Origin of the sequence: Sorangium sp. So ce131 (assembly GCF_051519095.1) — a bacterium.
In the GTDB taxonomy this organism is placed as follows: Bacteria; Myxococcota_A; Polyangia; order Polyangiales; family Polyangiaceae; genus Sorangium.
Genome location: NZ_CP150455.1, coordinates 5,572,406 through 6,033,778 on the forward strand (window position 1 = coordinate 5,572,406; position 461,373 = coordinate 6,033,778).

Sequence of the window (461,373 nt, forward strand, 5' to 3'; positions counted from 1 at the left end):
CATGTATCCCCGCAATCCGTACGGCAAGGGCTACCTCGTCCTGACCGAGCCGCTCCCGGGCGCCGAGATGCCCAACCTCGAGGACCCGGCCGATCTGCTCACGCCCGAGCGCCTCGCCTCCGGTGATCCCGCGCGGTGGTACGAGCGCCCGCTCCCGGCCTGCTTCGACTGGGTGCCGGCGATGACCTTCCCGCGATACCACTTCTTCGGCCCCCGGGTCGACCCGTGGTTCCCGGCGCCCGACGACGCGCGTTTGCCCGAGGTGCGCCTCGGCATGCTCCCGGCGGGGCACCGGTCGGGGCGCCCGGCCGGCGTCGCGCCGCGCTTCTTCCAGGAGGCGCCGCCCGGGTTCGTGCTCGACGACCTGCGCGGGGACGAGCCCGTGCGGATCGAGGGGATGCACCCCGAGCGCGAGGCGATAACGTTCCGGCTCCCGGGCCCGCCGCCGGCCGTGGCGTTCTCGATCGAGGGGCGCCGCACCGCGGTGCCCGTGCGGACCCACAGCGTGGTCGTCGAGCCCGAGGCCGGGGAGCTCTGCGTGCTCTACGCGGCCACCGTCGAGCTCCCGCGCCCGTTTCTTGCTGGGGTGCACAAATACATTCCCATCGAAGTGTCGATCGGCAACGATCGCCCGATCGCCTACGAGCCGCCGCCGACCGTGCGCGACCAGCTCGCGGCGGCGGGCGCCCGGGCTCGACCCGCGGCGACGCAGCCCGCCGCGCCCCCTCCGGGCGGCGCACCGAGGAGGTGAGTGATGCAGCAGAGATCCGAGCCAAGCACCGCCGTGTTCGAGGAGCCGTCCCCCATCGACGATCTCGTCGACGCGCCGCCGCCGCTGGCCCAGGGCGCCGGCGCGCTCGGCGCGGCCGTGCCTGGCGCCGGGGAGGTGCTCGTGGGCGAGTGCGTCGACGCGCGGCACCCGAGCCTCGCCGGCCGCGTGCTCGTCCGCTGGGACGGCGCCTCTGGCCCGCAGGAGCGGTGGCTGCCCACCCTCCACGGCCTCGCCGTCCGCGCGCGGGATCACGTGCTGATCACCCGGCCCTCGAACTGGCCGGAGCCGATCGTGACCGGCGTCGTCGACGGCTTCGCGTTGCGCCCGGAGGTCCCGCCCGCCGAGGCGGCGCGGATCGCGCTCGAGCCCGATGAGGTCGTCCGCATCACCTCCGCGGCCGGGACACCGCTCGTCGAGGTCGCCTCGTCGGACGCGGGGCCGGTGGTCCGCCTGCTCACGGCCGACGTGAGCCTGGAGCTCCCGGGCGATCTCCGCCTCCGCGCGAGGAGCATCGATCTCACCGCGACGCAGGGAGAAGTGAAGATCAAGGCGAGCGACGATGTGGTCGTCCAGGGGGAGACGATCAACCTGAACTGACGGGCGCGCGGCGCGGCGACGCGCGCCGGCCGCGGCCGGCCGCGGCGCTCGAGGGAACCACCGAGGAGAGGATCAGCGCATGGCCAAGGATTACGCGTTTGCCTGGGAGGGGGCCAATCACCCGGACGGGCCCTGGCACCACCTCCGCGTGGTCGAGTTCCGCGGCAGGGAGGCGATGAGCGAGCTCTACGCGTTCGAGATCGAGCTCCTGCGCCTCCCCGACGCGCCGGACGTCGACGTCGCCGATCTCGTGGGCCGCGCCGCCGCGCTGCGGATCGAGACGAGCACGACCCCGGCCTCGCGCGTCGTGCACGGGATCATCGCGTCGGCCGAGGAGCTCGGGGAGCTCCACGAGGGCACGCGTTACCGCGTCGCGCTGGCGCCCCCGCTGCTCCGCGCCACGATGATGAAGAAGAGCATCATCTACCTGGAGAAGACGCTCCAGCAGATCGTCGAGCAGGTCCTCTCGCGCGCGTCGTGGGGCGCGGGCCTCGAGCCTTCGTCGGGGGACGGCGAGCAGGACGGCGGCGACCTCGGCCGCTTCCAGCCCGCGCGCCAGACGTTCGCGTGGCGCGTCGTGGACATGAGCCGCATCGCCGACCCGGAGGCGCGCCCGTACTGCGTGCAGTACGAGGAGAGCGACTTCGCGTTCGTCTCGCGCCTGCTCGAGGAAGAGGGCATCTCGTACCACTTCGAGCACACGGCGGGCGAGTGCACCCTCGTCCTGTCGGACTTCGACGGCGGGCGCGCGCTCATCGACCCGACGAGCCCGCTCGGGCCGGGCATCCTCGGGCGCGAGGTGCGCGACGTGCGCGTCGGCGCCCGCGTGCGGCCGAAGTCGGCCTCGCTCAACGATTACAGCTGGCGCCGGCCGCAGCTCGACCTCGTCGCCGTCTCCCCCGCGGGCGTCACCGACTTCCAGACGCACGAGCACCCCGGGCGCTACGAGCACTCGAAGGAGCTCGGGGAGCGGCTCGCGGAGAAGCGGCAGCAGCGCCTCGACACCGAGCGCGAGTGGGCGGCGGCGAGCGCGTCGTGCCGGCTGCTCGGCGCGGGCTCGGTCTTCCAGCTGGATCACTCGAATTCGAAGTGGAGCGGCCGTTACCTCGTCACCGCGATCGAGCACGTCGGCCACGAGCGGGAGAGCTTCGCGGCGAGGGGGGCCGAGGAGGAGCCGTACGCGGCCCACTTCGAGGCGATCCGCTGCGGCGCGAAGGGGCAGGACGGCGACTCGAACTTCCGGCCGGAGCGGCGGACGCCGCGGCCGCGGATCGTGGGCAGCCAGACGGCGGTCGTGACCGCGGATCCGTCGTCCGCCGGCGCGGAGATCCACCTCGGCGGGCCGGAGGACATCGGCTGCGTCCGGCTCAAGTTCCACTGGGACCTCGACAGCGGCCGGCTCGAGAAGGAGCCGAGCTCCTGCTGGGTGCGGGTGAGCCAGCTCTTCGCCGGCGCGGCGGGGCACGGCGCGCTCTGGCACCCGCGGGTCGGCAACGAGGTGATCGTCGACTTCCTCGACGGGGATCCGGATCGCCCCATCGTGACGGGCCGCGTGTACAACGGCGCGAACCTGCCCCCGGAGAACCCGACGCGGCGCCCGACGTACAGCGCGATCAAGAGCTACACGAGCCCGTTCGACGGCAACTTCAACATGCTCGCGTTCGAGGACGCGGCGGGCAAGGAGCAGATCGTCCTGCACGCGGCGCGGGACCTCGACGAGACGGTGAAGCGCAACGCGTCGCGCGCGGTGGGCGTCGACGACGCGACCCAGGTGGGCGGGAACCAGTCGGTGCAGGTCACGGGATCGCAGTCGACGAGCGCCGGCTCGGTGTCGGTGAGCTCCGGATCGACGGTGATGATCACCGCGGCCTCCGACCTCTCGGCCATCGCGCAGGGCGGCCTGCTCACCGCGTCGGCCGGCACGAACCTCATCGCGTCGGCCGGGACCAACGTCGTCGTGGGCGCGGGGTCGGAGGCGCAGGTGGTCGGCGGGAGCAGGGTCACGGTGGGCGCGCCGGTCGTGGACGTGAACGGCGCGGGCAATGTCAACGTGGACGCCCCGTGGATCGACATCAAGGGCGGCGCCAAGGTCCGCGCCGGCGCGGCGATCGTGGAGGTGAACGGCGTGACGGTGCTGATCAACGGCAGCGGGTCGATCGCGATCACGGGCGGCACCGTGACCGTCTCCGGCACCACGGTGAACGTGAAGGGCAGCGGCACCGTGAACGTGAACGGCGGCGTGGTGAACCTCAACTGCTGAACGAAGGCCGCGCGGGCGCGCCGTGAACCGAGAGGATGGGATGACCGGAGGGGCGAGCGAGCCGTTCGAGCAGGCGGAGACGCGCGGGGGGCTCACCCTCGAGCGTTACGCCGAGATCATGGCCCATGTGCGGCACTTCCCGCGGAGCCGGTCGACGGAGGTGCTGAGGCGGCTCGGCCTGACCGAGGCGCGCTGGGAGGATGCCGTCCTGGCGTGGACCGACGCCCTCGCCGCGGAGAGCGCGCTCGAGGAAGAGGCGCTGTCGCGGCGCTTCGGCGCCACGTTCGTCGCGGCGGCCGCGCGGCTGAAGAAGGAGCAGCCGGCGCTGCCCAGCCTCGGTCCGCTGCCCGAGGAGCTCGCGCCGGCGCCCCCGCCGGCCGCCGGGGCGGACGCCGCCGGAGGCGAACGCGGCGGCGAGGAAGAGCGCGAGGCGCCCGCGACGGCTGCTCCCGCGCCCGCCGCGCCGCGGATCGAGATGCCGAGTTACGCGATCGCGGCGGCGCAGTCGCCGATGGCCGCCGCAGCGCCGGCTGTCGCCGTGCCGCCAGCGATCGTGCCGCCGGCGGTCGTGCCGCCGGCGGTCGTGCCGCCAGCAGTCGTGCCGCCGGCGGTCGTGCCACCAGCGGTCGTGCCGCCAGCGGTCGTACGCCCGCCGGTCGACCCCTCCGTCGTGCCCGTGGGGATGCGGCAGTTCAGCAGCATCCAGCAGACGCATCCTGTAGCCGACGCGGGGAAAGGCGCGGCGCTCCCCTTCGAACCCCCGAGCCCCGGAGCGCCACCTCCTCCCGCCGAGCGCGCGCCGCCGCCACCCGCGGAGGCCGCGGCCGCGCCGAGGAGGGCCGCGCCGGCGGGGCGCGAGACCGAGGACATCTCCTCCGTGATGGCGAACCTGCGCCAGCAAGGGACCGTGCTTCCGTTCGCGCAGCCAGCAAAGCCGGCGCAGGCTCCCCGGGCGCCCGAGCCGGCGCGCCCTGCGCAGGGCCCGCCGGCGGTCGCGCCCTCAGGTGCCGCGGGGCCGAGCTCACCGACGCTCTCGCTCGAGCAGTATGCCTCGCTCTGTGTCGAGCTGAGCCTCCATCCCGGGAGGACGGATGAGACGCTCAAACGTTACCGGATCACCGAGGAGCAGCGAGCGAGGCTCGACGCCTACTGGCAGGCGCGGATCGCGGGCGATCCGGGCGTCGCGAGCGCGTGGAAGCGCGCTTATGTCTTCTACCGAGACTGGCTGCTCAAGCGATGATGGGCCGCTCCGCACGCCGGGGTTGACGGCTCAAGAGGCCTCCTCGACACGCTCTTCGCCCTGCTGTGTGGATGCGCCCGTGGGCCACAGTTCGATTCGTCGGGTTCCGCGGTACGGTGCCTGCCCGTCAGAACCGCCCGCCCACGCTGGCGCCGAGCGGCCCGATGGACACGTGCACCGAGGGCTCCGCCGCCGGCACGCGGTCCGAGGGCGCCGTGAAGAACAGGACCGCGCCGCCGGCGAGCGCGAGCCCCGCGCCGACGAAGGCGATCGTCGAGACGAGCGCCGCGTCGAGGCTCTGCTGGCGCAGGCGGAGCCCCTCCGGATCGCAGGCGTCCTGCGCGTCGCAGTGGCCGTCGTTCGACGCGTCGCGCTTCGCCATGGCGCGCACGCCGAAGCCCCCGCCCACGGCTGCGGCCGCGAGGCCCGCGCCGGCCACCACGACGCCCACGAGCCGCCGCGTCGACCCGGGCGCGGCGGCGGCCGGAGCGGATCCCGCGGGGCGCGGCGGCGCGAGGGGCGGCGCGGCGGAGTCGGGCGTGGGCGCCCCGGGTGCGTCCGCGAGCGGCGGCACGTCGACGGCGACGGTCTCGCCCGGCGCGCTCGCGTCGACCTCGCGGCGCCAGGGTTTCTTGCCCGGCGCCGTCACCACGACGGTATGCCGTCCCGGGTCCACCGGCACCGCGGCGCCCCATTGCGGCGCGCCGACCACCGAGCCGTCGCGCTCGACGTGCAGGTCCGGCACGGCGCGCAGCGCGTCCGGGACCCGGATGGTCAGGCGCACGAGCGACGGCGCGATGCGCTCGGCGCGATCGCGCGCGTACTTGGCGCGCGCGCTCTGCCCCGCCACCTCGGCCAGGTCCCCGACCTGCAGATAGAGCGTCCACGCGCTCGCCGTGCGGCCGATCGCCTCGAGGCACTCCGCCAGGTAGTATTGCGTCCCGATCGAGGGATCGAGCCGCTGGCTCTCCTCGAGCTTGGGGCACGCCTCGGCGTGGTTGCCCGCCGCGGTGAGCGCGCGCGCCTCGTCGAAGATCGCCTGCGCGGCCGCCTGATCCTGGGCCGATACCGGCTGCGCCGCGGCCGGCGCGGCCGCGAGCGCACCTGCCGCCACGAGGGCCGCGATCCCTGATGGCACGGGCCACCAGGTTGCCGTCCGTGGCGTCATTTTCTCCTCCCACCGAAGGGATTCTCGGGCGACTCGGCCGGCGCGCGCGGCGTCGCAGCGGTGCCGGGAACCGTCGTCCGGCGCTCGCCCGTCGCGGCGGGCGCGCGCGGCGTGGCAGCGGTCTGCCGCGGCGCAGTGCGGGCGCTGGGGGCGGCCGGCGCAGCTGCGCTCGGTGCGGCCAGCGCGGCCGACGCGGCCGGGCTCGTAGCGGCCGGCATGTCCGGGCTCGGCGCAGCCGGGTTCGGCGTGGCCGGCGTGCCCGGGCTCGGTGCCACGGACGCGCTCGGCTCCGCCGTGGGCGCGGGATCCGGCGCGGCCGGCGCTGGCTCGATGGCCGCCGGGGCGGCGCTCGGCGGGGCGGTCGTCTCGGGCGTGGACGGGGCGCCGCGAGCCCAGAGCGCGAGCCCTGCCGCCGCGGCGAGCGCCGTCGCGGCGAGCGCCGCCACGACGGGCCCGGGCCTGCGCGCCGAGTCCCCGGCGTCCGTGGTCGGGCTCGGGGTCGCGTCCGGGGGTGGCGTCCCGCTCGGCCGCGGAACCGGCGCGTTCAGCAGCGACAAGGTGCGGTTCGGCCCGTCGGTCGCGACCGCTGCCTGCGGCGTCGCCGCGGCCGGCGCGAGCCCCGGCGTCGCGTCCCGCGGCGGCCTCTCCCGCGCGGCCGGCAGCGCAACAGTCTGCGCGCCTGCGTCGCCGGCGAACGGCGCGAGCGCTGCCGCGAGCTGGGCCGCCGTGGCGAAGCGCTGCGCCGGCTCGCGCCGCAGGCAGCGGAGGATCACCTGCGCGAGGCCCGGCGGCAGATCCGGCCGCGCTTGCTCGGGCGGCGTGGGCTCCCCGAAGAGCACCTTCATGCCGAGCTCGGACGGCGTCGACGCGCGGAACGGCACGGTGCCGGTCACGAGCTTGTACAGGACCACGCCCATCGCCCAGATGTCCGCGCGCGCGTCCACGTTCCGCGCCGACATCATCTGCTCCGGCGCCATGTAGCTCGGCGTCCCGAGCGTGTTGCCGGTGCCCGTCAGCTCCTCACCGAGCAGCTTGGAGATGCCGAAATCGAGGATCTTCGTGCAGATCGAGCCGTCCGGGAGGTGGGCCACGAACAGGTTGCTCGGCTTCAGGTCCCGGTGGACGATGCCGAGCGCGTGCGCCTCGCCGAGCGACTCGCAGGCCTCGACGACGTGGCGGGCCGCGCGCGCGGCGTCCAGCGGCCCCTCGCGCTCCACGATCGACGCGAGATCGCTCCCCTCGAGCCACTCCATGACGAGGTACGGCGCGCCCGAGGGGAGGCGGTCCGCGTCGGTGACGCGCACGACGTACCGGCTCTTGATCTTGGCCGCCGCGCGCGCCTCGCGCAGGAACCGCTCGACGATGGCCGGCTCCCGGGCGAGCTCGTCCCGGAGCACCTTGATCGCGACCGGCTCGTCGAGGTGCAGGTGCCGCGCGCCGACGACGAGGCCCATCCCGCCCTGCCCGAGCAGGCGCTCGACGCGGTACTTGCCCGCGAGCACGCTGCCGGGCATGAGGTCGAGCCCTGCCATGGCGCTCCCCGTCGCTCCTCCGGACATGTCTGCCTCTTGAGGTTACCGGGTGGTGGAGGGGGATAACAGAGGTTTCTGTGGGCGCGAGGGCCGACCGCGCGTGATACACGTGCAGAATGCCTCGACCTCGAGGGTATCGAGCATCCTGGTTCGTCCTGCACGCATTCGCCCTCGGCGCGCTGGGCTGCGCGGAGATCCTCGGCGTGAATGAGGGCAAGCCGCGCCCCGCTGGGACCGGCGGGGAGGGCGGGGGAGGCGGCGACCCCGGAGGGAGCGGCGCCGGAGCCGCAGGAGGCGGGGCAGGAGCCGCAGGAGGCGGCGCTGGCTCGGAAGGAGGCGGCGGCGCGGCGCCCGACCGGCTCACCGCGCCGCTCGTGCTGTTCACCGATCTCGAGTCGGGGCCGCCGGGAGCTTACGTCACGCTCTATGGCGTGCGGCTCGTCGAGGGAGACAGCGACGCGATCGAGGTGACGTTCGGCGGCGCGCCCGCCTCGCTCTTCAGCAAGCGCGACGGCGCGTATGCCGCGGACGACGTCGCGCGCGCGCTCGACGTGATCGTGGTGCAAGTCGACGAGGACATGCCCTTTGGGTCCATGGACGTCGTGGTGCGCCGAAACGGGGTGGCGAGCGATACGGTCCGGTTCACGGTGCGGCCCGGGACGATCCGGTTCGTCGACGAGGCGGACGGGAATGACGAGAGCCAGGACTGCACGGAGGCGGCGCCCTGCGCCTCGCTCGCGAAGCTCGCCAGCGTGCTCGCGCCGGGCGACGTCGCCTACGTCCGCGATGGCGATTACTCGGGCGACACCACGTGTGATACCACCCATGACGATCTGCCCATCACGTGCGCCTTGCCGCTCGCGCAGCTCGCCAGGCCCGGCACCGCGGATCGCCCCATCGCCGTCGTCGGGTACCCTGGCGAGCGTCCGCACGTCGGCCTGCTGGGGGCGCCGAGGGATGCGGACATGCTGTATGTCGGGGTCCGTGCTGCCCGTGCGGGTTATGTCGTGTTGTCGAACCTCGTGTTCACTGACGTGGGCATGGGCGGATCCATCGCCAACATGGATGGCCTCCGCATCGTCGGCTGTCGTTTCGAGAGTTATGCGGCGGACGGCGTCTACCTGCATGAGCGCGTCGACGCGGTGACGATCCTCGGCTCGACGTTCGCCACTGGCGCGCGCACCGCGTTGCGCGGCGTGGGGGCGTGCAACGTGGAGGTCGTCAACGTGGAGGTCGGCTTCTCCGAGTTCGATCACGTCCCTGATCCGATCACGTTCGAGCCGAAGGAGGTGAGCGAAATTCGCTTTCACCATAACCTCGCCAATACGCTGCACTCAGGGCTAAATATGCAATATTGCAACGATACTACGGCTGGCCAGTCGAGCGGCCGCGTGGCGTATTTCGATAACGTAATCAAGGACGCGGAACAGGTGGTTCTCCTCCCGAAGGAGACCACTGCCGGAGCCGAGATCCTCGTCTTCAACAACACCTTCTACCACCTCAGCGCCTGCGGCTTCCGCCTCGATGGCCCGGAGACCATCCCTTTCCTCAGCGGCGAGGCCATCCACATCCGCAACAACGTCATTGCCCTGCTCGGGACGCCGTATTTCTGCTTCCTCGACCCAAACGCCGGCACGCCGCCGGAGGACGTGAGCCTCATGGGCGACCGCAACCTCTTCTGGGGCGGCGCGGGCGTGTTTCCCGGGGCGCTCGGCATCCGGGCCGATCCGCTGCTCGTCAATCCCCCCAGCGACGTCTCGCTCAGCGCCGACAGCCCGGCGGTCGACGCAGGCGCGGAGGTGCTCGTCGACGTCGCGATGCCGCTGCCGCGGTCCGCCCGCTTCGACTACGGCGGCCTTCCCCGCATGATCGGCGACGCGGTCGACATCGGCGCGCACGAGCGTTTGCCGGACTAGCTCGGCCTGTCTCGGCGTCAGGGAGCGCCTCCGCGCGCGGTCAACCTCGCCAGCCGGGCGGGGGTTTGGCGAAGCCGGTCTCGGCCGGGAAGGGGCTGGCGGTCTCGCGCTCGGAGAGCCCGTCCACGTCGATCCCGAGCGCCCGCAGGCCTTCGCGTTGCTCGTAGCGGATCACCAGCACGGCGACGGGCTTGGGCGTCGCCCGGTCGAACGTCGTGGAATGAATCCGCGACTCGCGCCGCTCACCGAACGTCGTGCCGAGCCCCTTCGGCGCCTGGGGGGCAGGGGCGGGCGCGTACGCCCCGGCCGGCGCCGGCGGGCCGAACCCCGGCGGCGCCATCGGCGCTCGCGCCACGGCGCCCGGCGGCGGCGCTGCCGGCGACGGGGGCGGCCCGGGCGGAGGCGCGGCCCCGCCCATCGGCGGTGCGCCGCCGAACATCGGCGGCGGCGACGAGGGCGCGGCGAGCGGGGGAGGCGGCGGCAGCGGCGCCCGCTCCTCGAACGCCGCCAGGCCGATGACGCCGACGTTGCGGGGTTTGCCGATCTGCGCGGCGTACGACTGCTCGATGCTGCCGAAGCGGAACGTCGCGACGTCGCTCTGGCTGATGCGGAACCCGGTGAAGTCCCACGAGCTGTGCGCGTTGATCACGTGGCCGCGGAGGTCGAACGAGGCGTCCTTGCCGCTCTGCACGTCAAGGCCGTCGACCGTGGGCACCACCTCCACGCGCCCGCCGGTCAGGTTCCGCACGCGCAGCGCGTAGCGCTGGCCTGATCGCCCCTCGACGTAGGTCGTGTCGCGGTGGAAGTACTCCCGCGCCGGCGTGAGCGCGCCGTTCTCCTCGACGAGCAACGTCACCTCGACGATCCCCTTCAAGTCCCGCATGGTCGATGCCCCTCTCCTTGTGCCGTCGCGCAGCACGGCCCGACGGTGAACGCTCGTCGATCCACGAGAACCCGCCCGGCGCGCCGCTGTCAAGCCGACAGCAAGCACCGCCCTCCGCCGTCGCCCGGTTCGCCTCGTTCTTCCCGCGCGATTCCCGCGATTCCCGCGCGGCCCTCCGCTGCGCGTGGCGGCGCAGCGGAGCACCACCGCTGCTGCTGAAGCAGCAGCGCCCCCGCGGCTGCTCCCGGGGTCGAGCGGGGTGTGCTCGTGCCGGAACGATCTCGTGCCCGCGCCGCGGGCCGCGCCGGTGGCACGGGCGTTGCGAAGCCGTCGGACGCGCGGTGCGGCGGCGTCCCGTCTGGGCTGCGATCCCCGTGGCCGCGCCGCTTCATCAACCCTCTTCTCTCCCTCTTCGGGCAGCGGTCACCGCTGGCGTGGACATGTCCTCAACCAACCTCGGCGGGCTCGGCGTGCTGCGCCACCGGAGCTTCACCTTCTACCTTGCCGCCAGGCTGCTCTCTGCGGTCGCGGTGCAGATGCAGAGCGTGGCGATCGGCTGGCAGGTCTACGCGTTGACCGGCGACGTCTTCGACCTGGGCCTCATCGGGCTCGCCCAGTTCGCGCCGTTCTTTGCCTTGATCCTCTTCGCCGGGCAGGCCGCGGACCGGTTCAACCGGCAGAACATCATCTCGCTCGGCCTCGCCGCGGAGCTCGCGTGCTCCTTGCTGTTGCTCGCGTTCACGGTGTCGGGTCTCAAGGTGGTCTGGCCGGTGTTCGGCGTGCTGGTCCTGTTCGGCAGCGCGCGCGCCTTCATGATGCCGGCGTCTCAGGCGATCCTGATGAACCTCGTGCCGGCGGACAGCTTCGGCAAGGCGGTCGCGCTCAGCTCCTCGAGCTTCCATGCTGCCGTGATCGTGGGCCCGACGCTGGGCGGGCTCCTCTACCTTGCTGGAACGACGGCCGTTTACACAATGGTCGCGGCGCTGCTCCTGCTCTCTCTCGTGCTCATGCGCTTCGCGCGTTCCACCCAGCAGCCCCGGCGCAGGGAGCCGACGTCATGGAATGCGGTCCTGGAGGGGCTGCGCTTCGTGTGGTCGCGTCCGGCGGTGCTGGGGGCGATCTCGCTCGACCTGTTCGCCGTGCTCTTCGGCGGCGCGGTGGCGCTGTTGCCCGCGTATGCGCGCGACGTCCTGCACGCCGGCCCGACCGGCCTCGGCGTGCTCCGCACCGCGCCCGCGGTGGGCGCCGCGCTCACCGCCGGCGCGCTCGCCGTCTGGCCGATCGGTACCCGTGTCGGCCGCTGGATGTTCGGCGGCGTCGCGGTGTTCGGCCTCGCCACGATCGCGCTTGGCCAGACGCGGAGCTTCCCGGTCGCGCTCGTCGCCTTGTTCCTCATCGGCGCTGGCGACATGGTGAGCGTCTACATCCGTCACATCCTCGTGCAGTTCGAGACCCCTGACGCCATCCGCGGCCGCGTGAGCGCGGTGAACGCGGTGTTCATCGGCGCCTCCAACGAGCTCGGCGAGTTCGAGTCCGGCCTCACGGCCCGCTGGTTGGGCCTCTTGCCCGCCATCCTCCTCGGCGGCACCGCCACCCTGATCGTGGCCGCGTTGTGGGCCTGGGGTTTCCCCGTGCTCAGCCGCATGGACCGTTTCCCGCACGCCAAGCAGGACCCCGACCCCCCCCAGCCGCCCCCCGCCTCCGCGGAGCCCGCCGCCACCCCAGCCGTCTGACGCGCCTCCCCCCTCACGCGCCGCCCCCCGTCTTCATCTCGTAGCGCGGAATGGTCGGCACACCGCGTACCCCAGCGCGCAGCCAACCCCGTACAGCGGAAAATCCATCGGATCGAACCCCCCGTTCCCTCCGAGCAGCAGCCGCCCCGGCGTCGTGCTGCGCGCCGCCCAAAGCCAGCTCGCGTCGCTCAGTTGCAGCACCTCGATCGCGCACGTCGCCGCGAGCACCGCGATCGCCAGCCGAAGTGTCCCCGCATAAATCCACACCATCTGCGCCCCCGCGATCCAGACGACCTCATAAAGCACCGCCCCCGCGCCGTTGCGCAGCCACCCCGGCCCCCCATAACTCCGCAACACCAGCCCCATCGGCACAGCCACCGCGATAATGATCGCCAGCGCCCCCCGCTTCCCGTGATTCCCCATCACCACCCCCCCTCCGCCATCAGCACACCCCCCCTTTTACCCCCAAAGCAGCGCTAGCGGGGGCTGTACCGTAGCGCTGGCGGGGGGCTGTACGCGGCGGACGCGGGGGGCGCGCCAGAGCACCGAGCGAGGTACCATAAGCTCTCTGTCAGCTCGACGCCCCAGGCGCGCCTTGTGTGGCGCGCACCATAACGTCCCAGCCAGCAAGGCCCGAAGCGAGACATGCCGGGCGGTGTCCCAAGCGCGAGCCCCCCCCGCCCCAGTCTTGGCGGATCCCAAGCGCCCCCCGCGTCCGCCGCGTACAGCCCCCCGCCAGCGCGTGCCGTGCAGATCACCCGGTAGCGCTAGCCGCCCCTCGCGCCAGCACCCCGATGGCCGCGATCCCGCGCTCCGAGTCCTCCTCGTTGAGGAACATCCGCAGCGTCTCATGGATGGCCGGCAGCGCCCGGTACAGGTCCTCGGGCGACATCGACCGCGGCTCGATCCCGGCCCGCCGGCACGCCCGCACGATCGTGCTCGGCCCGATCACGCTGGAGAGCCCGCTCGCGGCGACCACCTGATCGAACAGCGAGCCTTCCAGCGGCATCATGCTCTTCGTGATCGCCCCCGCGCGCGAGCTCGGCGGCGCCTCGTCCGGGTTGCTCCCCGCGCGCCTCGGGGGCGCCCCGCCGTCCACGCCCGGCGACGACCGCGGCCGGAACAGCGTGCGCAGCCGCTTCCGCAGCATGGCGAGCTCGGGCGTCTTCAGCACGAAGTCGTCCACGCCGATGCGCGCGCCCTCCTCCCGCGTCCCGGCGTCGTCGTGCCCTGTCAGGACAACCACGGGAATGTGGCACAGGGCGCTCGATTGTTTGATCCTCCGCGCCGCCTCGAGCCCGCCCATCCCCGGCATCAGGAGGTCCATGATCACGCAGTCGACCCGCTCGACGGCGAGCAGGCTCAGGGCCTCTTCCCCCGACTGCGCCGGGATCACGTCGCAGCCGTCCTGCCTCAGGAAATGCCCGAGCGAGGCGCGGTACGTCGGGCTGTCGTCCACGACGAGGATCTTCTTGCCGCTCACCGAGGAGGGGCCGCCCCCCGGGGCGCGCACCCCGGTGCGGTGCTGGCTCACGAGCTCCGTCGCGCGCAGGACGAGGTAGCTCCCGTCGTACGGCTTCCCGATGTACTCGTCGGCGCCCGTGCTCAGGCCCTGGATCCGGTGCCTCACCTCGACCTCGGTGGACAGCAGGATGACCGGGATGTGCATGAGATCGGGCGTCGAGCGGATCTCCCGGAGGACGTCGAGCCCGTCGCCGTCCGGCAAGAGGACGTCGAGGATCGCGAGGGAGAAGGTCTTCGTCCTCAGCACCTTCTGGGCAAGCGCCTTGGTCTCGCACGCCGTCACGACGAACCCGGCGCCGGTGGTGAGCAGGCTCCGGAGATCCATGCGTATCGTGAGGCTGTCATCGACGATCAGGACGTGCGGTTTCATGCTGGTTCCCTTCTGCTCCTCGACAGCGCGAGCAAGGTAGGGCCGATGGTTGCTGCAGATAAGACGTAGCGCGCCGCCCCCAGCGCGATGGCCTCCCTCGGCATCCCGAAGACGACCGACGACGGCTCGTCCTGCGCGATCGTCATGGCGCCGGCGCGCTTCATGGCGAGCATCCCCTCGGCGCCGTCGCGGCCCATCCCCGTGAGCAGGCAGCCGATGGCGCGCTCGCCGAGCTGCTCGGCCACCGACGTGAAGAGCACGTCGATGGAGGGGCGGCACGAGTGCCGCTCCGGATCGGCCGTCAGGCGGAGCCGGCCCTGCTGCACGACGAGGTGCCGGTCGGGCAGCGCCAGCGTCACGCCGGGCGCGCCGCCGCGCGCGAGCGGCTCGCCGTCGGCCGCGATCGAGACCGGGAGGGAGAGCCGCGACCCGAGCCACTCCGCGAACGCGGGCGCGAACGGCGCGCCGATGTGCAGCACCAGCAGGATGGGCACCGGGAACGACGCCGGCAGCGGGCTCAGCGCGTCGGCGACGGCGGACGGGCCCCCGGTCGAGGCGCCGATCGCGATCACGCGGTACTGCGCCGCGTCGTCGGCGGCGCGGGAGGCCTCCGGCGCGGGCGCCGGCCGCGACGGCCGGAGCTTCCGGCGGAGGTGGGTGATCACCTTGATGCGGGCGACGCGCTTCACCGCGGCGAGGAGCCGCAGGTCCCAGGCGCCGCCCGCCCCGTCGGCCCCGGGCTTGTCGAGCACGTCGACGGCGCCCGCCGCCAGCGCGTCGAACGTGCCCATCGCCTCGCCGCGCTCGAGCGAGGCCGAGACGATGAGGATCGGCGTCGGGAAATAGGCCATCACGTGCTCGGTCACCGCGAGCCCGCTCATCCGCGGCATCATCATGTCGAGCGTGATCACGTCCGGCCGCAGCTGCTCGCAGCGCGCGATCGCCGCCTCCCCGTCGGCGGCCTCGCCGACGACCTCGATCTCGTGGTCCGCCGCGAGCGCGGCGACGATGCGCCGGCGGACCGTCCGCGAGTCGTCGACGACCAGCACGCGGATCCGCTTGCCGGGGGGGCGGGGCTCGGCCCTCGGCGACAGGCTCATGAGGGGCCTCCCCGCGGCGCCTTCCGGAGGAGCTCGGCGACCGTGTCGAGCAGCCGCTGCTGATCGAACTCGCCCTTCACGATGTACGCGTCCGCCCCCGCGCCTTCGGCGCGGCGGCGATCGGCCGCCGACGAGAGCGACGTCACGATGACGAGCGGCGTGTCGCGCAGCGCGGGATCGGCGCGGACGTGCGCGGCGAACTGGAAGCCGTTCATGCCGGGCATCTCCACGTCCACGAGGAAGAGCCCATAGCGCCGAGCGGCCGCCTTCGACAGGCCCTCCTCGCCTGAGGACGCGAGATCGACCTCGTACCCGCCGGACTCCAGGATGCCCTGCTCGAGCATCCGGGTCGTGAGCGAGTCGTCCACGACGAGGATCGGCGGCGGCGCGCCCCGCGCGCGGCCCGCCGCGCGGCCCGGGCCGGCGGCGCGCACGGCCTCGATCACGCCGCGCGGATCGAGGACCAGCAGCGGGTTGCCGCGCGCGTCGAAGCTGGCCCCCGACACCGCGGGCGGCGACCCGGCCGCCGCGGGGAGCGGCCGCACGACGACGGGGACGGCGCCGAGCAGGCGCTCGGCGCCCACGACCGCGACCGACGCGCCCGCCGCCACGATCAGCGCGCAGCGCGGCTCGTCGCTCGGCTCCGGCGCGCCGAGCACGGCGGCGAGCCGCGCGAACGGCGCGACGCGCCCCTCGACCACGATCCCGTCGCGCTCGGCGCCGCGGACGATCTCGCCCGCCCCGAGCCGGAGCGCGCCCCGGACCGCGTCGAGCGGCAGGAGCGCCGCATGGCCGCCGTCCTCGAACCTGAGCGCCGTGATCGACGACATCGAGACCGGGACCACGATCTCGATCGTCGTGCCGCGCCCTGGCTGGCTCGACGCGCGCGCCGTCCCGCTGAGCTTCGCCGCGGTCTCGCGCACCACGTCGAGGCCGACGCCGCGGCCCGAGAGCGCCGTGATCGACTCGCACGTGCTCACCCCCGGGTCGAAGATGAAATCCAGCGCCTCCTCGGCGGCGAGCTCGCCCGCCGCGCCCTCGTCGCGGAGGCCCGCGCGGACGACCGCCCTCCGGACGGCGGCCAGATCGACGCCGCGGCCGTCGTCGCTGCAGATCAAGGCGACCCGGCTGCCCCGCTGCTCGACGTGGAACCTGATCCTCCCGGCGGCCGGCTTCCCCGCGGCGAGCCGCGCGGGCTCGGGCTCGATCCCGTGATCGACCGCGTTCCTCGCCATGTGCAGCGTCGCGTCCCGGAGCGCGGAGATCACCGAGCTGTCGAGCCGGATGTCGCCGCCGCTCGCCTCGAACTCCACCCTCTTTCCGAGCGACTCCGCCGCCTCGCGGACGGCGAGCTCGACCGCCTCGAGCACGCCGGCGCACGGCTGGAGCTGCAGCTCGCGCGTGCGCGCCTGCGCGCTCCGGAGCTCGCCGGAGAGCCGGTCGACGCTCGCGGTGAGCTCCGCGCGGGCGAGGCCCAGCGCCGCGCGCAGCTCGTTGAACAGCGTCGTGGCCCGCTTCGCGCCGAGCTCGCCGAGCCCGCGCGCCGTCTCCTCCTGCGTGCCGACGGTCCCGAGCGCGTCCGCGAGGCGCTCGGCGCGCGCGAGCGCCTCCGTGCCGCTCCGCAGCGCCTCGATCTGCACGATGGCCTCGCCGATCTCGTCGGCGAGGTCGTGGACGAGGGCGAGATCGACGCGCGCGAGCTCGTCGTGCGCGCGGCGCGACGGGGAGCGGCCGCCCGCGCCCTCGTCGGGATCGCGCTGCAGGGCGAGCAGCCCGACCTCGTCCCGGATGAGCCCGATGATCTGCATGAGCTCGCCGATGTGCGCGGCCGGGATCGGCTGCTGGTCGTTCCGGAACGGCATGAGCACGTCCTCGACCGCGTGCGCGAGCTCGGCGACCTTGAGCTGCTTGGCCGCGCCGGCGGCGCCCTTGAGCGTGTGCGCCAGCCGGAAGCACTGGTCGAGCGCCGCGCCCTTGCCGCCCTGCTTCTTGAGATCGAGCAACCCCCACGCGAGCCCGTCCGCGAGCTCCTGCGCCTCCATGCGGAAGTACTTGTAGAGGTCGCTCACCGGGCCCGCTCCTACGCCCGCTCCGGCCGCTGGATGAGGCGGACGAGGTCCTTCGAGAGCGCCGCCAGCTCGGACGACGTCTTCAGCGTCACGCTCGAGCTCGCCTCGGTCTCGCGCGCGGTGCGCGCCACGTCGAGCAGGGCCGCGTTGACCTGCTCGACCGCCGTCGCCTGCTGCTTGGTGCTGAGCTCGATCTCGCGCGAGGCCTCGGCGGTGCTGCTGACGAGCTCCGAGATCTGCAGGAAGCTCGCGGCGACCTCGCTGAACTGGCGCGCGCTCGCGTCCACGGCCTTCGAGCCCGTCTCGGTCGCGATCACGGTCGTGTTCGCGGCCGCGCTGATCTCCTCGATGAGCGTCCGGATCTCCTTGGTCGACCCGCCCACCCGGTCGGCGAGCTTCCTGATCTCGTCGGCGACCACCCCGAAGCGCCGGCCCGCGTCCCCCGCGCCGGCGGCCTCGATGGTCGCGTTGATCGCGAGGATGTTCGTCTGCTCGGCGAGCTCGTTGATGATCTGGAGGATCCCGCCGATCTGCTGCGACTTCTTGCCGAAGTCGATCATGTGCATGACGATCTTCTCGACCTGCCGCTCGACCGCGACGATGCCCTCGCGCGCCCGCCGCACGGTGTCGTCACCGGCGCGCGCGGCCGAGGCGGTCTCGGCGGCGATCTGCGTCACCCGCTGCGTGCTCTCGGCGATCTGGTGGGACGTCGAGAGCAGCTCCTTCATCGTCGTCGAGACCTCGCTGGAGGTGGTCGCCTGCTCCTTCGACCCCTGCGCCTGCTGCGTGGCCGCCGCCTGGAGCTCCGTCGCCGAGCTCTCGATCCGGCGGGTCGCGGTGTTGATGCGGCGGTTGATGCCGCGGATGATCACGAAGCCGATCCCGGCGACCACGAGGATGGTGAACACCGAGCCCGCGGTGAGCGTGGCGAGCAGGCGCCGCTCGCTCTCCGACGCCTGCGCCTCGCGCGCCGCGAGCAGGCGCGTCTCCTCGGCCCGGAGCTCGGCGGTGATGGCGCGGATCTCATCCATGATGCGCTGGCCCCGGCCGTCCGCGACCATCCTCGCCGCGGCCTCCGCGCCCTCGCGGCGGCGCTGCTCGATCGTGAGGCGCATCTCCTCGCGTTTGTCCCGCATGAGCGGCCGGATCCGGTCGAGCCGATCCTGCGCGTTCCGGTTGCTCCGCGTCAGCTTGCGCAGCTCCTCGTAGTCGCCGTCGAGCGCGTGCAGCGCGAGCTCGTAGGGCTCCAGGAAGGCCGCGTCCCCGGTGATCACGAACCCCCGCTGCCTCGTCTCCGCGTCGAGGAAGTGGCCGTGGAGCTCGTCGAGCTCCGAGAGCACCCGGTAGTCCTGCTTCAGCTCCTCGCTGATCTCGAGCAGGTTCGCCGCGTTGTGGACGGAGACGACGCCGAGCAGGATCAGCACGATGAGCGGCAAGCAGAGGCTGGCCGCGATCTGTTGCGGGATGGTCCACGTGGTCGACTTCATCGATCTCCCTTGGAACGTTCTGCGCCGCCCTGGGCCCTCGCGAGCACGGCGGCCACGACGGACGGGACGCGGAGGATGCCGAGCGGCGCGCCGTCGATCTCGACCGCCTCGCCGACGTGCCCCCCCGGGTCCCCGCCGCTGAGCGGGCGCACGTCGGCGCTCGAGAAGCCGACGTGGCGCTCGATCTCGTCGACGGCGAGCGCGAGGTCGGGGCTCCTCGCGCACACGAGGAGCCAGCGCGGCGCGGGCCTCGATCCTTCGCCGCCCCCGCCCGCGCCGCCCGCGACGTCCGCGCCGCCGCGCGGGCGGCCGCCGAGGAGCGCGGCGAGGTCGTACACGGCGACGAGCCGGCCGCGCAGGCCGGCGAGCCCGAGGAGCCCCGGCGGGCCGCCGGCGAGCGGCGCGGTGCGGCGGTAGGGCTCGACGGCGGCGAGCTCCTCGATGCGCACGACGAGCCTGCGCCCTCCCGCGCGGATCGCGAGGGCGCGCGCGGCCTCCTCGGGGCACGCCTCCGCGGACCGGGCGAACGAGGCGTCGAAGGCCTGCTGCAGCTCGGCCAGGCGGCGGGCGAGGCGGGCCCGCTCCATCAGCCGCGCCCTCCCTGGGCCCGGAGCTCGGCCTGGCAGAGGCCGATGAGCGCCGCCCTCGGGAAGCCGCCGCCGAACAGCACGAGCCGCTCGTGCTGCTCGGCGACGAGCAGCTCGGCCGCGCGCGCGAGCTCGTCGCGCGTCGTCTTCATGTCGCCGGCGCGCCGCGCGAGCATGCCGAGCCGGAGGTGGGGCATCGCGAAGCTCGGATCGCGCCGCGCCGCGGCCTTGTAGTGCTGCGCGGCGCCGGCGGTGTCGCCCGCCTGCTCCTGGCACAGGCCGAGCACGTAGTGCGCGGCGCCGTCGTCGCCCGCGTCGAGCGCGTTCTGGCAGGCGCGCTCGGCGCGGCTCAGATCCCCCTGCTGGCAGAGGATCACGGCGCGCAGCAGCTCGACGTGCGCGTCCGACGCGGCCTCGGCGGGCAGCGCTGCGAGCGCGGCCATCGCGTCGGCGAACCGCTCGCCGCCGATGAGCTGGAGCGCCCGGTCGACCGCCGCGAGCTCCGCCGGCCCGAGCGGCCTGCCCGCGCCGGCCTTCCGGGCCTCGCCGGCCGCGCGCGGCGCCCCCGGCCGCGCGGGCGGCGACACGCGCTGGGCCACCTCGGCGACGCGCGCCGAGGCCTCGTGGATGCTCGCGACCCACGCGCTCCCGCGCGCCGCGTCCACGGGCGCCCGGCGGGGCAGCGCGGCGCTCCGCCGGTAGTAGAAGATGCCGTGCGTGTGCGCCACGTCGAAGGCGGCGCTCGTGGCGCGGAGCGACTCGCTGGAGGCGAGGAACAAGAACCCGCGCGGCGCGAGCGCGCCGGCGAAGCGCTCGAGGAGCTCGACCGTCTTCTGGGGCGCGAGGTACATGAGAACGTTGCGGCAGAAGATCGCGTCGAACGCGCCGGGCCTCCAGAAGGTGGGGTCGTCCTCGAGGAGGTTCTTCACCCTGAAGTCGACGAGCGCGGCGATCTCCTTGCGCAGCTCGGCGTCCTCCCCGGCGCGGACGAAGCAGCGCTTGCGCACGTCGTCCGGGACCGCCCGCAGGGTCCACTCCGAGTACCTCCTTCGCAGCGCCCGCTGGATCGCGATCGGGTTGACGTCGACGCCGACGACCCGGATGCGGTTCGGGATGATCCCGGGGTAGGCGCCCTGGAGCGCGATCGCGAGCGAGTACGCCTCCTCGCCCGAGGCGCAGCCGGCGGAGAGCACGGTGATCGGGTCGCCGTCGGGGCGCGCGGCGAACCGCTCCGGCATGGCGATCTCGACGAACGCCTCGATCTGCGGCCACTCCCGGAAGAAGTACGTCTCCCCGACGGTGAGCTGCCCGGCGAGGACGTGGAGCTCCTCGCGAGCGAACTCGGGCCGGTCGAGCTCCCGCCGGTACACGTCGAGGTCGGCGCACCCGCGCGCGCGGACGCGCTCGCGCAGCACGGCCTCGAGGTCCGCGCCGAGGTGCAGGGACGCGCGCGAGAGGCCGAGGCGCTCCTCGAGGAACTCCTCCAGCGGGCCGAGTTCGAGCGGCGCGGCGGGGCTCACGCCGCGCCCCCGTCGAGGGACGGCCACGCGCCCTCGGGCAGGAGCCGCGCGGTCTCGATCAGCGCGAGCGCCTGCCCGTCGAGCGTCCCGAGGCTGTCCACGCATTCGGGCAGGGCCGCCGAGAGGAGCGGCGGCGTCCGCTCGAGGGTGGCCAGGTCCAGGCGCTCGATGCCGAGCACCTCGTCGACCTCGAGCGCCAGCGGCCGCGCCCCGGCTCGGACCGAGACCAGGCGCGCCCCGCGCCGCCCGTCGGCGGCGCCGAGCAGCGCCGCGACGTCGACCACGGGCACGTGCGCGCCCCGGATGACCGCGAGCCCGCGCACGAACCGCGGCGCGCCCGGGATGCTCCGGATGGGGAGGACGCGCATCGTCTCGGCCACGGCCGTGAGCGGGAGCGCGCACATCCACGAACGGACGCGGACGATGAGGGCCCTCAACCGTCTCTCCTTTTCCGGCGTCGGCGCGCGCCTCGCGTCGGCGCGATGTCGTGTCCTGGGTCTACCATGACGGGGGACGTCCCGCGCGCGGCGCGGTGGAACACGGTACCCAATTGCCGAATGGTTTTGAAGACCTATAAGGATTTATCCCACGTTGGACAGGCCTGCACAAGCCTGGCTCGCGGCTCGCCTCGCCTCCTCGCCGCCTCGCGGCCGCGTCTGGCTCAGGGCTCTTCTGCCCCTTGCTGCATGCCTGCTTGTCTCCCACATGTCTCCTTCTGGCCTCTTGCCTTTGCGCGCCGTCACCGCGCGTTGCTGTGTTGCCTGGGTGTTGCCTCGGTGTTGCCTCGGTGTGGTTCGTGTTTCACGACGGTTTCGTCCGTGTGGCAATGCTCTCGACCTGCCTGGAGAGCGGCGCCACGGTGTGGTCCACGATGCTGGCGTGAGCGTCGGAGGGTCGCGACGCGGCTTTTCGCCGGGCGACAGCTGGAGGCTCGAACGGCGCATTGGCGCGTACACGTCGCCGCGCGGCTCAGGGCATGGGGTGCTGGAGAGCGTGTGATCCTCGGGAGTCCGGTGTGAGTCGGCCTCATCGCCCCGAGGGCGGCGGCGCTGGCGCGGGCCCGGCCTTGAGCTCGGCGAGCGGCCTCGACGTGGGCTCGACCTTGAGCTCGGCCAGCTGCTTCACCGCGCCTTTCCGTTCGCGGGCCCAGGTCTCCGCGTAATCCTTCGACAGGAAGGCGGCGAGGTCGCCGTCCGGCGACTCGGCGTACCACGCCTGCTCGGCCAGCAGCTTCAGCCCGGTGTGCCGGTCGTGCACGAACATGGCGCGGATCGTCCGCCCCTCGGCCCCGAGCTTCCGGCGCGCCGCGAGCGCGGTGGCGGGGCTCCCGTACGGGCGGACCCAAGCCTCGCCTTCCACCCAGATCTGCGCCGCGCGCTTCGGATCCGCGATCGGCGCGCCGGTGAGCGCGTCGGCCCCCGTGATGGGCACCTTGGCGGTCCGCGCGAGCCGCTCCTCGTAGCTCACGCCCGCCGCCTCGAACGCCCGCCGGACATACCGATCGTCCACGAACTGATCGATGTCGAGGGGGTCTTCTGCCCGCCTGAGGAGCACCAGGGTGTCCGCCGCGACCCGCAGCCCGTGAAGGAACTCGGGCTTCAGGGCGACGTCGCGCGTCTGGATCCCGAGGGGACCGTGGAACATGTAGGCCACCTCGGCGTCGACGCCGGTCACCTGCTCGATCACCTCGCTGTACCGCTCGGGCTCCCGCTCGAGGATCCGATCGGCCTCGATGACCGCGCGGAGGAGCCCGACGACGACCTCGGGGTGCTCCTCCGCGTACGCGGCGCGCACCAGCATGCCGTGCGAGGTGGGCGTCTGCGTGAGCGCCCCGTCGTGGATCTTCCTGGCGACGCCGCGGAAGGGGAACAGCTCGGCGAAGGGGACGAACCCGGCGTGGGCGTCGATGGTGTTCCACCGCAGCGCCGCCTCGGCATCGGCGGGCTGCTGGGACACGATCGCGGCGTCCCGCGCCGGATCCATGCCGAGGTCGCCCAGCGCGCGCAGCAGCATCCCGTGCGCCGTCGAGCCGAACGCCACGGAGATGCGCTTGCCCCTGAGATCGGCCAGGGTGTGCGCCGGGGAGCCGATCGGGACGAGGATCCCGTTGCCGGCGCCGGCGGCGCTGCCGGACAGCGCCGCGATGTAGAGGTTGCGCTTCCCGGCCTGCTGCGACGCGACGCCGTTCATCACCGCGGGGAAGTCGGCCATCATGCCGAAATCGAGGTGTCCGGCGATCATCTCGGCCGTGATCGGCGGACCGGACGGGAAGTCCTTCCACACGATCTCGTACTCGATGTCCTTGTAGGCGCCTTCCCTGGGGAGGAATCTCTCGAGCAGGGAGAGCTCGCGGAGGAGCAGCCCGCCCGTGGCGCAGTTGATCGTCGCGTTCTGGGTGCCGATCGCGACGCGGATCGTCCTCTTCTCGGAGGGGGTGCACGCGGCGCCCAGCACGGCGACGAGGAGGCAAACCACCCACCGCCACGAACGAGACGTCATTGTCGAAGGGTACTTCAGCGTTGCCCAGCATTGAAGGCGCCAAGGACATCGCTCAGGGCTCCTCGACCCGCCGCGTCCATGGTGGAATCGGGCCACCACCCGATCGGGAGCTGCGGGCCGCCGGTCGTCTGCCTGTCCGCTCCGCGCCGTTTGCGGGCGGCGTCTGCCGTGGCGCCGCCCGCCGCTCGGTGGCGCCGCGCTCCGCGGCGCGGTGCTGCCGGCGCTGCCCGGGCCGGGCGCGGCTTCCCGGCCGGCGCGCTTCTCCATACCGCTCCAGCGCGGCACGCGCTATCACCGCACCCTCGGGAAGCGCAGGCGGCGCCTGGCCCCCGGGTCCCCACATGATCGCCGTGGTCGCAGAGAAGCCCGCCGTCGCCCGCGACATCGCCGCGGTGCTCGGCGCCGCGCGGCGCGCCGAGGGGTTCCTCGAGGGGGGCGGCTACGTCGTCACGTGGGCGATAGGGCACCTCGTGGCCATCGCCGAGCCGCACCAGATCGATCCCGCCTGGAAGCGCTGGCGCCTCGACCTCCTCCCGATGCTGCCCGGGCGGTTTCCGCTCGTCGTCCTCCCCAGGACGCGGGCGCAGTTCGAGGTGGTCCGGAAGATCCTCTGCCGGCGCGACGTCGAGCGCGTCGTCTGCGCGACGGACGCGGGCCGGGAAGGCGAGCTCATCTTTCGTTACATCTACGAGGCCTCGGGCTGCACCAAGCCGGTGGACCGGCTCTGGATCTCGTCGCTCACGCCCGACGCCATCCGCGGCGGGCTCCGGCGGCTGCGCGACGCGCGGGGCTACGACGGCCTCGCCGACGCCGCGCGCGGGCGCAGCCGGGCGGACTGGCTCGTCGGGATGAACCTCTCGCGCGCGTACAGCCTGGCCTTCGACCAGGACCTCTCGGTCGGCCGCGTGCAGACGCCCACGCTCTCCATGGTCGTCGAGCGCGAGCTCGCGATCCGCCGGTTCGTCCCGGAGCCGTACCTCGAGGTGGTCGCCACGTTTCGACCGTTCCGCGAGGAGGGCCGCGAGGGCGGCGCCGGCGCGGCGGAGGTGCCCTCCTACAAGGGCACGTATTTCCGCGACGGCGAGCTCCCCGGCGAGAAGCCCGGCGGCGCGGGCGGTGAAAAGAGCGAGACCTCGCCCGCGCGGCGGCGCCTGCCGCCGGACGGCGAGGAGGCGCGGCGCGTCGTCGAGCGGGCCCGGCGCGGCGAGGCGCGCATCGATGCGGTCGAGTCCGAGTCCCGCCGCCTCCCGCCGCCGCTGCTCTATGACCTGACCGAGCTCCAGCGGCACGCCAACCGTCTTTATGGCTTCTCCGCGCAGCGCACGCTCGAGATCGCGCAGGCGCTGTACGAGCGCCGGAAGCTCATCAGTTATCCGCGCACCGACAGCCGGCACCTCTCGACGGAGGTCGCGGCCACGCTGGGCGGGGTGGTGCAGGCGATCGGCGACGAGGCCCCGTACCGCGGCCTGCTCGCCCCCGGGACGGGGGTGCGGCCGCTCGGCAAGCGCTTCGTCGACGACGGCAAGGTCGGCGATCACCACGCCATCATCCCGACCGGCGCGCGGCCGCCGCGCGGGGAGCTCGCGCCCGACGAGCAGAAGATCTTCGATCTCGTCTGCCGCCGGCTGCTCTCGGCGTGGCACGAGGATCACGTCACCTCGATCACGACGGTGATCACCGCGATCACGACGCGCGTCCCGGGCGGCGCGCCCGTCGTGGATCGCTACCACAGCGCGGGCAGCGTGGTGGAGAAGGTCGGCTGGAAGGTGCTCGACATCGGCTTCGGCAGGCCGCCCGCGAAGCCGCGCAAGCAGGGGGAACGCGGGGGCGGGGAGGGGGAAGGCGGGGAGGGGGAGGCGGAGCGCGAGACCGCGGATCAGGCGCTCCCGCCGGGCCTCGCGCGGGGCGAGGTGCAGCTCGTGCTCGACGCGCAGGCGCAGGCGAAGAAGACCCGCCCGCCCCCGCGCTTCACCGAGGCGACGCTGCTCACCGCGATGGAGACGGCCGGCAGCAGCCTCGAGGAGAAGGAGCTCTCCGAGGCGATGAAGGACTCGGGCCTGGGCACGCCGGCGACGCGGGCCGCGATCATCGAGACGCTCCTCCGGCGCGAGTACATCGTGCGCAAGGGCAAGCTCCTCCACGCGACCGACAAGGGCGTCGGGCTGATCGAGGTCGTCCACGCCGACGTGAAGAGCCCCGGGATGACGGGCGCCTGGGAGGCGAAGCTCGCCCAGATGGCCCGGGGCCGGGGGGATCTCTCTTCCTTCATGGAGGGAATCGCGTCGTACGTCCGCCACGTGGTGGAGGAGGTGCGCTCGGGGCGGCGCGCCGCGGGCGGCGCCGCGTTCTCGCTGGAAGCGACGGCGTCGCTGTCGCAAGAGGGCGGTGAAACGAGGGGGACCGAGAGGGGGCGAGGAACCCCGGCGGCGGCTCCGGAGGCTCCCCGGGAGCGCGAGGCGCCGCGCGCGCCGCCCCGCCGTCCTTCGGGTAGCAGCGCCGGAAGTGCGCCGGTCGCCGCGTCCCACGGCGCGCTCCGGACCGCCGCAGCGGCGGCGGTGTCGGCCTCGCCGCGGCGAGCGACGGAGTGGAGCAAGGGGACTGGGAGGCGGGGAGAACCATCGCAGGCGATCTCACCGGCTTCCGGCTTTCCCGTGGAGGCGTCCGGGTCGACACGTCCCGTGCCGTCCACTGCGGGGCGAGCGGCGAGCGCGGTGTCGCCGGCGCGTGTGGCCAGCGCGGCTCCCTTGGCGCGCGCGGCCAGCGCGGCATCGCCGGCGCGTGCGGCGAGCGCAGCATCGCCGGCGCGTGTGGCCAGCGCGGTATCACCGGCGCCTGCGGCGGCCAGCGCGGCGCCCCCGGCGCGCGCGGCGGCCGTCGTGGCCTCTCCGGCGCGCCGGCCGGCCGATCTCGCCGAGATACTGCAGCAGTGCTTCGGCTTCCGCGCCTTCCGCCCTTACCAGGAGGCCGTCTGCCGCACGGCGGCCGCGGGGCAGGACGTGCTCCTCGTCATGCCGACCGGCGCCGGCAAATCCCTCTGTTACCAGCTCCCCGGGATCGCCCGCGGCGGCACGACGCTCGTCGTGAGCCCGCTCATCGCCCTCATGGAGGATCAGGCCGCGAAGCTCCGCGCGTGCGGCTTCGCCGCCGAGCGCATCCACTCCGGCCGGAGCCGGGCCGAGTCCCGCAAGGCCTGCATCGATTACCTCGACGGCGCGCTCGACTTCCTGTTCATCGCCCCCGAGCGGCTCCGCGTGCCCGGCTTCCCCGAGCTGCTCGCCCGCCGGAAGCCGGCGCTCGTGGCCGTGGACGAGGCGCATTGCATCTCCAAATGGGGCCACGACTTCCGACCTGACTACCGCATGCTCGGCCAGCGGCTGCCCGCGCTCCGCCCGGCGCCGGTCATTGCGCTCACCGCGACGGCCACGCCCGTCGTGCAGGACGATATCGTCGAGCAGCTCGGGCTCACCTCCGCGGCGCGTTTCATCCACGGCTTCCGCCGGAGCAACCTCGCGATCGAGATCCTCGAGGCGAGCCCAGGGGACCGCCTCGCCCGGGCGCGCGCGCTGCTCGGGAAGGCCGGTCGGACGCCCGCCATCGTCTATGCGCCGACCCGGAAGGAGGCCGAGGCGCTCGCCCGGGGCCTCGCGGAAGACCTCCCTGCCGAGGCGTACCACGCCGGCCTCGCCGCCCCGGTGCGCGACCGGATCCAGGCGGCGTTCCTGGACGGCGACATCGAGGTCATCGTCGCCACGATCGCCTTCGGCATGGGCATCGACAAGCCCGATGTGCGCACGGTCATCCACGCCGGGCTGCCCGGGAGCGTCGAGGGCTATTACCAGGAGATCGGCCGCGCCGGCCGCGACGGCCTCCCGTCGCGCGCCGTGCTGATGCACTCGTATGTCGACCGGCGTATGCACGAGTTCTTCCACGAGCGCGATTACCCGGATCCGGCGGTCCTGCAGCGGATCGAGGGGGTCCTCTCCGGAGAGCCTCGCCCGAAGGAGATGATCCTGGGCGATCTCGGGATGGATCCCGAGGTGGCGGAGAAGGCCCTGGAGAAGCTCTGGATCCACGGCGGCGCGCGCGTCGACGCCGACGGGGGTGTCGCGCTGGGCGAGCCGGGGTGGCGCGCTCCGTACGAGGCGCAGCGGCGCCACAAGCTCGCCGAGCTCGCGCAGATGGCGCGCTTCACCGAGGGCCACGGCTGCCGCATGCTCCACCTGGTCCGCCATTTCGGCGACCAGGAGGACACGGGCGAGCCGTGCGGCCTCTGCGACGTCTGCGCGCCGGACGCCTGCGCCGCGCGGGAGTTCCGGGCGCCGAGCCGCGACGAAGCGCAGGCGATCGCGAAGATCCTGGCCGCGCTCCGCGACGGCGAGCAGCCGACCGGCCGGCTCTACCGGGAGGCGTTCGCCGGCGGCTCGCTCGAGCGGCGCGACTTCGAGCACCTGCTCGGCGGCCTGGTGCGGGCGGGCCTCGTGCAGGTGCGCGACGACGAGTTCGAGAAGGCCGGCGAGCGCATCACGTTCCAGCGCGCGTCGCTCACGCCGCGGGGCCGCCTGGGCGAGCCGCCGCCCGACATTCCGCTCGCGAAGGCCCCGCCCAAGGTGAAGAAGCGGCAAAACGCGGCCTCCTCGGACGCGCGGAGGGCGTTCTTCGCCCGCAAGGCGCAGCGGAAGAAGGGCCGGTCGCGCTGAGCGGCGCGCCGGCGGCGGCGCTCAACGGAAGATGCCGAAGTGCCCCAGCACCCACCAGAGCAGGACGAAGATGAGGATGGTGCTGAAGCACCCGCCGCCGAGCTTCTTCGCGCCGTAACCTGCCGCAATCCCACGCAAAATCTTGCTCATCGACCGACCTCCGGCCCCGTGTCGGGGTGCTGTATGAGCGAAGCAACACGAATGCCACAGCGGGTGGGTCGAGATCCTCAAGCGCGCGGCTGCTGATTTCGCTCGCTCGACGCGTAACTCGTCGGCACGTGCGCCACACTGAGGCGATTCGCTACGCCTTGACCCGCGGCGAGGTCCTCCGGCTGCCGAGGCGCGAGGCGGCGAGCCGGATCGCGGCGAGTCCCGCTGCCGCGCGTCGACGTTGACCTCGATCCCGCGCTGTGCGGAGCAGGCTCCACAGGGAAGCCCGTATGACCTTGCGTTCGCGTGTGCTGTCGCCGGCGTCGCTACGTGCGCCTGGCGCTCCGGGGCCGCGTTGTGGTTTACCGGCCCAGCTTCGCGACGACGAGGCGGTAGAAGATGCCGTCTCCGATGCCGGGTAGGGGGCCCGTCCCAAAGTCGGCATCCACTGCTCTCGTCGCGCCCGCGACGAACGTCTCGCCTGCCGGTGAGGTGGCCACGGCGCTCAGGATGGCCTCTGCGCCCAAGAAGCGGTTCCATTCGAGCTCCGCGTCGGGAGTCAGCTTGGCAACGAAGGCCTGCTCGCCCATCGTCCTGATCAGGCCATCGCCGAAGTCAATCTGCCCGCTCACGTCACCAACGACGACGAGATTGCCAGAAGGGTCTCGAGCGAGTCCCAGCGCGCGCTGATCGTCGTCGCCGCCGAATGTACGCGCCCAGCCGACCTCGCCGTCGGAATCGAGCTGTACCACGAAGACGTCCATGCCATCTTTCGCCGTCAAATCGTGCGTGCCCGCCTGCATGTCTTCGGAAAAATACCCCGCCACCGCGGGCCGCCCCGTGGAGCTCACGGTGATGCTCCTCGCGTCGAGCAATCCCGTCCCGCTCATGCGCGTTGCCCAGCCAGTGTTCCCGGCCGGCGTCAGCTTCACGACAAAGCTGCCCTTCTCTACGTCGATCGGCAGCCCCGGCGTGCCGAAGCTGACCGTCCCGTCGGACCAGCCCGTGAGGAAGATGTTCTTTGACTGGTCGACCGCGACCGCCTTGGAGCCCTCAGCTCCCGTGCCGCCAAAGCTGCGCGCCCAGCAGCCCGGTTTGGTCGCGAGGCCCGTAGCCCCGTCGAGCTTCGCGACCACGATGTCCTGCTCGCCAGCGGACTCGAGCGAAACCCCGCCGAAGTCGATCTGCCCTTCGAACGTGCCTACCACGATGACGTCATCGTCTTGATCGATGGCTATCGCCTTGAGCGTGCCCGCGCCTCCCAGGCTCTTGCTCCAGATGTGCCTGCCCGATGGGTCGAACTGGGCGACGAAGGGGCCTGCCTGCCGTGGTCCACCGCCGAAGTCGGTACCGTAGGTGCTCTCTCCGGCCAGGACCGGGTGTCCCCTGGAGTCCACGGCGAGGCCCCAGGCGTTGTCAGCAGACAGATCCCCGAACTTCTTTGCCCATAAAGCCTCTCCTGCGGGGCTCAGCTTCAGGAGCAGCACGTCCGTTGCGTCAGCCGAAGCGAATGTCTCGTCGCCGACGGTGATCGTGCCGGAGAAGGCCACGCTGACGACCACGCTCCCGTCGGGATCGCTTGCGATGGCGAGGGGCTGGGCGGAGCTGGTTTGTTGGTATGCCGTCGCCCAGACGACGCACTCCAGCCCATCGCAGTCCTCATCCTCTGCCGCCTCGCAGCGCTCCACCGCGGGCAGGATCTCGCCGGCGCATACGCCCCACGTTCCGTCGGCTGCACAGGTGCGCTTTCCTTCCCGGCACGCGCCCTCGTTTCTGGTGACCGGCGGGCCGCCATAACACGACTCCGAGGCGTCCGGCGTGCATCCGGGCTCCTCACCTCCAGCGCCGCCCATGCCGCTGGTGCCCTCGGCGCCCGGCGGCTCATCTGTGAACTCGTCGAGGTCGAGCAGCAGCGCGCAACCGTTGGCGCCCGGGGCCAGGCAGACGAGGGAAACGAGGACGTGAAACAGTGTTTGTGCTCGCATGGTAGTCCTATGCGCTCTCGAACGGCCGCAGATACGGCCCGGCGGGCGCTGGCGGCGGGCCATCGCGCCGGCATCGCTGCAAAGCGCCGCGTCAGCGGATCCATGGCTCAGGCGCCCCGGTCGTTGACGCTAGCCGCGAGCGCGCCGCGGCGTGGATTCATACCCGATGATCGAGAGCCCGATCCGCCCCGAGAGCCGGCGCAGCGCCGCCCGCGGCAGCACGCGGGAGAGCTGGGCCGTGGCCTTGCTCACGAGGGTCGGAACGACGACGGCCGCGCCCCGGTCCGCCGCCGCGATGCCGTACGCCGCGCAGTCCTCGGCCGACATCTCGAACGACGGCTTCTTGCGCGGCACGCCGGGCGCCCCCGCGTCGAAGATCTCCGTGGTGACGGGGCCGGGGCAGAGCGCCGTGACGGTGACGCCCGTCCCGTCGAGCTCCACGGCCAAGCTCTCGGACAGCGAGAGCACGAACGCCTTGGTCGCGCCATACACCGCGTGCCCCGGCGTCGGCTGGAACGCGGCGAGCGACGCCACGTTGAGCACGCGCCCACCTCCCCGCGCGACCAGGTCGGGCACGACGGCCGCGCACAGGGCGACGACGCTCTCGCAGTTGAGCCGCACCAGCCGCGTCAGCGCGGCCGGGTCGCCGTCAAGGAAGGGCCCGAGGTGCGTCGTCCCCGCGTTGTTCACCAGCCAGGCGGCGCCGCCAAGGGCGCGCGCCCTGTCGCGTACATGGAGGGCGGCGCCCTCCGCGGTGACGTCGAGCTCGAGGGGGTGGACGGCCGCGTGACCGGCGGAGCGCGCCCGCGCGGAGAGCTCTTCGAGGCGGTGGCCTCGCCGGCCGATGGCGAGGACCGGCTGCCCGCGCGCCGAGAGCTGGCGCGCGAGCTCCGCGCCGATGCCGGACGAGGCGCCTGTGACGATGGCGAGGCCCGAGGTCGTGGTCATGCGCCATCCTTTACGCCGCTCCGTCCGGGATCGCGAGCGGGCTGTGGACCCTGAACAGGCGCGAACGTGCGTCAGCTAGAGAGGTCGCCCCCGGCCGCCGTTGCCGCGCAGCGTTAGCAGTGCAGTCACACGCACGTCATCCGACGCGGGCGCACTCGCCGGCAGCGGTGCCCGGACCCCGCGGGGATGGCGCTTTCGGTCCGTCGGGCGGCGACCGCTCGCGGCGCGCGCGCTCGGGCGGCGGAGCGCTGGCCGTCCCCGCCGGCATGGAAGCGCGAGAGGATAGAGGGCCGTCCCCTACATCTGGAAACCGGGCGAGCCGCCTTCTCCTCTTGCGGATCGCTCCGGCGACCGGCTAGCCTGTAGACCGTGCTTTGGGCGTGTTGATGCTAAGGATCCGCGGAGCCATGCGCAATCGACGAGCCGTTCTAGCCGCCGCGGCGGTCCTCACGCTGCTCCCTGCGCCGCTTCACGCCGCGCCGGTCAGGGTCCTGGATCCGGTCATGGATCCTCTCGAAATCGAGGGCACCGGCCTCTGCTCCGCGTCGGCCGTCTCGGAAGATCCGCTCAATCACTTTGGCTTGCTCACCGCGGGTACATACAACGCGGGTATCAACGCCTTCATGGAGGATCCGGACCGCCAGGACGAGCGATTCGAGAAGGTCGTCCGGACCATCTTCGATCTGAGCAACAACAACGACACGGGACTCCAGCTGAGCTACGGCGATTTCACCGGGTTGATGTCGCCCGACTGCGAGTTCGGCGGCTGCGCGTTCTACTCGGATCAGAACGTCGATCTCAACGATCCGAACACGTCGTTCGCCACGCGCTTCCGCGGATTCTTGAACGTCACGTCGGAGTTCGTCAACCGGCCGATGCACTTCGCGTTTTACGCGGATGACGCCGTGAGCCTCACCTTCTTCGACTTGAACCTCGGCCCCGTCTCGGTGCTCGTCCGCCCGACGAGGCTCGGCCAGCCGACCTGGCGCACCACGAACACCGTGACGTTCGAGAAGCCCGGCCTGTACCCGCTCGAGATCCTCTACGTCGCGGTCGCGGAGCACTCGGCGCTCGAAATGTCGTATCTGATCGGAGAATACGAGGATTACGAGCTCGGGGCGAGCGAGCCTGGGGCCCGGAGCCTCGAGGACGACGGTTTCACCCTCTTCGCGCCGACCCAGTTCTTCCAGACGCTGAGCGGCTCGCCGTCGTTCCCCGATCTCGATCAGTGCCAGCAATGCAATCGCGAGTTCATCGGCCAAGCCGGCAACAACGGCTGTCCTTCGAGCTACTACTGCAACGAGGCCGCCCTGTGCGCCCCCTGCGACACTGCGCAGTTCTGCGGCGAGTCGTGCTCGGAGTGCAAGGGCGACAAGCTGTTCTGCATCGACATGCAGGGCAATTACGAGTGCGCCGAGTGCCGCGACAACTACGATTGCCGCGAGGGCTTCAGCTGCGATGCGGTGACGCACACCTGCAACGAGTGCAACGTCGACCCGGACTGCCCGCGCGGCGAGATCTGCGTCGACCACTCCTGCGAGCCGTGCGACACCGCCGACCGGTGCGCCGGCAACTCGTGCAACTGCTGTCCCAACGGCATCAACGGCACGCAGATGGACTGCGCGCCGGTCGAGCCGGGCGGGACCCCGATGTGCGTCGAGTGCCTCGAGGACCCGGACTGCCCCAGCGGCAAGCGGTGCCACCTCCCGACGGGGCACTGCGTCGACGAGATCCCGCAGAACGCCCTGCCGAACTGCTGCGGTGAGGGCTGCGTCGACTGCATGAACCCGGAGGACCCGAACGACCCCCAGACGCCCCCGGTGGAGTTCTGCCTCCCCGGGCCCGTCGGCACGGCGTGCGCCGCGTGCCGCAACGACATGGACTGCGACGAGGGCGAGTACTGCCTGAGCGGCGAGTGCAAGGAGTGCGTCCAGGACCGGCGCTGCGGGCTGCGCTGCGACAGCTGCGGCGGCGACACGCCGTTCTGCCTCGGCCAGTTCGCCGAGACCGCCGCCTGCGTCCGCTGCACCTCCGACGAGGAGTGCGCCGGCAGCACGTGCAACCCCGAGACCCACGCGTGCGAGCCGGGGTGCATGGCGACCTGCGGGGAGGACACCCCGTACTGCAACGGCGAGAAGTGCGTCGAGTGTTACGCCGACACGCAGTGCCCCTGCGGCAACACGTGCGACCTCGAGTCGAACACCTGCGACATCTCCTGCAAGTCCAACGTGGACTGCCTCGGCAACGAGCACTGCCGCTGGACCGACGAGGCGGACGCCAAGGAGTGCGCGCTCGGCCCGATGCCGGACAACGTCGCGTGCGGCGGCACCCTCGCCGAGATCTGCAGCGTCTCCGCCGTCGGCCAGAAGGGCGCTAGCCCGCGGACCGCCGCGCTCCTCGCCCTCGCGGCGCTCGCCCTCGCCGAACGCCAGCGCCGGCGGCGCAACGGAGACCCCTCGTGAGAAAACGCACGCTCCTGCTCGCGCTGTCGGCCCTCCTCGCCGCAAGCCCCGAGGTCGCGCTCGCCGAAGAAGGCCGCTTCGACGCCCAGGTGTTCCGCCCGGCCGCCGCCCCGCGCGACCTCGTGATGGTGCAGAAATCCGAGGTCATCGGAAATCTCTCGCCCACGGTGGGCCTCTACAGCGACATCGCGGCCGATCCGCTGGTGCTCCTCGTCGCGGGGGAGGACACGAACCAGGCGGTGAACGCCATCTCCTCGCGGCTGGAGCTCGCGTTCCTCGCGGGCATCGGGTTCTTCGACGTGTTCGACGTCACGATGACCATGCCGCTCGTCCTCTTCCAGGACGGCGGCAACCTCCGCAGGTTCGGCACCGAGGGGTCGGTCAAGAGCAACACCGTGGGCGACCTCCGCTTCTCCACCAAGTTCTCGCTCCCGTACCTGAACCGGAAGGAGCAGGTGAAAGAGGGGTTCGGGATGGCGGTCGCGGGCAACCTCAACTTTCCCACGGGCGACCAGAACGCGTTCGCCAGCGACGGCGCGCTGAGCGGCGGCGCGACGCTCATCGCGGATTACCGGTTCAACTTCGGGCTGCTCCTCGCCGCCAACGCCGGCATCTGGCTGCGGCCGGAGAACCAGTTCGCGGGCGTGCGCGTCGGCGACATGGCGCAGTTCGGCATCGCGGCCGAGCAGTACGTCGTGCAGCGCTGGGGGCTCTCGGTCCTCGGCAACGTCTACGGCTATCCCTCGCTCTCGAGTTACCCCGACGACCCCGGGCAGATCCCGGCGGAGGCGCTGCTCGGGCTGCGCTGGCAGACCAAACACGGCGTCACGATCACCTTCGGCGGGAGCTTCGGCGCGGCGTGCGGCTTCGGCGCGCCCTCGATCCGCTTCTTCAACGTGATCACCTGGCAGCCGAAGACCTCGCAGGAGCAGGAGGAGATCAACCGCCTGCAGCAGCAGGACAACGACGACCCCGACCGCGACGGGCTGATCGGCGCTGCGGACCGCTGCCCCGACGTGCCCGGGAGCCCCGAGAACTTCGGCTGTCCGGACCTGGACACCGACGGCGACGGCTTCTTCGATCGCGACGACCAGTGCCCCGACAAGCCCGCTGGCCCGCACGGCAAGAACGGGTGCCCGATCGCCTTCATCCGGGGCGACGAGATCGTGATCACCGAGCAGGTCCATTTCGCGACCGACAGGGACATCATCCTGGAGGACTCGAACCCGACGCTCGAGGCGGTCGCGCAGGTGCTCATCGACAACCCCGAGATCCGCGAGGTGCGCATCGAGGGCCACACCGACGTGCGCGCGAGCGACGTCTACAACCTGGCCCTGTCCCAGCGCCGCGTGGCGAGCGTCATGGCGTACCTCGTCGCGAAGGGCGTCGACCCGTCGCGCCTGCAGGCGAAGGGGTACGGACACACGCAGCCGATTTACGACGACACCGGCTGCACCGGGCCGGACGCGCAGCTGAGCGCCGACTGCCAGTTCATGACGTCGAAGAACCGGCGCGTGGTCTTCCGCATCCTGCGCTACGGCGCCGCGGCGCCGAAGCCGCTCAGCGGCGTGCCCGAGGGGAGCGGGCCGGTCCTGCCGTCGGGCGGGGTGCTGCCGCAGAAGTCTACGACCACGCTGCCGAACCAGGGCACGCTGCCGAACCAGGGGGTCCTCAGGTCGAACGTGCTGCCGGGCAGCGAGCCCACGCTGCCGTCGGCCGGCACCGCGCCCGGCGGTGTGGCGCCGCTGCCGAACCGAGGCGACGCGGGGGGGCTCCCCAGCAACAAGAGCGTGCTGCCGAGGTCCGGGGCGCCCGCGCCCTCGACGTCGGCGCAGCCGCCCGCGCCCCCGCCGGGGCAGGCGCCGACGGCGCCGCAGCAGAAGGGCCCGGCGCCGGCGCCAGGCGGCGGTACGAGGCCGTAAAACAACCTCGCGGAGATCGGGGATTCCGCGCCGCCTGGGATCCGACCCGGCGGCGCGGGACGTGGCGCCCGCTCATCGCGGAGGTACGGCAGACATCAGCCCTCGGCGGCGCGGGATGTGGTGTCCCTCATCGCGGAGGTACGGCAGACATCAGCCTTCCGCGCGCGCGACGAGCAGGGCCCCCTCGGGCCTACCCTCATCGTGGATGTAACAACGAGCTTGAGCGGCGAGGGACTCGTCGCGATTCAGGCGCTTTTGACAGCGGCCGCCCGGGAGGTGGCCTACTTCTTCGGCAACGTCTTCGGCGCCGTCGGGGTCGAGGGCTGGGCCGTCGGGGGCGCCGCGGGCGACGAGGGCGGGGTGGGGGACGAGGGCTTCGACGACGAGGACGGCCACGCCTGACCGGGCTTGGCCGGCTGCCCAGGCTTCGTCGACTGCCCGGGCTTCGTCGGCTGCCCGGGCTTGGCCGGCGGGGCCGACGTGGCCGGCGCGGCCTCCTCGTACGGCTCGTCGGAGGGCGGCGTCTCGGCCGGCGCGGACGCGGGAGGCGCCTCCGGCTCGGCGGTCGACGCCGCCTCGGGGGGCTGCCCCACCGGATGAAGCGTCAGCGGCCTCGCCTCGCCGTCCGTGCGCCGCACCCAGATCACCGCGGTTCCGCTGGCGACGCTGGCGTAACGCCCGTCCTCGGTGCGGATCTCCTCGTTCACCGCCTCGATGACCGCGTCGCCGCCGACGGCACACGCGGCCTTGCGGAGCGACTCGAGGCGCTCCGCCTCGGTCCGGGCCTCCGGATTGCTCGAGATGGGCTGGAGGCGGTGGTACTCGCGATCGGGCGCCTGACCAGCCGGCACGACGTGCATGTCGCTGCAGAACTCGCCGGACGGCGTCCGTTTGTCCTTGAAAGCCGTGCTGCAACCGGAGATCAGCGCGGCACCCAAGGCCGCCGCGAGGAGGAGGCGCTGCATGCTGCCTTCTTACCAGCGATGCGACGGACGATGCAAACCCCGCGCATCACGAACAGATCGGGGCGCCGCGGCGCGCGTGGTTTGGCGGGTGGCGCACCCGCGCCGCTCGGCGCACCTCGGGTTCCGATCTCGTGGTCGCGTCGTTATGCTCGCGGGCGATGCGCCCGCTGGAACGACCCGCACCGCTCGCGCTCCTCCTCACCACGCTCGCCGCCGCGTGCGGCGCGCCCCCGCCGGAGCCCCGGACGCCGGCGGCCGCGCCGGGCGACGGCGCCGCGGGCGCGACGAGCGCCGCGGCCTGCCTCGCCGCCGCGGGCGCCAAGCGGCAGGCCCGCGCGGACGAGCCGGCGCGCATCGGCGTGAAGCAGATCCTCGTCCGCCACGCCGGCGCCGAGCGCGCCGGGGGCGCGACGCGCACGCGCGAGGAGGCGTGCCTGCGCGCGATGGAGGCGCGCGACAAGATCCGCGGCGGCGCCGATCTCGACGCGGTGGTGGCCGAGTACAGCGAGGAGGCGGGCGCCGCGTCGCGCGGGGGCTCGCTCGGCACGATCGAGCGGGGCGACGTGCTGCCGCCCTTCGCCGACGCGGCGTTCGAGCTCGATCTCCACCAGCTCAGCGACGTCGTGGAGACCCGTTACGGGTTCCACGTGATCTTCCGGACGGAGTAGCGCGCCGCACGAGCGGCAGGGCACGTCGCGGGGCCGCGGGCGCGGGGAGGGTTGCGTCCCCGGCGGCGTCGCAGCATGAAGCACCCATGCGCGCCACCAAGCTGCTCGCCGTCTTCGCCGTGATGACCGCCACTCCGGGGCTGCTCGCGCCCGCGGCGTGTAAATCCAGCGACGAGGCGGAGGAGATCGCGCCGCTCCCGGGCGACGCCGCCGCGCCGGCCGCGACGCCGACGCCGCCGCCCGCGGCGACGGGGACGACGCCCCCCGCGACGCCGACGCCGGCCGCGCCGCCCGCGACCGCGAAGGCGAACCCGGCGCAGCCCGCCCCGGCGGGCGCGTCCTTGCTCGACGCGGGCGTCGCCCTGCTGGACGCGGGCGCGCCAAAGGACGCGGGCGCGACGACCGACGGGGGAACGAAGGCCGACGCGGGCGCGCTCTCGACCAAGATCGAGGCGTGCGCCACCAAGTGCCAGTCGATCCTGCAGAGCTGCCTCACGCCGACGTTCCCCGCGGACGGCGGCCTGCCGCAGCTCAAGGACCCGAAGGCCTGCGAGGCGTCGTTCGAGTCCTGCCGCTCCGCCTGCGCGCCCTAGCGCCGCGCCCCGAGGCTCACACGCGCTCGACCTGCGCCATCCCGTGGCGCAGCTCCGCCGCCCTCCCGGCGCCGGCCTTCCCGATCGGCAACGTCACCCGGAAGAGCGCGCCGCCGGACGCGCCGGCCGTCACCGAGATGTCGCCGCTCATCGCCTCGACGAGGTGCTTCGCGATCGAGAGGCCCAGCCCCGTGCCGCCCGTCGCCCGCGATCGCCCCGCATCCACGCGGTAGAACCGCTCGAACACGCGCGCCTGATGCTCCGCCGGGATGCCCGGGCCGTCGTCCTCGACCTCCACCACCACACGCCCGCTGCTCGCCTTCGCGCGCAAGGTCACGCGGGATCCGTCCGGGGTGTGCTGGATCGCGTTGTCGATCAGGTTGGTCAGCACCTGATCCAGGGCGCGCGGATCCGCCGAGACGAGCGTGCCCGGCGCGACGTCGACGTGCAGCGTCGACCGCTTCTCGCGCGCGCGCCCGCGCAGGAGCGCCACCGACGCCTCGGCCTGCTCCGCGAAATCGAGCGTGCCCGGCGACAGCCGCCGCTCCCCGCCCTCGATGCGCGACAGGTCGAGCAGATCGTTCACGAGCCGGTGCAGCCGGGTCGCGTTGCGATCGATCACCTCCACGAAGTCGCGCGACGCCTCCGGATCGTCGAGCGCGCCGCCGAGCAGCGTCTCGCTGCTCGCGCGGATCGTCGCGACCGGCGTGCGGAGCTCGTGCGACGCGTTGGCGATGAAGTTGCGCTGCAGCCCCTCGATGCGCCGGAGCTCCGTCACGTCGAAGAACACGGCGACGACCCCCACCGCGCCGCGGCCCTGCGCCGGCAGCGCGAGCGGCGCCGCGTTGACGACGAGCAGCCGGCGGCCGGGCGGCCCCGCCGCGCCCGGCGCCGCGGGCGCGATCTCGATCTCCCGCGTCGCGGGCGCGCGCGCGATCGACACCTCCTCGATGAGCTCGTGGAGGCTCGCGGAGCGGAGCACCTCGATCGGCGGGCGGCCGACCGCGTCCCGGCGCACGCCGAGCAGCTGCGAGAGCGCCGGGTTCACCAGCGCGATGTCGCCGCGCTCGTCCGTGACGAGCACGCCCTCGCGCATCGCCTCGAGCACCGCGCCGAAGCGCTCCCCCTCGCCGCCAAGCTCGCGCCGCGATCGCACGAGGCTGTCGGCGAGCTCGTCGAGCGCGCCCCCGAGCGCGGCGACCTCGTCGTCGCCCTGCACGCGTGCGCGGCGGCTCAGGTCGCCCCGCATCGCGCGCGCGACCTCGGTCAGGTAGAGGAGCCGGTCGGAGAGCGCGCGCGAGCCGACGAGCGCCGCGCCGATCGCCAGCGACAGGGCGAGGAGCGTGCCCTCCACGACGCGCCGGTGGGCCGCGGACAGGGTGCGGTCGATCGCGACCGGCTCGAACGCGAGCCGCACGATCCAGGGCCCGTCCGGGCGGTCGAGCCGGCGCGCGGCGTAGAGCATCCGCATCCGCGTCGTCTTGCTCACCCGCTCGCCGCGCCCGACGCCGAGGTGCAGCGCGTCGGCGACCTCGCGGCGGCTCGCGTGATCCTCGAGCGTATCGAGCTGCTCCGGCGCGACCGACGAGTCGCCCCGCACCGCGCCGCGCGGATCGATCAGCGTGACGCGCGCGCCGGCGCGCTCCGCCAGCCCCGCCGCGAGCGCCGGGGCCTCCGCCTCGAGGTCGCCCGCCCGCGCGACGGCCTCGGCCACGAGCGCCGTCCGCGCCGCCAGATCAGCTTCGGTGTGCTCCCCGAGCTCCGCGCCGAGCGTCTGCACCACGTAGGCGTCGAACACCACCGCCGCGAGGACCGCGATCCCCACGGTGAACGCGATGAGCTTGCTTCGGATACCCATGTCACCCGCGCGCTGCGCCCCGGTCGCACGACCGGAGCAGGGATCACGATGTTACATGCTTCCGGCTGGATTGTGACGACTCGTTGACGTAATGCGGCGAGACAGCTAAACGCCCGGCCCCATGGGACTGACCCGCGATGCGGTCTTCTTCGACGCGCTGGCCAACCACGCGCAGCGGAGCGTCGCCGCGAGCACCCTCCTTCAGGAGATGCTCGACCGGCTCGAGGACGCGCCGGCGCTGGCGAAGCGGATCTCGGAGCTAGAGGACGAAGGCGACAAGATCACCCACGGCTGCCTGGCGGCGCTCCACCAGACGTGGATCACCCCGCTCGACCGCGAGGAGATCCACGCGCTCATCACCGGGCTCGACAACGTGCTCGACTGCATCGAGGCGGCGGCGATGCGCGTCGTCCTCTTCGAGATCGAGGGAGCGCTGCCGGACGCGCGCGGCCTCGCCCAGGCGGTGGTCGACGCGTGCACCGTCATGAGCTCCGCCGTCGAGTCGCTCAAGGACATGAAGCGGCAGCCGGATCTCCTCGCCCTCTGCGTCGAGATCAACAAGATCGAGAACGTGGCGGACGGGCTCTACCGCAACGGCCTGGCGGCGCTCTTCAAGAAGGGGAATGACCCGCTCGTCGTCATGAAGTGGCGGGACATCTACGACCTGATGGAGAACGCGACCGACCGCTGCGAGGACGTCGCGAACATCATCGAAGGCATCGTCCTCGAGCACGCATGACGACCTACATCCTCGTCATCGTCGCGATCGCGCTGGTGTTCGACTACATCAACGGCTTTCACGACGCCGCGAACTCGATCGCCACCATCGTCTCGACGCGCGTCCTGTCGCCTCGCACCGCGGTGATCTGGGCGGCGGCGTTCAACTTCATCGCCTTCGCGCTGTTCGAGCCGACGGTCGCGCGCAACATCGCGAAGGGCGTCGAGCCGGCGTTCATCACCCCGAACGTCATCCTGGGCGGGCTGCTCGGCGCGATCATCTGGAACCTCCTCACGTGGTGGTGGGGGCTCCCGTCGTCCTCGTCGCACGCGCTGATGGGCGGGTTCGCGGGGGCCGCCGTCAAGAGCGCGGGGCGCCTGTCGGTGCTCGACGCCACCGTCTTCGGCAAGACGGCGGCCTTCATCCTGGTCTCGCCGCTGCTCGGCGCCGTGATCGGCTTCTCGCTCATGCACGCGATCCGGCTGCTCGCGCGCCGCTGGACGCCCGGGAAGGTGAGCACCCGCTTCCGGCGCCTGCAGCTGCTCTCGGCCGCCGCCTACTCGCTCGGCCACGGCGGCAACGACGCCCAGAAGACGATGGGCATCATCACGGCGCTGCTCATCGCCGCGGGCGTCCAGCGGAACACCGCGCACCCGGAGCCGCTCCTCTGGGTCGTGCTCACCTGCCACGCGGCGATGGGCCTCGGCACGCTCTCGGGCGGCTGGCGCATCGTGAAGACGATGGGCATGAGGATCACGAAGCTCAAGCCCGTCGGCGGCTTCGCCGCCGAGACGGCCGGCGCGGCGACGCTGTTCAGCGCCACCGCGCTCGGCATCCCCGTGAGCACGACGCACACGATCACGGGCGCCATCGTCGGGGTCGGCGCCACGAGCGGCCGCGTCTCGACCGTTCGCTGGGGCGTCGCCGGCCGCATCGTCTGGGCCTGGATCTTCACGATCCCGGCCTCGGCCCTCCTCTCCGCGACCGTCTACACCGTCGCGAGCGCGATCTCCGGCATGCCCTGACGGCGCCGCCGGCGGACCGCGCCGCGAGCCCACGCCGCGCCGCCGGCGGACCGCGCCGCGAGCCCACGCCGCGCCGCCGGCGGACCGCGCCGCGAGCCCACGCCGCGCCGCCGGCGGACCGCGCCGCGAGACCGCGCCGCGCTGCCGGCGGACCACGCCGCGAGACCGCGCCGCGCTGCCGGCGGACCGCGCCGCTGTCGTGCCGCCGCGCCGCGCGGCTCAGCCGGCGGGCGCGCGCAGGCTGATGAAGTGGTCGAGGATCCAGGTCTTGAAGCGCTTGAGGTCGAGCCGGTCGAGCAGCGGGAGGAACGCGCGCTCGACGCCGTCCTCGCGGCGAATCGAGGAGAAGTCCAGCACGCCGACGTCGTTCGCGGCGAGCACGTACGGCATCACCTCGGTGCGCCCCTCGTCGAACGCCGCGAGCAGCAGCGACGCCTTGAGGAAGGCGGCCGAGACGTCGAGGAAGGCAGGGCGGATGCCGCGGATATACCGGCTGAACGGCTCGGCGATCACGCGCTTGTCCGGCGTGTCGCGGAGCCCCGCGCTCGCGAGTTGCTGCTTCAGGAACACGCTCGCCGACACGCCCGGGTGCTCCTTGCGGCGGCGCTCGGCCTCGTAGCCCTCGGCGACGATCACGAGCGCGTAGTCGGCGCGGCCGAGGCTCTCGGCGAGCTCGCTCAGCACGTCCTCCGGGAAGCGGAAGAAGGGGAGCACGATGAGGTGCGCCCGCGCCGCGACCGCGCAGTGCAGCGCGTGCCGCCCGCTGCGATTGCCCATCATCTCGAGGATGTAGATGCGCTTGTGCGTGTACGCGTCCTCGTACAGCCCGCGCGCGATCGTCGCGCCCGTCTCCACGCCCGAGAGGAAGCCGATCGCGCGGTCGCCCTCGAGGTCGTTGTCGATCGACACGTTCACGAAGCCGGCCTGCGGGCGGACCTCGAACTCGTCGAGCCAGGCCTTGATGCCCTCGAAGGTGCCGTTGCCGCCGACGCAGATGAGGTGGGTGAACCCCTGCGCCTTGAAGGTCTCGGTGGCCTGCTTGCGCTTCTCGCGATCGAGGAAGCCGCTGTAACGCTCGCTCCGGAAATCGCTGCCGGCGTCGAGCACGCGCCGCCCCATCGAGCGCGCCGGGATGCCCTGCGCGAGCAGGTCGTAACGCTGGCGGCGGCTCATGATGAGCCGCTCGAAATGGGGCTCGGCCCTCGCGTCCGCCGTGAGGGAGCGGAAGCCCTCGGTCGCGGCCCACACCTCGTAACCGCGGCGCGCCGCCTCCTCGGTCAGCGCGACCGCGACCGAGGAGTAGCCCGGGGCGTTGCCGCCGTCGAAGACGAGCAGAAGGCGCTTGTCCGATGCCGGAAGGGTCTCGGGACGTCCGAACTCGACGATGCTGGTCATGGCGCCGGCCTTCTACCACGCACCGCCGCGGTTGGCCGAGCGATTGTCATGATCTCGTTGTGATCGCGCCACGACGCCCGGCGTTGCGCGACCCCCGCGGCGCGGCGCGCAGCGCGCCGCGCCGCGCCAGGCCGCTCACCCCGTGTTCCGCATCCCGGCGGCAATGCCGTTCAACGTGAGCAGGAGTGGCCGATCGCGCCCGTTGTCGCCGCCGCGGCTCGCCCTGAGGAGCTCGATTTGCAGAAATGAAAGCGGGTCGACGTAAGGATTGCGCAGCGAGATGGACCGCTGGAGCGTCGGATTGCCGTCGAGCAGCCGCCGGTTGCCGGTGAGCCGCTTGAGCCACGTCCGCGTCCGCCGGTACTCCGCGATGATCCGCGGCGCGACCGCCTTCCGCGCGGCGGCCGGCGCGAGCTCGGCGTAGCCCGCGAAGATCGTCATGTCGGTCTTCGCGAGCACCATCTCCACGTTGTCGAGCACCGTCCGGAAGAACGGCCAGTTCGCGATCATCTCCTTGAGCAGCTCCGCGCCCTCGGGGCGCTGGCCCATCGCCTCCAGGCTGCTGCCGACGCCGTACCAGCCCGGCAGGATGGCGCGGTTCTGGGTCCACGCGAAGACCCACGGGATCGCGCGCAGCGACTCCAGGCCGCCCGCGCGGCGCTTGCTCGGGCGCGAGCCGAGCGGCAGGCGCGCGATCTCGTCGATCGGCGTCACCGCCGTGAAGAACTCGACGAACTTCGGCTCCTCCCACACGAGCCCGCGGTAGACGCGGCGCCCCGTCTCCGCGAGCTCGTCGAACGCCGCGGCGTAGCGGAGCTCGTCCGCGCTCGGGGGCCGCGGCTGCGCGCCGAGCGTGTGCAAGAGGACGCCGCTCAGCATGATCTCGAGCGTGCGCATCGCGAGCTCGGGGCGGGCGTACTTGTGGTCGAGCGCCTCGCCCTGCTCGGTCGCCTTGTACCGGCCGCCGACGCTGCCGGCCGGCAGGGCGAGCAGCGCCTGGTGCGCCGGGCCGCCGCCGCGCGCCACCGACTCGCCGCGGCCGTGGAACACCCGGAGCGGCAGCTCCGCCTCGGCGGCGATCTTCGGCAGCGTCTCCTGCACGCGCCGGAGCGCCGCGGCCGCCGCGAGCAGGCCGACCTCCTTGCCGGAGTCGCTGTAGCCGATCATCACCTCCTGCACGCCGCGGGCGAGCACGTGCGGCCGGTACTCGGGGTGCGCGAGCAGCGCGCGCAGGATCCGCGCGCTGTCGTTGAGGGCGCCGAGCGACTCGAACAGCGGGACCACGTCGATGCGCGCGCACGAGCGCGCCTCGTCCCACAGGCCCGCCGCCTTCGCGCTCGCGAGCGCGGCGAGGATGTCGTTCTCGCTCTGGGTCATCGACAGGATCAGCGTGCGGCAGGCCGACTCGCCGCCCTCGCGCTGCGCCTCGGCGATGCGCTGGAGCGCCTCGAACACGCGGCGCGCCTCCGCCCCCATCTGCGCCGGCTCGACGCGGCCCGCCGCGAGCTCGGCCGCCGCGGCGCGCGCGTCCTCCGCGGGCGCGCGCATCTCGAGCTCCGCGAGCGCGAACCCGATCGCGCGGACCTGCGAGAGCAGCGCCCGCGCGCGCCGCTCGCCCGAGCGCGCGCAGCCCGCGTCGCGGAGGCTGTCGGCGACGAGCGCGAGGTCGCGCTCGAGCTCCGACGGCTCGCGGTAGGGGATCGCGAACGTCGGCTCCTCGGCGCGCACGAACGCGCGCCCCTCGAACGCAGGCCCTTGCCCGGAGCGCTCGCGGGCGACGGCGCGGAGGTGCTCGGCGTGGTCGAGCGTGGCGAGCAGGCGCGCCTCGATGAAGCGCAGCTTGCGGCGCCACGGCTCGCCCTCGGTGCGCGGGCCGAAGAGCGCGGCCATCTCCGGCATCGCGGCGGCGTCCTCCTCGACCGAGGCGATGAACCACGGCGGCGGCGTCACGTGGCGCACCGACTGCGAGAGCGCGCCGCCGAGCTCGCGCGCCGCGCGGACGAGCCGGCGCAGGCCCCGGATGCGGTAGGCGAACAGCGCGTCCTCGAGCACGGCGGGCACGACGCGCGGGTTGCCGTCCATGTCGGCGCCGACCCAGGAGTGGATGCGGAGCGGCGTGAACTCGACGTCGAGCGGCTCGCCGTACGCGGCCTCGAACGCGCGCCCGAACGCGGCGGGGAGCGCGGGGATCAGGTCCCAGAGGATCTCCTCGATGTACCAGGCGACGTTCTTCACCTCGTCGCCCACGGTGGGGCGATCGCGGCGCACCTCGTCCGTCTGCCAGAGCGCGGTGATCTCCTCGCGGATCTCGGCGAGCCGGCTCGCCGACTCGACCGGCGTGAGGTGGCAGCGGTCGCGCTCCTCGAGGTGCCTGGAGATGCGGTAGAGCTTCTCGAGCACGGTGCGCCGCGCGGCCTCGGTCGGGTGCGCGGTGAGCGTGAGCGTCACGTCGAGCGAGCGCAGCGCCGAGCGCACGCGCTCCGCGGGCACGCCGGCTTCCTTGAGCGCGCGCATCGCGGCCTCGAGCGAGCCGCGCTGCGGGCGCGCCCCGGGGTCCGCGGCGTACGCGCGCGCGCGGCGGATGCGGTGGTGCTGCTCGGCGATGTTGACGAGCCGGAAGTAGACGGTGAACGCGCGGATGACGGGCTCGATGCGATCGTGCGGCAGGCTCGCGAGCAGCTTGCTGAGCTCCGCGGCGGCGTGCGCGCGCCCGTCGCTCGGGCCGCGACGGCGCCGGATGGCGAGCGTGCGGATGCGCTCCTCGAGCGCGAAGAGCTCTTCACCCTCCTGCTCGATCAACACCTCACCGAGCAGGCGACCTAGCAGACGAACTTCTTTGCGGAGAGGTCGATCGACCTCGCGGCTACGCGGCGGCATGGCGCCGAGCCTAGCGCGACGCGGCGCGAAACGGACAATCGAGTGTGGTCCGGGCGGACGGATACCGGCGAGGGCGGGTCCGGCCCGCCCCCCTGTCCGGGTCGGCCTGGGCGCGCTTCCGTGGTGGGTGCGGGTGGGCGGCCCCCGATCCACGGCGCCTTCTCCGCTTCCCGAGCGCCTTGTCCGGGCCATCCGGGCCCCGTGGGGCTCGCGGACACCAGGGGGGCCCTGGGGCTCCTGGGCCCCAGGGGCGGCTCCCGGCACCTTCCGGAGATCCATCGAGCTCGTGTACCCTCCGGCGGATGGCCGCGGATGTCTTCGGGATCGTCGGCACGACCCAGGGGGCGTTCAAGGTGGAGCGGGTCGTCGCCGAAGGCGGGTTCGGCGTGGTGTACCGGGCGTACCACGAGGCCTTCCGTGCGCCGGTCGCGCTGAAGTGCCTCAAGGTGCCGGCGGCGATGCCCGAGGAGCTGCGCGCGCAGTTCCTTGACAAGTTCCGCGAGGAGGCGGAGCTGCTCTTCCGCCTCTCGGCGGCCATCCCGGCGGTCGTCAGGCCGCTGCACCACGACGTGATCTCGACCGCGTCGGGCGTGTTCGTGCCGTTCATCGCGCTGGAGTGGCTCGACGGCGACACGCTCGCGAGCCACATCGCCGCGCGCGCGGCGGCGCGGCAGCCGCCGCTCGCGCCGGGCGAGGCGATCCGGCTGCTCGCCCCGGTGGCGCGGGCGCTCGAGGCGGCGCACCGCTTCCCCGGCCCGGGCGGCCCCACGTGCGTGGTGCACCGCGATCTCAAGCCGGCGAACATCTTCCTCGCGGAGATCCACGGCGCGGAGGTCGTCAAGATCCTCGACTTCGGCATCGCCCGCGCGCGCGACGCCGCGGCGATCACGGCCGGCCAGACCGCGACCACGTCGGGCGGCCTCTCGATGGCGTTCACGCCCGCGTACGGGGCGCCCGAGCAGTGGGCGCCGAAGCGCTTCGGCAAGACGGGCCCCTGGACCGACGTCTGGGGCCTCGCGGTCACCGTGGTCGAGGCGCTCGCCGGCCGCGAGATCATCGCCGGCGATCACGTCGCGATGATGGGCACGGTGCTCGACGAGAAGCGCCGCCCGACCCCGCGGAGCGAGGGCGTCCTCGTCCCCGACGTGGTGGAGGGCGTCTTCCGCCGCGCGCTCGCGGTCGATCCGCGCGAGCGTTACCGCGACGTCGGGGTGTTCTGGGACGAGCTGGAGCAGGCGCTCGGCCTGCCGCGGAGCGCGCCGCCGATCGCGCTGCCCGGCCGGAGCCACGCGCCCCCCGGGGCGCGCGCTCCCTCGATGGCGCCCCGGGCGACGCGGGCGCTGGACGTGTCGGCCCCCGCGCCGAGGGTGTCGCGCCCACCGCCCGCCGAGATGGCGACGCAGGAGATCGAGCTGCCGGAGCGCCGCGGCCCGCTCCCGCCGTACAGCCGGCCGACCGAGCCGGTGGTGCCGCTCGCGCTCGACTGGTCTCCTCCGGCCCCCGCGCTCGGCGCGAGGCCGCCCTACGCGCCCGTCCGGATGCCGCCCCCGATGGCCGACCGCGCGCCTGCGCCCCCGAGCCCGAGGGACCTCATGGCGATGTTCGCCCTGCCGGTGCGGCTCGCGGGCGCCGGCGTGCTCATCACGATCCTCGACCTGGGGGCCGCGTCGCTGCTCTTCGACGGCGAGCGCCTCGGGATCGGCCCGCTCCGCCTCCTCCATGTGGCGGTGGGCCTCGTCGTCCTGGGGATCGCGATCGCGGTCTTCCGCCTGTTCTCCTGGGACCGCTAGCCGGTCGACCCGTAGCCGCCCGCCCCCCGCGCGGTCGGCGCGAGCGAGGAGACCAGGACCACCTCGGCGATCGCGACCGGGCAGAGGACGAGCTGCGCGATGCGGTCGCCGCGGCGCACGGTGAACGGCGCCGCGCCGTGGTTGATCAGCAGGACCTTGAGCTCGCCGCGGTAGTCCGGATCGATCGTCCCCGGCGCGTTGAGCACCGTGACCCCGTGGTGGAGCGCGAGCCCCGACCGCGGCCGCACCTGCCCCTCGTACCCGTCGGGCAGCGCGACCGCGTACCCCGTGGGCACGAGCTTCCGCTCCCCCGGCCCGATCGTCACCTCGGCGTCGATCGCCGCGCGGAGGTCGAGCCCCACGGCCCCCTCGGACTGGTAAGCGGGCGGCGGGACCTCGACCGGACCTACACGAAGGAAAGAGACCTGGATCGGCACGCGCCGGAGACTACCCCGTCACGGCCGCGGCAGCACCGTCTCGAGCGGCCCGCCCCGGAGCGCCTCGAACGCCGAGTCCGACCAGGCCCGCGCCCGGTCCGTGAAGCCGGCCTCCACCGCGTCCCGGAGCAGTTCCAGCGCCCGCTCCAGGTTCCCGTCCCTGGCGGTCGCGCGCGCGGCGTCGTAGGCATCCTCGCCCTGGCCGATGCGGCGGAAGATCGCCTCGTAGAGCCGCGCCGACCAGTCGAACGCGCCGCGCTCGAACGCGATCTCCGCCATCCTGCGCGCGTCGTCCTCCGAGAGCTGGTCCACGATGTCGAGCGCGACCGCCGCCGCGCGCGCCACCTCGCCCTGATCGACGAGCACCCGGATCAGCGGGCCGGCGACCTCCTTCCGGTCGTCCCCGGCCTCCCGCGCCGCCTCGAGCGCCTTGCGCGCCTGCTTGAGCTCGCCGAGCGCGAGGTGCACCGCGCCGACCAGCGCCGGGTCCGGCTCGCCCTGCTTGCGCGCCTGCGCGACCGCGTCCACCGCCCCCTTCGTGTCGCCGAGGAGCAGCCGCGCCCAGCCGATGAGCTCGTGCGCCTCCCGCAGCGCGCGCTTCGGCGGCGCTGGCGACGACGCGAGCACCTCGCCGGCGATGGCCTGCGCCTCGTCCGCCCGCTCGTCCTCCACCGCCCGCCGCGCCCGCTGGAGCAGCAGCGCCGTCTCCGGCGGCAGCGGCTCCTCGTGCAGCGCGGCGCGCCGGCGGTTCATGGCGGGCGACGACGCCCCCGGCTCGCTGCGGAACCGCTGCAGGCTCTGGAAGGCCGACATCATGAGGATGAGCGTGAAGAAGATGAACCCCATCTGCAGGAAGACGATCGCGAGGATCACGGCCGCCACGCCCGAGATCGCCGCCGTGAGCCGCCCCCGCTTCGGGCCGAGCGCGTGCTCCAGGACGTGCCCGCCGTCGAACGGCAGCACGGGGATCAGGTTGAGCACGCCCCAGATCACGTTGACCCTGATGAGCGTATCCATCCCGTAGATCAGCATGGGCGGGAGCGCGTGGAGCGCCGGGACGTAGGAGAGCAGGAGGTAGAGGATCCCGGCGACGAAGAAGCCGGCGAACGGGCCGGCCAGGCTGATGATCACGTGCTGGAGCCGCCCGAGGGGCATGAGCGACCGCCAGGTCGTGGTCCCGCCCATGAAGTGCAGCGTGATCTCCGGCTCGATCCGGTGCCGCTTGATGGCCAGGGCGTGGCCGAACTCGTGCATCAGCACCGCCAGGAAGACCACGATGATCCACACGAGGAACCGCTGGTACTGCTCCGAGACCAGCCTCCCCAGCCCGAGCAGGGCAGCGGAGAGCCAGAACCCGAGCTGGACGTCGACCGGGACCCCGAACAGACGGAAGCTCATGCGCATGTAATAAGCCCTGAGGGCCCTCTGCTCAATGATTGCCGTGCGGACTCGGCCTGCCCTAGAGTGCGCCGCCGCGCCGCGCGGCATGTGGACGCGCGGACGCGTGGCCGCGTGGACGACGGCGCGCCCGCGGCGTGCGTGGACGGCGACACGCGTGGCGCGCGCGCCGGGCGCGGTCTTTGGAGCGGATCATGGGCAGGGACATTCGGGGTACGAGGTGGGCGCTCGCCGGGATCTCCGCGGCGGGCATCGCGTGCGGCGCCGCACCGCCGCCCGAGCCGGACGCGGCGCGCCTGCCCGCGGTCGAGCCGCCGGCCGCCGCCCGCCCGCTGGAGGCGACCGGGCCCGCCGCGCCGCCGGCCGCCGCGCCGCCCGCCGAGCCGCCGCCTGCCGAGCCGCCGCCGTTCAGCGTGCCGCCGAACACGGCGGTGCTCCACGTCGGCGACTCGTTCGCGCTCGCGGGCTTCGCGCAGGCGCTCCGCCCGCGGCTGGAGGCGCTGCGCGTGCGCTACGCGGTGAAGGCGGAGACCAGCTCGTACACGGTGACGTGGGCCTCCCGGATGGAGCTTTTGGTCGCGAACTACCAGCCGGACCTCGTGATCATCAGCCTCGGCGCGAACGAGGTCGAGAACGTGAACCCGCCGGCCCACGCCGGCGCGGTCCGGCGCATCGTCAAGGCGATCGGCGGCCGCCCGTGCGTGTGGGTCTCCCCGCCGCTCTGGCGGAAGGACACCGGCATCATCGACGTGATCCGGACGAACTCGGCCCCGTGCCGGTTCTTCGACTCCGACGCGCTGGTGCCCGGCCCGCTCCCCCGCAAGAAGGACAAGATCCACCCGAACGAGGTGGGCGGCGCGCGCTGGGCCGACGCCTTCTGGACCTGGCTCACCGCCGAGCACCTGCCGCCGGGCGCGGGGGAGGGCGCTGACACGTCCGCGCCGCCGCGCAGCCCCTGGTCGCTCCGCCCCGCGCCGCCCGAGGAGCACCGCTCCCGGGCGCCGGCGCCGCCGGCGGAGAGCGCGCTCCAGGGCGCGCTTTGATGGAGTGTCGTCAGGCAGGAGGTGCGGCCACCGTGGTGGCGGCGGAGCGGTGCACGAGGGACGGGTCGTGGCCGAGGGCCCCCGCGATCGCCGCGCGGACGTCCCGCATCAGGCGGTTGCGGCCGCCCTGGCCGTAGGGCGCCGGGTCGATCGGCGGCATGATCGTCACCACCACCCGGTGGTGCTGCTGCACCACGACGTCGCGGGCCCGCAGCACGTGGCGGGTCCCGTCGATCGCGACCGGGAGGATGGGCGTGTTGGTCTCGATCGCCATCCGGAAGCCGCCGCTCTTGAACGGGAGGAGCGCGCCCGTCTTGCTCCGGGTGCCCTCCGGGGCGATCCAGACCCGCGTGCCGTTCTGCAGCATGGCGGCGCCGACCTGGAGGCTCGCCGTGGCCTGGACGCGATCGCTCCGGTCGATCCGGATGAACCCGGCCGCCTTCATCGCCTGGCCGAAGACGGGCAGCCGGAACAGCTCCGTCTTCGCCACCATCCGGAGCCGCCCGGGGATAGCGCGGAACACCACGGGGATGTCGAACAGGCTCTGGTGGTTGGACATCACCACGAACGGCCGCGTGCCCGCCGCGTGCTCGCGCCCGCGCACGATCAGGTCGACGTCGGCGTCCTCCAGGACCTTGCGCGCCCACCAGTCGAGCCGCTCGTCGCAGCGCTCCAGGGTCACGCGCCCCCGGACCGCGTCCACGACCGTGGGGAAGCAGATCCGGAGGGTGTCGAAGATTCCCATGCACGTCGTGTGAAGGCTCATCGCTGTGATTCCGCTGAAGGTGAAGGGGGGCTCCAGGCCCCGGCGTACACGCGCAGGTGCTGCCGAGCGCGGCCGCTGAGATGCCCTCGACGGGCGTCGAGCTCATCTGGAACCTGAACGCGCCGAGTATACCACTCAACCCCCTGCTGTGGTGCCGGTTACGGTGACGACCACACGCCGCATGTGGGGAGAGCTACGATGTTCCCAGACATACACGGCTTGCCACGTCCCGAGCGCGAGGCGTCCGCCCGAGATGGGGATGACCTCGCTCGATCGGGTGACGGCGCTCCGGAGGTGGCCCGGCATGTCGTCGGGGCCCTCGTCGTCGTGCTCGTAGTCGCGGCCTTCCGGGGCGAGGCGCGCCATCCAGCGCTCCAGATCGCGGAGGACCGCCGGGTCGGCGTTCTCCTGGATGACGAGGCTCGCCGAGGTGTGCTGGAGGAAGAGGGCGCAGGTCCCGACGTCGACGCCGGCGCCGGCCACGAAGCGCGCGACCTCGCGCGTGATGTCGAAGAACCCGCGGCCGCTCGTGCGGACCTCGAGGGTGCGCTGGACGATGGTGATCACCGCGCCATCTTAGCGTCCCCGGCGCGGGATCCCGGCGCGATGTCGACGATCAGGCCCCAGCTCGTCCACTGCTGGAACCAGGTCCCGAGGCGGGCGGCCAGCGCCGCGGGGGCGGCCTCGTCCGCGCCCGCGGCCGCGCCGGCCGCCACCTCCTCGCACGCGTCGGCGAGCGGCGCGCCCCGGCCGAGCGCCTGGAGCAGCGCGAACGCCGGCGGCTCGAGCGCCTCGCAGCGGATCGTGAGATCGGCGGCGCGGAAGACGGCGAGGTGGACGGGGCGAGGCTCGGGCAGCGCGGGCTTCTTCCCCTGCCGGAGCTCGCTGCGCAGGAGGTGCACCGGGTAGCGGAGCTCCATCAGCGCGAGCAGCGGATGGAGGACGAGGCGGGCGGTGGTCCAGCCCTCGTCCGGCATGCCCGTCACCTTCGCGGGATCGAGCGGCGGGGGCGCGGCCCCGTCGAAGACGTCGACGAGCGCGAGCTCGTAGCGCGCCATGTCGCGCGCGAGGTCGCGGAGGGCAGGGGGGAAGCCGCTGTAAACACTGGCAAAATCGGCGATGTGCGCCCCGAGGTCGCGCAGCGAGAAGCGCGCGGGCGGGTGGGCGGCGAGGTAGGCCCGGGCGAAGGCGTCGAAGCCGTCCTCGCCGAGGACGTGCGCGAGCCCGGGGTGGTCCTCGAGCAGGGCGTCCGTGTGGCGCACCCAGAACTGCCGCCGGTAGATGTCGGCCTGCTCGGCGGGCGCGAGCCGCGCGCTGCCGGCCACGAGCGCGCCGCAGCGCGCGGCGAGCTCGGCGTCGTCCGGGAGGGGCGCGCCGCGCGTGAACATGCGGGTGAGCTCGCCCATCAGGGCGGCGAGCCCGGCCGGCGGCGCGACTTCGGCCAGGGCGGCGACCCCGGCCGGGCGCGGGACGTCGTCGTCATGCGGCGCGCGCACGCGCCACCTCCTCCCGGATCGCCCGCGCCTTCTCCGCCTCGGCGGCGAGGTCCTCGAACGGGGGCAGGTCGTCGTCCCACTCGATCAGCGTGGAGACGTCGCCGGTGTGGCCCAGCGCGCGCCGGTACAGCGCCCAGACCGCGGGGTCCACGCGATCGCTGTGGGTGTCGAGGATGTACTTGCCCTGGTGCGTGTGGCCGGCGAGGTGAAACTGCACGATCCGGCGGTGGGGCACGCCGTCGATGTAGGCGTCCGGATCGAAGCCGTGGTTGTACGAGGAGACGTAGACGTTGTTGACGTCGAGCAGGATGCCGCAGTCCGCCTCCTCGGCGACCGCCGAGAGGAACTCCCACTCGGTCATCCGGCTCGCGGTGAAGGTCAGGTAGCTCGACACGTTCTCCAGGGCGAGCCGGACGCCGAGGAAGTCCTGCACCACCCGCGCCCGCGCCGCGACGTGGCGCACGGCCTCTTCCGTGTAGGGCAGGGGGAGCAGGTCGTGGAGGTTGACCCCGTGGGCGCCGGTCCAGCACAGGTGATCGCTCACCCAGGGGGAGCCCACCCGGGCGAGCAGCGCCTTCAGCCGGCGGAGGTAGTCGAAGTCGAGCGGATCCGTGCTGCCGATCGAGAGGGAGACGCCGTGCTGGACGAGCCGGTAGCTCTGGAGGGCCCGCTCCAGGTTCGCGATCGGCATCCCGCCGTCGACCATGAAGTTCTCGCTGATGATCTCGAACCAGTCGACGCGAGGACGGCGCTCGAAGACGTGGCGGTAATGCGGGATGCGCAGCCCGACGCCGACGCCGAGGTCGGGCAGCCCGAGCCGCATCGAGTCGAGGGCGTCGAGGTTCGCCATGGGTCACCGCCGCTCCTGCGGCTGCCCGGGCCCGGCGCCGGCGCGCCCGGATCGGCGCGCCGCGCCCCGCCGCGGATCAGTGGTGGTCGTGTCCCCCGCCGCAGTCCGCCGGCTTGCAGCCGCCCTTGCCCTTGCACTCGTTCTGGCCGGCGCAGCCGTGGGTGTCCGTCTTACAGCCGCCCTTGCCCTTGCACTCGTTCTTGCCGGCGCAACACGCCTTCTCGCCGGCCTCCGGCGCCGCCGCCGCCGCCGGCTCGGCCGGGGGAGCCCCCGTCTCGGGCTCGGGCGGCGGCGACGAGGCGCAGCCCGCGAGGCCCGCCACCATGCCCGAAACCGCCGTCAACGCCAACGCCTTGCCCATGTCCATCGCCATCTGAACCTCCACCTTGTTCGTTGCCATCGCGCTCGAGCGCGCGCTGGCTGCACCGCTGCGCCGCCGATCTGCTGCGCTGCTCGGGGCTCGTCGTCCTGACCGGTCGCGGTGCTCCCCGCGCTCTACGCTCGCGCGGCCGCTCGGTTTCACCGGTCCGCGCGGGTGCGTTGATTCCTGGTGCAACTCCCCGTAAGTGAGCGCCGTTGACCTCCACGCCTACGCGAAGCTCCCTCGCGCGCGCGGCGCCCGGCGACGTGTCCCCCGGGGCTCGGACGCCCGTCCGCACCGCAGCATTTCACGTACGACGTAGCTCGTTTTGTGCGACGGGGGCAAGACAAAGCGGCCGCTGCGGCGCGCCGCGGCCGCCCTCGCGCGGCCTCGTTCGCCGGCGCGTTGCGGCGCTCCCGGCCGCGCTCCCGCTGGCCGCGGCGCTGTCGCTGGGGGCGGCGGGATGCGGGGCGGCGGCCGGCGCGGAGGGCGCCGGGGCCCCGGGGGGCGAGCGTCCGATCGAGGTGGTCGCCGCCGAGCTCGAGGCGATGAGCGGCGCGATCCTCGAAGGGCGCGAGGCGACGTTCCGCGACATCCTGGCCGACACGGTGGCGAAGGACGCCTACCTGTGCGTGCCGTCGGCGCGCCGGGTGTTCCACGGCGAGGTGCCCGAGGGGGAGCGGCGCATCGCCGGGGCGATGCCGCACTACGGCCTGTTCTTCGGCCCGATGCGTTACCTCGTGCGGCGGCGCGGCGGCGCCTGGGAGGTCGAGGTGCGCGTCGCGGTGGAGCCGCCGTCCGGCGCGGGCCGGCTCGAGCTGCCGGACTGCGGGCTCGCCGCGCAGCTCGGGGGGGCGCTCACGTGCCGCGGGACGCCGTACGCGCGCTCCGGATCGACGGACGCCTGCCCGGGCTCCGGGGAGTTCTCGGCGGCGGCAACGCCGGCGGCGATCCGGGCGTTGCTCGCCCGCTGGTCGGCCGAGGTCGAGGGGTACTGGAACCGCGACGCGCGCGCGTTCGCGCTGCCGGTGCGGTACGACTTCGACTTCGTGCTCGAGAGCGAGGCGCGCGCGCGGGCGCTGCGGGTCGACTTCGCGGTCCCGCTCTCGCCGACCTGCGGGAGGACGCCGTACTTCTATGCGATCCGGGCTGGCTGGTCGCTGCCCGTGCTCGCGCACGAGGTGGGGCACGTGCTCGGGCTGCTCGACGAGTACGAGGCGCTGTCCGGCATCGTCCGCTGCTACCCGAAGACGCCGTTCCCGGGCGCGGAGATCAGCCGGATGGGGCTGTCGATGCGGGAGGAGACGCGGCTCTTGCCGATCCACCACTACCTCGTGCTCCGCCGCTTCTTCTGCCGCGAGCCGTCGTCCACGGATCCCTATGCCGGCGCGATCCGCTGACCGCCGCGCATCGCCTCGGGACGACCGCCGGTGTGCGGCGCTCGCGGGCATGGCGCTCGCGGCCGCGGCGCTCGCGGGCTGCCGCTCGGAGCGGGAGGGCGGCGCGGTCGACGCGGGCGCCAGCGCGGCCGACACGGGCGCGGGGGCGAGCGACGCCGGCGCGGCGGAGGCGGCGCCGCCGATGATCGGGGCGCCGCGCGCGCCGCGGGCGCCATGGCCGCCGGCCGAGGCGATCGGGCCTGCGCCGCCCGTGGAGCCGCGTTGCCCGCCGGAGATGGTGCGGGTCGCCCGTCGCTTCTGCGTGGATCGTTATGAGGCGGTGCTGCTCGACAAGGACACCGGCCTCGAGATCTCGGCCTTCTATCCGCCGTCGCGGCGGGAGGCCTCCTCGGTCGAGCGCGCCTGGTCGAGGCTGCGGCTCCAGATGGGCGACGCCGAGGCGCGGCGCATGGAGCTGCCGCTCTTGCCCGGCTGGCAGAAGGAGCGCGACTTCGCGCCGCGCGCGGTGTCGCGGAGGGGCGTGCTCCCGCAGGGCTACACGAGCGGCGCGCAGGCGGAGCTCGCGTGCAGGAACGCCGGCAAGCGGCTCTGCGCGCTCGAGGAGTGGCGGACGGCGTGCCGCGGCGAGCGCGACGAGCAGTTCCCGTACGGCCCGACCTACGAGGACGGGCGGTGCAACGTGCACCGCGAGGCCCACCCGGCCGGCGTGCTCCACCGCGACGTGAGCCTCGGGCACAGCGATCCGCGGCTCAACCTGGTGCGCGTCGCCGGCGCGCCGCTCCTCCGGCGGACGGGCGAGACCGCGACGTGCGCGAGCGTGTGGGAGGATGACGCCGTGAGCGACATGGTGGGCAACCTCGACGAGTGGGTCGACGATCCGGAGGGGACCTTCGCCGGCGGGTTCTATGCGCGCGCGACGAAGCAGGGCTGCATGGCGAGCATCGCCTCGCACGACTTCACCTACTTCGACTACTCGACCGGCGTCCGTTGCTGCGCAGATCTGCGTACCCCGTGAGAGCGACGTGCCGTGAGAGCGACGCGCCGTGAGAGCGACGCGCCGTGGGAGCGACGCGCGCGGGGACGGGCGTTCGGATACCATCGACGGCTTGTTACGAGGGGGCCGCGACCACGCGGCCTTGCGAGGAGGAGGGACGACCATGATCCAGGCGCGGTATTCTGTCTATGACTCGGCGGTGCTCGACGCTCCCATCGAGGAAGTGTGGAGAGAGCTCCGCGATATCGTGAAGCTCCTGCCGGTCGTGTTCGGCGACAGCGTCAAGGACTACCGCTATGTGGACGGCGGTTCGGCGGAGAAGGTCCCGTCGCGGTTCGAGTTCACTCTCCTCCCCTCCGGGGAGAGGGGGCTCGAGGAGGTGGTCGCACGGTCCGAGACCGAGCACTCGCTCACGTACCAGATGCTCGGGCAGATCATCGGCGTCGAGGGGTACATCGCGACCTACCGGCTCCGGCGCATCACGACCGAGCCGGGCAAGACGTTCCTGGAATGGCCGCGGGAGTTCGGGGTCGCGGCGGGCGCCGATCCGGCAGAGGTCGTCCCGGCGATCGCGGCCCTCACGGCGAAGGAGGTCGTGACGATCAAGGAGCACTTCGAGAAGCGGCGCCGGTCGCTGTGAGGGGCGGCGCGGCCGGTCGAGCGCTGGGCTCCGGTGGAGCACGCGCAGCGCCGCAAGGCGCGATCGCGGCCCAGCCGAGCGACGGATCGCGTGGCCCTCGGCGCGCTCACTCCGCCGTGCGGCCGACGGCGAGGAAGCTCTCCGCGCCCTTCGGGCGCCGCCGGTCGATCCAGAGCAGCGCCGCCGGCAGAACCAGCACCGCGGCGAGCAGGCAGGCGAGCTCGCCGATCACGGCGGCGACGCCGAGGCTGCGCACGGCGTGGTTCTGCGAGCCGACCAGGGCGAGGTAGCCGAGCGTCGTCGTGAGGCTGCAGAGGATCACCGCGCCGCCCGTCTCGCGCACCGCGGTCAGCGCGCCGCCGGCGCCCTCGCGCGTGTACCGCTGGACGATGTTCACCGCGTAGTCGACGCCGATGCCGAACGTCAGCGGCAGGGCGATGAAGTTCAGGAAGTTGAGCTTCACGCCCATCGCGACGAGCAGGCCCGCCATCCAGGCGACGCCGACGAGCAGCGCGCCGAGCACGGCGAACGCCGGGCGGCCGCCGCGGAAGGCGGCGAGCACGACGAGGACCGTCGCGGCGAGCGAGAACAGCACCGCCGGCGGCACGTCGTCGATCACCGCGGCCCACATGTCCGCGTAGATGACCGCGCGCCCCGAGCCGCGGACGACGCTGCCGTCCGGGAGCCGCGTCTCGCGGTACGAGTCGGCCCAGCGGAAGAGGTACTGCGCGTCGTGCACGCTCTCGGGCGTGGTCGGGCTGATGTAGACGATGCGCCCGCGCGTCCCGTCCGTCTCGGTGAACGCGCGCGCCACCCCGGCCGGCAGATCGCCCATGCCGAACGGCGCGAGATCGTCGGGCGGGATCACGGCCTGGATCCGCGCCCAGTCGCCGTCGTCGATCAGGCCGCGCTTCTTCGCCCGCAGCACGCGATCCTTGATCTCGAGCAGCACCGGGACCTTCGCGGCCTGGTCCCTCGGGACGAGATCCTGGAGCGCGTGGACCTCCTTGAACGGCTTCGCGCCCTCGGGCGCCGCGTCGCGCCGCGCGTAGAGCGCCGCGCGGAGCGGCTCGACCTGCTCGGGGCGATCCACGAGGATCGCCATGCCGTCGGCGCCCACGTAGCCCGTGATCTCCTCGGCCAGCGAGCTCAGGTGGATCTGCGCGGCGCGCGCCTGCTCGTCGTTGCGGACGTTCCTGAGGTCGTACTCCATCGGATCGGCGCGCACGTAGGCGACCGTGGCGACGACCCCGACCGCCGCGAGGGCGAGGCCCGCGATCGTGATCCCAGCCGGGCTCTTCGGCGCGAGCCGCGCGAACGGCCCGCCGAACGCGAGGCCGCCCTGCGTGCGCCGCCGGAGCCTGCCGAGCAGGCCGGGCGAATCCTGCTCGAGCGGGATGAGCCGCTCCATCACCGCGAGCACGCTCGGCAGCGCGACGAACGTCGCGACCCAGCAGAGCACCATGCCGGCGCCGCCGATCAGGCCGAAGTCGCGGAACCCGCGGAACTCGGTGACGAGCAGCGAGGCGTACGCCGCCGAGGCGGCGCAGCCGGCCGTGAGCGTGGGCAGCCACGTCTCGCGGTGCGCGACGCGCACGCCCTCGAGCAGGCTCGCGCCGCCGCGCCGCGCCTCGAGGTAACGCGCCATGTAGATGATGCCGAAGTTGATCCCGTTGCCCGCGACGATCGAGAACAAGAACCCCGTCGCCATGTTGAGGTGGCCGATCGCGAGCTCCGTGAAGCCGAACGTCCAGGCGACGCCGACGCCGATCGCGATCAGCATGGCGACGAGCGTGCGCACGCGCAGGTAGTAGAGGAACACGACCGCGGCGATGAGGACCGCGCCCGTGACGCCGACGTCGGTCAGGTCGTCGTTGATCGCCGCGTACTCGGCGATGCCGGTCTGCAGGTCGCCGGCGAAGTCGTAGGTGATCCCGGGATCGAACGAGGCCGGGCGCGCGCGCTCGACGGCCTCGCGCACGCGCCGGATCGCCTCGGTGCCGGCGGAGAAATCGCTCGCCATGATCTTCGACCGCACGGCGACGACGACGGTCTTGCCGTCCTTCGACTGGTAGTAGCCGTCGGGGTAGCGCCCCGCGTCGATCCCGTTCAGCCCGAGGCCCTCCTGGATCGAGCGGGCGTTCACCTCGGGCGGGGGCTCGCCGTCGTCGAGCAGCGTGCCCGTCGCCTTGCTCACCTCGTACGCGTACCGCGCCTCGATGTCGTCGCGGAGCTTCGTGAGCCTGTCGAGGTCGGCGTAGAGCCCGGCGCGCGGCGCGAGGTAGCGGTAGGCCTCGTGCACGCCGCTCTCGACGCTGCCGACCCACGGCGGCCCGATCCGCTCGATCTCGGGCACGAGCGCGTCGGCGGCCTTCCGGAGCGCGAAGGCCTCGGTGCGCTCGCCGCCCTGGAGCACGACGAAGAGCGTGGACACGCCGGCCGTCCTGGCCGCGACGCGGTCGAGCTCCTGCACGCTCGGCCGCGACTCCGGCAGGAGCGACTCGAACCCCGTGAGCACGCTGAGCCGCGTCGCGAAGAAGAGGGCGACGGCCGTGAGGAGCCCGGCCACGAGCAGCGGCAGCGCGGGCCGGTTCACCTGGAGCTCGGCCAGGCGCGCGGCGAACCCGCGGCCCTTCGAGGACGGCGGCGCGGCGGGAGGGGAGGGCGCTCGGGAGATGGAGGTCGATGGGCGAGGCGTCGGGGGCGGTGGCATCTGCGAAGAGGTCATGAGCGACGTGGGGGTTCCGTGGCGGAGAGGGGAGAGGCCGCGAGGCAGGCCGGCTCTAGGGGAGCGATCCGCGAAAGGACAGCGCGGCGCCGGTGATAGTCTGGGCGCATGTCGCTGTCGCTCTCGAAGGCTGTCCTCTGGGATCTGGATGGGACGCTGGTCGACTCCAGCGAGCTGCACTTCGTCGCGTGGCGCGAGGCGCTCGCGGCCGAGGGGCGCTCCTATGGCCGCGCCGACCATGACGCGGTCTTCGGGATGCGCAACGACGATCTGTTGCGCCGCCTCCTCGATCCCGAGATCTCCGGGGCCGAGGTCGCCCGCATCGCGGGCGCAAAGGAGCGGCATTACCGGCAGCTCGTCGCGGCGGCCGGCATCGAGCCGCTGCCCGGCGTGCGCGCGTGGCTGAGCGCGCTCGCGGCGGCCGGCTTCCGGATGGCGATTGCGTCGTCTGCGCCGCGCGAGAACCTCGACGTGATCCTCGCGGCGACGCAGCTCGCGGGCGTGTTCGACGCGGTGATTAGCAGCGAGGAGGTCTCGCACGGCAAGCCGCACCCCGCGGTCTTCCTCCGGGCGGCCGAGCGTGTGGGCGTCCCGCCGGACCGGTGCGTCGTCGTCGAGGACGCGCCCGCGGGCGTGCTCGCGGGCAAGCGCGGCGGCATGAAGGTGATCGGCGTAGGCCCCCGCCACGGGGAGCTCGGGGCCGACGTCTCCGTCGAGCGGCTCGACCAGCTCCCGGGGGACACGTTCGAGCGCCTGCTGGCAGAGGCCTGACCCCTCTCGGCGGGGACCTTCGCGGTCGTCTCGGCGATGCCGCCCGCGCCGCGAGATTCCTCCGGCGAGGCTCGCCGTCCAACGAACGGTACGCACCAGCTTCGATGACTCACGTCGCTGGCGTGGTGCGCAGCGGCCGGGTTCGCGTCGGGGATCACATCAGCCGACGACGGCGATCCTCGAAATCGCCGTCTGTGCGGAGCGTGAGTGCAACGTGGTGAGCGCCGGCGGGTGGGGCCGCGCGGCGGGGGCGGGCGGGCGCGCCGAGCACCGACCAAGGTGCCATAAGGCCCCAGGGGGCTTGAGGCTGCAGGCGCGCCTTGTGTGGCGTGCAACGAAACGTCCCAGCTGGCGAGGCCCGAAGGGAGACATGCCGGGTGGTGTTCTCACCGCAAGCTCCCTCGTCCCAGTCTTGCCGATTGGCCAGCGCCCGCCCGCCCCCGCCGCGCGGCCCCACCCGCCGGCGCGGCGCCCCCTTGGATCTCCGCTCGCTCGGCTCAGCGCCCGCACAGCTCGCGATCGGGCGCCGGCGGAGCAGGATACGCGTCCGTCGCGGCCTTCGCGAACTGACACTGGAGGTCCTCCGGAAGGCACCCGCCCTGGGGGATACACGCGCCGCTCTCGTCGTCCCCCAGGCAGAGACACTCGCGATCCTCCGGATCGCAGATCTCCACGAGCTCCATCATCCCTTCGTCCTCGTGGTTCAGCTTGTGGCAATGCAGCACGAACTGCCCCGTGAACTTCCGGGGGTTCATGAGCACGTCGCGCGGCCCGTCCTCGACCTGGACCCACATCGTGTCCCGCCAGTGGGCGAAGTTGGGCTCCTTGTTCGACTTGTTGGGACACACCAGGAAGGGATTGATGTGGATGTGGAACGGATGGCCGTCGAACGCCCGGATCTCCCAGCGCTCCGCGCTGCCGACGGTCATGACGCGGTCGCTCCGGTAGCCCCAGGCCCGGCGGTCGTCGAACTTGCGGCAGCTGATGTTCGGATCCGGGCAGAGGCACGCCGGCGCGTCGGGATCGATCCCGTGCGGGTGGGCCGCTGGATCACACGACATGAGCGCGACATCGCTGCTGAGATCCGGCGGCTGCTGGCCCGGCGTCGGCACCAGCAACACCACCTTCTGATGCACGGTCTCGACCGAATCGCAGCTCACCTCGGTCGTCTTCCCGTCGACCATCCCCGTCCACGAGGTGGGCGGGGCGAGCGCGGCCACGGCCGCCTCCTCGGGCAGGTTGACCTCGGTCGGCTCGCCCGCGCCCCCGTCCACGTCGACGATCGCGATGACGCTCCCAAGGAGGTCGTTCGGACGGCGGCCGACCAGGCAGAGCGTCTGCTCCTCCTCCGGCATCTTCACCATCACGTCGGCGCGGTAGCCCGGCGACACCCACACCGTGTCGCTCCGGTAGAACTGCGGCAGCGTCAGGCCGTCGCGCGCGATCTGGATCGTCTCGATCGGGGTCTTGTCGAAATCGGAGCACGCGGGGTCCTTCGCGACGTGGAGCTTCATCCCCATCTCGTCGGGGCTGCCCGCGTACACCATGCGCCAGCGCTCCACCTGCCCGGGCGGCGTTGCGATCCTGGGCCTCAGCTTGCCGTTGATCAACGTGGCCCGGAGCGTCTCGACCGCGAGGAAATCGGTCACGGAGAGGTTGTCTTCGGTGCAGTCCTCTCCCTCCCTCAAGGGGACCGTGTTCTCGTGATCGATCGGCACCTGGGTCATGACCATGACCCGCTCCCGGGCACGGGCGATCCCGGGGAGCTCGTCGAGCGCCCCCTCGATGAGCAGCGCCCCCGCGGCGCCGTCCATCACCTGGATGGCCGTCGAGCCGTGGATGTGCGGATGGTACCAGTCGGTCCCCTCGTGGTGGATCCCGTCCTCGTCTAGATCCCACCGGTATCGGGCGCTCGCCCCCGGCGGCACCTGGTGCAGCACGTGGTCCCCGAAGTACCGCTGACCGGGGGCGCAGCCGTCGCCCTCGCACGGATCCGCGGGGTCGTCCGTCGCGAAATTGGGCTGCACGTGCAGGCCGTGCCCGTGCAGGTTCGTCAGGTTGAAGTCGTGACACGACCTCGACCCGTGGCCCATCATGCTCGCGATCTCGCGAAAGTCGCTCTTCGTGAAGTCGTTGTGCAGGGTGACGTGGACGCCGCGGCCCTCGCCCTTCGGCACGCGGATCGTGGGGCCGACCGCGGCCCCGTTGTACCCGCGGAGGCAGAAACGCCGCCCGTCGATCTCGACCGCGCTCGGGCCGAAATGGAGCTCGTACACGCCGCCGTCGCCCGGCTGCAGCTCGGGCGGGTCTTCGTACATCGGTGTCGTCTCTGGTGTCGTGTCGGCCTCGTCCTCACCGCCGCACGCGGTCGGCAGGGCCAGCGCCGCGATGAGCAGGGCGAACGCCGCGGGTGAGCCTGGCCGCTCGGGCGCGTGAGAGCTGTTTTGTACCATCAGGTCTTCTCCTCCTCGGATCACCCTATCGAGCCGCGCCGCGCGCCGATGGCCGAAGGTGGCCACCCCTGGATAGAATGCGGACACCGATGGATCTCGAACAGCTGCGCGCCTTCATCGCGGTCGTGGAGGCGGGGTCGTACCTCGGCGCCGCGCGCGCCCTCAACACCTCGCGCACGACGCTCCGGCGGCACGTCGCGTCCCTGGAGGCCCACGCCGGCGTCCTGCTGCTCGAGAACGTGCGGCAGGGCGTGCTGCCGACCGAGGCGGGGCAGGTGCTCGCCAAGAAAGGGCGCGGGATGATGCAGGAAGCCGCCGCGCTCCTGGCCTCCATCCGGGAGGTGGGCAACGCGCCCTCGGGCACCTTGCGGATCATCCTGCCGGTGGGGCTGCCGCCGCACGTGCTCACGCCGCTCTTCGCGGCCGTGCGCGGCGCGTACCCGAAGCTCCACTTCCACTGCCGCTTCAGCAACGACCCGCTCGGCGAGACCTTGACGGACTTCGACATCGCCGTGCACTTCGGCGAGGACGCGCCGGAGGGACACTGGATATCGCACGTCGTCCTGCGCGTCCGCGAGTGGCTGATCGCCGGCCGCACCTACCTGGAGCGCCGCGGCACGCCCCGGACCATCGAGGACCTGAAGCAGCACGAGCTGTTCGCGTGGCAGGCCCCCGGCGAGGACGGGTGCGTGTGGCGGACTCGCAAGGGCGCGCCGTTCACCGTCCAGCCGGCCCTCGTCGCGACGGACATCCACTTCATCCGCCATTGCTGCATCGCCGGGCTGGGCATCGGCCTGGTCCCCGACGCGCTCCTGACCGATCCCGGCCTGGGCCCGGACGCGCTCGTCCCGGTCCTCCCCGACATGGTCGGCCAGGAGAGGCCGGTGCGGATCAGCGTGCCGGCGGTGCTCTCGGAGATCCCCAAGGTGAAGTGGGTCCTCGAGCACCTGCGCGCCTCGATGGGGCACCTGCACCAGGGCGCCGAGGGCGGCAGGCGTCGCCCCGACGCTGCGGTCAGCCCGGGAGCCACGGCGCGAGCGGCGGGGCCGGGCGGGGGCGGATAGGACGGCTGCGGGAAGTCGCCTCGGATCAGCAGAACAACCGCCAACGCGCCAAGAATGAAGGCGCCGAGAGCTCTCTTTTTCTTGGCGTCCTTGGCGCCTTGGCGGCTATCTCTCGCCTAGAGCAACGGAATCGGTGTTCTAGCTGCCCTGCGGAGCGGAACCAGCGTCGGCCCCTCCGGTCCGGGGGGGCTTGGGCGCGCCGCCTGCGCCCGCGTCGCGCGCCGCGCCCCCGCCGCGGGGCGGCCCCGCGTCCGTCGGGGCGGCCGCTGCACCGGCAGCGCCGGCGTCCGCAGCGCCGGCGTCCGCCGCAGCGGCCGTGTCGGCGGCGCCCGCGTCGTCAGCACCCGCGTCGGCGGCGGCTGCCTGCTCGGCGCCGGCGGCGCCCAGCGGGGGCGGCTGGGCGGGCGGGACCTCGCTCTCCCAGCACTCCGGCTTCGGCGGCGCGGCGAACTGGAGGGTGCGGGACGCGGCGTCGTCCCGCCTCGTGACGAGCTTGTCGGTCTTGTACACGGGCGCATTGCCGCACGCGTACTCGGCCGTGTCCTTCGTGTCGCGGCCCAGCGACAGCGCCCGGGGGGCGCGCTGGTTCTCGCACTGCGCCCACTCGATCTCGTACTCGGCGTTGTCGTTGGGGATCAGGATGCGGGTGCCCGGATCGTCCTTCGACCGGCGCCCGTCGAGCGTCGCCCGGGAGATCGGCTTCTTGCCGTCGAGCACCGTCAGCGTGACCGGGAAGCGAAGGCTGCCGCGCATGACCGCGCGGGTCGCGCCGACCTCGAAGTCGGGGCAGATCGGCTCGCCTTCGACCGGCGACGGGGTGAGCGGGCCGCCGCACGCGGCGACGCATAGGACCAGGAGGGTGAGGGCTCGAGCCGGAGGGCGGAGGTTCACGGCGGGGATTAGTCGTTACCCAGGGCGCCCGCGTCAAGCGATCTTGGTCTTGCCCAGCTTCAGCACCCGATCGAAGTGCTCCTTCGAGACGGGCACGACGCTCAGGCGGGACCGCTTCAAGAGCGCGATCTCCGCGAGCGACTCGTCGCCGCGGATCGTGTCGAGCGTCACCTGCACCTTGAGCGGGGCGACCGGCTCGATGTCGACGACGCTCCAGTCCTCCTCCGCATCGGCCGTCGGATCCGGGTACGCCTCACGCTTGACGCGCGCGACGCCCGCGACCGCCATGCCCTCGACCGAGTGGTAGAAGAGCACGAGATCGCCCTGCTTCATGGCCCGCATGTTGTTGCGCGCCTCGAAGTTCCGGACGCCGTCCCACATCGTCTGGCCGTCGCGTACGAGCTGCGCGAACGAATATTTTTGAGGCTCGCTCTTGATCAGCCAGTAACGGCGAGACATGCACGATCTCCCGGGAAGGCATGGGGCGGCGCCGGCCCCGCCGGCGCGCCCCATCCTCGACGGACAGCCCGTCGACGTGACCGGCTACCCTAGCACCGCCCGTTCACTCGGTGATGACGATCTTGGCGCGGTCGGGCGTGAGCCGCGACGATCTCGTCGATCTCGTCGTCGTCGAGCGCGATGCAGCCGAGCGTCGAGTCCTCCTGCTCGTGCACGCCCGCGAACGCCGCCCCCACGACGCCGCGGACGCCGATGCCGTGCCCGACGCCCCGGCCCGGCGTGACCTCGCCGCGACGCCTGAGCTCGGCGAAGCACCGCCCGTCCTCCTCGTGCGCGACGCCGGCCGGCGGCCGGCACCGGGCGGGGCGGGCGGCGGGGAGCCGGAGGGCCATGCCCCGAAAGTCGACGCCGCACGGCGGAATGGGACGCCCGAGCGGGGTCTGCCGTATTCTCGATCGCGCCCGTCACACTCCGCGGCCGCGGCGCGATGCAGCCGTGATGAGCACGCCGATGACCACCGGACACTCCTCCCCCGCGACGAACCCCCTGGCGGAACCAGGGCTCCGCCGTTCCCTCGAGGAGTTCGTCCGGCGGCGGGTGCCCAGCGCCGAGGTCGACGACGTGGTGCAGACCGTCCTCTGCGACGCGCTCGCCTCGCCGGCGCGCCCGACCGAGCCGTCGGAGCTCCGGCGCTGGCTGCTCGGGATCGCGCGCCACAAGGTCGCCGACCACCACCGGCGGGCGTCGCGCGAGGCCGCGGCGGAGCTGCCGGATCTGCCGGTGGCGCCGCCGCCGGTCGAGGCGCGGGAGCTCGCGCGCTGGGCCGAGGAGCAGGCGTCCTCCAGCCAGGACGCCCAGCAGACGCTCGCGTGGATGGCGCGCGAGGGGGAAGGGGAGAAGCTCGAGAGCATCGCCGCCGAGGCGCAGGTGCCCGCCGCCCGGGTGCGCCAGCGCGTGTCGCGGATGCGGCGCTGGATGCGCGAGCGCTGGCGCGCGGAGCTCGCCGCGGTCGCGGCGCTCGCGCTGCTCGCCCTCGTGCTCGCGCGGCTCCTCCGGCCGGCCGACGATCCGCCCGCGGTCGCGCCCCTGCCCGAGCCGCCGCCGGTCACCCCGCCGGCCGAGGTGCCGCCGCCGCGCGAGCGGATCGACCGCGCCCGGGCGCTCCGGGCCGAGGCGCTGCGCGCCTGCGACGAGCGCGCGTTTCGCCCGTGCCTCGATCGGCTCGACGAGGCGGCGCGGCTCGATCCGCCGGGCGACGGCGCGCCGGACGTCGCGGCGGCGCGGGCGCGCGCGCTCGGAGCGCTCCGCGCGCTCGAGGAGACGCCCTCGATCGCGCCCGGGCCCGAGACCTCCGCCCCGGCGCCGAGCCCCGTCCGGAAAGGCAGGCCCGATGCGGAGCAGAGCGTGGAGGAGACCGACACGACCACGCGCGACGTGAGCCCCTCGCCCCAGCCCTCCACGAGGGTGGCCCCGCCGCCGGTGGCGCCGACCGGGAAGGCGCCCTCGATGAAGCCGGTCAGCCCGAAGAAGAGCGCGTTTGACCCGAAGAAGAGCGCCGCGCCGGACGGGATGGATTTCCCGTCCCTGCGAAAGTAGAAGCCGAGCCGCTCGAAGCGACCCCACGACGATGGGTCGGCAGCGCCGCTGTCGGCCTCCGCGCCCGGTCGTCGCGCCGCCGGGGGAGCGTCGGTGCGCCGCGCGGGGGGCGTCGGCGCGCCTCGAGGCGAGATTGCCTCTCGCAGTTTCCGGCGCGGTCGTCTACACACGCTGGCGCTCGGCGAGAGGTAGGACGCCAAGGAGAGGAGACCACGAGATGCGAACCACGAGATGGCTAGGAATGGCATTCGCCGCATCGCTGCTCGCCGCGAGCGCCGGCTGCGCGCGTGAGCCCCAGGTGCAGCCCGCGACGAAGGCGCCGGAGCCGCCCCCGCCGGCGCCGGCGCCGGCGCCCCCGCCGCCCCCGGACGCGGACGCGGACGGCGTGATCGACGACGGGACCGACAAGTGCGTCGCCGAGAAGGAGGACGGCCTCGCGCCGGACGCGAAGGACGGCTGCAAGTCGACCGACCCGGACGGCGACGGCTTCCTGGCCGAGGCCGACAAGTGCCCGGACCAGGCGGAGGTCAAGAACAACTACAAGGACGACGACGGCTGTCCCGATGTCCCGCGGGTCGTCGTCGAAAAGGGCGAGGTGAAGCTCAACGAGAAGGTCGCCTTCGTCGCCGGGAAGGCCGAACTCGATCCTGCCTCGCAGGAACTGCTCGCCAACATCGCCCAGGTCATCAAGGAGAACCCGCAGATCGAGTTCGTCGAGGTCGCGGCCTACTCCGAGAAGGTCGGGAGCGACGCCGCCACGGTGACGCTCACGAAGAAGCGCGCGGACGCGGTGGTGAAGGCGCTCGTCTCGCTCGGCGTCGAGAAGAACCGGTTGAGGGGCGCCGGCTACGGGGCGCACTGCGCGTTCGACGCGGGCGAGACCGAGGAAGCCAAGGAGAAGAACCGCCGGGTCGAGATCAAGATCATGCGGTTCGAGGGCAAGGACACCGGCGTCGAGCTCGCCTGCGCCGCGGCCGTCACCAAGGGCCTCAAGCCGGCCGGCGTGCCCGCCACCGCGCCGAAGGGCGCCCCGAAGGGCTCGGACCCGAAGCCGGTGGACGCGAAGCCCGCCGCGGCGACGCAGCCCGCGGGGGCGAAGCCGGCGGACGCGAAGCCCGCCGCGGCGAAGCCGGCCGAGGCGAAGCCCGCCGCCGCGGCCACGAAGCCGGCGGAGGCGAAGCCGGCGGACGCGACGAAGCCGGCCGAGGCGAAGCCCGCCGAGGTGATGAAGCCCGCGGCGCCGAAGGCGGCGGAGACGAAGCCCGCTAGCGTGAAGTAGGGGGCAGGCGCAGCGGGGCGCGGGCGGGCTGGCGAGCCTGCCCGCGCGCGGCGGCGAGCAGGCGCTCGAGCGCCTCCTTCGCGCGCTGCCGGCGCTGCGGCTCGGGGAGCGCGCCCGCGGCGAGCAGGCGCTCGGCCTCCGCGCACGGCTCGGCGCGATCGCCGGAGGGATCCGGGCCGCAGATCCGCTCGATCGCGCCGCGGTCGCGCGGGGGCGGCTCGCCGGCGAGCGCGGCCGCGGCGGTCTGGAGGACGAGCGCCGTCGCCGCCGCGCCGGCGTTCACCCCCGTCCAGCGCTCGACGAGCTCGGGCTGCTTCGCGAGCCGCGCGAGCACGTCCCAGCGCTGCTCGCGCGCCGCGAGCTCCGCCGCGAACAGCACGACCTTCAGGTTGCGGTCGAGGTCGGGGAGGGCGCGCGTCTCGTCGTCGAGCGCCATGAGGTCGTCGACGACGCTCGCGTCGAGCGCCGCGGCCGCGCAGCTCACCGCGACGCTGAGCAGGTCGGCGCGCAGCGCCGGGCCGAGCGAGGGCTCGCGGCCCAGGGCGCGCGCCGCGGCGAGCACGAGCGGGCCGCAGTGCCCGTCGCGCCGCTGCCGCGCGAGCAGCACGCCCGCGTCGTAGAGCCGGCCGCCCTGGCGCAGCGCCTCCACGGCGGCCGTGAACGCGTCGGGGTCGTACGTGCCGCGCTCCGCCGCCGTGAGGAAGCCGTCGAGGCTGCGCAGCATCGGGCACGCCGCCGCGCTGCCCGCGCGCCGGAGGTGCGGCAGCTTGCCGAGGACGTCGGCGATGCGCAGCGAGAGCGCGAGCGGGTAAGCGTCGCAGGCGGGCTCTTCGTACCCGCCGAGCTCGACCTTCGCCGCGGTGCACGGGAGCGGGGCGGCGACCGCGGCGAGCGAGCGCGCCGTCCTCGCGACCAGCGGCCGGAGGTCGGCGAGCGCGGCGAGCCCGGCCGGCAGCGGATCGAGCAGCCGCGCCGCCGCGGCGTCGTCGGTGTCCGGCGGCAGGAGGCCGCGGACGAGCGTCCAGAGATCGCCGGCGAGGAACGGGTGCCCGGCCTCGGCCGCGAGCTGGGCGTCGATCGCGAGCAGCGCGCGCGCGTCCCTGCCCCACGCGAGCGGGCGCTCGGTGGGCAGCGCCCGCCCGCCGAGCCGGAGGCCGAACGAGAGCGCGGCGATCGCCCGCCGCGCCGCGGCGGCCCCGCGCTCGGCGTCGCGCTCGAGGAAGTGGTAGGCCGCCGCGAGCGCGGCGGTGCTGACGTAGGCGCGCGCGGCGTCCTCGTCGGCTTGCGGGGAACCCTCGGGCGCGAGCGCGGCGGTGAGCGCGCCCTCCGGGGCGGCGCGGGTGCGGAGGCCGAGGCCGAGCTGGAAGCCGGTCGACCCCTCGAGGATCCCGGCGCCGTACGAGACGTCGACGCTGAGGGAGAAGACCCGGGTCGCGGTCTTCTCCTCGTAGCGGTACGTCATGCGCGGGACGTGGAGGCCGCGCGCGTCGGCGGCCTCGAGGAGGCGGTCGAGCGCGTCGCGGGCCTCGGCGCGCCGGCCGGCGGCGAAGTCGCGCGCCGCGCCCATCATCGCGAGCACGTCGCCCGCGGGGGCCGCCTGGCAGGCGTCGTCCGCGGCGCGGCGCATGGCGTCCGCGTAGGCCGACGGGTCCGGGGCGACGCCGCGCCGGGCCTTCGCGATCTCGGCCAGGTACGAGAGCGCCCACGCGACCCGGCTGCCGCTGTCGTTCGCGAGCGCGACGGCCTCCGGCGCCGGCGGGCGGCCGAGGACGGCCGAGCCGAGCAGCGAGGCGAGCAGCCCGAGGTCGGCCTGGTCGCGCAGGCCGAGGGCGGAGAACGCCCTGGCGTAGCCGACGAGCACGCCGCCGAGATCGCCCTCGGCCGGGGCGGGCGGCAGCGACGCGAGCGCGTCGAGGAGGGCCACGCCGGCCGAGCCCTGACCGGGGCCACGAGGCGCCGCGTCCCCGCGGAACAGGCCGGCGAGGCCGCGGAGCATCCGGCCGAGCGGGGCGCCGCTCTGCTCGGCGAAGCGGTCCGCGGTGGAGGCGCCGAGGACCGCGCGCGCGAGCCCGTAGCCGCCGGTGACGGCCTCCGCGAGCGCGCGATCGTCCCCGCCCGAGAGGGCCGCCGCGACGGCGGACTCGGCGTCCGCGGCGGGGATGGTGAAGCGCACGCGGGGCTCCGGCGCGCCCGCGCCCCCCACGCTCGGCGCGCGCGGGGCGCGCGGCGGCGCGGCGAGCAGGTCCATCGCGTCGGACAGGACCGTGACGAGGAGCCGCGCCCGGCGCGCCCACGCGCCGTCGCCTTGCTTGTACCGCGGCGCGAACAGGATCCGCCCGCGCACGTCGCCGAGGCGCGCGAGCGCGCGGCGGGCTTCGGGGCTCGGCCCGCGGCCGGCCGCGGGGCAGGTGTCCTTCGCGGGCTCCGGATCTCGAGCGCGCGCGCGCTCGCTGAAGAGCGCCGCGAGGACGCCGTCGGCGAGCGCGGCGATGTCGTCCACGAGGCCCGGCGGCGGGGCGTCCGCCGCGGCCGGGGCGCCGCCGGACGCGGCGAGCCCGGCGACGGCGCGGCGGAGCACGTCGCGCGCGTCGCGGCGCTCCGGGGGGAACCGGGCCGCGTCGGTCGCCCGCGGGTCGAGGGCGCCGGCGACGCCGAGCGCGGCGTAACGCGAGAGGGCCGCGGCGAGCGCCGCGAGGTCGGGGTAGGGCAGCTCCGGGGCGGGCGCGAGCGCGCGACCGATCTGCGCGGACGAGAACGCGAGATCGGGCGCCTGGTCGGAGAGCAGCCGGTAGAGGGCGTCGGCGGCGTAGAGGCCGGCGACGCCCCAGCCGGACTGCGCCGTGAGCTCGCCGCGCAGCTTCGCCGTGAGCGCGCCCTGGAGGGCCAGGAAGTGCGCGGGCTGCACCTCGGGCGGGTACGCCATGCCCGCGAAGACGCCGGTGAGCGCCGCGCCGAGGACGGCCTCGGCGTCGCGCGCCTCGGCCATCCGGCGCTGCACGGCGACCTGCGTGAGATCGACGACGGCGTCGCGGAGGCGCGGATCTGCGAGCACGCCGGGGCTGTAGGCGAGGGGGATCTGCGCGAGCGCGCGGTAGCGGCGCGGCTCGGCCTCGGCGAGCGCGCGCAGGGCGGCGAGGTGCGCGAGGCCGAGCTCGGTGACGCGGCGGTAGACGGCGCCGCCCGCCGGGCCGGCCGAGGGCGCGGCGTCGCGCTCGGGCGCGTCGCCGCGCTGCGCGCGCTCGTAGAGCAGGCTGGGCGCGTGGGCCCAGGTGGTGTTCGTCTGATCGACCGCGCGGACGAGCGCCTCGTAGCGGGGCAGCCACGCCTCGAGCGGCAGGCGCCCGTGCGGCGGCGCCGCCGCGGAGCCCGGCGGGGAGGCCGCCGCGGAGCCTGGCGGGGAGGCCGCCCGAGGAGCGGCCGCCGCGGCCGCGCCGGCGCCCGGGGCCAGCGCGCCCGCGAGCGACGCGGCGAACACGAGATCGCGCGCGCCCTCCATCGGCGGGGCGACGCCCTGGCCGCAGCCCGGGGGCTTTCCGAGCAGGTCGTCGAGCGCGGCGCGGCGATCCGCGGGCACGGCCCGCAGCACCGCCGCGCCGCGGGCGCGCCAGGCGGCGCGGCCGTCGCGCGCCGTGCGCACGCGGAGGAGGTCGCCGTAGGGCGTGTCGTGGGGCGCGGGCGGAGGTTCGGCCGGCGGCGCCGCGGGCGCCGCGGGCGCGGCGCCGTCCTCGTCCTCGTCGAGCGCGATCCCCGCGGTCCCGAGCAGCTGCAGCGCGTAGCGGCCGCGCAGCGCCGGCTCGTCCTCGGGGCCGCGCCCCTTCAGCGCGGCGGCGAGGGCGTCGGCCGCGCGCGCGGCCTCGACGTAGCGGAAGCGGCCGGCGTCGCCGAAGGCGCGGCGCACGAGCGCGGCGATCGCGATGTCGTCGGCGACACGCGCGAGCGACGCCTCGCCGGACGCGATCGGCGCGACGCCCGCCATGAAGGGCGAGAGCGGGTCGCGCGGGAAGATCTGCGCCGCGCGGCCGCGGCGCGCGGGGGCGTAGACGAGGTGCTCGTACCCGAGGGCCTCGCCGAGCGCGAGGAGCAGCGCCTCGGCGCCGAGCGCCCCGGGGGCCGGCAGGGGCGCTGCGCGGATCCAGGTCGCGCCCCTCGCGCCGTTGCCGGCGGCCTCCGCGCCCCTCGCGCCGTTGCCGGCGGCCTCCGCGCCCGCCTCCACGATGACCGCGACGGCCGGCCTCGGCCCGCCGCGCCGGTCGAGGTCGCGCAGCAAGAGCGCCCACGGGTCGCCGGCGTTCCGGGCGGCGCGCGCCTCGACATAGCCCAGGGCGAGCGCGCCCGCGGCGCGGCCCTCGGCGACGGCCGCGGCGAGGGCGCGCTCGCACGGATCGAGCCGCGCCGGTTCGCAGCGCGCCGCCGGCCGGGGGGCGAGGCCGGTCGGGCTCGCGCCGCTGCAGCTCGCTAGGAGGAGCAGCGAGAAGCCCGAAACCGCGCGCGCCGTCCAACCGGCCCGACCTTGCCGCATGACGAGCGCGTGACCTTACACCAAGACCGTGGCTCGCCGCGACGGGTCGCGGGTCCGGCGGCGTCGGTCTCGGAATCGAAATCACGAAGTTATGGCTGCGGCGTAACACCCCGACACCGCAGTAGAGGTCAATCTCTAGGTTAAACGCACCACTCGACCTTTCGAGGCACGTGGTCGCGCGCTTCTCCGGATCCCCCTCCGCCGAAGCAGGGCAGGTCGCTGACGCCGGCGCCCACCACCTTCCTGGCCGTTGGGCGACATGCTACGCCCACGTCATGCGGCGAGCATCCGAGCAACGAGGTGCCGGCGGCGGCGGGGGCAGGGCTTTCATCGGGCGCGGCGCCTCCGCGGCGCTCGGCCTCGCGTCCCTCGCGCTCGCGGGCTGCAGCGAGGGGGAAGGCGGGTATGCCGGGACGACCTCGCGCGCGATCGACGACCCGACGACGATCTACATCAACAACACGGGAGAGCCCGAGTACATCGATCCAGGCAAGCTCAGCGACTCGGTGAGCGGCGTGCTGGTCCAGCAGATGTTCGAGGGGCTGACCACGTACGGGGCCGGCGATCTCCGCCCGGTGCAGGGGGTCGCGACGCACTGGGAGCAGAGCGACGACAACCGGATCTTCCGGTTCCACCTGCGGCCCGAGGCGCGCTGGTCGGACGGCAAGCCGGTGACCGCGCACGACTTCGAGTACGCGTGGAAGCGCGTGCTGCGGCCGGCCACCGCCTCGCTCGCCGCGACCAACCTGTTCGCCCTGAAGAACGGCGAGCTGTTCAGCCTGGGCAAGCTCAAGGCGCTGCGCGAGGCCGCGCCGCTCCGGACCGCGCCGAGGCCGGACGCGCCGGCCGCGCTCGATCTGCCGAAGGGCGCGTTCGTGGTGGTGCTGGCGCGCTCGCCGATCCGGGTGGACACGTCGATCGCGCCGCTCGCCGCGCTGCCGGAGGGCGCCGCCAAGGTGACGTTCGCGAAGGGCGACGGGAAGGGCGGCTCGGTCGACCGGCTCACGGTCGAGGACGCCGGGAGCGGCGCCGCGCCGGTCGGCCCCGCGCCGGGTGGCGGGTGGCAGGGCGCGGCGGTCGACATCGTGCGCGCCGGGCCGCCCTGCCAGTGCAACGGCGCCTCCGACCGCTGGTTCGAGCTCGAGCGCGGCGGCGCGCGCGGCTTCCTCCCGGGCTGCATGCTCTCCCCGGCGGCGCCGCCGGCCGGCAAGGAGGGCGCGGACGCGGCGGCGCGCGAGACATACGCGCTCGTCGCGCCGCACGCGGCCCTGCCCCGGTACGACGCGGCGGCGCCCCCGCCGGCGGCGCAGGGCGAGCCCCCGGTGGGCTTCGTGCCCGACGCGCTGCTCGTGGAGGACGACAGCGCCGTCGGCGTCCGGGCCAAGGACGACCTCACGCTCGACGTGGAGCTCGCGCAGCCCACGCCCTACTTCACCGATCTGACGAGCTACGTGACGCTCTTCCCCGTGCGCAAGGACGTGATCGAGGCGTTCGAGCGGCGCGGCGAGCCCGAGCTCTGGTTCCGCCCCGAGAACATCGTCGTCAACGGCCCTTACACGCTCGACGAGTGGAAGTTCCGTTACGAGATCACGATGAAGCGGAATCCGATGTACTGGAACCGCGACAAGCTGAAGATCCACCGCGTGGTCTGGCTGCAGATCGAGCAGTACAACGCGACGATGAACATCTACAAGGCGGGGGACATCGACTACATGGGCGACAACTCCTCGCTCCCCGCCGAGCACCAGGGCTGGCTGTCGACCAAGAAGGACTTCCGGCGGTACCCCTACCTGGCCACGTACTGGTACGAGTTCAACACGAAGAAGCCGCCGGTCGACGACGTCCGCGTCCGGTGGGCGCTGAACCTCGGGATCGACAAGCAGCAGATCGTCGACAAGATCACGCGGGCGGGGCAGACGCCGGCGACGCACTACGTGCCGGAGTTCACCGGCTCGGGGTACGCGGAGGCGGTGGCCGAGGACAAGCGGGGCGGGGCGGATCCGTTCTCGTCGCCGGACGTCGGCTTCAACCCGGAGCGCGCGCGGGCGCTGCTCGCGGAGGCGGGCTACGAGGTCGTCCAGGAGGGCGACGGCTACCGGGCGAAGGACTTCCCGGCGCTCGAGATCCTCTACAACACGTCCGAGGGTCACAAGCAGATCGCCGTCGCCATCCAGGACATGTGGAAGCGTCACCTCGGCGTCGCGGCCACGCTGCGAAACGAGGAGTGGAAGGTGATGCTGAAGAACGTGCGCGACGGCCACTTCCAGGCGGTGCGGTTCGGCTGGATCGGCGAGTTCAACCACCCGGCGACGTGGCTCGGCACGTTCCTCTCGTACAGCCCGCAGAACCGGACCAAATGGGCCGACAGCGAGTTCGACGAGATGATGCGCGTCGCCGCCGCGACGACCGATCCTAAGGAGAGCATCCAGCTCTTCCGCAAGGCGGAGAAGCGGGCGGTCGACGGCATGGCCAAGATACCGCTCTACTTCTACACGAAGTCGACCTTGCTGAAGCCCTGGGTCAAGGGGTTCGTCGGCAACGCGCGCGGCACGCAGCTCGTGCAATGGCTCTGGATCGACCCGAACTGGCGCGACAACCCGTCGAACGAGACCGCGTTTCCGCAGCTCGAGTTCCCGGAGCCGGGGCGGCTCGGCCCCACGCTGAACGGGCCGGCCGTGCCCTGAGTGCTGCCGGGGCAGCGCCTCGCCGGCGCGCGCCGACACCCTGCTTCGCCGTACGACCTCTCCCGCACGACACCGGCTTACCCGGACGAACCTCGGGTGAGCCCCGAGCCGCCTTCGGCCGAGGCCCGAGGGGCGCGCCGCCGATCGGCGGTCGGCGCTCCGCGGCGGCGAACGTACCCGTTGACGGGCTGGCCTTGGCCATGGCCTAGTCGGCGCCGACGCCGTATGGACCACCTCGGGAGAAACGCATGAGCAAGACGATTCTGGTGACGGGAGGCGCGGGTTATATCGGCTCGCACACCTGCGTGGAGCTGCTCCGCGCGGGCTACCGGGTGGTCATCCTCGACAACCTCTGCAACAGCCGCAAGGAGGCCGTGCAGCGCGTGGAGCGGATCGCCGGCAAGCAGGTGACGTTCGTCGAGGGGGACATCCGCGATCAGGCGCTCCTCGCCCGGTTGCTCTCGGAGCACCCCGTCGACGCGACGATCCACTTCGCCGGGCTGAAGGCCGTGGGCGAGTCGGTGGCAAAGCCGCTCTCGTATTACGACAACAACGTGGGCGGGACGGTGAGCCTGCTCAAGGCGCTCGACCAGAAGGGCGCGCGCAAGCTCGTGTTCAGCTCTTCTGCCACGGTGTACGGCGATCCGGAGCGCGTGCCGCTGGATGAGGGGTGCCGGCTCGGTCCGACCAACCCCTACGGGCAATCCAAGCTCATGGTGGAGCACATCCTGCGCGACGTCGCGGCGACCGGGAATTGGTCGCTCGCGTCCTTGCGTTATTTCAATCCGGTGGGCGCCCACGAGAGCGGGCTCATCGGCGAGGACCCGAACGGGATCCCGAACAACCTGACGCCGTTCATCACGCAGGTGCTCGTGGGGAGGCGCGACAAGCTCCGGGTCTTCGGGGGCGACTGGCCGACGCCGGATGGCACCGGCGTACGCGACTACATCCACGTGGTCGATCTCGCGCTCGGGCACCTCGCCGCGCTGAACCGGATCTTCACGGTGGGCGACAGCTTCACCGTCAACCTCGGCACCGGTCGGGGGTACTCGGTGCTGGAGGTGGCGGCCGCGTTCGAGCGGGTCAGCGGGAAGCGGGTGCCTTACGAGATCGTCGCCCGGCGGCCCGGGGACGTCGCGTCCGTGTACGCGGACCCGGCGCGGGCGACAGAGCTCCTCGGCTGGCGCGCCGAGCGCGATCTTGAGACCATGTGCCGCGACAGCTGGCGGTGGCAGGAGCAGAACCCGACCGGTTTCGCGAGCTGAACGGGCGCGGCGGGCGCTGCGCCTCCGGCGGCGACGTGGGTCGGCGCCGGATCAGGTCCGCCGAGCGCGCTTGCGCGCCGTGGGGCGCCGTGGCGGGGGCGTGGGGGCGCCGGTGCTGGCGTCGCCGTCGCCGAGCACGTCCTCGGGCGTGGGGGCCGTGAGCACGCGCGCCGTCCAGGAGACGAGGGCCGCCTCGTCGGCGGCGAGGATCCGGGCGCTCACCTCGGCCGGCACGGCGCCGAACCGAGCCGTGAGCAGCTCCAGCAGCGTCTGCGCGCGGCCCTGCGCGCGGCCTCGTGCGAGCCCCTGTGCCCGCCCCTGTGCCCGCCCCTGCGCCCGCCCCCTGCGTTCGATCTCGTCCAGCACCGTCACGATCGCCTCCTGGGCCCGTGGGCCCGCCGCCTTCTCCAGGATCTTGCCGAGCTTCCGCTCCCCGTACCGCGCGTGGGTAGCCCAAAGATAGCGCAGCAGCGCCTCCAGCGCAGCGAGCCCGCTCGGCGCCCGCAGCACCTCGTCCAGCGCCGCCGCCATGCGCCCGATCTCCCGCTCCAGCCGCGCGTCGTCGCCGGCCACCGACAGGCACCACAACACCACCTTGCCCAGCGCCGTCAGCGCCTGCTCCACGAGGTCCCCCGCGCGCCCGCCGCTGACATCGACCAGGCGCAGCTCGAAGTGGGGGATGTGCGGCAAGAGCGCCGTCCGCTCCGGCCCCTCGCCCGCGACGATGTCCTGAAACGCCCTGGCCGCGATCCAGCCGGTGTCGCTGTGGTGGATCAGCACCGGCACGACCGGCGGCAGCTGCTTCATCCCCGGCTGGTCGCGGACGAGCTGCTCCCACAGGCGCATCATGTAAAGGCCCATGCGGAAGACCATCAGCGGCTCGACCTCGCGCTGCTGCTCGACGAGGGTGTAGAAGTAGACGCGCCCTTTGCCCATCCGTGCCGAGAGCACGAGGTCGCCGTGGCGGCTGCGCAACGCGCGGTCGACGAAGCTGCCTTTCTCGACGCGCAGCGTGCCCCAGCGCACGGCCGCGACGACCGGCGGCGGCAGCGCCGCCTTGAGCAGGCCGACGGCGTGCTCGCGCTGCGAGAACGTCCACTTGAACAGGGCATCATGAGGGGAGGTGAGCGCACCTCGGCGCGGCGACTTCGACATCACTTTCCCCTCGAGGACCGAGCCAGTCCTCACCAGGCATCCTGAAGCCTACTTTACCCATGCAATCTTCAGTTCGGCAACTCGTATCATGCTCTTCAATTGGCACTTTCCTGTGATCGATTCTGCGTCGCTTCCGTAATGCGCACCTCGGCATGTATCCCACGCTACTGCCCGGGTGCGGCGCATGGACGGCCCCGCTGCGCCCGCCTCCGAGGTGCGATCGCGAGCCGTGCACCACGCGGCTTGCCCTCGAGGTTCCGCTTGCGGGATATTCACGACGGATGGGACAGGCCTCCGACCGAGGGTGCAGCGCGCGACGGCCCGGTGCTGGGCGCCCTGACCTCGCCGCCTCCCGCCGCGCGGTCGCCCTCCGGCGAACGGCGGGCGCCGTGGGCGCCGCCGTCCTCTCGCTCTCGCTCGCGGCCTGCACCGGCGATGTCGAGGGCTACGTCGGGACGACGTCACGCTCCGGCAAGGACGTCGCGACCTTCTACGTCAACAACGCGGACGAGCCCGAGTACCTCGATCCCGGCAAGGCCGTCGATTCCGTGAGCAGCGCGCTGCTCGTGCAGATGTTCGAGGGGCTGACCACCTACGCCGCCGGCGATCTGCACCCGGTGCAGGGCGTCGCGACACACTGGGAGCAGAGCGACGACAACCGGATCTTTCGGTTCCACCTGCGGCCCGAGGCGCGCTGGTCGGACGGCAAGCCGGTGACCGCACACGACTTCGAGTACGCGTGGAAGCGCGCGCTGCGCCCGTCCACCGCCTCGCTCGCCGCGACGAACCTGCACGTGCTCAAGAACGGCGAGCTGTTCAACCTCGGCAAGCTCAAGGCGCTGCGCGACGCCGCGGCGCTGCGCGCGGCCCCGCGGCCCGACGCGCCGCCCGTGCTCGCCTTGCCGCGGGGCGCGTTCGTCGTGGTGCTCGGCCACTCGCCCGCCCGGGTCGTCACGGCGGTGGCGCCCCTCGCCGCGCCGCCGCCCGGGGTCGTCGCGGTGACCCACGCCGAGGCCGACGAGGAGACCGGCGCCGCCGAGCGGCTCTCCTTCGAGACCGCCGCCGGCGTCGGCGCAGCGCCCGGCGCCGCGCCACCCGGCGCCGCGCCGACACCCGCGCCCCTCGGCCCGGCCCCGGGCAACGGGTGGCGCGGGGCCGAGGTCGCCCTCCTCGCGGCGGGCCCGCCGGTCGCCTGCAACGGCGCGGCCGACCGCTGGTTCGAGGTCGAGGGGCCCCAGGGCCGCGGCTTCCTCCCGGGTTGCCTCCTCGCGCCCGCGGAGAACGCCGCGTACACGCTGGTCGCCCCCCACGCGAGCCTCCCCACGTACGATCCCGCGCGGCCCGCGGCGGCCCCGCCGTCCGGCGCGCCGGCGGGGTTCGTCGCCGCGGCGGAGCTCGTCGAGGACGACAGCGCCGTGGGCGTGCGCGCCAGCGACGAGCGGACCCTCGAGGTCGAGCTCGAGCAGCCCACGCCCTACTTCACCGACATCACGAGCTCCGTCAGCTTCTTTCCCGTGCGCCGCGACGTCATCGAGCCCTTCGAGGCGCGCGGCGCGCCGGAGCTCTGGTTTCGCCCCGAGAACATCGTGGTCAACGGGCCTTACCAGCTCGACGACTGGAAGTTCCGATACGAGATCACGATGAAGCGGAACCCCGCGTACTGGAGGCACGACGCGCTCAGGATCCACCGGATCGTCTGGATGGAGATCGCCCAGCACAACGCCGCCTTGCAGCTCTACCGCGCGGGAGACCTCGATTACCTGGGCGACAACACCGATCTGCCGTTCGACCACCTCGGCTGGCTGTCCGGGAAGAAGGATTTCCGTCGGTCCGAGTACCTCTCCACCGTGTATTACGAGCTCAACACGAGGAAGCCGCCGCTCGACGACGTGCGCGTCCGGCGGGCGCTGAACCTCGCCGTCGACAAGCGGGAGCTCGTCGAGAAGATCACGCGGGTGGGGGCGCCCGCGTCCCACTACGTGCCCGACATCACCGGCTCCGGGTACGCCGAGCAGGCGGCGGAGGACCGCCAGCGTGGCGCCGACCCGTTCTCGCCCGCCGAGGTCGGCCACGACCCCGCGCGCGCCCGCGCCCTGCTCGCCGAGGCCGGCTACGAGGTCGTTCGCGACGGGGACGAGCTCCGCGCGAACGGCTTTCCGCCGATCGAGGTCCTCTACAACAACGGGGAGGGGCACAAGCAGGTGGCCGTGGCCATCCAGGACATGTGGAAGCGACACCTCGGGATCTCCGCGGCGCTGCGGAGCGAGGAGTGGCGCGTCATGCTGAACGACCTTCGCGACGGCAACTTCCAGGTGATCCGCCTGGCCTGGTACGCCGACTACAACCATCCGCAGACGTGGCTCGCGACGTTCCTCTCGTACAGCGCCCAGAACCGGACCGGGTGGGCCGACCGGGAGTTCGACGACACGATCCGCAAGGCCGCGGCGCTGGCCGACCCGCACGAGAGCATGCGGCTCTTCCGCGCGGCCGAGCGGCGGGCGGTCGACGGGATGTGCAGGATACCCCTCTACTTCGAGGAGAAGTCGACCCTGGTGAAGCCGTGGGTGAGGGGGTTCATCCCCAACGCGCGGAACACGCAGCTCGTGAAGTGGCTCTGGATCGACCCCGACTGGCAGGGAAAGCCGGCCGCCGCGGCCCCGGCGGAGCTGGAGCTGCCGCCGCCGGGGCGGATCGGGGGCGGCTAGGCGTGCCGGGGACGGCCGGCGCTGGTCAGGTCCGCCGAGCGCGCTTGCGCGCCGCGGGACGCCGTGGCGGGGCCGTGGGGGCGCCGGTGCTGGCGTCGCCGTCGCCGAGCACGTCCTCGGGCGTGGGGGCCGTGAGGACCCGCGCCGTCCAGGAGACGAGGGCCGCCTCGTCGGCGGCCAGGATCCGGGCGCTCACCTCGGCCGGCACGTCGCCGAACCGGGCCGTGAGCAGCTCCAGCAGCGTCTGCGCGCGGCCCTCGGCGCGCCCTCGTGCGAGCCCCTGTGTGCGGCCTCTGCGCTCTCCCCTGCGTTCGATCTCGTCCAGCACCGTCACGATGGCCTCCTGGGCCCGCGGGCCCGCTGCCTTCTCCAGGATCTTGCCGAGCTTCCGCACGCCGTACCGCGCGTGGGTAGCCCAAAGATAGCGCAGCAGCGCCTCCAGCGCAGCGAGCCCGCTCGGCGCCCGCAGCACCTCGTCCAGCGCGGCCGCCATGCGCCCGATCTCCTGCTCCAGCCGCGCGTCGTCGCCGGCCACCGACAGGCACCACAACACCACCTTGCCCAGCGCCGTCAGCGCCTGCTCCACGAGATCCCCCGCGCGCCCGCCGCTGACGTCGACCAGGCGCAGCTCGAAGTGGGGGATGTGCGGCAAGAGCGCCGTCCGCTCCGGCGCATCACCCGCGACGATGTCCTGGAACGCCCTGGCGGCCGTCCACCCGGTATCGCTGTGGTGGATCAGCACCGGCACGACCGGCGGCAGCTGCTTCTGCTCCGGCTGGTCGCGGACGAGCTGCTCCCACAGGCGCATCATGTACAGGCCCATGCGGAAGACCATCAGCGGCTCGACCTCGCGCTGCTGCTCGACGAGGGTGTAGAAGTAGACGCGCCCTTTGCCCATCCGGGCCGAGAGCACGAGGTCGCCATGGCGGCTGCGCAACGCGCGGTCGACGAAGCTGCCTTGCTCGACGCGCAGCGTGCCCCAGCGCACGGCCGCGACGACCGACGGCGGCAGCGCCGCCTTGAGCAGGCCGACGGCGTGCTCGCGCTGCGAGAACGTCCACTTGAACAGCGCATCGTGCGGGGAGGTCAGCGCACGTCGGCGCGGCGACTTCGACATCACTTTACCCTCGAGGACCGAGCCAGTCCTCACCAGGCATCCTGAAGCCTACTTTACCCATCAATCTATTCGCTAGGCAACTCCTCCTATGCGCCTCGATAGGCGATTTTGCATGATCATTTTTGCATCGTTTACGCAAAGCATCTCTCGGCGACCGGCTCTCCCGGCGGCCAGCGCCGAGGTGGCGGCCTCGTCAGCCAGCGACGACTCCCCGCGCCGACCAGGCGAGCGTGGCGATCGTGGCGAGGACAGCCAGGCCCGACTAGAGTCGCGCCATGCACCTCACCGACGCCTCGATCGGCGCGACGCACGTGCTCCTCTCGGGCCCCCGCGCCGCCGTCGAGATCCGCTGTCCCGGCCCCGGCGCGCTGCGCGTGCGCCACGCCCCCTCGTCCGCCGTGGCGGGGTTCACCCACCCCGAGCTGCCCGAGAAGCGCTCGTTCGCCGTGGTGGCCGACGGCGCGCTGCCGCTCGACGCGCGCCGCGACGGGGACACGCTCCACGTGCGCGCCGAGGGCGCCTCTCTCGAGGTCTCGCTCGCCTCGGGCACATGGACCTTCCGCGACGGACAGGGCCGCACCCTCGCGCGCTGCGAGGCCGTCTCGGGGGAGGTCCGGCACGTGTTCCCCGTGAGCGAGTTCCACACCCGGCTCTCGCTCGCGGCGCCGCCGGACGAGGCCTACCTCGGCTTCGGCGAGAAGGTCGGGCCGCTCGACAAACGCGGCCTGCGCTTCACCTTCTGGAACACCGACGCCTTCCCGCCGCACGTCGAGACCGACCCGCTCTACGCCTCGATCCCTTTCTTCGTCGCCCTGCGGGGCGGCGTCGCCTGGGGCCTCTTCCTCGACGAGCCGTGGCGCTCCGAGGTCGACATCGCCCTCAGCGACCCGACCCGCCTCGAGTGGGCGTCGCGGGGGCCCGAGCTCGACGTCTACCTCCTCGCCGGCCCGCACCCGGCCGACGTCGTGCGGCGCTACGCCGCGCTGACGGGGCGCCCGGCGATGCCGCCCCTCTGGAGCCTCGGCGCGCACCAGTCACGCTGGGGCTACGAGAGCGAGGACGACGTGCGCAGCGTCGTCCGCGGCTACCGATCGCGCGGCCTGCCGCTCGACGTCATCCACCTCGATATCGATTACATGGATGCTTACAAGGCATGGACCTGGGACCGTTCGCGCTTCCCGGATCCGGCGCGGCTCGCGCGCGAGCTCGCGGCCGAGGGGGTGAAGCTCGTGACGATCGTCGACCCGGGGATCAAGGCCGACCCGGGGTATCCCGTCTACGAGGAGGCGCGCGCGCGCGACTTCCTCGTGCGCCTGGATCGCGGCGGCACGCTCGTGGGCGAGGTCTGGCCCGATCCGGCGGTCTTCCCGGACTTCACGCGCGAGGAGGTGCAGCGCTGGTGGGGCGATCTGCAGAAGCCGTTCGTCGACGCGGGCATCGCCGGGATCTGGAACGACATGAACGAGCCCGCGTGCTTCTCCATCCGCCCCGACCGCGGCGTGCCGGCGCCCGACGGCCAGCGCAGCACCGGGGTCGGCACGGTCGAGGGCAGCACGTTGCCCTACGACGCGCGCCACGGGACCCGGCGGCACCTGGAGGTCCACAATGTCTACGGGCTCGGCATGTCGCGCGCCGCGTTCGAGGGGCTCGCCCGCCACGCGCCGGCGCGGCGCCCCTTCGTGCTCACGCGCGCCGCGTTCGCCGGCGTCCAGCGCTACGCCGCGGTGTGGACCGGCGATTTCATGAGCCACTTCACGCACCTGGAGGCGTCGATCCCGATGCTGCTCGGCCTCGGCCTCTCGGGCGTGCCGTTCGTGGGCGCGGACATCCCCGGCTTCGTCGGCCGCGCGAACGGCGAGCTGCTCGTGCGCTGGATGCAGGCGGGGCTGTTCTACCCGCTCATGCGCAACCACGCGGCCCGGGGGCGGCCGGCCCACGAGCCCTGGCGCTTCGGCGAGCCGTTCCTCGGGCTCGCGCGCGCGGCGCTCGAGCGGCGCTACCGGCTCCTGCCGACGCTCTACACGCTGATGCACGAGGCGGCGGAGACGGGCCTGCCGGTCATGCGGCCGCTGTCCTTCGCGGCGCCGGCGGATCGCGAGGCTATCGGCGCCTTCGATCAGCTCCTCTTCGGCGAGGATCTGCTCGTCGCGCCCGTGGTGCGGCCGAGCCAGTCGAAGCGCCTGGTCTACCTGCCGGCCGGCGCGTGGATGGACTTCGCCAACCTGGAGCGCGCGGGGAAGGTCGAGGAGGGCGGGCGGCACGTGATCGCCGACGCGCCGCTCGGGGTCGTGCCGGTGTGGCTGCGCGCCGGAGGCGCGGTGGCGTTCACCGCGCCGCGGACGCACACGACGAGCGCGAGCTGGGAGGAGATCGTCTGGCACGTGCACGCGGCGCCCGCCGTGCGCGGCCGCCTCTACGAGGACGCGGGCGACGGGCACGGCGCGTCGCGCCTGTCGGTGCTCTCGGGCGGCCTCGAGGGCGCGACGTTCCACCTGGAGCGCCGCGCCAAGGGGGAGCTGCCGCTCGCGCGGGCGGCGGAGACGATCCGCATTTATGGGCTGCCGACGCCGCGATCGGTGACCGGGGCCAGGTCGCACCGCGTCGTGGAGGGGGTCGTCGATATCGAGGTCGCGGCGGACTGGGAGCGGATCGAGCTCAAGACGTCATGACCGCCCGGCCGGCGCCGCACGAACGGGCGGTCGGCCGTGCTGGATCACCCAGTCGAGCGCCAGGCGCACCCGCGCGGAGAGGAGCCGCCGCGAGGGGTACACCGCGAAGAGCTCGCGCGGCTCGACCGTGCGCCCCGCCACGGCGAGCCGCACGAGCGCCTCGCCCTGCTGCGCGATCACCTCGGCGGGAGCGCAGACCACGCCGAGCCCCTCCACCGCCGCGGCGATCGCCACGCGCGGATCGTTCACGCAGAACTGCGCGCGCGGCCGGACCTCCTCGACGGAGCCGTCCCGCCGGCGCAGGCGCCACGCGCCGCCCGGCTGGCTCAGGACGGCCGGCAGGGCGCCGAGCGAGCCGCGATCGATCCGCGCGCGGCCCTTGAGGGCCTGCCGGACGAAGCGCGGCGACGCGGCGAGCGCGTAGGGCACGGACCACAGGCGGCGCGCCACGAGCTCGGCGTCGTGAACGGGCCCGGCGCGGAAGGCGAGATCGACGCCCTCCTCGATCAAGGGGACCACCGCGTTCGTGAGCGTGAGCTCCACGGAGAGGCGCGGGTGCCGGGCGGCGAAGGCGAACAGGGCCGGCGCGATGCGCTGTGCGCCCGTCATCACGGGCGCCGTCACCCGCAGCCTGCCCGCGGGCTCCTCCTCGCGATCCGCGGCCCGGTCGAGCACCGATCCGAGCTCGTCGAGCAGCGGCCCTGCGCGCTCGAGCAGCCGCGCGCCCTCGCCGGTGAGGCCGACGCGGCGGGAGGTGCGCTGGAGCAGCCGCACCCCGAGCGCCTCCTCCAGCGCGGCCACCCGGCGGCTCACCGTGCTCGTGGGCACCCCCGTGCGCCGCGCCGCCTCCACGAAGCTCAGGTGATGCGCGACGGCCGCGAAGAGCCGCACGTCCTCCAGGGAGATCATCCCGCTCATGGGATGGAGCTTGCCACATCGTCCCATGGTGTCCACGGGGCGCTCGCGTTACCTCTCCGACATGAACCTTGACAACCAGCATGTCGTCGTCATCGGGGGCTCGTCCGGTATCGGTCTCGGCGTCGCGAAGGCCTGCCTCGCGCGCGGCGCCTCACTGACCCTGGTGAGCCGATCACCGCAGAAGCTCGCCGCCGCCGCGGCCGAGCTCGGGGCGCCGGGCCGCGCGTGCACGTTCGCGGCGGACGTCACCCAGGAGGCCGAGGTGCGGAGTCTGTTCCACGAGCGCCCGCCCGCGCACCACGTGGTGGTCACGGCGGTCGAGGGCCATTACCAGCCGGTCCGCGAGCTCGATCTCGCCCGGGCGCGCCGCACCATCGAGTCCAAGCTCGTGGCGGCGTTGCACGTCGCCAAACACGCGCGGTTCGAGCCGAGCGGCTCGCTCGTCTTGACCACGGGCATCGCGGCGGTGCGGCCGGGGGCGGGCGGATCGGTCATCGCCGCCGTGAACGGCGCGCTCGTCTCGCTCGTCCGCGCCCTCGCGCTCGAGCTCGCGCCGGTGCGCGTGAACGCGCTGTCGCCGGGCTGGATCGACACGCCGGTCTGGGATTCCATCGCGGGCAGCGCCAAGGAGCAGCGCTTCGAGCAGCACGCGCGCCGCCTTCCGGTCGGGCGCGTCGGAGCGCCCGCGGACGTCGCCCACGCCGCGCTCTTCCTGATGGAGAACGGGTTCACGACCGGCGAGGTGCTGCACGTCGACGGGGGGCACCGGCTCGTCTGAGCCGGAGGGACCAGCACAAGAGTGCTCGCCGCGCCCACATCTCTCTATGCAGGTTCCGAGGCGACTCGGCCGCTGCCCGATGTTGGACAACCTTCGCGTGCTCCTGTAACTTTTGCAGCGTGAATTTCCGGCGCAGCAGGTTCTTGGGAGCTTGGATGATCCTGACGCTCGCGGCCGCCGCCTGCGGCGACAGCGAGGAGGGCGCGGTCTCCGGCAGCGGGGGCACCGCCGGGCACGGGGGCAGCGGGGGCGACGGCGGCCAGGGCGGTGACGGCGGCCAAGGGGGTAACGGCGGCCACGGAGGCGACGGCGGCCAGGGCGCGTGCACGGTCCGGCTCGAGCCGGGCGACGACGACACGACGGCCGTGCAGACGGCGCTCATCGACGCCGCGCCCGGCGCGACGATCTGCTTCGAGGCGGGGACGTTCTCGTTCACGACGGAGGTGTCGCTCGACGTGGATGGCGTGACGGTGATCGGCGCGGGCAAGGACGAGACGATCCTGGATTTCTCGGATCAGGACGCGGGCGCCAACGGCCTTTTGATCCGGGGCGACGGCGTCACCGTGCAGGCGCTGCAGGTCCGCAACACGCCGGGCGACGGGATCCGCGCCGACAGCGTGGAGGGGATCACGTTCCGCGATGTCGCCGTGATGTGGGAGGCGGACGGGTCGATGGACAACGGCGCTTATGGCCTGTACCCGGTCGGCTCGACCGACGTCGTGATCGAGGGCTGCGTGGTCAAGGGGGCGCGCGACGCCGGGATCTACGTGGGCCAGTCGCAGAACATCCTCGTCGCCTCGAACGAGGCGTACGGCAACGTCGCCGGCATCGAGATCGAGAACTCGACGGACGCGATCGTCCGCGAGAACCACGCCCATGACAACGCGGGCGGCCTGCTCCTCTTCAACCTCCCGGACCTGCCGGTCCAGGACGGCAAGCGCGCCAAGGTGTACAACAACACGATCGAGAACAACAACGGCCCGAACTTCGCCGCGCCGGGCACGATCGTGGCGGCCCTCCCGCCCGGGCTCGGCGTCATGATCCTCGCGTCCGACGACAACGAGGTTCACAACAACGACATCATCGGCAACCAGTCCGTGGCCGTGGCGGTCGTGAGCTACAACGAGGCGCTCCTCGGCCCGGTGACCGACGCGGCGTTCGATCCCTTCTCGCAGGGCAACTTCATCCACGACAACCTCTACGAGGGGAACGGGGCGGACCCGCTCCCGTTCTTCTCCGAGTACACGGCGATACGCCCCATGCCCGACATCGTGTGGGACGGGTGCACGGACGCGAGCGCGGCCGACGACGGCCACCTCGTCAACTGCGTCGACGAGCCCGACGCCACGTACGTGAACGTCAACGCCTGCGGCGAGCTGCCGGAGGAGAGCCAGGATGTCTCGGCGGTCACGTGCACCTATGATCCGCTTCCCACGCAGCGTTAGCCTCGCCTGCGCCGCGGCGTGCCTCGCGCTCGCGGCGGTCGGCTGCGGCGGCGAGGACGGCACCTCGCCGGTGGACGTCCTGCCGCAGGATCGGCCGTCGGAGCCGCCCGAGCCGGACCCGCCGGAGCCGGATGTGCCGGAGCCGGATCCGCCGGAGAAGGTGATGCCGTACGAGACGCTGTCGGAGTACGGCTTCTTCGAGGGCGAGCTCTCGGCGCTGAAGCCGGCCGCCGGGGTGGTCCCGTACGAGGTCGCCGCGCCGCTCTGGGCCGATCACGCCGGCAAGGGGCGCTTCATCGTGCTCCCAGAGGGGGAGAAGATCGCCGTGGGCGAGGGGGAAGACTGGCAGTTCCCGCTCGGCACCATCGTCATCAAGAGCTTCTTCCTGTCGCTCGATCGGCGCGATCCGGCGGGCGCTGCCCGGATCCTCGAGACGCGGCTGCTCATCCTGGAGGACCGGGGGTGGAGACCGCACACGTACGTTTGGAACGAGGCGCAGACCGAGGCGACCCGCACCGTCGCCGGCGCCCGGATCGAGGTCGACACCATCGATGCCACGGGGAGCCCGGCGCACGCGCAGTACCTCGTCCCCAACACGAACCAGTGCAACAGCTGCCACGAGCGCGACGACAGCACCCGGATCCTCGGGCTGATCACCCCGCAGTTGAACCGCGAGATCGCGGCCGACGGAGCGCCCCGGAACCAGCTCGCCTGGCTCGAGGAGCAGGGGCTCTTCCGCGAGCCCCTCGCGCCCCCCGAGCAGCTGCCGAGCTTCCCCGATCCGTTCGGGGACGCGCCGCTCGACGCCCGCGCCCGGGCGTACCTGCACGGCAACTGCTCCCATTGCCACCGCCCCGGCGGCGGCGGCGGCGTGAGCGGGCTCGTGCTGCTCGCCTGGGAGACCGACCCGTCCAAGAACGGCGTGTGCAAGGTCGCCGCGGCGGCGGGCGCGGGCACGGGCGGGCACGCCTACGATATCGTCCCAGGAGCGCCGGAGGAGAGCATCATGACCTTCCGGATGCGCTCGACCGATCCGGAGATCAAGATGCCGGAGCTGTCGAATCGCCTCCCGGACGAGCAGGGGGTCGCGCTCATCGACGCGTGGATCGCCGCCATGGAGCCGAAAGGATGCGGCGACGCGACGCCGGCGCCCGAGGAGCCCACCTCCCCCTGAGCCGCGGTCAGGGCGAGAACACGACCCGCATGCAGCTCTCTTCCCGCGCGGGGTCGCCGCCGTTGCGCAGCGCCGCCGAGGGCCGCGCGTGGCGGCCGTCGCGGCAGCGCCGCCGCGAGCGGGGCGCCGCCGGACGCCCCTCGTCGCGGTCCGGCGTTCCCTGTAGGATCCCGCCGTGTCGGCCGAGGGAGCGCCCGCCAAGCCGGGGGACGTCATCGCGGATCGGTTCGTCCTCGAGGCAAAGGTCGCGTCCGGCGGCATGGGCGTCGTCTACCGCGCCCGCGACCGGCGCACAGGCCTCCCGGTCGCGCTGAAGCTGCTCGACCCGCAGGGCGACGCCACGGGCGACCGCTTCCAGCGCGAAGCCGCCGTGCTGGCCGACGTGATCCACCCCGCCATCGTGCGCTATGTCGCGCACGGGGTCGCCGAGGACGGCGCGCGGTACCTCGCCATGGAGTGGCTCGACGGGCACGACCTCCAGCACGAGCTGCACGAGCGGCGCCGCGCCGGCGTCGAGGCCGCGACCGTCGCCATCGAGGCGCGCGGCCTCATCGAGGCGCGCGTCCTCCGCAGGGCAGGGGACGCGCGCCCGCCCGCGGACCGGCCCGGCGTGCTCTCGGTCCAGGAGTGCCTCGAGCTCGGCCGGCGCGTCGCCTCGGCCCTCGCCGAGATCCACCGGCGCGGCATGGTCCACCGCGACGTCAAGCCGAGCAACCTGTTCCTGTGCGGCGGCGCCGCCGGCGCGGTGAAGCTCCTCGACTTCGGCGTCGCCCGCCTCACGGCGGCCAGCCACGACATCACGACCACGGGCACGCTCGTGGGCACGCCGAGCTACATGGCCCCCGAGCAGGCCCGCGGCCAGCGCCGCGTCGAGCCGCCGGCGGACGTGTGGGCGCTCGCGTGTGTGCTCTACGAGGCGCTCGTCGGCGTCCCGCCGTTCCGCGGGCACGACCTCCCGGAGATCCTGATCAGCATCCTCACGGACGAGCCGCCGCCGCTCGGCCGCCTCCGGCGCGACGTGCCGCCCGAGCTCGAGGCGCTCGTCCGCGCCATGTTGATCAAGGATCCACAAGCCCGCGTGCAGGACGGGGCCGCGGCGCTCGCCGCGCTGGAGGCGATCCCCGATCCGGGCGAGGCGGCCCCCGCGCTGTCCGTGCGCGCGCCGCAGGCGCTGGCGAGCAGGGAGCGACGGGTCAGCGCCTTCGTCCTGGCCCGCGCGCCCGAGGGCGACGGCGGCGCGGTCCAGCAGCGGGCGCTCGGCGAGGCGGCGCGGCGCGCAGGCGGGCAGATCGAGGCGCGCCCCGACGGCGCGCTCGCCGTCACGCTGCCGCGCAAGGGCGCGCCCACGGACCAGGCGATGCGCGCGGCGCGCGCGGCCCTCGCGCTGCGCGCCGCGCTCCCGGAGATCCGGATCGCGATCACCACCGGCAGCCGCGAGGGGGGCGCGGAGGCGGCGCCGGGGGGCGAGGTCGAGGAGCGCGCGGCCGTCGAGCTGGGGCGCGCCGCGCCGGGGGAGATCCGCCTCGACCACCTCACCGCGGCGCTGCTCGACGCGCGCTTCGAGACCTCGCGCGGCCGGCTCGTGGGGGAGCGGCCCGAGGAGGGCGCGCGCCTGCTGCTCGGCCGGCCGACGCCCTGGGTCGGGCGGCGCCGCGAGATGGGCATGCTCCAGGCGATCTTCGACGAGTGCGTGGAAGAGCCGGTCGCCCGGGCCGTGCTCGTGACCGCGCCCGCCGGCATGGGCAAGACGCGCCTCCGCCTCGAGTTCGCGCGGGCCCTGCGGCAGGCGGGGCGCCCGTTCGTGGAGCTCGCCGGCAAGGGCGACTCGCTGAGCGCCGGCTCGCCGTTCGTCATGATCGCGCCGGCCGTGCGGCGCTCGGCGGGCATCCTCGACGGCGAGCCGATCGAGCGCCGCCGCGACAAGCTGCGCGCGCGCCTCGCCGCCGTGATGCCGGGCGCGCCCGGCGCCGAGATCGAGCGCGTCGCCGTCTTCCTCGGCGAGATGATCGGCGTGCCGTTCCCGTCCGAGGGCAACGAGGCGCTCTCGGCCGCCCGCAAGGACCCGATGCTGCTCGGCGACGCCATGCGCGCGGCGTTCGAGGACTGGCTGCGCGCCGAGTGCGAGATCGGCCCGGTGCTGCTCTTCCTCGAGGACCTCCACTGGGGCGACCTGCCGTCGGTGCGCTTCATCGACGCGGCGCTGCGCGCGCTGCGGGAGCTGCCGCTCTGCGTCGTCGCGCTCGCGCGGCCGGAGGTGCACACCGTCTTCCCGCAGCTCTGGGCCGAGCGGGCGGCGCAGGAGATCCGCCTCGACGCGCTGTCCCGCAAGGCCTCCGCCGAGCTCGCGCGCGACGTCCTCGGTGAGGCGGCCGCGCCCGAGGAGGTCGACCGCATCGTCGAGCGCGCCGCCGGCAACGCGTTCTTCCTGGAAGAGCTCCTCCGCGCGGCCGCCGAGGGCGGCGCGTCGGCGCAGCCCGACACGGTGCTCGGCATGGTGCAGGCCCGCCTCGACGGGCTCGGCGACGAGGCGAAGCGCATCCTGCGCGCGGGCGCGGTGTTCGGCGAGGTCTTCTGGCTGGGCGGCGCGCTCGATCTGCTCGGGCCCGGCGCGCGCGCCGCCGACGTCCAGGGCTGGCTCGCCGGCCTCGAGCGGGCCGAGGTCGTCGTGCGCGCGCAGAGCGCGCGGATCCCCGGCGAGGTCGAGTACAAGTTCCGCCACGCGCTCGTGCGCGACGCGGCGTACGCGATGCTCACGGAGGGCGACCGCGCGCTCGCGCACCGCCTCGCGGGCGCGTGGCTGGAAGGGGCCCGGGAGCGCGACGCGCTCGTGCTCGCCGAGCACTACGCGCGGGGCGGCGACCGGGCGGCGGCCGCGCGCTGGTTCCACCGCGCGGCCGAGCAGGCGCTCGAGGGCAGCGACCTCGCGGCCGTGATCGCCCGGGCCGAGCGGGCGATCGAGGCGGGCGCCGAGGGCGAGGCGCTCGGATCGCTGCGGCGGCTCCAGTCGACCGCGGCGTACTGGCAGTCGAGCTACGAGGCCGCGCGGCGCTACGGCGAGCAGGCCGCGGCGCTCCTCGGGCGCGGCGGCGCCGGGTGGTTCCTCGCGGTCGGCAACGCGCTCGTGTCGAGCGCCCGGCTCGGGGACTACGCCGGCGTGGACCGCTGGCTCGACGAGGCGCTCGCCGCCGCCCCCGAGCCCGGCGCCGCGGCCGAGCAGATCATCTGCCTGTGCCGCGGCTGCTTCCAGCTCATCTTCGCGGGCCGCTCCGCGCGCGCGGACGCGCTGCTCGAGCGCGTCGCCGCGCTCGCGGGCGATCCGGCGCGGCTCGACCCGCTCACGCGCGCGCAGGTGCACCACGTGCGCGGCGTCCGGGCCGCCAACGCGGGCGACGTGAGCACGTTCCTCACGCACCTGGAGGCGGCGATCGAGGCCTTCGAGCAGGCCGGGGACCGGCGCAACGCCTCGCTGGAGGGCCCGACGCTCGCCTTCTGCTACGCGACGCTGGGCGACGCGGCGCGGGCCGAGGAGATGCTGCCGCGGGCGATCGCGGCGTGCGAGCGCACCGGGGCGCAGCAGGCGATCACGTACGCGAAGGCCACGCTGGGCTACGTGCTCGCGGAGCGCGGCAAGCTGGGCGAGGCGCGGGCCGCGCTCGGCGAGGTGATCGACGCGTGCCGCGCGGCGGGCAACGGGCGGCTCGAGGGCTGGGCGCGGGCGCACCTCGCGGAGGTGGAGCACCTCGCCGGCGACCACGAGGCCTCCGAGCGGGAGGGCCGCGCCGCGGCGGAGCTCCTGTCGGCGTCGCCGGGGCTGCTCGCGTGGGCGCTCGCCGGGCACGCGCGCGCGCTGCTCGCGCTCGGCCGGCCCGAGGAGGCGCTCGGGCGCGCGCGGGAGGCGATGGCGCTCCTGGAGCGGCTCGGCGGCATCCTCCACGGCGAGCCGCTCGTCTGGCTCGTGCTCGCCGAGGCGCTCCAGGCGAACCGCGACCCGGACGGCGCCCGCGGCGTCCTCCACGAGGCGCGGGCGCGCCTCGCCCGCCGCGCCGACGGCCTCGCGCGGCCAGGGTGGCGCGAGCGCTTCCTCGCGATGCGCGACCCCGCCCGGACGTTCGCCCTGGCGGCGGCGTGGGGCGCGGCGCCGCCGCCGTGATCGGCGCTGCCCGCTGCCAGCACGAACGGCGAGCGGCGTCCGTGAGCGCGATGGACATTGTGTCTTCAACGCCCGCCGCCGATCGACGATTCACACCTGCGCGGTTCGCCTGATGAGATGATCATGGACTCTCTCACTTGTCCGGCGAGACAGGGATACATCACCTTCGAAGCTGCAGCTTGTTGCGAAGGCACCGAGAGGTCTTGCCATGACGACACATCTCACCACGCTGTTTGTGCTTGCCGGAGCGACAGTCCCGCTCGGCCTGACCGCGCTCGACTGCAGCTCGGCCGAAGGGGACGGGGGCGCCGAGCACGTCGGCCCCGCCGGGGACGATCTGCTCGGCCACGCCCGGTTCAGCGGCTTCGACGCCCTCACCGATCGAGCTACGCGCAGGATGCTCGAGCGGGGCCGGGATATCTTCCGGTTCGACACCTTCGGCGATGAGCAGTTCTGGGGCGGCGAGCTCCGGCTCCACGAGGCGATCGCCGCGGTGACGCCGGCCGACGCGCTGAACCTCGGGCTGAAGGTCGACGCGGACGCGCTCCCGCCGCGGCTCCGGCGCCAGATCGCCCGCGGCCAGGTGGACCTCGACGACCCCGCCGTCACGCTGGGCCTGCTGCGGCTCAACGCGATCCTCGGGGTGACCGGCTTCTTCGACGGCCGCGGCGATCTGATCTCGATCGGCCTCCAGTGCGCCTTCTGTCACTCCACGGTCAACGACTCCGTGGCCCCGGGCGTCGGCAGGCGCCTCGACGGCTGGGCCAACCGCGACCTGAACGTCGGCGCCATCATCGCCTCGGCCCCGGACCTCGATCCCTTCGTCACCCTGCTGCGGGTGGTAGACCCGGACATCACCGAGGACGACGTGAGGGCGGTCCTCCGCAGCTGGGGGCCGGGCAAGTTCGACGCGCAGCTGATCCTCGACGGCAAGGCGTTCCAGCCGGACGGGACCTCCGCGGCGACCTTGCTCCCCAACGCCTTCGACATGGCGGGGTTCAACGAGCACACCTGGACGGGCAACTGGGGCTCGGTGCCCTACTGGAACGCGTATGTCGCCGTGAACTTGCTCCGCGGCATAGGGAATTTCTTCGATCCCAGGCTCGACGACGCCAGCAAATACCCGATCGCGGCGTTCTTCGAGCTCGGGCACGTCACCGTCGATCCGGAGCGAGATCGCGTCACGTCGAAGCTCCCGGCGCTGCACTTCTATCAGCTCGCGCTGCCCTCGCCGAGGCCGGAGCCGGGGGTCGACTTCGACGAGGACGCCGCCGAGCGCGGCCACGAGCTGTTCACCGGCCAGGCCCGCTGCACGCGCTGTCACAACGAGCCGCTCTGGACCGACGCCGGATGGAACCTGCACACGCCCGCGGAGATGCGGATCGACGCCTTCCAGGCGAGCCGCGCGCCTGGCAACTCGTACAAGACGATGAACCTGGCCGGCCTCTTCATCCGGGAGCGAGGGCTGTTCATGCGCCCGGAGAACAGGGGCCGCTACTACCATGACGGCCGCTTCCCGACGCTGCTGGACGTCGTGCAGAGCTACGACGCACGCTTCGATCTGGGGCTCACCCCAGAGCAGGAGAGCGACCTCGTGGAGTACCTGAAGTCCCTCTGATCGCGCCCCGCGCGCCGCCGCGCCGCGGAGGCCAGCGATCCTGGCTGGACCTCTGTCGCGCGGCGCTAGACCGTCTCGGGGCGGTTCAGCACGGCGTTGAAGACCGTCGCCGGCACGCGCAGGCCCTCGTCCCCCTCGTAGAGCGCGCGCAGCTCGGCGAACGAGGCGTCGGGCGCGCGTGTGATCGCGGCGAGCCGGTCGAAGAACGCGAGCCGGGCGTCGTCCAGCGGGTCGTCGGGGCCCACCATGGCGCCCCAGTCGTCCCAGGGCAACATCTCCACCTTGTTGAGCGACGCGACGTCGCGCACGAGGTTGCCCGCGATGAACCAGAGCCCGTGCATGTCGAAGATGCCGAAGGTCGCCGGATCGGCCTCGCCCGCGCGGCATTGCGCCCAGGCGTCGCCCGCGATGAGGAAGCGATCGCGCGGCACGTCCAGCGGGTCGAAATCGAGCTTCAGCGCCGCCTTCTGGACGTCGTCGAGCTGAGGGTCGACGAGGATCCAGCGCGACGCCTCGGCGTTCCAGTACTCGCAGACCCAGTGGTCCAGGCGTTGATCGGGCGTGAAATAGGCGCCGAAGCCGACGCGCGCGCGGGCGGGGACCCCCTTGTCGCGCAGCATGGCGGTGAGCAGCAGCGTGAAGTGACGGCAGATGCAGAGAAAACGCGCGTCCGCCGGCCGGGCGGCGGAGAGCGGCTCGCCGCCTCGCGCGAGGAGCTGTTCCAGGATCTGCCGTGTTGGGCGGACGTGGGACTCGCCGCGGCGCTCGTCCGGGATCGTCACGCCGTACGAGGGCGCCCAGTACTGGTGCAGCAGCAAGCCCTGCACGACGCGGGCGAGCGCGGCCACGTCGCGCGGCAGCTCCTCGAGCGCGGGCGCGTGCTCGCCGCCGGACGTCATCGCCGCGGGATGTCGATAGAAGTCGAGGATCTGCTGTGTCGTCATGCCGTGATCGTCCCTCTCGTGGTGTCGTCTCTCGTCGCTCATGCCAGGTGTCGCGTCGCTCAAGCCGAAGGAGGGACCGAGCCGGCGGCGGCCGCCCCGGGTGAGGTCGACGTCGAGGCCGTCGGGCGCGCGGGCAGCTCGCCGGCCCCGCGCGCCTCGTCGAGATCGAAGCGCCGGGTGAACACCGTGGCGAACGAGAACCCGGCCACCTGCCAGAACCACACGCTGGTGACCAGGAACCCGACCCCGAGCGCCAGGAGCCCCGTGAACGACAGCGCGAGCCCCGCGAGCGCGATGCCCCACGCCTTCCAGTAGCGGGCCCCGCCCTGGAACACGCGCCCGAGCGCCCGCCCGGGGTGGAAGATCTCGCGCGGATCGAACCGCCGGCAGTAGTGGCTCATGTAGCCGGGAATTGCCACCACGGCGGCGACGAAGAGCGCCGCCGCCAGCGCGGCGAGCGCGGCCCGCCCCGTCGCCCAGGCCGCCGCCCCTGCGACGATGGCGGGCAGCCCGTAGAACACCATGCCGAGCGCGGTGATCACGCCGTGTTTGAGCAGGCGCGGGTAGTTGCCCCAGGCGGGCCACGCGGGCAGCCCGCGCTGCATCCGGTGCACCATCTCGATCCGGTGCCCCATGTTGAGCAGCCAGCCGACGCCGGGCAAGAACAGGAGCAGCGCCCCCCAGAGCACCTCGCGCCGCGCGAGCTGCGACTGCAGAGGAAAACGGAACGAGCTGCGCAGCGTGAGCGGTGTGTGCAGGTCGATGGACCGCGGGGCCTCCTGGGGCATGGCGCTGCACCTCGTGGTACCACCGCCGGGGGGCAAACGGAAGGCCGCGGCGGACCACTCGGCCCCTCCCGGCCTCCGTCAGGCTTCTTCAACCTTCTTCATTCTCCTTCGGGCTTCTTCAGCCTTCCGGGCAGGTGGGCTCCGGATCGGGGCACGACTGGCCCACGATGAACGGGCGTGTCTGCTCGCAGCCGCTCACGTCCTCGAACGTGTTGCCCGAGACGAAATCGGGCCCCGGCGGGCCGGACCATCCCCGGGTGACGCCGTGGCCGGCGATGTGGCGGAACGTCGATCCCTGGATGAACGCGCTGGCCGGCGGCATGCTGAAGATCACGGCGGCGTTCCACGTCGCGAGATCGTTGCACGTGTGCAGGATGCAGCCGCAGTCATACCCCGCGTACTCGATGACGACGTTCTCCAGGACGTTCTCCTCGCGCGGGACGCCGCCGAACCAGAGCCCGCCCCAGTCGCCGGGCGCGGGCTCTCGGGCGGCCGAGGTGAAGACGATGGGCCTCTCCTTCGTGCCGACGGCGCGCAGGGCGCCGCTCGCCGCGAACTCGCCGGTGAACCGCTCCATCTGCATGAAGTTGCCGGGCTCGAAGCGGATCGTGACGCCGGGCTCGATGGTGAGCGTCGTGAGGGGCGCGCCGTCGCCGCCGGCGCCGATGTTGAAGCGGGCGTCGCGCCAGTCGCCGAAGTGGTAGGGCACGCCGCGGTCGCGCATCGTCGTGTCCTGCTGGAGGCCGGAGCTCTGGTTGGCGCCCTCGTCCTGGATCAGGATCTCGTCCTTCACATTGCCGGTGTAGGCGCCGGTCGGGATCGAGCCGATCGCCTGCTCGCCGAGCTCCAGCGGATACGGGTGCTCCTCGCCGCCGCTCCCGGTGATCACGAGGTCCGTCGAGCCCTCGGCGAACGCCGACGCCCGCAGCAGGAGGACCCCGGCGCCGAGCGACCCGCGCACCGTCACGTGGTCGAGCAGGAGCGTCGGCTTCGCCGGGGTCGTGGAGTCGCCGTACGTGGAGATCGTCGCGTGCGCGTGGAAGCGATCCCCGCCGCCGCCCTCCAGGGTCACGTGCCGGAGGGTCGCCTTGCCCGGCCAGGCGACGTGCACGTCGTTCCAGCGGGCGCCCTCGCTGCCGCGGAACGCGATGGGCTGCGCCTCGGTGCCCTCGGCCTTCAGCTCCGCGCCCTCGCCGATCACGGCGATCCCCGTGTCCTCTTCGAGCAGCACCTCGGCGCAAGGCTCGATCGTGAGCGTCACGCCGTCGAGCAGGCGGACGGGAAAACCGACGACGTGCGGGCTCCCCTCGGCGGTCCAGGTCTCGTTCTCGCTCAGGTCTCCTTCGTGGATCGTCGGGCCGCCGGACGGCGCGCCGCACCGCGGCTCGCCCGCGCCGCCCGCGCCGCCCTCTCCCCCGGAGCCGCCGCCTCCGCCCGAGCCGGCCGGGCTCGAGCCCGGCGACGGCTCGCCCGGGTCGCACGCGGCGAGGAACATCACACCGATCGCGGCGATCGGAACTACAACGTTGCGCAGAGCCATATCCTTGTGTCCTTTGTGAGCGCCTGTGCGCTACCGCGCGCACGCGCAAAGACGCAAAGACTAGCCGATTCGTGGGGATCTCGGCACGCCCGGCGCACTTCGAGGTTCGGATCGCGCCCTCCGCGGCGCGCGGAGCGTCGGTATCGGCCGAGCTCGCACGTCAGCCGAACCGATCCACGAGGAGCGCGATCTCGGCGATCTCCTGGAGCCCCGCGCGGCGGAGGATCGGGCGCGACATCGGGCCGGCCCTCGTCACGACCTTGGGCGTGCCCCGGCGGACGGCGTCGTCCCAGCGCGCCGCGACGAGCGCGCGGTACGCGCCGCGGCCGCGCGCCGCCGCCTTCGTCGCGCCGGAGTGCAGGACGGCGCCGACGTCCGTGAATGTCGCGGCGGCGGCCCCCACGGCGTCGCCGTCGATCCAGGCGACGTACCGGACGAAGCGTTTGTCGGCGAGGTCTCGCGCCCCTTCGCGGTCAATCCGAGCGAGCTCGTCGCCGAGCCGGTCCATCCTCCCGAACACCTCGTGCGTGATCGAGACGAAGGTGCGGAAGTCGGAGGCCGTCTCGACGCGCGACACGGCGACGCCGGCCGGAGCGCGCGGCGGCGGCTCGAGCAGCGCCATGACGGCGGCGATCGGGGGCTCGGCGGGCGTCATCCCGAGCGCGCGCAGGCGGCCGGCCAGATCGGGCGGCGTGGCCGGGCTCGCGACCTCCCAGGTCAGCGCCGTCCGGCCGTGCTTCGAGGCGAGGGCGCGCACCTCGTCCACCGCCTTGTCGACGGCGTCCGGGGCCAGCCGCAGGTGCTGCACGGTGTTGAAGGCCGGATCGTCGCCGCGCCCCAGGAAGAGCACGTACCGGTTGGTCACGATCAGCCGCTCGCCGTCCCCGATCGGGTCGTAGGCGCACGGCGCCTCGGCGAGCCGAAGGAGCACCTCATCGTCCAGCGATCGGCTCATCGAACATCGCTCCTCTCGTCATCGACCACGGCCCACGCGCACCCCGCGCTCCGCGCCGCGGCGCTGCCCCGTGGAGCTCCGCTCCTCTGTCGGGAGCACCTCATGAGCCCGGAATGGCACCATCCGAGGAGCACGACGACAAGGGGAAAGTGCTCGTTTGCCCGCACAGGATGGTGAGGGAGGCGATGGATCGATGGCGCGCCGCGCTCGCCCGGCCGCGCGCATCGTTCTTGACAGATCAAAGCCGTTTTGGGCTTAACCTGGTTCATCCTCCCTTGGCTGCTCAAGCAAGCCTGAGCGCGCCGCCGCGGCGTCACGCGGCGCTGGCGGCGACCTGAGGTGTTCTGCGGCTGCTGAGCCCGGCCTCTGGCTCTGGCGGGCGAGCGCCGGGCTCAGCGCGGGTGCGCGGGCTGGGTTATGCGGAAGGACGCGAACCTCGCGGGAGCGCCGCTCGGGCCGCTCGCGAACAGGGCCGCGCGCACGCCGCGGTCCCAGGGCGGCAGGTCGGGCCCGGACTCGGCGTCGACGATCCCGCCGACCGGCTCCCAGGCAGCGGCGTCGTCGGCGCGGATCGCGAAGCGGAACAGGTGCCCGTTGGCGACGGTCATCCGGAGCTGCGCGCCGCCCGGCGCGTCCACCTCGCCGAGCACCTCGCTCGTTCCGCTCGCGAGGCGGAAGACGGCGGCGCTCCCTCCGCCCACGGAGATCCCGACCGCGCCGTCGCCGTCGCCGTACGCCGCGAGCCCAGCCTGGACGTCGGGCGGGGCCGCGATCTGGGTCGTCACCTCGTAGTCGCCCCGCAGCGTCGGGCGCCCGACGACCGCGCCGAGGTGGATGCCCTGGGCGGGGGGCATGGCCGGCAGCACGAGCCACCCGCCGTCGTCCGGATCGAGGGTCGCGTCGGGCGGTGGCGCCGCCACCGGCCATTGCCAGTGTGGATCGAGCGCGGCGCCGTCGAACTCGTCGACGATCTCCGCGGGCCAGGGCGCCTGCGGCGCGATGGGCGCGTCGTCGCTCACGCTGGGGCCTTTGCCGTCGTTGATCGTCGGCCAGCCGTCGGGGCCGAAGACGACCTCGTCGAGCAGCCCCTGCCGGCCCACGTACACCGAGTCCTCGACGCTGTACGCGTGGTAGAGGAGGAAGAACCTCCCTCCGCCGTCGTCCACGATGCTGCCGTGTCCGGGGCATTTCCAGACGTCGTTGCCCGCGAGGATCGGGTTCGCGGGGTTCTTTTCCCAGGGCCCGAGCAGGCTGCTCGCGCGCGCCACGCCGAGCGAGTAGCTGCACGATTTGCCGCAGCACCCCGCGCCCGAGTAGAAGGCGTAGAAGGTGCCGTCGCGCCGCATGAGGTAGGGCCCTTCGACGAGGTTCGCCTCCCAGGAGGGCTCGTTCTGGAAGAGCGCGACCGGCGTGCCGAGCAGCTCGGTGCCGTCCTCCGAGAGCTCTTGGGCCCAGAGGGGGGTCGGCTCTCCGACGCTGTTCCCGTCTTCCTTCCAGACGAGGTGGCGCACGCCGTTCTCGTCGCGGATCGGGAAGCCGTCGATGGAGCCGACGTCCATGCAGGTGAGTGGTCCGTGATCCTCGTAGGGCCCTTCCGGCGCCGCTGCGCTGGCCGAGGCGACGCAGAGCGGGCCGCCGCGCTGTCGGGCGGTGTAAAAGACGTAGTAGCGACCGCTGTCCTCGCTGATCTCGGGGGCCCAGAGGCTGCCCGTCGCCCAGGAGGGGAGCTCGGAGAACACGCTGCCGACGTGTTCCCAGTTCACGAGGTCGGCAGAGCGGAGGAGGGGGAACGGCGCGCCCCATTCGGAGCTCGTGGCGGTCGCCCAGTAGTCGTTTCCGACGCGGATGACGGAGGGATCAGCGAAGTCCCCCGGGATGACGGGGTTTGTGTAGGTGACGGTGGCGGAGCCGCCGGTTCCGGCGCTGATGGAGGCCGAGTCGCCGCCGGCGGAGGTGGTCGAGGTGGTCGAGGTGGTCGAGGTGGAAGAAGCGGTTTGGCCGCCGGCGCCGCCCATGCCGCCGGCGCCACCGCCGGAGGTCGTCGAGCTCGCCGTGCTGGAGGCGCTGGTGGCGGCTGGATCGGCGTCCGATCCACACGCGAGCGGCGTCAGACAGAGGAGCGCGCCGGCGAGTAGGCGAAGGGGGGCGGGGCATCGGCCGGCGCCGCGGAGGGTGGTGGCTTGGGAATCAAGGCAGTGAAGATAATGCATGGGATCCTCCCCCAAAGTGAGGTGAGATGATTGAGTTGCCGCGGGTCACGTCCCCACAACGACACCGATCCACCCGAGGCAAAATTTTACCTCGAGAGCGCAAATCTCTCAGCCGTTAGCAATGAGAACACCGCTCGCACCAATCTCAGCGTTCCGTCTCTCGTCTCTCGTCTCTCGTCTTTCTTCTTTCGTCTTTCGTCTTTCGTCTTTCGTCTGGCATCCTCGTGCTCGTCTTCGTGATCGTGATCGTGATCGCTCCAGTCCGATCGTTCCGATCGGCTCTACCGGCCCATTTCAGTTCTTCCCGCACCGAGTGAGTGTAAGGTGGCATGAACGATCACGATCACGATCACGAAGACGAGCACGAAAGACGAAAGACGAAAGACGAAAGACGAAAGACGAAAGACGAAAGACGAAGGACGAAGGACGAATGAGGGGAGACGAAAGGGCGGGGGACGCGGGACGGGGGGGGGACGGTCCCCGGCTCCTCGCCCCGGGACTGCCTTCCATCACTCCCCCAACCGATAAACCCTCACATACTCAAACCTCGCAGGCCACGTCGTCCCCTCCGGAGCCCCCATCGCCACAACCCCGATCCGCCCCTCCCCCCCAATCTCATGCGTCCACGTCCCCCCTCTCACCCACGCCCGCCCATCCCGGCTAGAAAACGCCGTGTACCGCTCTTCTCCTCCCCCCGCCTGTCTGGCCACCCGCAGCCACACCGTCCTCCCCGCCGCCCCGAGCACCGTGCTCCCGTACCGCGGCTCCCCCTCTCCCGCGGCGCTCACCTCCTTCGCAAACTCGATCTGCCTCGTATCCCAGCTCGAGTAGCTCACGAGCTTCACGAAGCTGTCGTCATCCCCATAGATGACGATCCCCGCCTGGGCGAAGTTGAAGCAGCACCCCTCCGGCGGCACGTCGAGCGTGACCTTCGTCTCGACCATGTAGTCCCCGGCCGGCGCCTCCTCGATCAGCACCGAAGCGCTGTCGAGATCCTCGAAGAGATCCGCGCTCTGCGTGCTCCACCGCAGCGCGCCGCCGCTCAACCCGAACGTCCCCTCGGCCGGCTCGCGCACCCAGCTCCACCGGCCGTCCAGCGCCGCCCCGTCGAGCTCGTCCGAGTACGCCTCGAGCACCGCGCCCGGCACCTCGTCCGCCTGCAGCTCGACCGCGTGATGCCCCTCGTCCCCCTCGCGCGCCGCCGGCGCTGGCTGCGGCGCGTCCGACGCCCCCCGTCCGCCGCGCACCATCGGCCAGCCGTCCACCCAATCGAGCGGATCCATCAGCAGCTGCCGCTTCGTCACGAGGCCGCCGCCGGTCTGCGCGAGGTACGGATCGCCCCGATCGACGCCGTGGTACACCGCCCAGTCCTGGCCGGCGCGATCCGTGAACACCGCGATGTGCCCCGTCCCGACCCAGCGGTTCCCGCTCATGGCGAGCACCGGCGTGCCGCCGACGCTCGCCGCCAGCAGCGAGACCCCCTCGCGATCCACGAACGGCCCGAAGGGGCTCTTCGAGCGCCCGGCGAACACGGCGTACCCCGAGAGCGGCCCGTTGCAGCACGTCGCCGCCGAGCCGAAGAGGACGTAGTGCTCGCCGCGCCGGACGACGTACGCGGCCTCGTAGCGGTTCGGGATGCTGACCTCGCGCTGGCTCAGCGGATCGGCGGTCAGCCCGTCCTCCGAGAGCTCGCGAACCGAGAGTCCCCCGTAATAGCTGCCGTAATAGATGTAGCGCTTTCCGCGCTCGTCCACGACGACGCCAGGATCATTCACCCACCGCCGGGATCCCGCGCAGCACGGCGCCGGGTGCGGCTCCACCGCCGGCGACGCCTCCTGCACCCACGGTCCGGTGGGGCTGTCGCTCGTCGCCACGCCGATGGCGCTGCCGCCCCCGATCACCTCGGTCACCGTGTAATACAGGTGGTACTTGTCGCCGAAGCGCTGGATCTCCGGCGACCTGATGTCCGCGGTCGCCTCCGCATAGGGAGGCAACACGTCGAGCGCGTCGCCGACATAGGTCCACGCGACGAGATCCTCCGATTGCAGGATGGGGAGCAGATGTTTGTTGAGCCCGCCGCCGGCGTCCCTGTCCTCGTCGTTCAGCGGACCCGAGCTGCAGAACAGAACCCATCGTCCGTCCACGGAGCTCTCGCCGCCGAGGATCGACGGCTCCGGGCAGCTCGCGACGACCCCGGCGCCACGGATACGCGCCGAGAGGGGGTTCGTGTAGGTGGCGAACGCCTCATGACCGCCGCCGCCCCCACCATCCCCGCCGTTCCCACCACCCCCGCTGCCGCCGTTACCTCCGGCCGCGGAACCCGTGGTCCCCGACGCCGTCGCGCCCTCCGCAGGGGCGGCGTCGTCCCCGCAGCTGCCCAGGAGCATCCCCAGCGAGAGCGCGATGGGCACCGCAGCGCAGAGCAAACCCCGGCGCCGAGACGAAATCAGGGATCGCACCATCGCTCCTCCTCCCGCCCGCGCAGCCGCCCGGCAGATGGGTCGTTGATGACAGCGGGCGTCGCGCGGCCTCTGCCCATCGAAGTAGGCATTGGCGCCATGCGCGCTGTCAAGGTGCTTGTCGCGCGCGGCCCCAGGCGCAAAACAGGCAGCGTGACACAATGCCACAGCGACAAGCCGCGTACGGACACACCCAACACACCACCATTCCTCCACGCGACATGCCCTGAATGGAAGCGATCGCGCGTTACGGGCTCAGCCGTGTCGTCGCCTTGAGCGAGCGCAGGTCGAGAGTCGAGCGCCGGCGTCGACGGCACTCCGCATCAGCGCTGCGCGCCACGCCTCGCTGCACGCGGGCTCTGCCGGCCTCGGCAGAGCCCGCCTCGATACCGTGGATCGTGAAGCAAGTGAATGAAGAAGAGGCCGACGCGCCGCGGCGCGCGGGGCTCCGGGATCAGCCGGTCACGTTCTGCCAGTCGACCTGGGTCGGGCCGAGGAGGGAGCGGCCGCTCGTCGCGATCACCTCCTTGTACCAGGAGAACGAGTCCTTCGGGATGCGCCGCTGGGTCGCGTAATCGACGTAGACGAGCCCGAAGCGCTCCCTGTAGCCCTCGGCCCACTCGAAGTTGTCGAGGAGCGACCAGGCCCAGTACCCGAGCACCGGGACGCCCTCCTTGACCGCCCGCGCGAGGCCGAGAAGGTAACGGTGCATGAAGTCGATGCGCTGCGGATCGTGCACCTTGCCGTCGAGGAATACCTGGTCCCTCGTGCACGTGCCGTTCTCGGTGATGCCCATGGGCAGCTTGTAGCGCTCCCAGAAGAAACGGGTGCCCCAGTACAGGGTGCTCGGGACGACCTGCAGCCAGTCGAGCGTGCCGCGCGGGTAGCCGGGCGGGGAGGTGAGGCGCTCGGGCCTCCCGTCCTTGCCCTGACGCCACGTGCCCGCCGAGTACATGTTCAGGCCGAGGTAGTCGAGCGGGCGCTTGATCTCGTCGAAGTCCTTGGCGGGGAACTCGGGCATGTCCGCGCCGAAGAGCTTGAGGCCGCTCTCGGGATACCGCCCCTCGAGCACCGGGCTGATCCACCAGGCGTTGTTCCACGGGTGCCGCTCGTACACCGAGAAGATCGCCTCCCGCGCCGCCTCGATGTCCGCCGGGTCCTCCGTCGCCGGGCGCTGCACCTGCGTCGCGAGCACGTACGCCACCTTCGCGTCCTTCACCGCGGCGCGCAGCGCGTCCACCTGCTTGCCGTGGGCCCGCATCTGGTTGTGCGCGGCGGTCAGGTACTGCGGGTAAGGGAGCTTGAGCCCGGGGGCGAAGTTGCCGTCGAGCAGCGCGTTGCCGATGAACGCCTGCGGCTCGTTCTGCGTCACCCACCAGCGCACGCGGTCGCCGAGACGCTTCGCGACGACGGTCGTGTAGTCCGCGAACCACTCGGCGACGTCGCGCTCGAGGAACCCGCCTCGGTCCTGGAGCGCCTGCGGGAAGTCCCAGTGGAACAGCGTGCACATCGGCGAGATGCCGAGCCGGAGGAGCTCGTCGACGAGCCGGTCGTAGAAGTCGAGGCCCTTCGGGTTGACCTTGCCCGTGCCCTCCGGGATGACCCGCGGCCACGAGACGCTGAAGCGGTAGCTCTTGACCCCGAGCTCCGAGAGGAGCCCGAGATCCTCCTTGTAGCGGTGGTAGTGATCGCAGGCGACGTCGCCGGTGTGGCCCTCGAAGACCTTCCCGGGCTTCTTCGAGAAGACGTCCCACACCGAGGGGCCGCGGCCGTCCTCGCTGGCGGCGCCCTCGATCTGGTAGGCCGCGGTGGCCGCGCCCCACTGGAAGTCCGGAGGGAACGGCGCGGCGGCCGCGGCGCCGGGGGACGCGCTGGCCGACGCCGCCGGCGGTGGCGCGGCGGCGGAGGGGCCGCCGGAGAGGTCGTTTCGGGGGAGCGACGCGGAAGGATCGTGTTCGGACATGGGGCGCATCATCCACGGCGCCCGGGGGACTTCAACGGTCCTTTGGGCCCGCCGCGGCCCGCCGCGGCCCGCCGCGGCCCGCCGCGCCGACGCCGCGGCGCTTGACGGCCCGCCGCGCAGCGGCAACATGGGCGCATGCTCGCAATACGCCCGAAATCTGCCGGTGGACCCGAGGTGATGACGCTCGAAGAGCACCCCACGCCCGCGCCGGGGCCCGGCGAGGCCCTGGTCCGCGTCGAGGCCGCGGGGGTGAACTTCATCGACATCTACCAGCGGAGCGGCCAGTACAAGCTCGACCTGCCGATCCCGCTCGGGCTCGAGGGCGCGGGCCGCGTCGAGGCGGTCGGGCCGGGCGTCGCCGAGGTGAGGGAAGGGGACGTGGTCGCGTGGACCGGCATCCCCGGCTCGTACGCCACGCACGTGCGCACCCCGGTCGCGAAGCTCGTCCCCGTGCCCGAGGGCGTCAGCGCCAAGGTCGCCGCGGCCGCGATGCTCCAGGGCCTCACCGCGCAGTACCTCGTGCGCTCCACGTTCCCGCTCGGGCCCGGCCACACGTGCCTGATCCACGCGGCCGCGGGCGGCGTCGGCCTGCTCCTCTGCCAGATGGCGAAGCGGCTCGGCGCGCGCGTGCTCGGCACCGTGTCGACCGAGGAGAAGGCCCGCCTCGCCCGCGAGGCCGGCGCCGACGAGGTCATCCAGTACACGCAGGCCGACTTCGAGGCCGAGGCGCGGCGCCTCACGGGGGGCGCCGGCGTCCACGTCGTCTACGACGGCGTCGGCAAGGACACCTTCGAGAAGAGCCTCGGCGCGCTCCGCCTGCGCGGCACGCTGGTGCTCTTCGGCCAGGCCAGCGGCGCGGTGCCCGCGCTCGACCCGCAGATCCTGAGCCAGAAGGGCTCGCTCTACCTCACGCGGCCGAGCCTCATGCACTACACCGCGACCCGCGAGGAGCTGCTCGAGCGCTCCGCCGACGTGCTCGGCGCGATCGCCCGCGGCGAGCTCAACGTCTCCATCGGCGCCACCTACCCGCTCGCCGAGGCGGCCGAGGCGCACCGCGCGCTCAACGGCCGGCGGACGACGGGGAAGGTGCTGCTCCTCCCGTAGCGGCGCGCCGCGGCGGACTCGACCGCCGGCGGCGCGCGTCGCGCCGACTCCCACCCTGGCGGCGGCCCTCTCCAAGACTCGTCAAGAGCCGATTGCCGGCCCCGGCCGCCCGCTGCAAAATCACGTGCGTGATACGGACTCACCTGCACGCGTCGGGGCCGCTCCAGCGGGCTCAGCTGTTGACCCCGTCGGGGATCGCCGGTAAAGTCCCAAGTTCGAGGAAGGGGTATATCTTAGCCCGATATCCCACAGTGCGCAGGTTGTTGCTGACCTGGCTCAAGGTCGTCGCCTATTTCAGGGTGAACGCCTACGGCGGTGTCGCGCAGCTCCTGTGGTGGACGACGCTGCCGATGACCGCAGTGGAGCGCGGCCACTGGCGCGAGTGGATGCGCGCGTCCCTGATCCTCCACTGGAAGATGCTCCGCAGGCCCGAGCTCTGGCGCGTGCTCTTCGGGCTCGGGTGGGTGGAGCTGCTCGTCGCGCCGCTGATGCCGCTCGTGGCGCTCATCGACGTCGCGCGCGTGCTCTACAAGCGGCGCGCCGGGCTCCAGAGCCTCCGCGTGCGCCCCCGCGACACGTTCTCCTACCCCGAGTACTACCTGCACGACTTCCACCATCAGCCGAACGGCGGGCTCTCGCTGCGGTCGGCGCTCGCCTACGACTGGCAGGTCCGGTTCCTCTTCGCCGGCACCGAGCGGCTGATGCGCCAGGCGGTCATCGACGCGCTGCCCCGCGGCGACTCCCTGGAGGTCCTCGACCTCGGGTGCGGGACGGCCGCGTGGCTCACGCAGGCCCGGGCGCTCGGGCGCAACCACCGGTACACCGGCGTGGATCTATCCCCAGAGTACCTCCGCGTCGCGCGGGTCTGCCGGCGCGGGGGCACCTTCCTCCAGGCCAACGCGGAGGAGCTCCCCGCCGCGTGGGAGGGGCGCTTCGACGTCGTCGTGTCCATCTGGCTGTTACACGAGCTCCCGAGCGCCGCGATTCACCGCATCATCCGGGAGGCGGCGCGCGTGCTGCGGCCGGGGGGCAGGTTCATCTTCCTCGACGCGAAGCAGCGGGTCGATCACGCGGCGTACGATCCGCGCATCCCGGCCAACTTCATGGATTATTTCGCGGAGCCCTACTTCGCCGGGTGGGTGGAGCTCGACCTCGAGGCCGCGCTGCGCGACGCGGGGCTGTCGCTGGAGCGGCGCAAGGGCGTCCACCACTCCGTCTTGCTGACCGGCCGGAAGGCCTCGGCGGGGTAGGCGGGCCGCCCCGAAGGCGCAGCGGGGGACGCGCGATCGCCCGCCGCGGCGTCAGCGCAGCGGGCGCCGCGCGCCGCCGCGTCAACGGAGGTGCCAGTCGAGACGCGGCTCGGCGTCCGTGCGGAAGGACATCGACGCACCCGGGGAAACACGGGAGTCGCGCTGCGGAGACTCCTTACGTGTTCTTCGGGTGAGGTCCGCTAAGGCGGCCTGAGCCGCAGGCGGATTCGACAAAATCGCCCGGCGAACGTCAAAGGCACAATAACGTCTCCTCGTCTGCGCCATACACGGATGGCAGCGAGGCAAAGCTCGTCAGAGCCCTTCTCGTGGCCTCCGATCCTTCACTGCCCGAGGGCCCTCGCGCCTCGGGCGCAGATCATCATTCGTTATCCGGGGCGGCCTCCGCGCGACGGCCGCCGAGCGAAAGGGGAAAGACCGATGCATACACGTCGATTCGAGTCGATGCGTGGGGTGAGCCGGCCGCTGGCGCTCGCGGCGGCGGCGGCGACGCTCGTCGCCTGCGCGGCGGACGCGGAGAGCCCGGAGGAGCTCACGGACGCGGCGCAGCAGGGCCTCTCGGCCTGCTCGTACACGGTCACGACGAACTCCTACCAGGGCGCCCCGGCCTACTGGGGCACCATCACCTTCACGAACACCCGCGCGAGCGCCATGAAGAGCCCCCAGATCTCCTTCGAGGTGCCGAGCGGGGTGGCCTGCGACAGCGACAGGCCCGGCTGGGCGCGCTCCCAGAGCGGCACGAGGTGCACCTTCTCGAGCACGTCAGGCCTGACCATCGCCCCGAACACCTCGTATACGTTCGAGTACTCCACGAGCTCGATCAGCGCGTTCACGGCCGCGAACCTCCAGATCAGCGACCCGGTCTGCGGCGGGCAGACGGCTCTCCAGAAGAAGGCCACGGAGGCCCTGACCAGCGTCTGGGAGAACGACACCCCCGTCATCGACTACGCCTTCTCGGCGAACATCAACGACGGCCGCGGGTACACGAGCGGGCGCGCGGGCTTCTGCACCGGGACGGGCGACGCGATCCTGGTCGTGCAGTGTTACAATGGCCTCCGGAGCGCCGCGAACGGCAACCTGATGGCCAAGTACATGCCCGGGCTCACCACGATCAACAACCGCTTTCAGCAGACGGGCCAGCCCCAGGCGTCCACCGCCGAGCTCGACGCGATCGGCAGCTGGACGAGCGACTGGGCCGCGAGTTACAACAGCACGACCACCCGGGCCGACTTCAAGCTCTGCCAGGATCAGGTGAACGACAGCCTCTATTATGGGCCGGCGATGGACGAGGCCACGACGTGGGGGCTCATCCGCCCGCTCTCGCGGGCCGCGCTGTACGACACGTTCATCAACCAGGGGGAGAGCGGCGCCCGCAGCATCATCGCGAGCACCAACACGGCGCTCGGGAACACGGCGCAGACGGCGCCGGCGATCGGGGTGAACGGCATCACCGAGGACGCCTGGCTGCAGAAGTTCCTCGAGAAGCGCCGCGACGTCATCGCCGCCAACGCGGGCTTCCTCCAGGGCATCGATCGGGTGGCGGCCTACGAGAAGCAGCGCAGGAGGGGCAACTGGTATCTGGGCACCGCGTTCAGCAACGATGTCCGCGCCCAGGACTGCTGGGTCAAGAGCCCGCCTTATCCGAGCAGCGGATACACGGTGCGCACGATCAACCCGGACGGGACGTGGAGCACGCCGAGCTCGTTCACGTACTCGTGCAACTGACGGGGGGCGCGGGGCGCGCCGCGGCCCCGGGCGCGGTCCGGGGTCGAGGAGCGGCGCGGGCTACGCCTCGGCGGAGGGCTTGCCGGCCTCGCGTGCCTCCGCCGGCGACGCCGCCGGCAGGACCGGGGTAGCCCCGGCGCCCATCCACGCGAGCGCCCTCCGCGCCCGGTCCTTCGCGTCGCCCTCGATGACGTCCCCGTGGGCGACGACGACGCGCTCGAAGTCCCACGCGAGCACGTCGGCGACGCTGCGCGCGGCCGCGGCGCGGTCCCGCACGAGCACGCGCCACACGTGGTCCTGCGCGGTCTTCTTGTAAGCGCCGCCGAGCCACAGGAAGACCTTCAGGGCGAAGCCGCGCACCTCGTGCACGTTGAAGAGAAGATCCGTCACGATGAGCGTCCGCGAGCGCGCGTGCAGGAACACGTGCTCCGTGATGTAAGGGACGCCCTCGACGAGGCGCACGCCGAGATCGTCGCCGATCTCCGGCGCCACGCCGGACCGAGGCAGCGGCGTAAAGGGCAGGCCCGAGAGCTTCTTCTCGAGCCCGGGCGCCCCGAGCACGCTCGCGCGCGGCCAGCGTTCGGTCGCGGCCTTCAAGAAGAGGTGGTGGAGGCAGCTCGGGGCGACGAGGGCGCGCACCTCGCCGAGGGCGTCGATCTCCCGGGCGGCGGCGTCGTCGAACGCGAGCGGTGAGTGGATGACGAGCCCGCCGTCGGCCCGCCTCACGACGGTCGTTCGCGACGGCAGACGCCCGAAGGGCATCTTGATGTTCCCCCCGTACGCCCACACGTCCTCGGCGATCGCTCGGAGCATGCGCCCATACAACGCGCCCCCGGCCATCGCGTCAAGGCCTCGTCGAGCCGGTGGTCAAGCCCGGCGCTCGCCTGCGCCGCCTCGCGCTGGAGGGGCTCGCCTCACGCCAGCGTCGCGCGGTACAGGACGCGCCGCTGATCGCCGTAGTCGTGAATGGCGCGGTGCTGCACGAGGCGGTTGTCCCAGATCGCGAGCGAGCCCGGCCTCCAGCTGAACCGCGCGTGCAGCACCGGATCCGAGAGAACGCCGGAGAGCAGCCGCAGCAGGCTCTCGCTGGTCGTGCGGCTGACGCCTTTGATATAGGTCGTGTGCAGCTCGGTGACGAAGATGTACTTCTGGCCGGTCTCGGGGTGCGTCTTGATGACCGGCACGTCGATCGGCGGGTACTTGGCGCGCAGCTCGTCCAGGCGCTCGTCCCGCCCCGGCGAGCGGGCGTGCCCGCTCGCGTCGACGAAGTTCACCGCGGTGAGCGTCTCCAGGTAAGCGGCGAGCAACGGATCGAGCGACGCATACGCGCCCGTGGAGCTGGTCCACACCGTGTCGCCGCCGAGCGGCGGCAGCTCGACCGCGTAGAGCGCCGTGGCCTTCGGCGGGTCAGGTCGCCAGGTCACGTCGGCGTGCCACGCCTCGTTGGCCAGGACCCTCTTGCCGCCGCCGGACTCGATGATCTCGACGCCCGAGTGCTCCTCCACCGACGGGATGTACGGGTTGTGCCGCAGCGGCTCGCCGAACAGGCCTGCGACCTCGAGGAAACGCCGCGGGTTCAAGCGCTGATCACGGAAGAACAGGACACCACGCTCCCGCAGCGCCTGGCGCAGGCGCGCGGCGGTCGCCGTGTCGATATCGCGGCTCAGATCGAGGCCCGTTACGGTGGCGCCGAGGATGGGCGTGTGAGGGCGCACCTCGACGGACTGGACGGCCGGAGCGCGCTCCGACGTGAGGACGAGGGACATCGATGCCTCCGAATCGGCGACACGATCTCAGACCACGCGAGCCCGCGCCGCCGGCGCTGCTCACGCGCGACAGGCCAGCCGCGAGCCGGCCGCGCCGCCACTGGTTGAGTCGATGAGAGTTCGTCTGCAGAGAGCACGGGACGTGCCATGATGAAAATCGCCTACGGCAGGCGTTTTTGCCGCCACCGCGGGGCGGAGCTGCTGCCTGAGCAGCAGCGGCCCAGCAGCGCAGCTGGCCTGGGCGCAGCACGGATATCGAGAGACCGGCCGCCCGGGTGAGCGCCGGTCATCGGCTCACGGACCACGGGAGAGGAGGCGCTGTCGCCGCGCGCTGAGCCGCACGCCGAAAAGGACATCTCGCCGGACACGTGGTCTTGCCAGGTCGAAGAGAAGAGAGTAATCCTCCACGGCATGCGGCCGCGCAGCAGCTCCTCCTGGAGCGCTCCGTCGCCACGCCGCATGAGGGCACACCGCATGAGAACGAGACGCTCGGAGCGGCCGCGCTCGCGGCCTGGAGGTCCAGTGTGGCCGCGCGGATGCTGAAGCTGGGCGCGTTCATGCGCCCCGTCAGCATTCACACGGGCGCCTGGCGTTATCCGGGGGCTTACCCGGACGCGAACTTCAATTTCTCGCACCTGAAGCGCTTCGCGCAGCGCCTGGAGCAGGCTCGCTTCGACGCGTTCTTCATGGCCGATCACCTGGCCGTGCTGAACATGCCGCTCAGCGCGCTGGTGCGCAGCCACACGGTCACGTCCTTCGAGCCGTTCACGCTGCTCTCCGCGCTGGCCGGCGCCACCGAGCACATCGGCCTGGTGGCGACCGCGTCGACCACGTTCGATCAGCCGTTCCACGTGGCCCGGCGCTTCGCGTCGCTCGATCACCTGAGCGGCGGGCGCGCCGGCTGGAACATCGTCACCACCGCGAACCCGGACGCGGCGCTGAACTTCGGGCTCACCGAGCACGTGGAGCACGACGAGCGCTACCGGCGCGCGCGCGAGTTCTATGACGTGGTCACGGGGCTCTGGGACAGCTTCGCCGACGACGCGTTCGTGCGCGACGTCGAGGCCGGGATCTACTTCGACGCGGAGCGCCTCCACGTCCTGGACCACCGGGGCAAGTACTACTCGGTGCGCGGGCCCCTGAACATCGCGCGCCCGGTCCAGGGCTGGCCGGTGATCGTGCAGGCGGGCGCCTCGGAAGCAGGCCGGCAGCTCGCGGCCGAGACCGCCGAGGTGGTGTTCGCGGCGCAATCCACGCTGGAGGGCGGGCGCCGCTTCTACGCCGACGTCAAGGGCAGGCTGGAGCGCCTGGGGCGCGATCCCGAATCGCTCAAGATCTTGCCGGGCGCGCTGGTCGTGGTGGGAGACACCGTCGAGGAGGCGCAGGAGAAGCGCGCGCGGCTCGACAGCCTGGTGCACTTCGACAGCAGCATCGCGTCGCTCTCGATCGCGCTCGGCTGCGACGCCTCGCGCTTCGATCCGGACGCGCCGCTCCCGGAGATCCCGCCCACGAACGCCGGGCAGACCGGGCGCGAGCGCGCCATCGAGCTGGCGCGGCGGGAAGGGTTGACCGTGCGGCAGCTCGCCCAGCGCCTCGGCGGCTTCGCGGGGCTCGCGTTCGTCGGTACGCCCGCGAGCATCGCGGACCAGATGGAAGAGTGGCTGGTCCAGCGCGGCAGCGACGGCTTCAACATCATGTTCCCCTACCTGCCGGGCGGCCTCGACGACTTCGTCGATCGCGTCATCCCCGAGCTCCAGCGCCGAGGCCTGTTCCGGCGTGAGTACGAGGGGCGAACGCTGCGCGAGAACCTGGGGCTCGCGCGGCCCGCCAACCGATTCTTCCCACCCGCCGCGGCGCGCTGAGCGCTGCGGGCGCACATCCGTCCATCCCCCAACGTCGAGCACGAGGAACCGATGTCACGAGCAACAGTCACCTTGAAGACCCGAGACGGTCAAACCGAGGCCTCCGTCTTCCGCCCCGACTCCGGCGAGGGTCCCTGGCCCGCGGTGCTGGTGTACCAGGATGGCCGCGGCATCCGGCCCGCGCTCTTCGAGCTGGGGGAGCGCATCGCGCAGGGCGGCTATCTCGTCCTGCTGCCGGATCTGTTCTACCGCGCCGGCCCTTACGAGGCGCCGGACGCCGAGGCCTTCAGCCGGGATCCGGAGCTTCGCAAGCAGTGGCAGCAGAAGTACATCTCCACGGCCAACAAGGCCAACGTGCGCTCCGACACGGAAGCGTTCCTCGCCTTCCTGGCGGCTGAGCCGGACGTCCGGTCGTTGGCGATTGGCACCACGGGGTACTGCATGGGAGGCGGGTTATCGCTGTCCGCCGCCGGCCATTTCCCCGATCGTGTGATCGCGGCGGCGTCTTACCACGGCGGCAACCTGGCCACCGACGATCAGGACAGCCCGCACCGCCTGGCGCCGCGCATCCGGGCGCGGGTATACGTCGCGGGGGCCGTCGAGGACGCGTCGTTCCCTGACCAGCAGAAGCAGCGCCTCATCGAGGCCTTCCAGCAGGCCGGTGTGCAGCACACGGTCGAGACGTACGAGGGCGCGAAGCATGGCTGGGTCCCCTCGGATTCGGCGGTGTACAACCGGGATGCGTCCGAGCGCCACTACCGGACGTTGCTCGCGCTGTTCGACGCGACGCTCAAGTCGGCGCCCCCGAAGAACTGAAGAGGAGGAGGACCATGACGGATCTACCCACCCGCCTGCTCGGACGCACGGGCGTCCGCGTCACCACGCTGGGATTCGGCGCCATGGAGCTGCGGGGCGCCCCGCGCGGCCCGGAGCTCTCGGACGAGGAGGCGGAGCGCATCCTGAACGGCGTGCTGGACGCCGGGATCAACTTCATCGACACGTCGATCGATTACGGTCGCAGCGAGGAGCGGATCGGGCGTTTCATCGCACACCGCCGGGGCGAGTACTTCCTGGCTTCGAAGTGCGGCTGCGTCGTCGGCGGGGCCCAGGGCGAGCACGTGCACACGGCGCAGAACATCCGGCACGGCGTGGAGAACAGCCTGCGCCTGCTGAAGACGGACCACCTCGACCTGGTGCAGTTCCACCGGAGCCTCACCCGGCGAGAGTTCGAGCAGGACGGCGCGCTGGAGGAGGCGCTGAAGCTCAAGAGCGAGGGCAAGGTCCGGTTCCTCGGCGTCTCGGGCACCCTGCCCAACCTGGTGGAGCAGATCGAGATGGGCGTCTTCGACGCCTTCCAGATCCCGTATTCCGCGCTGCAGCGCGAGCACGAGGACGTGATCAGCAAGGCCGCCCAGGCGGGCGCGGGCACGATCATCCGCGGCGGCGTGGCGCGCGGCGCGCCCACGGACTGGCAGCGCACGAACTACATGCTCCCGGGCACCACCATGCAGGACCGCTGGGAGCGCGCCAGGCTCGACGAGCTGCTCGACGGCCTGAGCCGGATCGAGTTCACGCTGCGGTTCACGCTCTCGCACCCGGGCCTGAGCACGACGATCGTCGGGACCCGCAACCTCGATCACCTGCGCGACAACCTGCAGTTCGCGAGGAAGGGTCCGCTCCCGGCCGACGTGGTCGCCGAGGCGAAGCGGCGTTTGACCCAGGCGGGGTCGGTGCCGGAGCCCGTGCCCGCGGCGGGCGCTCGTCCGCTCGGCGCGGCGCAGGCTTCCGCGGGGAGCGCGCCCTGAGGATCCGCGCCGGGCAGCGACCTGCTCGGCGCGGCGTCTGCCGCAGGGCGGACGGGCGTGGCCGAGGCCGCTGGGATCGGGCTCGCTGCTGGCTGGCGGGTTGCCTGGTGGTGCTCGGCACCGGCTGCGCGGCGTCGGGCGCTGCGGTCGCCCCGGCGGGCCCAGGCTCGCGCGAAGGCGACGCGTGCGGCGAGGCGCCGTGCGGCGACGGCTTCACCTGCACCTACGAGCGCGCAGGCGATCGGGTCGTCGGGGTGTGCCGCGTCGAGACGGGACGTTGTCGCGACGACCGTGACTGCGGGTTCGTGAGGGCGTGCCAGCGCCTGGGCGAGGCGCTCGGCGTGTGTGTCGAGCGCGGTCTCTGAGGCGGCGCCTCGCTGGCCGAGGGGCCGGCCGGAGCATGGTCACGCGACGCGCGCCCGGCCATCTCGCCAAGGCATCTCCGCTCTCGGCTCGGGGCTGTTCCTCTTCACCCTTCCTTCCCGGCGACGCCCTGGGCGAGCAGCGCGAGACCCATCGTGGCGCGCCCGCGCGGGCTCTGCGGGTCGAGGTGGCCCGCGCGCATCGCCTCGTAACAGGACGCGAGCGACGGGGCGTCCGCCCACGTCGGCGCGGGGCGCACGCTCAGATCGTCGACGAGGCTCAGGATCGTCAGGCCGCAGACTAGCCCGGCGAGCCGGCGCAGCGCCCGGAAGCTCGCCCGCGAGCGCTCGTCGAGCGGCGCGCCGTCATGGCGCGCGACCAGATCGAGGGCTACGTCGTCGTCGAGGCGGAGGAAGAGCGCCAGCACCGCGAGGTCGTAGTAGGGGTGCCCGAGGCCCGTGACCTCCCAGTCCACGAGCCAGGCGCGCGCGCCGTCCCACAGGATGTTCACCGGGTTGAGATCGTTATGGCTCACGACCAGGCGGGGATCGCCCGCGAGCGTGGCGGCGATCGCCTCGAGCGTCGGCGCGAGCGACGCGGCCCAGGGAGGGAACCCCGGCCGGCTGCGGCCCGCCTCCCAGGCCGCGCGCGCGTACGGGAGCGGGTCGCGCTCGGCGACGTCCAACGGGTCGATCGCGTGCAGCGCGCGCAGGCGGTCCACGACGGACGCGAGCACCGGCCCGCGCAGCGCCGGATCCACGAGCGCCGCGCCCACGGGCGCGCCCAACACGCGCGCCGAGACCACGGCGCGCGCGGCCTCGTCCACGTGCACGACGGCGGGCGCGACGCCCGCGTCGGCGGCGCGGCGGAGGACGCGCAGCTGCTGCGCGAAGTAGCCCTCGTCGTTCTGGCGTCCCTGCACGCGCAGGACGTAGGCGCCGCGCGACGTCGTCACCGCGTAGACGCTCGCGCCGGAGAGCCCGAGCGTGATCGGCTCGAGGCGCTCGACGGCGCCGACGCGATCTTCGGGGAGGAGAGGGAGGAGCGCGGCAAGATCCGGGGCAGGCGCGGACATGCACCGTGTATATCAGCGCCCGCGCCGCGAGCGGAGACCCGAGCTCGGCTGGCCAGGCGCCGCCTCAGCGCGCCGCCAGCATCCACGCCGGCGCCCACCAGTAGCGGTGGAGCAGCCGGCGGTCGACGCGCGCGAAGCCCGCGTCCTGCAGCAGGGCCGCCCAGTCGTCGATGGGGTGCTCGAACGTGGTGCGGGCGGCGCTGCGGTCCACGTAGCCGAAGAGCACCGGCACCAAGAAGCCTTGCGCCACCGTGTCGAGATCGGCGCCGGCGTACTCGGCCAGCCCTTCGTGATAGCGCTCGAGCACGTGCCGCGCGGTGTCCGGCGACAGCGGCTCATCCATGCGGGGCGCGTCGAACTCGGCGACGAGCAGCCGATCGCAATGCGCGCGCGCCCATCGGAGCAGCGCCGGCCTCTCGGCCGGGGCGATCGCGTGCAGGCAGAAGGTCGCCTGCGCCACCGCCCAGCGCCGCGACGCCATGCCGGGCTCCGCGGCAAGCTCCTGGAGTCGCCCGCCGAAGGCCTCGAGCTCGACCCCTCGCGCCGAGAGCGCCGCGGCGCATCGCTCGAGCAGCGGCGCCGCCGGCTCGACCACGGTCACCCGCCGCACCGCCGGCGTCAGCGCGGGCAGCAGCGCCATCCCGTCGCCGGCGCCGATGTCGAGCAGATCGAACGGCGCCTCGGGGTACTGCGCGGCCAGCGCCGCGCTGGTCTCCCGGTAGAGCGGCACGTTGCCGCCCCCGCGGATGAAGGCGGCGAACCCCTCCGCGGACACGTACACGTTGCGCTTCCCCTCCCGGGCGACCCGCGCGAGGTGCGCCGCGGCCGCGCAGCACAGCAGATCTCCCGGCGAAGCATCCGCGGCGCGGGCGGCGAAGGCCGCGGCGTCCGCGTAGCGCTCGTCGGAGAACGCCAGCATCGCGAGGTAGCAAAGGTCCTCCGGCGACGGCGCGGCGATGGCGGCCGCCGCTTCGTCGAGCCCGGCGGCGCGGTAACGATCCCAGATCCTGTCCAGCATGGTCCTCCTTGTGCCTGCGTGCGGCGCGGCCCGTTCAGCGATCGAGCGGCGCAGAGGAGCGGCGCAGGCTGGTTCCAGATGCGGGGCCGCGCTAGGCTCGCCGCCATGGGTGATGCGGCCACGATGCAGAACATGAGCGCCGCGGACTACCTCGCGTGGGAGCGGAGCCAGCCCGAGAAGCACGAGTACCACCTCGGCGAGGTGTTCGCGATGGCCGGCGGCAGCCCTCGGCATAACTTCCTGTCGGGCGCCATGATCGCGGAGCTCCGTGCGGCCGTTCGCGGCAAGGGGTGCCACGTCCTGACGTCCGATCAGCGGATCTCGGCCGAGCAAGGGCAGCGCTACGTGTATGCGGACGCGGTCGTGGTGTGCGGCCCCCTGGAGATGGAACCTGGCGCGAGCGACGTCCTCACGAACCCGCGCGTCCTCGTTGAGGTGCTCTCGCAGAGCACCGAGCCCTACGACCGCGGCAAGAAGTGGGCGGAGTACCAGCGCATCGTCTCGTTGACCGACTACGTGCTCGTCGCGCAGGCGTCCGTGCGGATCGAGCACTATCGCCGCGAGGCGGACGGCTCCTGGCGCTACCGCGTGCTGGAGGCCGGCGACACGCTGACGCTGGCGAACGGCGCGGCCGTGTCGATCGATGCGGTGTACGAAGGAGCGTTCGAGCTCGCCGGCGACTGACGCGCACCGAGCTCCTGAGCTTCATTCGCCGGAGGCCATGTCCTCCCCAGCACGGTGGGACTGCGCAGCGAACGCTCAACGGATGTTGTCAAATGAACAAGAGAGCTGGATCACTCGAAGAGTCCTCAGGAGACGACGGCGAGGCGCGGCAGAAGCTCCGGACCAGCCGGCAGGTGTACGACCAGATCCGCTGGGACCCGCGGCTCGACCCGGCCGCGTTCGTCATCGGCTACGAGACCCGGGAGTCGGGGATCGAGGAGATCGGGCTCCCGAGCTTCGACCCGGAGGGCGACATCCCCTGGCATCGAATCCAGTACATCCGCCAGGGCACGACGACCGTCTGGGACCGCCGCCTGCGCGTGGACCTGCTCGAAGGCAAGCGCAACGCGCCCGCGCCGTCGGCGCCATGCGGGCTCGACGCCCGGCCCGTCCACCGCAGCGCCCTCGCGCTGATCCCGCCCCGGGAAGTGTGGGCGCCGATCGAGGCCATTCGCCAGGCGCACGACAGGCACGTGGAGCGATGGATGCCGCACATCAACCTGCTTTACGGGTTCTTGCCGGAGGCCGCCTTCGCCGAGGCCAGGGGCGCCATCGCCGCGGCGCTGCGCGACGTCGCGCCCTTCGAGGTGACCCTTGACGACGTGCGGCGCTTCCAGCACCGCGCCAGCGCCACGGTGTGGCTCCACCCGCGCTCCGAGCCGCCCGGCGCGCTTGAGGCCCTGCAGGCCAGGCTGGAAGCCCTCTTCCCGCAGTGCAAGGAGCAGAGCACGGTCTCCGCCGACGGCTTCACCCCGCACCTGTCCATCGCGCAGCTCCGCGGCGAGGACGGCGAGGCGCTCGTGGCCGAATGGCGGCGCATCCTGCCGATCACCTTCCAGGCCCGCGCGATCCACCTCCTCAGCCGCCGCGGCGACGAGGCGTTCGCGATCCGCCACGTCATCCCGCTCGGCGAGCCGCCCCTCGCCGCGCGCTAAACACTCCGGTTCCCCACGACCGCCCTGTTCAGGGGAATCGTCCAGGGCCGCGCCAGGATCGATGGTTCGTGTAGCCCCGGGCGACGCGCGCGGCGCGGGGACGACGAGCGAGCTCACGATGGCCGGCGGCGAGATCGTAGGGGACTCGGGGGCGCTCGCGGCGAGCGGCGAAGCGCGGTAGCGCCGCGCGCCCCCGTTCGTTGACCGGATCACCTCCCGCCGGTAGGCTGCCGCCGCAGAGGTGCACCGATCATGGCCGAACGTCCCGTCCTTCCCCCCGAGAAGGTGTCGGAAACCGTCAAATCGCAGGTCGCCCAGTTCCACCGCGCCGTCGTCGACGAGGTCGCGGCGGCGGTGAGCCGCGACCGCGTGGTCGTCGTGGGAATGGCCCAGAATCCCCACGTGAAGAAGGCGCGGGCGCTGCTCGACCAGGAGGGCGTGAAGTACACCTACCTCGAGTACGGGAGCTATTTCGCCAAGTGGAAAGAGCGGCTCGCCATCAAGCTCTGGGCCGGCTTCCCCACGTTCCCCATGGTATTCCTCGACGGGATCCTCGAGGGCGGCCACGCCGAGCTGGTCAGGCTGCGCGAGCAAGGCAAGCTCAAGGCCGCATCCTGAGCTGAAGGGCAGGGGAGGCGCGCGCGTTGATGTGAAGCGCGTGAAGCACGCGGAGCGCGTGAAGCACGCGGAGCGCGAGCGCCCAGCCCGCCTCGGCGGCAGCGCCGCGATGGCCCGCGCTGCGCCCTCGCAAATCGCTGAGGCCGGCCCGCGCTTCCGTGATATGCGGGAAAGCGCGGCGCGCTCCTCGCGGCCGTCGCGGCGCTGAGGCATGGCAGCACGGAGGCACCTCGTGGCATCGCTCAGGCCCGATGTCGGGCTCGATGAAGGACGGCGGGACGACGCGCGGAGCGAGGCGGCTCCCCCCTGGCCCGGCGCGGCGCTCGGCGGCGCGGGCGGGCGAGCGCGGGCGACGTGCTGGTCGAAAGGCGGCGCGCCGTGAGCACCTACGCCATCAAGCGGCTGTTCTCGATCATCCCGACGCTCTTCCTCGTCGCCACCCTGGTGTTCATCCTGGTGCGCATCGTCCCGGGCGGCCCATTCGACCAGGAGCGCGCCGTCCCCGCCGAGGTCCAGCGCCAGCTCGACGCGAAGTACCACCTGAACGATCCGGTGCTCAAGCAATACGGCGACTGGCTCTTTGCGCTCGTCACGAAGGGCGATCTCGGCCCGACGTTCAAGTACCCGAACCGCACGGTCAACGAGATCATCGCGCTCAGCCTCCCGGTCTCGATGCAGCTCGGCGTCTGCGCGATGCTCTTCGCCCTCGCGATGGGCATCCCGCTCGGCGTCATCGGCGCGATCCGCCAGAACACCTGGAAGGACACGGCGGCCATGGCGGTCGCGATGGTCGGCCTCAGCGTGCCGCGCTACGTGCTCGCGCCGCTGCTCATGCTCGTCTTCTCGCTCAAGCTCTACTGGTTCCCCGTGGCCCGGTGGGAGACGTGGCGGCACATGGTGCTGCCCGTCATCTGCGCCGGGCTACCCGTGGCGGCCTACATCGCCCGGCTGACGCGGGGCGGGATGCTCGAGGTGATCCGCTCCGACTTCATCCGCACCGCGCGGGCCAAGGGGCTCTCCGAGCGCAAGGTCATCCTGAAACACGCGCTCCGGGGCGGGCTGCTCCCGGTCGTGAGCTTCCTCGGCCCCGGCTTCAGCGGGCTGCTCGTCGGCTCCCTCGTCGTCGAGAAGATCTTCAACATCCCCGGCATGGGCCGCTACTTCGTCGAGGCGGCCACGAACCGCGACTACAACCTCGTGATGGGGGTCATGCTCGTCTACGGCTTCCTGCTCATGCTCTTCAACGCGATCGTCGACGTCGCGTACGCGTTCATCGACCCGCGCGTGGAGCTCCGCTGACATGCCGCCCGCCGCGTCGCCGCCGCCCGCGCCGCCCGCGCCGCACGCCACCGACCCCGCCGAGCCCGGCCCCATGCCGGCGGACGCCGGCGCCCTGCCCGCCGTCCCCGGCGGCGCGGCCCCGCGCCCCGCCCCGCTGCGCCTCGACGCGCTCGAGCAGGGGTCGAGCCTCGGGCGCGACGCCTGGCGCAGGCTCCGCAAGAACCGGGCGGCCGTCGTCTGCGGCGTGGTGCTGCTCGCCATGATCCTCGGCTGCATCCTCGTGCCCGAGCTCTCGAGCTACCGGTACGACAAGGCCGATCTCAAGCTCGGCGCCCAGCCGCCGTCGCTCGACCACTGGATGGGCACCGACTACTTCGGCCGCGACCTCATGGCCCGCGTCTTCTTCGGCGGGCGCATCTCGTTCGCCGTCGGCATCATCGCCACGCTCGTGAGCTTCGTCATCGGCGTGAGCTGGGGCGGTATCGCCGGCTATTTCGGCGGCAAGATCGACGCGATCATGATGCGGATCGTGGACGTGCTCTACACGTTCCCGTTCCTCATCCTGGTCATCTTGCTCATGGTCTTCTTCGCGAACGACCAGACCGTCCTCTACCGCGCCTGGAAGGCCGTGCTCGGCGTCTTCGTCGAGAACCCGGCCGACCCGAGTTATTTCCCCATCTTCCAGATCGTCGTCGTCTTCGCGGCGCTCGGCGGCATCTCCTGGCTCACGATGGCCCGCATCGTCCGCGGCCAGGTCATCGCGCTGCGCGGCCAGCCGTTCATCGAGTCGGCGCGCTCGATCGGCGTCGGCCACGCCGCGCTGATCTTCCGGCACCTCGTGCCGAACGCGGTCGGCCCGATCATCGTGTACACGACGCTCACCATCCCCGAGGTCATGATGACCGAGGCGTTCCTGAGCTTCCTCGGCCTCGGCACGCAGGAGCCGCTCTCGAGCTGGGGACTGCTCGCGTCGACGGGCGCCGACGCGATGGACCTCTTCCCCTGGCAGCTCATTTTTCCCGCGCTCATGCTCGCGCTCACGCTGATCTGCTTCAACTTCCTCGGCGACGGGCTCCGCGACGCCCTCGATCCTCGCATCCGAAAGGACTGAAGGGCGGCGCGCCGGGTCGACCGGCGCGCACGCCCCAACGAACCATGCTGATCGAGGTCAAGAACCTGAAGACGCACTTCTTCACCGAGGAAGGGGTGGTCCGCGCCGTCGACGGCATCTCCTTCGGCGTCGATCGCGGCGAGGTCCTCGGGATCGTCGGCGAGTCCGGCTCGGGCAAGAGCGTGACGAGCCTGTCGATCCTCCGGCTCATCCCCGATCCGCCCGGCCGGATCGTCGGCGGCCAGATCCTGCTCGAGTCAGAGCGGGGCATCCCCGAGGACCTCGTGGAGGCGAGCGAGGCGCGGATGGAGCGCATCCGCGGCGACCGGATCGCGATGATCTTCCAGGACCCGATGACGTCGCTGAACCCCTACCTTCGGGTGAGCGAGCAGCTCATCGAGGTGCTGGAGCTCCACCGCGGCATGGGCCGGGCGGAGGCCCGCCGGCGCAGCGTCGAGATCCTGCAGGCGGTGGGCATCCCCGCGGCGGCGTCACGGATCGACGACTACCCGCACCAGCTGTCGGGCGGGATGCGGCAGCGCGTGATGATCGCGATGGCGCTGCTCTGCGACCCGGATCTGCTCATCGCGGACGAGCCGACGACGGCGCTCGACGTGACGATCCAGGCGCAGATCCTGGACCTCATCCGCGAGCGCAAGGAGGCGCTCGGCGCGGCCGTGATCCTCATCACGCACGACCTCGGCGTGGTCGCCAAGATGGCCGACCGCGTCGCGGTCATGTACGCCGGCCGCATCGTCGAGGAGGGCCCCGTGCGCGAGATCTTCCACGCGCCGAAGCACCCGTACACGATCGGGCTGTCGCGCTCGATCCCGCGGCTCGACGACGCGCGCGGCGTGGACCTCGTCCCCATCCCCGGGATGCCGCCCTCGCTCGCGCGCCTGCCGCCGGGCTGCCCGTTCCACCCGCGCTGCGCGCACGCCGTCGCCGTGTGCCGGGAGGAGCTGCCCGCGCCCCGCGTCGTCTCGGGCGACGGCAACAAAAAGGCGCTGCACGTCGTGCGGTGCCATGTCGAGGACGTCGCCTGACGGGCCCCCTCATGACCAGCAACGCCGCCCCCTCCACGCCCGACGCCCCGCTGCTCGCGGTGCGCGACCTCAAGATCCACTTCCCCGTGCGGCGCGGCCTGCTCCAGCGGCAGGTCGGCACGGTGCGCGCGGTCGACGGCGTCTCCTTCGAGGTCGCCCGCGGCGCCACCCTGGGCCTCGTCGGCGAGTCCGGCTGCGGCAAGTCGACGACGGGGCGGGGAATCCTCCGCCTGGTCCCGCCCACGTCCGGGAGCGTGACGATCGACGGCCGGGAGATCCTGACCCTCGACGCGCGCGCGCTGCGCAAGGCCCGCGGCGAGATGCAGATGATCTTCCAGGACCCGTACGCGAGCCTCAACCCGCGCATGACGATCCTCGACCTCATCGCCGAGCCCCTCTGGACGCACGAGCGCGTGTCCTCGCGGGACGAGGCGCTCCGCGAGGTCGCGGGCCTGATGGAGATGGTCGGCCTCTCGCCCTCGTACATGCGCCGTTACCCGCACGAGTTCTCGGGCGGCCAGCGGCAGCGGATCGGCATCGCCCGCGCGATCGCCCTCCGGCCGAAGCTCGTCATCGCCGACGAGCCGGTGAGCGCGCTCGACGTGAGCATCCAGGCGCAGATCGTCAACCTGCTCGCCTCGCTCCAGCGCGAGCTCTCGCTCACCTACGTGTTCGTGGCGCACGACCTCGCGGTGGTGCGCCACCTGTCAAGCGAGATCGCAGTAATGTACCTCGGGCGGATCGTCGAGCGTGCCCGCCCTGATGTACTCTTCCGTTCGCCACAGCATCCCTACACGCAGGCGCTGCTCTCGGCGATCCCGATCCCGGATCCGGACGTGGAGCGAAAACGGCAACGTTTACCGCTGGTTGGCGAGGTGCCGAGTCCGCTGAACCCGCCGTCCGGGTGCCATTTCCACACGCGCTGTCCTTATGTGATGGAGCGGTGCAGCACCGAGGTGCCGCCGCTTGTGCAGCGCAGTCCTGGCCACTGGGCGGCCTGTCACCTCACCGAGCTTCCCACAGCCCCTGCACGTCCGTAGGTGTTCTCGGCACGCGCAACACCCCACATCGGTTGAGTCCGCCATTACAGCGCTGACGCGGAATGTCCGATGACAGGATTTTCCTGACCGCAGATCCGGGGAAGGCGGTTAGGATCCCGGACCGATGCCGCGAATCCCTGACGCCACGCTTCGCGCCCAGATCCCGACGGCCCTTCTCATCGGCGGCGACCAGGCGCTCCTGGAGCGCTGCCAGTCGGCGGCGATGGATGTGGGGATCGTCGTGAAGGCGTGCCCTGTCTCGATGGCCGCGGCGCTCGCGGAGGAGCGGCGGCCGGTCGTCATCGTGGTGACGCCGTCGACCTACGCGCTCGCGCCCGAGGGCTTCGAGGAGGTCGCGCGCGAGGTGGCGAGCACGCTGGTGCGGTTCGACGAGGCGATGACGGACGAGGACCTCGGGGCGATGCTGGCCGCGGGGGCGCGCGAGAGCCGCAAGCAGCGCGCGATGCAGCTGACGCCGGGGCGCTACTCGCTGGTGAACGGCGACGACGGGACCTCGGCGCCGCGCTCGGAGCGCTGGAGCATCGAGGCGCCGTGGGCCGACGGGGCGCGGCGGGATCCGGAGGCGACGCCGTTGCCGCGCTCCGGGCGGCGGAGCGCGGGCGCGTCGGAGGTCCCGTACCGCGAGCGCGCGGGATCGTCCGTGCCCGCGCCGCCGTCGGAGCGCTGGGCCGCGACCGCGGCGCCCGCGGAGGTGGTCCGCCCGCGCGAGGCGGCGGCGCCGTCGACGTCGCGCCGCGGGCAGCCGGTGCAGTCGACCCCGCTCGGCGTGATGCGCCGGGAGCCGTCGGTTCCGCCTTCGCCGAGGGGCGTGGTGTACGCGCGGCGCGACACGCCGGCGCCGCCGTCGCAGCGGGCGGGGGCCCACGCGCGGCGGGAGACGCAGCCTGCGGCCGCGCCTCCGCGGCGGGATACGCCGCCGCCGTCGACGCAGCGGGCGCCGGCGTACGCGCCGCGGGAGGCGCTGCGGGCCCCGGCGTACGCGCCGCGGGATTCGCAGCGGGCCCCGGCATACGCGGCGGCGCGGGAGGCGCAGCCGGCGGTGGGGTACACGCGGCGGGACACGCCCGCGCCGCTGTCGCAGCGGGCGGGGGCGTACCCGAGGGCAGAGGCGGCCGCGCCGCTGTCGCAGCGGGCGGGGGCCTACGCGAGGCCGGAGCGGACGGGCTCGCAGCCGCCGCCCGTGTCATCGTCGCGGCTGGAGGCGAGCGCGCCGCTGTCGCAGCGGGGGGTGTACCCGAGGGCAGAGGCGGCCGCGCCGCTGTCGCAGCGGGCGGGGGCCTACGCGAGGCCGGAGCGGACGGGCTCGCAGCCGCCGCCCGTGTCGTCGTCGCGGCTGGAGGCGAGCGCGCCGCTGTCGCAGCGGGGGGTGTACCCGAGGGCAGAGGCGGCCGCGCCGCTGTCGCAGCGGGCGGGGGCCTACGCGAGGCCGGAGCGGACGGGCTCGCAGCCGCCCGTGTCGTCGTCGCGGCTGGAGGCGAGCGCGCCGCTGTCGCAGCGGGCGGGGGCCTACGCGAGGCCGGAGCGGACGGGCTCGCAGCCGCCCGTGTCGTCGTCGCGGCTGGAGGCGAGCGCGCCGCTGTCGCAGCGGGCGGGGGCCTACGCGAGGCCGGAGCGGACGGGCTCGCAGCCGCCCGCGGCGTGCCCGCAGCGGGAGGTCCTGGAGGAGACCACGGCGGAGGGCGAGACGCCGGTGCTGTACCCGACGCCTCCGCCGCCCAGCTCGCACCATGCGCCGCCGTCGTCGCGGAGGGCGCAGTTCCACGTCGACATCGCGCTCCTCTTCGACGAGCGCGGCCTGCCGCGCCCCGATCCGCAGGCGAAGTGACGGAGCGCCTCGGCGCCTCGCTCGGGCGCGCGCCTTCGTGACCGGCGGCGCGGCGGGGGGTAAGCTGCGCGCGCCATGACGACGAAGCAGGAGTCGATCCAGAACAAGCTCCTCCGCGCGCTCGAGCCCGTGCACCTCGACGTGGAGAACGAGAGCCGCATGCACAGCGTGCCCGCGGGCTCGGAGACGCATTTCAAGGTGCTCGTGGTGAGCGAGGCGTTCCGGGGCCTGGGCCCGGTCGACCGCCACCGGCGGGTGAACGAGCTCCTGCGCGAGGAGTTCCTCTCGGGGCTGCACGCGCTGACGATCCGCGCGATGACGCCGGACGAGTGGGAGCGGCAGGGCGCCGCGGGCTTCCAGTCGCCCGCGTGCCTCGGGGGCTCCAAGGCGTCGCCGGGCCCCGGCGTGAAGTCGAGCTGAGGGCGAGGCGGGGATGGAGCTGGTCGTCGCGTTCGTCTCGGATCTGCACTTCGGCCCCCAGGCGTCGTTCGGGGGCAAGCTGCGCAAGCTGACCGGCGAGGCCCCCGCGCTGACGCGCGCCTTCGTGGAGCGGATGAACGAGGTCACGAGGCCCGATCTCATCGTGAACCTCGGCGACGACATCGAGGACGAGGGGCCCGAGGCCGACCGGGCGCGTTACGGCGAGTGCATCGCCGCGCTCCGCGGGGCGCGGGCCGAGCTGTTCCACGTCGCTGGCAACCACGACGTGGTCCACCTGAGCGAGTCCGAGCTCCTGTCCGCCTGGGGCCGGCCCGAGGTGACGCGGCTCCACTATTCGTTCGAGCGCGGCGGCATTCATTTCACGGTGCTGCACACGCGCGAGCGCAAGGACCACGACGTCTCGCTCGGGGCCGAGCAGCTCGCCTGGCTGGCCGAGGACCTCGCGTCGACGTCGCTGCCCAGGGTCGTCCTGATGCACCACAGCGCCGCGGATCAGGATCTCCGGGGCAACCGCTGGTTCGAGGGGAGCCCGCACATCTGCCTCGTGCGCGAGCGGCGCGCCATGCGGAAGCTGTTCGAGGAGCACGGCGTGCTCGCCGTCTTCAACGGCCACCTGCACTGGAACCACCTCGACGTGATCCACGGCGTCCCGTACGTGACGGTCCAGAGCCTGATCGAGAACCTCGACGACGACGCCCCGGGCCGCCCCGCCGCCGCGCACGCGGTCGCGCGGTTCGGGCCGAAGCGCGTCGTGGTCGAGGTCGAGGGGGCGGAGCGGGCGCGGTACCAGTTCGAGCGGCGGTAGCCGGCGGCGGGACGCGGGGGAGCGCGGGCGAGGACAGGGCAGGCCGCGCGGCTTGGCGCCATGACCCGCCGCCCGGCTGAGCGGGGTCCCTCAGGGCTGGCGTGGGGCCCGGCGCTGGGTCAGGTCCGCCGGACGCGCTTGCGCGCGGCGGGGCGCCGCGGGGCTGCGGCGCGCTCGCCGGGGTCGGCGTCGCCGAGCACGGCCTCGAGCGTGGGGGCCGTGAGCACGCGCGCCGTCCAGGAGACGAGGGCCGCCTCGTCGGCGGCGAGTATCTGGGAGCTCACCTCGGCCGGCACGGCGCCGAACCGGAGCGTGAGCAGCTCCAGCAGCGTCTGCGCGCGGCCTTTGCGCTCACCTTTGCGTTCGCCCCTGCGTTCGCCCCTGCGTTCGCCCCTGCGTTCGCCCCTGCGTTCGATCTCGTCCAGCACCGTCACGATCGCCTCCTGAGCCCGCGGGCCCGCCGCCTTCTCCAGGATCTTGCCGAGCTTCCGCACCCCGTACCGCGCGTGGGTAGCCCAAAGATAGCGCAGCAGCGCCTCCAGCGCAGCGAGCCCGCTCGGCGCCCGCAGCACCTCGTCCAGCGCCGCCGCCATGCGCCCGATCTCCCGCTCCGACCGGCGGCGGCAGCGCCGCCTTGAGCAGGCCGACGGCGTGCTCGCGCTGCGAGAACGTCCATTTGAACAAGGCATCATGAGGGGAGGTCAGCGCACCTCGGCGCGGCGACTTCGGCATGGGGCCAACCCTCAAGGACCGAGGCGCTGGAAGCAAACTTTCGGTAGCACGCGCGATGCGCGCGGGGACGACTGGCCAGCTCAGGGCAACGTTACGCGAGCTGTATGCGGTTTCGGCCCTGCCAGATCATCGCGGGCCGCGGGCGGTAAGGGCTGCTCCCCTCGACCAGCCGGCGGGCGAGCGCGCCGAGCTTCTCCCCCGCCCGCCCGCGTCCGCGCCTCAGGCGGGGCTCGGCGGGAGCGGCAGGACCCGCTCCACCAGATAACGCAGGATGTCCTGCGGCGTGATGATCCCGACGAGCCGCCCGTCGCGCAGCACCGGCAGGTGGTGAATCCGCTTCTCGCGCAGGAGGGTCATCACCTCGTCCGTCGGCATGAACTCGTCGACGGAGATGGGCGGCGTGCTCATCACGTCCGCGGCCGTCATGCCCTCGTACTCCTCGCGCAGGAGCGCGCCGAGGAGGTCCGTCTCGCTCACGAAGCCGACCATGCGATGCGCCTCGTCCACCACCGGCGCGCCGCTCAGGCTCTCGCTGGCGAACAGCTGCAGCATGTCGATGACGGGCGTGTCCTGATCCAGGGAAATCACGCGCTCGGTCATCAGGTTGCGCGCATGGCCTTTCATGGTCTGCGCCATGTAATGTTCAGGGCGCGGCGGCGTCAAGGGCGCGCTGTCGCGCCGCGGCGTACGCCGGCGCAACGCCCGGACCGGACGAGCTCTACCACGCCCTCCCGCCTCCTGCAGGGCCGCGCCCCTGGAGGGCCGCAGCGCCGCAGCGGGCGTCCCGGGCGCCCGCGTCCAGCGGCGACCGCGGCGAGCGCATCGACGGAGTCCGCGCGCTCACCGCGCCTCCCTCGACGCGCCCCTCGGGGCTCACCGCGCCTCCGTCCCCGGCGAGAGCATGGCTGTCGAGACTGCCGAGGACAGAGCATGGCTATCCCATCGACAGCGCCGACAGAGCGATCCCACGTCGACACAAAAAAAGAGAGCATTGCGTGCGCGTCGGTCTTTGCCAGTCGGGTTATCAGTGACATGGTTGCATTTGTCGCTGTAAAGAAGGCGTGCTCGCGGGTCGTCCGGGCCCTCGAGCTTCCTCGCGGCCCGTGCAGGTTGAACCGAGATGTACGCACCGGCGATCGACGCGCGCACCCGAACCCCGCGCCTCGGCGTCGGTTGTTTCGGGAGCTCATCAGCCTCTGGCCCATGAGCTCCCAGGGGGGCGTTTTCCATGCTGTATTCGCCGAACCGCGCTGCATTCGTCCTGGCCGTCGCCGCGCTCGCCGCGAGCGCGTGCGCGGCCCCGCTCGATCCGGACGAGGAAACGGAGGACTCCACATCGCAGGCCGTCCATGCGCACAACGCGCTCACGTCAAACGCGCTCACCTCCAACGCGCTCACGTCAAATGCGCTCACCTCCAGCGCGCTCACGTCAAATGCGCTCACCTCCAGCGCGCTCACGTCGAACGCGCTCACGGCCGAGGCGCTGCGCGATCCGGCGGCCCGCACCCTGCTCAGGTACGTCGCGGGCTGCGCGCTCCCTGCGGGTGAGCGATTCACCGTCGATGTCGACGGCACGAGCTTCGCTTTCCAAGGGGAGCTCGGCCTCGCGGAGGGCTGGGGGAAGGAGGGCGGCTCGTGCAACAAGGAGTGCCGGACCTGGGTCAGCGGCTGCGTGATCGCCCGCGTGAACTACCTGGGAGAGCGGGTGAGCATTTCCGTCCGTGGGGACCGCGCGGAGCTGCGGACCGACAAGGCCGAGCGCCGCGAGTACGCCACGCAGGAGGCGACGTACTACGGCGACATCTTCGCCGCAGAGCCCCACTACAACGCGTGCCTGCCGCGGAACGCCTCGTCCATCCCGCGCGTGTGCGGGCCTTCGACCGAGACGTGCGCGATCGAGATCGCCGGCCCGTGCGAGGAGGTCTGCGATTCGCCGAGGCGCGACGGCAGCTTCCCCAACTGCCGCGCCACGTTCCGGACCCGGTCGGGCAAGCGCCACGTCCGCAGGGCGCCGCACCACGGATCGATCACGGTCTTCCTGCGGTGACGTGGGCGGCGCGGAGGTCATAGCGGGGCGCTTCGCCGTCGAGGGCGAGGCCGCCTCCGGAGGCATGGGGACCGTCTACAGGGCGTACGACCGCGTCGTCGGCGCGCCGGTCGCCCTCAAGATCGTCCGCCTCCGGAGCGCCGTCCAGGCGGAGCGGTTCGAGCGGGAGGCCGCCCTGCTCGCGGCGCTCGTGCACCCGGGCATCGTCCGCTACATCGCGCACGGCAGCACGCCGGACGGCGACCGCTACCTCGCGATGGAGTGGCTCGAGGGCGAGGACCTCGCCGCGCGCCTCGCGCGCCGCGTGCTGCCCGCGGGCGAGGGGATCGCGCTCGCGCGCCGCGCGGCCGACGCCCTCGCGTTCGCGCACGCGCGCGGCGTCGTCCACCGCGACATCAAGCCGAGCAACCTGTTCCTGCCCGGCGGCGACTCCGAGCGCGTCACGCTCGTCGACTTCGGCATCGCGCGGGCCAGCGCGGACGCGGGGCGCGTGACCGTCACCGGCGGCGGCGTCGGCACGCCCGGGTACATGGCCCCCGAGCAGGTCGACGGCAGGGGCGCGCCCGATCCGCGCAGCGACGTGTTCTCCCTCGGGTGCGTCCTCTTCGAGTGCCTCACGGGGTACCCCGCCTTCGCGTCCGCGAGCCCCATGGCCGCGCTGGGCGAGCTCCTGCTGAAGGACGCGCCCCGCCTCCGCGACTTCCGCTCGGATCTGCCGGCGCCGCTCGACCAGCTCGTCGCGCGCATGTTGTCCAGGCTGCCCGACGAGCGCCCCCGCGACGGCGCCGAGGTCGCCGCCGAGCTCGATCGCATCGCGTCGGCGTGCGCGTGGACCGCCCGCTCCGACGCGCCGACCCTCGCGGGAGGCGCGCCGGCCAGCGGCCCCGTCACGCGCGAGCGCGCCGCCCTCACGCTGGGCGAGCAGCGCCTCGTCAGCCTGATCTTCCTCGGCGAGGCCGATCGCGGCTCCGCCCGGACGCCGCGGTCGGCCTCGTCGCCGCCGCCGCGGCCGACCTCCCCGGCGGCGGAGCTCCACGCAGGGGCGCCGCCCAGCATGGACGGGCCGGTCGCCCCCGCGTCGGCTCCGCCCTCGTCCGTCTCACCGGCGACCGAGATCCGCGCGCTCGTCGAGCTCCACGGCGGCAGGATCACGCAGCTCGCCCCCGGCGTGGAGATCGTCGTCATGACGGGCCCCGGCAGCGCCGTGGATCGCGCCGAGCGCGCCGCGCAGCTCGCGCTGGCGCTCCGCGCCGAGCTGCCGTTCGCGCCCCTCTGCGTCGTCACCGGGCGCGGCGTCGTCTCCGCGGGTCTCGTGGCGGGCGACGTCGTGGACCGCGGCGTCGCCGCGCTGCGCGGCGCGTCCTCGGCCGCCGTGCGCCTCGACGACGCGACCGCCGGCATGCTCGGGCCCCGCTTCGAGGTCGCGCGCGGCGCGCCCTCCACGCCGGGCGAGCCGCTCGTCCTCGCCGGCGAGCGCGCCGGCGACGAGATCGCCCCCGCGCTGCTCGGCAGGAGCACGCCGTGCGTCGGCCGCGCCCGCGAGCTCTCGATGCTCCACGGCGTGCTCTCCGGCTGCATCTCCGACTCGCTCGCGAGCGCGGTGCTCGTGCTCGGCCCGCCCGGCGCCGGCAAATCGCGGCTCCGGCTGGAGCTCTGCGCCGCGCTGCGGCAGCGGGACGAGCCGATCGAGATCCTCTGGGGCCGCGCCGATTCCGGCTCGCCCGGCTCGCCGTTCGGCATGATCGCCGACGTCCTCCGCCGCGCGGCCGGCCTCCGCGACCGCGACCCGCCGCGGGCGCGGCAGCGCAAGCTCAAGCATCGGCTCGGCCGCCGCCTCCGCGGCCCGGAGCTCGATCGCGCGGCCGCGTTCCTCGGCGAGATCGCCGGCGCCCCGTCGGCTGACCACGCGCGCCTCGTGCGCGCGGCGCGCCAGAGCGCGGCCGGCGTCAGCGACGCGGTGCGGGCCGCCTGGGAGGACTGGCTCTCCGCCGAGTGCGCGGCGCGCCCCGTGCTCATCGTGCTGGAGGACCTGCACTGGGGCGACGCCGCCACCGTGCGCCTGCTCGACGCGACCCTGCGCAACCTGCGCGAGCTGCCGCTCATGCTGCTCGCGCTCGCGCGCCCCGACGTCCACCGGCAGTTCCCGGCCCTCTGGGCCGAGCGCGAGGTGCAGACGATCAAGCTCGGGCCGCTCCCGCGGCGCGCGTGCGCGGAGCTCGTCCGCGCGGCGCTCGGCGAGTCGGCGTCCGAGGCCGCGGTGGCGCGCCTCGTCGAGCACGCCGGCGGCAACCCGTTCTACCTGGAGGAGCTCATCCGGGCGGTCGCGAGCGGCAAGGGGGAGGTCCTGCCCGACTCGGTGCTCGGCACGGTGGAGGCGCGGCTCGACGCCGAGGGCAACGAGGGCAAGCGCGTGCTCCGCGCGGCCAGCATCTTCGGCGATCGCTTCTCGAAGCACGGCGTCGCGGCGCTGCTCGGCGGCGACGGGCGCCTCGCCGACGTCGAGGCCTGGCTGCGGGCGCTCGCGGAGCGCGAGCTCGTCGCGCCCGCCGGCCCGGCGTCGAGCCTGATCGACGCCGCCGACTACGTCTTCCGCCACGCGCTCGTCCGCGAGGCCGCCTACGCGATGCTGACCGAGGGCGACCGCGCCCTCGGCCACCGGCTCGCGGGCGCGTGGATCGAGCGGAGCGCCTCGGCCGACGCGCGCGTCGTCGCCGAGCACTTCCGCCTGGGCGGCGAGCCCGCGCGCGCGGTGCGCTGGTACCTGCGCGCGGCCGAGCAGTCGCTCGAGGCGAGCGATCTCCGCGCCGCGCTGGATCGCGCCGCGTCCGGCGTCGCGTGCGGCGCCGAGGGCGAGGAGCTCGGCGCGCTCCGGCTGGTCGCGTCCGAGGCCAACGTCTGGGAGGGCGATCTCGCCGCCGCCGAGGAGCTCGGCGCCGCGGCGGCCGGGCTCTTGCGCGCCGGCTCCGCCGCGTGGTTCCGCGCCGTGACCCAGGTCGCCGCGGCGGCGGGGAAGCTCGGCGCGATCGACCGCGTGGCGCGGTGGGCCGCCGTCGCCGGGGGGCTCGCCTCGGAGCGGGCGGCGGTGGGCGAGGGCGACGGCGAGATCGCGCCGGCCTCCGTCGCGCCGGCCTCCGCCGCGTCGCCCTCCGGCGCCGCGCCGCACTCGGGCGCGGCCGCGCTGCGCCGAGCCCGGATCGCCTGCTTCTGCGAGTGCGGCGCCCAGCTCGTGTTCGGCGGCCGCTACGCCGAGGCCGACGCGCTGCTCGCCCGCATCGACGAGGACCTCCGCGCGGCGCCGCCGGACGCCGCGCTCGTCGCGATGGCGCAGCAGCTCCGCGCGATCCGCGCCTCCGCCGGCGGCGACCCCGAGGCGTGCCTCGAGGGCCTCGAGGCGGCGCTCGCGGCCTCCGAGCAGGCCGGCGACAGGCGCAGCGCGTGCGTGATCGGCGCGAACCTCGGCTTCATCTACGCCGAGCTCGGCGAGCTCGAGGCGGCCGAGGCCGCCCTCCGCGCGGCCCTGTCGACCGCCGAGCGGATGGGGCTGCGCGAGCTCGCGACGGTGGCGCTGCACAACCTCGGCCACGCGCTCGAGCGCGCCGGCAAGCTGGACGAGGCGCAGCTCGTCGAGCGGCGCGCGGCCGAGGCGTTCCAGCAGCGGGGCGATCTCCGCATGGAGGGCGTGGCGCGCACCTACCTCGCGACGATCGCGCTGCGCTCGGGCGACCCCGCGGCGGCCGAGCGCGAGGCGCGCGCGGCCGAGGCGGCGCTCCACGTCGCCCCGCGGCTGCGCGCGCCCGCCGTCGCCGTGCGCGCGCGCGCGCTGCTCGCGCAGGGCGACGTGGCGGCGGCGCTCGCGGCGGCGCAGGCGGCGTTCGGCGAGCTCACCGCGCTGGGGTCCCTGGAAGAAGGGGAGTCGCTCGTGCGCCTCGCATACGCCGAGGCGCTCGCCGCGTCCGGCGCCGGCGCCGAGGCGGCGGCGGCGCTCGCCGAGGCGAGGGCGAGCCTGCTCGCGCGGGCCCAGCGGATCGCCGATCCCCGGCGGCGGGAGCGGTTCCTGACCGCGGTGCCGGAGAACGCGCGCCTCCTCGCGGGAGCGACGGCCTCGGACCCCCGCCGAGGCGCGCGGGCGGACGAGACCTGAGCGGCGCTGCTCGCGCCCGACGCCCGTTCGGACCGAGAACCGATGTCGCGGGACATGGACCGAGGCGGAGCGTGAGGGGAAGCACACGGGGTTGCCGATTGTCCAGGATAAGCGAGGTGCTTGTCCCCTTGAGAAGCTGTGAGTTCTGCTTGATTCGAATTAAAAAAATACTCTATCAGAGGTGACAGGTGATCAAACGAGCTCATTCCTCCGGCACAAGCGCTGTTCCCCCCAACACCATTGCACCTGCTCGAAATCGGGAGAGAGTCGAGACAAAACGCGGGGTCCGGGGTCGAATTCGAGTTGACGCATTGCGCAGTGCGGCAGGCGCTGTGGCGCTGCTGCTCGCGCAAGGATGCGTTGCGTCGATGGATGAGCCGGTGGACGTGGAGCGCGCCGAGCTCGGCGAGGCGGCGCTCGCGGCGAAGAGTTATGCGAAGACGCGGTATCCCATCGTGCTCTGTCACGGGCTGGCGGGGTTCACGACGATGTTCCGTGTGGTCGACTACTTCGGCGGGGTCGCGTCGGCGCTGCGCTCCGGGGGAGCGGAGGTGTACGTCACCGCGGTGCCGCAGTTCGACGCGACCGAGGAGCGGGGCGAGGCGCTGCTCGCGCAGGTCGAGGACATCGTCGCGCGCACCGGGAGCGAGCGGGTCAACCTGGTCGGGCACAGCCACGGGGGGCTCGACGCGCGGTACGTGGCGGCGGTGCGGCCGGATCTCGTCGCCTCGGTCACCACGATCGGCTCGCCGCACCAGGGGGCCGAGCTCGCCAGTTATCTGCGCGAGCACCTGACCGAGGGCGGGCTCGCGGAGGGGGCGCTCGCGTTCTTCGCCAACGGCCTCGGCAAGGTGCTCAGCCTGCTCAGCGGGCACACGTCGCCTCAGGACGCGATCGCAGCCATGAAATCGCTCTCCGCCGAGGGAATGCGGGAGTTCAACGCCGTTTACCCGGCCGGCCTGCCCGCCGGCCGGTGCGGCCAGGGCGCCGCCGAGGAGCGCGGCGTCCGCTATTTCTCCTGGTCCGGGACAGGGACCATCACGAGCGTCCTCGATCCGACCGACGTGACGTTGGGCCTCATTTCCAGGCTGTACGCGGAGTCGAACGACGGATTGGTGGGCAGGTGCAGCTCTCACCTCGGGGAGGTGGTCCGCGACGACTACGGGATGAACCACCTCGACGAGGTGAATCAGCTCTTCGGGTTCATCAACCTGTCTGGCCCGAACCCGAAATCCGTGTTCAGGTCGCACGCGAGCCGGCTCAGGAACGCCGGCCTCTGAGCCCCGGAGGCGTCGTGGAGCGTCGCAGGAAGGCGTGTCTCCTCCTAGGCCTCGCGGTCGCCGCGCTGGCGGGCGCTGGGCACCTCGCGCTGCGCGAGCGGCCGGCGCCGGCCGCCCCCGCGCCGCGGCCGGCCGCGCGGCGCGACGGCTCGCGGCCGACGACCACCTTGCCGCCGGCCGCGGCGGCGCCGGAGCCGCCGCGCCGCGAGCGGCCGGCAGGGGCCGGCGCGCCGGGCGTCGCGGACAGGCCTCGCGCGGCGCCGCCCTCGCTGCGCGGCACCGACGTGGACGGCGCGGTGATCGTCGACGGGCGCGGCGACCTGGTCGTCGGCCCCGAGATCCTGGCGTTCTTCGACTACTTCCTCAGCGCCACCGGCGAGGAGCCGGCGGCGGCGATCAGGGCGCGCATCGTCGCGGCGATCCGGGAGCGGGCCGGCGGGCGCGCGGCGGATCAGGCCGTCGCGCTGCTCGACCGTTACCTCGGCTACCGCGAGGCGGCCGGCGCCGCGGGCGCCGCGCCGGAGGCGGATCCGGCGGCGCGGCTCGCGGTCCTGCGGGAGCTCCGGCGCGAGCATTTCGGCGAGGCGGACGCGGCGCGGCTCTTCGGCGACGAGGAGCGGGAAGGGGAGGCGACGCTCGACGAGGCCCGGATCGCCGCGGACCCGGCGCTCTCGCCCGAGGAGCGCGACGCGCAGATCGCGGAGGTCGAGGCGGCGCTCCCCGAGCACCTGCGCGCGGCGAGGGACGCCGCGATGCGGCCGCTCGAGCAGCAGGTCGAGGAGCAGGCGCTGCGCGCGGCGGGCGCCTCGGCGGAGGAGATCCACGCGCACCGGGTCGCCGTCGTCGGGCCGGAGGCCGCGGACCGGCTCGCGGAGCTCGACCGGCAGCGGGCGGCGTGGCAGGAGCGGCTCGACACCTTCAGCGAGCAGCGCGCCGCGATCGCGGAGGGGACGGCCGATCCGGAGGCGCGGCGCGCCGCCGAGGAGGAGCTGCTCGCGCGCGAGTTCACGCCCGAGGAGCGGCTGCGCGTGCGGGCGCTCCTGCGCCGCGCCCAGTGACGGGGCGCGCGCCTACAGCGAGCCCCGGATCGACAGCCCGACGCCGCCGGGCGTGACGACGGGCGCTGCGCCCAGCTGGAGCACGCGGCCGTGCTTCATCGGCACACGCACCTGCGCGGGCATCGCGACGCCCCCGATCAACATCCCGAGGCCGACGGCCTGCCCGACGCCGAGCACGGAGAGCGCGACGGCGCCCGCGGGCCCGGGCCGCGCCGTGCCGATGTGGATCCAGGGGCCGGCGAGGGGGACCAGCAGCGCGGCGGGGCTCGGCGAGCGCTCCTCGGCGCGCGCGGCGACGACGCAGACGTGCTGCGTGCAGTGGCACTTGGGGGCGTCCTCCTTCGTCAGGGCGAGGGAGGTGGCGTAGATGGCCGACGCGGTCCAGAAGCCGCCCAGGGTCGACGCCCCCGCGATGATCAGCCGCCGCTTCGTGTGGTTCGGCGCGTACGTCGCGGCGGCGGGCGCCGAGACCTGGTGTGAGGAGGCCTGTGTCGTGTCGGCCGCGGAAGCGCTGGAGATCCCGAGGCAGAGGCCGAGCCCGAGGAGCCCTGCGAGGCCCTGGACGGCGCCCCCGCGCGCGGATCGCCGCTTCGTTGTGCTGCTCTTGCTTCTCCCGATCTGCGATGTCTCCATGCGCCCCTCCCGGTGCCACGGCGTGCACCTCACGCCGTGGAGAGCAAGTTCGGGGCCCCTGCGGCGCCGCCCGGCGCAACATGGTTTTCTCGTCTTCCTCGTGTGACCTCTCTTGTGCGGCTGTCGCGGGCGAGACGCGCCGGACATCATCGCCCGGCCGCGCCGTCACGCTCCGCCGCCGCGCGATGACGAGGCGTTCCGGACCGCCCGTCGGCCCCCGATCAGGACGCGTCTCCGATGATCGGCCCCGGCTACGCCGCCCCCTCGCGGAGCCACTCGCCGAAGCGCTCACCGATTCGCGGATCGACCCCGGCTACGCCGCCCCCTCGCGGAGCCACTCGCCGAAGCGCTCGCCGATCATCAGCGCGGTCAGGTTCGTGTTCACGCTCGGGATGGTCGGCATGATGCTCGCGTCCGCGACGATCAGGCCCTCGATCCCGCGGACGCGCCCGCGCCCGTCGACCGCCGCCGCCGGGTCGCCCTCGGGCCCCATGGGGACCGTCCCGCAGGGGTGGTAGCCCGACCCGCAGCTCCGGTAGATCCACCGCTCCAGCGCCTCGCGCCGCATCAGCGTGCGTTCCGTGGGCCAGACGAACCAGCCGAGCTCGCGCATCGGCGCGGCGCGGGCGACCTCGTACGCGAGCGTCAGCGCGTCGACCGCGCGCGAGCGGTCGTCGGGGTCGACGAGCATGTTCGAGACGATGCGCGGCCGCGCGTGGGGGTCGGCGCTCGAGTACTCGACGCGGCCGGCGCCGCGCGGCTTGCCGATGCAGCACGCGATGGCGAACGCCGGGATCGTGAGGCGCGGGTGCACCGGGAAGAACGAGCCCGGCTGGAGCAGCATGTCGTTCGGGTACGGGCTGCCGCGCGACGTGTAGCGGAGCACCGTCTGGACGAGCGGCTGGCGCAGGACGTCGATGAGCCCGCGGCGGCGCGGCCACAGGCCGATGACCGCCCCCGGATGGTCGAGCAGCCGCGCCCCCACGGCGGGCACGTCGGACACGAGCGGGACCCCGAGCCGCGCGAGATCGGCCCGCGGCCCGATCCCGCTGCGCAGGAGGATCCCGGGCGTCGCGATCGCGCCCGCGCTCAGCACCACCTTGCGCGTCGCGACGACCTCGACGCGGCCGTCCCGCTCGATCTCGACCCCCTCGACGCGGCGGTTCCGGACGAGCACCCGCCGCACCGTCGTCCGCGGCGAGAGCCGCAGGTTCTCCCGCCGGCGCACCTCGGCGGTCAGGTAGCAGCGCGCCGCGCTCATGCGCTGCCCCTCGACCATGTTCATCGCGTGCGGCCCGACGCCCCCTCTCGTGTGCGGGTCGTTCGTGTCCGCGCACTCGGGGTGGCCGAGCGCCTTGCACCCGTCGACGAACGCGGCCTGCCAGGGCACGAGCTCCTCGCGCCGGGCGCGGCGGATGGGCACCGGGCCGCCCTTGTTGTGCCACGGCTCGCCGAAGTCGCGATCGTCCTCCAGGCGCTTGAAATAGGGCAAGCAGGCGTCGAAGCCCCAGTCGGAGAGGCCGAGCGCGGCCCACTCGTCATAATCGTAAGGCTGGCCGCGGATCGCGATGCACGTGTTCACGGCCGACGAGCCGCCGACGACCTTGCCGCGCGGGAAGAGGAACATGATCTGCCCGGGCGTGGGCCGGTGGCGGTATCCCCAGTCGTGCAGCAGCCACGAGTTGCGGGTGCCGTCCCGCAGGTCGGCGGGCAGGCGCGCCGCGTCCGGGTAGTCCGGGCCGGCCTCGAGCAACAGGACCTCGCGATCCGCGCGCTCCGTGACGCGCGCGGCGATCACGGCGCCGGACGAGCCGGCCCCGACGACGACGAGCTCAGCGGCGCTCGTCGGGCGGGACGAGGAAGGAGACGACGACCGAAACACCTTGGAAACGCGACTTACACGGGATCGCGCCGACGCGCAACGTGCCCTCGAAACTGTCCGCGCTGCATGGTTCCTGTGCAGTCGCGAAGTCGCGAAGCGCGCGGCGAGGCGTGCCTGACGTGCCTGACGCGCGCCCGTCCGGTGATTTGCCCGGGAGGCCACATTGGAAACACCGAGGTTCATACAGGGTGTCTACTCGTTCGAGGGGCAGGGCCTGGAGAAGCCGGTCCCGCTCCGTCCTGCCATCTCGTACGCCGTGCCGCGCGACAAGCGCGCGCAGCTCATCTACCTGCGCGCGGGCAACTCCACGTCCGAGCTCATCTACCTGCTCCTCGAGCGCGACGGGCGCCCGATGCGCTACTTCCCCGTCGGCGCCAAGGACGCGATCCACGTCCCGCTCGTCATCGTCGAGGACATCCACCCCGAGAGCGTGCTCGAGCTGTCCGTGGGCGCGCCGGAGGGGCTGCGCGGGCTCACGGCGATCGACATCGGCCTGGCGGAGATCTGAGCCATGAAGAAGCGAAAGCTCGTGATGATCGGCAACGGCATGGCGGGCGTCCGCACCATCGAGGAGATCCTCGCGCGCGGCGGCGCGGCGCGGTTCGACATCACCATCTTCGGCGACGAGCCTTATGGCAACTACAACCGCATCCTGCTCTCCGAGGTGCTGAACGGCTCGCAGGACGCGAGCGAGATCTTCCTGAACCCCCTCGCCTGGTACAAGGAGAACGGCATCCAGCTCCACGCGGGCGTGCGCGCCCAGGCCGTCCACCGGCACTCGCGCCAGGTGACCGGCGAGCACGGGATCGTGGCGTCGTACGACAACCTGATCATCGCGACGGGCAGCTCTCCGTACATCCCGCCGATCCAGGGGGTGCGCCTCGAGGACGGCAAGCTGAAGCCGGGCGTCTTCGTGTTCCGCAGCCTGGACGACTGCACCAGGATCGCCGAGTACACGCGGGGGAAGCGGAGCGCCGCCGTGATCGGCGGCGGGCTGCTCGGGCTCGAGGCGGCGCGCGGGCTCCAGAACTTCGGGCTCGACGTGCACGTGGTCCACATCAGCGGCCACCTGATGGGGCAGCAGCTCGACGCCGCGGCGGGCGCGATCCTGAGGACCACGCTCGAGCAGCTCGGCGTGAAGGTGCACCTGAACCGGAGCACGAAGGAGGTGCTCGGCGACGGCCGCGTGACGGGCCTCCGCTTCGCCGACGGGGAGACGCTCGACTGCGATCTCGTCGTGCTCTCCGCCGGCATCCGCCCGAACGTGGATCTCGCGCTGCGCGCCGGGCTGACGGTCGAGCGCGGGATCCTCGTGGACAACCACATGCGCACGCCCGACGACCACCGGATCTACGCCGTCGGCGAGTGCGCGCAGCACCGGGGGCACGTCTACGGGCTCGTGGCGCCGCTCTGGGAGCAGGGCAAGGTGCTGGCAGACCACATCACCGGGCACAACGACAGGTCGACCTACTCCGGGTCGAAGGTCGCCACGAAGCTGAAGGTCATGGGGGTGCAGCTCGCCTCGATGGGCATCACCGAGCCGACCGACGAGCGGGACGAGATCGTGCAGTTCCTCGAGCCGAAGAAGGGGACGTACAAGAAGCTCATCGTCCGCGACGGGCGCCTCGTCGGCGGCATCCTGCTCGGCGACGTCAGCAAGGCGGCCTACCTGATGCAGGCGTTCGACAGGGACACGCCGCTCCCCGAAGAGCGGCTGTCGCTCCTGTTCGATATCGGGGCGCCGCCGGGCAAGACGACCATCGAGGAGATGCCGCCCGAGATGCAGGTCTGCAACTGCAACGGCGTGAGCAAGGAGGCCCTCGTCGCGTGTGTGCGCTCCGGCAAGCGGAGCCTCCGCGCGGTCATGGACGCGACGCGCGCGGGCATGGGCTGCGGCGCGTGCAAAGGGCTCGTCTCGGAGGTCGTGGCGTGGGCGTGCGGGGGCGCGGCGGAGCAGGACCCGTCGGCGAGCTACTACGTGCCCGGCGTCCCGCTGAGCAAGCCGGAGCTCGTGCAGGCCATCCTGGAGCGCGGGCTCAGGTCGGTGTCCGCCGTCTTCCGGGAGCTCGCCGGCGGGAAGGAGGACCCGGGGAGCAAGCCGGGGCTCGCCTCGCTGCTGCGCATCCTCTGGCACCAGGCGTACGAGGACGAGCGCGACGCGCGCTTCATCAACGATCGCGTGCACGGCAACATCCAGAAGGACGGCACCTTCAGCGTGATCCCGCAGATCCCGGGGGGCGTCACGTCGGCCGCGCAGCTCCGGCGGATCGCGGACGTGGTCGACAAGTACCGTGTCCCGCTCGTGAAGCTGACCGGCGGGCAGCGCATCGATCTCCTGGGCGTGAGGAAGGAGGACCTGCCGAGCGTGTGGCGCGACCTCGACATGCCCTCGGGGTTCGCGTACGGCAAATCCTACCGCACCTGCAAGAGCTGCGTGGGGACGGACTTCTGCCGGTTCGGCCTCGGCGACAGCATCGCTCTCGCGGTGAAGATCGAGAGCAGTTTCCAGGGCATGGAGACGCCGGCCAAGCTGAAGCTCGCGACGGCGGGTTGCCCGCGCAACTGCTCGGAGGCGATGGTGAAGGACGTCGGCGCCGTCGCGGTGGAGGGCGGCAAGTGGGAGATCTACGTCGGCGGCGCGGCCGGCGCCCACGTGCGCAAGGGCGACGTGCTCTGCACGGTCGACTCGCACGACGAGGTGATCAAGCTGATGGGCCGCTTCATCCAGTATTACCGCGAGAGCGCGAGGTACCTGGAGCGGACGTACGGCTTCGTGGAGCGGGTCGGGATCCAGAAGATCCGCGCCGTCGTCGTGGACGACAGCGAGGGGATCGCCGCGCGCCTCGACGAGGAGATGAAGAGGACGATCGCGGCGTACCGCGACCCGTGGAGAGAGGCCTATTCCCCGGCGACGCCGAACCAGTTCCGGACGGTCTTACCGATCGTGCAATGAGAGGCGCATCCATGGAGATCACCCTGGGCCCCGTCTCGGCGATCCCGCCGGGGGAGGGGCGCATGTTCGAGGTCGGATCGGAGCGCATCGCGGTGTTCCTCACCCGCGACGGCCGCGTGTTCGCGACGCAGGCGAGCTGTCCCCACCGCGGCGGGCCGCTCGCCGACGGGCTGGTCGGCGGCTGCGCGGTCATTTGCCCGCTGCACCAGCAGAAGTTCAACCTGGAGACGGGCGAGCCGCTGGGCAGTTATGAAGGGCTCAAGACGTATCCTGTCCGCCTGAGCGCGACGAACCAGATCGTGGTGAAGCTCGAGGACAAGAGGGCTGCGCCGTAGGATCCGCGGCCGCGGCCGGCGGCGTTCAGATTGGGATTGCCCGGCGCGCCCGGGTGCGCTCTTCTCTGAATCCCAGCCCCGGGAGACGGTCCCGCGAGCGCGCCGCGATGAAGCCCACGTACGAAGCTCGTGCACCAGAGATCGTGACGGAGCCCGAGCAGGTGGATCACCTGCCGGCGCTGATCGAGCGGATCGCGGAGGATACCCGGCGCGACGCCCTGGGCCGGCAGGTGGAGCTGCCGTCGGGGCGCGTCGTCGAGGTGCGATCCGCGGCCGGGGAAGAGGAGCGGGTGACGGTCCGGAGCGCGTCCGGCGAGATCGAGCTCGACGTGCGCCTCACCGCGCGCGGGCCGGTGCTGCGCATCCGGGCGGCGGAGCTGGAGCTCGAGTCGCCGGGCGCGGTGCGCGTCGACTGCGACCACTTCCACGTGCGCGCCGAGCGCGGGATCGTGCACGAGACCGGCGGCGATCTCACCCAGAAGGTCGCCGGCGACGCGACGACGGAGGTGCGCGGCGCGCTGCGCGCCGAGGCCCGGCAGGTGAACCTCGAGGCCACGCGCGGCGACGTGCAGATCGAGGCGAACGACGATGTGCAGCTGCTCGGCGAGCGGATCAAGCTGAACTGCTGAGGCGCGCGGCGCGCCGCTGCCACACGCGCTTCAGCCGCATGCCGAGCGGGGCGTCGAGCCCGAGCTCCGCGATCTCGAGCGCGAGCGTGCCCCGCCGCTCGGCGCCGACGAGGCGGGCGTACTGCTCGGCCCCGAACCGGTCCGGGTGGCGCCGCTCCCAGGCGCTCACGTACGCGTCGTCGAAGCGCTCGCGCAGCGCGCGGTCCCCGCGCTTCAGCGCGCGCCCGAGCTCGTCGCGAAAGCGCCGCTCGGCCTTGCGCCAGGTCGCTTCGTCGAGGTCGTGCGCGGAGAGCACCTCGCTGCGGAGCGCGCCCGGCTCGGCGAGCTCCGAGGAGACGACGGCGTACCGCTCGATCGTGACCGGCTCCTCTGGGCGCGCCGCGCTCGGCGCCGGCGGCTCCTTCAGCAGGGCCGGCGGAGGCGCCGCCGGCGCGGGCGCCAGGGCGGGCGGCGCGACACCCGCGGGGACGGGCGCGACACCCGCGGGGACGGGCGCGACGCCCGCGGGGACGGGCGCGACACCCGCGGGGACGGGCGCGACGCCCGCGGGGACGGGCGCGACACCCGCGGGGACGGGCGCGACACCCGCGGGGACGGGCGCGACGCCCGCGGCAGCGCCCGGCTGCGCAGGGACGCCGTCGAAGTCGAGCGCGGCGAGCAGCGCTCCTGCGGAGGGGCCGGGCGCCGCGCCGGCGGACGGCGGGGCAAGGGCCACGGTGCCCGACGCCGGCGCGCTGCCGGGGCCGTCCAGCGCCAGCGTGCCGCCCGCGGCGCCCTCCTGCCGGCGCGGCTCGCGCGGCGCCTCGACGCGCGACGGCGGGGCCGCCGCGGGGCGCTGGCGCTCGACGGGTCCGGCAGCGCGCCGCGCCGGCACCGCGGGCGCGCTCCCGACGCCCACGCCGGCGACGGCCATCAGGCGCTCCCGCTGCGCCGGGTCGCGCAGCTCGACGTGGGCGCGCCAGGTGATCGTGCAGAGCAGCCGATCCGCGTCGACGTGGAGGCCGTCCGCGTGGAACACGAGCCGCGTCGGGGCGTCCGGGTCGGCGTCGTCGAGGCCATACACCGCGCCGGCGACGCGCGCGTCCGGCAGCGCGCTCTGGACGCGCGGGCGATCCGCGTGGAAGCCCTCGAGCACGACGATCGCGCCCGGCTGCAGCGCGGAGACCCACTGGTCGCGCGGGGCGCACTGGAAATACGACCAGTCGAATGCGCCCGGCACCTCCATCACGTCGGCGTCGAGCCCGGCGCGGGCGCCGGCCGGCAGGCGGCGGCTGCGCGCCGGCCACGTCGCCGCGAGCGGGCCGAAGCCGGCCGGTTTCTGCGGGTCGGAGGGGTCGAGCACGTTCGGCAGCTCGCCGTCGCGCTCGCCGCACCCCACGGGGTTCTCGGCCACGCCGACGCCGCCGGCGGCGCGCTCGTACACGATCGGCATCCGCGCGAACGGCTCCGGCGCCGCCCCGGGCCCCTTGCGGCGGCCGACGACGCGCACCGTCTTGTCGAGGCCGGGCACGCCGCGCTGCACGAGCGCGAGCCGCGCGTTCATCTCGGCGACGGGGCGCCCGCCCGGCGCGGCGGCGTGCCCGAGGGCGGTCACGTCCACGTACTGGCGGTAGGGCACCCGGTCGCTCGCCGCGGTCACGTGGGCCATCGGGCCGCGGCGGTCGTGCACGTCCTTCGCGTGGAACGGCGCCGCCGCCTCCGCCGGCCGCATCGGCGACGTGTCGATCGAGAAGCTGGCCTTCACGACGACCGTCAGCCGGAGCTTGCCCTCGTGCCGCCAGGGGACCGTGTCGACGGTCGCCAGCGCCGCCGTCGCCGACGCCGCCGGCGTGAGCGACACACACGCGACGCCGCCCGCGTTGCCGGGCGAGAACGGCAGGGCGCGCGCCGCGAGCTGCGCGGCCTGCGCGGGGTCGACCGGGAGTGTCCCTTTCGGTTCGTTCATGTCTCCATCGTTCACGGTCGCAACCGCGCCTCCCGAGGTCAAGGGCTCATCCAGCGGGCGCTGGGGCGCGCAGACGACACCGCACATCGGCGTCTGCCGCACAGGATGAGCGCGCGTTCATCAGGTCTTCGCAGCCGTCCTGCGAGCGCCGTCGTCGCTGCGCGGCTGTGCGCGGCGCGCTCCCGAGCCTGCCTGCCGAGCTCGGCCAGGCGCGGGGGCGGCGGCGCGAGATCAAAATCACGCGCGGCCGCCGGCGCGCGCCAAGTAGCATGGCCCCATGCCGAGGCTCACCGACCCCTTCGACGTGCTGCCGGAGGTGCAGCGTCACGAGCTCATGCGCGACACGGTGATGGCGATCTTCGGCCCCACGGTGGGTCAGACCTTCTGGGACCAGATGGAGCCGCTGCTCACGGACACGCGGCGCCAGCCGGGAGACGCGGCGGAGCCGGAGAAGAACTTCTGGCGAGGCCGGTGGCGCATCTACGAGGCCGAGTGAGCGGGGCGAAGCGGCCGTGAGCAACGACCCGACGCCGCCCGCCGCGCCCGCCCCGGCGCGCCGCCCGCGCCGCAAGACCGAGCTGCTCCTGCAGGGCGAGCCCGACGGGCGGCGGTGGATCGCCTGGATCACGAAGCGCACCTACCGGATCCACAACGGGCGATGCGAGCTCGACGCCCCCGGACGGCAAGAGGTGCTGCACGACGACGAGATCCCGCACCGCGAAGATCGCAAGCCGCCGCGGGTCTCCCCGCCGATCGCCGTCGACGACATGCTGCCTTTCCGGCGCGCGACCGACGTCGTGATCCAGGCCTTCGCCCACGCCTACAAGCCGGGCACCCGCACGCTCACCGCGAGCGTCCGGTTCGGCAAGCACCAGCGCGAGATCGTGGTCCACGGCGACCGCGTGGGCGAGATCGACCGCGCGGGCCGGCCGCGCTTCTCCGAGCCCGCGCCGATCGAGGTGGTCCCGATCCGCTACGACTACGCCTACGGCGGCGTCGATCTGACGGCGCTCGGCAGGAACGGCGACCTGCTCGGGCAGTTCGTCCAGGATGCCCGGCGGGGCATGGACCTGCTCGCCGACACGGTGTACCACTACCCGAGAAATCCCTGTGGTTACGGGTACTTGATGGAGCTCGACGCCGAGAGCTTCGCGGGGCGGCCGATCCCGAACCTCGAGTTCCCGTTCGACCCGCTGACGCCGCAGCGCCTCGCCGTGGGCAAGCCGTTCCGGTGGGTCCACGCCCCGCTGCCGGCGGGGTGGGATTACCAGTCCATGGGCTGGTTCCCCCGCCTCGCGTACCTCGGGCTCGCCCCCTCGTGCCAGAGCGACGGGAAGCTCCCCGCGGAGGTCGAGCGCGGCTGGGCCGCCCGGGATGTCCTCTCGATTCCGCCCCTCTATCAAGAGCCCGGCGCCCCGCTCCGGCTGGAGTACGCCCAGGTGGCGTCGCCCGGGATGAGCGTCTCCGACCTCGCGCCCGACGAGTATTTCGAGCTGCGGAACGTGCACCCGAACCGGCAAGTCTACTCCTTCCATCTGCCCGGCGAGGTGCCCCGGGTGATGCTGGAGCTCGCGCCCGGCCGGGCGCTCACCGAGGTGGAGTCCCACCTCTGCTCGGTGGTCGTGCGCCCCGTCCCGGGCGAGGTCGTGGTGGTCTGGAGCGCCCGCGCCCCCGTCGCCCTGGATCTCACCGAGGAGCAGATGACGAACCTGCGGCGCGAGGTGCGCTGGACCTCGGCGCCGCGATGAAGGAGCGCTGACGATGTCGTATGGCTGCCTGACCGTCACGCGGTGGAACGTGTTCCTCGGCCTCTCGTGGCACGAGGCCCTGTTCTGGTGGCCGATGCCGCCGCCCGGGGCCTACGTGCCCCAGAAGTACTGGCCGCACCTCGCGACGGGCCTGGTCAGCGGCACGCACCTCTTCTCGTTCTGGTCGGAGCAGGAGAAGCGCGAGATCCAGCTCGACGGTGTGCACTGGATGGGGCGGGGGAGCGACGCGAGCCTCGTCGTCCCGCACGTGGACGTGGTCCAGGGGTGGAATCCGCTGCTGCCCTGGACCATCCTCTTCGGAAGCTCGATCTCGGTCTGGGGGACGAGCGGCGTCACGATCGCGTGCGACAACCCGATCTTCGGCGAGACGGCCTGCGATCTCGCGTGCTCGCCGTTCAAGACCGTGCCGTTCTCGCTCCACCTCGCGTGCAACAGCCCGGTGAGCCTGCCGCTCGATTTCACGGTCGTCTGGGGCACCGCCAAGGCCGGCTTCACGTGGGCGGACTTCGTGGCGTGCCTCGTCGACATCGCGATCGAGATCGCGATGGACATCCTGATGAAGTTCGGCGGCCAGATCGCGGGCAAGATGTGGAAGGGCGCGAAGGCCGCGGGCAAGGGCCTGATGAAGGGCGCGAAGATGGCCGCCAAGGGGACCGCCAACCTCGCGCAGACGTTCGTCGAGCGGTCCGGCAAGGCGTTCGCGCGGGAGAGCGCCGAGGGGACGCTCGCGAAGATCCTCAAGGAGTCGGCCGAGGAGGCGGCGGACGACGTCGCGTCCAGGGCAGGCAAGCAGGCGGCGGAGAGCTTCTCGGACTCGCTCAGCCGGCTGCGATCGCAGAGCGACGAGCTGCTCGAGGAGCTCGCGGAGGCCGCGGACGGCAGCCTGTGGAAGTCGTTCAAGCAGGGCGCCGCGGAGCTCGGCGAGGGCGCCGCCGACAACATGAAGAAGCTCGGGGAGAGCCTGAAGTCCGCGGCGAAGTCGGCGAAGGACACGATCATCGCCGTGAAGACGTGGAAGAAGGTGACCGAGCAGAACCTCCTCCAGTCGCGGAAGGTGAGCAGCATCCTCAAGTACACGGCCCTGGCGAACGGGTTCAAGTACTCGAAGAAGGTCGGCGGGAAGGTCTACAGCTCCATCGACGCGCAGTACCACGACATCGGGGACCTCGACGCGGGCTCGGACGGGTACAGCTTCGGGCCGTTCGCGCTCGGATCGAGGAGCGGCGTCTACGACGACCTCGGGTACCCCGTGGGGGATACGGACGACGGCGACGACGACGAGAAGAACAAGAAGACCGCGATCGGCGATCGGTTCGCCTGGAGGGGCGACGCGAGCGCGAGCGCGAAGGCGCGCGTGAGCGGGCGCTTCTCGTGGTCCGAACGGAGCGATGAGGAGAGCGGCGGGAGCGCGGACGTAAGCGACCGCTTCGCGTGGATCGCGGGCGACGCCGCCACGTCCGGCCCCTAGCTCCGAGCGTCACAAGCCTGCCCAGGGATCCCGCGGAATCAGGCGTCGTACGCGATGCGGTAACTCCCCGGGATCACCGCCGGCGCCGGCCCGTCGTACAACGTCGCGGTGCGCCGCTCCTCTTTGCGGACGTGGTACTCGAACACGCAGCGGAGGGAGAAGAACACCCGCCCTTCCCCCGCCACGATCCCTATCTGATCGAGGTGCATGGGAAAGACGTACTCCCGCCCTTCGAGCTGCACGTGGATGTGCATCCGCAGGTCGGGCATCACGAAGGCGAGGTCCCCGCCGCGCAGGCCGTGCGTGAGCCGGATCCCGTCGCCCGGCCTCGGCTCGCCGCCCGCCTCGATCATCATGCCCGGGTGCCCCGTGTTGAAGAACGTGGGCAGGATGTCCGTGTGGCCCATCTTGACCTCGGGCGCCCTGTCGGGCGCGAGCCGGCTCGGCTCCGGCATGGCGGCGCTCGTGGCAGCCTTCACGCGGAGCGCGCCTTCGCCCGGGTAGTAGCCGAGGCCGACGGGATCGGGGCAGTCGCCGAACGAGCGGATCAGCCGGTTCGGGTCCTCGAGGTTGGGCAGCGGCTTCCCGAGCGCGCTCTTCGCGTCGAGGTAGAACCCTCGCCCCGCCGGGTTGGGCGTGAAGGGCATGTCGATCCCGTAGTCGGTGGGGCAGGTCCCGCCGAAGGCGCGCCCGTAGTCGAGCTCCATGGACACGAACGGCTCGGGCTCGCTCGGCACCAGGGCGCCGCCGGCCCCGGGCACCCAGGTGCGGTCGCCGAAGACGGCGATCCGCCGCCGGAAGCTCCGCCCGACCTCGAGCGCGACGTCGAGCTGCGGCCTCGCCGCGCCGCCGGGCTGGCGCACCTTCCCGCCGAGCAGCACGTCGATCCCGCCCATGTAGAACGGCTTGTCCCCGGGCATCCTGCCGAGCGCCGTCGCGGCGGGCGCGGCCGAGATCGGCCACGGCGCGTCGGGCGTGGCGACGAGCGCGCCGCCGGCGACCCGGTAGGTGGGCCGCGCGATCGCGCAGCCCAGCATGTGATCGTCGCTGCGCGCCGACGCCGTCCTGAGCAGCAGCGCCGGGTGCCTGGTCTCGTTGCGAAGCTTCACGGATCGAGCCCTCTCCGCCGCGGCGCCGCGCTCAGCAGTTCAGCCGCACGGTGCCGCCGTCGAGCTTCTCCGTGGCGCTCCCGTTGGTCACGTAGATCCCGTCCGCGGTGATCTCGATCTTCGCCGACTTGCCCTCGGCGTCGGTCGCGTTGCCGATCTCGAGGACGATCCTCTTCTGGGCGCGGATCCGGATCGTCGAGTCGGCGAACAGGGCGATGTTGGGCCCGCCGATCTGGACCTCCTGCTCGGACTCGACGCGCACGTCTCCGGCGCACGTCATCTCCAGCGCGCCGTCCGTCACCTCCCACGCGATCGAGCCCGCGCTGAGCGCGCAGTGCCCGTCGACGACCTGCTGCATCGTGCCGCCGACCGACAGGGTGAGGTTGCCCGCCACGCGCCTCGCCTCATCGTCGAGGGCCGAGATCGTGTGCGCCCCGGCGACGATGACCGTCCGATCGCCGCTCACCTTGACCGACTCGTCCCCGCCGACACACGCGCTGCGGTCGCCGGCGACCACGTCGCGGCGGTCCCCGAAGACGCTCGCCGTGTGATCGCCCGCGACCGAGAGCCAGCTGTCGGCGCCCACCGAGGTCGTCTGATCCGCGGCCACCGTCCTGGTCTCGGCCGCGCCCACGCTCACGGTGCGCGCGCCCGCGACCGTCACCGCCTCGTCGCCGCCGACGGTCCTCGTGTGGTCGCCCGTCACCGCGAGCGCGTCGTCGCCGCCGACGGCGCGGCGCGCGTCGTTCAGGGCCTCGACGCTGAGGTCGCGCTGGGCGCGCAGATAGACCTCTTCCCGGCCCGCCTGGTCCTCGAAGCGGAGCTCGTTGTATCCGCCGCCTCCCGGGGTGCTCCGGGTGCGCAGGGTCGACTTGGTCTTCTCGGCGGGGAGCGCGTAAGGGGCTGGGCTCACGACCGTGTACACCCGGCCGGTCACGATCGGCCGGTCCGGATCGCCGTCGAGGAACTCGACCAGCACCGCGCTCCCGACGCGCGGGATGTGCATCGCCCCGTAGCCGGCCCCCGACGCCATCTGGGCGACGTGGACCCAGCACGCGTTCTCCGAGGCGTTGCCGTTGCGGTCCCAGTGCAGCCGGACCCGCACGCGCCCGCTGCTGTCCGTCTCGATCTCGGCCCCTTGTGTCCCGACGACGGTCGCGGCCTGCGGCCCGGCGATGCGCGGCTTCGGCGTCCGGCACGGGGGCCGGAAGGCGACGCCGGCCGGGACGCACTCGAAGGTGCAGCGGTACCCCTCCTTGCTGTCGAACCTCGCGGTGTGCTGGAGCCGGGTGACGAGGTACTCCGCGTTGAAGCTCTCCCTCGGGTGGTCCTCGAGCCGGAACCGCGCGCCGGGCGCGAGCCGCACGGCGTAGGCCTCGCCCTGGCCCACGGCGGCGGTCGCCTGGAGCGCGTCGAGGCGGACGTCCGCGGCGGGGCTGGCCGGGTAGGCGAACACGGCGAGGTCCGTGTGGCGCCCCTTCTCGGCCGCCTTGTCCACGACCGAGGCGGGGTTCTCGAACGGCACGTCGCGCGTCGTGACCTTCCCCGGCCGGACGTGCTGCGCGAAGCGGAACGAGTCGATGCCCTCTCCGGTCTGGAGCGCCCCCGTCACCGGCCGGTACCGGAGCTCTTCCGGGGAGATGGGCGAGTGGACCTGCGCCGTGTCGGAGATCATCAGGGTCGCGCCGGCGTCCGTGTGCTCGAAGTAATAGAAGATGCCTTCTTCCTCCATGAGGCGGCTGAGGAACGCCCAGTCCGACTCGCGGTACTGGACGCAGACGTCGCGCGCCTCATAGCTGCGCTGGAGCACCATCTCGTAGCGCCGGACGCCGCCGAGCCTGAGCACGCGCTCGATGACCTCGGCCGTGGTGACGCCCTGGAAGATGCGGCAATCGTACCGCTGGTCGAGCAGCCAGACCTCCGGCACCAGGGTGGCGCGGTAGGCCGCGCGGTGCTCCGAGGTATGGACCTGCTCGAGCCGGCTGACGATGCCGTGCAGGTGGCGGGCGCCGGCGCCGTGATCGAGCGTCAGCACGGCCGACTCGGCGACGAGCGCGTCGAGGTCGAGGCTGGTGTCGGCGCTCTCCACGGTGATGTCGAAGGCGTAGAGCTCCGACATGGCCTCCGCGCCAGCGAGCTCCTTCACCTCGAGCGAGTTCTTGAGTCGATTGATCGTGAGTCGTGCGCGGACGAGGGGCGGTGCCACGGCCATCGAGGACCTCGGGAGGAGTTCGGCCATCAGAGCCGATGTCGCGCCGATGTGCAAACACGTCGCGCGCCCCGGCCTTGCCGGGCGAGCTGTGCGGTGGAGGTGTGATGTCCCCCTTGCCACCCGGCCCTGCCGCACCCAGAGGATTCCCTGGACCGCACCTATGCCTGAAGGCGACACCCTCTTCCGAATCGCCGCCGCGCTCGGCCCTGCCCTGGAGGGCGCGCGTGTGGTCGCGCTGGAGCTGCCCCGGAGCGACCGTCGCGGCGACCGCCTCGTGGGCCGCCGCGTCGAGCGCGTGGAGGCGCGCGGCAAGAACCTCTTGATCTTCTTCGACGAGGGCACGGTCCTCCACACACACCTGCGCATGAGCGGCGCCTGGCACCTCTACCGCGAGGGGGAGCGCTGGAAGCGCTCGGAGGCGTCGGCGTCGGTGATCCTCGCGGTCCCGGGTTACGTCGCCGTCTGCTTCCGCGCGCCCATCGTGCGCCTCTTGCGGGCGAGCTCGCTGCGCGGCGACGCGCTCCTCGGCGGCCTCGGCCCGGATCTGCTCGCCGACGGCTTCGACGCGGCGGAGGCGCTCCGGCGCCTGCGCGCCCTCGACGACGTCCCGCTCGGGGTCGCCATCATGGACCAGCGCGTCGTCGCCGGCATCGGCAATGTCTACAAGAGCGAGCTCCTCTTCAGGAAGCGCCTCGACCCCTTCGCCCCGGTCCGCGTGTACTCGGACGCGGAGCTCTCGGACATGATCGAGCTCGGCCGTCGCCTCCTGCAAGCGAACGTCGAGCCGCGGGACGCCGCCGGGACCTATCGTGGTCCCACGGGGCATTATCTCTACACGCGCACGACGCGCACCGGCTTCGACCGTGGACGGAGGCCGGTCAGCGTGTATGGCCGCGAGGGGCACGCCTGTTACGAGTGCGGCGCTGCGGTCCAGATGCGCCGCCAAGGCACGATGATGCGATCGACCTATTTCTGTCCACGTTGCCAGCCGACCCGCAACGCTCCGTCCGCAGCCGAGCCGCCGCCGGCCTGATTCCGGGGCAGCTGTGAGGAGGGGAGTCGACGTTGCGAGTGGCAGGGAGGAGCTTGCGTGTTCTTTCCGGCGCGGGGCGCGGCGGATGCTGGTATGACGAGGGCATGCTGACGGAAGAGAGGAGATTCGGCAGAGACCTCGCTCATCTCGCCCGCCCTGAGCCTCCGGACACGCTCGTCCTCGTCCCTGTCGGCGATGTTGCGCTGGAGGACGCGCAGGAGATGATCAAGGCAATGGTTGACTTCGCGCAGGGCAAGCCGCGCACTTTTCTCCTGGGTGACATGAGGCGCATGGGCACTGTCTCGATGGAGGCGCGCCGGTACTTCGCGCGCTCGAAGGTCAACGAGAACCACGGCGCCACGGCGCTGTTCGGTACGACCCTGGGGCAACGGGTGCTCGGCGCGTTGATCATCCGGGCGTACGGTCTGCTCCACCCGGACACCTTCGAGATGGCGCTGTTCGAGCGCGAGGAGGCGGCGCGCGCCTGGCTCGCGGAGCAGCGCCTCAAGCTCGCGCACGCGGCGTCCCAGTGAGCGGGGCTCGCGGCGACGCCTCTCCTGCGCGCGGGTGTTCTCGCCTGCGCGCCGGCGTCCTCTCTGCGCGCCGGCGTCCCGGCGCGCGGTTCAGATCGTTTCCGCTGGTTGCGCGTATCATCGGCCTCATGCGCCGCGCCCTGCTCCTTGTCCTTGCCGTCGCGACCGGATGCAGCCACCCCCTGGATGAGCCCGCCCTCCCTGACGCGGAGGAGGCGCCGGGCCCTCCGGCCGGCGCCTCCTCGACGCCGCCGGCCGCCGGTGCAGCCGAGGTCGATCCTCGTCTCGCCCCGCTCATCGCCGCCGCGTTCCGCGATTACAAGCCCTGGGGTCGTGTCGACGACGAGCTCCGCTGGGCGCCCTGGCTCTGCCGCTTGCCGCTCCCGGGCCGCGCCCGCATGAGCGCCGCCGAGGGCGGCGGCCACGCCCGCAAACTCTATTCGGTCTTCGCCAAGCACCGCGATCGATATCCGTTCGCCCAGGGCCCGGAGCCCGTGCCCCAGCCTGTCGGGCAGGTCCTCGTCAAGGAGAGTTACCACCCCGAGCTGGTGGAGAAGGGCGCGGCGCCCGAGATCCCTGGCTCCGGCGCTCCTCCGCCGGACGATGCGCAGGGCGTTCCGGATCATTTCGACCCCTACCTGCGCGACGGCGATCGCGTCTACCGCGCATCGCGCCTCGCCGGCGCCTACGTGGTGCTCAAGGTCGCGCCGGACACGCCCGGCACCGACGCGGGCTGGGTGTACGGCACGGTCACGCCCGAGGGCGAGGTGACCTCCGCCGGCCGGGTCGCGTCGTGTATGGGCTGCCACGAGAGCGCCCGCCACGAGCGCGTCTTCGGGATCGCGCCGGCCGCGGCCCCTTGACCGGCAGCCCCGTCGCGGCGGCGTGCTGGTGCTTCCGCCCGCATCTTGGACTACCCTGGCGCCCGGAGCCCTGACGCCGCATGTCCAACCTCGTCCGCCGTCCTGCGTCCCCTCTTGCTCCCGCGAAGACGCTCCGGGACGTCGTGCGCAACTGCGACCCGGACGTGCCGCTTCCGAACGACGACCCGCGCTGGCAGGACTTCTCGCTGGCGCGCGGCGATTAGTCGATGGCGGCCCTGGGGAAGGAGCTCGATACGTTGTACAGCTGCCACGTGCTCTACACCGTGCGGCTGCGGCGCCCGGACCAGGCCTACGACGCCTTCGACGGACCTGGTCGGGATCTCATGGAGAAGGCGCTCTCCCTCCGGATGGATCTCGACGCCGTGATCCCGGAGCGGGACGCGCGCGATCGTCTGATCGCCGCCAGCGGCGGGGCGGTGCGGGAGTTGCTCGACCTCGTCAGCCAGGCCGCCTACATGGCGCACGGCGCGGTGATCACCAGGGCCGACGTCGAGCGGGCGGTCACGGTGCGCAGGCAGCGGATGCGCGACCTCATCAACGCGAATGGCTGGCTCGACGCGCTCGTCAGGCTCGCTCGGGACAAGCAGATATTCCCTGACAAAGCATGTATGGACGTGCTCTTCCACCGCCTCGCCTTCAAGTACAACGGCGAAGGGTGGTACGATGTCCACCCGCTCGTGGCCGAGATCCCGGAGTTCGACCGTGCGCTCCATGACGTCCTCCGCTAGCGCAGCAGAGCGGCCCGGCGCGGCGAGCGGTGACGAAGGGCGCGCGGAGCCCGGCGGCTTCGAGCGCATCCTCGGACCTGAGCGCGGGGCGGCCTACGGGCGCTTCCTCGAGTGGTCCGTGGGAGACGGCTTCGCGCTCGCCGTCGTGGAGATCAGGCGGCCTGCGCAGCGTCAGGCGCTCGTCGCAGCGACAAGCGTCGCGGTGCCTAAGCTGTGTACCGCGAGGTTAGATTCCCTTGGTGACCGCCCGCTTCGCGCTCTCCTTGACGAGGCGTGTCCGTCTCCAGAGGAGACCTCGGTGCTCATGCTCACGCACCTCGAGGAGTCGCAAGACGCCGCCAGGATCTGCGCTGAGCTGAACGTGCACCGCGACGAGCTGGCGCGACGCTTCGCTCTACCGTGGGCGCTGGTGGTCCATCCCGCGGCCGCGCTGGCTCTTCAGCGTGATGCGCCGTACTTCTGCGATTTCGCCGGGCTCTGGCTCCCCGAGGAGCCTGGAGAGAGGTCGGAGCGGATGCTGGAGCAAACCATGAGATCGCCGTCGGCGTCTGGCTCTTTGCCGCTCCACCTCAGCCAAGATGCGACGAGGGACCTATTGTCGCTCGCATACGAGGCGACTGCTCTCGGCCATACTGGCCGTGCAGAGGATTTGCTCGCGCAGTACGACCTAAAGCACCCGAACGCACGAGACCACGATGTTCGACGTGTGCACATGGATGGCGTGCTGCTACGGATGCGCGGTCGGCTCGCCGAGGCTTTGGCGCGCTTCAAATCGGCGCTGGAGCGCTGCGAAAACACTGGCAATCGACACATGAAGGGAGTGCTCCTCGACGAGGCTGCCCAGGTCCACATACTACAAGGAGATCTGGCCGCCGCGCGTCATCTCGTACGAGAGGCCCTGGAGCTCTTCGAGCAGGCAGGAGATCAGAGGAACCTGGCAGCATCGTTACATCAATTGTCAGTTGTTGAGGAGCGACAGGGTAACGACGCGAAAGCGCGAGAGCTGGCACAAGACTCCCTGAAGCTCGGCGAGGAGCTCGGAGACCAGGTCGGACGAGCCGTGTCGCTGCATCACCTGTCGGTGATTGAGGAGCGCCTGGGCAACTACGCGGAAGCGCGAGACCTTGCACGCGAGTCGCTCATGATCAGCGACAAGCTCCGGGATCGGAATGCCAGATTCGCAGCGCTGCACCAGCTCGCGGTCCTCGCGACTCAGGAGGACGACTACGCAAAGGCCAGAGAGCTGCTGCAAGAGTCGCGGAAGCTCAGTGACGAGGTGGGGAATGCGATGTATCATTCTGTGGTGCTTCACGAGCTCGCCACAGTAGCGTTGCTCGAGGGCAATCACGCGGAAGCTCGAGCTTTGTTGCGCGAGTCACTGAAGCTGGACGAAGAGATCGGGGCCATGGATGGCCGGGCGGCATCGCTCGTCATGCTCGGTCTGCTAGAAGGCGAGCAAGGGCAGATCGAGCACGGCTTGGCGCTCGTGCGAGAGGGCGTGGGCATCCTTGAACAGCTCGATGCGGGAGCTCTTGCTGAAGCGAAGGAGATCTTGCACAGAATGGCGAGCCTTTCGGCTTCGAACATGCCAGACCGTCCTCAACGAGGCTAGCAATCATGCTGGTCACGGCAATCCGCTCAGCTGCGTAACACCCTCCTACAACGATCACCGTAAGCCCGCGGGGAGGGACGCTGTCGCGCAGCTACCCCGATCGCCGCGCCCCCGCCACGCTCGGCCTCAGCAGCGACGTCGGCGCGTCCTCGCTCGCCGGCGGCTGCTCCGCGTGCTCCTCGCCCTCCTCGGGCGCGATCTCCATGAGCCGCGCGATCCACGAGAGCCCCTCCACGTTCTCCACCGTGATCTTCGCCACCATCATGATCGGCACCGACAGCAGCGCCCCCGACGGCCCCCAGAGCCACCCCCAGAACAACATCCCGATCAGCACCGCGAGCGGCGACAGCCCCAGCGTCCGCCCGAGGACCCGCGGCTCCAGCACGTTGCCCACGAGCAGGTTGATCAGCAGGTACCCCAGCGCCACGATGGCCGCCGTGCCCGGCCCCTGGCTCGCCAGCGCCACCAGCACGGCCGGGATCGTCGCGATCGCCGCGCCGATGTTGGGGATGAAGTGCAGGACGAACAGGCTCGACGCCATCAGGAGGGCCAGGTCGACGCCCAGCACCCTCAGCAGGACGTAGGCGAGCATGGCCACGAGCAGGCTCGTCAGCGTCTTCACCAGCAGGTACTTCTTCACCTCCCGCACGATGCGGTCGACCCGCGCGAGCCCGCGGGCGGGGTCCGACACGAGCTGCCGGACCTTCGCGCTCGCGCCCGAGATCTCGCAGAGCGCGAAGAACACGACCAGCAGCACCACCCCGAGGTTCGACGCCGCGCTGGCCACCGTCACCGCGGCCCCGCCGAGCAGCGGCACCAGCGACGCCGTATGCAGCGTCTTCGACAGGAACTCCGGGTTCACCGGCAGCCCGCGCTCCGTGAGCGTCGCGGCGACCGCCACCGTCATCTCGGAGGCGCGCGCCAGGTAGGCCGGCACCTTCTCCTCCAGCTCCACCCCGGCGATGGTGACCACGGCCCCCACGAACACCAGGATGCCCAGGTCCACCACAAGCGCCGCCAGCGCGCCGATGGCCGGCGGCAGCCCCCGGCGGGTCACCCAGGTCGCGATCGGCGAGGAGATCGCCGCGAGCGCCGCGCCGAACAGCACCGGCACGAGGAACGGCTCGGCATAACGCAGCCCCACGATGACCACCACCGCTGCCGCGGCGACGATGACCATCTGCGCTCGACGAGATATTGTGAAGATCCCCATGCCAACCTCGCTCCTGCCGGGTCCGCGCGTCAGAGCCGCTCCAGAGGGGCAGACTTCCGTAGTTTTCCGTTAAGGAAAGCAAGGGGTGCGCCACGCTCCGTCCGGCCGGATGTCGCGGCGGGCGGCCCGAGCCACAGCGCGGCTTTCCCGCGATGTTTCGCGGTTTTCCCTCGGCCAGGCCGGCTCGCCGCGCCGGGTGGGGCGCTCGCCGTTGTGCCCGTGGGGCCAACCTGCGCGCGTCGGTGCGATTTGCTACGCGCGGGGCCGTCGGGAGCGAGGAGGGGGAGGGGTTCAGGGCGGGCCGCCAAAAGCAACGTGGCGCGGCGTCTCAGGGACACCGCGCCACGTTTGCCGCGGCGCATCGCGCGATGCGCCGCGCCGTCCGCGCCGTCAGCGCGCCGAGGTCAGGCCGTTGGCCGTCTGCCCGGCGCTCAGCGGCACCGAGGCGTGCTGCGTGCTGTCGGTCTTGGGGGTGGTCCCGGTGACGTAGGCCTTGACCGCCTCGACCAGGAACCTGAGCCCCACCGCGCCATGGTTGTCCCAGTACTCGCCTTCGCGCGGGCTCACGTGGATGAGCGCCAGGTGGGGATCGTCCTTGCCCCGCGGGAAGAAGACCTTCGCCTCCTCCGACCAGAGCTCCTCGATCTTCGCCCGGCTCCTCACGATCGACGCGCGGCCCGAGAGCGACAGGTACCGGTGCTCCTGCTGGAGCGTCACGTTCACCTCGGGGTTCGACTCGATCTCGTCGACCTTGCCCGAGTCGATGCTCGTCATGAACCAGATGTCCCCCGTGGCGTCGTCGACCTTCATGAGGGCCATCGGGCGGGAGCGCAGCACTCCATGGGTGGCCTGCGTGACGAGCATGGCATTACGGAACTTCTTGAGGATCTCCATCAACTTTTCTCGCGAACCCGTCTCCATGTTGTCCTCCTTGGATCTGCGGCGGACGGCAGTTGCGAGATCCGGACCAGCGCCGGCGTGCGCGCTCATCCGCGCGCGAGGCCGCGCGAAATAGGGCTTCTCTGCGCAGCACAACCGCGCTCGCGAGGCATTCCGCCACAGCGACGGCGCGAATCGACGGAGCGCAGCCGGCCGGGTCGCGCGGCGTCCGCGCGCGGGTCGCCGCGCGGCGATGTGCCGGATCGACGCGCCCCGCGCGCTCGACGCGCCCCGAGCGCCCGGCGCTACCTCGCGCGGGCGAGCGCGACGACCGCGATCACGAGCACGACGACGGCGAGCGCGCCGGCGATCACCAGCGCCACCTTGCCCCACGCGATCGGCGCGGTCCCGGTGACGCGGCGCCCGTCCTGGCCGTGGACCACGGCGCGGTAGCTCCGCCCGCTGTACCGGTACGCCAGCACGTACGACGGCAGCGCCACGCGCCGCGTCTCCAGCGCCCGGAGGAGCACCGCCACGTGTACGTTGCGGAAGGTCGACCCGGGGATCACCCCCTGCTTCAGGGCCGCCTCCGCGCTCGCGGCGATCCGCTCGCTCACGATCTTCCGGGCCGCCGAGCGCTGCGCGTCGAACTGCTCCAGCACCGCGCCCGCCGGGCCGAGCTGCTGCTGCCCCCGGTGCGCCGCCGGGACCGCGCGGTCCAGCTGGAACGCGGGCGCGAGCTCCCGGGCCTCGTCGAGCGAGAGCCCGCGCGACGCGGACAGGAGCAGGTTGCGGAACGGCAGCTGCGTCTGTCCCGCGTGCGGGGCCCAGGGGCTGCGCCGGGCGCCCGCGTTCGAGTCCGCCGTCCAGCTCACGATCACGTCCGCGCTCACGATCCAGCCCGCCCACCAGATCGGCTGCAGGCCCTCCACCGTCGCCGCGCGCGCGAGGTCCGACGGCCGGAAGAAGCCGAGCCCCGCCATCCATTGCCGCAGCGCCTGGTCGGCCTGCTCCGGGCTCACCGCGAACGGCAGCAGCCAGTCCGCCTGCTCGATCGGGTCGACCGGCTGCTCCAGCCGCGTGACCGCGCCGCAGAAGCGGCACTTCGGCGCCTGCGCCTCGGCCGAGTACGAGACCGCGGCGCCGCACTCCGTGCACCGCAGCACCTGCACCGGCGGCGGCGCCGGCCCCCGGTCGAGCGGCGCGGCCAGCCCGCAGACGGCGCAGCGCAGATCGCCCGCCTCCAGCGGGCCCTGGCAGCGGGCGCAGCAGCGCGCCGCCGCGACCGAGGTGTGCGGGCTCATGCTCATCGCGCCCCTCCGGTCGGCCCGGGCCTGCTCCCGCCGGGCCGGGCGCCCTCCGGGGGCGCCGGCGCGGGCGCGGCGTTCGTCCGCGCCGCCGCGGGGGCCGCCGGCCGCGCGGCCCCGCGCCCGGCCCCGCGGTCGCGCGCCGCGGCCAGGACGAACGGCGCCGCGAGCAGCAGGAGCACGAGCAGGACGACCAGGGCGATCTTGACCCAGGAGAGCGGCGCCTTGCCGTGGATCGCGCCCGTCTGGCCGTTGATGAGGACCCGGAGCGGCGGCTTGCGCGGGTCGTGCCGGATCGCGAGCACCCAGAGGGGCACATAGAGGAGCTCGAGCGTCTCCCGGTCGAGGCGCGTCTCGTGGACGAGCCCGCGGTGGCTATCTCCGGGCATGAAGGCGGCCAGATCCCGGCCGATCTTCTCCAGCGCCTCCCGCCGCGCGAGGCCGTAACACTGCTCCTGGCTCATCGTCGGCTCCTCGGCGATCCAGCCGCTGATCACGGCGGGCGTGTAGCGCCGCATCGTGCGCAGATCGAACGGCTCGACCGCCTCGAGCTCGGCGTTCTGCACGGAGCGGGACGCGACCACGAGCACGTCCATCACGTAGGTGGCGTGTTCTCCCTCGAGGTGCCGGTGCTCGGTCCGCGTGACGACGCGCGTCCTCGTGACGGTGTTCCCCTTGTCGTCGGTCGTGGTGTAGATCTCGGTTTCCTGATAATTTTCGCCTATTTCCGCGGCATAACGCGTCTGCGCCATCGCCGAGTACAGGTACGCGGGCGTGTAGACGCCGCGGATCGCGTCGACCGTGCCCGCCTTGACGCCGGACTGCACGAAGAAGCTCCGCTTCCCCAGCCACGCCTTGACCGCGCCCTGGGCGCTCTCCTGGGTCATCGAGAAGCCGAGGACGAAGTGCGGCGCCGGCCGGTCGTGCGAGGGCGGCCGCTCCACGATCGAGGGCGAGGCGCAGTACGGGCACACCGCGGTCCGCTGGTCCGCGTCGACGCGCAGCGAGGCGCCGCAGGTCTCACATTCGAGGTGCACCGGCGTCCGAGACAACCGCACCGGGCAGCGCGGCGTCAACAGGGAACGGCCGGCGCGGCGTCAACACGGGACGGCCGGCCCCGCGTCACAGCGAACGGCCGGCCCCGCGTCACAGCGAATGGCCGGCCCCGCGTCACAGCGAACGACCGGCGCGGCGTCAACACGGGACGGGCGGCGGCCGGCTCCCGAGGTCGGCCGCGCGGGCAGCGCCGTCGTCCTGCGGCGACGCCGGCCGGAAGAGCGGCACGAGCGAGCGCAGCGACCACGACCTCGCCGCGGCGGCCGGGGCGGGTCGCCAGACGGGGCGCGGCGGCGGCGGGGGCGCGACCGCCGCGCGGGGGGCGCGGGCTCCGGCGCGCAGGCGCGGCGCGGGCCGCGGCTCGTCGAGGAAGCGCAGCAGATCCGGGGCGAGCTCGTCGACGGCCTCCCGGTGCGGGTAGTGCCCTGCGTTCGCGAAGCGCCGCACCGTCACGCCCTCCAGGTAGCGCTCGACGTCCGCCGCGTGGCGCACCGGGATCACGGGATCGCGGTCGCCCCAGTACACCGCGAGCGGCGGGATCTCCGGGAGCCGGTGGGCGATGTCCATGAGGTGTTCGCGCTGGCCGCGCAGGTCGATCGCGTGGCGGAGCGTGCGCGACAGGGCGCGCGCCGTGCCGGGCCGCGCGTTCACCCGCGCGAGGTGCCGGCGCTCCGCCGCGTTGAAGTTGCCGCCGAGCACCAGCATCCCCGCGTGGGTGCCGACGCCCATGAGCGCCGGCACGGCCAGCTCCAGGAGCCCCGTCACCGCCGCGAAGCGCAGCGGCAGCGCCACCTCGCTCCCGATGCCGCCCGCGGCGACCAGCGCGAGGCGGTGCACCCGCCCCGGCCGCTCAATCGCCACACACATCGCGATGCTGCCGCCGAACGAGTGCCCGACCAGATCGAAATCGTCGAGCCCCAGCGCGCGGATCCACTCCGCGACGACGCCCGCATACCACCCGACCTTGTACGGGGCGTCCGGCCTCGCCGACTGGCCGTGGCCGGGCAGGTCGAGCGCGACGACGCGGCGCCCCGCCGCGAGCGCCGGCGCGAGCCGGTTCCAGGTCCTACAGCTGTCGGAGAGGCCGTGCACCAGGACCACGGGGCGCCCGCGCTCCCCGCCGCTCCGGGGAGGTGACCATTCCTCCCAGTGGACCTCGCCTGCGGAAAAGGAGCGAACATGACTGCGACACGTGATCGACATGTTCTTCTCATAGAATTCGCATGAAGCGCCGCATCTGTCCAGATTGCACGGCGATTACGTGTCCCTGACGTTCGTGATCCGCCCTGGCCGCGAAGTGTGCTTCGCGTCCGATGTGGGTTGCGCGGCGCCGGCGTGCGCCACGCTGAGGCGCGGGCAGGACAACGCTGTCATGGGATTTGTGCGGTCGTGTCGCTGCGCGAAGGCGGGTGAGGCCGTGTGGTTCCCCCCCTGATCCGGCGCGTTCTGGCCGGTCGCGCTCCGGGTCGGCGTGGTGTCCTGGCGGCGTCCCGGGCGCGGCATCCACGTTGCTCTGTGGGTCGCCCCGACGCGGTGCGGTCGCATCGCGGAGGAGGATGCCTGTGCGAAAGGTCTCCGTTTCGGTAGCTCTTGGTCTTTGCGCCGTCTCCGCGGCGCTCCTTGGCGGCGCGGGGCTCGTCGCCTGCAGCAGCTTGAGCAGGAGTGGTGATGACGGCGGGTCGTTCGCCCCCGAGGATTCCTCTGGGGAACGGCCGCCGCCGGAGGGCTCCTGGGGCAACGGCGCGGGCGGCGGCGCCGGCGCCCCCTCCGACGAAGCCCAGCCCGATCCGCCGCCGGAGCCGGGAGAGGAGGACGCCGGCGCGGCCCCGGCGTTCACCTGCGAGGGCCTCGACGAGAGCCAGCCTGTGGTCCTTTATCTCTCGGCCGACGACTCCAACTCGATGAGTTCGCCGGTCCATGCCCGCGAGCTGCTCCGCGCGGGCATGGCGCCCTGGCCGTCGAGCCTGCGCACCTACGAGTTCCTCAATTACTACCGCATCGCGTACGCGCCGCCCGAGGAGGGCGAGATCCGCGTCGAGCCCCAGATCGAGGCCGGCGACGAGGCGGGGACCTACACGCTGCAGATCGGCGTCCGCTCCGTCGACCCGCCGAGCCCGCGCCGCCCCATTGCGATCACGTTCGTCCTCGACACCTCCGGATCCATGGCAGGTGAGCCGATGGAGCGCGAGAAGGCCACGGTGCGCGCCGTCGCCGCGAGCCTGTCCGAGGGCGACGTCGTGAACATGGTCACGTGGAACACCACGAATTCGGTGGTCCTGAGCGGTCATGTGGTGAACGGTCCGGACGACCCGACGCTGCTCGCCGCGGCCGAGTCGCTCTCGGCCGACGGCGGGACCGATCTCGAGAGCGGCCTCAAGGTCGGGTATGCGCTCGCCGAGGAGCACTACGCCGAGGGCCGGATCAACCGGGTGATCCTGGTGAGCGACGGCGGCGCCAACGTGGGGGTCACCTCCGCGGATCTCATCGCGCTGCACGCCGAGGACGCGGACAAGGAAGCCATCTATCTCGTCGGCGTGGGGACGGGGCCGGCGGTGAGCTACAATGACGCGCTCATGGACGTCGTGACCGACAAGGGGCGCGGCGCCTATGTCTACCTCGACGACGTGGACGAGGCGTTCCACATGTTTCGCGACCGCTTCGACGAGGTGATGGAAGTGGCCGCCCGCGGCGTCCAGGTGGAGCTCACGTTGCCCTGGTACTTCAAGATGGAGAAGTACTTTGGGGAGGAGTACTCGACCAACGCCGAGGAGATCGAGCCGCAGCACCTCGCCCCCGGCGACGCGATGATCTTCAACCAGCTCGTGCGCGGGTGCGACGCGGGCGTGATCAAGGACGAGGATACCCTGACGGTGCGCGCGCGCTGGCAGGCGCCGTTCACCTACGAGCCGAAGGAGGTGACCCGCGAGGTGACGCTCGCGGAGCTCACCGGGGGGAGCAAGGAGCAGCTCGTCAAGGGCAAGGCCATCGTGGCCTACGCCGAGGCGCTCAAGGCCGGCACGAGCGAGGCGCTGCGCGCCGCGCGCGAGCGGGTGATCGCGGCGAACCCGGGCGGCGATCCGGAGCTCGACGAGATCGCGGAGCTCATCGCGCTGCATCCCTCGTACTGAGCGCTCCGCGCCCCTCTGGCGACGGGGAGTATCCGAGCCGCCAGGGCGCCGCGGGCCGCCCTGTACCGGATCGCGGTCGATACGACGACGAACGATGGACGTGCATCGAGCGGCTGACGGGCGTGCCCGCCTGGCAAGCGCATGATCGGGCCTGGCTCAGGTGACGAATGGGCTGGGCTCGACGTCCGGCTCACGGGCCTTGAGGCGGTGGTCCTTGGTCCATATGTGGACCTTTCGCTGGTTGCCGTACTTCTGCTTGAGACGCTGGGCTTCCTCGACAATCGAGGTATCGGTCAGGCCGACGCGCTGCGCCGCGAACTCCCCGGCGAAGCGCTGGAGAAGCATCCGCAGGTTGGCCTCGTCGAGCGCGGGCGTGATGAGAAAAGGCACTCCCTTGGTGAAGCTCTGTTCGATGTCGGCGACGAAGCGCTGGGCGAGCCCGACGCGCGACCCCTCGTCACGCCCGTCGACGATGTGATTGGCGACCTCGAAGATCGAAGGGAAGGGCACGACGAGCAAGCTCCTCGCTTCGATGGCCTTCGCGAACCGCGCCTTGACCTCCTTGTGCGCTTCCGGACTGGAGTAAGAGGGCACCTGGTAGAGCTCGAGCAGGTAGCTCGTATCGATCACGAGCACCGGCGAGCTCACGGCAGTGAGTTGAGCCACGCGCGGGCCTCCTCCTGCTGCTTCTCCTCGAAGCCGGGCATGAGGTGCTGCTCGAGGATCCGGCGGGTCACAAGATCGCCGAGATTACCGCGCTCGAGGAGCACGTCGGCGCGAGGAAGCTCGAGCAGAGGGATGAGGCGAGAGGCCTGCTGCGCCTTGTCCCAGTACGCGACGACCACGCCCTCGAGCTGCTCCGGGGTGAGGGCATCGAGCGTGGCCGGGTTGTGGGTCGTGCAGAGCACGTTCAGCTTGCGGCGGGCGCTGGCCTCCCAGATCGCGCCCGCGAGGACGCCGGTTCGGCTCGGATGCAGGCCGTTGTCGAACTCCTCGATCACGACCCGAGAGGGCGCCGTGACCGTCTCGAGCGCGGTCAATACGCCCAGGCATCGCAGCGTGCCGTCCGACAGGAGGCGAGCATCGACCAGGGGACCGTCCGGACGTTCACGCAAGCCGAACAGAACGTCATTGAGCTCCGTCGTGACAAAGTCAAACTTCTCGTAGGGCTCCTCGGGCAACTGCTTGATCCACCCCAGGATCCGCGCCAACGACGCCTTGTCCTCATCGTTTCCTTGGTGAAGCGCGTAGAGCACGGGAGAAATGTTGGCTGAATGCCTTGTGAGGACGCGGTTCCCAATACGGTCGTACTGACGCATGTCCTTCGAGCTGGGGTCGAAGACGAAGGACGAGCGCAGGTAGGTGCGTACCCGTATCGCCACGTTGACCGCCCCCTTCAGCTTGTCCGACGAAGCAAACGTCGGATACTGGGAGAGGATAGACCTGTCGGCGGGCAGCGTGACGCTCGGCTTGTTCCCGCCGCGACTGAAGTTGTCGTAGCGCACCTTCAGCACGCCCGCCTTCAAGCCCTCACTGCCCTCCAGCGTCGTGAAGAGCGTCCGATCCCCGAGCCTGAGCTCCTCCGTTGCGATCCGGGGCTCCGGTATTGCGCGGACGCCGACCAAATACGCAAATGGCTGATCTGACCCCTCGAAATGGATCACGCCGCTGAAGCCGAGCTGAAACATCTCGCTTCCGGTCCTAACGCATCCCGCGAGCCCGCCACGCACCTCGAACCCTCCACTACGGCCGATGTCGGAGATCTCGTAGAGCGGTCGACCATGTGCGATCTCCGCGAGCAGCTCGACGCCCTCGATCGCGTTCGTCTTGCCAGAGCCGTTCTTCCCGATGAGCAGGGTTACCGGGTTGAATAGGTTGATTTGGGAATCCGCGAAACCCTTGAAGTTCACGAACCGGTGCATGCGCTTCTCCCGGGGTCGCGCCCCTGCCGCGTCGCTCTGCCGGACTCGGCTGTGGACGTATCAGGAGACGCGTGAACCGCGTGCTCGACGACCCTGAGCCGGGCAGGGGTGGAAAGGTGCAGGACCGCGACGAGCGCCTTCTCGGGCACATCCATCACGATCTGTCGCGTCGCCATCGTTCGGTCCTTGGATGCTGGGGTAAGTCGGCGAGTGCCGCACCCTACCACGGAACCGGAACGCTGCGGCCGCTGCGCCTGTGCAGCCTGGGCGAGAGAAGCCGCGGGCGCGGTCAACGTGCCCGAGAGCTCCACCACGACCGGGCGAGGCGTGGCGGAGTGCTTGGCCGGCGCGGTCAGGCCCTCGCCGAACAAGCTCACCGGCTGGCGGCCGACCTGCCCTGGCCCGCTCGCCGACGTCCGGGGACCGGCCTGCGCCGGCGACCGACGACGAGCCCGGCCACGTGGCGTCCGAGCGGCTCCGTCGCACCGAGCGCCGCGCAGTGCGCGGCTCACTCCAGCAGGAAGTAGTGCCCGTCGCGCTTGATATCGAAATGGAAGTGGTCCGCGTGTTGCTCGTTCGCGTTGGGCGTGAGGATCACGTTGAATAACCCGCTCGCGTAGACGGCGCAGACGATCCCCCGCAGCTCGATCGCCTGCGGGGTGGCCTCCGTCGGCTCCGACCCGGGCCCGCACGGGGGCGCGCCGAGGGCGCCGTGCCAGTCGGCCTTCACCTCGAGCCGCGCGCCGTCGGCCTTCTCGAAGGCGGCCACGTCGATGGCGAGGCCGAGGGCGTGCTGGCTCGGCCGCTCGGCCGTCGCCGGCTTGCCCTGCGCGCGGCCTCCCGCCTTCCCCTTGCCGGTGCTCCTCTGGTTCTTCTTCCGCTGCGTCACCGCCGCCTTCTTCGGCGCCGGCCGGTGCATGCTGACGTGCACCACCGTGGTGATCCCGCGCGCCTCGAGGATCGCGGCGAGGTCGTCGAGCGCGAGCACGAGCCGGCAATCGGCGATGTCGAACGGCGACGTCGACCCGGCCTTCGCCACGCCGTCCCCCCGGAACGTGACCCCGTGCAGCGGCCCGGTGAGCCTGACCGGCCGATCGACGAGCGGGGCGCCGCGCGCCGGCGCGTTGGGGATGCCGCGCCGCTTCAGCTCCAGGTCGCAGGCGTCCCTCGACAACGCGCCGTAGGTGGCGGCGCGCGAGGTGGCGGACCACTCGAGCTTCTCGAACGGCGCGGCGCCCGCGTCCTCGCCGCCGTCCACGAGGCCGCCGTCCGCGAGCCGGCCGTCCGCGAGGCTGACGCCCCCGTCCGCGGGGCCGGCGCCCTCGTCCGGGAGGGCCGCGCCGGCGCTGGCGAGCGCGTCCGGCGGCGCCGTCGCCGACGCGCTCGCCAGCGCCGGCGCCTCCTCCGGCCCGGCGGTCGCGCCGCGGTGCAAGGCGAGGCCGAAGGAGGCCGCGAGAGCGCCGCCCAGGAGGACCACCCCGAGGGCAAGCGCAATACGGGAAGCAAGCTCGCTCATCGTCCGCAGGAGCTTACCCCGTCGCCCGCCCGGCGCGGATCGGCCGCGATCGCATTTGCGCGGACGAGCGCCCGCGCGGGCGCGGCGCCGGGGCGCCGATCAGGGTGCTTTCCCGCCATCCTGTGCGAACACAGCCCCCCTGGAGATCAGGCGATCTTCGATGACAGGGGCTCACGACAGCACCACCTCGTTGCAGCACCACGCGAAATTTGCTCGACTCCCGCGATGTCTCGCGCCCGCGCCCGCCGCGCGCCCCTCGCCCGCATGGCCCCCCGCGGCCTCGCGGCCGCCGCGGCGCTGCTCGCCGCCTGCCAGGCCCCGGGCCCCGGGGCGCCGGCTTCCAGGGCGTCGCGGGCCGCGCGACCGGCGGCGCCGCCGTCGCTCGTCACGGAGGCCGAGCGGACCACGTTCCAGCGCACGGGCCGATACCCCGAGGTCGAGCGGCTGTGCCGCGGCTTCGAGCAGGCCTACCCGGGCCGCGCCCGCTGCGTCCGCTTCGGCACCACGCCCGAGGGCAGGCCGATGCTCGCGATCGTCGCCTCGGACGACGGCGCGCTCGACCCGGGCGCGGCGCGGGCGAAGCGGCGCCCGGTGATCCTGTTCCAGGGCGGCATCCACGCCGGCGAGATCGACGGCAAGGACGGCGGCTTCCTGGCGCTGCGCGCGCTGCTCGACGGAACGCTCGCGCGCGGCGCGCTCGCCGCGGTCACGGCGGTCTTCGTGCCGGTGTTCAACGTCGACGGCCACGAGCGGTTCCGGCCCAACCAGCGGCCGAACCAGCGGGGGCCCGAGGAGATGGGCTTCCGCGCCACCTCGCAGAACCTGAACCTGAACCGCGACTACATGAAGGCCGAGGCGCCCGAGATGCAGGCGATGCTGGCCCTGCTCGACGCCTGGGATCCAGTCGTCCACGTCGACCTGCACACCACCGACGGCGCGAAGTTCCAGCACGACGTCGCGGTCCTGGTCGAGCCCTCGGCGCCCCACCCGGGCGGGCTCGACACCGCGGCGCGCGCCCTCTCCGGCGCGCTGCAGGCCCGGCTCTCGGCGCTCGGCCACCTGCCGCTGCCGTTCTACCCGGCGTTCCGCGAGGACGACGACCCCTCGTCCGGGATCTCCGCCACGCCGGCCGCGCCGCGCTTCTCGCAGGGCTACAGCGCCGCGCGCAACCGCATCGGCGTGCTCGTCGAGACGCACAGCTGGGCCCCCCACGCGCGGCGCGTGCGCGCGGCCCACGACCTGCTCGCGGCGCTCTTCGAGCGCGCCGCCCTGGACGCGGGGGCGTGGCGCGCGGCGGCCGACCGCGCCGACGCCGCGAGCGCGCGCCTCGCCGGCGCGCCGTTCGCGCTCAGGTACCGCGCGGCGCCGACGCCGCGCACCGTCGACTTCCACGGCTACGCCTACGAGCGGCGCGCGTCCGAGATCTCGGGCGGCACCTGGACCGTGTACGACGAGTCCCGCCCCGAGATCTGGCGCGTGCCGCTGTTCGATCGGCTCGAGCCGGCCCTGACCGTCGCCGCGCCGGCCGCCGGGTACGTCGTCCCGGCGGCGCACGCGGCCTGGGTGGCCGAGAAGCTGCGCCTGCACGGCGTGACGTACCATGTCCTCGGCGCGGCGCGCCCCGGGTTCGCCGTCGAGGCCTTCCGGGCGGACGTGGTGGCGTTCGACCGCCCCTTCGAGGGCCGGACGCCCGTGAAGATCCAGGGCGCCTTCCGGCCGGAGCGGCTCGACCTGCCCCGGGGCTCGCTCTTCATCCCCACCGCGCAGCCGCGGGCCCCGCTCGTCATGCACCTCCTGGAGCCGCTCGCGCCGGACTCGCTCGTGGCCTGGGGCTTCTTCAACGCCGCCTTCGAGCGGAAGGAGTACATGGAGCCTTATGTCGCCGAGGAGGAGGCGCGCAAGATGCTGGCCGAGAGTCCGGCCCTGCGCGCGGAGTTCGAGGCGCGCCTCCACGATCCTGCGTTCGCCGCCGACCCGAAGGCCCGGCTCGACTTCTTCTACCAGCGCCACCCGTCCTGGGACGAGCGTGTCAATCTCGTCCCGGTGTTCCGCGTCGCCGCGCCGCCGCTCCCCGCGGCCGCCCCGTAGCCCGCGCGCGCGGCATCTCCGCCGCCTCGCGGGAGCCGGCCTTGTCCGCGCCACCCGACGCGGCGTCCCGACAATCCGACGCACGGATCGCGCGGTTTCTTGATAAGGGACTGACATGCTCGTCATCCCTGGATACCAGGTGGTCGAGAACGTCGAGCTCTCCCCCGGGGAGATCGCCTACCGCGCGCGGCGCGCGGCCGACGGCGCCTCGGTCCTCCTCCGGTTCCTGAAGGTCGAATCCACGCGCATCGCGGATGTCGCCCGCTTCAAGCACGAGTGCGAGCGCGCCTCACGTATCTGCTCCTCGCGCGTCGTGCAGGTGCATGGGGTAGAGGAGCGCGCCGAGGGGCTCCTCCTCGTCGTGGAGGACGCCCGCGGCGAGGATCTCGCGAGCGTCCTCCGGCGGGGCGGGCGGCTCGGCCCCGCGGAGTTCCTGGACCGCGCCGTCGAGATGGTCGAGGCCGTGCGCGACCTGCACCAGCACGGCGTGGTCCACCGCGCGCTCACGCCGCGGAGCTTCACGTGGAGCGCGGGCGGGGTGAAGCTCTCGCTGTTCGGCGCCGACCCGCGGGTGGCCCTCCCGGACGGGGCGGCCCACGGCGTCGGATCCACGGCGGAGCTCCCGTACACCGCGCCGGAGCAGACGGGGCGCATGGCCCGCGGCGTCGACCACCGGGCCGACCTCTACTCGCTCGGCGCCATCTTCTACGAGATGCTCGCGGGGCGGCCGCCGTTCGCGTCGCCCGATCCCCTGGAGCTCATCCACGCCCACCTCGCGATCAGCCCCGAGCCGCTCGCCGCCGCCGCGCCGGGCGCGCCGCCGGCCCTCGAAGCGATCGTGATGAAGCTCCTCGGCAAGAACGCCGAGGAGCGTTACGCCGCCGCCGCCGGCCTGCTCGACGACCTCGCGGAGTGCCGCCGGCTGCTCCAGCAGCACGGCCGCCTGGACGGCTTCTCCCCCGGCCGCCACGACCGGCGCGGCGCCCTCCAGATCTCCTCGAGGCTCTACGGGCGGGCGGCGGACGTCGCGCAGCTGACCTCCGCGTTCGAGCGCGCGCTCGGCGGCGCGCGGGAGATCGCCCTCATCTCGGGCTACTCCGGCGTCGGCAAATCGTCGCTGGCGCAGGAGATCTTGCGGCCGCTCGCGCGGAGGCGCGGCTTCTTCATCACGGGCAAGTACGACCAGCATCAGCGGAGCGCGCCGTACAGCGCCATCGCCCAGGCGTTCGACGCGCTCGTCCAGCGGCTCCTCTCCGAGAGCGAGGAGCGGGTGGCGCGCTTCCGGGCGGCGATCCTGGAGGCGCTCGGCAATAACGTGCAGGTCATCGCGGAGCTCGTCCCGTCGCTCCAGCACCTGCTCGGCGAGCAGCCGCCCGCGCCGGCGCTCGATCCGGTCGCGTCCCAGAACCGCCTGAGCCTCTGCTTCCAGAGCTTCGTCGCCGTCTTCGCCCGGCGCGAGCACCCGCTCGTGGTGTTCCTGGACGATCTCCAGTGGATCGACGCCGCCAGCCTGGGCCTGCTCAAGGCGCTGCTCGCGGGCGACGCGATGGAGGCGCTCTTCTTCGCGGGCGCGTACCGCGACAACGAGGTGAGCCCGGCCCACCCGCTCCGGCTCGCGCTCGACGAGCTGAAGAAGGGAGGCCTCACCGTGCGCGAGATCGTCCTCGCGCCGCTCGATCTCCCGGCGATCACCGAGCTCCTCGCCGACACCCTGGAGCGCCGCGACGTGCGGGATCTCGCCGGGGTCGTGCTGAGCAAGACCGGCGGGAACCCGTTCTTCCTCCGTCAGTTCCTGAAGTCGCTCCACGAGGGCGGCGCGCTCTCGTTCGATCCGGCGGGCGGCTTCCGGTGGGATCTCGGCGCGATCGCGGCGCGCCCGCACACCTCCAACGTGGTCGAGCTGATGTCGGGCGCGATCCAGCGCCTGCCGGCCGCGACCCAGGGCGCGCTCCGGCTCGCGGCGGCGATCGGCGGCCGGTTCGACCTCCGGGTGTTCTGCACCGCGGGCGAGCTCTCGCCGGACGACGCGTACCGGCGGCTCTCGCCGGCGATCGAGGAGGGGTTGCTCGCCGTCTCCGGCGAGGAGGTGAGCTTCGCCCACGACAAGATCCGGGAGGCCGCCTACGCGCTGATCCCGGAGGGGGAGCGGGCGGCGGTCCACCTCCGCATCGGCCGGCTCCTGCAGAAGACGGCGGTCGGCGACGCGCGCAAGGGCCTGTTCGACGTCGTGAACCACCTGAACAGCGCCGGCGGCCTGATCGCGGATCCCGACGAGCGCCTCGAGCTCGCGCGGATGAACCTCCGCGCGGCCGAGGAGGCCGAGGAGGCGGCGGCGTTCGGCGAGGCGCGGAGGTACCTCGAGATCGGGCTCGCCCTGCTCCCGGAGCGCCCGTGGGAGGCCGCGTACGGCCTCACGCTCGACCTCACGCTGAAGGCGGCCGCGATGGAGTCGATCTGCGGCCAGCACGAGGCCGCGAGCGAGCGGCTCGCCCGCGGCCTCGTGCACGCCCGCACCCGCGCGGACCGGGCGGCGCTCCGGCGGGCGAAGGTGAACACGGAGATCCTGCGGAACGACCTGCTCGCCGCGCTCGACGAGGGGCTGCTCGCCCTCGAGGTCTACGGGATCCGGCTCCCGCGCTTCCCCGAGCGCGAGGAGCTCGACCGCGAGATCGCGGCCACCGCCGAGCTCCTCGGCGACAGGCCGATCGAGTCGCTCGCCGACCTCCCGCCCCTCGAGGATCCCGAGATCGCGGCCCTGCAAGGCCTGCTCGAGGACCTGCTGACGCCGAGCTACTACCTCGTCACGAACAACTGCGGCATCTTCGCGATGAAGCTCGTGCAGAACACCCTGAAGCACGGGGTCTCGACGAGCTCGATCTCCGCGTTCCTCTACGCCGGGATCCTCCTCTGCGCCGGGATCGACATCGACCGGGGCTACCGGTTCGGCCGGGTGGGGGTGAAGCTCGGGGAGCGGCTCTCGGACCGGAGGGCGGCGCCGCTGCTCTGCAACCGGTGGGGCGCGCTCATCCAGCACTGGAAGGAGGGCTACGCGACGTGCAAGGAGAGCCTGCTCCGGGGCGTGCACGAGGGGCTGGAGACGGGGCAGCACCTCGCGGCCTTCCTCAACGCGATGAACGCCAGCACGAACAGCCTGCTGCGCGGCCTGCGCGTCGACGACATCCTGGCCGAGGCGCGCTCCTTCATGCCCCTCTGCAAGCTCGACCGGTTCAACACGACCACGTGGATGATCCGCGCCGTCGGCCAGATCTGTCATAACCTCACGACGCCGACCCGCGCGCCGCACCGCCTCCAGGGGGACTGGCTCGATCTCGACGCCGTGATCGCCGAGGCGCGGCGCACCGAGTCGCGGGCGACGCTGTTCTTCGCCGAGTTCTACGCCACCTTCATGGGCGCCTTCACGGGAGAGCACGCGCGCGCCGCGGACCTCGCGCTCGGCGCCGTCCCGGGCTCGCTCGGCATCGCGAGCTGGCAGGGCACGCCGGCCTATCATTTCTACGCGGGCGTCTGCCTGACGCAGGCGTCGGGCGAGGCCCAGGCGGGCGCGGCGAGGCGTTACCTGGCGCGGGCGCGCGAGCTCCTGGACAAGCTGCGGCGGTGGTCCGAGGTGTACCCGGGCAACCTCGGTCACCGGAGCCTCCTGCTCGCGGCCGAGATCCTCCAGGCGACCGGCGACTCGGGCGCGGGCGATCTCTACGACGAGGGCATCGCCGCGGCCCGGCAGGGGCGGTTCGTGCACGACGAGGCGCTCGGCAACGAGCTCTGCGCGCGCTACTACCTCGGCCGGGGGAAGATCACGATCGCCCGCGCCTACATGGCGGAGGCGCACCGGCTCTACGCGCGCTGGGGGGCCACGGAGGTGATGCGGCGCCTCGCGCGCAGCCACCCGGAGCTGCTCGCGCACGGCGCGCCGCTCGACGAGGCGCCCGGGCAGGAGGGCGAGCGTGCGGCGGACGCCGACGGGCGCGGCGCTCCCCGGGGGACGGAGGTCGACCGGAGCTCCGTGCTCAAGGCGTCGCAGGCGATCTCCGGGGAGATCATGCTCCCGCGGCTGCTCGAGAAGCTGCTCCGGATCATCCTCGAGAACGCCGGCGCGACGCGGGGCGCCCTGATCCTGAAGGAGGAGTCGCGGCTCGTCGTCGAGGCCGAGCGCGACGTGCGCACGGAGAGCGCGATCGTGCTCCGCTCGCTCCCGCTCGAGGCACGGGGCGACCTGCCCGCGAGCGTGATCCAGTACGCGGCGAGGACGGGGGAGAGCGTGCTCGCCGGGGACGCGGCGGAGGACGAGCGGTTCGCCGGCGATCCCTACCTCGCGGCGCGCGCGCCGCGATCGATCCTGGCCGCGCCGATCCTGCATTATGGCCGCGTCGCCGGGGTGATTTACCTGGAGAACAGCCTCGCGGCGTCGGCCTTCACCCCGCAGCGGGTCGAGGTGATCGGGCTGCTCTCGTCGCAGGCCGCCATCTCGATCGAGAACGCGTTCCTCTACAGCCGGCTGGAGGAGAAGGTCGCCGAGCGGACGGCGGAGCTCCGGGCGGCGCACGAGGAGATCGTCGCGCTGCACGCCGCGCAGCAGCGCCGGCAGGAGCTCGACCTCCAGGAGAAGGCCGCGCTGATCGCGCGGCAGCGGGAGGTGATCCAGGCGCTCTCGACGCCGATCCTCGAGGTGTGGGACGGCGTGCTGGCGATCCCGGTGATCGGGGCGCTCGACGACGCGCGCGCGGACGAGATCATGAAGGGCCTGCTCGAGCGGATCGTCCACCGGCGCGCGCCGTACGCGCTCGTCGACCTGACCGGCGTGGAGGCGCTGGACGAGCGCACGGCGGGTTGTGTCGTGCGCATCGTGCGCTCCGCGGAGCTCCTCGGGGCCAAGGGCATCATCACGGGCATCGGGCCGGCCGTCGCCCAGACGATGGCGTCGCTCGGCGTCGAGATGATGGGCATCACGGTGCGCGCCAACCTGCGCGATGGGCTCCGGGTGTGCATGGACGGCCTCGCGAAGAGGCGCGCGCCGCGGCCGGGGCGGAGGCCGAGGCCGTGAGCGCGCCGCAGCGCCGTAGCGCCGTAGAGCCGCGGAGCCGCAGCGCCGCAGCGCCGTAGAGCCCCGGCGGTCGTGTTCACCGGAGAGCGCTTCCAGGAAGGCGCGAAGATCATCGTCATTCCCGCCTTGCTGTTCCAATCCGACCTTCCCTCGAGGCTCCTGCGCCGGCGCGTGAACACGGGCGAAGCGGACCGCTCACGTTGCATCGGCCGCGCGGCGAGCCCATGCTCGATAAGACATGTCGGCTGACCTGCGACAGCGGTGACACGCGCGCTGGCGCCGACGCACGGCGGCGCGCAGGCGCCTGTCATGAGAGGGGGCGGAGCATGCTACTGCGATCGACGTTCGTCGTTTCTTCGGCGTTCTCGGCGTTGTCGGAGTGCGGCACCGTGCGGCCGCTCAACATCAAGACGAGCCTCTATGTCACGAATCGGCTCGCTCCGGCGCGATCCGGCGTCGTGACGAACGACACCACGGATGTCCAGGTCCGGATCGAGTATGTCCTGGCCTACCGCCGCTGCGCTGGCCCGTGAGCTCGGATCGAGGCGGGGTCCGGCCCGGCGCTGCGGGCGGGCCCCGGCGGGTGACGAGCGCGCGGGCGCGGTCGTCACCCACGTTCGGTCGTGGTGGAGGGCTCGCCGGCTGGGCGGCCCTCGTCCGGGTCGCCCTCAGCGGCTGAGGGCTTCGATCATCCTCTCGCCATAGCGCGGCCCGAGCGTGCGCTGGCCCGGGTGATTGAGCAGTCGATATCGACCCCCGCGGCCGTCGCAACAGCCCAAATCGCACGAGAACACCGAGAGAACGAGGCTAGAAGGCGCTGGTGTTTCCGCCCGCCGGCCTGATACGCTGACGGCATGAATGGCCTGTCCACCCTGCTGATCGTCGTGTTCAGCGTCCTCGTTCCGCTCGGGATCACCGCGGTGATCGTCTGGGTGGTCTGGAAGAAGGTCCTCGGCCCGCTCAACGCGCAGCAGCAGGAGCAGCGGCGGCTCCTCCAGATGGGCGTGTCCTGCCCTGCGCGCGTGCTCCAGTACCAGGAGACCGGCATGCGGGTATCCCAGGGGGGCCAGGACTCCTACAGCCTCAAGCTGCTCCTCGAGGTGATGCCGCCGGGCATGCCCCCCTATCAGGCCGAGACGGTCGCGCTCGTGTCGGTGCTGGCGTCCTCGCGCATCCAGCCGGGGTGCATCGTCACGGCGCGCTACGACCCGGCCAACCCGCGCCGCGTCGCCATGGAGGCCGCCTATCCGCCCGGGCAGGGGCCGGCCGCCGCCGCCCCGCTCGGAGCGTACCCCCCGCCGCCCGTCCCCTACGGCCAGGCGCCCGGGGCCCCGCCTGGCGCGTACGGCATGCCCGCCGGCGCCCCGCCCGGCGCCTACGGCGTGCCCGCCGGCGCCCCGCCTGGCGCGTTCGGCATGCCCGCCGGCGCCCCGCCTGGCGCGTACGGCGTGCCCGCCGGCGCCCCACCCGGCGCGTACGGCATGCCCGCCGGCGCCCCGCCTGGCGCTTATGGCGCGCCTGCCGGGGCTTACGCCGCGCCTGCCGGGGCTTACGCCGCGCCGCCGCCGCCCGGCGCCTACGGCGCGCCCGCCGGCGCGTACGGCGCGCCGCCGGGGGCCCCGCCCGGCGCGTACGGCATGCCCGCCGGCGCGTACGGCGCGCCGCCTGGCGCCCCGGGCGCCGTGCCAGGTGCGTACGGCGCGCCGCCTGGCGCCCCGAACCCCTTTGGCGGCGGCGCTGCAGGTCCTCCTGGCGGGACGCCTGGCCCCTTCGGACCTGGCGGCAGCGGCTCGCACGGCGCCTGAACGATACCGGCCCTGGCGCGGCCTCGGCCATCCCGACTCATCCTCTCGATTCCGTTCGATTCCGTCTTTCTCCGCCCCCGCGTCTCCGCGCCTCGGCGATGGAACGTGACACTCACGGCCGTCGCAGCGGGCGAGGCGAGGGGACGCCCCGCCGTGCGACACGAGGCTCGGGCGGCGCCGCCGTCATGCCCTCATGCTTTCACGCCACCACGCAGCCCGCCGACCAGCCCTGCATCGGCACGATGGCCTTGATCTCCCCGGATTCGCCGAAGATCAGGAGCCGCGCGACGATGGCCTGGTTGCCCTGGCCGCAGAGGGGCAGGAGCGCGAGCCGGAGCGCCGGGCCGCCGCTTCCCCCGAACTTGAGGGCGAGCAGTTGCTTCTCATCACACGTCTCCAGGAGCTCCACGTCCGCTTCCAGCTGGAGCGACGCCATGCGCGTGCAGGCCTTGGGCTCGCCGAAGCTGTCGATGCTGCAGCGGTTCGGATCCAGCGAGAGCCGGACCCGGGAGGCTCCCTGTTCGCCGATCGTGACGATCTGGATCTGGTGCGCCGCGAGCCCTCCCTGAAGGGGGATAGGCTCCACGAGATAGCCTGTTTCCAGCCGCAGATGCTTGATTTTCATCGATTCCCCCGCCGCGCGGCGTGCGCGCGCCGCGACCACCCCGCGCCGCCGCCGCGCCGCCGCGCTCTCCGGCAGGGTGAGCACCGGCCGTGCCGGCGCGCGCGTGCACGGAGATCGCAGCCTCAGGCCCGGGCCACGCCGCCGGCGCTCCCGACGCCGCCGGCGCTCCCGACGGCGCCGCGCCGCCGCCGGACGACGCCGCGCCGCCAGCCCGCCGGGCTTCAGACGAGCCCGATCTTGTAGGTGTCGAGCAGCGCCGCCACCAGCGCGGCGTGCGCCGGATCCGCCAGCGAGCCGAGCTGCGTCACCTCAAGGTCCGCAGCGCTGCGCTCGAACAGGGCGGCGGCGACGCGGCTCGGGTCGTGCCGCGCGGCGAACGTGATGCCGTCGGGCCGCTTCGGGTGGTCGTGGATCGCGAGCGCCCAAAGGTGCGCGGCGCCGTACGACTCCCCCGAGGTCAGGCGGGCGTCGGCCCCCACGCGCGCGAGCCCCGCGCCCGCGAGGTTCACGAGCCGGAGCGGCCGCCGCGGCGCGATGCGCGCGAGCCCGCGCGCGGCGAGCTCGCCCTGCTCCACGAAGCGCGCGCCCGTGGCGGCGCCGAACACCTCGATGAAGGCGCAGCGCTCGTCCTTGCCGGCATACAGCACCCCGAACTCGCCGGCCGGCGCGTCGAAGCGGTTGTCCCCCGAGCGCCCGAAATACAGCGGCTCGCGCCCGAGCCGGTGAATCCTGTACCAGCAGACACGAAAGAGGGTGATGGGCAGCGGCCGTGCCGCGAAGTCAAGGGGCGGGTCCGGGTGAGGACCAAGCGTTGTCTTCATGTGGATTCTGCCCGGTACGAACGAGAGGCAAGAGGGAGGGCGCGCCCGATGTCCGGCTCACCCTCCGGGCGCGCTCACGCCGCCCCGTGCTCGCCGAACGTGCGCGCGGCGAGCCGCACCGCCTCGAGGTCGCCGCGGCGGAGCCGATCGAGCGGCCGGTCGCCGCCCAGGCGGCAATTGCCGGCGAGGAAGAAGCGGAGCTTGGCCAGCGGGGGGTGCTCCGCGAGCAAAGCCAGGATCTCTTCCAGCCCGGGCAACACGCCCTCACCCGCGAACTGCCATGCTGGATAAAGGTGGCCGCGATGGCCGATGTCCACGGCCAGGAGCCCTCCGGCAGCGCGCCTCCTGTCGACGGCCTCGCGCGAGAGCTGGAGCACCTCGCCGACCTCCTCGGCCGTGAGCGTCCCCCCCTCGGCGGCGAGCAGCGCGTCTCTGGCCTGGAGGCCGCGGAGGCGGGCCGGCGTGAGCGGGTCCGCCGCGGAGAACAGGCCGACGGCGCTCGGCTGCGAGAGCGCCGTCACCAGGGCGTCCGCGTTGCTCGGCGAGGCGACGACCTCGCCAAGCTCGCTCTGGTCGAGCCGCTCCGCGATCTGGGTGAGCGCGTCGATGCCGCGCGTCAGGAACGCGACCCGGAGCGGCTCACCGTCGAATTCATGGAGTCGTTCGGCAATTTCCGCCAGCGCGCTGGAGTTCCGGTCCTTTGCCATGGCGACGACGGGGGACATTGCTTCGCGCGCGCGGCTTCGTCAACCAGGCGCACGCCGCCCTACCACGTCATTCCGACCCCGCTGAACGGAACGTCAGTGACCGCGGCATTCGCTGAATCGTCCGAGTCGTTCTTCTTCGGTGAGCTCACCGGCTCCGGGCTTTGCCAGGGTCTCGGGGTGGCGGGCTCAGAGCCCGACCTTCTTCATCATCGCGCTCGTGATGGACTGGCGCACGCTCCCGAGCTCCGCCCACGGATCGTCGCGGGCCGCGATCCGCCGCGGCACGGTCTCGATGGTGAAGGCGGCCGGATCGAGCGGCGCGTCGAGCTCGTCCCACGCGATCGGCGTCGCGACGGCCGCGCCGGGGCGCGCCCGCGTCGAGTAGGGCGCGACCGCGGTCGCCCCGCGCCCGTTGCGCAGGTAGTCGATGAAGACCTTGCCGGTGCGCTTCGCCTTCGAGAGCGTCGCGATGTACCGCGCCGGATCGTAGCGCACGAGCGCGTCGGCGACGGCCTTCGTGAACGGCTTCACCTCGTCCCAGCCCCGCTGCGCCTGGATCGGGACGACGACGTGGAGCCCTTTTCCGCCGGTCGTCTTGACGAAGCTCCTGAGCCCCAGCGTCTCGAGCAGGTGCCGCACCGTCCTCGCGGCCTCCGCCACGCGCTCCCACGGCAGGTCCGGCGCGGGATCGAGGTCGAAGACCATCCGGTCGGGCTGCTCGATCCGGTCCGCGCGGCTGCCCCAGATGTGCATCTCGAGCGCCCCCATCTGCACGAGCGACACGAGCCCTTCCGCGTTCTGCACGTAAAGGTAGGTCCGTTTCCCGTCGTCCTCCTCGACGATCGTGCGCCGGATGGCCTCGGACAGCCCCTCTGCCTCGTGCCGCTGGAAGAAGCACGGTTTGCCCTGGCCCTCGGGGCAGCGGACCAGCGTGAGCAGCCGATCTGCGACGTGGGGCAGCATGCGGTCGGCGACCTCCGCGTAGTACTGGGCGAGCGCCAGCTTCGTGATCCCCTGTCCCGGATAGAGCACCTTGTCCGGGTTCGTCAGGCGCGCGCCGGCGACCTCGACCTTCTCTGCGCCGCCGCGCCGGCCCGCGCGCGGCGCCTTGCCGGTCGCCGCGCCGTCGGCCTTGCCCTTGGCAGCGCCGTCGGCCTTGCCCTTGGCAGCGCCGTCGGTCTTGCCCTTGGCAGCGCCGCCGGCTGCCTTGTTCGCCGCGCCGGCCGCCTTGCCCGGCGGCGGCTGCTCGCGCTCGACGCCGACCGACTCCGGGGTGCGGTCCTCGCGGAGCCCTTCGAACGACGGGTGTCGCAGCCGCCCGTCGCGCGTCCACGCCGAGAAGTGGACCTCCGCGACGAGCTTCGGCTCGACCCAGTGCACGTCGCGCATGCGGGGCGCCCCCTGGAAGGCGGGCTGCGCGCGCTCGATCTGCTCGAGGCGGCGGCGCAGCGTCATCAGCGTCTTGCTCGTGAACCCGGTCCCCACCTTGCCGGCGTAGGCGAGCTTGCCGGACGTGTAGACGCCCACGAGGATCGCCCCGAGCCCGAGGCGGGCGCCGGTCGGCTCGGTGAAGCCCACGATCACGAACTCCTGTCGACGGCCGCACTTCACCTTGAGCCAGCTGTCGCCGCGCCCGCTCCGATACGGCGCGTCGGGCCGCTTCGCGATCACGCCCTCGACCCCGAGCTTGCACGCGTGCTGGAAGACGGCGGCGCCGTCCTCCTCGATGTGCTCGGTGTACCGCAGGCTCCCTTCCTCCGGGACCCCGGCGAGCAGCGCCTCGAGCGCCCGCTTGCGGGTGAGCTGCGTGCACCCGCGGAGATCGCGGCCGTCCAGATGGAGCAGGTCGAACACGAAGTACATGAGGCGCCCGTCGCGCCCGCCTTGCCCTTCGCCGAGCGCGTTCTGCAGGGCCTGGAAGTCGGTCACCCCGTCCGGCCCGACGATGACGATCTCGCCGTCCAGCACCGCGTCCCGGGCGGGCAGCCGGGCGAGGTCGTCGCGCACGCTTGCGAACCGCTCGGTCCAGTCCTGCCCGCGCCGGGTGAGCAGCGTGGCGCGCCCGCCGCGGAGCTTGGCGAGCATCCGGTAGCCGTCGAACTTCACCTCGTAGAGCCACCCGGCGCCCGCCGGCGGCCCGGTGACCAGCGTCGCCAGCTGGGGCTCGACCTCCTGCGGGAACGGGCCTTTCTTCGCGCCCGCGAGCGTATCCGCGAAGGCCAGCCCCCGGCGCGCCTCCGTCGCGGCGCCGTCCCCGTCCACCTGCGCCGCCGCGGCAGGCGAGCGCTGCCCGTCCACCTTCGCCGCGGCCGCCGCGCCGCGCCCCCTTCGCGACGTCAGGGTTGCGGGCCGTTCTTCCTGGATGCGTCGCGCCGCGCCTCGCGCTTGCCTTTGTCCGATCATGGTCGCGCCACCACCTTTTTGCGGTGGAAATGCAAGCGCGATACCGGAATGCCCCCTCCACACCCCGGCGTTTTTCCTCGCGATCTCGGCCGGAAACACCTGCTGAGTCCGGCATGGGCGCCTCAATCGAGGCGATCTGCCACGCTCGTCCCCCGGGCGCCGGGTGAACCTCCCCCAGGCCGCGCGCGGCTGAGCACCTCTGCTACATGCGTCACAGAGCGGCGGTCACCCGCACAGGAGACGGGCCCAGATCGGCGTTTTCGGCGCGCAAGCGCACTCCTGTGCGCTGAGCACCGAAAACGTCGAGATGGGCCCGTATCCGAAGCGGGTGACCGCCGCTCAGAGCGCGGTCCAGCGGCGGACCAGATCCGGCACGGCCGTCTCCGCCATGCGGGTCAGGTGCCTCACGTGGTCGGGCTTCTGGGTGCCCGCATAACCGCGGACGTGGAGCGCCCCCTTGTGCGCCTCGGAGAGCGGGACGAACCGGGGCGGGCTCGCCGCGCCCGCCGTCCCGGCCAGCCCCTGGATCGCCTGCGGATCGGCGACGTTGCCGGTCGAGAGGCGCTGCGCGCCCGCGAGCTTGAGCAGGGCGTCCGTGCTCTCGTGGGTTCCGGCGTAATCGCCCACGGGGGTGATCTCCGAGTGGGTGATCGAGAGGAGCTTCTTGCCGCTGGCCGCCTGCTCGGCGAAGCGCGTGAAGGGCTTGAGGCGCTCCATGTCCAGGCTGTGGTCGAGCGGCATGTAGCCGGTATGGATGCCGTCGAGCAGGAGCACGGCGTCCACGGTGTCCGCGAACCCGGGCTGGTTCAGGAGCCCGCGCACCGCGCCGTACCCTGCGCTGAACGCCGAGAGCGCGACGCGCCGGAGCCGGGCGTCGCGGAGCCCGCGGGCCGAGAGCGCGGCCTGCGTCTTCGCGAGCAGCGCCGGGAGGTACGAGCGGATCGAGAAGCGGGTCTCGTAGGCGGCCGAGCTGATGCCCATGTTGATGATCATCACGACCGCGTTGAGGCCGGCGCGCTCGAACCCCGCCGAGACAACGTCGTTGACGCCGTGGAAGTGGATCACCAGATCATAGGCCCCGTCCGCCGAGGAGAAGGAGGAGGGCAAGACGATGATCCCGTCCGGGATCGGGATCACGCGGCTCCGGTCGAGCGTCGCGTCCGCGCGGTCCGCCGCGTCGATGCGCGCGATGGCCGGCGCCGCCGCCTCCACCTTCGCCGGCGAGGGCGACGCCGCTGCCGCCTTCGCCTGCACCGGCGCGGCCGTCACCGCCGCTCGCAACGCGGCCGCCGTGGCGGGTTGCATCGCCGAGCTCGTGGGAAGGTCGAATCCTGCCGCACCCAGCTGCATGGATACAGCAGCGCTCAGCAGCAGACCGAGGCCGGCGCTCACCCCCGCACCGAGCGCGATCAGTCGCCCCGTGGAGCGCCGCGTCGGAGCCGCCATGACCGGAGCCGCCTCCGCGATCGGCATCGCGATCGGCGCGAGAGACGGGACCGGCTCGGGCGCACGGCGGAAAATTAAAGTAGGCTCGTTGTCGTCATCGTAGGGCAGCTGAGCCTCCGCGCTGGGGGGGGTGGCGGGGAACATGCCGCCCATCAAGCGAGCAGTGTGCCAAACATCCCAGACGCCGGCTCGACGAAATTCCCCAAGGTAATCTCGCATCGAGGGTCGTCAAGGCACCTCGACAGGGTCGGACGTGGTCCAGGGCGTTGGGTCATGGGTTCCTCAGGGAATCACCTTACTTGGCCATGACACCTACATTGTCTCTGCCTTGCAGATCCTTGCTGCATCAACCACTTCGCGGCGCCTGGCAGACGACGACTGTCTTCGTCATCGGGCCCACATAAAATGACGCAACCCGGCGAGCTCTTGTGGATGTCTGGTCGCGCCGCGTCATTCTCCCTGGTTGCGGGAGGTGGGGAGTCGCGACAGGGGACGTGACGGCGAGCGCCCTTCGTCGCACTCGCGTTGTCCTACCGCCTGTCGCGTCGTCACATCACCTGTCGAGCGGCGCCCGCACGTCTCCTGTCGACCGGGGACAGCCGCGCAGACTGGCCACCACCCGTCCGCGCGGCCGAGGCCTGCGCTGCGCGCGCCCGGCGGCGCCTCTCGACGGGCCGCCCGGCCAGCCGTCGTGGACGCGGGGCCGCCCGGCCAGCCGTCGTGGACGCGCGCCCGCCGGGCGCTTCTGGAAAGGCGGGGCGGCGCACGTGGAGCTTGACAGCGAGGGGCACCTCTTGATCTCCTCGCCCTCCCTCCTACCATCACGGTCTGCCCATGAGCACGTTCCCCCACGTCTACGAGGACAACACCCAGAGCATCGGCCGCACGCCGCTCGTCCGGCTCCGCCGCGTGATCGACGGCGCGCCCGCCACCGTGCTGGCGAAGATCGAGGGCCGCAACCCCGCCTACTCGGTCAAGTGCCGCATCGGCGCGGCCATGGTCTGGGACGCCGAGAAGCGCGGCGTGCTCGGCCCGGGCAAGGCGATCGTCGAGGCGACCAGCGGCAACACCGGCATCGCGCTCGCCTTCGCCGCCGCCTCGCGCGGCATCGAGTGCGTGCTCAGCATGCCCGAGACGATGAGCATGGAGCGGCGCAAGGTGCTCGTGGCCCTCGGGGCGAAGCTCCTGCTCACGCCGGGCCCCCAGGGCATGAACGGCGCCATCGCCAGGGCCGAGGCGCTCGCCGCCTCCGATCCCGGCCGCTACGTCATGATGCGGCAGTTCGAGAACCCCGCGAACCCCGCCATCCACGAGACCACCACCGGCCCCGAGATCTGGGAGGACACCGGCGGCAACGTCGACGTCTTCGTCTCCGGCGTCGGCACCGGCGGCACGCTCACCGGCGTCAGCCGCTACGTCGAGCGCACCCGGGGCCGGCCCCTCCACTCCGTCGCCGTCGAGCCGGTCCACTCGCCGGTCATCTCGCAGACGCTCGCCGGCCAGCAGCTCACCCCGTCGCCGCACAAGATCCAGGGCATCGGCGCGGGCTTCGTCCCCAAGAACCTCGATCTCTCGTTCGTCGACCAGGTGGAGACGGTCTCGAACGACGAGTCGATCGGCATGTCGCGGCGCCTCGCCCGCGAGGAGGGCATCCTCTGCGGCGTGTCCTGCGGCGCGGCGGTGGTCGCCGCGAGCCGGCTCGCGCGCGACCCCAAGTGGGCCGGCAAGACCATCGTCGTCGTCCTCCCGGACGCCGGCGAGCGGTACCTCTCCGGACCCCTGTTCGAGGGCATGTTCGCCGAGGTCGAGGCCATGAAGGCCTCGTGAGGTCGACGTGAGCGAGAAGTGCGACGCCGTCGCCCCGTCCGGCGAGCTGCACGGGGTGGTCGAGGAGCTCATCGCGGGGTACCGGGAAGACCCGCGCGCGCAGCACATCAACAAGCGCTTCACCCCCTCGCGCAAGGAGATCACCGAGATCATCGATCTCCTCCTCCAGATCTTCTACCCGGGCTACCACGGCCGGCAGGACCTCTCGGACGAGGACCTGCTCTACCACGTGGGCACGCTGGTCTCGACGCTGCGGCAGAAGCTGGAGCGCCAGATCGAGCGCTGCCTGTGCTTCCAGGACGAGACCCAGGACGCCCGGTCCATCGACATCCCGAAGTGCCGGCAGCGCGGCTACGACGTGGCGCGGGTGTTCGTGAACCGGCTGCCGGCCGTCCGCCGGCGCCTCCTGCTCGACGTGCAGGCGGCCTACGACGGCGACCCCGCGGCGTCCTCCATGGACGAGATCATCCTCGCCTATCCGGGCCTGCTCGCCGTGACGGTGTACCGGGTGGCGCACGAGCTCTACCTGCTCGGCGTGCCGCTCATGCCCCGGATCATGAGCGAGTGGGCGCACACGAGGACGGGCGCCGACATCCACCCGGGCGCCAACATCGGCGACAGCTTCTTCATCGACCACGCGACCGGCGTCGTCATCGGCGAGACGTCCGACATCGGCTCGCACGTCAAGCTCTACCAGGGCGTGACGCTCGGCGCGCTCTCGCTGCCCCAGCACTCGCGCGGCGCGCGCGGCCTGAAGCGCCACCCCACCGTGGAGGATCACGTCACCGTCTACGCGAACGCCACGGTGCTCGGCGGCAAGACCGTGCTGGGCGAGGGGAGCGTGGTGGGCGGCTCCGTGTTCCTGACGAAGAGCGTCGCCGGCGGCCAGCGCGTGGCGAACGAGCCGCCGCGCCTCCGCGTCGCCTCGCCGTCCACGATCCCGCCCGGTATCCACGGGCTGGATCCGGGCATCCTCGACTTCGATATTTGACTCGGCCCCTCCCACGCCGGGCCTGCTCGGCGCGCTCCCTGGCTCCAGAGGGGCCCGGGCGCTGCCTGCTCATCGATCGGAGTGGCCGAGGGAGCGGTCCGGGGAGATGTGGTCGCGGATCGCCTGCTTGAGCTCCTTGGGCTCGGGGAAGCGCTCGGCCGCGGCGCGCGAGAAGAGCGGGGCGCCGTCGAGCGCGACGTCGAAGACGCCGCTCGATCCGGGCGACAGGAGCACGTCGATCTCCTCGGGGAAGGTCGTGAGCAGCTCCTGCGCGATCCAGGCCGCGCGGGTGAGCCAGCGGCACTTGGGGCAATACCGGATGGTGACGAGCGGCCGCGCGAAGGCAGGGACGGTGTCCATGAAGGGAGGCTAGCGCAGCCGCGCGGGGGAGGGACGATGTCCATCACGCGGCCGCGCGCGCGGCGAAGGCTCAGACGAGGAACGCGCGCGCGAGCCCGAGGAAGATGAAGAAGCCCATGCTGTCCGTGGTGAACGTGAGCAGCACGCTCGCCCCCTGGGCCGGATCGCGGCCCAGGCGGTGGAGCACGAGCGGCACGGCGCAGCCGACCATCGCCGCGACCACGAGGTTGAGCAGGATGGCCGCGGCCATCACCAGGCCGAGCGGCACGCTGCCGTAGAGCGCGACGGCGCAGAGCCCCACGACCGTGCCCCAGACGGCGCCGTTCATCAGGCTCACGACGAGCTCCTTCTGGACGAGGTGACGCGTGTTCGCCCGCGTGATCCGGTCGAGCGCGAGGCCGCGGATGAGGAGCGCCACCGTCTGGTTGCCGGTGTTGCCGCCGATGCTGGCCACGATCGGCATGAGCGTGGCCAGCGCGACGATCTCCTGGATCGTGCCCTCGAACAGCCCGATCACCCGCGAGGCGACGAACGCGGTGAGCAGGTTGATGGAGAGCCAGAGCCACCGATTCCTCGCGCTCGTCCACGGGGGCGCGAAATAGTCCTCCTCGCCCGAGAGGCCGGCGCGCCGCAGCGCCTCGCTCTGGGCCTCGCGCCGCAGGAAGTCCATCACCACGTCGACGGTCAGCCGCCCGAGCAGCTTGCCGCGCTCGTCCACGACCGGCGCGGCGATGAGGTCGTAACGCTCGAACGCCCGGGCGGCGTCGCTGGCGCGCTCGCGCGGCGTGAAGCTCAGGACGTCGGTGGACATCACCGCGCTCACGGGCGCGCTCGGGGGGCGGAGCAAGAGGTCCTTGAGCGAGAGCGCGCCGCGGAGCACGTTGCGCGCGTCGACCACGAAGAGCGTCTCGGTGTGCGGCGGCAGCTCGGCCCGCCGGCGCAGGTCCTCGAGCGCGGCCCCGAGATCCCAGGCGTCGCGGACGCTCACGCACTCGGGGCTCATCAGGTGGCCCACCGAGTCGTCCGGGTAGGCGATGGTCGACCGGAACACCGACTGCTCGCGGGCGTCCAGCGATCGGTACACCTCGGCGACGACCTCCGGCTCGATCGACTCGCTCACGTAGGCCAGATCGTCCGGATCGAGCTGGGCGAGCAGCGCGACCAGGCGCGGGCGCTCCGTCGCCGCCACGAGCGACTCGCGGACCGAGCTCGACGCCTCGAGCAGGACCTGCGCGCCGTGGTGCGGCTCGAGCTCCGCCCAGACGACGAGGCGGTCCGCCGGGGGGAGCACCTCGATGATGTGGGTGAGATCCGCCGGGTGCAGATCCCGGATCTTCTTGTGCAGTAAGGCGAGATTTTGGCGGTGGACCAGCGACTCGATGAGCTCCTTGTTCTTGCTCTCCTGCTTGTGGGTCAGGGCCTCGATGATCCGTTGCTTCTCGAGCAGGGTAGTCACCAGGTTCAGGCTCTCTCCTAGTTTCTCCTGGGACCTGGACGTGCTCATGGAGGCTCCGGGCGCCGGGCGCGCGCCGCCGAGCATAACCCGCCGCGCGGGTCGCGCGAGCGCGCGGCGCGCTCGCCGTATTGACCGGACCCCACGGCTCATGGTTCTGTCGGCGCGATGAAGCGCGCCTTCGATTTGTGCGTGGTTGGCCTCTCGCTCGCGGCGGCAGCCTGCGGGCCGGGCCTGGATCCCGAGGTGGTGGTGCACGCGCCCCGGCCGACCGCCTCGACGGCGGCGACCGCGGCGCAGAGCAGCGGCGGGTGTCCGCCCATCGGCCACACCGAGCCCCTCGTCGTCGACTGGCTCGCGACCCGCCGCTCCGATCTCGGCCTCGTCATGAAGGAGGGCGTCGCGGTCGTCTCCTACGACTGCTCGACGCTGAAGCTCCTCACGCAATGTCGGCTTTCAGGCTCCTACTCCTACGCCAGCGTCGCCCAGAAAGACTCCGTGATTCAGCTCACAAACCCTGCGGAGCTGCAGGCGAATGTCCCGTTCGGCGCCGCGGCGCTGAGCAGCGCCGTCGACCGCGGGGGCGCGCTCGACGTGGCGCTCGTGCCGTCGGGGAAGCTGACGACGACGGTGGTGGCCGCGTCGCCGCAGGAGCTCGCGGGCAGCTGTGAGGGCGCGACGCACTTCGTGCGCGGCGCGCTGCTCGGCGCGTTCGCGATGGCGCCGGGCGGGCGGGGCACGGCGCGCCCGGCCGACCAGATCTTCGCGGCGGCGAGCGCCGCCGGGGCCTCGGGCCAGGGCGGCACCACGAGCAAGGAGGGGGAGCTCGAGGCCTGCCGGAGCGCGAAGCCGGACGCGCAGGCGCCCGTGGAGCGGTGTCAGGCGCCGCTGCGGCTGGAGCTCGTCCCGCTGACCGCGCAGCGGCCGGCGCAGGCCGAGGCGGCGCCGGCGGCGCCGGCCGAGGAGGAGAGCCTGAAGCTGTCGAGCCCGTGCCCGCACGGGACGGTCCTGAGCGGCGGGAAGTGCTCCTCCCCGGCGCTCGCGCCGGCGCAGCTCTGCAGCCCGGACGACTCGCGGGCGTGCGCCGCGCAGTGCGGCAAGGGCGATGTCGGCAGCTGCTACCACCTCGGGTATCACTACCTCAGCGGCAAGGACCTGCCGCGCGACGACGCGAGGGCGGCGGCGCTGTTCGAGAAGGCCTGCGACGCGGGGGTCGCGCTCTCGTGTTACGCGCGGGCGAAGCTGCTCATGCGCGACATGGCGAGCAACAAGGCGGCTGCGGACGCCGCGGGGCGGGCGAAGCTGCGAGAGCTCTCCGACAAGGCGTGCGCGCTCGGCGACGGGTGGTCGTGCGCGAGCGTGGCGGAGTGGTACCTCCGGGAGGGCCCGCAGGCGGTCTTCCCGAAGGATCCGGCGCGCGCGGTCGCGCTGCTCCGGCGCGGCTGCGATCTCGGCCAGGGGCCGAGCTGCAGCGCGCTCGGCGACATGCTGGTCGAGGGGAAGCTCACCGCGAAGGACGTCCCGGCGGCCGTGGGCGTGCTCCAGCGCGCCTGCGAGGGCGGGCTCGCGGAGGACTGCGTGGCGCTCGGCGACATCCTCCGCAAGGGGCAGGGCGCGCCGAAGGACGGGGTGAAGGCGATCGCGGCGTACCGGCGCGGCTGCAGCCTGGGCGACATGCGCGCCTGCAACGCGGCGGGCTCGGTCTACGCGGAGGGCGACGGCGTCCCGAAGGACGTCGCCAAAGCGTACTCGTTCTTCGAGAAGGGGTGTCCGGACAAGGGCTTCGGCGCCGAGGCGTGCATGAGCCTCGCCGGGATGTACGAGAAGGGGACCGGCATCCCGAAGGACATGGCGCGCGCCGCGGCGCTCTACGAGCGGGTCTGTGGCACGGGCGGCTGCCTGCGCGCCGCGGAGATCTGGCAGCGCGGCGACGGGGTGCCGGCCGATCCGGCGCGCGCGTTCTCGCTCTACGAGAAGGCCTGCGTGCAGTGGAGCGAGAAGAAGGCGTGCGACGCGTTCGGCCCGCTCCTGGAGGGCAAGGACAAGGAGCGGGCGCGGGCCTTCTACGCGGAGCAGTGCGCGCGGACGCACGACAAGGCGGCGTGCGCGAGCCAGAAGCGGCTCGGCGGCGCGGGCAAATAAGCAGAGCGGCCCCGCGCGCGCCGCCGGCCCTCCGCCGCGACGGCCACGAGCGCGACGGGGTCGAGGCGCGGTCCGGTCTCTCCGCGCCTCCCATGAACAAACCCAATACACTCCTTGATTGAAGTCTCGTGTCGTGCGCGCCGGTCACCCGACCTCGGCGCGGCGGACTGACGTGCTGCGTCGATCACGCCGGCGTCGGTGTGAGGGCTGACGCGCGGCGCGCGGCGACCGATGCGCCGCGACGACTCGGCTCTCGGTCCCATCCGACTGGCCGGCACGAGCCCTCGCTCACTCCATGCTGCCGCTGGACTCGATTGTGATCAATAACAATCGTTGCCAGGGCGAGAGTCAAGGGTTGTCAGGCGCGCTGCTTCCACGTACGCTCTCCTCGTCACGACGAGCTGGGGTGGAGCTGCCGGCGTCCTGGGATCCTGATCGAGATCCCGGTGTGGGGAGGGCGACGATGCAAATGTTCAGAGATCCGTCGGCGCGCGACGACGTAGCGGCCGCGCAGAGGCTCATTTCGTTCGACGTACCGAGGCACCTCGTCCAGTTTTACGAGAGCGACGGCTTCCTGGTCGATCGGGTGACGGCCTTCCTGACGGAGGGGCTGCTGGCGGGGCAGCCGCTCCTCGTCATCGCCACGGGGCCGCACCGCGAGACGTTCGCCGCCGGCCTGACGTCGGCAGGGTTCAACGTGGCCGAGCTCTGCGGCGGCGGCCATGTCACCTTCCTCGACGCGCGGGAGACGCTCTCGACCTTCATGGACGGCGACAGGCCGGATGCCGAGCGGTTCCGGCGCAGCATCGGCGGTACGGTGAGCCAGATCCTGCGCGGCCGCGACGGCGCGCTCGTGCGCGCCTTCGGGGAGATGGTGGACGTCCTGTGGCAGGACGGCAATCCGGACGGCGCGATCCGGCTGGAGGAGCTCTGGAACGAGCTCGCGGACGGCGGCAGGGTCGCGATCCTGTGCGGTTATGCGCTGGGGGGCTTCCACAAGGAGGCGCATGGACGCCAGTTCCAGGACGTGTGCAGCAGGCACGCGCGCGTCATCCCCACCGAGCTCTACATGCAGCTCGACGAGCAGGCTCGCCTGCGCGAGGTGAGCGCGCTCCAGCAGCGCGCGCGCGCGCTGGAGAGCGAGATCGAGTACCGGAAGGAGCTGGAGTGCGCCCTGCGCCAGGCCCTGGAGGAGCGCGAGCGCGCCGAGGCCGAGCGCGGGCGGCTGCTCGCGCTGGAGACGGCGGCGCGCGCGGAGGCGGAGGCGGCGAGCCGGCTGAAGGACGAGTTCCTGGCGGTCCTGTCCCACGAGCTGCGGACGCCGCTCAACGCGATCCTCGGCTGGGCGCACATCGCGAGCGACGCGCCGGCGGACGGGGCGACCGTGCGGCATGCCCTCGAGGTGATCCGCCGGAACGCGGCGGTGCAGCTCCGGGTCATCGACGATCTGCTCGACGTCTCCCGCATCGTGGCCGGCAAGATGGGGATCCACGCCGCCAGCGTGGATCTCGGCGACGTCCTCACCGCCGCGCTCGACAGCGTGCGTCCGGCGGCGGAGGCGAAGGGGATCGCGATCTCGCTGCAGATCGACGAGTCCGCGCGCGTCGCGGCCGGGGACGCCGCGCGGCTCCAGCAGGTCTTCTGGAACCTCCTGTCCAACGCGCTGAAGTTCACGCCGGAGGCGGGGAGGATCGAGGTGCGGCTCGACCGCGCGGGCGGAGAGGCGCGGGTCGTGGTGCGGGACACGGGGCGAGGGATCGCGCCCGAGTTCCTGCCGCACGTCTTCGAGCGCTTCCGCCAGGAGGACACGGGCACGGCGCGCAAGCACGGCGGGCTCGGGCTCGGGCTCGCGGTCGTGAGGTACCTCGTGGAGGCGCACGGGGGGACCGTGGACGCGGAGAGCGCGGGGGAGGGGCGCGGCGCGACGTTCACCGTCACGCTGCCGCTCCGCCCGCCCGAGCCGGGCGCGCCGCGCTCGGCGGCCGTCGAGCGGCCGGCCTCGCTCCAGCACGTGCGCGTGCTGGTCGTCGACGACGACGCCGACACGCGTGAGCTGTTCGCGTACATGCTGGCGCGGGCGGGCGCCGCGACCGAGGGCGCGGCGTCGGTGGAGGAGGCGCTCGCGCGGCTCGCGTCGGAGCGGTTCGACGTGCTGATCAGCGACATCGGCATGCCGGAGCGGGACGGCTACGTGCTGATGGACGCGGTCCGCGGCCACACCGACCCGCGGGTGAGGAGCATCCGCGCGATCGCGGTGACGTCCTATGCGGGGGACTCCCACCGCGCCCGGGCCATCGACGGCGGGTTCGACGAGTACGTCGCGAAGCCGCTGGAGCCGGCGCGCTTCGCGTCGACCATCGCGGAGCTGGTCGCGCGCCCGGCCCGGGACGGGCGGGCCGCCGGCGTCACCTGATCCCGGGAAGGTGCGCTGCGCGGGGCGTCCTGGTAGGGTATCCGCCTCACCAGGAGACCTCGATGAACGTTCCTGTCAACCGACGGTGGCTCCTCGCGTCGCGCCCAGCGGGCGCGGTCGAGGAGCGCCACTTCACCTGGGCTGAAGAGCCTGCGCCCGAGCTCACGGCGGACGGCCAGATCCTGGTCCGGAATCTCTATCTCTCGGTCGATCCGGCCCAGCGCGGCTGGGCGTCGCGGGACACGTACATTCCCGCGGTCCCCCTCGGGGACGTGATGCGGTCGTTCGGCGCCGGGCGGGTCGTCGCGTCGCGGGCGCCGGGCTTCGCGCCGGGGGATCTGGTCCAGGGCATGGTCGGCTGGCAGGACTACGCCGTGCTCGACGCCAGCGGGCCTTCACGTCCGACCCGGATCCCCCCGGGCGTGTCGCTCCCGGTCGCGCTGAGCGCGCTCGGCCTCACCGGGCTGACGGCGTACTTCGGCCTGCTCGACCTCGGGCGCCCCGCGGCGGGAGAGACGGTGGTCGTCTCGGGCGCCGCCGGGGCGACCGGCATGATGGCCGGCCAGATAGCCAAGCTGAAGGGCTGCCGGGTGATCGGCATCGCCGGAGGGCCTGACAAGTGCGCCTTCATCGTCGATCGGCTCGGGTTCGACGCGGCCATCGACTACAAGTCGGAGGACGTCCTCGCCCGCTTCGGGGCGCTCTGCCCGAAGGGGATTAACGTCTACTTCGACAACGTGGGCGGCGAGATCCTCGACGCGGCGCTCGCGCACATCGCGCTCCGGGGCCGCGTGGTGCTGTGCGGCGCGATCTCGACCTACACCGCAGCCGAGCTCCCGCCGGGCCCGCGGAACTACCGCAACCTCATCTTCCAGCGCGCGCGCATGGAGGGGTTCATCGTCCTCGATTACTTCGATCGCGCGCCGGAGGCGGTCAAGGACCTCGTGGGCTGGGTCGCGTCGGGCCAGATCAAGGATCAACACGACGTGCAGGTGGGCCTGGAGAACGCGCCCAAGGTCCTGCGAAGGGTCTTCGAGGGGGCCAACGTGGGCAAGCAGCTCCTGAAGATCGCCGACGAGTGACGGCGCGGGCAGCGCTCGCCCTGCGGCGGGTCGTCAAAACAGCTTGAGCTGCCGGCTCTCGTCGGCGCGCGACCGCCTCTGCGCCCCGGGCGCCGGCGCCTCGCGCGCGAGCAGGCGCTCCTCGACCTCGCGCACGAACGGGGAGACCTCGGTCTGGACCACCTTGCCGTGCCGCGCGCGCTCCCGGGCCCGAGAGAGGAACAGCCGCTCTCGCGCCCGCGTCATGCCGACATAGAAGAGCCGGCGCTCCTCGGCCAGATCGACCTCGCCCCTGCCGGGGAAGCGGAGCGGGAGCAGGCCGTCCTCGCACCCCACCAGGAAGACGACCCGGAACTCCAGGCCCTTGGCCGCATGCAGCGTGAGCAGCGAGATGCGGTGGGCGCGCGGGTCCCAGGCGTCCATCTCGGAGCACACCGCGAGCTCGATCAGGAAACGATCGAGGTCGGCTCCGCAGCGCTCCGCGAGCGGCAGGCAGAGCTCCAGCGCCGCGTCCACGTCGGCCTCGCCGAGGCGCGCGGCGCCGGGGGCGCCCTCCGCGGCCGGGTCCTCGCTGCCGGCGCGCCCCTCGACGATCCCGCCGTCGCCACCGGCCGCCGCCTCGCCCTCAGCCGCTCGAGCGGCCGCCGGGTCAGGCTGCGCCACGTCCTCCCGGAGCCGCGCCGCGGCCGCCTTGAGGCGCGGGACGAGCGGCCCCGGCGGGGTGCCGGCGAGCGCCCGCGCGAGCGCCTCGGAGGCCGCGCGCTCGACGACGCGGCGCTCGGACCGCCGCTGGAACGGCATGCCCGAGCGGGCGAACGCCTCCCGGAGCGCCTCGGATTGCGCCTCGGTGCGGTAGAGCACCGCGAAATCCGAGAAGGCGTAATCCCCGCTCGCCAGCGGCGACGCCACCCGGCCGCTGTCCATCGAGAAGAACGTCGAGCCCCCGATCATCCGCTCGATGGAGTGGACCACGTGCTCGGCCTCGGCGCGCTCCGTCGGCGCCTCGTGCACCGCGACGAGCTCCGCGCTGTCAGCGTTCAGCGCGCTCGGCACGAGCTCCCGCGCCCCGAGCGTCGGCGAGGGCGCGATCACCTGGAGCGCCGCCTCGACGATGGGGCGCGTCGAGCGGTAGTTCCGCTTCAGGCGCACCACCCGTGCGGCTGGAAAATCCTGCTGGAAGCGGAAAAAGAAGCCCACGTCCGCGCCGCGGAAGCCGTAGATCGCCTGATCCGGATCCCCGATCGCGCAGACGTTCCCGTCCGGGGGGACCAGCGCACGCACGAGGCGGTACTGGCGCTCGTCGATGTCCTGGTACTCGTCGATCGAGAGGTACCGGGCCCGCGCCCGCGCGGCGGCGAGCACGTCGCTCCGCTCCTCCAGGAGGAGGACCGCGTGCCCGATGAGGTCGTCCAGGTCGAGCAGCCCGCGCGCCGTGAGCGCGTCCTCGTACGTCCTCCAGGCGCGGTCGACGTCGCCGCCGGCGGGCAGCGCGCCCTCCGGCAGGCGGTGCGCGTCGGCGTGGCGCGGGCAGATCCGCTTCAGCGCCGCGATCTCGGCGAGCAGCCTGGCCGCCCGTCGCTCGGGGAGGCCGAGCGCCGCGGCGAGCAGCGCGATGCGCTCGTGTTCGCCGGCGATTTTCGGCGGGGCGCCGCCGCCCGCGTGCTCGCGCAGCAGCGAGAGGCCGAGCGCGTGGAACGTCATGGCGGGCACGCGGCCGCCGGCCTCGCCGAGCAGGGCCCCGAGCCGCTCGCGCAGCTCGTCGGCGGCGCGGCGGGTGAAGGTGATCGCGAGGCACTGCTCCGGCGGGACGCCGAGGTCCAGGACGAGGTGGGCGATCCGGTGCGTCAGCGTGCGGGTCTTGCCCGTGCCGGGCCCCGCGAGCAGGAGCAGGGCACCCTCGTCGATCTCGGCCGCGGCCCGCTGCTCCGGGTCGAGCGCGTCGAGCAGCGGCGAGCCGCCTGGGGGCGGCGATCCGCCCGGGAAGGGGGCCGCGGCCTCTCCGCGCCGCGGCGGGGCGCCCGCCTCGCCCTCGGGATCCGGGGCGGTCACGGGGCGGTCACGGCCGCGGCGCGCGGGCGGGCGCGGCTCCGCCGGCCGGCGCGGGCCCGGCGACGGCGGCTCCGGCGGCGCGGGCTCCGGCTGGAACAGGAGCCCGCCGCCGCGGCGCCGCTTCAGCTCGTCCGGCTCGAACACGCGGATCACGCCGTACTCGCCGTCGTAGCCGGCGTCGCGGATCACGCGCCCTTCCCGCATGCGCGCGATCGCCTCGGAGAGCAGGGGCGTCCCGGCGCGCTCGATGTCCTCGAGCGGCGCCTCCCCGAGGAGGAACAGCTCGGGGCCGAGCCGCGAGAGCACCGCGTCGTAGCTCCGCTGCACCACCTTGCTGGAGGCGCCCACGCCGTGGAGCTCGGCCAGGACCTCGGGCAGCGGGACCAGGTTGCGGAACTCGCTCGCGCCCTCGGGCCGCGCGCCCTCGTCGCGGTCGGCGAGCTCCTCGACCCGGTGGAGCACGCCCACCGTGACCGGGTGGCCGCAGGCCGGGCAAATCAGCGAGCGCGCCCGCGCCTCCGCCGGCGAGAGCACGACATTGCACTTGCGGTGGCCGTCGAGGTGGTACTTCCCCTCTTCGGGGAAGAACTCCACCGTGCCGGAGAAGCCCTGTCCGGTCTCCAGGGCGCGCCGGATCGCGAAGTAGTCGAGCGAGGTGTCGAAGGCCGTGGCCTCGCGGCCGAGCTTCGCGGGCGAGTGCGCGTCCGAGCTCGAGACGAGCCGGTACCGGTCGAGCCCGGAGATCCGCCAGTTCATCGCGGGATCCGACGAGAGCCCCGTCTCGAGCGCGAAGATGTGCGGCGCGAGGTCCCCGTAACACTCCTCCACGGCGTCGAAGCCGGCCTTGGAGCCGAGCACCGAGAACCAAGGCGTCCAGATGTGCGCGGGCACGAGGTAGGTGCCCTCGCCCGCCTGAAGGACGATCTCGAGCAGGTGGCGCGAGTCGAGCCCCAGGATCGGCCGCCCGTCGGCGTTCAGGTTGCCGACCCGGGAGAGCGCGCGGACGATCCGGTCCGCCGACTCGAAATCGGGCGCGTAGAGGAGGTGGTGGATCTTCCGGGTCCTGTCGCCTTTCTTGTAGATCGTCGAGATCTCCACCGAGAGGACGAAGCGGGTCTCTGCGCGGCAGGCCCCGGGGAGCCGATCGGCCACGGCGCGGTCGAGGTCGTCCCGCAGCCGGAAGAGCCCCGGCTCCGCGGGCACGAGGCTCTCGCGGAGCTCGGCCATCCACGCGGGATGGGTGAAGTCCCCGGTGCCGAGCACCGCGATGCCCTTGCGCTTAGCCCAGTAGGAGAGGTGCGCGAGATCGCAATCGCTGCTCGTCGCGCGGGAGTACTTCGAATGCACATGGAGGTCGGCATAGAAACGCATGGTGAGCCGTCGTGAGGTGCCGTTCCTATCGAGAGCTTCCATGCGATGTCAATCGCGGACGATCGATGTTTTGCGAATAAATGCAGGTAAATTCGAACGTGTAGGAGCAAGGGGCTCCCCTTCGACAAACGTCGCGTTTCTTGGGAAAACTTGTTCGCTGGGCGCAATGCGTTTTGTCGATGGGCCTGCCTGGCGCCTCCCCGGAAAAAGGGGGGCGGCGCCGCAGGCGACTCCGCGCCCGGCGGCGCGAACGACGTCGACTCCGTCTCTGCATCTGCTCGCTCTGCATCTGCTCGCTCTGCATCTGCTCGCGCGCGAGGATGCTTTAGGACGCACGCGAGGGTGGCTCGATGAACATTCGATGAGGTGGGGGCGAAAAGAACAGGCCAGCGCCAGTACACTTCAACGCCTTCACGTGAATCGCTTTGACCCGGTGCGGCTGCCGCCAGCGTGTCTGGTCGGCCGCGCGGGGACACGCCGATCAGGCGACCGCGGGGCGGTCTTCACTGCGACATCGACCTGTGAGCGCGAGGCCGACACGAGGCCTCGTCACGGCCATGTCGCGCGCTTGCGTTCGAGCGCCGCGGGGGGGTATGTTGGGAAACCCGGGAGCCGTCCGCTGAAGGCGCGCGGCCCGCGCGAGCTCCGCTGTGCAGCCACCCTGGCCCCTCTCCCTCGTCGCCCTGGCGCCGTCCTCGTGCGGCGCCGTGCTCTGGCGCATGCAGGGCGCAGAGCGGCTCACGGTCGTCGTCAAGGCGACCTTCGCCCTCGTCCACGAGAGGCGCGCGGAGCTCACCGCCGCGGCGGAGCAGCTGATCCGCTCCGATTCGGCCCGAGAGGGGTGGGGCAGCCTCGAGCAGGCGTGTGAGACGGCGCCTTACCTGCCGAGCGCAGGGGTCCTCGTGCGCGGGCACGCCGCCGCGCCGGCGGGACAGACCGTGACGTCGCTCGCGGTGCGGGTCGCGCTCTTCCGGGAGGAGCGGTGGGTCCTCAACAAGGTGCTCCACGTCTTCGGCGACTCCACCCGAGAGGCCCGGAGCCCGCGGCCGTTCCGCCTCATGCCGATCGTGTACGAGCGCGCGTTCGGCGGCCCGCACGTCGACGCGAACCCGGTGGGCGTGGGCTCCGGCGCGGCGCTGCCGAACATCGTCGATCCGGCCGACCCGGCCCGGCCGGCGGGCTTCGGCCCGATCGCGAGGCACTGGGCGCCGAGGAGGCGCTGGCTCGCGCGGGATCAGGCGCTCGACGCCCCGGTCCCGGAGCTCGATGCGAGCTTCGATTTTCACTACTTCCAAGCCGCGCCCGCGGACCAGCAGATCGACTTCCTCCGCGGGGACGAGTGGATCGTGCTCCAGGGGCTGCACCCGAACTACCCGTGGATCCGCTCCTGCCTGCCCTCGGCGCGCGCGCTCGCGCGGCTCCACCGGCTCGATCCGAGGGGGGAGGACCCCGGGCAGCCGATCGAGCTCGTCGCCGACACGTTGACCATCGACGCGGATCACCTGCTCTGCTCGGTGATCTGGCGGGGGAACGTCGCCCTGCTGCCCGGCGACGCGCCGGACCGGCTGCGTGTGGTCGCCGGCGTCGAGATGCCGGGGCGGCCCCTCCCGTGGCTCGCGGCGCCGGCCGCGCCCTCTTCGCGCGCGCCCATCGCGCTGGCGGAGCCGGGGAGCGCGCCGGTCGCGCCGGCGGCGGAGATCCCGGGAGGGCACTGGAGCGCGACCACGCAGCAGGCGGCGCCGCTGCACGCGCCGCCGCCGCTGCCGTTCGTGCCGGCGTCCGGGCAGCCGCCGCCGCGCTTTGAGCCGCCGCAGGCGCCCGGCGCGCTCGCCGGACCCGGGAGCGCGCCGAGGGCGGAGATCCCGGGGGAACACTGGAGCGGGACCACGCAGCAGGTGGCGCTGCCCGAGGGGCGGCCGTCGCTCCCGTTCGCGCGGATCCCCGACGGCCACTGGAGCACGGCCACGCAGATGGCGGCGCCGCTGCAGGCGCTGCCGTCCTTGCCCTTCCTGCAGATCCCCGAGGGGCACTGGAGCATGGCCACGCAGATGGTGAGGCCGCTGCAGGCGCCGCCACCGCTACCCTTCTCGCCCGGGCCGGCGCCGCCGCTGCGCCCCGAGCCCCCCGCGGAGGCCGTGCCGTTCGCGATGCCCTTCGCGCGACCCGGCGCCACGCCGCCGACGGCCGCCGCCGACCTGCCGCCGGACGACGAGCCGCCGACAACGACGACACAGCCGCCGCCCACGCAGCCGCCGCCCGCCGCCGACCTGCCGCCGGACGACGAGCCGCCGACAACAACGACGCAGCCGCCGCCCACGCAGCCGCCGCCCGCGCCGCTCGACCAGCCGACCCCGCCAGCAGACGGATCCGCCGCGCTGGAAGGCGCCCCGCCAGCGCTCGCGCCCGAGCGCAGCGCGCCCGCAGACGACGGCCCGCCCGCAGACGACGGCCCGTCCGCGCAGGCCGAGGCGGTCCACCCCGCATCCGCCGCGCCGCCGCCCGAGCCCGAGGCGCGCGGCCTGCGCGCGGTGCTGCTCGCGCGCCTCAGGGAGGGGCAACCGCTCCACGATCTCGATCTCTCGGGCGTCGAGCTCGACGGCGTCGATTTCAGCGGCGCCTCGCTCGACGGAATGAACCTCGCCGGCGCCAGGCTCACCGGCTGCAACTTCGCGTCCGCGCGCCTCTCCAGGGCGAACCTGAGCGGCGCGGATCTGACCGGCGCGCGGCTCCACGCGGCCGATCTCTCCTACGCCGATCTCTCCCGCGCCACGCTCGACCGCGCCGAGCTCGGCGCCGCGGTCCTCAGGAACGTGGATCTCACCTCGGCGCGAGGCGTGAGCGCGAGCTTCGAGGGCGCCTCGCTGGACGGCGCCGACCTGCGGCAGGCGCGCCTCGTCGAGGCCTGCTTCGATCGGGCGAGCCTCGCCGGCATCAACGGGAGCAAGGCCGATCTGTCGCGATCGCGCTTCGAGAGCGCGAGCCTCGCCGGCGCCATTCTGCGCGCGGCGAAGCTCAAGGAGGCGAGCCTCCCGCGCGCCAACGTCGACGGCGCCGACCTGCGCGAGGCCGACCTCTCGGGCGCCAACGTGTATGACGTCAAGCTCGCAAATGCGAAGTCGAGCGGCGCGACCCTGCGCAACCTCGTTGAGACGGCGCCGGCCGAAGGCGGCGAGAGCGACGGCAAGAGCGAAGAAGAGGACGACCGCAAGAGCGAAGAATCAAGCGACGCGAGCGACATCGTTTACACTTCTTCACAAGGTTGACACTCTGGCCTCTTTGCGTCTAGCTAGGCAAAGCGCGCGGGACATGCATGGATCGTCGGCAGAGTCACCTTTGCCTACATCCTCGGCGCCCCGCTGGATTAATGGGTTGCCACAGGAAGAGGCACGACCATGAGCGATCTGATCACGTTCTCCTCGAGCATCCTGCCGGGCCTTTCGCGCGTGGTCGGCTTTCGCGGCGTGGAGGCGATCTCGCGCCCGTATCGGTTCGAGATCTTCTTCAGCATCCCGAGCGAAGGCGAGGAGGACGCGAACTTCTCGGAGATGGTCGGCTCCAAGGCGCGGCTCGTGATTGACCGCCTGGACGACAAGAATCCGCCCTTCTTGTTCGCCGGCGTGCTCGCCGGCGTCGATCTGATCCACGAGTTCGGCGGTCGCGCGCTGCTCAGGGCGGTGCTCGTGCCGCGGCTCTGGGGGCTCACGCTCTCGAAGCACAGCCGGATCTTCACGAAGAAGAGCGTGCCCGACGTGATCCGGGCGGTGCTCGAGGAGAACGGCATCGCGAGCGGCGACTACGAGCTCCGCCTCGGCAGCCACGAGACCGAGGAGCACATCTGCCAGTACCGCGAGAGCGACTTCGATTTCATCTCGCGGTGGATGGAGCGGGAAGGCATCTACTACTACTTCGAGCACACCGAGGACGGCGAGCGGCTCATCCTCTGCGACGACAAGGCGTATCCCGCGGAGGCGCTCGGCGCGCCGGTCCGTTACCACCCGCAGACCGGGGAGGACCGGAGCGCGCTCGCCTCGTTCCGCACCTTCTCCTGCCAGCACGGGGCGCTCCCGTCGCGGGTGAAGCTCAAGGACTACGACTACGTCCGGCCGAACTTCCCCCTCTCGGGCGCGGCGCAGGTGTCGCCGTACGGGGCCGGCGAGATCAGCCTGCACGGCGAGCGCTTCTTCAGCGCCGAGGCCGGCTCGCGGCTGGCCCAGCTGCGCGCCGAGGAGTACCTCGCCCGGGAGGCGGTGGCCCAGGCGAGCGGCTCGCGGCTCCACCTGCGCGCGGGGTACACCTTCGAGCTCGAGGAGCACCCGCGCGCGCGGCTGAACGCGAAATACCTCGCGATCGAGGTGCGCCACCACGGCAACCAGTCCGCCGGGCACGACGACTTCCAGGAGCTCGTCCCGCTCGACCACGACGAGGTCTATTTCGTCGAGGTCGCGGCCATCCCGGCCACGACACAGTTCCGGGCGGAGTCGCGCACCGCGTGGCCCCGCATCTACGGGTACGAGAACGGCACGGTCGACGGCTCCGCGTCGAGCGAGTACGCGCAGATCGACGAGCACGGGCGCTACCTCGTCCGGTTCAAGTTCGACGAGGCGAGCCCGCGCGACGGCAGCGGATCCACCTATGTGCGCATGATGCAGCCGCACGGCGGCGGCGTCGAAGGGTTCCATTTCCCGCTGCGCCGCGGGACCGAGGTCGTGCTGAGCTTCCTCGGCGGCGACCCGGACCGCCCCGTCATCTCCGGCGTGGTGCCCAACGTGCTCACGCCGAGCCCGGTGACGAGCGGCAACCACACGAAGAACGTCATCCAGACCGGCGGCCGGAACCGCCTCGAGATGGAGGACGCGGCCGGGTCGCAGCGCATCACGCTCTCGACGCCCCACGCGAACACCTACCTCCGCATGGGCGCGCCCAACGAGAACCACGAGCTCATCGCCAAGACCGACGCGAAGAGCGTGTGGGACTCCGGCGGCAACTTCGACGTGCACGTCGGCAAGAAGGGCGGCGGCAACTGGGCCGTCAACGTCCGCGACAACGTGTCGATGGACATCCAGAGCGGCAACTACTCGGCCAAGGCGAACGCGGGGAGCATGGAGTTCTTCGCGGCGCAGCAGGTGAAATGGGAGAGCGCCGGCGAGGGCAAGGCCATCTACGGCGACAAGACCGACTTCATCAAGGGCAACCAGAGCACGCTGCGCATCGGCAACTTCCTGGTCTGGACCGGCGGGTCCGTGACGTCCGCGACATACGGTGACACCGAGACCTACACGCTCGGGAACGTGAAATCGTACAACTACTCGGACACGGAAGAGCACAAGTTCGGGACCTTCAGGAGCACGGTCGACGGGAACACGTTCGATAAGAAGAACGGGCACTTCGAGTCGAATGTCTCCGGCAGGACGGTCGACATGAAGGGCGGCGCGTTCATATCCGCCACCGCGGGGACGGTCGTCGACCTCAAGGCGTCCCTCAACCTCAACATGTTCCTGGGCGCGGTCATCGACATGAAGGTGGCGGCCAGCGCGGAGGTCGTGGGCGGCTTCAAGTTCTCGCTCAACGCCGCTGGCTCCAACGAGCATACCCTCGGGACCAAGGTCGCGACGAACTTGGGGGTCACGGTCAACATGAATTACGGCACGACGATCACCGCCAAGGCCGGAGCCGAGGTCGCCATGGAGAACGCGAAGCTCATCAAGAGGAACGTCAAGGTCGAGAGCCTGTCCGCGTCGATCAAGAAGCGGGTTGTCGCGGTGGAGCAGGTCGGGTTCAAGGTCATCCCGTAGCGCTTTTGAAGACGAGCATCGATGAGCATCGAGGGCGGAGCACGACGTGGCGCGTGACGTGATAACCGAGCAACCCGGCGGCGGCCGCGGCCCGGCGGCCGAGCTGAAGCTCGCCCTGGAGCAGGCGCGCGAGGCGCTCCGAGGCGCCAGGGGACGGAACGAGGCCTTCCGGACGGCGCCGGCCGAGGAGACGGCCGATCCACGCGCCGCGCTCGCCGAGGCCGCCCGGGCGCTGCGCCAGGCGTCCGGGCCTGCGCCCGTCGCGCCCCCGCGAAACGACCGCAGCGGGCCCGCGGCCGGCACGAAGGACGATCCCCGGCGTGCGATCGGCGCGAGCGTCACGCTCGCCACGTCCCACCTGGCGATGCCCGAGGGGGTGGCCGATCCGGAGGGAGCGGCCAGGCTGCGCCGTGCGGGGGCGGCGCTCGCGGCGTCGCCGGGCGCGCTCGAGCGGCTCGTCCCGGCAGCGGCCCTGGGCAGGCCCACGCCCGAGGCCGATCCGTCGCTGCGCGCCGCGGTCGAGGCGGCGATCGCCGCGGGCGAGCCGCTCGCGGGCCGGGATCTCCAGGGCGCCGATCTGCGCGGGCTGGTCCTCGCGGGGGTGGATCTGAGCGAGGCCTCGCTCCAGGGCGCGGACCTGTCGGGCTGCGAGCTCTCCGGGGCGAACCTCGCCGGGGCCGACCTCTCCCGCGCCCGGCTGGAGGGCGCCCAGCTCCAGGGGGCCGACCTCCACGGGGCGAAGCTCGGGGAGGTCCAGGCCGGCCGGGCGGAGCTCCGGGGCGCCGACCTGCGCGGCGTGGTGCTCCAGAAGGCGTGGCTCGAGGGGGCGCGGCTGACCGAGGCCGACCTGCGCGGCGCCGACCTCTTCGGCGCGGTCGCGCGCAGCGCCGACTTCGGCGGCGCCCGCGCGGACGCGGTGCTCTTCTCGCACGTCGACCTCCGGGGAGCGCGGTTCGTGCGGGCGAACCTCGAGAAGGCGACCTTCTTCCAGTGCGAGGCGGCGCGGGCCGACTTCGCCGAGGCGCAGCTCGAGGGCGCGACGTTCAGCAGCGTGCGCGCCGAGCGCGCCTCGTTCCGCAAGGCGAGGGCGCGCGCGCTCCGGGTGCTCCCGGCGTCCACGCTCCGCGGCGCGGATCTTTCCGAGGCGGCGCTCGACGGGGCGCGCCTCCGCGGGATCGACCTGGAAGGCGCCTGCCTCGAGGGGGCCACCGCGGAGGGCGCCGACCTGCGCGGCGCGCGCCTGCGCGACGTGCGCCTCGCCGGGATCACCGGCCAGGCGGGCCTGGGGATCGCCGGCCAGGTGGGCCTGGGGATCGCCGGCCAGGCGAACCTCGAAATCGCCGGCCAGGCGAACCCCGAAGGAGGCCGGCCGTGACGCGCGTCGTGAGGCCGGTGCGCCTCTCCCTCAACCAGCGCGTGGTCACCGTCCGCCGCGCGCACCACCTCAGCGTGGGCGTGCTCCTGTACTTCCCCCTGGACGCGCCGGAGCTCGCGTTGCCCGAGGCCGCGATGTGGCAGGAGGTCGCGAGGACGCTGGGCAAGGACGCGATCTTCGACGAGGGCCTGCCCAAGCCGCGCGGCGAGGTCCTCGTCTTCGGCCGGGCGTACGCCCCCGGCGGGAAGCCGCAGCCGGCGTTCCCGGCGCGGCTGGAGGTGCGCCGCGGCGACGCCGCCCTCGTCGACAAGAGCCTCTACGTCGTCGGCAAGCGGCGCTGGCAGCTCGGCGGCCCGACGGAGCCCGAGCCCATCACGGAGATGGAGCTCGTCTGGGAGAACGCCTTCGGCGGGCCGGACTACCCGCCCAACCCGCGGGGCATGGGGCTCGCGCCCACCGAGGAAGGCGGGGCCCGGGTGCACCTCTTGCCGCACCTGGAGCACCCGCAGCACCTCGTGAAATCGCCCGGCGACCGCCCGCCGCCCGCGTGTTTCGGGGCGCTCGACCCGACGCTGGCCGGGCGCCTGGCCAAGATGGGGACGTACGGCCCCAAATGGGTCGAGCAGGAGTTCCCCGGCTTCGCGAAGGATCTGGATCCGGAGTACTTCCAGGTGGCCCCGGAAGATCAACGGCTGCCCGCCGGCTACTTCGAGGGCGGCGAGGCGCTTTTGCTCGAGAACCTGCACCCCACGAAGCCGCGCCTCGCGGCCCGCGTGCCCAGGGTCCGCGCGCGGTGCTTCGTCCAGCGCAAGGGCGCCGCCGCGGCGGGCGGCGACGGCAACGGCGACGCGCCCCTGGAGGAGGTCGCGACGCGCCTGGAGACGGTGATCCTGCTCCCCGGCGCGGAGCGGGGGGTCGCGATCTTCCGGGGGATGATCGACGTCGCCGAGGACGACGCGGCGGATCTCGACGTGCTCCTGCTCGCCCTCGACCGGTCCGACGCCCCGCGGCCGCTCGAGCACTACCGCGCGGTGCTCGCGCAGCGGCTCGACAAGGACAAGGGCCACCTTCACGCGCTGCGCGACAGGGATCTCCTGCCGCAGGCCGATCCGGGCGCGCCGCCCGTCTCCTTCCCCGACGAGCGCCTGAGCGACATGGAGGAGCTCCTGAAGCGGAAGGGGCACATGGAGCGGCGGTCGCGCGCGCGCGCGCAGCGTGAGCTCGCCGATGCGCGCGCGGCGACCGCGGCGCTCGGCAACGATCCGGACGAGACGTTGCCGAGGGAGGTGCCGCCCGCGCCGGAGCCGCCCGGGATCGAGGAGCTGGCCGACTTCGTCGAGCGCGCGGAGGCCGACGCCGCCGCGGCCATGAAGGACGCCGAGGCGCAGGACCCCAGCGAGCAGGCGCGGAAGCTCTGCGCCGAGCAGGGGGTCGACTTCGACGCGATGGCCGAGAAGGGCCGGCGCGAAGGGGGCGGCCCGCCGAAGTTCCGCGCCGACGAGGAGCTCGCGCGCCTCCGCGAGCTCGCCGAGGTGGGGCGCGCGGGCGGCGCGCCGATGGACGACCTCGAGGCGAAGCTCGCCGATCCGACATTCGCCGAGGGCCTGCGCCAGACCGAGGCGTCGCTGCTCGGCGCCTACCGCCTCTCCGCCCACCTGCTGCCGCCCGCCTCGCCGCGGGACGAGGCGGCCCAGGCCGCCCTCCGCGCCGACGTGGAGCGCGCGCTCGCCGCGGGCGAGCCGCTCGCGCGGCGGGACCTGACCGGCGCCGACCTGCGGGGGCTGCGCCTCGCCGGCATCGACCTCGGCGAGGCGCTGCTCGAGGGGGCGGACCTCACGGCGTGTGACCTCTCCGGGGCCGACCTGTCCGGCGCGGTGCTGGCGCGCGCGCGGCTCGAGCGCGCGACGCTGTCCGGGGCCCGGCTCGTCGAGGCGAACCTCGGCGAGGCCGAGCTCGCGGGCGCGAGTTTCGAGGGGGCCCGGCTGTCCCGGGCCAACCTCCACCGGGCGCGGCTCGCGGGCGCGCTGCTGTCGGGCGCGGACCTCGAAGGCGCGGACCTCTACGAGACCTCCCTCGCGGGCGCGGATCTCCGCGGCGTGGCGGCGGACGACGTGCTGTTCTTCCGGGTCGATCTCGCCGGCGTGCGCTTCGCGGGCGCGAAGCTCCGCAAGGCGACGTTCTTCCAGTGCACGGGCCGGGACATCGACTTCAGCGACGCGGAGCTCGAGCAGGCGACCTTCGTGCAGATGCACGTGGAAGGCGCCTCGTTCCAGCGCGCCCGCGCGGCGAACATTCGGCTGGTACCGGAATCTTCTCTGCCAGGGGCGGATTTTTCCGGGGCCGAGCTCGCGGGGGCGCACCTGCGTGGCGTGGGGCTCGCGGGCGCGATCTTCGAGGGGGCCGCGGCCGAGGAGGCGGACTTCAGCGAGGCCGACCTGCGCGGGGCGCGCCTCGCGTCGCTCCGCGGCAAGGGCGCGCGGTTCATCCGGGCCGACCTCACGGACGCGGATCTGTCCGGCGCGAACCTCATGGATGCCCTGCTGCAGAAGGCCAAGCTCGCCGGGGCGAACCTCGCCCGGACGAACCTCTTCTCCGCGAACCTGCTCCAGGCCCGCGGCGACGACCGGACGAGCTTCGCCGACGCCCACACGAAGCGCGTGCTCTTCACGAGGCAAGACGGATGACCCGGGACGAATTGATGGTGATGGTCGAGGCGGGGGAGGTGATCGCCGAGGCGCGGCTCGCCGGGCTCGACCTGTCCGGGAGCGATCTCTCGGGGGTCGTCTTCGAGAAGGTCTCGTTCCGGGGCGCGATCCTCGCGGGCGCCAGCCTGGAGGAGTCGGTGCTCAGCGGGTGCGACCTCTCCGGGGTCGATCTTTCCGGCGTCAAGGCGCGCCACAGCACGTGGACGCAGTGCGCGCTGCTCGGCGCCTCCTTCCGCGGCGCCGATCTCCAGTCGGCGGACTTCGTGGAGTGTGACGCCTCGGGCGCCTCGTTCGACGGCGCCGACCTGACGGTCGGGGACATGGTGAAGGGGCGCGCCGACCAGGCGAGCTTCCGCGCGGCGAACCTCGACCGGTTCGCGTTCGTGGACACCGAGATGGCCGAGGTGGTGCTCGAGGAGGCGCGGCTCCACCAGGCGTGCCTGCTCAACACCGACCTGTCCGCGGCGCGCCTGCGCGGCGCCTCGATGCACCTCGCGGTGCTCGCCGGGGCGAGCCTGCGCGGGCAGGACCTCTCGGGCATGAACCTCACGCTGGCGCAGCTCACCGACGCCGATCTCGCCGGGTGCGACCTGCGGGGCGCGACGCTCGTCCAGGCGAACTTCAAGGGCGCCGACCTCACGGCGGCGAAGCTCGACGGCGCGCGCGCCGAGCGGGCCATCTTCTTCGGCGCGCGCCTCGCGGGCGCGTCGGCCGAGCACCTCAAGGCGCGCCAGGCGACCTTCACCGAGGCCGACCTCGAGGCGGCGAACCTCGGCGACGCCGACCTCTACCAGGCGATCTTCCAGCGGGCGAAGTGCCCGCTCGCGAGCTTCCGCGGCGCCGATCTCACCTACGCCGACTTCTCGCGCGCGGGGGTCGAGCAGGCCGATTTCTCGCACGCGAAGATCTTCCGCGCCCGCTTCCACCAGACGCGCGACGCGGGCGCGATCTTCACGAACCGCGCCCTCGCGCTCGGCGACGACGAGGAGCTCTTGGAGGCCGAGCGCTGGACGCCCTGAGGGTTCCCCTCCGGGCAGCAGGAGAGAGACGATGCGAGACAATCTGGCGAGACAAAGGGTGGAGACCTTCGCGACGCAGGAGGTGGGCACGGTCATCGGGGCGATGGGCCGGTCGTTCCAGGTGCGCGTCGGGTCGGGCGACTACGCCGCGCGGCGCGCGGTGAGCTGCCTGGTCGAGCCGGCGCTCGGCGATCGCGTCCTGCTCGCGCTGCACGAGGGCGGCTGCCACGTGCTCGCCGTGCTCGACCGCGACGGGGACGCGCCCGCGCGCCTCGTCGCCGACGGCGATCTGGAGGTGAGCGCCCCGAACGGCCGGTTCACGGTCACCGCGGGGGAGGGGGTGCGCCTCGTCACGCCGGCCGAGGCGGCCGTGGCCGCGGGCACGGTGCGCGTCGCCGCCGCCGAGGGTTCGCTCGCCGTCGGGGCGATGACGTACGTCGGCGAGCAGCTCGTCGCGCAGGTGCACCGCGTGAAGACCGTGGCGAGGTCGGTCGAGTCGATCGCGGGCCGCTGGGTGCAGCGCCTCGACCGGGCGTACCGCTTCATCGCCGAGTCGGAGCAGGTGCGGGCGCAGTATTATGAGGTCAAGGCCCGGGCCGCCGTGAACATCAAGGCGGAGGCGACGCTCGTCTCGAGCGGCGAGCTCACGAAGATCGACGGCGGGCAGATCCACCTCGGCTGACAGGAGGCACCGATGTTCGCGAACTCGCAGATGGGAGGCATGGCCCTGGGCGGGCCCGACGTGTGCCTGACGCCGCCGGCGCACCTGCCGGTGCCGTACCCGAACCTGGTGGCCCAGCCGATGGGGGTGCCGGCGGTCTACAACGTGCTGGTCAGCTGCACGCCGGCGCACAACATGCGGACGCAGGTGCCGCTGACGAACGGCGACAACGCCGGCCTGGAGACGGGCGTCGTGTCGCACACGGTGATGGGCCCCTCGCGCCACATCACCGGGGCGTTCACCGTGCTCGTGGGCGGCGCGCCCGTCACGCGCATGACGAGCATCACGCTGCAGAACTCCGTGAACGCCCCTGGGATCAGCATCGTGCCGAGCCAGGTCAAGGTGCTCGTCCTCGCCCCCTAGAGCACCGATCTCAATGCTCGAGCGAGAAATGAGTCGCCAAGACGCCAAGAGCGCCAAGAGCGCCAAGAGCGCCAAGGACACCAAGATTCTGCCCTCTTCTTGGCGTCCTTGGCGTCCTTGGCGTCTTGGCGGCTTCAATCCGTTGGTCGCTCCAGGAAGCCCATGAAGGAGCACAACCGGCTCCGCATCGAGCGCCTCACGGCCCGGTACGCGCGTCGCATCGAGGAGACCCGCCCCCCCGCGGAGGCGGAGTTCCTCCGCGAGTTCGACGCGCTGCGGGACGGCGTGCTGCGCCCCCAGATGGAGGAGTTCGCAGGCGAGCTCCGGAAGGCGGGGCACGCGCCGCGCATCGTGCTCGACGAGGGGCACGGCACGCCGAGCATCGAGCTCGCGCTCGGCCTGCGCGAGGCCACCGCGACCCGCAACGTGGTCGGCTTCTGCGTCATCCGCTGGACGGGCTACCCGCTGCAGGTGCTCGCGTACCTCGAGGTCAACCCCACGCCCTTCGACATCGACCGGTTCGCCCGCCCCACCGACGTCTCGCCCGAGCGCGTCGAGCAGATCCTCGTCGAGGCGATCGAGCAGATCCTCGTCTGCAACGCGCCCTGAGGCGCCGCGCGGGTCAGCGGGTCAGGGCGCCGCGCGCGGGGCGACCTGAAGCGCCGCCCTCGTCAAGGCGCCGCCGGGGACTTGCGGGTCAGGTAGAAGAAGTCGCGCAGGGAGCGCTTGCCGAGGTACTCGTCGTCCGCGAACTCGAAGCCGCTCGCGAGCGCGACCGCCTTGAGGGCGCCGCCTTCGCCCGGCTCGTAGGTCAGGAACTTCGGGTAGGACCAGTTCACGTCGAGCTGCGCGACGTCCCAGGCGCCCGCGTGGCGCAGCCCGCGCGCGATGGCCGACGCCGTCGTGTGGTTGCTGATCGCGACGAAGAGGACCTTGCCCTCGCGGTCGAGCCCCACCGCGGAGCGGCGGATCACCGTGTTGCCGTCCAGCGTGGCGCCCCAGTTGCGGACCTCGGACGCGCGCAGCAGCGGGTGGAGCTCGCCGCCCTCGACCATGCAGCTCGGCGTCTGCCGCCACCACCGCATGCCGCCCTCGTCGGCCGCCATCCGGGGCCACGGCGCGATCTGCATCCGCCCGTCGGCGTAATGTGCGACGGTGCAGCCCTGGTCGCGGGGGCGCACCAGCGTCACGCCGTCGAGCCGCATCCCCCACTGGCCGTGCTCCGTCATGAAGCCGCCGTTGAACGCCGCGAGCAGCCGGTCCCGGTGGTCTTCCGGGATCTTCGCGGGCCGCGCGTAGCCCTTGCCCTCCTCGGTGGTCGCCGCGGGCTCGCGCGAGCCGGCCATGAGGTGCACGTCGACCCCGGAGAGATCCACCGCCACGACGAACAGCTCGGCCCAGGAACGGTGCGGATCCGGGTGGAGCAACGTCTTGTAGAGGCGCGGCGCGTCCTCGGGGCGCGCGCGATCGACGATGGGGACCCACCGGCCGTCACCGGGGGCCTCCCACGCCGAGTGCGAGGGGCCGACGTCCTTCGGCCGGAACGCCGCCCGCGCGGCGTCCGGGGCGCCCGGCGCAGGGCCCGCGGCGGCCCCGGGGGCGCCGCCAGCGACGGCCGCCTGGACGGCCGGCGCGGCCGGCTCCGGGGCCTGCTCGGGCACCTCCCAGTAGGTCTTCGGCGGCTCGTTCTTGCGAAAGAGGCGGTGGACGTGATCCTCGACCGCGTACGCCGTCTCCTCGAGGGCGGTCACGTTCTCGGTCCCGATGACCGAGCGCAGGCCGTTCGCGACGAGCGGGCCCATCCACGGGATCCGGTGCACCGCGGTCCACAGCCCCGCGCCGGCGAGCACCGGGACGGCGATCGAGCCGAGGAGCCAGCGCCGGCGGAGGAGGCGAAGGCCTGGGCGGCGCGGCGCGGAGAGCCCGGCGTGCGCCGGCGATTTGGAGGCTTCGGCAGGGTGGGCCATGGGGTGCAGCAGGGGCGCGAGCGCGAGCGGGCGGCTCGGGAGGGCCGAGGGTGTAGCACGAGGCGCCGAGGTCACGGAACCCGCTCCGGCGCCCGGCGCGGCCGCGAGCGCGCCCGGTCTTCGCGCGTGGCGCGCCCGGTCTTCGCGCACGGCATGGCCGTGGCCGGGCCAGCGCGCGGCGCGGCCGTCGCCCCTGCTCGCCCGCGGATGCGGTCACTGCTCGACTTCCGTACAGCATCGACTAGAGTGGCCGCCCATCGGACTGACCTGGCACGGGCTGCGGTGCTCGGTCGCTGTCGACATGGCCTGGCAGCCTCTGCTGAGGCGCAGGACGACAGCTCTCTGTCACCGAGCTCCCCGTGTTCCGGGGCGCGGTGCCGCGGCGCCTTTTGCCCTGTCAGGAGGGGCTCTCTGCGAGGGCCCAGCATCGATGCAATTTGCCGATCTGAAGCTGATTCAACCGCTGCTCAACGCCATCGCCGCCGAGGGGTACAGCGCCCCGACGCCGATCCAGGAGCAGGCGATTCCCCCGATCCTCGCGGGCAACGACGTCCTCGGCTGCGCGCAGACGGGCACCGGCAAGACCGCGGCGTTCGCGCTGCCGATCCTGCAGCGCCTCGCGCAGGGCGGGACCTCCTCGGGCCAGCGCGCGCTCCGCGTGCTCGTGCTCACCCCGACGCGCGAGCTCGCGGCGCAGGTCGGCGAGAGCTTCGCCACCTACGGCAAGAACCTCGGCCTGCGCACCGCGGTCGTCTTCGGCGGCGTCGGGCAGCGCCCCCAGATGGAGGCGCTGCGCCGCGGCGTCGACGTGCTCGTGGCGACGCCGGGCCGGCTGCTCGACCTCTGCTCGCAGGGCATCGCCCCGTTCGGGCGGCTCGAGACGCTCGTGCTCGACGAGGCCGACCGGATGCTCGACATGGGCTTCATCCACGACATCCGGCGCGTGCTCGCGATGCTGCCCGAGCGGCGGCAGACGCTCTTCTTCTCGGCCACGATGCCGCCGGACATCCAGAAGCTCGCGAACAGCATCCTGCGCAGCCCGGTGCGGGTCGAGGTCGCGCGGGTCGCCACGACGGCCGAGAACATCGACCAGCGGGTGGTCTTCGTCGAGCGGTCCGACAAGCGCGCGATGCTGGAGCACGTGCTCAAGGATCCGGCGCTCCACCGGGCGATCGTGTTCACCCGGACCAAACACGGCGCCAACCGCGTCGTCCAGCAGCTCAGCCGGGCGAGGATCGAGGCCGTCGCCATCCACGGGAACAAGTCGCAGGGGGCGCGCGAGCGGGCGCTCGCGAGCTTCAAGCAGGGGACGACGAGCGTGCTCGTGGCGACCGACATCGCGGCCCGCGGGATCGACATCGACGACATCTCGCACGTGATCAACTACGACCTCCCGAACATCCCGGAGAGCTACGTGCACCGCATCGGCCGCACGGCGCGCGCCGGGGCGTCGGGGGTGGCGGTCTCGTTCTGCGACAGCGAGGAGCGCCCCTACCTGGCCGACATCGAGCGCCTCATCCAGAAGCGCCTGCCCGTCTTCTCCATCCCCGGGCTCACCCTGTCCCAGGGCGACCCGAGGCCCGCGCCGCAGGCGCAGGCGCAGGCGCACGTCCAGGCCCGTCCGCGGCCGCAGGGACGGCCCGGCGGCCCCCGCGGCGAGGCGCGACCCGGCGCCCAGCGCATGGACGGGCGGCCTGGCGGCCCCCGCGGCGACGCGCGACCCGGCGCCCAACGCGGCGAGGCGCGGCCCGGCGCCCAGCGCGGCGAGGCGCGACCCGGCGCCCAGCGCGGCGAGGCGCGGCCCGGCGCCCAGCGCGGCGAGGCGCGGCCCGGCGCCCAGCGCATGGATGCGCAGCCCGGCGCCCCTCGCGTGAGCCGCTGAACCCACCGCCCGCTCTCTGACCGCCACACGCCCATCGGCCCCCCGCTCCGGACGCCGCCCGGAAGCCCCACCGGCCGGCGCGCACGGGCGCGCGCCGGCGTGGGCGCATCAACATTATTTCGTCGATGCGCGGATCCTCTGGCACGATCCGCCCCATGCGTGTCCCCGCCATCCTCGTCAGCCTGCTCGCCGTCACGGCCTGCGATCGCGGCGCCCCCTCGGGCTCGCCCGCCGCGAGCGCTCAAGCCTCCGCCGACACGCCGCCGGCGGCCTCGGCCGCGCCGCCCGCCTCGGCGAGCGCGCCGGCGGCGGCCGCTCCAGATGTCCCGCCGGCCGACGCCGCCGCGCCTGCCCTGGCCAGCGCCTCCGCGGCGCCCGCGGCGAGCGCGGCCGACGCCGGGCCGCCGGCGGCCGACGCGAGCCGGCTCTCGGTGGAAGGGCGCGCCGTCCAGGGAGGGCTCCTCCGCGCGAAGTTGAACGGAAAGCTGCGCCGCATGGCGTTCCCCGGCCACCGCGTGACCGTCAGCGATGAAGGGGAGTTCCTCATCGCCTTCTCGCGCAACGCGCCCGCGCAGGAGAAGCTGACCATCACGTTCGACGACGGGCAGGTGCTCGAGAAGGTCTTCGACGTGGAGCAGCGCAAGTTCGAGACCGACAAGGTCGACCACCTGCCGGAGAACATGGTCAAGCTCGACATGCCGACGCGCGTGAAGCTCACGCAGGCGGACAAGAAGCTCGACGCCCTCCGGAACAAGTACTCCAAGAAGAACTGCTACAAAGACGGCTTCATCTGGCCGACGCGGGGCCCGATCACCTCGCGCTACGGCCAGCCGCGCCTGCTCAACGGCACGGATGGCGGCATCCACTGGGGCGTGGACATCTCGGCGCCCGTGGGGACGCCGGTGCGCGCGCCGGCCTGCGGCAAGATCCTGCTCGTCGAGAAGGACCTCCCGTTGAGCGGACACACCATCGTCCTCGACCACGGCCACGGGCTGACTTCCACCTTCATTCACCTGCACGGCTTCAGCGTGAAGGTGAACGACGAGGTCAAGCAGGGGCAGGTCATCGGGACCGTCGGCATGACCGGCCGCACGAACGGCGCGCACCTCGACTGGCGCATGAACCTCTTCGAGACCCGCGTCGACCCCGAGCTCCTGGTGCCTGCCGCCAAGTGACACGCACGCCGCGACGAACGCGACGAACGCGACGAACGCGACGAACGCGACGAGCCGACGAACGCGACGCCCTGCGTCCCACGGGCGACATCCATTGACGCTCTCCGCGCAATCGCGGAGGATGTGCGGCTTCGTCAAATCGCCAGATCCCAGGGAGGGATGCATGAGCAATCGATTGAACCTGCTCGCACCGGAGGTGCGCGCGAACCCCTATCCCTATTATGCGGAGCTGCGGCGCTCCGCGCCCGTTTGCCAGGTGGATCCCGGGGGGATGTGGGCGGTGAGCCGCTACGACGACGTCGCGCTCGTCCTCAAGAACGCCGAGCTGTTCTCCTCGAATACCGGCCGCGTGACGCTGCTGCCGCCGTGGATCGATCGCAATCCGATGGTCGACTCGATCCTGCTCATGGACCCGCCGGAGCACACCAAGGCCCGGGCGATCGTGAGCCGCGCGTTCAGCACGCGCGTGATCCCGCGGGTCGAGCCCCTGCTGCGCGCGACGGCCACGGCGTTCGTCGAGCGGCTGACCCCCGGGCGCGAGATCGATTTCTGCGCCGAGCTCGCCGTGCCCATCCCGGCGACGGCCATCGCCGACCTCCTCGGCCTCGACCCGGCGCTGCGCGCCCATTTCAAGCGCTGGACCGCGGACTTCGTCGCGATCGCCGCGGCCACGCCGGAGATGAGGGAGGGGATCCGCGCGACCATCGCCGACCTCGAGCGGTACCTCCTGGAGGTCATCGCGGCGCGGCGCGCGGCGCCGCGCGACGACCTCGTGAGCGAGCTCCTGGCCGCGCGGATCGACGGCGTCGCGCTCACCGAGCCGGAGATCGTGAGCTTCCTCTTCCTGCTGCTCGCCGCCGGGTTCGAGACGACGACCCACCTGCTCAACACCACGATGAAGATCTTGACGGAGCACCCCGAGGTCTACGCGCGGGTCCGCGCGGATCCGGCGCTGATCCCGGCCCTCGTCGAGGAGACCCTGCGCTTCGATCCTCCGGCCCAGATCGGCATGCGGCAGGCGAAGGCCGACGTGGAGATCCGCGGGGTGAAGGTGCCGGAGGGCGCGTTCGTGGCGGCGCTGATCAGCTCGGCCAACCGCGACGAGCAGGTCTTCCCGGACGCGGACCGGTTCGACCTCGATCGCGAGCGGCAGGTAGGGCTGTCGTTCGGTTACGGTCCGCACTTCTGCCTCGGCGCGGCGCTCGCGCGCGCCGAGGCGAAGATCGGGCTCGAGGTGCTGATGTCTCTCCCCGGACGGTTCGAGTGGGCAGGGAGAGAGCCCGAGTGGAATCTCGGGTTGTTGCTGCGAGGGCCGAAGGAGTGCTGGGTCCGCTACGTCGTTTGATCGGCTCCAGGTAGGCCGCGGCGGCGCGATCACAAATTTTCTCTGGGCCGTGGAGCGCGCGCGGCGCCGCCGCTAGAAAGCCCGCTGCCTGGAGGCCCGCGGCTCCCCGCGGCGCGGCCAGCCAACCCTGGAGGTCTCCCGTTGAGAAAGCTCGCGCTCACCCCGGTCCTCGCGTCGCTCCTCGCCTCGCTCCTGCCCGCCGCGGCCTGCGCGCCGGCCCCGCGCGCGGAGCTCCATCCAGCCGCGCCGGCGGCGACCCCTGCGCCGACGGCGACGCCGGGCGCGCGCCCCGACGCGTCGCCCGCGGCGGGCCTCGACCCCGAGCTCTCGTCGTACACCTATCCGTTTCCGGTCCAGTACTTCGAGCTCGAGTCGCAGCGCCAGAAGCTGCGCATGGCGTACATGGATGTGCAGCCCGAGAAGCCGAACGGGCGCGCGGTGCTCCTCTTGCACGGCAAGAACTTCTCCGGGGCCTACTGGGAGCCGACGATCCGGGCGCTCTCGGAGCGGGGCTTCCGGGTCATCGCGCCCGACCAGATCGGGTTCGGCAAGTCGACGAAGCCCGCCTCCTACCAGTTCAGCTTTCACGGCCTGGCCGAGGCCACGCGCGCGCTGCTCGACTCGCTCGGCGTCGAGCGCGCCGCCGTCGTCGGCCACTCGATGGGGGGCATGCTCGCCGCGCGGTATGCCCTCATGTTCGAGGGCCGCGCCGAGCGCCTCGTCCTCGTCAACCCCATCGGCCTCGAGGACTGGAAGACGGTCGTCCCTTACCGCTCGGTCGACGCCTGGTTCAAGCAAGAGCTCGCGGCGACGCCCGACAGCATCCGCGACTACCAGCGCAAGAGTTATTACGACGGCGCGTGGAAGCCCGAGTACGAGCGGCTGATCGAGATCCAGGCGGGCTGGACGAGACACCCGGAGTACGCTCGCGTCGCCTGGTGCTCGGCGCTCACGTACGACATGGTCTTCACCCAGCCTGTCGTCTACGAGCTGCCGCGCCTCCGTACGCCCACGCTGCTCATCATCGGGCTGCGGGACCGGACGGCGCTCGGCCGGGCGTGGGCCCCGAAGGAGGCCGCGGCCGCGCTCGGCGACTACACGACCCTCGGAAAGAAGGCCGCGCAGGTGATCCCGGGCGCCAAGCTGGTCGAGATCCCCGGCGTGGGCCACCTGCCCCAGGTGGAGGCGTTCGACAAGTACAGAGAGGCGCTGCTCGGGTTCCTCGAGCAAGCGCCTTAGGGATCTCCCCGCCGCCACGCCCGGGGCGCGGCCGAGGCCGCGGGCGAGCGCGCTGGACAGTCGCGCTGATTCGGCCTCTCCGTCCGAGGACAGGCCCCCCGGGCGACTTCCTGTCATGTGGCGGGCGCGCATGTCGAGGCAATGTGCCACGCGCCAGACCGCCACCAGCGGGCCTCCTGCCGCGCAAAACGCCGCTCCTCGCCGCGCCGCCGCGCCGCGCGGCCGCGGGCGGACAGACACGGTCTTCGCGCGCGGCCGAATGAGCGGCTCTCCGCTGAGCTCGCTCCCCGGACGGCCCCTGCGCCCCGGGCGCCGCTGCGGCATGCAGCTTGCAGCCTTGGACACCGACGAAGGCAATCAAGTCAAACAAAGGATTTGCAAGGAGTCGGTCATGAAGATCCTGTCGCCTCGAGTTCATGGATATATCGACTATGCCGTCGCGGCCCTGTTCCTGCTGGCCCCTTCGCTGTTCGGCTTCGGCGGGCTGCCCGAGACGTTGTGCTATGTCCTCGGCGTCGTGCACGCCGGGATGACGCTGCTCACCGCCTTCCCGCTGGGCGCCGCCAAGCTGGTCCCGTTCCCGGTCCACGGCGGGCTCGAGGCGGCGGTCGGCGTCTTCCTCGTCGCGGCGCCCTGGCTCTTCAACTTCGATGAGGTCCCCGCGGCGCGGAACTTCTTCCTCGCGACCGGCGTGGCCGTCGGCCTGGTCTGGCTCATCACCGACTACCGCTCTGCCTACGCCTCGACGGCGGCCGGCGCGCGGTATCGGTCCGAAGATCGCTCGTTCTCCTGAACCTGCTTGAGGCTCGTCCTCGAACAGGCGCGGCGGCTGGGGCAACACCCCGGCCGCGCGCTTTTTGTCCATGGGTCGACCCGGCCGGGGAGGGGACGCCGCCGCCCCGGCGCCGGCGGGCAGCGCCCTGCCTGGTGACGCGCCCGGATCCACGGCAAGCTTGCGCGTGGCAGGAGGAGGCACGCGATGAGCGACGGGTCGAAGAAGACCAACCCGATGAGCCTGCGGGTGGGTGACTTCCAGGTGGGGGCCGCCCCGGTCGGCGGGACGAGCGACGAGCTCGACACGCAGGCGAACCGCGAGCGCGCGCGGCGGGCCGAGGAGGACCGGCGGGCGACGCAGTTCGGCGGCGGGGGTGAGGTCGAGGGCGCAGGGGAGGCGGCGCGAGAGGCCGCGCAGGCCGCGGTGGACGAGGCGATCCAGGAGGCGCGGGCTCGCCTGGGCGGCGAGGAGCGCGGCGAGGACGAGGAAGTCCCGATCCTGCTGCGCGACCCCGTGACGGGAGCGACGATCAAGCACCGCTGATGGGGCGGCGCCCTCGCGCCGCCGTCCTGCGCCGCGTCCACGGCCGAGTCCGGCCGGGGCGGCAGGTTCTGTCGTTATTATGGATGGTCGTCCGTTACGCTTGACCGTCCATCCGCTCCGCGCGAGGGGCCGTCCGCTCCCATGGAGGAAAGCGCTTCGCTACAAGCCTTGGATATTGCTCCGATCCGAGCCGGGGGTTATTCCAATCCTCGAAACGACGGACCGAAACAACGGACGGAGGAGACAGCCATGATGATGCCAATGAGCTCGATGCCGATGATGTCGAACATGATGATGCCCGGCATGATGGGCATGATGCCGAACATGATGATGCCCGGCATGATGGGCATGATGCCGAACATGATGATGCCCGGCATGATGGGCATGATGCCGAACATGATGATGCCCGGCATGATGGGCATGATGCCGAACATGATGGGCATGATGCCGAACATGATGGGCATGATGCCGAACATGATGGGCATGATGCCGAACATGATGGGCATGATGCCGAACATGATGATGCCCGGCATGATGGGCATGATGCCGAACATGATGATGCCCGGCATGATGGGCATGATGCCGAACATGATGGGCATGATGCCGAACATGATGGGCATGATGCCGAACATGATGGGCATGATGCCGAACATGATGATGCCGAACGTGATGGGCGGCATGATGCCGATGATGGGCGGCATGATGCCGAACATGATGATGCCCGGCATGATGAACATGATGTCCGGCATGAAGATGGCGGCCTGATTCCGGCGGTCGTCCCGGGGAGCACGAGCCGGAGCGCCTTCTCCTCAGGACGCGACGTGGGTGGCCCAGCCGTGATCCGGCTGGGCCACGTCACGTCGGCAGCAGGCCCTTCTGCCAGAAATAGCGCCCCACCATGACGACGCACACCGTCACGATGAGCGGGCGAATGATCCGCGTTCCACCCTTCACGACCACCTGCGAGCCGGCATAGGCGCCGATGACCTGACCGGCGATCATCGCGGCGCCCGTCAGCCACACGACCTTCCCGCCGGCGACGAACACCGCCAGAGAGGCGATGTTGGTGGCGAAATTGAGCACCTTGGCGGTCGCCGTCGCGGTGACGAGGTTCTGCCCGCGCAGCGAGACGCCCGCGAGGGAGAAGAAGGACCCGGTCCCCGGGCCGAAGACGCCGTCGTAGAAGCCGATCGCCGGGACGATCAGCGCCCGGTACAGCGGCTCGCCGACCCGCGGCGCGGAGTCCACGTCGCCGGCCCTGGGCGCGAGCAGGAAATATAGGGCGATCCCGATCAGCACGACGGGGATGACCACGTCGAGCGCCCTCGGGTCGATGAACTGCACCACGGCCGCGCCCGCCGCCGCGCCGAGCAGCGCGCAGACGAAGAGCGCGCGCACGTCCGCGAAGCGCACCAGCCGCTTGCGCAGGAGGACGCTCGCGGCCGTCAGCGTGCCGAAGCTGCCCTGGAGCTTGTTGGTCGCCAACGCCTGGATCGGGGGCACCTGCGCGAGCAGGAGCGCGGGGACCGTGAGCAGCCCGCCGCCTCCCGCCAGGGTGTCGATGAAGCCGGCGACGGACGCCACGGCGAACAGCGCAAGCAGCGTTGTAGAAGAATCCATGCTCGTCGCTCGCTCAGGTCAGCTCGAGGCCTCGACGGGCGGCGAGGGGGGCTTGTCCTCGCCCCGCGATACGTACACCGCGGCCGCGAGATCACCCACCACGTTGATCACGGTCCGGCACATGTCGAGGAGCCGGTCCACGCCGAGGACCAGGCCGAGCCCCTCGGGCGGGATGCCGAGCATCCCCAGGATCATCGCGATCACCGGGAGCGAGCCGGCGGGGATGCCCGCGGTGCCGATGCCCCCGAGCACCGCGATGAGCATGACGAGCGCCTGCTGCCCGAACGTCAGCGAGACGCCGTAGACCTGCGCGAGGAAGATCACCGTCACCCCCTCGAACAGCGCCGTCCCGTTCTGGTTCATCGCGGCGCCGGCGGTCAGGACGAAGCGCGCCACCGACGGCGGCAGCCGCAGCTCCTCCTCGGCGACCTTCAGCGACGTCGGCAGCGTCGCGTTGGACGAGGCCGTCGAGAACGCCGTCACGATCGCCACCCGGCTCGACCGGAAGAACGTCATCGGCGACATCCCGCCGAGGAAGCGCACCGAGAGCGAGTACACGACGAACATCTGCAGGGCGAGGCTGAGCAGCACCGTGAACACGAACGCCCCGAGCTGCCGCAGGATGTCGATCCCCATGCGGGCGGTGATCGTGAAGAGCAGGGCGCCCACGCCGATCGGCGCGAGCCGGAGGACGCCGGCGATGAGCTGCATCGAGACGTCGTAAAGGCCCTGGATCGCCTCGCGGAGCCGCCCCGCCGCCTCGGTCCGGGTGAGCGACAGGCCGATGCCGAAGAGCAGCGAGAACGTGATGATGGCGAGCATGTCGCCCGCGGCCGCCGCCTTGACGATGTTGTCCGGCACCATCGCGATGATCATCGCCACGGGCGACGTGTCGGCCGGGGCCGCGGCGGGCTTGATCGCGCCGCTCTGCATCTGCGTCCGGAGCGCCTCGGGCAGCCCGTCCCCCGGCCGGATCAGGTTCACCAGGGTCAGGCCGATCGCCACCGCGATCGTCGAGACGACGACCGTGTAGCCCAGCGTCCGCAGGCCGAGCCGGCCGAAGTGCTTCAGATCGAGCTCGCAGACGCCCATCACGAGCGCCGAGAACAGGATCGGGAGCACGAGCATGAAGAGGAGGCGCAGGAAGATCTGGCCCACCGGGTAGGTGACCAGATCGATGAACCATTTGAGCGCCGTGGACTGCGCCGCGACCGCGTTGGCCGTCAGGCCGGCCGCCGCCCCGACCGCGACCCCGAGCAGCATCGAGCGATGCGATGACATGAGGCCACCTTACACAAGCCGCGGCGCCTTGCGCTGCGAGTTCGCGGCCCGCGTCCGCGGCGCGCGCCCTGCGCCGGCGCCGGGGCCACCCGAGGGCGCGGGCGGCAGGCCGTCGAACCGCCTGCAAAGCCGGCGCGGATCCGTTACGCTCGCCGCCGGCCATGCTGAAGCCGGGCGATTCGTTCGAGCGGTACACGATCGAGGCCGCCATCGGGATGGGCGGAATGGGCTGCGTCTACCGGGCGCACGACGCGCGGCTCGGGCGGCGGGTCGCCATCAAGGTGATCGCCGGCGGCGCCGCGGGCCACGAGGCCGACGCCCGCCTGCTCCGCGAGGCGCGCGCCGCCGCTGCGCTCGACCACCCGAACGCGGTCGCGATCTTCGACGTCGGCGAGGTCGAGGGGGCGCCGTTCATCGTGATGGAGCTCGTCGAGGGCCGCACGCTGCGCAGCGCGCTCGGCGACGCGGCGGTGCCCACCTCGACCCGGGTCGCCTGGCTCGCCGACGTCGGTCGCGCGCTCGCCGCGGCGCACCGGCGGGGGCTCGTGCACCGCGACATCAAGCCGGAGAACGTGATGGTCCGCGACGACGGCGTGATCAAGGTGCTCGACTTCGGCATCGCGCGCCGCGCCGCCGGCGGCGCCGACCCGAGCGCCTCCACCGAGGCCCCGGCGCTCCCGACGCTGACGGCCCTCGGCGTCAAGCTCGGGACCCCGGTCTACATGGCCCCGGAGCAGATCCGGGGCGCGGAGCTCGACGGGCGCGCGGACCAGTTCGCGTGGGGCGTGCTCGCGTTCGAGATGTTCACCGGCCGGCTGCCATGGCGCGGCGCGGGCGACATGCTCGCCGTGGTCGCCTCGATCCTCACCGACGACGCCGACCGCGCCGCGCTCCAGGCGGCCTCCGTGCCGCCCGCGGTGAGCGCGGTCGTGCTGCGCGCTCTGGCGAAGCGCCCCGAGGACAGGTTCGCGTCGATGGACGACCTCGTGCGCGCGCTCGAGGCGGCCGGCAGGGGCGAGGCGCCGGCCGCGCAGGCGCCCGCGCCGGCCGCGCAGGCGCCCGGCGCGAAGGCGAACGGGGCGCACCGCGGGGGCGAGACCGAGGCGCAGCGGTTCTCGACCGAGGAGGTCCGCCACGTGCTCGCGCAGGCGATCGAGCGCCAGGGCTCGCCCGAGGGAGGGGAGCCGCGCGCGCCCCGGGGCGACGCGCGCCTCGGCTTCGACGACCTGCTCGCGGCGGCGGAGGAGGTCGGCGTGGATCCGGAGGCGGTGCGCGAGGCGAGCCGCGCGCTGCGCGCGCGCGACGCCGAGCGGAAGACCATCCAGGCGACCGCCGCGGAGCGCGCCTCGTGGCTCCGGCGCAAGCGCCGCAATTTCTACCGGCACCTCGGCATCTACCTCATCGTCAACACGGCGCTCCTGGTGCTCGGTTACATGCTCGGCGTCGTGCTCTGGGCGTCGATGATCCCGCTGCTCTGGGCCATCGGCGTCGGCATCCACGCGCTCGTCGCGTTCACCGCCCACGAGGACGACTGGGCGGAGGAGGCCGAGCGCATCCAGTGGTGGCGAGAGCACCACCGCCGCAGGCACGAGGTGGCGATGGCGAGGGCGGTCGGCAGGGGCTCGCGCCCTGCGGCGGCGCTGCGGCAGCGCGTCGAGGCGGCGCCCGAGGAGCGGCAGGGCAGGGTGCGCCTCGAGACGGACACGGCGGGCTCGAAGGCGGAGGAGGCGGAGCGGGCGGAAGAAGAGGCCGCGATCGCGGAGAGCAGGGCGCGACGGCGGCGGCGCTGACCCGGATCGGCAGGCCGGGGAGGGCGCCGCTCCAGGGTGGGTTAAGCTCGCCGCCCGCGCCGCGTCGCCCACCGGAGATCGCCATGCCGAACACGAACCTCATCGCCCGCTCGATCGCCCCGCTCAAGCTCCTCCCGCCGTTCCTGCGCGCCCGCGCGCAGACGGCGATCTTCCAGCGCCTCGTGCCGTTCACGGGCACGGCCGGGATCCAGTTCGACGAGGTGGGCCTGGAGCAGGTGGCGCTGCGCCTCGCCAGCCGGCGCAAGGTGCAGAACCACATCGGCGGCGTGCACGCCGCGGCGGCGGCGCTCCTCGCCGAGACGGCGACCGGCTTCGTCGTCGCCGTCAACCTGCCGGACGGAAAGCTGCCGCTCTTGCGCAGCATGAAGGTCGACTACAAACGCCGCGCGAAGGGCGGCCTGCGCGCCATCGCGCGCCTCTCGCCCGAGCAGCGGCAAGCGCTCGCGGACCAGCCAAAAGGGGACGTGACCGTCGCCGTGACGGTGACGGACGAGAGCGGGGCGTCGCCGATGGAGTGCGAGTTCGTGTGGGCCTGGGTGAGCAAGACGACGTGACGTCGCGGCGCGCGGCCCCGCGCGGAGCGCGCCGGCCTCCCGCGCCGCGCGTGCGCGCCGAGCAGCCGACGTCAGCCGACGTCAGCCGACGTCAGCCGACGTCAGTTGCGACGGAGCCGCTCGATCTCGGCCAGGGCCTCGGCGAGCTGGCGCTCCAGGTCCGACGCGCGGCGGGCCTCCGCCTCGGCGCGCCTCGCCTCGTCCGCGGCGCGCCTCGCCTCGTCCGCGGCGCGCTGCTCCGCCTCTTCGGCGCGCCTCGCCTCGTCCGCGGCGCGCTGCTCCGCGTCGTCCTTGCGCGCGAGCACGTCGTCCAGCATCACGCCGAGCCGCCCGATGAGCTCATCCGCCTCTTCCAGCCTCGCCGTCCCGTTGAAGAAGCGCAGCTTCGAGCCCTCGACCGCGAGCTCCAGCCCGAGCACCTGCGAGGCGAACCGGCCTGCCTGGGGCAGGACAGGCTGGTAGCTCCGCGCCCTGCGCGCCGCTTCCGCCGGCGGGAGCCGGTACCCGCGGAGGCTCAGCCGGCGCCGGTCGAAGATGAAGTACTCGGAGATGCCGAGCCGGGCATAACGCTCGACGTTGGTCTCGAAGTCCTTCGTCAGGTTGCCCGCATAGGTCACCTCGAGGGCGAGATCGAGCCCTTTGCCCTCCGCGCTGACAACCCACTTCATCCTCTCGCCAGGCTCGACATCGAGGACGGCGAGCAGATCGGGCGCGAAGGCGGGCTCGTCCGGATAGAACACCGCGAGGTTCGACGACAGGTAGATCTTCCGCCCGCTCCGGCGGAAGTACGCGTCGAGCGTCGTGATCACCTGCGACGCGGCCACCCGGTGCGGATCTCCCTCGGGCGGCTCGAGCTCGAACTCGGACGGAAGCATGTCCACCACCCGCGCGCGCTCCTCCTCGGTCATGCGCTCCCATGCCGCCACGGAGGGGGCGCGCGGATCGTCGGGATCGAACACGTAGCCGTGCTTGAGCGCCTGCCGCATGGGCCTCTACCTTAGCACCTTTCGCGCGGATCCCGGGCCACCTGCCCGCCGCGTCCGCCGGGCGACGCGGCGCTCCACCAACCCACCACGCGACCTGCGGCTCGTTCTGCGCCGCCCCGCACCGAGGTCGCGTGAATCCGGAACGGCGGGTTAGCCGTCCCCGCAATCGCGCGGTCGCCGGTCCCCTCCGCGGCCCTCAGCGCGTCAGGATCTCGCAGCCGTCCCGCGTGACGAGCACGGTGTGCTCGAACTGCGCCGAGAGGCTGCCGTCCTCCGTGACGATGGTCCACCCGTCGTCGAGCGTGCGGATCCGGGGCGAGCCCAGGTTGACCATCGGCTCGATGGTGAACGCCATCCCGGCGCGCAGCCGCAGGCCCGCGCCGCGCACGCCGGTGTGCGCGACGTGCGGCGGCAGGTGCATCTTCCGGCCGATGCCGTGGCCGCCGACCTCGCGGACCACGCTGCACCCCTCCGCCCGCGCGAGCTCCTCGATCGCCGCGCCGATGTCGCCGAGCCGCGCGCCGTCGCGCACCACCGCGATGCCCGCGTCCCGGCAGCGCCTGGCGACGTCGACGACGTGCCGCGCCTCGGCGCTGGGCTCGCCGATGAAGAACATCGCGGAGGTGTCGCCGTGGTAACCGTCGAGCTCCGTCGTCACGTCGACGTTGATGATGTCGCCCGGCAGGAGCGCCTCGTCGGGCCGCGGGATCCCGTGGCATACGACGTGGTTCCGGCTCGTGCACACGGCCGCCGGGAACCCTTTGTATCCGAGCTGACTCGGGCGCCCGCCGCGCTGCGCCGTGTCCTCCCGCACCCACCGGTCGATGTCCGCCGTCGTCACGGCGGGCCGGAGCCGCGCCCCCACCGCCGCCAGCGTCGCCGCGGCCACGCGCCCCGCGCGCCGCATCGCCTCGCACGCGCGAGTCCCAAGGATTTCCACGCTCATGCGTGCCGTATGCGCGCTCTGCCTGCGGCGATCCAATACCGTTTCGATCTGGGGTCGCCGCGCGCCGCCACCGCGCGTCACCCACCTCGCGCGTCATCCGCCCGCGCGCCGCGTGTCTCGCCCCCTCCCGGCGCCCGCCCGATCTAGAATCGCCCCCGTGAGCCTGTCTCAGATCCGTTACTTCGTCGCCGTCGCCGAGGAGGGCCACGTCGGCCGCGCCGCGCGTCGGCTCCACATCGCGCAGCCGCCCCTCAGCCGCCAGATCCGCGGCCTCGAGGACGAGCTCGGCGCGCAGCTGTTCGAGCGGACCGCGCGCGGCATGCGCCTCTTGCCGGCGGGCGCCGCGTTCCTCGACCACGCCCGCGCCATCCTCGCGCAGGTGGACGCCGCCGTCACCGAGCTCCGCAGCTACGGCGCCCCGCCTACCGCCGACGCGTTCGAGCCGGGTCGCCGGCGCGCCGTCCTGGGCTAGGCTGCCCGGGTGGAGCGGCGGGACCGGCATGGGCTACGACGCTGAGCTCGCGTTGGCCGTGGAGGCGGCGCGCCGCGCGGGCGCCCTCCTCCGCGCGGAGTTCCACCGCCCCGGCGGCCCGCGCGGCGCCGGGACCCACGCCGACATCGACGTCGAGGTCGAGGTCCTGCTCCGCGACGCGCTCACCCGCGCGACGCCCTACGGCTTCCTCGGGGAGGAGACCGGCGCGGCGGACGGCGCGGACCCGTCGCACCGCTGGATCGTGGACCCGAACGACGGCACCGCCTCCTTCCTGCACGGCTACCGCGGCGCCTCGGTCTCCATCGGCCTCTTGCGCGGCACCACGCCGGTGCTCGGCGTCGTCTTCGCCTACGTCTACCCCGACGACGACGGCGATCTCATCGCCTGGGCCGAGGGCACCGGCCCGATCCGGCGCAACGGCGCCGCCGTCTCGGCCTCCCTCGCCGGCGGCGCGCTCGACCGCTACGCCGTCGTGCTGCTCTCGCAGTCGGCCGACTACCTCCCGGCCCGCAACGCCCGGTGCGTCGCCCCGGCGCGCTTCCTGGCCCTCCCGAGCCTCGCCTACCGGCTCGCCCTCGCCGCGGTCGGCGAGGGCGTCGCCGCCGTCTCGCTGAGCCGGCCGCGCAGCTGGGACTACGCGGCCGGCCACGCGCTCGTGCGCGCCGCGGGCGGCGAGCTCGTCGACGACGACGGCGCGCCGGTCACCTACACCGCGGAGCAGGAGGGCGAGCTCTGCCGCGTCTTCGGCGGCGCCCCCGCGGCCGTACGGGAGCTCGCGCGCCGCCCGTGGAACGCCGTGGTGCACGGCCGCATCCCGGCGCCGCAGCAGGGCACGTACGGGCTCCTGCGCCCGTCGCGCAGCCTGCTCGCCAGGGGCGCCGCCGGCGCGCTGGCCCGCGCCCAGGGCTGCCTCCTCGGCCAGCTCGCCGGCGACGCGCTCGGCGCGCTCGTCGAGTTCCGGACCGCGGAGGACATCGCCCGGCGTTACCCGGGCGGCGTCCGGGACCTCGCCGACGGCGGGACGTGGGACACCCTGGCCGGGCAGCCGACCGACGACTCCGAGATGGCGCTCATGCTGGCGCGCTCGATCGTCCGCAAGCGCGGCTTCGTCGCCGACGCCGCGCTCGACGCCTACGTGCACTGGTACGGCTCGCGCCCGTTCGACGTCGGCAACACCACCGCCGCCGCGCTCCGGGCCGCCGCGGGCGCGCCGCTGTCCTCCGAGCGCCTCGCGCACGCCCGGGCCGGCGCGAGCTGGACCAGCCAGGCGAACGGCTCGCTGATGCGCGCCGCGCCGATCGGCCTGCTCGGCGCCGGCCGCCCGCGCGAGGCCGCGGCCTGGGCGCGCGACGACAGCGCGCTCACGCACCCGCACCCGGTCTGCTGCGCCTCCTCCGCGGCGTTCGTCGCGGCCGTCGCCGCGGCCGTGGGCGGCGCCGGCGTCGAGGGCGCCTTCGCCGCCGCGCGCGCCGAGGCGGAGCAGCGCGGCGAGCGCGCGGTGGTCGACGCCCTCGCCGCCGCACGCCGCGCGCCGCCGCCGAGTTATTCGCACCAGGCGGGCTGGGTCCTCATCGCCCTGCAGAACGCCTTCTACCAGCTCCTCCACGCGCCCTCGTTCGAGCAGGGCCTCGTCGCCACGGTGATGGCCGGCGGCGACACCGACACGAACGCCGCCATCGCCGGCGCGCTGCTCGGCGCGGCGCACGGCAGGGACGCCGTGCCCGCCCGCTTCCGCCGCCTCGTGCTCACCTGCCGCCCGCTCCCCGAGGCGGGCGCGAAGCACCGCCGCCCGCCCGAGCTCTGGCCCGTCGACGCGATGCTCCTGGCCGAAGCGCTGCTCGCCGCCGGCCGCTAGAGCGGCGGTCACCCGCCCGTCGGCCGCTCCAGGTGCCCGCCGAATTTGTGGCGCATCGCCGAGAGGACCTTCTCCGCGAACGTGTGATCGTGGCGCGAGCGGAACCGCGCGTAGAGCGCGGAGGACAGCACCTCCGCGGGCACCGCCTCCTCGATCGCCGCCATCACCGTCCAGCGCCCCTCGCCGGAGTCCTGCACGAAGCCGCTGTAGCCGGCGAGCTCCGGGCTCTCGGTGAGGGCGATCGCGGTGAGGTCGAGCAGCCACGAGCCGACCACGCTGCCGCGCCGCCAGACCTCGGCGATGTCGCCGAGGTTGAGCGCATACCTATGGTCCACCGGCAGGCGCGCGCTCGCCGCGTTCTTCAGGATGTCGAACCCCTCGGCGTAGGCCTGCATGAGGCCGTACTCGATGCCGTTGTGGACCATCTTCACGAAGTGGCCGGCCCCGACCGGGCCGCAGTGCAAAAAGCCCTCTTCCGCCGTGCTCTCCGCGCCCTGCGCCTCGCTCCGCCCCGGCGTGCGCGGGACGTCGCCCACCCCCGGCGCGAGCGTCCGCAGCGCCGGCTCGACCAGGGCGAACGCCTCGGGCGCGCCGCCGATCATCAGGCAGTAGCCGCGCTCCAGCCCCCAGACGCCGCCGCTCGTCCCCACGTCCACGTAGCGGATGCCCTTCGGCGCGAGCGCCGCCGCGCGGCGCACGTCGTCCTTGAAGTACGTGTTGCCCCCGTCGATGATCACGTCCCCCGCGCCGAGCCGCTCCCCGAGCTCCTCGACGACGCGCTCGGTCGGGGCCCCCGCGGGCAGCATGACCCACACGACGCGCGGCGACGGCAGCTTCGCCACCACGTCGCCGAGCGAGGACGCCGGCTCCGCGCCCTCCTCGCCGAGCTGCTTCACGCTGTCCTGGTTCAGATCGTACGCCACGACCTCGTGGCCGCCGCGCATCAGCCGGCGCGCCATGTTGGCGCCCATCCGCCCCAACCCGATCATTGCGAGCTTCATCTCGTCCTCACGCTCCTTCTTCGATCGCGCGATCACCTGCCGCGCGCCCGTGGGATCCCCCGAGCGCGCCGTACCACGAGCGCCGCGCGGGGCCGGCGCCTCCCGAGCATGGCGCCCCGCGCGGGGCGCGTCACCGCGCCGGCCGCGCCGGCTGCCGGAGGGCGCCCATCACGTGCTCGAGCGCGCTCTTCAGGGTGCCGAACACCTGGATCTCGCCGAGCCCGCCGCCGATCTCCAGGATCGGCTCGACCATCCCCCTCGGCACGCCGGAGGCGATGCACCGGCTGCCGAGCAGCCTCGCCGCGGCGAAGAGCCGGAGCAGGTGCTCGACCGTCGAGGCGTCGGTCGCCTGCGCGCCCGTGAGGTCCACGATGAGGAACCGGGCGCTCTGCGCGACGACCGCCGCGAGCACCTCCTCCATCATGCGCGCCGCCCGCGCGCTGTCCACGGTGCCGATCACGGGCAGCGTGAGCACGCTGTCCCACACCTGGATGATCGGCGTCGACATCTCGAGCATCGCCTCGTGCTGCGCGCGCACCCGGTCGAGCTGGACGCGCAGCTCCTGCTGGACACGCTCGAGCTCCTCGTTTCGCTCGCGCAGCTGCTCGCTCGCGGCGGCGAGGTCGATCGCGTTCTTGAGCATCGTGTACGTGGCGCCCACATAGAGCGCGTACGTGGTCGCGCTCGCCAGCGCCTTCCGGTCGATCTGGCGCTGGTCCTCCAGCGCGAAGAGCATCGTGCCGATCGTCTTCTTGTAGACCTGGATCGGCACGTGGAAGACCACCTCGGGGCTCTCGGCGAGCAGCCACGCGCGCGCGAGGTCGATCTGCCGCGGCTCGGTCCAGGGCCCCTTGAACCACGCGGCGCGCTGCGCCTCCAGCGCCGCGACCATCCAGGCGTCGACCACGACGCTGCCCTCGGGCGCGCCGTACTCGAACTCGCCGTGCGCGTACCGCGCCGCGACCCGGGCGCCGCCGCCCTCGTTGCTGAGCACGACGCAGAGCCGCTGCGACGGGACGATCCAGCGCGCGCTCGAGCAGACCTCGTGCCACAGCGAGCGCAGGTCCGGCTGGCTCGCGAGCTTGAGGAGGATCTCGTTCAGGACGCCGAGGACGATCCACCCACCGCCGCCGGCCTCGGAGGGCTGGCCAGACTCGGGCATCGACATCAGCTAACCAGATCGACTCTCGACACGGCGTACACTCCTCGCGCTGGGCGCGCGCGCATCCTACCGCGCAATCCGCTCGCCGGGGGAGGTCTCTCCGCGCGGGGCGGAGCCCGCCCGCCCCGGGCAGGGGCGGCGCCCTGGGCCGAAGGCGGGGCGCGCTCTCCGGACGCGGCGCGCCCGGGCCTGGGCCCCGTGCTACGGCTAGGGCATGAAGATCAAGGCACGCGACGGCAAAATTTACGAAGTGACCACCGCTCCGCCCGGCGGGAGCCACGAGGTGCGCCTCGACGGCAAGGTGATCGGCTCGTTCGTGCTCCTGCCGGACGAGACGCAGGTCACGGTGAAGAGCAAGCCCGCGACCGACACGCTCCTCGTCGACATCGCGGATCGGTTCGTCGCCGAGGGCGGCGCGCCGATGGGGATCAACTGATCCCAACCCCACCTCACCGACACTCACAGCCCTACACCCGAGCGCGCCCCGCGCCCTCATGCGCGCACATCGGCGTCGCGCTGCAAAGGGTTCGCGTGTGTCAGCTGGCCCACTACAAGCCTTGCAAAAGGTTCATCGCTTTGAGATGTTCGCCCTCACCTGCATCGGGAGGGCGCGCACAGGGATGGACCAGCTTGGCCAATACACGATCACGGCGGAGATCCACGAGAGCGCCGAGACGTTGCTCTACCACGGTTACCGGAACGCGGATCGCGCGCCGGTCACGGTCAAGCTGCTCAAGGACGAGAACCCGACCGCCAAGGCCGTCGCCAAGCTCCGGCACGAGCACGCGATCCTCAGGGACATCCATCTCCCCGGCGTCGTGCGGCCCTACACCCTCGAGGAGCACGGGAGCGGCTGGGCGCTCGTCCTCGAGGACGCCGGCGGCGAGCCGCTCCACCACGTCCTGCGCAGCCGGCGGCTCGATCTGACCACCGCGCTGCGGATCGCCTCGTCCGTGGCAGACACGCTCGCCGGGCTGCATCAACACCGGATCATCCACAAGGACATCAAACCTCACAACATCCTTGTCCGCTGGGAGCCGCTGACGACGAAGCTCATCGATTTCGGCATCGCCGCGCGGCTCACGCGGGAGGCGCAGCGCGCCGCCCACCCCGACGCGCTGGAGGGCAGCCTCGCGTACATGTCGCCGGAGCAGACCGGCCGGACGAATCGGCTGCTCGATCACCGCACCGATCTCTACTCGCTCGGCGTGACGCTCTACGAGATGTTGACCGGCGTCCTGCCTTTCCAGACGACCGACCCTGTCGATCTCATCCACTGCCACATCGCCAGGCACCCTCCGGCGCCGCACGAGGTCGAGCCCCGCGTCCCCCGCGCCGTCTCCGATCTCGTGATGAAGCTCCTGGCCAAGGCCGCGGAGGACCGGTACCAGAGCGCGCGGGGCCTCAAGGCCGACCTCGACGAGTGCCTCGCGCGGCTCTCGGCGACGGACAGCGTCGCGCCGTTCCCCCTCGGCCAGCACGACCGGGGCGGCGAGCTCCACATCCCGCAGAAGCTCTACGGGCGCGAGGAGGAGAGCGCGCGCCTCGCGGCCGCCTGGGAGCGCGCGAGCCGCGGCGCCGCGGAGCTCGTCCTCATCGCGGGGTACTCGGGCGTCGGCAAGTCGGCCCTGGTGAACGAGCTCTCCGGGCCGGTGGTCCGCTCCGGCGGCTACTTCATCGCGGGCAAGTTCGACCAGCTGAGCCGGAGCACCCCGTACGCCGCGGTCGCGCACGCCTTCCGCGAGCTCGTCCGCCGCCTGCTCGTCGAGCCCGCCGACGTGCTCGCGCGCTCCCGGCAGCGGCTGCTCCGCGCCCTCGGCCCGAGCGGCCAGGTCCTCATCGACCTGATCCCCGAGCTCGAGCTCGTGATCGGCCCGCAGCCGCCCGTGCCCGCGCTCGCGCCCGTCGAGTCGCAGAACCGCTTCCACCTGCTCTTCCAGGCCTTCCTCCGCGTCTTCACCGCGGGCGAGCGCCCGCTCGCCCTCTTCCTCGACGACCTCCAGTGGGCCGATCCGGCGTCGCTCGATCTCTTCCGGCTGCTCCTCTCCGAGCCGTCGCGCCGGCACCTGCTCGTGCTCGGCGCCTACCGCGACCAGGAGGTCGACGCCGCGCACCCGCTCCGCGCCGTCCTCGGGGACCTCGCGCAGGCCGGCGCGCGCGTCTCGGAGATCCACCTCGCGCCGCTCTCGCTCGGGGACGTCGGCCGGCTCATCGCCGAGTCGCTGGGCTGCGGCGAGGAGCAGGTCGCGGAGCTCGCGGCCATCGTCCAGGGCAAGACCGACGGCAACCCGTTCTTCCTCGGCCAGTTCCTCGAGTCGATCCACCAGGACTCGCTGCTCACGTTCGACGCGCCGCGCGGCGCCTGGGTCTGGGACGCGGAGCGCATCCAGCGCGCGGCGGGCACGGACGACGTCATCTCGTTCATGGCGGGCAAGATCCAGCGGCTCTCGCCGGGCGCCCAGCGCGTGCTCACGCTCGCCGCCTGCGTCGGCCACGAGTTCGACCTGCGGACGCTCTCGCTCATCTGCGAGCGGCCCCCGGCCGAGGCGGCCGCGGAGCTCGGCGAGGCGCTCCGCGAGGGCCTCGTCGTCCCGCTCACCGGCCAGCACCGGCTCCTCGGCGCCCCCGCGGAGCCGGGCGCGGACGAGGCGCCGCTCGTCTCGACGCGGGACGTGCGCTACCGGTTCCTGCACGATCGCGTGCAGCAGGCCGCCTACGCGCTCGTCGAGGAGGGCCGCCGGCAGGAGGTCCACCTGTCGATCGGCCGGCGCCTGCTCGCGGACAGCGGCGGCAGCCCGACCGAGGACGACCTCTTCGACGTCGCCGGCCACCTGAACCGCGGGGCCGCGCGGATCGTGGCCCGGGCGGAGCGCATCGCGGTCGCCCGGCTGAACCTCGCGGCCGGCAGGAAGGCCAAGGCGGCGATCGCCTACCAGGCGGCCGCGACCTACCTGAAGGCCGGCCTGTCGCTGCTCGACGACGCGAGCTGGGCGGACGAGTACGCGCTCGCGTTCGCGCTCCACGCGGAGCTCGCCGAGTGCGTGTTCATGGCGGGCGCGCGCGGCGACGCGGAGGCCCTGTTCGACGCCGCGCTCGGGCGCGCGGCCGGCGCCGCCGACCGGGCGCACATCCACCACCTCCGCCTCTTGCTCCACACGATGGCGGGCGACCACGAGGAGGCGCTGCGCGCGGGCTGGAGGGCGCTCGAGCCGTTCGGCGTGTCCGTGTCCGAGGGGCGCGAGGCGTGGCCGGCCGCGGCCGCCGCGGAGCTCGCCGAGGTGCGGGCGAACCTCGCCGGCAGGAGGCCCATGGAGCTCCTCGATCTCGGCGCGATCGCCGATCCGGCGGAGCGGTCCGCGCTGCAGATCCTCGTGGACATGACGCCCTCCGCGTTCTTCGCGAGCCCCGGCGTCTTCGCGTTCATCGTCGCCAAGCAGATCAACGTCACGCTGCGCTCCGGGCACTCCGAGCTCTCCGCGTACGCCTGCACGCTGTACGGGCTGATCCTGTCCGGGGGCGACCAGTACGAGGAGGCCTACGAGTTCGGGCGGCTCGGCCTCGCCTTGTGCGAGCGGTTCCCCGCCGTCCAGGTGGAGTGCAAGGTGCTCACGGTGCTCGCGTCGACCCTCGGCAGCTTCCGCGAGCCGCTCCGGGCGACGCTCCCGGGCGCCGCGCGCGCGCTGGAGGCGAGCCTGCAGGCGGGTGATCTGCTCTACGCGTCGTACGCCGCGCAGCACCATTTCTTCAACCGGCTGGGCGCGGGCGACGAGCTCGGCGCGCTGCGGAAGGAGGCGAGCGAGCAGCTCGCGCTCATGCAGCGGCTGAAGAACCCCACGGCGGCGGCGATCTTCCTGCTCGCCGGGCAACTCGTCGCGAGCCTCCTCGGGCAGACGGCGGGCCGGGACAGCCTGAGCGGCGACGGCTTCGACGAGGCGGCGTTCGCGGCCACGCTGGATCGCCCCGAGAACGCGTTCGTGGCGTGCTGGTATTACACGGCGAAGCTCCTGCTCGCGGTGCTCTACGGCGACTACGAGGGCGCGGCGCGCCTCGCCGCGAAGGCCGAGGAGAAGACGCCGGGCGACGCCTTCTATTTCACGGCGGACGTGCGCTTCTACGCGAGCCTCGCGCGCGCGATGGCCGGGGAGGGGCGGGGCACGGAGGGCGCGGCGGCGCTCGCCCGCGACCGGCAGAAGCTCGCGGCGCTGGCCGGGAGCTGCCCGGAGACGTTCCTCCACAAGCAGCTGCTCGTGGAGGCGGTGCTGGCGCGCGCCGCCGGCGACGAGCTCGCGGCGCTGGACCTCCTCGACCAGGCGATCGAGGCGGCGCGGCAGAGCGGGTTCGTCCATCAGCAGGCGCTGGCGAGCGAGCTCGCGGGCAAGCTCCACCTCGCGCGCGGGCGGGCGCGCACGGCGGCGCTGCACCTGTCGGAGGCGCACGGCCTGTACCTCCGGTGGGGCGCGGTGGCCAAGGCGCAGGCGCTGCGGGACGCGCACCCGTCCTTGCTCCTCGTGTCTGCGGGGGCGCTGCGCGGAGCCGGCGCCGTCGACGTGTCCGCGCTCGGGGCGGTCACCGCGACGACGACCGGCAAGGGCGGCGAGGCGCTCGACCGCGCGACGGTGATCCGGGCTGCGCAGGCGATCTCCGGGGAGATCGTGCTGGAGAAGGTGCTCGAGCGGGTGATGCGGATCGTGATCGAGAACGCGGGCGCCCAGCGCGGCCTCCTGATCCTCGCGCGCGAGGGGCGGCTGATGGTGGAGGCCTCCATCACGGTCGATCCGGACGTGATGACGGTGGGCCCCCCGATCCCCGTGGAGTCGCGGGACGATCTCGCGCTGTCGGTGGTGCATTACGTCGAGCGCACGAGGGAGCCGCTGGTGCTCGGCGACGCGGCGCGCGAGCCCCGCTTCGCGGGGGATCCGTACGTCGCGCGGGCGCGCCCGAGGTCGCTCCTGTGCGTCGCGATGGCGCACCAGGGGAAGCTCTCGGGCCTGGTCTACCTGGAGAACAACGCCGCGACGGACGTGTTCACGCCGGCGCGGATCGAGCTCGCGAGCGTGCTCGCCTCGCAGGCGGCGATCGCGGTCGAGAACGCGCTGCTCGTCGCGCGCGTGCAGGCGGCGACCGAGGAGCTCCGGCGGGCGAACGAGGCGCTGGAGGATCAAATCGCGCTGCGCACGGAGGAGCTCCGGCAGGCGAACGAGCAGCTCGTGCGGGAGCTCGGCGATCGGCGGCAGGCCGAGGCGGAGCGGGCCGAGCTGCAGGAGGAGATCATCCGGGCGCAGCGGGCGCGGCTCTCGGAGCTGTCGACGCCGCTCATCCCGATCACGGAGCGCATCGTGGTGATGCCGCTCATCGGGACGGTGGACGAGGCGCGGGCGCGCCAGGTGCTCGAGGCGGCGCTGGAGGGGGCGCAGTCGCGGGGCGCGGCGGTGGTGATCCTCGACATCACCGGCGTGAAGGTGGTCGACTCGGGCGTCGCGTGCTCGTTGATGAACACCGCGGCGGCGCTGCGGCTGCTCGGGACGCGCGTCGTGCTCACCGGGGTCCGGCCCGACGTGGCGCGGACGCTCGTCGAGCTCGACCTGGGGCTCGGGAGCATCGTGACGAAGGGGACGCTCCAGAGCGGCATCCACTACGCGCTGCGCCTCTCGGGCGAGGCGACGCTGTTCCAGGGGCAGGGCTCAGCGCAAATAAAACAATAGTTTCGGATGTTTGTGCGTGGCCGCTACGGGGCGCCGGCGAGCTTCACCTCGCGGACGACCTCCGCCGGGCTGAAGCACGCCGCGGCGGGCGACGATCCCTTGACGCGCTCGCGGATGCGCGCCGCGAGCGCGTCGGCGCCGGCCGCGTCGGGGGCGCTCGCGCCCAGCATGCGCTGGCCGCGGTGGGTGTACTCGACGAAGCGGTACTTCGACCCGTCGGCCCAGCCCGAGAGCGCGTCGCGGGTGGCGGGGTAGTCGTAGTCGGGGGGCGCGGTCTTGCTCACGCCGAAGAGGATCACGAACGGCGAGGTGCAGCTCGGGGAGAGCGCGGCGGGCCGCGCGGCCCCGGCGTCGGCGCCTGCGTCCGGCGGCGCCGGGGCGCCCGCGGCGGGGCGTTTCGCGGGCGGCTCGTCCGCGACGAAGGAGAGCTTTCCTGGGCGAGACGACAGGATCACCGAGCGGAGGCTCGACGTCGATCCGCCGAGGTACACGGCGTCGGCGCTCGCGGCGTACATCCCCGCGGGCGAGAGCCCCTGGCCCGCCGGGAACGTGGCGCGCGTGAAGATCCCCTCCTTGTCGCGGCGGAACAGCTCCACGCCGTCCCCTTCGCCGAAGAGGATCCAGAGCGCCCCGTCCGCTGCGAGCGAGGCGTCCGTCACGGGCTTGGGCGAGGGGAGCGAGAGGGGCGTCGGGGTCGCGCCGGCCTCGGACACGTCGACGCGCGCGAGGGCGCTCGCCGCCTCGAAGCGCGCGAGGACATAGCGGTCGCGCTCGGTCGCGAGCACCTGGGCGCGGATCAGCTTGCCGTCGCCCGCGGGCAGCGGGATCACGGCGGATTCGCGGCTGCCCGGCGCCCAGCGCTCGACCGCGAGGCGCTCGTTCTGGTCGCAATCGCGGCCGACCACGAGCACCTCGCCGTCCGGCAGGGCCGCCATGGCCTCGGCCCGGACGCGGACGGGGCATGTCGCGCCCGCGGCCCGCCGCGGCAGGTCCGTCCCGCCGGGCTGAGCGAGCGAGAACTGATCTCCGGAGAGCACGAGCGTGCGGCCCTGGGTCCACGCCGTGGCCGCGACGGGCAGCGTCGACTCGACGAACCGGTCGCCCTGCCGCCGGTAGAGCGGCCTGGCGAAGTCGTTCAGGCGCGCCCCGTCCGTGAACATCCCGTCCACGCGGATCCACACGTCGGAAGGCCACCGGCCGACGATGGACACGATATCGACGTCGGAGGCCCCGTAGAGGTACTCCGACGTGGAGGGTTTGATGAAGAGGCGCTCCTCCGGGATGTAGTCCGCCGAGGTCAACTTGCCGTCCTCGAGCGTGTAGATCGCGGTGCCGACCTGCGTGACGAGCACGCGATCGCGCAGCGGGTGGATGTAGAACGGGTGGGGTGTATCCGACGGCCGCCGGTTCCAGGCCATGATCGGGTCGCTCTCGCGGACGTCCTCGGCGACGACGTGGAGCGCGATCCTCCCGTCGGCGACGCGCGCGGGCGGCGGCGCCGCGGTCGGGGTCGTTCCTGGCTGGGATGAGGGCGCCGCGGGATCCGGCGCTGGCGGCGCGGCGGCGGACGGCGTCGCGGAGGCCGAGGCCGGCGCGGACGCGACGGGCGGCGCGGGATCGCGCTGCACGTCGCGGTCGCCGCGCTTGCAGGCGGCGGCAGCGAGGGGGAGCAGCAGGACCGGCAGGGCGAGCTTCTTCATGGGGTGATCCTCGGCAAGTTACCTCGAGCCAGGGTGACCTCGCTCTCCACGGCGGCCTCTTCCTCGCGGCCGTCGCTCACGTGGGCGACGCGCTGATAGACGATCTCGTACTGGATGGGATACCGCTCGGCCGCGGGGCCGAGATCGAGCTCGACGACGATCGGTTTGCCGGAGAGCGCGGGCGCGCCCGGGCGGTCGTCGGATGTGGTCGTGCGCGCGCGGGCGCCGAGCGGCCCTGGCGTCGTGGCGAAATGGCGGGCGAGGAAGCGGCGCGCCGACGTGATGACGGCGTAGTCGTCCCCGAGGACCTCGGCGCGGACCTCGATCCGCCGGAAGAGGTCGCCGGTGGGGAAGGCGTGGCCCACGTGCGCCGTGCGGAGGGTGAAGCGCGCGGCGGTGGGCGAGGCGCGCTCCGCCTGGATGCGGACGGCGCGGCGGGCGGCGTCGGGGTCGCGCGACGAGGCGAACGTGTGGGAGGCGTGGGGGGCGCGCGGCGGCTGGGCGGAGGGGTCGCCTCCGGTGAGGGGCATATGGCAGCGCGCGCAGGCGACGCCAGCGTAGGGCGAGGCGGCGTGCTCGGAGAGCGTGAGCTGCATCGGCTCCGGCGCGCGGCGGGCGGCGCTGTCGGGGAAGGCGAACTCGTGGCAGCCGCCGCACGCCGCGGCCGACGCGAAGCGCGCGTCGCGCAGGACCGGATGGGGAGGGGGCGCGGGAGCAGCGGCGGCGCCGGGGCCGGGGCGCGCGGGCGGGGGCGCGAGATCAGCGGCAGGGCCAGGGTCGGCGCCGGGGCGCGCGGGCGCCGGCGCGGCCAGGGGAGCGCCGTCCACCACATGGCAGGTGACACACGCGACGCCGAGCTCGGCGAGCTCGGGTGGAGGCGGCCGGGACGAGCGCGCCTCGGGCGCGTGGCAGCCGCGGCAGAAGGGCAGCGGCTCCTTCGCGAGCGCCGCCTGGAACGGCGCATCGACGTAGGCGCGCTGGTGCTTCGAGCCGCGCCACTCGCGTGCGATCTCCTCGTGGCACCGCTCGCAGCCGCGGTTCACGGCCGCCGCGTCGAGGTTCCGGGGCGGCTCCGGTCCGGGCATGCGCGCCGGCGCGCGGCCGCCGCTCGTCGCGCTCGGCGCGAGCGCCATGGCGGCGGCGAGCAGCAGCGCGGCGGGGCGTCTTGCCGGCGGGCGGCCGTCGCGGGGCATTGAGGGGGCGAATCTACTGGAGCGGCACGGGCGCCGCGAGAGGATCCGGCGGTTCGGGCAACCAGGCTATCAGCGCGGCACAAACCGCCATAGGCTCGCTGGAGCCTACCGCTGCCCTGAACACGCATGCCGGAACCGGTTCGCCTCTTCATCTCTTCTGCTCCTGAAGACGCGGCGCTGCGCGCGGAGCTCGAGGCCCACCTGAAGCCGCGCGAGCGGCAGGGTCTCATCGAGATCTGGCACGACGGGCGGGTCACCGCGGGGGGAGAGCCCGAGGCGGAGGCGCAGGCGCAGTGCGCCGAGCACCTTGGACGCATCTCGCTAGCGCGTTCGCAGCCCGACGAGGCCAGAGCGCGCTACCAAGAAGCGCTGCCGCTCTACCGGCACGTGGGCGCTGCGCTCGGCGAGGCCAACTGTATCAAGAGTCTCGGCGACATCTCGCTGGCGCGTTCGCGGCACGACGAAGCCAGAGCGCGCTACCAAGAAGCGCTGCCGCTCTACCGGCAGGTGGGGGATGTGCTCGGCGAGGCCAACTGCATCAAGAGCCTCGGCGACATCTCGCTGAGACGTTCGCAGCACGACGGGGCCAGAGCGCGTTACCAAGAAGCGTTGCCGCTCTTTCGTCAAGTGGGGGCCGTGCTCGGCGAAGCCAACTGCATCAAGAGCCTTGGACACATCGCGCTGAGACGTTCGCAGCACGACGAGGCCAGCGCGCGCTACCAAGAAGCGCTGCCGCTCTACCGGCAGGTGGGGGATGTGCTCGGCGAGGCCAACTGCATCAAGAGCCTTGGATACATCGCGCTGAGGCGTTCGCAGCACGACGAGGCCAGCGCGCGATACCAGGAAGCGCTGCCGCTCTACCGACGGGTGGGGGATGTGCTCGGCGAAGCCAACTGCATCAAGAGCCTCGGACACATCGCGCTGAAGCGTTCGCAGCACGACGAGGCCAGCGCGCGCTACCAGGAAGCGCTGCCGCTCTACCGGCAGGTGGGGGCTGTGCTCGGCGAGGCCAACTGCATCAAGAGCCTTGGGCACATCGCGCAGGCCCACAGCGATGCTGACGTTGCCCGTGCTCGCTACCAAGAGGCGCTCGTCCTATATCAGCGCATCCCGCAGCCGTACTCGATCGGCTGGACCCATCGCCTCCTCGCCGCCGTCTCGCCGGACTCTGCCACGAAGCGCCTGCACGTCGACGCTGCCCGCGCCGCTTGGCGCAGCATCGATCGGAGGGACCTGATCGCCAGGCTGGACCGGGAGTTTGCAATTTGAGTCCACCATGACCTGCGCCGTCGGCCCCCGGGAGCCTACCCACTACGCGGCGGCTCATCAGGTGACGACGCGCTGACGGGTCGGATAATTGGCCCCGCCCGGCCGATCCGGTAGATGCCCCTCATGGGCTCGACCCGGACGGCGTGGCATGTCCTGTTCGCGGCGCTGCTCGTCCAGCGCGGTTCGCGCAGGTTCGAGGTGCGCCGCGAGGTGCCTCTGTCGACCGAGCCGCTCCGGGTGGACTACCTGCTGTTGCGACGCGAGACCGAGGGGCCGACCGAGCCGGTCGGCACGCTCCGGAGGCTGTGGGACCTGCTGCCCAAGGATGCGATCGTCGAGCTCAAGAGCATCGGCCGGCCCTACCGCCGTCGCAACCTGGACCGGCTGTTCAGCTACCTGCACCTCTACTACGCCGAAGAGGCCGAGCGCATCGCGCAGCGGGGCGACCTCTGCGGCGTGCTGCTGGTCCCGTCGCGCACCAGGTCGCTCGACGCGGATGTGGCGGACCTCGGCCTCACCTGGGACGACCTCGGCGACGGTTACTGGCAGCTCAGGGGCGGCGCGTTCGCGCTGATCGTCGCCGAGGTCGACGCCGTGGCGGAGGCAGAGGACGACGATCTGCTACGCTTGTTCGGACACAGCGAGGCCCTGACACTTGCGGCCCGCCGGTGGCTGTCGCAGCAGATTGGAGCCAAGGAGGTAGCCATGGAGATTCAGGACTTGGAAGGTTTCGACGAGGTCCTCCGGAAGCTCTTGGCCACCCTTCCGCCCGAGCAGGTGCTGTCGGCTTACGCCCCCGAGCAGCGGCTGGCGGGGCTGCCCCCCGAGCAGCGGGTCGCTGGGCTACCCCCCGAGCAGGTGCTGTCGGCCTACGCCCCCGAGCAGCGGGTCGCTGGGCTACCCCCCGAGCAGCGGGTCGCTGGGCTCCCCCCCGAGCAGGTGCTGCTGGCTTTGCCTGACGAAGTGCTTCGCGCGCTCTCCGACGCCTACCTAGATACGCTCTCGAAGGAGACACGGGAGGCCATCCGCGCGCGTATCGGACGGTAGCCCCCACCTGCAGGTCCAGCCCGCCAGGTCCGGACCGCCCCAGCCGACCAGCAAGTCGCGCCGACCTGGTCCAGACCGCCCCCCAGCCGACCCGCAGGTCGCGCCGACCTGGTCCGGACCACCTGGCGTCCACCGCCAGATCGGCCGCCCTCTCGCGCGCCGTGTCCTCGGCAGGGACGGACGGCAGGCGCGTCGCCGCCGCCTTGGTCAACGCCCCGAGCGCGGCCGTCAGATCCTCGTGCGCCTCGAGGACCCCCTCGGGGACCTTCCGGGCAGCACCCCTGTCGCCCAGGACACGCTGCGCGGCGGTCAGCACCTCGGTGCCCAGCGCCTACGCGGACGACACGTCCAGCTTCGGAAGCTGCACAAGATCAACGGCGGTGAAGGTTCGTTTCATGAGCACATCCCCCCTTGTCGGTAACTGACGGTAACTGACGGTGGCTGACGGTATCTGAACGAAGGTTGCCCCTCGCCCGATCCTCACCTCCTATCCCGGCCCCCAGCCGGTCTCCAGACCACCGCAGGATCACCGCGCTCCTCCCCACGCGACGAGCTCGACCCCGCGCGACGGGCTCGACACATCGCCCGCGACGGGCGCGACCAATTCCCCGCTACCGGCCCGATACATCCCGGACATCCACCAATGCCCCGTCCGTTCGGCCCCGCCACGTGCGACGTCCACCCACCAACGTCGCCGCCGCCATTCACTACCCGACAGCCGCCCCTCACGCTGCGTACGGCTCGACCAGGACACCGCCTTGTCCGGTCATAAAAATCCAGCAACTCCCATTGTAGACTAGGTAGAAGAAGCATATAAGGGTAACCATGCGCCTCCTCCATACAAGCGCTGCCCGCGCTTCCATTCTCCTCCTCGTGCTCGCGGCACTCCCCGGGACGGCGTTCGGGGCGCCGACCGCGATCACGTTCGTCATCAACCACGCCGATTGCGGCGACGGCCAGCTGTCGCTGCACCTGAACGGGGTCCACCTCGACACCGTCGAGAGCACCAACGGCTGCGTCTGCACCGACCGGACGCTCGAGCGGGAGTTCACCGAGCCCGAGGTGCTCGCCCTCTACGATCCCAGACGCTGCAATGAGGTCCGCGTCGACGTCGAGGGCAGCAGCTCGCTCGCCGTGGGCTTCGTGCGCCTCGAGGTCGCCTCCGACGAAGGCGCGTCGTCCACGTGCCTCTTCGATGCGGTCTCCAGCGCGACGCCGTGCGCCGATCGCGACGTCTGCGACGGGTACGACAGCTGGACCACCTCGCTCGGGAACCACGACGGGGACCGCGTGCCGGCTGGCCTGGGCGCGCGCTGCGACAACTGCCCCGACCTCAACAACCCGGATCAGCGCGACCGGGACGGCGACGGCCTCGGCGACGTGTGCGACCCCTGCCCGGACGGCGATCGGGACACCGATGGAGTCTGCGACGCCGCCGACAACTGCGCCGCGACCTACAACCCGGACCAGACCGACGACGACGGCGACAGCCTCGGCGATTCGTGCGACGTCTGCCCGGACGTCCCGAACCCCGACCAGCGCGATCAGGACGGCGACGGGCTCGGCGACGTGTGCGACCCCTGCCCGGCCGGGGACCGCGACCTCGACGGGATCTGCGACGCCGTCGACTCCTGCCGCGCCACCCCCAACCCGGACCAGCGCGACAGCGACGCCGACGGCCTCGGCGACGCCTGCGACGTCTGCCCCCTCGCCGCGGACCGCGACCAGCGCGACAGCGACGCCGACGGCCTCGGCGACGCCTGCGACAACTGCCCGAGCGCCCCGAACACCGACCAGCGCGACAGCGACGCCGACGGCCTCGGCGACGCCTGCGACAACTGCCCGAGCGCCCCGAACACCGACCAGCGCGACAGCGACGGGAACGGGCGCGGCGACGCGTGCGACGCGGGCGACCCTGGCGACCCGGGTGAGGAGACGTGCGTCACGATCCAGCGGGGCGCCTTCGGAGAGGTCGCGGACGCCGATCTCTGGGAGGCGTTCCCCTGGTACAGCGACGGCCACATCCCCTACAACGCCTACGGCCTCTCCCACGGCTTCCGGGCACAGGCGCTGTTCTGGTTCGGACTCGACAGCATCCCGGCCGGGGCCACCGTCACGTCGGCCGAGTTCGGCGTCACCGCCTACACGTTCGGGGAGCCGCACGTCGTCCGCGTCCACCGCGCCACCGCGCCGTGGGAAGAGACGACCGTGAACTGGAGCAACTTCGCCGGCAGCTACGACGAGGACGTCCTCACGGACCTCGTCTTCGTCGCCGATTACGCCATGGCCGCCGACCTCACCGAGCTCGTGCAGGCGTGGGTCGACGGCACCACCAAGAACTACGGCATCCTCCTCGAGGCGGACCCGATCGGGCGGACGTCGAACCGCTCCAGCGACCACTACATCCAGGAGCACCGCCCCCGGCTCGAGGTCTGCTACTTCGCGCCCTGACCCGCGCCCTGATTCGCGCCCGATCCCGGGCTCGCGCTCGCGCCCGGTCCCGGGCCCCGCGCCGCCTCGCCCGGGCCCTCGACCGCCGGATACGGCTTGCCGAGGGACGCGGGGGGCGTCGCGTCGAACGCGCGCAGGAACGGACGCCGCGCCGCGCCGGGCAGGAGCGCGGCGAGCCGCTCGAGGAGGCCGCTCGAGGTGAACGCGAGGACCACGATCATCAGCGCGAACGGCGCCACGCTGAAGACCTGCGTCGGCACCGACGGCAGCGCGCTCTGACCGAGGCTCGCCAGCGACGAGAGCACCCCGAAGAGGTACGCGCCGAGCGCCGCCCGCACCGGGTGGAAGCCCCCGAAGATCACGATCGCCAGCGCGATCCAGCCGTAACCCGCCGTGTGGCGGTGGCTCCAGCCCGCCTTGAAGTCCAGCGAGTAGGCGGCGCCGCCGATCCCCACGAGCGCCCCGCCCACGAGCGTCGCCGCCGTGCGCACCCGCGCCACGTCCGCGCCGCGCGCGTGCGCCGCCGCCGGCTGCTCGCCCACCGCCCGGAGCAGGAGGCCCGCGCGCGTGCGGTAGAGGAACAGCCACACGCCCGCGACGAGGGCATAACTCGCGTAGACCAGCGGGTCGCTCTGGAAGAAGAGCGGGCCGAGGATCGGGAGGTCGCGCAGCACGGGGATCGACGCCCCCGGGACGGTCGGCCCGGGGACACGCACGAAGGGGCCGCCGAGCACCGACGAGAGATCCGCGCAGAGCATCGCCAGGACGAAGCCGACCGCGATCTGCGACCGCCGCAGGTGGACGCCGCCGATCGCCACGACGAGCGCGACGAGCGCCCCCGTGGCGGCGGCGGCGGCGAAGCCAACGAGCACGCTGCCGGTCGAGAAGGCGGCGGCGAAGCCCACCATCGCGGCGAGCATCATCGCGCCCTCGGCCGCGAGGTTGATCACCCCGGCGCGCTCGGTCAGCGTCTCGCCGACCGCGGCGTACACGAGCGGCGTCGACGCGGCGAGCGCGGTCGCGAGCAGGGAGAGGAGCTCGGCGCCGTCGGCCATCAGGAGATGTCCTCCGCCGCCGCGCGCGCGCGCGGGGCCGCCGGTCGCCAGGGGGAGAGGAGCGCGAGCAGCACGAGGACGCCCTGGAGCACGCCGGCGAGCGAGGACTCCAGGCCGAGCGTCATCGGGAGCTTCAGGCTGCCGACGTTGAGCGCGCTGAAGAACAGGGCGACGGGCGCGAGGAGCGCGGCGCGCCGGCCGGCGAGCATCACGACGAGCAGCGCCAGGAAGCCGAGGTTGCTCGAGACGTTCGGGATGAGCCGGTGGAACGTGCCGAGCACCTGCAGGGCACCGGCGAGGCCGGCCAGCGCGCCCGAGAGCGCGAACGCGGCGAGCATCTCGCGGGCCGCCGGGACGCCGAGCACCTCCGCGGCCCGGGGGCTGAGGCCGACCGCCCGCAGCCGGAGCCCGAAGTGGGTCCGCGCGAGCACCAGCGCGGTCGCGGCGAGCGCCGCCGCGGCGAGGAGGAGCGCGGCCGGGCTCAGCTCGGTGCCGCCGAGGGTCGAGAGCCAGAGCGCGCTGTCGAGCGGCTCGGTGCCCGCCATCGAGGCGACGCCGGGGCGCTTCCACGGGCCGAAGACGAGGTAGAGGACCGCCCCCTGGGCGACGAAGTTCATGCCGAGGCCGGCGAAGATCTCGCTGACGCGGGCGCGCGTGTGCAGGAGGCCCGTGAGGGCGCCCCAGGCGACGCCGCCGAGCGCGCCCGCCGCGAGGCACGCGGCGACCGCGATCCCCGCGGGGAGGTGCGGCCACGACGCGCGCGCGGCGCCCGTGGCGCAGAGGGCGCCGACCACGAGCTGGCCCTCGACGCCGAGGTGGTACAGGCCGGCGCGGAACGTGAAGAGCAGGCCGCTGCCGCAGAGGAGCAGCGGCGCGAGCGTGGCGAGCACCCGCGCGGCGGCGTCGGCGGAGCCGAACGCGCCGTCCCAGAGGCCCGCCGCCACCGCCGCCGGAGAGGCGCCGAGCAGGGCGCAGAGGGCCGCCACGAGGGCGAGCGAGAGCGCGACGGGGGCGGCGCGGGCGAGGACACGGCTCATCCGGGGAGCTCCGCCGAGGACCGGGCCGCCGCGGCCGGCGCGCGCTCCTCGAGCTCGCCGAGCTCACCGCCGATCATCCTGCCGAGCCCGTCCAGGGTGAGCTCGGCAACCGGGACCGGCCGCGAGATCCGGCCGCCGCTGAAGACGAGGATGCGGTCGCTGTACCGAAGGAGCTCGTCGAGCTCGGAGGACGCGAAGACGACGGCCGTGCCGCCCTGGCACCGCGCGAGGAGCTGCTCCCAGACCCACCGGGAGGAGTCGATGTCGAGGCCCCGCGTCGGGTGCTCCAGGAGGAGCACGCGGAGGTCCGCAGGGAGGAGCGAGAGCTGGGTGCGCTGCTGGTTGCCGCCGGACAGCAGCTCGACCCGCGTCTCCGGGCGGCCGCGGATCCGGAACGCCTCGATCGCGCGCTCGGCGGCGCGGCGGCTCTCGCGCGGGTGGAGGAGCAGCCCGGGCCGCGGCGCGCGCAGGGCGACGTGCTCCTCGAGGGTGAGGCCGGGGATCAGGCCCTCGCGGGCGCGGTCCGCCGGCAGGTAACCCACGCCGGCGCGCAGGAAGGCCCGGTAGGGACGGCCGGTCAGGTCGGCGCCGCCGATCGCGACGCGGCCCCGCCGCGGCCGCAAGAGGCCCGCCGCGAGGCGGAGCAGGAGGCGCTGGCCGCTGCCCTCCAGGCCGGCGAGGCCGAGCACCTCGCCGCGGCGGACGGCGATGCGCGGGAGGTGGAGGTCGAGCCGGTGATCGCTGAACGCGACGTCCTCGAGCGCGAGCGCGGCGCCCTCGGCCACGGTCGGGGCGCGCTCCGGCGGCGCGAGCGCCTTGCCGAACATCAGCGCGACCAGGCGCTCGGCGCCGGCCGGCATCTCCGCCTCGCCGGCGACCTTGCCCTGCCGCAGCACCGTCACCCGGTCGCAGAGCGCCTCGACGTCCGAGAGCTTGTGCGAGACGAGGACGACCGCCTTGCCGTCGTCCTTGAGCCGCCGCAGCGCGGCGAAGAGGGCCTCCTGCTGCGCGGCGGAGATGCCGGTCGTCGGCTCGTCGAGCAGGAGCGCGCGCACGCCGAGCGACAGCAGCCGGAGGAGCTCGATCTGCTGGCGCTCCCCCAGGGTGAGCCGGGCGACCTGCTCGTCCGGGTCGACCGAGAAGCCGAAGCGCGCCGCGAGCGCGAGCAGCTCCGCGCGCGCGGCGCGGCGCCGCAGGAAGACGCCCGCGGGGCGGGGCCGGGCGACGAGGAAGCTCTCCAGGACGGTGAGGGAGGGGAAGTCGAGCGGCTCCTGGTGGAGCACGCCGACGCCGGCCGCGAGGGCGTCGGCCGGGCTGGCGAGCGCGACAGGGCGGCCGTCGAAGAGGAGGCGGCCCGCGTCCGGGCGGAGGAAGCCGCCGAGGATGCGGAGCAGGGTGCTCTTGCCGGCGCCGTTCTCGCCCAGCAGCCCGTGCACGGCCCCCGCCTGGACGACGAGCGACACGTCGTCGCTGGCCCTGACCGAGCCAAACCGCTTCGTGATGCGCTCGAGCTCGATCCGCATTGGGGCACCGCCGGCGGGCGGCTACTTGCTCGGCCCGGTGATCCCCTGGACGAGCTGCGGCAGATACCAGATCTGCTGGGGCGTCGCGGGCTCGCCGTCCTTGAGGAAGTCGGCGCCGTCCTGGTACTTGAGCGGGCCCTTGAAGAGGTCGAGCCCGCCGGCGAGCGCCTGGATGAAGGCGTCGAGCTGCGCCTTCTGCTCGCCGAGCGCGGGGCCGGGCAGGAAGCCGATGACCGACGCCTCGCCGTTGAGATCCTTGAGGTCGGGCGCCGCCCAGACGAACTCGCTCGTGTACTTGCCCGCGCGCGCCTTCTCGATGGCTTCGCGGTAGAGCGGGGTCCAGTTGTAGTAGGCGACGCCGAGGCAGATGTCCGGCGCGAGGTCGCAGCCGGCCTTGTGGTCATAGTGGACGTACTTGACCTTCTTGCCGGCCGCGGCCGCCTTCTTGGCCTGGATCGCGGCCTCGGGCGTGTCGAGCCCGGTGAGCAGCACGTCGAAGCCGCTGCCGTAGAAGTCGTCGGCCACCTTGGTGGCGTCGAGGGTGACGCCCGGGATGTTGAACCAGAAGCCGATCCACGTGACCTTGAACGTGAGCTCTTCGGGCTTGCGCTTGCGGTACGTCTCCCAGCAGTGCTTGGCGCCGAGGTACGCCGAGGTGACGAGCCGTCGCGTCTCGTCGTTCACGAGGGGGCCGAGATACCCGATCTTGCCCGTCTCGGTGCCGAGCGCCGCGGCGCACCCCGAGATGTGCTTGGCGGTCTCGATGCGTCCCATGATGTTGCCCAGGTTGGGCTGGGGCTTGTGGTTCTTGCCGTCCTTCCAGGCGTAGTCGCCGGAGACGTGGATGACGGTGACCTCCGGGTGCTTGCGCGCGGTCTCGAGGGCGTCGTCCTTGTAATCGTCGGAGTTGTAGACGACGAACTTCGCGCCGCGGGAGATGAGGTCGTCCGCGACTTGGGAGCCCTTCACGTTGGGGCGGTCGGCCGGGTTCACCTTGTCGACGTACTCGAAGTTGACGTCCGGCATCTTCGAGAGGACCGCCCGGATGCCGTCGTAATGGGCCTGGTTCCACCCCTTGTCGTTGTAGGGGCCGACGAGGATCATGCCGACCTTGTAGGCCTCGGTGGGGGCGGCCTCGGCGGGAGCGCCGCTGCCCGAGGGCGCCGCGCCGGAGGCGGCGGGCTGGTCCGAGGAGGGGGCCGTGCCCTTGGAACAGCCGAGGGCCGCCGCTGCGAGCAGGGAGAGCGCGGCGGCGGCGGCGAGGGCGGAAGGGGTGGAGGTGGCGGAGGGGAGGGGGACAGCGGGGGCCGCGGGGGACTTCGGCGGGCGGGGTGTCACCGGGGCATGGTGGGCGGGAATGCCGCAGGGTGTCAAGATACCGTTGCGGCGGAAGAGGCCGGGGCGGGGGACGTCGTGGAGGCGGACGGGCACATTGGTTGCTTTGCCATGCCGGAGGACGTGGTACTCGGCGCGGGCAACTGCGGGCCACGACTCGTCGTTACGGGGGGTTTCACCCCGGCGGACGGGCACATCGCTTGCTTCGTCCAAGCGGCCGGCGTGGTATGCTGCGCGTACCCGCGGCAAGGAAACCTGGAACATCCGCCTGTCTGGAACGAGCGCGTGATGACGACAATCAGCATCGAGGAAATCCAACAAGACCTTCGCGGGTACTTGCGCCGCGTCGCGGCGGGAGAGACCCTGGTCGTCCTTGAATCGAATCAGCCGGTGGCCGAGATCAGGCCCATCGCCGCCCCGGCTCGCGGAGCCCGCCCCTCTGGTCTCTGCGCCGGCGAATTCACTGTCCCTGAGGACTTCGATGCTGCGCTGCCTGAGGATCTGCTCGACTCGTTCGAGGGCAGATGAAGATCTTACTGGATACTCACGTTTTTCTCTGGTTTATTACCGGTGATGCTCGGCTGTCCGAGGCGATGCGTGAGGGCATCCGTGATACAGAGAACGATGTGTATCTTAGCGTGGTATCGGTCTGGGACGATGGTGAAGCATCAGCTCGGCAAGCTGCCGCTTCCCGAGCCGCCGGAGAGATACATCCCAGCACAGCGCCAGCGCCACCACATCGAAAGCCTCTCCATCGATGAGGCGAGCGTGGCGTACCTCGCGAAGCTGCCTCCGCTTCACCGCGACCCGTTCGACCGGATGCTACTCTGTCAGGCGATACGCCACGATCTTCTCCTAGCGACTGCGGACGGCGCGATGCACGGTTACACCGTCGATGTTCCAGGCACGCCATGGCGGGCCCTGGCTTAGAAGCGCCAGATCTTATTCTAGTTCCAGTTGCACGACCAGACCTGGACCTGGCTCCAGGAGAGCAGTTGTGGTCCTTCACGTCGAGGCAGCGCCCGTCCTGCTTGTTCACGAGCTGGAAGATGTTCTGGTCGCCGGGATGAGTCGCCGTCCGCCAGCGCTGGTTGTTGCGGCCGTGCGACGACGCCGCGGCTCAAGGCACCGCCGCCTCGGCGGCCGCCTGCGCCGCCTCGACCGCCGCGCGCGCCGGCCTGAGCGGGTGCGTCTCGACGCGCCAGATCCCGTCCTCGGTCAGCCGGATCGCGGCGAACCGCGCCACGCCGTCGAGGTGGCCGTCCGTCTCGTGGCCGAGCGTTGACGAGGGGTGCGCATAGACGCTGACGCGGCCGCCGCTCTTCGAGCGGTAATGGCCGAAGAACGCGAGGTGCTTGTGCCCGTGGAGCACGAGCGCGCTGTTCTTCTTCGGGTCCTTCTGCTGGTACGCCGCCAGCATCTCGAGCAGGCGCGGGCCATCCATCGCGATCATGAACGTGTCGTTCAGCGAGATCGGCCCCGCGAGGCGCGCCACGTGGTGGTGCAGGAGCACGATCACCGGACCGGATCCCCGCTTGAGCGCGCGGGCTAAGCGCCGGAGCTGCGCGCCGCCGATCTGCCCGATCGCGTTCGACCCCACGAACCGCGACCGGTACCGGTTGGAGTTGAGCCCGAAGACGCGGATGCCGCCGTCGAGCTGGAGCCGCCTCGGATACAGGCCGGCGATCGCCCGCAGCCGCCGGCGCGCCCGCTTGCGGGCGGGGACGTAAAGCGGGGGCTGGAAGGGGCCGCGCTCCACCCGCGTGAGCACATCGATGAAGCGCTGCTCGCGCTCCGCCCACTTCTTGAGGTACGGATCGGGCGACGTGCCGACGTTGATCGCGACATCGTGGTTGCCAGGCACCATGAGCACGTGCGACGAGCCCGGGACGCCGGAGAGCGCCGCCTCGAGCTCGTCCCACTGCGCCTCCTCGCCGAGATCGGTCATGTCGCCCGTCAGCGCGATGAGGGGCGGATTCATGGCGGCGATCTCGGCGACGAGCCGGCGTAGGCGGCCCGTCAGCTCGGCGGTGTCGGGGCGCGGGGCGCCCTCGGGCCACGCGGACGAGGCCTCCTCGATCTCGTACGGCTCGCGGCCGCCCGCCGTGATGTGGAGATCCGAGAGCTGGCAGAGCACGAGCCGCCCGCCGGGGATCGCGTCGCCGGGGTCGGGGAAGAGCGTGGCCGCGCCGCCATACCGCATGATCACGCGGATCGCCTCGCCCAGGGCGAACGCGAGCCAGGCATAGAGCGAGAGGACGAGGGCGAGCGCCGCGAGCGCGACGCACGCGAAGAGGACCAGCCCGGCGCCGCCGCCGAAGGAGATCCTGCCGCCCGCGGGGAACAAGGCCGCGACGAACGAGACGCTCGACCCCTCCAGCCACGCAGAGAGCCAGTGAGGGACCCTGATCCTAAGGAAATGCACGATCAGCCCGCCCGCGACGCAGACGGTCGCCGGGACGAGGAACAGCGGGATCAAGAGATCGCGGACCACGTCGATGACGTCGATGACCTCTCCGAGCCTGCCCCGGAACGACGAGCGGAGATAACGACTCCCGTAGGAGAGCTTCTTCCATGTCTCCGGCCGCCACAGGCGGCCGCCGCTCCCGAGGCGCGAGACGACCACGAACGCGGTGAGGACCAGCGCGACGAGGACGAGCAGCGGCAGGAGCAGCAGGTAGAGGAACCGCAGGGCCGCCCTTCGCAGCATGCCTCATTGGACCGTGCCCCGGGCAGGACCGTCAAGCCGCGCGACGGCCAGCGGGCGGCCGCGTGCGCCCTGAAATTTGCCTGAATCGGCCGCTCCACGTAGCAGTAGGCGCGAGATCGCGCGCCCATGTCCCGCCCCGAGACGCCGCCAGAGCCGGCCAGCACGCCGCGACCGCCCGCGCCGAGCGATCCGCCGCCGGCGCTCTCGAGCGGCGTGCGCGCATCCGCGGCGCCGGCGCGCGGGCGCCGGACGATCGCGGCGCTCGTCGCCGCGGGCGCGGCCGGCGCGGGCGCGCTCGGGGCCGCCGTGGCCGCGTGGACCGGGGCGCTCTCGCCGGCGCCTCTCCCGCGCGAGGCCGGGCCGCTCGCCCGAGGCGCGCCGCCGGAGCGGGCGCCAGCTGCGATGTCGGAGCGCGCGCCGGAGCCGCATGGACGCGCGCCCACGGCGCCGCCGGAGCCGCCGCCCGAGCGCGCGGCGCTCCCCCTGGACGACGAGGACGTCGCGCCTGCAACGCTGGAGGAGCAGCGCCTCCGGCTGTTCGCGCGGATGCGGCGCGAGCTCGAGCTCCCCGGCGAGGCGATGCGGCAGGTCGAGGCGATCTTCGCGGCGTCGCCCGTGCTCGGCCAGGGCAACCCCGCGGTCACGCGCCACCCGATGTCGCGCTCGGAGTGCCGCCGTATCCGCGCGGCCGCGGGCCTCCGGCCCCAGAGCGCGCCGGCCTGCGGCGCGCCGGGGATGGCGCCGCTCTTCGACCCCTCGCGCGGGCAGACCGCGGAGAGCGCCCGCGTCTGCATCGATCAGCTCGAGTTCCCGAACCTGCCCTGCGAGTACCCGGTGGTGCACGTGCGCGCGCGCGAGGCGGCGCTCCTCTGCCGCGCCGTCGGGAAACGCCTCTGCGACGCGCACGAGTGGGAGGGCGCCTGCGCCGGCGCCCTGCGGGACCCCGACGTCGAGTACGAGTGGGCGAGGCCGCGCGGCGAGGCGAGCGCGCACCACAACGCCCTGCGCGAGAAGGTGTGGAGCTACGGGCCCGAGAAGAACCACGCCCTCTGCGGCACGGGGAGCTCCCGCACGCCGGGCTGCCCGGGCGGCGGGTGGGACCGCTGCGGCTCCAACACCTACCCGGCCGGCGCGTTCCCCGCGTGCCAGAGCCCCCTCGGCGTCTTCGACCTGCACGGCAACGCGGCCGAGCACATGAGCATCCCGATCCTGCCCGAGGAGCTCGCGAGCAGCGGCGATCGCGGGTTCACCGAGATGAAGGGCAGCTGGTTCGCGTTCGCGTCCATGGAGGTGCACGCGGACGACTGCCGGTGGCGCGCGCCCGACTGGCACGGGACGCGGATCATGAGCAAGGGCAGCCACGCGAACTACCACCTGGGATTCCGCTGCTGCAAGGACGTCGAGCCGCCGTGAAGGCGCCGAGGGGCGGCGGCGCGCCGGCGACAGGGAGGCCGGGATCGCGGATCAGGCCTTGAACGAGTCGTAACGTCCGGCGCGCGGCGCGACGCGCGCCTCCAGCGCGGCGCGCTCGGCGGGCGGCATGGGGAAGGGGAGCGACCGCGCGCCGAGGTTCTCGCGCACCTCGGCGATCGACGAGCAGCCGATGATCACCGTGTCGGCGTGGCTCGCGGCGTAGCGGATGAGCTCGGCCGGGGTCGCGGCGCGGTCCTGGAGCAGGCGGCCCGCGGCCATGATCTTCATGCCGATGACGCCGACGCCGCGCCGCCGCGCCTCCTCGACCACGGTCGTGAGGAAGGGGAGCCGCGCCGGATCGGCCGGGTTGATCGCGCAAAGCACCGTGTCGACCGGATAACGCCGCATCGCCTCGACGAGGATCTCCGGGTCGTGGTGGCCGGTGATGCCCACGTGGCGCACGCGGCCGTCCGCCCTGGCCTGCTCCACGGCCTCGATCGCGCCCCCCTTGCCGAACACCGCGTCGAGCTCGTCGCGCTCGCGCAGGTCGTGGAGCTGCCAGAGATCGAGGTGGTCTGTCCCGAGCCGGCGCAGGCTGTCGTCGAGCAGCCGGAGGGCGCCGTCGCGATCGCGCGCGTGCGTCTTGGAGGCGAGGAAGACCTGCTCGCGCGCCTTCGGGCCGGCCGCGCGGAACGCCTCGCCATAGTAGTCCTGGCTCTGCTGGTACGCAGGCGCGGTATCGCAATAACGGACCCCGAGCCGCAGCGCCTCCAGGATCACCGGCACCGCCTCGCGGTGACGGCCGGTCGTCCGGAGGATCCCCTCGCCGCCGAGCGACACCGGCTCCACGAGGGCGCCGGTCCGCCCGAGCGTGCGCCCCGGCGCCGCGGCGCCGCGGGCGCCCTGAGAAGGCGCCGCCGCCGGCGCACCGCCGATGACCCCGACCGCCCCGACCCCGGCGGCCGCTCCCAGCAGGCCGCGCCGGCCCGCCTCGCCCCCCGCCCCCTCGCCCGGCTCGCTCATGTGTCCTCCAGGAGCGGCACTCTACACAACCACCCCACCGCGCGTAAACGTGGCGAAACTCCACACACCCACACTCACTCACATCAACTTGCCTACGCCCCCTTCGTGGTCGATTGACGCACCTTGACTGCGGCGCGGCCGTCGTAGAGCGCCCAGCGCGAAGCTGCGGTGACGGAGGCGGACGGTTATGGCCCGAGTCGATCAGCGCATGCGCAGCGTCGCGCGCTGCGCTCGCGGATGCACACTCCGCGCGGCAGGAAAGGCCGCCTCGCTGGTCCTCGCGGCGAGATGTTGGAATCCCGAGCCGCGCAGATCGAGAGAATGTCTCTTTGGCGGCGCCGCGTGGGCCGCGGCGCGCGCTCAGCGCGGCAGTGTCTGCACACGAGCGCTGAGGCACACAGCCTGCTCTCCGATGAGGCGCAGATGGGCCGGGCCACCCGGCCATCGTGGGATATTGAGGAGGACAACACATGATCTCGATTCATGGCAAGGTGGTGGGGCTCGCGATGGTGCTGGCGGCGCTGGGCTCGGGGTGCGCCGTCTCGGCGGACGACGCGGCGGACGACGTGGCGCTCGACGAGGCCGAGACGCTCGACGAGGCCGCGGCCGCGATCGAGGGCGAGGGCGAGGGCCAGGGCGAGGAGACGCGGGGCGGGTTCGTGGACCCGAGCAAGGGGCAGCTCGGCCCGAGCAAGGGCCCGATCGGGCAGCAAGCGCCGCTCGGCGTCGGTCAGCTGCCCACCGATCAGGTCGGGCAGCTGCCGATCGGCCCGCAGGGGCCCATCGGCAAGGGGTCGCCGATTGGCCAGATCGGGCAGGGGCCGATCGACCAGGTGGGGAAAGGCCCGCTCGGCCAGGCGCCGATCGACCAGGTGGGGAAGGGGCCGATCGGCCAGACGCCGATCGACCAGGTGGGGAAAGGCCCGATCGGCCAGGCGCCGATTGACCAGGTGGGGAAAGGCCCGCTCGGCCCGGTGGGGCAGGGGCCCGTCGGCCAGGGGCCCGTCGGCCAGGGGCCTGTCGGCCAGGGGCCTGTCGGCCAAGGGCCCTACGGCGTGCCGGGCGTGGGCGGCGTGCCGGGCCTCGGCTTCGGCGGGGCAGGCTTCGGCGGGGGCTTCGGCGTGGGCTCGCGCTTCGGCTTCTTCCCGCCCGCGTTCATCTCGACGTGCGTCAACGCCACGACCACCGTCATCCCCGGCTGCTTCCCTCCGTTCTTCCCCCCGTGCTTCCCTCCCTGCTTCCCGCATCCCCACTTCACCGGGTTCACGGGCCATCCCGGGTTCGGCTGGGGCGGGTCCTCGGGCTGCGGCGGCGGCTGCTAGGCGGGCTGGCTAGCCAGCTTCGCGTGTCAGAAATCCCGACACGGGGCCGCAGCCACAACGATCAAAAGTCCTGACGGAGGCTCACGCCGGGCGCCACCATCAGCACGGTGGCGCCCATGACGGGGTCGGGCCGGTACGTGCCTACCCCGTCGAACGACGCCGGGATTTCGATCGTCGGATCCCACCTCGGCTGATTGAGCGCCACGAGAATCAGCAGCTTGATCCCGGCCGAAACCTCGAAGCGCTCGGCGAGGCGGCCGCCGATGCGCGCCTCGGGGGCCAGGTAGAGGTACGTGGTGGATGAGAAGGACGCGGCGGGCGCGGTGTTGAACCACTCCCCCGCGGTCGTCCTGAACCTGCCCGTGCGCTCGTCGCGGACCTGGCCCTCGAGCACCCCGGCGCCGAGCCGGACCAGCACCGGGAAGTCCTCGCCGAAGTGGCGCCCGAACGTCGCGCCGGCCAGGAAGCCGCCCAGGCGGAGCGCGTCGCTCGCCGTGCCGCCGAGCGGAAAAGAATAACCCACCGGCCTGAGCTCCGCCGAGCGCTCCTCGATCTGCTGCGTCGCGAAGAGCCCGCCGAGCTCGAGCCCGACGCCGATCCCCGAGCCGAGCTCGTAGCCGCCGTGGATCATCGCGAGCCCGCCGAGCCCGAGCGAGCTCCAGCAGCCCCTGCCGCAGCCGCTCGCGATCTCGCCGCCGAGCGTCGGCGACAAGAGGAACGACGCGCTCGCGTCGACCGTGAACTTCGGCGGCTCGCGCTCCGGCTGCCGCTCCAGCGACACCGACAGCTCGCGCTGTTTGCGCCGCTCGAGCTGCACCGTTTGCTTCGCGGAAAAGAACCCGCGCGCGCTCACCTCGATCTCATGCTCTCCCAGAGGGAGCCGCCCTTCCCAGGGCGCTTTGCCCACCTCCTTCGAATCGACCCTCACCGTCGCCCCCTCAGGCGTCGATTCGACCCGCAGCGACGTATCTTGCTCCTCTGCTCCCAGCACCACCCGGGTCTCCTCGTAAAGGTTCACCCGCGCGGTCTCGACGCTCGAGGCCACCTTCGCGCCCTCGTTCGCTGCCATAACGGGCGCCTCGCATGCGGCCAGCGCCTCCACCCCCATGAACCCGTGCAATCGCACCTCGTGCTCGCCGAGATCCACGAGCCCCTGCCAGGGCGTCACCCCGACCTCTTCGCCGTCCAGCTCCACGTGGAGCACCCAGTTGTGCCTCTCGCTCACCACGAGCCGCCCCTTCCTCGACCTCGCCACGAGCTCCGCCACATTCTCCTTTCCGGCGCTGACTTGCACGCTCATCGTGAGCGGCGCGAAGCCCTCTTTCTCGACGCGGACGGTCCGTCTGCCCGCGCTCACGCGCAGCGGCTTCTCCAGCGGGAGCTTTCCGCGCAGACGTTCGTCGACGAACAGCGACGCCCCGGCCGGCGCGTCCCCCGCCACCGCCAGAGTCCCTACCAGGCCCGACAGCTCCGCCATGTCCGCCGCCACGATTGCCTCCATCTTCGCGGGCAGGTTCGGATACTCGCGGCGCATCTCCTCATACTGTTCCAGCGCGTCGTCGTACTGGCCGAGCTGCTTGAGACACGAGGCGACATAACCCATGCTGTTCCGGTTCTTCTTGAGCCAGAGCGACCTGCGAAACGCCTCCAGCGCCTCGCGATACTCCTGCTTGTCGAAGTGCGCGACGCCCGCCTCGAAGTGGGCGCGCGCTTCGGCCTCGTCACCGGAGACATCCGTCTGCGGGGCTTTGCCCGACGCCGCAGGCGGCGCCGCCCTGGCGCCGGAGTCGAAGAGCCCCAGCGCCAGGATCCAGCTGGCCAGTGTTCTCGAATAGAATGAACGCACGCGCTCAGCCCTCCTCCCGGTCATCCCGCCGTCACGACACCGTGAGGTGCAGCATAGTCGCGGCGCATCGTACCCGGGCGGCCGTGGTCATGTGTACCCGGCGCTCCCGGAGCTCGACGAGCTAGAGCAGGTCCAGGAGGGCGAGCGCTTCGACCTCACCGTGGGGGGACGGCGCTTGCTGCTCGGCGATGCGGTGCGGCTTCGCGAACGGTCCACCTCCCGGCGGCGGTGAGCCTTGCTAGCGCCACGAGCCTGCTCGCCCCTCCGTTGCTGGAGCAAGCCAGAGCAGCCGACCGATCGCCTCCGGAACCACGCGGGCCGCCTCCTCATCCCCGAGGGCGACGACGGCACGGCCCAGGGTGCCGGCGAGCGAGGTGACCACGACCGCCCGAGGTGACGGGTCGGTCACGGCGAGCTCCCCAGGCCCGGGGCTTGACGTTGGGCCCGGGTTGGGGGTCCGTGGTTTCCGAGGGGGTGCGATCCGTAGTCACGCCGACGTCCCCGGGAATGCGGCGGATCGCGGCGGTCCGGCGCCGCGGAACAGCCCCGCCAGGATCCCTGACGCGCGGAGCTGGGGCGGCCGCGAAGCGGACCCTGGTGTTCGGGGCGGAGCCCCGAGGAAGCTCGCGCTCACGCCGGCGCCTCCGGCGGCTGACGGCGCGCGCCCCCGGGAGGCGAGGCGCGCGGCGTAGCCCGCGAAATCGCACCCGAATCCCCGCGAGAAATCTCCCGCGTCCGCGGGCGTTGCTACGCCGTGCGCAATCCCTTAGAGTGGCCCTAACGCTGTGATCGGCACGATCATCGACGGCAAATATCAGATACGCAAGCTGCTCGGGGAGGGGGCCATGGGCTCGGTCTATGAGGCCGAGCACACCGGGACCGGCCGCCGCTGCGCCGTCAAGGTGATCAGCTCGGCCGACCTCACCCGCGACCCGAAGGTGGTGAGCCGCTTCCAGCGCGAGGCGCGCGCGGCAGGCGCCATCGACACGCAGCACATCACCCAGGTGCTCGACGCCGGGGTCGATCGCGCGTCGAGCCTGCCTTTCCTGGCGATGGAGTACCTCGCCGGCGAGGACGTCCACCAGCTCATCAAGCGCATCGGGCCGCTCGCGCCCGACCTCGCGCTGCGCATCGTCGCGCAGTCGTGCCTCGGGCTGCAGAAGGCGCACGAGGCGAGCGTCGTCCACCGCGACATCAAGCCGCACAACCTGTTCCTCGCGCGGCGCGACGCCGGCGAGATCCTCGTCAAGCTGCTCGATTTCGGCATCGCCAAGGTGAAGATGGACCGGGCGAACGAGACCGAGGGCGCCGACCTCACGCGCACCGGGAACCTCATCGGCTCGCCGCTCTACATGTCGCCCGAGCAGGCGCGCGGCCAGAAGGAGATCGATTACCGCACCGACATCTGGTCGCTGGGCGCGGTGCTGTACCAGGCGCTCACCGGGCGGACGCCGTACCATCACATCACCGCGCTCGGCGAGCTCATCATCGCGATCTGCTCGGATCCCCCGCCGCCCGTGCAGGAGTTCGCGCCGTGGGTGCCGCCCGAGATCGCGGCCATCGTCCACCGGTGCCTGCAGCAGCCCCCCGGGCAGCGCTACCAGAGCGCGCAGGAGATGTTCGGCGCCATCCGGCCGCTCCTGCCCTACGGCTGGGGCATCCACGAGAGCATGCTCGTGCCGCTGACGGAGAACATGCTCCGGCAGTCCGCCCCGCGGCTCTCGGTGAACGTCCCGCCCGCGAACCAGGGCGGACCACACGTCGCCTACGCCGCCTCGCCGGCGAACCAGAGCGGCGGGTACCCGGCCATCCCGCCGGCCAACCAGAGCGGGGGATACCCGGCCATCCCGCCGGCCAACCAGAGCGGGGGATACCCGGTCATCCCGCCGAACCAGGGCGGCGGCGGGTACGCGTCGGTCGCGCCGCCGCCGAACCCGAGCGGCGGCGGGTACCCGTCGGTCGCGCCGCCGGCGAACCAGAGCGGGCCGTACGGCGCGGTCGTGCCGGCCGCGAACCACGCCGGCGCCGCGACGACCGGGGCGCTCACGCAGTCGCAGCGCGGCACGTCGCCCGGCGCGCCGCGGGCGCGGGTCGTGGCCGGCGCCGCGCTGCTCGCCGCGGGCATCGCGGCGGGCGTGTACGTCATCAGCCGGCCGCCGCCCGAGCCCGCCGCGCCGCCGCCGGCGGAGGCCGAGGCGGTCACGCTCCCGGCGGCCACCCCGACGCCGGCCTCGCCGCCGCCGGCCGCGGCGGCGGTGACCCCGAACGTCGTCGCCGCGGCTGCCGAGCCGCAGCCGAGGCGCGTCCAGGTGGCCATCTACCCCGTCGACGCCTCGGTCGAGATCGAGGGCAAACGCGCGACGACGCGGAACGGGATCCTCGACATCACCGGGGTGCCCGGGAGCGTGCACAGGGTGCGCGTCTTCAAGGGCGCAGGCGAGGCCGTGGCCGACGTGGTGGTGACCGAGACCGGCGCGATTCCGCTCAAGGTCGAGATCGCGTCGACCCCGGGGAAGGGCGCTGCGGCGCCTCCGGCGAAGAGCGCTTCCGCCGCGGCGCCCGCGCCGCCGACGCCCACGACCCCCAAGGGCATCATCGACAACACGGACGAGTTCGGAAAGTAGAAGAACAGGCTGAGAACGGTGCTCGATCGGATGGATCTGCGTTCGGGGCGCGGCGGCCCTTGCCCTCTCTCCCTCGCGCGGCGCTCTCGAGCGCCGCGGCGCCTCCGCGCGCTCTCGGCCGCGCTCGCGCTGTCGGTCGCCGCGGGGCCGGCGCTCGCGCAGCCGGCGCCGACGCGCGCAGAGACCGCCGCGCCAGCCGGCGCGGAGGCCGCAGCGCCAGCCGGCGCGGAGGCCGCAGCGCCGGCCGAGGAGGCGCCGATCTCCGAGGCGGTCCGGCAGGAGGCGCGGCTCCACTTCGAGAAGGGGATCGCCCTCTTGCGCGAGGAGGCCTGGGGCCCCGCGCTCGCCGAGTTCCTCCTCTCGCGCAAGCTCTACCCGACGCGCGCGGCCACGAACAACGCGGGGATCGCGCTGCGCAAGCTCCAGCGGTACGACGAGGCGCTCGACATGTTCGAGACGTTCCTGCGCGACTTCACCATGTCGGTCGCGGAGCGCGCGGCGGCGCAGCGCGAGATCGCCGATCTGCGCGCGCTCGTGGGGACGCTCGACATCACGAACGCCGAGCCCGGGGCGTCCATCGTGGTGAGCGGCGAGGACCGCGGGCAGTACCCGCCCGTCAAGCCGATCCGCGTCGCCGCGGGCCCGCACGTCGTCCGCGTCTTCAAGGAGGGCTACGAGCCGGTCGAGGCGCGCGTCGACGTCGCCGGCGGCCAGACCATCACGGTGAACGCGAAGCTCCGCAGGCTGGTCCGCTCCGGCCGTCTGCGCGTCGTGGAGCGGGCCGGCAAGACGGTCGACGTGCTCGTGGACAACGTGGTCGTGGGGCAGACCCCGTGGATCGGCACGCTGTCGGTCGGCGATCACATGGTCGCGCTGCGCGGCGAGGGGAAGCTCGGGACGCAGCCGACGGGGGCGCCCGTGAAGCCGCAGGAGCTCACCACGCTGTCGCTGCTCGCCGAGGATCTCGACGCGTCGCTGCGGGTCGATCCCACGCCGCCCGGCGCGAGCGTCTGGATCAACGCGGTCAACGTGGGCAACGGCGTCTGGCTCGGCCGGCTCAAGGCCGGCGCGCACCGGGTCGAGGTGAAGGCCGACGGGTTCATCCCCGCGACGCGCACGGTGACGCTGCTGAAGGGCCAGCGCCAGGCGCTCGACGTCGCGCTCGAGCGCGACGAGGACGCGGAGATCTGGCGCAAGCCGCCGAAGTTCACGGTCGACGCGAGCGCGTCGTTCCTCTTCTCGCCGACGCTCGGCGGCGCGATCGCGAGCGGCTGCGACGCGGGCTGCTCGAGCTCGTTCGGGCTCGGCGGGATCGCGATGATCCACGGCGGCTACGAGCTCGGCTCGGGGATCGGCGTCGGGCTCGAGCTCGGCGCGCTCTTCGCGACGCAGCAGATCGAGGAGCGCTCGGCGGAGCTCAGGCCGGTGGGTTTTGAGGACCCGCTCCGCGGCACGGCGAGCGACGCGCTCCGCCTGGGCGGCTTCCTGGCCGGCGCGACGTTCGGGCACCACTTCGGCGAGGACTTCCCGGTGCTGTTCCGGCTGGGTGCCGGAGTGCTCGTGGGCCAGGTCCGCGACGAGCGCACGGGCAGGTTCAGGACGACCGCGGGGGAGTGGTTCAACACCACGCCCGTGGCCGATTTCGCGTCGACGACGTACTTCTACGTGGATCCGGAGACGCGGATCGGCCTGCGGCTCGGGGAGCGCTGGGAGGTGTCCGGGAGCCTGAAGCTGCTCCTGTTGATCGGCCTCAGCAAACCGACGTGGGACAGGACGATCCAGCTCGCGGCGGAGACCGACGGGATCGGCACCTACCCGCAGGAGTCGCTCATGGGCGACTTCGTGCTGATGATCGCGCCCGGCGCGAGCCTGCGGTACCAGTTCTGACGAACGCGCCCGGCGCGAGCCGGCTCGATGATCGCGCCCGGCGCGAGCCCGCGATACCGGCTCTGATGAACGCGCCCGGCGCGAGCCCGCGATACCGGCTCTGACGAACGCGTCCCGCGTGAGCCCGCGATACCGGCGCTGACGGGACGGCGCTGGCGCGCGCCCGGACGAGGCCTGGAGGGACGTCCGGGCGCGGGTCGCGGCGACTACGCGCCGCGACGGCGGCGGCGCAGCCCGGCCAGCGCCGCGGCGGCGCCGAGCAGGAGGGAGAGAGGCGCGGCGGTGCGCTCGGCGGGGGCGCCGACGACGCCGCAGGAGCAGGACGCGACCTCCGGCGGATCGAGCGGCGGCACGCACTGGCTCGCGAGGTTGCACACCATGCCGTCGACGCAGTCAGCCACGGATCTGCACGGGTTGGCGCACGCGCTGCCGCCCAGCGGGCAGCTGTACGGCGTGCAGTCCGTGTCGGCGCCCGGGGATCGAAGGGTGTGCTCGCCGTCGCAGCTCGGTCCCACCTCCGCGAGATCGGCGCAGACGCCGTCGCGGCAGATGAAGTCTTGGATGCAGTCGGCGTCGGAGGTGCAGGAGGTCTTGCAGGTGGTCTCGTCCTGGCACTTGAACCCGCCGCAGTCCTTGGTCACGGCGTCCTTCTCGCCGCCGGATCCGTCGCAGGAGAAGCTCGTGAGCGTCGCGTGGCCGACGGCGCAGCCCTCGTCCTGGCAGGTGCACGTGGAGGTCCTCGCGACCGCGCCTTCCGCCGGGAACATGCACTCCGCGTCGACGGCGCCGCCGCAGTAGCCAGCGCACGCGCCCTCGCCGGGGCAGGCCTCGCGCTGGAAAGAGCCGTGCTCGTTGGGGTGCGGGGACTCGTGCTTGAGCTCCGACCCAACGACCACGCACTTGCCGATGTTGTTCACGACGTCGCACGCCTGGCACTGCCCCTTGCACTCGGATTCGCAGCAGAAGCCGTCGACGCAGTGGCCGGAGTCGCACTGCCGATCACGGGTGCACGCGGCGCCGTTCGCGAGTCGATCGATGCACAGGCCTGCACCGGGCGGGGCGCCGCCCGCGCCGGCCGAGGCGCCGCCCGCGCCCCCGCCGCCTCCGCCGGAGCCACCCGAAGCGGCAGAAGCGCCCCCCGCGCCGCCTGCGCCAGCGCCGCCCGCACCACCGACGCCGCCCGCGCCACCGGCACCGCCAGCGCCGCCAGCACCGCCGCCTGCGCCACCCGAGCCGCCGCCGGCGCCGCCCGAGCCGCCGCCCGCGCCACCCGAGCCGCCGCCCGCGCCACCCGAGCCGCCGCCCGCACCGCCCGAGCCGCCGCCCGCACCGCCCGAGCCGCCCGAGCCCCCACCGGTACCCGCGCCGCCCGAGCCGCCGCCTGCTTCGCAGCTGTCCTGATCGTCCGGGTGCGCGTCGCACCAACCGGTCTCGGAGCAGTCGCAGTCGTCGAAGCAGTAGATGATGCAGAGATTGTCAGGCCCACAGCGGCCCGGCTTGCAGTCCTTCGTGTCCTCGTGGGGGACCACGTTCCCCGCGCCGTCACACTGGCTGTGCACCTCGATCTCGTTGATGCACGCGACGGGGAGGAGGGTCCCGGACTTCGCCGGACCGCAGGTGCCGGTCGGGCTGCCGTCCGCCTTGCCGAGCTCCGTGCAGGAGGTACACGCCCCGGTGCACTCCTGGTCACAGCAGATGTTCTCCGTGTCCGAGCAGTGCCCCGAGGCGCATTCTTGATCGGTCGCGCAGGGCTCGCTGTTCGGCTTGACCAGCAGCTGGGCGCTGGCGAGCGGCCTCCCGCTCGCGGCCCCGACCCCGCCCGCGACGAGCACCGCCCGGCCTGCCACGGCGTCGGCGCCGGCGTTGACGATCACCGCCGCGTGATCCCGCCGCGCCTCCAGGGGCGTCGACGTGTTGAGCACGCTGAAGCGCTTCGCCGCCGGATCGTAGACCTCGACGGTGGAGAGCGTGCTCGTCCCGTTGAACCCGCCGGCGACGAGGACATTGCCCGTCGGCAGGAGGCTCGCCGTGTGATTGGCGCGCTGGCCCGACATGGAGATCGGCGTCGGCTGGAACTCGAAGCCTCGCCGGGTCGGATCCGTCACGCCGTCGTGGTAGATATCGATCGTCCGGGCGTAAGCGCCGCCGGAGGACCGGGTGGCGCCGCCGACGAGGAGCACCTCCCCGGAGTCGAGCAGCGTGGCCGAGTGAAAGCCGCGGAGGGCGCTCATCTGCGTGGTGGAGGGCGCAGCCGCGGTGATCGCCCGGAATGTCCGCGCGGCCGCGTCGAACAGCTCGGCCGAGCTGAGCGCGGCGCCGGAGTTGACGAACCCTCCTGCGATCAGCACGTCGCCGGTCCGGAGGCGGACGGCCGTGTGCGCGTGGCGCGAGGTCGCCATGCTCCCGGCGCCCGCGAGCGCGCTGATCACCGCGGGATCGCCGGCGTTTCGGGCGAAACTCGTGAAGGAGTAGACGTACGCCGTGCTCGTGGGCTGGTTGAGCGGCGGCGCCACGCCGCCCGCGATCAGGACCTCGCGGTCGCCGATGAGGGTCGCCGTATGGTTGAACCGGGGCAGCGACGGCACGGACGCCGGCGGCGACTGCGAGGCTGGGTCGGTGACGAACACGCCCGTGGCCGGGTTGTAGACCTCGAGGAAGTCGACAGGCTCGCCGCTGGCGCTGGAGCTGGTGCTGCCCCCCGCGATGACGACGGGCGGCGCAGGGGGCGCGGGGATCGCCGGCTCGGGCGGCGGGACCGTCGTGAGCGCCGTCGCGGTGTGGGCGCCGCGCGCGGACGAAAGCGGGCTCGTGATCGCGAACGTGCGGTCGAGCGGCAGGTAGAGCTCGGCAGTCGACAGGGCGTCGCCGGACGCGTCGAAGCCGCCGGCGATGAGCACGGGGCTCGCCGGGTCTCCCGGGTTGATCAGGGTGGCGGTGTGCCGCGTGCGCGGCGCGATCATCTGGTTTGCCGTCGAGATCCACTGCGGATCGAGGATCGCCGGGTACCGGACGCCGGCGGCCTGCCACGCGACGACCACGGTGCACGCCGGCGCGGAGGGCGGCGTGACCGGCCGGCCCCACGGGGCACGGGGGCTCTCGTCGACCGCGCAGCCCTCGACCGAGAGCGAGGCCGGGAGGCGCGCGCCGGCCGCGTCGACGAGGTACGGGGGCGCGACGCGCAGGCGCGGCGAGCCGCCCGCGTCGAGGAACTCGAGGGTGCGCTGCACGAGGCGGAGGCCCGCTACGCCGCTGACGTCGACGCGGTAGCGGAGCTCCTTCCGCTCGGGCTCCTGCTCGAAGACGATGAAGTCCTCGGTGCCGCCGGGGAGGACGCGGTGGAGCACGTCGCTCGCGCCCCCGCTCCCGGCGCGGATCGCGCCGGCGTAGAGCACCAGGTTGCCCTCGGCGGCGGCGGGCGCGTCGGACGCGCCGGCGAGCGAGAATGTGATGGAGAGGCCAGAGGCGCTGTCGGCGAGCCGCACCGCGCCGGCGGCGCGCGGCGGGAGCTCGACGGAGGCGGCGGCGCCGGGCCCCCCGGCGCGCAGGGCGCCGGCCGGGGTCGGCGTCACGCGCTTCACGCCGCTCGGGCCGAGGGCGCTCGGGAAGCGCGCACGGAGCGCGGCGATGCGCGCGCGCCCCCCGGGCGGCGTCGCGCCGGGCGCCGCGGCGCCGGGCAGGGCCGCCCGGCGCGGGGCGCCCTCGTCGGAGCAGCCGAAGACCTGGGGGAGGACGGCGCAAGCGGACAGCAGCGCAGCACGTCGCAGCGTGGACCCGAGTCGCAGCACGCGGTGATCTCGCAAGGGGGCATTCCGTTCGTGGGCGCGGCGCGCGCACCGTGAGGACGAGCAGGGATGGAGCGATGCTACCAGAAGGCCGCGGTCAACCGAAGCGCCTCACGCGCCGAGAACGGGGCGCGGGAAACTCCCCCAGGGGAATGGTGATCCCGGATAGACTCGACAGAGCGCGCTGTCGTGAGCGGCGCGATCCGCCTCCTGGAGGACCCGCGATGACGTTTCCTGCTTCGCCTCGGATGCCCCGCCGCCGCGCGCCCTCCGGCGCCGCGCGCCGCGGGATCGTGCCCCTGCTCGCGGGCTTGCTCGCGCTCGTCTCGCTCGCGCCTCGGCCTGCGTCGGCGGCGCGCTGGGACTCCGACAACGACTTTGTCGCGAACGAGCTCGACAACTGTCCTGAGGTCAGCAACCAGGACCAGTACGACGGCGACGAGGACGGGCTGGGCGACGCGTGTGACCCCGACGACGATGACGACGGCATCCTGGACGACGCGGATACCGACGACGACAACGACAGGGTGCTGGACGTCGATGACGGGTGCCCCACCGTGGCGGGCGGCGGCCCGATGAGCGACGACACGGACGGCGACGGCGTCCCGAACGTCTGCGACAACTGCGACAACAACAGCAACGAAGACCAGACCGACAGCGACGGGGACGGGCGGGGAAACGCGTGTGATTCCGACAACGACAACGACGGCGTAGGCGACGGCGCCGACAACTGCAGCGTCTACCCGAACCCCGATCGGGCGAACTCCGATAGGGACTCGTTCGGCGACGCCTGCGACAACTGCCCATACGAAAGCAACCAGAACCAGGGGGACACGGACGGAGACGGCGACGGCGACGCCTGCGACAACTGCGTTGCCACGCCGAACCCGGGGGGAGCCGACGGCGACGGCGACGGCGTCGGCGACGCCTGCGACAACTGCCCGGCTGTCTCCAACGCGAGCCAGCTCGACGGCGACGGCGATGGCGTCGGCGACGCCTGCGACAACTGCCCGACCCGCGAGAACGACCAGTCCGACGACGACGGCGACGGCGACGGCGACGCCTGCGACAACTGCCCTGACGCCTCCAACGCGAACCAGCTCGACGGCGACGCGGATGGCGTCGGCGACGTCTGCGACAACTGCCCGACCCGCGCGAACGCGACCCAGCAGAACGACGACGGCGACGGCTTCGGAAACGTCTGTGACATCTGCCCCGGCACGGCCGGATCGAGCCAGGCCGACACCGACGGGGACACGGTCGGCGACGACTGCGACAACTGCCGCGCCCTCCCCAACGTGAACCAGGCCGACGGCGATCACGACGAAGTCGGCAACGCGTGCGACAACTGCCCTGACATCGCCAACACGCCCCAGACCGACGCCGACGGCGACGGCTTCGGCAACGCGTGCGACAACTGCGAGAGGATCGCCAACGCGGGCCAGGCCGACAGCGACACCGACGGCGTCGGCAACGCGTGCGACAACTGCCCTGACATCGCCAACGCGGACCAGGGCGACGAGGACGGCGACGGGGACGGCGACGCGTGCGACAACTGCCCGAGCCGCCCGAACAGCGATCAGCGGAACACCGACGCGACGTATGCCACCGGCGACGCGCTGGGCGACGCCTGCGACGACGACGACGACGCCGACAGCGTGCTCGACGAGGCCGACAACTGCCCGCTCAACCCGAACACGAGCCAGCGGAACACGGACCAGTCCCTCTCCGGCGGCGATCTCCTCGGCGACGCGTGCGACACCGACGACGACGCCGACGGCGTGCTCGACGGCGGCGACAACTGCCCGCTCAACCCGAACCCGGACCAGCGGAACACCGACGAGGATCTGCCCGGCGGCGACGGCTTCGGCGACGCCTGCGACGACGACGACGACGCCGACAACGTGCCCGACGTGAACGACAACTGCGTCGTCACGCCGAACTCGACGCAGACGAACACCGACCTGCATCTCCCCGGCGGCGACGGCCTCGGCGACCCCTGTGACGACGACGACGACGGCGACGGCGTGCTCGACACGACCGACAATTGCCAGTTCGCGCCGAACGCGAGCCAGCTGAACACGGACCACAGCTTCGCCGGCGGCGACGTCATGGGCGACGCCTGCGACACCGACGACGACGCCGACGGCGTGCCCGACGCGAGCGACAACTGCGTCGTCACGCCGAACCCGGGCCAGGAGAACAACGAGACGAACGGCCCCGACGACGCGCTCGGCGACGACTGCGACGAGGACGACGACAACGACAGGGTCCTCGACGACGACGACAACTGCCCTTACGACGTCAACACCGACCAGCTGAACACGGACCTCCCGTTCCCCAACGGCGACGCGCTGGGCGACGCCTGCGACGGCGACGACGACGAGGACGGGCTCTCGGACGATCAGGAGGCGGACCTCCGGACCGACCCGACCAGCCTGGACACGGACCGCGACACCATCGGCGACGCCGAGGAGGTGGCGAACCCGGACGATCCGGCGGATCCGGCCAACAACACCGACGCGGACGCGGTCATCGACGCGGTGGACCCCGACAGCGACGGCGACGGGCTGTCCGACGCCGACGAGGCGGGCGATGCCCTGCTGGGCACGCCGGCCGTCGACAGCGACGACGACGGGACGCCGAACTACCGCGACAGCGACTCGGACGACGACCTCGTGCTCGACCGCGACGACAATTGCCCGCTCGCCGCGAACCCGCCGGCCAGCCCGGGCGAGCCGCAGACCGACACCGACGGCGACGGCAAGGGCGACGCCTGCGACGGCGACTCGGACAACGACGGCGTGCTCGACCTCGACGACAACTGCCCGAGCACGCCGAACGCGCCCGCGCGCCCCGGCGAGCCGCAGGCCGACGCCGACGCCGACGGCCTCGGCGACCTCTGCGACCCGGACGCCGATCCGGACGGCGACGACGTCATCAACGCGGAGGACAACTGCCCGACGGCCGCGAACCCGCCCGAGCCGGGCGCGCCGCAGGCCGACCTCGACGGCGACGGCGCCGGCGATGCCTGTGATCCGGACGCCGACGGCGACGGGACGAACGACGCGAGCGACAACTGCCGGCTCCTCGCGAACCCCGAGCAGGCGGACGCCGACCGCGACGGCGACGGCGACGCGTGCGACAACTGCCCGCGCGACGCGAACGCCGGCCAGGAGGACGGGAACGGCGACGGCCTCGGGGACGCCTGCGACGACGACGGCGACGGCGTGGCGAACGACACCGACAACTGCCGCACCACCCAGAACCCCGAGCAGGACGACGCCGATGACGACGGGGTGGGCGACGCCTGCGAGGTGCCGGACCCGGGCGGCACCGGCGGCTCGGGCGGCGGCGCGGGCGGCGCGGGCGGCGCGGGCGGCGCGGGCGGCGCGGGCGCGACCACGACGGCGACCAGCGGCGGCGGGACGCCGCCGGACTTCGAGGGCGGCTGCGACTGCCGCATGGGCAGCGCGCCGCTCTCCCGGGAGGCGTGGGGCCTCGTCCTGCTCCTCTCGGCCTTGCTGCGGCGGCGCGGCCGGCGCGACCGCCGCCGCGCGGCGTAACCCGATACCTCCACGGTCACCGCACAGGTGACCATGTTGCCCCCCGCCTCACACGCCCGCTATCGTGGCCAGTCGATGAGGTCTCCCTCCGTCGCAGCGGCCGCCTCCGCGGCCGTCCTCATGACGCTCGCCAGCGCATCGAGAGGACAATCCACCGGCGGCTTCTCCCTCAACCGGTTCGAGCCGGCGCCCGCCGGCGACGTGTTCTTCGGCGTGCCCTCTCCGGCGGCGCCCGGCCACCTCGCGCCGCGCGTCCACGCGATGTTCGACTACGCCCACCGCCCGATCCACAGCAACGACGACGCCGCCATCGACCTCGTCTCCTCGCAGGCGTTCCTGCGCCTCGACGCCTCGCTCGCGCTGTGGGACCGCGTGCTGCTCTCGGTCGACGTGCCGCTCGCGATCGCGCAAGGGGGCGACGACCCGGGCATCCCCGGCGTCGATTTCACCGAGCTCCGGGCGCCCGAGATCGGCGACCTCCGCTTCGGCGCGCGGCTCCGCGTGCTCGGCAGGGACGCCGGCCCGATCCAGTTCGGGATCGGCGGCTACCTGTTCGCGCCCACCGGATCGCCCGCGCAGTACACCGGCGACACGGACCTCCACGGCGCCTTCCACGCGAGCCTCGGCGGGCGCATGGGCTCGGCGCGCTCGACGTTCAGCTTCCTCTGGAACGCGAGCGCCGGCGTCGACGTCGTGGGCGGCGCGAACCGGCCGCAGTCGCTCACGTTCGGCGGCGCCGCGGGGGTCCTGATCGGCGGCGATCTCCTCCAGCTCGGCGCCGAGGCGTACGGCGCCGCGCCGCTCGGCGACGATCTCCTGCTCTCGAGCGCGCCGGTGCAGCGCGACGACGCGGGCGTCAACGCCGAGCTGCTCTTCGGCGCCAAGCTGCGCGTGCTCGACGGCCTCACGTTCGGCGCCGCGGTCGGCCCGGCCCTCACGAACGCGATCGGCACGCCGCCGGTCCGTGCCGTCGGCATGATCGGCTGGGCGCCGCTCCCGAAGGCGCCCGAGGAGCGCGCGGCGACCGCCGCCCACGCGCGGGATAAAGATGATGACGGCATCGACGACGACATCGACGCCTGCCCCGACGTGAAGGGCGATCCGTCGCCGGATCCCGCGAAGGACGGCTGCCCTCCGGCGGATCGCGACGGCGACACCGTGCTCGACATCGACGACGCGTGCCCGACCACGCCGGGCGACCGCAGCGCCGACGCCACGCAGAACGGCTGCCCGGGCGACTCGGACGACGACGGCTTCCACGACGGCATCGACGCCTGCCCCGGCGTGCGCGGCGGCGCGAGCGACGACCCGAAGCAGGTCGGCTGCCCGAGCGACGCGGACGGCGACGGCATCGTCGACGCCTCGGACGCCTGCCCGAAGGCCAAGGGCCCTGCGAGCGAGGACCCGAAGCGGAACGGCTGCCCGGACGATCCGGACGGCGACGGCATCCGCGCCGCCGCCGACGCGTGCCCGAACGAGCGGGGCCAGCCCGACCCGGATCCACGGCAGAACGGCTGCCCGAAGTTCGTCCGTGTGAGCGCCGACGAGATCACGACCTCGAAGCCGGTGCAGTTCATCGTCTACGGAAAGACGCGCGCCGAGACCGTCGATCCCGTCTCCGACGAGATCCTGTACGAGGTGCGCGACGCCATCCAGCAGAACCCGGACATCGAGCTCGTCGAGGTGCAAGGCCACACGGACGACAGCGGGAGCGAGGAATACAACCTGCGCCTGTCCCAGGAGCGCGCGGACGCGGTGCTCTCGTGGCTCGTGGCCGCCGGGGTCCCGCGGGAGAGGCTCGTCGCGAAGGGCTACGGCTTCGAGCACCCGCTCGGGGACAACCGCGTGAAGACTGGGCGCCAGAAGAACCGCCGCGTCCAGTTCATGATCATCAAGCGCAAGGGGCAGCCGTAGCGAGCGGACGTCCGCGTCGCAGCGACGACGACGCACGACACAACGCCCAAGACGCCACAAATCCCGACAACCACCCAAGAGCTCGCAGAAGCCCGCAGAACAGAGCATCAGGCCAAACAAGCCACCACGGCTCATGTGGCCAGGCAATCACGCGGGCACGCGGCAAGGCGACCGGGCGCGCGCCGCTCGGCGCTCCTCCAGGGTCCGAACGCGGCGCCGTGACCGTTCCCTGACGGCGTTTGACGGATCCATGTGCCATATTGCCTCGATGCTCCATACGGTGGCGATATCAGATATCCATCTTTGCGAGCTCGAGCCTGGCGACGGTCTGTGGATGCGTTACCGTCAGGCTCCTTACTCCCCCGACAGCGAGCTCGCGGCGATGCTGGACGCGCTGCGCGACGAGATGGCGCAGGGGACGGCGCGCGGCGGGGGGCGCCACGAGCTCACGCTCGTGCTGAACGGCGACGTGTTCGACTTCGACGCGCCCCGCGTCATCGATCAAAAGAGCGTCTTTCACGATCTCCCGCGCAGCGCCGAGCACGCCGTCCCGGCGATGCGGGCGATGCTCGCGGACCACCCGGTGTTCGTCGAGGCGCTCGGCCGGGTCGTCGCGGACGGGCACACCGTCGTCTTCATCTCCGGCAATCACGACGTCCAGCTCACGCTGCCCGAGGTGCGCACCCTGGTCCGGGCCACCGTGGTCGACGCGGCGCTCGCCGCGCTCGGCGCGGGCCGCGTCGACCACGGCGAGGCGCCGCGGCCCGGGCGCACGCGCGAGGCGCTCGAAGCGCGCGTCGTGTTCCGCGCCTGGTTCCACAAGACGCCGGACGGCATCGTCATCGAGCACGGCAACCAGTACGACGCCTATTGCAGCTACCGGTATCCGATGATCCCGTTCGGCCGGAACCCCGGCGAGATCCAGCCGACCATGGGCTCGCTCGCGTGCCGGCTGCTCGCCTCGCGCATGGGCTACTTCAACCCGCACGTGGACTCCTCGTTCATGCTGTCGGCGTTCGGCTACCTCGCGCACTGGGCGCGTTACTACATGTTCTCGCGCCGCTCGCTGGTGATCGCCTGGGCGCTCGGCGCGCTCCGCACGCTCGTCGAGCTCGTGCGCCGGCGCGAGCCCGAGCGGCGCGCCAGCCGGCGCGCGTGCCTCGCCGCGGCCGCCCAGGAGACGGGCGCCTCGCTCCGCGCGGTGGCCCGCCACGCCCGCCTGTTCGCGCGCCCGGCCGAGGACCGGCTGGGGCTCGTCGCGCGCGAGCTCTGGCTCGACCGGGCCCTCTTCGGGCTGCTCGCGCTCGCGGTGACGCTCGTCTGGGTGCTGCTCGTGCCGGGCTGGCTCGCGCCGGCGGCGCTCATGGCGCCGGCGGCGCTCGTCGTGTACGAGCGCCTCGTCCCGAAGCTCCCGCTCGACGCGACGTGGCAGCGGGTCGGCCGCGCCGCGCGCCAGGTCGCGCGCGCCCACCGCGCGAGGGCCGTCGTCTTCGGCCACACACACACGCCCGAGGGCACCTGGGAGGGCGGCCTGTTCTTCGGCAACACCGGCTCGTGGTCCGCCGCGTTCGAGGACGTCGCGTGCACGCGCCCCGTCTTCGCCGCGCGCCCCCTCGTGTGGCTCAAGTCCGAGGCGGGCGCGGGCAGCGCCGCGCGCCTCTCGGGGGGGCTCGTCACGTGGAAGAGCGGCCGCTTCGAGCGCCGCACCGTGAGCGTCCCGCCGCCGGCCGGGCAGCGCGCCGAGCCGCAGGGCGCGCCGTGCCCCTCGCTCCGGTCGCCCGCGACCGCGGCGCTGCGCACCTGACGTCCGCCGCGCAGCCCGCGCGCCCCGCACGGCCCGAGCACGGCCCGCGCCTGGCTCGAATTGATCCCCTTCCTGACTTGCGCGAGGCGCTCGGCCGCTGGATGCTGCCGGTAGACACACGCCCCGCCGACAAGGAAGCTCCGTGAACTCCCCGCTCCGCATCGAAGCCGCCGGTGACAGCCACGTTGGCCGCCAGCGCGAGCACAACGAGGACAGCTTTGCCGTCGATCTGGACCTCGGCCTCTTCGTCGTCGCGGACGGCATCGGCGGCGCCGCCGGCGGCGAGATCGCGTCGCGGATGGCGGTCGACATCGTCCACTCGAGCTGCCGGGACGGCGAGCTCGAGATCACCCGGCCGACGGGCTACGACGAGCAGGTGCCGCCCCTCGAGCTGCGGCTCGTCTCGTCGATCTGGCGGGCCAACGAGCGCATCTTCGAGGTGGGCCAGCGCGACCCGCGCTTCTACGGCATGGGGACGACGTTCGCGGGCGTCTACGCCGACGCGGACGCGGCGTGCATCGCCCACGTCGGCGACAGCCGGGTGTACCGCTACCGCGAGCGCCGGCTCGAGCGGCTCACCGAGGACCACTCGCTCTGGAACGAGCACCTGAACAACGGCGAGCAGCTGCCCGACGACCTGGATCCGCTGCTCGCCCGCAACGTCGTGACGCGCGCGCTCGGCATGGGCAAGACGGTCGACGTCGCGACGCGCCTCGAGCGGCCGCAGGCGGGGGATCTCCTGCTGATCTGCTCGGACGGGCTCTCCGGCCCGGTCCCCGAGCCGGAGATCGCCGCGGTCCTCGAGCACGGCGACGACCTCGCGACGACGGCGCGGTCGCTCATCGACCTCGCCAACCTGCACGGCGGCCCCGACAACGTGACGTGTGTGCTCGTGCGGTGGAGCGCGGTCGGCTGAGCGGCCGGCTCCTCTCGCCGCGTCGCGCAGGCTGATTACAGCGCGGGGATCCCGAGCAGGTCGGCGGACCTGGTCATCTCGTGGGCGAGCGAGCCCTGGGTCGCGTCGTCGCTCTCGCGCTGCACGAGCGTGTAGAGCTCCCCGAACGGCGTCGCGAGCTGCTCGGCGGTCGGCGTCTCGTCGCTCCAGTCGTCCGGCACCGGCGGCAGCGCGTCGCCCTCGATCGCGTCGTACGCGCTGGTCAGCCGGTTGAAGCCGGCGAGGACCTCCTTGTCGACCTCCGGCCCCTCGGTCTTGGTGAGGAGCCACGGCTGGAAGGCGCGGTAGGTCTCCTCGCCCGCCGCGACGTTCGCGCGCATGTCGGAGAGCGTGTACTGCGCGTAACGCGACTCCTCCTCGCCGGTCGCCGCCTTCCCGATCTTCTCCACCTGCTCCAGGATGGATCCGATGACGCCGCGGTACGCGGACGGCGCGTCCAGCGCGAGCGCCGCGAAATCGGTCTGCATCTTCTTGGCGTCGGCCGCGAGGCGCGCGCAGAGCTCGCCCTTGAACGCGGCGGCCTCGGCCTCCGAGGCGGGGAAGGCGGCCGGCGCGTAGTTCGTGAGCGCCGACTCGAAGGCGAGCACCGGCTCCGGCATCTCGTCCGACCAGAGGATGCGCTCGACGGCGTGCACCCCGGTCACCCCCTCGTCGTCGAAGAGGTCGTCGTCGGCCTCGATCTCGATGAACGCGTCGTACCGGTTGTCCGTCGAGTGGTCGAGCTCCGGGAAGACGACCGCGATCGCCCCCTCGACGCGCTCGTACGACTGCCGGGCCTTCTTCCACTCGGCCTTCATGGCGTCGACGGCGGCCTTGTCGGTCGCCGCGCTCCAGCCGTCCTCGTCCGGCTCGGGCGCGGCGGCCTGGAGCGCGGCCGTGGCGGCGGCGAAATCGTCGAGGTTGCCCTGGATGAACGCCTTCACGTCGAGCACGGCGTTCTGCTCGTACTCCGCGTCGGAGAGCAGCGTCTCGTTGTCGCTTCCGCACGCGGGAAGCGAGAGGGCGGCGGCGGCGATGGCCGTACCGAGCCGCAGGCGGGCGGGGATGAACATGGCTGTCAGCGCTCCTTGTCGCGGCTCGCCTAGAGCGAGCGCACGAAGTCGATGAGGGCCGCGCGATCCTCGTAGGGGAGCGCGCGGAAGGCGGCGACCGAGGCGGCGGCCTCCGACCCCGGGCCATCGTGGAGCAGGATGGCCTGCTCGATCGTCCTGGCCCGGCCGTCGTGGAGGTACGCCGTGCTGTGGCGGAGGCCGATGAGCGGCGCCGTCCGCCACGAGGTGGAGCTCGCCGACTCGTCGGCCAGCCCGTCGGCGAGGTCGGGGCCGAGGTCGTGCAGGAGGAAGTCCGTGTAGACCGGCGCGTCGATGCCGGCGAGCTGCGCGATCGGGTAGTCGGCGCGCGTCCGCAGCGACGGGGCGTGGCAGGCGGCGCAGTCGAGCTCGGCGAACAGCGCCTCCCCGACCGGGTCGGCCGGCGCGCGCCTCGGGATCTCGAGCAGCCGCATGTAGTCCGCGACGGCGTTCACCGTGTCGAGCACGACGTCCTCGCCCGGCTTGGCGTCGTCCGTGAGCCCGTCGGGGTTCGGCAGCTCGTGCGGGCGGAGCGGCGAGGTGATCCCCATGTCGCCCTGGTACGCGTCGGCCGTGAAGTCGTCGAGCGTGGCGACCCGCGCCTTGAACCCGAAGCGCCCGATGAGGTTCTCCTCGCCCTCGTCGTGCGCGTGGAACGTCTCGTCCGCGTTCTTCCTGGAGTGGTACACGACGCGGTTGATGCGCCCGCGGATCGCGTCGCCGCGCGCCGCCTGCTCGGCCGCGACCCGCTCGATCTCGGCGTCGTCCACGGCCTCCATGTACCCGCGCCCGAACACCGGCGGGCCGAGGCGCTGGGAGAGCTTGAGCGCGAGCGTCTCGGCCGCCTCGGGCAGCGAGAGCGTCTTCGCCCCGCCGACCCCGTAGGGCCGCATCGTGTTGCCGTAGGGCAGCCCGGCCTGATCCACGGCCGGCGTCACGCCGTCGGCCTCGACGAGCACCATCTTCTGGACGGCGCCCGGGCCGCGCGCCGCGCCCTCGTGGCACCCGGCGCACGAGGTGCGGATGTACAGCGGCCCGAGCCCGTCGCGCTCGCGAAAGACGAAGTCGAAGAGCTTGTCGCCTTCCTTGAAGCGCGCGACCTGCTCCGCCGAGGACCCCTCGAGCGGGATATCGCTCAGGTCGTCTCCGATCAGCTGGAGCCCCGCGAACGGATCGTCACGAACGGACTCCGAGCCACAGCCGGTGATGTTGAGGAGCAACGGAATCCCGAGAAGCGCTGCACAACGCGACATGTCGAGCATCGATAACGTAAGTGAAAGTCAATGTCAATTGTGACACAGCGTGCAATTTGCCGTCGATTTCGGCCGATGCCGGCGCGGCGGACGTGGTCGACCGGTGGCGAGCGCCACGCTGGCGCCCGCGCGGCCTGCGCGGCCGATCGGCCTCGCGCGGCCGCGTGTTTCCGGCCGCGAAGCGTGGTGGGGGCTCGGGCGTTACACTGGGCACCCGGCGCGGACGGGGCTCACGCTGGAGGACCGCGGACGATGCATCGAGGGGATGACCAGCGCACGGCCATGAGGGCGCTCCGGGACGGGCTGCGGGATCTCGACCGGCTCGAGGAGCGCCGCGCCGCCCACAGGGCGCTCGGCGACGGCTGGCTCCGGTACATGGGTCCCGGCTATGGAAACGGCATCTGCTCGAGGTGTGGTGTGCTGCTCGAGCGGGGCACGCTCTACGTGCACTGCGCGCAGTGCCTCGCGACGCGCGGGATCGACGAGCAGGCCTTGCAGCGCGCCTGCGCGCGGGTGATGGCGGGCGACTGGCCGTTCCAGGAGCGCCGGCTCGACGGCGGGCGCTGGGCGCGCGCCCTCATCGCGTTCTGGCGGGACCACGTCGACCCCATGGACGCGCGGGCCGTCCCGTACCGGCACAACACGCTCGACGCCGCCTTCCACTACATGGAGCGGCACCTGTCCAGGTCTGGGGTCGCGGAGGTCTGGACGGTCCCCGAGGGCGTCCACGGGGCGCTCGACGCGACGATGGTCGTGCGCGCCCGGGGCGAGGCGCTGGCGATCGGCGTCGCCACGCAGCGGCGCATCGCCACGTCCGAGGAGGGCTACGGCGGCGCGATCGTCGCGTTGTTCGACGAGGTGCTCCGCCTCGCGGGCGAGCGGGAGGGCTATCTGGTGATCGAGAAGCTGAGCCGGCGCGCGCGCCGCGACGCGCCCATCAAGGAGACCGCGGCGCTCACCGCGGGCGGGCGGCGCGTGACGCTCCTCCGCTGCATGCAGGAGGACCGCAGCTGGCTCGCGCTACCCGCGCCCGGCTGACCCGGCTTGCCGTGCCCGGCTGACCCGGCTGCCCTCCGCCGCGCCTTTCGTGCGAGCATCGGCGCCCATGGATGGGAACCTCAAGGAACAGGTGTGCGCGTTGCTCGAGGCCGGCGGCGGGGAGCCGCTCGACGGCGGCCGCTTCCTGCCGCTCGTCACGCTCGAGTCCGGCGCGCGGGTGGGGCTCGACGGCTCGGCCGCGTGGGTCTTCGCGCCGGAGGGCGGCGCGGCGCAGGTCTTCGCGCCCGAGCGCGGGCAGGTCTTCTTCGAGGTGCTGGAGTCGAGGCGGGACGACTTCGACGCGCGCCTCGAGGAGGCGGCGCGGGCCGCCGGGCTTCCGCCCGAGGAGGTGGCCTTCTCGTTCCCCGCGGAGCAGGTCGTCAGGTCGGTGCTCTCGAAGGGCCTGCCGACGATGACGCGCCTCGCGCTCTCGTGGCTCCGTCTGACGGAGGTCCGCGCGCTCCGCGCCGACATCGCGGCCGTCTCGCGCGACCCCACCATGCCGGGCGCCATCCGGGATCTCGCGGAGCGCCTCACCGTCCGCGAGTGATCGCCGCTCTAGAGGCTTGCAAACGCGTCGGCGGGGATGTCGAGGGCGGACGAGTCCTCGCGGCCGAGGATCTCGGCGGACAGCTTCACGTGCGGCAGCACGTTCGACGCGAAGTAGAGGGCCGCGTGCTTCTTGCCCTCGTAGAAGGCGCGGTCCTTCGCGCCGGCGTCGCCCGCCGGCAGCTGCTCGATCGCCTTCAGCGCGATGGCCGCCCCGTCGAGCAGGAGCCAGCCGATCGCGAGCTCGCTCATCATCTCGAGGAAGCGGTTCGCGGCGAGCGGCACCATCGGCATCTTGCCCATCTGGAACCACGAGAGCAGCCGCATCGCCGTGCCCGCGACGGCCTCGTGCGCCTCGCGCAGCTCCTTCACGCCCGCGGCGAGCACGGGGTGCTTCTCGTTCGCCTTCACGAACTCGGCGACGTCGTTGAGGAACGCCTGCAGGTTGGCCCCGCCGGCCTGGCCGAGCTTGCGCCCGACGAGGTCCATCGCCTGGATGTGGTTCGTGCCCTCGTAGATCGAGAACACCTTCGCGTCGCGGCAGTACTGCTCGACCGGGTAGTCCTTCGTGTACCCGGCGCCGCCGAAGGTCTGGATCGCCGTCTCGCAGACGCGGAAGGCCTGATCGGACGAGTAGGCCTTCACGAGGGGCACGAGCAGGTCGACCTGGCCCTGATTGTAGGCGGCGACGCGGTCGTCCTTGCCCTGGTAGACGACGACCGCGTCCTGGTGGCGCGCGAGCTTGACGATGAGCGCGCGAATGCCCTCCACGCGGCTCTTCATGTCGAGCAGCATCCGCCGCACGTCCGGGTGGTCGATGATGGGCACGCGCGGCGCGGTCGCGTCCTTCCACTGGAGGATCGACGAGCCCTGCTTGCGGTCCTTCGCGTACTCGAGCGCGTTCAGGTACGCCGACGACGCCACCGACACGCCCTGCAGGCCGACGGCGATGCGCGCGCCGTTCATCATCCGGAACATCTGCGGCATGCCCTGGTGCTCGACGGTGCCGACGAGCTCCCCGAGACAGCCGTCGTTCTCGCCGAAGTTGAGCACGCACGTCGACGACCCGTTGATGCCCATCTTGTGCTCGATGTTGCCGACGAGGACGTCGTTCGGCTGGCCGAGCGAGCCGTCGTCGTTCACCCGGATCTTCGGCACGACGAAGAGGCTGAGCCCCTTCGTGCCGGGCGGCGCCCCCTCGACGCGGGCGAGCACGAGGTGCACGACGTTCTCGGCGAGGTCGTGGTCGCCGCCGGAGATGAAGATCTTCGTGCCGCGGATGAGGTACTTGCCGTCCGCTTGCTTCACCGCGGTCGTCCGCGAGGAGCCGACGTCCGAGCCCGCCTGCGGCTCGGTCAGGCACATCGTGCCGCTCCACTGCCCCCCGTACATCCGCTTGAGGAAGAGGTCGCGCTGCCGCGGCGTCCCGAAGTGCTCGATCACCTCGGCGGCCCCGAACGTCAGCCCGGAGTACATGTTGAACGCCACGTTGGCGCCGCAGAGGAACTCCTCGACCACGACGTAGAGGGTGTAGGGACCGCCCTGACCGTCGTACGCCGCTGGTACGGAGACGGTCTTCCAGCCGGCCTCGTACAGCTTGTTCCACGCCTCCTTGAAGCCCGGCGGCGTCTTCACCTGGCCGTCCTCGATGCGACAGCCGTGCCGGTCGCCGACCGCGTTGAGCGGCCCGCAGACCTCGCACGCGAACTTGTACGCCTCGTCGACGACCATGGAGACCTCGTCGCGCCCCCACGCGTCGTACGGCGCGCTGCCGAGCAGCTCGTCCAGCCGGAACTGCTCGAACAAGAGGAAGCGGATCTCCCGGAGGTCGGCCTTGTAGCGGTTCTGGTGGGTTTGGGCATTCGACATGGGAGACCTCCTCGTGGCCGCGGCGTCAGGCGCTGGCAGCCGGTTCCCTTTCCGGTCTTCCGCGCAGCCGCGGCATAGTTCTTCACTTCCGGTAGCATGCCGCCGCGCCGCGTCAACGTTCGTCCTCGACACGGCCGCCATCTTGCGGAAATCAAGAGGAAATACGGCGTACTTCCGCGAGCTTGAACAGGCGCCCGGGGCGAGGACGGGGCGGCCGGAACGGTCGCCGTGGCCGCCGGGACGGACGGCGCCGCGGTGGTGGATCCGACGGGCGGCGCGGCGTAGGCTCCGGCGCGTTCGAACCATGTCCGACCCGGCTTACATCACGCCCAGCGGGGCCAGGAAGTTGTCGGAGGAGCTCGCGCGGCTCCGGTCCGTGGAGCGGCCGCGCATCGTGCAGGAGGTCGCGGACGCCGCGGCCCAGGGCGATCGGTCCGAGAACGCCGAGTACATCTACGGCAAGAAGAAGCTGCGCGAGATCGACCGGCGGATGCACTACCTGACGAAGCGGCTGGAGAAGGCCGTCGTTGTCGATCCGGCGGAGCAGCGGGGCGACAAGGTCTTCTTCGGCGCCACGGTCGAGATCGAGGACGAGGACGGCGCGCGCCACACCTACCAGATCGTGGGCGAGGACGAGATCGACAGCGCGTCGGGGCGCATCAGCTGGCGCTCGCCGGTGGGCCGCTCGCTCCTCGGCAAGCGCGCGGGGGACGTGATCACGGTGCGCCGCCCGGCGGGCGAGGCGGAGATGGAGATCATCTCGGTGCGGTACGGCTGAGCGCCGCGGGGCGCTCGATCCGGAGAGGAGACACGAGGCGGATGAGGATCTTGCACACGATGCTGCGGGTCGGCGATCTCGAGCGCTCGATCGGCTTCTACAGGGACGTGCTCGGGATGCAGCTCCTGTCGCGGCAGGACTACCCCGAGGGCAAGTTCACGTTGTGCTTCCTCGGCTACGGGAGGAACCCCGAGCACGCGGAGATCGAGCTCACGCACAACTGGGGCGTGGAGAAGTACGAGCTCGGCACGGCGTACGGGCACATCGCGCTCGGCGTCGACGACATCCACGCGGCGTGTGACCGCATCCGCGCCGCGGGCGGAAAGATCACGCGCGAGCCGGGCCCGATGAAGCACGGCAAGACGGTGATCGCGTTCGTCGAGGATCCGGACGGCTACAAGGTCGAGCTCATCGAGCAGTCGACCCGCACCCGGTAGCTACAAGGTCGAGCTCATCGAGCAGTCGACCCGCACCCGGTAGAAAGAGCGGCGGTCACCCGCACAGGAGACGGGCCCAGATCGGCGTTTTCGGCGCGCAAGCGCACTCCTGTGCGCTGAGCACCGAAAACGTCGAGGTGGGCCCGTATCCGCAGCGGGTGACCGCCGCTCTGTCAGGCCAGGGCTGCTGGCTCGGCGTCGTTCGCCGCCTGCGCGGGCGGCAGGGCGCCGTCGGCCGAGGCGGGGGCCGCGAGCGTGTCGTCGGCGGGCGCCTTCGTCGCGTCGGCGCCGGCGCTGCTCGCGCCGGCGGCGGCCTTCTCGGAGTTCGGGCGGCGGCCGCGCGGCTTCTGGAGGAGCGACGGGGCGAGCTCGCCGTCGCCGCCGTCGTGCCAGCGCAGGTAGGCGACGGCGCGGCGACACTCCTCGTAGGCCTTGGCCACGAGGGAGATCGCGCGGGCGCGGCGGTCGCTGGCGTCGGTGATCTTCGGCGCCGCGGCCGAGCCCTTGCCGGGCTTCGCGGCGAGCGCGGCGAGCAGGCGCACGCCGAGATCCGCGGCGCGCTCGAGCTCCTCGTCCTCGACGGCCGTCTTCGCGCGGACCTTGTCCCAGGAGCCGCGGAAGAGCTCGGCCAGGGCGACGAGGTCGCCCGCGAGGTCCGAGTGGCCGCGGCCCTTGCGGATGTCGGCGACGCGCTGCTTGTCGAGCAGGTTCCGGTAGGCGAGCGCCTCGGCCGCGACGAGGAGCCCCTCGCGCAGCGTCGACGCGTCTTCGGTGAGCTTCTTCGTGTCGAGCTCGCTCGCGGGCGTGCTGTAGAGCAGGTCGGCGTACCAGGCCGCGAGGGCGTAGTCCTCGAGCTCGTCCAGCATCTCGATCGGGTGGTTCGGGAGGTCCCGGACGATCTCCTCGCGCATCTCGCGGAGGTGGGGCAGGGCGGAGAGCACGGAGCTCACGGCCCTGGGGACCTCGACGTAGACCGTCACGAGGTCCTCGGGGCCGAGCTCGAGGAGCTTCGGCTCAACGCGGCCGTACGCCGCGAGCGCGGCGGCCGGCGAGGAGGGGAGAAGGGGAGCAGGTGCTGCTTTCGGAGGTCGCGCCATACAGATGTCTCCAGCGGAGGTCGCGCACACTGCCAGACGGAAGGGCGAAGGGAAAGGGGCGCGTGCGATGACGGCCGGTTCGGCCGCGCCGCGGGCGCCTTCGGCTCGTCCGCCCTTCGCCACGCGCCGTTGCACGGCGGAGCGCCGAGTCAAGCCTGGAGAACGGGAGTTGGGGCATTCCGGTAGCGCCCTCTTTTTTCTCTCGCCCCGCCGCGGGCTCGCCGCCGCCGCGGGCGGCCGGGGCGGCTCCGGGCTCGACGTGCGAGAACGCAGCCGCTATGACGCGCTCGCCGGCTTCCATGAGAATGGCAGCGGTCTGCCGTTGTCCGGCCGTTGGAGGAGCTATGTACGCGATTGCGATCATCCGGTATCGGCGTCCGCTCGAGGAGGTGTTGCCCGTCGTCGACGAGCACCGGGCCTACCTGAAGCGGCTCATGGAGCAGGGCCTGCTGCTCGCGTCCGGCCCGCTCGATCCCCGCTACGGCGGCGCGCTCCTGCTCCGGGTGCCCGACGACGCGGTGACCGCGACGCTCGATCAGATCCGCGACGGCGACCCGTTCACGAAGCGGTCCGTGGCGCAGTACGAGCTCCTGCCGTGGGCGCCGGTGATGGGCAAAGAGGAGCTCGACCGGGTGTTCGCCCAGAAGCCCTGAAGGGCGCGCCGCGCCGGTAGAGGCGCGCCGCTCTAAGGGGTTCGGAAGGCGAGGACCCCTGCGTCGTCCGTCGTGTAGGTCCTGCCCGGGGTGACGCGGATCTGCGCCTTTCCCCCCTGCACGACGGCGGCGACGTCGTAACCGGCCTTCGGCGTGAGGCCGGTGATCACGTGGCTGCGCGCCGCGCCGGGCACCTGGTAGGCGAGCGGCCCCGCGTGGGCCTGCGGCGCCGCGCGGAACAGGACCGCCGTGCCCGCCACCAGCGCGCCCTCGAACGCGGCGCCCTGGTCGCTCTCGATGCGCACGGCGGGATCCATCCGGGCGCCGCCGTCCGCGCCCTGCAGCACGTGCAGGAAGCGCACATCCGCGGGGCCGGCGGGGTCCTCCACGACGAGGCGGTGGGTCGTCGGCTCCAGCTCGGCGGGCTTCTCGACGTCCTCGACCGGCGTGGCCTTCATGACGGCGCTGCGCGGCAGGAGGCTCTGGACGAACAGCGCCTGGCCTCGGGGCGTCGCGACGCTGGCCGTCCGGCCCTCGATCCTGGGCGCCGCGGTCGTCATCAGGTTGAACCGCTTGAAGCGGCCGGCGGTGCGCGACGCCGCGCGATCGTAGACGACGACGTGATCGGGCATGAGCCACACGGCGGACCGGCTCGCGTGGACGATGTCGCTCGCGATGTCCGCCGGCGTCCAGGCGTTCGGGCGCGTGTTGTACAGGGCGGTCGCGTCCCCCTCGGCGAACACGTACCCCGCGCCGCTGCTCATGCGCGTGGTCGGATCGCCGGCGGCGCGACCCTCCCGCCACTGGCCGCCTCGCGCGACGATCTCCGTCTCGTACCAGCGCACCCGCGACGGCTTGTCGTTCTGCAGGGAGAGGGTGTTGTGGTAATCGGTCGTCGCCCCGATGAGGTTGTTCGAGTAGCTCGTGTGCTCCTTCGTCAGCCACTCGCCCTTGCGGTAGAGCCCGATCTGATTGCAGTCGCCGATCTGGTGGTTGATGGTGACCCAGCCGCACCGCCAGGTGAACCACCGCGCGTCCTTCGTCCAGCCCGTGCGCGCGAGCACGCTCCCGCGGCCCGTCGCCCGCTCGAAGAAGACCGTGGGCATCGACGGGCGAGGGTCCGGCGGGAGCGGCGCCGCCGGATCGAAGAGCAGGAAGCTCAGGATGGCCCGGCTCGGGACCGGCGAGGCCCACACCCTGGACGTGCGCGCGTAGAGCGCGGGCGCGCCGCCCTCGACCGCGTTGGCCACGATCCAGCGCGTCTTCTCGAGGCGCGCGGTGTTCCCCGTGAGGTAGTCGTAGACGCCGAGCGAGCCGAACGTGTCGACGAAGCGCGGCTCGAACCAGGCGCGCATCGTGTCGCCGTAGTTGGCCACCTCGTAGACCGGCCCGAGGTCGGCCCTCGACGCCATCGTGACCGGGGCGGGCGCGAGCGAATGCAGGATGCCGTCCGTGAACCGGTCCCAGTAGCCGCTGCGCAGCAGCGCGATCTGCGGGCCGGACAGGGCCGGGGTGGCGTACCCCGCCGTGTGCAGCGCGAGCAGCGCCTGGTGGAGGCTCGCGATGCCGCCGCCGTAGAGGAGGCCCTCGACGGGCAGGCCGCCGCTGGCGGCGCCGAGGCCGTCGGGCGGCGCGCCGAGGCGCTTCGCCGCGACCTCGGCGGTCTCGAACAGAGCGTAGGCCTGGTAGAGCCAGGCGCCGGTCGCGTTCGCGCGGTAGCTGCGCAGCGTGTTGCCGAGCGCCTCCGGCGGCGAGCGCGGATCGAGCGGGCGATCGTCGGCCTCGTCCATCGAGAGCGACATCAAGGTGACCTGGCGGAGGTGGCCCAGGTAGAAGTTGTTCGCCGCCCAGCGGAGCCGTTCCGGATCGCGGACCAGCGCCGGATCGTTCACGACGCCGACCGGCTGCGGGTGCTCGTTGCCCGCCGTGGCGGCGTGGAGGTTCTCGTCGGTCCACCGGAGGAAGACCTTCCTGATCTTCTCCTTGTCCGCGGCGCTCAGCACGGGGCGGCCCTGGCCGTCGGTCGCGTTGTAGATCCAGTCCAGGGTCAGCGGGAACCCGTCGCCCCACCAGCGCGAGCGATCGCCGGTCGAGAACCCGGGGCCGCGAAACGGCTTGTTCTCGGCGCGCCCCTTGCTGGCCTCCTCGATGGCGTACATCAGCAGGTTGCGCGCCCTGACCGCGTGGGCCGGCCGCGCCGCCACGACGGGATCGATGAGCGACACGAAGGCGAAGAACTGCGCGTACGCCTCGGTCGGATACTGCACGTACGCGTTGGTCCCGCCGTCCGGCCATGTCGGGTTCGGCCTGCCGTTCGGGAAGAAGCGGCTGTCGTAGGTCGCGATCGCGCGCTGGAGCGCGGGCAGGAGCCCGTCCTTGTACATGCGGTTGTTGCCGTCCGCGGCCCAGCTGCGCAGCCGGGGGAGGTGGTCGGGCGTGAGCCAGAGTCGCGGGTGACCGGCGACGGGCGCCGCGCCGGCGCGCGCCGCCGCGCCGACAAGGCACAACGCGAGCGCCGCGGTGGTGAGGATGTGTCGAATAGGTCGCATGCTGCCTCCCGGTGTTGCTCGGCGCGAAGGGCCGCGCCGGCCGTCGTCAGCCAGCGTCGGCCAGCACGCGTCATGCCGAGTACATGCGTGTGCGCCACGCGTCATCCGGAAAGGCGCCCGATGTCCGCGGCACACCGCGCTGGGGCGCCGATCGCGGGAAACGTGTGCCTCGGCGAGCGTTCCATCCGCAGCGGCGCCCGCGAAACAGAGCAGAAACGCAGCCGCCGGCCAACGTCGCGGCGCGCGGGGCGCCGGACGCAGAGCGCCGGACGCAGACGGAGCGCCGGACGCAGACGGAGCGCCGCGCTGGCTCGGGGCCAGGGCCCCGCGGCAACGTTGAGCGCTGAAAAATGCGCTGGTCGCCGAACCGCAAGAATACGACGCAATCCGTCGCGGCGCAGGCTGGTCAGCGTGACAGAAGACAAAGCGCCCTCACTCGACAGGCGACGCTGATCTGTCACACATCTCGGCGGGTCTGCCTCTATACTCCAGCAAGATGGGAGCAATCCGCAGTATGCAGGCGCCAGACTTCGCCCCGTTCCTCGGCGACCCCCGGATCGTCTCGGAGGGCAACTACGTGAAGGGGACGCTGCTCAGCGCGCGTGCCCAGGCCATACGGCAGAACTATGGCGACCGATTCGTGGCGGATCTCGGCCGCCAGCTGTCGCCCGATGCGGCGCGTTACCTGCTTGTTCCGCAGCTCCCCTCGTCCTGGAACGACCTCGGGCCGATGATCGAGCTCGACCGCGTGCTCTTGAACGGGGCCTTCGGCGGCAAGCTCGAGAAGATGCGTCAATTCGGCGCGGACGTCGCCCGGCACGATCTGACGACGGTCTACAAGACGATGGCGGGCTCCCCGTCGCTCCTCTTCAAGCGCATCGGCCTCGTCTTCAAGACGTACTTCAAGTTCGGCGACATGAGCACGGCGAACGTCAGCGAGGTCTCGGGGACGGTCGCGCTCTCGGGCGGAGGTCTCCCTCTGTACATGTGCAGCCAGGGGATCTCGGGCTGGCTCGAGGCGGGCCTCCACCTCTCGGGCAGCCGGCGCGTCGCGGTCGATCACGTGGCGTGCAGGCACCACGGCGCGCCGCGGTGTACGTGGTCGGTGAGCTGGGGGTGAGCCGCGCCCGCCCGCGCACGGCGCCCGGGGGCCGCGCCGGCGCCGCGGCGCTCGCGACGGCGCCCCGCGCCTAGTAGCGAAAGCCCAGGGATCCCGAGGGTCCCCAGAGCATCGTCGAGGAGGGATCGACGTTCATCCGCGCCGCGATGTAGATCGCGTGCTGGTCGAAGATCACGAGGTCGTAGCTCAGGTGCGCGCTGAGCCCGACCGCGGCGGCGGTCATGGACGACGACGACGTCGCGCGGCTCACCCCGAGGGCGAGCAGGCCCACCCCTCCGCCGAGCCGGAAGTCGCCGAGGTGGGTCTCCACCACGAAGCTCGGGCGAAACATACGTACGGGGAGGCCGAACTCGGTGACGCCGACGAACCCCTCGAGCTCTCCCCAGAGCGCGACGTGCTCGAGTGTTCCCCCGGCGGCGGCGCCGAATCTCGCGCCGTAGATGCCGGTGGAATAGAAGCTTTGCCACGAGCCGCCGGCGTGGAGCCTGAAGCCGAAGCCGCGCCGCCACCCCGCCGGGCCCTCGGCGGGTTTGGGCGCTTCAGGTGCGGGCGTCTGGGACGGTGGTCCGGAGGGACCCCAGGCGTAGGCGCCGGGCGGCGGCGGGTAAGGCTGCTGCGCCCCGGGCGGCGCGGTCCATGTCGCCTGGGCCGAGGCGGGCGGCGAGGAGGGGAGGGGCGCCGCGGCAGGCGCCGTCGCAGCAGGGGATGCCTGAGCGGGCGGCCGCTCCTGCGCCATGGCGAGGGCGGGGGTGAAGAGCGCCGAGAGCACGGAGAGCGCGGCAGCGACGCTCCATCGTCTGCTCGACGAGGACGAGCGGATATGCCGCCTCACGGACACACCGCCGGGCGCGCGACGTCCGTGCTCCCGTCCGCGAGCCCGGAGCGTGTGGCGGCCCGCTCGCAGACGTTGCTCGCGACGAGATCGTCGCACTCCTTGTCCTGGATGCACAGGCTCTCCGCGATCGTGAGCCTCATCTCCTCCTCGTCGCCGCAGCCGGTGTTCTCCTGACAGAGCGCGGGCGCCGCGGTGAACGAGGGACAGCACTGCTCGAGGTGCGCGGCCGCGTTTTCGCACAGGAACTCCTGCTCACCGACGCCCATCCCGAGGACGAGCGGCGCGAGCAGGGTGACACACAGGATTCGGCGGGCAGAGATCCAGGATCGCATGTTCGGCCTCGTTGCAGGCGCGCGGAGGAGGCGCGGCGGAGCGCGGCGCCTCGGGGCTCGACGGGCGAGGGTACCGCGAGCGGCAGGGCCGTGTCCTCGGTCTCGTTCAGCTACGGCGCGGACGTGGCCTTGTCGATCAGCCAGCGGTCGCGCAGGGCGCTGAACGCCGCGGCGTCCGACTCCGCCGTGTCCGGGTCGACGAAGTAGGCGATGTCCCTCCGCGGCCCGGGCGGCGCGCCCTCCCCGGGCCACTCCAGGACCGCCCAGCGGAGCAGAGGGTTGAACAGGAGGTGATCCCACGGGAAGGCCGCGTGCCGCGCGAGCTCCATGTGACACCTCGACGGCGAAGGTTGGACATCAGGACGAGCGCGTGCGTCGGGGCGATCCCCCCACGCGCCTCCTCGATGGTACGCCGCCGCTCACTCCTCCCGCGCCCGGCCGCGGCGCCGCTTCCCTGCTGCGGCCGGCCCCGCGGCCGCGGCGACGCGGAGCAGCTCCTGGAAGTGGCGCTCCACCGGGCCGAGGTCGATGCCGTCCATGAACGAGGTGAAGGCGAAGTAGGGCAGGAGCGTCTGCCACGCGCGCAGCCAGCCCGGCAGGTAACGCGGCCGCTCGAGCGCGCCGGCCGCGCGCAGCTCCGCGAGCACCGCGATGTCGTCGAGCGCGATCCGGCCGCACACGAGCAGCTCCACCTCGTCGCGTAGCCCGCCGCGCAGGACGGCGGCGAGGAAGGCGTAGACCTCGAGCAGCCCGGCCAGGTAACAGGCGTCCTTGGTGAAGGGCGCGCCGCCCTCGCAGAGGCCGCCGCGGCAGACGCGCTGCGCGTCGAAATAGGCGTCGCGGCGCTCGGCGCCGCGCTCGCGCAGGTGACGGTAGAGGTCGAGGAAGCTCGCGCCCTGCTCGGCCATGTCCACGAGGCGCACCCGCTCGGCGAGCCGGGTGAGGCGGCCGATGGAGAGCGAGCGGCTGTACAGCTCGGCGAAGATGGCGAGCCCCTCCTGGGTGCGCGTGGTGCGCGGGCCGCCCGAGCGCAGGAACGAGAACCGCGGCTGCGCCGCGCCGTTGTGCGCGGTGAGGGCGTGTGTCTCCACCTCGTGGTGCCACAGCCCCTCGGCCTCCCACGACGCGAACGTGGCCTCCGGCCGGACGCGGATCCGGCTCATGCCGGCCACCACCTTGGCGGTGATGCGCGGGTCGAGCGTGACCTCGATGTCGAGCGGCGGCCGGCGCGCGGCGACGCGGGCGGCGAGCGCGTCCCGCAGCGCGCCCGCGTCGAGCGGCTCCTCCTCGGGATCGCTGGCCTCGTCCCAGCCGTGCACGCGCAGGCGCTCGGCGAGGTGCTCGGCGAGATCGATGTTCCTGAGCGCGCCCCCGAAGAACCGCGAGCGCGCGCTGCCGTAGAGCTCCCGCGACCTCGCGGAGAACTCGCGCGTGCCCGCGGCCGCGAGCAGCTCCGTGGCCTGGATCTGCGCGCCGACGTTGTCCCGCAGCCAGCCGAGCGCCGGCGCGTCCCCGTCGATCGACCGCAGGAGCTCGCGCAGCTCGGCGGCGCGCCGCGCGAGCCCGTCGCGATCCACGCGGTACTCGACCTCGGGGAGCTGGTCCTCGCCGGACGCGAAGAAGCGCTCCTCCACCTCGCGCGGCCAGGCGATGTCCTCGAGCAGCCGGAGGGCCTTGCCCTGCCCGAGGCGGCCGCCCACCCGCTCGAGCTGCTCCAGCACGGCGCGTTCGATGCTCACGTATCCATGGTCGCCCGAACCTCCGGGCGCGGGAAGCGGCTCCGCCGCAGCCTGGGCGTCACCGCGCGCCCGGGTCCGGCGCCGCCGCCTCGGCCCGGCCCGCGGCCCGGGCGAGGCGCTCGGAGAGGCGGCGGAGGTGCTCGATGAGCTCCTTCGGCTCGTGCACCTCGAACTCGAACCCCAGGAACCCGAAGTAGAACGCGAGCGCCTCGAGGCTGTCGCCGCCCGCGTGGACCAGGCAGCGGTCCGGCCCGCGCTCCTCGATGCGCCCCGCCACGCCGGACAGCCGCGCCGCGGCGACATCCGCGGGGGCGTGCACGGTCACGCGCGCGCGGATCCGGTATGCGTCCGTCGAGACCGCCTGGGAGACGTAGGCGGCCACGTCCTCGGAGGGCAGCGGGCGCGGCGTGAAGCGGCGGCCGGCCGTCGGCTTCTCGCGGATGCGATCGACGCGGAACGTCCGCCACCCGTCGCGATCGAGGTCGTACGCGAGCAGGTACCAGCGGCGGCTCGTGTGCACGAGCCGGTAGGGCTCGACGAGGCGCGCGCTCTCCGCGCCCGCGTGGCTCTCGTACGCGAAGCGCAGGACCTCGGCGTCGCGGCACGCGTTCGCCATCACCGCCAGCGCGTCCGCGTCGAAGCCGGGGCCGACGTCGCCGAGGCGCACGCTCACGGCGTCGAGCGCGCTCACCTTGCGCCGGAGCCGCTTCGGCAGCACCTGCTCCAGCTTCCCGAGCGCGCGGACCGACGCCTCCTCCAGCCCCTTCACGGGCCCGGTCGCCGCGACCCGCAGCCCCACCGCGACCGCGACCGCCTCGTCGTCCTCGAGCGGCAGCGGCGGCAGCTCCTTCCCCGCGCCCAGCTGGTAGCCGCCGCCGACGCCCGTGGCCGCGTGCACCGGGTACCCGAGGCTCCGGAGCCGGTCCACGTCGCGCCGGACGCTGCGCTCCGTCACCTCGAGCTCGCGCGCCAGATCCGCGCCCGCCCAGAAGCGCCGGGACTGGAGCAGCGACAAGAGCTTCAGCAGGCGCGCGGAGGTCTGGATCACGTGCGGCTCCTCTTTATTGCGGACCGAATCTGTCCGCAATCCAGAGTAACCTCCTCTCATCACCTGGGCGGAGACACCCGAAGGGGTCCCGCCCGCACCCCTGGAGCTTTCGCCCATGAGCAACGCCACCTCCGAGCAGACCACGACGACCCCCGGCGCCCGGGCCTACCAGGGCAGCTGCCCCTGCGGCGCCGTGCGCTTCGAAGCCGACATCGACCCGAGCGCCGGGACGACCCGGTGCAACTGCACCATCTGCAAGAAGACGCAGTGGTGGGGCTGCATCGTCAAGCCGAGCGCCTTCCGGCTGCTGGCCGGCGAGGGGGTCCTCGGCGACTACACGCGGTCCGAGGCGGGCCATGGCCGCTTCTGCAAGACGTGCGGGGTCCGGGTCTTCGGGCACGGAGACATCCCGGAGCTCGGCGGAGCGTACTATTCCGTGAACCTGAACTGCCTCGACGGCGCGGACCTCACCGGCGTCCCGGTGAGCTACCTCGACGGGCTCCACGACACCTGGGAGCTGCTCGCCGTGGCGCCGCACGTCGATCCGGTCGTGGCGGCGAAGCGCGCCCAGGCGAGCGGCTGAGCTGAGCCGGGGTTCGCCGTCGATCCTCGGGAACGCCGGCGGCTCTCGGGAACGCCGGCGGCCCCCGGGCCGCGGACACGGCTCGCCGCTGTTGCGGACGGAGCGTCGTCGCTATCCTCCCCGCCATCCGCTCGCTGCGCCCTGGACGGCCCACGCGGCGGCGAGAGTGAGGAGATATGACGTCCCTTGAACGGTGGTTGGCTGCTCTGTTCCTCGTGCTCCTGCCCTCCTGCGCCGGGAGCGCGCCCGCGCCCGCGCCTGCGCCCGCGCCCGCTCCGGCGCCGCAGGGAGGGCCGGAGGCCCCCTCGGAAGTGCGGTTCTACGCGCTCGACTGCGGTCGAGCCGACATCAAGGACATGGCGGCGTTCGGCGACGATGGCCCCCCGAGGGAGCTGGTCGCGTCGTGTTACCTCATCCGGCACCCCCGCGGGACATTGCTGTGGGATACGGGGATCAGCGACGCGATCGCCGAGACCAAGGGCGGGGTCGTCCATCCTCCCTCGGGCATCCGGTTCCACGTCGAGACGCCGCTCCGCGAGCGCCTGCGCGCGCTGAAGCTCACGCCCGCCGACGTGCAGTACGTGGCCTTCTCGCACCTGCACGTCGACCACGCGGGCAACGCCAACCTGTTCCCGACCTCGACGTGGATCTTGCAGCGGCGCGAGCTCGAGTGGGCGACGGCGACGCCGCCGCCGCCGACCGTCGATCCTGCGCTCATCTCGGCGTACCGCGAGGCGAAGCTGCAGCTCCTCGACGGGGAAGCGGACCTCTTCGGCGACGGCGCCGTGCGGATCGTGCCGACGCCCGGCCACACGCCCGGCCACCAGACCCTCATCGTCCGGCTCCGACGCGCGGGCACGCTCGTCATCTCGGGGGATCTCTGCCACACCCACGGGAACTGGAAGGAGCGCCGCGTGCCCCCCTTCAACACCGATCGCGAGGAGTCCATCCGCTCGATGGAGCGCATCCACGCGCTGGTCGACGCGACCCGCGCCCGGTTCGTGGTGCAGCACGAGCCCGATGATCTCGCGGCGCTCCCGCGGTTCCCTGCGTACCTCGACTGATCTCTCCGCGGTTCGCGCCGCGGCCGCTCGCGGGCGGAGGGACCTCGGCCGTCACGTCGCGTGACGAGGGCGGCGGTGGGGAGACGGCGCTCAGCGACATCCGGATGTTCATTCATCCGCCGGATTGAACAGCCAGCACGCGTCCGACCGAAGCTTCCTCCGCGGCATCTTGATCCGCCGCCCTCAAGCGGCGGCCAGCCTATTCTCGCGTCTTGCTCACCTTGAGCGCTACGGTAGGCAGCCTTTCCGACGGCAAGAGCCAGGTCTTCTACGGAGTGGACGCGAAGCAGCTCGTCCTTGATGCTGCGGCTTACGCCGACGAGGCAAACCCGTGGGCAGGAAGCGACGGTAGCAAGGCAAGGGTTGTTTTTTGACGACTTCATCGGCGTGCATGCCAAGACAGGTCAGAGGACCAACGTCCTGAACCTTTACCGCACCGAAACGGGTCTCATCCACGGTGCGCCGGGGAGTCCTCAATGAAGCAGGATCTCAGCGAGACATTTCGGCAGGGGCTCGCAGCATCTGCGCCTTGGACCCACGAGAAGGTCCACGATGCCCTTCAGGCGTTGGCAGCGCACTCCTCAGGCTCCAGCGTGGATTGGGAGCCTGGCGACGAGGAGTGGGGCCGGGTCCTCGACGCGGACACGGAAATCGTGGGGCTTGTCTGTGCGCGTATCCCAGTAGGTGCAGTGCGGGACGACGTTCCGCGTTCGGATCTGCCACGCGACGTCACGTGGATTCCATTCAAGTCGACGAGGGAGCGAGATTATCAGGTTGCGCCAGAGATTCTCGAGAAGGTGTTTCGGCGCGAGGTCTCGCAGAACATCGACTACGGCGCCCTATCGTTGGACGAACTTTGGTGGGCAACTATCACCTAACATCCACCGCGCCAAGTCGTAACGATGCGCCGGTGAGTCCTCTGTGAAACAGGATCTCAGTGATGTGTTCCGGCACGGGCACGCGAGCGCCGTAACATGGATTCAATTCAGGCATATACACCATCACCAATACCGAGTTGATCCAGAGCTTCTTGAGAAGGCACTTGGCCGCAAAATCTCGCTAAACGTCGACTATGAAGACCTATCGATGAACGATCTGTGGTGGGCAACCGTGTCCTGAGCGGCGCGCCCCATCGCGGACGTGGGTCATCCTCGCCGTAGCCGTTCACCGACGTTCCCCAGGGAATCCCGGCTCCCCCGTGCATGTGGCGCTCCGGCCAGGACGGCGACACCCCCGCGAAGCGCCCCGGCTACCCATCCGCCCTCAAGCGGCCGCCCGCCCGCTCTCCCCGAACGCCGCCCGCGCGAGCGCCCGCCAGAGCGCCTCGGCGCTCTCCTCCCACGACGGCGGCGCCGCCTCGGCGAACGCGCGCTCGTCCCACGTCCGCGCGAGCGCCTCGCGGAGCGCCCTGCCGAGCGCCCCCACGTCGCGCGGCGGCACGAGCACGCCGGTGCGCCCCGGCTCGACCACCTCCGGGATGCCCCCCACCCGCGTGGCCACCACGGGGCGCGCCGAGGCGAGCGCCTCCAGCACCACGTTCGGGGTGCCCTCCGCCCAGCTCGGGAGCGCCAGGAGGTCGGTCGCGGCGAGGTAGCGGGCCACCTCGGAGAGCGGCCGCGCCCCGACCGCCAGGATCCGCCCGCGCTCCTCGCCCAGGTCCCGCCACCCGCGCTCCCGGTCGCGCCTCCGCTCCCGGGCGCGGCGCGCGGCCGCCTGCTCGACCGCGCGCCGCTCCGGGCCCTCGCCGACCACCACGAGGTGCACCGGCCCGGCGCCCGCTCCGCCCGGCGCGCCCAGCCCCTCGAAGGCATCCAGCAGCTCGCCGATGCCCTTCTGGCGGGTGACGTTCCCGACGAACGTCACGATGCGCCCGCGCTCCGGCAGCCCGAGCTCCCGCCGGGCGGCGAGCCGGTCGCCCGGGCGGAAGAGCGCGCGATCCACCCCGTTGCGCACGAGCACCACGCGCTCCCTCGGGGCGCCCAGCGCCGCGAGCGCCTCGACCATGGGGCGGCTCACGCCGATGGCGCACGCGGCCGAGCGGAGCGCGCCGCCGACGAGCGGGCGCACCGAGCGCCAGCGGGCGACGACGTTCACGTCCGTGCCGTGGGCCTTCACCGCGTAGGGGAGCCGCAGCACCCGCGCGAGCACGGCCGCGGCGCAGGCGTCAGGGTAGAGCCACGCCCCCAGCACGACGTCGAACCGCCCGCGCAGCCGCGGGACGTGCGGCAAGAGCCCCGCCAGGTAGAGCGGCGCGTTCACGGGCGCGAGCACCCGGCCCGCCCCCGGAAGGTACGGCGCGCGCGGGTGGACCACCGGGACGCCGTCGATCCGGTCGCGCTCCGGCACCGCCGCGAGGCGCCCGGGGCGCGTGCGCGCGCCGAGCAGCGACACGCCGGGGTGGTACGGGATCGACGCGAGGACCTCCACGTCGCACCGGCGCGAGAGCGCCGCGAGCTGCTGGCGCTGGAACGCGCAGGCCAGCGGCTCGACCCGGTTGGGGAAGATCCGCGTCACCCAGAGGACGCGCAGCGGCCTCGATCGTCCCTCTGCGTCCAGATCCACGCCGGGCTTGCTCATGGGGTTCACATCGCGAGCCCGCCGCGTTTTCCCCAGCAGGATCCGCGTGGAATCCGAGGTCCGTCCCACCCCGCCCGCGCACGTCCGCGCCGCGCGCGCGCTCGGCCACACCCGTCCTCGCCCGCGAACCGGCGCGATCCCCATCGCAACCCACGCAGACCTAGGCGCACCGCGCCACGAAGCAGCTCAATTGTAATATTGCAAACGCAACCGAACGTGGGACGCTCCGGGCGCTGCGCGAGCTGCGGGGAGGGCGGTCGATTCCGTTCCTTTTGTTCGGCGCCGCGGGGCGCGCCGCGCGGCAGCGAGGGGGGAGGGGGCGCGTGTTCTCGTTCGTCTTGCCGATGCTGGATTCCGACGTGACGGCGCGGGCGGCCGTGGAGCAGAGCATGACCTCGAGCGTCGGCGGCGCAGGCGCCGGCGCGGGCGCGCTGATGGCGGGCGTCGAGGGCGCGGTGGAGGGGGCCCTGCGCGGCGCGACGTCGCGTTACGACGTCCACCTCGACGGGAGCTACGAGCGCGTCCTCCATGTCTCGCTCGGCGCTGTCGGATCGGCGCCCTCGGACAGCGTCTCGGCGCGCGTCGGCGGGGGCGCGGGCTGGACCTTGTCGCCGTCCACGGACCTCTCGCTCGCCACGGCCGGCTACCTCGCGACGCGCCTCGGCGTGCGCGCCGCGGACGCGCTCGCCGCGCGCGACCCGTTCCTGTCCGGCAACCGGCTCCAGTACACCCTCTCCGGGGCGCCGGCGCTGGCCATCGCCGCGTCCCGGCGCGCCGCGGTGCGCGTCGCGGTCGGGTACGACCAGGCCGGCGCGCTCTCGGCCGACGACCCGGAAGCGGCCGGGGTCGACGCGCACACGGGGCGCGCCGACGCGAGCGCCTCGGTCGAGCTCGGCCCGCGCGAGGCGCTGACCCCGGAGCTCCGCTACGAGGTCACCCAGCTTTACCACGCCGTGCTCGACACCGATCTCTCCCGCGGGCCCGCGCGGATCCACGCCGGCTCGGCGCTCCTCGCCGCGTCCCGCGACCTCACCCGGAACGTCTCGGCCCGCGTCGCCGGCGGCCTGACCGTCGCGAGCCCGCCGCCCGTGCTGTCGTCGCGCCGCGCCGTGGTCACGCCCGCGGCCCGCGCAGGGCTCACCTGCCTCGCCGAGCGCTACCGCCTGACCGCGGATTACACCTATGCCTACACGTCGCTCGGGCCGCGGATCGGGTTCGGCCACGAGCACGAGGCCTCGCTCGAAGCGAGCCTCCGGCCCCTGCGCGGGGGCGCGCACCGCGACCTGCTCGTCACCGGCGTCGTCCGGCTCTCGACCGGCAGCGCCCCCGTCGCCGCGAATCCCCCGCTGCAGCTGAGCCCCGGCGCGCCGGCGCCCCCCAGCGAAGGGGCGCTGTCCACGACCACCGCGCTCGCCGGCGCGCAGATCGAGGTCCCCCTCTCGCGCGGGGTCGCGCTGCGCGGCGGCCTCGATCTGGAGTACGTGCGCGCCGCGCTCGATCCGGCGCCCGCCGCAGGGCAGCCCGGCGGCTCGCTCAGGGCCATCGTCACGGCAGGCCTCTCCGGGACGTTGTCGACGGACCCGCACCACACCGCGCGCCGCGATCCCGAATGACGACACCACCGGCCGCCCTCGCGGCCGCCCGCAACGCGCCCGCCGCGCGCCCGCCGCGCCGCAACCGCCCCGCGCGACATGCCGAATCGACAGCAGCGTTCTGCCCGACCCGATCCGCGGAATCCACGTACGTAATCCGTCGCTGACAGCCTCTCGCGCAGCGCGCCCGGCGCGCCTCCCGGTGGCCGAACGTGCGCCGGGAGCGCAAGCGCCAGAGGTCGCGCAAACGTGGCTGAATCCGGCCTCGCGCAACGCAGTTGAGTCCGCCGCCATGAAACGAGATTCGTTGGAGGCATCTGGCGGTGTAACCTACCCTGCTCTAGTGTGGTCTCAACTTGGACCGTGTGTGCCCCGCCAGAGGCGACGCGCCGGGACGCGCGTGACCGTCCGGGGCCCACGCGAGGGAGGGACGATGCTGGAGCTGTTCCGGTCGCCGCGCCGGGCCATGGTGTGGTTTGTCGAGGCCAGCCTGATCTCGATGCTCGTGTGCTGCGCGCCAGGCGTGCTCGTGGGCTGGGAGCACGCGCTCGACGAAGAGCGCTTCGGACGGACGCTGGGCGTCTCGCTCGTCGCGCAGGCGTCGCTCTATTATCATGGGCTCTACGGGACCGAGCCGCGCACGCCGGGGGCGCTGTTCCTGACGACGTTCCGGGCGCTCGGCGTCGCGGGGGCGGTGCTGTGGATCGCGTTCTGGCTCGCGCCGGACGGGCATCGCGGCGACAGGATGCTCCTGACCTCGCTCGGCGCCGCCGCGCTCGTGATCCCGACGTGGCGCGCGGCGTACGACCGCGTCCTCAGGAGCGAGAGCTTCTCCCGGCGCGCGCTCGTGCTGGGCTCGGGCGAGCTCGCCCGCGCCTGCGCGGCCCTGATCCGCAAGCAAGGAGAGATCATCGGCCTGCGCCTCGCCGGGCGGCTCGTGAGCGACGGCGAGCCGATCGACGCCCCGGAGATCGCGGGGAGGACTCGCGATCTCCGGCGCCTCTGCGAGCAGCGCGGCATCTCCGCCGTGATCGTGGCGACCTCCGACCGCCGCGGCGCCTTCCCGCTGGAGGAGCTGCTCGAGCTCAAGCTCCGCGGCGTCGGGATCGAGGAGGGCATGGACTTCTACGAGCGCGCGACCGGCAAGATCTTCGTGCGCGAGCTCAGGCCGAGCCAGATCATCTTCTCGCACGGCTTCAGCGTGCGGCGGCGGACGCTCGTCGCGAAGCGCGCCTTCGACGTCGTGTGCGCGGCCCTCGGGCTCGTCCTCGCGCTGCCGCTCATGGCCGTCACGGCCGCCCTGGTGAAGCTCGACTCGAGGGGGCCGGCGCTCTACTCGCAGGTCCGGACCGGCGCCCTGGGGAGGCCGTTCCGGATCCACAAGCTCCGGTCGATGCGGATCGACGCCGAGAAGAACGGCGCCGCGTGGGCGACCGAGGACGATCCGCGCGTCACCCGCGTCGGGCGGTTCATCAGGAAGACGCGGATCGACGAGCTGCCCCAGCTCTGGAACGTGCTCGTCGGCGAGATGAGCATGGTCGGCCCGCGCCCCGAGCGCCCCGAGTTCATCGACCTCCTGGAGCAGCAGATCCCCTACTTCCGGCAGCGGCTCTGCGTGAAGCCGGGCGTGACGGGGCACGCGCAGGTGCGCTGCCGCTACGGAGCGTCCGCGGAGGACGCGCTGGAGAAGCTCCAGTACGACCTCTATTACATAAAGCGCATGTCGCTCTGGTTCGATATCTCCATCCTCGTCGACACCGTGAAGGTCGTGCTCTGGAGGATCGGCGCGCGGTGAGCCCGCCGCGTGCACCGGCTGCGCTCTTTGCCGCGAAGCCCGTTGGCGCGGCCTCTGCAGAGAGCGCCCGAGGGGTCGGCGGGCGTCGTACTCCGGGGGGAACGGCCATGAAGACGCGGACGAGGGCAAGCATCGTGAGCGCAATGTTTCTGGTCATCGGCTGCGCCGAGCTGGATCAGGAGCCGCCGCGCGAGAGCGTCGCTGTCGCGGAGAGCAGCGTGAACGGTTCGCCTTTCCGGTTCATCGAAGGCGGCTCCGTACCTTACGTGCTCGGCTTCTCGCCCGAGACCGGCCAGATCCTCGGCGGCTCCCACCAGCTCCTCATCCCGCGCCCGCTGGGCCGCGAGGCGATGGACGGCGCGAACCTGCCCTCGAGCCTGCACCCGGAGCTCAAGGGCGCCCTGCTCCAGCTGAACACGTCGATCCGGGGGGGCGAGGCGCAGACCGCCGCGTTCCCCTCGAACTGGTGGCCGCAGCGGCAGAACGGCATCGCCGACCGCTGGAACTCGGCCAACAAGAACTACTCGGATCGCACCTCTGACCCGGACAACCTCTCTCCGGCCGAGAAGTACGATATGCTCTTCCATCCGGGACAGCTGCAGTCGCTCTCGGGCATCACCTACTGGAGCGCGGGCAACCAGCCGTACGTGCAGCCCGCGGTCACCGTGGCCGGCCCGGCGACGCGCTGGGAGCTCCAGCACCACGGGCTCTACCAGGGCATCTACCCGGAGTACTGGTGGGGGCACTGCAACGGCTGGTCGGCCTACGTCGCCGCCGAGGGCGCCGGGCCGCGCCGCGACGTCCGGGTGAAGCGCTCCGGCAGCACCGTGACCGAGTGCGCCGCGGGGGAGGCCGGCTGCGTGCTCTTTCGCATGGCCGACATCGAGGCGCTCATGAGCGAGCTCTACTTCGGCGACTCCGTGACCTTCTCGGGGCGCCGCTGCGAGACGCGCGCGGACCGGACGATGCGCGACGTCTACGGCAGGCCCGTCGACCCCGCCTGCCGCGATCTCAACCCCGCCACGATGCACATCGCCATGACCGGGCTGCTCGGGACCGGCGCGACGCCGCTCAACCAGGCGTCGAGCCCGCGAAAGCGGCTCATGTTCATCGTCGATCACACCTGGGACTCGGAGGTGTGGAGCTTCCCCGTCAAGCAGTTCTCGATCGACGTCATCGAGGAGGTGGGCGTGCAGGAAGCCGCGCGGCTCCTGTGCAACGGCGCCTACCAAGGCGCCGATTGTTATAATTACCGGTTCAACCAGAACGCGCGGCGCTTCGTCCGCGTCGCCGCGCGCTTCTGGATGATCTCGGACGCGGTCACCGGCGAGACGCTCCTCCTCCCGCCCGAGCAGCGCAACGTCCCGCTCTCCGTCTCGGAGCTGCATTACGTGCTCGAGCTCGACGGGAACCTCAACATCCTCGGCGGCGAGTGGATCAAGAACCCGTCGCTCACGAACGGGGTCAACGGCAGGGAGCTCCACCCGGATTACCTCTGGATGCCGGTGAAGGCCCAGGGCGCGGGGGAGGACAGCGACGATCTCGGCGGCGCCGAGGACAACCCCTATATCTCCTATTCGACGGTGAAGGCGCTGCTCACGCTGTCGCAGCGCGGCGGCTGAGGGGCCCGCCCCGCCGCGCTCACAGCACGCGGGAGACGTCGAAGATCTGCCGCGTCCCCTGCGGGGGCGTCACGAAGAGCTGGAGCGCGATCTCGAAGCGCGGCCCCTGGAAGTAGCCGACCCGGATCCGGTGCTTCCCCGGCTGGAGCAGGATGGACCCCTGCGCGCTCCTCGGCTCGTGCCGGCCGTCGTTCTCGATCACCGGCCGGTCGTCGATGAACACCCGGGAGCCGTCGTCGGAGAGCACCTCGAACTGGTGCGGTCCGCTGCGCGACGTCACGAACTCTCCCTCATAGGCGATCTGGAACCACTCGTTGCGGCCGCCGGGCACGCCCGGGAAGCCGCTTTGCCAGGAGCGCGGCGAGATGTCCAGCCGCGTCGCGTAGAGCGCCGCGACCGGGCTCAGACCGGCCGTGTCGAGGAGGCTCGACGTGCCGGCCGGCACGAAGAACACGAGGCCGCGCAGCGCGTTCACCCCGGAGCTGTGAGGCCCGCCGAACTCCGTCGCTTGCTCGACCACGACGACCCCCGGCGGCGCGGCAGGCACCGTGTCGATCGCGACCACCGCGCCGCTCACGAGGACCTGCCCGCGCCGCGGGGTCACGGCGCAGCGCCCGACGAGCACCACGGAGAACACCGTGAGGCACACCGCCGCGACCTTGACGGCGACGGGCGCCCCTCTCCACCACACGACCAGTCGTTTCATCGGCGCTCCCTGACCGGCGGCCCGCTCTGGGCCGCTCGGCGCCTATGCCACGCGGGGAGCACGTGGCTTGTCAATGGAGAAGCGGCGCGGCCGCGCCGAGCGCGCCGGCTGGCCCCGCACCGGCGAGGGGCGCGGCCGAGGAGGGGATTCGCCGCGAAATGGTGGTCAGGGGTTTCCTTATGCCCCGGTCCTCCATGATTCTTGCGGGCGGCCGCTGGCTGTTGTCTCGGACGTGTACTAATCGTCGAAGCGCTTTTATGCGAAGCGACGGTGAGAGCCGCGATGCGGCGAGCGGCGCGTCGTCGACCCGGCGGGCGCATCCTGCCGGCGGGCTCGTCGTCGCGCTCGGCGCGTCGGCCGGCGCCTTCGAGGCGTTCAGGAGCTTCTTCGCGGCGATGCCGCCCGGCAGCGGGTCCTCGTTCGTGCTCGTGCACCTGGATCCGCAGCACGCGGGCGTGACGCCGGAGCTGCTCGGGCCCCACACGGCGATGCACGTCCAGGAGGTGGTGGACGGGCTGGCGATCGAGCCCGACCATGTCTACATCGTCCCGCCGGGCGCCGCGTCGACGATCCAGGACGGCGTGCTCCGGCTGAGCAAGCCCGCCGAGCCGCGCGGGCACCGCGCGGGGCTCGACGCGCTGCTCCGATCGCTCGCCGAGGACCAGAAGCAGCGGGCCGTGGCGGTGGTGCTCTCCGGCGCCGGGCACGACGGCGGGGTCGGGCTCAAGGCCGTCCGGGAGCACGGCGGGCTCACGATCGCGCAGCACCCCGCGACGGCCCACCACCCGGAGCTGCCGCAGCACGCGATCGCGACGGGGCTCGTCCACTATGTGCTCGCGATCCGCGACATGCCCGCCGCGCTGATCGAGCGAGCGCGGCGCCTCCGGGACGGGGACGGCGGGCCGCTCGCCGAGGAGGAGATCGCCGCGCGCCTGCCGGAGATCTGCGGCCTGCTCCTCGAGCGCACGGGGCACGACTTCCGCCAGTACAAACGCACCACACTGGTGCGCCGCGTGCAGCACCGGGCGCAGGCGCGGGCGACCTCCATCACCGACTACGTGGCGCTGCTCCGGCGGGAGGCGGACGAGCCCATGCAGCTCGTCCGCGATCTGCTCATCGGCGTGACGGAGTTCTTCCGCGACGCGGACACCTTCGAGGTCGTGCGCCAGGAGATCGTCCCGGCGATCTTCGCGGACCGCGGGGCGGACAGCCACGTCCGCGTCTGGGTGCCGGGCTGCGCCACCGGGGAAGAGGTCTACACGATCGCGATGCTCGTCATGGAGCAGATCGGGCACCTGTCCGAGCCGCCGCGCGTGCAGATCTTCGGCACCGACGTCGACGACCAGGCCATCGACGTCGCCCGGCAGGGGCGCTACCCCAGCGAGGCGACGCAGCACCTCTCGCCGGGGCGCCTCGCGCGCTTCTTCGTCGCGGAGGAGGGGGGGACCTCGTGCGTGGTCAGGGCGATCCGCGACCTCTGCGTCTTCTCGAGGCACGATCTCATCAAGGATCCGCCGTTCTCGCGGCTCGATCTGATCTCGTGCCGCAACGTGCTGATCTACCTCGAAGGCGAGCTCCAGCGGCGGGTGCTCGGGCTCTTCCACTACGCGCTCCTCGAGGGCGGCTACCTGCTCCTCGGCCCGTCGGAGAGCGTGTCGCAGCGGGGCGAGCTGTTCCGCGCGATCGACGGCAAGCGGCGGATCTTCCAGAAGAAGCGCGTCGTCGGGCACGCCCCGCCGCGGCTGATCGTCGGCGACGGGAACGGGACGGAGCGGCGCGCCGGCGGGGACGGGCGCCGGAGCACCTGGTCGTCCGAGCAGAGCATCGAGCGCACGATCGAGCGGCGCCTCCTCGAGCGTTACGGGCCGCCGTGCGTCGTCGTCAACGAGCAGGGCGACATCGTGTACCTGTCCGGCGAGACGGGGAAATACCTCGCGCCGTCGACCGGGGCGCTCGACGTCAACGTCTCGAACATGGTCCTGCGGGCGCTGCGCCCCGAGATGAGGTCGGCCGTGCACCGCGCGGTCCGGACGCGCGAGCAGGTGGTGCACGAGAACCTCGTGGTCGAGACCATCGCGGGGCCGCAGCGCATCAACCTCGTCGTGCGGCCCCTCGGCGATATCGACGACGACCTCGGCCTGTTCGTCGTCCTGTTCGACGAGCTCCGGCCGGCCGCGCGGGGCGAGGCGCCGCCGCTCGGGCCGCGGCGGGAGAACGCGAGCCTGCTCGACCAGCTCGAGCACGAGCTCAAGGCGACGCGGGAGCACCTCCAGACCACGATCGAGGAGCTCGAGACGTCCAACGAGGAGCTCAAGAGCTCGAACGAGGAGCTCCTCAGCATGAACGATGAGCTCCAGAGCCTGAACCAGGAGTTCGAGATCCTGAACAGCGAGCTCAAGGTGAAGCTCGCGGAGCTCGACGCCGCGAACAGCGATCTCCAGAACCTCCTGCTCAGCACGCAGATCCCGACGGTGTTCCTCGACGACGAGCTCAGGATCCGGCGGTTCACGCCGGCCGCGACGGAGGTGCTCCGGCTCATCGACAGCGACGTCGGCAGGCCGATCACCGACATCGCGGCGCGCTTCGACGCGTCGTCGCTCGTCTCGGACGCGCACGACGTGCTGCGGACGCTCGCCCCGAGGCAGCGGGAGGTGCAGCTCGACGACGGCCGGTGCTGCTACATGATGCGGGTCCTGCCGTACCGCACGCTGGCCAACGTCATCTCGGGCGTGGTGATCACGCTCGTGAACGTGACGAGCCTGAAGGAGGCCGAGGTGCAGCGCGGCAAGCTCGCCGCGATCGTCGAGTCGGCGGAGCAGGCGATCCTCGGCGCGACGGTCGACGGCGCGATCACGAGCTGGAACGCGGCCGCGGAGCGGATGTTCGGCTACAGCGAGGCGGAGGCGACCGGCCGCCCCATCTACCTCCTCGTCCCCCCCGAGCGCGCCGACGAGCTCCGCGGCGTGCTCGATCGCGTGACCGGCGGCGAGCGCCTCGACCCGCTGGAGACGATCGGGCTCGCGCGCGGCGGCCGCCGCCTCGACGTGTCGCTCACCGTCGCGCCGATCCGCGACGGCGCCGGCAGGATCGTCGGGGCGTCCACGATGGTGAGCGACATCACGCAGCGCAAGCGCGCGGAGGAGGCGCTCCGGACGAGCGAGGAGAATTTCCGCGCGATCTTCGAGAGCGCGGTGGTCGGCAAGGTCCAGTGCGAGCCCGCCTCGGGCCGGTTCTTGCGGGTGAACCGGAAGTTCGCCGACATGCTCGGCTACGGCGTGGCGGAGCTCCTCGGCAGGACGCTCCTCGAGGTCACGGCCCCGGAGGACGCGAGTGAGGTCGCGGCGCTTTACGAGCGGTTGCTCCGGGGCGAGCTCAAGGATTTCGCGATCGAGAAGCGGTACGTGACGAAGGACGGCGGGCGCCTGTGGGCGAGCACCACGGTGACGGCGAGGCGGGACGGGGAGGGCCGCGCCGCCTACACGATGGCGGTGGTGCAGGACATCACGCGCAGGAAGCAGGTGGAGGCGGACCTCATCGCGGCGCGCGAGGCGGCGGAGCACGCGAGCCGCACGAAGGATCAGTTCCTGGCCGTCCTGTCGCACGAGCTCAGGACGCCGCTCACCCCGGTGGTCACCGCCGCGTCGCGGCTGCTCCGCCGCGACGACCTGGCGGACGACGTCCGCCGCGGCGTCGCCATGATCCAGCGCAACGCCGAGCTCGAGGCGCGCCTCATCGACGATCTCTTGGATCTCACGCGGGTGGTCCGGGGCAAGCTCGAGCTCGTCACGCAGACGGTCGCGGCGCGCACGGTGCTCGAGCACGCGCTGGAGATCTGCGCGGACGAGGTCGACGCGAAGAGCATCCGGCTGACGCTCGACGTCGCCCCGGGCGAGCACTGGATCGCGGCCGACGTTGCGCGGCTCGAGCAGGTGGTGTGGAACCTCCTGAAGAACGCGGTGAAGTTCAGCCACCCCGGCTCGCGGATCGAGCTGCGCTGTTACGACGAGGGCGGGCGGGTGGTCATCGAGGTCCGGGACGAGGGGGTCGGCATCGAGCCCGAGCTCCTGCCCCGGATCTTCGACGCCTTCGAGCAGGGGAACGCGGCGACGGCGCGGCATTTCGGCGGGCTCGGCCTCGGCCTCGCGATCTCGCGGGCGATCGTGCAGCTCCACGGCGGCGCGATCACGGCCTCCAGCCCGGGGCGGGGCGCCGGGGCGACGTTCCGCGTCCTCTTGCCCGCCGCGGCGCCCCCGGTCGCCGCGGCGCCGGCGCAGGCGAGCGCCGCCCGGTCGGCCGCGCCGAAGCGCGCGCTGCGGATCCTGCTCGTGGAGGACCACGAGGACACGGCGGAGATGATGAGCGAGCTGCTCACGTTGACCGGCCACACGGTGCGCATCGCCCGGAGCGTCCGCGCCGCGCTCGACCTGGCGGGGGCGGAGGTGTTCGATCTGCTCGTGAGCGACCTCGGGCTGCCGGACGGCAGCGGCATGGACCTCATCGTGTCGCTCCGGTCCGCGGGCAATGAGGTCAAGGCGATCGCGCTGAGCGGCTACGGGATGGAGGAGGACCGCCGCAAGACGATGCGCGCCGGCTTCCTGGAGCACATGATCAAGCCGGTGAGCTTCCGCGACCTCGAGGCGGCGATCCAGCGGGTGATGGCGGCGCGGTAGCGCCACGCTCCGCCATCGCAGAACCTGCTCGCATCCCGAGCAGCGGAGCTGGAACGTTACCCAGCTAGTCCAAGCCCAGCTCGTCCGAACAGTCCAGAGAGGTCCTGGAGAAGACGTGTTGTGCTGGGTAGTCCGAAGAGGTGAGACCGACGTGTTGGCGGGGTGGACGGGACTCGAACCCGCGGCCTCCGGCGTGACAGGCCGGCGTTATAACCAACTTAACTACCACCCCAAACGACACTCATCGCGGCTGCACGTCTGCGGACGCGCAAATCGCTGGCCGACACCTCAGTCGGCCGCTATCGCGCGCAGCGCGCGCCGAGCTTGCTCCAGCTTGCCGCCCCATGAGCCAGACCGTCCCCGTCGGCCTGCATCGAGCCGATGCAAACCAACCGAGGGAGGCTCCAGTGAACAGCGACGTCAAGACACGAAAGCAAGCTGGCGGGGTGGACGGGACTCGAACCCGCGGCCTCCGGCGTGACAGGCCGGCGTTATAACCAACTTAACTACCACCCCAAACTGACATCAAACCAGTCGTAGTACCCAGGACCGCCAACCCAGAAGTGGGCGGGACAGGGGTCGAACCTGCGACCATCGGCTTGTAAGGCCGACGCTCTGCCGCTGAGCTACCCGCCCCGTCGGAGAGGTGCGCGACTCTACCCGCCGAGCAGCGTCCGTCAAGGATTATTTTGGCGGTGCCTCCGTCCCCGGCCGACAACGCCTGAGAATTGCCGCTCGGATCTGCGCGGCCGGGCACCGGGAGACTGACGACCGCGCCGGACGGACCGGCGAACACAGCCTTTACGCCGCCCCGCGCGCAGCGCATCGCTACACTTCTGCGGCAAAATTCCGGTAAATCCGCGGTACGCTCGCTTGAGCATTGGTGGTCGCGGGTGCGCGACGTGGAGGAGACAGCAGCGTATGGCGGACAAGATCGGCATCCTCGTCGGCTGGGAGCAGTCCTTCCCGCAGGCTTTTCTCGAGAGGTGCAACAAGGTCCCGGGCGTCCAGGCGGAGATCGCCACGATCGGCGGGACGCCGGAGCGCTTCGAGAGCCCGTACCGGGTGCTCATCGACCGGATCAGCCACGAGGTGAAGCACTACCGCTACCACCTCAAGGCCGCGGCGCTCGGCGGGGCGTTCGTGATCAACGACCCGTTCTGGTGGAGCGCGGACGACAAGTTCTTCGGCTACTCGCTCGCGTCGCAGATCGGCGTCGCGACGCCGCGCACCGTCATGCTGCCCCAGCGCGACTACATCCCGTCGATCTCCAAGGATCGCAGCCTCCGCAACCTCGAGTACCCGCTGCGGTGGGAGGCGATCGTCGACTACGTGCGCTTCCCGGCCATCCTCAAGCCCGCCGACGGCGGCGGCTGGAAGGACGTCTCCGTCGTGCGCAGCCCCGAGGAGCTGATCGCGGCCTACAACGCCTCGGGGCAGAACGTCATGACCCTGCAGGAGTTCATCGACTTCGACGACTACGTCCGCTGTCTCTGCGTCGGGCAGGAGCGCATCCTGCCGATCCAGTACGACCCCAAGAGGATCGGCCCCACCGGGCTCCGCGGCTGCTACGTGCAGCACGAGGGCGAGCGGTGGCTCCCGAAGGCGCTCCACGACCGCGTCATCGAGGACGCGATCAAGATCAACCGGGCGCTCGGCTACGACATGAACTCGGTCGAGTTCGCGATCAAGGACGGCGTGCCGTACGCGATCGACTTCACGAACCCGGCGCCCGACATGCACGTCGAGCACCTCGGGGCGCGCTACTTCAACATCGCCGTCGACTGGATGGTCGACTTCGCCGTCGCGTGCGCGCGCGGCGGCCGGCGGACGCGCGACGGCTACGCGTGGTCGAGGCTCCTCCGCCCGGTCGAGAAGGTGCGGCTCGGGGCGCCCACATGACCGCCGTGGAGGGGCTGCTCGACGGCCAGTTCACGCTGGGCATCGAGGAGGAGTTCCAGATCGTCGACGCCGAGACGCGCGAGCTCCGGTCGTACGTGAGCCAGCTGCTCGAGGGAGGGCAGGGGCACAAGCTCCTGCGCGAGCGCGTCCGCCCGGAGATGCACCAGTCGGTCGTCGAGACGGGCACGGGCATCTGCCGGGACATCCGCCAGGCGCGCGACGAGCTCGCCGAGCTGCGCAGCAGCCTGAGGGCGCTCGCGCGGCAGGGGGGGATGGCCATCGTCGCGGCCGGGACGCACCCGTTCAGCGACTGGAAGAAGCAGGAGATCACCGACGGCGAGCGCTACAAGGGCATCGTCGAGGACCTGCAGGACGTCGCCCGCGCGAACCTCATCTTCGGGCTGCACGTGCACGTGGGCGTGAGGGACCGCGAGGTGGGCATGGCCCTCGCGAACCAGGTCCGCTACTTCCTCCCGCACATCCTCGCGCTGTCGACGAGCTCGCCGTTCTGGCTCGGCCGCTCCTCGGGCCTGAAGAGCACGCGCAGCGAGATCTTCAAGCGCTTCCCCCGCACCGGCATCCCGGGGCGGTTCGAGTCCTACGGCCACTTCCAGCGCTTCGTCGAGCTGCTCGTGAAGACCGGCTGCATCGACAACGCGAAGAAGATCTGGTGGGACGTCCGCGCCCACCCGTTCTTCGACACGGTCGAGATCCGGATCTGCGACATGACCACGCGCCTCGACGACACGGTCGCGCTGGCGGCGCTCATCCAGGCGGTCATGGGCAAGCTCTACCTGCTCTACCGGCGCAACCTCGGGTTCCGCGAGTACCGGCAGGAGCTCATCGAGGAGAACAAGTGGCGCGCCGTCCGCTACGGCATCGACGGGCAGCTCATCGACTTCGGCAAGCAGGAGCAGGTCCCGCTGCGCCACCTCCTCGACGAGCTGCTCGAGTTCGTGCAGGAGACGGCGGAGATCTTCCGGTCGCAGGACGAGATCGAGCGGATCCGCGGGATCCTCAGGGAGGGGACGAGCGCGGACCGCCAGCTCGCGGTCTACGCCCGGACGCAGAGCTTCGAGGCCGTCGTCGACGACCTGATCGAGCAGTCGAACCTCGGCCTTTAGGGCGCCGAGCCGCCGCGCCTCGGCCCCGGGCGGGGCGGGGATCCCACCCCGAGCCGAGGCGCGGCGGCCGGCGCCCGCGCGCGCCCAGCACGCGAGAATTTCTGCTCCAGCGCCGGCTCTGCTACCGTGCGGCCGTGGGAATCGCTCCGCTTCTCCGCGCCTCCGCTCTTTCGGTGAGCTGCGTGTTCGCGCTGTCCGTCGCCGCGGGCGCCGCAGGCGCCGCGGGCTGCGCGTCGACCGAGTACGTCAACGAGGGGCCGGGGCAGCCGACGCCGCGGGCCTCGGGCTCGCTGCCGCCGGGCGCGCAGGGCGTCTGCAAGGAGCCGTTCACGAAGCGGCCGCCCATCGTGAGCGAGGAGCTCTGGGCGCACACGAGGCCGTGCACAGGGCGCACGCCGGCCTCGTTCATCCGGCTCGGCTACGCGAAGGACGGCTCGGCGGGCTCGGATCCGGAGGCGGAGCAGCTGGCGGAGCGGATCCTCGCGGCGCTCGCCGAGGGGACGAAGCCCGACGGCGGCAACAACCAGGTGATGAACGCGATCCGGGCCGTGCGGTCCTACGCCGCGCGGAAGGACGAGCTGCGCGCCCGCATCGCGCGGGACTCGGCCGCCGAGCAGGCCTGCGACGTGACCTACCTGCTGAACACGATGTCGGCCGCGCGGAGCAAGCTCGAGGGCGGCGACGCCTGCACCGCGGAGGTGTTCGACCCGGAGACGCGCGCCGACGCGTGCCTGTTCGACGCGAAGCGGCCCGAGGGGCTGTGGCTCTCGAGCGGCTGGTCCTGCATGACGTTCACCGGCGCGCTCGGGAACGAGGCGTCGTGCCACCAGCTCTGCGGCTACGACGACTACTGCGCGCGGCAGGTGTACTGCGCGACCGGCGACATCAACCTGCTGCTCTGCGCGCTCGGCGTCTGCCTGCCGGAGCCGTCCGCCGGCGTCCGCTGACGGCGCCTCCGGGCGGCGCGCGTGGGCGGCCGGGCGGCGCGCGTGGGCGGCCGGGCGGCGCGCCGCCCCCCCGCACGCGCGGCTGGGCGGCTGGGCCGACCGGCCGCGGCGAGGCGGACCGCTACTCCGCGAGCAGGGCGCTGAGCCGCTCGAACAGGGCGCGGAGCGCCTCGCGCGCGCTGCGCAGGAGCCCGCGCCCGTCGCGCAGGAGGTCGTGCACCTCGCCGGGCACGGGGAGGAGGCCGGCGCGGGCGGCGAGCGCCGCGCCCGAGATCAGCAGCACGAGCATGAGCACGGCGAGGAAGACGCGGCGGCGCCACCTCCGCCGCGGGCGCGGCGAGGGGGTCACGAGCGACGGCGGCGCCGACGCGACCGGCACCCCGAGGCCCGACGCGGGCAACGACCTGGCCGCGGATTTGGGGGGCGCGTCGTCGAGGGCGACCGGCAGGATGCCGGCGAAGGTGGCGGGCAGGGGGGTGCTCCCGGCGGGCGCGGCGGGCGCCTGCTTGCCGCGCCGGTCGCCCCGCTGCGCGCCCGCGGCGCCCGCCCCGGCCCCGACCGGAGGGCGGGCCGAGTGGCGGCTGTCCGCGACCTGGATCGCCGCGGCGAGCTTCTTCCGGCGCTCCTCCACGATGCTCCCGAGCGTGTCGCGGACGAACCGCCCGACGTCGCCGTCGGTCACGGGGGTGCCGAGCGAGATCGCGATCTGGTCGAGCGTGCGCTGGAACGACGCGCAATCGTTCCAGCGATCCGCCGGATCCTTGGCGAGCGCGCGCTCGATCGCGAGGGCGAGGTCGAAGGGGACGTCCGGCACGAGCTCGCGGAGGGGGACCGGGGCGTACCGGAGGATGTTCTCCATCGTCTTGGCGTCCGTCTTGCCGCGGAACGGGTGGTAGCCGCTGAGGGTCGTGTAGAGCAGGACGCCCAGGGAGAAGATGTCGGAGCGGCGATCGACCTTCCCCGAGGTGAGCTGCTCGGGCGAGAGGTACGGGATCTTGCCCTTGAGCTGGCCGGCGACGCGCGTCTCGTGCAGCCGGCCCGTGGCCTTGGCGACGCCGAAGTCGACGATCTTCACGATGCCGTCGAACGACACCATGACGTTCTGCGGGGAGATGTCGCGGTGCACGAGGTCGACGAGCTTCCCCTCGTCGTCGCGGAGCTCGTGCGCGGCGTGCAGGCCGGCGCAGATGCTCGAGGCGATGCGCAGGAGGATCGGCAGGGGGACGCCGCCGCTCGACTTCACCTGCTTGTTCAGCGTGGAGATCGTGTCGCCGTCGACCCACTCCATCACGATGTAGAGCAGGCCGTTCTCGTCGCCGAGCTCGACGATCTCGACCGCGTGCGGGTGCCGGATGCGCGACGCGAGGCGCGCCTCGTCGAGGAACATCGCCTCGAACGCCGGGTCGTCGCCGAACTCCGGCAGCATCGTCTTGACCGCGACGATCTTCTGGAAGCCGCGGGAGCCCACGAGGCGCGCCGCCCACACCGCCGCCATCCCGCCTCGGGCGACCGGCATCAGGATCTCGTAACGCCCCAGCGTGTCTCCAGGCTTGAGCTCCGACAGGATCTGCACGCGGTGGGGTCCTAACGAGAAGCGGGGTTGGAGGGGTGGGGCTCGAGCGCCGCCGTTGCGCTCGTGGAGGCACGTGGCCTCGACGTCTGCCGGAGCGACGCGGCGCCGCCGCGCTCGCAGTTCACGAAGGAGATCCCGCGGAGCCAGGGTGCCATGAAGCGGTCATCGTCCTCAAGTTCGCGGGCGCAGGCGGCGGACGGGGATGATCTCGTCGGCTTCAGGGCCGAAGTTCTCGAAGCGGATCCGGGCCTGGCCCTTGTCGATGGTCCTCACGACGTGGCCCGGAAAGTAGAGGCCATGGTACTCGACGAAGACGCGCTGGCTCGCGGCGAAGGGCGCGCCCTTCGGCAAGCTGGCGAAGCGGCTCAGCCGGTCCGCTGCGACCTCCTCGTCCGAGCCGTCGAGGGGGCCCTCGCTGCCCACGGCGCTGCTTTTGTAGCGGACGCGCCATTTCCCACCGGCGCCGGGCCCGGCCACGGTCGCGAGGTGGTAGACGCCGCGGTGCGCGACGAGCACCTCCTCGCCGGCCTGGAAGGAGCGAACCGAGCCGGCGGACGCGGCCGTTGCAGCGCCGGCCGAGGCCGGTGGGGCAGGGGAGGCCGGCGTCGCCGGGGCAGTCGGCGTGGGCTCCGCGGCGCGCGCGGCGGCCGACGCGCGCGGGCGCAGGCGGTCGTAGGTGACCTCCTGATCGTACTCGGGGCCGAAGCCCTCGAGCCTGACCAGCCAGCGATCCGAGGCGATCGGCGCGAGCACGACCGCGCGGAGCATGCTGCCCCCCGCGTCGATCTCGACCGGCTCGCCGGCTGGATACGGCGTCGGGCCTGCGAACGGGCGCCGGATGCGATCCAGCTTGACATCCTCGGCGATCTCCGGGGGGTAGCCCTCGTAGTGGATGCGCCACGCGTCGGGCCCGATCTGCTGGACGACGTCGGCGAGGAGCAGCCTGCCCTGCGCCGTGACGAGCACCTTCTCGCCAGCGCGGTAGTCGGCCGCGCCTGCCGCGGGCGCGACGCGGACGCGATCGAAGCCGACGGGCTCGTCCCACGCGGGGTCCGTTCCGTCGTAGTGGACGATCACCCGATCCGGGCCGAGCCCTCCCACCACGGTCGCGGGCAGCCACAACCCGCCCCGCTCGACGAGCAGCGGCGTGCCTGGCGCGAGCGCGGGCGGGGCCGCGAGCGGAGCCGGCTGCTCGGCCTGCCGCGCCCCGCACGCGGGGGCGCAGGCGGCGACGAGGAGAAGCAAGACGACCCCGCGAAGCGACGAGCGCGGGTGAACAGCGCGTGAGCGGCTCATCGAAGCGGATAGTACGCGAGCGCGGTCGGGCAGGGGGAAAGGAAGGGGAAAACGAGCGATGGTCAGGCGAGAAGATGCGGCGCGGAGGAGGCCGCCGGCGTCGAAGCGTGAGGAGGCCGCTGCCCCGAAGACCGAAGAATTCAGCGGAAGGCGTGGGGAAATTCCTCAGGACATGGGAATGCTGTTCTGCGGGAGGCGCGGGCGCGCGCTGGAGACGGCGGCGCGGGAGTCGTGATAGGAGGTGGAGCGACCTGCTCACGAGGCCTCATGGAAGAAGCCAGCTTGCGCCCGATCCCGCCGCCGCACGATGAAGACGATGAGGATGTGCACTGGGCGCTGTCGACCGCGACCGCCCTGTGGGGGCGCGGCGAACGCGAGGAAGCGCTGAGGTGGCTGCGCCGCGCCGCGGAGCAGGCCTCGGACGCCAACGCTGACCTGCGCGCCCTGGAGCTCTTCAAGGCCGCCGCGGAGGTCGCGCAGACGATCTCGGCGAGCGACGCGGCGCCGACGGCCGTCGAAGCCGGCGCCGGCGCGCCGCCGGCGCCTTCCAGCAGGCCGCCGAAATCGCCCGCGAGCGCGCCGCCCCAGCCGTCCAGCGCCCGGCCCGCCACGCCCGCCGCGACGAGCACGCCGCCGCCGAAGCCGAGCGCGCCGCCGCCGAAGCCGGGCGCGCCGCCGCCACCGCCGCCGCCGGGCGCGAAGCCGTCGCGGCCGCCGGGCGCAGGCGCGGACTCGGCCCGCGCAGAGCGCGGCGGCGCGACCCCGAGCACGCCGCCGCCCGTGAAGACGACCTCGGCGATCCGCTCGCCCGCGGGCGGCGCGACGCCGGGCGCGGCCGCTGCGGCGCCGGCGGCGCGTGACGCCGGCGCGCCCAAGCCCACGGCCTCGGCGATCCGCGCGTCAGCGCAGGCCGCGCCGGGGCAGGCCGCACCGGGGCGCGCTGCCGCGCCCGCCCCGGCGCCCGTGCCGGCCAAGCCAGCGCCGGTGCGCGGGGCGGCGTCCACGCCGCAACCGCCGGCGGTGCGCCCTGCCGGCGCTGCCCCCGCGCTCCCGGGCCGTGCCGCAGGCGGAGCGTCGCCGGCGGGCGACCCCCCGGCCGGTGCGGCGTCGCCGGCCGGCGCGCAATCCCGCGCTGCCCTGACCAAGGGGCGCACGATCATCGGGTTCGCGGGCGCGAGCCACGAGCGGGTGTCGTCGGCGACCGCGGTGACCCAGGAGGTGCCGGCGGTCAAGATCCCGGCGGCGAGCAAGCCCTCGGGCCAGGTGCCGGGGAAGGACGCGGCGCCGGAGCGCGCGAGCGCGGAGCCGCCGGCGAGCGATCCGGAGCCGCCCGCGGATCAACGCGAGACGGTGCCCACGAACATCTCCGTCACGCTCGCGCGGCGGCAGGCGCGCCCCCTCGGCGCCGCCTCGCAGGACGAGACCGAGCGGCGCGAGCGCTCCTGGCACGAGACCAGCGACGAGGAGGGCACCATGCGCCGCACGCTGTCGGAGCGAGAGCGGCGCATGCTCCTGGAGCACCGGACCGAGGATCCGGACGAAGCGACGCCGCTCCTCTCGCTGGAGGAGCAACGCGCCCAGGAGAGCGCGTCGGCCGCCGCAGCGCGGCCGGATGTGCCGATGGAGGCCGACCCGCGCGACGACGGCGCCAGCTGGACCGACGCCGAGCCGGCGGACGACGACGGCGCCTCGGCCGACGTCGAGGGCGAGCGCACGCTGGCGCGGGACGTGCCGGGGGCGAAGCCGGGCAAGGGGGCCGAGGGGGCGGCGTCCTGGTCGCGCGGTGAGGCCCAGGAGGGCCGCGGGAACTCCCCGTCGGAGCTGTCGTGGAGCGATCCACCTTACGAAGGGGCAGGGGCATGGCAGGCGCCTCCGCCGAGGTTGCCGGCGGCGCAGATCGAGCCGCTGCCGGCGCTGCGGATGGCGGTGATCGGCATCTCCAGCGCCGGGGAGCTCCGGCTGGTCCCGATGGACGGGAGGAACGCTCCGCCGAGGGGCGCGGCGCTCGGCATCCTCGTCCCGATGACCCCCGGCGACGGCGAGACGATCGCGCGGCTGCTCCAGCTGCGCAGCAGCTGAGCCTCGCGGGGGCGCTGGCCGGCCGTCGGCGCGGCGCCGCCTCCGGCCGGAGCAGCGGCGGCGCGGCCGCCTGGCCCGCAAAGAAGTAGGGCATCCCGCGCATCGGCGTTAGCCTCGGGGGATGCATGACGAACGGACAGCCCCGCAGCGCATCCGCGTGACCGGCCTCCAGGAAGCGCAGCTGCAAGCGCTCGTCGCGCTGGAGCAGGCCTGCACGGCGATGTACCACGAGGCTGGGTTCGAGGCGGCCGAGGTGCCGGCGCGGGCGCTCCCGGAGCTCATCGCGCTGACGCGGCGCCACGACGTGCGCGTCGCCGAGGCGGACGACGAGGTGGCCGGCTACCTGGCCTGGCGCGACGAGGCGCCCGGGGTCGCGTACCTCGAGGAGCTCTCGGTGCACCCGGACCATCAGCGGCGCGGCATCGCCACGCGGCTGCTCGAGGAGCTCCGCGAGCGCGCGCGGGAGCTCGGGATGCAGCAGATCGTGCTGCGCACGAGGGAGAAGGCGAGCTGGGCCCAGGATTTCTACCGGAGAGCCGGCTTCGTGCCGCTCGGCCCCGACGCGCCGGCGAAGGTCCGCGCGTGGCGCAGCGAACAGGAGGCCTCCGGGACGCCGCTGACCCGGCCGGGCGAGGTCGTCCTGTGGTCGGCCATCGCGCCGAAGCCGGCCGAGGAGCCGGATGACGACGGGGAAGCGGGCGACGACGACGGCGACGGCTGAGCTTGCCGGCTTAGGCTAGGCCGGCCCACTGGGGGGGGGCGCGCGACGACGCCGGTGTGGGTCCGGCGGGCTCCGGCGCGCCGGGGCCGTGCGGGGCGCCGCCGGGGGAGCCCGCCGTGAGCCGGGGTGCGCGCGGCGAGAGAGAAAGCCGCCAGGATGCCGGCGTTCGCTCGGGACCGGTGCGCGGCTGCGGCCGGGCATGCGCACGGCAGGCCCGCCGTGCCGCCGGGCGGCGTTAGTTGACATAATGTTTCTTATGCGATCCAGAACCGGTCCTGGGGCAGGGGGGCCTGCCCCGGGTTTCCGGAAGAATTTCGGGGGCCTGCGATGCGTTTCGGGCTCCGCGGGAGGTCGCGCGCAGACCTGCGCGCAGAGCCGACGGAGGTTGCGCAGAACCGACCCGGGTTGCCGACCGAGGTTGCGCAGAGCCGACCGAGGTTGCGCAGAACCGCCGACCCGAACCGCAGACCCGACCCGGGTTGCTGAGAGCCGACCGAGGTTGCGCAGACCCGACCCGGGTTGCTGAGAGCCGACCGGGGTTCGCCGGCGTGTGCGTCCTACTACCCCAGCACACGCACCCCGCCCTACAGATCCGTACAGGTCCGACCCAGGTTGGCCGTGCCCTCTCGCGCGCACCACAAACCCCGACCGAGGTTGGCCGAGGCGCGTCGCGCCGGCCTACAAAAGCGCACACCCCCGACCCGGTTCGCCCCGGCCGGCGCACGCCCATCTGATCGGCTGTTCAGGTACCCAGAGGCGGGCTCAGCCCTTCGGGAGCGGCGGCGTCTCGACGTCGAGGCTGAGCAGCGCCCCGCCGTTGGTCAGGACGAACGCGCGCCGCCCGTAGGCCGCCGGCGTCATCGCGATCCCACCGCCGGTCTCGATGCCGTCGATCACCGCCCCGTCCAGCGGCGAGAACAGGAAGATCCCGTACCGCGTGGTCGTCACGAGCAGCGCCCCGGCGAACGGGACCGGGGCCGAGATGCCGCCGTCGGGCAGCTCCCGGCGCCAGATCGTGCGGCCGTCCTCGGGATCCAGGGCCCACAGGCCGGTGCTGCTGGAGGACGCGAGCAGCACCTTCCGCTCGGGCACGATCGGGCCGCCGCCGCTCCGCGGCTGGTGCGCCGGCTGGTGCCAGAACACGAGCTCGGTCACGCCGACCGCCGCCTCGTTGACCCAGGCCCGGGTCCCGTTCTCGGCGTCCAGCGCGAAGACCCCGCCGGCGTAGCCCGCCACGAAGACCACGTCGCCCGAGGCGATCCGGCCGAACACCGGCGTGGTGTCCGTGTCGAGGTACTTCGGCGCCTGGCCCCCGGCGCTCTGCTCGGCCTCGGCGGCCAGGTCGACGAGACCCCACTGCTCCGAGCCATTCTTGAGGTCGTACGCCATCACGACCCCGTCCGAGAACGCGGTGTAGACCTTGTCCCGCCCGAGCGCCGGGCCGGCGTACCCGGAGATCTCCATCCCGAACGCCGGCGTCCGGTGCTGGTACCAGCGCATCGCCCCCGTCGCCGCGTCGAGCGCGATCAGCGTGTCGTTCGCGTTCGTCACGTAGAGCACGCCGTCGCGCAGCACCGGCCGCCGCGTGACCTCGGAGTTCGTCATGAAGCGGTAGATCAGCGCGCCGTCCGACGCGCGCACCTTGTAGAGCGCCCCGTCGTTCGAGCCGAAGTAGACCGAATCCGTGGCGGCGTCGTAGAACGGCTCGCTCTGCACCGGGCCGGCCGTCTCGAAGCGCCAGATGACGTCGCTCGTGTCGGCGCGCACCGCGTACAAGCCGTGATCGCTCGATCCGACGAAGAGACGCCGGTGCGCCGCGTCGATCTCGGGGCGGCCGCGCTCGTAGGCCTCGCCGACCTTGCGCGTCTCGGCGGTCAGGGCGCTGCGCGTCGTCACGCCGAGCGCGCCACCCGGGTGGTGCAGCCAGAGCGGCGCGTCGGGCGCCGCCGAGACGCCCAGGTTGCCGCAGCCCGTGAGCGGCGCGAGGCCGAGCCAGAGCAGCGCGACCCCGGCGCCCGCCGAGCGGCTAGTGCTGCTCATCGCCCGCCTTCTTCTCCGCGTTCTTCCGCGCCCGCTCGATGAGCTGCTGGATCTCCTCCGGCGTCATCGACTGGCCCTTCGGGCCGCCGAACGCGGCGCGAGGCGGCGCCGCGGAGGGATCGATCTTGCGCAGCATCTCCTCGACGACCGCCTCGAGGAACTGGAGCGAGGGGCCCTCGGTCGACGGCGCCTGGAGCTTCTCGTGCGCGCTCTTGAGCAGCTCCTTCGCCTTCTCGGTGTCGCCCTTGGCGAGGTGGATCCGCGCCTGGTGGTACAGCGCGAGCTCCTTGTAGCCCTTCATGTCGATGCCCTCGAGCTGCTTGAACGACTCGAGCGCGCCGTCGAGATCACCCTTGCCCTCCCGGGCGAAGCCGATCCCCTCGATCGCCCGCCCCTTCACGTCGGGATCGGCCCCGGCGAGCGGCGACGACACCACGGCGCCGTACGCGTCCAGCGCGTGCTGGTAGTCCTTCTTGTCGAGCAGCACCCCGGCCTGCCCGAGCTTCGCGAGGAGCGCCGCCCCAGTGCCGGGGTGCTCGTCGATGACCTTGTTGTACGCGGCGAGCGCGGTGTCCGACCGCTCTTCCGCGGTCTTGAAGGTCCTCGTGGCGTCGAGCTCCTTCTCCTCGTCGGTGCGCGTGTCCTCGGCGAGCACCCTGCCCCGGTCCGCGGCCACGGCCGAGACGAGCGCCGACGACGACACCGCGTCCTTCTTCTCGGACCGCGACAGGTAGAAGAGCACGCCGCCGGTCGCGACGACCGCCGCCAGGAAGCCCCACTGGAGGACGTGGAAGTTGCCCTTGATCCACCGGCTGGCGCCGCTCGTCATGCGGCTGAGCGCGTCCTCGACCATCTCGCCCGGCAGGAGCTGGACCGGGCGGCGCCCCGCGGCCTGCTCCCTGCGGCGCGCGAGCAGCTCCTTCGCGCGGGCGTTCTTGTCCTTGGGCAGCTCCTCGCCCGTCGGCTTCTTCTTGCGGCGGCGCGCGGCGACCTCCTCGCGGCGGCGGGCCGCGCGGTTCGGCTGCGCCTCGGCCGCCTCGCCGGCCGCCTCCGGCGCGGCCGGCTCGTCGGCGTCGTCGACGCCGAGCGCGGCGGCGACGCGCTGCGCGGCCTCGTCGCCCTCGTCGCCCTCGCGCTCGTCGTCATCGCCCTTCGGCGGCGCGCCCTCCGCGCCCTTCACCGAAGCGCTGCGAGGCGGGCGCGACGGGGCCACCTCCGCGGCCCCAGCCTCGTCGCCATCGCTCCGCGTGGCAGCGTCGTCACCCTCACTCCGCGCGGATTTCTCCTCGGCCTGCTCTCGGTCCTTGTCCGACACGCGGCGGACTCTAGCCGCGCTGCCTGCGGCGTCAATCTGGCCGATGGGCGGCCGGCGCGCCGTCCCCCGGGCGCGGGCGCGCGCCGGGGCCGCCGGCGTCCCCGGGCGACCAGGGCGCAGGCGGCGGGGGCGGGATCTCGTCGCTCAGCGGGACGACCGCGCACGCCTGCACCTCGACGTTCTGGGTCGCGTAGACCACGAAATTGCCGAAGCTGCCGGGGACCGCGCCCGCCGCCGGCGGCAGCGTCGCGAACGCCTCGGTCGGCTCGCTCCCGGGCGGAACGGCGAGCGTGACCGCGCGCTCGGGATCGAGCTCGGGCGCGCTCGCCGGGACGATCGAGTCGCCGTCCCGCTTCGGCGGGCGCGACCCCCGCACCGGCGCGCCGACGCGGACCTCGCCGGGGCGACCGTCGTCGGTCCGCGCGCGGCAGAGGACACGCACGCCCTTGCCGTTGCCCGCCTTCGGGATCACCACGCCGAGGGCGACCCCGCTCTTCGCGAAGCGGCGCAGGCGGCCGAGATCGCGCTCGCGCGGCCCGCCGAGCAGGTCGAGGATGTCGGCCCGCAGCGCGAGCCCGAGCCCGCCGGGGAGCGGATCGGGCGTGCCGAGCATGCGCAAGAGCGGCGCCCGGAGCTCCGGGCCGGCGCCGAGCTTCACCAGCGCCTCCGCGATCGCGACGCGCGCGGTCTGGTAAGGCTCCTGGCTCAGCCGCTCGGCGAGCGCGGGCCGCGCGGCGTCCTCGCCGATCGCCGCGAGCGCGGCGGCGGCGTACGGGCGGAGGCGGACGTCGCCGAGCGCCGCGATGAGCGGCGGCAGCGCGGCCTTCACGCGGATCTTCGCGAGCGCGTCGATGATCTCCCGCGCCCGCTCGAACGGCGTCACCTCGGCGCCGTCGTCCTGCTCCGCGCCGCGCACCACCTGGCGCAGCCACGCGACGAGCACGTCGTCGCCGCGGCGGTCGCCCGACTCGGCCAGCGCGAGCGCCGCGAGGCGCCGCCACTTGCGGTCGCGATCCACCACGAGGTCGCGGGTGAGCGGCGCGCCCTCGCCGAGGCGCGTGAGCGAGAGCGCCGCCCAGCGCCGGACCTCGTCGTCCTCGTCGCGCACGAGCGCGAGCCGCAGCGACGGGGCCGCCTCGGAGCGGCGCAGGTCGAACAGCACCTCGCCCGCCTTGCGGCGGATCGCGACGTCCGCGTCGTCGAGCAGCGCCGCGACCTCCACCACCGCGTCGGCGTCGCCGGCGATGCCGCGGCGGAGCGCGTCGGGCCAGCCCTTGCCCTCCTGGCGGAGCCCCCGGACCTCGTAGCGGCCGTGCGAGGCCTCGACCGCGCGCAGCTCGGACCGCATCGCCCCGAGCTCGGCGGGGCGCAGCGCCGAGACGTCCTGCGTCTGGCGCGGGTCGGTCGCGACGTCGTAGAGCGCGCACGCGCCGATCTTGCGCGCGCACACGAGCCGCAGCGTGCCCTTCGCGAGCAGGGTCTGCGTGTCCGTCTCCGCGAACGCGAAGCCCGGGAGCGCCGGCGGCGCGCCCGGCGGCGCCTTGCCCTGCTCCGCCGCCGCGTCGCCGGCCGCGAGCAGCGGGCCGAGATCGGCGCCGCGCACGCGCGCCGGCCGCGGGATGCCGAGCCCCGCCAGCACGGTCGGCAGGACGTCGACGAGCTGCACCGGCGCCTGCACGCGGCGCGGCGAGATCACGCCCGGCGCGCTCACGATCAGCGGGACGCGCGCCTGCTCCTCGTAGACCGTGGTCCCGTGGTACCGCCCGCCGTGCTCGCCGAACTCCTCGCCGTGGTCGGCCGTGACGATCACGACCGCGTTCGGCCGCCCCTTGCGGATCTCGTCGACGATCGCGCCCACGCCGGCGTCCGCCGCGGCGATCTCGGCGTCGTAGCGGTCGATGTCGCGGTCGCCGAGCGGGTGCTCCGGGTGCGCCTCGTACGGCTCGTGCGGCTCGAAGAGGTGCACCCACAGGAACGCGCGCTGCTCCGGCGCGAGCCCGGCCATGTAGGACCGCACCTGCTCGACCCGGAGCGGCGCGTTCGCGAACTCGATCTTCTGGTACTCGAAGTCGAGCGCGCGGTCGCGAAGCGCGCCGAAGCGCTCGCCGTCGATGAAGAACACGGCGGGCGGGTAGAAGCCCGCCGTCTTGTAGCCGTAGCGGCGGAGGTGCTGCGCGAACGTCTCGGAGTCCTCCCCGAGCCCCTGCAGCACGAGCGGGCGGAGGTACTTGCCCGTCATGAGCGAGGACACCGCGTACGACGTGTGCGGCGTCGGCGTGTACGCCGCCTCGAAGAGCGCGCCCTCGGCCGCGAGGCGATCGAGGTTCGGGGTGATCTTCCGGCCGTAGCCGTACGCGCCCACGTGGTCGGCGCGCAGGGCGTCGACGCTGATCAGCACGATGTCGCGCCCCCGGAGGTCGATCGCGTGCCCGCTCGCGCGCTCGTCGAGGGGCGCCTCGTCGAGCGGCGCCGGCGGCGAGAGCACGGCCGCGAGCTCGACGACGTGGCCGAGCAGCGGGCCGTGCGACGCATAGATGAGCCGGATGTTGTCCGCCTGGGCGAGCCGTTCGGCGGCGCGGGGCGCGAGCGCGGCGCCGAACGCGAAGAGCACGAGGGCGAGCGCCGCGCGCACCAGCCTGGGCGAGCGCCGCGCGAGCCAGTCGCCCTCGCCGCTCGCCCGCGCGGGCAGGGCCGGCGTCGCGAAGGTCGCCGCGGCGAGCGTGAGCGCGGCGAGGCCGAGGTGGAAGGCGGGGTAGAGCCGCGGCAGCACCCGCGCGTTCGCGATCTCGATCAGGACGACCGCGGCGAGCGCGGCGAGCACGAGCCACTTGCCGTGGCCCGCGGCGCGCGCGCGCTTCAGGGTGCGCGCGACGCGCGGCGCGAGCGCGTAGGTCGCGCCGGCGGCGAGGAGCGCCACCGCCGCGATGAAGGGCGCCCGCCGGCCCCCCTCGAGCATGCGCCCGGTCGAGACCCCGAACGCGACGGCGGCGCCGAACGCCGCCGCGAGCAGCGTCGCGGCGGCGCGGAACGCCCTGCGCTCGGCGCGCATCGCGATCTCCAGCACCGCGCCGAGCACGGCGGCGCACGGGGCCGCGGCCGAGAGCGCGAGCGGCAGGAGATCGCGCAGGGCGCGGCTGAACTCGAAGCTCCCGACGAACTCCCGCCACCGCAGGACGCCCACGGCCACGAGCTCCGCGACCGCGAGCGCGGCGAGCGCGAGGTAGGCGTCCGCCATGCGCCACCCGATCTCGGTCTCCAGCTTCCGCGGGGCCGCCTCGGCGCTGCCGCTCGCGAACGTGGCGCGGCTCGGCGCGGGCGCGGGCGTGGACGGCCGCGACGGCCCGGTCTGCGGGCGCGGAGCGGCCGGCGCCCGGTGCCCCAGCGCCCCCTGCGCCGAGCCGCCCGCGAGCGCCTCCGCAGCGGCGGCCGTGTCGGGGCGGCTCCCCAGGGCGGCTCGCCCGGAAGCCGCGGGCGGCCCCGGAGGCCGGCCGGTCGACGACGCGGGCGCCCCCGGAGGCCGGCTGGGCGCCCCAGGAGGCCGGCTGGGCGCCCCAGGAGGCCGGCCGGAGGGCGCAGGCGGCCCCGCAGGCCGGCCGGTCGACGACACGGGCGCCCCCGGAGGCCGGCCAGAGCCCCCATGGCCCCGCGGGCGCATCGGAGCGGGCCCGTTGCGATCGGTCATGCGTAGGAGACTTCGAGGATCTCGTAGGTGCGCGGCCCCGCCGGCATCATCACGCGGACTTCGTCGCCGACCTCATGGCCCAGCAGCGCGCGCGCGAGCGGCGAGGCGATGGAGATGCGCCCGACCTTGAGGTCGGCCTCCTCGGGCCCGACGATCTGGAAGCTCTGCTCCTCGCCCGAGTCCACGTTCGCGAGCTTGAGCTTGGCGCCGAACTGGACCTTGCTGCCGCTCAGCTTCGACGGATCGATCACCTCGGCGCGCGAGAGCGTCTGCTCGAGGAACGTGATCCGGGCCACGATCATGCCCTGCCGCTCCTTGGCGGCGTGGTACTCGGCGTTCTCGGAGAGGTCGCCGTGCTCGCGGGCCGTCCCGATGTCCTTGACGACCTGAGGTAGATCGACCTCCTTCAGTCGTCGCATCTCTTCGCGGAGCCTCGCTTGCCCCTCGGGCGTCATCGGTACTTTCTCGGACATGGTGGGACGCTTTTAGCATGGGTCGCGGCCGGGAGACGACGGCGGCAGAACCCCTCTCCGGGCGAACGACGGCGGACGTCCGAGCGGCAGCGCGCCCCCGGCCTACCCGCGCCAGCGCACGATCTTCCGCGGCGGCCGCCGCGCGTGCGCGTCCGCCGCCTTGGTCGCGCTCCTGACGAGGGCCGCCGCGGTCCGGGCGAGATCCTCGGAGCGCGGCCCGCCGTGCGGGACGGCCGCGGCGTCGACCGTCGCCGTGGCCGCGCCGGTCGCCTCGGCGACCCGCACCTCGACCGGGATATCCGCGTCGGGGAGCCGCACGAGGCCGCGGTAGACGACCTCGCCCGGCGCGCGCCCCTCGCCCGGCGCGCCCTCGTCGGCGGCCTGCTCCAGCACGTAGCGGGCGCCGGAGGACGGCCGCCCAACGGCCTGCGTCACGGCTGCGGCCCCGAAGGCGCAACGCCCGACGCCGCCCGGGCGGCCGCGGCGGGCCGGGCAGGGCCGAGCTCGTCGAGGAACTTCTGCGCGACCACCGCGAACGGCCCGCCCCAGTCCCGGATGACCGACGTGAACACCGCGCGCGCCTCGTCCGGCTTCTTCATCTTGAGGAGCGTCTCGCCCTTGAGGACGAGCGCCTCCGGGTCGAGCCCGGAGTTCGGGAAGTTCTTGAGCGCGTAGTCGATCCGCGCGAGGACCGCGTCGAACGAGTCCCGCTTGAGGTAGTAGCGCGCCACGTAGAGCTCGTGGCGGACCAGCCGCCCGGTCACGACCTCGAGCATGAAGGCCACGTCCTCGCGGTAGCGGCTGCGCGGGAACTGGCGCAGGAACGTCCGGAGCTCCTTGGCGGCGTCGATCGTGATCGCCTGATCCCGCTCCTCGGCGGGCGGCAGGAACACGGTGTCGTCGATGTCGAGGTAGAGCGCCTTCGCCATCCTGTACTTCGCGTACTCGACGTTCCGGTCCGTCCGATGCTCCTGGATGAACGCGCGGTACTCCGAGATGGCCTCCGCGTACTTGCCCTGCTCGAAATCGAGATCGGCGACCCGGAGATCGGCCAGCCGGGCGTAGCGGCTGTACGCGAAGCGCCGCTTCACCTCGGTGAAGAGCGCGCGCGCGTCCTCCCAGTCCTTGGCCCGGTAGGCGGCCATCGCCTCGTTGTAGGCGGCGCGCGCGTCCTCGGTGTACGTGAGCGTGGCCGTGCGGCCGTTGTTCAGCTCGAAGTCGCAGCCCGCGAGCCCGATGGGGGCGGCGAGGCACCCGGCGAGGGCGAGGACGGCGGCGGAGGGTCTCATCGAGCAGGCCTCGTAGTCAATCCGGCGCCCGCGCGCCAGGCCTTCCGCCGCGGGCCGGCGCGTCGCGCGCCGCCATGCCTTAGTATGGTCGCTCCATGCCCGCCTCGACTCCGGCGTCTCCTCCCGCGGCCCCCGCCCCGTCCCTGCACCCGGGCGGCGCCGCCTCGCCCACGCTCCTCGTCGTGGACGACGAGCGCAACATCCGCCGCACCCTCGCGCTCGTGCTGCAGGGCGAGGGCTACCAGGTCGTCGAGGCGCCGAGCGCCGAGGCGGCGCTGGAGCTGCTCGCGCACGGCGACAGCCCCGTCGACCTCGCCCTCGTCGACCTGCTCCTGCCCGGGATGAACGGGCTCGACCTGCTCCAGCGCGTGCGCCAGGACGACGCGACCCGCGCGCTGCCCGTCATCGTCATCAGCGGCCACGCGACCGTCAACGACGCCGTGAAGGCCGTGAAGCTCGGCGCCTGCGACTTCTTCGAGAAGCCGCTCAACCGCGAGCGCGTCCTCGTGGGCGTCAAGAACGCCCTGCAGAACTCGCGGCTCGCGCGGGAGGTCGAGGACCTCAAGGCGCAGGTGCAGTCGCGCTACGAGATGATCGGCCAGAGCGCCGCGATGCAGCGGCTGTTCAAGGAGATCGATCGCGTCGCGCCGACGAAGGCGAGCGTGCTCATCACGGGCGAGAGCGGGACCGGCAAGGAGCTGATCAGCCGCGCCATCCACCGGCTGTCGCCGCGGGCGCGCGGTCCCTTCGTCCGGGTCAACTGCGCCGCGATCCCTCGCGAGCTCATCGAGAGCGAGCTCTTCGGCCACGAGCGGGGCGCGTTCACCGGGGCGAGCGGGCCGAAGCGGGGGTTCTTCGAGCAGGCGCACGGCGGCACGTTGTTCCTCGACGAGATCGGCGACATGGACCTCGCCGCCCAGGCGAAGGTGCTGCGCGCCCTGCAGTCGGGCGAGATCTGCCGCGTGGGCAGCGAGCACAGCCGGCACGTCGACGTCCGCGTGCTCGCCGCGACGAACAAGGATCTCTCGCGCGAGGTCGCGGCGCTCAGGTTCCGCGAGGACCTCTTCTTCCGCCTGGCGGTGTTCCCCATCAAGAGCCCCGCGCTGCGCGATCGCATGGAGGACCTGCGCGCGCTCGCCGACGCGTTCATCGCGGCGTTCTGCAACGAGAACGGCCTGAAGCAGAAGGCGATCGATCCCGTCGTCTACGCCGCGCTCGAGCGCCGCAGCTGGCCGGGCAACGTGCGCGAGCTCAAGAACGTGATCGAGCGCGCCGCGATCCTCTCCAGCGACGTGGTCACGATCGCCGATCTCCCCGAGGATCCGCACGAGAACCCGTTCGAGGACGACGCGCAGGGGGCCGCCGGGGAGGGCTCGATCGCGCCGCCGCCCCTGCCCGGAGGCGCGGCCGAGCCGCCCGTCGTGGGCGCGGCCCGCCACGAGCCGGAGCGCCCCCGCCTCACGCTGCGCGAGTTCCGCGATCGCGCCGAGCGCGGCTACATCGTCGAGGTGCTGGCCAGCCTCGACTGGAACATCTCGCGCGCGGCCGTGGTGCTGGGCGTCGAGCGCACGAACCTGCACAAGAAGATCCGCGCCTACGGCATCAAGCGGGGCGAGGCGCCGTAGCGCCGGCGGCCCGCGCGCGGTCAGGCCGCGGCCCGGCGCGCGCCCGTCACGCGGGCCCGCCGAGGGCCTTGCGGACGGCGCGGAGGAGCGACTCGGCCGTGAACGGCTTCTCGAGCACGGCGGCCGCGGGCGCGCCGGCGCCGAGCGCGTCGCCCGTGTAGCCCGACATGAGGAGCACCCGCATCTCCGGCCGCTGCTTCACGAGGCGCTCGGCGAGCTCCTTGCCGCTCATCTCGGGCATGAGCACGTCGGTGAGCAGGAGGTCGATGCCCCCGCGCTGCTCCTCGCAGACGCGCAGCGCCTCGCGCGGGCCGCGCGCCGTCAGCGTCGTGTAGCCGTGCTGCGAGAGGATGCGGGACGCGAGCGCGACCACCGCGCCCTCGTCGTCGGTGACCAGCACCGTCCCGCCGAGGGCGCCGCGCGGCGCGGCGAGGGACGCGCGCGCGCGCCGCGCCGACGCCGGCCGCGCCGAGACCGGCAGGTAGATCTCGACGCGCGTGCCCTCGCCGGGCTGGGACGCGAGCTCGATGTGGCCGCGCCACTGCTTGACGATGCCGTACACGGTGGCGAGCCCGAGGCCCGTCCCCTTCCCCCTCGGCTTCGTCGTGAAGAACGGCTCGAAGGCGCGCGTCCGCACGTCGTCGCTCATCCCGGTGCCGGTGTCGCTCACGGCGAGGCGCGCGTACCTGCCCGGCGGGATCGCGGGGTGCGCGTCGTGCAGGCCGCCCGCCGCGCCGACGCGGACGGCGCGCGCCTCGATCGACAGCCGGCCGCCGGCCTCCATCGCGTCGCGCGCGTTCAGCGCGAGGTTCATGACCACCTGCTCGAGCTGCCCCGCGTCCGCCAGCACCCGGCAGCTCGAGGGCCCGAGCGCGATCGCGAGCTCGATCGCGCCGCCCAGGGCCGCGCGCAGGGCGCCGTCCATCCCCCGCACGACGTCGCGGAGATCGAGCACGACCGGCTGCGCCAGGCCCCGCCGGCTCACCGTGAGCAGCTGCTTCGTCAGCGACGCCGCCCGCTGCGCGGCGCGCTTGATCTCGGCGAGATCCTTCTGCACGGGGCTCTGCTCGTCGAGCTCCTCCATCACGAGGCTCGTGTAGTTCAGGATGATCGCGAGCAGGTTGTTGTAATCATGGGCGATCCCGCCCGCGAGCCGCCCGACCGCCTCCATCTTCTGCGCCTGGCGGAGCCCCTCCGAGAGCTCGTGCCGGCGCTCGGCGGAGCTGCGCGACATGGAGAGGTCGACCATCGCCCCGACCACGACGCGCGCGCCGCGCGCCTCGGCGAGCGCCTCGGTCCGCATCACCCGCACGGTCGAGCCGTCCCGGCGCGTGAGGAAGCTCTCGATCGCGGTGGTCGAGGGCGGCTTCGATCCGGCGCCGCCCGCGACGCACCCGCCGAGGGTGAGCTCGATCGACGCGAGCGCCTCGTCCCGCGAGGCGTAGCCGAGCAGCCCGGCGAGCGCGTCGTTGCAGTCGACGAGGCGGCCGTCGAGCGACGCGACGTAGAGGCCCGCGGGCGAGGAGGCCGCGAGCAGCGGGCTGTGCTCCACCGGGTCTCTCGAGGATCGTCCGCTGCTCATCGGCGCGCCGCCCGTGCGTGGCCTGCCCGCAGGGACCGCGGGTGCGGAGCCCCTCCGTGCAGGGCGGGCCCGCGGGTGCGGGTCCCCAGGCAGAACTAGAGCGCGGAGTCCCCTCGCTCGCAACGTCGTTCGCGCGGGCGGGCCGCGATCACGGCGGGCGCGGCGGCGCACCGGGGACGGTTTTCTCCTTCTCGATCGCGCCGATCTGGCCTAGACCCTCGCCGCCAGGGCTCTGTCGAGCCCTGAGGAGCGCGCCGCATGTTCTTCCTCGACAGCTCGAACCCGGCCGAGATCAAGGAGCTGTTCTCCTGGGGCGTGCTCGCCGGGGTGACCACGAACCCGCTCATCCTCTCGCGCGACGCGGGCTGCGTCGACCTCGAGCGGCGCATCCGCGAGGTGCTCGCGGCGTCGGCCGGGCCCGTGTCGGTCGAGCTCACGCGCGAAACCGAGGCGGAGATGCTCGACGAGGCCCGCGCCTACCACGCGTGGGCGCCGGAGCGGATCTGCGTCAAGGTGCCGTTCAGCGACGTCGGCCTCAAGGTGACGCACGCCCTCGCGAAGCGCGGCGTGCGCACCAACGTCACGTGCGTGATGAGCTTCAACCAGGCGTACCTCGCGGCGCTCGCGGGCGGCGCGTACGTGTCGATCTTCAGCGGGCGCATCCGCGACATGGGCTACGGCGCGGCGCCCGTCATCGAGCGCACGCGCGCGCGGCTCGATCGCGAGCGGCTGCCGGCGGAGATCATCGTCGGATCGATCCGGCACCTCATGGACGTGAACGAGGCGCTCGACGCGGGCGCGCACGTCGTGACGGTCCCGCCCGCGATCCTGCGGAGCATGCTCCACAATCCGAAGACCGAGGAGACGATCCGCGAATTCAACGCCGCCTGGGAGAAGCGTGCTAAGTAGCCGCGCGTGAACGCCGAGCCCGGCAGCGCGCGAGGAGAAGGGGACGCTCTGGCTGACGCTCTGACCGACGTGCAGGGCGCGCCCGCCCCCGGAGACGACGAGGGCCCCCGCGCGCCGCGCCGCGCCGTGGCGGAGGGCGCCGCCGGGCGCAAGTACGTGGTCGAGGAGGTGAACCGCGCGCTTGTCTCCGCCGCCGGACGGCCGCGGACGGTGCTCGACGTCGGTTGCGGGATCGGGCTCAACGGGGCCGCCCTGAAGCGCGCCGGCGCGCGCGTGACCGGGATCGAGGTCGCGCCCGCGTCGCTCGCGCGCGCCCGGTCGGCGCTCGACGAGGTCGTCGCCGCCGACATCACGAGCGACGCCGCCGTGCGCGAGGCGCTCGGGGACCGGCGCTTCGACCTGATCCTGTTCGCCGACGTCCTCGAGCACACGGCCGATCCGCTGGCCGCGCTCCGCCGCTTCCTGCCCCACCTCGAGGAGGACGGGCACGTCATCGTCTCGCTCCCGAACGTCGCGGCCTGGCCGGTGCGCCTCGGCCTGCTCGCCGGCCGGTTCGACTACGCGCCGAGCGGCATCCTCGACGACTCGCACCTGCGCTTCTTCACCCGCGCGTCGGCGATCCAGCTCGTCGAGCGCGCCGGGCTCGAGGTGCTCCGGGTCGAGCAGAACCCGATGATCGTGCGCGCCGCCAAGGACCTCATCCTGCGCGGCCTCGACCCGGGCGGCGACCCGACCGACCTCGCGCGCTCCCTCCCTTACAAGGCGTACCACGCGCTCGTCCGCCCGCTCGAGGACGTGATCGCCGACCGCGCGCCCGGCCTGCTCGCGTTCCAGCACGTGATCGTCGCGAGGAGGCCCCCGCGCCCCCGCCGGATGCAGCTCACCGTCGGCATGCTCACGATGGATGAAGAGGAGAGCGTCGGCGCCATGATCGGCGAGATCAGGCGGGTCGCGCCGGACGCGGAGATCCTCTGCGTCGACAGCTCCACGCGGGACCGGACGCCCGAGATCGCGGCCCGCCTCGGCGCGCGCGTGCTCCGGCAGGTGCCGCCGCGCGGCCACGGCCCGGCCATGGAGCTCCTCATGTACAGCGCCGCCGCCCGGAGCGAGCTGCTCATCTACCTCGACTGCGATTTCACCTACCCCGCCGACAACATCCCGGTGCTCCGGCGGGCCGTCGAGGAGGAGGGCGCCGACGTGGTGAACTGCGCGCGCACCCGCACGCGGCCCGCGGCCATGCCCGTCCCGAACTACGTCGCCAACCGCGCCTTCGCGGCCATGGCGCACGCGATGCACGGCATCCCCACCTGCGATGTCCACAGCGGTATGCGCGCCTACCGCTGCTCGGTGATTCGCGCGTTCGACTTCGACGGAGAGGGGGACGCGCTGCCGATCGACACGCTGCTCTTCCCTGCAAAGTGCGGCTATCGCGTGGTGGAGATGCCCATCGACTACAACGAGCGCGTCGGCACGTCGAAGCTGCGCAAGCTGGCTGGCACGGTCTGGACGATGATTCGCCTCGTGCGCGCGCTCCCCGTGGGCGCGCGGCTCGGCGAGCGCTACGAGCGCCGCTGAGCGTCACCCCGGCGCCACGACAGCGCCACCGGAACGAGCGGTGACGACACGGCGCGACGCGGCGCGGCGTCGCCGCTCCTGCGTGGTCATCCCATGACGGTCGCCTATACTCGGCGCCCTTCAACTCATGAGGAGGCAGCCGATGCGGTATCTGAATGGTATTTATGTACTAGGTGTATTCGCGCTGACCGGCGCCGCCGCCGCGGCGGGCTGCGGGGGCGACGACGCGGGCGCGACGAGCTCGAACCCGTCCGGGACCGGCAGCGGAGGCGGCGGCGGCGGCGACGACTGCGCGCTGACCAACCCGATCTGCACGGCCGTCGCCTCCGACTGCATCGCCGTCCACGACAACAAGGGCTCGACCAAGTTCGGGCTGCGCATGGGGCAGCTCACGATCACGAAGCCCCAGGTGCTCGCGGCCGGCTTCGTCGCCAGCCTCGTCGCCGAGGGGGTAACGATGAATTTGCCCCAGTGTTACCTGAACGGCACCGGGACCTTCTCCTGGCTGCTCGAGTTCGACACGGAGGCCGGCAAGCTGCGCACCGGCGGCGCCCTGCCCACGGACGACCCGCGCGCGGGCTACTGCTTCGCCAACATGACCGTCGGCGAGTTCGAGATCGCGCCGACGGAGATCGACGCCGCCCTCACGGACGGGGCGTGGAGCGGCGAGGTCGAGCGCCTCAACGTGCCGATCTTCATGGACGCCGACGCGGAGCCGATCGTCCTGCCGCTGCACCGGGTGCGGCTCTCCGACGCGACGGTGTCGGCGGACAACAACTGCATCGGGCGGCGCAACGTGCTCGACCGGACCACCCTCTGCGCCCCCGACGAGGAACACCCCGCGTTCACCAACGGCGGCAAGCTCTCCGCGTTCATCACGCTGGAGGAGGTCGACAAGGTGATCCTCCCGAGCGTCAACCAGAGCCTCTGTGTCGTGCTCTCGGGCAAGATCGGAGAATTCGGCAACGGTGAGACGCCGAATACCTGTAAGCGGGACGAGAACGGCCAGATCGTGCTGAAGGGCGACTGGTGCAGCGCGACGAACTCGCCGGCGACGGAGGACTGCGCAGACGCCTATGCGCTCGGCGCCGAGTATGCCGCGAGCGGCGTCGAGATCACGGGGCTCTGCGCGCAGTAGCGCTTGCGGGGCGCTCTCCGGAGAGCGTACGATCTGTCGTGGCGCTCTGAGGCCCGCGCCCGCGGGCCCTGCGCTGCGGGTCGCGCTCTTCGGAGGATTCCTTATGCCCCGCGTCATCAAGCATCTCTCCGCCCTCGTGCTTCTCCTTGTCGTCGCCGGGTGCGCCGCGTCGGGCGGCGGCTGCGCCGGTTGCGGAATGACCCCCCTCCCCGCCGGCTTCAAGCCCGCGGATCGCATCGAGAATGCAGGCTCGGCCCGGCTCACGGCGTCGGGCCTCGAGTTCCTCGAGCAGAACCTGGGGGTGCTCGGGCGCGCGCTGCTCGGCGGCGGGGACAGCGGAGTCATCACCTTCCCCATCCCCTCGTCCTCGGGCTCGGCGCTGTTCAGCTACACGATCTGTCCGGGCGGCCCCGACGCGGACGCGAGCCCGCCGCGCTGTACGGCGGAGATCGACGTGGGGAGCGCGGCGCTGCAGATCGAGCCGACGAGCCCGCATCACCTGCGAATCTCGGGGCCTCTGCCGGTACGGCTCCAGAACCTCCCGATCCGGATCAATTTCCTCATCGACGACAGCACGGTCATCGCCACCCTCAACGGCAACAACGCCTGCCCGCCCGAGGAGCAGACCTTCACCAACATCGACCTCACCGTCGACCTGTCGATCGAGATCGACACCGACCCGCAGCACTCGCGGCAGGGCTACTCGCGCGTCAAGATCGACCGCCTCGACATCGGCGAGGACCAGATCGAGTCGCGGCTGCACCTCGACTGCGGCGATTCGGCCGCCGGGGAGGTCCTCGAGTTCCTGAGCCCGATCGTCCTCCCCCTCCTGACCGGCTCGCTCTCGGACACGCTGCGGGCGCAGCTCGACCAGCAGCTCTGCCAGAAGGCCGATCCGACGCTGGATCCGGCCTGCCCCGACGGCACGAGCGACGTCGACGGCGTCTGCCGTTACGGCGCGCAGCCGAGCGACGACTGCGCCTCGGTCCTGCTCGGCGTCGAGGGCCACCTCGATCTCGGCCGGCTGCTCGCGAGCCTCTCGCCGGGCGCCCAGGGCGGGTTCGACCTCCTGCTCGCGGGCGGCGGCGCAGGCAAACGGGACGACAACTCGAACTTCGCGTGGGGCGATATCAACCCCATCGACGGCGGGCTCACCCTCGGCCTCTACGGCGGCGCCGAGCCGGTGCCCACGTCGAAATGTGTGCCGCTGTCCGACCTGCCTTTGCCGACGGGCATCCCGATTCCCGATGAGCTCGTCGCCAACACGGTCTCCGGCTGGCCGGACGACGTCCCCGGCCCGCACATCGGCCTCGCGATCTCCGAGCGGTTCGCGAATTACGCTATGAACGGCCTCTACAACAGCGGACTGTTGTGCCTGGGGGTCACCACGGAGACGGTGCCTTTCCTCAACTCCGGCACCCTGGGGCTCCTGGCCTCGTCGATGAAGGACCTCACGCTGCAGCATGAGCCGCAGCAGGTCGCGCTCGTCATCCGCCCGCAGCAGCCGCCCCGGGTGACGTTCGGCAACGGCACGGACGCCTCGGACGATCCGCTGATCCGCGTCGAGCTCGACCGGGCGAGCTTCGATTTCTACGTGTGGTCGCTGGACCGGTTCATCCGGTTCATGACGGCGACGTTCGATCTCGACGTGCCCGTGAACCTCACGGTCACGCCCGAGGGGCTCACGCCGGTGATCGAGACGATCGGGGTCGAGAACGGCCAGGTGACGAACAACGGGCTGCTCCGGGAGAACCCCAAGACCATCGCGTCGTCGCTGGGCGGCCTCATCAGCGGCCAGGTCGGCCAGCTGCTCGGCGGCGGCATTCCGGCGATCGATCTGAACGGGCCGCTCGCGGGGCTCGGGCTCTCGCTGGTCCTCCCCGAGTCGAGCTCCGGCGCGGGCTCCCCCGGCCTGCGGAAGCTCACGAAGGGGGACGAGAACTACCTCGGCATCTTCGCGGCGTTCGGCACGGGGGCCGATCGGCGAGGGCTGCGGAGCGAGACCGAGGCCGAGCTGACCCAGAAGCAGGTGCAGGCCGAGGGGCTCCGCCTTTCGACCATGACGCCCGACAACGGGCCCACGGCCCGGCTCGTGATGCGCTCGCCGCTCGACGACGGCACCCGGATCATGGAGTACTCGTACCGCGTCGACAGCGGCGTGTGGCGCCCGTTCACGCGCGAGCGCATCGTCGACCTGCGCGACGACTGGCTGCGGCTCCCGGGGCGCCACGTGATCTCGGTGCGGTCGCGGATCGCGGGCGATCCGCTGTCGCTCGATCCCACGCCGGCGGCGGTGGAGATGGTGGTCGACGTCGACCCGCCGGTCATCACGGTCGGCGCGGCGGCGGACGGCCGGGTGCCGCTCGAGGTGCACGATCGCGTCTCGGACGCGGCGCGCGCGCAGGTGCGCGTGCGGCTCGACGGCGGGGCGTGGTCACCCTGGGCGACGGCGGCGGAGAGGACGGCGGTGGAGGTCGGCGAGGCCGCCGAGATCGAGGTCGAAGCCGTGGACGAGGAGGGCAACGTCGGCACGGCGCGGCAGGCGATCGTCCGCGGGCGGGTCCCGGTCGATCCGTCCGCCGGCTGCGGCTGCGCCGTGGTCGGCGCCTCGTCGGGCGGCAGCGGCGGCAGCGGCGGCAGCCCGCCGGCGGTCGCCCTCTGGCTCGGCCTCGGCGCCGCGGCCGTCGCCCTGCGGCTCGCGCAGCGCGGCGGCGGCCGGGGCGAGCGGCGCGACGGCGGCGGCGGCGCGCGGCGCACGGCGCCCGCCCGGGCCGCGGGGAGGCGCGCGCGGGGCGCGCTCGCGGGCGCCGCGGTCGTCGTGTTGTTCGGCGCGCACGCCGGCTGCTCGTGCGGCGACGATCCGACCGTGGAGAAGCCGGCGTGTGTGGCGCCCGACTGCATGACGCTGGAGCACGGGCTCATCGGGGCGTACACGTCGGTCGCGGTCGACGCCGACAAGAGCACGGTCTGGGTCGCGGGTTACGCCGAGGCCGACTGGCGCAACGCGTTCCAGTGGGGCGACCTCGTGGTCGGCACGTGGGACGGCGAGGCGGTCGCGTGGGAAGCGATCGACGGCGTGCCCGCGGAGCCCGAGGTCGATCCCGAGCGGTTCGACGTGGAGGGGTTCCGGGGAGGCCAGACCGATCCCGGCGACGACGTCGGCCTCTGGACCTCCATCGCGATCGGTCCGGAAGGCGAGCCGGCGGTGGCCTACTACGACCGGACGAACCGCGGGCTGAAGTTCGCGCAGAAGCAGGGCGACGCGTGGGCCGTGAGCTCCGTGCAGCGGGCGCCGAACAGCGACATCGGCCGGTACGCGAAGCTGCTCTTCGTGAAGGGGCTGCCCGTCATCGCCTACCTGGCGATCGAGCCGGGCGAGGACGGGGCGGTCACGTCGAGCGTCCGGCTCGCGACGGGCGGGAGCGCCACGCCCGCGCAGGGCGCGTGGCGCTTCGAGGACGTCGTGAAGGACGAGGCGACGCCGTGCCGCGAGTTCCTCTGCGGCGGGGGGACGAAGTGCATCCGGACGACGGGGCGCTGCGCGACGCCGCTGGCGGACGACGCGTGCACGCCGGCGTGCGGCACCGACCAGGCGTGCTTCGACCAGGAGGGCGCGCCAGTGTGCGCGGGGCTCTCGGCCGGGAACCGGACCGAGACCTACCCCGAGGCGATCGGCAACTACATCGCGATGGCGCCGGACGCCGCGGGCGGGTTCGGGCTGGCGTTCTACGATCGGCTCCACGGCAACGTGGTGATCGCGGCGAAGCGGATGGGGCAGTGGGAGACCCGCATCGTGGACGGGGAGGCGCCGGACGGGACGGACAAGGGCGACGTCGGGATGGGGACCTCGCTGTTCATCGATCGCGCGGGAGACTGGCACCTCGCCTACGCGGACGGGCTCGCCGAGGGGCTGCGGTACACGCGGGTGAAGGGCGGCACCGAGGTCGGGGCGCCCGAGGTCGCGGACGACGGGCTCGGCATCGAGGGGGTCCGGTTCGAGGACGGGCAGCACCTCGTGGGCGACGACGCGAACGTGTTCGTCACGGCGGGCGGCGAGGTGCGCATCAGCTACCAGGACGCGACGAGCGGGACGCTGCGGCTCGCGATCGGGACCAGGAGCGGCGACGGCCACAGCTGGCTCGTGCAGGCGATCGAGCAGGAAGGGTTCGCAGGGGCGTTCTCGCGGATCCTCGAGGTGGACGGGCGGCTGCTGATCGCGAACTGGTGGCGCGTGGGGGGGCAGACCACGGCGGGGGACGTCGCGATCGTGGAGCCGTGACGTGGATCCGGGGGGGCCCGGATGTGGGGCTCACACGAGGGCTCATCGCCCGCGCCATGGGCTGTCGTCATCGAATTGGGGCGTAAACAATCGCCCGTCACCCGCGCCGCGCTCCCTCCGTCGATGGGGGAGCGCGCGCGATCAGGCGCTCATGGAGGCAGAGCGGACCTCCGCCGTCGCCGGGCCGCTCACGCGCGCGCGCTCGATCGCAACGAGCTCCAGGAGCTCCTGCCGGGTCGCCTGGCCGCTGTCGAGCAGCGCGCGCATGGTGCCGTCCACGTAGCCCTGCGTGCGCGCCAGGCGAGGAGCGCTCTCGCCGCCCTCCCGCGCCGCCAGCATCTCGTGCAGCATCCGCCTGAGCTCCGCCATCGTCTCGGTCTTCGAGCGCATCGCCATCACCTCGCCCGATCGGCCTAACGGAGGCGGCGGCCTCGGGCCAAGTTTCGGGCGCGCGGCAGCGCGTCAGGGGCGAGGAAGCCGGGCGAGCGCCAGGTCGGCGGCGTCGCGCTCGATCCCCCCGAGCGCGAGGGCCGGGCCCTTGCGGGGGACCAGGACCACGCGGCAGCGGCCGCGGGACGCCGTGCCCAGGTGGGAGAGGCCGAAGTCGAGCGCGGCGCCGAAGGCGAAGACGAGCGCGCCCATGCCGAGCAGCTCCGGGGAACCAGCCCGCGCGCCGTCGACGAGCAGCGACACGCCCACGTACGTGCCCAGCCCGAGCGCGACGAGGCCGGCGTAGAGGCCGAGCCGCGGGTAACGCACCTCGCGCGTCGCCCGGAGCAGCGACTCGACCGGGATGTACGTCTCCCGCTCGCGCAACACCCGGCCGAACAGCTCGGTCCGGCTCCGGACCGTCACGCCGCGCGGGCCCACATCGAGCGCCGCCGGACGGCGGTACCGCAGGAGGAAACGGCCGGCCAGCCGGCCGAGGTGGAGCACGAAGAGGATCCCGGTCGCGGCCAGCAGCACGAGCTGCACCGGACCGCGCGGCGGCGGCGTGAGCTCGCCCGAGAGCCGCGCCGAGGCGCGGTCCGGCTCGCCGGACGCCCAGACGTCGCCGCCGGCCGCTCCCCTGCCCTCCGCCAGCGCCGCGTCCGGCGCGTGGCTCGGCCGCCGGCCGGGCGAGAGCGCGTCCCGCAGCAGCGAGCGCACGATCGGATCGCGCACCTCTTCCACCAGCGCCACAGCCTCGGCGCGCGCGGCCGGCGAGGGGCTCGCCCGCAGCGCGGCCGCGGCGAGGATCGCGCCCGCCCGGCCGAGCTGCGGCAAGGCGCCCTGGTCGGCCCGCCGCACCAGCGCGGCGACCGCCCGCCAGAGGCCGTCGGCGCGCTCGCCCAGCGCGGCGTCCAGCGCGGTCAGCGCGTCGACCGACGTGTACGTCGCCAGCCAGACGAGCGCCTCGGCCACCCGCCCCTCCGCCTCCACCCCTTCGGGCGGCGACAGCGCCACCCCGCGCGCGAGCAGCGTGGCGAGCAGCACCCGGGTCGCGCTCCCCGCGCCCTCGCTGGTGCCGCGCTCTAGCGCGCGGATCGCGTTCCCGTACCGGGTCTCCGCGTCGGCCACCGACAGACCCGCCCGGTCGACGAGCTCCGCGAGGCCGCTCTCGAGGGTGCTCCGCCGCTCGTCCGCGGCCGCGAACGCCGCCGTATGCACGACCCGCGCGAGGTCGTCGCCATGAGGGTGTCCGGCAAGCTCATCGAGCACGGCGTGCGGAGAGTGTTCGGGCGTCATCGGCGCGGGCTGGTCGGATTAACTGAACGCCGCCCCTTTGGCTAGTGTTCCTCGCGGCCCAGTGCGCGCCCGCCCCCTCCGCCGCCCCGCCGGGCGCGCTCGGCCCGCGGCCGCGCCCCCGCCACGCCGCGCGGCCGTGGGACGGGGCTGCGGCCCGCCGCCGCCGCGCGCGCGGCCGCGCCCGCCGCGTTACTTCTTCCGCGCTCCGGCCTGATCCTTCAGCGCCTGCTCCACGAAGCCCATGATCAGCCGGAGCTGCCGGTTCGTGACGTGGAGCTTCGCCCAGATGTCCTTCCCCTCGGCGTTGAACGTGACCTCATCCACCACATCAAGTTTTGTGATGCCCAGGTTGAGGGTGCGCAGAGCGTTCAAGGTCTTCGTGAGCTCTCGCGCGTGAACCTGCGCTTCTTCAGGGGATGCGTCGCCCGCCAGGATCGCCAGGTCGGCGCCGCCGTCCTTGGTCGGCGTCACCGTGAGCTTCAGCCACGCCAGGCTGCGCGGGACCGCGTAGACCCCGCGGAAGGCGTTCGCCGGCGTGACCATCGAGATCACGATGCCCACCGCCGACGATTTGTTGAAGGATTTCATGGCCTTCAGCTTGGATAGTTGATCCTCTTCCTCAGCTGGCAGGACCACGAGCAGCCGCTTCTCCGGGACCATCGCGAAGATGCGCTCGCTGCGCTCGGCGGTGGCCCGGGCGGCGGGGACGGGGGCGTCCTCGATCCAGGCGCCGTTCGATCGGTTCACGATGACGTCGATCGCGGCGCGCATCACCTCCTCGGACGCGCGGTAGTCCATCACCGCGACGACCTTGCTGGAGTCGCGGAGCTGCGGGCCGGCGATGAGGAGGTGGTCGATGTCCCGGATCGGGTCGATGGACGTGTCCTGGAAGAAGGACTGCCACTGCGGGATCGTCGTCAGGATCCGGCCGAACCACTCGCCGAGCTCGTGGGTGCGCAGCCGGTCGCCGGCGATGAGCACCTGCACGTTCGGGTCCTTCGACGCGAACTTGCCCGGGGCGCCCGCGACGCTCACCGGGTCGCGCAGCTTCGGCCGGTCGCTCTCCGCGATCGGACCGGCGTCGCCCGGGCCGCCGTCGCCGGACGCGTCCGGGCCCGCGTCGGACGGGGGGCGGCGCCCCGCGTCCGGCGCGCCCGCGTCGGGGGCCTCGGGCGCGGCGCTCGCCGACGCCGCGGGAGGGGGCGCCGTGGGCGCTGGCGCGGCGGGCGCCGGCGCGCCCGCCGCCGAGGCTGGATCGGCGCCGGTCGCGGAGGGCGCCGTGTCGACGGCGCTGGGGTCGTCGGCGAGCAGATCGAGATCGATCGGGACGATCGTCTCGCCGGCGTCGTAGTCGGCCAGCTCGCCCTGGAGCGCGAACATCGCCTCGAGCCATGCGAACAGCGGCGTCGGCAGCAGGGGCAGGTGCAGGAGCAGCGCGACGGCCAGCGCGGTCACGAGCGCGCGCCGCGACGCGGCGCGGAGCAGGGGGAGGAAGCCGGCGCCGCGGCCTGCACGCCGGAGCGCCGTCGTGTTGTTCGAGCCACGCACCGGGGTCGGTTCCGCCACGGCGGTACCGTAGCAGCAGACGTCCGAACGGCATCCGGGCCGCGCGCGCCCGCGGCGCCGGCCGCAACGGGCGCGGGCAGCGTCGGCGCGGCGCGCGTGGCACGGCCCTCGCTCCAGGCGATACCGGCTGCTCCAGCGCCCGCTCTCGCGAACCCCTCCGGGAGCGCGCACCGCAGAGAAGTGGATCGACACGTGAGTGACCAGGTACTAAGACCGCCGAGCCGACCCGACCCGACGGGCGGGTCACGAGACCGCGAGGATCGGCAAGACCGGTCTTCGCTTAACGCTGTGGATGCGATGAACCGCTCTCAGGCTCCCCGCCCGCACGGGCAGAAGGACCTCGCTCGATCGCAACGAACGCAGACGAGCGGCAATGTCCGCACCGGCGACGCGCGGAAGCCGCACCCGGCGCCGGACGCCGGGCGCCCCGGGGGCGGCGCCACGCGCGCGTCGCTCGTCTCCAGCGCGCTCGGGTTCGTCGCCGCGGCCGCCTTCGCCGGGGCCGCGGCGTGGGCCAGCGGCTGCCAGGGCGAGGCCCCGCCCGGCCCCTCCACCGAAGGTCACCCGCCCGAGCGGACGACGTCCCTGCCCCGCCCTGCGCCGACGACGTCGGCGCGCGCGACCGCGCCCGTCGAGGCCCCGCGGTCCGCCCCGACCTCCTCGGCCGAGCCGGAGCCGCCCCTGCCTGACAAGCCGTACACGGGGCCGCTGCTCGGCTCCATCGTGCCGCAGGCGGCCGTCTACCCGACGACGGAGTTCTCGAAGGAGCGGCTCGGGTACATCCGGCTCGGCGGCAAGGTGCCGGTGGATCCGAAGCCGATCAAGGCCGGGAGCTGCGCCAAGGGCTGGTACCGCCTCCTCGACGGCGGCTACGTCTGCGGGAGGTCGGCCACCACGGACATGTCGAACCCGCAGGTCCGGCTCGGCATCACGGCGCCGAAGCTCGACGACGTCCTGCCGTACAAGTACGCGTTCAACACGACGCACGGCACGCCGCTCTACCGCTCCGTCCCGTCGAAGGACGAGATGGCGCGCTACGAGCCGTACCTCGAGTCCTCGAAGCGCAAGAAGAAGGAAGAGGAGAAGAAGCGCGCCGAGGAGCTCTACGAGGAGACCGAGAAGGAGGTCGCGGCCGCGGCCGCCGCGCGCGGCGCGGGCGGCGGCGAGGCGGGCGCGAGCCCCGCGCCGGTCGACGGGCAGGCGCCGGCGCCCGCGATGACCGCGGTGGTCGGGGACGCCGCCGCGGCCGGGGACAAGGCGGCGGCCGTCGCCGCGGCGGCGTCGCTCGGGATCCTCACCCCGGCGCCCGCCGAGGAGGAGCCCGAGAAGCCCTGGTGGGAGAACGTCGACGAGAAGGGCCGCCCGCTCAACGTCACGCTCGCCGACCTCGACAAGGACGCCGACGGGACCGTCGCCAAGCGGATGGTGAAGGGCTTCTTCGTCGCGGTCGACAAGACCTTCGGCTGGAACGGCCGCAGCTGGTACAAGACGACCGCGGGGCTCGTCGCGCCGAGCGACCGCATGTACATCATCAAGCCGCCGACCTCGCAGGGCATCGACTTCCCCGAGGGCGCGAAATCGGTCGGCTTCATCCTCGCGAAGTCGGCGAGCAAGTACCAGTTCGACGCCGAGATGAAGTCCGTCTCCGTCGCCGGCTCGCTCGAGCGCTTCGCCGCGTTCGGCCTCACGGGCGAGAGCCATAACCACAAGGCGACCGTCTACCGGAAGACCACCGAGGGCTGGTGGATGAAGGGCGCCGACGGGACCTATACGGACATCGGCGCCCCGCCGCCGGACCTCGCGCCGGGCGAGAAGTGGATCGACGTGAACCTGTCGCGCAAGACGATCGTCGCCATCGAAGGCGACAAGCCCGTCTACGCGGCGCTCATCTCGCCCGGGCGGCGCTCGAAGGACAAGAAGAAGGACCACCCGACGCACACCGGGGTGTTCCGCATCCGCGAGAAGCACATCGCGACGACGATGGACGGCGACGGGACGGTCGCGGGCGACCTGCCGTACAGCATCGAGGACGTGCCGTACGTCGCGTACTACGACGGGTCGTACGCGCTCCACGGCGCCTTCTGGCACTCGAACTTCGGCCGCGAGATGAGCCACGGCTGCGTGAACCTCTCGCCGCTCGACGCGAAGAAGCTCTTCTTCTGGAGCGAGCCCAGGCTGCCCCGCGGCTGGCACGGCGTGTGGGCCACGAGCGAGAACCGCGGCACGCTGGTGTCGATCCACGAGTAAGCCGCCCCCTGCCCTGCCGCCGGGCGCGATCCTGCGCGGCGGCGCAGCCCCGACGCCGCCAGGGCGCGCGGCGACGCGACGCGCGGGAGGTCGCCCCACATCCTGCCCGCCAGCCTCACGTGGGCGGTCGAAATTCCGGGGTGGTCGTCCCTGGATCAGCTTGAACGGTCGCTTTGAAAGCGCTCCCTCTTGACTCGGGGGCCCCCTTCGCACACTTGTGGAGCCGCCATGGACCAGTTCTCGGCGCACCTCGACCGCGGGTGGGATCTTGTCCAGCGTGGGGACACGCGCGGAGCGGAGGCGTCGGCCCGGCGGGCGCTGGAGCTCGACCCGAACTCGCCGGAGGCTCACAACCTGCTCGGCTTCGTCGCCGCCCTCGAGGGCGAGGGCGAGGAGGCGATCGAGGCCTACCGCCAGGCGATCGCCCTCGACGACACGTACCTGGAGGCGATGCTCAACGCCGCGGAGGTGTACATCCACCCGCTCGGCGACTTCGACCAGGCGATCGAGATGTGCGACCAGGCGCTCGATCTGGCCGAGGTCGACGAGGAGATCATCGACGCGCTCCTCCTCAAGTTCGACGCGCTGCTCGGCAAGGGCGATCTCGACGAGGCCGCGCAGGTCGCCGCCAAGATCCCCGAGGGCCCGTACGACAACCCGAACCACACCTTCCTCGTGGGGCGCGCCTTCTACGAGATCGGCCAGGCCGACAAGGCCGCCTCGCTCATCGAGGAGGCGGCGCTCAAGGATCCGCGGCACGCGGAGGCGCACTACTACCTCGGGCTGATCCGGGACGAGCGCGGCGACGTGCGCGGCGCGACCCAGGCCTTCCTGCGCTCGCGCGACCTCGACGTCGAGCTCGGCATGCCGCCGTGGGCGCCGAGCCGGGACGGCTTCATGGCGCTGGCCCAGAAGACGATCGCCGCGCTCAACCCCGTGCTGCGGCGCTACGTCGAGGGCGCGGAGCTCTACATCTCCGACGTGCCGGGCATGGAGCTCGTGGCCGAAGGCGTCGATCCCCGCGCGCTGGTCCTCCTCGACGGCCTCAACGCCGACGAGCGCGAGCGAGGCCTTCGCGGCAGCGCCGAGATCCACCCGTGCGCGCGGGTCTTCGTCTACGCGCTGAACGTCGCGCGCCTCGCGGGGAGCATCGAGGCGCTCGATCGCGAGATCAACCTCGCGCTCGAGCGCGAGATCACCGCGACGTTCCTGGAAGCCGAGCAGAACGAGCGGACCGAGAAAGAGCTGAACTGAAGGCGCCGGCGGGAGCGCGCGCGCGCCTGGAGCGCGCCGGCGCTACTTCCACTTGACCGCGATCACCTCGGTGCTGACGCCGGGCGACGAGCGGATGATCACGGAGCTCATCAGCCGGTGCACGGCGCCGAGCCCGACGCCGAGCCCCTGACCGGGCATCCTGGGCACGAGGCGCGCGCTGGACGACGAGGACGGGCTGCGGTCGCTCTTCGGGCCGGCCTCGTCCACCTGGAGCAGCCGCGGATCCAGGCCCGGGCCGGAGTCGCGCACGATCACCTCGACGCCCCACCGGCCGCTCCCCGTGGGCGCCTCCTCCCGGATCGCGCGGATGCTGATCGTCCCGCCGCCGCCGTGGCGCACGGCGTTCGACACGAGCTCGGCGATCGCGATCGCGATCTCGTGCTGCGCGCGATCCGAGAGCCCCGCCCACCGCGCGATCTGCGCGCCTTCGGCCGCGCACGCGAAGCGATCCTCCTCGCGCGTGACCGGGATGTTGAAGGCGGGCGGGGTCCTCTGGGTCACGCGATGGACCTGTCGCGCATCAGGGCGACCACACACGTCGCGTCGTCGAACGACTTCTTGTGGACCTCGACGATCCGTCGCGCCATCTCCTGCGGATCGAGATCACGGAACGCCGTGAGATCGAAGCCGCTGGCGATGCCGTCGGAGTGCAGCACGACGACGTCGCCCGGCGTCATCGGGAAGCGGAAGCTCCGGAGCCGCCGCACGCGGCGCCCGAGGATCCCGGCGGAGCAGAAGATCGGCATCGCCGTTCGCGACATCGCCTTCATCGCGATGTTGCCGACGCCCGAGAACTCGAGCTCGCCCGCGCTCTCGTCGATGCGCAGGAGCGCCGCGGCCGCCCCGCGCGTCGACGAGAGCTGCTCTCCCGCCGCGGTCAGGAGATCCTCGAGCGGCATCGACGCGTGCTCCTCCACGTAGCGGCAGAAGGCCGAGGCCGCCTCCGCCGCATGGGGGCCGTGCCCGAGCCCGTCCGCGAGGCCGATCAGGACCCAGGGGGACTGCCGCACCACCACCACCTCGTCCCCGGCCACCTCCTCGCCAGACGCGACGCAGCAGGCCGAACCGATCGCGACCGTCATCCGAGATATTTCCTGACCGTCACGGTCGTGCCCGCGCCGGGCGCCGTCTTGACATCAAACGCATCCATCAGGGCCTTCGTTCCGCGGAGGCCCGCGCCCATGCCGTGGCGCGAGCGGTACTTGCCGCTCAGGATCTCCGGGAGGTTCGAGATCCCAGGCCCGTTGTCCTGCGCGATGATCTCGATCGCCCGCATCGGCGAGGTGAGCGACCGGACGACGATCTGCCCGCTCCCCGCGTACCGGACGATGTTGCGCCCGAGCTCGGAGATCGCGGTGACGATCTTCGTCTGCAGGACGTCGCTGACGAGGTGCTCGATGCAGAGCTCGCGGCCCGCAGACCGCGCGCGCAGCACGTCCTCCTCGTTGCGCACGTCGATGGTGATCTCGCGCGGCGCCGGGGCGGCATGATCGAGCTCGCCGAGCTCGGAGATGCACCGGTCGAGCTGCGCCTGGTCGCGGACGAACAGCTTCACCCCGCGCTTGACCTCGACGAGCAAGCGCCTGAGATCGCCCTCGCGCGCGTAGAGCGGATCGACCTTCGCCTGGCGGATGCCGCAGTCGATCACGCTCTTCCTCACCGCGGGCGAGAGGAACTGCGCCAGCACCGTCTCGATCTGGTCGGTGATCGACCGACCGACGATCTGCGGTGACGATGGCACAGGTCCACGCGCCGACTGCGGAGAGGCCGGCATGCGCGTCGACACCGGTCCTCCGGACCGGCTCGACGGCGGCCCCGTGGCGCCGCCGCTGGAGGGCGGTCCGTCACGAGGAGGGATCTTCATGCGACACCTCGTTCGTGAGCTCCGGCGGCACCATGTCGTCCTCGGCGGACGGCGCGAGCATCTCGACGGCGCGCTCCAGGTTGAGCGCGGTGACGACGCCCGGGATCTCGAGATCCATCTCCACGAGCGCGATCGCGACCGCCGGGCGCAGGCCGCACACCGCCGTCCGGACGCCCATCAGCCGGGCCGTGAGCGCGATGTCGCGGATGGCGCGGGTGAGATAGCTGTCGAGAATCTCGACGCCGGACAGGTCGACGATGAGGCCGCGAGGCGATCGCGATTCGATCGACCCGGTCACGTCGTCGCGCAGCTGCTCGACCTGGCCGTCGGTGAGCCCGCCCTGCACCGAGACGATTAAGTTCCCGAAGAGGCCCACGATGGGGACCCTACCCGCTTGCATCAAGTGGACGTCTCCTTCCTCGCGCTGAGCTGCAGCTGTGTCTTGGTGGTGGGGCCGCTGCCCGACGGACCCTGCGCGGCCCCTGGACCGCCTGGAGTGAACGGCTGTGCCGCCGCGCCGTCCTCGCCCTTGGCCGCGCCGCGGCGGCCGCCCATGAGGGACGCGAGCGACGGCTTCTGCCCTGCGAGCGCGAGGCTCTCGCGCAGCGCGTGCTTGAGGTTGCGGGCGGCGCGCACCGAGCCGAGATCGATGCCGAGCTCCACCATCGTCTGCGCCACCGCGGGCCGGACCCCGGTGATGCGGCAGCGCGCGCCGAGCAGCTCGACCGCCTTGATCAGCTTCAAGAAATGGTCGGCCGTGCGCGTGTCGATGACCTCGACGCCCGTCACGTCGATGATGACGTAGCGCGACTGGCGACGGACGATCTCGTCGAGCAGTCGCTCCATGATCTGCGCGCTCCGCCGCGAGTCGACGACCCCGATGATCGGCAGCGCGAGGACGTCGTCCCAGAGCTCGAGGATGGGCGTGGAGATCTCGTCGATGGCGTAACGGAGCCGCTCGACGAGCTCGCTCTTGGCGCTCTCGCTCTCGACGAGATCGCGGTTCTTCGCCTCGAGATCCTCGATGAGCCGCTTCTTCTCGGTGGCGTCGCGGAAGACCGCGACCGCGCCGGAGATCGATCCGTCCTTGCCCCGCATCGGGCTGGCGCTCACCGTCAGGAAGAGCCCCGGCGCCTGGCCAGGCTCGCCGCGGTGATCGGCGATCAGCGACGGGAGCCGGACCGAGCGCGGCTCGCCGTCGTCTCCCAGCGGGCCGGACGCGGGCGCGAGCGTCGGCATGGCCGAGCCGGCCGCGCCGTGGGCCCGGCGGGCGCCGCGCCCGTCCTGCTCGACGGGCTTCCTGGCGAAGAGCTCCACCTGGTCGACCGTCTCGCCGCGCAGCGCGCGCGAGAGCGGGTGCTCGGAGGCGGGCCAGGGCGTCGCCTGGTCAGGGAAGAACAGCGTGGCCTCCCCCGGCCCGGGGGCCTCGCCCGACACGAGATCGAGCTGCGCGCGGCCAAGCATGCGCTCCGCGGCGGGGTTGCGCATCAGGAGCTCGCCGCGGTCGTCCACGACGGCGACGCCGTCCGCCATGCTGTCCAGCACCAGCTTGAAGATGCCCGCCTGCCGGCGCAGCTCCTCCTCGGCGCGCGCGAGCTGATCGGCGCGCTCGCGCGCCTCGCGCTCCGCGCGCTCGAGCGCCGCGGCTTGCTCCCCGGCCGCGCGCTCGTGCTGTTCGTTCTGCTGCTCGAGCGTCGCGACGCGCTCCGTGAGCCTCGCGATCTCTCGACGCAGAGCTTCTTCGCTCATCGCGAGATCTCCATCCTAAGCCCGCCGTCGCCCTGCAGAGCCCCGAGCAGCGCGCCTCTCCGGGGAGCGACGCGGCGAGCCGCCGCGCTGACTCCTCCGCGCCGCGCGCCGGACAGGGCGTCAGCGGTGCGCGCCGCGCACATCGCCCGCCTCTCCGTCCTTTGCACGCTCGTGACGCTCATGGGTTCTCCGCGCTGGGTGCCGTGTCCCGGAGGGCATCCGTGTCCAGCACCAGTCGAGAAACACAGCTTATCGCTAACCGGACAACCTATCGTCAAGCTTCGCGTCGGCCGCGCGTGTCGCTTGTGGCGACGACATCCGTAGTCGCCCAGCCGAGGTAGCCCGTGTCCGCACACCCTCCCCGTGCGTTGCGTCACGATTGACGGTACCGGCCGATCGTGCCGCAGCGCAGCGCCGTTGAGCTCGGCCGATGCACGCCTCGATCGTGGAGGTGCGAGCGTGCAGGCTGAACGCGCGCGGAATCGCGCGCTGGGGCTGGGAATCACGCGCTGGGGCTGAACGCGCGCGGAATCACGCGCTGGGGCTGAGCGGCGCGCTGGAGCCTCCGCGTGAGCGTGGGGCCCTTGCGCGCGTCGCGGAGGACCTGTGCGCGGCCAGGGACCAGCGCGAGACCAGCGCGGGGCGTCGGGCCAACTGCTCAGTCGCCGGCGCTCTGGCGCTCGCGCGCGCGCCGGCGCTTCGTCTTGCGCTTCGAGTCGGCCGGCCGCTCGGGATCGGGCCCTCTCTCGTCGGTCATGGGCGCGCCGGCGTCGAGCCAGCGCCAGAGCGCCATCTGGTCGGCCGTCGCGCCGTGGCGGATGGCGCGCTTCAAGATCTTCTTGGCGAGCACGAGCTTGCCGCACCGGGCGAGCGCGTGGGCGTAGCTCGCGGCGATGTCGGCCTCGCCCGTCTGCGCCTCCGTGGCCTGCGCCAGGAGCGGCAGGGCGTCCTGCGGGCGGTTCAGGGCGACGTCGTACAGGTGGCCGAGGTTATGCGCGTACCACGGGTTCTCCGGCACGATCGCGAGGGCGCGCTCGTAGGCGCGCGCGGCGTAGCGGTAGTTGCCGAGCAGCGACTGCGCGAGGCCGAGCACGGCCCACGCGCCGTCGTCCTCGACGTGGAACTGCAGCACGCGGCGCGCGAAGAGCGCGGCGCGCCACGGGTCGTGCTCGACGCCGATCTCCGCGAGGTGGCGGTGCGCGTAGAGCCACGGCTCGCTCCCGGGCGCCGTCGCGCGGGCCAGGCGCGCGAGCAGCGGCAGAACCCTGTCCGCATCGAGCTTGTCGGCAAGCGCTCGATCGATGTCCCGTCGAAGCCGATCGATATCCTCCGCTCCACTGCGCGCCATCTCTTCCGTGATACGACCAGTGGGCGAGCTTGGCCAGCGCGATGCGAGCGGAGGCGGCGCCGCATGGAGGCCGGCTGGACGCCAGCTTGACATCGTTCGACATCGTCGCACGCGAGCGCCCACCGGCCTACGCCGGCGGGCGGCGTCTGACGCGCGCGGAACGTCCGCGCGGAGCCCGCTCCGCCGCGGCCCCGAGGCCTCGATCGGCCACGGCGCCGCGGCGGCGCGCGGCGCTCAGGCGTCCTCGGCCACCTCTTCGGCGCTTGACGTGCGCTCCCGAGCCTGCTCCGCGCGCGCCTCCTTGCCCGCGACGGTCGCGCCGTTCAGCGCCGCCACGACCCGCGCGAGATCGGCGCGGGGGACGCTGACGAACGCGTTGCGCTCCCGCACGCGGATGCGCCGGATGTCGCCCTTGGCCATGCCGGCCCGCTCGACGAGCACGCGCTGGAAGTCCGCCGCGCGCGCGCCGTCGCGCCGCCCGAGGTTGATGAAGACCTCGACGAAGTCGCCGTCGGGCTCGTCGCGCGGGGGCTCGGCGCGGGGCGCGTCGCCGGGCTCGACGCCCTCGGCGCGCACCGCGGGCTCGCCGGGGCTCGACGGCGCGGCGCCGCTCGCGCGCTCGCGCTCCACGCCGCTCGCCGGACCGCTGCCCACGCCGCCGCGCGACACCGGCGACCCGGGCGCCGGCGACGGCGGCTCGCCGAGGATCGGCTCGTCGTCGCCCTCCTCCTCCGGCGGCTGCCACATCGTGAAGTCGGCGTGGCGCGCGAACGGCGGGCTCGCCGCGGCGCCCTGGGGCTTGCCCGCCGCGCCGGCGGCGGCAGGGCCGCGGCGCGCCGACAGGAGCGTCGCGGCGCCGGGCCGATCGCGCAGGCGCTCCGCGGGGCCTCGCAGCACGGCCTCGCCCCGCGGCGGCTCGATGCGCATCAGCGGCTCGGGCCGCGTGAGCGGCTCGACCGAGACGGGCGCCTCGTCGCGCGGCCTCGACGCCTCGACGGGGCGGCGCAGCTCGCCGCGCGGCTCCTCCGCGGGCGCGCCCTCGCGGGGCCCGCGCCGCGGGTCGTCCCGCCGGAGGCGCAGCGATCGTCGGTCGCGATCGCGGCCGCGCTCGGCCTCGCGCGCCACCTCGCGCTCGCTGCTGCGCTCCGTCTCGGGCGAGCGGGGGTCGACGGAGTCGGCCGCGCGCGGGATCACGTCCCGCGGCGCCGCCGCGCGCTCCGGCCGCGCGCCCCCCGCGCGGGCGCCCTCGCCGCGCGCCGCGGGCTCGGGCCGCGTCGCGGCGGGGGCCGCGCCCTCGCGCGCCGCGGGGGCCGCGCCCTCGCGCGCCGCCGGGCGCTGCGGCTGCTGCGCGCGCCGCGCGGCGCTCGCCTCCTCCTGGGCCGTCGGGCGCGCGCCGAGGTGATCGCGCAGGAGGCCCGCCACGATCGCCTCGGCCTGATCGTGCGTGAGCAGCCGGCGCGCGAGCGAGAGGTCGTCCGGGTGCGTGCCCTTCGGCAGGAACGCCTCGGCGAGCATCGCGACGAGGTCGGCCTCCGCGCGCGTCTTCAGCTCCCCCTCCGTGGGGAGCTGCTTCTCGAGCGGCCGGATCTTGTACGTGAGCCGGAGGATGTAGAGCGGGCCCACGTCCTGCGGGGTGATCAGCGCGATCGCGGTGCCGGTGCGGCCCGCGCGGCCGGTGCGGCCGGTGCGGTGCACGTACGCCTCGGCGTCCTGCGGGAAGTCGTAGTTGATGACGTGCGTGAGGTGCGAGATGTCGATCCCGCGGGCGGCCACGTCGGTCGCGACGAGGAAGCGCAGGCGCCCCTCGCGCGTCGCGCTCATCACCTTCTCGCGATCGGACTGCGGCAGGTCGCCGTTCAGCCAGTCGGCGTCGAAGCCCTGGCGCTTCAGCGCCGCGGCGACCGTCTCCGTCTCGTCCTTGGTGTTGCAGAAGACGACCGCGCTCTCGGGGTTCTCGACCTCGATGATGCGGACCAGCGACGCCAGCTTGTCGCCCGTGATGAGGTAGACGTAGTGCTGGATCTGCAGGGCGCCGACGGCGTCGCCCGAGAGGGTGACGAACTCGGGCGAGCGCAGCTTGCTGCGCGCGATGCGCTCGATGTCGGGCGGGAGCGTCGCCGAGAACAGGAGCGTCTGCCGCTCGGGCGGCAGCTCGGCGAGGATCGCGGTGAGCTCGCGCTCGAAGCCCATCGAGAGCATCTCGTCGCACTCGTCGAGGACGAGCAGGCGGATGTGCTTGGCGACGATCGTCCCGCGGCGCAGGTGATCGAGCACGCGGCCCGGCGTGCCGACGATGACCTGCGCGCCGGCGGCGAGCGCGTCGATCTGCCGCTGCATCGGCGCGCCGCCGTAGACGGCGACGACCTTGATGCCCTTGCGCTTGCCGAGGCGCTCGATCTCCGCGGAGACCTGGAGCGCGAGCTCTCGCGTGGGGCACAGCGCGAGCACCTGCGCGTGCGGGAGCGAGCGCTTGACGGCGTGATCGACGATCGGGATCCCGAAGGCCGCCGTCTTGCCGGTGCCGGTGCGCGCCTGCACCACCGCGTCGCGCCCGCGCGTGACCGGCTCCCAGACCGCGAGCTGCACCGGGGTCGGGTGGACATAGCCGATCTCCGCGAGCGTCTCGCGCAGCTCCGCCGACAGGGGGAGCACGTCGAACGTGGGCGGCGGCTGGAGCTTTTCTCCGGTCTGGGCTTCACCCGCCACTGCGGCAGGGGGAGAAGGAACGGTCATGTCGGTCATATCGTCCTGCGCAATCGCCGCGTCGGGGTATTATCTCGGGGACCCGGGCCCAAGCTGGCCATCGACAATCGCCCGGACCCGGCGCCGGAGCGGAGCCAGATCGCCTGCCTCGCGCCGCGCTGCGTGCTCCTCCGCATAGCGGAGCCGCTCGATGGCGTCGAGAGCGCGCTCGTCCTCTGCAGAGCCCCGGCACGCGGCGGCGACCCCGTCCCGGTAGGTCCACTCCGGATCGAGCTCGCCCCGGAACCGGGCGAGGGCGGCGTCCTCCCCGTCGGTCCCGGGCGCGGCGTCCCGGGCGCGCTCGACGGCCCGGACGAGCGCCAGCAGGCCCTCCTGGCAGCTTCCATAAGGCGAACGAGCGGCCGGCTGGAAGAAGACCTGCTGGATCAGCTGGAGGGTACACGCGATGATGATGAGCGCGCCGAGGCTGTAGTAGGCGATCAGGGCGATGCGCCGGCCGCGGGCGCGGGGGCCTCCGGGGCGCCGCCCGCGGGGCGCTCGCGCTTCGGTGCCTGGCAGGGCCGGGGCAGGAGCGGGGGGCGCGGGGACTTGGGCGGGCATGAACGCGGCGATTCCTCGGGGCGGGCGGCGGGGGGCGCGGGCGCCCGCGCGGCGGCGGGCGGGCCCCTCCTTCGTCGTGATCGCGATCGCGAGCCGGGGAGCCCGGAGCCGGGGCCCGGCCGCGCAGGTGGGGATCCGCTTCCGCGGTCCCTTCCGTGCGGGCCAGTGCTATCACCTCGTCGCGGGCGCGACGAGATGGTGTTGGACGGGAGCAGCGCGAGGTGACCGACGGGGCCGCGGCGCGCTGCGCCCCCGGCGCCGCTCGCCGCCCTGGAGCGGCGCTCGCCGCGCTGGCCTTCGCCGCGCTGGCCCTCGGCCTCGCGCCGGGCGCCTCGGCCCAGCCGCTCCGGGACAACCAGTACGCGATCGACCTCTTCCAGGGGCCCATCCTCGCCCCGCTGCGCGTCACCGGGATCGCCGGCGCGTACGCGGCCTACGCCGAAGGGATCGCGGGCATGGTGGCCAACGCCGCGGCGCCCGCGCTCCGCGAGCCCTTCAGCACGAACTGGCTCGAGGGCGACGTCGCCGCGTCGATCTCGATCCCCATCGAGCTCTTCGAGAACAACGACTTCGACAACAGCGGCGACGTCGACCTCGACTACTCGAACTTCGTGTACGTCACGCTCGGCGGCCAGCTCCAGGCGGGCGACTTCGGCCTCGGGGTCAACGCCGAGCTGCAGCGCTACTCGGTCACGCCCGCCGCCGACGCGGGGGGCCGCGGCGCCAAGACCTCGGTGGTGATCGGCAAGTACCATTTCCTCGGCGGCGTCCGCCTGCTCGGCGACGCGCTCGCGCTGGGCGCCGGCGCCCGGGCGGTGACGCTCAGCGTGGACGCCGACCGGACCAGCCTGACGAAGTCGGGCATCGCCCCGGAGCTCGGGCTGCTCGTCCGCCCGGACTGGGCGTCGTACCGGCTCGGCGCCACGCTGCGGCTGCCGGTGAACGGGGGTCGGCTGCGCGGCGAGGGCATGACCGTGGACGAGGCCGGCGTGAAGCGGGGCGGCGGGCTGATCCTGCCGAACGAGGTCGTCCTGCCGTGGGAGCTCGAGGTCGGGCTCGCCGTGCAGGTCGGCCCACGGCCGCTCAACCCGGCGTGGCTCGACCCGCACGAGCAGGAGCGGGAGCTCCGCGCGCGGATCGCGCGCCGGCGGGCGGCGCGGGAGGAGCGGCGACGGCGGGAGCTCGCCGGGATCGGCGATCCGGGCGAGCGCGCCGCGCGCGCGCGGGCGCTCGCGGCGGAGCGGGCGCGCGAGCTGGCCGCGGACGAGCGCGAGCTGGCCGCGGGGCCGGCCGTGCTCAAGCGGGAGCGGCGCGCCCGGTACTGGAACTGGCCGCGCGAGCACCTGCTCATCACCGCGGAGCTGCTCGTCACGGGGGCCGTCGCGAACGGGGTGAGCATGGCGCGGTTCCTCGCGCAGAACGAGCGGGAGAGCGACGCGGGATCGGCGGTGGGGACCTCGGGGGCGTACGTGAGCTTCTCGCCGCGGTTCGGGATCGAGACGGAGCCCCTCCCGGGCCTCGTGCACACGCGCTTCGGCAGCTACTACGAGCCGAACCGCTTCGGGCGCGTGGGGCGGCAGCACTTCACGTTCGGAGCGGACCTGCGCGTGCTGTCGACGACGCTCTGGGGCGTCATCCCGGAGACCGCGTTCACGCTGCAGGCGTCCATGGACTTCGCCCCGCGCTACGACAGCGTGAGCGCGGGCATCGGCGTGTGGCACTGAGCGCGGGCGCCCGCGGGCTCACGTGGACAGCGCGCGCGGGCGGTGCTCCGCGAGGAGCACGCGGAGCTGCGTCAGGCGGGCGGGGTCGCGCTTGCCGAACTCGTCGAGCGCCGCGGCGACGGCGACCGGCGCGCCGCCGAGGGGCTCGTTCCGGAGCGCCTTGACCGCGAGCGCGATCGTCCGCGGGTGCAGCACCTCCTCGATGCGGAGCCGCACGGGCGGCGGCCGGAAGGCCGCGTCGCGGTAGCCGCCCGGCGGCGCGGGCTCCACGCCGGACGCGAGGCCGTCCGCCTTCGCCTGCAGCGCCGCGAGGATCTCGCGCTCGATCGCGCCGCCCTCCTCGCGATCGCCCACGCGCTCGATCGTGAGGACCGTGCGCGAGGCGCCCCGCCGCGCCCCGCCGAGCCAGTCCCGGCGCCAGCGCACCGCGGTCGCCCTGCTGATGGTCGCCTCGCCGCGCGCGACGAGGCCGCTGAAGGCGGTGAGCATCAGCGCCTCGAACGGCGAGAACGCGTCGCTGCCCTTCTGGCCGGTGAGGTGCGAGAGGTTGGCCGCGACGGTGCGGAGGCCGGCGCCGATCGCGTCGGAGGAGCAGAGGAGCGTCGAGCCCGCGGTCGTGGGCTGGACGTCCGTGAGGCACATGCCCTCGCCGGCGCCGTACCACCCGAACAGCGTGCTCACGGTGCCCCAGCGCGCGCCGTCGGCGGTGCAGTAGGCCCACGTGGTGCCCCACAGCTCGAACAGCGAGCGCACGATCCACCGCGAGAGCCGCGCGCTGAGCGCCAGGATCACCGCGAGCAGCGCCGCCGATCCGAGGGAGCTGTCCGCGGATCCGGCGAGGCCCGCGAGCAGCAGCACGTAGAGCGCCGCGTACGCGAGCAAGAGGCCGCTCGTGATCGCGCTCAGGAACAGCTCGACCCTCGGCGAAGCGCCGCGCTGCTCGGCCCGCCGCCAGACGGCGTGGAGAGGGGGCTCGCCGCAGCGCGCGCAGGGGGCCGCGGCGCCGCCGCGCCGCCTGCCGCCGCAGCTGAGGCAGATGTCGTTCGGGGGCAATCGGCTTGCCATCGGAGTTCACAATACTGGCGGATCTTCGTTCCGTCGCCACGAGTTGGACCGCAGGTCGCGACGAGCTTGGAGCGCCGCGCCCTCGCCCCGCCCACGGCTGCGCACAGGTGCGCAGGCCGGATTGCGCCCAGAGCGGCTTCGGGGCTTGTCGTCGCGCCCCGGACGGCGCATCGAGTCGCACATGTCCCGTCGCTGGCTCCGCATGGTCGCCGTCCGTACTGCCGCTCTCCTCGCCCTGCATCCGGGGATCGCCCTCGCCCAGACAGCCCCCGCGCCGGCGGGGCAGCAGCGTCAGGCGCCGCAGCAGCCTCAGGCGCAGCAGCCTCAGGCACGGCCGGGGCAGCAGCCTCAGGCGCGGCCGGGGCAGCAGCCGCCGGCCGCGGCGGCGGCCTCGGCCGCGCAGCCGGGCGCGGGGACGCCGCTGCCGCTGCGCATCGAGGTGAACGACCCGGCGCTCGCGCCCCCGCCGGCGGCGCCGCGCACGCTCGCGAGCTGGCAGGAGGCGCGCGCGATCATCGACCAGCGCTCGGTCGACCTGCTCATCGCCGTGCAGGAGGTCGCGCGGGCCGAGGGGATCGCGCGGCGGGCGCTCGCCGCGGCGCTGCCGAGCCTGGACGCGCGCGGCGACGTGACGCACCTCATCGCCGGCAGCAGGACCGTCACCTACCCGCCCTCGGCCACGCCGGCCCCGGGGCCCGAGCCGCTGCTCCCGGTGTCCGAGGACGCGCCGACGACCGCGTCCGCGTCGATCACGCTCCGCCAGCCCATCATCGCCCCGCGCGCCTGGTATGGCATCGGCACCGCCAGGCTCTCGGTGGACGTCGCCAAGCTGAGCCTGGAGGACCGCAGGCGCCTCACCATCGGCGCGGTCGCGGACGCCGTGGTCTCGATCGTGACGGCCGAGCGCGTCAGCGAGGTCAACCGGGTGGGCCTGCGCAGCGCGCTCGAGCGGCTCGAGCTCACGCGGCGGCGCGAGCGCCTCGGCACGGGCACGCGGCTCGACGTGGTCCGCGCGGAGCAGGACGTCGCGCTCGCCCGCGCGACGCTCGTGTCGGGCGACGAGTCGCTGCGCCAGACGCGCGAGGCGCTCGGGGCCGTGCTCGGCGAGCGCGGCGAGGTGGGCGTGCCGCAGAGCTTCTCGCTGAACGGGATCGCCGCGGAGATGCAGGCGCAGTGCTCCCAGGCGCGCTCGGACCAGCGCGCCGACGTGCGCGCGGCACGGGCCGAGCTCGAGATCGCGGAGCGCAACCTCACCGACGCGAAGCTCGCGTTCGCGCCCTACGCCGAGCTGTCGAGCACGCTGAACGGCCAGACCTCGATCGGGGACGAGTCCTACGTCCGGACGCGGTCCTGGGGGTGGTCCATCAGCGCCGTGCTCACCGTCCCCATCTGGGACGGCGGGGCGCGCTACGGCGATCTCCGGGTGAACCGGGCCGTGGTCGAGCAGCAGCGGGCCCGGCTCGGCTCGGTGGAGCGCGCGGCCGACCTCGACACCTCCCAGGCGGCGCGCGCGGTGTCCGTCGCCGAGCAGGCGCGCGCGGTCGCCGAGCAGGCGCGCGACCTCGCGCGCGAGACGGCGCGCCTCACGCAGGTCGCGTTCGAGGCCGGCACCGCGACGAGCTTCGACCTCGTCGAGTCCGGCCGCAGGCAGCGGGAGGCCGAGCTCGATCTCGCGGTGCGGGAGTTCGAGGTGGTGAAGGCGAAGATCACCGCGCTGCTCGCGTCCGCCTCGTGCAAGTGAGCCCGCGCGCGGCGGACGAGGAGAAGAGGACGGTCGACGCCTCGCGGGAGGGTTGTGTCGAGCGACCGCCCGAGTAGGCTACGCGCCCCATGGAGCGGCTCGAGAGCTACGTCGCGGGCGCGTGGAGCGCCGGCCGAGGGAAGTCGCATGAGCTCGTCAACCCCGCGACGGAGGAGCCGATCGCGGAGACGAGCACGGAGGGGATCGACCTCGCGGCCGCGGTGGCGTTCGCGCGCGCGGAGGGCGGGCCCGCGCTCCGCGCGCTCACGTTCGAAGGGCGCGGCGCGCTGCTCCGCGCCATGTCGCGCGCCGCGCACGCCCACCGCGACGCGCTCCTCGAGGTCGCGATCACGAACGGCGGCAACACCCGCGGCGACGCCAAGTTCGACGTCGACGGCGCGATCGGCACGCTCGCCTACTACGCCGACCTCGGGGCCCAGCTCGGCGACGCGCGCCTGCTCGTCGACGGCGACGGCGTGCAGCTCGGGCGGTCGCCGCGCTTCTTCGGCCAGCACATCCTCGTCCCGCGCCCGGGCGTCGCCGTGCACATCAACGCGTTCAACTTCCCCGCGTGGGGGCTCGCGGAGAAGGCCGCCTGCGCGATCCTCGCGGGCATGCCGGTCATCACGAAGCCGGCGACGAGCACGGCGCTCGTCGCGTACCGGCTCATGAAGATCTTCACCGAGCACGCCCCGCTGCCCCGCGGCGCCCTCTCGTTCGTCGCCGGTCCGCCGGGGGATCTGCTCGAGCACCTCGGCGGCGACGACGTCCTCGCCTTCACCGGATCGAGCGCGACGGGCGCGGCGCTCCGGCTCCTGCCGGGCCTCGCGAGGGAGAGCGTGCGCATCAACGTGGAGGCCGACAGCCTGAACGGCGCGGTCCTCGGCCCTGACGCCGCGCCCGGCTCCGAGACGTACGCGATGTTCCTCCGCGACGTCGCGCGCGACATGACCCAGAAGGCCGGGCAGAAGTGCACGGCGATCCGGCGCATCTTCGCGCCCGCGGAGGTCGTCGCCGCGGTGCGCGACGACCTGGTCGAGCGCCTGCGCGAGGCGCGGGTCGGCGACCCGGCGCAGGACGGCGTCACGGTCGGTCCGCTCACCACGGCCGATCAGCTCCGCGGCGTGCGCGCGGGCATCGAGCGCCTCGCGGCGGGGGCCGCGGTGGCGATCGGCGGGAGCGGCCCCTTCGAGGCGCTCGGGGCGCGCGACGGCAAGGGGTACTTCGTGCCGCCGACGCTGCTCGTGGCCGAGGGCCCCGACGGCGCGCCCGCCGCGCACGAGCACGAGGTCTTCGGGCCGGTCGCGACGCTGTTCCCCTACGACGGGAGCGCGGCGCGCGCCGCCGAGCTGCTCTGCCGGGGCCGCGGGAGCCTCGTCTGCTCCGTCTACAGCGACGACCGCGCCTTCGCGGCGGAGGTGCTGCTCGGCGTCGCGCCGTACCACGGCCGCGTCCTGCTCGGCAGCGAGAAGATCGCCGATCAGGCGCCCGGCCCCGGCACCGTCCTCCCGCAGACGGTCCACGGGGGCCCGGGCCGCGCGGGCGGCGGCGAGGAGCTCGGCGGGCTGCGCGGGCTCCACCTGTACTCGCAGCGCACCGCGGTGCAGGGGGCGCGGCCGATCCTGGAGGCGATCCTCGGGGCCCGAGGGGGCGCTCGCGCGGACGGCCCGGCGGCCGGCGGCGACGCCGCGGATCGCGGGCGGCGGGGGTAGCTCTGCACGAGGACTCTATGGTGAAGTCTCGCTCATGAGCGCGGGCCCGCAACACATCGGCCGGACGATCGCGGGGCGCTTCCGCATCACGCAGCTCATCGGCGAGGGCGCCATGGCGGCGGTCTACCGCGGCGTGCAGGACGCCGAGCCGCGCGACGTCGCCATCAAGATCATGCACCCGCAGCTCCTCGGCGACGCCACGTTCGTGAGCCGCTTCCGCCGAGAGGCGAGGGCCGCGGCGCGCCTCCACCACCCGAACACGGTGCACATCGTCGACTCGGGGGTGGAGGGGCACCTGCCGTACATCGTGATGGAGCTCGTCTCGGGGCAGGATCTGTTCGATCTCCTGCTCGCCGAGCGCCGCCTCTCCGAGGCGCGCGCCGCGCGGATCATGATCGGCATCGCCGACGCGCTCGTCGCCGCGCACGAGCGGGGCATCGTGCACCGCGACCTCAAGCCCGAGAACGTGATGATCCTGCGCGACCCCTCGGATCCGTCGGCGGAGCGCGTGAAGGTGCTCGACTTCGGGATCGCGAAGATCGTGGAGGGGGGCACCCGGGCCGGCGACGAGGGGCCGAGCAGCGCGCCGCCGAGCAGCGTCTGGGGCTCGACGCTCACCACGGTGGGCGTCGTCGTCGGCACCCCGGCGTACATGTCCCCGGAGCAGTGCCGGGGCGACGCCGTCGACGGGCGTAGCGACGTGTACGCGTGCGGCGTCCTGCTCTTCCTGCTCGTCACCGGCCGGCTCCCCTTCCCGCCGACGGCGGTCGCGTGGGAGGTGGCGATGGATCACCTCCGCAAGCCGCCGCCCGCGCCGAGCCTGTTCCTGCCGCAGATCCACCCCGGCCTGGAGGCGACGATCCTCACCGCGCTCGCGAAGTGGCCGAACCAGCGGCAGGAGAGCGCGCTCGAGCTGCGGAAGGAGCTGGAGCGGCTCCTGCCCGAGCTTTCGGACGTGGTGCACCCCTCCGCGGCGCCCAGCGCGCTGGAGGACGCGCCGACCATCGAGTCGCCGATGCCGGTGTCGATCCGGAGCACCATGACGGCGGCGCCGCCGCTCCGCGACGTCGACCTGCCGCCGCCGGCGCAGCGCGGTGAGCGGCTGGCCCTGGCCTCGTTCCGCTCCGACACGCTGACGCACGCGCCGTCGTCGAGCGCGCTCCCGTCGCGCGCGGCGATGCTGCCCGGCGACGATCCCGAGCTCGTCGCGCCGCCCGCGGGGGCGCGGGAGGACTTCGCGCGCACGCTCCCGCAGGCGCGGAGCAGCCATCCCCCGCAGCGGAGCAGCATGCCGTCGAGCGATCCGCCGTCGAGCGACCTCGTGGTCCACGATCGCAAGGACTTCGCGCCGCTCTTCGCCGCCGCGCCGGCCCCCCGGCGTGGCGCGGCGCAGGCGTCCGGAGCGCACGGGGCCGCCGCGCACCAGGCCCCCGGGGCCGAGGGCGCGTGGGCCGGCGCGCCGCCCGTCCCGCGGGCGCGACGGGCGGCCGCGCACCTGACCGACATGTGGCTCGCCCGGCTCGTGGTGCCGCTGGCGATCGTGATCGGGCTGGCGCTCGGGGTGCTCGCGTTCTTCCTGAGCCGTTGAGGCGGGCGCGGGCGAGCTGCCGGTCGAAGGGTCGGCGGCGGGCCTGCGCCCGCCGCGGTCACGCGCCCTCTCGCGCCGCGGGCGCCTCGAAGGCGGCCCGGAGCCCGAGCGCGCGCTGCTCGACCGCGGCCGACGCCGGCGCCGGCACCGGCGCCTCGGCCTCGGCGGACAGCGCCATCGCGAAGGCGTCGATCGCGGCCTCGACCACGCCCGCGATCGAGCGCGCCGCGAGCTCGTCCGGCGCCTCGTGCACCGCCACCATGCCCATCAGGACCGCGCGCACCTGGGCCGCCGCGCGCGGAGGCGGCTCGGCGGCGGGCGCCGCGGCGCCGCGCGTGTCCTCCGCGACGTCGCGCACGCCGCGCACGCCGCGCGCGCCGCCGGCTGCGGCGTCGCCGCTCGCCTCGGCCGCTGCCCTCGCGATCTCGACCGAGAGCGGAGAGCTCAGCCGCGTGACGAGCCGCTCCTGGACGTAGGCGCGGATCCCGGGGTCCGTGCGCTTGCGCTCCTCGGGCAGCGCCGCGATCGGGCGCAGGTCGGCCGCGAGCTCGCGGCGCGCGGGCTCTAGCGCCTTGTCGATGACGGCGGCGATGTTCCGCCGCTCGCGGCGCAGGTACGCCGCGCTCGCCCGGAGCCGATCGGCCGCCGCGCGCGCCCGGCGCACGGCCTCGCGGTCCTCGGCGGCGCGCGCGGAGGCCGCCTCGGCGAGCTCCGCGGCGATGCGGCCCGCCTTGCGCCGGAGCGCGCGCTCGCGGAGCGCGTCGCTCGCGTCGACGATCTGCTCGGCGAAGAGCGCCTCGACCTCGGCCCAGCCCGAGGCCGCGAGCGCCGCCTCGTCGCCGAGCCGCCCCTTCAGCGAGAGCCGCGCCGAGAAGGCGATCGGGGGCGTCAGCGAGGTGATGGCGCTCGCGGCGAGGCTGTCGCGCACGTGCGCGAGCACCGTCTCCAGGGCGTCGGGCTTCAGGCGATCCGCCTTGTTCGCCAGGATCTGCACCGGGACGCCGAGCGCGCTGATCTCGGCGAGCACCCGCCGCTCCGACTCCTTCATCGCCTGCGGCGCGTCGAGCAGCCAGACGGCGACGTGGGCCTCGTCGAACGCGCGCCGCGCCTCGGCGATGTGATCCGGGTCGGGCGCGTTGAAGCCGGGCGTGTCGAGGATCTCGACGCGCTTCAGCCGCTCGATGGGCGCGTAGATGTAGACGCGCGAGACCTTCGAGCCCGCCGCCGAGAGCGCCCGGAGCGTGTCCTTCAGGGCAGCGTGCGGCACGACGCGGTCCTGGCCGCCGCGCACCACGATGCGCGCGAACGGATCGGGCGCCCAGGCGACCCAGTGGAGCGTCGCCGTGGTCGGCAGCACGCCGGTCGGCGCGACGTCCTCGCCGAGCAGCGCGTTCAGGAACGTGCTCTTGCCCGCGTTGAACTCGCCGACCACGGCGGCCCGGAGCGGCCGCTCGCGCTCGACGGCGAGGGCCTCGGTCGCCGCGAGCAGGTCGAGCCGATCGAGGAGCTTGGCCGTGCGCGCGAGCTCGCGCAGCACCTCGCCCCAGGCGGCGACCCCCGCGCGCGGCGTGGACGACGACGCGGACGGCGTGGACGACGACGCGGACGGCGTGGACGACGACGCGGACGGCGCGGCGCGCGGCTCGGAGGACGCGGCGCGCGGCTCGGCCGCGTCCTCCGGCGGCGGGAGCCACGCGCGCACGATGGAGCGGCGGATGTCCTCCGCCCACGCCGCGCCCTCGCCGGTCACGGCGTCGAGCGCGTCGAGCGCCCTCGCCGCGCCGTCCGCGCCGCCCGCCTGCGCGAGCGCCGCGGCGTCGCGCAGGCGGACGAGGTCCGGCGGCAGGAGCGGCGCGCTCGCCGCTCCGGCGCCGGCCTCGGAGGCGCGCGCGGCGAGCGCGTCGAGCGCGCCGAGGTCGCGCGTCTCGACGGCCATGCGGAGCAGCGCCGCCGCCGCCGCGCGGTCGCCCGCGGAGAGCCCGCGCGCGAGCGCCTGCCGCGCGTCGTCGCGCCGCCCTTCGGCGAAGGCGAACGCGGCGGCCCAGGTCGGCTCGTCGAGCGCGCCCGCGGCGCGGACGACGCGGCGCACGCGATCGACGACGAGCACGTCGCGCGAGGCCGCGACGAGGGCGGCGCAGAGCTCCGCGGCGCCGGGGACGTCGAGCACGAGCGCCCGGAGCCCGAGATCGAGCACCCGCGCCACGTCCGCGGGCGGCAGCGCCGCCGTGGAGCCCGCCGCGGCGCTCGCCTCCGCGAGCGTGAGCCGGGCGAGGACGAGCGCGGCGCGCCCGTCGGCGGCGCCGGGCTGACCGAGGATCTCCGCGGCGGCGCGCGCGCCGTCGAGGTCGCCGTACGCGAGCGCGCACTCGGCGCGGCGGAGGGCGACGTCGCGGTCGGGCGCCGAGGAGAGCGGCGCCGGGATGCGGTCGAGCCAGCGCTGCGCGCGGGCCGGGTCGCCCGCGGCGAGGTCGAGGTCGCAGAGGTCGAGCAGCGCGAGGCGGGCCGCGTCGCGCTCCTCCGGCGCCGCCGCGGCCCGCTCGAGCGCGCTCCGCGCGCCGTCCCAGCCGGTGCGCTGCCCGGCGCGCCCGAGGCGGAGCCACACGTCGGCGCGCCACGGCACGCGCTTCGAGAGCTCGGACAGCGCGGTGACGACCTCGTGGTCGAGCCACGCCTCCTCCGCGGCGTCGGCCCAGAGCGCGAGCCCGACGGCCGAGTCGGGCAGGATCGAGAGGATGGTGCGCGCGTGCTCGCGGGCCTCGAGCGGCATGTCCTTCGCGAGCGCGGCCTCGGCGGCGCTGCGCTCGTTCTCCAGGCCGAGCGCGATGATCTCGACCCGCCCGAAGAATCGGTTGAGCGCCTCGACGAGCCTCGCCATGGGCGGGATGAAATCCCCGCGGGAGGGCGGTCGTCCAAGGAAAAACGAAGGCAGGTGGCGACCGCCGCCGGGCGGGGCGGCGGAAGGAGCGCCGGGGGCGGCGGGGACAGCCCGGCGGGGGCACGGAGGGTCGCGACCGTGAACGAGCTCGTCACGGGCGGGTGCAGAGGCGGCGATCTGGGACGGAGCGCCATTTCCAAGGGGTGCCCAGGTCGCGACCTAGTCCGGGAGCTGGAAAGGAGCGCCGGTCTAGGTCGCGACCTGGGCCGAAGGCTGGAAAGGAGCGCCGGTCGAGGTCGCGGCCTGGGCCGGAGGCTGGAAAGGAGCGCCAGTCTAGGTCGCGACCTGGGCCGGAGGCTGGAAAGGAGCGCCGGTCTAGGTCGCGACCTGGGCCGGAGGCTGGAAAGGAGCGCCGGTCTAGGTCGCGACCTGGGCCGGAGGCTGGAAAGGAGCGCCGGTCTAGGCCGCGACCTGGGCCGGAGGCTGGAAAGGAGCGCCGGTCTAGGCCGCGACCTGGGCCGAAGGCTGGAAAGGAGCGCCGGTCTAGGCCGCGACCTGGGCCGAAGGCTGGAAAGGAGCGCCGGTCTAGGCCGCGACCTGGGCCGAAGGCTGGAAAGGAGCGCCGGTCTAGGCCGCGACCTCGGTAGGGGGCTGAGAACGACCACGCGGTCAGGTCGCCACGTCCCTGGTCCAGCGGTCGGCTGCGGCAGCTGGCAACGCGACCGGAGGCGCCGGCAACGGACTGATGGGCAGCGACAAAAGGTACGCCACCCCCACACGCATGGGGTACTACGAAGGCGCCGTGGACCCCACCACGCGGGCTCGATGACGACCGCCATGCCAGGCAACCGGATCGCTGAGATTTACGTGAAGGGGCTGCGCTCGCTCGCCGATGTGCGGCTTCAGCTTGACGGTCTCACCGTCCTCATCGGGGATAACGGCAGCGGCAAGAGCAGCCTGATCGAGGCATGCGAGCTGCTACAGCGCGCCGCCAGCGAGAGCTTCTATGAGGATTTGAACAAGATTCACGGCGGCGTCGGGAGCCTGCTTCGCGTCGGCGCACAGTACCTGGAGCTTGGAATGGCCGTCGCGCCTGATGATCCATTCTACCACCGGGTCGAGTATGCGTTAACGCTCAACAGGAGCGGATCCGTCGTCGAGGAGCGACTCGACGCACTCAAGTGGGACGACGACGAGGGCACCGACAAGCGCGTACGCGTGCTCTCGACGCACGATGATGACGACTTCGATAGCTTCTTGAAATTCCTCACAGACTCGAGCGATGGCACGTACATCGAGAGGAAGTTCGATCCGAAGCGGACGGCGCTCTCCTCGTTCGGCGAGTTCCCGCCGCATCGCTTCATAAGAGATGTGCGCGCCGCGCTCCGCACCATCGACGTCCACCTGCCGTTCGACACCACGGCGCGCTGGGTGCAGCGCTCGCGCGGCCAGCCTTCGCCCTTGCGCGGCGCGGCGACCGTCGAGCCGGCGGAGGCGCTGTCGCGCTTCGGAGCCAACCTCCCGAACGCATGGAGCGCGCTCAAGAACGATTTTTCCGAGGCGCACTGGCGGGAGACAATGGACTACGTCCGTCTGGGCCTCGGTCCCGACGTCGAGTCCGTCAACGTGCGCGCCGATCCAGGCGGCGGCTCGATCGCCCTGCGGCTCAAGTACGCCGGTCTCGACGACCAGATCTCCTCGTTCGCGATCTCCGACGGCACGCTCGCGTACCTCGCGTTCGTGGCCCTCTACCGGCTGAACACGAAGAAGAGCCTCATCGCCTTCAACGAGCCCGAGACTCACCTGCACCCCGAGCTGCTCCAGCGCGTGCTCGGGTTCTTCGAGGCCATGGCGAAGGATCGGCCCGTGCTGCTCGCGACGCACTCCGACCGGCTGCTCGACGGCCTGTCTGACCCTGCTCGTTCGGTCGTCCTCTGCGAGCTCGATGAGCGCCGCACTACGAGGCTCGTCCGCCCGGACCCGGAGGCGCTGCGGGACTGGCTCTCCGAGTACCGTGGGCTCGGTGACGTGCGGGGAGCCGGGCACGCGGCCTCCATCCTGACGCGGCGGGAGGGAGAGTGACCCCGTTCGCGGTGATGCTGTACGAGGATCAGCGAGGCCCGGAGAAGGAGTTCGGCCTCCACAACCTCGTCGTCGCCTGCGTGGCCGACGACGCCGGCGAAGACTTCTTCGCGCTTCGAAGGAAGCTCGACGGTCGGCCGATGAAGGGGGTGCAGAACCTGCTCCGGAGCTGCCGGAGGGACATCCGCCGGTTGAGCTCGAAGGGCCAGCAGGTCTTTGCGATCATCGACAACGACGCCATCCGCCACCAGCTCAAGCATGAGGGGGTAGCGGAGGACGCCGAAGATGCCGCGGTGGTGCGCGTCATCAAGGAGAAGTGCGACGCCCCGGAGAGGCTTCACGTCTTCCTGCTGAAGGAGAACACTGAGACCGTTGTCGAGGCTGCCGAGCATTGCGACAAGGGCCTCCCGAGGTCGCTCGTGACCCAGGCGCTCCAGAAGGACGTCAACGCGCGCGACGCGATCTTCAACAGGATCGCATGGCAGTCGGAGCGCGCCGCGCGCGATTGCATCCGACAGCGCGTGGAGGCGATCCTGGAGCTCGTCAAGGCGCTGACGGCGCTCGTGCGCGGAGGCGACCGCAGCACCTGATCTCAGGCCGGCCGTGGGGCTGCGTTCACATCAGCAGCGCCGGGGTACGCAGGGAGCTCGCATGCGCTGCGTGTCGCGCCGTCGAGAGGCCGCGGTGGGCATTCGAGGCTGACAGGCCGCGCAACGGCGCGCGCGTGTTTGTTAGAGTGGCAGCGTGCCGGCGGACATCCTCAGGGGGCGCGTCGACGCGCTGATCGCAACCGCGCTGGAGGACGAGCTCGAGGCGGTGCTCGCGCTCGGCGAAGGCGACCGGGACGGCTGGCAGGAGGCGCGCGATCGCGGCGGGTTTCCATACCACCTGCGCGAGATCCCGAACGACCGCGGCGAGCCGCTCCGCGTCGCCGCGGCGTGGACGGGGCGCACGGGCGAGAGCGCGGCGGCGGCGAGGGCGCAGGCGCTCGTCGACGCGCTCGATCCTGGGTGCCTCGCCGTGTGCGGCGTCTGCGCCGGCAGGCGCGGCGAGGTATCGCTCGGCGACCTCATCCTCGCCGATCGCGTCTACGTCTGCGACGAGGGCGAGCGCGGCGACGCCCGCGGCGAGGGCGCCGGCGGGACGCTCCGCGAGATCGGCACCTACGACCTCGAGAAGACGTGGGGCCTCGACGTCGTGCGCTTCGTGACCGAGTTCGAGCGTGCGACGGCGCTCGCCCACGAGCGCCCGCCGTCGAGGCTGTCGCAGGCGTGGTGGCTCCGTCACGCCCTCTACGCGAGCCAGCTGGAGGGAGGTCCGCCGCCCGTCGCGCACCCCGAGCGGGCCCGGCGTTGCCCGGGCTGGGCCGAGCGCATCGGCGAGCTGGAGGCGCAGGGGGTGCTCCGGATCGGCGACGGCGGCCTCGAGCTCACAGAGGTGGGGATCGCGCAGGTCCGTCGGGATCGCGTGGTCCACCCCGACGGCCCGCCGCCGGCGCGCCCGCTGCGCGTGCACATCGGCCCGATCGCGACGGCCAGGGCGGCGCCGGACGATCCCCGGCTGCTCGAGCGGCTGAGGTCGAGCGGGCGGAAGGTGCTCGGCGTCGAGCTGGCGTCGGCGGCGATCGGCCACGTCGCGGCGCGCCTCGGGCGGCGCTCGATCGTCGCGAAGGCCGTCTCGGACCACGGCGACCGCGACCGGGACGACGACGTCCACGCCTTCGCGTGCCGCGCCTCTGCGGAGCTCCTCGTCGCGTTCCTGCGGCGCTACCTGCACCCTGGGCGCGCCGAGCACGCCGAGCTCACGGAGCGAAGCGGGCGAATGCGCCGCTTTCCAGCCCGCGCGCGGGGCGGCCGCGTGGATCAGCACGGCGACGACATCCTCCTGCCGGGCGAGGGGCGCAGCGACGACTTCCTCTCGCGCGTCGAGCGCGTGTGCCGGCTGCGCGAGCCCGAGGGCGTCGAGATCGAGTGGTTCGACGCTCCCCTCCCCTTCGGCTGCTACCTGCGCGTGTCGGTCAACGAGGGCGGCATCGTCCGGATGGAGCCGCTCGCGGCGCTCGAGAGCGGCATCTCGACCGAGGCGGTCACGCTCTTCCTGGACACGATCGACGCCTCCTACCGGCACCAGGATCCCCTCCTCGTGTCCACGCTCGTCTACGGCGGCGAGCCCGCGCCGGAGGAGCTCGTCCGTTACGCCGGCGCGCGGCGCGTGCGCCTCGTGCGGTTCCTCGAGTACCAGGGCCTCATCGACTTCCGCGGCTACCTCTCGTGGCAGAACGCGCGCCTGGAGCGGGACCTCACCTACCCGCCGGCGCTCTACGTCGACCAGCGGATCGCGATCACCGTGGGCCAGGAGGAGGCGCCGCGCGAGCGCGCGCTCGACGCGTTCGCCGAGCTGCTCGACTCGGAGCACAGCCGGTTCGTGCTGGTGCTCGGCGATTTCGGCACGGGCAAGACGTTCCTCCTGCACGAGCTCGCGCGGCGGATGGGCAAGGCGGGCGGCCCGCTGACGCCGGTGCTCATCGAGATGCGCGCGCTGGAGAAGGCGCGCGACCTGAACGCGCTCATCGCGCAGCACCTCGCGCTCGCCGGGATGGGCAAGATCGATCTCCCCGCCTTCCGGCACATGCTCGCCGAGGGCCGCGTCGCGCTGCTCTTCGACGGCTTCGACGAGCTCGCGTTCCGCGTGACGTACGACCGCGCGGTCGAGCACTTCGACACGCTGATCCAGGCGGCGCAGGGCAAGGCGGCGAAGGTCGTGGTCACGAGCCGGAGCCAGCATTTCATCTCGGAGCAGCAGGTCCGGTCGGCGCTCGCGGAGAAGGCCGCGCTCCTGCCCGGCTACCGGCTCGCGCGGCTCTTGCCGTTCACCGAGCCGCAGATCCGAAGGTTCCTGGTGAACCGGCTCGGCGGCGAGGAGGCCGCCGGCGCGCGCATGCAGCTGCTCGCGGACGTGAGGGACCTGCTCGGCCTGTCGGCGAACCCGCGGATGCTGGGGTTCATCGCGGAGATCGAGGAGGCGCAGCTCCGGCAGGCGAAGGCGGGCGACGGGGAGATCACCTCGGCGGGGCTGTACAAGCTGCTCCTGGATCGGTGGCTCGTCTGGGAGTACGAGCGCGCCCACCCGAAGGGCGCGCAGCCGGGGCTGTCGGTGGCGCAGCGGTGGCGGGCGGTGACGGAGCTCGCGCTCAGGCTGTGGCGTCGGACGGAGCAGAGCGTGAATGTCCGCGAGCTGCCGGCGGATCTGATTGCGGCGCTGCAGGCGCTCGGCAAACACGAGCTCGACGTGGGGGTGACGGCGCACCAGATCGGCTCGGGGACGCTGCTCGTGTGGGACGATCAGGAGAACTTCCGGTTCATCCACCAGTCGGTGCTCGAGTGGCTGGTCGCGCGGGAGGCCGCGGACGAGGTGCGTCGCGCCGGCGAGGCGGCGGCGCTCGCGCAGCGGGAGGTGAGCGATCTGATGGCCGACTTCTTCGGGGCGCTCGCGGGGCGGGAGGCGGCGGAGGGGTGGGTACGGGCGGCGCTCGGCGGGGCGTGGGGGGCGGTGGCCGCGGCGAACGCGCTGCGGATCGACGGGCGGATGGGGCTCGGCGTGCGCGAGCGGATGAACCTCGCGGGGGCGGACCTGCGGGGGCAGGATCTCTCGGGGAAGGACCTCAGCGGGTGCGAGTTGCAGGGGGCGGACCTGCGGGAAGCGAAGCTCGTCGGCGCCAACCTGAGCGGGGCGCAGATGGCGGGGGCGCTGCTCGACGGGGCGGACCTGACGGGGGCGAAGCTCGGCGGGGCGGATCTGAGGGGGGCGACGGCGGTCAGGGCGCGATTCCTGGGCGCCGATCTGACGAGAGCGAAGCTCGCCTCGGCGAAGCTGCGCGGGGCGAAGCTCGTGGGCGCGCGAGGCGCGCGGTTCGACAGGTGCGACACGTTCGGCGCGGCGATGCCGGAAGCGGCGAGGTTCGAGCCGACCTGGGTACAAGGCAGCCGAGGCAACGCCGTGGCGATCAGCCCCGATGGAACCCTGCTCGCATCCGCGCACGCCAGCTGGATCGTCCTGTGGGACATGGCGACAGGGACCGCGCTGCGCCGGTTCAACGGCCACGCCGACTGGGTCACGAGCATCGCCTTCAGCCGTGACGGCGATACCCTCGCTTCCGGCTCCGAAGATTTCACCGTCCGGCTCTGGGACGTAGCCACTGGCAACGTGCTCTGCGTGCTCAAGGGCCACACGAGCTACGTGACCAGCGTGGCGTTCAGCCGTGATGGTGAGATGCTCGCCTCCGGCTCTTCTGACGCCACCGTCCGGCTCTGGCAGGTCGCCACCTTCGGGCCGCTGAGGGTGCTGCGAGGTCACCTGAAGGCGGTGATGACCGTGGCGTTCAGCCCTGACGGCGAGATGGTCGCCTCAGGCAGTGAGGACACGAGCATCCGGCTCTGGAAGGCCTCGGCCGGCGACACGCTCCGGGAGCTGAACGGCCACCGGGGCGGCGTGCTCAGCGTCGCCTTCAGCCCCGGCGGCGAGGTGCTGGCTTCCGGATCCGCGGATGGCGACATCGGCCTCTGGCAGGTGACGACGGGCGAGGCGTCGTGCTGGGTGAAGCACCAGGCGCGGCACGTGACCAGCGTCGCGTTTAGCCATGGCGGCGCGGTGCTCGCCTCGGGCTCCGCGGACTGCACGGTGCGCTTGTGGCACCTCTCGACCGGGGGCGCAGCACACCTGAGGGGCTCGTCGTTGCTCGAGGGACATTCAGCCGCCGTGACCGGGGTGGCGTTCAGTCCTGACGACGCGACGCTCGCCTCTGCCTCGGGGGACAGGACGGTGCGGCTCTGGCAGGTCTCGACCGGCGCCGCCCTGCGCGCGCTGCAAGGGCACCCGAGCGTATTCATGGCAATGGCCCTAAGCAGCGATGGCGCGACACTCGCTCTGGGCTCCGACGACTCGGATATTCATCTCTGGCGGACGTCGACGTGGCGCGCCCTACCGCCGCTCAAGGGAGGCGGCATGTCCTTGGCGAGGCTAACCTTCAGCCCTGACAGCGCGACTCTGGCTTCCGCCGCGCCTGACCACACGATCCGGCTATGGAAGTTCGACGCCGGCGACTCCGGGCAGGTGCTGGAGGGGCACACCGATCACGTTACGAGCATTGCATTCAGCCCAGATGGGAGGACGCTCGTATCGGGCTCGTATGACAGAACGGTTCGGTTCTGGCGCACAGAGACGGGTACGCCGCTTCGCGTGCTGGCCGACCACGAGGCTGCTGTCAGGAGCGTGGCTTTCAGCCCTGACGGCACAATGTTGGCCGCAGGCTTCGGCGACCGGACCGTCCGACTCTGGAGCATGACTGACGAAGGAACGGCACGTGTGCTGGCCGGCCACGAGGATGCCGTCAGGAGTGTGGCTTTCAGCCCTGACGGCGCAATGTTGGCTTCGGGCTCCGACGACATGACCGTCCTGCTCTGGTCGCTCGTGGATCGCAGCAAGCCACGCGTGCTGCGCGGCCACGGCAGACCCGTGAAGAGTGTGACCTTCAGCCACGACGGCACATTGCTCGCGTCGGCGTCTGGTGACGGCAGCATTCGACTCTGGCACACGCCGACGGGCGACATCGCGCGGGTCCTTCATGGACACACAGATAAGGTCTGGGACGTTGCCTTCACACCGGACGGCTCAACGCTCCTCTCCAGCTCCACCGACAGCACCCTGCGCTTCTGGGATGTACGCACGGGCGCATGCCTCGCCGTGCTGCTCAAGCTCCCGGAAGGCTGGGTAGCCTTCCGCCCCGACGGGCGCTACAAGCTCGGCGGTAACGTCGCAGTGGGCTTCTGGCACTCCGTCAACCTCTGCCGCTTCGATCTCGGCGAGCTCGACGAGTTCGTGCCTGGCCTTCGCATTACGGACGATGAGCCGCTGCTTCCTGTGCAGAAGGACCCTTCGGCAGCCAGGCCCATCCGCCTCTTCTTCAGCTACTCTCACAAGGACGAGGCGCTCCGCGACGCGCTGGAGACCCACCTCGCCCTCCTCAAGCGCGAGGGCCTCCTCCAGAGCTGGCATGACCGCCGCATCGCCGCCGGTGACGCGTGGGCTGGCCAGATCGACGAGCACCTCCACGAGGCCGACGTGATCCTCCTCCTCGTGAGCGCCGACTTCCTGGCCTCCGATTACTGCTTCGACAGGGAGATGCGGCGCGCCCTGGAGCGCCATGACGCCGGTGAGGCCCGCGTCATCCCGGTGATCCTCCGGCAGACCGACTGGCACAGCGCGCCCTTCGCCAGGCTGCAGGCGCTCCCGAACGACGGCAAGCCGGTCACCTCCTGGCAGAACCCGGACGAAGCCTGGACCGAGGTGGCCAAGGGCATCCGGCGCGCGGTAGAGGCGCTTCGAAGCGGATCGGGGTAAGCTCCGCGCAATCCCGGAGCCCCCGATGAGCCTTGCCCGAAAGCTGGATCGCCCCGCGACGAAGGCGGACCTCGAAGCCCTGCCCGACACGATGCGCGGCGAGATCATCGATGGCGAGCTCTACGCCTTCCCTCGCCCGCGCGCTCCGCACGGGAGCCTCGAGACCAGCATCGCCGCCGACCTGCACGGCCCGTTTCAGAAGCGGCGCAACGGCCCGGGCGGCTGGTGGATCCTCGTCGAGCCAGGCATCGAGCTCGCGCGCGCCCCCGAGATCGCGCCGGACGTTGCGGGGTGGCGGCGCGAGCGGTTGCCTCGTTTGCCGCTGAAGGAGCCCATCCGCGTCGTCCCCGACTGGGTTTGCGAGGTCCTGTCTCCCCGGACGCGAGCTTACGACCTCATCGTGAAGCGGCGCTTCTACGCCGAGATCGGGGTGAGCTACCTGTGGTATGTTGACCCCGAGGCGAGATCGCTCGCGGTCAGCCGCCTCGTCGATGGAATGTGGCTCGAGCTCGGCGTCCACGGCCCGACGGAGCGCGTGCGCGCCGAGCCGTTCGAGGAGCTGGAGATCGATCTCTCCGTATGGTGGGAAGATCTGGAGCTCGAGGGCGACTGATCGCTTAGGGCGCCTCCCTCGCCGGCAGGGCGCCCCCCTCGCCGGCTCAGCCGAGGACCTCGGCGACGATCCGGGCGACCTCGGCGTGCGCGGCGTTCCGCGCGTCGGCGCTCGCCGACGGCGCGTCGACGTAACACGCGACGACGATCGGCGCGCGCGACGGAGGCCACGCGACCGCGACGTCGTTCGAGGCGCCGTTTTCGCCCGTCCCGGTCTTGTCGCCGACGACCCAGTCCTTCGGCAGGCCCGCACGGAGGCGGGCGAGGCCGGTGGTCGACCGGATCATCCACGCCTTGAGGAGGGCGCGCGACGCCTCGCGGAGGCCGCGATCGTCGACCAGGATGGCCCGGAGCGTGTCGGTCATGGCGTCGGGCGTCGTCGTGTCGCGGGGGTCGCCGGGGACGTTCGTGTTGAGGGTCGGCTCGTCGCGATCGAGGCGCGTCACCTGGTCGCCGAGGCTGCGGACGTAGGCGTTGAGGCCGGCGGGGCCGCCGATCTGCGCGAGGAGGAGGTTGGCGGCCGTGTTGTCGCTGGTCTCGACCGCGGCGGCGCAGAGCTCCTCGACGGTCAGGCTGCCCTCCGCGAGGCGGGCGCGCGTCACCGGCGCGTGCCCGAGGAGATCGGACTCGCGGTAGGTGACGCGGCGATCGAGCGTGAGTTTTCCCTGGTCGACGCGCGCGAGGACGCTCGCCGCGAGCAGCGCCTTGAAGGTGGAGCACATCGCGAAGCGCTCGGCGGCGCGGTGGCCGACCCGCGCGCCGGTCGCCGTGTCGAGGGCGGCCACGCCGAGCCGGCCGCCGAGCTGCGCCTCGACGCGCGCGAACGCCGGCGCGGCCTGCGCGCCAGGGCCGGCTGAGGTCGTTGGCGGGGCGGCGGCCGCAGCGGTCGGCGTCACCGGGGACGCCCCCGCCGAGCCTGCGCTCGCAGCCTCGGCTGCGGCGGGTCGAGGCGCTTGTGCACCTCCGCAGCCGAGGAGCAGGAGGGTGGCGGCTCCACCGAGGAAGCCGCGGCGTGATGAGCGAAGGGGATCTTGCATGCGGGCTGCGTACGCCCGCGGAGCGAAGCGCATTCCCGGAGGGGAAGGAATGCCCGCGGCCGGCCCCTCAGCGCCTGCGCCGTCGCGAGGCCAGCGCGCCGAGCACGCCGAGGAGCACGACCCCTCCGAGGTCGGCCGAACGCCCGTTCGTCGAGCACGCGCACCCGGAATCGCCGCCGGACTCCCCATCGCCGCCCGTCGGTGTGCCCCCGGTCGGGTCGGCGCCGCCCGCGCCGCCCGCGCCGCCCGCGCCGCCGCCCGACGCGGCCGACGAGCTCGTCGTCGCGCCCGTGGTCGGTCCGCCGCCGGTCGATGCGGTCGACGTGCTGCTCGCGCCCACTCCGCCCTCGCCGCCGCTGCCACCGCCGCCGCCGCCGCCATCGACGCCGGTGCACTCGGCGGTGCACTCCGACGAGCAGTCGTCGCAGAGGCATTCGATGATGCGGAAATAGATGGCTGCGCCCTCGGCGTACTCGCTCGCGCAGCGCTCCACGCACGCGTTGTCCGGGCACCCGTTGAGACAGCCGGCGAACGCGCGGCACGCGCCCGACGCGCCGCACTCGTCGTACCGCGACCTGCAGGCGTCCGCGAGGGCGCCGTTGGTGCAGCTATCGCAGCTGCCGCCGCCGCTGCCGCTGCCGCTGCTCGCGACCGAGGTCCCGCCGATGGGATACAGGGCGCACACGCCCTCGACGTCGTCGCTCTCGATGGTGCGCGTCGACGTCCCCGCGACGTAGTACGCGATCATCGTCGCCTCGCGGTCGTTCGAGTGGCCGAGGCCCAGGAAGTGCCCCTCTTCGTGGGTGGCGATCGACTGGGTGTCGACACAACCCCCGTTGCCGGTGTCGTTCCAGCAGAACCCGACGTTGTTGAAGACCATGTCGGCGTCCACGATGCCGCCGTCGAAACCCCAGGCCGGCATCGTGACGCCGATGACCGAGTTGACGTCGCCGAGCGCGGCCGGCCAGGACTGGCTGATCCAGTGGAAGACGTTCTTGCCGTCGTTGTAGTTGTAGCGATCGCCGGTGTCGCCGAGCAGGTTGACCCGCCATTCCGTACACCCGGCGTTCGACCACGCCTGGAACCCGGACTCGACCCGGTCGACGGCGAAGCCGGCGATCGAGCCCGGGATCGTCGAGCGGTTGATGTAGTAGCCGACGGGCAGCTCGCTCCAGCGGGGGACGCTGGGGTCGAGCGGCGTCCACGCGGCGGCCTCGCGGGCCGCGGCGAGGAGCGAGAAGGCGCCGAGCGAGGCGGCGAGGAAGACGCGGCGCCTCACGTCACTTCGCTCCCGCGATGCGGACCACGTCCGTCATGAGGCTCTCGATCGGCTCGACCTCCTCGGCGGGCACGTTGACTGGCACGAGCGCGCCCCCGCTCGGCCGGACGAGGTGCAGCCCCTCGAGGCTGCGCCGCGCCAGGCCCTTCGCGTCCACGTGATAGACCGACAGCGAGAGCGCCGTGAAGTGCCATCGCCCCTTGTCGCCCGGGCGCAGGAAGACGAGCGCGTCCTCCCCCGGCGAGAGCTTGGCGTCGCCGATCAGCCGCTGTGTCTTGCCCTTGTACGTCCCGCCGATCTGCTCCAGCACCATCATCTTCGCGCCCCCCTTGTCCGCCTCGCCCCCCTTGAGCGGCTGGGTGACCTTGAGCTCGGTGCGGGTCACGATCGACTTCCCGTCGTCGGACTCCGTCGTGTACGACTGGCCGACGGTCACGCGTGCGATCGTCGCCGACCGGCGCACGAGCTCCTCGCGCGAGAGCAGGACGGCCGTCGTCGCGTCGGCGGGCGTGCCGACGCCGAGCAGGGCGAAGGCGGCGGACAGGGAGAGCACTGCGCTCAAGCTTCTCTTCATGTCGGTGGCTCCTTATAAGACCATCTGTTCTATCCCGAAGCGCGCGCGGCGCGCCATACAGGAATCAGCGCGGCGTTCGTGCTCGCGGCGCCGCGACGCAGCACTCCTATCGTGACGGTGGATCATCACGCTGTGGCGCGACGGCACGCCGTCATCCGCGGATACGCCCGTCGCCGCGCGCGCGGCGACGCGCCGGAATTTATGCCACGTACGTAAGCGGCGCTATCGGTGGGCGCTTGAGCGTGAGACACTTCTCTCTATCGCCACTCTGCTCTCGGCGGCGCTCGGCCCCGGTGGCTCGTCTCCCAGAAAGGGCTTCTTCTCGATGCGGTCGCTGCTCATGGTCCCCGGCTACACCGGCTCCGGCCCTCGCCACTGGCAGACGCTCTGGGAGCAAAAGCTCTCTTCCGCGCGCCGCGTGGAGATGCCCGACTGGGATCACCCGGACCGGGACGCGTGGGTCGAGGCGCTCGATCGGGCGGTCGCCGGCGGCGCCGAGCCCCCGGTGCTGGTCGCGCACAGCTGCGGCGTGAGCACGGTGGTCCACTGGGCGGCCCAGGGCGCGCGGCCGGTGCGCGCCGCGCTGCTCGTCGCCCCGGCCGACACCGGGTCGCGGAGCTATCCGAGCGATGCGCTGACGTTCCATCCCCTGCCCGAGGTCGAGCTTCCGTTCCCCTCGATCGTCGTCGCGAGCTCGAACGACCCCTACTGCGCCCTGGAGCGCGCCGAAGCGCTCGCGCGGGCCTGGGGGAGCCGGCTCGTCAACCTGGGGGCCTGTGGGCACATCAACGTCGACGCCGGCTTCGGTCCCTGGCCTGAGGGCGAGCGGCTCCTCGCCGCGCTCGCGGGCGAGCCCCTCTGAGCCGTGTTTGGTCGTGATGCCGCGACTTCGTCGTTGGGCGACGAGGTACTGTCGCCCTAGAGTCCAGACCGATGCTCCTGCCGCCGCGACCAGCCCGCCTCGCCGCGCCTGCCGGCGCCGCGCGGCCGTGGCCCTCGGTGCTGGCCACGTGGGGCCCCGGAGAGCGGAGCGCGCTGCACGCCCACCACTGCTGGCACCTCGTGCTGGCGCTCGACGGCGAGCTCGGGGTCCGGACGGCCGAGGACGGCCCGTTCCAGGCGGGGGGCGCCGTGCTCACGGCCCCGGACGTCGCGCACGCGGTCGACGCGTCCGGCGCGCGTGTCCTGCTCGTGTTCGTCGAGCCGGAGAGCGACGTGGGCGACGCGCTCGCCGCGGCGCTCGGGGCGTCGCGGGTCGAGCTCGTGCCCCACGAGGCCGCGCAGCGGCTGCGGTCGCGCCTCGGCGCGCCTGCCGAGGTCGACCTCGCGGCGGCGCTGCCGGGGCTCTTCGAGGCGCTCGGCCTCGCGGTCGCCGCGCCGTCGCCGAGGCCGAGGCACCCGGGGATCAGGCGGGTGCTGCGCCATCTGCGGTCGGACGCCGCGGGCGCGGACACGTCGCTCGACGCCCTCGCGCGCGTCGCGCGGCTCTCGCCGGGGCGGTTCATGCACGCCTTCACGGAGGAGGTCGGCGTGCCGCTGCGCCCGTACCTCCTGTGGCTCAAGCTGGAGCGCGCCGGGGCGGCGATCGCCGGCGGCGCCACGCTCGCGGAGGCCGCGAGCGCGGCCGGCTTCGCGGACGCGGCGCACATGACCCGCACCTTCCGCCGGATGTTCGGGGTGAACCCCTCCGACCTGAGGCGCCGTAGCCAGTTGGTTCAAGACCGTTGAGGGGCGGACGGCCAGGGTGTGGACATGGCACCTCTGCTCGTTCTTGCGGTCTCGTTCGTGTTGCTCCTCGGTCTCGGGCGCCTCGGCGTCCGGCACCTCGCGAGCTGGGTAACGTGCTTGCGGTACGCCCTCGCGGCCATGTTCCTGCTGACGGCGTCGGCGCACTGGGGGAGCCGGCGCGCCGAGCTCGTGGCGATGGTCCCGCCGGCGCTGCCCTATCCAGAGCTCCTCGTGACGGCCACGGGGGTGCTCGAGATCGCGGGCGCGGCGGCGCTCCTCGTGCCGAGGCTCGCGCCGTGGGCGGCCGCGGGGCTGACGATCCTCCTCGTGGCGATGTTCCCTGCGAACGTGCACGCCGCGCGCGCGGGGCTCACCCTGGGCGGCAGCCCGGTGACGCCGCTCGTGCCGAGGACGTTGATCCAGATCGTGTTCCTCGCCGCGACGGTCGCGGTGGCGATCGGCGCCCGTGGGCGGAAGCGGAGGTGAAAGGTCGACACCCCCTGAGGAGATCGCGTCTTCGACTCGCCCGAATCGGATCCTACGTCGTCGCGACGAGCAGCTCTTCCCCGTTCGAGGACCGGAGGCCGTCGGTCCTTCCCGCGAAGTAGCGCTGGTTAAGGTCGGCGGCCGATACGTGCTGCGCGTCCTTGAAGCCGGCGCCGCGCGCGAGCGCCAGGATCTCCTCCGGCGTGAAGAGGCTGAGGAACGGCGTGCCGGCTGCTCGCGCTCCCTTGTGCGCCCACTCGGCGGCGGGGCGCACCTCGGGCTCGACGAGCTCGAGGGGCAGCATGAACGACATGGCCAGCGTGGAGCCCGAGGCGAGCGCCGCGATCTGGCGCAGCTTGGCGAGGTTCGCGTCCCTGGTGAGGTACATGCTGACGCCCGTGGACGCCACGATCGCCGGCTGGCTTGCATCGAAGCCGGCGCCGGCCAGCTCCTCCCAAAGGGAGGAGCCCGCCTCGAAGTCGACCGGCACGAGCCGCAGCCAGTCCGGGATGCCGAAGCCGAGCTCGATCAGGCGCCTGCGCTTCCAGGCCTGATGGCCAGGCTGGTCGACCTCGAAGATCCGAAGCCGAGAGGCGATCTCCGGCCGGCGCTGGGCAAACGTGTCCAGACCGGCTCCGAGGATGACGTACTGGCCGACGCCGTGGCCAGCCTGCTCCGCGACGAGATCGTCGATGAATCGAGCGCGGGCCACGATCGAGGCCCGGAAGCGGCTCGTGGCTTGCGGGTTCATGTCCGGACGCTGGCGCCAGCCGTCGTCCGGGGCCGCGAGCTTCAGGCCAACGTCGTCTTCGATGACGTGCGGCGGCGCGTCGAGCTGGACGTGCATGGCGCGCCACAGGGCCACACGCACCGCCGTGGCATCTGCCTCTGGAATTCGCTGCTCAGGCATGACGTTCCTCCCGTCTACTCCGCCGCCTGCAGCGGCGCTTGCACGCTGAGCGGCCGACCGTCGGGATCGGCGAGCAGCATCTCGAGCGCGGGCCAATGCTGCGGCTCGAACGGGCGAAGGACGGCGCCGGCGCTCGGCGGCGCGAACCGCGCGGCGTCGCCGACGGCGACCACCGGCAAGAGCTGCAGCGCGCGGTCGCGCGGCCGCTCGGCGACGAAGATGTAGGGCCCGCCGCGGGGGTGGCGCAGGCGGCCCGAGTGGTGGTCGGTCTCGAACTCGAGCTTGTAGCCAAGGCCCTGCCAGAACGCGACCGTCTTGCCCCAGTTGTGCGTCTCGATGAGCAGGCCTTCGATGCCGTCAGTCTCCATGCTTCCTCCGCTTGCGTCCGTGCTCGTCGAGGTACGCGCGCAGCGCGGCCGCCACGATCGCCGACAGCGACTGCTCGGTCTCGACCGCGTGGTGCTTGACCTCGCGAATCAGCTCGGTCGGCAGATACACGTTGAACTGCTTCACGTCGTCCGCCATGTGCACTAGATACTAGGATGCTAGCATGCTAGTGTCAAGACGATGCGCTGGGGGGGTTAGCGCCCGCCGGGCTGGGGTGCTCGCGACCGTCGCGCTCGGAAAGCGCGAGGCCGACGAGGTGCTGCCTGCGCTGCGCGCCGCGGTCGCGCTCGGCGGCGCCGGCGCGGCTGCCTCGTCTGTTAGACTGGCGCCGTGGCGGCAGACCTCATCGACTTCGGCATCGAGCGCAGCCGCCACGAGCACTTCTTCGGCCGAGAGGACGTGCTCGCGGCCGTCGATCGCCACCTCGACGGCGCGGGGGCGTCGAGCCGCTGGGTGCTCGTCACGGGCGGGCCCGGCATGGGCAAGAGCGCGATCCTCTCGCGATGGCTCGATCTGGAAGAGCAGCGCGGCCAGAGGGCGCCGCACCACTTCCTCCGGCGCGACGTGATGGACTGGGATCGCCCCGAGGCGGTCGCGCGCTCCCTGGCGGCGCAGATCGAGGCGCTCTATCCGGCGCAGAAGGACCCGGCGGCGAGGCCGGAGAGCCGGCTGATCGAGCTGCTCGCCAGGGTGTCGAAGCACGCACTCGTCCCCCGCGGAGGGCGGCTGGTGCTCGTCGTCGACGGCCTCGACGAGGCGCGGAGCGAGGGCGCCGGACAGAACCCGCTGCCGGGGTTCCTGCCCTACGCGCTGCCGCCGCGCGTGCACGTGCTCTGCGCCTCGCGCCCGCAGTACCCGCACCTCGGCTGGCTGGAGAGCCGCGGGAACGTGCGGCGCATCGATCTCGACGCCCCCGCGTGGGCGGGCTCGAACGAGCAGGCCTGCCGCGCCTTCTGGGCCGACCAGGCGCCCCGCTTCACGCCTCGGCTCGATCCGCGGCTCGTCGACGAAGCCGTCGCTCGGGCGCAGGGAAACCTGCTCTATGCGGTGAAGCTGCGGGAATGGCTCGAGGAGCAACCGGTCGAACAAAGGCGCGTCGAGCGCCTGCCGCGAGGGCTGAGCGGTTTTTTGGAGCAGATCTGGCAGCAGCTCCGGAGCCTGCCGCGCGAGCAGTTCAGGCTTGTCGCGAACGGGCTCGGGCTCATCTGCGCGGCGTTCGAAGCGCTGCCGATCGAGGAGATCGAGGCGGCGTGGGGGTGGAACGACGTGGAGGCCGGAGAGGACTTCCTCCGCGCAGCGCGGGCGCTGCTCCTCGAGGAGCCGGCTTCGTGGCGCGGCGCGCGGGCGTACCGGCCGTACCACGAGGCGTTTCGCGCGTTCGTCACGGAGAAGCTCGGACCGAAGCGCATGGCCGAGCTGCACCGGCGGCTGCTGGACACGACGGCGCGGTGGCCGGTGGCAGAGGGGGAGAGCGGGTTCCGGAGGCGTTATGCTGCACGCCACGCGTTCGCGCACGCGCTCGCGGCAGGCGAGCAGGAGAAGGTGCGGGTGCTCTGCCGGAACCTTGGGCTGCTGGAGGCGCTCTGCGGCGAGGATGGCCCGGCTGCGCTCGAGGATGCGCTGAGCCTCGGCGCGAAGGAGCTCGGGGACGGCGACGTCGACCTGCTGCATCGGGCGGTACGGGCCGAGTCGCACTGGCTCCGCGAGGCGCCAGGGGCGCTGCCGGAGCTGGTCTACAACCGGCTGCGCTCGGCCGGATGGGAGGCCGAGCGAATCGCGCGAGCGCTGCATTTCCCGCGCGGCGTGCCGAGGATCAGGCTGCGGCATCCGGTACGGATGTGGACCGGAGAGGAGCGCACGCTGTATGGCCACTCCGGTTGGGTCAATGCCTGCGCGCTGAGCCCGGATGGCCAGCGCATCGTCTCCGCCTCCGACGATACAACGCTCAAGGTTTGGGACCTCGCGACCGGCAACCTCCTCTCCACGCTCGAAGGACACTCCGCTGGGGTCAACGCCTGCGCGCTGAGCCCGGATGGCCAGCGCATCGTCTCCGCCTCCAGCGACAGGACGCTCAAGGTCTGGGACCTCGCGACCGGCAACATCCTCTCCGCGCTCGAAGGACACTCCTACTCGGTCAATGCCTGCGCGCTGAGCCCCGATGGCCAGCGCATCGTCTCCGCCTCCGGCGACAGGACGCTCAAGGTCTGGGACCTCGCGACCGGCAAGCTCCTCTCCACACTCGAAGGACACTCCGCTGGGGTCAACGCCTGCGCGCTGAGCCCCGATGGCCAGCGCATCGTCTCCGCCTCCGGCGACAGGACGCTCAAGGTCTGGGACCTCGCGACCGGCAAGCTCCTCTCCACACTCGAAGGACACTCCGCTGGGGTCAACGCCTGCGCGCTCAGCTCCGATGGCCAGCGCATCGTCTCCGCATCCAGCGATACGACGCTCAAGGTCTGGGACCTCGCGACCGGCAACATCCTCTCCACACTCGAAGGACACTCCGTTAGGGTCAGGGCCTGCGCGGTCAGCCCCGATGGCCAGCGCATCGTCTCCGCATCCAGCGATACGACGCTCAAGGTCTGGGACCTCGCGACCGGCAAGCTCCTCTCCACCCTCAAAGGACACTCCGGATGGGCCAACGCCTGCGCGCTGAGCCCGGATGGCCAGCGCATCGTCTCCGCCTCCCACGATGCGACGCTCAAGGTCTGGGACCTCGCGACCGGCAACCTCGCCTCCACCCTCGAAGGACACTCCGATTGGGTTAATGCCTGCGCGGTCAGCCCTGATGGCCAGCGCATCGTCTCCGCCTCCAGCGATAGGATGCTCAAGATCTGGGACCTCGCGACCGGCAAGCTCCTCTCCACTCTCAAAGGACACTCCCGTGGGGTCAGTGCCTGCGCGGTCAGCCCTGATGGCCAGCGCATCGTCTCCGCCTCCCACGATGCGACGCTCAAGGTCTGGGACCTCGCGACCGGCAAGCTCCTCTCCACACTCGAAGGACACTCCGCTGGGGTCCATGCCTGTGCGCTCAGCCCCGATGGCCACCGCATTGTCTCCGCCTCCAGCGATGGGACGCTCAAGGTCTGGGATCTCGCGACCGGCAAGCTCCTCTCCACCCTCGAAGGACACTCCGCCTGGGTCCATGCCTGCGCGCTCAGCCCCGATGGCCGGCGCATCGTCTCCGCCTCCCACGATACGACGCTCAAGGTCTGGGACCTCGTGAACGGCAAGCTCCTCTCCACCCTCGAAGGACACTCCGCTGGGGTCAACGCCTGCGTGCTCAGCCCCGATGGCCAGCGCATCGTCTCCGCCTCCGGCGATACGACGCTCAAGGTCTGGGACCTCGTGAACGGCAAGCTACTCTCCATCCTCGAAGGACACTCCGCTGGGGTCAACGCCTGCGTGCTCAGCCCCGATGGTCAGCGCATCGTCTCCGCCTCCGACGACACGACGCTCAAGGTCTGGGACCTCGTGAACGGCAAGCTCCTCTCCACCCTCGAAGGACACTCCGCCTGGGTCAACGCCTGCGCGATCAGCCCCGATGGGCAGCGCATCGTCTCCGCCTCTCACGATGCGACGCTCAAGGTCTGGGATACTTCGACAGGGGAATGCCTCGGTACCGTGCGCGGCGTCGGCCCCTTCTTAAGGGTGCTTGTATCACAACAGCTTCTCTGCGCAGGCGATGCAAACGGCAACCTCTGGGATCTCTATTTCACGGCCTTGAAACCTCAAGAGAAAGGCCTTCCTACGAAGGCGCCCATCCGTCTCTTCTTCAGCTACTCCCACAGGGATGAGGCCCTCCGCGACGAGCTGGAGATCCATCTCGCCCTCCTCAAACGCGAGGGTCTCCTCCAGGGCTGGCATGACCGCCGCATCGGCGCCGGCGCAGACTGGGCTGGCCAGATCGACAAGAACCTCGACGAAGCCGAGGTGATCCTCCTCCTGGTCAGCGCCGACTTCATCGCCTCGGATTACTGCTTCGACAAGGAGATGAAGCGCGCCCTCGCGCGCCACGACGCCGGTCAGGCCCGGGTCATCCCGGTCATCCTCCGGACGACCGACTGGCACAGCGCGCCGTTTGCCAAGCTCCAGGCGCTCCCGAAGGAGGCCAGGCCCGTCACGCTCTGGCAGGATCGCGACGAAGCGTGGACCGACGTGGCCCTCGGCATCCGGCGCGCCATTGAGGCGCTCCGAGGTCGCTCCGGGTAGCTCCGTGAGCGCGCTGCGGGAGCCCAGGCTCAAGGAGATCTTCGAGCTGCCGGCCCTGGTCATGGCGCTCGATTTCAGCGCGGCGCGCGTGCCGGTCGCGACGCTGAGCGCGGGCGAGATCGACAGGATGCTGGCCGAAGGCGCGCCGTGGCGCGAGCTGATGCTGAGCTACCTCGAGGTGGCGTCGCACCCGCTGCTCGGCCTCTTGCCGCGCGAGCGTGTCGCCGCCGTGCGCGCGGGCTCGGGCAAGCTCGACAAGGGGCGCGACTTCGTCGCCCTCCCGGGGCTCTTCGCCGAGTTCTCCGGCAAGCTCGCCGGAAAACACCCGTTCCCCGCCGACAAGCTCGACCTGCTCGCCACGCTGGGCGGCGCGCTGGTGCAGCAGGTGCGCCCCGGCAACGCCGCCACCGCGGTGCCGAAGCGCACCGAGGAGGCGATCCTGCGCGACCGGATCGCGGCGCTGGTCGCCAACCGCTATGACCACCTCCAGGTGCTCGCGACCGTCGCGCTCGGCAAACGCAAGGCCGACGAGCTCTTGCCCGCGCTCCGCGCCGCGGTCGCGCTCGGCGGCGCCGGCGCGGCCGCGGCGCCGGAGGACGCGCCGGTCGACGCGCCGGAGGACGCGCCGGAGGGCGCGCCGGTCGAGGCGCCGGAGGGCGCGCCGGCTTAGATAGGGACGCGCCGGCCCGGCGGATTCTTGTCCCAGGCCCGGCACGGCGATAGAGAGGCGCCCGGTGGGCTCGACGAGGACGGCGTGGCACGTGCTGCTCGTGGCGCTGCTGAGCCAGCGCGGCTCGCGCCGCTTCGAGGTGCGCAGCGAGGTGCCGCTGTCCGCCGAGCCGCTCCGGGCAGACTACCTGCTCCTGCGCAGGAGCGCCGGGTCGAGCGAGCCGGCCGGCACGCTCAGGAGGCTGTGGGACCTCTTGCCCACCGAGGCGATCGTCGAGTTCAAGAGCAGCGGCCGGCCCTACCGCCGCCGCAACCTCGACCGGTTGTACAGCTACCTGCTCCTGTACTTCTCGGACATGCCGGAGCGGCTCGCGGAGCGGAGCGACCTGTGCGGGGTGCTGCTCGTTCCGTCGCGCACGAGGTCGCTCGACGCGGACGCTGCGGCGCTCGGCATGGAATGGAAGGATCTCGGCGACGGCTACTGGCAGCTCCGGGGCGCGGCCTTCGCGTTCATCGTCGCGGAGATCGACCGGGTGGCAGAGGCCGAGGGCGACGATCTGCTACGCTTGTTCGGCCACGGCGAGGCCCGGACGCGCGAGGCCCGCCGCTGGCTGGCTCAGCAGATCGGCGCCGAGGAGATGGCCATGGAGATGCAGGATTTGGAAGGCTTCGACGAGGTCGTCCGGAAAGTCGTGGCGACCCTCCGTCCCGAGCAGGTGCTCGCAGCCTACACCCCCGAGCAGGTGCTCGCGGCCTACGCCCCCGAGCAGCGGATGGCGGGGCTGCCGCCGGAGCAACGGCTGGCCGGGCTGCCGCCGGAGCAACGGCTGGCCGGGCTGCCGCCGGAGCAACGGCTGGCCGGGCTGCCGCCGGAGCAACGGCTGGCCGGGCTGCCGCTGGAGCAAGTGCTGCTCGCGATGCCTGACGACGCGCTGCGCGCGCTGTCCGACGCCTACCTGGAGACGCTCTCGGCGGAGACACGCGCCGCCATCCGCGCGCGCATCGGGCGGTAGCGGCAGGCCCGGCCCGTCCGCGGTGCCGCGCGTCGGGCGAGATCGGCCAAGGCCCGGCCCGCCCCCCACTCCCCCGCCCTCCCTCACCGGTACGGCCCCCCTCGCCGCTCCCGCCGCATCTCCCGCGCGAGCACCAGCATCGGCCGCAGCACCTCCCGCGCCGCCGCCGGATTCCCGAGCACCGCCGCGAGCCTCACCGCGATCTCCCCTGGCCCGACCGAGATCACCCCGCCCTCGACCTCAGCGAACCACGACACCTGCTCCCGGAGCGCCGCCGCGAGCGCCTCCTTCGCCGCCATCGAGCCGCCGGCGGCGCCCTCGATCGCCGGCTCCAGCCGCAGCGCGACGCGCGTCCCGACCGGCGCGGCCCCCTTGAACAACGTCGCCACCTCGAACCGCGCCCCCTCCAGGTAGCCCGTCAGCCGCATCGGGCCGACCTGGAGCGAACCGCCGCTCTCCTCGGCGAAGCGGCGCCACGCCGGCGGCGACGACGCCATCGCCGCAGGCGGCGGCAGCGCCGCTCCGGCCTCGGCGAGCGCGCGCGCGAGCGACTCGACGCGCATCACGAACGCGTTCAGCGCCCGTGGATCCGACGCCGCGAGCACGCTCCACCACACCCGCGCCCGCGCGTCGTCGAGATCCGCCTCGTGGAACATGACCAGCGCGGCCCGCAGCGCCGGCGTGAGCGCCGCCAGGACCTGCGCCTCCTCCCGCCCCCGCACCCGGAAACGGCGGTCGAGCCCCTCATCCCCGGTGACCACCCCGCCGCGCTCCAAGAGGCGCCGCGGCCGCACCGCGAGGTCGATCCCCCAGGGCTCCGCGAACCGCACCGTCGCGCGCAGGCCGGAGGTCGAGCGCTCCTCGGCAGGGATCACCTCGACCGGGCAGCCCGCACAGACGCCGCGGAGCCCGAGGCCCTCCTCGCGCAGCGAGAGGCCCGCCCGCTCACCCGCCCGCTCCCAGACCGCGCGCCAGCGATCCGCGCCGACGCGCGGCCGCAGCTCCTCGCGCCCGCCGCGCGGCGCGAACGGGCCGACCACGACCGGTACGCTGTGCACCACCCGGCCCTCCGCGTGCTCGATCGCCGCCTCCAGCGCGTACTCCAGCGAGACCTCGGCGGTGCCGAAGGCCGGCGTGAGGCCCGCCGGCGCGGCGAGCCGGAAGGGCACCTCCTGCCCCTCGCGGACGCCCGAGAGGTCCCGGAAAAACGAGCCGCGGTAGACCTCGCTGGACGCCCGGCGGCCCTGCGCGCGGGCCCGCTCGACGCCGATCAGCGCGACGTCGAGGGCGCGGGGGCGGCTCCCCGCGAGGCCGCCGAAGGCGACCGCGCCGGCCATGACGTCGCCCGGGGCGAAGGTCCGACCGGGCAGCGACACCTCGACGAAGGGGCCGGGGCCGCGGGCGCTCGAGCTGGTGAACGGCTCGAGCTTAGGCCTCGCCGTCCGCGCGGGCCGGATGAGGACCTCCGCGCTCTCCTCGGCGTCGAGCCACCACGGGATCGAGACGAGCACACGGATCCTGCACCGGAGCTCGGCGACCGCGCCGGCGTGGGTCGGCGGCAGGTCGCCCGGCAGCACGAACGACGCCCGGTAGCGGTGCACGCCCACGCCGAGCCGCCCTCGCCCGGCCACGTCCTCGATCATCACGAGCCGCTCGCGCTCGTCGAAGATCTCCTGGTCGGGGCCGCGCCGCAGCACCTGCGTGTACTGCAGCGTCGCGCGCACGAAATCGATGGGCGTCTCCGACTCGCTGTCGAGCGAGATGTCCACCTCGAGCGCCTCGCCCGGGTGCACGACGTGCGGCAGGCGAAGCGCGATGAAGGGACGGCTCCTCATCCGCCGCCGAGCGTAGCCGACCCGCGGCCAGGCGCGGGCGCCCTGCTCCACCGGCAAGCCGCCGAGCGGGCGCGCGCTCACCGGCGCCCCGCAGCGCGCCTCACCGGCGCCCCGCAGCGCGCCTCACCGGCGCCCCGCAGCGCGCCTCACCCGCCCCGCAGCGCGCCTCACCCGCCCCGCAGCGCGCCTCACCCGCCCCGCAGCGCCCCGCCCCCTCGCGCCATGTACGCCGCGAACAGCGCCGGCGCGAGCCGCTTCATCGTCCGCCGCGCCTCGATCACCGCCTCTCCGGAGCGCCGCGCCTCCCGCGACGACGCCGCCGCGAGCGCCGCGACGAAGCGCCTCGCGCGCGCGACCGCCTCCTCCTGCCCCGGCGACCGCGGCGGTCCGCCCGACTCGCCCGGCGCCGGCTGCGCCCCGGAGGCCACCTCGTCGAGCGCGATCCCGAGCGGCGGCGGCAGCACCCCCGTCACGATCCCCACGGGCGCGGACCACGCCCGCGGCTCCTCCTCGATCTCGAGCTCGTACCGCGCGACGTCGGGCAACCCGCGCACCCCCTCGTCGCGCGCCGCCGCGAGCGCCGCGTCGTACGGATCGCGCAGCAGCGCCTCCAGGTAGAGCCGCCGCGCCGCGGGATCCCCGAGCGACGTCGCCGCGTCGGCGAGCAGGCACAACGTGCGCGCGCTCCGCCGCGCCTCCGCCGCGCGCGCGAGCGACGCGTGGGCCTCGGCCACGTCGCCCGCCTCCAGCCAGTAGTACCCGGGAGGCTGGCCCTCGAGCCGCCCGTCGTCCCCCTCCGCCTCGCGGAGCGCCTCCGCGGCCCGGCGCACGAGCACGCGGCGCAGCGACGCGAAGGCGCCGGTCGCCGGCTCGAGGCCGCGCGTGATCTCGAGCAGCGCCGCCGCCGGGGCGGCCGAGCGCTCTGCGCGCGCGAGCTCCCGCTCGAGCGCGGCGACCCGCTCGGACTGGCGACGAACCTCGGCGTCGGCCGGGTGAAGCGCGGTCAGCTCCGCAAGCATCCGCCGCGCCTCACCGAGCTCCCCCGCGGCGACCGCCTCGGCCGAAAGCGACAGCCGCAGCGTGCGCTGCGCGAAGAGGTCGAGCTGGCCGGCCGGCGCGCCCTCGCCGGTGAGCAGCGCCGCGGCCCCATCGGAAACCGGCGCCGGGGTGAGCGCGCGGTCGTCAAAGAGAGAGAGCTGTCGCATCGGCATACGTCGATCCCGCGCGGGGCGCCGAGCCTAGCGCAAGCGCTCGAGCATCGAGCGCGTTGCATTTTCACGCAGAGATTTGCCGATTTGTATTTGCCGATCTGTGTGAGCCGCACCGCCTACTCGGCCGCCGCCTCGCCGAGCCACTCCCGCGCGAGCTCCAGCGTGCGGGCGCAGTCGGCCGCGCGCTCCAGGAAGCGCGCCCGGCCGGCCGGCTCCGCGATCTTCGCGGCGCGCGCGAGCAGCCGCGCGCGCGCGCCCGAGATCGCCCGCGCCGCCTCGGCGCGCTGCCCGCACGCGAAGAGCGCCTCGGCGTGGACCAAACGCACCACCGACTCGCCCTCCTCCACGCCCACCTCGTCGAGCAGCGCGCGCGCCCGCGCGGCGGCCTCGAGCGCGTCCGCGGCGCGGCCGAGGTGGAGCAGCGCCCGCCCGAGCACCGCGACCGCGTACGCGCGCAGCGGCGGCGCCCGGTCGAGCAGGCCCTCCGCGGCCCGCGCCTCGCGCGCCGCCGCCTCGGGATCGCCCGCGAGGACCAGGATGCTCGCCAGGTAGATGCGCGCGCAGCCCTCCATGCGCACATCGCCGTGCCGCTCCAGCATCGCGCAGGCGGTCTCCTCGACCGACCTCGCCTCGTCGAGCCGCCCGCCGGACGCGAGCACCAGGCCGAGGTTCTGGAGCACGTAGGCCGTCGTGCCGCGGAGCTCCATCCGCTCCGACTCGGCGAGCGCCAGGCGCAGCGCCGCCTCGGCCTCCTCGATCTGGCCCACCTGGCCGTACGAGTAGCCCAGGTTCATCCGCGCCATGCACGCCCGCCGCACGTCGCCCGCTCGCTCGAACGCCGCGAGCGCCGCCGCGATGCCCGCGAGGCTCGCCCCGGGGTCGTCGCGCGTGTGCGCCCGGATCGCCCGCGCCTCGTGCAGGCTCGCGACCGCCTCGAGATCCGGCGAGGCCAGGCCCTCGATCGCGCGCGCGGCGGCCTCGAGCAGCGCGTCCGCGCGCGCGTAACGCCCGCGGAAGAGCAGCACGAGCGCGGCGGAGCTCAGGCACATGCTCTTCGCGGACCTCGCCTCCTCGAGCGGCGCGGCGGTGTCGCGCGCGCGGTCGGCCCAGCGCTCCACGCGCTCGTGGCCGCCCGTCGCGCCCGCGGCGAGCACGATCTGCGTGAGCGCGGAGAACCACGACCCGGAGCCGGGATCGAGGTGCTCCGCGGCGAGCGCGGCGCGCTCCTCGGCGAGCGCGAGGTCCCCGCGCCAGAAGTGCGCCTGGCTCTCGAGCAGGCAGAGCTCGCCGGCCGTCGCGGGCGCAGGGTCGCACGCGGCGCCGCGCCCCGCGCGGGCGAGCACCGCGCCGAGGTCGTTGCCCCGGAGCGCCTGCCGCGCCGCCGCGAGGTACGCGGTGGCCGCGCGCGACGGGTCGCCGCCGCGCTCGAAGTGCTCGGCCAGCGCCATGGGATCGGCCTCGCCGCGCTGCTCCAAGAACCCGCCCGCGAGCGCGTGGCCGAGCCGCCGGTCGCCCTCGGTCAACATGCCGTAGGCGGCCTCCCGGATGAGCGTGTGACGGAACCGGTACGCGGCGTCGCCCGCCGCGCCCCGCGGCCCGAGCCGCACGATCACCTCGCGGCGCGAGAGCTCGTCGAGCTCGCGCGCGACCTCCGCCCTGCCCACGAGCGCCGCCACCCCGGCCTCGGAGAACGCCTCGCCGAAGACGCTCGCGGCGCGCAGCGCCCGGCGCGCCTCCGGCTCGAGCGCGTCTAGCCCCGCCTGCACCATGGCGAGCACCGTCTCCGGCGACGCCGCGGTCCTGCCGCGGGCGGCGGCGCGGATCTGCTCCTCCAGGTAGAACGCGTTGCCGTCGGCGCGATCGACGAGCGATCTCACGAGCTCCGCGCTCGCCCGCGCGCCGAGCGCCTCCCGCACGAGCTGCTCGCCGCCCGCCGGCGGGAGGGGCGCGAGGCGGATCTCGCGGAGGAGGTGGGCCTCCCAGAGCTTCGGGAACAGGTCGCGCACGCCGGGCCGGGCCAGCGCGAGCACGGCGAACGGGCGGCCCTTCAGGTTGCGCAGCGCCGCCTCGACCAGCGTGACCGTGGGCAGATCGCCCCAGTGCAGGTCGTCGAGCACGAGGAGCACCGGCTGCGCGGCGCACTCGGCGTCGACGAAGTCCTCCCAGGCGAGGCGGAGCTGGTCGCTCATCAGCAGCGGGCGCCGCCGCGCCGCCTTGAGCTGCACGTCGTCGTCGTCGGGAAACGGCGCGCCCGCGAGCTCGCCGAGGAAAGGCGCGATGCGCGGCGCCGCGGCGCCGGCGCGCCGCTCGACCCGCGACCGGATCTTGCGCTGCCGCGACTCGATCGGCTCGCCGTCATGCAGGCCGAGCCCGCGGCGGAGCGCGCGCTGGAGCAGGCCGAAGGCGGAGCCCGCGCTGATCGGATCGGCCTTTCCGATCCACACCTCGACGGGCTCGCCGCGCGCCCGCAGCGAGCGGATGAGCTCGTAGGCGAGCCGCGATTTGCCGGCCCCCACGGCGCCGGTCACCAGCACGGCGCCCGCGGCCCGGTCGCGGAAGCAGCGCGCGATCTCGTCGCCGAGCTCCCCGAGCTCGCGCTCGCGGCCCACGTACGGCGTCGGCCGGCCGAGGAGCGAGGGCGGCGTCTCGGGCTCCTCGCGCGCGCCGTGGAGCCAGCACCCCGAGGCGTCCTGGGTCGTGTCGAACCGCGCGCCGAGCAGGGCCGCGGTCATTTCGTCGACGCGGATCGCCCCCGGCCGGGCCAGCTCGCGGCCCCCCTGGACGAGCTGGACCAGGCGATCGATCACCGCGCCGACCGGCAGCCGCGCCGCGACCTCGGCGCGGCCCGTGACGAGGGAGACGCGCGCGCCGCCGAGCAGCTCCCGGAGCGACAGCGCGCAGCGCGCCGCCTGGCCCGCGAGGTCGGTGGGCGCGGCCGAGCCGGAGAGCGTGACGAGCAGCCACCGCGCGTCGAGGAGCTCGACGCGGCCGCGGTGGCGCGCGACGAGCGCGCGGATCGCCTCAGAGCGGCCCTCGCCCTCGGCCTCCGAGAGGGTCGCCTCCGCGTCGGCCTGCCCTTCGTGGGCCAGGATGAGGCACATGACCTTCCGCTCGCAGGTCGTGATCTCCCGGGCGCGGGCCGGCGATGACGGCGGCGCGGACGACGAGGGCCGCGGGCCCGGGTCAGGGCGGCCGCCGAGCCCCGCCGACGCGAGCGCCGCCGCGACCGCGCCGCCGTCGCGCGGCCGCTCGTCCCGCGCCTTCGAGAGCATGCGCGCGACGAGACGATCGAGCCCCGCGGGGACGTCGGCGCGGAGCTCCCGGAGCCGCGGCGGCTCCTCGAGGAGGACCTTCATCAGCGCCGAGAGCGGATCGCCGCCGGCGAACGCGGCGCGCCCGGTCAGGCACTCGAAGAGCACGCTGCCCAGCGCGAACACGTCGGCGCGCGCGTCGATCTGGTGCTCGCCGCGGGCCTGCTCCGGGGCCATGTACTGGGGCGTGCCGCGGATCTCGCCGGGCGCCGGGAGCTCCTCCTCGCCCCCGGAGAAGCGCGCGACGCCGAAGTCGACGAGCTTGACGCGCGCGATCTCGCCGCCCTCGAGGACGAGGTTGTCCGGCTTCACATCGCAGTGCACGAACCCGAGGCCGTGGACGGCGGCGAGCGTCTCGGACACGCGCGCGGCGAGCGCGAGGGTCTCGGCGATCGTGAGCGGCGCGCGATCGAGCCGCTCCGAGAGCGTCTCGCCGTCGATCCACTCCATGGCGAGGTAGAGCCGCCCCCCCGCGGTCGCGCCGTGCGCGACGTAGCGGACGACGCCGGGGATCTCGAGGGTCGCGAGGGCGAGCGCCTCGCGCGCGAGGGCGCTCAGCGACGGCGCCGCGGCCGTCTGCAGGAGCTTGAGCGCCACCGTCGCGCCGGTCTGCCGGTCGCGCGCGCGGTACACGCGCGCCGTCGCGCCCGAGGCGACGTGCTCCTCGATCTCGAACCGGTCGTCGACGACCTCTGCTGCCTGCATCGAGCTGACCGCTCCCGGGCGCTATGCCGCTTCTCTACAGCGTGCCAGCTGCGCGCTCGCCGCGTCCACTGCCGCGTGGCGCGGCGCCGCGCGGGCGCGCGCCGCACATCCCGCACACCCCGCGCGCCGCGCGGCGCGCAGGCCACGCGCGGCGCGCGGCACCCAGGCCGACTCACCTCGTCGGCGGCGACGGCGGCGCGGGCTCGACGCGCGGGATGTGCGCCGCGCGCCTCAGCACCACGTAGCGGAGGTGCGGGGCGCCGCTCACCGCCACCGGCGCGAACGCCTCGCCGACGCCGGGCAGGCGGGCGAGGTGCTGCTCCACCCCGCGCGCGAACCGCGACGTGGTCCACGGCGCGGCGAGCGGCTGCCCCTCGGCGAGCAGCAGCACCAGCGTGTCCACCCCGCGCGCGTCCAGCAGCGCGCCCGGGATCCGCTTCGTGGTGTGCCCGCCGGGCAGGGCCGCGATGGCCGGATCCGTGACGCCCGCGAGGTCGACGATCGTCGCGCCCGTCGCGGCCCCGAGCCAGCCGACGTCGAGCGCCGCGACGACCCCGGCCCCGGCGAGCGGGCCGCGGAGCTCCTCGACGACGCGCGACCGCTCGGCGCCGACGCGCGCGGCGGTCGGCCCGATCCGGAGCGCCACGAAGAGCTCCCCCGCGAGCGCGAGCGCGATCCGGAGCGCCGTGGCGCGCGCGTCCGCCGCCGAGGCGACGTAGGCGGCCGCGAGCGCCGCCGCGGGCAGCGCCGGCACGACGAGCCGCGACAGGGGCATCCAGTCGCCACCAGCGGCCGCGACCGCGAGGAAGTGCGCGGCCACCGCCGCGAGCAGCCCGCGCGGCCACGCCGGGAGCGCCCGCCACGCGAGCGGCGCGACCAGGGCGAGCGGCCCGGTGAGGAGAAAACAGGCGAGCGCGTACCGCGCCCCGAGCGCGGCGTCCGGCGCCTTCGCCAGCGCGGCGAGCGGCGCGGGCCGACCGAAGACCGAGAGCCGGATCAGCGCCACGGCGACGAAGGGCAGGCCCGCGAGCGCGAGCGCGGCGAGCCCGCCGGTCCACCACATCGCCGGCCCCGACGGCCACGCCGGCCCCGGCGGCCACGCCGCCCCCGACGGCGACGCCGCGGGCCCGACGTCCCGCTCGCGCGGCGGCCCCCAGGCCGACCTCCCCGCCGGCCCCCCTGCCGCCGCCCCCGGCGGCCCGCCGCCGCGCCGCGGGGCTGCCTGGGCCGCGAGCGCCACCACCAGCGCGAACGGCAGGAGCTCAGGCCGGAGCGCCGCCGCCACCCCGGCGCAGCCCGCGCCGGCGAGCGGACGGCCGAGCGCCGGCAGCGCCGCCGCGAGCGCCCCGAGCGCAAGCACGACGCCCGTCTCCATGCCCGCCGCGCTCCAGGCGCCGAGCGGCGCCGACGCCGGCAGCAGCGCGAGCGCCGCGAAGCGGACCGGCCGGTCCGAGGCCCGATCGATCGCGAGCGCCAGCGCCCCGGCGGAGAGCGTCCACGCGGCCGCGCCGATCGCTTTCGCCGCGGTGAGCGCGGCGAGCGGCCCCCCGGCCGCGAACGGCGCCAGCACGAACGCCCACCCGAGCGGCGTCACGCCGTCGGTCACCGGCCCAGCGGCGTTGAAGCGATACCCGATCCCCCGCGCGATGTGGTGCGCGTAACGCGCCGTGATCAGCGCGTCGTCGACCGTGAACCCCGACAGCGCGAGCGCCGGAATCAGCGCCGTCAGCGCGCCCGCGAGCGCGACGAGCCACGAGCGCCTCGCCCCGGTCACGAGCGCCTCGCCCCGGTCACGCCGCCAGCGCGCCCGCGCCGCGCCCTCGCGCGCACAGGGAGCGGACGCCTGCCCGAGGCCGCGGCGCGCTGTCCGGCACCGCTGCGCGCGCTCCAACCAGGACACATCGCCCGGGAAGCAGGCGTTCGGATTGTACGGCCGTCACCACGCGCGGCGATCCTGTGGCAGGCGCATGACGGACGCAATCGCGCTCGCCCGGCCGTGAGCGCGCGTGCAACGACCGCCAGGGTCCGCCGGTGGCCGCGCGGTCAGGGCGATAACCGCGGTGCTCGCGGCAGCCATGCGCCCTGGCGAACGGTATAGTTGCTCTCATGGCACTCCCCGCCGCACTCCTCGCCGCCGTCGAGCGGCATTCCTGTTTCACCGGCTGCTATCGCAGCGAATCGGAAGTCCAGGTGTGCATCGACCCGGCGCAGGCGCTCGTGCCGACGGTGCCTGTGTGCTGCAGCGATTGCCTGAACTTCCACCCGGCAGCGCTCGTCAGCCTCCTTCCCCTCGGCATGACCTCGTATGCGCTGGCGAACGCGCTCACGGCGCACGTGCGCGGGCTGCGCGGATACAAGTGGGCCACCGGCGGCTACCACACCGCGGGCACCGGCTTCTGGCTCAACGCCGCCTATTACGGCAACGGCCTCTTCCTCGTGGACGCCGCGCGCAACCGCAACGCGCGCACCGACGTCGACATGTTGATCGAGGCCTTTCAGCACGGGGTCGTGCAGCCCGACGACGCGCGCATGCTCGACCCCGCGTATTACACGTCCGAGCTCGCCTACATCAACATGTCGAAGCCGATCCTGCCGGTCCGCAGCAAGCAGGATCTCCTCGCCTCACCGCAGCGCAGCGCCACCCCGAAGCAGGGCTTCTCCCGCGTGTCGATCGTGGAGTTCCAGCCGCTCGCGGTCACCGCGCCGTCGGCGAGCGCGCAGCCGGCAAAGCCGGCGCCGCCGCCCCGCCAGCTCAAGCTCGGCGACATCTGCCCGACGTGCGGCGCCGCGGTCATGGAGCGCCCGCTCTTCTCGGGCACATTCGTCGGCTGCCTCTGCTGAGCGGCGCCTCGCTGAGCGGCGCCTCGCTGAGCGCGGCGCTCGCCGGAGGGCGGTGCGCTGCTGGCCGCGGCGGGCGCGCAGCGCGCCGTCACGGCGCCTTCGGCGGCGCGGTCGCGCGCCACACGGCGTCGCCGGTCGCCGGATCGACGGCGCGCAGCGCGGCGCCGCTCACCACGTACACGTACGGGCCCGACGCCTTCACCGCCGCGACCTTGCCGCCGAGGTGACCGGCCGCGCGCTCGTACCGGATCGCGCCGGACGCGGGGTCGAGGGCGAGGATCCGCAGCTCCGCCTCGTCCGCGGCGTCGACCCCGAGCACGACGGCGGCGCCGCCGCTCGCGGCCAGGAACAGGTCCGGCCGCCCGGCGGAGACCGGCGCGCGCGCCGGCAGGCTCTGCTTCCAGAGCGACGTGGTCCCGCGCCGCCCCTCGGCGGCGAGCATCGGCTGCCCGTCGGTCTTCGCCGTGAGCGCGATCTCGACGTCGCCGACCTGGACCACCTGGGGGTTCCGCTTCCGCTCCCAGAAGCGCCCCGCGGTCGCCCCCGGCGGCGGCGCGCCCGGGCATTCGGCCACCTCGCCGCCGCCGAGCTTGATCCCCGCCGTCGCGCCGTCCTTCATCAGCACGGTGACGCAGCCGTCGCCGCGGACGACCTCGTCCGGGACCGCGGGCAGCTTCGCCGCCCAGCGCTCCTTGCCGGTGCGGGCGTCGAGCGCGCGCAGCGTGGGGTCCTCCTCGCCGCCCGCGAGCACCGTGGTCGGGTCCGGGCAGGCGAGCGCGTCCGGCTTCTCGAACGCCTGCGAGGCCCAGAGCCCCTGCCCGCTGCGGCCGTCGACCGCCACGACCTGCCCGCGCGTCTCGCCGTCCTGCCACAGCACCGGATCGGGCACGTCGTCGCCGTTCGCGTCGGCGAAGCAAAGCGCGTCCAGGTACGTCGCGAGCGGCGCGCCCGCGGGGCCGAGCGGCCCCGCCTCCTTGCGCGCCGACGCGCCGGGCCGCGCCGTCGCCCGGCGCGACCGCGGCGCGGGATCCTGCGGCGGGTCGACGCGCGCGACGAACATCACCGCGAAGCCGACCCCCACGACCGCCATCGCCGCGGCGAGCGCCACCTTCACCGCCTTCGGGGGCCCCGCCGCGGGCGCGGCGTCGGGCCCGCGCGGTCCGGGCGCCGCGGCGGCCGCGACGAGGTTGTCGGCGCCGCAGCGCGGGCACGTGCCGCCGTCACCACTTGCCTCCAGCGAGGCGCCACAGCTCCTGCAAAGCCGCATCGCGACCAGTCTATCGCCGCGGGCCCCCCGCGATCGAGGGCCACGCGAGCCGCCCCCGCAGCGCGCGCGACGCCGCGCGGCGCGAGGGGCCCCGGCCCGCCCGGCGCCGCGGAGCGCGCCCGCGGCGCCGGCCCGCGCCGCGCCGGCCGCCGTCTCCCCCTCGCCTACGGCTTCGGGATCCGCAGCGTGCCGCTCACCATGGCGCTGCCGCTCACCACGTAGACCAGGCTGAGCGGGTGGAACGCCCAGGGGCCGAGCGCGATGGAGCCGAGCCAGATCTGCTCGTGGACGCGCCCGTTCGCGAAGAGCACGCCGAAGAGCAGCACGATGAGCAAGCTCGTCGGGATCGGCGTGCCCTCGTAGTACCGCACCTTCCCGCGCTCGTCCGACAGCTCGGCCGCCGTCACGTTGTACCGGGCCAGCCGGCTGATGCCGCAGGCGACGAAGTAGACGAGGGCGGCGGCGTCCCACGGCCCGCGCAGGCCGAGCGCGAAGCCGAGGACCGCGGGCGCGACGCCGAACGAGACCACGTCCGCGAGCGAGTCGAGATCGGCCCCGAGCGGCGAGTGCTTGCGGCGCCACCGCGCGATGGTGCCGTCGAGGACGTCGCACGCCAGCGCGAGCGGCAGGAGCGCGAAGACCACCCAGATGTAGACGCGCTCGCGCTCGGCCACGTAGTTGAGGCAGAGCAGGATGCTCAGCGTGCCGCTCGCCGCGTTCGCCAGCGTGAAGAAATCGGCCAGCGCGAACGACCGGAGCATCGAGAAATGGGGCGGTCTCTCGGGGGGCATAACGCTCGGGAGCGCAGTGTCGCACGTCCAGCTGGATTGCCAATCGTTCTACGTATCGCGCGCAGCGCGCAGCGCGATACGCGCGCTCCGGACGGGCCCCGCGCCGGGCACGCGTCGCTCCGCGCGCGCCGCCTGTCCGCGAGCAGCCGCGAGGCGAGAGGCGGCGGGCGCCCCGCGCCGAGGCGGCGGGCGCCCCGCGCCGGCGCTCTGTAGCCAGGCGGCACGGGCTTGTCCACTCCGCGGCTATCCGCGCACAAAACTTAGGACCCGGCGGCGCGCTGCCTAGCATCCCGCAACGGATGCCCGGACTGTCACTTGTCGCCGACAACACCCGATGCTCACCGGAGCCCGAGCGCACGTCGCTGCACGAGGTGCTCGACTTCCTCCTGGAGGGGGCGCGCAACGCGCCGCCTCCGCTCGATGAAGCGGCGCTGCCGCTCCGCGCCGAGACCGAGGCGCTCCCGCTGCTCTGCGACCTCGCCGAGGCCGCGGCGGAGCTCGCCTCGGGCCGCCGCGCCCGCGCCGTCGTGCGCCTGCGCCTCGACCCCGACGCCTGGGAGCTCGGGCTGGAGCGCGTGGGGCGCGATCTCCTCGTCACCGTCTTCCACGGCGGCGACGTCCCCGAGATCGCCCTGCACGAGCGGCGCTTCGACGGCGACGCGCTCTCCGCGCGCCTGCTCGCCGCGCTCGACCGGTTCGCCCCGCGCCGCGGCGCGGGCGCGCGCCGCGACGCCGCCGAGAACGACGCCGATCACCACGGGCTCGGCGAGCACCGGCTCCCCGCCGCCCGGCGGAGCCTCGCCGCCGCCCTCCCGTTCTCGTCCGACGAGCCCGCGGGCGAGCCGGCGATCGTGGGCGTCGAGCCGACCGGCGAGATCCCGATCGTCATCGCGGCCGAGGCGCTCCTGCGCACGTCGCCGGGCGCGGCCCTCGCGCAGCCGGCCGTGCTCCGGGCCGACCTCTTCTCGCTCCTCTTCCGCGGCAAGGTCCGCGTCCTCGTGGGCGAGGAGGCGCGGGAGCTGCCCGACGTCTTCATCTTCCCGTTCGCCGAGCAGCTCGCGGCGCTCTCGCTCGAGTCGCTCGACGCCTGGGCGCGGCGGCAGCCCTACCACCGGCGGCTGACCGTCGGCGGCGCGATCCTCGGCGTGCGGCTGCACAGCGAGGGCGCGCTCTCGCTCACGCTCGGCGTGCCCCGCGTCGGCCGCGTCCCGACCGACGGCCCGCGCGCGCTCGGCTCGGGCCGCGGCTCGGCCTTCGCCGCCGCCGAGGAGCGGGCGCAGACCTGGACCTTCCCCGCCGTCGACGTGGCGGCGCTCGCGCAGGGCGTCGTCGCGTTCGGGCGGGCGCTCGCGCGCAGCCTCGTCCGCCGCGACCGCGGGCAGGCGTCGAACCTCCGCCTCTTCGAGTTCCGGGCGCGCGTGCGCGAGCTCGCCGAGCGGCTGCGCGAGCTCACGCGCAACGACGCCAAGATCAACGTGGCCCCGGAGACGTACCGCGCCTTCGCGGCGGCGGCGGCGCGCCCGCAGGCCGCCGCCGAGGACACGTTCGGCCGGACCCGGCTGCGCTTCACCGCCCGGTGGGTCGCGGCCATCCCGTCGCTCGACCTCCGCGCCACCTTCCTGTGCGGCGACGTGCTCGTCGTGGGCTCGACGCGCGAGCTCACCTGCATCGACCGGCGCACCGGCGAGTGCCTCTGGCGCAAGCAGGCCCCGCGCGCGGTCTCGGTGATGACGCCCGTCGGCCTCGGCCGGCTCCTGCCCGACGGCACGCTGCAGCTGCACGAGCTCTCGACGGGCGAGGTCGCCTGGTCGGCGCGCCTCTCGCCGCGCGTCGGCGCGAACGCCTCGGGCGCGGTGGTGAGCGCCCCCGGCCTCCCCCGGATGCTCATCGTGAGCGAGGGCACGCGCCACCTCGCGGCCGTGGACCTCTACTCCGGCGAGGTGCGCTGGCGCTACGCCGCGCGGCGCGGCGAGAACTTCCGCCTGCGCCGCGCGGGCAAGCTCGTCGTGGTCGGCAGCGGCGAGCCCGCGCTCGCGGCGCTCGACGTGCTGAGCGGCGACGTGGTCTGGCGCTTCTGCGACCGGCTCCCGTTCGCGTCGCCGGTGGCGGTCGACCACGACGCGCTCTTCGCGGTGGCCGGCGACGGCGCGTTCGTCGGCCGCGGGGGGGCGCGGCTGCACCACCTCGACCCGTGGTCCGGCGAGGCGCGGTGGACGGTCGATCTGCCGCGGCACGTCGCGCCGGTGGGCGCGCCGCTGCTCGGCCCGGAGACGGTGTGCGTGGTGACGCACGGGCGGCGCGGCACGGGGCTCGTCGGCCTCGATCGCCGCACGGGCGCGACGCGCTTCGACCTGACCGCGTGCGCATCGACGGCCTCGTGCCTGATGGTCGACGACGTCGTGGTGGTGAACAGCGAGGCCGGCGAGATCATCGGGGTCGGCGCGCAGGATGGCGCGGTCCGGTACCGGCACGTCATCGCGGGCGGCGTCGAGGGGGACCGGCCGCGGCGCCTGGAGCCGGTGCTCCGCTCGGGCGCGCTGTTCGTGCCGCAGAGCGAGGTGCACGTCGTCCGCCCGCGCGACGGCGCGCTGCTCGGCAAGGTGCCGACCGACCTCATCCCGGACCTCCTGCGCGTGGACGAGCGGTGCGACGTCTATGTCGCCGAGGAGAGCGGCCACCTCGCCGCGTTCGCGGCGGCCCCGCGGCTCAGCCTCGTCCAGTAGCGGCCCGACCGCTGCGGCGCCGGCCGCGCGGTCGGCGCCGCGGAGGTGCGGCCGCGCCGCACCTCCGCGGCGCCGCTGCGCGCTCAGCGCGGCCGCCGGGCCGGCTTCCAGATGAGCTCGAGCGTCACGTCGGTGACGCCGTCCTTGATGAGCCCGATCCGCTCGGCGGCCTTGCGCGACAGGTCGATGATCCTGCCGCGCTTGAACGGCCCGCGGTCGTTGATCCGGACGCGCACGCGGCGCCCGTCCCGGCGGACCACGTCGACGAGCGCCCCGAAGGGGAGCGTCCGGTGCGCGGCCGTGAGCGCGCGCGGGTCGTAGCGCTCGCCGCTCGCGGTGGAGCGGCCCTTGAACTTGTCGGCGTAGTAGGTCGCGCGCCCTCGCTGGATCGGGACGCCCTTCGCCGCGGTCCGGGCGCTCGCGGGGGCGATCGGCGTGGAGATGCGGCGCTCGTCTTCCGCCGGGTCGTCGTCCTCGTCCAGGCTCGGCGCGGGTGCCGGCGCCCGGGCCGGGCTCACCGAGGAGGGCATCGGCTCGCGCCGCGCGTCGTCGCTCGACCGGGGCGCCACCGGCTGGTGAGCAGAGCAGGCGGGCGTGGCGAGCAGGAGCAGGACGGCGAGCGGCCTCGCCGCGGCGCGCAGGCTGACCAGCCCCATCACATCGCCTCGGGCGCGGCCCGGTCGGCCGTCGAGGGGTCGAGCTCGCCCGGGGGCGGCGCCACGGAGGCGACCAGCGCGAGCGCGGCGGGCCCTCCGCCCGGGCCGGCGGCGGGCAGCGCGCCGGCGGGCTCCGGCTTCGCCTCTGCTCTCGCTTTCGTCCTCACGAACCGGGCCAGCTCGCGGAACGGCACGCCGGTCGGGCAGATCCTCTCCTTGTCGGCGAGCACCTCCTCCGGCACGTGCGCGAGCGCGAGCGCGGCGGCGTCGAAGTCCGGCATGCTCCGCGACGACGCGAGCACCACGGCCATGAGCCCCGGGTAGGCCCCCCTGGACGCGGCGATGCGCTCGGCCTCGCCGAGGTCGCAGCGCCCGCACGCGATGCAGCGGGAGAAGCCGGGCAGCGCGGCGCGCTCGGCGGGCGAGAGCGGCGGCAGCCGGTCGGCGTCGTAGTTCTCGTGAAAGAGCGCGATCCCGCTCGGGCCGTCGAAGAGACGGCGCACCGTGACCTTGAGGAACGACCACGCGAGGACCGCAAGCGCCAGGGCACGACCGGAAAGCACGATCGGTCCATAGCCCGAAACAGCCCAGGACGCAGAGCCGATACGCGCCTGCCGCGGGTGTCCAGGAGGCCCCGGCGACAGCCCAGCACCGTTGGATCAATTTTTGCTACCGGGCACCGCCAGGGAGGGAGGTTCCTGCTTTACAGGCCTCCGCGTTGCGGGCTAGGTTCGCGTCGCCGCGAGGCTGGCGACACACCTTGTGCGCGCGAGGGCGCGCCTGAATGCCGCACCGGCGCTGCGCAACGGAGTCCACATGTTTTTCGAGGTCCTCTCGCACGCTGCTCTCCATGTCCGCTCCGCCGGCATCTCGCTCATCACGGATCCCTGGCTCGTCGGCAGCACGTACTGGCGCTCGTGGTGGAACTACCCTCCTCCCAAGGAGGAGGTCGTCGACGCGCTGCGCCCGGACTTCATCTACCTGACCCACATCCACTGGGATCACTTCCAGGGCCCCTCGCTGCGCAAGCTGGGCAAGGAGACGCCGGTCATCATCCCGCGCGGCCCCTACGACCGGATGAAGCGCGATCTCCTCGACATGGGGTTCAAGAACGTCATCGAGCTCCAGCACGGCGAGACCTTCCGCCTTGGCCGCGACTTCGCGGTGACGAGTTATCATTTCGGCCCCTTCCTCGACAGCGCCCTCGTCATGGAGGCGGAGGGGATCACCCTCTTCAACGCGAACGACGCCAAGCTCATGGGCGCGCCGCTCCAGCAGGTCCTCGCGCGCCACCCCCGCATCGACTTCGTCTTCCGCAGCCACAGCTCGGCGAACGGCCGCCTCTGCTACGACGTGGTCGACGCCCCCGGCGCGCCCGTCGACGACATCGAGGGCTACATCGCCGGCTTCGCGAAGTTCGTCCGGCGCACGGGCGCGCGTTACGCCGTCCCCTTCGCGAGCAACCACTGCTTCCTCCACAAGGACGTCTTCTCGTTCAACAGCACGATCCAGACACCCAGGATGGTGGAGGACTACTTCCGCAAACACGGAATCACGTCCCCCGAGCTCAAGGTGATGCTGTCGGGCGACTCGTGGTCCACCGACGCGGGGTTCTCGATCTCGCCGGAGACGGCGCGCTACTTCGACGATCGCGAGGCCATGCTCGAGCGCTACCGCGAGGAGAAGAAGGACAAGCTCGAGAAGTTCTACGCCATCGAGGCGCGCACGAAGGTCACGAAGGGGCAAGTCGAGAAGTACTTCTCCCGCTTCGTGTCCGTGATCCCGGCGCCCCTCCGCCGCGTGTTCCGCGGCCGGCCGATCACGTACGTGCTGCAGGGCGCCGAGCGGTACGTCTTCGAGGTCGACCTCGAGCGGGGCACGGTCGAGCAGCGGGACGAGCCCAGGGAGACGGCGGAGGGGCCCCTCGAGGTCCACACCTCGGCGTTCATCATGCGCCAGTGCATGGCGCTCGACCTGTTCTGCCACCTGCCCATCAGCAAGCGCGTGCGCTACCGGGTGAGCAAGAAGACGAAGCGGACCATCCAGATCCTCAACTACCTCTTCAACCTGGTGGAGTACGAGTGGCTGCCGCTCGACCGCTCCCTGCGCGTGGAGACCGCGAGCCAGCTCGCGCCCCGCTGGCGGGAGGGCCTGCTCATGACCCAGGTGCTGAAGGACGTGGCGCTCGGCCGCGGCCTCTCCGTCGAGCGCTACCTCTGACCACACGTCCGCGGCGGGTCCAGGACGCGCGCCATGCCCGCCCGCGGCGCGCCATGCCCGCCCACGGCGCTCCGTGAACCCGCGTTGACACGCCCTCCGGGCGAATCGTGCAACAGCACGTCGCGACGACGCGCTGCGATCGCGCCGCCCGGCGTTGGCTTCCTGCGATCCACGTCGCCCGCGCCGCGGACTTTGCGCGCGGAGCGCGCGCGCGGCCGCGGGCGAAGGCGCCGGGCAGGGGCGAAGGTTCTACGCGGCAGCGTGAGGCCGCCGCGCCCCGGCGAGCTGGCATATCGGGTGCATTGATGCCGGGCATGCGCAATGACCTGCTTCGCTGCGGAACTGAATGCTCGGAAGACCTCGGCGATGTCGCCGAAGGGGTGCTCGTGAAGGAGATGATCGCGGGGAACGAGCGCGCGTGGCGCGCGTTCCACGCCCGTTACGATCGCCTCGTCCACCGCTGTATCAGCGGGGTGATCGCCCGCTTCTCCGCCGTGGTGGGGCAGGACGACATCCGGGACATCCACGCGACGCTGCTCGTGCAGCTGCTCTCGAACGACATGCGCAAGCTGAGGACCTTCGACGCCGAGCGCGGCACGCGGCTGAGCGCCTGGATCGGCACGCTCGCCGTCCACTGCGCCTACGACCACCTGCGCGGGGCGCGGCGGGCGCTGCGCTGCGCGCCGCTCGACGACGCGGCGGTGGAGCTCCCCAGCGAGGCCCCCTCCCCGCAGGAGCACGCCGAGCGCCGCGAGCGCGCCGCGCTCGTCGGGCAGGTGCTCCACGACTTCTCGGACAAGGACCGCGAGTTCGTCGCGCTCTACTTCGGCGAGGGCCTGGCCCCGGAGCAGATCGCGGAGCGGATGCAGATCAGCGTGAAGACGGTCTACACGAAGAAGCACAAGATCCAGAGCCGCCTCGAGGCGATGCTCTCCGGCGCGCGCCTCGCGGCCTGAGCGCGCGCCTCGCGGCCTGAGCGCGCGCCTCGCGGCCTGAGCGCGCGCCTCGCGGCCTGAGCGCGCGCCTCGCGGCCTGAGCGCGCGCCTCGCGGCCGAAGGGGGCTCGGCGTCCCTCGGCCCTGTGGTATGAGCCGGGGAGGATGGCCCGTTCGCCCCGCATCACCGCCGCCCTCCTTGCCGCCTTGCCCGCCTTGCCCGCCGTGGCCGCCGCCCCGCTGCTCGCGGCGTGCGGCGGCGGCAACGGAGACGCCCCGTCGATCCCCCTCGCCGACGAGCGCGGCGGCGGCGCCCGCATCGCGGATCTCGTCGGCGAGGCGAGCTGGCTCGACCCCACCGACGACGACAGCGCGCGCTGCGATCTGCCCCCCGACCGCCGCGCCTACGTCACCGGCGCGGCGCTCGTCGCGATCGACCGCTTCGACGAGACCGGCGAAGGTGCGCGCGGCAACCACTACGTGCAGGACAGCGCCGACGAGCCGGCCCCCTACTCGGGGATGACGGTCTTCCAGCCCGCGTTCAGCCCCCCGGACCTGCGGCTCGTCCCCGGCGACGTCGTCGACCTGCTCGGCGTGCTCACCGAGTTCCCCGGCCCGTCCGCCGGCGGCTTCGGCTACTGCCGCACCCTGCCCGAGATCGGCGGCACGATGAGCTTCCGCTTCGAGGACCGCCCCGCCCGGCCGATACACGTCGCGGTCGAGGACCTGAAGAGCTACACGTCCGCGCGCCCGTACATCGGCATGCTCGTGCGCGTCGAGGGCGTCCAGATCGCCGGCGCGCCGGAGAGCAGCGGCGGCCGCTACACGGCGTCGATCAACGTCGGCGCCGGGGTGCCCGCCGGCGACGTGCCGCGCATCTCGAACGAGCTCTACGACCTGGAGGCGGAGGGGCCGCCCCTCACGGACAGGCCCTCCTTCCAGGCCGTCACCGGCGTGCTCACCTACTTCTACGGCTTCAAGATCGCGCCGCGGTGCCCGGCCGACTTCGAGGCCCTCGGCGCGCCGCCGCGCGACGACGACGACGACGCATGCGCGCTCTGAGGCCCGCGCTCCCGCTGCCGCTGCTCCTCGCCGCGGCCTGCCACGGCGCGGCGCCGAGCGCCCCGCCGGCCGCGGGGCTCGCCCTCGTCTCGACGCCCGAGGGCAGCGTCGGCCGCATCGAGGTGCGCCACCTCGAGGCCCGGCCGCGGCTCGCGCTCGTCTCCCGCGACGGCGATCCCTCGCCCGCGATCGTCGCCTCGGTGGCGACCGATCTCGGCTCCGTCGCCGCGACGGCGCTCGCCAGCGTGGTCGAGGCGCGGCTCTCCGCCGCCGGCTTCGACGTGGACGCGCGCATCGACCGCAGCGCCTTCCGCGTGCGCCTGCTCGTCCGCGACGCCGCGCGCGTCGAGCCGTTCCTGCGCGCGCTCGCGGCGGCGTTCGCGCAGCCCATCGCCGCGGGCAGCCCGGAGGTCGCGCTCGCGAAGGAGCGGGTGCAGGCGCTCAGGGCGAGCCCGCTCGACGCGCCGGAGCTCTCGCCGGTCGCGGCGTGCACCGGCCGGCTGGGGCTCGCCGGCGCCGAGCCGGTGGTCGATCTGTCGACGCCCGCGGGCGTGCGGGAGCTCGAGGGGTGGCGGGCGGCGTCGCTGCACGCCGGCGGCACCGCGATCGCCGCGGTCGGCCCCGCCCCGTTCTGCGAGGAGGCGGCCCGCGCGGTCGAGCGCGTCGACACCTGGCCGCGGGGCCGCCCGCCCGCGGACGTGTGGCCGGCGGCGGACACGGTCGGCGTCTACGCGACGAACCAGCTCGCGCGGCGGGCCGCGCGCGTCACCGTGGCCGCGCGCGTCGCGAGCCCGCAGGCGGCGGTCGCCGCGGCGGAGCGGCTCGGCGCGCCGGGGTCGCCGCTCCGCGCGCGGCTCTCGGCGCTCCCCTCCCCGTTCCGCACGGTCGAGGTGCTCGGGGTCGCCCGCCCGCGCGGCGGCTGCGTGAGCGTGACCCTCGAGGCGTCCGATCTGCCCGCGGCCCCGCCCGCGGAGACCGCGGCGGCGCTCGCCGCCGCGGTGGCGCGGCAGGAGATCCGCCGCGGCCTCGCCGCGCCGCCGAGCCCCGCCGTCGCCACGCGGCAGATCCTCACCGCGCAGGACCCGCGCGAGGCGGGCGCGCGCGCCGCCTGGTGGGCGCTCTCGGGGAGCGCCCCGGGCGCCCCGCCGGAGCGCTGGGCGACGGCGCTCGGCGTCCCTCCGAGCGCCGAGCCGCCGACGCCCGCGGCGCCGGACGCGCCCGGCGAGCGGCGCTTCGAGTCCGAGCTCGGGCGCGCGCTCGCCGCCGGGGCGCAGCCCGCGCTGGAGCGGCGCGCCGCGGTCGAGCGCGGGCAGGGCGAGGTCTGGGTCCTGCTCGCGAGCCCGTGCGGCGTCGCCGAGGAGGGGCTGTACGACGCCGGCGCGACGGCGCTCGCCGCGCTCGCCGCCGTGCAGACCCGGCGGCGCGAGCTCGACGTGGCGATCGAGCCCTGGGTCACGGCGGATGCGGTCGGGGTGATCGCCCACGCGCCGTTCCGCGACGAGCGCGAGACGCCGGCCGAGCTCGGGCGCCGCGTCGCGGGCGCCGCCGCGCGGACGCTCGCGGGGACGACCGTGGGCCCCGAGGCGCTCACGCTCGCGCGCGCCGCGGCGCTCGAGCACCTGGAGCACCTCTCCGGCGGGCGGGCCGCGGCGCTCGAGGCCTTCGCCTCCGCGATCGCGCCCGATCACCCGTCCTGGATCGAGCCGTTCGGCGTCTGGGACCGGGTGGCGAGCAGCGCGCTGGAGACCGTGCAGCTCCGCTGGCAGGCGCTCGCGGCGGGCCCGCTCCGGATCGCCGTGCTCGCGAACGCCGACGCCGCCCAGGCGACGGCCGCTGCGGAGGCCGCGGAACGGTGGCTCGCGCCCCGGCTCGCGGCGCGCACGTGCGGCTCGCCCGACGGCGCCGTGGCGCCTCGGGTCGCGCACCACGACGTGCGCCTCCCGGGCGGGGCCTCCCTGGCGCAGGCCGTCGTCGGCGCGCGGCTCCCGGCCGCGCCGGCCGCGCGTGATCTCGCCGAGCTGACGGTCGCCGCCCTCAACGGCAGCGACGGCCTGCTCGCGGCGGCGCTCGGCGCGACGGCCTCTCCGGCGGCCGCAGCCCCGGCGGCGCCCGCAGCTCCGGCGGCCGCCTCTCCTCCGGCGGTCGCGGCGGCGTCGCGGCGTCCGCTCTCCGCGCGCGCGGCCGCCCGCCTCGTCGGCGGGTCGCGCGCGGCGGCGCTCGCCGTCGAGATCCGGGCGCCGAGCGCCGACATCGGCGAGGCCTCGGCCCGCGTGAAGGAGCTCCTCGGCGGCCTCGCCCAGCGGGCGACGGACGCCGATCTCGCCCGCGCCGAGGGCCTCGTCGCCCGGCGCGAGCGCGACGCGCTCGCGGAGCCCCGGCGCCGGCTGATCAACCTCTGGAGCGGCCGCGCCGCCCGCACGCCTCCGGCGAAGGCCACGCTCGCCGCGTGGCGCGCCTTCCTGGCGGGCGCGCTCGCCGCGGACGCTATCGCGACCGTGGAAGCGCGGCCCGACTGATCACTCCCCGCCGTCGAAGTCGCCGGCGTCCTCGATCTCGGCCGGCCGCTCGGCGCGCTCCGCGTCGAGGCCCTCGTCCTCCGCGTCGCTCCCGCCGCCCGCGCCCTCCTCGTCCTCGTCCTCGTCGAGCGCGACCTCCTCCTCCTCCTCGTCCTCGTCGGGCTGGCTCAGCACGGGGAGCCGGCGCTTGCCGACGGGGCCCTCATCGACGTAGTCGCGCAGCGCCATCATGTCCTTCAGCGCCTCGAGCTTCGCGAGCGCCTTGACCTCGACCTGGCGGATCCGCTCGCGCGTCAGGTTCATGATCGCTCCCACGTCCTCCAGCGTCGTGCCGCCGCGATCGGCCACGTCGAGCGCGCACGTCTCGTTCATGTCCCAGACCTCGAGATCCGGGAAGTTCAGCTTGATGGCGCCGGTCCTGGCCGAGACATCGAGGTAGAGGTGGTGCTGGCACGAGACGTACGGGCACGGCCGCGGGCCGTCGACGCACTCGGCGCGCGTCCGCGGCTTGTAGTAGTCGGTCTCGGGGTAGAGCATCCGGCCGATCTCGAGCTCGCGCTTGGTCATGCGCTTCACGCTGATCGTCCGCGCCCGGATCTCGCGCTTCCTCCGGGACCTGCGCTGCTCGCGCGTGATGGGGCTCCCCGGCGCGGCCTCTACCTGGCGCGCGAGCGCCCCGTCCACGACGGGCTCGCTCGACCCCGCCGGGTCGCACTCACCACCCACCGCATCCGAACCGTCCAGGCCGAAGATCTCGAGCTCGCTCTCAGACACCGTCGCCATGCGCTGCCTCCGTTTGGTAGCGTCTCCGCTCTCAAGCGCGCGCGTTTCCCCAGACGTCCGAGTCCCTGCTCGAGCGCAAAGGGCACCGCTCCTTGCCCGACGTAACGCCGGATGCCGTCTCTAAAAAATTGCGACGAAACGAGCAGGAGCCCGTCCCGTCGATCACACACGTCCCCGGAGGGCCGCGCCCGCGGCCCCGCTCACTTCACGACACCAAACGATCCGCGACTCGGCCCCTCAGGAAGAGGCCGCCTGCTTCGTGAGCCGCGCTTGTGCCATCAAGCGCTCTTCTATCAACGCCAGCTTCGCGACGAGCTCCCGCGCGAGCGTCTCCGCGCTCGCCAGGTCCTGGGCTATCGCCCTTCCGCTCGTCTCGCTCCGCCGATCTTTGGCGGCGTCCCTGAGCGCGTTGAAGACCTTGGTCATCGCGCGCTCGAGCTCCTCGATATCACCTCTCACGAACAGGAATTCGCGCTGGATCTCCTCGATGGTGTAGTCCTGGGCCATCATCTCTTTGATGCGCTGAATCTGGCGGACTACCGTGGCCGGATACATCCCCTGCGAGCCCTGATGCTTGCCCTTGCGCCCCACCCGCACGCTTCGCGGGAGGAGGCCGAGCTGCACATACTTCCGGAGCGTCGCCTCGCTGAACTTGATCCCATGCACAGCGAACAGCTCGAGGATATCGCTCGAGGTGATCCCCTGGGCGTGCTCCCGCTCGATGCGATCCAGCACCTCCTCGGGGATCCTCTGCACCGGTCCTCCCATCGATTGCCGGAGGCCCTACCCAACCGACGCGGGCGACTGTATTCCACTGAATGGAATACAGTCAATTGACCCGACTACGATTATTGTGTGGTCGTCACGGGACGCGGTGCTTGCCCGGGGTTCTCGACATGGGTCGGACATTATTCGTCCTCCAGAGCGGCGGCATGATCTGCGTGTCACATCGCGAAAAGGGGGGTGGGATGGGAAGGATGCGGCCGCCGGGGCAATGGGTGCGAGCGCGGAGCCGCTCGTCGTGCAAGGGGGCGTGGGAAGCAGCATCGCCCTTACCCTGACACACATCGGTCCTTTCAGACAAAAGGGCTGATAAGCTCGCCGTCACCATGGCCAAGGCCCTCGCCAGCGAGGGTCGGGGCGCGGCCTCGCCCGCCGCTTCCCGACCTGTCGAACGCGTCATCAGGGACGTCACCGCCCGGGGTGTCAGGATGCGGGTCCTGGTCGCCGGGGCCGGGAACGGCCCGGCGCTCCTCCTGGTCCACAGCTTCCTCGTGAGCCACCTGGAGTTCGACGACGTGATCGACGCGCTGGCCCAGCATTTCCACGTCATCGCCCCGGATCTCCCCGGGTTCGGCGAGAGCGAGAAGCCGAGCCCGGCCCGGTACACGTACGGCATCGAGACGTTCGCCGAGGCCATCGCCGACCTCATTGCCGCGTTCGGCGTCGGGCGGGCGCACCTCGTCGGCCACGCCATGGGCGCCGCCGTCGCGATCACGCTCGCGGCCGAGCACCCGGAGCTCGTGCAGCGGCTCGTCCTCGAGGACGCGCTCTGTTACCCGTTCCCGATGAGCTTCAAGATGAAGCTCCCGCTCCTTCCGGTGGTGGGCGGCATCGTCTTCAAGCAGCTGCACGGCCGCGGCACGTTCCGGTCGTACTTCCGCGACGACGTCTTCCGGGCGGACGCGGCGGTGCCGCTGTCGCGCGTCGACCGGCACTACGACCTCTTCAACGCCCCCTCGGCGCGCGAGAGCGCCCACGCGGTGCTGCGCGCCGTGCTCGACGCGCGCCCCGTGGTCGCGCGCCTCAGCCGGATCACGGCGCCGACCCTCGTCGTGTGGGGCCGCGACGACCGGATCTTCCCCGCCGCGAGCGCGCAGCGGCTCGCCCGCGAGATCTCCGGCGCGCGGCTCGAGATCATGGACGCCGGGCACTCGCCCCACGAGGAGCGGCCGGAGGAGTTCGTCGCGCTCGTCACGCAGTTCCTCGAAGGGAAGCGGTGATGGCGCGCCTCGCCCGGCTCGCGCTCTCGCCCGCGCGCGCCGCGGCGCGGGCGGCGGCGCGCGCGGGCCGCGCCCTCCTCGGCGACGACGCGGCGCGGCGCTTCCGGCAGGACCGGTCGGCCCTGCTCGGCCTCGCCATCGTCGCGCTGCTCGCGCTGTTCGCCGCGCTGGGGCCGCTCGTCATCGCCCGCGACCCGAACGAGAGCGACTTCAGCCTGGCCCGCGACGCCTTCGGCATGCCGCCGGGTCCGTCGGCCGCCCACTGGCTTGGGACGGACCCGCTCTTCCGCGACCTCTTCGCGCGCCTCGCGCACGGCGCGCGGCTCTCGCTCGCCATCGCGCTCTCGTCCACGGCGCTCGCCATCGGCCTCGGCGCGCTCGTCGGCGTGGCCGCGGGCATGGCCAGCGGCACGCGGCTCGGCGCCCTCGACGGCGCGCTCATGCGGCTCGTCGACGTGATCCTCGCGTTGCCTTACCTCCTGCTCGTGACCGCGATCGGCGTCGCCGTGGGCGGGGCCGGCGTGGGGACGATCCTGCTCGTGTTCGGCCTCACCGGGTGGACCGCCGCGGCGCGGGTCGTCCGGGCCAAGACGGTGGAGCTCGCCCAGCGCGACTTCGTGGCCGCCGCGCGCGCGCTCGGCGCCGGGCCGCTGCACCTCGTCCGGCGGCACGTCCTGCCGAACGTCGCCGGGGCGCTGCTCGCGCTCGCGATCCTCGGCGCCGGGCAGATGATCCTCGCCGAGGCGGCGCTCAGCTACCTGGGCGTCGGCGTGCAGCCGCCGACCGCGACCTGGGGCCGGATGCTGCACGAGGCGGAGCCCTACCTCGGGGCGAAGCCGCTGCTCGTCGCGGCCCCGGGCTTCGCCATCCTGCTCGCCGTGCTCGGCTTCCACCGCGTCGGTGAGGGGCTCCGCGACGCGCTCGACCCGGCCGGCGCCGAGCTCCCGCGCGGCCGGCGCCTGCCGGTCGATCTGCTCCTCGCCGGCGGGGCGCTGCTCCTCGTGGCGGGCGGCTCGCCCAGCCGCATGCGCCCGCCCCTCGGCGGCGGCGCCGCCGGCGGGGACGCGGCCGCCGGCGCGCCTGTCCGAGGCGGGACCTTGCGCCTCGCGACGACCACCAGCGTCCGCACGCTCGATCCTGCGATCGCGTACGACGAGCTCGCGGGCACGGTCGCGGAGCTCGTGTTCGCCCGCCTCGTCACGTGGGACCGGGACGGCCGGATCGCGCCGGAGCTCGCGCGCGCGATCGCGGTCGAGGGGGGCGGGCGGACGTACGTCTTCACGCTGCGCGAGGGCGTGCGGTTCCACGACGGCGCCGAGCTCCGCGCCGCGGACGTGAAGCGCTCGATCGAGCGGACGCTCCACCCGAGCACGCCGAGCCCGGGCGCGAGCCAGTACGACATGATCGAGGGCTTCGCCGAGTTCCACGGGGGCGCGTCGCCGCACCTCGCCGGCGTGCGGGTGCTCGGCGACCACGCCGTCGCCGTGGATCTGCGCGCGCCGGACGCGACCTTCCTGCCGCGGATGACGCTCGCGTTCATGGCGCCGGTGTGCCCCTCGTCCGGCGCGGCGGTGGACGCGGCGAGCCCGCCTGTGCCCTGCGGCGCGGGCCCGTTCCGCGTGGAGCGGTGGGACCAGGACGGCGGCCTGCGGCTCGTCCGGCACGAGGGCTACTTCCAGCCGGGCCGGCCGTACCTCGACGCGATCGAGTGGCAGACCGGCGTGCGCGCGACGACGCAGCGCTACAAGTTCGAGGAGGGCGAGCTCGACTACCTGCGCGATCTGACGGCGATCGACACGGCGGCCTACCGCGCCGACCCCGCGTGGGAGGGCCAGCGGCGCTGGGTGCCCCGGCACCGGACCAACGCCGTCTTCCTCAACACCGAGCTCGCGCCGTTCGACCAGCTGGCCGTGCGACGCGCCGTGGCGTTCGCGGTCGACCCCTCGGTGCTCGAGAAGGTGCGCCCCGATCTGGTCGCCCTCGATCGGGTGCTGCCGGCGTCGATCCCGGGCCCCCCGCGCGACGAGCCGATGCGGCGGCACGACCCCGCGCGCGCCCTCGCGGAGATGGCCGCGGCCGGCTATCCGTACGACCCGGCGACGGGCAAGGGCGGCTACCCGCGGCTCATCGACTACATCGCCGTCCCCGACACGATGGAGCAGGCGGTCGGCGAGATCTTCCAGCAGCAGCTCGCGAAGGTGGGCCTCCGCGTCCGCCTCCGGCTCGTCAGCTGGGCGACGTACCTCGCCGAGGCGTCGCGGCGCCGCGCGGTCCCCATGGGCTGGGCCGGGTGGCAGGCCGATTTCCCCGACCCGGCGAGCTTCTTCGAGCCGACGCTCTCCACGGCGGCCATCCGGGACGAGGGCTCGCAGAACTACGCCTTCTTCAGCCATGCGCCGTTCGACCGCGCGCTCGACGAGGCGCACGCGGAGCAGGACCACGCGCGGCGCCTCGCGCTCTACGCGCGCGCCGAGGCGATCGTCCGCGACCTCGCGCCGTGGGTGCCCACGCACACGCTGCGCTTGCTCGAGCTCTGGCAGCCCTACCTGCGCGGCTACGAGCGCTCCGCGGTGATCTCGCCGCGCTTCCACGACGTATGGCTCGACCCGGCCGCGCGCCTCGCGGGCGGCGGAGGGGCGCGAGCGGGCAGGCGCGCGCCGCTCGCGGGCAGGCGCGCGCCGCTCGCGGGCGCCGTGCTCCCGCGATGAGCTCCGCGCTCGCGCGCCTGCTCCGGCGCCTCGGGTGGGCGGCGATCGTGATCGCCGGGGTCACCGCCGTCTCGTTCGCGATCGCGTACCTGCTCCCGGGCGACGCGGCGCGCATGCTGGTCGGGCCGCAGGCCTCGGCCGCCGACATCGAGCGCGCGCGGGCGATCTACGCGCTGGATCGCCCGGTCCCCGTGCAGTTCGCGCGCTTCGTCCGCCGCCTCGTGCACCTCGGACCGGAGCGGGGCGGCGGCCCGGCCGCGCGGCCGGCGGAAGGCGGAGGGGCGCGCGAGGGCGCGCGCGGCGATCCCGAGCACCGGAGCTGCGCGGCGGGGCCGCTCGGCGTGCACCTCGATCTCGGCTACAGCTTCCACTACCGGAGGCCGGTCGTGGATCTGCTGGAGGCGAAGGTGCCGCGCACGGTGGAGCTCGCGCTGGCCGCCTTGTTGGTGCAGCTCCTGCTCGGCCTCTCGCTCGGGATCGTCGCGGCGGCGCGCCGCGGGACGGCGTGGGAGGACGCGGCGCTGGGCCTCACCCTGCTCGGCGCCAGCGCGCCCACCTTCGTGATCGGCCCCGCCCTGCAGTACGCGCTCGCGTACAAGCTCCGGCTCCTGCCCTATGACGGCTACGGCGTCACGGCGGCCGATCACCTGCGCTCCCTGGTCCTGCCGGCGCTGACGCTCGGCGTGTTCGGCAGCGCGCTCTACGCGCGCATGGTCCGCGAGGAGCTCCGGACGCTGCTCCGCCAGGACTTCATCCGGACCGCGCGCGCCAAGGGCGCCTCGCGCCTGCGCGCGCTCGTCGTCCACGCGCTGCGCAACGCGCTCCTGCCGCTCACCACGCTCGCCGCGCTCGACTTCGGCGCGCTGGCGGGCGGCGCGATCGTGACCGAGAAGCTCTTCCGGTGGCCCGGCGTCGGGAGCATGGCCGTCGAGGCGCTGCAGAACCGCGACGGTCCGCTGCTCGTCGGGACGGTGCTCTTCGCCGCGACCGTCGTCGTGCTCGCCACCGTGGCGCTCGATCTGGCGGCGGTGGCGCTCGATCCGAGGCTGAGGTCACGCGGGCGCTGAGCGGAGGAGCGGCCGTACGCGGGGACCGGCCGGCCTCGCGGCGCCCAGCATCGTCGCAGCGCAGGCGACGCGAGCGCGGTGGCCTGAGCGGACCCGCTCCGGTACGCTCACCGAGTCGGCTGGGCAGAGCACCGCCGTCCCGCGAGCGTCATGGCAATCCCGGATCCCACGGAAGACATCGACCTGACGCTCCGCCATGTCTCACGTCAGTTCCCGGAGCAGTTCGCGCGCGCGCTGCTCCCGCCCGGCAGCGCGATCACCGCGGCGCGATGGCCCGACACCCAGGTGACCTCGCGCCAGCGCCGGCTCGATCGGGCGATCGAGGTCATCGTCGGCTGTGAAACACGGCTGTTCCACGTCGAGTGGCAGCTCACGATGACCGCGGACATGCCGTTCCGTGTCTTCGAGTACCACATGCTGATGGCGCTGGCGCTCGCCGCCGAGACGCCGGCGGGCGCGCCGGTGCCGCGCATCGACAGCGTGCTGGTGCTGCTCTCCGGCCGCGAGGAGCCGTGGCCGGAGGAGGGCGAGTACCGGACCTCGTCGCCGGGCGCGGGCTTCTCCGGGGCTCATTTCCGGATCGACGCCGTCTACCAGCGGACGGTGGCCGAGCTCGCCGCGCGGGGACCTTTATGGATGATCTTCGCCCCGCTGGCGCGGGACGCCGACCCGGCGCAGATGAAGCGAGTGCTGGACGAGCTGCGCGCCAGCACGACACCGCGGGAGTTCGAGGAGCTGGCCGTCGCGCTGACCGTGTTCGCCGACGCCGACAGGCGGGAACGAGGTCTGCGCGAGGTCATCGTCACGATGTTGAGCGAGGAGATCATCATGGAGAGCTGGGTCTTCAAGCAGGGCGTCGAGAAGGGCATCGAGAAGGGCATCGAGAAGGGCATCGAGAAGGGCATCGAGAAGGGCATCGAGAAGGGGGTCGAACCGCTGGCGCGCCTCTTCGAGCGCAAGCTCGGGCGCAAGATCGACGCGAGCGAGCGCGCGGCGCTCATCGAGCGGCTCGATCGGCTGGGTCCGGATCGGCTGCTCGACGTGGGCCTCGAGCTGTCCCCTGAGGCGCTCGGCGCCTGGCTCTCCGATCCGGCATCTACCTGAACCAGAGTCCGCCGTAACTCCCGCGTCACGGACGGACCACGCGATGAGCGCAGACGACCGCCGCGCCGAGCGCGGCGAGGCCCTGCGCGATCAGGGCATGCCGGCGAGCGCGCGGCACTCGGCGCCGAGCGGGGAGTCGGGAGCGGAGAGCTCGGCGCACTTGCGGAACGACGCCTGTCCCCCGCGCCCGGCAGACTGCTCCGCGGCGCCGCGGAGGTGCCATGCGCTGGCGCTTCCCGGGGACGCCGCCGTGAGCTGCTGCGCGAGCTGCACCGCCTTGCCGGACTGCCCCGCCTCCAGCGCGCGCATCACGCGCACCGTGAGGGACCCGCCCTCCTCGGCCGGAGCGGCGGGAGCGGACGCCGGCGGCGCGGCGTGGGGCTGCTCCCGCGGCGGCGCGGCAGGCTGCCCAGCGGGCCCCGGGGCGCCCGGCTGCGCCGCCGGGACAAGCGGTGCGGGAGGGCTCTTCTCGGAGGGCGCACCGGCCTTCTCCGCTGCCGGGGACGCCGGGGCCGCCGCCGGGGGATCGGCCGGGCTGGAAGGCACGGGCGCCGCCGTACTCACCGGCTCTTCGTGCGCCGCGCCGGGAGCTTGCTCCGCGGCGGCGGCTTCGGTGTGGGCCTCCGAGGGCACCTCGATCGAGGGGGGAGGCGCGGGGCGCCGCATGCGGCTGAGCAGCCAGATGCCCGCGCCGCCGATCGCGAGCGCTGTGACCACGCCGGCCACGATCCGCGCGACGCGAGCCCGGCGCGCCTCCTGGCGAGGCCTCCAGAGCGTGGCTTCGACGGCACCAGCCGTCGTGTCGATGTCCTCGGCAGCCGCGGAGGGCTCCTGCGCCGCGAACTTCCCCGGCGCGTCCCCCGCGCCCAGGAAGAAGCGCTCGCTCTCGCTGAGAGGTCCGGCCTCTATCGGGGGCGCATCCTCGGACGACGCGGCGTCGTCGGATGGCGCCGCCTCCTCGGGCGACACGTCCGCCGGCGACGCCGCGCCTTCGGGCGCCGCCGCCCGCCTCGAAGCCAGCGCCGCGCCGGCAGGCGCCGTATCCGGCAGCGCCGCGCCCGCCTCGGCGCGGCCCCCCGCGCCCGCCTCGACGCGGCCCCCCGCGCCCGCCTCGGCGCGGCCCCCCGCGCCCGCCTCGGCGCGGCCCCCCGCGCCTGCCTCGGCGCGGGCCGCCTCGCCGGCCCGCGGCTCCTCGGCGCGCAGCGCCGGCCCTCGCGGCGCGCCGCGGGGGATCACGACGGCCGGCGGCGCGTCGCTCGACGGGCGGGGTCGCAGCGTGGGCGTCGAGTTCGGCGCGGCGCGCTCCTCGGCGGCAGGCGGCGCGCCGCCCGGCTCCGCCGCGGGACCGGGCGGCGGCCCCGCGAGCGCCTCGGGCGTCCTGGACCGACCGCGCGGCTCGGGAGGAGCGCTCGGGGCCGTGGGCCTCTCGCTGCCCGTGGCGCGCTGCCGCTGGGCGAAGCTGCGCGGCGTCACCAGCGGTCGGGTGAGCGGCGCCTCATCGAGGCCGCCGATCGCGTCCCTGTCGTCCCTCTCCCGCGCGCGCGCGGCATGGTCGCGCCCGCGCGCCGAGCGGGCGGCGTCGGCGGCCGGCGCGGCGCTCCGCGGAGGCTCGGAAGGCACACGCGAAGGCTCCCCGCCGCGCGGCGGCTCCGCCGCGCGCGCCGCGGCGCTCGCGGAGGCCGTGCGGCTCACCGGCCCGTTCACGGCGCTCCGGGCGGTCACGGGCTTCGCGGCGGCCTCCGCCTCGACGTCCCCCGCCTGGGCGAGCACCTCGTGGCCGGGCCGAGAGCGCGGGAGCATCGCCGGAGAGACCCGGGTCGAGAGCGGCGCCGGGACCACGGCGGCGTCCTCGAGATCGTCGACGCTCCCCTGCCCTGCGCTCCCTTCGGGGTAGTTGGAGCGCCGCCCTCCCGCCGGCGAGGAGAGCGGCGAGAAGTCGTCCTGGAAGGCCGCCTCCGGCTCGCTCGGCACGACGTCGTCCGGCGGGAGCGCGGCGGCGGGGATCAGCAGGCCCTCGAAGTACAGCTTCGAGATGGTGGACAGCGTCGACAGGTCCTCGAACGGAGACGCGTCGACCACCTGCATCAGCGTCCGCTTGCCGTCGAACAGGCGCAAGATCCCGTTCAGCTCGTCCGGGATCTCGTTCAGCCGCTCCAGGAGCTCCTCGCTGTCCACCTCGAAGACCGTGGAGAGCGACGGCAGCGCCTCGAGGAGCCGCCCCCACTCGTCGACCCGGCGCATGCCCTCCATCAGGAGGCCCTGGGTCGACGTCTCGATCACGTCGGGGTTGTCGACCTTGCAGAACTCGACCTCGAACGTCCCCTCGTTCCAGAGGAGCGCGCGGTACACCGCCTCCTCGCCGCAGAGCCGACCGAGCGTCGCGTCGACGACCTTGCCCTCGCGGAAGTAGACCTGCGCCTCGTTGTCCCCGTGCGACAGGTGGACGATCCCGCTCTTCCGGCTGACCTCGAACGTCTGCAGGAGATCGACGACGTTCATGTCGAGGATCGACCCGGAGAACCTGGTCCGACCGGTGGTCGCGAAGTGCCGGGTCGTGATCCCCTCCCGCGTCCGCCGCGCGAGGAGCAGCGTCACCCGCGCGATGAGCTCGCGCACGAAGATCGGCTTCGTCAGGTAGTCCTCGACGCCGAGCTCGAGCCCGCGGATCTTGTCCTCGATCGACCGCTGGCTCGTCAGGAAGACCACGGGGATCGAGGCCCAGTCGGCGTGCTCCTTCATCTTGCGGACGAGCGCGTAGCCGTCGACGTGCGGCAGGCGGGTGTCGCTGAGGACGAGGTCCGGCGTGGAGACCTCGAGCTTCGCGAGGGCGTCCGCTCCGTCCTTCGCGGTGGTCACGCTGTAACCGGCCTTCTTCAGGCTGACCTCGAGGACCCGAACGCTGCGTGGATCCGCGTCGACCAGGAGGAGCTGTTGCTTGGCCACTAGAGGTTTCCGCCCTCGCGAAGGATGGCGAGCCCGAGCGGACGCTGTCAAGCGCTCCGCCCGGCGCGTCACCGCTGCCGTCGACCGCGTGTCCGCGGCCGCGGGCCCGGCGGATCGACGGGGCCATCGTGCGCACAGGACGCCGGCGAAGGCCAGGTTTCGTCGCGCGCGGCCCGCCCGGTCAGCGATCCCAGGGATCGATGATATCGCCGCCCGACGACGGCTTCGCCGCGGGCGCGGCGGTCGCCGTCGGCCGGGCCGTCGCGGTGGGCACCGGCGGCCGCGCGGGGCTCATGACGGGCGTCCCCTGGACGCGAGGCGGTTCCTGCGCGAGCGGCGCGGCCGCCGCGCTCGGGGCCGCGGCCGCGGGCGGCGGCTCGTCGGGCGCCGCGGCGGTCGCCTTGGTCGACTCGGTCACCCTGCTCGCCTCGGCCGCCTCGGTGGCTCCGGGGGCGGCGCCGTCGGGCGGCGCCTCGCTCGCCGCGGCGCGCAGGGCGCGGACGCCGAGGGCGATGGCGATGGGCACCACGATCGCCGCGAGCGCGATCGCGACGCGCGCCCTCATCGAGAGGGGATCGGCCGGCTCGTCCGGGACCTGGACCGGGCCGAGCATCTCGTCGCGCTCGCGCAGCTTCAGCGGCTCGCGGCGAGGGTCGTCCTGGAGCATGACCGCCGCGGCGCGGCCCGGCGCCTCGATCGCGAGCTCGATGGCCGTGGCGAGGTCCGCCATGGAGGCGAAGCGCTCCTCGGGGTTCTTCGCGAGGCAGCGCATGACGATCGGGCCGAAGGCCCCGAGCGTGGAGGAGTCCGGCATCACCTGCTCGAGCGGCTCCGGTGACATGTACATGTGCTTGGTCAGCACGCCCATGTACGTGTCCGCCTCGAAGGGGACGCGCCCCGCGAAGCACTCGTACATGAGGACGCCGAGCGCGTAGATGTCCGCGCGCGCGTCGATGCGCTTCCCCTCGGCCTGCTCCGGGCTCATGTAGTGCGGCGTCCCGAACACCATCCCGAGGCGGGTGAGCCGCTTGCCGCCGGCGACCTTCGCGACGCCGAAGTCGAGCAGCTTGACGAACTCCTGGTCGCCGTTGCGGACGAGGTACACGTTGTCGGGCTTGAGGTCGCGGTGGATGACGCCCGCGGCGTGCGCGGCCCCGAGCGCCGCGGCGCACTGGAGCATGATCTGCCCGACGCGCTGGGCCGGCAGCGTCTTCTCGGTGCGCAGCAGCGACGCGAGGGAGGTCCCGGTGAGGAACTCCATGACGAAGAAGGGCAGCTCCGGCTTCCCCGGCTCGACCTCGATCGCGCCGAAGTCGCTCACCGCGACGATGTTCGGGTGGCCGATGGCGGCGGCCGCCTTGGCTTCCTGGATGAACCGGGCGACGAGCTCGGCGTCCTGCGCGATGTCGCGCCGGAGCACCTTCAGGGCGAAGAGGCGGCCGAGCGACTTGTGTCGCACCTCGTACACCGTCCCCATGCCCCCTTCGCCCACGACCGCCTGCACCTCGTAGCGCCCCTCGATCGTGCGCCCGAGCAGCGGATCGGCGGCCGGGTTCCAGTCCGGCGCGTCGGCGAGCGGATCGCCGTCGAACGGGCAGAACCTCGAGTCGCCGGAGAAGGTCAGCTTGCAGGTCGGGCACCGCCGCGCGCTCGGGACGTGCTTCACCTTACCCCGGCGCGCCGGGAACATGTCGCCGTGCGGAAGCGGCGCATCGCTCCGCCGTCCCGGCGCGTCGCTCCGCCGTCCCGGCGCGTCGCTCCGCGCTCCCGGCGCATCGCTCCGCGCTCCCGGCGCATCGCTCCGCGCTCCCGGCGCATCGCTCCGCGCTCCCGGCGCATCGCTCCGCGCTCCCGGCGCATCGCTCCGCGCTCCCGGCGCATCGCTCCGCGGGGGCTCGTCGCCCTGCGCCGGCGGCGCCGGGATCGACCCCTCCCCGTGGGACCGTATGAGCTCGTCCCGACGAAACAGCTCAGCGGTCTCGGACTCGCCGGTGTTCATCTCGGGCTGAGCATCCCCGGCCATGCGGAGCGTTGCTGGCACCCCAGCGAGTCTAGCCGAAAGCGCGCGCGGTGGTCTGGATCAGATGGCAACAGATGTCGGGCGGCGTGGGCGGCTCCCCCGGGGTCGCCGGGCGCGGCGGGCGGAATGCGCGGGGGAGGCTCAGATCTCCTCGAGGATCTTCGCCTTGCGGGCCTGGAACTCCTCGTCCGTGATGAGGCCCTTGTTCTTCAGGTCCGCGAGGCGCTCCAGGCGCTGCTCGATCGACGGCCCCGCGGCCTGCGCGGCCTGCGGCTGCGGCGCCCCCGGGTAGCCCTGCGGCGCCCCCGGGTAGCCTTGCGGCGCCCCCGGGTACCCCTGCGGCGGCGCGCCGGGGTAGGCGCCCGGCTGCTGCATGTGCGGCGGCACGAACTGGGGCTGGCCGTGGCCCGCGAGCGCGGGGTTCATCCCCTGCGCCAGGCCGGCGCCGATCGCCACCTGGGCGCCCAGCGCCGCGACACCGCCGCCGTCGCCCCCCTTCGCCATGCCCTCCCCGGCGCCCATCATCGCCTGGCCGGCGGCGTAGTTCTGCCAGTTGCCCGCCAGCTGCTGCACGTACCGCGCGTCCTGCTGGAACCGCTGATCGAGCTCGAACTGCTTCGCCCGGGCGGTGTCCTGCGCGACGCCGATGCCCCGGCGCGCCTCGCCGCGCGCCTTGTTCGCGTCGCGGAGCAGCTTCTGGTCCTCGGCCGAGAAGTTGATGTTGAAGTTGCCGATCTCGAGGATCTTACAGCCGATCTCCTCGAGGTTCGGCGCGGACTGCACGATGCGGGCGCCGAGCTCCATGCTCATGCCGCCGAGGTTGAGCAGGCTCTTCTGTTGCTGCGCGCAGACCTGGCCGATCACGGTCTTCACGCTCATGAAGAACTTGCCCTTGATCCAGCTCAGGATGACGTCGTTGTCGCCGCTGCCGCCGCACTGGCCGTGGTAGCCGACGACGAACCGCACCGGGTCGACCACGACCAGCGAGAACTCACCGAAGATGCGCGGCGTCACGAACTCGTAGAGGATCGGGTCCTCCATCGACTCGAGCGGCCCGCCGAACGGCACGCCGCGGACCGGCTGCGTCTTCACGAAGAAGATCTCGGCGATGAACACGTCCCCGCCCGTGAGCTTGTTCACGAGGTTGTTCAGGAAGGGGATGTTCTGCGTCTGCAGGGTGTGGCGGCCCGTCGGCAAGAAGCCCACGTACCGGCCGTCCTTGAAGAAGAGCGCGCACTCGTCGCTGTCGACCGTGAGCTGCGACCAGAAGGGGATGTTCTGGTCCCGGTGCTTGTAGACGATGAGATGCTTCGCCGCGTCCGGGCGCGCGATCATCATCTCGCGGACGCCGTTCTTCACGAAATCGAAAATCCCCATGTCGCGCTCCTCTGCGTGTGCTGGATGAGACGAACGTGCCGGCGCCCTGCCCCCCGACGTCGGGCTCGTTTCGTCAGCAGGCGCGCGCTCTCCTTCGATCCTGTGCTGTCCGTTCTCCGTTGACGATCGCCGCGCCTTTCGGGCACACAGCGGCCTCAGGATAATCCGCAGATCGCTGGGCAGCAACGCCCGCCTGGGAGAACCGCATGCCCGTCGCTTCGCCCGCGCCACGACCGCCCTCGAGCTCCGCCGCCGCGCGGCGCGGGGCCGCGCCGCGGAGGGCGCTTCCATGATCCCGCCGATCGACGTCGGCGCCCTCTCGGCGCCCGCGCAGAAGATGGCTCAGCCGACGGCGCCGCAGAAGCTCCGCGAGATGGCGGCGCGCGGCATCGCGCCCGGGCTCAAGCCCGGCGAGGTGGTGACGCTGCTCGTGCTGCTCGCGTCGCGCGAGGACGAGCCGGCCCGCGAGACCGCCGACAAGACGCTCGCGGCGCTCCCCGAGCCGCTCCTCCAGGGCGCGCTCGGCGGCGACCTGCCGTCGCTGGTCATCGACCGGCTCGCCCGCCTCTACGCGGACCGCCTCCCGGTCATCGAGCGGCTCCTCGGCCTGCCGGGCATGGCCGGCGACACGCTCGAGGAGCTCGCGCGCGGCGGGAGCGAGGCCGTGACGGAGCTCATCGCGGTCAACGAGGAGCGGCTCCTCAAGAACCCGCGCGTCATCGAGAAGCTCTACCTCAACAAACACACGCGCATGTCGACGGCCGACCGCCTCGTCGACCTCGCCGCCCGCAACGGCGTCGAGCTCACGGGCATCCCCGCGTGGCGCGAGGTCAGCGTCGCGATCAAGGACGAGCTCATCGTCGAGCCGACGCCGGAGCCGACCCCGGACGACGTGCTGTTCAACGAGACGCAGGCGCTCGCGGAGTCCCTCGAGGCCGATCACGCCGTGGACACCCACGTCGAGGACGAGGAGGGGCAGGAGAAGATCAAGGATCTCTACGTGCCGCTCTACAAGCGGCTCGCCGACATGACCATCTCGCAGCGGATCCGCCGCGCGATGCTCGGCTCGCGCGAGGAGCGGATGCTGCTCGTGCGCGACTCGAACCGCCTCGTGGCCAGCGCCGCCGTGCGCAGCCCGCAGATGCAGGAGGAGGAGGTCGTCCTCATCAGCCGCAACCGGAACATGTCGGACGAGGTGCTGCGGATCATCTCCACCACGCCGGAGTGGCTGAAGAGCTACACGGTGAAGAAGCACCTCGTGGAGAACCCGCGGACGCCGGTGCTGGTCGCGACGCGGCTCGTCCAGCACCTGCGCGAGTCGGACCTCCGGAACATCGCGAAGAGCAAGAACGTCACCTCGCCGGTGAAGGACGCCGCGCGGCGGCACCTGGAGCGGCGCAAGACCTGAGCGGGCGACCGGGCGCTCCCCTGCCCGCCCGGCGGCGCCGCCACCTCCTCCGGGCGCGAGCCCCCTTCCCGGCCGGACCTCGCCCCCGCTAGCCTGCGCCCACGATGAGCGACCTGGTCCGCTTCGGCGTCGCGATGGAGCGAGCGTTGCTCGCCGAGTTCGATCGGCGCATCACCGCGCAGGGCTACGAGAACCGCTCGGAGGCGCTGCGGGATCTCGTGCGCGCGGATCTGACGCGGGCCGCCTGGGACGAGGGGGCGGAGGTGGCGGCGACGATGACCGTCGTCTACGCCCCCGAGGTGCGGGAGCTCGTGCTGCGGATCTCCGAGCTGGAGGCCCAGCACGCGGGCGCGGTGATCTCCAGCCTGCTGATCCGCCTCGACGAGGGGCGGCTCTTGCAGGTGATGGCGCTGAAGGGCCGCGGCGCCGAGCTGTCCGCGCTCGCGGGGCAGCTCGCCGGGGCCAAGGGGGTGCTGTCGTGCGCGCTCACCCCCGCGGCGGCGCTCTCGGGCGCGGCGCCCGAGGGGGCGCGCCGGCCGAGGGGCTGACGCGGGGGGCGCCCGCCGTCACTTGGGGAGCATCATCACCGTGCCGGCGCCCTCGTTCGCCCAGTACACGTGGCCGGCATCGACCGCGATGCCGCTCGGGGCGTCCTGCTCGGAAGCGAGCACCGTGGCCTCGCCGCCCGCGATCGGCACCGTCATCACCGCGCCGTTCACCGAGCCCGTGGCGCCGACGTTCGTCCAGTAGACGTGCTCGCGGTCCACGGCGAGGGACCAGGGATGGTCCTGACCGGACGCGAGCTCGACCGGCTCGCCGCCGCCGATCGGCACCTTCATGACGGTGCCGCCGTCGTTGGTCGTCCAGTAGACGTTCTGCTCGTCCACCGCGATGGCCCTCGGGTTGTCCTGCCCCGTGGCCAGGTCGCGGTACGTCTCGTCGATGAAGGACCAGGTCTCGATCGAGCCGCCCTCCGCGTTCGCCCAGTAGACGCTCTGGCCTTTCACCGCGACGCTGCTCGGCTCGCCCGAGGCTTGCCAGACGTGGATCACCAGGGGCTGCTGGGTGAGCGCATGGACCTCGTTGGACCCGCCGTTCGTCCAGTAGATGTCTCCGCCCGCGACCGCGATGCCCACGGGACCGTCCCGCTCCCCGACGACCGCGCCGGGCTTGTCGCTGCCGTCGAGCGACACCTTCATGATGCTGCCCTCCTTCGGCCGGTTGCCCGCGTAGTTCGTCCAGTAGACCCAGCTCGCGTCGATCGCGATCCCGACCGGCTCGTCGAGCCCATCCTGGAGCGGCGGGGGCGTGGTGTCGCTGCCGTCGAGCGGCGCCCGGATCACGGAGCCGTCCTTCATCCCCGGGGTGCCGCGGTTGACGACGTAGACGTGCGTCGCGTCCACCGCGATGCCGAGCGGCCCGTTCAGGTGCTCGGCCAGCACGACGGGGCCGCACACGCCGTCCGGGCACGCGCCGCCCGCGCCGCCCGCGCCGCCCAGCCCACCCGCGCCGCCTTGGCCGCCGGAGCCCCCCTGGCCGTTCGAGCCGCCCCGGCCGCCCGATCCGCCGGATCCCTCGTCCCGCACGAACTGAAGCTCGTTCACCCCGGAGAGCGCGTTGCACCCTGACAGCGCTCCGAGGCCCACCGCGAGGAGAGCCAGGGTGCGTCGCGCCGCCGGGTGCAGCGCCGTTCGCTCGTGCATGAAGACCTCGCCTCCACGCTACGCGTCCTCGCCTGGGCTGTCAGCCGCCTTCGCTGTCGTACCGGGGAGCGCGCATGCAGGGCGCGGACACACCCCTGGCTCGCCTCATTTGCGCACCTTCATGATCGTGCCGTCCTCTTTCGCCAAGCCTTCGTTCGCCCAGTAGACGTGCTCTTCGTCCACCGCGATGCCGGTCGGGGCGTCCTGCGAGGCGGCGAGCACGACGGGCTCGCCGCCGGATTTCGGCACCTTCATCACCGAGCCGTTCATGGCGCCGGCTTCACCGAAGTTGGTCCAGTAGACATGCGCTTCATCCACGGCGATGAAGAAGGGGTGGTCCTGCCCCGAGGCGAGCTGCTCGGCCGGCCCGCCGCCGATCGGCGCCTTCATCACGGTGCCGCCGCCGGTCATCCCGTCGTTGTTCGTCCAGTAGACGTTCTGGTCGTCCACCGCGACGCTGTTCGGACCCTCTTGTCCGACGGCGATGTCGAACGCCTCGGCGCTGCCGCGGTTCTTGTACCGGACCGAGCCGCCGCCGCTGTTCGCCCAGTAGACGTTGGTCGCATCCATCGCGACCCCGCCCGGGCTGCCGCCTGCCGCCTGCACGACGCCGCCCGCCGATCGGAGCTCGTCGCCCTCGCGGTTCACCCAGTAGACGTCGTCGCCGAAGACGGCGATGCCGACCGGGCCGTGTTGCTGCGTGGCGATCGGGGGCGGCTTCTCGCCGCCGTCGAGCGACACCTTCATGACGGTCCCCGCCGCCGGCCTGCCGCCCGCGTAGTTCGTCCAGTAGACCCAGCTCGAGTCCGCGGCGATCCTGGCCGGCGCGTCGAGCCCGTCGAGGAGCGGCCGCGGATGTGGATCGCTGCCGTCGAGCGGCACCCTGATCACGGAGCCGTTCGGCGCGTTCGGGTCGCCGTCGCCCTGGATGGCGCAGTAGATGTGCGTCGCGTCCACCGCGATGCCGAGCGGCCGGATCTGCCCGTAAGCCATGGTCACGGGGGCACAGCCGTCGCCCGGACAGGCGCTGCCGGCGCCTCCAGCGCCGCCCGCTCCGCCCTGGCCGCCTTCGCCACCCGCGCCGCCCTGGCCGCCTTCGCCACCCGCGCCGCCCCGGCCGCCGGATCCCTCGTCGTGTGCGAAGTGGAGCTCGTTCACCCCGGAGAGCGCGTTGCAGCCCGACAGCGCCCAGAGGCCCACCGCGAGGAGAGCCAGGGTGGGTCGCGCCGGCAGGTGCCGCGCCGTTCGCTCGTGCATGAAGCCCTCGCCTGACCGTCCAGGCTACGCGTCGTCGCCGGGCGTGTCAGCCACCTTCACGGTCGTCTTCGGCGGATCGACGATGAACGTCACGAGGCGCTCCTTTGCCTCGAACTCCTGCCGGTAGATGACCGCCGAGCGCTTGTACTTGAACGGGCCGATCCGGACGCGGTGCCAGAGGCCGCGCCCCTTGACGTACGCGGGCTCGACGTACGCCTTGTGCCCGCGGCGCCGCAGGGCGGCCGCGAAGCCCTCGGCGTCGGCGGGTTCCTTGAACGAGCTCACCTGGAGCTGGTAGCCGCCCGGCCCGCCGCGCTCGATCTCCGGCCCCTCCTCGCGCGCGACGTGGCGGGCCATCGCCGTGAGCGTGTCGTTCGGCGCGACCTCGCCGCCCGCGGGCTCGAGCACGTGCTGCGCCGGCAGCGGGACCACCGGGAGCCGGTCCGCCGCGGCCGGCGGGCCCACCTCGGCGCCGGGCGGCTGCTGGTCGGCGGCGGCGGCCTTCGCGGCCTTCGGGTCGCGCACGGCCTCGAGCGCGGTCGTCGGGTGCTCCGCGTCGGACAACATGGCAGGGAAGGTCACGTCCTGCCCGATCGTGGCGGGGCGCGGGGCCGCCTTCACGCCGGCCGGATGGGCGCGCGCGACCAGATCCCCGAGCGGATCGGCGTCGACCGGCTTCTCGCGCGCCGGGGCGCGCAGCAGCGCCACCGCCGCGAACACGATGCACGCCCCGCCCAGCGAGGCCAGCACCAGCGCGCCGGCGCGCGACGGGCGAGCCCCGGGATCCTCCTCCTGGATCTCCTCGAGATTGCGCACCGCCCCGGTGTCCATGCTCTCGCCTTTGCTGCGCCTCATGCTTCCTCCACAACCCCTCTATCCCGCCCGGTCAAAGCACGACAACTTTCTCGTCGCACTTTATCCTACATGCACCGGGGGGATCTGGGCGCCGCCGGGGCACGCGCCGTGACCGGCGAGCGCCCGCGCGTCGGCTCGGGCCGGTCAGCCTCGCATGCGCGGCGCGCCCGGGGAAAATTCCTGGCGGCGGGTCGGCGCCCGGCGTTCTCCGGCGCCTCGACGCGCCGTTACAGGAGCGTCAGTTGCACGAGTACCCCGAGGCGGAGCAGCCCGTCTCGTGATCGCGCCAGCGGCTGTACCAGGCGCCATACGATGCGGAGCAGTCGTGGTTTCGGCTGGCGATACGGCAGTTCCTGTACTGCCTCTCGCACGTGTCGAACCAGTTGTGAAAGCAGTGCCAGGGAAACGACTCGTAGCAGCAGCTGCAGAAGGAGGTCCCGCAGCTCTCGCCAGAGTCGTACCAGGGCGTGCATTCCTCCCACGAGCCGGGCGTGCAGCTCGCCTGCGGCTCCGCGTCCGGGAACGCGCTCTCCGGCCCTTCCGCGCTGCGCGGCTCCTCGCTCTCCTGCGAGGCAGAGGTGATCTCCGGATCCTCGTCCAGCTCGCTCGACCCGCCCGTTCCACCGCAGCCCGCGACGAGCGCGGCGGCGAGGCAGAGCGCGGGATACCGGATGGAGCGGATGAATGTGCCCTGACGCATGGTGATGATCTCCTGTGCACGAAGTGTCGATGAGAAGCTCGGCAGGCTGATCCCGCCGGGCACCGCGCACCGCGCACCGCGCACCGCGCACCGTGCGGCGCTGGGAGAACGTCTGCGCTCGCAGGCGCGCGACGGCAGCCCGCGTGCCCGATGCAGGGCGCGGCGCGGCTCGCGTGTGCCTCTCGGGCTTCTCCACTTCGTACGCCGCGTCCCGCCGCGCCCTGACAGCCCACCGCGTTTTTCTGAGCGCCCGCCGCGCGCCTTGCCTTCCGGCTGGCGCGCGTGGCCACGGCGCGCCGCCGGGCCTCCGCTGCCCCGAGGCGCTATGACTGCGCCCCATGAAGGATCCCGGCCACCGCGGCAGCACGGCCGCGCTCGCGCTGGCGGCGCTCGGGGTCGTGTTCGGCGACATCGGCACGAGCCCGCTCTACGCGCTCAAGGAGTGCGTGAGCGGGGCGCACGGCGTCCCGCCCACGCCCGAGAACGTGCTCGGCCTGCTCTCGCTGATCTTCTGGTCGCTCACGATGGTGGTCACGGTCAAATACGTCACCTTCATCCTGCGCGCGGACAACGAGGGCGAGGGCGGCATCCTCGCGCTGCTCGCGCTCGTCCCCGCGAGGCTGCGCGGCAAGGGGGCCGAGGGCGTCGGGCGGATCGCCGCGCTCGTGCTGCTCGGCGCCGCGCTCCTCTACGGCGACGGGATCATCACGCCCGCCATCTCGGTGCTGAGCGCGATGGAGGGCCTCTCGGTGGCCACGACGGCGCTCACGCCGGCCATCGTCCCGCTCACCTGCGCGATCCTCGTCGGGCTCTTCAGCGCGCAGCGCTTCGGGACGGCGCGCGTCGGCAGGGTCTTCGGGCCGATCATGGTGCTCTGGTTCGCGGCGCTCGCGGCGCTCGGCCTCGTGTACATCGCCGAGAACCCCGCGGTGCTCGGCGCGCTGAACCCGCTCCACGCCGCCCGCTTCTTCGGCGCGCACGGCCTCCACGGCTTCGCGATCCTCGGCTCGGTGGTCCTCGTCATCACGGGCGGCGAGGCGCTCTACGCGGACATGGGCCACTTCGGGCGCGCCCCGATCCGGCGCGCGTGGTTCGGGCTCGCGATGCCCGCGCTCGTGCTCAACTACTTCGGGCAGGGCGCGCTGCTCCTGCGCTCGCCCGAGGCCGCGGAGAACCCCTTCTTCGCCATGGTGCCGCGGGGCGCGCCCACCTACGCGCTCGTCGCGCTCGCCACCATGGCCACCGTGATCGCGTCGCAGGCGCTGATCTCCGGCGCCTACTCGCTCACGCACCAGGCCATCCAGCTCGGGTACCTGCCGCGGGTGGAGGTGCGCCACACCTCGAGCGAGGCGGAGGGGCAGATCTACGTCCCCTCGGTGAACTGGGCCCTCGCCGCCGGCTGCGTCGCGCTCGTGCTGGTGTTCGGCCAGTCGAGCCGCCTGGCCGCGGCGTACGGCATCGCGGTGACCGGCACGATGGGCATCACGTCGATCGTCTACTTCGTCGTGATGCGCGCCGCGTGGGGCGCCCCGCTCTGGAAGGCGCTCGCGCTCCTGCTCCTCTTCCTGTCGTTCGATCTCTCGTTCTTCGGCGCCAACCTGCTCAAGGTCCTCGACGGCGGGTACGTGCCGCTCGTCATCGCGGCCGTCCTGTTCACGCTGATGGTGGTCTGGAAGCGAGGCCGCGCGCTCCTCGTCGAGCGCTTCACGCGGGCCGCCCCCTCCGTCGAGGGCTTCGCGCGCGGGCTCGACGCGCGGTGCCGCGCGCGCGTCCCGGGCACGGCGGTGTTCCTGAGCTCGCGCGCGGGCAAGACGCCGTACATCCTCGCGCACCACCTCAAGCACAACAAGGCGCTGCACGAGACGGTCGTCCTCTTGACCGTGTTCACGGAGCACGTGCCGCGGGTCGCGGAGAAGGATCGCCTCGACCTGACGAGCCTCGACGAGGGGGTCCACCGGCTCATCGTCCGCTCGGGGTTCATGCAGTCGACCGACGTGCCGTCGCTCCTGCGGCGGGCCGCGGCGAAGCACGGGCTGCCCATCGACTTCGCGGACGTGACGTACTACCTCGGCCGCGAGACGATCCTCGCGACCGACCGCGGCCGCATGGGCGCGCTCGCGGAGACGATCTTCGCGGTGATGGCGCGGAACGCCGGGGCGGTGCCCGGCTACTTCAACCTCCCCCCGGAGCGCGTGGTGGAGCTCGGGGTGCAGGTCGATCTGTAGCGGCGCGCCGCCGCCGGCCGTGCGACGACGCGACGATCCCGCTCACGCGCGCGGGTCCGAGGCGCTAAGACTGCGCCGTCATGAACACCCAGCCTCCGGGGCGCGCCCTCGCTGCGCTCGGCCTGCTGCTGCTCGGCTGCGGCGCCGAGCCGCGGACCCTCACGATCGAGGTGGTGCCGGGGCACGAGGCGGCCGCCTTCCAGGAAGATCCGCCGGTCGCCCGGATCGAGGTGACCGCGGAGGCGGTCGAGGGGGACGTCGCCGTGAGCGCGTCGGCGGCGCCGGGCGGGTCGCTCGACTTCGGCGAGATCCCGGCGGACCGGGCGTACACCTTCGAGGTGCGCGGCGTCGATGCGGGCGGGGCGGCCGTGGTGCGCGGGCGCTCCGCGTCGGGCATCTACCTCGCCGCGGTGACGGGCGAGGTGCTGCCCCTGTTCGCCCAGCGCACGGGGCGGTGGGCGCGGCCGCCGGGCGAGCTCGCCGCGTCGCGCGTCGGGGCGCCCGGCCTGGCGCTCGCGGAGCGCTTCGTGGCGCTCACCGGCGGCGCCGCGGCCGGCGACGTGGACCCGGCGCGGCTCGACGCGTACGACCTCGCGGCGTGGGGCGCGAGCGCGTCCGGCGGCGCGCTCCCGCGGGCGGCGCGGTCGCTCGTCGTGCGCGGGGACGTGGTGCTCGCCCTCGACGACGAGGGCGCGACGTGGGCGGACGTGGCGACGGGAGAGACGGCCGAGGCGCCGCTGCCCGACGGGCTGAGCTCGTTCGCGGAGGTGGCCGGCGGCCGGACGGTCGAGGCGACGGACGGGCGCTCGTTCGTGGTCGGCGCGACGCGCTCGGGGCCAGCCGCGGGGGCGCCGGGGCCGGCCACGGGGGCGCCGGGGCCGGCCACGGACGTGGTGCTGGTCGTCGGCGAAGGCCGGCGGCTCTCGGTGGTGCGGCTCCGGGAGGCGCGCGCCGGCGCCGCGGCCGTGTGGCTCGAGGGCGTGGGCCTGGTGGTCGCCGGCGGGAGCGCGACCGGCGCGGGGCTGGAGGTGCTCGGGGACGGCGCGACGGCGTTCGCGCCGCGGCCGTTCCCGCCGGACGCGACCTGGGGCGCGGGCGCCGCGGTGACCGCGCCCGGGGAGATCGCGCTCGTCGGCGGGGTGCTGGACGGCGCCGCGGCGCCGACGCGGCGGCTCGCGCCCGGGTGCGCCGGCGCGAGCTGCGCCGCGGCCGCGCTCGAGGGCGCGGCGCTGCCGGCCGCGCTCGCGGGCGTCGCCGCGTTCGCGTTGCCCGGCGGGCGCGTCCTCGCGGTGGGCTCCGAGGCGGGCGCGGACGCGGGCGGCCTGACGAGGAGCTTCGTCGTCGACCTCGCCGCGGCGCAGGCCGAGGAGCTGCCGCTCCGGGAGCCGCGGCGCGGCGCGACCGTCGTGCCGGCGCCGAACGGCACGCTCGCGCTGCTCGGCGGCGTCCATCCGGACGGGACGCCCGCGCTCGCGATCGAGACGTTCTTTCCGGAGTGATGGCGCCGCGCGCCCGCGATGACTGATCAAGAGCCTCTCGACAGCCTCCGGCCAGAATTTCTTTTCTACCCGGAGCCTCTCGACAGCCTCCGGCCAGAATTTCTTTTCTACCCGGAGCCTCTCAACAGCCTCCGCCCAGAATTTCTTTTCTACCCGGAGCCTCTCAACAGCCTCCGGCTGAGTTTTTTTTCTACCCGGAGCCTCTCAACAGCCTCCGCCCAGAATTTCTTTTCTACCCGGAGCCTCTCAACAGCCTCCGCCCGAGTTGTTTTCTTGGCCGCCGCCGCAGTCGGGCCCTGCCACGGGGATCCGCGCGGACTCCCACGGGAAGAAGCCGCGAGCGCCGACGCAGATGTCGGCGATCGTGCAGGCCGCGGCGATCCGGTCCTCGAGGGAAGCCGCCTCGAAGAACCGGCGCGTATACCGGGCGACCTCCGGATCGCCGCGCTCGAGCTCGACGAACAGCTCCTTGGTGCGAGGCAACACGCCGTCACGAGCCCGGAGACGGTAGCGGAGCATCCGCAGCACGGCCTCGCCGAGCAGCGCGCTGGCCATGGCGCCGTCGCGCGCGGAGACGTCGATGGCGTCTTCGAGGAGCGTCGCGGCGTCGTACCGCTCCCAGGTGTCCTGCTCCGGCGTGAACCCGGAGCGCTTCGCGAGCCACGCGGCGGCCTCCGCCCTGAGCTCGTCGAGGAGCGGAGACCCGAGGACCGGAAATCCCGTGGCGATCATGTGCGCGGCGGACGGTCGCCCGCGCTCGTGCTCGGCCGCCCAGGTTTCGCGGATGGCCGCGGGAGGGTTGACGAAGATCTCCGCGGGCACATCCCCGAACCAGCGCTGCAGTCGCTGCTTGTACGGAGCGCCGTGGACGACGAAGACGTCGAGATCACTCGACGGATCTCCGCGGCCGCGCACGATCGATCCGGCCGCCACGATCGCCAGAGGCTCGAACGTCTCGAGGACGAAGGCGACCGCCGCGCGGAGCGCGCTCGTGTACCTCGGGGGTAGCTCCGGCCAGCGGCACTGCGCGAGAACGTCGACCTGCTCGCCGGGGGTCACGGGGCTCCGTTCCTCCTCTGCAGGCCGGAGCCCCATCGCGCGCGCCACCGCGTCCCGGTACTCCATCCACGCCGCGTGCGCCGCGGCCACCGCCGACGCGACCGCGTCGGCCAGCGGCCCCTCGTCCGGCACGTGCCCCAGCACCATGTCCCACGCGTCCCGCCGGTGGCCGCCCTCCACCGCCCGGTGCGCCCTCGCGAGGCGCATCCGCTCCGGCGGGCACCCGTAATGGCGCACCATCGGGTGCACGCGCAGCGCCTCCTCGATCGGCAGCACCTCCCGGCGCCCGAGGAGCTCCGCGCGCTCGTGCACGCTCCCCTCGACGAAGATCGTCAGCACCGCCGCGCCCACCACCCACGGCGGCGCCGCGCTCGCGCGATCGAGCAGCGCCCGGTACACGTGGGCCTCGGGCTCGAGCGGGATCGACTCGTCCTCGATGGCCGCGCGCGGGATGCCCAGGCCGTCGATCATCTCCAGGAAGAGCTCCGGATGCGAAACGCCCAGCGAGAGCTTCCCGGTCTGCTCTTCGTAGAGGTTCTCCGCCAGGGCGCTGCGCACCGCCGCCGGCGGCGACTGGCCGAGCACGCGCGCGAGCAGCACCGGGAAGTCGCGCACGTAGACCCGGTACTCGTGCCGGAAGTGGACGGCGAGCTGGTCGCGCGTGAGGCCGGGGCCCGTCAGGTGCGCCCAGGCCCAGTGGTTCTTGCGGTCCATGATCGCGAGCAGGCGCTCCTGAAGACGGCTCGTCATACGGCAGCTCCTCGGCAAAGGGACCCTTCGTTTTACTGCGCGGACGACGTCTGCCCAGCGCCGTCGTCGCCGCGCGCGCCCGGGGCGTCCTGGCTCCGGTCGGCGTCGTCCCCACCGCCGCGCGCGGCGCCGGCGCTCGCCCGCGCCGCGGCGCTCGCCCCGTAGACGGCGCCGAGGTCCGCCGCGATCGCCTCGAGCTGCGCCCGCAGCGCCTCGGGCGCGACCACCTCGACGCCCCGGCCCAGCCCGACGATCTGCGCGACGGCGATCGACTCCCGCTCGAAGTCGACCGTCACCGTCCTCGCGCCGCCGCGCGCCGCCGCGCCCTGCCCCCATCGCTCGTGCTCGCCGGCGGGCCGGACCTTCCTCAGCGCCTCCTCCCCTTCCTCGGTCACGCGCAGCGTCGCCACGTAGCTCGCCCTGCGCTCCGCGAACCGCTGGCACCACACCTTCCAGAAGGCCCCCAGATCGAACCCCTCCGGCCGCACAAACCCCTCGTCCAGGAGGCGCGCCCCCTCGACGCGCGCCCCCCGGAACACGCTCGGCCCGCGCTCCGCGCCGGCCACGAGGTACCAGCGGTCGGCCTTGAGCACGAGCCCGTACGGCTCCACCACCCGCTCGCTCGCCGCCCCGTCGAAGTCCCGGTACTCGAGCCAGACCTTGCGGTCGCCCCAGACGGCCTCCCGCAACACGTCCAGGTGGGGCACCACCTCCCTCCCCTGGAACCACCCCGACGAGTCCACGTGGAGCCGCTGCCGCGCGTGCTCCGCCGCCGACCGCTGCACGACCGGCAGCGCGGACGCGAGCTTGATCAGCGCGCTCTGGAGCGCCCCCGAGAGGCCGATGTCCGCGAGCGCGCCCGGCGCGGCCACGGCCGAGAGCGCCTGCACCTCGGGCTGCGTCAGCCCGGTCAGGCTCGTCTGCCACCCCTCCAGCAGGGCGATCCCGCCGTTCGGGCCGCGGTGCGTGTACACGGGCACCCCCGCCGCCGACAGCGCGTCGAGGTCCCGGTAGATCGTCCGCGCCGAGACCTGAAGCCGGCCCGCCAGGTCCTCGGCCGTGAGCTGACGGTTCTTCGCCTGCTGCAGGAGCAGCATCAAGGTGAGCAGCCGATCCGCGCGCATGACCTTCCCTGGGCCCGGAGCCAGGCCCTCGCCCCCCGCCGGTGACTCCCGCTGGAGACCGATTCCAAGCCTACGCGCAATTCATGACAGAGGGTGTCAAGAATGCGCCCGTAAAGTCGCCCCTGGACCGAACGGAGACCGCAACCGGGCAGCGCGCGGCGCCACGACCGCCGCCCCACGTCCCGCCCCGCGGAGCTCCGGTCCCAAGGAGACCCCCATGAAACCTCTCGCTCTCGAAGGACAGGTCGCCCTCGTCGCCGGCGCCACGCGCGGCGCGGGGCGCGCCATCGCGTGTTCGCTCGGCGAGGCCGGCGCGACCGTCTACTGCACCGGGCGCAGCGTCCGCGGCCGGCCCGCCACGGACGGGCGCCCCGAGACCATCGAGGAGACCGCGGAGATGGTCGCCGCACGCGGAGGCCGCGGCCTCGCCGTGCAGGTCGACCACACCGTCGAGGAGCAGGTCGCGGCGCTCTGCGCGCAGATCAAGCGCGAGCAGGGCAAGCTCGACGTCCTCGTCAACGACGTCTGGGGCGGCGACGAGCTCACCGAGTTCGGCGCGCCGTTCTGGAAGCTCTCCATCCCCAGGGGCAAGATCCTGCTCGAGCGCGCCGTCACCTCGCACATCATCACGAGCCGCCACGCGGTGCCGCTGCTGCTCGAGCGCGGCCGGGGCCTCATCGTCGAGGTCACGGACGGCGACCACTTCGGCTACCGCGGCAACCTCTTCTACGACCTGGCGAAGATGTCGGTCATCCGCCTCGCCTTCGCGATGGCCTGGGAGCTGAAGCGGCACCCGGGCATCACGGCGCTCGCGGTGACGCCCGGCTTCCTGCGCTCCGAGGCCATGCTCGACCACTTCGGCGTCACGGAGGCGACCTGGCAGGACGGGACCGCCAAGGATCCGCACTTCATCGCCTCGGAGACGCCGTACTACGTGGGCCGCGCCGTGGCGGCGCTCGCCGCCGATCCGGACGTCGCGGCGAAGGCCGGCCGCGTCCTCAGCTCGTGGGACCTCGCCCGGGAGTACGGCTTCACCGACGTCGACGGCCGGCAGCCGCACTGGGGGGACTACTTCGAGAAGACGTTCGGCCGGTACAACCGCGCGGACGAGCAGGCCTACGCGTCCTGGTTCAACGGGCCGATGGACCTCGCGGCGCCGGACTGGCCCAAGGAGTAACCCCAGCGCGCGCGGGGCTCACGTCGAGCCGCGCGCGTCAATGCGCGTACGGCTCGCCCCGCAGCAGCGTCATCGCCCGGTAGAGCTGCTCGATCAACACGAGCCGCGCGAGGCGGTGCGGGAACGTGAGCGGCGAGAGGCTCCACCGGTCGTCGGCCGCGGCGGACACGTCGGGCGGCAGCCCGTCCGCGCCCCCGATCAGGAACGTGACCATGCCCTTGCCGCGCGAGCCCCACCGCTCCACGCCCGCCGCGAACGCCTCGCTGCCGAGCGCCTTGCCGTTCACCTCCATCGCGATGACGCTCGCCCCCGCCGCCGCGCGCGCGAGCAGCGGCCCGACCTTCGCCGGCGGGCCGTCGGGGATCTCGATCTCGTCGCACGCGACGTAGCGGCGGATACGGCCGAGGTACTCGTCGATCGCCGCGCGCAGCGGCTTGTCCTTCACGCGGCCGACGGCCGCCACGACGAGGCGCACGGGCGCGCTCAGCTCGGGTCGAACCGCGGGGCGGGCTGCGCCCCCGGCGCCGGGCTCTCCTCCGGGACAGGGACGCGGCCCGCGTCGATCCAGAGCCCCTCGATGTCGTACAGGCGCCGCGTCTCCTCCTGGAACACGTGCACCACGACGTCGCCGAAGTCGATCAGCACCCACGTCGCGGCGGCGAGGCCCTCCATCGACAGCGGCGCGATCTTGTCCTTGCGCGTCGCCTCCTCCAGGCCCGTCGCGATCGCGTGGACGTGCCGGTCGGAGCGGCCCGTCATGATCACGAGGTAGTCCGCGTAGTCGACGCGCCCCACCACCTCGAGGATCTCGACGCCGATCGCCTTCTTGTCGAGCCCCGCCGCCGCCAGCTTGAGCGCCAGCTCGCGCGCGGCCTCCGACGGCTGCGGCGCCGGCGGCGGCGCGCTCCGGCGCGCCCCGGCGCGCTTCGGGCCGGCGAGCGGCGACTTGCGCGCGGCGGACCGCCCCGCGAGCGGCAGGATCGCCTTCGCCCCGCCCTCGCCCCGCGTCGGCCGCGGCGCCCTCGCCGCCGGCCGCTCCGCCGCGTCGCCCGCGTCGCCGACGTCCGGCGCGCGGCGCGCGCGCCCCGCCTTCGCCCCGGGCTCGCCCACGCCGGTGTGGGAGGCGCGGATCCGCGGCGACGCCGGCCGCTTCGGCTTCGCCGCGGACGAGGCGCGACCCGCCGCGCCCGCCTTCGCCGTCGTCGCCTTCTTCCTCGCCGGGAGGCGAGGCTCCGCGCCCTCGCCCGCCTTCGACCCCGCCTTCGCCCGCGGCTTGCTGCTCCCTTCGCCTGCGTCCTTCTTCGTCGCCAACGTTCTCTCGCTTTCTTGTGCCCGTCCGGTCGCCGGGCGCCCTCGTCTCGCCCGCGTCAGCGGGTCTGGCCCTCGCCGTACGCGATCCACTTGAGCGCCGTCAGGCTCGCGAGCCCCATCGGGCCGTAGGCATGGAGCTTCGTCGTGGAGATGCCGATCTCCGCCCCGAGGCCGAGCTCGCCGCCGTCGTTGAACCGCGACGACGCGTTCGCCAGCACGCAGCTCGCGTCGACCTCGCGCAGGAAGCGCTGCGCGTGGTCGTAACGCGGCGTGCAGATCACCTCGGTGTGCATCGATCCGTAGCGGGCGATGTGATCGAGCGCCTCGTCGAGCGAGCGCACCACCCGCACCGCCAGGATGGGCGCGAGGAACTCCCGCCCGTAGTCGTCCTCCGCGGCCCGTCGCGCCGAGGGCACCAGCGCGCAGGTCGCCTCGTCCCCGCGCAGCTCGAGCCCGCGATCCGCGAGGGCGGCGACGCGCCCGAGCAGCGGCGCCGCGACGCTCTCGTGCACGAGCAGGCACTCCAGCGCGTTGCAGACGCCCGGGCGCTGGAGCTTGCCGTTCTCGACGAGGCGGAGGGCCATGTCGAGGTCGCACCCGGCGTCCGCGTAGAGGTGGTTCACGCCCTTGTAGTGCTGGATCACGGGGACGCGCGCGTTCTCGGCCACGAACCGGATGAGCCCCTCGCCCCCGCGCGGGATGGCGAGATCGATCATGCCGGTGAGGCCGAGCAGGATCCGCGTGGCCTCGCGATCCAGCGAGGGGACGAGCTGCACCGCGTCGGCCGGCAGCCCGACCGAGCGGATCGCGTCCGAGATCAACGCGCCGAGCGCCGCGTTCGAGCGCGCCGCCTCCTTGCCGCCCCGGAGGATCGCGGCGTTGCCGCTCTTCAGGCACAGCGCCGCGGCGTCGACCGTCACGTTCGGGCGCGACTCGTAGATCATCGCGATCACGCCGAGCGGCACGCGGACCTGCCCGACGAGCAGCCCGTTCGGCCGCCGCTCCATCCCGACGACCTGCCCGACCGGATCCCCCGCGGCGGCGACCTCGAGCACCGCGCCCGCGATCGCGGCGAGCCGCGCCTCGTCGAGCACGAGCCGGTCGACGAGCGACTCGGAGACGCCCGCCGCGCGCGCGGCCGCGACGTCCTCGGCGTTCGCGGCGAGCACGGCGGAGCGCTTGCCTTCGCCGGCCTCGGCGCGCAGCCGCTCGGCGATGGCGCGCAGCGCGCGGTCCTTCTGGGCTCGGTCCAGGGGGGCGAGCGCCCGGGCCGCGGTCCGGGCGCGCTGGCAGAGGGCGCGGAGCGCGCCCTCCAGGTCGGCATGGCTCTGTTCCACAGCGGGAACCTAGCTCGCCTCCCTGCGCGGGCCAACCGTTCTCCTTCGCGTCCGTGCTAGCTTGCCGGCGTGTCCGGCGACCTCCGAATCCCGAGCCAGCCGTCCCGCGCACCCCGCCCCCGCCCGCCCTGCCGCGGGCCGCGCGCCGCGCTCCTCGCCGCGCTCGCGCTGGCGGCGTGCGGCGGCCGCGAGGTGGTCGAGGACGCGCCCGCGCCGCCGAGCACCGGCATCCCCCTCGCGGCGCCGAACGCGCGAGGGGCGCCGCTCGACGTGGCGCCGGCGGCCACCACCGTCCTGCCCCCGCCGCTCCAGGGTCCGCCCGAGTTCCAGCTCCCTCCCGATCCGTTCGGCGCTCCCGAGATGCCGCAAGATCCCGTGCCCGCCGGGAGCGCGGGAGGGCCCGGAGTCCAGCTATGACACGAGCTCCCCACCGTTCGCTCGCCGGCGCGATCGCCGCCGCGCTGCTCGCCGCGGCGTGCGGCTCCTCCGCGCCCAAGCCGCTCCCGCCGGGCCCGCCGCCCGAGTACGAGGCCCCGCGCGCGTTCGACGGCGCCGCAGGTGAGCCGCCGGCGGCGGCGCCACCCGCTGCGCCGGCGGACGCGCCGGCAGCGCCGCAAGCGCCCGCTGCGCCCGACGCGACGGCAGCGCCGCAAGCGCCCGCCGCGACGACGCCCGCTGCGCCGCACGCGCCGCAAGTGCCCGCCACGACGAAGCCCGCTGCGCCGCCGTGACACGACGATCGAGCGCCGGCGAGCGCTCGATCGCAGCGGTGATCCGGCGCCGGCGAACGCTCGAGCGCAGCGGTCCCCGCCCGCCCCTGGCGGATCTCGCCCCGCCATGCTAGCGGCAGCCATGCACTCACCCCGGCGGGACTTCGCCGTCATCCTCGATTTCGGCTCTCAGTACACCCAGCTCATCGCCCGGCGCGTGCGCGAGTCCGGCGTCTACTGCGAGATCCACCGCTTCGACATCCCCGTCGCCGAGCTCCGCCGGCTCGCTCCGCGGGCGCTCATCCTCTCCGGCGGCCCCGCGAGCGTGTACGGCGACGGCGCGCCCCGCTGCTCCCGGGAGGTGCTGGAGCTCGGCGTGCCCACGCTGGGCATCTGCTACGGGCTCCAGCTCATGGCGCACCACCTCGGCGGCAAGGTCGAGCGCGCGCACACCGGCGGCGAGTACGGCCCCGCCACGGTGAGGGTCGAGCGCCCGACGGGCATCTTCTCCCGCTTCGCCGAGGGCGAGACCCTCGACGTCTGGATGAGCCACGGCGACCGCCTCACGGCGATGCCGGAGGGCTTCGTGTCGCTCGGCACGACGCCCGGCAGCCCGCTCTGCGCCGTCGCCCGCGAGCGCGACAAGCTCTACGGCCTCCAGTTCCACCCCGAGGTCGTCCACACCTCGCGCGGCAAGGAGATCCTCCAGGCCTTCCTCTTCGACGTCGCCGGCCTCTCCCCGACCTGGACGCCCGCGTCGTTCGTCGAGGAGGCGATCGCCGCGGTCCGCGAGAAGGCCGGCCCGAGCGACCGCGTCATCCTGGGCCTCTCCGGCGGGGTCGACTCCTCGGTCGCCGCCGTCCTCTGCCAGCGCGCCCTCGGCGACCGGCTGACGTGCATCTTCGTCGACAACGGCCTCCTGCGCGAGGGCGAGGCCGAGACCGTCGAGCGGACGTTCCGCGGCCACTTCCACATGAACCTCGACGCCGTCGACGCGTCGGCGCGCTTCCTCGAGGGGCTGCGCGGCGTCGTCGACCCGGAGCAGAAGCGCAAGACGATCGGCCGCCTCTTCATCGAGGTGTTCGAGGAGGAGGCGAAGCGGGTCCAGGGGGCGAAGTGGCTCGTCCAGGGCACCCTCTACCCCGACGTCATCGAGAGCGTCTCGTTCAAGGGCCCGAGCGCGGTCATCAAGAGCCACCACAACGTCGGCGGCCTGCCCGAGCGGATGCACCTCGGCCTCATCGAGCCCCTGCGCGAGCTCTTCAAGGACGAGGTGCGGGCCGCCGGCGAGGCGCTCGGCATGCCGCGCGAGATCCTCTACCGCCAGCCCTTCCCCGGCCCCGGCCTCGCGGTGCGGTGCCTCGGCGAGGTGACGCCGGAGAAGCTCCGCGTGCTCCGGGCCGCCGACGCGATCTTCGAGGACGAGATCCGCACCGCCGGGCTCTACGAGTCGCTCTGGCAGAGCTTCTGCGTGCTCCTCCCGGTCCGCTCCGTCGGCGTGATGGGCGATGAGCGCACCTACGACGAGGCGATCGCGCTGCGCGCGGTGCACTCGACCGACGGCATGACCGCCGACTGGGCGCGGCTGCCCTACGATCTCGTCGCCCGGGTGAGCTCGCGGATCATCAACGAGGTGCGCGGCGTGAACCGGGTGGTGCTCGACGTCTCCTCGAAGCCCCCCTCGACGATCGAATGGGAATGATGGACGCCGCGAGGAGGACGCGCGCCGCGGCGATCCTGCTGCTCGGGCTCGCCGCGTGCGTCGCGCGCGCGCCGGCGACGGTCTCGCTCCGGATGAAGGGGAGCGTGCCCGACGCGTCGGTCACGATCGACGACCAGTACGTCGGCGCGCTCGCCTACGTCGCCGCCCGCGGCGTCGCGCTGCCGCCCGGCGCGCACCGCATCACCGTCGAGAAGGCGGGGTACTTCCCCTGGGATCGCCTCGTCGAGGCCAAGAGCGGCGACGCGCCGATCCACCTGCAGGTGCAGCTGACGCCCGTGCCGGACTGACCGCCGCGCCGGTCGGGAGGCCCGCCGGTGGCCGCGCCGGCCGGGATACCCGCCGGCGGTCGCGCCGTCCACGCGGCCTCGCGGCGAGCGCACGACATCAAATCATCCTCGGCCGCTCCCCGTAACTCATGGTGATGGATCCACGCAGCACCGATCCATCTCAACCCGAACCTCGCGGTGGACCGGACTATGCCGAATCGGAGCAGGCCGAAGACGCTGTCGCGCGCGTCTTCCACGAACAACGCAGCCCGGCGCGCCCTCCGGCGCGCCACCCTCGATGTCTGCGGGCCCCACAGCCGCCGTCCGGGAGGACGGCTGTTCCACGCCCTGTGTGATCTCGCCGATCGCCTCCTGCAGCGCCGGGGAGACCCGTGGGCGCGCCAGATCGGCACCGTGCTGTTCTATGTCGCCTTCCACAGCGCTCGCTCCGCGGAGGACGACGACTTCCGCCTCTCGCTCCGGACCTCCCTCGACATGCTCGTCGAGCTCGAGCCGGTCGAGCGCTGGCATCGGCCGGCGCCTCGGCCCGATCCGCCCGCGGGCCAGCCGGCGCCGGTCCCCTATCCGACCTACACCGGCGCGGCTCTCCCGGCGGAGCGGGGCGCCGGATGAGCGCGCCGCCCTCCCCGCCCTCGCCCGCGGCGCCCCCGCCGTTCGAGAAGGTCTACGCCGTGGGCCTGCCCTTCCTCCACCACGCGCTCCGGTGGCTGGGCGTGGCGACGAGCGACATGGACGACCTGCTCCAGGAGGTCTTCCTCGCCGCCTACTGCGGCCTGCCCAGCTACGAGCCGTGGCGTTACCACGCGGCGCCCGCGAACGAGCTCCCCGCGGCGGGGCTGCCGCCCCTGCGCGTCACGCCCGAGACGGCGCTCCAGCGCTGGCTCTTCGGCATCGCCTGGCGCAAGGCGAGCCACTACCACGCGCGCGCCCACCGGCGCCGCGAGATCCCGTCCGGGGCCGGCGGCTCGTGGCCGTTCGAGGGGCGCGATCCGGCGCCGACGCCGGAGCACACGCTCGCGAGCGCCGACCGCGCCGAGGTCGTGACGGCGCTGCTCCTGAAGATCGCGCCCGAGCGGCGCGTGATCCTCGTGATGTACGACCTCCTCGGCGTGCCGGTGGCCGACATCGCCCGCGAGCTGCAGCTCAAGGAGAACACCGTCCGCTCCCGCCTGCGCCTCGCCCGCGAGGACTTCCGCGCCGCGGTCGCGCGCCAGCCCGCCGAGCGCCGGAGCGCCCTCTCGGGCCTCCCCGCGTCGGAGCGTTCCCTCGACGCCGCGGCGGCGTCCCTGCTCCGCGCCGCGCGCGCGCTCCCGCCCGTCCCGGCGGACCTCGCGCGCGACGTGTGGCTCCGCTTGCAGCACCACCTCCAGGCGGAGCAAGGGCGGGAGCCGCGGCGCGGCGTTCTCGGCGTTCTCGGCGGTCTCGGCAAGGAGCTCGGCGCGCGCGCCACCCCCGCGCTCGAGCTTGGGAAAAGGAAAAGTAGAGCGGTCAGCCGCGCCGGCCTCTTGACGATCCCGCACGTTTGTGTAGTCTGCCGCCCCCTCGCAGAGAAAGCCCAAGAACATGGCCAATACCCCGAAGTGGAATGTCCGTCTGCGTCACGAATGGCTCGCCACCCCGCTCAAGAAGAAGCGCCTGAAGCGCTGCCAGAAGGCGCGGATCGGCCTGCTCGATGCCGAGCAGCGCAAGGCCGCCAAGCAGAAGCCGGCGCAGGCTGAGCAAACGGCTGGCTGACCGCGGCCCGACGGCGCCGCGGCCCGACATCGACGCGGCGGACCTCCGTCTGGCCGCGCCCCCGCCCGAGCCCCGCGTCGCGGCTCTGCGCCGGCACGTCGGCGCTCTCACGCGGGTCGATCCGTGGTAGCGTCGTCCCGCGGTGTTCGCCTGCGCATCGGCGACGAACCGTCGGTCCTCGCCCTCGGCGGGGACCGACCCGGATCCATGGGAGCGAGGCCCTTTGCGTGTCGGATTCGAGCGTTTCGCCCGGTCGCTCGGGCAGCCTTACCTTGAGCAGGCCCAGGTCTGCCGGAGGCTCGGCGTCCATGGCGCTTGAGGAGGGCGACGGCCCGACCCGGGTCATGAGCGACACGGAGCGGCAGGCCGCGCTTGCCGCCGTTCGCGGCGCGGCGGTACCCCAGTCGGCCGTGGAGACGGTGCGCCCGCCTCCCCCGCCCCCAGGGAACGCCGGGGCGGTACCTCAGTCGGCCGTGGAGACGGTGCGCCCGCCTCCCGCGCCCGCAGTGAGCGCGAGCGCGAGCGCGAGCGCCACGGCGACCCCGGTGGTCCCCGCGGTGCTCCCGGTGAGCGCCGCGGCGATGCAGGTCGGGACCGCCGACACGGTGCGTCCTCCCCCGTCCGTCGGGGGTGCGACGGGTGAAGGGCCGCTGGAGCCGGATCCGCTCGTCGGTACGACCGTGGCGGGCGCCTACGTCGTCACGCGCCTCCTCGGGGAGGGCGGCATGGGCCGCGTCTACGAGACGCAGCACACCCGCATCCCGGGGAAGCGGTTCGCTCTGAAGACGCTCCACGCCGACCTCGCCCAGCACCCGACCGTGCTCGCGCGCTTCCAGCGCGAGGCGGAGGCGGTGGCGTCGGTCCGCAGCCCGCACATCGTCGAGATCTTCGACGTGAACCGGCTGAGCGACGGGCGGCCGTGCATCATCACCGAGTACCTGGAGGGCCAGGGGCTCGGCGATCTGCTCGCGGCGGCGCCGGGAGGACGGCTGCCCGCGGGCGCGGCGGTGCGGCTCGCGCGGCAGGTCTGCGACGGCCTCGCGGCGGCGCACGCGCTGGGCATCGTGCACCGGGACATCAAGCCGGAGAACATCTTCCTCACCGGCGATCCCGCGTGCCCGACGGTGAAGATCCTCGATTTCGGCATCTCGAAGACGTCCGAGCCCTCCGCGCTGACGAGGACGGGCATGGTGCTCGGGACGCCCGCCTACATGCCCCCGGAGCAGGCCAAGGGGGAGCAGACCGATCTCCGGACCGACGTCTATGCGGTCGGGGCCGTCCTCTACCACGCCTTGACCGGGCAGCGCCCCTTCGAGCGCAAGGACCCGACGTCGCTCCTCCTCGCGGTCATGACGGAGGAGCCGCGGCCACTGCGGGCCCTGGCCCCGGAGGTCCCGCCGGGGCTGGAGATCGTCGTCCAGCGCGCCATGGCGAAGGATCCATCGGCCCGCCACCCGTCGATGAGCGAGCTCGCCCGCGACCTCGCGCCGTACGAGGAAGCGGCCGCGCCCGCGCCCCCGCCGAGCGCGCGCGCCACGCTCGCGCGCTCGTCCGTCGTGCTCGGGCGGCCCTACGCGCTCTCGCACGCCCTCGGGCTGCCGGCGTCGGCGGCGTCCGAGGCGTACCTGACGCGGCAGATGGTCTTCCTCTCGGCGAGCCTCGGCCTGGGGTGGCTCGGCGCAGGCCTCGTCAGCAGCCTCGCCGGCCTCGCGCGCGCGGCGCGGAGCGACGCCGGGGCGCTGTCGGGCCAGGGCGCCGCGCTGCTCACGTTCGGGATCCTGTGCGCCCTGTTCGGCGTCGGGCTGCTCGGCGGCTTCTACGTCTTCCGGCACATCTGGCGGGACGACGCCAGGTTGAGCGCGCTCGCGCCGCGGCTCTCGACGCCCGTCGTGCTCGCCCTGGTCGCCTACGGCGCCGCGTCGCTGCTCGTGCGGTTCCTCGAGGCCGTGGTCCTGCAGCGCGCCATCGGCATCGCCTGGCCGGTCTGGGACGCATTGCTCTTCTTCATCAGCGTGGGCGCCGCGATCGCGGCCGCCGCCTACCAGCACTGGCGGGAACCTCGGTGACGGGCCCGCGGCCGGGCCGCGCGACGCCGACCATGGGCCGCGGCCCGGGCCTGTGTTAGGGGGAGCGGACCATGCCAGCGCAGGCGTCCGGGCCGCGTCCCAGCCGTGCCAGCACCCCTGACCGACCGGGCTCCCTTCCGGGCACAGGCGGCGCGCTGCCGGGCGGGCGCGCCTCGCTCCCCGCCGGGAGCGCCTCGCTTCCGCGCGCGGCCATGCTGACCTCGGCGCCGCCCGCGGCGCGCTGGCTGATCACGGGCGCGGCCGCCTCCACGGCGCTCGTGATCGCCGCCGCCCTGCTGCGCGACGACGCGTCGCTCGACGCGCTCGAGGCGGCCACGCGGGCCGAGCACGCCGCGCCGGCGGACTCCGCGCCCCGCCGGCCGGTCGAGGCGCCCCCGCGCGACGCGGCCCCCGAAGGCGAGCTCGCCACGGCGAAGGCGCGCGGCGTCATCGCGCTGGAGCCCCTCGCCGCGCGTTACCCGAAGGATCCGGCGGTCTTCCGGGCCCTGATGGAGCGCCACGCGCTCCCGCCGCCCTACCACGCCGCCGCGCTCGCGGCGGCGACGCGGCTCCTGGAGCTCGATCCCGGGGCGGCGGGCGACGACGACGTGCAGCGCGTCGTCTCGGGCGCCGCCGCCGGTCCCCCCGAGGTGGCGTCGGCCGCGCTCGAGCTGATGGCGAGCGGCATGGGGAGCCGCGGGCCGGACCTCCTCTACGATCTCGCGGTGGGCAGCTCGGCGCTGAAGGAGCGCGCCGCGCGGCGGCTCGGGGAGGCCGCGGTCCTGGAGAAGGCGACACCCGCGCTGCGCATCGCGCACGAGCTCCGCGTCTCCCCGTCGTGCAAGGCGCGGCAGGCGCTGCTCCAGCGCGCCGCGACGGAGGGCGACCGGCGCGCGATCGACGTCCTCTCGCCGCTCATCGTCGGCAAGAGCAAGGGGTGCGGCTTCTTCGGCACGAGCCGCTGCCCGGCGCCGTGCGCCTCGATCGCGGGCGAGATCAAGCAGACCATCCAGGCGATCGAGGCGCGCGCGGTCAGCGATCCGCCGGCGCCCGGGGCGGCCGAGGCGCCGCCGGATCGCTGACCGCGCGCGCCGCTTTCGTTGACCAACGGTTGCGCGGGTGGGAGCTTTGCCATAACAGGGCTCAGCTCATGCAATCACCTGCTCTCCCGTGGTCGCCGGATTCATGGCGTGACCGTCCCAACGCAGCGCCCCTCCCCTACGAGGACGCCGAGGCCGTCGCGGCCGTCGTGGAGAGGCTCCGGGCGCTGCCGCCGCTCGTGACGTCGTGGGAGGTCGAGCGGCTCAAAGGTCATCTGGCCCAGGCGCAGCTCGGCCGCCGCTTCGTGCTGCAGGGGGGCGATTGCGCGGAGACGCTCGACGACTGCCGCCCGAACATCGTCACGAACAAACTCAAGATCCTCCTCCAGATGTCGCTCGTGCTGGTGCACGGCGCCCGCAAGCCGGTGGTGCGCCTCGGGCGCTTCGCCGGCCAGTACGCCAAGCCGCGATCCAGCCCGGTCGAGACGCGGGACGGGGTGAGCCTGCCGAGTTATTTCGGGGATCTCATCAACCGGGCGCCCTTCGACGCCGCCGCGCGCCGACCCGACCCGAGCCTGATGGTGACCGGGTACCAGCACGCGGCGCTCACCCTGAATTTCATCCGTTCCCTGTCGGAGGGCGGGTTCGCCGATCTGCACCACCCGGAATACTGGGACCTCAGCTTCCTCGAGCGCGCGGATCTCCCCGGCGAGCTGCGCGAGCGGTACCAGCGCATGACCGATCAGGTCGGCGAGGCGCTCCGGTTCATGGAGGCGCTCGCCGAGGTCCCCGTCGGGGAGCTGTCTCGGGTCGAGTTCTTCACCAGCCACGAGGGGCTCAACCTTCACTACGAGGCCGCGCAGACGCGGAAGGTCGCGCGCCGCCCGGGCTTCTACGACCTGACGACCCACCTCCCCTGGATCGGCGAGCGCACCCGTCAGCCCGACGGCGCGCACGTCGAGTTCTTCAGCGGCGTCCAGAACCCGGTGGGCATCAAGCTCGGCCCGAAGACGGTCCCCGGCGAGTTGCTCCGCCTGCTCGAGCGGCTGAACCCCACGGACGAGCCGGGCAAGATCGTGCTCATCGTGCGCATGGGCGCGGGCCGCGTGCGCGAGGGGCTCCCGCCGCTCGTCGAGGCGGTGCGCGCGGCGGGGCGCAAGGTGCTCTGGATGTCCGACCCGATGCACGGCAACACCCAGACGACGTCCAGCGGGATCAAGACCCGGAACTTCGAGGACATCCTCGCCGAGATCGAGGCCAGCTTCGAGGTGCACGAGGCGCTCGGCTCCCACCTCGGCGGCGTCCACTTCGAGCTCACGGGCGACGACGTCACCGAGTGCATCGGGGCGGGCCTCACCGAGGGCGATCTCGACCGGCGCTACGCGAGCCTGTGTGATCCCAGGCTCAACTACCGCCAGTCGCTGGAGATGGCCTTCCGCATCGCCCACCGCATGGCCGAGTCCTCGCGGCGACGTTAGGGCTGCTCGACGCCGGGACACCGCCCCTCCCCGCTCCCCGACAACGAAAACGAAGAAGGGGAGACGCAGCGAGACGGCGCGGAGAGACGAGGCGCTCTCTGCGCTGTCGCTCCGCGCCCCCGCGCCCCCGCGCCGCCGCTGCCGGCCGCCCAGCAGGGTCTCCAGGGAGGCGCCAAGGCAGGAAGATCATGAGGGTTTCCCCGCCTTCCCGCCTCCCTGTTCCCGGGGCGGCGCGGCCTGCCCCGCAGGTCCTCTTTTCCATCGCCCGGCGCAGAGGCGGAATCGACCGATGTTGACGATGGGCGCGCTCATCGCCCCGCGCTCCAAAGCAGGAGACGCCTGCTGGTGTTCCGTCGCGCTCCACCCCACGAATCACCGCGGGGGTAATTCGCCATGCACACCATCTCGATTCAACAGGGTGAGAGCCGACAGGGGGAGGAGCGCTCGACGACGGAGACCTCGTCCGGAGCGCAGCGCGCCTCCGGTCCGACGCTGCTCGAGTATTTCCTGCCGGAAGCCGACATCGTCGCGAACTACCAGACCGTGGTGATGGCGACGCCGCAGGCGACCTACGCCGCGCTGAAGAGCGTGGATTTCGCGCAGAGCCGCTCGATCGTGCTGCGCGCGCTCCTGGCGCTCCGCGTCGCCGACGTGCGCCGCGCCCGGCGGCAGCTCGGCCTCGCGCCGCTGCCCGCGCCCGCGCGGGTGTCGCTCGAGAACGTCGAGGACTACGGCCAGATCAAGCTGGCCGAGAAGGAAGGCTCCGAGATCGTGGTCGGCGCCATCGCGCGCCCGATGCATACGACGAGCCTGTTCGTGCACCGGACGCCCGCCGAGTTCAAGGCGTTCGATTGCCCCGGGTACGTCAAGGGGGCGGGGAGCTACGTCGTGACGCCGCACGGCGAGCGGCGGACGATGCTCTCGTACGAGGTGCGGATCCGGGCGACGGACACGCCGACGCGGCAGCAGCTGTTCCTCTGGAACACGCTGACCGCGCCCCTCATGACGTTCGCCGGCAACCAGATCGTCCGCCACGTGAAGCGGGTCGCCGAGCGGCAATGCGCCGCGCACGCGCACGCGCACGGGCACTCGCACGGGCACTCGCACGGGCAGCACCAGGCGACGTAGCGCCCCTCCCCGGGACGAGCGCCTCCGGCCCGGCGGCGGCGGCGGCGGCGCTCGTCCCGGCAGCTCCTCCCCTCTGGTGACCCGTAGCGGCGGCGCAGGGCTCACGCCTTGCGCCGCCGCGCTCGTTCGTTCACGCTTGCCGGCGAAGGAGGCCCGCCATGCGCCCGATTGCATCGACGAGCCTCGGTCTGACGCGCCGCTGAGCGCGCCAGCGAGGCTCATCCCCCGAGATCATCTCGCGTGTCGCAGGAACTGCGCGGCCGACGCGTAGGTGTGTCGCCGCGCCCTCGGGAGCATGGCATGGGCAAAGATCGTTTGCGGAGCCGCGACGCCGCGCGCTCCGTCGTGGATGCAGGTTCGTTGTTCGGTGGGACGGCGGCGCGGAAGGCGCAGCGCAAGGAGCGCCAGCTCTGCCGTCAGGTGCAGGAGGCGGTGAGCGAGGCGCTCTCCGCGCTCCGCGATGAGGTCTTGCAGGACGTCTGGGTGGTGGAGGTGGCGCCGGCGCCCGACGCGGGCCGGCTCGCGGTGATCGTGCAGGTCGGGCCCTCGGCGCCTCCGGACGAGGCGGCGGCGCGGCTGGAGAAGGTCGCGGGCTACCTGCGATCGGAGGTGGCGGGGGCGATCACGCGCAAGCGCGCGCCGACGCTCGTGTTCCAGGTCCTGCCGCCGGAGGGGGAGCCGTGAGCGCGCGCATCGCCACGTGGCTCCCCGACGGCGCGAGCGCCGAGGCCCGCGCCGTGCTCGCGCGGATCGCGCGGCTCGCGCAGACCGAGGACGTCGCGCACGTCGCCGTGATGCCCGACGCGCACGTCGCCGACGACGTCTGCGTGGGCACGGTGACGGCCACGACCCGCCGCCTCCTCCCGGCCGCGGTCGGCGGCGACATCGGCTGCGGCATGGTCGCGGCGCGGCTCCGCGCGGACGCCGATCTGCTCGCGGATCGCGATCGCGCGGCGCGGCTGCTCGCCGGGCTGTACCGCCGCGTCCCGCACCTCGTGCACCCGTCCGGGAGCGCCCCGCCGCTGCCGGACGAGCTCCTCGCGGCGCCGCTCGGCGCGCCCGCGCTCGAGGCGATGAAGCGCCGCGAGGGCCGGACCGAGCTCGGCACGCTCGGCCGAGGCAACCACTTCCTCGAGGTGCAGCGCGACGACGAGGGCGCGCTGTGGCTGCTCCTCCACAGCGGCTCGCGCGCCATGGGCCCGGCGATCCGGCAGCACCACGAGGCGCTCGGGGCGCGGGATCCGTCGGGCCTCCGCTTCCTCGACGCGGACAGCGACGCCGGGCGCACCTACCTCGACGACGTCGCGTGGGCCGCCGGGTACGCGCGGGCGAGCCGCGCGCGCATGGTGGCCGAGGTCGAGGCGCTCCTCGCGGAGCTGTTCGGCGTCGAGCTCGACGCCTCGCCGCGCATCGAGGTCGACCACAACCACGTCCGCCGCGAGGAGCACGGCGGGCGGGCGCTCTGGGTGCACCGCAAGGGCGCCATGGGGCTCCGCGAGGGCGCGCTGGGCGTCGTGCCCGGCTCGATGGGGAGCCCGAGCTTCCACGTCGAGGGGCGCGGCGCCGAGGGCGCGCTGGGATCGTCGGCGCACGGCGCCGGGCGCGCGCTGCCGCGCGGCGAGGCGCGCCGGCGCATCGGCGCGCGGCGGCTCTTGCGGGAGGCCGAGGGCGTGTGGTTCGACCACCGCCTCGCCGACCGGCTGCGCGACGAGGCGCCGTCGGCCTACAAGGACATCGGCGCGGTCATGCGGGCGCAGCGCGACCTCGTGCGCGTCGTCCGCCGGCTCTCGCCGGTGCTCGTCTACAAGGCCGCCTGAGCGGGCCGCGGGCCGCGGGCCGCGCGCCACGCGCCACGCGCCACGCGCCACGCGCCACGCGCCACGCGCCACGCCGACGACGGGCCCGGCGCGGCCTGCGCTCACGGGCGGTCCAGGGTGACGACCGGCGACGTCCACGTCTCCCAGTGCGCGGCGTTGCCCGGATCCCCCAGCGCCTTGAGCACGCGGAGCGTGATCCGGTACTCGCCGTCCGGGACCACCAGAGGCCTCCGGTCGAGCGTGGTCCTGCCCTTCCACGCGTAGCGCGCGGCCGCCGTCGGCGACGCGCTCTGCCCGACGCGGGACAGCGAGAGCGCCTGCCCCCACGGCTTCGCCGTGGCGGCCTCGGCGACCTCCAGGATCAGCCGCTCCGCGCCGTGATCGAGGTGGACGACCACGTAGGGGACGTCGTCCGCGGCCATCGTGTAGGTCGCGCCGCTCGGCTCGGGGGTCATGCGCGTCCCGCTCAGCTTGCCGAGCCACGGGGCCGCTTGCCCCGACGTGCCGAGGACGGGAACGCGCTGGTAGTCGCCCTTGAACCCCGCGTACGGCACCCGGAGCGCGCCGGCCTCCGAGCCGCCGCGCGGGGTGAACACGAGGTACCCGCCGAACAGGCTGCCGTCCGCGAGCGCATCGTTCGCCGTGATCGTCACGGAGACGGCGGCGCTCCCGCGCGCGGGCACGGTGACGCTCGGGGCGCCGAAGTCGACGCGCGCGGCGCCGGTCGTCGCGCTCCTCGGCGCCCAGTGATCGCCGCCGGTCGCGGACGCCGCGGGCGCGTGCGACAGGTCGTAGGTGACGTCGCCGCCGCTCGAGTTCTCGAGCGTCAGCGTCCGCGCGGCGGGCCCGGCCTCGCTCTCCCCGAGCGCCAGCTTGCCGGGGGTGATGACGGTGGTCGCCCGGATCGCCCGGTCGATGCGGATCAGCCCTGCGCCCTGCCGGTGCGTGCCCTCGGGCACCCCGGAGCCCGGATCGCCGCCCCAGGGCGCGGGGACGGCGGTGTTCTGCAGGACGTCGCGCACGCGCCGCGCGGGGAGCTCCGGGCGCGCGCCGAGCAGCAGCGCGACGGCGCCGGCCACGTGGGGCGCCGCCATCGACGTGCCGCTGAGCGCGTCGTAGGCGCCGAGCTCGAGCGGCACGGTCGCGTAGATCCCGCCGCCCGGCGCGGCCACGTCGGGCTTGAAGGTGAGCGCCGCGCTCAGGCCGTGCGAGCTGAAGCCGGAGAGCAGGCCCGCGGTGCCCACCCGGGTGGCCACGGCCCGATCGGTCCAGCGGTGGGTCACCGGGCCCGCGTCGAGGCGCGCGTGGAGGAGCTGGCCGTCGGCCTGCGTGATCCCCACGACCGGGATGGTGATCGGATCGCCGGAGTCCACCGACGGGGACAGCTCCCCGGGCCGGTCGTTGTGGAACACGACCCCGACCGCGCCCGCGGCCTGCGCGTGCGCGGCCTTGTCGTGGAACGAGCACCCCCCGCGCCGGATCAGCGCGATCGCGCCCGCGAGGCTGCCCGCGGGGAGCGCGCCGCAGGCGTCGCGCGCGCTGGCCAGCGTCCCGGTGCGCGCGAGCGGGGCGCTCCCCGAGAGCGGCGCGGGCGGGCCTCCGACCGCGCGCATGTACCCCACCGCGGCGCCGCCGGGCGCGACGGCGAACGACAGGCGGGTGACGCGGGAGTTGTCGACGGACGCGGTGCCGATGACCGCGTCGCCGACGCCGGGCGCGCCCGCGGCCCACAGCCCCTTCTCCCCGCTGTTGCCGATCGAGGCGACGACGACGACGCCCCGGGCGACGAGCGCGTTCGCGGCGGCCGCCGTGGGGTACTCGGGCCACTGGAACGGCGAGCCGATGCTGATGTTGACCACGTGCATGCCGTCGTCCGCGGCCCGCTCCAGGGCCTTGACGATGATGTCGGCGCGCGAGCCGCCGCGGCAGCCGAACACGCGGTACGCGCCGAAGGTCACGTCCGGCGCGACGCCCTGCACGACCCCGCTCGCGCCGATGATGCCGGCGACGTGGGTGCCGTGGCCCAGGCAATCGTCGGGATCCCCGTCGGGCGCGGGCTGGACGCTCGCGTCGCTGGCGACGAAGTCGTCTCCGACGAAATCGTAGCCGAACGCGACCCGGCAGCCCGGCCCGAAGCAGCCGCCGAGATCGGGGTGGTGGTAATCGATGCCGCTGTCGATCACGCCGACGCGGACGTCCTCGCCGGTCACGCCGAGCTCCCGGCGCACGACGTCCGCGCCCGACATATCCCCGGCGACCTCGAGGTCCGGCTCCAACGGCGCGGCCGCGCGCGTCATGTCGAGGGTGAGCGGCACGACGGGGTAGACGGCCTTGACCCCGGGCATGTCGGCCAGCGCCTCGGCGCCCTCGCGCCCGACGCGGACGGAGAGCCCGTTCCAGAGCTCCTCGAACGAGAAGCGCTGCCTGTACCGGAGCCCGCGCAGCGCGGCCGCGCGCCGGAAGAGCTGGCGTTGCTCCCGGAGGAGCGTGTCTTTGCCCTGGCCGCCCCGGGCGTCCGGCGCGCGCTCGAACTCCACGAACCAGAGCTCCGTCTGCTCCTCCGGCGCGAAGGTCGCCTCGCCGGGCGCCGGGCTCTCCGGAGGAGCGTTGTCCTGCCCCGACTCCTTGTCTCCGGGATCTCCGCTGCATCCTGAAAGGACGACGCAGAGGCAGGTCAGGCTGAACCAGCGCACACGAGTTCTCATGAGCACCTTTCCGCGTGCTGGGGTGTCGCTTCAGCCAGGTTCGATGACGCTCGGGCGCGAGCGGCGCGGGAACGCCGCGCGAGGGGCGAGGGCGGCGTGGACGTGAGGCGCGCTCGCGACCCCGCGCGGCGCGGCCCCACGTTGCCGGTCCCCGCGCGCTCGACTAGCGTGGCGCGGCTCCCCGGCGCGAGGGCGCTCGCCGCCGCCCGGGCGCGGACGCAGGATGACGCTCGTCGAAGACGCCCTCTTTTCGCTGCACCACCGCCTCGTCCACGTGCCGCGCGTGGACCGCGTCGCTCGGGCGCTCGCCGCGCAGGTGGGCCGCGCCGCGTCGCTGCTCGACGTGGGCGCGGGCGACGGCACGGTCGCGCTCGCGGTCGCTCGTCGGGTGGGCGCGCCGCGCGTGGTGGGCGTGGACGTGAAGGCGCGGCCCGGCGCGGCGCTGCCGGTCATCCCCTACGACGGCGAGCGCCTCCCCTTCCCCGACGGCGCCTTCGAGGCGGTGCTCCTCTCCGACGTGCTGCACCACTGCGCGCGCCCCGGCGCGCTGCTCGCCGAGGCGCTCCGGGTCGCCTCGCGCGTGGTCGCGCTCAAGGACCACTTCCGGTTCGGCCCGCTCTCCGAGAAAATTCTCCTCTGGATGGACCTTGCCGGCAACGCCGCGCCGGGCGTCGAGGTGCGGGGGACCTACTTCACGCCGGGCGAGCTCGTCGCGCTCGTGCACGGCGCCGGCGGGCGCATCACCGGCCTCGAGTGGCCGCTGCGCATCCACGACCTGCCGTTCCGCCTGGTGACGCAGGATCGCCTGCAGTTCGCGGCGCGGGTCGAGCGCCTGACCGCGGCGGGGGGCGGGCGATGACGGCGCTCCGGTCGTTCGTCGTCGGCGGCGCCGGCTTCATCGGGAGCCACCTCGCCGATCGCCTCGTCGAGCGCGGCCCCGTCACGCTCTACGACAACCTCTCGGTCGGGCGCCGCGTGTTCGTCGCGCCGCACCTCGACGCGGGGCGCGCGACGCTCGTCGAGGCGGACGCGCTCGACCTCGATCGGCTCACCGAGGCCATGGCGGGCCACGACCTCGTCGTGCACCTCGCGGCCAACCCGGAGGCGCGCTGGGGCCTCGAGCGGACGCGGCTCGACCTCGAGCAGGGGACGATCGCCACGTACAACGTGCTCGAGGCGATGCGGCGCGCGGGGGTCCGCCGGCTCATCTTCTCGTCCTCCGGGACGGTCTACGGCGACACGCCGCAACGGAGCGCGGAGGGCGACCTCGGCGCCCTGCCGATCTCGCTGTACGGCGCGAGCAAGCTCGCGGGCGAGGCGCTCATCAGCGCCTACGTCGAGTGCTTCGGGCTCACGGCGTGGATCTACCGCTTCGGCAACGTGGTCGGCCCCCGCGGGACCCACGGCGCGGCGCTCGACTTCCTGAAGAAGCTGCGCGACCGGCGGACGGAGCTCGAGGTGCTCGGAGATGGCCGTCAGTCCAAGCCCTACCTCGATGTACGGGACTGCGCGGACGGCATCCTGTTCGGGTTCGATCACGCCGGAGAGCGGCTCAACATCTACAACCTCGCGCCGGAGGACACGACGAGCGTCGCGCGCATCGCGGAGCTCTGCGTCGCCGCGTCGCCCTACCCGGACGCGGTGATCCGGTACCGGGGCGGCGAGCGTGGGTGGCCCGGCGACGTGCCGCGATCGCGCATGGATCCGGGCAAGCTCGCGGCGCTCGGGTTCCGCGTGCGGCACACGAGCGACGAGGCGGTGAGGATCGCGGTGGAGGCGCTGGCGAGCGAGGTGTTCGGCGGCACCGCGGCGGCGTGAAGCGCGCCGCGCGCGGTGTCGGCGCCGCGCGCATCGTGTAGGCTCCGCCCATGGCTGAGCTCACCCTCTATCTCGGAAACAGGTCCTATTCGTCGTGGTCGCTCCGGGCGTGGCTCGTCCTCAGGCAGGCCGGCGTCGCGTTCGACGAGGTGGTGATCCCGCTCCGGGGGCCTGGCCAGCGCGTGCCGGAGATCCAGCGCCATTCCCCTTCGGGCAAGGTGCCGGCCCTGCAGCACGGATCGCTCACGATCTGGGAGTCGCTCGCGATCGCCGAGTACGCGGCCGAGAGCTTCCCCGAGGCGAGGCTCTGGCCGGAGGCGCTCACCGCGCGCGCGGTCGCGCGGGCGGTGAGCGCCGAGATGGCGAGCGGCTTCGGCGCGCTCCGGAGCGCGCTGCCGATGAACGTGCGGCGGAAGATCCAGGGCGTGGCCCTCACGGACGCGGCGTCGCAGGACGTCGCGCGCGTCCAGACCATCTGGAACGACTGCCGGTCTCGCTTCGGCCAGGGGGGCGAGTTCCTGTTCGGGCGCTTCACCATCGCGGACGCGATGTACGCCCCCGTGGCGACGCGGTTCGACACCTACGGCGTCGAGCTCGACGAGGTCTCCCGGCGCTACGCCGCGTCGATCCTGGCGTTCCCCGCGATGCAGGAGTGGATCGCGAAGGCCAAGGAGGAGACGCAGATCATCGAGGCGTACGAGGCGATCGGCGTCGTGGGGAAGTAGCGTCGAGATCCGCGAACACCTGACCTGAGGCGAAGAACCCGAGATGCCCCACGAACTCGACCTGATCTTGACGCTCACCGGCGGGCTCACCGCGGCGCTCGCGCTCGGCTTTCTGACCCAGCGCGTGAGGCTGTCGCCGATCGTGGGGTACCTGCTGGCCGGGATCCTCGTCGGCCCCTTCACGCCAGGGTTCGTGGCGCACAAGGGGCTCGCCGATCAGCTCGCGGAGATCGGGGTGATCCTGCTGATGTTCGGGGTCGGCCTCCAGTTCCACGTCCGCGAGCTCCTCGCGGTGCGGAAGGTCGCGGTGCCGGGCGCGCTGATCCAGATCGCCGTCGCGACCGCGCTCGGGGTGCTCGTCGGCCGCGCCGCGGGCTGGACGTGGGCCGCGACGGTCGTCTTCGGCATCGCCATCTCGGTGGCGAGCACCGTCGTGCTCACGCGCGTCCTGAGCGACAGCCACGTCCTGCACACCCCCGCTGGCCACCTCGCCGTGGGCTGGCTCGTGCTCGAGGACGTCTTCACCGTGCTCGTGCTCGTGCTGCTCCCCGTGCTCATCGGAGGCGACGCGGACGCGGGCGCGGCGGGCGTCGCCCTGTCCCTCGGGATCGCGCTCCTGAAGCTCGCCGGGCTCGTGGCCTTCACCTTCATCGTCGGCCAGCGCGTCATCCCCAAGCTGCTCGGGTACGTGGCGAAGACGGGCTCGCGGGAGCTCTTCACGCTGACGGTGCTCGTCGTCGCGCTCGGCGTCGCCGTGGGCTCGGCGAAGCTCTTCGGGTCGTCCATGGCGCTCGGCGCCTTCCTGGGCGGCCTGGTCGTCGGCCAGTCCGACTTCAGCTCGCGCGCCGCCTCCGAGGCGCTCCCGATGCGCGACGCGTTCGCCGTGCTGTTCTTCGTCTCGGTGGGCATGCTGCTCGACCCGGGGCAGCTCGCCTCGAGCTGGAAGATCGCCGCGGCGACCCTCGCCGTGGTGGTGATCGGCAAGCCGCTCGCCGCGGTGGCGGTGGTGCTGCTGCTCCGCCGCCCCTTCCAGACGGCCTTCGCCGTCGGCATCTCGCTCGCGCAGATCGGGGAGTTCTCGTTCATCCTCGCGACGCTCGGCCGGCAGCTCGGCGTCATGCCCGACGAGGCCTCGCAGGTGCTCGTCGTCACGTCGATCGTGTCGATCACGGTGAACCCGCTGCTCTTCGGCGTCCGGGACCGCCTCGCGCGGTGGGCGTCGTCGCTCTTCGCGCGCCGGGCCGCGGCCGCGGCGGGCGAAGGCGCGGAGGCCGCTCCGCCGGACGAGAGCGCCCACCGCACCGTCGTCGTCGGCTACGGCCCCGTCGGCCGCACGCTGACGCGGCTCCTCCGGGAGAACGGCATCGAGCCGACCGTGGTCGAGCTCAACCTCGACACGGTGAAGCAGCTCCAGGGCCAGGGCGTCCGCGCGATCTACGGGGACGCGACGCAGCGGGAGATCCTCGATCGCGCCGGGATCACGGCGGCGGACAGCCTGCTGTTCACGTCGGCGGGCGCGTCCGGCGACGCCGTGATCGAGCAGGCCAAGGGCATGAACGCGAAGCTGTTCATCCTCGCGCGCGCGTTCTACCTGCGCGAGGTGGCCGCGCTGAAGAGGGCGGGCGCCGACGTGGTCGTGACCGGCGAGGCGGAGGTCGCGTTCGCGATGACCGAGCGCCTGCTCGTGCGGCTCGGCGCGACGGGCGAGCAGGTGGAGCGCGAGCGCGAGCGCGTCCGCGGCGAGCTCTTCGACGCGCAGGCGTGAGGGCGCGGCGCTCGTGGCCGCGCGGCGCGGCGGCGGCGCGGCGCGGGCACGAGCGCCGCGGCCCGGCTCAACGCTCCTTGCCGAGCCAGGTCACGCCGCCGACGACCAGGAGCAGGCCGACGGCCTGCTGCCACGTGAACGGCTCGCCCAGGATGACCCAGGAGAACGCGATCGTGAGCACCGGGCCGAGCGTCGAGAACGTCGCGGCGCGCCCGGCGCCGAGGCGCTGGATCGCCGCCGAGAGGAGGACGATGGGGAGCACCGTGCTGATCGTACCCATCGCGGCCGCGTGGACCCACACCGAGGCCGGGAGCTCGCCGAGCTGCGAGGGCCGCGCCACCGCCGCGTAGTGCGCCAGCACCATCACGCACGACGCTCCCCCGCCGTACGCGGCGAGGCGCGTCGACCCGACCCTGGGGGCGAGCTTGCCGACGCCGAGGTAATAGAGCGCGTACGTGACGGAGCTCGCGAACACCCACGCCGCGCCGATCGCGACCGCGCGCACGTCGCCGGACTGCTCGAGATCGTGCCACACGGCCGCCGCGAGGCCGAGGTAACAGACCGCCAGCGCCCCCCACGCCCCGGTCCGCACGGGCTGCTTGAGCCAGAGCGCGCCGATCAGGAGGACCAGCGTCGGGTACACGAAGAGGATCAGCCGCTCGAGGCCCGCGCTGATGTACGACAGCCCGATGAAATCGAACAGGCTCGACAGGTAATAGCCAAGAAACCCGACGAGCAACACGCCGCCCCAGAGGCGCGGCGTGAGCGGCTCGGGCGGCGCGCCGCGCTCGCGGCGGGCGAGCCAGAGGAAGAACGGCAGCGCGATGCCCATCCGCAGCGCGAGCAGCGAGAGCGGGTCGATCGGGTGGGCGGCGTAGGCGAGCTTCACGAAGATCGCCTTGAGCGCGAAAGTCGCCGCGGAGAGGACGGCGAAGGTCCGGCCGTCGTCGAGCAGGGGAATCCGGGGTCGGTCAGCCAAGGTGTGTAATCCCTCGCGAGGGGACAAGGACGTCGTCTCGCTTCCTCACGCGCAAGCGCGGCGCCGCTCAGGGCACCTCGCCGTCGCCCGCGCCCCGCGCCGCCGCTCGCGGCGCGGGCCGGAGGGCCGGACGACAGGGCAGCTGGCCATCGTTACGCGAGCGGGCGCTCGTTTGTCATCATGTCATCCCACGGGGCGCTCTCGGCTTGAAGGAGACGGAATCCACGTAGAGCACGCTCCCCTGGCTTTCCAGCGGCCCGGGCACGGAGCCTGTCGGATCTCGTCGGATCGGCCCACGCCCGGCGGAATGCTTGGGCTAAGCTCGGCCTTTCCCATGACCTCCCCGGCTGGCCCAGGCACCGAGGCGCGCGCCCCGATCGCGCTCGCCCCCACCCCGGGCGGCGCGCCGCCGCGGCGCCGGCGCGCGCCGATCGCGCCGGAGCCCTCCGGGGTGCACCAGCTCGGCGGCTCCTTCCTGGAGATCGCCGCCACGGTGGGCGGCATGGCCGTGCTCGCGGGCCAGATCGCCGCGCGCGTGGCCACGCTCCGCTTCGACGGCGCGGAGTTCATGCGCAACCTCTACCGGATGGGCGTCAAGTCGATGCCCATCGTCGTCGTGACCGCCCTCTTCACCGGCGCGATCATGGTCATCCAGGCGGCGCCGCTCGTCGAGCGCTTCGGCGCGCACGGCCTGCTCGGCTGGGGCGCCGGCTTCGGCACGCTCCGCGAGATCGCCCCGCTGCTCACCGCGCTCATGATCAACGGCCGCGTCGGCGCCAACAACACCGCCGAGCTCGGCACCATGGTCGTCACCGAGCAGATCGACGCGCTGCGCGTCCTCGCGATCGACCCGGTGAGCTTCCTCATCGCCCCCCGCTTCCTCGCCATGGTGCTGACGCTGCTCATCTCGGCGATCTTCGCCGACGCGCTCGCCCTGCTCGGCGCCGCGTTCACGGGCGATCTGCTGCTCGGCGTCGCGCCGGCCGTCTTCTACAACGGCCTCACGAGCGGCCTGCTCGGCATCGGCGACGTCATGAACGGCCTCGTCAAGAGCGTCGTCTTCGGCGTCGTCCTCGCGCTCTCGAGCTGCCAGTACGGCCTGCGCGTGACCGGGGGCGCCCCCGGCGTCGGCCGCGCCGTCAACGCGACCGTCGTCGCCTCGGCCGCCGGCATCTTCATCCTCGACTACTTCGTGTCGTTCACGCTCGAGTGACGAGCGAGTGACGACGATCGACGGACGCCCCACCGACACACGCCCGCGCATGCCCTCCTCCGACAAGAGCCTCCTCGATCGCGCGAGCGCCGGCCCCCCCGAGAGCGGCCTGCGGGAGGCCGCGCCCGAGCTCTCCCCCGTCGGGGCCCTCGGCGCCGGGGCGCTGTCGCTGCTCCGGTCGGCGCGCGAGCTCTATTCCGTGTTCGTGAGGACCCTTTACTACTGCGTGAACGGCCGCCGCGAGCCGGGCGCGGTGCTCGCGCAGATGTACGAGATCGGCAACAAGTCGCTCTTCTTCCTCACGGTCGTCATGGGCTTCATCGGGATGATCATGGTCTACCAGGCCGGCCAGCAGACGAAGCGCGTCATCCCGGATCTCACCATGCTCGGCGCGACCTACCTCGAGCTGCTCGTGCGCGATCTCGCGGCGTCCATCGGCGCGCTGATGCTCGCCACGCGCGTCGGCGCGGGCATCGCCGCCGAGATCGGCTCCATGGTCGTCACCGAGCAGGTCGACGCGCTCCGCATGAGCGCGGCCGATCCGATCGACTACCTCATCAAGCCCCGCTTCATCGCGAGCCTCTTCATGACCACGTGCCTCATCGTCTGGGGCGCCGCGGTCGCCTTCACCGCCGGCATGATCACCGCGTACAGCATGTTCGACGTGAGCTTCGAGACGTTCCTCAACGTGCGCCTCGTCGACGCCGGCGACCTCGCGACCGGCCTCGCGAAGTGCGTCGCCTACGGCGCCGCGATCCCGATCGTCTCCGGCCACTCCGGGCTCTCGACCTTCGGCGGCAGCGAGGGCGTCGGCTGGGCGACGACGCGGGCGGTCGTGAACTCCTCGCTCGCGGTCATCGTGCTGAACATGCTGATCTCCGCGGCCGCCTTCCTGATCTTCCGCTAGCCCGCGCCTCAGGGCCCCTGTCTCAGGGCCGCTGACCGCCGCCGCGCGTCACTCGATCGGCCCCTCGGCGCGCCCGGTGATGAACTGCTGCACGATGGGATCCTCCGAGCGCTCGAACGCGGCGCGGTCGCCGATCAGGCGGACGAGCCCCTGGTAGAGCATCACGATGCGGTCGGCGATCGTGAAGATGCTGACGAGGTCGTGGCTCACGACGATGCTCGTCACGCCGAGCGCGTCGCTGAGCTCGCGGATCAGCTTGTCGACGCGCCGCGCGCTCACCGGGTCGAGGCTCGTGGTCGGCTCGTCGAAGAGGACGTAGCGCGGCTCGAGCGTGAGCGCGCGGGCGATCGCGACGCGCTTGCGCATGCCGTCGCCGAGCTCCGGCGGGAAGCGGTCCGCGAACTCGCGCATCTGCACCTGCTCGAGCCGCCGCCGCGCCTCCGCGAGCGCCTCCTTCGGCTTGAGCCCCTTGTGCTTGCGCAGCGGGAGCGCGACGTTCTCGGCGCACGTCATCGAGTCGAACAGCGTCGAGTGCTGGAACACCATCGCGCACTTCATGCGCACCGGGTACATCCGCGCCTCGTCGAAGCGGCTCACCTCCTCGCCGTCCAGCCAGATCTCCCCGCCGTCAGGGGACATGAGCCCCACGAGGTGCTTGATCAGCACGCTCTTTCCGACCCCCGACTGACCGATGATGAAGAACACCTCGCCATCGTTCACGTCGAACGAGACATCCCGGAGGACCTCTTTGGGTCCAAAGGATTTCCTGACATTCCGGAAAGAAATCATCGGCGATTCCGGTGCAAAAGTGGCTGCGTCAAGGCAAGTACTGCGCGCAGCGTCGTGGCCTGCGTGGGAGATACTGCGCTGCGACAAGCACGTCGCGGCCCATTTCCTTCACCTCCCCACCGCCAGATCGGAGAAGATGACAGTCCCATGGCAAGCCCGCGGTCGATCGAGGTCAAGGTCGGGATCCTCATCCTTACGGCGATCGGGCTCCTGGCCACGTTCATCCTCGTGATGGGTGGGGTCAACTTCCAGCCGAAGTACTCCATCTACGTCGAGTTCGACAACCCGGGCGGCCTCCAGAGCGGGGCGCCGGTGAAGATCGCCGGCGTGGAGGTCGGCAAGCTCAGCGAGATCCGCTTCCGCGGCGGCCAGCTCGGCGGCGACGGCCGGCGCGAGCCGCTCGTGCGGCTGGAGGTGCGCCTCGAGAAGCGGTACCAGGAGAGCATCCACGACAACGCCACGTTCTACGTCACGACGCAGGGCGTGCTCGGCGAGCAGTTCCTCGCCATCGAGCCCGGCTCGAGCGATCGGCCGGTGCTGCCCGAGGAGGCGGTCGTCCGGGGGCTCGACCCGCCGCGCCTCGACATGCTGCTCGCCGAGGGCTACGAGCTGCTGCACGCGACCGTCTCCGCGATGCGCGAGCACCGGGCGCAGGTCGGCGAGGCGTTCGACGGGCTGACGAAGACGCTGAAGGGCACCGGCGAGTTCATGCACAGAAACCAGGATCGGCTCGATCGCATCGCCGAGAACCTGGAGCAGATGAGCCTCGACGGGACCGACCTGGTGAAGGACGCCCGGCAGAAGTACGTGAACAACCCGCAGATCGACCGGATCCTCGCGAACGCCGATCAGCTGAGCGGCACGGCCGCGCGCGATCTGCCGCCGCTCATGGCGGACGCGCGCGAGACGCTGGCGAACGCGCGCCGGCTCTCGGCCACCGTCGGCGGCGAGACGGAGCAGGCCAAGATCAAGAAGACGCTCGACGACATCGCCGAGATCGCCGGCAGGGCGAGGTCGGCGACCGCCGACGCCCAGGAGGTCCTCGCCCACGTGAAGCGCGGCAAGGGCACGGTGGGCGCGCTCGTCATGGACGAGCAGCTGTTCGACGACCTCCAGGAGCTCGCGCGCGACCTCAAGCACAACCCCTGGAAGTTCTTCTGGCGCGAGTGACCGCCGGGGCGCGTGCGCCTCGCCCGGCCAGCGCGCCGCGCGGCCGAAGCGCACGCGCGCCGGAGCCCGACCAGCGCGCCGCGCGCGCGGCGCCCGAGGACCCGCGGCCGGGCCGCGGGAGACTCGGCGCTCAGCCCAGCCTGACCAGCGGGTCGCCTTCCTTCACCGCTGCGCCCTCGGTGACGAGGATCTCCTCCACCACGCCTTCGTCTTCCGCCTCGACGGGCATCTCCATCTTCATGGACTCGAGGATGGCGACCACGGTCCCCTCGTCGACCTGGTCGCCCACCTTGACCTCGATCTTCCAGACCGTTCCGGTGATATGCGCGCTGATGACCTTTGCCATGGGCGCGCGACGCTACCGGAGAGCCACCCAGAATCCAACGGAGCCGTAGCGCATCCCCGCGCGGGGTCGCGGCGCAGGAGGCTCCATCGGGCGATTCCTGGCCGGTCATGCCCCGGGCGCCCTCGCCTGCGGCACAGACCGCCCGGCGCGGGTGCACGGCCAGAGCGAGGTGCGGAGGTGAGGTGCGAGACGCGGCATCGGCGGAAGGACGGACCGGCGAGGAAGGGACCAGGCGCGGCGATTTCCCCTGGTACCCGCGGAGTCCCACGGCGATAATCCGATGAGCGGCCCCGTGCATCCTCGGCCCGTCGACGAGCACGGAGGTCGCGAATAATTGCGTGGAAGTCGCTCTGCGGGTCACAATCCGCCTGCCTGGTGGGGCGGCCTGCAGGTTCTCCGTACTCCCTGGTAGCCAAAACCGCACGCGCTCGATCGAAGGAGCCACGAGGTCATGTCGGAACAGAAGGAAAGCTCGGTCCTGTTCTCGCTCAAGGAGCTGATGAACCTCGAGGAGGATCGCATCAAGACCGAAGAGGCGCAGAAGGCCGCGGCCGCAGCCGCAGCCGAGAAGGCCCGGGTCGAGGCGGAGCGCGCCGCCCGGGAGGCCGAGGAGCTGCGCATCCGCACCGAGGAAGAGCGACGCCGCAACGAGGAGCGGCGCGCCCGCGAGGAGGCCGCGCGGCTCGAGGCGATCCGGCAGGCCGAGATCGAGAAGGCGCGGCTCGAGGCCGAGCAGCAGGCGCGCCTCGCGGCCATGGCCGCGCAGCAGCAGCACGAGCGGTCGCTCGCCGCGCTGCAGCAGGACGAGTCGAAGTCGCGGCTGCGCAAGATCCTCATCGGCGTCGTCGCCGGCGTCGTGGTCCTCGGCAGCGTCTCTGGCATCGCGATCTACAACACGATCCAGAAGAACGAGCAGGAGCGCATGATCCAGGAGGCCCGCGCGCGCGAGGCCGAGGAGCAGGTCAAGAAGCTGGAGGCCGCGCGCAAGGAGTCCGAGGCCAAGGAGGCCGAGCTCCGGCGGCAGCTGGAGAGCGCGAAGGACGAGTCGACGCGGCTCGCCCTCCAGAAGCAGCTCGAGGCCGAGCAAGCCAAGCAGGAGCAGCTGCGCCGCGGCGGCGGCGGAGCGAGGCCGGCCGGCGGCGCGCCGGCGGGCGGCGGCGGCACGAAGGCGCCCTGCAACTGCGCCCCTGGCGATCCGCTCTGCAGCTGCCTCTGACGGACACGGGACCCACCGCATGGCACACCCCAGCTCCGTCAGGCAGAGAACGAGCCTGGGCGGCAGCTCCCTGGACGAGGCGCGTCGGCGCCTCGTCTTCCCCCTCGACTACGCGACCCTCGACGAGGCCAGCGACGCGGCGGGCCGCGTCGCGCCGTCGGTCGGCGTGCTCAAGGTGGGGCTGGAGCTGTTCGTCCGTGAGGGACCGCGCGCGGTCGAGATCGGCAAGGCGCTCGGGCTCGACGTCTTCCTCGATCTGAAGCTGCACGACATCCCCGAGACGGTGGGCCGCGCGGTCGCGGGCGCGGCCGCGCTCGGCGTCCGTTACCTCACGGTGCACGCGGCGGGCGGCGAGGCGATGCTGCGGCGCGCGGCCCAGGAGGCGGCGCGCTCCCAGGAGCTGATCCTGCTCGCCGTCACCGTGCTCACGTCGCTCGACGACGGCGATCTCGCCGCGCAGGGCGTCCAGGCGAGCGCGTCGGAGCACGCGGTCCGGCTGGCGCAGCTCGCGCGCGGCGCGGGCATCCACGGCTTCGTCGCGTCGCCCAAGGAGGTGCCGGTGCTGCGGCAGGCGCTCGGGAAGAGCGAGCTCCTCGTGACGCCGGGGATCCGACCCGGCGCCGGCTCGGACGGCGCGAGCGGCGACGATCAGAAGCGCATCGCCACGCCCTCGGCCGCGATCTCGGCCGGCGCCGATCTCCTGGTGGTCGGCCGGCCGATCCGCGACGCGGCGGACCCGCTCGCGGCGGCGCGCGCGGTCGTCCAGGAGATCGCGCACACGCTCCACCCCCCCCGCTGACGTGGCACGGCTCGTCTACGGTTTGCAGCCGGTCCGGGAGGCGATCCGCGCCCACGGCGCCGGCGTCGGCTGGGTGCTCGTCCAGCGCGACGGGGGCCCGAAGCTCGACGCGCTCGCGCGCCTCGCCGAGGGCCAGGGTATCCCCACGGAGCGCGCGCCGCGCGGCGAGCTCGATCGCCGCAGCGCGGGCGGCCGCCACCAGGGGGCGGTCGCCTCGGCGCCGGAGCTCCGGATCGTCGGGGTCGACGCGATCCCGGTCGCCGACGAGGGCCAGCCCGGCGGCGGGTCGATCACGGTGGCCCTCGACGGCGTGATGGACCCGCAGAACTTCGGCGCGGTGATCCGCAGCGCCGTCGCCCTCGGCGCCCGGGCGATCCTGTGGCCCGAGCACAGCTCGGCGCCGCTGACCCCGGCGACGTTCCGGGCCTCCGCGGGCGCGATCGAGCACGCGACGCTGTGCCGCGTCCGCTCGCTGCCCGACGCCCTCGAGGCCCTCACCGCCCGCGGCGTCACCGCGATCGCGCTCGACGCCCAGGGCCCGACCGAGCTCGGCGAGCTGCCCCTCTCCGGCCCCGTCGCCATCGTCATCGGCGCCGAGGACAAGGGCACGCGCCGCTCGGTCCGCCGCGCCTGCCAGCATGTGGCCCGCCTTCCCATGACCGGGCCCATTGCCTCATTGAACGCCTCGGTCGCCGGCGCGATCGCGCTCTACGAAGTCGTACGGCAACGCCGTAGGTCGATTCCGTAGTCACCACCAAATCTTCAGCCAGTTCGACCACTTAGAGCCGAAGGCTCACGTGGGTTCGAGCGCCCTTCCCATTGCTGAACATGCAGACAGCAAGATGGCCGATTCAATCCATTCAATGGATCGACCTCGAGAATCCACAGCCCCCCCAAAAAGTTGAGGAGCTGCCGATAGTTACCCCTGTGGACTCATCCTTCTCTCCGCGGTTGCGCGGAATGGCTCGAGGGATGGTTCAAGAACGGAGGAGATCCCCGTAAGCGGCCGGATTGCTTCAGCTTCCGGCTGGAAGTGATCGGAGGCGGGCGAGGACGCGGGCCACGCGGCGCGCGGCCTCGGCGAGGTCGGCCTCGGTCGTCTCCTCGCCGAGCGAGATCCGCACGGCGGACGCCGCGCGTTCGGGGCCGAGCATCGCCGTGAGGACCGGCGACGGCTCGGCGGTCCCGGCGCTGCAGGCCGAGCCGCTGGAGACGGCGACGCCCTCGAGGTCGAGCGCGGCGCAGAGCTCGTCGCCGCGCCAGCCGGGCCAGGAGAGGTTCGCGACGTGGGGGGCGCGCGGGCCCTCGCCGTTGCGGAGCGGCGCGACGCCCGCCGCGCGGCCGAGGGCGAGGAGCTCCGCCTCGAGGCGGTCGCGGAGCGGCCCGAGCGCCGCGTAGCGGGCGGGGGCGCTGGCCGCGCGCTCGGCGGCCACGGCGAAGCCGGCGGCGGCGAGCGGGTCCTGCGTGCCAGGGCGCAGGCCGCGCTCCTGGGCGCCGCCGAGCAGGACGGGCCGGAGCCGGATGCCCGGGCGCACGGCGAGGGCCCCGATCCCCTTGGGGCCCCGGATCTTGTGGGCGGCGATCGACACGAGATCCGCCCCGGCCCACGCCTCCTCCGGCAGGCGCCCGACCGCCTGCACGGCGTCGACGTGGAGGCGCGCGCCGCGGTCGTGCGCGAGCGCGGCCGCCTCGGCGACCGGCTGGAGGACGCCCGTCTCGTGGTTGACCGCCTGGAGGCTCACGAGCCGCACGGGCGCGACGGCCGCGGCCCGGTCCATGGCGGCCGCGAGCGCCTCGGGGGCGACGCGGCCCGACGGCTCGGGATCGACCCAGGCGACGTGCACACCGCGGGCGGCGAGCCCCTCCGCGGCGCGGGTGACGGAAGGGTGCTCGAGGCGCGAGACGACGAGCGCACCCGCCGCGCCGTTCAGGTCGCCGAACGCGTGCCAGAGCGCGAGGTTGTTCGCCTCGGTCCCGCCCGAGGTGAACGTCACGTCGCGCGCGTCGAAGCCGGTCAGCCGGGCGACCGCCTCGCGCGCCCGCTCGATGAAGGCGCGCGCCCGCCGCCCTGGGCCGTGGACGCTCGCGGGGTTGGCCCAGGCCACCTCGGCGGCGGCCTGCATGGCCGCCAGCACCTCGGGGTGCGGCGGCGTCGTGGCGTTCCAGTCGAGGTAGATGGCGCGGGCGGCCGGGGGCATCAGAGGGACGAGGGGTCGGCCGGCGGCGTCGAGGGGGGATCGAGCCGGCCCGGCGAGCTGCCGTCGTCCTGGAGGGGTGCCCGGCGGGCGACGGTCAGGTAGAACGCGGCCCCGGTGAGCGTCTCGCCCTCGATGACCTCGTTGCTGGGCGACACCACCCGCACGTCGCCGCCGAGCCCGCGCGCGGTGCGCCGGGCGATCGCCAGGCCGACGCCGACGCCGCCGTAGGCGCGCGTGGCCGAGCCGTCGACCTGGTAGAACGGCTCGAAGATGCGCGGCTGGCGGTCGGGGCGGACCCCGGGCCCGGTGTCGGCGACGCAGAGCTCGTAGTGGCCCGATTGCAGCACGGTGACCCGCACGCCCGCGGTGCCGCCGGCCGGGGTGAACTTCGCCGCGTTCTCGAAGAGCTGGATCATCGCGCGCTGGAGGCGGCCGGCGTCGCCCCACGCGGGCAGCGGGCCGCGCGGCAGGTCCTCGACGAGCTGCACCTTCCCCTCGGCGAAGCGGTCGGCCACCTGGGCGAGGGCGCGCCGCGTGGTGTCGAGGAAGTCGTACTCCGAGTGCATGAAGCGCATCCGGCCCGTCTCGATGCCGGTCACGTCGAGGAGGTTGTCGATGAGCGAGCGGAGCCTGCGGACGCAGTCCTCCATCGCGAGCAGCGCCTTCTTCTGCGCCTTGTTGAGCGGCCCGAGCTCCTCGTCCGCGAGCAGCTTCACGTACCCGACGATCGGGGTCATCGGGGTCGCGAGCTCGTGCGAGATGTTGCGGTAGAACTCGGTGCGCGCGGCGTCGAGCTCGCGGAGCCGGGCGTTGGCGCGCGAGAGCTCGGCGACCTTCTGCTCGAGGTGGGCGACGATGCGCTGGCTCTGCTCGCGCAGCCGGAGCGGCCCCTGCGAGGCGGGGAGCTCCTCGCGCGCGCCGCTCAGGTACCGGCCGATGACCGCCGAGAAGGAGCGCGCGTCGATCGGCTTCTGGAGGAACCCGTCGCAGCCGACGGCGAGGCTCGTGTCCCGGTCGCCCTCGGCGGTGATCGCGACGATGGGGACGCCCGCGAGCGACGCCTCGCCCCGCAGGCGCAGGGTGACCTCGAACCCGTCGAGGCCCGGGATGTTCAGGTCGACGAGCACGAGGTCGGGGCGCTGCGTGCAGGCGAGGCGCACCCCTTCGAGCCCGTCGGCCGCCTCGAGGACCTCATGGCCGGCGCTCTGGAGCAGCTTGCGGACGAGCAGGCGGTTCGCGGGGTCGTCCTCGATATGAAGGATCTTCGACATGGGCTCTGGCGTCATACTAGTCACGATCCGCAAGGGTCAGGCACGTTCTAGGCGACTTTCCTCCGCGTTCGACCCTTCGCGAGAGGGGCGCGTCA

The 461,373-nt window shown here is 73.2% G+C and carries 340 protein-coding genes, 3 tRNA genes and 1 pseudogene (1 of these 344 running past the window's edge); 185 read left to right on the plus strand and 159 right to left on the minus strand.

The window, feature by feature from the left end:
* From WMF43_RS20150 to WMF43_RS20165, 4 genes are all read left to right on the plus strand, one after another.
* On the plus strand, nucleotides 1-751 hold the 3' portion of the coding sequence (locus WMF43_RS20150) for a DUF2169 family type VI secretion system accessory protein (protein ID WP_437682412.1). 518 nt of this gene lie to the left of the window's left edge; only the last 751 of its 1,269 coding nucleotides appear in the window; its start codon lies off the left edge, out of view; the stop codon is at nucleotides 749-751.
* Nucleotides 752-754: 3 nt separating this feature from the next.
* Complete coding sequence (locus WMF43_RS20155) at nucleotides 755-1,369, plus strand: hypothetical protein (protein WP_437682414.1); 615 nt, start codon at nucleotides 755-757, stop codon at nucleotides 1,367-1,369.
* 79 nt (nucleotides 1,370-1,448) lie between these two features.
* Nucleotides 1,449-3,629, plus strand: a complete 2,181-nt coding sequence (locus WMF43_RS20160; RefSeq protein ID WP_437682416.1) for a type VI secretion system Vgr family protein — start codon at nucleotides 1,449-1,451, stop codon at nucleotides 3,627-3,629.
* Between the two features lie 40 nt (nucleotides 3,630-3,669).
* A complete protein-coding gene (locus tag WMF43_RS20165) occupies nucleotides 3,670-4,869 on the plus strand; it encodes a hypothetical protein (RefSeq protein WP_437682418.1) in 1,200 nt (399 codons plus the stop codon).
* Nucleotides 4,870-4,996: 127 nt separating this feature from the next.
* Here the strand turns inward: WMF43_RS20165 and WMF43_RS20170 are convergent, their stop codons facing one another.
* Entirely contained in the window at nucleotides 4,997-6,007 is a 1,011-nt protein-coding gene (locus tag WMF43_RS20170; RefSeq protein WP_437682420.1) for a hypothetical protein, read from the minus strand.
* Nucleotides 6,008-6,033: 26 nt separating this feature from the next.
* Nucleotides 6,034-7,569 carry a protein kinase domain-containing protein gene (locus WMF43_RS20175; protein ID WP_437682422.1) on the minus strand — a complete coding sequence of 512 codons (1,536 nt, stop codon included), beginning with the start codon at nucleotides 7,567-7,569 and terminating at the stop codon, nucleotides 6,034-6,036.
* 116 nt (nucleotides 7,570-7,685) lie between these two features.
* Here WMF43_RS20175 and WMF43_RS20180 point away from each other — a divergent pair, with 116 nt between their 5' ends.
* Complete coding sequence (locus WMF43_RS20180) at nucleotides 7,686-9,485, plus strand: choice-of-anchor Q domain-containing protein (protein ID WP_437682424.1); 1,800 nt, start codon at nucleotides 7,686-7,688, stop codon at nucleotides 9,483-9,485.
* 40 nt (nucleotides 9,486-9,525) lie between these two features.
* Here WMF43_RS20180 and WMF43_RS20185 read toward each other — a convergent pair whose 3' ends face one another.
* A complete protein-coding gene (locus WMF43_RS20185; RefSeq protein ID WP_437682426.1) occupies nucleotides 9,526-10,368 on the minus strand; it encodes a hypothetical protein in 843 nt (280 codons plus the stop codon).
* Between the two features lie 440 nt (nucleotides 10,369-10,808).
* Between WMF43_RS20185 and WMF43_RS20190 the strand changes: the two genes are divergently transcribed.
* Nucleotides 10,809-12,101, plus strand: coding sequence for an MFS transporter (locus WMF43_RS20190; RefSeq protein ID WP_437682427.1), 1,293 nt, complete (start codon nucleotides 10,809-10,811; stop codon nucleotides 12,099-12,101).
* A gap of 33 nt (nucleotides 12,102-12,134) precedes the next feature.
* On the opposite strand, the gene WMF43_RS20195 is transcribed toward WMF43_RS20190, so the two are convergent.
* From WMF43_RS20195 to WMF43_RS20235, 9 genes are all read right to left on the minus strand, one after another.
* Complete coding sequence (locus tag WMF43_RS20195; protein WP_437684050.1) at nucleotides 12,135-12,524, minus strand: DUF2809 domain-containing protein; 390 nt, start codon at nucleotides 12,522-12,524, stop codon at nucleotides 12,135-12,137.
* 331 nt (nucleotides 12,525-12,855) lie between these two features.
* Nucleotides 12,856-13,995 carry a response regulator gene (locus WMF43_RS20200; protein WP_437682429.1) on the minus strand — a complete coding sequence of 380 codons (1,140 nt, stop codon included), beginning with the start codon at nucleotides 13,993-13,995 and terminating at the stop codon, nucleotides 12,856-12,858.
* Nucleotides 13,992-15,095, minus strand: coding sequence for a chemotaxis-specific protein-glutamate methyltransferase CheB (gene cheB / locus WMF43_RS20205; RefSeq protein WP_437682431.1), 1,104 nt, complete (start codon nucleotides 15,093-15,095; stop codon nucleotides 13,992-13,994). Before cheB ends, WMF43_RS20200 begins: the two co-directional genes overlap by 4 nt.
* Nucleotides 15,092-17,164, minus strand: coding sequence for a hybrid sensor histidine kinase/response regulator (locus WMF43_RS20210; protein ID WP_437682433.1), 2,073 nt, complete (start codon nucleotides 17,162-17,164; stop codon nucleotides 15,092-15,094). The genes cheB and WMF43_RS20210 overlap by 4 nt, the downstream gene beginning before the upstream one ends.
* 11 nt (nucleotides 17,165-17,175) lie before the next feature.
* Nucleotides 17,176-18,651: a CHASE3 domain-containing protein gene (locus WMF43_RS20215; protein WP_437682435.1), complete on the minus strand. Its 1,476-nt coding sequence runs from the start codon at nucleotides 18,649-18,651 to the stop codon at nucleotides 17,176-17,178.
* Nucleotides 18,648-19,238, minus strand: a complete 591-nt coding sequence (locus WMF43_RS20220) for a chemotaxis protein CheW (protein WP_437682437.1) — start codon at nucleotides 19,236-19,238, stop codon at nucleotides 18,648-18,650. Before WMF43_RS20220 ends, WMF43_RS20215 begins: the two co-directional genes overlap by 4 nt.
* Entirely contained in the window at nucleotides 19,238-20,758 is a 1,521-nt protein-coding gene (locus tag WMF43_RS20225) for a CheR family methyltransferase (RefSeq protein ID WP_437682438.1), read from the minus strand. The genes WMF43_RS20220 and WMF43_RS20225 overlap by 1 nt, the downstream gene beginning before the upstream one ends.
* Entirely contained in the window at nucleotides 20,755-21,195 is a 441-nt protein-coding gene (locus WMF43_RS20230) for a chemotaxis protein CheW (RefSeq protein WP_437682440.1), read from the minus strand. The genes WMF43_RS20225 and WMF43_RS20230 overlap by 4 nt, the downstream gene beginning before the upstream one ends.
* 589 nt (nucleotides 21,196-21,784) lie before the next feature.
* Nucleotides 21,785-23,257 carry an ABC transporter substrate-binding protein gene (locus tag WMF43_RS20235; protein WP_437682442.1) on the minus strand — a complete coding sequence of 491 codons (1,473 nt, stop codon included), beginning with the start codon at nucleotides 23,255-23,257 and terminating at the stop codon, nucleotides 21,785-21,787.
* Nucleotides 23,258-23,598: 341 nt separating this feature from the next.
* Between WMF43_RS20235 and WMF43_RS20240 the strand changes: the two genes are divergently transcribed.
* Nucleotides 23,599-27,954, plus strand: a complete 4,356-nt coding sequence (locus WMF43_RS20240; protein WP_437682444.1) for a DNA topoisomerase 3 — start codon at nucleotides 23,599-23,601, stop codon at nucleotides 27,952-27,954.
* 21 nt (nucleotides 27,955-27,975) lie between these two features.
* Here WMF43_RS20240 and WMF43_RS20245 read toward each other — a convergent pair whose 3' ends face one another.
* From WMF43_RS20245 to WMF43_RS20255, 3 genes are all read right to left on the minus strand, one after another.
* On the minus strand, nucleotides 27,976-28,104 hold the full coding sequence (locus WMF43_RS20245) for a hypothetical protein (RefSeq protein ID WP_020736078.1): 129 nt from the start codon (nucleotides 28,102-28,104) through the stop codon (nucleotides 27,976-27,978).
* 362 nt (nucleotides 28,105-28,466) lie between these two features.
* Nucleotides 28,467-30,089 (minus strand): SBBP repeat-containing protein, encoded by a 1,623-nt coding sequence (locus WMF43_RS20250; protein WP_437682446.1) that lies wholly within the window; start codon nucleotides 30,087-30,089, stop codon nucleotides 28,467-28,469.
* A gap of 129 nt (nucleotides 30,090-30,218) precedes the next feature.
* Complete coding sequence (locus WMF43_RS20255) at nucleotides 30,219-31,037, minus strand: SDR family NAD(P)-dependent oxidoreductase (RefSeq protein WP_437682448.1); 819 nt, start codon at nucleotides 31,035-31,037, stop codon at nucleotides 30,219-30,221.
* A gap of 503 nt (nucleotides 31,038-31,540) precedes the next feature.
* Here WMF43_RS20255 and traA point away from each other — a divergent pair.
* Both traA and WMF43_RS20265 read left to right on the plus strand, forming a co-directional pair.
* Nucleotides 31,541-33,499: an outer membrane exchange protein TraA family protein gene (traA, locus tag WMF43_RS20260; RefSeq protein ID WP_437682450.1), complete on the plus strand. Its 1,959-nt coding sequence runs from the start codon at nucleotides 31,541-31,543 to the stop codon at nucleotides 33,497-33,499.
* Nucleotides 33,496-35,421 carry an OmpA family protein gene (locus WMF43_RS20265; RefSeq protein WP_437682452.1) on the plus strand — a complete coding sequence of 642 codons (1,926 nt, stop codon included), beginning with the start codon at nucleotides 33,496-33,498 and terminating at the stop codon, nucleotides 35,419-35,421. Before traA ends, WMF43_RS20265 begins: the two co-directional genes overlap by 4 nt.
* A gap of 281 nt (nucleotides 35,422-35,702) precedes the next feature.
* On the opposite strand, the gene WMF43_RS20270 is transcribed toward WMF43_RS20265, so the two are convergent.
* A complete protein-coding gene (locus WMF43_RS20270; RefSeq protein ID WP_437682454.1) occupies nucleotides 35,703-36,386 on the minus strand; it encodes a hypothetical protein in 684 nt (227 codons plus the stop codon).
* Nucleotides 36,387-36,544: 158 nt separating this feature from the next.
* Between WMF43_RS20270 and WMF43_RS20275 the strand changes: the two genes are divergently transcribed.
* Nucleotides 36,545-37,054: a peptidylprolyl isomerase gene (locus tag WMF43_RS20275; protein ID WP_437682455.1), complete on the plus strand. Its 510-nt coding sequence runs from the start codon at nucleotides 36,545-36,547 to the stop codon at nucleotides 37,052-37,054.
* Nucleotides 37,055-37,140: 86 nt separating this feature from the next.
* The gene (locus tag WMF43_RS20280; RefSeq protein ID WP_437682457.1) at nucleotides 37,141-37,647 is read left to right on the plus strand and encodes a hypothetical protein; all 507 of its coding nucleotides are present in this window, start codon (nucleotides 37,141-37,143) and stop codon (nucleotides 37,645-37,647) included.
* A gap of 16 nt (nucleotides 37,648-37,663) precedes the next feature.
* Here WMF43_RS20280 and WMF43_RS20285 read toward each other — a convergent pair whose 3' ends face one another.
* Nucleotides 37,664-39,505, minus strand: coding sequence for an ATP-binding protein (locus WMF43_RS20285; RefSeq protein WP_437682458.1), 1,842 nt, complete (start codon nucleotides 39,503-39,505; stop codon nucleotides 37,664-37,666).
* Nucleotides 39,506-39,626: 121 nt separating this feature from the next.
* On the opposite strand from WMF43_RS20285, the gene WMF43_RS20290 reads away from it, so the two are divergent.
* Both WMF43_RS20290 and WMF43_RS20295 read left to right on the plus strand, forming a co-directional pair.
* Nucleotides 39,627-40,244 (plus strand): DUF47 domain-containing protein, encoded by a 618-nt coding sequence (locus WMF43_RS20290; RefSeq protein WP_437682460.1) that lies wholly within the window; start codon nucleotides 39,627-39,629, stop codon nucleotides 40,242-40,244.
* Entirely contained in the window at nucleotides 40,241-41,248 is a 1,008-nt protein-coding gene (locus WMF43_RS20295) for an anion permease (RefSeq protein ID WP_437682462.1), read from the plus strand. The genes WMF43_RS20290 and WMF43_RS20295 overlap by 4 nt, the downstream gene beginning before the upstream one ends.
* A gap of 219 nt (nucleotides 41,249-41,467) precedes the next feature.
* Here WMF43_RS20295 and WMF43_RS20300 read toward each other — a convergent pair whose 3' ends face one another.
* Entirely contained in the window at nucleotides 41,468-42,643 is a 1,176-nt protein-coding gene (locus tag WMF43_RS20300) for a 6-phosphofructokinase (RefSeq protein WP_437682464.1), read from the minus strand.
* A 135-nt stretch (nucleotides 42,644-42,778) separates the two neighbouring features.
* A complete protein-coding gene (locus WMF43_RS20305; RefSeq protein ID WP_437682466.1) occupies nucleotides 42,779-45,520 on the minus strand; it encodes a phosphoenolpyruvate carboxylase in 2,742 nt (913 codons plus the stop codon).
* A 302-nt stretch (nucleotides 45,521-45,822) separates the two neighbouring features.
* Between WMF43_RS20305 and WMF43_RS20310 the strand changes: the two genes are divergently transcribed.
* A complete protein-coding gene (locus WMF43_RS20310; RefSeq protein ID WP_437682468.1) occupies nucleotides 45,823-47,310 on the plus strand; it encodes a serine/threonine protein kinase in 1,488 nt (495 codons plus the stop codon).
* On the opposite strand, the gene dut is transcribed toward WMF43_RS20310, so the two are convergent.
* Complete coding sequence (gene dut, locus WMF43_RS20315) at nucleotides 47,307-47,747, minus strand: dUTP diphosphatase (protein WP_437682470.1); 441 nt, start codon at nucleotides 47,745-47,747, stop codon at nucleotides 47,307-47,309. The genes WMF43_RS20310 and dut overlap by 4 nt on opposite strands.
* Nucleotides 47,748-47,765: 18 nt before the next feature.
* Entirely contained in the window at nucleotides 47,766-49,145 is a 1,380-nt protein-coding gene (locus WMF43_RS20320; RefSeq protein ID WP_437682472.1) for a M50 family metallopeptidase, read from the minus strand.
* 194 nt (nucleotides 49,146-49,339) lie between these two features.
* Between WMF43_RS20320 and WMF43_RS20325 the strand changes: the two genes are divergently transcribed.
* Nucleotides 49,340-50,188 carry an SGNH/GDSL hydrolase family protein gene (locus WMF43_RS20325; protein ID WP_437682474.1) on the plus strand — a complete coding sequence of 283 codons (849 nt, stop codon included), beginning with the start codon at nucleotides 49,340-49,342 and terminating at the stop codon, nucleotides 50,186-50,188.
* A gap of 10 nt (nucleotides 50,189-50,198) precedes the next feature.
* Here the strand turns inward: WMF43_RS20325 and WMF43_RS20330 are convergent, their stop codons facing one another.
* The 5 genes from WMF43_RS20330 to WMF43_RS20350 form a co-directional block, all read right to left on the minus strand.
* Entirely contained in the window at nucleotides 50,199-50,954 is a 756-nt protein-coding gene (locus WMF43_RS20330) for a lysophospholipid acyltransferase family protein (RefSeq protein WP_437682476.1), read from the minus strand.
* A gap of 135 nt (nucleotides 50,955-51,089) precedes the next feature.
* Entirely contained in the window at nucleotides 51,090-51,521 is a 432-nt protein-coding gene (locus tag WMF43_RS20335; RefSeq protein ID WP_437682478.1) for a secondary thiamine-phosphate synthase enzyme YjbQ, read from the minus strand.
* Nucleotides 51,518-52,450: an HvfC/BufC family peptide modification chaperone gene (locus tag WMF43_RS20340; RefSeq protein WP_437682480.1), complete on the minus strand. Its 933-nt coding sequence runs from the start codon at nucleotides 52,448-52,450 to the stop codon at nucleotides 51,518-51,520. Before WMF43_RS20340 ends, WMF43_RS20335 begins: the two co-directional genes overlap by 4 nt.
* Nucleotides 52,434-53,300: an MNIO family bufferin maturase gene (gene bufB / locus WMF43_RS20345; protein ID WP_437682482.1), complete on the minus strand. Its 867-nt coding sequence runs from the start codon at nucleotides 53,298-53,300 to the stop codon at nucleotides 52,434-52,436. The genes WMF43_RS20340 and bufB overlap by 17 nt, the downstream gene beginning before the upstream one ends.
* A 76-nt stretch (nucleotides 53,301-53,376) precedes the next feature.
* Nucleotides 53,377-53,700 carry a hypothetical protein gene (locus WMF43_RS20350; RefSeq protein WP_437682484.1) on the minus strand — a complete coding sequence of 108 codons (324 nt, stop codon included), beginning with the start codon at nucleotides 53,698-53,700 and terminating at the stop codon, nucleotides 53,377-53,379.
* 485 nt (nucleotides 53,701-54,185) lie between these two features.
* Between WMF43_RS20350 and WMF43_RS20355 the strand changes: the two genes are divergently transcribed.
* The 3 genes from WMF43_RS20355 (at nucleotide 54,186) to WMF43_RS20365 (ending at nucleotide 56,695) form a co-directional block, all read left to right on the plus strand.
* Nucleotides 54,186-55,061 carry a hypothetical protein gene (locus WMF43_RS20355; RefSeq protein ID WP_437682486.1) on the plus strand — a complete coding sequence of 292 codons (876 nt, stop codon included), beginning with the start codon at nucleotides 54,186-54,188 and terminating at the stop codon, nucleotides 55,059-55,061.
* Nucleotides 55,062-55,110: 49 nt separating this feature from the next.
* Complete coding sequence (locus WMF43_RS20360; RefSeq protein ID WP_437682488.1) at nucleotides 55,111-56,076, plus strand: hypothetical protein; 966 nt, start codon at nucleotides 55,111-55,113, stop codon at nucleotides 56,074-56,076.
* 142 nt (nucleotides 56,077-56,218) lie between these two features.
* Nucleotides 56,219-56,695: an SRPBCC family protein gene (locus WMF43_RS20365; protein ID WP_437682489.1), complete on the plus strand. Its 477-nt coding sequence runs from the start codon at nucleotides 56,219-56,221 to the stop codon at nucleotides 56,693-56,695.
* A 106-nt stretch (nucleotides 56,696-56,801) separates the two neighbouring features.
* Here the strand turns inward: WMF43_RS20365 and WMF43_RS20370 are convergent, their stop codons facing one another.
* Nucleotides 56,802-59,423 (minus strand): efflux RND transporter permease subunit, encoded by a 2,622-nt coding sequence (locus WMF43_RS20370; protein WP_437682490.1) that lies wholly within the window; start codon nucleotides 59,421-59,423, stop codon nucleotides 56,802-56,804.
* Nucleotides 59,424-59,531: 108 nt separating this feature from the next.
* Here WMF43_RS20370 and WMF43_RS20375 point away from each other — a divergent pair, with 108 nt between their 5' ends.
* Nucleotides 59,532-60,194 (plus strand): HAD family hydrolase, encoded by a 663-nt coding sequence (locus tag WMF43_RS20375; RefSeq protein ID WP_437682492.1) that lies wholly within the window; start codon nucleotides 59,532-59,534, stop codon nucleotides 60,192-60,194.
* Nucleotides 60,195-60,691: 497 nt separating this feature from the next.
* Here WMF43_RS20375 and WMF43_RS20380 read toward each other — a convergent pair whose 3' ends face one another.
* Complete coding sequence (locus tag WMF43_RS20380; protein ID WP_437682494.1) at nucleotides 60,692-62,647, minus strand: multicopper oxidase family protein; 1,956 nt, start codon at nucleotides 62,645-62,647, stop codon at nucleotides 60,692-60,694.
* A gap of 89 nt (nucleotides 62,648-62,736) precedes the next feature.
* Here WMF43_RS20380 and WMF43_RS20385 point away from each other — a divergent pair, with 89 nt between their 5' ends.
* Entirely contained in the window at nucleotides 62,737-63,711 is a 975-nt protein-coding gene (locus WMF43_RS20385; RefSeq protein WP_437682496.1) for a LysR family transcriptional regulator, read from the plus strand.
* A gap of 138 nt (nucleotides 63,712-63,849) precedes the next feature.
* Here WMF43_RS20385 and WMF43_RS20390 read toward each other — a convergent pair whose 3' ends face one another.
* From WMF43_RS20390 to WMF43_RS20400, 3 genes are all read right to left on the minus strand, one after another.
* Nucleotides 63,850-64,602 carry a hypothetical protein gene (locus WMF43_RS20390; RefSeq protein WP_437682497.1) on the minus strand — a complete coding sequence of 251 codons (753 nt, stop codon included), beginning with the start codon at nucleotides 64,600-64,602 and terminating at the stop codon, nucleotides 63,850-63,852.
* A 33-nt stretch (nucleotides 64,603-64,635) separates the two neighbouring features.
* A complete protein-coding gene (locus tag WMF43_RS20395; protein WP_437682499.1) occupies nucleotides 64,636-65,061 on the minus strand; it encodes an EVE domain-containing protein in 426 nt (141 codons plus the stop codon).
* A gap of 89 nt (nucleotides 65,062-65,150) precedes the next feature.
* Nucleotides 65,151-65,453, minus strand: a complete 303-nt coding sequence (locus tag WMF43_RS20400; RefSeq protein WP_437682501.1) for a hypothetical protein — start codon at nucleotides 65,451-65,453, stop codon at nucleotides 65,151-65,153.
* Between the two features lie 118 nt (nucleotides 65,454-65,571).
* On the opposite strand from WMF43_RS20400, the gene WMF43_RS20405 reads away from it, so the two are divergent.
* Nucleotides 65,572-66,657 (plus strand): RNA polymerase sigma factor, encoded by a 1,086-nt coding sequence (locus tag WMF43_RS20405; RefSeq protein WP_437682502.1) that lies wholly within the window; start codon nucleotides 65,572-65,574, stop codon nucleotides 66,655-66,657.
* Between the two features lie 241 nt (nucleotides 66,658-66,898).
* Entirely contained in the window at nucleotides 66,899-67,936 is a 1,038-nt protein-coding gene (locus WMF43_RS20410; RefSeq protein WP_437682504.1) for an OmpA family protein, read from the plus strand.
* Here the strand turns inward: WMF43_RS20410 and WMF43_RS20415 are convergent.
* Complete coding sequence (locus WMF43_RS20415; RefSeq protein ID WP_437682506.1) at nucleotides 67,923-72,455, minus strand: hypothetical protein; 4,533 nt, start codon at nucleotides 72,453-72,455, stop codon at nucleotides 67,923-67,925. The two genes, WMF43_RS20410 and WMF43_RS20415, sit on opposite strands and share 14 nt — an antisense overlap.
* Nucleotides 72,456-72,730: 275 nt before the next feature.
* On the opposite strand from WMF43_RS20415, the gene WMF43_RS20420 reads away from it, so the two are divergent.
* Together WMF43_RS20420 and galE are read left to right on the plus strand one after the other, a co-directional pair.
* Nucleotides 72,731-75,139 carry a peptide ABC transporter substrate-binding protein gene (locus tag WMF43_RS20420; RefSeq protein ID WP_437682507.1) on the plus strand — a complete coding sequence of 803 codons (2,409 nt, stop codon included), beginning with the start codon at nucleotides 72,731-72,733 and terminating at the stop codon, nucleotides 75,137-75,139.
* A gap of 248 nt (nucleotides 75,140-75,387) precedes the next feature.
* Complete coding sequence (gene galE, locus WMF43_RS20425; protein WP_437682509.1) at nucleotides 75,388-76,404, plus strand: UDP-glucose 4-epimerase GalE; 1,017 nt, start codon at nucleotides 75,388-75,390, stop codon at nucleotides 76,402-76,404.
* Nucleotides 76,405-76,455: 51 nt separating this feature from the next.
* On the opposite strand, the gene WMF43_RS20430 is transcribed toward galE, so the two are convergent.
* Nucleotides 76,456-77,559, minus strand: a complete 1,104-nt coding sequence (locus WMF43_RS20430; protein ID WP_437682511.1) for an Rpn family recombination-promoting nuclease/putative transposase — start codon at nucleotides 77,557-77,559, stop codon at nucleotides 76,456-76,458.
* A gap of 389 nt (nucleotides 77,560-77,948) precedes the next feature.
* On the opposite strand from WMF43_RS20430, the gene WMF43_RS20435 reads away from it, so the two are divergent.
* On the plus strand, nucleotides 77,949-80,264 hold the full coding sequence (locus WMF43_RS20435) for a peptide ABC transporter substrate-binding protein (protein WP_437682513.1): 2,316 nt from the start codon (nucleotides 77,949-77,951) through the stop codon (nucleotides 80,262-80,264).
* A gap of 25 nt (nucleotides 80,265-80,289) precedes the next feature.
* On the opposite strand, the gene WMF43_RS20440 is transcribed toward WMF43_RS20435, so the two are convergent.
* Nucleotides 80,290-81,381, minus strand: a complete 1,092-nt coding sequence (locus tag WMF43_RS20440; protein ID WP_437682514.1) for an Rpn family recombination-promoting nuclease/putative transposase — start codon at nucleotides 81,379-81,381, stop codon at nucleotides 80,290-80,292.
* Between the two features lie 275 nt (nucleotides 81,382-81,656).
* Between WMF43_RS20440 and WMF43_RS20445 the strand changes: the two genes are divergently transcribed.
* Nucleotides 81,657-84,050, plus strand: a complete 2,394-nt coding sequence (locus WMF43_RS20445; protein WP_437682516.1) for a glycoside hydrolase family 31 protein — start codon at nucleotides 81,657-81,659, stop codon at nucleotides 84,048-84,050.
* Here WMF43_RS20445 and WMF43_RS20450 read toward each other — a convergent pair.
* Nucleotides 84,045-84,968: a LysR family transcriptional regulator gene (locus WMF43_RS20450; RefSeq protein ID WP_437682518.1), complete on the minus strand. Its 924-nt coding sequence runs from the start codon at nucleotides 84,966-84,968 to the stop codon at nucleotides 84,045-84,047. The two genes, WMF43_RS20445 and WMF43_RS20450, sit on opposite strands and share 6 nt — an antisense overlap.
* A gap of 61 nt (nucleotides 84,969-85,029) precedes the next feature.
* Between WMF43_RS20450 and WMF43_RS20455 the strand changes: the two genes are divergently transcribed.
* The 5 genes from WMF43_RS20455 to WMF43_RS20475 all read left to right on the plus strand — a co-directional run bounded on the left by WMF43_RS20455 (nucleotide 85,030) and on the right by WMF43_RS20475 (nucleotide 94,133).
* Nucleotides 85,030-85,746, plus strand: coding sequence for an SDR family oxidoreductase (locus tag WMF43_RS20455; protein ID WP_437682519.1), 717 nt, complete (start codon nucleotides 85,030-85,032; stop codon nucleotides 85,744-85,746).
* A gap of 155 nt (nucleotides 85,747-85,901) precedes the next feature.
* Nucleotides 85,902-87,191 carry a parallel beta-helix domain-containing protein gene (locus tag WMF43_RS20460; protein ID WP_437682521.1) on the plus strand — a complete coding sequence of 430 codons (1,290 nt, stop codon included), beginning with the start codon at nucleotides 85,902-85,904 and terminating at the stop codon, nucleotides 87,189-87,191.
* Entirely contained in the window at nucleotides 87,166-88,365 is a 1,200-nt protein-coding gene (locus WMF43_RS20465; RefSeq protein ID WP_437682523.1) for an SO2930 family diheme c-type cytochrome, read from the plus strand. Before WMF43_RS20460 ends, WMF43_RS20465 begins: the two co-directional genes overlap by 26 nt.
* Before the next feature lie 175 nt (nucleotides 88,366-88,540).
* On the plus strand, nucleotides 88,541-92,515 hold the full coding sequence (locus WMF43_RS20470; protein WP_437682525.1) for a serine/threonine-protein kinase: 3,975 nt from the start codon (nucleotides 88,541-88,543) through the stop codon (nucleotides 92,513-92,515).
* A gap of 208 nt (nucleotides 92,516-92,723) precedes the next feature.
* A complete protein-coding gene (locus tag WMF43_RS20475; protein ID WP_437682527.1) occupies nucleotides 92,724-94,133 on the plus strand; it encodes a hypothetical protein in 1,410 nt (469 codons plus the stop codon).
* A 65-nt stretch (nucleotides 94,134-94,198) separates the two neighbouring features.
* On the opposite strand, the gene WMF43_RS20480 is transcribed toward WMF43_RS20475, so the two are convergent.
* The 7 genes from WMF43_RS20480 to WMF43_RS20510 form a co-directional block, all read right to left on the minus strand.
* Complete coding sequence (locus WMF43_RS20480) at nucleotides 94,199-95,077, minus strand: transglutaminase-like domain-containing protein (protein WP_437682528.1); 879 nt, start codon at nucleotides 95,075-95,077, stop codon at nucleotides 94,199-94,201.
* A gap of 59 nt (nucleotides 95,078-95,136) precedes the next feature.
* Complete coding sequence (locus WMF43_RS20485) at nucleotides 95,137-95,865, minus strand: hypothetical protein (protein WP_437682530.1); 729 nt, start codon at nucleotides 95,863-95,865, stop codon at nucleotides 95,137-95,139.
* Nucleotides 95,866-95,983: 118 nt separating this feature from the next.
* Nucleotides 95,984-97,405: a hypothetical protein gene (locus tag WMF43_RS20490; RefSeq protein WP_437682531.1), complete on the minus strand. Its 1,422-nt coding sequence runs from the start codon at nucleotides 97,403-97,405 to the stop codon at nucleotides 95,984-95,986.
* 160 nt (nucleotides 97,406-97,565) lie between these two features.
* The gene (locus WMF43_RS20495) at nucleotides 97,566-98,360 is read right to left on the minus strand and encodes a hypothetical protein (protein ID WP_437682533.1); all 795 of its coding nucleotides are present in this window, start codon (nucleotides 98,358-98,360) and stop codon (nucleotides 97,566-97,568) included.
* A 392-nt stretch (nucleotides 98,361-98,752) separates the two neighbouring features.
* On the minus strand, nucleotides 98,753-100,570 hold the full coding sequence (locus WMF43_RS20500; RefSeq protein ID WP_437682534.1) for a family 43 glycosylhydrolase: 1,818 nt from the start codon (nucleotides 100,568-100,570) through the stop codon (nucleotides 98,753-98,755).
* A gap of 509 nt (nucleotides 100,571-101,079) precedes the next feature.
* Nucleotides 101,080-103,032, minus strand: coding sequence for a family 43 glycosylhydrolase (locus WMF43_RS20505; protein ID WP_437682535.1), 1,953 nt, complete (start codon nucleotides 103,030-103,032; stop codon nucleotides 101,080-101,082).
* Nucleotides 103,033-103,483: 451 nt separating this feature from the next.
* Nucleotides 103,484-104,992 (minus strand): GH1 family beta-glucosidase, encoded by a 1,509-nt coding sequence (locus WMF43_RS20510; protein ID WP_437682536.1) that lies wholly within the window; start codon nucleotides 104,990-104,992, stop codon nucleotides 103,484-103,486.
* Nucleotides 104,993-105,127: 135 nt separating this feature from the next.
* Between WMF43_RS20510 and WMF43_RS20515 the strand changes: the two genes are divergently transcribed.
* From WMF43_RS20515 to WMF43_RS20525, 3 genes are all read left to right on the plus strand, one after another.
* Entirely contained in the window at nucleotides 105,128-106,096 is a 969-nt protein-coding gene (locus WMF43_RS20515) for a quinone oxidoreductase family protein (RefSeq protein WP_437682537.1), read from the plus strand.
* A 260-nt stretch (nucleotides 106,097-106,356) separates the two neighbouring features.
* Nucleotides 106,357-107,346, plus strand: coding sequence for a class I SAM-dependent methyltransferase (locus tag WMF43_RS20520; RefSeq protein WP_437682539.1), 990 nt, complete (start codon nucleotides 106,357-106,359; stop codon nucleotides 107,344-107,346).
* A gap of 438 nt (nucleotides 107,347-107,784) precedes the next feature.
* Nucleotides 107,785-109,089, plus strand: a complete 1,305-nt coding sequence (locus WMF43_RS20525; protein WP_437682541.1) for a chitosanase — start codon at nucleotides 107,785-107,787, stop codon at nucleotides 109,087-109,089.
* A 60-nt stretch (nucleotides 109,090-109,149) separates the two neighbouring features.
* Here the strand turns inward: WMF43_RS20525 and WMF43_RS20530 are convergent, their stop codons facing one another.
* Both WMF43_RS20530 and WMF43_RS20535 read right to left on the minus strand, forming a co-directional pair.
* Nucleotides 109,150-109,902 carry a DUF4336 domain-containing protein gene (locus tag WMF43_RS20530; RefSeq protein WP_437682543.1) on the minus strand — a complete coding sequence of 251 codons (753 nt, stop codon included), beginning with the start codon at nucleotides 109,900-109,902 and terminating at the stop codon, nucleotides 109,150-109,152.
* Between the two features lie 101 nt (nucleotides 109,903-110,003).
* Nucleotides 110,004-110,855 carry a TauD/TfdA dioxygenase family protein gene (locus WMF43_RS20535; RefSeq protein ID WP_437682544.1) on the minus strand — a complete coding sequence of 284 codons (852 nt, stop codon included), beginning with the start codon at nucleotides 110,853-110,855 and terminating at the stop codon, nucleotides 110,004-110,006.
* A 536-nt stretch (nucleotides 110,856-111,391) separates the two neighbouring features.
* Here WMF43_RS20535 and WMF43_RS20540 point away from each other — a divergent pair.
* From WMF43_RS20540 to WMF43_RS20555, 4 genes are all read left to right on the plus strand, one after another.
* A complete protein-coding gene (locus WMF43_RS20540; RefSeq protein WP_437682545.1) occupies nucleotides 111,392-112,717 on the plus strand; it encodes an LLM class flavin-dependent oxidoreductase in 1,326 nt (441 codons plus the stop codon).
* Between the two features lie 72 nt (nucleotides 112,718-112,789).
* Nucleotides 112,790-113,533, plus strand: coding sequence for a dienelactone hydrolase family protein (locus WMF43_RS20545; RefSeq protein WP_437682547.1), 744 nt, complete (start codon nucleotides 112,790-112,792; stop codon nucleotides 113,531-113,533).
* A 14-nt stretch (nucleotides 113,534-113,547) separates the two neighbouring features.
* Nucleotides 113,548-114,522, plus strand: coding sequence for an aldo/keto reductase (locus WMF43_RS20550; RefSeq protein ID WP_437682549.1), 975 nt, complete (start codon nucleotides 113,548-113,550; stop codon nucleotides 114,520-114,522).
* Between the two features lie 107 nt (nucleotides 114,523-114,629).
* Nucleotides 114,630-114,887 (plus strand): hypothetical protein, encoded by a 258-nt coding sequence (locus WMF43_RS20555; protein ID WP_437682551.1) that lies wholly within the window; start codon nucleotides 114,630-114,632, stop codon nucleotides 114,885-114,887.
* A 104-nt stretch (nucleotides 114,888-114,991) separates the two neighbouring features.
* Here the strand turns inward: WMF43_RS20555 and WMF43_RS20560 are convergent, their stop codons facing one another.
* Together WMF43_RS20560 and WMF43_RS20565 are read right to left on the minus strand one after the other, a co-directional pair.
* Nucleotides 114,992-115,960, minus strand: a complete 969-nt coding sequence (locus tag WMF43_RS20560) for a phosphotransferase (RefSeq protein ID WP_437682552.1) — start codon at nucleotides 115,958-115,960, stop codon at nucleotides 114,992-114,994.
* Between the two features lie 64 nt (nucleotides 115,961-116,024).
* Entirely contained in the window at nucleotides 116,025-116,978 is a 954-nt protein-coding gene (locus tag WMF43_RS20565) for a class I SAM-dependent methyltransferase (protein ID WP_437682554.1), read from the minus strand.
* A 105-nt stretch (nucleotides 116,979-117,083) separates the two neighbouring features.
* On the opposite strand from WMF43_RS20565, the gene WMF43_RS20570 reads away from it, so the two are divergent.
* The 10 genes from WMF43_RS20570 (at nucleotide 117,084) to WMF43_RS20615 (ending at nucleotide 126,824) form a co-directional block, all read left to right on the plus strand.
* Entirely contained in the window at nucleotides 117,084-117,662 is a 579-nt protein-coding gene (locus tag WMF43_RS20570) for a Uma2 family endonuclease (protein ID WP_437682556.1), read from the plus strand.
* Between the two features lie 92 nt (nucleotides 117,663-117,754).
* The gene (locus tag WMF43_RS20575) at nucleotides 117,755-118,636 is read left to right on the plus strand and encodes an RNA repair domain-containing protein (RefSeq protein WP_437682558.1); all 882 of its coding nucleotides are present in this window, start codon (nucleotides 117,755-117,757) and stop codon (nucleotides 118,634-118,636) included.
* A gap of 252 nt (nucleotides 118,637-118,888) precedes the next feature.
* Complete coding sequence (locus tag WMF43_RS20580; protein WP_437682560.1) at nucleotides 118,889-119,254, plus strand: glutaredoxin; 366 nt, start codon at nucleotides 118,889-118,891, stop codon at nucleotides 119,252-119,254.
* Nucleotides 119,255-119,632: 378 nt separating this feature from the next.
* A complete protein-coding gene (locus WMF43_RS20585; RefSeq protein ID WP_437682564.1) occupies nucleotides 119,633-120,553 on the plus strand; it encodes an ABC transporter permease in 921 nt (306 codons plus the stop codon).
* 1 nt (nucleotide 120,554) lies between these two features.
* Nucleotides 120,555-121,646: an ABC transporter permease gene (locus tag WMF43_RS20590; protein WP_437682566.1), complete on the plus strand. Its 1,092-nt coding sequence runs from the start codon at nucleotides 120,555-120,557 to the stop codon at nucleotides 121,644-121,646.
* A gap of 44 nt (nucleotides 121,647-121,690) precedes the next feature.
* Nucleotides 121,691-122,692 (plus strand): ABC transporter ATP-binding protein, encoded by a 1,002-nt coding sequence (locus WMF43_RS20595; protein WP_437682567.1) that lies wholly within the window; start codon nucleotides 121,691-121,693, stop codon nucleotides 122,690-122,692.
* An 11-nt stretch (nucleotides 122,693-122,703) separates the two neighbouring features.
* Complete coding sequence (locus WMF43_RS20600; protein WP_437682569.1) at nucleotides 122,704-123,732, plus strand: ABC transporter ATP-binding protein; 1,029 nt, start codon at nucleotides 122,704-122,706, stop codon at nucleotides 123,730-123,732.
* A gap of 124 nt (nucleotides 123,733-123,856) precedes the next feature.
* Complete coding sequence (locus tag WMF43_RS20605) at nucleotides 123,857-125,578, plus strand: hypothetical protein (protein WP_437682570.1); 1,722 nt, start codon at nucleotides 123,857-123,859, stop codon at nucleotides 125,576-125,578.
* Nucleotides 125,579-125,653: 75 nt separating this feature from the next.
* Complete coding sequence (locus tag WMF43_RS20610) at nucleotides 125,654-125,998, plus strand: BolA family protein (protein WP_437682572.1); 345 nt, start codon at nucleotides 125,654-125,656, stop codon at nucleotides 125,996-125,998.
* A 13-nt stretch (nucleotides 125,999-126,011) separates the two neighbouring features.
* On the plus strand, nucleotides 126,012-126,824 hold the full coding sequence (locus WMF43_RS20615) for a metallophosphoesterase family protein (RefSeq protein WP_437682574.1): 813 nt from the start codon (nucleotides 126,012-126,014) through the stop codon (nucleotides 126,822-126,824).
* Between the two features lie 119 nt (nucleotides 126,825-126,943).
* Here the strand turns inward: WMF43_RS20615 and WMF43_RS20620 are convergent, their stop codons facing one another.
* The gene (locus tag WMF43_RS20620) at nucleotides 126,944-127,417 is read right to left on the minus strand and encodes a hypothetical protein (RefSeq protein ID WP_437682576.1); all 474 of its coding nucleotides are present in this window, start codon (nucleotides 127,415-127,417) and stop codon (nucleotides 126,944-126,946) included.
* Between the two features lie 358 nt (nucleotides 127,418-127,775).
* Complete coding sequence (locus WMF43_RS20625; protein WP_437682578.1) at nucleotides 127,776-128,180, minus strand: CBS domain-containing protein; 405 nt, start codon at nucleotides 128,178-128,180, stop codon at nucleotides 127,776-127,778.
* Between the two features lie 604 nt (nucleotides 128,181-128,784).
* On the opposite strand from WMF43_RS20625, the gene WMF43_RS20630 reads away from it, so the two are divergent.
* The 4 genes from WMF43_RS20630 to WMF43_RS20645 all read left to right on the plus strand — a co-directional run bounded on the left by WMF43_RS20630 (nucleotide 128,785) and on the right by WMF43_RS20645 (nucleotide 136,082).
* Nucleotides 128,785-129,603 carry a hypothetical protein gene (locus WMF43_RS20630; protein WP_437682580.1) on the plus strand — a complete coding sequence of 273 codons (819 nt, stop codon included), beginning with the start codon at nucleotides 128,785-128,787 and terminating at the stop codon, nucleotides 129,601-129,603.
* A 64-nt stretch (nucleotides 129,604-129,667) separates the two neighbouring features.
* On the plus strand, nucleotides 129,668-133,744 hold the full coding sequence (locus tag WMF43_RS20635; RefSeq protein ID WP_437682582.1) for a serine/threonine-protein kinase: 4,077 nt from the start codon (nucleotides 129,668-129,670) through the stop codon (nucleotides 133,742-133,744).
* Between the two features lie 368 nt (nucleotides 133,745-134,112).
* Nucleotides 134,113-135,024, plus strand: a complete 912-nt coding sequence (locus tag WMF43_RS20640) for an esterase/lipase family protein (RefSeq protein ID WP_437682584.1) — start codon at nucleotides 134,113-134,115, stop codon at nucleotides 135,022-135,024.
* 14 nt (nucleotides 135,025-135,038) lie between these two features.
* Nucleotides 135,039-136,082, plus strand: coding sequence for a lipase secretion chaperone (locus tag WMF43_RS20645; RefSeq protein WP_437682586.1), 1,044 nt, complete (start codon nucleotides 135,039-135,041; stop codon nucleotides 136,080-136,082).
* 12 nt (nucleotides 136,083-136,094) lie between these two features.
* On the opposite strand, the gene WMF43_RS20650 is transcribed toward WMF43_RS20645, so the two are convergent.
* Entirely contained in the window at nucleotides 136,095-136,715 is a 621-nt protein-coding gene (locus WMF43_RS20650) for a hypothetical protein (protein ID WP_437682588.1), read from the minus strand.
* Between the two features lie 313 nt (nucleotides 136,716-137,028).
* Entirely contained in the window at nucleotides 137,029-138,597 is a 1,569-nt protein-coding gene (locus WMF43_RS20655) for a GMC family oxidoreductase (RefSeq protein ID WP_437682590.1), read from the minus strand.
* A gap of 163 nt (nucleotides 138,598-138,760) precedes the next feature.
* Here WMF43_RS20655 and WMF43_RS20660 point away from each other — a divergent pair, with 163 nt between their 5' ends.
* The 4 genes from WMF43_RS20660 (at nucleotide 138,761) to WMF43_RS20675 (ending at nucleotide 142,514) form a co-directional block, all read left to right on the plus strand.
* On the plus strand, nucleotides 138,761-139,105 hold the full coding sequence (locus tag WMF43_RS20660; RefSeq protein WP_437682592.1) for a molybdopterin oxidoreductase: 345 nt from the start codon (nucleotides 138,761-138,763) through the stop codon (nucleotides 139,103-139,105).
* Nucleotides 139,106-139,108: 3 nt separating this feature from the next.
* Nucleotides 139,109-141,550 (plus strand): nitrite reductase large subunit NirB, encoded by a 2,442-nt coding sequence (nirB, locus tag WMF43_RS20665; RefSeq protein ID WP_437682593.1) that lies wholly within the window; start codon nucleotides 139,109-139,111, stop codon nucleotides 141,548-141,550.
* A gap of 11 nt (nucleotides 141,551-141,561) precedes the next feature.
* Entirely contained in the window at nucleotides 141,562-141,885 is a 324-nt protein-coding gene (locus WMF43_RS20670) for a Rieske (2Fe-2S) protein (RefSeq protein WP_437682595.1), read from the plus strand.
* Between the two features lie 107 nt (nucleotides 141,886-141,992).
* Nucleotides 141,993-142,514 carry a hypothetical protein gene (locus tag WMF43_RS20675; protein ID WP_437682597.1) on the plus strand — a complete coding sequence of 174 codons (522 nt, stop codon included), beginning with the start codon at nucleotides 141,993-141,995 and terminating at the stop codon, nucleotides 142,512-142,514.
* Here WMF43_RS20675 and WMF43_RS20680 read toward each other — a convergent pair.
* Entirely contained in the window at nucleotides 142,498-144,459 is a 1,962-nt protein-coding gene (locus WMF43_RS20680; RefSeq protein WP_437682599.1) for a DUF2169 family type VI secretion system accessory protein, read from the minus strand. The genes WMF43_RS20675 and WMF43_RS20680 overlap by 17 nt on opposite strands.
* Before the next feature lie 277 nt (nucleotides 144,460-144,736).
* On the opposite strand from WMF43_RS20680, the gene WMF43_RS20685 reads away from it, so the two are divergent.
* From WMF43_RS20685 to WMF43_RS20695, 3 genes are read left to right on the plus strand one after another with little or no spacing between them, the layout of a single operon-like run.
* Nucleotides 144,737-144,955: a hypothetical protein gene (locus WMF43_RS20685; protein WP_437682601.1), complete on the plus strand. Its 219-nt coding sequence runs from the start codon at nucleotides 144,737-144,739 to the stop codon at nucleotides 144,953-144,955.
* 16 nt (nucleotides 144,956-144,971) lie between these two features.
* Nucleotides 144,972-146,207 (plus strand): DUF2169 domain-containing protein, encoded by a 1,236-nt coding sequence (locus WMF43_RS20690; RefSeq protein ID WP_437682603.1) that lies wholly within the window; start codon nucleotides 144,972-144,974, stop codon nucleotides 146,205-146,207.
* A 13-nt stretch (nucleotides 146,208-146,220) separates the two neighbouring features.
* Nucleotides 146,221-147,696, plus strand: coding sequence for a hypothetical protein (locus tag WMF43_RS20695; RefSeq protein ID WP_437682605.1), 1,476 nt, complete (start codon nucleotides 146,221-146,223; stop codon nucleotides 147,694-147,696).
* A gap of 38 nt (nucleotides 147,697-147,734) precedes the next feature.
* Here the strand turns inward: WMF43_RS20695 and WMF43_RS20700 are convergent, their stop codons facing one another.
* Together WMF43_RS20700 and WMF43_RS20705 are read right to left on the minus strand one after the other, a co-directional pair.
* Nucleotides 147,735-148,805 (minus strand): DUF2169 domain-containing protein, encoded by a 1,071-nt coding sequence (locus WMF43_RS20700; protein ID WP_437682606.1) that lies wholly within the window; start codon nucleotides 148,803-148,805, stop codon nucleotides 147,735-147,737.
* 31 nt (nucleotides 148,806-148,836) lie between these two features.
* A complete protein-coding gene (locus tag WMF43_RS20705) occupies nucleotides 148,837-151,011 on the minus strand; it encodes a type VI secretion system Vgr family protein (protein WP_437682608.1) in 2,175 nt (724 codons plus the stop codon).
* Between the two features lie 166 nt (nucleotides 151,012-151,177).
* On the opposite strand from WMF43_RS20705, the gene WMF43_RS20710 reads away from it, so the two are divergent.
* The 6 genes from WMF43_RS20710 (at nucleotide 151,178) to WMF43_RS20735 (ending at nucleotide 155,807) form a co-directional block, all read left to right on the plus strand.
* On the plus strand, nucleotides 151,178-152,050 hold the full coding sequence (locus tag WMF43_RS20710) for a DNA-formamidopyrimidine glycosylase family protein (RefSeq protein WP_437682610.1): 873 nt from the start codon (nucleotides 151,178-151,180) through the stop codon (nucleotides 152,048-152,050).
* 104 nt (nucleotides 152,051-152,154) lie between these two features.
* Nucleotides 152,155-152,583: a DUF7793 family protein gene (locus WMF43_RS20715; RefSeq protein ID WP_437682612.1), complete on the plus strand. Its 429-nt coding sequence runs from the start codon at nucleotides 152,155-152,157 to the stop codon at nucleotides 152,581-152,583.
* A 128-nt stretch (nucleotides 152,584-152,711) separates the two neighbouring features.
* Entirely contained in the window at nucleotides 152,712-153,446 is a 735-nt protein-coding gene (locus WMF43_RS20720; protein ID WP_437682614.1) for a hypothetical protein, read from the plus strand.
* Nucleotides 153,447-153,526: 80 nt separating this feature from the next.
* On the plus strand, nucleotides 153,527-153,670 hold the full coding sequence (locus WMF43_RS20725; protein WP_437682616.1) for a hypothetical protein: 144 nt from the start codon (nucleotides 153,527-153,529) through the stop codon (nucleotides 153,668-153,670).
* Between the two features lie 3 nt (nucleotides 153,671-153,673).
* Nucleotides 153,674-154,195, plus strand: coding sequence for a hypothetical protein (locus tag WMF43_RS20730; protein ID WP_437682618.1), 522 nt, complete (start codon nucleotides 153,674-153,676; stop codon nucleotides 154,193-154,195).
* A 304-nt stretch (nucleotides 154,196-154,499) separates the two neighbouring features.
* A complete protein-coding gene (locus WMF43_RS20735; RefSeq protein ID WP_437684051.1) occupies nucleotides 154,500-155,807 on the plus strand; it encodes a tetratricopeptide repeat protein in 1,308 nt (435 codons plus the stop codon).
* Nucleotides 155,808-155,898: 91 nt separating this feature from the next.
* On the opposite strand, the gene WMF43_RS20740 is transcribed toward WMF43_RS20735, so the two are convergent.
* The 5 genes from WMF43_RS20740 to WMF43_RS20760 all read right to left on the minus strand — a co-directional run bounded on the left by WMF43_RS20740 (nucleotide 155,899) and on the right by WMF43_RS20760 (nucleotide 161,465).
* Nucleotides 155,899-157,020: an AI-2E family transporter gene (locus WMF43_RS20740; protein WP_437682620.1), complete on the minus strand. Its 1,122-nt coding sequence runs from the start codon at nucleotides 157,018-157,020 to the stop codon at nucleotides 155,899-155,901.
* Nucleotides 157,021-157,410: 390 nt separating this feature from the next.
* On the minus strand, nucleotides 157,411-157,941 hold the full coding sequence (locus tag WMF43_RS20745; protein WP_437682622.1) for a pyridoxamine 5'-phosphate oxidase family protein: 531 nt from the start codon (nucleotides 157,939-157,941) through the stop codon (nucleotides 157,411-157,413).
* A 263-nt stretch (nucleotides 157,942-158,204) separates the two neighbouring features.
* Complete coding sequence (locus WMF43_RS20750) at nucleotides 158,205-159,203, minus strand: zinc ribbon domain-containing protein (protein ID WP_437682624.1); 999 nt, start codon at nucleotides 159,201-159,203, stop codon at nucleotides 158,205-158,207.
* Between the two features lie 2 nt (nucleotides 159,204-159,205).
* A complete protein-coding gene (locus WMF43_RS20755) occupies nucleotides 159,206-160,282 on the minus strand; it encodes a hypothetical protein (protein ID WP_437682625.1) in 1,077 nt (358 codons plus the stop codon).
* 118 nt (nucleotides 160,283-160,400) lie between these two features.
* Nucleotides 160,401-161,465 carry an alpha/beta fold hydrolase gene (locus WMF43_RS20760; RefSeq protein WP_437682627.1) on the minus strand — a complete coding sequence of 355 codons (1,065 nt, stop codon included), beginning with the start codon at nucleotides 161,463-161,465 and terminating at the stop codon, nucleotides 160,401-160,403.
* 359 nt (nucleotides 161,466-161,824) lie between these two features.
* On the opposite strand from WMF43_RS20760, the gene WMF43_RS20765 reads away from it, so the two are divergent.
* A complete protein-coding gene (locus WMF43_RS20765) occupies nucleotides 161,825-163,390 on the plus strand; it encodes a vWA domain-containing protein (protein WP_437682629.1) in 1,566 nt (521 codons plus the stop codon).
* Nucleotides 163,391-163,546: 156 nt separating this feature from the next.
* Here WMF43_RS20765 and WMF43_RS20770 read toward each other — a convergent pair whose 3' ends face one another.
* From WMF43_RS20770 to WMF43_RS20780, 3 genes are all read right to left on the minus strand, one after another.
* Nucleotides 163,547-164,038, minus strand: coding sequence for a hypothetical protein (locus WMF43_RS20770; protein ID WP_437682631.1), 492 nt, complete (start codon nucleotides 164,036-164,038; stop codon nucleotides 163,547-163,549).
* A complete protein-coding gene (locus WMF43_RS20775; protein WP_437682633.1) occupies nucleotides 164,035-165,312 on the minus strand; it encodes an AAA family ATPase in 1,278 nt (425 codons plus the stop codon). Before WMF43_RS20775 ends, WMF43_RS20770 begins: the two co-directional genes overlap by 4 nt.
* Nucleotides 165,313-165,820: 508 nt before the next feature.
* A complete protein-coding gene (locus WMF43_RS20780; RefSeq protein WP_437682634.1) occupies nucleotides 165,821-166,828 on the minus strand; it encodes an extensin family protein in 1,008 nt (335 codons plus the stop codon).
* Between the two features lie 225 nt (nucleotides 166,829-167,053).
* Between WMF43_RS20780 and WMF43_RS20785 the strand changes: the two genes are divergently transcribed.
* From WMF43_RS20785 to WMF43_RS20800, 4 genes are all read left to right on the plus strand, one after another.
* Nucleotides 167,054-168,916 carry a M14 family zinc carboxypeptidase gene (locus WMF43_RS20785; RefSeq protein WP_437682636.1) on the plus strand — a complete coding sequence of 621 codons (1,863 nt, stop codon included), beginning with the start codon at nucleotides 167,054-167,056 and terminating at the stop codon, nucleotides 168,914-168,916.
* Between the two features lie 115 nt (nucleotides 168,917-169,031).
* Nucleotides 169,032-173,975, plus strand: a complete 4,944-nt coding sequence (locus tag WMF43_RS20790; protein ID WP_437682638.1) for an AAA family ATPase — start codon at nucleotides 169,032-169,034, stop codon at nucleotides 173,973-173,975.
* Between the two features lie 326 nt (nucleotides 173,976-174,301).
* A complete protein-coding gene (locus WMF43_RS20795) occupies nucleotides 174,302-174,508 on the plus strand; it encodes a DUF4360 domain-containing protein (protein ID WP_437682640.1) in 207 nt (68 codons plus the stop codon).
* A gap of 321 nt (nucleotides 174,509-174,829) precedes the next feature.
* On the plus strand, nucleotides 174,830-175,780 hold the full coding sequence (locus tag WMF43_RS20800) for a hypothetical protein (protein ID WP_437682642.1): 951 nt from the start codon (nucleotides 174,830-174,832) through the stop codon (nucleotides 175,778-175,780).
* Between the two features lie 199 nt (nucleotides 175,781-175,979).
* On the opposite strand, the gene WMF43_RS20805 is transcribed toward WMF43_RS20800, so the two are convergent.
* From WMF43_RS20805 to WMF43_RS20825, 5 genes are all read right to left on the minus strand, one after another.
* Nucleotides 175,980-176,405 (minus strand): hypothetical protein, encoded by a 426-nt coding sequence (locus WMF43_RS20805; protein WP_437682644.1) that lies wholly within the window; start codon nucleotides 176,403-176,405, stop codon nucleotides 175,980-175,982.
* A 221-nt stretch (nucleotides 176,406-176,626) separates the two neighbouring features.
* Complete coding sequence (locus tag WMF43_RS20810; RefSeq protein WP_437682646.1) at nucleotides 176,627-177,226, minus strand: RES family NAD+ phosphorylase; 600 nt, start codon at nucleotides 177,224-177,226, stop codon at nucleotides 176,627-176,629.
* 74 nt (nucleotides 177,227-177,300) lie between these two features.
* Nucleotides 177,301-177,951 (minus strand): hypothetical protein, encoded by a 651-nt coding sequence (locus tag WMF43_RS20815; RefSeq protein ID WP_437682647.1) that lies wholly within the window; start codon nucleotides 177,949-177,951, stop codon nucleotides 177,301-177,303.
* A 168-nt stretch (nucleotides 177,952-178,119) separates the two neighbouring features.
* A complete protein-coding gene (gene ligD / locus WMF43_RS20820) occupies nucleotides 178,120-180,336 on the minus strand; it encodes a DNA ligase D (RefSeq protein WP_437682649.1) in 2,217 nt (738 codons plus the stop codon).
* 339 nt (nucleotides 180,337-180,675) lie between these two features.
* A complete protein-coding gene (locus WMF43_RS20825) occupies nucleotides 180,676-181,641 on the minus strand; it encodes a hypothetical protein (RefSeq protein WP_437682651.1) in 966 nt (321 codons plus the stop codon).
* 975 nt (nucleotides 181,642-182,616) lie between these two features.
* On the opposite strand from WMF43_RS20825, the gene cysK reads away from it, so the two are divergent.
* A complete protein-coding gene (gene cysK, locus WMF43_RS20830; protein WP_437682653.1) occupies nucleotides 182,617-183,609 on the plus strand; it encodes a cysteine synthase A in 993 nt (330 codons plus the stop codon).
* Between the two features lie 7 nt (nucleotides 183,610-183,616).
* Entirely contained in the window at nucleotides 183,617-184,600 is a 984-nt protein-coding gene (locus tag WMF43_RS20835; protein ID WP_437682655.1) for a serine O-acetyltransferase, read from the plus strand.
* Nucleotides 184,601-184,669: 69 nt separating this feature from the next.
* On the opposite strand, the gene WMF43_RS20840 is transcribed toward WMF43_RS20835, so the two are convergent.
* Complete coding sequence (locus WMF43_RS20840) at nucleotides 184,670-184,960, minus strand: SelT/SelW/SelH family protein (RefSeq protein ID WP_437682657.1); 291 nt, start codon at nucleotides 184,958-184,960, stop codon at nucleotides 184,670-184,672.
* A gap of 70 nt (nucleotides 184,961-185,030) precedes the next feature.
* Nucleotides 185,031-186,464 (minus strand): magnesium transporter, encoded by a 1,434-nt coding sequence (gene mgtE, locus WMF43_RS20845; RefSeq protein WP_437682658.1) that lies wholly within the window; start codon nucleotides 186,462-186,464, stop codon nucleotides 185,031-185,033.
* A 141-nt stretch (nucleotides 186,465-186,605) separates the two neighbouring features.
* On the opposite strand from mgtE, the gene WMF43_RS20850 reads away from it, so the two are divergent.
* From WMF43_RS20850 to WMF43_RS20860, 3 genes are all read left to right on the plus strand, one after another.
* Nucleotides 186,606-188,555, plus strand: coding sequence for an SEL1-like repeat protein (locus WMF43_RS20850; protein WP_437682659.1), 1,950 nt, complete (start codon nucleotides 186,606-186,608; stop codon nucleotides 188,553-188,555).
* Nucleotides 188,556-189,018: 463 nt separating this feature from the next.
* Nucleotides 189,019-190,968, plus strand: coding sequence for an ATP-binding protein (locus WMF43_RS20855; RefSeq protein ID WP_437682661.1), 1,950 nt, complete (start codon nucleotides 189,019-189,021; stop codon nucleotides 190,966-190,968).
* 62 nt (nucleotides 190,969-191,030) lie between these two features.
* Entirely contained in the window at nucleotides 191,031-192,050 is a 1,020-nt protein-coding gene (locus tag WMF43_RS20860) for an NADP-dependent oxidoreductase (protein WP_437682663.1), read from the plus strand.
* A gap of 33 nt (nucleotides 192,051-192,083) precedes the next feature.
* On the opposite strand, the gene WMF43_RS20865 is transcribed toward WMF43_RS20860, so the two are convergent.
* Complete coding sequence (locus tag WMF43_RS20865; RefSeq protein WP_437682665.1) at nucleotides 192,084-195,449, minus strand: UvrD-helicase domain-containing protein; 3,366 nt, start codon at nucleotides 195,447-195,449, stop codon at nucleotides 192,084-192,086.
* A 650-nt stretch (nucleotides 195,450-196,099) separates the two neighbouring features.
* Here WMF43_RS20865 and WMF43_RS20870 point away from each other — a divergent pair.
* The 8 genes from WMF43_RS20870 (at nucleotide 196,100) to WMF43_RS20905 (ending at nucleotide 208,033) form a co-directional block, all read left to right on the plus strand.
* On the plus strand, nucleotides 196,100-198,712 hold the full coding sequence (locus WMF43_RS20870) for a DUF2169 family type VI secretion system accessory protein (protein WP_437682667.1): 2,613 nt from the start codon (nucleotides 196,100-196,102) through the stop codon (nucleotides 198,710-198,712).
* Between the two features lie 129 nt (nucleotides 198,713-198,841).
* Nucleotides 198,842-201,241 carry a type VI secretion system Vgr family protein gene (locus WMF43_RS20875; protein WP_437682669.1) on the plus strand — a complete coding sequence of 800 codons (2,400 nt, stop codon included), beginning with the start codon at nucleotides 198,842-198,844 and terminating at the stop codon, nucleotides 201,239-201,241.
* Between the two features lie 58 nt (nucleotides 201,242-201,299).
* A complete protein-coding gene (locus WMF43_RS20880) occupies nucleotides 201,300-202,616 on the plus strand; it encodes a pentapeptide repeat-containing protein (protein ID WP_437682671.1) in 1,317 nt (438 codons plus the stop codon).
* Nucleotides 202,613-205,300 (plus strand): DUF2169 family type VI secretion system accessory protein, encoded by a 2,688-nt coding sequence (locus tag WMF43_RS20885; protein WP_437682672.1) that lies wholly within the window; start codon nucleotides 202,613-202,615, stop codon nucleotides 205,298-205,300. The genes WMF43_RS20880 and WMF43_RS20885 overlap by 4 nt, the downstream gene beginning before the upstream one ends.
* Complete coding sequence (locus WMF43_RS20890; protein ID WP_437682674.1) at nucleotides 205,297-206,340, plus strand: pentapeptide repeat-containing protein; 1,044 nt, start codon at nucleotides 205,297-205,299, stop codon at nucleotides 206,338-206,340. The genes WMF43_RS20885 and WMF43_RS20890 overlap by 4 nt, the downstream gene beginning before the upstream one ends.
* A gap of 31 nt (nucleotides 206,341-206,371) precedes the next feature.
* The gene (locus tag WMF43_RS20895) at nucleotides 206,372-207,022 is read left to right on the plus strand and encodes a DUF3540 domain-containing protein (RefSeq protein ID WP_437682675.1); all 651 of its coding nucleotides are present in this window, start codon (nucleotides 206,372-206,374) and stop codon (nucleotides 207,020-207,022) included.
* Between the two features lie 12 nt (nucleotides 207,023-207,034).
* Entirely contained in the window at nucleotides 207,035-207,424 is a 390-nt protein-coding gene (locus WMF43_RS20900; RefSeq protein ID WP_437682677.1) for a DUF4150 domain-containing protein, read from the plus strand.
* A 162-nt stretch (nucleotides 207,425-207,586) separates the two neighbouring features.
* Nucleotides 207,587-208,033 (plus strand): hypothetical protein, encoded by a 447-nt coding sequence (locus tag WMF43_RS20905; protein WP_437682679.1) that lies wholly within the window; start codon nucleotides 207,587-207,589, stop codon nucleotides 208,031-208,033.
* 62 nt (nucleotides 208,034-208,095) lie between these two features.
* Here WMF43_RS20905 and WMF43_RS20910 read toward each other — a convergent pair whose 3' ends face one another.
* The gene (locus tag WMF43_RS20910; RefSeq protein WP_437682681.1) at nucleotides 208,096-209,391 is read right to left on the minus strand and encodes a hypothetical protein; all 1,296 of its coding nucleotides are present in this window, start codon (nucleotides 209,389-209,391) and stop codon (nucleotides 208,096-208,098) included.
* Nucleotides 209,392-209,821: 430 nt separating this feature from the next.
* On the opposite strand from WMF43_RS20910, the gene WMF43_RS20915 reads away from it, so the two are divergent.
* From WMF43_RS20915 to WMF43_RS20940, 6 genes are all read left to right on the plus strand, one after another.
* Nucleotides 209,822-211,273 (plus strand): DEAD/DEAH box helicase, encoded by a 1,452-nt coding sequence (locus WMF43_RS20915; RefSeq protein ID WP_437682683.1) that lies wholly within the window; start codon nucleotides 209,822-209,824, stop codon nucleotides 211,271-211,273.
* Between the two features lie 155 nt (nucleotides 211,274-211,428).
* Nucleotides 211,429-212,448, plus strand: a complete 1,020-nt coding sequence (locus tag WMF43_RS20920; protein WP_437682685.1) for a M23 family metallopeptidase — start codon at nucleotides 211,429-211,431, stop codon at nucleotides 212,446-212,448.
* Between the two features lie 163 nt (nucleotides 212,449-212,611).
* A complete protein-coding gene (locus WMF43_RS20925; RefSeq protein ID WP_437682686.1) occupies nucleotides 212,612-213,793 on the plus strand; it encodes a cytochrome P450 in 1,182 nt (393 codons plus the stop codon).
* A 141-nt stretch (nucleotides 213,794-213,934) separates the two neighbouring features.
* Nucleotides 213,935-215,032, plus strand: a complete 1,098-nt coding sequence (locus WMF43_RS20930; RefSeq protein WP_437682688.1) for an alpha/beta fold hydrolase — start codon at nucleotides 213,935-213,937, stop codon at nucleotides 215,030-215,032.
* A 391-nt stretch (nucleotides 215,033-215,423) separates the two neighbouring features.
* Nucleotides 215,424-215,825 carry an SPW repeat domain-containing protein gene (locus tag WMF43_RS20935; protein ID WP_437682690.1) on the plus strand — a complete coding sequence of 134 codons (402 nt, stop codon included), beginning with the start codon at nucleotides 215,424-215,426 and terminating at the stop codon, nucleotides 215,823-215,825.
* Nucleotides 215,826-216,011: 186 nt separating this feature from the next.
* On the plus strand, nucleotides 216,012-216,350 hold the full coding sequence (locus WMF43_RS20940) for a hypothetical protein (protein WP_437682692.1): 339 nt from the start codon (nucleotides 216,012-216,014) through the stop codon (nucleotides 216,348-216,350).
* Between the two features lie 197 nt (nucleotides 216,351-216,547).
* Here the strand turns inward: WMF43_RS20940 and WMF43_RS20945 are convergent, their stop codons facing one another.
* The 3 genes from WMF43_RS20945 to WMF43_RS20955 all read right to left on the minus strand — a co-directional run bounded on the left by WMF43_RS20945 (nucleotide 216,548) and on the right by WMF43_RS20955 (nucleotide 219,251).
* Entirely contained in the window at nucleotides 216,548-217,099 is a 552-nt protein-coding gene (locus WMF43_RS20945; protein WP_437682694.1) for a hypothetical protein, read from the minus strand.
* 106 nt (nucleotides 217,100-217,205) lie between these two features.
* Nucleotides 217,206-217,970, minus strand: a complete 765-nt coding sequence (locus WMF43_RS20950; RefSeq protein WP_437682696.1) for a TSUP family transporter — start codon at nucleotides 217,968-217,970, stop codon at nucleotides 217,206-217,208.
* An 18-nt stretch (nucleotides 217,971-217,988) separates the two neighbouring features.
* Complete coding sequence (locus WMF43_RS20955) at nucleotides 217,989-219,251, minus strand: dicarboxylate/amino acid:cation symporter (RefSeq protein WP_437682698.1); 1,263 nt, start codon at nucleotides 219,249-219,251, stop codon at nucleotides 217,989-217,991.
* A 161-nt stretch (nucleotides 219,252-219,412) separates the two neighbouring features.
* Between WMF43_RS20955 and WMF43_RS20960 the strand changes: the two genes are divergently transcribed.
* Nucleotides 219,413-221,041, plus strand: a complete 1,629-nt coding sequence (locus WMF43_RS20960; RefSeq protein WP_437682700.1) for a protein kinase domain-containing protein — start codon at nucleotides 219,413-219,415, stop codon at nucleotides 221,039-221,041.
* Nucleotides 221,042-221,124: 83 nt separating this feature from the next.
* The gene (locus WMF43_RS20965; protein WP_437682702.1) at nucleotides 221,125-221,616 is read left to right on the plus strand and encodes a DUF4442 domain-containing protein; all 492 of its coding nucleotides are present in this window, start codon (nucleotides 221,125-221,127) and stop codon (nucleotides 221,614-221,616) included.
* 101 nt (nucleotides 221,617-221,717) lie between these two features.
* Here the strand turns inward: WMF43_RS20965 and WMF43_RS20970 are convergent, their stop codons facing one another.
* Together WMF43_RS20970 and map are read right to left on the minus strand one after the other, a co-directional pair.
* On the minus strand, nucleotides 221,718-222,602 hold the full coding sequence (locus tag WMF43_RS20970) for a Uma2 family endonuclease (RefSeq protein ID WP_437682703.1): 885 nt from the start codon (nucleotides 222,600-222,602) through the stop codon (nucleotides 221,718-221,720).
* A 196-nt stretch (nucleotides 222,603-222,798) separates the two neighbouring features.
* Nucleotides 222,799-223,548, minus strand: a complete 750-nt coding sequence (gene map / locus WMF43_RS20975; RefSeq protein ID WP_437682705.1) for a type I methionyl aminopeptidase — start codon at nucleotides 223,546-223,548, stop codon at nucleotides 222,799-222,801.
* A gap of 157 nt (nucleotides 223,549-223,705) precedes the next feature.
* Here map and WMF43_RS20980 point away from each other — a divergent pair, with 157 nt between their 5' ends.
* The gene (locus WMF43_RS20980) at nucleotides 223,706-224,020 is read left to right on the plus strand and encodes a LysR family transcriptional regulator (RefSeq protein ID WP_437682707.1); all 315 of its coding nucleotides are present in this window, start codon (nucleotides 223,706-223,708) and stop codon (nucleotides 224,018-224,020) included.
* A gap of 28 nt (nucleotides 224,021-224,048) precedes the next feature.
* Entirely contained in the window at nucleotides 224,049-225,896 is a 1,848-nt protein-coding gene (locus WMF43_RS20985; RefSeq protein ID WP_437682708.1) for an inositol monophosphatase family protein, read from the plus strand.
* Nucleotides 225,897-225,904: 8 nt separating this feature from the next.
* Here WMF43_RS20985 and gnd read toward each other — a convergent pair whose 3' ends face one another.
* Both gnd and WMF43_RS20995 read right to left on the minus strand, forming a co-directional pair.
* On the minus strand, nucleotides 225,905-226,897 hold the full coding sequence (gene gnd / locus WMF43_RS20990; RefSeq protein WP_437682710.1) for a phosphogluconate dehydrogenase (NAD(+)-dependent, decarboxylating): 993 nt from the start codon (nucleotides 226,895-226,897) through the stop codon (nucleotides 225,905-225,907).
* Nucleotides 226,898-227,027: 130 nt separating this feature from the next.
* Nucleotides 227,028-228,059: an STAS domain-containing protein gene (locus tag WMF43_RS20995; protein ID WP_437682712.1), complete on the minus strand. Its 1,032-nt coding sequence runs from the start codon at nucleotides 228,057-228,059 to the stop codon at nucleotides 227,028-227,030.
* Nucleotides 228,060-228,273: 214 nt separating this feature from the next.
* Here WMF43_RS20995 and WMF43_RS21000 point away from each other — a divergent pair, with 214 nt between their 5' ends.
* Both WMF43_RS21000 and WMF43_RS21005 read left to right on the plus strand, forming a co-directional pair.
* Complete coding sequence (locus WMF43_RS21000; RefSeq protein WP_104981626.1) at nucleotides 228,274-228,495, plus strand: hypothetical protein; 222 nt, start codon at nucleotides 228,274-228,276, stop codon at nucleotides 228,493-228,495.
* Nucleotides 228,496-228,679: 184 nt separating this feature from the next.
* Nucleotides 228,680-233,761, plus strand: a complete 5,082-nt coding sequence (locus tag WMF43_RS21005) for an AAA family ATPase (protein ID WP_437682715.1) — start codon at nucleotides 228,680-228,682, stop codon at nucleotides 233,759-233,761.
* 23 nt (nucleotides 233,762-233,784) lie between these two features.
* On the opposite strand, the gene WMF43_RS21010 is transcribed toward WMF43_RS21005, so the two are convergent.
* Both WMF43_RS21010 and WMF43_RS21015 read right to left on the minus strand, forming a co-directional pair.
* The gene (locus WMF43_RS21010; RefSeq protein WP_437682716.1) at nucleotides 233,785-235,461 is read right to left on the minus strand and encodes a hypothetical protein; all 1,677 of its coding nucleotides are present in this window, start codon (nucleotides 235,459-235,461) and stop codon (nucleotides 233,785-233,787) included.
* On the minus strand, nucleotides 235,458-236,654 hold the full coding sequence (locus WMF43_RS21015; RefSeq protein ID WP_437682717.1) for a multiheme c-type cytochrome: 1,197 nt from the start codon (nucleotides 236,652-236,654) through the stop codon (nucleotides 235,458-235,460). Before WMF43_RS21015 ends, WMF43_RS21010 begins: the two co-directional genes overlap by 4 nt.
* 126 nt (nucleotides 236,655-236,780) lie before the next feature.
* On the opposite strand from WMF43_RS21015, the gene WMF43_RS21020 reads away from it, so the two are divergent.
* From WMF43_RS21020 to WMF43_RS21030, 3 genes are all read left to right on the plus strand, one after another.
* A complete protein-coding gene (locus WMF43_RS21020) occupies nucleotides 236,781-237,923 on the plus strand; it encodes a tetratricopeptide repeat protein (protein ID WP_437682718.1) in 1,143 nt (380 codons plus the stop codon).
* Between the two features lie 123 nt (nucleotides 237,924-238,046).
* Complete coding sequence (locus tag WMF43_RS21025) at nucleotides 238,047-238,970, plus strand: hypothetical protein (protein ID WP_437682720.1); 924 nt, start codon at nucleotides 238,047-238,049, stop codon at nucleotides 238,968-238,970.
* An 825-nt stretch (nucleotides 238,971-239,795) separates the two neighbouring features.
* Nucleotides 239,796-241,421, plus strand: a complete 1,626-nt coding sequence (locus WMF43_RS21030; RefSeq protein ID WP_437682722.1) for a thrombospondin type 3 repeat-containing protein — start codon at nucleotides 239,796-239,798, stop codon at nucleotides 241,419-241,421.
* On the opposite strand, the gene WMF43_RS21035 is transcribed toward WMF43_RS21030, so the two are convergent.
* From WMF43_RS21035 to WMF43_RS21050, 4 genes are read right to left on the minus strand one after another with little or no spacing between them, the layout of a single operon-like run.
* Nucleotides 241,406-242,476, minus strand: a complete 1,071-nt coding sequence (locus WMF43_RS21035) for an ABC transporter permease (protein WP_437682724.1) — start codon at nucleotides 242,474-242,476, stop codon at nucleotides 241,406-241,408. The genes WMF43_RS21030 and WMF43_RS21035 overlap by 16 nt on opposite strands.
* Nucleotides 242,476-243,513, minus strand: coding sequence for an ABC transporter permease (locus WMF43_RS21040; RefSeq protein WP_437682726.1), 1,038 nt, complete (start codon nucleotides 243,511-243,513; stop codon nucleotides 242,476-242,478). The genes WMF43_RS21035 and WMF43_RS21040 overlap by 1 nt, the downstream gene beginning before the upstream one ends.
* Complete coding sequence (locus WMF43_RS21045) at nucleotides 243,510-245,036, minus strand: ABC transporter ATP-binding protein (RefSeq protein WP_437682728.1); 1,527 nt, start codon at nucleotides 245,034-245,036, stop codon at nucleotides 243,510-243,512. Before WMF43_RS21045 ends, WMF43_RS21040 begins: the two co-directional genes overlap by 4 nt.
* Nucleotides 245,037-245,057: 21 nt before the next feature.
* The gene (locus WMF43_RS21050; protein WP_437682730.1) at nucleotides 245,058-246,374 is read right to left on the minus strand and encodes a BMP family lipoprotein; all 1,317 of its coding nucleotides are present in this window, start codon (nucleotides 246,372-246,374) and stop codon (nucleotides 245,058-245,060) included.
* A gap of 285 nt (nucleotides 246,375-246,659) precedes the next feature.
* On the opposite strand from WMF43_RS21050, the gene WMF43_RS21055 reads away from it, so the two are divergent.
* Nucleotides 246,660-246,899, plus strand: a complete 240-nt coding sequence (locus WMF43_RS21055) for a type II toxin-antitoxin system Phd/YefM family antitoxin (RefSeq protein WP_437682732.1) — start codon at nucleotides 246,660-246,662, stop codon at nucleotides 246,897-246,899.
* Nucleotides 246,896-247,301: pseudogene (locus tag WMF43_RS21060) on the plus strand (type II toxin-antitoxin system VapC family toxin). Before WMF43_RS21055 ends, WMF43_RS21060 begins: the two are co-directional and overlap by 4 nt.
* Before the next feature lie 190 nt (nucleotides 247,302-247,491).
* On the opposite strand, the gene WMF43_RS21065 reads toward WMF43_RS21060, so the two are convergent.
* Nucleotides 247,492-249,081 carry a metallophosphoesterase family protein gene (locus tag WMF43_RS21065; RefSeq protein WP_437682734.1) on the minus strand — a complete coding sequence of 530 codons (1,590 nt, stop codon included), beginning with the start codon at nucleotides 249,079-249,081 and terminating at the stop codon, nucleotides 247,492-247,494.
* A 126-nt stretch (nucleotides 249,082-249,207) separates the two neighbouring features.
* Between WMF43_RS21065 and WMF43_RS21070 the strand changes: the two genes are divergently transcribed.
* Nucleotides 249,208-250,494: an SUMF1/EgtB/PvdO family nonheme iron enzyme gene (locus tag WMF43_RS21070; RefSeq protein WP_437682735.1), complete on the plus strand. Its 1,287-nt coding sequence runs from the start codon at nucleotides 249,208-249,210 to the stop codon at nucleotides 250,492-250,494.
* Between the two features lie 51 nt (nucleotides 250,495-250,545).
* Here the strand turns inward: WMF43_RS21070 and WMF43_RS21075 are convergent, their stop codons facing one another.
* Nucleotides 250,546-251,517 carry an aldo/keto reductase gene (locus WMF43_RS21075; protein WP_437682736.1) on the minus strand — a complete coding sequence of 324 codons (972 nt, stop codon included), beginning with the start codon at nucleotides 251,515-251,517 and terminating at the stop codon, nucleotides 250,546-250,548.
* 470 nt (nucleotides 251,518-251,987) lie between these two features.
* On the opposite strand from WMF43_RS21075, the gene WMF43_RS21080 reads away from it, so the two are divergent.
* Nucleotides 251,988-252,839 (plus strand): hypothetical protein, encoded by an 852-nt coding sequence (locus WMF43_RS21080; protein WP_437682737.1) that lies wholly within the window; start codon nucleotides 251,988-251,990, stop codon nucleotides 252,837-252,839.
* 61 nt (nucleotides 252,840-252,900) lie between these two features.
* Here the strand turns inward: WMF43_RS21080 and WMF43_RS21085 are convergent, their stop codons facing one another.
* Complete coding sequence (locus WMF43_RS21085) at nucleotides 252,901-254,685, minus strand: PEGA domain-containing protein (RefSeq protein WP_437682739.1); 1,785 nt, start codon at nucleotides 254,683-254,685, stop codon at nucleotides 252,901-252,903.
* Between the two features lie 46 nt (nucleotides 254,686-254,731).
* Here WMF43_RS21085 and WMF43_RS21090 point away from each other — a divergent pair, with 46 nt between their 5' ends.
* Nucleotides 254,732-254,917 carry a hypothetical protein gene (locus tag WMF43_RS21090; protein ID WP_437682741.1) on the plus strand — a complete coding sequence of 62 codons (186 nt, stop codon included), beginning with the start codon at nucleotides 254,732-254,734 and terminating at the stop codon, nucleotides 254,915-254,917.
* 6 nt (nucleotides 254,918-254,923) lie between these two features.
* Here WMF43_RS21090 and WMF43_RS21095 read toward each other — a convergent pair whose 3' ends face one another.
* Nucleotides 254,924-255,094: a hypothetical protein gene (locus WMF43_RS21095; protein ID WP_437682742.1), complete on the minus strand. Its 171-nt coding sequence runs from the start codon at nucleotides 255,092-255,094 to the stop codon at nucleotides 254,924-254,926.
* A 376-nt stretch (nucleotides 255,095-255,470) separates the two neighbouring features.
* Here WMF43_RS21095 and WMF43_RS21100 point away from each other — a divergent pair, with 376 nt between their 5' ends.
* Nucleotides 255,471-257,309: a serine/threonine protein kinase gene (locus tag WMF43_RS21100; protein ID WP_437682744.1), complete on the plus strand. Its 1,839-nt coding sequence runs from the start codon at nucleotides 255,471-255,473 to the stop codon at nucleotides 257,307-257,309.
* 30 nt (nucleotides 257,310-257,339) lie between these two features.
* Nucleotides 257,340-259,196, plus strand: a complete 1,857-nt coding sequence (locus WMF43_RS21105; RefSeq protein ID WP_437682746.1) for a PEGA domain-containing protein — start codon at nucleotides 257,340-257,342, stop codon at nucleotides 259,194-259,196.
* A gap of 206 nt (nucleotides 259,197-259,402) precedes the next feature.
* Here the strand turns inward: WMF43_RS21105 and WMF43_RS21110 are convergent, their stop codons facing one another.
* The gene (locus tag WMF43_RS21110; protein ID WP_437682748.1) at nucleotides 259,403-262,996 is read right to left on the minus strand and encodes a Kelch repeat-containing protein; all 3,594 of its coding nucleotides are present in this window, start codon (nucleotides 262,994-262,996) and stop codon (nucleotides 259,403-259,405) included.
* 206 nt (nucleotides 262,997-263,202) lie between these two features.
* Here WMF43_RS21110 and WMF43_RS21115 point away from each other — a divergent pair, with 206 nt between their 5' ends.
* From WMF43_RS21115 to WMF43_RS21130, 4 genes are all read left to right on the plus strand, one after another.
* Nucleotides 263,203-266,544 (plus strand): thrombospondin type 3 repeat-containing protein, encoded by a 3,342-nt coding sequence (locus WMF43_RS21115; protein ID WP_437682749.1) that lies wholly within the window; start codon nucleotides 263,203-263,205, stop codon nucleotides 266,542-266,544.
* A gap of 75 nt (nucleotides 266,545-266,619) precedes the next feature.
* A complete protein-coding gene (locus WMF43_RS21120) occupies nucleotides 266,620-268,458 on the plus strand; it encodes an OmpA family protein (RefSeq protein WP_437682751.1) in 1,839 nt (612 codons plus the stop codon).
* Nucleotides 268,459-268,792: 334 nt separating this feature from the next.
* Nucleotides 268,793-270,262 carry a hypothetical protein gene (locus tag WMF43_RS21125; protein ID WP_437682752.1) on the plus strand — a complete coding sequence of 490 codons (1,470 nt, stop codon included), beginning with the start codon at nucleotides 268,793-268,795 and terminating at the stop codon, nucleotides 270,260-270,262.
* A gap of 142 nt (nucleotides 270,263-270,404) precedes the next feature.
* Nucleotides 270,405-271,178, plus strand: a complete 774-nt coding sequence (locus WMF43_RS21130; RefSeq protein ID WP_437682753.1) for a PP2C family protein-serine/threonine phosphatase — start codon at nucleotides 270,405-270,407, stop codon at nucleotides 271,176-271,178.
* 35 nt (nucleotides 271,179-271,213) lie between these two features.
* On the opposite strand, the gene WMF43_RS21135 is transcribed toward WMF43_RS21130, so the two are convergent.
* Nucleotides 271,214-272,269: an imelysin family protein gene (locus WMF43_RS21135; protein ID WP_437682755.1), complete on the minus strand. Its 1,056-nt coding sequence runs from the start codon at nucleotides 272,267-272,269 to the stop codon at nucleotides 271,214-271,216.
* A 29-nt stretch (nucleotides 272,270-272,298) separates the two neighbouring features.
* Nucleotides 272,299-273,540 carry a di-heme oxidoredictase family protein gene (locus tag WMF43_RS21140; protein WP_437682757.1) on the minus strand — a complete coding sequence of 414 codons (1,242 nt, stop codon included), beginning with the start codon at nucleotides 273,538-273,540 and terminating at the stop codon, nucleotides 272,299-272,301.
* Between the two features lie 252 nt (nucleotides 273,541-273,792).
* On the opposite strand from WMF43_RS21140, the gene WMF43_RS21145 reads away from it, so the two are divergent.
* Nucleotides 273,793-274,578, plus strand: a complete 786-nt coding sequence (locus WMF43_RS21145; RefSeq protein ID WP_437682759.1) for a hypothetical protein — start codon at nucleotides 273,793-273,795, stop codon at nucleotides 274,576-274,578.
* Nucleotides 274,579-274,645: 67 nt separating this feature from the next.
* Entirely contained in the window at nucleotides 274,646-275,128 is a 483-nt protein-coding gene (locus tag WMF43_RS21150; protein ID WP_437682760.1) for a hypothetical protein, read from the plus strand.
* 8 nt (nucleotides 275,129-275,136) lie between these two features.
* Here the strand turns inward: WMF43_RS21150 and WMF43_RS21155 are convergent, their stop codons facing one another.
* Nucleotides 275,137-276,996 carry an acyl-CoA dehydrogenase gene (locus WMF43_RS21155; protein ID WP_437682761.1) on the minus strand — a complete coding sequence of 620 codons (1,860 nt, stop codon included), beginning with the start codon at nucleotides 276,994-276,996 and terminating at the stop codon, nucleotides 275,137-275,139.
* A gap of 304 nt (nucleotides 276,997-277,300) precedes the next feature.
* Between WMF43_RS21155 and greB the strand changes: the two genes are divergently transcribed.
* Nucleotides 277,301-277,774: a transcription elongation factor GreB gene (gene greB / locus WMF43_RS21160; RefSeq protein WP_437682763.1), complete on the plus strand. Its 474-nt coding sequence runs from the start codon at nucleotides 277,301-277,303 to the stop codon at nucleotides 277,772-277,774.
* Nucleotides 277,775-277,815: 41 nt separating this feature from the next.
* Nucleotides 277,816-278,211 (plus strand): lactoylglutathione lyase, encoded by a 396-nt coding sequence (gene gloA, locus WMF43_RS21165; protein WP_437682764.1) that lies wholly within the window; start codon nucleotides 277,816-277,818, stop codon nucleotides 278,209-278,211.
* A 173-nt stretch (nucleotides 278,212-278,384) separates the two neighbouring features.
* On the opposite strand, the gene WMF43_RS21170 is transcribed toward gloA, so the two are convergent.
* On the minus strand, nucleotides 278,385-279,308 hold the full coding sequence (locus tag WMF43_RS21170; protein WP_437682766.1) for a hypothetical protein: 924 nt from the start codon (nucleotides 279,306-279,308) through the stop codon (nucleotides 278,385-278,387).
* A gap of 344 nt (nucleotides 279,309-279,652) precedes the next feature.
* Here WMF43_RS21170 and WMF43_RS21175 point away from each other — a divergent pair, with 344 nt between their 5' ends.
* Nucleotides 279,653-279,961: a YciI family protein gene (locus WMF43_RS21175; RefSeq protein ID WP_437682767.1), complete on the plus strand. Its 309-nt coding sequence runs from the start codon at nucleotides 279,653-279,655 to the stop codon at nucleotides 279,959-279,961.
* A 32-nt stretch (nucleotides 279,962-279,993) separates the two neighbouring features.
* On the opposite strand, the gene WMF43_RS21180 is transcribed toward WMF43_RS21175, so the two are convergent.
* Entirely contained in the window at nucleotides 279,994-282,510 is a 2,517-nt protein-coding gene (locus tag WMF43_RS21180; protein WP_437682769.1) for a hypothetical protein, read from the minus strand.
* A 514-nt stretch (nucleotides 282,511-283,024) separates the two neighbouring features.
* Between WMF43_RS21180 and WMF43_RS21185 the strand changes: the two genes are divergently transcribed.
* Complete coding sequence (locus tag WMF43_RS21185; protein ID WP_437682770.1) at nucleotides 283,025-283,630, plus strand: hypothetical protein; 606 nt, start codon at nucleotides 283,025-283,027, stop codon at nucleotides 283,628-283,630.
* Nucleotides 283,631-283,700: 70 nt separating this feature from the next.
* Here WMF43_RS21185 and WMF43_RS21190 read toward each other — a convergent pair whose 3' ends face one another.
* From WMF43_RS21190 to WMF43_RS21210, 5 genes are all read right to left on the minus strand, one after another.
* Nucleotides 283,701-284,462 (minus strand): hypothetical protein, encoded by a 762-nt coding sequence (locus WMF43_RS21190; RefSeq protein ID WP_437682772.1) that lies wholly within the window; start codon nucleotides 284,460-284,462, stop codon nucleotides 283,701-283,703.
* Nucleotides 284,459-284,797 (minus strand): hypothetical protein, encoded by a 339-nt coding sequence (locus WMF43_RS21195; RefSeq protein ID WP_437682773.1) that lies wholly within the window; start codon nucleotides 284,795-284,797, stop codon nucleotides 284,459-284,461. The genes WMF43_RS21190 and WMF43_RS21195 overlap by 4 nt, the downstream gene beginning before the upstream one ends.
* 110 nt (nucleotides 284,798-284,907) lie before the next feature.
* On the minus strand, nucleotides 284,908-285,126 hold the full coding sequence (locus WMF43_RS21200; RefSeq protein WP_437682775.1) for a hypothetical protein: 219 nt from the start codon (nucleotides 285,124-285,126) through the stop codon (nucleotides 284,908-284,910).
* A 90-nt stretch (nucleotides 285,127-285,216) separates the two neighbouring features.
* Complete coding sequence (locus WMF43_RS21205) at nucleotides 285,217-286,536, minus strand: flavohemoglobin expression-modulating QEGLA motif protein (RefSeq protein ID WP_437682777.1); 1,320 nt, start codon at nucleotides 286,534-286,536, stop codon at nucleotides 285,217-285,219.
* Nucleotides 286,537-286,594: 58 nt separating this feature from the next.
* Entirely contained in the window at nucleotides 286,595-287,584 is a 990-nt protein-coding gene (locus tag WMF43_RS21210) for a helix-turn-helix transcriptional regulator (RefSeq protein WP_437682778.1), read from the minus strand.
* 115 nt (nucleotides 287,585-287,699) lie between these two features.
* Here WMF43_RS21210 and WMF43_RS21215 point away from each other — a divergent pair, with 115 nt between their 5' ends.
* From WMF43_RS21215 to WMF43_RS21225, 3 genes are all read left to right on the plus strand, one after another.
* Entirely contained in the window at nucleotides 287,700-288,167 is a 468-nt protein-coding gene (locus WMF43_RS21215; protein ID WP_437682780.1) for a GFA family protein, read from the plus strand.
* Nucleotides 288,168-288,343: 176 nt separating this feature from the next.
* Entirely contained in the window at nucleotides 288,344-289,231 is an 888-nt protein-coding gene (locus tag WMF43_RS21220) for an N-acyl homoserine lactonase family protein (protein ID WP_437682782.1), read from the plus strand.
* 476 nt (nucleotides 289,232-289,707) lie between these two features.
* Nucleotides 289,708-290,109, plus strand: a complete 402-nt coding sequence (locus tag WMF43_RS21225; RefSeq protein WP_437682784.1) for a hypothetical protein — start codon at nucleotides 289,708-289,710, stop codon at nucleotides 290,107-290,109.
* A 385-nt stretch (nucleotides 290,110-290,494) separates the two neighbouring features.
* On the opposite strand, the gene WMF43_RS21230 is transcribed toward WMF43_RS21225, so the two are convergent.
* Complete coding sequence (locus tag WMF43_RS21230) at nucleotides 290,495-291,808, minus strand: glycosyltransferase family 4 protein (protein ID WP_437682786.1); 1,314 nt, start codon at nucleotides 291,806-291,808, stop codon at nucleotides 290,495-290,497.
* Nucleotides 291,809-292,131: 323 nt separating this feature from the next.
* Here WMF43_RS21230 and WMF43_RS21235 point away from each other — a divergent pair, with 323 nt between their 5' ends.
* The 3 genes from WMF43_RS21235 to WMF43_RS21245 all read left to right on the plus strand — a co-directional run bounded on the left by WMF43_RS21235 (nucleotide 292,132) and on the right by WMF43_RS21245 (nucleotide 296,817).
* Complete coding sequence (locus WMF43_RS21235; protein WP_437682788.1) at nucleotides 292,132-293,421, plus strand: hypothetical protein; 1,290 nt, start codon at nucleotides 292,132-292,134, stop codon at nucleotides 293,419-293,421.
* Nucleotides 293,422-293,833: 412 nt separating this feature from the next.
* Nucleotides 293,834-295,195: a TIGR03013 family XrtA/PEP-CTERM system glycosyltransferase gene (locus WMF43_RS21240; protein ID WP_437682790.1), complete on the plus strand. Its 1,362-nt coding sequence runs from the start codon at nucleotides 293,834-293,836 to the stop codon at nucleotides 295,193-295,195.
* A gap of 143 nt (nucleotides 295,196-295,338) precedes the next feature.
* The gene (locus WMF43_RS21245; protein ID WP_437684052.1) at nucleotides 295,339-296,817 is read left to right on the plus strand and encodes a hypothetical protein; all 1,479 of its coding nucleotides are present in this window, start codon (nucleotides 295,339-295,341) and stop codon (nucleotides 296,815-296,817) included.
* Between the two features lie 19 nt (nucleotides 296,818-296,836).
* Here WMF43_RS21245 and WMF43_RS21250 read toward each other — a convergent pair whose 3' ends face one another.
* Nucleotides 296,837-297,523, minus strand: coding sequence for a PA14 domain-containing protein (locus WMF43_RS21250; RefSeq protein ID WP_437682792.1), 687 nt, complete (start codon nucleotides 297,521-297,523; stop codon nucleotides 296,837-296,839).
* 257 nt (nucleotides 297,524-297,780) lie between these two features.
* Here WMF43_RS21250 and WMF43_RS21255 point away from each other — a divergent pair, with 257 nt between their 5' ends.
* Complete coding sequence (locus WMF43_RS21255) at nucleotides 297,781-302,193, plus strand: PAS domain S-box protein (protein WP_437682794.1); 4,413 nt, start codon at nucleotides 297,781-297,783, stop codon at nucleotides 302,191-302,193.
* Between the two features lie 155 nt (nucleotides 302,194-302,348).
* Here WMF43_RS21255 and WMF43_RS21260 read toward each other — a convergent pair.
* The 3 genes from WMF43_RS21260 to WMF43_RS21270 all read right to left on the minus strand — a co-directional run bounded on the left by WMF43_RS21260 (nucleotide 302,349) and on the right by WMF43_RS21270 (nucleotide 302,829).
* Nucleotides 302,349-302,425, minus strand: a tRNA-Asp gene (locus tag WMF43_RS21260).
* A gap of 207 nt (nucleotides 302,426-302,632) precedes the next feature.
* Nucleotides 302,633-302,709 (minus strand) — tRNA-Asp (locus WMF43_RS21265).
* Nucleotides 302,710-302,757: 48 nt separating this feature from the next.
* Nucleotides 302,758-302,829: transfer RNA gene (locus WMF43_RS21270), tRNA-Val, on the minus strand.
* A 285-nt stretch (nucleotides 302,830-303,114) separates the two neighbouring features.
* On the opposite strand from WMF43_RS21270, the gene WMF43_RS21275 reads away from it, so the two are divergent.
* The 3 genes from WMF43_RS21275 to WMF43_RS21285 all read left to right on the plus strand — a co-directional run bounded on the left by WMF43_RS21275 (nucleotide 303,115) and on the right by WMF43_RS21285 (nucleotide 306,166).
* A complete protein-coding gene (locus WMF43_RS21275) occupies nucleotides 303,115-304,095 on the plus strand; it encodes an ATP-grasp domain-containing protein (RefSeq protein ID WP_437682796.1) in 981 nt (326 codons plus the stop codon).
* Nucleotides 304,092-305,219, plus strand: a complete 1,128-nt coding sequence (locus WMF43_RS21280) for a carboxylate-amine ligase (RefSeq protein ID WP_437682797.1) — start codon at nucleotides 304,092-304,094, stop codon at nucleotides 305,217-305,219. Before WMF43_RS21275 ends, WMF43_RS21280 begins: the two co-directional genes overlap by 4 nt.
* Before the next feature lie 182 nt (nucleotides 305,220-305,401).
* Entirely contained in the window at nucleotides 305,402-306,166 is a 765-nt protein-coding gene (locus WMF43_RS21285) for a hypothetical protein (RefSeq protein WP_437682799.1), read from the plus strand.
* 121 nt (nucleotides 306,167-306,287) lie between these two features.
* Here WMF43_RS21285 and WMF43_RS21290 read toward each other — a convergent pair whose 3' ends face one another.
* Both WMF43_RS21290 and WMF43_RS21295 read right to left on the minus strand, forming a co-directional pair.
* Nucleotides 306,288-307,739 carry a serine/threonine protein kinase gene (locus tag WMF43_RS21290; protein ID WP_437682801.1) on the minus strand — a complete coding sequence of 484 codons (1,452 nt, stop codon included), beginning with the start codon at nucleotides 307,737-307,739 and terminating at the stop codon, nucleotides 306,288-306,290.
* A 171-nt stretch (nucleotides 307,740-307,910) separates the two neighbouring features.
* The gene (locus WMF43_RS21295; RefSeq protein WP_437682803.1) at nucleotides 307,911-309,035 is read right to left on the minus strand and encodes a hypothetical protein; all 1,125 of its coding nucleotides are present in this window, start codon (nucleotides 309,033-309,035) and stop codon (nucleotides 307,911-307,913) included.
* Nucleotides 309,036-309,302: 267 nt separating this feature from the next.
* Between WMF43_RS21295 and WMF43_RS21300 the strand changes: the two genes are divergently transcribed.
* Together WMF43_RS21300 and WMF43_RS21305 are read left to right on the plus strand one after the other, a co-directional pair.
* Nucleotides 309,303-311,114 carry a hypothetical protein gene (locus WMF43_RS21300; RefSeq protein ID WP_437682804.1) on the plus strand — a complete coding sequence of 604 codons (1,812 nt, stop codon included), beginning with the start codon at nucleotides 309,303-309,305 and terminating at the stop codon, nucleotides 311,112-311,114.
* Nucleotides 311,115-311,235: 121 nt separating this feature from the next.
* Nucleotides 311,236-311,835, plus strand: coding sequence for a GNAT family N-acetyltransferase (locus WMF43_RS21305; RefSeq protein WP_437682806.1), 600 nt, complete (start codon nucleotides 311,236-311,238; stop codon nucleotides 311,833-311,835).
* Nucleotides 311,836-312,597: 762 nt separating this feature from the next.
* On the opposite strand, the gene WMF43_RS21310 is transcribed toward WMF43_RS21305, so the two are convergent.
* From WMF43_RS21310 to WMF43_RS21335, 6 genes are all read right to left on the minus strand, one after another.
* The gene (locus WMF43_RS21310; protein ID WP_437682808.1) at nucleotides 312,598-313,875 is read right to left on the minus strand and encodes an outer membrane protein assembly factor BamB family protein; all 1,278 of its coding nucleotides are present in this window, start codon (nucleotides 313,873-313,875) and stop codon (nucleotides 312,598-312,600) included.
* Nucleotides 313,862-315,055 carry a tetratricopeptide repeat protein gene (locus tag WMF43_RS21315; protein WP_437682809.1) on the minus strand — a complete coding sequence of 398 codons (1,194 nt, stop codon included), beginning with the start codon at nucleotides 315,053-315,055 and terminating at the stop codon, nucleotides 313,862-313,864. The genes WMF43_RS21310 and WMF43_RS21315 overlap by 14 nt, the downstream gene beginning before the upstream one ends.
* A 166-nt stretch (nucleotides 315,056-315,221) precedes the next feature.
* Nucleotides 315,222-318,425: a sulfatase-like hydrolase/transferase gene (locus WMF43_RS21320; RefSeq protein ID WP_437682811.1), complete on the minus strand. Its 3,204-nt coding sequence runs from the start codon at nucleotides 318,423-318,425 to the stop codon at nucleotides 315,222-315,224.
* Between the two features lie 443 nt (nucleotides 318,426-318,868).
* Nucleotides 318,869-319,345, minus strand: coding sequence for a transcription elongation factor GreA (gene greA / locus WMF43_RS21325; protein ID WP_437682813.1), 477 nt, complete (start codon nucleotides 319,343-319,345; stop codon nucleotides 318,869-318,871).
* 102 nt (nucleotides 319,346-319,447) lie between these two features.
* The gene (locus tag WMF43_RS21330; protein ID WP_437682814.1) at nucleotides 319,448-319,780 is read right to left on the minus strand and encodes a hypothetical protein; all 333 of its coding nucleotides are present in this window, start codon (nucleotides 319,778-319,780) and stop codon (nucleotides 319,448-319,450) included.
* Nucleotides 319,777-320,634, minus strand: a complete 858-nt coding sequence (locus tag WMF43_RS21335) for an outer membrane protein assembly factor BamD (protein ID WP_437682816.1) — start codon at nucleotides 320,632-320,634, stop codon at nucleotides 319,777-319,779. Before WMF43_RS21335 ends, WMF43_RS21330 begins: the two co-directional genes overlap by 4 nt.
* A gap of 95 nt (nucleotides 320,635-320,729) precedes the next feature.
* Between WMF43_RS21335 and WMF43_RS21340 the strand changes: the two genes are divergently transcribed.
* Nucleotides 320,730-322,259 carry a sigma-54-dependent transcriptional regulator gene (locus tag WMF43_RS21340; RefSeq protein WP_437682818.1) on the plus strand — a complete coding sequence of 510 codons (1,530 nt, stop codon included), beginning with the start codon at nucleotides 320,730-320,732 and terminating at the stop codon, nucleotides 322,257-322,259.
* Nucleotides 322,260-322,305: 46 nt separating this feature from the next.
* On the opposite strand, the gene WMF43_RS21345 is transcribed toward WMF43_RS21340, so the two are convergent.
* Complete coding sequence (locus WMF43_RS21345) at nucleotides 322,306-323,841, minus strand: ATP-binding protein (protein ID WP_437682820.1); 1,536 nt, start codon at nucleotides 323,839-323,841, stop codon at nucleotides 322,306-322,308.
* A 258-nt stretch (nucleotides 323,842-324,099) separates the two neighbouring features.
* Here WMF43_RS21345 and WMF43_RS21350 point away from each other — a divergent pair, with 258 nt between their 5' ends.
* From WMF43_RS21350 to WMF43_RS21365, 4 genes are all read left to right on the plus strand, one after another.
* The gene (locus tag WMF43_RS21350) at nucleotides 324,100-324,750 is read left to right on the plus strand and encodes a transaldolase family protein (RefSeq protein WP_437682822.1); all 651 of its coding nucleotides are present in this window, start codon (nucleotides 324,100-324,102) and stop codon (nucleotides 324,748-324,750) included.
* Between the two features lie 6 nt (nucleotides 324,751-324,756).
* Nucleotides 324,757-326,325, plus strand: a complete 1,569-nt coding sequence (locus WMF43_RS21355) for a methyltransferase domain-containing protein (RefSeq protein ID WP_437682824.1) — start codon at nucleotides 324,757-324,759, stop codon at nucleotides 326,323-326,325.
* 142 nt (nucleotides 326,326-326,467) lie between these two features.
* Complete coding sequence (locus WMF43_RS21360) at nucleotides 326,468-327,463, plus strand: hypothetical protein (protein WP_437682826.1); 996 nt, start codon at nucleotides 326,468-326,470, stop codon at nucleotides 327,461-327,463.
* Nucleotides 327,464-327,566: 103 nt separating this feature from the next.
* On the plus strand, nucleotides 327,567-331,742 hold the full coding sequence (locus WMF43_RS21365; protein WP_437682828.1) for a hypothetical protein: 4,176 nt from the start codon (nucleotides 327,567-327,569) through the stop codon (nucleotides 331,740-331,742).
* Nucleotides 331,743-331,883: 141 nt separating this feature from the next.
* Here the strand turns inward: WMF43_RS21365 and WMF43_RS21370 are convergent, their stop codons facing one another.
* From WMF43_RS21370 to WMF43_RS21380, 3 genes are all read right to left on the minus strand, one after another.
* On the minus strand, nucleotides 331,884-332,132 hold the full coding sequence (locus WMF43_RS21370; protein ID WP_437682830.1) for a hypothetical protein: 249 nt from the start codon (nucleotides 332,130-332,132) through the stop codon (nucleotides 331,884-331,886).
* 72 nt (nucleotides 332,133-332,204) lie between these two features.
* On the minus strand, nucleotides 332,205-333,470 hold the full coding sequence (locus tag WMF43_RS21375; protein WP_437682832.1) for a hypothetical protein: 1,266 nt from the start codon (nucleotides 333,468-333,470) through the stop codon (nucleotides 332,205-332,207).
* Nucleotides 333,471-333,659: 189 nt separating this feature from the next.
* On the minus strand, nucleotides 333,660-335,036 hold the full coding sequence (locus WMF43_RS21380) for a hypothetical protein (protein WP_437682834.1): 1,377 nt from the start codon (nucleotides 335,034-335,036) through the stop codon (nucleotides 333,660-333,662).
* Between the two features lie 297 nt (nucleotides 335,037-335,333).
* Here WMF43_RS21380 and WMF43_RS21385 point away from each other — a divergent pair, with 297 nt between their 5' ends.
* Complete coding sequence (locus WMF43_RS21385; RefSeq protein WP_437682836.1) at nucleotides 335,334-337,283, plus strand: L,D-transpeptidase family protein; 1,950 nt, start codon at nucleotides 335,334-335,336, stop codon at nucleotides 337,281-337,283.
* Nucleotides 337,284-337,511: 228 nt separating this feature from the next.
* Nucleotides 337,512-338,537 carry a tetratricopeptide repeat protein gene (locus tag WMF43_RS21390; RefSeq protein WP_437682838.1) on the plus strand — a complete coding sequence of 342 codons (1,026 nt, stop codon included), beginning with the start codon at nucleotides 337,512-337,514 and terminating at the stop codon, nucleotides 338,535-338,537.
* A gap of 42 nt (nucleotides 338,538-338,579) precedes the next feature.
* Here WMF43_RS21390 and WMF43_RS21395 read toward each other — a convergent pair whose 3' ends face one another.
* From WMF43_RS21395 to WMF43_RS21430, 8 genes are all read right to left on the minus strand, one after another.
* Entirely contained in the window at nucleotides 338,580-339,059 is a 480-nt protein-coding gene (locus WMF43_RS21395; protein WP_437682839.1) for an ATP-binding protein, read from the minus strand.
* A complete protein-coding gene (locus WMF43_RS21400; protein ID WP_437682841.1) occupies nucleotides 339,056-339,640 on the minus strand; it encodes a SpoIIE family protein phosphatase in 585 nt (194 codons plus the stop codon). Before WMF43_RS21400 ends, WMF43_RS21395 begins: the two co-directional genes overlap by 4 nt.
* Nucleotides 339,637-340,422, minus strand: a complete 786-nt coding sequence (locus WMF43_RS21405; protein WP_437682843.1) for an anti-sigma regulatory factor — start codon at nucleotides 340,420-340,422, stop codon at nucleotides 339,637-339,639. Before WMF43_RS21405 ends, WMF43_RS21400 begins: the two co-directional genes overlap by 4 nt.
* Nucleotides 340,403-340,822 (minus strand): STAS domain-containing protein, encoded by a 420-nt coding sequence (locus tag WMF43_RS21410; RefSeq protein WP_437682844.1) that lies wholly within the window; start codon nucleotides 340,820-340,822, stop codon nucleotides 340,403-340,405. The genes WMF43_RS21405 and WMF43_RS21410 overlap by 20 nt, the downstream gene beginning before the upstream one ends.
* A complete protein-coding gene (locus WMF43_RS21415) occupies nucleotides 340,822-342,171 on the minus strand; it encodes an STAS domain-containing protein (RefSeq protein WP_437682846.1) in 1,350 nt (449 codons plus the stop codon). The genes WMF43_RS21410 and WMF43_RS21415 overlap by 1 nt, the downstream gene beginning before the upstream one ends.
* A 658-nt stretch (nucleotides 342,172-342,829) precedes the next feature.
* Nucleotides 342,830-343,519, minus strand: a complete 690-nt coding sequence (locus WMF43_RS21420) for a hypothetical protein (protein ID WP_437682848.1) — start codon at nucleotides 343,517-343,519, stop codon at nucleotides 342,830-342,832.
* Between the two features lie 234 nt (nucleotides 343,520-343,753).
* Nucleotides 343,754-346,252, minus strand: a complete 2,499-nt coding sequence (locus tag WMF43_RS21425; protein WP_437682850.1) for a DEAD/DEAH box helicase — start codon at nucleotides 346,250-346,252, stop codon at nucleotides 343,754-343,756.
* Nucleotides 346,253-346,291: 39 nt separating this feature from the next.
* Nucleotides 346,292-346,822 (minus strand): hypothetical protein, encoded by a 531-nt coding sequence (locus WMF43_RS21430; protein WP_437682852.1) that lies wholly within the window; start codon nucleotides 346,820-346,822, stop codon nucleotides 346,292-346,294.
* Between the two features lie 221 nt (nucleotides 346,823-347,043).
* Between WMF43_RS21430 and WMF43_RS21435 the strand changes: the two genes are divergently transcribed.
* Nucleotides 347,044-348,546 carry a hypothetical protein gene (locus WMF43_RS21435; RefSeq protein WP_437682854.1) on the plus strand — a complete coding sequence of 501 codons (1,503 nt, stop codon included), beginning with the start codon at nucleotides 347,044-347,046 and terminating at the stop codon, nucleotides 348,544-348,546.
* A gap of 18 nt (nucleotides 348,547-348,564) precedes the next feature.
* On the opposite strand, the gene WMF43_RS21440 is transcribed toward WMF43_RS21435, so the two are convergent.
* Complete coding sequence (locus WMF43_RS21440; protein WP_437682855.1) at nucleotides 348,565-349,611, minus strand: hypothetical protein; 1,047 nt, start codon at nucleotides 349,609-349,611, stop codon at nucleotides 348,565-348,567.
* Between the two features lie 181 nt (nucleotides 349,612-349,792).
* On the opposite strand from WMF43_RS21440, the gene WMF43_RS21445 reads away from it, so the two are divergent.
* From WMF43_RS21445 to WMF43_RS21455, 3 genes are all read left to right on the plus strand, one after another.
* Entirely contained in the window at nucleotides 349,793-351,352 is a 1,560-nt protein-coding gene (locus tag WMF43_RS21445) for a TolC family protein (protein WP_437682857.1), read from the plus strand.
* A gap of 89 nt (nucleotides 351,353-351,441) precedes the next feature.
* The gene (locus WMF43_RS21450) at nucleotides 351,442-353,064 is read left to right on the plus strand and encodes a 3,4-dehydroadipyl-CoA semialdehyde dehydrogenase (protein WP_437682859.1); all 1,623 of its coding nucleotides are present in this window, start codon (nucleotides 351,442-351,444) and stop codon (nucleotides 353,062-353,064) included.
* Nucleotides 353,065-353,098: 34 nt separating this feature from the next.
* Nucleotides 353,099-354,652, plus strand: a complete 1,554-nt coding sequence (locus WMF43_RS21455; RefSeq protein WP_437682861.1) for a protein kinase domain-containing protein — start codon at nucleotides 353,099-353,101, stop codon at nucleotides 354,650-354,652.
* Nucleotides 354,653-354,710: 58 nt separating this feature from the next.
* On the opposite strand, the gene WMF43_RS21460 is transcribed toward WMF43_RS21455, so the two are convergent.
* Nucleotides 354,711-357,527 (minus strand): dynamin family protein, encoded by a 2,817-nt coding sequence (locus tag WMF43_RS21460; RefSeq protein ID WP_437682863.1) that lies wholly within the window; start codon nucleotides 357,525-357,527, stop codon nucleotides 354,711-354,713.
* Nucleotides 357,528-358,352: 825 nt separating this feature from the next.
* On the opposite strand from WMF43_RS21460, the gene WMF43_RS21465 reads away from it, so the two are divergent.
* The 4 genes from WMF43_RS21465 (at nucleotide 358,353) to WMF43_RS21480 (ending at nucleotide 366,618) form a co-directional block, all read left to right on the plus strand.
* Nucleotides 358,353-359,609 (plus strand): AAA family ATPase, encoded by a 1,257-nt coding sequence (locus WMF43_RS21465; protein WP_437682865.1) that lies wholly within the window; start codon nucleotides 358,353-358,355, stop codon nucleotides 359,607-359,609.
* Complete coding sequence (locus tag WMF43_RS21470; RefSeq protein WP_437682866.1) at nucleotides 359,606-360,199, plus strand: hypothetical protein; 594 nt, start codon at nucleotides 359,606-359,608, stop codon at nucleotides 360,197-360,199. Before WMF43_RS21465 ends, WMF43_RS21470 begins: the two co-directional genes overlap by 4 nt.
* A gap of 154 nt (nucleotides 360,200-360,353) precedes the next feature.
* Nucleotides 360,354-366,005 carry a pentapeptide repeat-containing protein gene (locus tag WMF43_RS21475; protein ID WP_437682868.1) on the plus strand — a complete coding sequence of 1,884 codons (5,652 nt, stop codon included), beginning with the start codon at nucleotides 360,354-360,356 and terminating at the stop codon, nucleotides 366,003-366,005.
* A 25-nt stretch (nucleotides 366,006-366,030) separates the two neighbouring features.
* The gene (locus tag WMF43_RS21480) at nucleotides 366,031-366,618 is read left to right on the plus strand and encodes a Uma2 family endonuclease (RefSeq protein WP_437682869.1); all 588 of its coding nucleotides are present in this window, start codon (nucleotides 366,031-366,033) and stop codon (nucleotides 366,616-366,618) included.
* A 46-nt stretch (nucleotides 366,619-366,664) separates the two neighbouring features.
* On the opposite strand, the gene bla is transcribed toward WMF43_RS21480, so the two are convergent.
* The 3 genes from bla to WMF43_RS21495 form a co-directional block, all read right to left on the minus strand.
* Nucleotides 366,665-367,654, minus strand: a complete 990-nt coding sequence (gene bla, locus WMF43_RS21485) for a class A beta-lactamase (protein WP_437682871.1) — start codon at nucleotides 367,652-367,654, stop codon at nucleotides 366,665-366,667.
* 67 nt (nucleotides 367,655-367,721) lie between these two features.
* The gene (locus tag WMF43_RS21490) at nucleotides 367,722-368,933 is read right to left on the minus strand and encodes a matrixin family metalloprotease (RefSeq protein ID WP_437682873.1); all 1,212 of its coding nucleotides are present in this window, start codon (nucleotides 368,931-368,933) and stop codon (nucleotides 367,722-367,724) included.
* 1 nt (nucleotide 368,934) lies between these two features.
* Nucleotides 368,935-369,507, minus strand: coding sequence for a hypothetical protein (locus WMF43_RS21495; RefSeq protein WP_437682875.1), 573 nt, complete (start codon nucleotides 369,505-369,507; stop codon nucleotides 368,935-368,937).
* Nucleotides 369,508-369,832: 325 nt separating this feature from the next.
* Between WMF43_RS21495 and WMF43_RS21500 the strand changes: the two genes are divergently transcribed.
* The 3 genes from WMF43_RS21500 to WMF43_RS21510 all read left to right on the plus strand — a co-directional run bounded on the left by WMF43_RS21500 (nucleotide 369,833) and on the right by WMF43_RS21510 (nucleotide 371,721).
* Nucleotides 369,833-370,369 carry an RBBP9/YdeN family alpha/beta hydrolase gene (locus WMF43_RS21500; protein ID WP_437682877.1) on the plus strand — a complete coding sequence of 179 codons (537 nt, stop codon included), beginning with the start codon at nucleotides 369,833-369,835 and terminating at the stop codon, nucleotides 370,367-370,369.
* A 71-nt stretch (nucleotides 370,370-370,440) separates the two neighbouring features.
* The gene (locus WMF43_RS21505) at nucleotides 370,441-371,235 is read left to right on the plus strand and encodes a helix-turn-helix domain-containing protein (RefSeq protein ID WP_437682879.1); all 795 of its coding nucleotides are present in this window, start codon (nucleotides 370,441-370,443) and stop codon (nucleotides 371,233-371,235) included.
* A gap of 24 nt (nucleotides 371,236-371,259) precedes the next feature.
* Nucleotides 371,260-371,721, plus strand: a complete 462-nt coding sequence (locus tag WMF43_RS21510) for a DoxX family protein (RefSeq protein ID WP_437682881.1) — start codon at nucleotides 371,260-371,262, stop codon at nucleotides 371,719-371,721.
* A 52-nt stretch (nucleotides 371,722-371,773) separates the two neighbouring features.
* On the opposite strand, the gene WMF43_RS21515 is transcribed toward WMF43_RS21510, so the two are convergent.
* Genes WMF43_RS21515 through WMF43_RS21525 form a run of 3 tightly spaced genes read right to left on the minus strand, consistent with a single transcriptional unit; the run spans nucleotide 371,774 to nucleotide 373,156 of the window.
* Entirely contained in the window at nucleotides 371,774-372,631 is an 858-nt protein-coding gene (locus WMF43_RS21515; RefSeq protein WP_437682883.1) for a class I SAM-dependent methyltransferase, read from the minus strand.
* Nucleotides 372,632-372,645: 14 nt separating this feature from the next.
* Nucleotides 372,646-372,999 (minus strand): VOC family protein, encoded by a 354-nt coding sequence (locus WMF43_RS21520; protein ID WP_437682885.1) that lies wholly within the window; start codon nucleotides 372,997-372,999, stop codon nucleotides 372,646-372,648.
* Nucleotides 372,989-373,156: a ribbon-helix-helix protein, CopG family gene (locus WMF43_RS21525; protein WP_437682887.1), complete on the minus strand. Its 168-nt coding sequence runs from the start codon at nucleotides 373,154-373,156 to the stop codon at nucleotides 372,989-372,991. The genes WMF43_RS21520 and WMF43_RS21525 overlap by 11 nt, the downstream gene beginning before the upstream one ends.
* A gap of 192 nt (nucleotides 373,157-373,348) precedes the next feature.
* Here WMF43_RS21525 and WMF43_RS21530 point away from each other — a divergent pair, with 192 nt between their 5' ends.
* The 3 genes from WMF43_RS21530 (at nucleotide 373,349) to WMF43_RS21540 (ending at nucleotide 378,912) form a co-directional block, all read left to right on the plus strand.
* Nucleotides 373,349-377,230, plus strand: coding sequence for a TIR domain-containing protein (locus WMF43_RS21530; protein ID WP_437682888.1), 3,882 nt, complete (start codon nucleotides 373,349-373,351; stop codon nucleotides 377,228-377,230).
* Between the two features lie 4 nt (nucleotides 377,231-377,234).
* The gene (locus WMF43_RS21535; protein ID WP_437682890.1) at nucleotides 377,235-377,900 is read left to right on the plus strand and encodes a hypothetical protein; all 666 of its coding nucleotides are present in this window, start codon (nucleotides 377,235-377,237) and stop codon (nucleotides 377,898-377,900) included.
* A 64-nt stretch (nucleotides 377,901-377,964) separates the two neighbouring features.
* On the plus strand, nucleotides 377,965-378,912 hold the full coding sequence (locus WMF43_RS21540; protein ID WP_437682892.1) for a hypothetical protein: 948 nt from the start codon (nucleotides 377,965-377,967) through the stop codon (nucleotides 378,910-378,912).
* An 83-nt stretch (nucleotides 378,913-378,995) separates the two neighbouring features.
* Here WMF43_RS21540 and WMF43_RS21545 read toward each other — a convergent pair whose 3' ends face one another.
* The 4 genes from WMF43_RS21545 to WMF43_RS21560 all read right to left on the minus strand — a co-directional run bounded on the left by WMF43_RS21545 (nucleotide 378,996) and on the right by WMF43_RS21560 (nucleotide 387,748).
* Nucleotides 378,996-380,747: a hypothetical protein gene (locus tag WMF43_RS21545; protein ID WP_437682894.1), complete on the minus strand. Its 1,752-nt coding sequence runs from the start codon at nucleotides 380,745-380,747 to the stop codon at nucleotides 378,996-378,998.
* A 188-nt stretch (nucleotides 380,748-380,935) separates the two neighbouring features.
* On the minus strand, nucleotides 380,936-381,952 hold the full coding sequence (locus WMF43_RS21550; protein ID WP_437682896.1) for a hypothetical protein: 1,017 nt from the start codon (nucleotides 381,950-381,952) through the stop codon (nucleotides 380,936-380,938).
* Nucleotides 381,953-382,074: 122 nt separating this feature from the next.
* Nucleotides 382,075-385,974 carry a serine/threonine-protein kinase gene (locus WMF43_RS21555; protein WP_437682898.1) on the minus strand — a complete coding sequence of 1,300 codons (3,900 nt, stop codon included), beginning with the start codon at nucleotides 385,972-385,974 and terminating at the stop codon, nucleotides 382,075-382,077.
* Nucleotides 385,975-386,146: 172 nt separating this feature from the next.
* Nucleotides 386,147-387,748, minus strand: a complete 1,602-nt coding sequence (locus tag WMF43_RS21560; RefSeq protein ID WP_437682900.1) for a hypothetical protein — start codon at nucleotides 387,746-387,748, stop codon at nucleotides 386,147-386,149.
* A gap of 332 nt (nucleotides 387,749-388,080) precedes the next feature.
* On the opposite strand from WMF43_RS21560, the gene WMF43_RS21565 reads away from it, so the two are divergent.
* Nucleotides 388,081-388,815 carry a hypothetical protein gene (locus tag WMF43_RS21565; RefSeq protein ID WP_437682902.1) on the plus strand — a complete coding sequence of 245 codons (735 nt, stop codon included), beginning with the start codon at nucleotides 388,081-388,083 and terminating at the stop codon, nucleotides 388,813-388,815.
* A gap of 88 nt (nucleotides 388,816-388,903) precedes the next feature.
* Here the strand turns inward: WMF43_RS21565 and WMF43_RS21570 are convergent, their stop codons facing one another.
* Nucleotides 388,904-390,082 (minus strand): outer membrane protein assembly factor BamB family protein, encoded by a 1,179-nt coding sequence (locus WMF43_RS21570; protein WP_437682904.1) that lies wholly within the window; start codon nucleotides 390,080-390,082, stop codon nucleotides 388,904-388,906.
* Between the two features lie 164 nt (nucleotides 390,083-390,246).
* Nucleotides 390,247-390,873: a CDP-alcohol phosphatidyltransferase family protein gene (locus WMF43_RS21575; RefSeq protein ID WP_437682905.1), complete on the minus strand. Its 627-nt coding sequence runs from the start codon at nucleotides 390,871-390,873 to the stop codon at nucleotides 390,247-390,249.
* Nucleotides 390,874-391,172: 299 nt separating this feature from the next.
* Here WMF43_RS21575 and WMF43_RS21580 point away from each other — a divergent pair, with 299 nt between their 5' ends.
* The gene (locus WMF43_RS21580) at nucleotides 391,173-393,596 is read left to right on the plus strand and encodes a PQQ-binding-like beta-propeller repeat protein (RefSeq protein ID WP_437682907.1); all 2,424 of its coding nucleotides are present in this window, start codon (nucleotides 391,173-391,175) and stop codon (nucleotides 393,594-393,596) included.
* An 83-nt stretch (nucleotides 393,597-393,679) separates the two neighbouring features.
* Here the strand turns inward: WMF43_RS21580 and WMF43_RS21585 are convergent, their stop codons facing one another.
* Nucleotides 393,680-394,252 (minus strand): septal ring lytic transglycosylase RlpA family protein, encoded by a 573-nt coding sequence (locus tag WMF43_RS21585; protein WP_437682909.1) that lies wholly within the window; start codon nucleotides 394,250-394,252, stop codon nucleotides 393,680-393,682.
* A complete protein-coding gene (locus WMF43_RS21590) occupies nucleotides 394,252-394,815 on the minus strand; it encodes a hypothetical protein (RefSeq protein ID WP_437682911.1) in 564 nt (187 codons plus the stop codon). Before WMF43_RS21590 ends, WMF43_RS21585 begins: the two co-directional genes overlap by 1 nt.
* Before the next feature lie 253 nt (nucleotides 394,816-395,068).
* Here WMF43_RS21590 and WMF43_RS21595 point away from each other — a divergent pair, with 253 nt between their 5' ends.
* From WMF43_RS21595 to WMF43_RS21610, 4 genes are all read left to right on the plus strand, one after another.
* Nucleotides 395,069-396,472 (plus strand): MBL fold metallo-hydrolase, encoded by a 1,404-nt coding sequence (locus WMF43_RS21595; protein WP_437682912.1) that lies wholly within the window; start codon nucleotides 395,069-395,071, stop codon nucleotides 396,470-396,472.
* A gap of 314 nt (nucleotides 396,473-396,786) precedes the next feature.
* Complete coding sequence (locus WMF43_RS21600) at nucleotides 396,787-397,428, plus strand: RNA polymerase sigma factor (protein WP_437682914.1); 642 nt, start codon at nucleotides 396,787-396,789, stop codon at nucleotides 397,426-397,428.
* Nucleotides 397,429-397,571: 143 nt separating this feature from the next.
* The gene (locus tag WMF43_RS21605) at nucleotides 397,572-398,468 is read left to right on the plus strand and encodes a hypothetical protein (RefSeq protein ID WP_437682916.1); all 897 of its coding nucleotides are present in this window, start codon (nucleotides 397,572-397,574) and stop codon (nucleotides 398,466-398,468) included.
* Nucleotides 398,456-400,984, plus strand: a complete 2,529-nt coding sequence (locus WMF43_RS21610; protein ID WP_437682918.1) for a hypothetical protein — start codon at nucleotides 398,456-398,458, stop codon at nucleotides 400,982-400,984. Before WMF43_RS21605 ends, WMF43_RS21610 begins: the two co-directional genes overlap by 13 nt.
* Here the strand turns inward: WMF43_RS21610 and WMF43_RS21615 are convergent, their stop codons facing one another.
* The gene (locus WMF43_RS21615) at nucleotides 400,985-401,767 is read right to left on the minus strand and encodes a sigma factor-like helix-turn-helix DNA-binding protein (protein ID WP_437682920.1); all 783 of its coding nucleotides are present in this window, start codon (nucleotides 401,765-401,767) and stop codon (nucleotides 400,985-400,987) included.
* A 237-nt stretch (nucleotides 401,768-402,004) separates the two neighbouring features.
* Nucleotides 402,005-402,523 (minus strand): MerR family transcriptional regulator, encoded by a 519-nt coding sequence (locus tag WMF43_RS21620; protein ID WP_437682922.1) that lies wholly within the window; start codon nucleotides 402,521-402,523, stop codon nucleotides 402,005-402,007.
* Nucleotides 402,524-402,978: 455 nt separating this feature from the next.
* Between WMF43_RS21620 and WMF43_RS21625 the strand changes: the two genes are divergently transcribed.
* The 4 genes from WMF43_RS21625 to WMF43_RS21640 all read left to right on the plus strand — a co-directional run bounded on the left by WMF43_RS21625 (nucleotide 402,979) and on the right by WMF43_RS21640 (nucleotide 408,649).
* On the plus strand, nucleotides 402,979-403,770 hold the full coding sequence (locus tag WMF43_RS21625; protein ID WP_437682924.1) for an alpha/beta fold hydrolase: 792 nt from the start codon (nucleotides 402,979-402,981) through the stop codon (nucleotides 403,768-403,770).
* Nucleotides 403,770-406,478 carry an ABC transporter substrate-binding protein gene (locus WMF43_RS21630; RefSeq protein ID WP_437682926.1) on the plus strand — a complete coding sequence of 903 codons (2,709 nt, stop codon included), beginning with the start codon at nucleotides 403,770-403,772 and terminating at the stop codon, nucleotides 406,476-406,478. The genes WMF43_RS21625 and WMF43_RS21630 overlap by 1 nt, the downstream gene beginning before the upstream one ends.
* The gene (locus WMF43_RS21635; protein ID WP_437682928.1) at nucleotides 406,475-407,545 is read left to right on the plus strand and encodes an ABC transporter permease; all 1,071 of its coding nucleotides are present in this window, start codon (nucleotides 406,475-406,477) and stop codon (nucleotides 407,543-407,545) included. Before WMF43_RS21630 ends, WMF43_RS21635 begins: the two co-directional genes overlap by 4 nt.
* Before the next feature lie 150 nt (nucleotides 407,546-407,695).
* Nucleotides 407,696-408,649 (plus strand): hypothetical protein, encoded by a 954-nt coding sequence (locus WMF43_RS21640; RefSeq protein ID WP_437682930.1) that lies wholly within the window; start codon nucleotides 407,696-407,698, stop codon nucleotides 408,647-408,649.
* A 90-nt stretch (nucleotides 408,650-408,739) separates the two neighbouring features.
* Here WMF43_RS21640 and WMF43_RS21645 read toward each other — a convergent pair whose 3' ends face one another.
* From WMF43_RS21645 to WMF43_RS21655, 3 genes are all read right to left on the minus strand, one after another.
* Entirely contained in the window at nucleotides 408,740-411,592 is a 2,853-nt protein-coding gene (locus WMF43_RS21645; RefSeq protein ID WP_437682932.1) for a response regulator, read from the minus strand.
* Between the two features lie 181 nt (nucleotides 411,593-411,773).
* Nucleotides 411,774-413,258: a serine/threonine-protein kinase gene (locus tag WMF43_RS21650; protein ID WP_437682933.1), complete on the minus strand. Its 1,485-nt coding sequence runs from the start codon at nucleotides 413,256-413,258 to the stop codon at nucleotides 411,774-411,776.
* Between the two features lie 495 nt (nucleotides 413,259-413,753).
* On the minus strand, nucleotides 413,754-414,989 hold the full coding sequence (locus tag WMF43_RS21655) for an SPFH domain-containing protein (RefSeq protein ID WP_437682934.1): 1,236 nt from the start codon (nucleotides 414,987-414,989) through the stop codon (nucleotides 413,754-413,756).
* Nucleotides 414,990-415,278: 289 nt separating this feature from the next.
* On the opposite strand from WMF43_RS21655, the gene WMF43_RS21660 reads away from it, so the two are divergent.
* Both WMF43_RS21660 and nikR read left to right on the plus strand, forming a co-directional pair.
* Entirely contained in the window at nucleotides 415,279-416,397 is a 1,119-nt protein-coding gene (locus WMF43_RS21660) for a hypothetical protein (RefSeq protein WP_437682935.1), read from the plus strand.
* 104 nt (nucleotides 416,398-416,501) lie between these two features.
* Nucleotides 416,502-416,945 (plus strand): nickel-responsive transcriptional regulator NikR, encoded by a 444-nt coding sequence (gene nikR, locus WMF43_RS21665; RefSeq protein ID WP_437682937.1) that lies wholly within the window; start codon nucleotides 416,502-416,504, stop codon nucleotides 416,943-416,945.
* 18 nt (nucleotides 416,946-416,963) lie between these two features.
* Here nikR and WMF43_RS21670 read toward each other — a convergent pair whose 3' ends face one another.
* From WMF43_RS21670 to WMF43_RS21685, 4 genes are all read right to left on the minus strand, one after another.
* Nucleotides 416,964-418,100: a hypothetical protein gene (locus tag WMF43_RS21670; protein WP_437682939.1), complete on the minus strand. Its 1,137-nt coding sequence runs from the start codon at nucleotides 418,098-418,100 to the stop codon at nucleotides 416,964-416,966.
* Nucleotides 418,101-418,205: 105 nt separating this feature from the next.
* Nucleotides 418,206-419,357, minus strand: coding sequence for a hypothetical protein (locus tag WMF43_RS21675; protein WP_437682941.1), 1,152 nt, complete (start codon nucleotides 419,355-419,357; stop codon nucleotides 418,206-418,208).
* A 24-nt stretch (nucleotides 419,358-419,381) separates the two neighbouring features.
* Nucleotides 419,382-420,212 (minus strand): SPOR domain-containing protein, encoded by an 831-nt coding sequence (locus tag WMF43_RS21680; protein ID WP_437682943.1) that lies wholly within the window; start codon nucleotides 420,210-420,212, stop codon nucleotides 419,382-419,384.
* Nucleotides 420,213-420,450: 238 nt separating this feature from the next.
* A complete protein-coding gene (locus tag WMF43_RS21685; RefSeq protein WP_437682945.1) occupies nucleotides 420,451-420,912 on the minus strand; it encodes a hypothetical protein in 462 nt (153 codons plus the stop codon).
* A gap of 338 nt (nucleotides 420,913-421,250) precedes the next feature.
* Between WMF43_RS21685 and WMF43_RS21690 the strand changes: the two genes are divergently transcribed.
* Both WMF43_RS21690 and WMF43_RS21695 read left to right on the plus strand, forming a co-directional pair.
* Complete coding sequence (locus WMF43_RS21690; RefSeq protein WP_437682947.1) at nucleotides 421,251-423,137, plus strand: potassium transporter Kup; 1,887 nt, start codon at nucleotides 421,251-421,253, stop codon at nucleotides 423,135-423,137.
* A gap of 80 nt (nucleotides 423,138-423,217) precedes the next feature.
* Nucleotides 423,218-424,636, plus strand: coding sequence for a hypothetical protein (locus WMF43_RS21695; protein WP_437682949.1), 1,419 nt, complete (start codon nucleotides 423,218-423,220; stop codon nucleotides 424,634-424,636).
* A 246-nt stretch (nucleotides 424,637-424,882) separates the two neighbouring features.
* On the opposite strand, the gene WMF43_RS21700 is transcribed toward WMF43_RS21695, so the two are convergent.
* Nucleotides 424,883-426,445 carry an iron-containing redox enzyme family protein gene (locus tag WMF43_RS21700; RefSeq protein WP_437682951.1) on the minus strand — a complete coding sequence of 521 codons (1,563 nt, stop codon included), beginning with the start codon at nucleotides 426,443-426,445 and terminating at the stop codon, nucleotides 424,883-424,885.
* A 32-nt stretch (nucleotides 426,446-426,477) separates the two neighbouring features.
* On the minus strand, nucleotides 426,478-427,569 hold the full coding sequence (locus WMF43_RS21705) for a helix-turn-helix transcriptional regulator (RefSeq protein WP_437682953.1): 1,092 nt from the start codon (nucleotides 427,567-427,569) through the stop codon (nucleotides 426,478-426,480).
* A gap of 217 nt (nucleotides 427,570-427,786) precedes the next feature.
* Between WMF43_RS21705 and WMF43_RS21710 the strand changes: the two genes are divergently transcribed.
* On the plus strand, nucleotides 427,787-428,746 hold the full coding sequence (locus WMF43_RS21710) for an SDR family oxidoreductase (RefSeq protein ID WP_437682954.1): 960 nt from the start codon (nucleotides 427,787-427,789) through the stop codon (nucleotides 428,744-428,746).
* Between the two features lie 37 nt (nucleotides 428,747-428,783).
* On the opposite strand, the gene WMF43_RS21715 is transcribed toward WMF43_RS21710, so the two are convergent.
* Genes WMF43_RS21715 through WMF43_RS21725 form a run of 3 tightly spaced genes read right to left on the minus strand, consistent with a single transcriptional unit; the run spans nucleotide 428,784 to nucleotide 431,394 of the window.
* Nucleotides 428,784-429,221 (minus strand): 23S rRNA (pseudouridine(1915)-N(3))-methyltransferase RlmH, encoded by a 438-nt coding sequence (locus WMF43_RS21715; RefSeq protein WP_437682956.1) that lies wholly within the window; start codon nucleotides 429,219-429,221, stop codon nucleotides 428,784-428,786.
* 8 nt (nucleotides 429,222-429,229) lie between these two features.
* Nucleotides 429,230-430,057 carry a ribosome silencing factor gene (gene rsfS, locus WMF43_RS21720; RefSeq protein ID WP_437682957.1) on the minus strand — a complete coding sequence of 276 codons (828 nt, stop codon included), beginning with the start codon at nucleotides 430,055-430,057 and terminating at the stop codon, nucleotides 429,230-429,232.
* 56 nt (nucleotides 430,058-430,113) lie between these two features.
* Nucleotides 430,114-431,394: a glutamate-5-semialdehyde dehydrogenase gene (locus WMF43_RS21725; RefSeq protein ID WP_437682959.1), complete on the minus strand. Its 1,281-nt coding sequence runs from the start codon at nucleotides 431,392-431,394 to the stop codon at nucleotides 430,114-430,116.
* Nucleotides 431,395-431,463: 69 nt separating this feature from the next.
* Between WMF43_RS21725 and WMF43_RS21730 the strand changes: the two genes are divergently transcribed.
* The 12 genes from WMF43_RS21730 to WMF43_RS21785 all read left to right on the plus strand — a co-directional run bounded on the left by WMF43_RS21730 (nucleotide 431,464) and on the right by WMF43_RS21785 (nucleotide 443,377).
* Entirely contained in the window at nucleotides 431,464-431,811 is a 348-nt protein-coding gene (locus WMF43_RS21730) for a hypothetical protein (protein WP_437682961.1), read from the plus strand.
* Complete coding sequence (locus WMF43_RS21735; protein WP_437682963.1) at nucleotides 431,808-432,125, plus strand: hypothetical protein; 318 nt, start codon at nucleotides 431,808-431,810, stop codon at nucleotides 432,123-432,125. The genes WMF43_RS21730 and WMF43_RS21735 overlap by 4 nt, the downstream gene beginning before the upstream one ends.
* Before the next feature lie 106 nt (nucleotides 432,126-432,231).
* Complete coding sequence (gene guaA / locus WMF43_RS21740; RefSeq protein ID WP_437682965.1) at nucleotides 432,232-433,806, plus strand: glutamine-hydrolyzing GMP synthase; 1,575 nt, start codon at nucleotides 432,232-432,234, stop codon at nucleotides 433,804-433,806.
* Nucleotides 433,797-434,114 carry a PEGA domain-containing protein gene (locus WMF43_RS21745; RefSeq protein WP_437682967.1) on the plus strand — a complete coding sequence of 106 codons (318 nt, stop codon included), beginning with the start codon at nucleotides 433,797-433,799 and terminating at the stop codon, nucleotides 434,112-434,114. The genes guaA and WMF43_RS21745 overlap by 10 nt, the downstream gene beginning before the upstream one ends.
* Nucleotides 434,115-434,303: 189 nt before the next feature.
* Nucleotides 434,304-434,726: a hypothetical protein gene (locus WMF43_RS21750; protein WP_437682969.1), complete on the plus strand. Its 423-nt coding sequence runs from the start codon at nucleotides 434,304-434,306 to the stop codon at nucleotides 434,724-434,726.
* A gap of 59 nt (nucleotides 434,727-434,785) precedes the next feature.
* Nucleotides 434,786-435,832 carry an RNA polymerase sigma factor gene (locus WMF43_RS21755; protein WP_437682971.1) on the plus strand — a complete coding sequence of 349 codons (1,047 nt, stop codon included), beginning with the start codon at nucleotides 434,786-434,788 and terminating at the stop codon, nucleotides 435,830-435,832.
* A gap of 324 nt (nucleotides 435,833-436,156) precedes the next feature.
* Nucleotides 436,157-437,914 (plus strand): serine/threonine-protein kinase, encoded by a 1,758-nt coding sequence (locus WMF43_RS21760; protein ID WP_437682973.1) that lies wholly within the window; start codon nucleotides 436,157-436,159, stop codon nucleotides 437,912-437,914.
* Between the two features lie 212 nt (nucleotides 437,915-438,126).
* On the plus strand, nucleotides 438,127-438,996 hold the full coding sequence (locus WMF43_RS21765; protein ID WP_437682975.1) for a hypothetical protein: 870 nt from the start codon (nucleotides 438,127-438,129) through the stop codon (nucleotides 438,994-438,996).
* Between the two features lie 68 nt (nucleotides 438,997-439,064).
* Nucleotides 439,065-440,432, plus strand: a complete 1,368-nt coding sequence (locus tag WMF43_RS21770; protein ID WP_437682977.1) for a 3-deoxy-7-phosphoheptulonate synthase class II — start codon at nucleotides 439,065-439,067, stop codon at nucleotides 440,430-440,432.
* Nucleotides 440,433-440,825: 393 nt separating this feature from the next.
* The gene (locus tag WMF43_RS21775; RefSeq protein WP_437682979.1) at nucleotides 440,826-441,560 is read left to right on the plus strand and encodes a hypothetical protein; all 735 of its coding nucleotides are present in this window, start codon (nucleotides 440,826-440,828) and stop codon (nucleotides 441,558-441,560) included.
* 300 nt (nucleotides 441,561-441,860) lie between these two features.
* Nucleotides 441,861-442,244 carry a ribosome-binding factor A gene (locus tag WMF43_RS21780; RefSeq protein ID WP_437682980.1) on the plus strand — a complete coding sequence of 128 codons (384 nt, stop codon included), beginning with the start codon at nucleotides 441,861-441,863 and terminating at the stop codon, nucleotides 442,242-442,244.
* Nucleotides 442,241-443,377 (plus strand): RtcB family protein, encoded by a 1,137-nt coding sequence (locus tag WMF43_RS21785; protein ID WP_437682982.1) that lies wholly within the window; start codon nucleotides 442,241-442,243, stop codon nucleotides 443,375-443,377. Before WMF43_RS21780 ends, WMF43_RS21785 begins: the two co-directional genes overlap by 4 nt.
* A 101-nt stretch (nucleotides 443,378-443,478) precedes the next feature.
* Here WMF43_RS21785 and WMF43_RS21790 read toward each other — a convergent pair whose 3' ends face one another.
* Nucleotides 443,479-446,082 carry a S8 family serine peptidase gene (locus WMF43_RS21790; RefSeq protein WP_437682984.1) on the minus strand — a complete coding sequence of 868 codons (2,604 nt, stop codon included), beginning with the start codon at nucleotides 446,080-446,082 and terminating at the stop codon, nucleotides 443,479-443,481.
* 223 nt (nucleotides 446,083-446,305) lie between these two features.
* On the opposite strand from WMF43_RS21790, the gene WMF43_RS21795 reads away from it, so the two are divergent.
* From WMF43_RS21795 to WMF43_RS21810, 4 genes are read left to right on the plus strand one after another with little or no spacing between them, the layout of a single operon-like run.
* A complete protein-coding gene (locus tag WMF43_RS21795; protein ID WP_437682985.1) occupies nucleotides 446,306-446,941 on the plus strand; it encodes a class I SAM-dependent methyltransferase in 636 nt (211 codons plus the stop codon).
* The gene (locus WMF43_RS21800; protein WP_437682987.1) at nucleotides 446,938-447,900 is read left to right on the plus strand and encodes an NAD-dependent epimerase/dehydratase family protein; all 963 of its coding nucleotides are present in this window, start codon (nucleotides 446,938-446,940) and stop codon (nucleotides 447,898-447,900) included. Before WMF43_RS21795 ends, WMF43_RS21800 begins: the two co-directional genes overlap by 4 nt.
* A gap of 50 nt (nucleotides 447,901-447,950) precedes the next feature.
* Nucleotides 447,951-448,625 carry a glutathione S-transferase N-terminal domain-containing protein gene (locus tag WMF43_RS21805; RefSeq protein ID WP_437682988.1) on the plus strand — a complete coding sequence of 225 codons (675 nt, stop codon included), beginning with the start codon at nucleotides 447,951-447,953 and terminating at the stop codon, nucleotides 448,623-448,625.
* Between the two features lie 43 nt (nucleotides 448,626-448,668).
* Complete coding sequence (locus WMF43_RS21810; RefSeq protein ID WP_437682990.1) at nucleotides 448,669-450,390, plus strand: cation:proton antiporter; 1,722 nt, start codon at nucleotides 448,669-448,671, stop codon at nucleotides 450,388-450,390.
* Nucleotides 450,391-450,457: 67 nt separating this feature from the next.
* Here the strand turns inward: WMF43_RS21810 and WMF43_RS21815 are convergent, their stop codons facing one another.
* Entirely contained in the window at nucleotides 450,458-451,369 is a 912-nt protein-coding gene (locus WMF43_RS21815) for a DMT family transporter (protein WP_437682991.1), read from the minus strand.
* 334 nt (nucleotides 451,370-451,703) lie between these two features.
* Between WMF43_RS21815 and WMF43_RS21820 the strand changes: the two genes are divergently transcribed.
* Nucleotides 451,704-452,582, plus strand: a complete 879-nt coding sequence (locus tag WMF43_RS21820) for an MlaE family ABC transporter permease (RefSeq protein WP_437682993.1) — start codon at nucleotides 451,704-451,706, stop codon at nucleotides 452,580-452,582.
* A gap of 7 nt (nucleotides 452,583-452,589) precedes the next feature.
* A complete protein-coding gene (locus WMF43_RS21825; RefSeq protein WP_437682995.1) occupies nucleotides 452,590-453,489 on the plus strand; it encodes an MlaE family ABC transporter permease in 900 nt (299 codons plus the stop codon).
* Between the two features lie 48 nt (nucleotides 453,490-453,537).
* On the opposite strand, the gene WMF43_RS21830 is transcribed toward WMF43_RS21825, so the two are convergent.
* Nucleotides 453,538-454,278: an ABC transporter ATP-binding protein gene (locus WMF43_RS21830; protein WP_437682997.1), complete on the minus strand. Its 741-nt coding sequence runs from the start codon at nucleotides 454,276-454,278 to the stop codon at nucleotides 453,538-453,540.
* A 147-nt stretch (nucleotides 454,279-454,425) separates the two neighbouring features.
* Here WMF43_RS21830 and WMF43_RS21835 point away from each other — a divergent pair, with 147 nt between their 5' ends.
* Nucleotides 454,426-455,448, plus strand: coding sequence for an MlaD family protein (locus tag WMF43_RS21835; protein ID WP_437682999.1), 1,023 nt, complete (start codon nucleotides 454,426-454,428; stop codon nucleotides 455,446-455,448).
* A gap of 130 nt (nucleotides 455,449-455,578) precedes the next feature.
* Here the strand turns inward: WMF43_RS21835 and WMF43_RS21840 are convergent, their stop codons facing one another.
* Nucleotides 455,579-455,794, minus strand: a complete 216-nt coding sequence (locus WMF43_RS21840) for an acetyl-CoA carboxylase biotin carboxyl carrier protein subunit (protein WP_437683001.1) — start codon at nucleotides 455,792-455,794, stop codon at nucleotides 455,579-455,581.
* Nucleotides 455,795-456,245: 451 nt separating this feature from the next.
* On the opposite strand from WMF43_RS21840, the gene WMF43_RS21845 reads away from it, so the two are divergent.
* Genes WMF43_RS21845 through WMF43_RS21855 form a run of 3 tightly spaced genes read left to right on the plus strand, consistent with a single transcriptional unit; the run spans nucleotide 456,246 to nucleotide 458,557 of the window.
* A complete protein-coding gene (locus WMF43_RS21845) occupies nucleotides 456,246-457,010 on the plus strand; it encodes a hypothetical protein (protein WP_437683003.1) in 765 nt (254 codons plus the stop codon).
* A gap of 19 nt (nucleotides 457,011-457,029) precedes the next feature.
* On the plus strand, nucleotides 457,030-457,809 hold the full coding sequence (pyrF, locus tag WMF43_RS21850) for an orotidine-5'-phosphate decarboxylase (protein ID WP_437683005.1): 780 nt from the start codon (nucleotides 457,030-457,032) through the stop codon (nucleotides 457,807-457,809).
* A 1-nt stretch (nucleotide 457,810) separates the two neighbouring features.
* Nucleotides 457,811-458,557 (plus strand): TrmH family RNA methyltransferase, encoded by a 747-nt coding sequence (locus tag WMF43_RS21855; RefSeq protein ID WP_437683007.1) that lies wholly within the window; start codon nucleotides 457,811-457,813, stop codon nucleotides 458,555-458,557.
* 268 nt (nucleotides 458,558-458,825) lie between these two features.
* Here WMF43_RS21855 and WMF43_RS21860 read toward each other — a convergent pair whose 3' ends face one another.
* Together WMF43_RS21860 and WMF43_RS21865 are read right to left on the minus strand one after the other, a co-directional pair.
* The gene (locus WMF43_RS21860) at nucleotides 458,826-460,007 is read right to left on the minus strand and encodes a cysteine desulfurase family protein (RefSeq protein WP_437683009.1); all 1,182 of its coding nucleotides are present in this window, start codon (nucleotides 460,005-460,007) and stop codon (nucleotides 458,826-458,828) included.
* Nucleotides 460,007-461,278: a hybrid sensor histidine kinase/response regulator gene (locus WMF43_RS21865; protein ID WP_437683011.1), complete on the minus strand. Its 1,272-nt coding sequence runs from the start codon at nucleotides 461,276-461,278 to the stop codon at nucleotides 460,007-460,009. The genes WMF43_RS21860 and WMF43_RS21865 overlap by 1 nt, the downstream gene beginning before the upstream one ends.
* Nucleotides 461,279-461,373 lie beyond the last annotated feature (95 nt).

Excerpts from the sequence above, each read along its gene's own strand:
- WMF43_RS21830 (WP_437682997.1), bottom strand. The coding sequence starts at position 454,278 with ATGATTTCTTTCCGGAATGTCAGGAAATCCTTTGGACCCAAAGAGGTC.
- WMF43_RS21800 (WP_437682987.1), top strand. The coding sequence starts at position 446,938 with ATGACGGCGCTCCGGTCGTTCGTCGTCGGCGGCGCCGGCTTCATCGGG.
- WMF43_RS21020 (WP_437682718.1), top strand. The coding sequence starts at position 236,781 with ATGCCGGAACCGGTTCGCCTCTTCATCTCTTCTGCTCCTGAAGACGCG.
- WMF43_RS21520 (WP_437682885.1), bottom strand. The coding sequence starts at position 372,999 with ATGGAGACTGACGGCATCGAAGGCCTGCTCATCGAGACGCACAACTGG.
- map (WP_437682705.1), bottom strand. The coding sequence starts at position 223,548 with ATGAGCGTGGAAATCCTTGGGACTCGCGCGTGCGAGGCGATGCGGCGC.
- WMF43_RS20160 (WP_437682416.1), top strand. The coding sequence starts at position 1,449 with ATGGCCAAGGATTACGCGTTTGCCTGGGAGGGGGCCAATCACCCGGAC.
- WMF43_RS21385 (WP_437682836.1), top strand. The coding sequence starts at position 335,334 with ATGAACCGCTCTCAGGCTCCCCGCCCGCACGGGCAGAAGGACCTCGCT.
- WMF43_RS20695 (WP_437682605.1), top strand. The coding sequence starts at position 146,221 with ATGTCGTATGGCTGCCTGACCGTCACGCGGTGGAACGTGTTCCTCGGC.
- WMF43_RS20405 (WP_437682502.1), top strand. The coding sequence starts at position 65,572 with ATGACCACCGGACACTCCTCCCCCGCGACGAACCCCCTGGCGGAACCA.
- WMF43_RS21655 (WP_437682934.1), bottom strand. The coding sequence starts at position 414,989 with ATGGGGATTTTCGATTTCGTGAAGAACGGCGTCCGCGAGATGATGATC.
- WMF43_RS21220 (WP_437682782.1), top strand. The coding sequence starts at position 288,344 with ATGACGTCCCTTGAACGGTGGTTGGCTGCTCTGTTCCTCGTGCTCCTG.
- WMF43_RS21685 (WP_437682945.1), bottom strand. The coding sequence starts at position 420,912 with ATGCGTCAGGGCACATTCATCCGCTCCATCCGGTATCCCGCGCTCTGC.
- WMF43_RS21405 (WP_437682843.1), bottom strand. The coding sequence starts at position 340,422 with ATGAAGATCCCTCCTCGTGACGGACCGCCCTCCAGCGGCGGCGCCACG.
- WMF43_RS21240 (WP_437682790.1), top strand. The coding sequence starts at position 293,834 with ATGCTGGAGCTGTTCCGGTCGCCGCGCCGGGCCATGGTGTGGTTTGTC.
- WMF43_RS21575 (WP_437682905.1), bottom strand. The coding sequence starts at position 390,873 with ATGCCCCCCGAGAGACCGCCCCATTTCTCGATGCTCCGGTCGTTCGCG.
- WMF43_RS21795 (WP_437682985.1), top strand. The coding sequence starts at position 446,306 with ATGACGCTCGTCGAAGACGCCCTCTTTTCGCTGCACCACCGCCTCGTC.
- WMF43_RS21065 (WP_437682734.1), bottom strand. The coding sequence starts at position 249,081 with ATGCTGCGAAGGGCGGCCCTGCGGTTCCTCTACCTGCTGCTCCTGCCG.
- WMF43_RS21455 (WP_437682861.1), top strand. The coding sequence starts at position 353,099 with ATGAGCGCGGGCCCGCAACACATCGGCCGGACGATCGCGGGGCGCTTC.
- WMF43_RS20255 (WP_437682448.1), bottom strand. The coding sequence starts at position 31,037 with ATGACCACGACCTCGGGCCTCGCCATCGTCACAGGCGCCTCGTCCGGC.
- WMF43_RS21080 (WP_437682737.1), top strand. The coding sequence starts at position 251,988 with ATGATCTCGATTCATGGCAAGGTGGTGGGGCTCGCGATGGTGCTGGCG.
- WMF43_RS20840 (WP_437682657.1), bottom strand. The coding sequence starts at position 184,960 with ATGGACACCGTCCCTGCCTTCGCGCGGCCGCTCGTCACCATCCGGTAT.
- WMF43_RS20680 (WP_437682599.1), bottom strand. The coding sequence starts at position 144,459 with ATGAACGAACCGAAAGGGACACTCCCGGTCGACCCCGCGCAGGCCGCG.
- WMF43_RS20280 (WP_437682457.1), top strand. The coding sequence starts at position 37,141 with ATGCGCGCCACCAAGCTGCTCGCCGTCTTCGCCGTGATGACCGCCACT.
- WMF43_RS21735 (WP_437682963.1), top strand. The coding sequence starts at position 431,808 with ATGACACGAGCTCCCCACCGTTCGCTCGCCGGCGCGATCGCCGCCGCG.
- WMF43_RS21480 (WP_437682869.1), top strand. The coding sequence starts at position 366,031 with ATGAGCCTTGCCCGAAAGCTGGATCGCCCCGCGACGAAGGCGGACCTC.
- WMF43_RS20920 (WP_437682685.1), top strand. The coding sequence starts at position 211,429 with ATGCGTGTCCCCGCCATCCTCGTCAGCCTGCTCGCCGTCACGGCCTGC.
- WMF43_RS21120 (WP_437682751.1), top strand. The coding sequence starts at position 266,620 with ATGAGGTCTCCCTCCGTCGCAGCGGCCGCCTCCGCGGCCGTCCTCATG.
- WMF43_RS20620 (WP_437682576.1), bottom strand. The coding sequence starts at position 127,417 with ATGGCGGCGGCGCTGGACGAGGTGCTGCGGGCGCCGAGCGGGCTCGCT.
- WMF43_RS21295 (WP_437682803.1), bottom strand. The coding sequence starts at position 309,035 with ATGAGCCGCTCACGCGCTGTTCACCCGCGCTCGTCGCTTCGCGGGGTC.
- WMF43_RS21340 (WP_437682818.1), top strand. The coding sequence starts at position 320,730 with ATGCCCGCCTCGACTCCGGCGTCTCCTCCCGCGGCCCCCGCCCCGTCC.
- WMF43_RS20865 (WP_437682665.1), bottom strand. The coding sequence starts at position 195,449 with ATGCGTTTCTATGCCGACCTCCATGTGCATTCGAAGTACTCCCGCGCG.
- WMF43_RS20610 (WP_437682572.1), top strand. The coding sequence starts at position 125,654 with ATGACGACGAAGCAGGAGTCGATCCAGAACAAGCTCCTCCGCGCGCTC.
- nirB (WP_437682593.1), top strand. The coding sequence starts at position 139,109 with ATGAAGAAGCGAAAGCTCGTGATGATCGGCAACGGCATGGCGGGCGTC.
- WMF43_RS20875 (WP_437682669.1), top strand. The coding sequence starts at position 198,842 with ATGAGCGATCTGATCACGTTCTCCTCGAGCATCCTGCCGGGCCTTTCG.
- WMF43_RS20970 (WP_437682703.1), bottom strand. The coding sequence starts at position 222,602 with ATGCGGCAGGCGCTCAAGCACGGCTACGTGTTCGATCCCGACGATCCG.
- WMF43_RS21035 (WP_437682724.1), bottom strand. The coding sequence starts at position 242,476 with ATGGCCGACGGCGCCGAGCTCCTCTCCCTGCTCGCGACCGCGCTCGCC.
- WMF43_RS21135 (WP_437682755.1), bottom strand. The coding sequence starts at position 272,269 with ATGTTCATCCCCGCCCGCCTGCGGCTCGGTACGGCCATCGCCGCCGCC.
- WMF43_RS21595 (WP_437682912.1), top strand. The coding sequence starts at position 395,069 with ATGTTTTTCGAGGTCCTCTCGCACGCTGCTCTCCATGTCCGCTCCGCC.
- WMF43_RS21820 (WP_437682993.1), top strand. The coding sequence starts at position 451,704 with ATGACCTCCCCGGCTGGCCCAGGCACCGAGGCGCGCGCCCCGATCGCG.
- WMF43_RS20910 (WP_437682681.1), bottom strand. The coding sequence starts at position 209,391 with ATGGCCCACCCTGCCGAAGCCTCCAAATCGCCGGCGCACGCCGGGCTC.
- WMF43_RS21750 (WP_437682969.1), top strand. The coding sequence starts at position 434,304 with ATGCCGAATCGGAGCAGGCCGAAGACGCTGTCGCGCGCGTCTTCCACG.
- WMF43_RS21410 (WP_437682844.1), bottom strand. The coding sequence starts at position 340,822 with ATGCAAGCGGGTAGGGTCCCCATCGTGGGCCTCTTCGGGAACTTAATC.
- WMF43_RS21075 (WP_437682736.1), bottom strand. The coding sequence starts at position 251,517 with ATGAGCGAGCCGGGCGAGGGGGCGGGGGGCGAGGCGGGCCGGCGCGGC.
- WMF43_RS21805 (WP_437682988.1), top strand. The coding sequence starts at position 447,951 with ATGGCTGAGCTCACCCTCTATCTCGGAAACAGGTCCTATTCGTCGTGG.
- WMF43_RS21505 (WP_437682879.1), top strand. The coding sequence starts at position 370,441 with ATGCTCCTGCCGCCGCGACCAGCCCGCCTCGCCGCGCCTGCCGGCGCC.
- WMF43_RS20485 (WP_437682530.1), bottom strand. The coding sequence starts at position 95,865 with ATGCCCCAGGAGGCCCCGCGGTCCATCGACCTGCACACACCGCTCACG.
- WMF43_RS20890 (WP_437682674.1), top strand. The coding sequence starts at position 205,297 with ATGACCCGGGACGAATTGATGGTGATGGTCGAGGCGGGGGAGGTGATC.
- WMF43_RS20375 (WP_437682492.1), top strand. The coding sequence starts at position 59,532 with ATGTCGCTGTCGCTCTCGAAGGCTGTCCTCTGGGATCTGGATGGGACG.
- WMF43_RS21790 (WP_437682984.1), bottom strand. The coding sequence starts at position 446,082 with ATGAGAACTCGTGTGCGCTGGTTCAGCCTGACCTGCCTCTGCGTCGTC.
- WMF43_RS20285 (WP_437682458.1), bottom strand. The coding sequence starts at position 39,505 with ATGGGTATCCGAAGCAAGCTCATCGCGTTCACCGTGGGGATCGCGGTC.
- WMF43_RS20505 (WP_437682535.1), bottom strand. The coding sequence starts at position 103,032 with ATGGTGCGATCCCTGATTTCGTCTCGGCGCCGGGGTTTGCTCTGCGCT.
- WMF43_RS21835 (WP_437682999.1), top strand. The coding sequence starts at position 454,426 with ATGGCAAGCCCGCGGTCGATCGAGGTCAAGGTCGGGATCCTCATCCTT.
- WMF43_RS20925 (WP_437682686.1), top strand. The coding sequence starts at position 212,612 with ATGAGCAATCGATTGAACCTGCTCGCACCGGAGGTGCGCGCGAACCCC.
- WMF43_RS20440 (WP_437682514.1), bottom strand. The coding sequence starts at position 81,381 with ATGTCGAAGTCGCCGCGCCGACGTGCGCTGACCTCCCCGCACGATGCG.
- WMF43_RS20235 (WP_437682442.1), bottom strand. The coding sequence starts at position 23,257 with ATGACGTCTCGTTCGTGGCGGTGGGTGGTTTGCCTCCTCGTCGCCGTG.
- WMF43_RS21400 (WP_437682841.1), bottom strand. The coding sequence starts at position 339,640 with ATGACGGTCGCGATCGGTTCGGCCTGCTGCGTCGCGTCTGGCGAGGAG.
- WMF43_RS20675 (WP_437682597.1), top strand. The coding sequence starts at position 141,993 with ATGAAGCCCACGTACGAAGCTCGTGCACCAGAGATCGTGACGGAGCCC.
- WMF43_RS21320 (WP_437682811.1), bottom strand. The coding sequence starts at position 318,425 with ATGGCGGACGCCTACCTCGCGCTCGCCGCGCTCGCGGTCGCGGAGCTC.
- WMF43_RS21550 (WP_437682896.1), bottom strand. The coding sequence starts at position 381,952 with ATGCGACAGCTCTCTCTCTTTGACGACCGCGCGCTCACCCCGGCGCCG.
- WMF43_RS20800 (WP_437682642.1), top strand. The coding sequence starts at position 174,830 with ATGAATGGCCTGTCCACCCTGCTGATCGTCGTGTTCAGCGTCCTCGTT.
- WMF43_RS20365 (WP_437682489.1), top strand. The coding sequence starts at position 56,219 with ATGATCCAGGCGCGGTATTCTGTCTATGACTCGGCGGTGCTCGACGCT.
- cysK (WP_437682653.1), top strand. The coding sequence starts at position 182,617 with ATGAGCACGTTCCCCCACGTCTACGAGGACAACACCCAGAGCATCGGC.
- WMF43_RS20950 (WP_437682696.1), bottom strand. The coding sequence starts at position 217,970 with ATGGATTCTTCTACAACGCTGCTTGCGCTGTTCGCCGTGGCGTCCGTC.
- WMF43_RS20165 (WP_437682418.1), top strand. The coding sequence starts at position 3,670 with ATGACCGGAGGGGCGAGCGAGCCGTTCGAGCAGGCGGAGACGCGCGGG.
- bufB (WP_437682482.1), bottom strand. The coding sequence starts at position 53,300 with ATGGCGAACCTCGACGCCCTCGACTCGATGCGGCTCGGGCTGCCCGAC.
- WMF43_RS21630 (WP_437682926.1), top strand. The coding sequence starts at position 403,770 with ATGGCGCGCCTCGCCCGGCTCGCGCTCTCGCCCGCGCGCGCCGCGGCG.
- WMF43_RS21450 (WP_437682859.1), top strand. The coding sequence starts at position 351,442 with ATGGAGCGGCTCGAGAGCTACGTCGCGGGCGCGTGGAGCGCCGGCCGA.
- WMF43_RS21215 (WP_437682780.1), top strand. The coding sequence starts at position 287,700 with ATGAGCAACGCCACCTCCGAGCAGACCACGACGACCCCCGGCGCCCGG.
- WMF43_RS21055 (WP_437682732.1), top strand. The coding sequence starts at position 246,660 with ATGACGACAATCAGCATCGAGGAAATCCAACAAGACCTTCGCGGGTAC.
- WMF43_RS21280 (WP_437682797.1), top strand. The coding sequence starts at position 304,092 with ATGACCGCCGTGGAGGGGCTGCTCGACGGCCAGTTCACGCTGGGCATC.
- WMF43_RS21345 (WP_437682820.1), bottom strand. The coding sequence starts at position 323,841 with ATGAGCAGCGGACGATCCTCGAGAGACCCGGTGGAGCACAGCCCGCTG.
- WMF43_RS20465 (WP_437682523.1), top strand. The coding sequence starts at position 87,166 with ATGATCCGCTTCCCACGCAGCGTTAGCCTCGCCTGCGCCGCGGCGTGC.
- WMF43_RS20725 (WP_437682616.1), top strand. The coding sequence starts at position 153,527 with ATGTCCAACCTCGTCCGCCGTCCTGCGTCCCCTCTTGCTCCCGCGAAG.
- WMF43_RS21230 (WP_437682786.1), bottom strand. The coding sequence starts at position 291,808 with ATGAGCAAGCCCGGCGTGGATCTGGACGCAGAGGGACGATCGAGGCCG.
- WMF43_RS21660 (WP_437682935.1), top strand. The coding sequence starts at position 415,279 with ATGATCCCGCCGATCGACGTCGGCGCCCTCTCGGCGCCCGCGCAGAAG.
- WMF43_RS20330 (WP_437682476.1), bottom strand. The coding sequence starts at position 50,954 with ATGAGCCTTCACACGACGTGCATGGGAATCTTCGACACCCTCCGGATC.
- WMF43_RS20715 (WP_437682612.1), top strand. The coding sequence starts at position 152,155 with ATGCTGACGGAAGAGAGGAGATTCGGCAGAGACCTCGCTCATCTCGCC.
- WMF43_RS21625 (WP_437682924.1), top strand. The coding sequence starts at position 402,979 with ATGCGGGTCCTGGTCGCCGGGGCCGGGAACGGCCCGGCGCTCCTCCTG.
- WMF43_RS21845 (WP_437683003.1), top strand. The coding sequence starts at position 456,246 with ATGTCGGAACAGAAGGAAAGCTCGGTCCTGTTCTCGCTCAAGGAGCTG.
- WMF43_RS21015 (WP_437682717.1), bottom strand. The coding sequence starts at position 236,654 with ATGCCCCGCGACGGCCGCCCGCCGGCAAGACGCCCCGCCGCGCTGCTG.
- WMF43_RS20825 (WP_437682651.1), bottom strand. The coding sequence starts at position 181,641 with ATGCAACCCGCCACGGCGGCCGCGTTGCGAGCGGCGGTGACGGCCGCG.
- WMF43_RS20625 (WP_437682578.1), bottom strand. The coding sequence starts at position 128,180 with ATGAAAGGCCATGCGCGCAACCTGATGACCGAGCGCGTGATTTCCCTG.
- WMF43_RS21745 (WP_437682967.1), top strand. The coding sequence starts at position 433,797 with ATGGGAATGATGGACGCCGCGAGGAGGACGCGCGCCGCGGCGATCCTG.
- WMF43_RS21425 (WP_437682850.1), bottom strand. The coding sequence starts at position 346,252 with ATGACCGTTCCTTCTCCCCCTGCCGCAGTGGCGGGTGAAGCCCAGACC.
- WMF43_RS20350 (WP_437682484.1), bottom strand. The coding sequence starts at position 53,700 with ATGGCAACGAACAAGGTGGAGGTTCAGATGGCGATGGACATGGGCAAG.
- WMF43_RS20510 (WP_437682536.1), bottom strand. The coding sequence starts at position 104,992 with ATGTCCGAACACGATCCTTCCGCGTCGCTCCCCCGAAACGACCTCTCC.
- WMF43_RS20745 (WP_437682622.1), bottom strand. The coding sequence starts at position 157,941 with ATGGAGACGGGTTCGCGAGAAAAGTTGATGGAGATCCTCAAGAAGTTC.
- WMF43_RS20195 (WP_437684050.1), bottom strand. The coding sequence starts at position 12,524 with ATGGGGAATCACGGGAAGCGGGGGGCGCTGGCGATCATTATCGCGGTG.
- WMF43_RS20580 (WP_437682560.1), top strand. The coding sequence starts at position 118,889 with ATGGCCGAACGTCCCGTCCTTCCCCCCGAGAAGGTGTCGGAAACCGTC.
- guaA (WP_437682965.1), top strand. The coding sequence starts at position 432,232 with ATGCTAGCGGCAGCCATGCACTCACCCCGGCGGGACTTCGCCGTCATC.
- WMF43_RS20300 (WP_437682464.1), bottom strand. The coding sequence starts at position 42,643 with ATGACCAGCATCGTCGAGTTCGGACGTCCCGAGACCCTTCCGGCATCG.
- WMF43_RS20420 (WP_437682507.1), top strand. The coding sequence starts at position 72,731 with ATGCGGCGAGCATCCGAGCAACGAGGTGCCGGCGGCGGCGGGGGCAGG.
- WMF43_RS21495 (WP_437682875.1), bottom strand. The coding sequence starts at position 369,507 with ATGAAGAGAAGCTTGAGCGCAGTGCTCTCCCTGTCCGCCGCCTTCGCC.
- WMF43_RS20785 (WP_437682636.1), top strand. The coding sequence starts at position 167,054 with ATGTCTCGCGCCCGCGCCCGCCGCGCGCCCCTCGCCCGCATGGCCCCC.
- WMF43_RS21680 (WP_437682943.1), bottom strand. The coding sequence starts at position 420,212 with ATGAGGCGCAGCAAAGGCGAGAGCATGGACACCGGGGCGGTGCGCAAT.
- WMF43_RS21445 (WP_437682857.1), top strand. The coding sequence starts at position 349,793 with ATGTCCCGTCGCTGGCTCCGCATGGTCGCCGTCCGTACTGCCGCTCTC.
- WMF43_RS21840 (WP_437683001.1), bottom strand. The coding sequence starts at position 455,794 with ATGGCAAAGGTCATCAGCGCGCATATCACCGGAACGGTCTGGAAGATC.
- WMF43_RS21545 (WP_437682894.1), bottom strand. The coding sequence starts at position 380,747 with ATGAGGAGCCGTCCCTTCATCGCGCTTCGCCTGCCGCACGTCGTGCAC.
- WMF43_RS21375 (WP_437682832.1), bottom strand. The coding sequence starts at position 333,470 with ATGACGCCCGAACACTCTCCGCACGCCGTGCTCGATGAGCTTGCCGGA.
- WMF43_RS21610 (WP_437682918.1), top strand. The coding sequence starts at position 398,456 with ATGCGCGCTCTGAGGCCCGCGCTCCCGCTGCCGCTGCTCCTCGCCGCG.
- WMF43_RS20650 (WP_437682588.1), bottom strand. The coding sequence starts at position 136,715 with ATGGAGACATCGCAGATCGGGAGAAGCAAGAGCAGCACAACGAAGCGG.
- WMF43_RS21180 (WP_437682769.1), bottom strand. The coding sequence starts at position 282,510 with ATGCGACCTATTCGACACATCCTCACCACCGCGGCGCTCGCGTTGTGC.
- WMF43_RS20455 (WP_437682519.1), top strand. The coding sequence starts at position 85,030 with ATGAACCTTGACAACCAGCATGTCGTCGTCATCGGGGGCTCGTCCGGT.
- WMF43_RS21430 (WP_437682852.1), bottom strand. The coding sequence starts at position 346,822 with ATGCCCGCCCAAGTCCCCGCGCCCCCCGCTCCTGCCCCGGCCCTGCCA.
- WMF43_RS21365 (WP_437682828.1), top strand. The coding sequence starts at position 327,567 with ATGCCCCGCGTCATCAAGCATCTCTCCGCCCTCGTGCTTCTCCTTGTC.
- gnd (WP_437682710.1), bottom strand. The coding sequence starts at position 226,897 with ATGAAGCTCGCAATGATCGGGTTGGGGCGGATGGGCGCCAACATGGCG.
- WMF43_RS21710 (WP_437682954.1), top strand. The coding sequence starts at position 427,787 with ATGAAACCTCTCGCTCTCGAAGGACAGGTCGCCCTCGTCGCCGGCGCC.
- WMF43_RS20215 (WP_437682435.1), bottom strand. The coding sequence starts at position 18,651 with ATGAAGTCGACCACGTGGACCATCCCGCAACAGATCGCGGCCAGCCTC.
- WMF43_RS20190 (WP_437682427.1), top strand. The coding sequence starts at position 10,809 with ATGTCCTCAACCAACCTCGGCGGGCTCGGCGTGCTGCGCCACCGGAGC.
- WMF43_RS20895 (WP_437682675.1), top strand. The coding sequence starts at position 206,372 with ATGCGAGACAATCTGGCGAGACAAAGGGTGGAGACCTTCGCGACGCAG.
- WMF43_RS20795 (WP_437682640.1), top strand. The coding sequence starts at position 174,302 with ATGCTACTGCGATCGACGTTCGTCGTTTCTTCGGCGTTCTCGGCGTTG.
- WMF43_RS21585 (WP_437682909.1), bottom strand. The coding sequence starts at position 394,252 with ATGGGGCTGGTCAGCCTGCGCGCCGCGGCGAGGCCGCTCGCCGTCCTG.
- WMF43_RS20710 (WP_437682610.1), top strand. The coding sequence starts at position 151,178 with ATGCCTGAAGGCGACACCCTCTTCCGAATCGCCGCCGCGCTCGGCCCT.
- WMF43_RS20250 (WP_437682446.1), bottom strand. The coding sequence starts at position 30,089 with ATGCGAGCACAAACACTGTTTCACGTCCTCGTTTCCCTCGTCTGCCTG.
- WMF43_RS21860 (WP_437683009.1), bottom strand. The coding sequence starts at position 460,007 with ATGCCCCCGGCCGCCCGCGCCATCTACCTCGACTGGAACGCCACGACG.
- WMF43_RS21005 (WP_437682715.1), top strand. The coding sequence starts at position 228,680 with ATGGACCAGCTTGGCCAATACACGATCACGGCGGAGATCCACGAGAGC.
- WMF43_RS21150 (WP_437682760.1), top strand. The coding sequence starts at position 274,646 with ATGGATGGGAACCTCAAGGAACAGGTGTGCGCGTTGCTCGAGGCCGGC.
- WMF43_RS21605 (WP_437682916.1), top strand. The coding sequence starts at position 397,572 with ATGGCCCGTTCGCCCCGCATCACCGCCGCCCTCCTTGCCGCCTTGCCC.
- cheB (WP_437682431.1), bottom strand. The coding sequence starts at position 15,095 with ATGAGCCTGTCGCCGAGGGCCGAGCCCCGCCCCCCCGGCAAGCGGATC.
- greB (WP_437682763.1), top strand. The coding sequence starts at position 277,301 with ATGTCCGACCCGGCTTACATCACGCCCAGCGGGGCCAGGAAGTTGTCG.
- WMF43_RS21045 (WP_437682728.1), bottom strand. The coding sequence starts at position 245,036 with ATGCGGATCGAGCTCGAGCGCATCACGAAGCGGTTTGGCTCGGTCAGG.
- WMF43_RS21415 (WP_437682846.1), bottom strand. The coding sequence starts at position 342,171 with ATGAGCGAAGAAGCTCTGCGTCGAGAGATCGCGAGGCTCACGGAGCGC.
- WMF43_RS21115 (WP_437682749.1), top strand. The coding sequence starts at position 263,203 with ATGACGTTTCCTGCTTCGCCTCGGATGCCCCGCCGCCGCGCGCCCTCC.
- WMF43_RS20560 (WP_437682552.1), bottom strand. The coding sequence starts at position 115,960 with ATGTCCGCGCCTGCCCCGGATCTTGCCGCGCTCCTCCCTCTCCTCCCC.
- WMF43_RS20635 (WP_437682582.1), top strand. The coding sequence starts at position 129,668 with ATGGGGACCGTCTACAGGGCGTACGACCGCGTCGTCGGCGCGCCGGTC.
- WMF43_RS21335 (WP_437682816.1), bottom strand. The coding sequence starts at position 320,634 with ATGAGACCCTCCGCCGCCGTCCTCGCCCTCGCCGGGTGCCTCGCCGCC.
- WMF43_RS20615 (WP_437682574.1), top strand. The coding sequence starts at position 126,012 with ATGGAGCTGGTCGTCGCGTTCGTCTCGGATCTGCACTTCGGCCCCCAG.
- WMF43_RS20630 (WP_437682580.1), top strand. The coding sequence starts at position 128,785 with ATGCTGTATTCGCCGAACCGCGCTGCATTCGTCCTGGCCGTCGCCGCG.
- WMF43_RS20535 (WP_437682544.1), bottom strand. The coding sequence starts at position 110,855 with ATGTCCCTCGTCCTCACGTCGGAGCGCGCTCCGGCCGTCCAGTCCGTC.
- WMF43_RS21155 (WP_437682761.1), bottom strand. The coding sequence starts at position 276,996 with ATGTCGAATGCCCAAACCCACCAGAACCGCTACAAGGCCGACCTCCGG.
- WMF43_RS21640 (WP_437682930.1), top strand. The coding sequence starts at position 407,696 with ATGGCAATCCCGGATCCCACGGAAGACATCGACCTGACGCTCCGCCAT.
- WMF43_RS21070 (WP_437682735.1), top strand. The coding sequence starts at position 249,208 with ATGTCCCGCCCCGAGACGCCGCCAGAGCCGGCCAGCACGCCGCGACCG.
- WMF43_RS20200 (WP_437682429.1), bottom strand. The coding sequence starts at position 13,995 with ATGAAACCGCACGTCCTGATCGTCGATGACAGCCTCACGATACGCATG.
- WMF43_RS21350 (WP_437682822.1), top strand. The coding sequence starts at position 324,100 with ATGTTCTTCCTCGACAGCTCGAACCCGGCCGAGATCAAGGAGCTGTTC.
- WMF43_RS21025 (WP_437682720.1), top strand. The coding sequence starts at position 238,047 with ATGGGCTCGACCCGGACGGCGTGGCATGTCCTGTTCGCGGCGCTGCTC.
- WMF43_RS21305 (WP_437682806.1), top strand. The coding sequence starts at position 311,236 with ATGCATGACGAACGGACAGCCCCGCAGCGCATCCGCGTGACCGGCCTC.
- WMF43_RS20395 (WP_437682499.1), bottom strand. The coding sequence starts at position 65,061 with ATGTCTCGCCGTTACTGGCTGATCAAGAGCGAGCCTCAAAAATATTCG.
- WMF43_RS20740 (WP_437682620.1), bottom strand. The coding sequence starts at position 157,020 with ATGGGGATCTTCACAATATCTCGTCGAGCGCAGATGGTCATCGTCGCC.
- bla (WP_437682871.1), bottom strand. The coding sequence starts at position 367,654 with ATGCAAGATCCCCTTCGCTCATCACGCCGCGGCTTCCTCGGTGGAGCC.
- WMF43_RS20495 (WP_437682533.1), bottom strand. The coding sequence starts at position 98,360 with ATGAGCCGATCGCTGGACGATGAGGTGCTCCTTCGGCTCGCCGAGGCG.
- gloA (WP_437682764.1), top strand. The coding sequence starts at position 277,816 with ATGAGGATCTTGCACACGATGCTGCGGGTCGGCGATCTCGAGCGCTCG.
- WMF43_RS20460 (WP_437682521.1), top strand. The coding sequence starts at position 85,902 with ATGATCCTGACGCTCGCGGCCGCCGCCTGCGGCGACAGCGAGGAGGGC.
- WMF43_RS20400 (WP_437682501.1), bottom strand. The coding sequence starts at position 65,453 with ATGGCCCTCCGGCTCCCCGCCGCCCGCCCCGCCCGGTGCCGGCCGCCG.
- WMF43_RS20305 (WP_437682466.1), bottom strand. The coding sequence starts at position 45,520 with ATGCCGCCGCGTAGCCGCGAGGTCGATCGACCTCTCCGCAAAGAAGTT.
- WMF43_RS21510 (WP_437682881.1), top strand. The coding sequence starts at position 371,260 with ATGGCACCTCTGCTCGTTCTTGCGGTCTCGTTCGTGTTGCTCCTCGGT.
- WMF43_RS20590 (WP_437682566.1), top strand. The coding sequence starts at position 120,555 with ATGCCGCCCGCCGCGTCGCCGCCGCCCGCGCCGCCCGCGCCGCACGCC.
- WMF43_RS20945 (WP_437682694.1), bottom strand. The coding sequence starts at position 217,099 with ATGCCGGACATCATGTTCATCATGCCGGGCATCATCATGTTCGGCATC.
- WMF43_RS21275 (WP_437682796.1), top strand. The coding sequence starts at position 303,115 with ATGGCGGACAAGATCGGCATCCTCGTCGGCTGGGAGCAGTCCTTCCCG.
- WMF43_RS20600 (WP_437682569.1), top strand. The coding sequence starts at position 122,704 with ATGACCAGCAACGCCGCCCCCTCCACGCCCGACGCCCCGCTGCTCGCG.
- WMF43_RS20550 (WP_437682549.1), top strand. The coding sequence starts at position 113,548 with ATGACGGATCTACCCACCCGCCTGCTCGGACGCACGGGCGTCCGCGTC.
- WMF43_RS20245 (WP_020736078.1), bottom strand. The coding sequence starts at position 28,104 with ATGAGCAAGATTTTGCGTGGGATTGCGGCAGGTTACGGCGCGAAGAAG.
- WMF43_RS20430 (WP_437682511.1), bottom strand. The coding sequence starts at position 77,559 with ATGTCGAAGTCGCCGCGCCGAGGTGCGCTCACCTCCCCTCATGATGCC.
- WMF43_RS20760 (WP_437682627.1), bottom strand. The coding sequence starts at position 161,465 with ATGTCGATCACGTGTCGCAGTCATGTTCGCTCCTTTTCCGCAGGCGAG.
- WMF43_RS20275 (WP_437682455.1), top strand. The coding sequence starts at position 36,545 with ATGCGCCCGCTGGAACGACCCGCACCGCTCGCGCTCCTCCTCACCACG.
- WMF43_RS20900 (WP_437682677.1), top strand. The coding sequence starts at position 207,035 with ATGTTCGCGAACTCGCAGATGGGAGGCATGGCCCTGGGCGGGCCCGAC.
- WMF43_RS20935 (WP_437682690.1), top strand. The coding sequence starts at position 215,424 with ATGAAGATCCTGTCGCCTCGAGTTCATGGATATATCGACTATGCCGTC.
- WMF43_RS21810 (WP_437682990.1), top strand. The coding sequence starts at position 448,669 with ATGCCCCACGAACTCGACCTGATCTTGACGCTCACCGGCGGGCTCACC.
- WMF43_RS20320 (WP_437682472.1), bottom strand. The coding sequence starts at position 49,145 with ATGAGCTTCCGTCTGTTCGGGGTCCCGGTCGACGTCCAGCTCGGGTTC.
- WMF43_RS20605 (WP_437682570.1), top strand. The coding sequence starts at position 123,857 with ATGCCGCGAATCCCTGACGCCACGCTTCGCGCCCAGATCCCGACGGCC.
- WMF43_RS20525 (WP_437682541.1), top strand. The coding sequence starts at position 107,785 with ATGCATACACGTCGATTCGAGTCGATGCGTGGGGTGAGCCGGCCGCTG.
- WMF43_RS20780 (WP_437682634.1), bottom strand. The coding sequence starts at position 166,828 with ATGAGCGAGCTTGCTTCCCGTATTGCGCTTGCCCTCGGGGTGGTCCTC.
- WMF43_RS20940 (WP_437682692.1), top strand. The coding sequence starts at position 216,012 with ATGAGCGACGGGTCGAAGAAGACCAACCCGATGAGCCTGCGGGTGGGT.
- WMF43_RS21030 (WP_437682722.1), top strand. The coding sequence starts at position 239,796 with ATGCGCCTCCTCCATACAAGCGCTGCCCGCGCTTCCATTCTCCTCCTC.
- WMF43_RS21460 (WP_437682863.1), bottom strand. The coding sequence starts at position 357,527 with ATGGCGAGGCTCGTCGAGGCGCTCAACCGATTCTTCGGGCGGGTCGAG.
- WMF43_RS20185 (WP_437682426.1), bottom strand. The coding sequence starts at position 10,368 with ATGCGGGACTTGAAGGGGATCGTCGAGGTGACGTTGCTCGTCGAGGAG.
- WMF43_RS20450 (WP_437682518.1), bottom strand. The coding sequence starts at position 84,968 with ATGAGCGGGATGATCTCCCTGGAGGACGTGCGGCTCTTCGCGGCCGTC.
- WMF43_RS20720 (WP_437682614.1), top strand. The coding sequence starts at position 152,712 with ATGCGCCGCGCCCTGCTCCTTGTCCTTGCCGTCGCGACCGGATGCAGC.
- WMF43_RS21370 (WP_437682830.1), bottom strand. The coding sequence starts at position 332,132 with ATGCGCTCGAAGACCGAGACGATGGCGGAGCTCAGGCGGATGCTGCAC.
- WMF43_RS20310 (WP_437682468.1), top strand. The coding sequence starts at position 45,823 with ATGGCCGCGGATGTCTTCGGGATCGTCGGCACGACCCAGGGGGCGTTC.
- WMF43_RS21580 (WP_437682907.1), top strand. The coding sequence starts at position 391,173 with ATGCCCGGACTGTCACTTGTCGCCGACAACACCCGATGCTCACCGGAG.
- pyrF (WP_437683005.1), top strand. The coding sequence starts at position 457,030 with ATGGCACACCCCAGCTCCGTCAGGCAGAGAACGAGCCTGGGCGGCAGC.
- WMF43_RS20220 (WP_437682437.1), bottom strand. The coding sequence starts at position 19,238 with ATGGAGCGGGCCCGCCTCGCCCGCCGCCTGGCCGAGCTGCAGCAGGCC.
- WMF43_RS20180 (WP_437682424.1), top strand. The coding sequence starts at position 7,686 with ATGCCTCGACCTCGAGGGTATCGAGCATCCTGGTTCGTCCTGCACGCA.
- WMF43_RS21010 (WP_437682716.1), bottom strand. The coding sequence starts at position 235,461 with ATGAAGAAGCTCGCCCTGCCGGTCCTGCTGCTCCCCCTCGCTGCCGCC.
- WMF43_RS21565 (WP_437682902.1), top strand. The coding sequence starts at position 388,081 with ATGGCACTCCCCGCCGCACTCCTCGCCGCCGTCGAGCGGCATTCCTGT.
- WMF43_RS21775 (WP_437682979.1), top strand. The coding sequence starts at position 440,826 with ATGCACACCATCTCGATTCAACAGGGTGAGAGCCGACAGGGGGAGGAG.
- WMF43_RS21145 (WP_437682759.1), top strand. The coding sequence starts at position 273,793 with ATGCATCGAGGGGATGACCAGCGCACGGCCATGAGGGCGCTCCGGGAC.
- WMF43_RS20570 (WP_437682556.1), top strand. The coding sequence starts at position 117,084 with ATGGGTGATGCGGCCACGATGCAGAACATGAGCGCCGCGGACTACCTC.
- WMF43_RS21600 (WP_437682914.1), top strand. The coding sequence starts at position 396,787 with ATGCGCAATGACCTGCTTCGCTGCGGAACTGAATGCTCGGAAGACCTC.
- WMF43_RS21200 (WP_437682775.1), bottom strand. The coding sequence starts at position 285,126 with ATGGAGCTCGCGCGGCACGCGGCCTTCCCGTGGGATCACCTCCTGTTC.
- WMF43_RS20730 (WP_437682618.1), top strand. The coding sequence starts at position 153,674 with ATGGCGGCCCTGGGGAAGGAGCTCGATACGTTGTACAGCTGCCACGTG.
- WMF43_RS20540 (WP_437682545.1), top strand. The coding sequence starts at position 111,392 with ATGCTGAAGCTGGGCGCGTTCATGCGCCCCGTCAGCATTCACACGGGC.
- WMF43_RS21360 (WP_437682826.1), top strand. The coding sequence starts at position 326,468 with ATGCGGTATCTGAATGGTATTTATGTACTAGGTGTATTCGCGCTGACC.
- mgtE (WP_437682658.1), bottom strand. The coding sequence starts at position 186,464 with ATGAGCACGTCCAGGTCCCAGGAGAAACTAGGAGAGAGCCTGAACCTG.
- WMF43_RS20475 (WP_437682527.1), top strand. The coding sequence starts at position 92,724 with ATGACGACACATCTCACCACGCTGTTTGTGCTTGCCGGAGCGACAGTC.
- WMF43_RS21140 (WP_437682757.1), bottom strand. The coding sequence starts at position 273,540 with ATGTCGCGTTGTGCAGCGCTTCTCGGGATTCCGTTGCTCCTCAACATC.
- WMF43_RS20905 (WP_437682679.1), top strand. The coding sequence starts at position 207,587 with ATGAAGGAGCACAACCGGCTCCGCATCGAGCGCCTCACGGCCCGGTAC.
- WMF43_RS20295 (WP_437682462.1), top strand. The coding sequence starts at position 40,241 with ATGACGACCTACATCCTCGTCATCGTCGCGATCGCGCTGGTGTTCGAC.
- WMF43_RS20500 (WP_437682534.1), bottom strand. The coding sequence starts at position 100,570 with ATGCATTATCTTCACTGCCTTGATTCCCAAGCCACCACCCTCCGCGGC.
- WMF43_RS21225 (WP_437682784.1), top strand. The coding sequence starts at position 289,708 with ATGAAGCAGGATCTCAGCGAGACATTTCGGCAGGGGCTCGCAGCATCT.
- WMF43_RS20855 (WP_437682661.1), top strand. The coding sequence starts at position 189,019 with ATGCAAATGTTCAGAGATCCGTCGGCGCGCGACGACGTAGCGGCCGCG.
- WMF43_RS21465 (WP_437682865.1), top strand. The coding sequence starts at position 358,353 with ATGACGACCGCCATGCCAGGCAACCGGATCGCTGAGATTTACGTGAAG.
- WMF43_RS21040 (WP_437682726.1), bottom strand. The coding sequence starts at position 243,513 with ATGAGCCGTGTCCTCGCCCGCGCCGCCCCCGTCGCGCTCTCGCTCGCC.
- greA (WP_437682813.1), bottom strand. The coding sequence starts at position 319,345 with ATGTCCGAGAAAGTACCGATGACGCCCGAGGGGCAAGCGAGGCTCCGC.
- WMF43_RS20415 (WP_437682506.1), bottom strand. The coding sequence starts at position 72,455 with ATGCGGCAAGGTCGGGCCGGTTGGACGGCGCGCGCGGTTTCGGGCTTC.
- WMF43_RS20175 (WP_437682422.1), bottom strand. The coding sequence starts at position 7,569 with ATGGCAGGGCTCGACCTCATGCCCGGCAGCGTGCTCGCGGGCAAGTAC.
- WMF43_RS20965 (WP_437682702.1), top strand. The coding sequence starts at position 221,125 with ATGCCGAACACGAACCTCATCGCCCGCTCGATCGCCCCGCTCAAGCTC.
- WMF43_RS20290 (WP_437682460.1), top strand. The coding sequence starts at position 39,627 with ATGGGACTGACCCGCGATGCGGTCTTCTTCGACGCGCTGGCCAACCAC.
- WMF43_RS20445 (WP_437682516.1), top strand. The coding sequence starts at position 81,657 with ATGCACCTCACCGACGCCTCGATCGGCGCGACGCACGTGCTCCTCTCG.
- WMF43_RS21000 (WP_104981626.1), top strand. The coding sequence starts at position 228,274 with ATGAAGATCAAGGCACGCGACGGCAAAATTTACGAAGTGACCACCGCT.
- WMF43_RS20735 (WP_437684051.1), top strand. The coding sequence starts at position 154,500 with ATGCTCACGCACCTCGAGGAGTCGCAAGACGCCGCCAGGATCTGCGCT.
- WMF43_RS20955 (WP_437682698.1), bottom strand. The coding sequence starts at position 219,251 with ATGTCATCGCATCGCTCGATGCTGCTCGGGGTCGCGGTCGGGGCGGCG.
- WMF43_RS20805 (WP_437682644.1), bottom strand. The coding sequence starts at position 176,405 with ATGAAAATCAAGCATCTGCGGCTGGAAACAGGCTATCTCGTGGAGCCT.
- WMF43_RS21420 (WP_437682848.1), bottom strand. The coding sequence starts at position 343,519 with ATGGCGCGCAGTGGAGCGGAGGATATCGATCGGCTTCGACGGGACATC.
- WMF43_RS21705 (WP_437682953.1), bottom strand. The coding sequence starts at position 427,569 with ATGCGCGCGGATCGGCTGCTCACCTTGATGCTGCTCCTGCAGCAGGCG.
- WMF43_RS21300 (WP_437682804.1), top strand. The coding sequence starts at position 309,303 with ATGGAAGAAGCCAGCTTGCGCCCGATCCCGCCGCCGCACGATGAAGAC.
- WMF43_RS21310 (WP_437682808.1), bottom strand. The coding sequence starts at position 313,875 with ATGAGCAGCACTAGCCGCTCGGCGGGCGCCGGGGTCGCGCTGCTCTGG.
- WMF43_RS21195 (WP_437682773.1), bottom strand. The coding sequence starts at position 284,797 with ATGCGATCCTGGATCTCTGCCCGCCGAATCCTGTGTGTCACCCTGCTC.
- WMF43_RS20575 (WP_437682558.1), top strand. The coding sequence starts at position 117,755 with ATGAACAAGAGAGCTGGATCACTCGAAGAGTCCTCAGGAGACGACGGC.
- WMF43_RS20270 (WP_437682454.1), bottom strand. The coding sequence starts at position 36,386 with ATGCAGCGCCTCCTCCTCGCGGCGGCCTTGGGTGCCGCGCTGATCTCC.
- WMF43_RS20985 (WP_437682708.1), top strand. The coding sequence starts at position 224,049 with ATGGGCTACGACGCTGAGCTCGCGTTGGCCGTGGAGGCGGCGCGCCGC.
- WMF43_RS21865 (WP_437683011.1), bottom strand. The coding sequence starts at position 461,278 with ATGTCGAAGATCCTTCATATCGAGGACGACCCCGCGAACCGCCTGCTC.
- galE (WP_437682509.1), top strand. The coding sequence starts at position 75,388 with ATGAGCAAGACGATTCTGGTGACGGGAGGCGCGGGTTATATCGGCTCG.
- WMF43_RS21760 (WP_437682973.1), top strand. The coding sequence starts at position 436,157 with ATGGCGCTTGAGGAGGGCGACGGCCCGACCCGGGTCATGAGCGACACG.
- WMF43_RS21105 (WP_437682746.1), top strand. The coding sequence starts at position 257,340 with ATGGATCTGCGTTCGGGGCGCGGCGGCCCTTGCCCTCTCTCCCTCGCG.
- WMF43_RS20860 (WP_437682663.1), top strand. The coding sequence starts at position 191,031 with ATGAACGTTCCTGTCAACCGACGGTGGCTCCTCGCGTCGCGCCCAGCG.
- ligD (WP_437682649.1), bottom strand. The coding sequence starts at position 180,336 with ATGATCGGACAAAGGCAAGCGCGAGGCGCGGCGCGACGCATCCAGGAA.
- WMF43_RS20385 (WP_437682496.1), top strand. The coding sequence starts at position 62,737 with ATGGATCTCGAACAGCTGCGCGCCTTCATCGCGGTCGTGGAGGCGGGG.
- WMF43_RS21245 (WP_437684052.1), top strand. The coding sequence starts at position 295,339 with ATGTTTCTGGTCATCGGCTGCGCCGAGCTGGATCAGGAGCCGCCGCGC.
- WMF43_RS21555 (WP_437682898.1), bottom strand. The coding sequence starts at position 385,974 with ATGCAGGCAGCAGAGGTCGTCGACGACCGGTTCGAGATCGAGGAGCAC.
- WMF43_RS21695 (WP_437682949.1), top strand. The coding sequence starts at position 423,218 with ATGAACACCCAGCCTCCGGGGCGCGCCCTCGCTGCGCTCGGCCTGCTG.
- WMF43_RS21635 (WP_437682928.1), top strand. The coding sequence starts at position 406,475 with ATGAGCTCCGCGCTCGCGCGCCTGCTCCGGCGCCTCGGGTGGGCGGCG.
- WMF43_RS21390 (WP_437682838.1), top strand. The coding sequence starts at position 337,512 with ATGGACCAGTTCTCGGCGCACCTCGACCGCGGGTGGGATCTTGTCCAG.
- WMF43_RS21250 (WP_437682792.1), bottom strand. The coding sequence starts at position 297,523 with ATGAAACGACTGGTCGTGTGGTGGAGAGGGGCGCCCGTCGCCGTCAAG.
- nikR (WP_437682937.1), top strand. The coding sequence starts at position 416,502 with ATGAGCGACCTGGTCCGCTTCGGCGTCGCGATGGAGCGAGCGTTGCTC.
- WMF43_RS21500 (WP_437682877.1), top strand. The coding sequence starts at position 369,833 with ATGCGGTCGCTGCTCATGGTCCCCGGCTACACCGGCTCCGGCCCTCGC.
- WMF43_RS21700 (WP_437682951.1), bottom strand. The coding sequence starts at position 426,445 with ATGACGAGCCGTCTTCAGGAGCGCCTGCTCGCGATCATGGACCGCAAG.
- WMF43_RS20775 (WP_437682633.1), bottom strand. The coding sequence starts at position 165,312 with ATGCACCGGTTCGTGAACTTCAAGGGTTTCGCGGATTCCCAAATCAAC.
- WMF43_RS21670 (WP_437682939.1), bottom strand. The coding sequence starts at position 418,100 with ATGCACGAGCGAACGGCGCTGCACCCGGCGGCGCGACGCACCCTGGCT.
- WMF43_RS21615 (WP_437682920.1), bottom strand. The coding sequence starts at position 401,767 with ATGGCGACGGTGTCTGAGAGCGAGCTCGAGATCTTCGGCCTGGACGGT.
- WMF43_RS21675 (WP_437682941.1), bottom strand. The coding sequence starts at position 419,357 with ATGCACGAGCGAACGGCGCGGCACCTGCCGGCGCGACCCACCCTGGCT.
- WMF43_RS21525 (WP_437682887.1), bottom strand. The coding sequence starts at position 373,156 with ATGGCGGACGACGTGAAGCAGTTCAACGTGTATCTGCCGACCGAGCTG.
- WMF43_RS20790 (WP_437682638.1), top strand. The coding sequence starts at position 169,032 with ATGCTCGTCATCCCTGGATACCAGGTGGTCGAGAACGTCGAGCTCTCC.
- WMF43_RS21125 (WP_437682752.1), top strand. The coding sequence starts at position 268,793 with ATGCGTTACCGTCAGGCTCCTTACTCCCCCGACAGCGAGCTCGCGGCG.
- WMF43_RS20995 (WP_437682712.1), bottom strand. The coding sequence starts at position 228,059 with ATGCCCGAGTCTGGCCAGCCCTCCGAGGCCGGCGGCGGTGGGTGGATC.
- WMF43_RS20480 (WP_437682528.1), bottom strand. The coding sequence starts at position 95,077 with ATGACGACACAGCAGATCCTCGACTTCTATCGACATCCCGCGGCGATG.
- WMF43_RS20565 (WP_437682554.1), bottom strand. The coding sequence starts at position 116,978 with ATGCTGGACAGGATCTGGGATCGTTACCGCGCCGCCGGGCTCGACGAA.
- WMF43_RS20155 (WP_437682414.1), top strand. The coding sequence starts at position 755 with ATGCAGCAGAGATCCGAGCCAAGCACCGCCGTGTTCGAGGAGCCGTCC.
- WMF43_RS21570 (WP_437682904.1), bottom strand. The coding sequence starts at position 390,082 with ATGCGGCTTTGCAGGAGCTGTGGCGCCTCGCTGGAGGCAAGTGGTGAC.
- WMF43_RS20370 (WP_437682490.1), bottom strand. The coding sequence starts at position 59,423 with ATGACCTCTTCGCAGATGCCACCGCCCCCGACGCCTCGCCCATCGACC.
- WMF43_RS20380 (WP_437682494.1), bottom strand. The coding sequence starts at position 62,647 with ATGGTACAAAACAGCTCTCACGCGCCCGAGCGGCCAGGCTCACCCGCG.
- WMF43_RS21770 (WP_437682977.1), top strand. The coding sequence starts at position 439,065 with ATGCAATCACCTGCTCTCCCGTGGTCGCCGGATTCATGGCGTGACCGT.
- WMF43_RS21780 (WP_437682980.1), top strand. The coding sequence starts at position 441,861 with ATGGGCAAAGATCGTTTGCGGAGCCGCGACGCCGCGCGCTCCGTCGTG.
- WMF43_RS20815 (WP_437682647.1), bottom strand. The coding sequence starts at position 177,951 with ATGTCCCCCGTCGTCGCCATGGCAAAGGACCGGAACTCCAGCGCGCTG.
- WMF43_RS21690 (WP_437682947.1), top strand. The coding sequence starts at position 421,251 with ATGAAGGATCCCGGCCACCGCGGCAGCACGGCCGCGCTCGCGCTGGCG.
- WMF43_RS20640 (WP_437682584.1), top strand. The coding sequence starts at position 134,113 with ATGGATGAGCCGGTGGACGTGGAGCGCGCCGAGCTCGGCGAGGCGGCG.
- WMF43_RS20360 (WP_437682488.1), top strand. The coding sequence starts at position 55,111 with ATGGCGCTCGCGGCCGCGGCGCTCGCGGGCTGCCGCTCGGAGCGGGAG.
- WMF43_RS20915 (WP_437682683.1), top strand. The coding sequence starts at position 209,822 with ATGCAATTTGCCGATCTGAAGCTGATTCAACCGCTGCTCAACGCCATC.
- WMF43_RS20670 (WP_437682595.1), top strand. The coding sequence starts at position 141,562 with ATGGAGATCACCCTGGGCCCCGTCTCGGCGATCCCGCCGGGGGAGGGG.
- WMF43_RS20750 (WP_437682624.1), bottom strand. The coding sequence starts at position 159,203 with ATGAGCCCGCACACCTCGGTCGCGGCGGCGCGCTGCTGCGCCCGCTGC.
- WMF43_RS21765 (WP_437682975.1), top strand. The coding sequence starts at position 438,127 with ATGCTGACCTCGGCGCCGCCCGCGGCGCGCTGGCTGATCACGGGCGCG.
- WMF43_RS21255 (WP_437682794.1), top strand. The coding sequence starts at position 297,781 with ATGCGAAGCGACGGTGAGAGCCGCGATGCGGCGAGCGGCGCGTCGTCG.
- WMF43_RS20530 (WP_437682543.1), bottom strand. The coding sequence starts at position 109,902 with ATGCTCCGAGCGATCGCCGAGGACGTGTGGGCGTACGGGGGGAACATC.
- traA (WP_437682450.1), top strand. The coding sequence starts at position 31,541 with ATGGATCCTCTCGAAATCGAGGGCACCGGCCTCTGCTCCGCGTCGGCC.
- WMF43_RS21175 (WP_437682767.1), top strand. The coding sequence starts at position 279,653 with ATGTACGCGATTGCGATCATCCGGTATCGGCGTCCGCTCGAGGAGGTG.
- WMF43_RS20515 (WP_437682537.1), top strand. The coding sequence starts at position 105,128 with ATGCTCGCAATACGCCCGAAATCTGCCGGTGGACCCGAGGTGATGACG.
- WMF43_RS20490 (WP_437682531.1), bottom strand. The coding sequence starts at position 97,405 with ATGGCTCTGCGCAACGTTGTAGTTCCGATCGCCGCGATCGGTGTGATG.
- WMF43_RS20325 (WP_437682474.1), top strand. The coding sequence starts at position 49,340 with ATGGGCAGGGACATTCGGGGTACGAGGTGGGCGCTCGCCGGGATCTCC.
- WMF43_RS20410 (WP_437682504.1), top strand. The coding sequence starts at position 66,899 with ATGGCATTCGCCGCATCGCTGCTCGCCGCGAGCGCCGGCTGCGCGCGT.
- WMF43_RS20960 (WP_437682700.1), top strand. The coding sequence starts at position 219,413 with ATGCTGAAGCCGGGCGATTCGTTCGAGCGGTACACGATCGAGGCCGCC.
- WMF43_RS21170 (WP_437682766.1), bottom strand. The coding sequence starts at position 279,308 with ATGGCGCGACCTCCGAAAGCAGCACCTGCTCCCCTTCTCCCCTCCTCG.
- WMF43_RS20810 (WP_437682646.1), bottom strand. The coding sequence starts at position 177,226 with ATGAAGACAACGCTTGGTCCTCACCCGGACCCGCCCCTTGACTTCGCG.
- WMF43_RS21185 (WP_437682770.1), top strand. The coding sequence starts at position 283,025 with ATGCAGGCGCCAGACTTCGCCCCGTTCCTCGGCGACCCCCGGATCGTC.
- WMF43_RS20685 (WP_437682601.1), top strand. The coding sequence starts at position 144,737 with ATGCCGAGGCTCACCGACCCCTTCGACGTGCTGCCGGAGGTGCAGCGT.
- WMF43_RS21440 (WP_437682855.1), bottom strand. The coding sequence starts at position 349,611 with ATGGCAAGCCGATTGCCCCCGAACGACATCTGCCTCAGCTGCGGCGGC.
- WMF43_RS20240 (WP_437682444.1), top strand. The coding sequence starts at position 23,599 with ATGATCGCCGTGGTCGCAGAGAAGCCCGCCGTCGCCCGCGACATCGCC.
- WMF43_RS21515 (WP_437682883.1), bottom strand. The coding sequence starts at position 372,631 with ATGCCTGAGCAGCGAATTCCAGAGGCAGATGCCACGGCGGTGCGTGTG.
- WMF43_RS20595 (WP_437682567.1), top strand. The coding sequence starts at position 121,691 with ATGCTGATCGAGGTCAAGAACCTGAAGACGCACTTCTTCACCGAGGAA.